The organism is Companilactobacillus bobalius, from assembly GCF_009764355.1.
Genome location: NZ_LNUA01000077.1, coordinates 1 through 426,287, shown reverse-complemented (window position 1 = coordinate 426,287; position 426,287 = coordinate 1). Strand labels below are relative to the sequence as shown.

The window sequence follows — 426,287 nt, the reverse complement described above, 5'->3', positions numbered from 1 at the left end:
ATAATTTTTCTAACTAATTATCAACGAATTGATAACCAGTTAGGAGTCATCCAACAGACAACTTAATTATCATATCGAAGTAACAAGAACATGTCAAGCACTTCTTTAAAATAATTTGGAATCAACGGAGAAGCAATAAAGCTTCAAAGCGTTGATGCCATTGCTCTGTCGCAACAACAAGATATATATTACCAATCGAATAAGAGAGTTGCAACCCTTTTTTACAAAAAAGTTGATTTTTTTCGCTTTTTTTCTGAAATTAGCGCCATTGCGCTGTTTACCCAGTCGTTTTTCTCCTTAGCAATGGTCTTATAACCGATTTTATCACGGTAATCTGTCCAGAAATGTTTATGTAAAATGGGACGTCCTACCTTTTCAGGATTCAAAGCTCTTGTAGATAAACTGATCTTTTGATTATATTCGTCAATACCCATTACTACTACCTGAACTTCATCACCTACTTTGTATCTTTCTTCTATATTAGAAACAAATCCATGTTTTAACTCCGAAATATGAATTAATCCTTGATGAGTGCTATCTAGTTTAACGAATACACCATAAGATTGAATTCCCGAAATGGTTCCGGTAAGTTTATCTCCTATTCTCATTATTTTTCCACCTTTTTAGATTCTAAATATGTAACAATGTATCTATAGATTATATAACAGAAAATGGTGACTAAGATTATGAATGATAAAATTTATGACATTTCAATCATAGGTGGTGGCCCCGCAGGTATGTTTGCTGCCTACTTTGCACGATTACGCAGTTTGAATGTAGCTCTAATTGAAAGCTTACCTAAACTAGGTGGTCAACCTGAAACATTGTATGCACAAAAACATATTTACGATATAGCAGCTTTACCTAAGATATCAGGCACTGAACTCAGTAAGCAATTAACTACTCAATTAAATACTCTAGACTGTGATAAGTATCTAAGTACTTCTGTTTCTTCTATAGATAGAAACGAGGATGATACTTGGACCATTAAAACTACTAATGGTGAAATTACTTCAAAAGCAATTATCATTGCTATCGGTAATGGTGCCTTCGAACCACGCAAACTAACATTTGAATACGACCAATCACTTGAGGATAACAATTTAAGTTACTTTGTTAATGACATTGAGGACTATATAGGAAAAGATGTTTTAGTAGCTGGTGGTGGTGACTCTGCTGTTGATTGGGCTATTGATCTCAGTAAAATTGCAAAGCATACATCCCTTATACATAGAAGAAACAAGTATCGTGCTATGGAATCAAGTGTTGAAAAGTTAAATGCTTCTTCTGTTGAACAGCTTAATCCTTTTATTATTAAAGATGTTAACTACAATTCTGATGACCAAAAGAAAATCGATGTGACTCTTAAAATGGTTAAATCAGATGAGATTAAAACTGTTACTGCCGATAAACTTCTTGTTAACTATGGCTTCGTCTCTGATTCACGAGTACTACGCAGTTGGAATATCGACTTACAAGGACCCTTTATCAAGGTCTCACAAGAAATGGAAACTAATCTACCTAATGTCTTTGCAATTGGTGATATTGTGACTTATCCTGGTAAATTACAATTAATTACAACGGCCTTTGCCGAAGGCCCTATTGCAGTGACTAAGGCTCTACGTAATCTCTATCCTGACAAGAACTACTTCGAGCACAGTACTTCTATTTTCGAAAAATAACTTTAAATTTAGAAAATATTAAAGCTAATTTTAAGTTATGCTAGTATAATGTAAACTAATTTGAATTCTGGAGTTGATTGATTGAGTTACGTAATGAGTCTGGTCGATTTCATTTTGCATATTGATAGTCATATGGTCAATATTGTAAATAATTTCGGTCTTTGGACATATTTAATCATGTTCCTTATCATTTTCATCGAAACCGGTGTGGTTATTTTACCTTTCCTTCCTGGTGATTCCTTGATTTTCGCAGCAATGGCTTTAGCAGCTAATCCAAAATACGGATTATCAACTTGGCTGTTATTCATCATTTTCTTAGCTGCCGCGGTCTTAGGAGATTCGATGAATTATGAAATCGGGGAACATTTTGGACAGTTTGCAACGGAAAATAAATACCTCAGTAAGCTGATCAATAAAGAGCATCTACATGATGCACATATTTTCTTCCAAAAGCATGGTGGTAAAACTATTGCTATCGGAAGATTTATTCCACTGATTAGAACTTTCGTTCCATTCGTGGCTGGTAGTGGAACCATGCACTATCGAACTTTCCTGAAGTTTAATTTCATTGGTGCCTTCTTGTGGGTCTTAATTTGTTCTATTGCCGGACACTTATTCGGTAACATCCCCGCAGTTCAAGAACACTTCTCAATGATTATCCTTGGCATCATCTTGGTATCACTGATTCCTGTTTTGATTACCGCACTTAAAAATCGCAACAAAAAAAGAGCTTAAGACATTTGTCTTAGGCTCTTTTTCTTGCTTCCCAAAAATTAAGTCCTTCAAAAAGGATAAAGAATAGTACAAAACATTGCGTAAAGAATTCTTCCGGTAGGATATTGATGACAGGATCACGTCCCGAATCAAATAACCAGTCACTATTACGAAACAAGACTTCATGAAAAATCACAAAGAATCCATCAAAATCAATCAACATTAATAAGGCTAGTACGATTCCTAGAATACCAATCCAGAGAAAAACCTTATTAAAATGAGCTCGCACTTTACCAAACTTAGCCACCAGTAATCCTGAAACAATCCAGACACCAAAGTTCAGCAGAAAGAGTTTCTTACAATCTTCAAAATGCAATCTACCCGCTGGTGAAGAAATAAAATTGCTCAAATGAAAATGCCAATTAAATGGATTAATCAAATAATCCATCATCTGAGCATAATTTTTATAAACTGTCCCATAGTCCAGGTTCACCAAAGAATCCAGATTGTAGAATCTAATATTGATAGCAAACAAAAAATAGCTAGCAAAAATGGTTACCGTAATTGCCGTTGTCAAAATGAATAATGCTAAAACGGCTGTGTAAAAGCCATCCTTTTGTGTATTAGACATCCCACTTGTCCAAACTTTCTACTTCATGAGTAGGTTTGATCTCCTGTTTAGCAATATCTTCATGTGTACTTACACCTGTGTAGACTAACAATGTATCAACATTGGCGTTGATTCCACATTTGATATCAGTATTATAGTTGTCTCCCACCATTAAAGCCGTCTTAGGATCAAAATTCTTAGCCTTAGCAGCAAAGTCCATAATGTCTCGTTCTGGCTTACCAATATACTTAGCCTTTTGTTGAGTAGACGTTTCGACTAATGAAATTACCGAACCAGCACCAGGAACTAATCCACGTTCATTGGGTAAATTAGTATCCGCATTGGTACCAATAAAGAATGCCCCACGTTTGATAGCTAAGGTAGCTAATTCGAATTTATGATATGTAACATCATAATCTAATCCCACAATAACTACATCTGGATTAGTTTCGTTCAATTTAATACCAGTACCAAAAACAGCACTCTTTAAACCATATTCTCCAACAACATAAGCTGAATGGTTCTCTACATCATCATCAAACATATTCTTAACATAAGCTGCCGTAGCAAGCGATGGTGTTACCACTTGATCTGCTTTTGCAGAAATTTGATGGTTATTAGTTAAATTATCTGCCACTTGTTGTGGTGTCTTAGTTGTATTATTCGTTAGAAAATAATAATCAATTCCTTTGGCATTCAAATTATCGATAAATACCTTTGCTTCAGGAATCTTATCTTTTCCACGGTACATTGTTCCATCTAAATCAATTAAATATGTTTGATACTTCATTTATTCGTTTCACCTATTTTTCTAATTTTAAAAGTCTTCTTAGCCGTAGTTTTCTTTACACGACGTTTAGCGACTTTATTCTTTTTCTTCTGACTATTAACTTTATTCTTCGTGTTATTATTCGTATTACTAGAATGTTTAGTTCTATTATTACGAGTATGAAATTTATGATTAGATTTATTATTACGACGTCCATTTTTCAATGGTGCCTTTTTGATCTTCTCTAAGACAAAATAAGCACAACCAAAATTACAGTATTCTATCAAGTAATCCTCCAAATAGGAGATTCTGGTATCTAGAGTACTTTCTTTTCTCTCATCTTCATAAAAACCCTTAAATCTTAATTGATCATAACCCCAGTCTCCGACAATATAATCGTATTTATCTAAAACATTATTATATCGTTCTTCAATACGTTCTTTACTAAATCCATCGTCGTGATTTTCAACGATTCTGTACTGGGTCTTATTAATCGTAATTAGGTTATCAGCCAGAACAATAACATCAGCTAATTTGGTTGTGGTATTATTCTCAACTTCCTGCAAACAATCACCTCAAATCGGATATTTCTTTCCTAAATATTCACCAAAAACATTTCTTAAGAACTTAGGATACATAATTTTGTTCTTACCCGCTATCTCTATAGAAGGAAAATACGGAACAAATAAGTAATGATCCAATAAAGCTAAAGTATACTCTTGATTTCTATTTAATTCTTGACCATTTATATATACATTACGTTTATCATCAACTGTAATTCCTCTATAAATGAGTTCGCCAAATATCTTACCACGAAATCCCATCCCTTTTTGTTGATGTGTTCGCAAATACAAACGGTTCTTTTCCATTTCCATAACTAAGCGCCAAACATTATCGCCCGTCATAGTTGTTTTCATTACATGGATTGCATGTGGCAAAATATCATGTAAGTTTTTCTCAGTAATTACGCCCTTAGGTAAATCCTTCAAAAATAGACCTGAACTTAATATGGCTACTTCCGTATCAGCATATTCTTGTACTGCCGTTAAAGCTTCTTGAATAATTGAATGATCTGCTTGGTAGTCACTGCTCAAAGTAACTGGCAAATTGGCAACTTGTCTTTGATTCAACAATTCCTCACCTTTATCATGTTGTGCTTCAATCCAGGCAGCATCAGTATCCAATACTTTCATAGATGAAGTTGGTGTGGTAAAGGCATTCTTCTTAATCACTTGCTTATCCTGATTCAACTCTAAATTAATAGTCCCTACATTTTGACCATATTTACCAGCCGCTGCCAGTAAAACTCCATTATCCATTTCCCCTTTAGGAAAGAGATGATGAGTATGTGATCCGATAATAACATCAATTTCTGGATGCTTACTGGCAATTAATCGATCCATGGAAACGCCCAAATGTGATAAGAGAACAATCACATCGCAGTCTTTCACATCTTGTAAAACTTTAGGCAACATATCCTGTATTAAACGAATGTCCCAGTTCAATAATGGATAAGTCAAAATAAATGGTGCCGTCAAACCAATCACACCAATTTTAGTCTGAGCTTTAGTAGTAAAAATCTTCGATTGCACAGCAAAATCGGCCAGTTTATTGTTCTTTTCTTCATATAAGTTACCCAGAATAACAGGAAAATTAGCATGATCGTACAAATGTTCCAATTCTTCATGACTGTTACCCAAACCCTCATTATTGCCAATTGTGGCGGCATCATAATGAAGTGGATTCATCCAAGCAATATTAGCTTGACCATTAGTTGCCTCGCTTAAAGGTTGAGCTCGATCCATTGCATCCCCGATATCGAATAAATAAAAATCATCAGCAGTACTATTTTGACGAGTCTGCTCAATAAAACGAGTTATCCGAGGAAAGTTTTCAAAATGAGAATGTAGATCGTTAGTATGAACTATTTGAATTTTTTCCATAGTAGCCTACTTTCTTTGCATCTTTGCTAACTCTTTTTTCTTCTTATCATACATTTCTAGGATCTCTTCCCCGCGTAATGGTGAGCCCCAAGGTAAATCCTCGGACAATAAATCACGTTCAGGAGCATCAACTCCAACATTGATATTTTCTGGAATTGGTACAGAATAATGATGAATGTGTCCATGTAAATTAATTATTTTATCAACTTTTCCCAATAACATTGGATAATGCGTACAATAAAATTGATGGTGATCAAACTTCAATAATGAGCCGACATCTTCAAACTCATATTTAGGCTTGCCATCGGCCATTGTCACATTATGTTTATCAATAAATTTGAAAAGTGCATGATAATCGTGGTTTCCTTTAATCAGAGTTATATGACCGTTCAATTGACGTAACATATCATAAGTCTCTTGATTGGTTGGATAATCCTGTGGACGCATGGAAATATCGCCCAGATGATAAACACGGTCGTTATCATCGACACGTGCATTCCAAGCATCAATCATTGCTTGATTCATCTCGTCAACATTACCGAAATGTCTTGGTGCAAAGTTATTTGGTTCTAATAATTGATAATGATAAAAGTGTGTATCTGCTATAAAGTAATTCATTATTCAGCGTTATCATCCTTTGAAATTATTTTATTTGCTTTAAGGATTTCATTGAAGGCATCTTGAATCTTGCCTTCTGGTTTCTTGTATTCAACCCATTCTGTCAAATCCATCGGTGGAACTGTATAATTTTCGTTAACATAGTCTTCATAGACTTGTACGGCTGATGAGTGTGGGATATTAAGTTTTAAGATTCTAACTTCTTTGATCATTCCTAATTCAGCGGCTTTTTCAGCACGACCATTCATGACGATATTAGCGAGCTCATAATACTTGGTCCCATCATTACGAGTTATTTGTTCAATAATATCGAGTGTTTGCTTTTCATTATCCATTTGTTACTACCTCACATTTCACTACTTATTTTAGTATATAATATCTAAAAAGTTAGGGAGTTAATTATGATTTCAAAAAGTCTCAATCTTTTCAAAATATCATTGGCACTACTGCTTTTCTTCTTTGCCAGTGGATTTACTGTTATCGGTCACCGTGGTGATCCAATCAACGCCCCCGAAGAAACTTTTGAAAGTTTTGATAAAGCTTTTGCGGAAGGCGCCGATTACGTTGAGTTAGACATTCATGTTTCTAAAGACAATGTCCTAGTCGTTTCGCATGATCGTGACCTAGAACGTGTTACTGGAACTTCTGCTATTGTATCGCAACACAATTTTTCAGATCTGGCTTCACTAAAACAAAAAAACGGCGAATCAATTCATAGTTTGAACCAAGTCTTCGAACACTACAAGAATAACCCTAAGGCCAAATTTCTGATTGAAACAAAAAAGACTAAAAAAGGTAATCCACAAAATATGGAAGCCTTGCTCAAACAGGTTATCGATCAATATGGTATGCAAAATCGCGTTATGTTCCATTCCTTCTCTACCAAGAGTTTGGAAAACGAAGCTCAATTAATGCCGAACATCCCTCGTATCTTTATTGCCGGAACAATCAAACGTGTCAACTTTGATATTTTACAGTATGTCACCGGTGTTAATCTATCTTCTACTATCGTTACACCTGAAATAATCAACACTATGCACTACATGGGCAAAAGTGTTTACGTTTGGGATGAAATGAACGAGAGTCCTAAAAAATGGAATACTCTGATCAATATGCCTATTGACGGTGTCGTTACTAATTATCCTGCTACTGGTAACGAATATCGGGAATTAAAAGATAAGTCTAAGAGTCAGGTTATCAATCAAAACGTTTACTACATGAGCTCCAAGGAAGAACCTGTTTACGAAAATCCTTATCGTTTGATCAAAACTAAGAAAGTGGTTGAGCCATTAGGTGGTTATCACATTACTAATATCATTAAGTCTAATGGTCAAAAATACGTCCAAATAGGTGAAAATGAATTTGCTAATGCCACTGGCTTTAACTCTGAATATGTTTTAAAAGATTTACGTCAATATTTCGGTGCCAAAGTCATTTATCGTCATCAACAACCCAATAACTTTCTTTACAGCGAACCAGACGATCAGAGTCCTGTTGCTAATCGTATCGAAGCCAACAAACCTGAAAAGATCATCACTATTCAACGTATTGGCTCACAAACTTGGTTAAAATTGAAAAATGGTTGGATTAATGCTAAAAATGTTTTAATTCAATTGAATCCTGACAATTACTTAGGTAACGATAGTGAACAAAGCTACTATGACTTACCTCAAGGACAAAGGTTGAAAAATATCGACTTGCTAGAAAATATTTCTCTGGTTAAACCATCAACCGATCAAACAGTTAAGAATGCTGATTTACTAACTGATTTCAATAATTTATTTATTGATTTCTCGTTAAATAATGACAACGATTCCATAAAGAAAATTTAGGTAAATTAGCCATTAATCCAAACCTTTGGTAAAATATATAAAACTTCATGTGGAGGTCAAAGATACATGTCTATAGATTGGGAAAAAGAAGTTTCACATCGTTCAGATGAATTAATCAACGATCTTTCTGAATTAGTAAGTATTGACAGTTCAAGAGATATCGAACATAAAACTAGTGATTTTCCATTAGGACCTGGACCAGCCAAAGCCCTTCAAACATTTTTACATTTTGCAGACCGTGATGGTTTCGAAACTAAAAACGTTGATAACTTAGCTGGAAGAATTGAATTTGGTGATGGTGAGGAAGCTATTGCTATTTTGGGACACGTCGACGTTGTTCCTGAGGGACCAGGTTGGAACACAGATCCATTTGATCCAGTTATTAAAGACGGAAACTTTTACGCTCGTGGTGCTAGTGACGATAAAGGACCTAGTTTGGCTTCCTACTATGCTATGAAGATCATTAAAGAATTGAAGCTACCAACTTCTAAGAAAGCTCAATTAATTTTAGGTACCGATGAAGAGAGTGAATGGGTTGGTATCAACCATTATATGGAAAAAGAAACTCTTCCTGAAACAGGCTTTTCTCCTGATGCTGAATTCCCAGCTATCAATGGTGAAAAAGGTATTGTCTCATTTAGAGTTAACTTCCCTACTCCAGAAATTGGTTTAGTTAAGAGCTTCAATGCTGGTATTAGACCTAATATGGTCCCACAAAATGCTGAAGCTGAATTAGATTTGAATTCTATCAAGGCTGAAGAGCTAAAAGATAGTTTAAATAATTTCTTAGCTGAAAATAGTGAAGTCAAAGGTAATACAACTACTGAAAACGATACTATCAAAGTACAAATTATCGGTAAGGGTGCACATGCCATGGAACCATTCAATGGTATTAATGCTGCCACTTACTTAGCTAAATTCTTAACTACTTTGAATTTAAATGATAGTGAAAAAGTATACTTCTCATTCATTGCTAATGATTTACATCTCGACTTTGCAGGCGAACATTTGGGAATTGCTAACAAAGATGACGTTATGGGTGAATTAACACTCTCACCTAACATCTATGAATACGATCAAGACCAAGCTAACATTTTATTGAACATTCGTTATCCAAAGGGTGACAACGGTGATACATTAACTGAAAAGATCAATCAACACTTACCAGAAAATGTTACAGCCGTAATTGAAGGACACAACCAATTGCCTCACTTTATTGACGCAGATGATCCTTTAGTTCAAGATTTAGTTGGTGCTTATCGTGATCATACTGATGACCAAACTGAACCATTCACTGTTGGTGGTGGTACTTATGGTCGAATTCTGAAACATGGAATTGCCTTTGGTGCAATGTTCCCTGGTGACGAAAACGTTATGCATCAACCTAATGAATATATTAATATTGATAAATTATTAAAGGCAACTGCAATCTATGCAGACGCTATCTACCGCTTGATTAAGTAACTTAATAAAAGTTCCGTAGAAATTCTTTTCTATGGAACTTTTTTTGTTTTTACACTTCTAAATCAATTTTATTATATAATTACGGTATGTAACTTTTTAAGGGAGCTTATTTAAAAGTGAAAAATTTATGGAATAGCATTGTCAATTGGTTCAAAAGTATTAAGAGCTGGTCCGATTTTGCTAACAAAGCTAATCTTACAATAGAGATCATTAGAAGAATTGTTCTCTACTCTATCGCTGGTCTATTTATTATTTTAAGTTTAGCTGTAGGTCTCGGAATGGGATATGTTTCAGCATTAACGAATCAAGTTAGTGTTCCTACCAAAACCGAGATGAGAACCGAACTTCAAGATGTAAACAATTCAGCCACTCTATACTTTGCCGATGGTCAAAAAATTGAGAGTCTTCAAAAGGACCTTGAGGGTACTAAGATTTCAATCAATGAAATGTCACCTTATTTGAAGAAAGCTATCGTCTCAACTGAAGATAGTGACTTCTATCGTCATAAGGGTGTCGTTCCTAAGTCTATCTTTAGAGCTATTATTTCTGATATTACTGGTATCGGTGCACAAACTGGTGGATCTACTTTGACCCAACAAACAGTTAAAATGCAAATGTTATCATCGGAAACAACTTGGAAGCGTAAAGCCGTTGAAATTTTCTTGGCCATGCGTGTCGACAAGTATTTCTCTAAGGATGAAATCCTAGCAGATTACTTAAACGCCGCTACTTTTGGTCGTAATAATAAGGGACAAAACATTCAAGGTGTGCAAGCTGCCGCTCAGGGTCTCTTTGGCAAGGATGCTAAAGATTTGAATCTAGCAGAATCAGCTTTCATCGCCGGATTGCCTCAAAGTCCTTCTATCTATACGCCATATGACGAGCGTGGAAGAATCAAAGATAATATAAGTCTTGGTTTAAAACGTAAAAACATCGTTTTATATCGTATGTATCGTGATAATCAAATTTCTGAATCTCAATACAATCAAGCTAAGAAATTTGATTTGAAGAATGATTTCCAAGAGCCAGAAAAAGCTGACAGTCAAAGTATCAAGTATGGTTACTTGTACAATACCCTAACTTCTCAAGCCAGAACGATTTTAATTAAACGTCTAGCCAAGAATGATGGTATTAAGTACAAAGACTTGATCAAAGACAAGAATCTTTATGAAAGATATTGGACTCAAGCAGATACAGAATTACATAACAAGAATTACAAGATTCACAGTACAATCAATAAGAGTTTATACGTTGCTTTAAACAAGCAAGCTCAAGAATATAAAGATAACTTGGGAACAACTCATACTGACAACGCAACTGATCCTAATACTGGTAAGAGTATTAAAGTTTCCGAACCAGTTCAAAATGGTTCCGTCTTATTAGATAACAAGACTGGTCAAGTTTTAGCCTTCGTTGGTGGTGTTAACTTCAAGAAATCACAAAATAACCATGCCTTCGATACTAAACGATCACCTGGTTCATCTATTAAACCGTTGATTACTTTTGCTCCAGCGATCGAAAATGGATTAATTGGTTCACAATCAATGTTGGCCGACTTCAAGACTAGCTTCAAGAAGTACTCACCAACTGATTACGGTGAAACAATTCAAAATCGTTTCATCTCTGCTCGTGAAACTTTGGAAGAATCATACAATATTCCTTCAGTTAACCTCTATAACTACATCAGACAACACGGCGTTGATTCTGAAAAGTATATGTCTAAGATGGGAATTCATCTTTCTGATAAAGAATATCAACAATTAGGTATTACCTTAGGTGGTACTGCATCTGGTGTGACTGTACTTCAACAAGCCAGTGCTTTCTCTACTTTTGCTAATAAGGGTGTCCACGTTGATCCTTATGTTGTCTCTGAAGTTACTGACCCATCTGGTACCGATATTTATAAACATAAAGATTCTCGTACTCGTGTCTTCAGTAAACAAACTTCATACATCATCAAGAACATGCTTCACGGTGTTGTAACTAAAGGTACTGCTTCTGCTCTTTCATATGAAGCTAACTTCAGTACCAAGAATCTCTTTGGTAAAACTGGTACATCAAATGACTATCGTGACAACTGGTTCATTGGTAGTACCGATGGTATGACTTTAGCTTCTTGGATTGGTTACGATAATTTCTACGGTAACAATTACAATCTATCAAGTAATTCGACTGACCTTAACCAAGAACTCTGGGCGAAGATGGCAAATGCCGTTTACAAACAGGATCAAAGTGTTCTTAACGTTCATACCGCCTTTACTAGACCAAGTGGTGTTCAATCTTACAAGGTCGACAAAGAAACAGGTACTAACGTTGGTACAATTGGTTACAATGGTGTCACTTCTAAGGTTGATCAACATACAACTACCTCGCTTTATTACAAAGGTAGTCCTCGTGATATGTCTTACAATAACTTTGCTATTGGTGGTAAGGCTAAGAATTACAAACTATTCTGGGATAACTACTTCGGACGTAGCAACAGTTACGGTACTGTAAAACGTCTTGGTGACGATAGTAAGTCTGCCAATGAATTAGCTCAAGAAAACGGAAGCGGTCGTACTTCTGGTTTCAGTAATAGTTCAAACAGTAGTGATTCATCACAAGTAATTACTAACAATAATTCTTCATCCAATTCAGCAACAACAGAATCAACCGCTAGATCAAACATATCTAACAGTAATTCCGACACTGGTACTGGCTCAGGAACAGGTTCAGGCTCTGGTTCTGGATCCGGCTCTGGTAGCTCAAGTGAAGAAAAAGAATCTTCAAATAGTACTAGTTCAAGTTCTAATGAACAATCAAGTACTGAAACTACTGGTAACTCTTCATCAGCCAGTACTGACACAGGTTCAACAACTCCACCAGCAGGTGAATAATTAAAAAGCAGACATCTTCGGATGCCTGCTTTTTTTATGCAATTGAAAAACTATGATAGAATAAGTTTCGTTACTTTAGATCTAAGGAGAATAGTATGTACTTTAGTCCTGAATTCTTGCAAAACACTTTATATATAGTTGCTGCCATTTTAATTTTGTTTATCCTAATCGTGATTGGTTACAAAATTAAACACAACATCAAAATATGGGATAAATCTTTTACTTTAGCATTGATCGTACTAGCTAACACCCTTTATTCCATCCTATCTGGATTCTTCGATATGCCTTACGAATTAAGTTCAATTATTACCGGTGGACTTTCATTAGTTGCTTTCGGATATATCGTTGTTATTATTTGGGAATTACATAAACAAAGAAAATCAATCAAGAGCAAGTAAAAAAGCCCTGAGAATGAAAATAACTTCACTCTCAAGGCTTTTTATTTATGATCTTACTATTTTGTTGAACCACGTTTTACAATGCTGTATGGTAATTTAACTGTGTTTTCATCAATTTGTTCTTGATTCATCATCTTAGTTAACAAACGCATAGCAACCGCACCAATATCATACAATGGTTCCTCGATAGAACTCATCTTTGGACGTGTTACTTCACAAAGCACCGTATCGTTACTTGTAACAAGTTCGAAGTCGTCTGGAACCTTAACGCCAGCCTTAACAGCTGAATTAAGAATACCAGCTGCCAACAAGTCATCTGTAACATAAGCAGCTGTAGCACCGCTACTGTGAATAGCATCCCAAATTGCTTCTCCAGCACGAACTGAATATTCAGCTTCAAATACTAAGTTAGATGAGAAGTTAAGATGTGCCTTTTTCAAAGCTTTTTTGTAACCATCTAATCTGTATTTTCCATCAATAGGATTTTCAAGGCTACCACCCACGAAGGCAACCTTCTTGTGACCATTTTGTGTTAATTGACTTACAACACTAGCAACAGCATCTGTAAAATCAATATTTACACTGGCACTTTCATTATTCTTATCAACTGAACCAGCCAAAACGATTGGTGTCTTTGAGTTTGCAAGAATACGCTTCAATTTCTTTGATAATTGCTTACCCATGTAAATAAGTCCATCAACTTGTTTAGAAAGCAAGTTATTCAAAATTTGTTCTTCATCACCAACAGATTCTTGTAAACTTGTCAAAATGATATTGTACTTGTACATTGAAGCAACATCATCAATACCTTTAGCCAATGAAGCAAAGTATAAATTAGTGATATCTGGTAAAATAACACCAATAGTTGTACTCTTCTTACTTGCCAAACCACGAGCAACCGCATTAGGACGATAGTTCAAACGATCGATTACTTCCAAAACACGTTTTCTTGTTTCTTCTTTTACATTAGCGTTCCCATTAACTACACGTGAAATTGTAGCCATTGAAACATTAGCAGCTTCAGCTACATCATAAATTGTTACTACTTTTTTGTCCATCAATATTCACTCTCTCAAACAATATTTTCATTAATTAACTTTAATTTATCAGAAATTTTCACTAATTGCAAGCGGTTTCTACATTATTGGCATATGTTTTCATATTTTTTCAAAAAGAAAATGATTTTCAGTGATATACTACTATTAAATCTGAACGTAAAGGAGTATTTTCATGAAGAAACAATTATTAGATCTACAAGAATATTTAGCACAAAACAACTTAGATATTGCTTATATCTCTAACCCTAGCGATATCAACTACTTCACTGGTTTCTACAGTGATCCTGTAGAAAGAATTCTCGCACTTTTAGTTTTCCCTGACAAGGACCCATTCCTATTTGCCCCTCAACTAGAAGTTGAAGCAGCTAAAGATGCTGGCTGGGATAAAGATGTCTTCGGTTACTTAGATCATGAGAAACCATTTGAATTAATGGCTGGTCATATCAAGGACGTGGCCGGAACTCCTGCTAAATGGGGTATTGAAAAAGATGACTTACCTGTTCAAAAACTAGAAGCCATTAAGAGTCAATTTCCTGATGCTCAATTCCCTACTAACCTTTCACGTTACATGGAAAATGCTAAATTAATCAAAACAGCCGCTGAGATCAATGAATTAAAAGCTGCTGGTGCTGAAGCTGACTATGCTTTTGAAGTTGGTTTCAATGCTATCAAAGAAGGTCGTACTGAACAAGAAGTTGTTGCTGAGATCGAATATGCAATGATGAGAAAAGGTGTCATGCATATGAGTTTTGACACTATCGTTCAAGCTGGTGCCAACGCTGCTAATCCACATGGTGGTCCTGAAAAGAATCCTATTGAAAAAGACGAACTAGTTCTCTTTGATTTAGGTACAGTTCACAACGGTTATATCAGTGATTCTTCACGTACTGTTGCCTTCGGTAAACCAGACGCTAAGTCACTTGATATCTATAAAGTTGACCTTGAAGCTCAATACGCTGCTATGGATGCTGCTAAACCTGGTATTACTGCTGCCGAACTTGATAAAGTTGCTCGTGATATCATCACTAAAGCCGGTTATGGTGAATACTTCATTCATCGTCTAGGACATGGTATGGGTACTTCAGAACATGAATTCCCATCAATCATGGAAGGCAATGACATGGTTCTAAAACCAGGCATGTGCTTCTCAATCGAACCCGGAATTTACATTCCAAATGTTGCCGGTGTTAGAATTGAAGACTGTGTTTATATTACTGAAGATGGTTGCGAACCATTCACACATACAAGTAAAGAATTGAAATATATCGACTAATATAAAGTAAAAAGGATTTGATAAAACCACTAATTGGTTTATCAAATCCTTTTTGTTTGCAATCGTTATAACGGATGTAAGGTTCAACTGTCTTTTAACATAAGTATTTTTAAATTATAATTATTTATACAAAATCATTTATAGGAGGACTTTATGAGCTTAGGTACTACCATTCATGAAAATAGAGAAAAACACCATTTGTCCCAAATTCAACTCACCAATCAACTTCACGTAAGTCGACAAGCAATTTCCAATTGGGAAACCGATCGATTCTTTCCATCCATGGACAATCTTCTTGAATTAAGTACCATATTTGATATTTCTATAGATGATTTACTAAAAGAAGACCCTACTTTAAAAAATGAGTTTGAAAAACAACAAGTGATTAAAGATGCTAACTTTTTTAAATCATTTAATAAAAAAGAAGAGATTTTGTTCTCCATAATTTTAATATTAATTGGTATTAAATTGGCCCCTCTAGGATTAGTTATCCCTATCATCCATTGGCTAGTTAGATTAAGAGCGATTAAGAGGGCAAAACAATATGAAAAAGAATAAAGATACCATATTTTATATTATTATCAGTTTAGTTCTATTAACACTCTACTATTTGATTAACAAAAACGGTCAAACTATTTATCTCTTGCTCTTCATTACCATTTGGTTAGGATTTACTATTTATGGTTTTTATATTATCATCAAAGCATTTTTGAAGAACAAATAACGATTCAAAAAGAGGACTCAAACCTAAATGGTCTGAATCCTCTTTTTTATGTTTAATTTAATTTTTAAAATATATATTAATCTTCGTCGTTAAGATCATCTTCATTAAAAACGATGTCTGATGTATCTTCATCATCTTTAATCTTATCAACAGTTGAAGCCATATGATCTTTTAAGGCATCTGTCTTATCATTGAAAGCATTAACTAAATCACTATTAGTATTTAGACCAACGCCACCGTTGTTAAAATCACCACGGATAGTTTTAATGTTTTCAATCAACTTTTGTCCTGATTCACTAGTTAAATACTTAGAAGCTAAATAGCCTGATGCGCAGCCTAAAACTAGGCCAACAATAAAATGATTATTTTTCATAACTAATTATTCTTCTTTCTTGGCCATACTTTGGTGGCTGTCTTAAGAACTGTAGCCACATTGCCTAATGTTAATAAGTTTTGAAGACTGAATCCTGAATTATGATGTTCTGAAGTTGCAGCAGCACTCTTCTTACCTAAGTTCTCCACTGTATCAAAAAGTGGATTTAACTTACTAGACTTACTGTTAACGTCATCCATCAAAGTATTTGTCTTATCGACAAGCTTTGTACTTTGATCCATGATTTCATCTGTATTCTTAGATAAAATCTCCACCATCTTAGTAGTTTCCTTCATTGTTTCTTGTAACTCTTGAAGCAATTTAGCAGTTTGTACTAGTGTTCTGGCTAAATATACAACCAACACTACAAATGCGACCGCAGCAATCAATCCTGCAATTTGTCCACCAGTCATAATATTACCCTCCTGTATTTTAATAGCACTTTCATACTAGCATTATAACAATTTTAGGGCAATTAATTACCAAATAATCCAATCTTGCCACTGTTTTTCTAACTTTTTAATAGCTTGTCCACGGTGACTGATTTGATTCTTTTCATCGACAGTAATTTGAGCCATTGTCTTACCTAATTCCGGTACATAGAACAGCGGATCATATCCAAAACCATCGTCACCTTCGGGAAAAGCTCCAATGATTCCATCGACTTTTCCTTCGACAACTAAATCTTTATCGTTCTTAGGATTAGCAAAAACTAGGGTTGAAACGAAATGAGCTGTACGTTTTTCTTTAGGGACTCCACCTAATTCACTCAACAATTTAGCATTATTAGCGGCATCATTGTGATCACCAGCATAACGAGCTGAATAGATGCCAGGACGACCATATAAAGCATCCACTTGTAAACCGGAGTCGTCAGCAATCGTAGGTAGATTGAAACGTTCCATGACGGCATGAGCTTTTAAAGTGGCATTCTCTTCAAAAGTTTTACCAGTTTCTCTAATTTCGGGAAAATCTGGAAAATCTAATAAAGTCTTGATTTCAAAATGTTCATCATCAAAAACACGTTTGAATTCACGTGCTTTACCAGGATTCTTAGTTGCTATTATTATTTCTTTCATCGTTTCCTCCGATATTTACTAAGCTGATTTCATCAATATCCGTCTTCAACCAACGTTTTGCCAATCTCGAGAATTCGTCAATATCGCTAGTTGCATGTAATTTCAATGTACGTTTCTTATCGTCAGCTAACAAATTATTTTCAGTTAGATATTTAGTTGCTACTTTAACAGTACTTACAGCTGGATCGACCAACTTAGTACCTGGCAAATAATCATTGATTTGTTTCTTTAACATTGGGAAATGAGTGCATCCCAAAATTAAAGTATCATAATCATTATCCTTAAAAGGTTTTAATGTTGTTTCAATATTATCCTTGGCCTCTTTGGTATCAGCCTGATCGTTTTCAACAAAAGAAACAAACTTTTGTGCTGCTACACCTAAAGAAGTAAGTTTAGGATCAATTTCTTGAATAGTTTTATTATAGCTCTTTGAATTAATGGTTGATTTAGTTCCAATAATTCCGATATGGTCAGTCTTAGTTACTTTAGAAGCTTCTTCAGAACCTGGCTTGATCACACCAATCATAGGAATGGTAAATTCTTGACGCAAAGTTTGCAATGCGTTGGCAGTTGCTGTGTTGCAACCGTAAATTATTAATTTTACATTTTGACTAATTAAATACTGTACCATTTCACGAGTATAGGATATGATTTGGTCATGTGTTTTTACTCCGTAAGGCATTCTGGCCTCATCGCCGATAAATACAACGTCTTCATTAGGCAATTGTCGGATGACTTCCTTCACTACTGTCAATCCACCTAATCCGGAATCTAACACTCCAATTGGTCTATTATCACTCATATGTTACCCCTGCCTTCATTTAAGCGAATTATTCGTATTTTATGAAAATAATTATGTGCTATCTTTTACATTGACTTAAAAAGCAATTATTCTAATGATATAATGAATTGTCTGAAAAAAGGAGTTAAAGCAATGGCCGCAAAATCAAATGATCTCAACAAACCAAAGTTAACAGATACCCAAGATGATAAAAGTGAAAATACGTTAACTGAAAATTACTTTGCAGTTTCGGTACTCCGTGATTTTATCCTTCCTGATCTACTCGATAAAGATACCGTCGAACTACTGTATTGGGCAGGTAAAAATCTTAGCCGTCAATTGATTCTTGACATGCAAAGCCTACCTGAACTATTTCAAAAAGCTGGCTTTGGTAAACTTGAAATTACCAAGCAAACTAAACATAGTTACATTTATACGTTAACCGGTCCCGAAGTTGTTCAACGTTTTGATACTAATAATGATGATCCAGAGTTTTCATTAGAGACTGGAATAATTGCTGAAACTGTCGAAAAAACTATTGCAGCATATTGCTTAGGCACATATACCGTCGACAGCAAAGCCAAAAGCGTTTCAATTAAAATACAAATTGATCGAAACTAAAGTATACACCAAAAACGCCCTAATTCGCAGATGAATTAGGGCATTTTTTATTTGCTATTTATTTTGGATTAATCAGAATAGCCATCAAGAATCTTAGCTAGTTGAGCCTTATTATGGAATCCAGTTATCTTATCAACTACTTCGCCATCTTTTTTGACAAGCAATGTAGGGATAGCCATAATTCCAAATGATTTAGGTGTATCTGGATTGGCATCTACATCCATCTTCAAAAACTTAACTGAATCATCTTCTTCAGACAATTGTTCGATAACTGGTGATTGCATACGACATGGACCACACCATGTTGCCCAAAAATCAACTAAGACAACGCCATCTTTTGTTTCTTCTTCAAAATCTTTGTCTGTTACTTCATCAACCATTATAATCACTCCTTAACTGGTTAAATATTATCATTAATAACCTGATTTTAAAAAACATTTTGCTTATATTACAAATCAACAATTGTTGCACCGGAACCACCAGAACTAGCTGGAGCATAGCCAAATGACTTAACTCGCGGATTGCGTTGCAAATAATTTGTAACACCTTTTCTGATAACACCAGTACCAAATCCATGCACGATTGTTACTTGATTATAACCAGCCAACAAAGCGGCATCAATATATTGATCTAGATCTGACATGGCTTCTTCATAACGTTCACCACGTAGATCTAACTTACTAGATAAGCCTGTACTTCTTGTCCTTCTGACCATAGTTGGTTTCTTCTCTGGTTCAGGTTCAGTTGATTGAACTTTTTCAAGATCTTCAGCACCAAACTTCATCTTCAAGATACCTAATTGAACTTCAAATTCGTTGTCATTATTCTTACGAACAATCGTTCCAATTTGATCATATGGCAAAGCCTTAACATCATCGCCGACCTTCAAAACTTGTTTACGTTTGTTACGACGCAATACTTTATTCTTCTTGATCGTCTCATCTTGATGCAAGTTCTTCAATCCAGTCTTAGCCGAAATAATCTGATCTTCTTTAACCATTGATCCTTTACGTTCCATTTCGTGAAGGTGATCAATAATCTTATCGGACTCTTTCTTAGCTTTAGCGACAATTTGATTAGCACGAACCTTGGCAGCTTGAATCTCAGAAGCCTTAGATTTATCTAAAGCGTCACTCTTTTGTTCATAATCCTTTTGAACATCTTTGTTCTTAGACAATTGAACTTGGAGTTGCGCATTCTTCTGTTCAAATTCTTTACGACGATTCTCCAGGTCAGCAATCATATTGTTCAAATCTTGGCTCTCACCACTCATTAGTGACTGACCACGATCAACAACACTACGATCCATACCTAGTCTAGCCGCAATGTTGAAAGCATTACTTGCTCCCGGAATACCAATTAATAACCTGTAAGTAGGTTTCAACGATTCATCGTCAAATTCCATACTGGCATTGATTGTTTCAGGAGTATTGTAAGCAAAGACTTTCAACTCTGGATAGTGAGTTGTTGCCATGATAAAGCAATGTGACTGGGCCAATTTTTCTAGGATAGCAATCGCAATCGCAGCTCCCTCTTGGGGATCAGTTCCGGCACCAAGTTCATCGATCAGAACTAAACTGTGTCCTGATACTTTATGGATGATATTAATAATATTATCCATATGAGATGAGAAAGTACTCAAATTCTGTTCAATTGATTGTTCATCACCAATATCAACAAAAACCTCATCGAAGACAGCAATTTCACTCTCTTCACGAGCTGGAATAAACAAACCGGCTTGAGCCATTAATTGAATCAGACCCAAAGTTTTCATAGTAATAGTTTTACCACCAGTATTAGGACCAGTGATAAGCATTGTTTTATATCCATCACCCATTTTAATATCATTAGCTACAACCTTATCAGGGTCGATTAGCGGGTGTTTTGCATTGTAAAGATCAACTACATGGTCTTTGGAAATTAAAGGTTCTGTCGCCTTGATTTCACGTGCATACTTAGCTTTGGCATTGATTAAATCAAATTGAGCTAGTACTTCGTTATTTTTGACAATTTCATCAATTTCCGGACGAACTAAATCTGACAAGTCATTTAAAATACGGACTTCTTCCATCTTTTCGGAAACTTGAGATTCATGTAATTGATTATTTAAACCAACAACAGCTTGAGGTTCAATATAAAGTGTTTGACCACTGGCACTTTGGTCATGGACCACTCCACCGAACTTAGCTTTATATTCCGTTTTAACTGGAATTACAAAACGATCATCACGTAATGTCACGATTGCTTCGGTTAAGTACTTAGTATTTTTACCACGAGTATATTGCTCCATTGATTGTCTGATTTGGTCATTCAAACGTGAAATACGTCCACGAATATACTTCAAATCATCAGAAGCTGTATCCAAAACTCGACCAGTATCATCTAATGAACGAGAAATTCTCTTTGTTAAACCAGGATTATCGATCAACTTATCATTCAATTCATACAATTGACGTAAATCAATTCTGTCATCCTTTAGACCTGCAAAGAACTCTTTTAATTCAGTTGTATTCTGAAGTACTTGTCCTATTTGAGCCAATTCAGTTCCATTTAAATTACCGTCTTTTTTCAAACGGTTGGCTTGATCATGCAGATCAGCCAATTTTCTAACAGGGATTTCCCCCTTAATACGAAGAATGTCAGCACCATCTTTAGTTTGATCGATCAATCTTTGAACAATTGATTCGACTGACATCGGCATTAACTTTTTTAAGAGAGTATTCCCACGCGTTGTGATTAGGTATTTGGCAATTTCAGCTTTGATTTTGTCAAATTCTAATACTTTCAAAGCCTTATTATTCATACTCTTCTCCTGTTATAAAATAAGACTGAAACAAAAGTCTCAGTCTTAAAGTTTTACATAGCTCCTATCCACAGATTACTTAGTGTTGCCGTTAATCCCGGCGTACTTTTAATCATTGTCGAAGCTACAAATGAATGTTGCAAAGCATGTTGAATTCCAGATACTGGAATCATTGCCAAGATTAGTAAGACCATGAAGATCGTTACATATGTGACAACAAAACCAATAATTCCACCACTTAATATATTGACGTCATTATACATTGGAAAATAAGTTAGACGTTTGAAGTAAAGTCCTGCAAAGCGAATAATTACCCAACCAATGAAACAAACAAATATAAAAGCAAAGGCACGGTAAAATGCATCATCTAATTTCATACCAACTTTTGTCGTGAAAAAGGCAAACTCACTGCCCAAACTAGCTGAAGGGTACGGTACGATCATTTCAAATTTAGGACCAAGGGCCTTATATGTCACCCATGCTAAACAAAAGAACAGTCCATATCCAACTGCATAAAATGCCTCCATGGCAAGACCACGGCGAGCACCAATATAAAAACCATAAATCAAAAGTAAAATAAGTAAAAGACTAAGCATTATTTCCCCTTACATCAATCATGCTAAAAAGCGAATTTGTGAATCATATTTTAAGATAAAAACATCAAACGATTGGCTCGCGCCAATCGTTATTTTTATCTTATTCTTCGTCACTTGTGAAGGTATTTAATACCTCTTGAACCATATCCCATTCTTCAGGATCTTCAATCGGATTTAACTCTCCTGCATCCACATCACCATTTTGATCTGGTGTGAAAGAGAAGGCTTGAATCTCAATTTCATCTGAATCTTCTGAAGCCTTAGGGTATAGAAAGACATATGATTTACCATAATCATCTGAATCAAAAGTAAAGAGAATCTTGTAAACTTCTTTATTACCCTGTTCATCACTTAAAATAACTTCATCTAAATCTTTTGGTGGTTGTTTTTCACTCATATTTATCACCTAATTCCGTGTTAGTTTACCTTTGGCATCAAGGTAATTTTGTAAAATCATTTCGGCAGCAATCTTATCAACTACCTTCTTACGTTTTCGACGTGAAACATTTGCTTCATCAATCAGCATTCTTTCAGCTTGCACAGTTGTCAAACGTTCATCAATAAAATCGATTGGTAAATTAAAACGTTCTTCAATCATCTTACCGTATTCACGAGATTTTTCCGCTCTGGGTCCTTCTGTATTATTCATATTCTTAGGCAAACCGAGAACAATCCCCGTAGCTTGCTTTTCTTTGATGATTTCGCCTAAACGATCTAAGCCAAAATCTTCTTTCTTTTCATTCATATGAATAGTTTCCACACCCTGTGCTGTCCAGCCTAATAAATCACTTGCCGAGACACCAACAGTTCTTGCACCAACGTCTAAACCTAATAATCGCATTTACTTACCTTGATTGAGATAACTCTTAACTAATTCTTCAATTATCTCGTCTCTTTCATGTTTCAAAATCAAATTACGGGCATCATTATGTCTTGGAATATATGCTGGATCACCAGAAAGAAGATATCCAACGATTTGATTAATTGGATTATATCCCTTTTCTTCTAGTGATTGATAAACACTTTCAAGTGTCTCTTTGACATCTTTGCCTTTGTTTTCATTAAAGTCAAAACTCATTGTTTTATCAAGTGAACTCATGGCAAACCTCCATATAACAAATATTTAAGTGACTAGAATGCTTAGTTCAATTATAGCCCACTTTAATAAGATTTAATAATATCTTTAGCTAATTGTAACGCATTTGTTAAACCAGCTGGATTTTTACCACCGGCTTGTGCCATATCTGGACGACCACCGCCGCCACCTTGAATCTCCTTAGAGATCTTCTTAATGATATCGCCAGCCTTAACGCCTTTAGCTTGAGAATCTTTATTTACGGCTACAACTAGACTAGCCTTATCGTCACCACTAGCACCTAAAACAAGGATGTCTGACTTTTCATCATTTTTCCATTTATCAGCTAGTTGTCTCAATGTAGCCATATCAGTTGGAATAATGTTAGAAATAACTTTATAACCGTTAATTTCTTCAACACTGTCAAAGACTTCAGCGGACTTTTGACTTGTTAATTGAGTCTTCAAGTTTTGATTGTCACGCTTTAACTCTTTGATTTCATCAACTAATTGACTAGCACGAGCTGGAACATCTTTTAATTGATTTACTTTCATATTCTTAGCTGTTTCTTGCAAAGCTTGCAATTGATCATTTAAGTATTCAAAAGCTTCTTCGCCAGTTACAGCTTCAATTCTTCTTGTACCTGAACCAATAGCTGATTCAGAAGTAATCTTGAAGAGACCTAGTTCTGAAGTATTACGGGCATGTGTACCACCACAGAATTCAGTTGAGTAGTCATCAATTTCAACAACACGCACAGTATCACCGTACTTTTCACTGAATAAAGCAATTGCGCCCTTCTTCTTCTTGGCTTCTTCAATAGGCAATACTTCTGTCTTAACAGGAATAGCTGCCCAGATCTTTTCGTTAACAATTTTTTCAAGTTGACTGATTTGTTCAGCTGTCAAAGCTGAGTTGCTATTGAAGTCAAAACGTAGATAATCAGGTTCAACTAAAGATCCAGCTTGGTGTGTTCTTGCACTAACAACATCACGTAAAGCTTGATCCAACAAATGAGTAGCAGTGTGATTGTGACGAACTTTTTCACGGAAGTCACCATCAATTTCCAATTTGTATTCTGTATCAGCATCAATTTCTGACATTACATTTACTAAATGAATATTTTGTCCATTTGGTGCATGTTGAACGTCAACAACTTCAGCAACTTGGTTACCCTTCAAGTCATAAATATTACCAACATCAGCAACTTGTCCACCCATTTCGGCATAGAAAGGAGTTGTGTCAAAGACCAATTGTGCTTGACCTTCTGTAACATTCTTAACTTCTTTATCATCAACAATAATGTTCTTCAAAGTACTTTGTGTTTCATTGTGATCATAACCAACGAATTCACTAGGTGTCTTGATTTCCATCAAAGTTTCATCTTGCATACCCATAGATTGTAAATTACCACGGGCATCACGGGCACGTTGTTTTTGTTCTTCCATGTTTTGCTTGAAACCATCTTCGTCAACAGTTAGTCCTTCATCACTAGCATATTCACGAGTCAATTCCATAGGAAAACCGTAAGTATCATAAAGTTTGAAAGCAGAAGCACCATCAATAACTGTTTGATTCTTCTTCTTCAAGTCAGCAATTTCACCATTCAATAGAGCTAGACCAGCATCCAAAGTTTCTGAGAAACGTTTCTCTTCTTGTTGGATAGTCTTAGCAATAAAGTCTTGTTGTTGGCTAACTTCTGGATAATAACTTTCCATGATCTTACCAACGATTGGAACCAATCTGTAAAGAAATGGTCCATTAACACCTAACTTCTTACCATTCAAAACAGCACGTCTGATAAGTCTTCTGATAACATAGCCACGACCTTCGTTTGAAGGAAGAGCACCATCACCAACAGCAAATGAAACAGTTCTAGCATGGTCAGCAATGATCTTGAATGAAATATCATCTTCATCATTTACGCCATACTTCTTGCCACTTAATTCACCAACATCTTCGATCAATGGCATGAACAAGTCTGTTTCAAAGTTAGTCTTTGTTCCTTGAATAATAGATACAAGACGTTCTAGTCCCATACCCGTATCAATATTTTTATGTGGTTGTTCTACATATTGACCATTTGGTAAATGATTCAATTCTGAGAAAACAATGTTCCATACTTCTAGGTAACGTTCGTTTTCGCCACCAGGATAGTTCTCAGGGTCATCTTCTGAAAGGTTATTGAACTCTTGACCACGGTCGTAGAAAATCTCTGAGTCAGGACCACAAGGACCTTCACCGATATCCCAGAAGTTATCTTCATTCTTAAGAATATGATCTTGAGCAACTCCTGCTTCAGCCCAAAGTTTTTGTGTTTCAGTATCCTTAGGATAAGTTGTGATATAAAGATTATCTTTATCCATACCGATCCAATCAGGACTTGTTAAAAATTCAAAGGCCCAAGGAATAACTTCTTTCTTGAAGTAATCACCAACTGAAAAGTTACCAAGCATTTCAAAGAAAGTTTGGTGACGAGCTGTACGTCCAACATTTTCAATATCATTAGTTCTGATACATTTTTGAGCATTAGTGATACGAGGATTTTGTGGGACAACAGTTCCATCAAAATACTTTTTCAAAGTAGCAACACCAGAGTTGATCCATAACAATGTTGGATCATCATGTGGAATCAATGATGCACTAGGTTCAATCATGTGACCTTTTGTTTGGAAAAAGTCTAAAAACATCTTTCTTATTTCAGCACTTGATAAGTTTTTCATTTTATCTCCCCAAAAAACGAAAAATCGTTGCAAGTCCAAGGACGCCCATGCGCGGTACCACCTTGTTTGCAACGATTTCGTTAGCCTCTCAATATTTTATATACAATTTAAATTGGCAGCATCTTTACATTGAATACTTAGGCTTTCGCACCAATCGGCCTTCTCTGAAAGTATTTAATACAAGATATATCCAAAGAAAATATTAACCACCAACTGAAAAATTGTCAATATTAAAACTAACTATTATTTTTACGTCTTACGTCTCTTTGCTTACGTCTTTCTTGTCTAATCTCAATTTTACGTTGTTGACGACGTTCATCTGAGATAGCTTGCTTGATCTTTTTCTTGTAACCTGGCTTCTTCTTAGTCTTTTGTTTCTTAACAAAACCGACTAACTTAGTATCAAGTTTTTCTTGAGTTGCTTTACGGCTTTGACGACGATCACGTTCTTTAACATCAACGATTTCGCCATTCTTAATGTCTTTAGGCTCAAATTTGATACCCATGTGCTCAATTTCATCAACTTTGTGATCTTCACCTGGTTCATACAAAGTGATAGCAGTACCAGACATTCCATTACGACCAGTTCTACCAACACGATGAATAAAGAAGTCTAGATCATCAGGAATTTCAGCATTGATAACATGAGATACACCACTAATATCAATACCACGTGCAGCCAAATCAGTAGCTACGACGAATTGATATTCCATGTTTTCAATCTGTTTCATCGTTCGCTTACGTTCTCTAGGTGTTAAACCACCATGAATACGAGCAGTCTTCAAGCCCTTATTACGTAAGTAATGATAAATTTCATCTACAGTCTTCTTAGTATTAGCGAATACCAAGACCATATACGGTTCACCGATTGTCATAAGTCGATAAATGATTTCTTTCTTATCACGACCATGAGTGAACATTAGCCAGTTATCAACGTTCTTAGGAATAATACTACTATTCTTAATTTCAACTCGCTTAGGACCATGCATGTATTTATCCAAGAATGGTTCCAATTTTTGTGGAATTGTAGCTGAGAAGACCATCATTTCACGATCTTCTGGCAATTTATTAGTAATTTGATCAACATCATTTAAGAAGCCCATATCCAAAGTCATATCGGCTTCATCGACAACGTATCTTTGAACGTTATCGACATGTAAATCGTTCTCACGAATTAAATCCCAAAGTCTTCCGGGAGTACCGATAGCAATTTGTGGTTGATGTGCTTCTAGTTTTCTCTTTTGACGATCACGGTCAGCTCCACCAACAAAGATGAAGGCATTATATTCTTCAGGATAATTCTTCAAAATATTTTGTGTATCTTCATAGATTTGATAAGCTAACTCTCTACTTGGAGTAGCAATCAACAATTGAACCTCTTGATCCTTTGTTAAAGCATTCATCGATGGCAACAAGAAAGCATGTGTTTTACCTGAACCTGTTTCAGATTGAACAATAATATCTTTTTTCTTATTGACCAATGAGATTACAGCCTCTTGAACCTTTGTTGGTTCATCGAAATGTATTTCTTTTAATGATTTATTGATAGCATCATTAAAGTTGTATTGTGAAAATTTAGTCATCTATTCACCCTTCTGATTAAAATCAGTCACTATTTTTATTAGTTCCTTAAACATTTGTTTAACTTCATCAAGATCCTTAGCTGTAGCACCACTAGCCAATGGATGTCCACCACCATCATGTCTCTTAGCTAATTTATTGATAACTGGTCCCTGAGAACGCAAATGTACTCTGAAAGTACCATCATCTTTTTGAACAGCTTCCATCCATGAACAAACTTCTTTAAGTCGACCTGGTGTAGAAACTACTGAATTAGCTTCCTCTTGATTAAGATTTAACTTCTTCATTAAATCATCATCAATAATAGCTAGAGCAGCTCCTGAATCATCAATCTGTAAGATATCATAAATGAATCCTTGCAACTTAGCCTGTTTCAAACTAACTTCATTCATCTTGTTGTTAATACCGGCAGTATCAACACCTAGTGCAATAAACTTACCAGCAACTTGCATTGTATGTTCAGTTGTTGATGGATAAAGGAATCTCCCTGTATCGCCAACGATACCAGCGTACAAATAATAAGCGACTTCCTCTGTCAATTGTAGTTCATCACTGCTATCAATCAAATCAGCTATGATTTCTGAACATGAACTAGCATCGGTATTGACGAATAATTGGTCACCATATGGTTCATCGTTGGGATGATGATCGATTTTTACTAAGAATGCTCCATCATTGTAACGTTGATCGTCAATACGAGGTTCGTTAGCAGTATCAACAGCAATTACTAAGGCACCTTGATAATCTTCATCGGATACTTCTTGAGCAGTTGATAACCACTTCAAACCTTCAGTATCATTTCCACCAATTAAAACTTTTTTGTCAGGATAAGCCTGACGAATGGCAGTTGCTAAGCCAGCTTGGGATCCCAATGCATCAGGATCTGGATTTTGATGACGTAGAATGATAATTCTATCATATTTTTTTATTGTTGCAATTATTTCAGCAAAGCTATTCATTATAATTGTCCTCCTTATAAGACAAATTCAAAGAAACTTCTTCATATGACAACGGATCTAAATTAGTGACCGTGATCCCTAATAGTCGAATCTTTTGGTCTGTTACCTTTAATTTATCATAAATATCCTTGGCAACACGATAAATTTCGGCTTTTGTTTGAACATAGTCTTGAAAACTCATCCGTTTAGTAATTGTTTCAAAGTCCGAATTACGTAATTTAAGAACGACAGTCTTACCATGTTGGCGTTGCTTTTTTAAATCCTTACTAACTAAATCAGCCACAAAATCTAATTCCTGAAGTATTTGTTCATCTGTAACTAAATTACGATTATAAGTTCTTTCACGACCAATTGATTTCCGAGTTCGATGTCCATTCACTAATGAGTCATCGATTCCGTGAACTCGTTTATATATGATATAACCCATTTTACCAAAATTCTTCAAGAAGATGTCTTGATCTAACTTTTGCAGATCTCCACCTGTATAAATATCCATCTCGTGCATCTTCTGTTGCATAGCTTTACCAATGCCGTTAAATTTTTCAATTGGAATTGGTCTCAGGAAATCTTGGGCGTATTTGCCAAGAATAATCGTTCTACCAAACGGTTTTCGATAATCTGATGCCATCTTAGCCAAAAACTTATTGTAAGAAATTCCTACTGAACAAGTCAGCCTAGTTTCTTTAACGATTCTTTGCTGAATATAATTAGCAATTTTTATTGTATTCGTCTCATGTAATTTATTATGTGTGACATCAAGATAGGCTTCATCCAAAGCTACTGTCTGATAATTATCAGTTACCTCATGAAAAATATCATGAATCTGATCTGAAACCTGACGATATAATTCAAAATGTGGTGGTGTGATAACTAACTTAGCTCGAGGAATCAAGTCAACTGCCTCTTGAGCCGGCATAGCTGAATGAGCCCCATATTTTCGGGCATTATAGTTTGCCGTAGTTACGACTCCATGATGGTTATGTTTTCGCGGATCTTGAGCCACAATCAGACATTTTTTCTTATATTCGGGATGTTCTCTTTCTTCCACAGAAGCGAAAAAAGCATCCATGTCGACATGGATGACTTTTCGATTTTCTTCAATTTTAATTGGTATTTTTAAAAAGATGGCTTAACACTCCTCTAGTCATCCCAAACCCATGAGTTGCCATTACGTTCCAATAATATTTCAGCTGCATCGGGACCCATTGAACCACTCAAGTAATTTGGAAAATCAGGTGTCTGTTCATCCCAACGATTTCTGATCGTATCAATGTACTTCCAAGTACTTCTCAATTCATCCCAAAGAGTGAAATGAACACGATTACCAGAAAGAATATCAATAATCAAACTCTCATAAGCCTCACGAGCTTTGTCGAATTCAGCTTCTTCTGGGAAGGAAATGAAGTCTTGACCTGACTCTTTATAATTAATTCCATTGATTAAAATACTATTACCATTAACTCTTTCAATCAATAAAGTAATGACAGTATTAGGTTTAATACCCACTTCATCAACTTTATCATTGAAAACAATATCGATTCTTGATGACTTTTCAGGCATACGCTTACCAGAACGAACATAGAATGGCACACCACTCCAACGTTCTGTATCGAATTGGATATTACCGGCAACAAAAGTTTCAATATTAGAATCCTCAGCTACGTTATCCTCTTGACGATAAGCCTTTTCCTCGCCTAATTGATCAGTATCATATTGGCCACGTACAAAGTCATCATCAACTCCTTCTGGAGTCAATTCTTTAAGACTGCTAAAGAGATCAGTCTTATTCTTGTGAATAATTTTAGCATCTGTAGCTTCAGGATCATCACTGGCAATAGCACCAATAATTTGCATAATATGGTTTTGCACCATATCACGTAGTACACCGGCTGTTTCGTAGTAACCACCACGATCTTCAACACCAAGGGATTCAGCAAGCGTGATTTGAATATTTGAAACATACTTATTATTCATTGCTGCTTCAAGCTTAGGGTTGTTAGCACGAATGTGAGGGATATCTTGAATCATTTCCTTACCTAAGTAATGATCGATACGATAAATATCATCTTCTGGAAAGGCTTTAGAAATATTACCATTTAATTCACAGGCAGAATCTAGATCACGACCAAATGGTTTCTCAATTACCAAACGGTTATAACCGTCCTCAGTCTTCAAGCCTTCTGAATTAATGTGTTCAGCAACTGTACCAAAGAATCTAGGAGCAATCGCCATGTAGTAAACACGATTATGACCAGCTTCAAATTGATCATCTAATTTAGCAGCCAAATTCTTCAAAGCAATATAATGCTCTGAATCATTAACATCATGTGATTGATAGAAGAAGTGTTTAGCAAACCCCTTCATGATATCCTCACTATCATCAAAGTAATCTTTCAAAGAGGTGATAACAGTTTCACGGAAATAATCATCACTCCATGGACGACGAGCAGTACCAATGACGGCAAAATGATCTTTTAAAATCCCCGATTTATAAAGACGGAACAAAGATGGATATAGTTTCCGATGTGCTAAATCACCAGAACCCCCAAAAATAATAAAAATTGCTGATTTTTCTGTAACCATTTTTAAACTCCTTTGAATGCATCATGTAGTTATATTTTACAACATGAATTATTAAACATCTTGATTTATGACTTATTATTTTTTAAATAATTTACTAGCTATGCCTTATCTAACAGCATTATTTATTTCACACTTTAAATAATAACCCCTAGAGTGTACTTTAACGCAAGCCATATGCTGTCCTATACGGAAAAATCCATTAATTCAAAATTAGAATTAATGGATTTCAACAATCTAACTATAGATTATGTTTTAAATCATTTAATAAATCAATATGTGTGGGACGCCAATCTAATTCTGATTGCGTCAATGTGCTTGAGGCAGGAATATCTAAACCAAACAAATTATTAACATCAAAGGCCTCTTCATTGGTTAAATTTGAAAAATTCAAAGCTGTCTTCGATTGCAATGGCAAATTCAACTTATCGGCAATTACTTCAGCAATCTTGATTGTTTTTATTTGTCCTTCCGCAACGGCATTGAAAACATGTAATGGATGATCATCTTTCAGCGTATAATCTAAAGCTTTAACAAACAGATTACTGGCATCTTCACGATGAATCGCATTCCAACGATTCTGACCATCACCAAAATAAGTCACTGATTCATTTTTTTGAGATTGCATAATCACTAACGAAATAATTCCATAACCACCATTACCGTGTACCGATGGGGCTAGTCGTACTACATTTGCATTGACACCCTCGTCTACTAATTGTCGTACTAGAAATTCAGAGCGACGAGGCATAACTTTTTCAACACCTTCAAAACCTTTATCATTTTCTGTCAAAATATGGTTAGGATCAAGTCCAGCAGTACCAGCAGTAACAATCAATGGTTTGTCAGTGCCTTTTAATACTTCTCCCATAGCCGTGATTGCTTCGGCGTCTATTCGACTGGCTTCATCAAAATGGGCAAAGTCATTAACGAATCCCAAATGCAAAATTGCATCAACTTTTTTAGCCATTTCTTTAAGAACTGATAAATTCTCCAAGGTACCCATAACTGGTATACCACCCATTTGTTTCAATTTGTCAGCACTACGTTGAGAACGAGTTAATCCCCAAACCTCAATCCCCTTAGTTACTAATTCCTGAATTACTAGTGAACCAATATTACCTGTTGCTCCTGTCATAAATACTTTCATTTATATGCTTCCTTTTAATTGTCTTTATTATTCTTGAGAACATGTTTATAATAACACCGTATAATAAATATATAATGTTCAATATATAGATATAGTCTTTATAATAGACAATGTAGAAAAATTGTCGAAAGGAGCGACATTTTGGCTAGTTTGCAGAATGAACGTACTAAAAAACTAATTTTTATGGGTTTTAAGGAATTGTTGAATAACAAGGCCTTTAGCAAAATTACTATTAATGAAATTGCCGAAGAAGCAATGATCCATCGTTCTACTTTTTATACTCATTTTGATGATAAATATGACTTATTGCGTCAATACTTAATCAGTCAACGAATCGATTCTAATTTTGATAATAATGAATTCTTCCGGCATCCGTTTACTACAATTGCCACCATCAACAAGCAAAATCTCTTACCAATTTTCAAATCTCAAAATAAAGATTCTGAATTTAGAACTGGTTTCTTCCAATTTGTCATGGACACAGTCATGTCAATCAATTCAGACAAAAGTGAACTAGATAAGTTCTTCTTTATCGGTCGAATCAAAGCCATCAATCTTTGGATTGACGAAACTCATCAACCATACAATCCATTTGAGGATTTTGAATACCTCGATAAGATATTCCAAACTGGCAAAGAATAGCAAAAAAAATAATCCACCGTTTAACGGTTTGGATTATTTTTTTAGTTAATTAAAGAATTATTTTGTTTCTTCTTTAGAATCAGCATCAGTATCAGCAGGTTTTGTATCTTCTACCTTTTCTGTTGCTTCTTTTGTTTCTGTTTCGACTGACTTAGTGTCATCTGAAACTTCTGCCTTAGTATCTTCTTTAGCAGCATCGTTCTTGTTTTCATTGTTGTCTTCTGCAGCCTTATCAGCAGCTGGCTTTGTAGCACCAGCAGCGACTGGAGTTGTACGACGAATGAAATTCAAATCAAATGTTAGATAAATTCCATCACAGTCAACAACGACTTCTTTGTTATCACGATCGATTGATGCAACAACACCCTTAATACCACCAAGTGTGACAACCTTGTCACCTTTTGACATTTCTTTAAGCATTTCTTGACGCTTTTGTTGTTGTTTCTTTTGTGGACGAATGGAGATAAAGTACATACCAACAAACATAATAACAACAAAGATCAAAAGACCCATTGAGCCACCAGCACCAGCGCCGGCACCTAACGTAAGCATATTCAAATTTTCCACCTCTTAATAATTTACATACTTATAGGTTACCAAAAATATAACCTTGTTTCCAGACTAGAAGACTTTTCTTATCAAAATCTTCTAAAATTTCTTAGCATCTTTTTTGTTAAAACCATATTCTTCAAAAACATGTTCTCTAAATTCAAGTAAATTATCATCCCTGATAGCTTGACGAACACCCTTCATCAAATTCAACAAGAAGTATAGATTATGGTAACTAGTCAAATGTGTACCGAATAATTCATTGGCATTGATCAAATGACGGATATAAGCACGTGTATAGTTACGACATACGTAACAATCACAGTTATCATCCAATGGTGTAAAGTCATGAGCATACTTAGAATTTTTAACAACTAAACGACCGTGACTAGTCATACATGTACCATTACGAGCAATTCTAGTTGGTAGAACACAGTCAAACATATCAATTCCACGGATAACACCGTCAATCAAGGAATCAGCTGTACCAACTCCCATTAGATATCTAGGTTTATTTTCAGGCAACATTGGTGTTGTAAAATCTAACACTCGATTCATTTCACCTTTTGATTCACCAACGGATAAACCACCAATTGAGTAACCTGGAAAATCCATGCTGACAAGATCACGAGCACTTTGTTTACGAAGATCTTCAAAGCCACCACCTTGAACAATCCCAAATAGAGCTTGCCAATCAGGATTACGGTGAGCTTGTAAACCACGTTCAGCCCAACGACTTGTTCTGGCAACTGACTTCTTAATATAATCGTAGCTTTCAAAGAATGGAGGACATTCATCCAAACTCATCATGATATCAGGACCTAAATAGTTCTCGATCTTGATAGCTTTTTCTGGTGAAAGGAATTCTTGACGTCCATTCAAATGATTTCTAAAGTGAACCCCTGCTTCAGTGATATCACGCATATTAGCTAGTGAGAAAACTTGGAAACCACCTGAATCAGTCAAAATACCCTTGTCCCAATTCATGAATTTGTGTAAGCCGCCAGCTTCTTGAACAATATCTTCTCCAGGACGTAACCATAAGTGATAAGTATTTGCCAAGATAATTGAAGCACCGATTTTTTCCAAATCCTCAGGTGCCATATTTTTAACAGAAGCTTCTGTTCCAACAGGCATAAACATTGGTGTTTCAAATGTTCCATGGGGTGTCTCTAACAATCCCAAACGAGCGCCAGTATGCTTTTCCTTCTTAATTAATGTGTACTTAATAGCCGATTCCATAACTTCCCTCTACTTAATGAACATTGCATCCCCAAAACTAAAGAAGCGATATTTCTCTTCTACAGCGTGTTGGTATGCGTTCAAAATATTTTCTCTTCCGGTAAATGCTGCAACTAACATAACTAAAGTTGATTTTGGCAAATGAAAGTTAGTGATAAATTCGTCAACAACTTTCCATTCGTAACCTGGTTTAATAAAAATATCAGTCCAGCCACTGTCAGCTTTGATTTCACCATTAAACTTAGTTCCAATTGTTTCCAAAGTTCTGATTGAAGTTGTTCCAGTTGCAACAATCTTGCCACCATTCTTCTTCACTTCATTCAATGTCTTAGCTGAATCTTCATCCAAACGATAGAACTCAGAATGCATTACATGCTTACTGATATCTGATTCAGTCACTGGTCTGAAAGTTCCTAAACCAACGTGCAAAGTGATATAAACCAGTTTAACACCTTTATCCTCAACCTTTTTCAACAAATCTTTTGTCCAGTGAAGTCCAGCTGTTGGAGCGGCAGCTGAACCATTTTCTTTGGCATAAACAGTTTGATAACGATCAGGATCGTCTAATTTTTCCTTGATATATGGAGGTAAAGGCATTTCACCTAATTGTTCTAGGATCTCCATAAAGATACCTTGATAGTGGAATTCAATGATCTTGCCACCATGTTCAAGGTCCTCAAGCACTTCTGCCTCAAGTTGTCCGTCACCGAATTCAACTTTTGTTCCTACTTTGGCACGTCGAGCAGGTTTCATTAAGACTTCCCACTTATCGCCTTCAATATTATTTAAAAGCAATACTTCTTCATGTCCATCAGTATCTTCTTTAGTACCATACAAACGTGCTGGTAAAACACGAGAATTGTTCATTACCAAAGCATCGCCAGGATTTAAATAATCAAGAATATCATAAAAATGCTTGTCTTGATATTCTCCCGTTTCATGATCCAAGACTAATAATCTTGACTGATCACGATTTTTAATTGGTGTTTGCGCAATAAGTTCTTCTGGCAAATCATAATCAAAATCTTCTGTTGTTAGTGTCATTGTAAAATCTCCTTTTAATCGTGGAATAATGTTTTTCTTGAGATACACCAAAACGAGTAAATCACTTTACTCGTTTTGTTCGGGATAAGGTAATCCCATGTGTTCATAACCTTTTCTCGTGACAACACGACCTTTAGCTGTACGCTTCAAGAATCCCATTTGCATTAGATATGGTTCATAAACTTCTTCAATTGTTTCTTGTTCTTCACCAATATTAGCGGCGATAACTTTCAAACCGACTGGACCACCATTGTAAAGTTCAATTATCATTGACAAAATTCGACGGTCAAGATGATCAAGTCCGGCATCATCAACTTGTAATTGGTTCAACGCTGATTCAGCCATATCGTAGTCAATCGTATCTTTATTGGCAACTTGAGCAAAATCACGTACTCGCTTCAACAAACGGTTGGCAATTCTAGGTGTCCCTCGAGATCGACGAGCAATTTCATGTGCTCCTTCTTCATCAACGTTAATGTTCAAAACACTAGCTGAACGAAAAACAATCTTGGACAATTCATCTATGGTATAGTACTCCATTCTTTCGACAATTCCAAACCGATCTCGCAAAGGAGCTGAAAGTTTTCCGGCAGCAGTCGTCGCACCAATTAATGTATAAGGAACTAATTGATGGTGTAGTGATCGTGATTCACTACCTTGACCAACGATAATATCAATGTAGAAATCTTCCATGGCCGAATAAAGCACTTCTTCAATAGCACGTGGCATACGATGAATTTCATCAATAAATAAGACATCGCCTGGTTCCAGTTCATCCAAAACAGCCACCAAATCACCAGATTTTTCAATCGAAGGACCTGTAGTTGTATGAATATTGACACCCATTTCATTAGCGATGATCATGGCCAATGTTGTTTTACCTAGCCCAGGAGGACCATATAGCAAAACATGATCTAGTGTCTGTTGACGTTGCTTAGCCGCCTTGATGTAGATATCTAATTCTTTCTTAGCTTTCTCTTGACCTAAGTATTGATCAAAAGTTTGCGGACGGAGTGTTTGTTCAATAACATCTTCATTGTTATCAAGTGAATCCGCATCTGTTAAACGTTCACTCTCATCATTCTCGTTATTTGTGATTTTTAACACTCCCTTCATTTCTAAAATTTATTTATTTGCTTAATAATTTAAGACCAGCACGCAAGTATTCGTCAGCACTCTTCAAGTGTTCTTTTTCAAGCGTTGATTTAACTTTACTAATTTCTTTAGGTGAATAGCCAAGTGATTCTAAAGCTGCCAAACCATCTTCCAATTCTTGGCTCAAACCACTACTGAATTCAACTGGAGCTTCACCAAGTGTCATCTGACCTTCAGCCGTGAATTTACCTGATAGATCCAAAATAATTTGTTGAGCAGTCTTTTTACCAATTTTAGGAAATTTGGTTAAGAATTTAACATCATCATTTTCAATCGCATGAATCAAACCTTGTAAGTCCTGTCCAGCCAAAATAGCTAGAGCACTCTTGGGTCCAATTCCAGAAACACTAATTAAATGTAGAAAAATATTCTTCTCGTTCAAATCATAAAATCCATATAATGACTGTTCATTGTCACGAACAATCTGTTCGACATAAACTCTAGCCTCTTGATTTTCTTCATAACGATAAGGATTTGCCACTTGGACTTTATATCCTACACCCTTAACATCCACAACAATATACGAAGGGGTAATTGCCGTAATTAAACCATTTAAATATTCAAACATAATTTATTCACTCTCTCTAGTATCATGTGGATCTTGAATTCTCTTGAACATTTTTTCCAAATCTTTATTACTGAATTCAACCAAAACTGGACGTCCATGGGGACAGTTATAAGGATTTTCGGCCTTAGTCAAATTGTGGAGCAATTGTACTGCCTCACGATCATCGATATGATGATTAGCTTTAATCGCACGTTTACAACTCATCATGATGGCATTCTTTTCACGGAAACTGGCAACACTGATTTTAGAATCATTTAACACATAGTCAACCATTTCTTTAATAGTTGATTCCTCTTGTCCAGGAACAAACCAGGTGGGATGGGTATTGACGACAAAACTATTTTGTCCAAAATCATCCAAATAAAGACCAATACTTTCCAAAACTGGTTTCTTCTCTCGAATCAAAATACTTTCTGAATTTGGATAATCCAAAACGATTGGAACCAACAATTTCTGTTGATCATTGGAGACTTTCCCAATTTCTTTACGATAGTATTCGTAGTTAACACGTTCTTGCGCCGCATGTTGATCTATCAAGTAAAAGCCATCTTCACTCTCAGCAACCAAATAAGTTCCATGAATTTGACCAATGTAACGTAAATCAGGAAAACCACTTTTTTCTTCCTGATTGATGGGTTCAGAATCTTTTGTATCAGCAGCTTGTGGCTCACTGTTTAAAACTTTTACCTTAGACTCAGTTTCTTTTTGTAAACGTTGATCCCATAACTTCAAATGATCAGGATCTTTAAAAATCGGCATCCCTGTCATTGGTGTTTCAAAGGTTTCACTTGTTTCCATTGGTTGAGGTTGCTCATTTGGCATTGGATTTTCTGGTTCAATAGTCTTCGTGGGTGTACTCAAAGGTTCACTGATCTTAGCGATTGTGGCAATATCACTGAAACTGATCTGTTCCGGCTTATAAGTATCAACCGTTTTAACCGGTTCTTTTCTGCCTAAATTTTTAACCGCATCAGGAATCAAATTCTGATCTGACAAACGTCGTTTAATTCCATCACTGATTAAATCACCAATATGACCTTCATTTGAAAGTCTAACTTCTTGTTTTGTCGGATGAACATTAATATCAACTAAACTTGGATCCATTTTGATATCAATCACCGCGACTGGAAATCTGGCTACCATCAATTTAGATCCATAGCCACGGATCACCGCATTAGTTAATTGGAAATTGCGAATATAACGTCCATTTAAAATTAGTGAAATGTACGAACGGTTAGATCGTGTCGTATCCGGTTTAGAAAAGAAGCCATGTATTTCATAATCTGGATCAGAATTTTCAAACTCCAACATATGACTGGCAATTGTCCGACCATAAATACCGGCTATTGTCTGTTGAAGATTATCATTGCCTGATGTCCAAACTAAATCTTTTCCTTCGTTAATTAATCTAAAGGAAATATCAGGATGTCCCATTGCTAAACGGTCAACAATATCGACAATTTTGTTCAACTCTGTATGCAGCGACTTCACATATTTCAAACGAGCCGGCGTATTGAAGAACATATCTTCAACTGTAATAGTTGTTCCCTTAGAACGGGCAAAAGTTTCCTTCTTAACCAATTCATTACCTGAATATTTAGCCCGAACAGCTGACTTGCCATCCATACTTGTTAAAACTGTTAATTTAGAAATAGAAGCAATACTAGCTAAAGCCTCACCACGAAATCCTAACGTCCTGATATTAAACAAATCACGATCATTAGAAATTTTACTAGTGGTATGAGGTAGAAAAGCTACTTCAACATCATCCGAAGAAATCCCTTTTCCATTGTCATTAACTTCTATTAATTTCAATCCAGCTTGCTGAATCGTAATCAGCACTTGAGTTGCTTGTGCATCGATGGAATTTTCCACCAGCTCTTTCACGACTGATGCGGGGCGTTCAATAACTTCCCCAGCCGCAATCTGGTTACTTAATTCAACTGGTAGTTCATGAATTATACCCACGTTTTCCACCTTCTTTTATTTAAGTTTCTTCTGCCATTTGTAGAGTAAATTGATAGCATCGATTGGTGTGACACTCATTAAATCTTGATTGTTCAGTTCCTTGAGAACTTGATTTTCTTTAGATGAAAACTTCTTAGTTGGTTTAGAAGTTTCTGGGAATAGCGACATTTGTGTGTCTTCTTCCACTTCTGGTTCAGATTTTGGTTCTGGTTTTGTTTCAGGGACAACCTCTGGTTCCGGTTGAACTTTTACAACTGGCTGAACATCTTCGTGAATACTATCGGATGTCGTTGTATGAACTGAAGTTTCTTCCAAACTACTCAAAATCTTATCAGCTCGAACCAATACATCGTCTGGTAATCCGGCTAATTTAGCAACGTGGATACCATATGACTTGTCGGCTGGACCAGGCAATACCTTATGAAGAAAGACTAAATCACCGTTTTCTTCTGAAGCATCAACGTGCACATTCTTTAAACCAGGCAACTGACTTTCTAGTTCAGTCAATTCATGATAGTGAGTTGAGAACAAAGTCATCGCTTTAACATGCTTATCGATGTACTCAATGATTGCTTGAGCTAAAGCCATTCCGTCATAAGTAGCCGTACCACGACCGATTTCATCAAAGATAATCAAACTATTCGGTGTAGCGTTTTTCAAAGCATCGTTAGCTTCACGCATTTCGACCATGAAGGTTGAATCACCAGAAATAAGATCATCGGCAGCACCAATTCTAGTAAAGATATGGTCAAAGATCGGCATCTGGGCAGAATCAGCCGGTACAAAACAGCCAATTTGAGCCATGATAACTGTTAAAGCCATCTGACGCATATAAGTACTTTTACCAGACATGTTAGGACCAGTAATCAAAAGTATATCCGTTTGGTCATCAAAGTTAACATTATTAGGAATGTAGCTATTGTTACTTAAAACTTTTTCCACAACCGGATGACGACCATTAGTAATATTCAATTCATGTTCACTAATAAATTCCGGTGCCACATAATGGTACTCTTCACTGACAACGGCAAAACTTTGCAAAACATCCAAACGTGACAAAATATTAGCTAGTGATTGAATTCGTCTGATCTGATCTTTAATCTTCTTTCTGATTTGATCAAATAAGTGATATTCCAAACTCTTAGATTTCTCTTCGGCTTCAAGAATAAGACTCTCTTTATCCTTTAGTTCAGGCGTAATATATCTTTCAGCGTTAACTAGAGTTTGTTTTCTTTGATAGCGGTCTTCAGGAATTTTGTCGATATTAGCACGACTGACTTCAATGTAATAACCGAAAACCTTGTTATAACCGATTTTTAGATTATTGATACCAGTTAATTCTTGTTCCTTAGCCTTCAAAGTAGCTAACCACTGCTTACCATTTTTCGAGGCATCTAGATACTTATCGAGTTGGTCATTGTAACCTTCTTTAATCAAGCCACCGCCAGTAATGGATATCGGAGCTTCCTCCACAATAGCTTTGTCGATCAGTTCACGAATATCAGCCACTTCATCAATTTTTTCCACATAGGTTGTCAATTCATCATCGCCAATGTCCAAAAGAATCGATTTTATCTCGGGGACTTGTTCAAGCGAAGTTTTCAATTGAATCAAATCACGACCATTAACGGTTCCATAAGCTACTCGACCGGCTAGTCGTTCCAAATCATAAACTTTTGTCAAATAGTCTTGGAAGGATGATCTTTGAAAATAATTATCCATGAAGACTTGAACGAAGTGCTGACGTTCTTTCAACTTCTCAACACTGATCAAAGGACGAGCTAACCATTGTTTTAACAAACGACTACCCATAGCGGTTTTAGTTTCATCCAACAACCATAAAAGTGTTCCGGATTTCTTATTAGTCCGGATATTTTTGAACAACTCTAGGTTACTTTGAGCTGAATGATCCATTAATAAATATGAAGAAGTTTCATATGATTGAGCAGCCTTCAAATGATCCAGTGAACGCATCTGTGTCTTGATCAGATAACTTATCAACAGCTTAACGGTGGATACTTCTAAATCTGAACTGATTTGTGAGAAATCAAAACTGTAATTATCATCCAGTTCATCCAATTTAGAAATCAAAATGCCGTATTTACGTAATTGATCGAGATATTTTTGTGGGAAACTGCCGGAAACAACGGTTTCTTTAGTATCCAAATTTTGCAATTCATTTGTTAAATCTAATTGGCTAGTAACCGATGTAACTTTTACTTCACCGGTGGATAAGTCCGCATAAGCTAAACCAAAAACATCTTTATTAGCTGTAATGGCTGTGATGTAATTGTTCTCTTTCGCTTGGTCTGATTTATCCATGATAGTACCGGGTGTAACTACTCGTGTAACACCACGTTTGACCATCTTACCTTGTGCGTCAGCGGGATTTTCCAGTTGATCACAGACAGCAACTTTGTAACCTTTATCCACAAGTGTATCGATGTAGCCTTCAATTGCATGATGAGGAACTCCACACATTGGGATACCTTCATCAGCTTTTTTATTACGGGATGTCAAAGTTAATTCTAGAATCTGCGAACCTTTAACGGCATCGTCGTAGAACATTTCATAAAAATCACCAACACGATATAACAAAAAAGCATCTGGATATTGTTTCTTATACTCCAGATATTGCTCCATCATTGGTGTTTCTTTAGTTTTTTGAGGCATGAATTCCCCTCCATTAATTCAAGAAAGATTGATTATTTGGTGTAATGACATAGTTCTTGATACTACGTGCATTATTTGTTTGATCATTAATTTCAATAACTGCGAAGCCAATTTGCATGCGACCATCTTCATCGACATCAAATTTGTTAGGTCTTTGCGTTAGGAAACGATTGATGATTGGTTCCTTTTTGTCACCAAGAATACCATCATATGAACCGGTCATCCCGACATCAGTTAAGTAAGCTGTTTGCTTGTTGATAACCTGTGCATCGTTTGTTTGAACGTGAGTGTGTGTACCACAGACAGCTGAGACACGACCAGTCACGTAATTACCAAAGGCAATTTTTTCACTAGTTGTTTCAGCGTGGAAGTCGACAAACTTAACTGCATCTTTATCTAAAGTCTTGAGCAACTTATCAGCTTCAAGGAATGGATTATCGATTGGTTGCATCAAAGCAGTTCCCATCATATTGATAACATAGACCTTTTTAGTATTTACATTAATTTCTAGATAACCACGTCCAGGAACATGATCACCAGGAAAGTTATATGGACGGAGAATATTTTTCTTCGGATCATCGATGAAGTCAAGGATCTCACGCTTATCCCAAGTATGATTTCCCCCCGTTACGACATCAGCACCGGCACGAGTGATTTTTTGATAATCAGGCTCTTTAGTACCCTTGCCACCAGCAGCATTCTCACCATTAACGATTGTTAATTGTGGTTTAACCTTCTTCTTGATCTCAGGTAGATATGTTTCTATAGCTTTAATGCCGACAGAACCTACGACATCGCCAACGAAAAGTATTTTCATTATATTTTTATCCCCAATCTTTACCTATGATATTGTATCAATTTTAGAGGAATTTAAAAAGACCAGACGAACGTCTGGTCGTATATTTTAACACTTAAGAACTTCCTTTTAAATCAAATCGTATTTCCTGCTATATTGTCAGGTTGGACCAGTCCTATTCTATTTTGGAACTCTTCTTTCCCCAATATTCTAAATTATTAAGTAAATCTGATATACACCGCTAAAAAAGATTTAAGATCATTACTATCTTGTCCGATTTACTTCCCAACTACTAATTATTTGAAATAAATTTCATTGTTTTAAATATAATGATCTTCATTATTAGCGGGGGGGTTCTTTCATAAAAAAACAATCAATTTTATAAATTTCTATATTTTTTTATAGGCTGAAACTTGGGAACTTCGTAAGTTGTCGGATCTGGCGAATATGAATGCCAGAATCGGTTGGCAAAATCTTAGAACATCAGAATTTCTCGATAACGGCAACTATATGTTAATAACGGGAACAGACTTTAAAGATGGTGAAATTGACTATTCAAATATTCATTATGTGAAAAAAAATCGCTTTGACCAAGATAAAAAAATTCAGATTTCAAATGGCAGTATTTTGATTACAAAAGATGGGACACTTGGTAAAGTTGCTTACGTTGCAGAGTTACCAATGCCTGCCACGCTAAATGCTGGTGTTTTCAATGTAAGAATTAAAAATGAAAATGAAGTTGATGACAAATATCTTTTTCATTATTTAAAAGCACCTTTCTTATTAAAATTTTCAAGTGGACAATCAACCGGAGGAACAATTAAACATTTAAATCAAAATGTTTTGGTTAAATTTCCAGTACCATTACCCGCTCTAGCGGAACAAAATAAGATTGCAAAGTTTTTGACTAATTTTGATAAGCTCATAACTCTACAACAACGTCAGTTAGACCTATATAAGAAACTCGAGAAGGGATTATTGCAGAAACTATTCCCTAAAGAAGGGGAAAAGGTACCTGAAGTGAGATTTGCTGAATTTCATGACGATTGGGAACGGTATAAGCTGGGAGATTTCGGAAATGTGTCTATGAACAAAAGGATTTTTAAAGATCAAACTTTGGATAAAGGAATTCCCTTTTATAAAATTGGTACTTTTGGTAGTAAACCTGATTCATATATTTCTCCAAAATTATTTGCAGAATATAAAAAAAGATATCCATATCCCCAGAAGGGTGATATTTTGATTTCAGCATCAGGTAGTATTGGAAGAGCCATTGAATATACTGGCAAAGATGAATATTTTCAAGATAGCAATATAGTTTGGTTAAATCATTCCGCAAATTTAGAAAATCTTTTCTTAAAGCAATTCTATAAAATCGTAAATTGGAATGGGGTTGAAGGTAGCACAATAAAGCGATTATATAATAAAACAATATTAAATACAGAGATTATTTTACCGACTACTAAGGAACAACTAAAAGTAGGAAATTTCTTTGATAAATTAGATAAAAATGTTGTCTTACGACAGAATAAAATCAAGAATTTAGAGATATTAAAAAAATATCTACTACAAAAATTATTTATTTAACAAAATTGAATGCTAGAAATTTAAACTTCTGGATAATAAATACTGGTATCTAAATTTTATATCATATAAATTATTCGGAGGTTTTTTCTATGCCCAGAACTAAATCATCACAATTATTTTATAAGTATTATGAAGAATGGATTGAGCTGTACAAAGTTAACGCCATTAGATCAGTAACTTTAGATAAATACTATATGTGTTTAAGGTGGATTACTAAATTGGCTCCAGAATTAAAATTAAGTGATTTGAATCGCCGAACTTATCAGAAATTAATCAATGATTACGCCTTGGAACATGAGAAACAAACAACTCAGGATTTCCACCATCAAGTAAAAAGTGCAATTATAGATGCCTTAGATGAAGGATTGATCAAACAAAATCCTACTCGGAAAATTGTTATTAAGGGTAAAAAGCCAGGTAATAAAAAACCGAAATTTTTAAATCAATATGAGTTACAACAACTAATTAGACAACTTGATTTAGGAACGGAATTGAATTGGGATTGGTATATTTTACTAGTGGCTAAAACTGGATTGAGATTTGCGGAAGCTTTGGCGATTATTCCGAATGATTTTGACTTTACCAAGCAATTATTAAGTGTCAGCAAAACTTGGAATTATCGGGCAACAAAAGGTGGATTTCAACCAACAAAAAATTTTTCATCAATTAGAAAGGTTCAACTTGATTGGCAAATTGCTATGCAATTCTCACAACTGGTGAAAAATTTACCCGAAGATGAACCAATCTTTGTTAAACGCCGTGTTTTTAATTCGACCGTAAACAATCGTCTGGCTGTTCTATGTAAACACGCCCAAGTCCCTGTCATAACTGTTCATGGACTCAGACATACTCACGCTTCAATTCTCTTATTTGCAAGTGTTTCAATTGCTAGTGTTGCGAGAAGACTTGGACACTCTAATATGACCACCACACAGGATACTTATCTTCATATTATTCAGGAATTAGAAACACAAGATGGCGAAAAAATAATGCGGCAAATGACTCAATTAATGCAGTAATGAGATTGAATATCAGAAAGTTTGTATCAATGTCTTTTTATTCTTCTTTTTTGTGGACAAAAATTTATGGGCAAAAAAAGACTTCAGTGAATTTTTTTAAGTCCACATCGAAGCTTTTTTAGTTATTTTAGTTATTAGTTAAAGGGCTGTTGTGTCACAGTCCTTTTTTTGTTAGATAAATATATTTTGTAGAAGATATTTTTTTAAAAGTTTTAGTTCTTCTAATTTATCTTGTTGTAGTGTTATAAAATGATCAAGATTTTGCAATAAAGTACCAATCTCCTTTTGCTCTTCTTTAGCTGGCATCATAATTTTTATTTTCATCATGCTGTCAGCATTAAGTTTTGCACGCCCTCCGCCAACTATAAATGGTTCAATATTTATGCATTTTAATACATTCATTAAAAACTTGTTATCTGATATTTTGCTTTTAGATTGTAAAACATGTACATGATTATTAATCCACGCCTTCCCATTAAGATATTGTATGGGATAATTTTTTAAATCGTTGGCACCATCTTCAGCAACTAAAATAAATTCTCCATCATGTGTATATCCTTTAACGTGGTCCTGAATCCCGTTAGCTCCATAATAAGGAGTATCTCCTCGGATACGATCAGATGCCGTAATAGGTATTCTTAAATTATCATAACGGTTAGATACTTCTTTCAACTTATGCTGTTCCCAATCGTCATGAAATTCAGCAAATCTCACTTCAGGTACCTTTTCCCCTTCTTTAGGGAATAGTTTCTGCAATAATCCCTTCTTGAGTTTCTTATATAGGTCTAACTGCCGTTGTTGTAGAGTAAAAGCAATATCAATTGAATTAAGTATATTTTTTATTAACAACTGTTCATTACTATTCTTAGAATACTTTATACTTATATTTTTAATATCTCCTAAATATATTCCCGGTTGGGCGGATACGACTTGATTTATTTTTAATTTTTTTTGGAAATGTGGTGCCATAATTAAAAATCTTAAAAATTCGGAATCTATATCTTTTGTTCTAAGGTATGCAACACTTCTTTGAAAGGTTATATGTGTATCTCCATTATATATAGCGGTTTGACCAATCGATCCAACAATTGTTAATAGTATATCTCCCTTTTTTAATCTAAATGATTTATGAATGGATTCAAAATCAGAAATCGATATATGCCTCTCATTATTACTAATGTTAATTTTTCCATTTTTTATATTTTTTGCACTTAATAAAAGTGGACCATCTACAAAGTCTTTATGTGTACCATGAGTACCATCCTTTAACAAAATAAGATGGGACCCAATGTTATCCTGTTCCCAATCGTCAGTAAACCCTTTAAATCGAACCTCAGGCACCATTTTCTTATCCATGATTATTCACCTCGTCACTCAACATAGTGATAAAATCATCAAGATCATTCTGAGTCTTTTCATCAGAAGAAGTGAGTTCTTTCATCATTGAAAGCAACTCATTTTTATTTTCCATAATTTTTTTGTTATTTTCTCGAATTTCTTTAGTAACTTCACCCAAGTCAATTTCCGGTTCAGGCTCAAAAGTATCAACATAACGTGGAATGTTTAAATTGAACTCATTTTCTTCAATCTCACTCATTGGAGCAATATGAGCATATTTATCAACATCTTTACGTTCTTTGTATGTGTTAATAATTTTGTTAATATCATCATCACGAAGAATATTTTGATTTTTACCCTTTTCAAAATTATTACTTGCATCAATAAACATTACATCTTTATTAGTCTTATTCTTTTTCAAGACCATCACTAATGTTGGAATCCCAGTTGAATAGAACAATCCGGCTGGCAATCCAATCACAGCATCAATTTGGTTCTTGTTTAGCAATGCCTTACGAATTTTTTCTTCTTTAGCCCCACGGAACAAAACACCATGTGGCAAAACTATTGCCATAGTACCTTCATTACTTAAATGATATAACCCATGAAGCAAGAAGGCATAATCCGCTTTAGTCTTTGGTGCTAAACCGCCATATTCTTTAAAACGTGGATCTTTCATTTTATTATCTTCATTATTCCAATGAGCTGAATATGGAGGATTTGCTACAACCATATCGAAACTACGAGGATGATCAATGCCACTAGAATCAACGCCATCAGGCCAATCGCTCTCCAAAGTATCGGCATTACGTAAATCCATATTCATATATGAAACATCATGCATCATCAAATTCATACGAGCCAGGTTATAGGTAGTTGTATTCAATTCTTGCCCGTAATAGAACAAACTGCGATTTTTAATCTGTTCTTGAACAGTTAGTAGCAACGAACCAGAACCACAAGCAAAATCATAAACACTTGGTTTATCTTCTTTTGGATTTAGGTCGATAGTCACTAACTTAGCTAGAATTTCTGAAACTTGATGAGGTGTGTAGAATTCTCCAGCTTTTTTACCAGAATTACCAGCAAATTGGGCAATTAAATATTCATAAATGTCACCTAGAATATCATGTCCATCATCATCTTTGTATTGGACTTCATCAACCAGATTAACGATTTCAACTAAAGCTTTTGCTCTGGCTGCAGTCGTTTGTCCTAATCGTGAATTACCCAAATTCATATCCGCAAATACGCCATGAAAATCTTGTTTAGCATTTTTATTCAAATCAACATTGTGATTAAAGCTATCCAACATATCTTGAAAATCAGATGGTGCAATTGAATTATCATTTACCTTATCTACAATCGTTTGCCATGTATATTGAGGAGCAATGGCGTAACCTAATGAATCAGCCAGTTCTTCTAGATAGTCATTTAAATCATCACCACTAGCTTGCTCAATATAAGCATCATTAACACTTTGTCCTTCTTCAACATCAATTAAATCATTTTGTACCATTCGTTGTTCTTGATGTTCTGACAAATAACGATAAAACATAAATCCTAAAATATAATTACGATATTCACTGGCATCCATATTACTTCGCAAGCGGTTTGCCATTTCCCAAATTTGACCAGTTATTTCTTGTGCTTTACTCATAATTTCTCCTAATATTTATCAACCATTTGATCTGCAAACTTCTTAAAACTTCTTCTCAAATGAGTACGGTATTTAATTTTTGATAATTTCTTAACTTCTTCAGATTCAGCATCCATTCGATAAACAACACAGGCTTCCTTAACTATTTCGTCTAAAGCTCCATCAATATTTAAATCATCAGCATCTTTTACATGATCTGATACTAACTTATTAATATCTTGAGATGCTTCAATGTCAGTTAATCCCCAATTTTTTTTATAATCGAAAATATCATTCCGCAAACGCATGTCATTATGGCCTGAAACTAAATTTTTAACTTCATTCTGTTTTACAGGGTATGTGTCAGAATACTTAACTTTGCCATTCAAAATATCATCAGTAAATTGATTAATCTGTTCAGCATACTTACGATTATCAACTTTATCGGAAATTGATTTAATTTCTTTAGCTGTTTTATTAGCATTTTCTAAATCATCATCATGATACTGATTCATCAAGTTAGCAATTAACTCCTCCAAGTAATCATAATTTACCCGAATGGCTTTAACATGTTCCATTTGGAGATCAATTTGTGACACATCAACGTGATGAATCCTAGCAACTTCTTTTTTCAGCTTATTGCTTAAAGTTGTCGTTAATACCTCTTCAGTGTCTACATCCATTCCTAATTCATGCAAAAGTGTATCAGGATTTTTGTCATCATATTTATCGTCTTGTTTAGCCATAGCCATCAAATGATTATATTTACGTAGGGCCGAATACATCTCTTCAATATGGTTGTCATCTTGAGGAATTCCTGTAAAACCATCAGAAAAATTATTCAATTGTTTAGTAACTTTTTTTAATTCTGATTTAACTTTTTCATAAGGTTTGGCAATCACACCTATCTCACCTGGAAATTCCAATTGAATATTGGCCGAATCTCGATTTGCATATATTGCTAGAGCTTCTTTCATTAACTTCTCGGTTTGATGTGGCCAACGATAATTAACGATTCGACCAAATGGCTTTGTCTGCATATCATAAACACGATTAGTTCTTGAGTAAGCTTGAATCAATGCAGAACCATGCAAAGTACGGTCAACATACAACGTATTCATTTGTGGAGCATTGAAACCAGTTAGTAATTGATCAACAACGATTACAATATCAAAATACTTACCGTCATCAATTGTTCGATTTAGTCTAGAAACCACTTGAGCGGTGTAATCTTTAACATCTTGATCTCCAAAACTTGTACCGAATTCTTTGTTGTAATCAGTCATTGCCTCTCGCAAATCTTTATTATTATCTAATTGATTGTCACTATTTGATGTAGTTTGGCTGAAAGTAATTCCTACTTTCAAACCAGAATCACGTTTTTTAAATTCGCGATAATACATCATTGCCATAGGTGTTGAAGCCTTACCACCGCCAACATGGGTTGTTAATATAGCATTATACTTACCTTGTCTTGATCGTTTACTCCAATTCTTGATAATGTCATCAACAACTAACTTAATATGTTTAGGATTATTATCATAAACCGATGGCTCAACAGTATCATCCATATCTGCATCAGTCATATTGTCGATACGCATTTCAATATCTTCATCTGAAATTCCCGGATAACGTCCCTTAAAATATTCAGGCAAATACTGGTCACGCAAAACTGAATCCGACAGAGTTGTTTCAAAATCAACTTTAAACCCTAAAACATTTCCATCGGCAATAGCATCCCTAATTGTATAAGCATGAATTAAATCACCAAAAACCTCTTGAGTTGTTGGATGTTCATCAAAAACTGGTGTCCCTGTATAACCAACCCAAGCCGATCTTGGGAATCCATCTTTAATCCGTTTCAGCATATCTCCTGAAGTTGAACGATGAGCCTCATCAACGATGAAAACAATATTTTTATCAATAGGTTTGAAGTTGCTACTTTGAACCATCGAATCCATTTTTTGAGTAGAAGTAACGATGATTCCGTTACCCTTTTTGGATAGTTTCTTAGATAAAATCCAACGATTAGCTGTATCAGTTACAACTCCTCCGTTACTTTCATCAGTATTTTCTGGATCATAAGCTTTATATTCATCAACAGTTTGATTAGTTAAGGCAATCCTATCAACTAAGAAAACGACCTTATCAACATTTGGTAAACGTGAGGCTAACCAAGCAGCTTTGAACGAACTAATTGTTTTACCCGAACCAGTCGTATGCCAAACATAACCTATTCCTTGTTTACCAATACTGAAATCATGTTCACGTATTTTTCTAATAACCCGTTGTGTAGCATAAACTTGATATGGTCTCATGGCCTTAATCATTTGATGTTTTGGTGTTCCATCCAAAATCATATAGTTAGTAGCCATTTGGTGTGCCATTGGAATTGACAACATATAATTGGAAAATTCTTTCCAATCAAAGACCGGCTTATTATCATCAGCTTTTTGCCAGCGAAAAGCAAAATCAGTATTAAATTTGTCTGTAGTAGTATTTGCCATATATCTACTATCATGCGGTGTAATGGCAACCAATATTTGTAAAGTTGAAAAGATATCTGTATATTGACGTTCATCAATATATTGATGCATCTGATTTAAGGCCTCTTTAGCATCGTGTCCATCGGCCTTTTCTTCAATCTGCAAAATTGGCAGCCCATTGATTAACAGAGTTGTATCAAAACGTCGATTTTTTCGACCAGGAATAACTGCTGGTCGTTCAATTTGATTAACTATCTGATAAATCGTATCCCCAGCACCAATATTATCTTGATCAAATATTCTAAGATATACGTGTTTACCATTGTCCAAATCCACTTCAACTTGAGAGATTCCATTCATACCATACAAAAATTGTCCGGCTTGATATGGAGTTTCTAATTGACCAATAATGACTTTTATTTGTTGAAATTCTGACCTAGTCAATGGCGCATCCAAACGATCCTGATTATGTTGTTCAACGATCCTTTTGAAATTAGCCCACAAATCGTCAGTTGTTTTAATATTAGGAAGATAACTCCATTGCTTTGTTCCACCCAAATCAACCAAATGGTTGATTAACTCATCTTCAAAATCTAACTCATTAGTTTTTATCACAATTTGTTTCCCCCTAAACAAATGTAAAGATTTAGTTGCGATTGTAAATTTTTTACATATTTGACTTTATCTTATCAAAAATAAACCCCTAAATTACGAAATAACTAATTAAAATTTAATTCATTTTTGAGATTTTTAAAATAATAGCGTATTCAAAAAAGCCAGACATCTTGCCTGACTTTTTCCATATTGGTTAATATTCAAATAAACATTCGAAAAGAAAAATTTATCATGAGCATTCTTTATTCTAAAACAACTGCATAACAGCTATCACAATAATAGGCACCAACAAAGAAGGTAAAAGATTCAAAACTTTAATCTTCTTAATATTCAACAATCCCAATCCGGAAGCCAAAATCAAAATACCACCCACAATTGTTAATTCCGTAATCATGTTGTTATTGATCGAATTTTGTAACAACATGGCTATCAAATAAATACTTCCTTGCCAACACAGAACGGCCACGGCTGCTAAAGCCATCCCTATTCCAAAGGTTGACGCTAACACAATTGAAGTTATTCCATCTAACATTCCGTTTGTAAACAAGAACGTATAATCCTTATTCAAAGCTGCCTGAATTGGTCCCAAAATTGATAATGATCCAATGCAGTACAACAGGATACCAGTGGCTAATCCTTCGGCCAAATTACTGTCACCATTGGGATTAGGTTTGGAAAATTTATCCACAAGATGATTAAAATGTCCCTCTAAATCTAACCATTCTCCCAATAATCCTCCGACAGCTAAACTAACAATGAACAAAACTGGATAATGGCTTTTGGGCATATGTTGTATCACAGCATTGATACCAACCATCATTGCCACTAATCCTAGTGCTTGCGTAAGGATCTCATTATATTCTGGCTTGATTCCCTTCTTAAAATAACTACCGACAAAACTCCCTATCAAAATCATGCCGACATTAAAAATTGTTCCAATCATAAGATCCCCCCTAGTTAAGATATTAATTTCAAATTATAAACTCTCTAGTCGCTGGAGGGTCAACTCATTTTAAATTTCTTTAACAGGAATTCTAATTTCTGTAACGTACTTAGACAGATCATTAGTTATTCCATAATCAATCAAGGCTGTTTCTACAGCATCCCCTACAATTTTATAACGGTGCTTCTGGCAGTAATCTAGCAACTTTTGATACTGAGCAGCAGACGTTTCGTGCGTACCGTTAAACCTTAAGCGTAAGTACTGCCCTGACATTAATTCACCAGTTGCCGCCTTATCGTCCCCCGGTTCAAGTATCAACAATAAACCACCATAATTTTCAAAACGATTCTGTTCTAATTCTGACTTTGATAACATTAGAGCAATCTTACCTAAGAAGATACTTTTATCAACACCAAATTTTTGTCTCAAAGTAGTGATTGGCAACTCAATATCCTCTTTGGCATGATAATTTTCACTTAAAAAAATGACCGGAATTGATGGTAAATTGACTAGCTCAACCACATTTAAATTACTTTGAATTGCATCATTTACTTGAAGAATTCGATCATCAATTCGCTGTTCTATACTTTGTAAAGCAGTTATTTGTTGATGTACTTGTGACTTTTGTTCTCGTAGCATTTTCTCCAACAATGAGGTATCACGGGCTTCAAAAAAATTTCTAATCGACTCAATCGACAATCCCAACGCACGCAAATAAGTAATCACGTTCAATCTTTCAAACTGTTCTGTCGAGTAATAACGATAATGCGTTTTCCGATTTATCCTGGCTGGCTTCAATAACCCCACTTCATCGTAATACCGAAGTGTGGTTATTTTTATTCTAAATATCTTTGATAATTGCCCAATAGTAAATAAAGGATTCAATTTTATACCCCGTTTAATAATTTGTGAAGTTTAATTCAATCTCGAACAAAATAATAATTAATAATTGAATCAGATTGTTTTTTATTAAATCATATAATGATAATGATAGAAAATACAATCACTTATTATTGTATCTTTAGGGGAGGATATGAATGAGTAAGGAATATAGATATATTCGTAGAATCATAGGCATATTTTTCATTGCCTTATTTTGTTTTATTGCCTTTAATAATAGCACTACTTTAAATGTTAAAGCTTTTTCTGAAAGTGATGTAATTACTAATACCAATAAAATTGATGATGGTATTAGTACGTGGCATCAGATAACAGGAACTAATCCTAGTAACAGCGGCTACGTTGGTTCTATTCAGATTAGTAACGGTGTTTATTTGAAATATACTTTTGGATCGGCTCGTGATAAATATGGTAATGTGACAACCGGCGGTGATAATACTGTAGCCACTGATGTTACCAAACTGAATAGTGGTATTTACGGTGCGGGATATAATTACTATTCTAAAATCAACGTCTTTATTGATAATCATGGTAAATACAATAGTATTGTTCATCAGGGACAGGATTCTTACATCGGCGGTAGCCCTCAGAAAACTTCTGATTCATCGTTCGATTATGCTCTTGTTTCTGGTTCATCAGGTAAATATTATGCTGATCAATCAGTAATGGGAAAAATGAGTCCAAAAGTTTTTATGTATGGTCGCGACAGTAACAATCGTCTAGTCTTAAAAATTGCTGGATATCTAGCCAGTGGACCTGGTGCCCGTGCTTACGCTGAAGTAGTTTTACGTCCCTCATCAACTGGAGCTCCCATTGTTCAACGTGAACTCTACGTCTACACTCCTTCTGGACAAGTACAATTCCAACCATATTTTGGTGAAGATACTGCGATGAATGACGACAGTACTATATATGATGCTACTACTGATACTAGTGTTGATGCCATTGGTGATGATGTTCCACTTTATGCTATCGGTGGCGGTCAAGGTCTTTATATTAATAGTGCTAAGAATACTAGTAACAGTAAATCTAAATTATTTGTCACAAATAATGTCCCCGGTGGATTCAAGAATTACATGGGTATCGCTTTTTCCAGCCAATACTCACAAGATATTAAAGGTAAACCTGTCAGCAGTAATGCTGGTAACGTATTAACACCTAACCTTAAACCTGGTGGCAGTGATCCTGGTGATACCAACAAAGCTGCCGGAGAACCACTTCTATTTGCCAATACACAAAATGGTGGTTTGCAGGCTATTGTTGATGCCAATGGTCGTCAAAATTCGGCATACGTATTGAGATGGGATAGTGTCACATTACCTGCTGGTAGTACAGGTCACTACGCTTCAACAATAGGTGCAACCGTATCCCCTTACGCTGTACCTATCGTAACTAAGACTTATACAAATAGTAATCAGAATTCTGATGGAACAAATAATGTTGGCGATACACTTCATTTCAAATTAAAAGTTGTTAATAACGGTTTGAATTCCCACTGGAATTACAGCAAATTAGTTGATATTTTGCCTAAGGGATTGCAACTAGATCAAGACTCTGTTAAATATACTTCTACCAGATCAGTTTCGTACGGTTCTGGTTCTGATCAATATGATAAAGATGTTGATGATGGAGATGGTAGTGTTCCTGCCTCTTCAACAACAAATAATACAATCAATTTTACGCCCAATAAGATTCTAGAAGATAAGGCTACTTACACTGTTACTTTTGATGCTACAGTTACATTTGCTGCTGGGGAAAGTTCTAGTTTGACTAACTCAGCCTCTTTCTATGGTAATAATCAAAATGCCAGCGGAGTCGCACTCGATTCCACTGCTACTTATAATGACAGCGTAAAAATACCTATAGCAAGTCCTCATCTTGACATCTCATTCGACAAGACATTACGTAATGACACTACTAATTCAACTGGTAGTTTTTCAGATTCAGTTGATGGTAAAAAAGGTGACACTATCGAATATAAAGCTACGATCAAACCTACCGGAACTGATACCGTAAAGAGTGCCATCTTCAACGATAAACTCCCCGCAGGACTAGAATTGAAGTCAGGAAGTGTCACAGTAAATGGTGTTGCCCAAAGTGGTGATATTGATGGTATCAATCTAGACTCCATTGCGAATAACGGTACAGTAACCATTGGCTTTAAAGCTACAGTTACGGCTGTTACTAAACAAACCGCGACTAATATTGCTGTTTTGAACAGTATTAAAACAGCTAATGGTAAAACATATAATAATTTTCAATCTACCAGTGCTGTCCTAAATATTGCTGAAACAGCACCGACAATGAGCTTCGAACAAGTTCCAACTTCTATTGATTTCGGCGTCATCAATAGCTCTGGTTCTGAAAGAATATTACCTAACGTCAAAACTGATGGTCATTTGGTAGTTGATCATACTAGTGATACACCCTTCCAAATCACTGTAGGTTATGATAATAATGGTGATACCCCTATTAAAAATACTAGTGATAATTCAAAATTAATCCAAAATAACGACAATGCTATTTACTTTAACCAAAATAATGATTCTAATAAGGAAAATTGGTTGCCTCTTTCTGCCAGTGGTATTCCCATCAAGGATGAAGGTTTTTCTGGATCACACACAAATTATGATTTAACTAATTACATTGGTTTGAATCAATGGCGTTTACGTGTTCCAGGTACAGCTACATCTGGTCAATATTCAGGTAAAATAACTTGGTCAATGCAAGATACCTTACAATAGAGTCGCAATTATTACATTTACAAAAATATCCAGCAACTTATCAAAAAAAGTTGCTGGATATTTATTTTTCATAAAAGATTACCAGGATACTACGCACTTTTGAGTACTCCGTCTATTATGAGACAAAAATCTTAATTGTTCTATTATAAATTTATTATTACTTATGTATAATATTTATGTATCAAAAATTAAGAAATATATTTCAATTTTATTATGTAAGGTCATCTATGCATATTTCATAAGGGGGTTAATAAAAATTGTTAACAAAGTATGTTTTACAAGAGATGCCTTTACTCACTAGTCTCTTCTTTATCTTTGGCGTTTTTATTATTTACGAAATATTATTTGATGGCGTCAAATCCGTCTTGTCTTTGAAAGAAATCAATATTGAATCAGGTATCCTCAAAGCTCAATTAGGAATCATGTATTTATTCATCCTTCTATTCGGGTTACAAGCTCTTGTTGTCAATCACCAAGCTACTTGGATCTTCATTAATTTTCAAATTGTTGCTTTGATTTTCTGTGCTGTCTTTCTGGATGCACCAGTTAATTATCCTATTTTTATTCCGATTGTCTTAGCATTCATGATCTTCAATTCAGCAATCTTCTATTGGGAGTCATGGTGCTTTGCCTTAACGTTATTCCTTTTTTATTATTCCCTGAAATACATCAAGAAAAAACGAACTAATCCTTTCCCATTCATCTACTATATGCTGGACGGATTGTTCTTCGGTACTATTCTTTGGAGTCTGGCTAGAATCAAATTTTCACTTAACGGCACTACTATTTTTCAACAAGTGTCTTACCTAATCGTTTTTGAAATCTTTGTCTATAGCTATATCGGGTTCTTCATTCGTGATGTTCGTGTTAAACATACACTTTATGAGTTTGCTCACTTAGATGCTCTGACTCACGTAAAAAACTTTGCTGCCTTCGACAACGATATCCATGCCCTCTTCAATCAACATCAGAGTAACGATATTAATGTTGCAATGATTATGTTCGATATTGACCATTTCAAAAGTATCAATGACCACTACGGACATTTAGTTGGTGATAAAGTTTTGCAGCAAGTTGCTGACATCACACAAACAGTTATCAATGCCAACGATGGAAATATCAGATTTTATCGTACTGGTGGTGAGGAATTTAATGTTATCTTACCTAATTATAAATTATCGGAAATAGATTCCATTACTCAAGAAATCTTCACCGCCATCAACAATTCTCAATTCAAATTTAACAACCAAAATGTTGACGTTTCAGTCTCCGTAGGTAGTTCTGAAATAAGGGAAAATGATCTCAACTCAGACGAATTTTATAGCCGAGTCGACGATGCACTTTATCAATCAAAAAGAAACGGGCGCATGCGAATTACCAAGAGTTAAACAATCTATTTTTGTATTATTATCAAGCATAAAAAGAGGTGTTCATATTAACCGATTAATTCTGGTTAATATGAACACCTCTTTTATTTCAAAATTAAACCCCTAGATAGTTAAAACACTATTTAGTCTGGAGTAAGACGGAATTTCAATCACACTTATACTAACTATGATTGCTTAACCATTTCAGCGCCAATGCCAGCTTTATCACAAATAATGGCAATGACATACTCGATTGTTTCTGTATCATCCCAATCGGCTGATAAATCCAAATTAACTTCTCGACCATCTTTTAACTTTATTTCCAAATAATATGGTGTTGGCAAATTAAACATAATCTTCTTAGGTGCATAAAATGATCCACCTAAAATATTGGCAGGTGCATTCATTTCACGACCCACAACTACTCTTAAAGATTTAACATTATCAAATTTAAAACTCATCTTATCTTCACTAAAGGGCATCAATACTGATTGAAATTTAACACCAAAATTTTGATAATCGTAACATCTAATACCATCGTCGGTAACTTCCCAATAGCCATAAAAATCTGATAAAGTTTTGGCAAAAATAAGCGCAGTTATAACAAGAAAAGTTACTCCTAAAATTACCGCCAATAATATTTGATGCGTAAATACTGTTATCACTAAACCAACCAATATACCAACTACCCAACTCACGGTCATTGGCACGTAGTTAATCTTGCGACCAAATTCAATACTATCCATTCTAATTCTCTCTTCTTCTATATACTCTAATAAACAATTCTATACTTTTAACATTCACAAAGACAATAAAAAATAAGACCACACATTATATGCAGTCTTATCAATAAAACTTAATTAACTATTTCCAATCATAGTCTGTTGGATCATTTAGTCCCCTCCCAGTGGCTTTATCCAACATAATTCTTTGTTCAAAGCGGGCTACATTACGTTTCGTTTCTTTAACCATATCTGGGTTAACTGAAACATAATCAATACCGCACTTAATCAAGAAGTTAGTGAAGTCAGGATACTCTGATGGTGCTTGACCACAAATACCAACAGTCTTGCCATCTTTATGTGCTACTTTAATCAAATGGTTGATAGCACGTTTAACAGCTAAATTACGTTCATCGAACAAACTAGCAACTGTATCATTATTACGATCACAGCCAAGAATCAACATTGCCAAATCATTTGATCCAATTGAGTAACCATCAACATACTTGTTAAATTGATCAGCCAAAATAATATTTGTTGGAATTTCAGCCATCATGTATACGTGGAAGTCGACACTACGTACAAGTCCTTCGCCACGCATAATATCAGTAACTTTTTGAGCTTCTTCAACAGTTCTGACAAATGGAATCATAACGTTCAAGTTCTTCAAACCAAATTCATTACGTACTTTCTTAACGGCAGCTAATTCAAGTTTGAAGGCTTCAATATATTTAGGATCGTAGTAACGAGAAGCACCACGCCAACCTAACAAATCAGCTGGTTCATGCGGTTCATACTTGTCGCCACCCTTTAAGTTACGATACTCGCTGGACTTGAAGTCTGAGAAGCGTAATACCATTGGACGAGGAGCCATGGCACGAGCAACTTTGGCAATTCCGTCAGCCAACATATCAACAACTTTTTCTGGATGTCCTTGTTCAATCAAATAGAGTGGATGTTCATGGATAAAGGTTGTCCACAAGAATTCTTCACGCATCAATCCAATTCCGTCAGCTGGTAATGTTGAATATTTATCAGCTAAATCAGGATCACCAAGGTTCATCATTACGCCAGTTGCCGTAGGTGCAAATGTTTCAGCTGCAACTACTTGACCTCCAGCTTGGGCTGGTTCTGGTTTCTTAAGCAAACTTTCAACTTTACCCATGTAAACAATACCGTTTGTGGCATCAACTGTAACAACATCGCCTGTCTTCAAAGCATCAGTTGCGGCAACATTCATGCTCTTAGTACCAACGATACATGGAATTTGCATTTCACGAGAAACGATAGCAGCGTGACAAGTCATCCCACCATTATTAGTTACAATAGCAGCGGCCTTCTTCATAGCAGGAACCCAATCAGGTGATGTCATCAAAGTAACAAGGATTTCGCCCTCTTTGAATTGATCAATATCCTTTGGATCATCAATAACATGTACAACACCACTAGCTAAACCTGGACTGGCTGGTAATCCACGAACTGCAACCTTAGCATCTGCTTCTGCAACCACGTTATCATCTCCACCGTTAGCCTTATTCTTCTTACGTTGTGACCAGACAGTCTCTGGACGAGCTTGAACGATCCACAATCTATTAGTATTGCTATCAAGAGCATATTCCATATCCATATAACAGCCATAGTGACGCTCAATCTCTTTAGCATATCCAGCTAATTCAATAACTTGGCTATCAGTTAATGCTTGTTCATTTCGTAATTCTTCTGGAACTGGTTCTTCCTTAGTTCCTCCGTCAGGAAGTCTAACCAATTGAATTGATTTCTTAATAATATTCTTTTCAACAATCTTCATTGATTGCTTATCTACAACAAAGTGATCAGGCGTTACTTTTCCTAAAACAATATATTCACCTAAACCATAGATAGCATCAATCACAATCTTAGACTCATCACCATTAGCAACGTTAACTGAGAACATGATTCCTGATGCTTTAGAGAAGACCATCATCTGAATAGCAGCTGACAAAGCAACTTTTTCATGTGGAAAATGTTGTTTGTGTCTGTAGTACGTTGCACGATCAGTAAAGAGTGATGAATAACATTGTTGTACACGGTTAACAACATCATCGGCTCCTCTAATGTTTAGATAAGACTCCTGTTGGCCAGCAAATGAAGCATTAGGCAAATCTTCGGCTGTAGCAGACGATCTAATAGCTACGAATGGATCAGTCTGTCCCATCTTCTCAGAAAGATCAGCATATGCCTTCTTAATATCATCAGCCAAATCAATTGGCATCGTTGCTCCAACGATCAAACTCCGAATCTCTTCACATGTCTTATGAAGCTCATCAGAATTCTCGTAGTCACTTATGCTTTCCAACAATGCATTAACCTTATCGTTCAATCCAGTTTGGTGCATGAAGTATTGATATGCGCGTGCGGTCGTTGCAAAACCATATGGTACCGGTACATCCATTGAGGAAGTCATTTCTCCCAAAGAAGAAGACTTTCCACCAACTAAATTAACATCCTTACGATGCAATTCATCAAACCATAAAACATTCGCAGTATCTCGACTACTCATGATAATATTGCCTCCTTATATTTCCGATTTGAATCTATTCTATGCATAATTGAAATTACTTTTTATAAGTAATTTCATTACGACCACATTATAGTTCATTAGCTCACAAATAGTAAACCTGTTTAAACTATTTTTGGCTTAAAATATTAACTTAGTTCTATTGACTTTTTAAGCTTCTAATCGTCATATTCATTGATATATACGGATTGTATAGTAAAATTAGCCAATTTTTATTAATCAAAATAATCATATTTTATATAGCATTCACAAAGTTCAGTATATCACAATATTGCTATTGTGAGCATAAAAAAAGAAGCATATCAATTAAGATATACTTCTTAAATAATCTTCTTTATGAATCAAAAGATTACATCATGCCGCCCATTCCACCGGCTGCAGGATTTGCTGCAGGTGCAACATTGTTATCTTTTGGTTCTGGCTTGTCAGCAACAACAGCTTCTGTTGTTAACAATAGAGATGCAACACTGGCTGCATTTTGTAATGCTGAGCGTGTTACCTTAGTTGGGTCGATGATTCCGGCGTCAACCATGTTTTCCCACTTGTTAGTTGCAGCATTGAAACCAACTTCATTTTCTTGGTTCTTGATGTGTTCAACGATAACTGAACCTTCGAAACCAGCATTTTCAGCGATTTGACGTAGTGGTTCTTCAAGAGCACGTGCAACGATATTAATACCTGTTTGTACGTCTCCTTCTTCTTTAAGAGCAGTAACTTTACCAAGTACATTCATCAAAGCTGTACCACCACCAGCAACGTAGCCTTCTTCAACAGCGGCACGTGTGGCATTTAGAGCATCTTCAATTCTGTACTTACGTTCTTTCAATTCTGTTTCAGTAGCAGCACCAACTTTAACAACAGCAACACCACCAGCTAATTTAGCTAGACGTTCTTGTAGTTTTTCCTTGTCAAAGTCAGATGTTGATTCATTGATTTGTTTCTTGATTGTTTCAACACGTTCGTTGATAGCATCCTTGTTGCCAGCACCTTCAACAATTGTTGTGTTGTCCTTTGTAATAGTAACTTTACCAGCTTGACCTAATTGATCCATAGTTGTGTCTTTTAGTTCAAGACCAAGGTCAGAAGTAATAACTGTACCACCAGTTAATGTAGCAATATCTTCTAGTTGTGCCTTACGACGGTCACCAAAGCCAGGAGCCTTAACAGCAACAACGTTGAATGTACCACGAATCTTGTTCAATACAAGTGTTGGTAGAGCTTCACCATCAATATCATCAGCGATGATCAATAATGCCTTACCTTGTTGAACAATCTTTTGTAGTAATGGCAAGATATCTTGGATGTTTGAAATCTTCTTGTCAGTGATCAAGATATATGGATTGTCGAGGTCAGCTTCCATCTTGTCGTTATCTGTAACCATGTATTGTGAAATGTATCCACGATCAAATTGCATACCCTCAACAACATCAAGTGTTGTATCAATACCCTTTGATTCTTCAATTGTGATAACACCATCGTTACCAACTTTTTCCATGGCATCAGCAATTAATTTACCAGTTTCTTCACTAGCTGATGAAACTGAAGCTACTTGAGCAATATCATTCTTGCCTGAAACCTTATGTGAAATCTTGTGAAGTTCATCAACGGCAGCGTTTGTAGCCTTTTCGATACCAGTTCTGATACCAACAGGGTTAGCACCGGCTGTAACGTTCTTCATACCTTCTTTAACAATTGCTTGTGTCAAAACAGTAGCTGTAGTAGTACCATCACCAGCAATGTCATTTGTCTTTGAAGCAACTTCGGAAACAAGCTTTGCACCCATGTTTTCAAAGTGGTCTTCTAATTCAATACTCTTAGCAATAGTAACACCATCATTTGTAATCTCAGGTGAACCATAACTCTTTTCAAGAACAACGTTTCTACCCTTAGGTCCGATAGTTGTCTTAACTGTATCAGCAAGTTTATTAACACCGTCCATCATCTTTGAACGTGCATCTTCTGAAAATTTAATTTCTTTTGCCATTAATTTTCACACTCCATAATTAAATTCTTTTAGTTAAATTTTTTAAGTTTAAAATTAATCAATAACTGCCATGATATCTTTTTCATGAAGGATTAAATATTCATTGTCTTCATACTTAACTGTTGAGCCTGAGTATTTATCAAAAAGAACTTTATCACCTTTTTTAACGTTCATAGGTAATTTCTTTCCATCTTCAGTAACTAAGCCTTCACCAACGGCAACGACATCGGCTGTTTGTGGCTTCTCCTTAGCGTTGTTTGCTAAAACAATGCCACCAACTGTCTTTTCTTCTTCTTTATCGACTGTTACAATGACTCTATCTCCAAGTGGTTTTAACAATTTAAATCCCTCCGATTATTATTTTTCTTAATGTTTGTTTTTATATCTTTAGCACTCGAACATCTCTTGTGCTAATCACAAGTTTTATATTAACATTTTATTGAAAACATGCAAGTATTTACCTTTAAAAATGTAAGGAGTAATCATGAATTTTCCCAAAAATCAATTCTTCACCCTATTAACATATATCCTTTTGTTATTACTGGGTAGCGTTCTAAATATGTTGTCGGTCACCGGCTCAATCTATTTCATCATTCTCACTTTAGGAGCCCTAGTTGCTACCGGTCTTATGATGTATTTAGTAAAACTAAATGGCCCAAATGATTTCGAAGAGAAAACCGATTTAAATCATAATTTACAATGGATCATTTTAGGAACTATCGGTGCAATTGCTCTTCAATATGGAGTTGGCTTCATCGATCAACTAATTTTCCATACTAGTACTCATTCAGAAAACACCATGCAGCTACTATTGATGGTCAAACCTTATCCATACTATTTCTTATACGTATTGATCTGCGCACCTATCATGGAAGAAATCGTCTTTAGACGTATCTTTTTTGCCAATATGATCAAACCGACTAACATCTACATTGCTGCTATCATTTCAGCATTACTATTTGCCTTCATGCATCAAGATACCAGATTCATCGTTTATGTAGCAATGGGTCTTTGGTTCTCATTTATTTACTACAAATCAAAAAATATCTATGCCAGTGCTGGCAGTCACATTCTGATGAATGCAATTGTTTTAATTTTAGGAACAATATAAAAAGAAGCCAAGTCTTTTAGGATTTGGCTTCTTTTTGCTTCAATTTTTATAATGTATAAAATCTTCTAATGATCAGGTACCTTTAATGGAATCTTTTCGCCTTTGAAAATCTTCTTAGCAGTTATATCTTGTTCAGCTTCCATATCAATATACCTATTATATCTGGCCAAAATAGCATTTATAGATGCTATTGAAAGCTTTTTATAATATTCATAATCATCAACATATCCTGAATCATTATTTTCCATATTCCTTATTAACACCCTATGGGAATCCGATGCCTCTTTTAATTCTTTAGAACTTTTTCCATACTTTTGAACAGTTTCATATAATGCATCACAACTTTTTATACCCTTATCCCTTACTTCACGATCATCCATAGAATCTAAACCGATGGCTAGATTATCCCTATCTTTCTCATTTTGCTTAAGTTGCCGCTGCTGTATCAAATTAATTGCAAACTGCTCGTATTCATAACTTGGCGATTTTGGTCCAACAGTTGCCTCAAAAAGAACAGCTATAGCAAAGCCTATTATTACTGAAGTAAAAACTCTTAGTGGTCGTTTCAATTTCTTAAAGAATAAAGATATGAACAACCATACTAGAAGAATCATTGCTAAAAGTATATATATAAGAAATACTGCCAGAAAAAGCATATACATCATATGATTTGTTTGAAACGGCATTATTATGAATAACAAGCATGGAATTATAACTATGAGTGTACTCATCCAATTCTTGATCATCCACTTACCTAATGTAGTTATTTTTGATTTCATATAGATCCCCCAAATAATTCATATTTTTTGAGTATATTACAGCTTTTCAGTTGGAACAAATACATTAATATCACAAAGAAAATACACTAATATAATAAAAGACATATTAAAAACAGCTCACCGAATAATCGATGAGCTGTTTCTTTGTGTTTAAATCGTTTTTTACTACGCGGATTATTATTCCCCACGCTTGTAGGATGCAACGTACTTTTCCCGTTTATCCTCATCAAATTCCTTTTCACTCTTAGCGATAATAATTGTTGCTAGAGAGTTACCGACGACGTTAACGGCGGTACGTCCCATATCTACGAGACGGTCGATACCGGCAATGAAGGTCAAACCTTGCATTGGCACACCGATAGTTGATACCGTGGCTAAGAGTACGACAAACGATGCTCCAGGTACTCCGGCCATCCCCTTAGATGTTAACATCAATACGACCACAAGGGTAATTTGTTGTCCTAGACTTAAATGAATATTATAAGCCTGAGCCAAAAATAGTGCGGCCAATGATTGATAGATAGCTGATCCATCCAGATTAAAAGTATATCCAGTTGGAATAACGAAACTGACGATACCTTTTGAGGCACCATATTTTTGCATCTTTTCCATCATTTTAGGAAGAGCTGCTTCTGAACTAGCAGTTGTAAAAGCTAAAGTTACTTCGTTTTCAATAATTCTAAACAATTCATAGAAACGAACATGAAACATATGTCCAACCCCAGCCATAATGACAAAGACGAAAAACGCCATTGTTGCATAAGCAATCAGAATGAACAATGCCAATGGTTTCAAAGAGTTAAAGCCCATTTCACCAACGGTAACACCAATCAAGGCACAGACACCAATAGGTGCTAAGCGCATAACCCAATTAGTAACTTTGAACATAACATTGGCTACAGCATTTAAAGTATCAGTGATAATCTGACCTTGTTTGCCAATAGAAGCTGTTCCTAAACCAAATAGAACTGAGAAGAAGATAATTGGTAACATATCACCCTTACCCAAGGATTCGAAAATGTTAGTTGGGATAATACTCATCAAGATTGACCAAATACCCGAATGTTTGGCGGTTTTGGCGGTAGCCGTATATTGACTAATATCCGAACCTTTTAGACTATGTACATCAATAAAGGTACCAGGATGTGTAACATTAGCGACAATAATACCAACAATGATCGCTAATGTTGTCATTATTTCAAAATAAATTAAAGTCTTTAATCCTATTCGACCTAACTTTTTAATATCACCCATATTGGCGATACCAACTGTTAAACAAGAGATAACGATTGGTAACACGATCATCTGAATCATTGAGATAAACATTGTACCAATGTTCTGCATTACCTGAATGGCAGCCTTATTTTGATAAAAGACTTGACCAAGGATAATACCTAAAATCAAACCAATAATAATTTGCCAGCCTAAACTGACTCGAAAAAATCGTCGTTTTTGCACTTTTAAGTCCCCTTTGAAATCAACATAGTCTTAATTATAGAAGACTTTTTGTAAAAAATGAAATTGATAACGGTTTCAAATTAAAATATTTTTCATTCAGTTCATTTTTACGAACATTATTTAGCCCCACGCATAAAATGGTTCTACTTTTGCTTGATTTAGCCAATAAAAAAAACAGAACATCCGGTTTTTTCAAATCGACATTCTGCACTTTTTTACATTATTTTAATATTTATCTAATCTTCGCCTGATTCTGAAGCAATAATATCCAAATCACCAGAAAGCGTCCATGAAGCAACAGTTGCTGGAACGATTAAATGAATACCCTTGCTCAAATCATAGTCTTTTCCATCAACGGTAATCTTACCTTGACCATTAATTATAGAAATCAAAGTATACTTACCAATTTGGTGATGTAATTCGACTGGTTCCTTAATTTCCCAGTGATAAACTGAGAAGAATGGTGATACGGGTGGTTGAACGAATGTTGTAAACTTGTTCTTGCCCTCTTCTTTTGATTCAATATTTAATTGTGGATCTTTATGAGGAACTGTAATTGTATCCTCTGATTGTTTGATGTGAAGGTCACGTTTCTTACCAGTAGACTTTTCAACACGGTCATAGTCATACAAACGATATGTTGTATCACTGCTTTGTTGTGTCTCTAGAGCCATAATACCCTTGTTCAAAGCGTGAACAGTCCCACTTGGTACATAATAGAAGTCACCAGTCTTAACTGGAACTTTTCTTAGTAGATGATCCCAGTCACCTGACTCAATCATCTTATCAAGTTCTGCTTTGTTCTTAGCATTGTGACCATAAATCAAGTATGAACCTGGTTCAGCATCAATGATGTACCAGCATTCTGTCTTACCTAATTCATGTTCATGTTCTGCTGCATATTCATTGTCAGGATGAACTTGAACAGATAGACTTGCTTCAGCATCCAAAATCTTTGTTAGAAGTGGGAATACTTTTCCCTTAGGATTGCCGAATAACTCACCATGATTTTTCCAAAGATCATCGACATATTGACCAGCAAATTCACCATTTTCAACTTGTGATCTACCATGTGGATGACCTGAAATAGCCCAGCATTCACCAATAGCGCCATCTGGAATATTGTAACCAAACTTAGTTTCTAGCTTTCTTCCACCCCAAATTTTTTCGTGGAATACAGGCTTTAAGAACAATGGTTCACTCATAATACTTTCCCCCAAAAAATTATTCTTGCTCTTCTTTCATTGACTTATCACGATCTAAGAAGAAAATCAGAGTCTGCAATTCATTAGCCAAATCAACATAATGAACACGGATACTGCTTGGAACATTGATAATTACTGGTGTAAAGTTCAGGATACCTCTAACTCCAGCATCAGCCAATAAGTCAGCAGTTGTTTGAGCTGCATTCGAAGAAACAGTCAAGATACAGACATCGATTTGTTGCAAATGAAGTTGTTCCTTTAGTTCAGATATATCATAAACGGGAACACCACTCTTAACTGTGCCAACAATTTCCTTATTAATATCAAAAGCTGCTGCAATTCGAACATTATTAGTCCGAGAAAAGTTATAATTTAGTAAGGCGTTACCTAAATTACCTACACCAACTAGGGCTACGTTAGTACGCTTATCTTGATTCAAGAGCTTTTTAAAGAAAGCCACTAAATCGTTTACATCGTAGCCATAACCACGTTTTCCAAGTGCTCCTAGATATGAGAAGTCACGTCTTATTGTAGCACTATCTATCTTGACCCCTTCTGATAATTCTCCAGAAGAGATCTTTTTTGTACCTTCATCTTTTAAAAATTGAAAATACCGATAATAAATTGGTAAACGCTTTATTGTTGCGTTTGGAACAGTTGTTTTTGTCATAATTTACCACCATATGTGTGTCATTTCACTAACATTTATAGTAAATAAAAATCGACAAAAACGCAATACGTTAAACCTATAAAGACATAATTTATTGAATAATGATAAAATTGTGAATATATAAAGGAGTTTGAAATTGATTTTATTACAAGCACAGAACATTACAAAGAATTTTGGTACTAAAAGGCTATTCTCTAACGTTAGCTTTGAAGTACAGGATAATAGTAGAATTGGTCTAGTCGGCCGAAACGGTGTCGGCAAATCAACTATGCTCAAAATTATTTCTGATCAAGAAAGTTATAATAGTGGAAATATTGCTCTGAAAAAGGATACAAATATCGGTTACCTTGCTCAGGACTCCGGTTTGAATAGTGAAAATAAAATTTTTGACGAGATGGAACACGTTTTTGATTATCTAAAGGAACAAGAAAAAAAGATGCACACTTTAGAAGAAAAAATTGCTGACCCCAATGTTCAAGATTACGACAACATTTTGAAGCAATATGATCAATTGCAAAATACCTTCCGTCAAGAAAATGGTTACGGCTATCAATCAGAGATTCGCAGTGTCCTCAAGGGATTCGGATTCGATGAGGATGTTTGGCAAGCACAAATATCAACCCTTTCTGGTGGTGAACGTTCACGCTTGGCTATGGCTAAAATGCTCTTGGAACATCACGATATTTTACTTTTGGATGAGCCCACAAATCATTTGGACATCAATACAGTTGAATGGCTTGAAGGTTATCTCAAAAATTACCGTGGCGCACTAGTCATCATTTCCCATGACCAATACTTTTTGGACAAAGTCGTTACTGAAATTGTTGAGATCAATCATCACTCATCAACTCATTATTCTGGTAATTACTCTTTCTATTTACAAGAAAAGAAAAAAAATCAAGAAGTAGCCTGGAAACATTATGAAGAGCAACAGGCTGAAATTAAGAAGACTGAAGAGTATATCCAAAAGAATATTGTCCGTGCTTCCACTACCAAGATGGCTCAAAGTCGTCGTAAGAAGTTGGAACATATGGATGTCTTGGATCGTCCTGACAGTGATCAAGGCTCAGTTCATTTTAAATTTCAAATTGATAAGGAAAGTGGCAATGACGTATTACTCGTCAAAGATGCCGCTATCGGTTATGAAGACCAAATTATGTCCGAACCTATCAATTTAGATGTCAAAAAGGGTGAACGTGTTGGTATTATCGGACCAAACGGTATCGGTAAATCAACTTTTCTTAAATCTATCTTGGGACAAATCCCAATGATCAAGGGAACATCTCAGTTTGGTGCCAATGTTCAAGTTGGTTACTACGATCAGAATTTGAAAAATCTTGATCCAAAAAAAGATGTTCTTCATGAAATTTGGGATATCTATCCTCGTTTAGATGAACAAGTAATTCGTAATATGTTGGGAGCTTTCCTTTTCAGTGGTGACGACGTACTCAAACCTGTTGCTGGATTATCTGGTGGTGAAAAGGCTCGTTTAACTTTGACAAAATTAGCTATGGAACACGATAACTTCTTAATCATGGATGAACCTACTAACCACTTGGATATTGACAGTAAGGAAGTTCTTGAAGATGCCTTGAAGAATTTCGAAGGAACTGTCCTCTTCGTTTCCCATGACCGTTACCTATTGAATACTCTAGCTGATCGTATCGTTGACATTGGCGAACATGGTAGCAAGATCTATCTTGGTGATTACGATTATTACTTGGAGAAAACGACTGATCATTCAACTGAAGAAGCACAAACAACTTCTAATGTCAGCGAAAAGAAAGTTCAGTATCAACAATCTAAGGAACAACAAAAACAAGAACGTAAATTACGTCGTCAAGTTGAAGACTTAGAGAAACAAATTGCTGAACTAGAAGACAAAAATACTGCTATTCAAAAAGAAATGACTAAAGATGAGAATCTAACTTCTTATAGCAAGTTGGCCGATCTTCAAAAAGAACTTGATGAAAACAAACAGCAACAAGATAAAGTTGAAGAAGAATGGACCGAAAAATCTATTGAACTAGAAGATTTTTCTGATTAGAAAATAATTTGATTTAGTAAAGAAAAACGGCCTCTATTAAGAAATTCAAGTAAGGAAAGATATATCTTGAATACTTAATAAGACTGTTTTTTTGTTGCTCAGCTTCTCCAAATTTGATAACTTAATTTATAAAGAATATTTCCAAGGGAGCATAACCATAAAACAAGAAAATTTCTTAATCAGATTCTTTAAGGGAGTCATCATCGCTTTAGGTTTCATCTTACCAGGAGTTTCCGGTGGTGTTTTAGCCGCCATCATGGGTATCTATGAACGAATGTTAAGTTTTATGGCCCACGTACGTCAAAACTTCAAACGTGACTTTCTCTATTTCTTACCTATCGGAATTGGTGGCATTGTTGGAATAGGCATTTTATCCAAACCTCTTGACTATCTTTTGCAAAACTATCAAGTAATCGTCCTCTGGGGTTTTGCTGGAACAATCATTGGAACTTTACCAACCCTATTCAAGGAATCGACATCCCAAATACCACGAAATAAATATGACATTACTTGGTTCTTAGCCAGCTTTGTCGGCGGAGGAATTTTTCTCTTCTTCATGAGTGAAATTTTCGGCACCATCCCAGCTAACTTCTTTGGATTCGTTATTGCGGGTATCCTAATTGCTTTGGGTGTCTTAGTACCTGGATTAAGCCCTTCAAATCTACTGATAATTTTGGGACTATATACACCAATGTTAAAAGGTTTTAAAACCTTTGACCCCTTAGTCTTCATCCCTATTGCAATTGGTGGTGTGATTTCATTATTGACCTTCTCCAAAGCTATGGAAAAATTAATTCAACAGCATCATTCAAAGGTTTATCATTTCATCTTAGGCATCGTCTTGGCTAGTACTGTTTTAATCCTGATTCCTAATCCATATACAAATGACGGAATTTCTTACGTTGGAACAACTGGCCTTGATATTGCTCTAAGTCTAGTTTTCTTCATTATTGGTTGCTTATTAGCACTCTGGATGAGTAATTTAGAAGATCGTTACAAGTAAAATTACAAAAAAATACTGCCAATAGATTTTTAAATCTATCGACAGTATTTTTTTATAGTGTTTCACTCAACGTCCATTTAATTTCGCCTGTATAATCGCCTGCAAGGTTAGGAAAGCCATTCTTCAGTAGAATACCGTCATCCTCACTCCAAGTGTCTGTAACGTCCGTATTTTGGATTTCACCGCTATTAATAGTATCTTGTTGAGCAATTAATGTATTATCACTCAAAGGTTGGGCATTTGAATTTTTATCGATAAAGTATAGTGGTTCAAAATAACTATTATCCTTTTCACTAAACAAACCAGTTGACTGGGCCGACAATTTCCATTTATATCCGGTACTGTTAACATTGATATCCCAATTACCGGAACGTTTGACATACTCACCGATTTTAGAACCAGCATTGATTGTTTGGAAACGATAATTGTTGACCGCTAACTGTAAATTCTTTTCTGATTTGATTTTAACCTGATATTCCAAAGTATTGGAAATACGATCTTTGGAGTCTGATAGTTTCAACTTGAATGTATAAGTCTTACCAGCTTCCAGACCGTTCAAGGTATAAGGAACGTCATATGTTCCCGTTTTTGCACCTTTATCAACCTCAATATCACCTTTTTGTACCCCAGGGAGTTTATTACCATCTTGATCGTAAACTTCCAAATTGCTCAATAATTCCTCACCATCAAAGGTTGAACCCTTCAGATAAGAAATATTACCTTGAAAATGAGCTTCATCGCCTAACTCTAATTCTTGTGACAGGGAATTAGTATTTTCAATATGTAAAATTTCATTATCGACAACGAAGTCAGGACTCATCGTATCACCTGTATAACTATCAGCTTGATAACTAGTGTTAATTCCTGACACGTTTGTTGTTATTGGAGTAGAACTTTCCGGACCTTTAACGATTCCATAAACCTCAATATTAGAATTATCTCCAATCGCATTCATCGATGGAATCTTTACGTCAAAACCTTTTACAGTTTTATAACTTGGTGGATCACTCTCATACTTGCCTGGGATTGTTATTGTGACATCTTTTAAATCGGATTTATTGATTTCTTGTGTTTTAGTAGTTCCATCTTCATCTTGATAAGTCATCTTACCAATGACACCATTCTCGTCACCATTGTACTCAACATACTCTGGTAATCCAACTGTAGCTGTAATTTCACCAGAATCGGAAATACCACCACTGTAAGACAATTTTTGTTCCAATTTAATTTCATCACCATCACTAGTATGCAATTCTTTAGTACTACCTAAAGTCTTACTACTATTCTTTGTAATATCAGTAATCTGTGAAGTCCCCTTCATATCAACAATTGAAGGCATTTTTTCAATAACCATATCTAAGTCAGCAATCGATGACTTTGGAGAACCTGTTGAGGCAGTGAATCCCCAGCGAACCTTCTTGTCGTCATTAGTTCCTACCAGCTTAGAAATATCGATACTAAAAGTTTTACTATCCTGTGAAGTCTGCATCTTATCCGTACCATCAGGGAACTTATCATTAATTAAATACGATAGTCGAGCTGTAGTCCCTGTTGTTGGTGGTGTATAAGTGATTTTAAGATGACGCCAACCATTACGTGGATCTTGCGTTTCTGAGTTAGCAACCTCAAGACCATCGTAACCAGTGAAGTAAGAGTTATTTTGAACTGGACCACGATGCGTCAAATTGTAAAAGTAATTATTTGTAAAAATACCATAGCTATTTTCCATATAAGTAGCGGTATCCCCCGGATAATTCCAAGCAATATGTTTTTCTCTCAATTGGTTCATAACAATATTACCGGCATTGGACATTGAAAAACCATCAAAATCCAAGTAATCATTGACTGAATTAAAAGTGGATCCAGCAGTATTATTTAAATAACGGTCAAATTCAATAGCTACACTCTTTTGAATGCCATCGGAAGCACCAGAAAGTTTTGTTGTGGTAGTTTTGTTGTCTGGAGTTCCACCACCCCAAACCCCCAAAGTCTCACCAGCAGTGGGGGCACCATTGCTACGAGAAATAGCTTGATCACCTAAATCATCATTTTGAAGTACAAAAGCAAATCCATCATAACCATCAATTTTACTTCCTCCATAAAACCAAACTGAAATTTCTTGTGACTTACTCAAATCAAAATAATTATAAGTTTTATTACCGTTACTATCTTTGACGGTTCCCCAAAAAGAACCAATCTGTTGCTTCTGCGTACTTGATCCATCCAACAATTGAATGATATCAGTCGAATCATTATTAGAATCACCCGCACGAATTATCTTATTAGAACTTTTAAAAGCTGTAGTATTGTTTGTTTTCGTATTCGTATAGTATTCTGGAGCCGTAATAAAATCATTCAGCTTCATACCTTTAGGCGCATGCTCATATACACTAGTCCTATCTGGAACTGAATAAGCCTGAACCGTAGTAGTTTTAAGCAATTGAATGAACGGCAAAAGAAATATAATCAAATAAAGAAATCTTATACGTTTCTTCATAAGACCAACCTCCTTGTCAAACATTAATATTTTATCTATGTAAAAATATTATATAATATAGCATTATTTTATATATATCATTTTCAACTAATTTTATTATCAAATATTAATTTTTATCAATAAATATAGCATTCTTGATTAGGGCAAAAAAAATAAGTTATCAATTTAATTAACTTTGAATTGATAACTTATTTTTATCTTTGTAAATATTTATTTTTTATCTTATAAGAGGTTTCGTCGATGGCTTTAATCGCATCTGAATATTTACTCTCAAATGCCAAAGTTGTTTTAAGACTACTGTTTTTGAAGCCCAATAATTTTTGATAATGTAATACTTCTTTTTGAGTAAACTCAGTTCCCGACATCAATCCCAAGATAGGAAATTCCTGTGTCTCTTGAGCTACAAAGTGCATGATATTGCAAAAATCAATTTCATCATTCATCGAACTATTTACGGCATATTGATTCAAAGATCTGTCTTTAATTTGAAAATCATTGACATGTTCCATGCCGCTTTGCCAAGCCAGATTCCAAATTTTATTTTTAAGATCATATTTAACTTGATACCAAGATTCATCTTCCATTGTGGCAAACACATCATGATCTGATTCAAAGACTAATACCAAGTAGTTGTAAATCTTGAAATCTGAAGAAACAGATAAGTTGGTGAATGGAATAAATAAATGGTCGATGTCGATTCCTGCATCAAGCATCTTCAATCTCTCAATAATATGCATTTTTAAATCAGTTGAAGTTTCATTTTCAGCCGGATCAAATTCAAAACTAGGAATTTCAAAAGTGCCATTGTTAGTGGCTTTCGTATAAATCCCATCAGTACTCTTATCATACTTTAGCAGCACATATGAAATAACCGTTCTATTTTCCATCAATTACACCTCTCATCTTTTTTACCACAATTTTCTAGATTTATTAATCCCTTTTTACAAATAATTAGTATTATTTGCAATTTGTATATAAAAATACCTCTATAGTCAATGTTCAACTTAGAGGTATCCATTTATTCCATATCAAAATCTAAGCTAGGATCAGCATTCAAATCTAATTCAGCAAAATCACCTTTATCATATTGAATCTGAGCCATTGCACCGATCATAGCGGCATTGTCACCACAAAGTCTTAATGGTGGGAAAACTAATTCCATATCCATATGACGTTTTTCGATTTCTTCAGCCAAACGTTTACGTAAGCCTTGATTAGCGGAGACACCTCCACCGACAATCAATTGCTTAACTGGATGTTGTTTCAAAGCTCTAAATATCTTATTGCTCAAAATATCCAGGACGGCACCTTGGAAGCTGGCAGCCAAATCATCTTTATTCAACTGTTCATGAACTTGATCAGCGTGATGAACACGATTGATGAAGGCACTCTTCAATCCACTGAAACTGAAGTCCAAGTTATCTTCTTGTACCATTGCTCTTGGAAAATTGAAAGTATCCTTACCTTTAGCAGCCATCTGATCAACTTTTTTACCAGCTGGATAATTAATTCCTAAGATACGGCCGATTTTATCATAAGCTTCACCAACAGCATCATCCCTAGTATCACCAAGGGTGTGGAAAACTCCAGGAGCTGTGACTAAAACAATCTCCGTATGTCCACCAGAAACTAACAAGGACATGAATGGATATTGTAGGTCAGTCACGAAATTAGCTGAATAAATGTGTCCAGCTAAATGGTTAACTTTGATCAAAGGTAGATTGTGTGCAAATGCTACTGTTTTAGCAGCCATGATTCCAATCAACAATGAACCGACTAAGCCAGGACCATAAGTTACGGCTACAGCATCGAGATCACTATAACCAACTTTTGCCTCGTCCAAAGCCATATTGATACAACGAGTTACTTCTTCAACGTGATGACGGCTAGCAACTTCTGGTACTACTCCACCAAAACGTTGATGACTCTTTATTTGTGTTGCAATAATATTTGATAAGATTTCTTTACCATTTTTAATAATAGCGACTGAAGTTTCATCACAACTACTTTCAAATGACATTATTAACGTATCTTTTTCCACAATGTTCTCCCCTACAAATCAACCATCATTTCTAAAGCATCGTGATGATTTCTAAAATAATACTTTTTGTGCACCGTTTTTACCTTAAAGCCAAAAGCTTCATATAAGGCAATTGCAGCATCATTAGTTACATCAACCTCTAATGACATTTTTTCGAATTCACGTTTGCGACAATATGCAAAAGCCTGATTCAATAATAAATGTCCAATACCTAAATTCTGATAATCACTGTTAACCGCCAAATTAGTGATATGTGATTCTGTCCTATCACTCAGTGAAATACCGATAAAAGCTACGACACCAGTCTCATTAACCAATGACAAATAGAGCGCATTCTTATTACCAATTTCCATTTCAACGATATCAATTGGCCATGGTACCGGAATTGGATAAATTGTTTCTTGAATTCGCATATATTCAATCGAATCATCTGGAATAGCCTTTCTTAAGGTAAATTCCTGTCCATCGATCGTAACTAATTGTTTTTCAAAATCAAATTTTTCCTTCTTATTATTAGATAAGATATTTTTAAACTTCTTCAACATAGGAAACATTTTTGTCTTCCTTATTACCTTTAGCGTACCAATCATGTTCCGCCTGAGTTAAACGCAAGTATGTCGGGATAAAATTATCAATATCCTTAACAGCTCTAGTTGTCTCTGCAATTTTAGCCAACTTGCCAGCATCTGGCAATGAATCTTCACTCATAACTATTGTTGCTTCAGGAAATTGTTTTTGAATTAATTCTTGTAATCTAGGCGTAGCGTTAATGAACTCCAATTCATTAGGCTCATATTGTTTTAATGTTTCAAATAGATTGGCCATTGAAGTGTGATGATCCGCAACAACAGTTAATAATCTGCCATCACGATTTGTTACATAAACACCAGCAAAAGCATTATCATTTCTGGCATCCATTAAAGGAACCAAGAGATGTTTTTTGTCACCATTTGCAGCTAAGAGTTTCAAACTAGAAACTCCTACTAATTTTTTATTTAAAGTATCAGCTAAAGTTTTAGCTACTGTCACAGCAATTCTTACACCTGTGTAGGAACCTGGACCTTTGGCAACAGCAATCAAGTCGATATCAGCCATTGTAAGCCCTGCTTCTTGCAACCCATTTTGAATATCAGGTAGTAAGGAAACACTGTGCGTTTTCTTCTCAGTTGACTCTATGTGTGCTAAAACTTTGCCATCCACAACTACTGCAACGGATAACGGTTTATTTGATGTATCAAATGCTAATATTTTCATTACGTTTATCCCTCATTCTTAATAGAATTATTTTAACACATAATTTTAAACAAAAAAAAATCGACCTATCGGTCGATTCTATTAAATTTCGAATTATCTATCCATCTCAATACGATGAAAAGAAGACCAGTTTGATAAACCAAACTAAATGCCTCTTTCGCAATCCTTGGTACTAACAACGTCAGATAAGGTACATTGGTCATCATGTGAATCCACAAAGTATTAAGTCCAGTATTAACAATTACCGTAATCAATAAGACCGTGATAAATGTTCTTAAAACTGTAACCTTGTGATTGTGTAACATGTAACCATAAATCACTCCAGATACTAAAGCAGTTAAAGTGAAACCTAAGAAGAAACTGCCTCCCGTTGCCATAATCGTATGACTGATAATATCTGCTAAAACATTAGCAATTCCAGCCTTTACGGGACCAAAGTAATATCCCAACAATCCAACAGCAATGAAGCTAAACCCTACCTGCATCATGTTGCTACCAATCGACAACTTTGACAATACCATTTGCAATGCTATTAACAAAGCCATCCACGTAATTCCTTGAACACTAACGACTTTCGTTCTACTGTTCATAATCGACATCTCCCAACGGAGCTGCCACAGAATATAAAAGAGACATATATAAAGTGGCGAATGCGGAAACAAGATCGCGAGAAAATCTCTTCGTCCGATGTTCACATTCCGTTCCATCGGCACTTAACGCCTTGAATCCTACCCCAAATATTTTTGAATACTTAAATATGGTAGCACAATAAAATAACTATACAAGTAATTGGTTTTTGGATAAGGTTTTGCTAAGGATGTCGCCCTCCGCAACAAGCACTATTGCTCTGGAACACGGAACTATATAATAAAAATCATTTTCTCGTCAATATTAAAATCCGCAAAATAAAAAATCAGAACACTATCTAATCCGGAGCAAGAATTGGGAATGCGTTCAGCTATGAAATTATTGTTATCGGCTTTGCCGATTACAATAAGGCCGACTTCGGAGATCCATTATTTTGCACGAAGTGTAAAATGATTAGCTCCGAATCGCGCCCATAGCGTTCCAATGCATTCCCAATCCTTGTGGAGGATGGCATCAAATGCTAACTAAACTAAAGAACCACTATCCCTATTTATCTTCCCATCCTAATTGAGCAATAACATTCAAAGTATCACCATTCTTTATCCAATGAGTTGATGTGTGGTTTTCTGAATCTACTTTAGCGAATGACAATGGTTCGCTTTCCAAATTAAGTTCTTTTTCATACTTAATGTCCATACTCTTCAAATGATGACTGGCAATATAATCTGTATCTAATGTATCTACCATCCAATCAAAATAGTAAGAGTTATTAACATGTTTATTAACATCGATATTATAGTAACCAATATGTTGTGGTTGTTTGAAATCATAATCTTCTGGCACACGTAAACGAGCAAATCTCTGAATTCGATTAACTTCTTCAGCACCAAATTTATTTTCCAAACGATCTGCAGCACTAACAATCTTACGCTCTTTAATGTCGATCAAAACAAAAGCACTTTGGGCTTTAACCATGACATTGCCGTCCATATCTTCAATCCAGAAATCACGATAGAAAAAGTACTTATTGTAGCTTGTTGCTTGTGTAGTAACTTTTAATTTCTGGCCTAAACGTGGCATCTGATTGATATCCATATGATATTGAACAACTACCCATCCTAAGCCATTGTTCATAACCATCTCTGTACTATCAGCATCAGCTTGGTGTAATTGTTTTTCGGAAGTTAGTAACATAATGTCGATCAAAGCTGATAAACGAATATCACCTGTAAAATTGGCAAAATAATATGGTACTTCTACTTCCATTGAATATGTTTCTCTATCTGTCACTATTCTTCTTCTCCAATTCCATGATAAAGGTTATACACAGTTTGTTTCTTCAAACCGTTGTCGGCGGCTACTTCTTTGATAGCCTTATTAGGTTTCTTACCATGGTCAATCAAGTTATCCACCGCTGCTACTAAGTCAGCATCTGAACTAACTTCTGTCTGATCAGCTGGTTTTCCTGCAATTATTAAGACATACTCACCTTTAGGATCGTTTTCTTCATAATATTGAGCCACATCTTGTAAACTACCACGCAAAAAAGCTTCATGTATTTTAGTTAATTCACGGGCCAAAGTTATCCGGCGCTCTGGACCAAATTTAGCAATCAAATCTTGGATTGTCTTCTTTACTCGATATGGTGACTCATAAACAATCGTTGTTTCACTACGATTAGCTAAATCTACTAAAGCTTCAGTTCTTTCTCTTCCTTTACGAGGCAAAAAGCCAAAGAAATAAAATGGCTGTGGTTCTATACCAGAAGCTATTAGCGCCGTTATTGAAGCTGTCGCACCTGGTAGTGGGACTACCGGAATTTCTTCCTTAATGGCAGCTTTAACTAGTTCCTTGCCCGGATCACTGATTGATGGAGCTCCAGCATCACTAACTTGAGCAATTTTGAGACCAGAATTCATTTTTTCAATTAATTCAGGAATTCTTTGAGCAGTATTATGCTCATGAAAACTTATTAATTCTGTCGGTATTTCAAAATGATTTAATAAATTTTTAGTATTACGCGTATCCTCAGCTGCTACTAAATCTGCTTCCTTTAAAGTGTTAACAGCTCGAAAAGTCATGTCTTCTAAATTACCAATGGGCGTTGGCACTAAAAAAAGGCAGCCCTTCGAATTATCAACAAAACTCCTTTGTTCCTTCATTCAAATAGCTCCCCTTACTTAAATCTTTTTAACTTTTTTATTCTTTTTCCAGTTAGTTCCGTACAAAACATTCATGCAGAAAAGACATTCCTCGTCATTATCGCGGTGTGAACCGTAATATTGTTGGCAAACATGGAATCCTTTGCGATATAGCTTTTCCAAATTCAATCGCGAACCAGATAACGTGTTACCATTAAAATCCTTTTCCTCGTAGCCAACCTTTTCTAAATGTTTGCGAAGATTTTGGTTTTCCAACTTAATCTCTTCGTTTTTTTCCAAAGTATCGGATAGTTCCTCTTTTAGCAAAGAAACCTTTTTACTTATATCATTTAGTTGATTTGTGATTGTTTCAAATTCATCATATAAATCTTTCTCTGCCATGATTTCACCTACTAATCCACAAATTTTAATGACAAATCTTCTAAAATTGCTTGAAACGATACATTACTTTTCCACATCTGTTCGGCTGTGAATAAGTCATCAGACATCTTTACAATTTTTTTGATCCCTTTATTTGAGAGTAAATCTTGCGTCGTTAATGTTGATTTTTCTAAATTGTACCTAATTGATAATATATCACTAAACATTTGATTCAACATGTCGAAAACCAAATGTTGCTGATTTTTATTCTCTACTAAAGGCATGATATCAGTCTGAATGTCGATAAAACTATTTATTTTTTGTTTATTGATTTCTTTTAACCAATTCGTAATTGCGGTTAATAACGATTGGTACTTATCAGCTGTAATACTTTCCAAATATTTAATATCGGTGACTTTCAAGGCATTTTCAGCTTGTTCTTTTTTGAATCCTTCGTTGATTAAACTTTCGATTTCTTCTTCATTACTCTTATTCGACAAATGAAAAATCTGTACACGTGATTGAATCGTTGGTAAAAGTTGTTTTGCAGAATCAGCCAATAAAATAATCATCAGATTACCTTCTGGTTCTTCAATTGTTTTTAACAAGTTATTACTAGCTGCGTTCGTCATCTTCTCAGCTTCATCGATAATCAAGATTCGTCTTTTTCCTTGTGTCGCCGTCATATTAGCTTCTTTTTTAAAGAATTTAATATCATCGACACCAATACTCTGCTTCTCAGTTTCCACTTCCAAAACATCGGGGTTATCCCCAAGGGCAATTGTACGACATTTTTGACAAGTCTGATCAGGGGCGCCATCTTGAAGATTCTCACAGAATTGACTCTGGGCTAACCAAATAGCCATCTGCTGTCTAACTTTGGAAGAAGCACTATCGATTAAATACGCATGTGACAACATATTAGAAGAAATAATTTTTTGAAATTCTTGAACAACTTTAGGCTGCTCAGTTTGTAAACTCTCCATTTTTAGAATCTCACAAATTTATCAACTGGCAAAATGAAGCAAGTAGCACCGCCAACTTGTACTTCAATAGGCTCGGACAAACTCGAAGCTGCTTCTGGCATTAAAAATGTTGGTGTAACGTATTGAGAACGTGTGTGACAATTCTTCTTGATAATTGCTAAGACATCATCAACCTTCTCTTCTTCAACACCAATAATAAAGGTACAATTACCAGCTTTCAAGAAACCACCAGTAGATGGTAATTGGGTAGCTCTAAAGCCGCCCTTAACAAGCTTTTCTTGTAGTTGTTGACTATCTTTGTCTTGAATGATGGCTAAAATTAATTTCATTGTTATTCTCCTTTAGTAAAAATATTAGGAAATCTTTGCACAATAATTTCAACAGCATCCTGAACCACTTTATCAGGTGCTTGGGCTGCATCAACAGTCTTGATACGTTCAGTATTATCTTTGACAATCTCTTTGTAAGAATCATAGACACGCTCGTGGAAACTCATAGCAGCCTTCTCCAAACGATCCATTTGTCCGGCATGATCTTTCTTGATTCGAGCTAATCCTACATCGGGAGTCACGTCAAAGTAAATTGTTAAATCTGGTAAGTGCCCTTCAATCGCAAAATTGTTAATATCAGCGACTTCTTTAGTACCGATTTGACGGCCTCCGCCTTGATAAGCAATTGAACTGTCAACAAATCTATCACTCAACATAATTTTACCCTCAGATAAGGTTGGTAAAATTACATCGATTAAATGTTGACGTCTAGCTGCTGCATATAATAGTGCTTCTGTTCTGGCATCCATCTCTTCATCATGAATATCCAAAATGATTTTTCTGATTTTTTCAGAAATTTGACTACCACCGGGTTCCCTAGATAAGACAATCTCCTTATCGGTTTTGGCCTGCAATAGTGGCATAATTTTTTTCAGAGCTGTCGTCTTACCAGCCCCATCTGGTCCTTCAAACGAAATAAATATTCCTGACATATAATCTCTCCTAGATGATTACTACTATTTTACTTGAAATTGGAAATAAATGAAACTTCCTAAGATATTATTCTAAGAGATTAAGTATGACGTCCTCCACAACAAGCTCGATTGGTCTGGACCGAATCCTATTCTATTTAATCATCTGTTTTTCTAATATTTAAAGTAAAAAAATAACAGTATCTATTCAGAAACTCCATACGTATATTTTATACGCACTAACGGAATTCTAAATAAATACTGTTTTTTATTTTAAGTTAACTAAAACACTATCTAGTCTGGAGGAAAAATTGGAAATACCTTCAGCCATGAGATCATTGTTAATGGCTTTGCCATTTACAATGAGGCCGATCTTGGAGATCCATTATTTTACACAAAGTGTAAAATAATTAGCTTCAAGTCGCGCCCATGGCGTTCCAAGGTATTCCCAATTTTTATGGAAGACGGAAATTAAGCACAATCCGCCTTAACTAATTACCAGTGTTTTTCAGCACGACTAGGTTGCTTCAAAAATGTATCCTCGTCTCCGAAAATAATATTTGTTGTAGCCTTAGCTTTAGCTTTTCTTCTTCTTGCTTCTAGATACAAGAATTGATACTTCAACTGATCAAGTTTTAACCTGATTCTTGTCGTATCATCGATATCAACCGAATTGTTCATCATTCTTTGTGTATTACCAATTCTTTGTTGAATCTGATGAATATTATCTAAGAGGCGATCATCTTCCATTTTCTGGACAGATATTTTTTTTCTACCAAACATGTTAAATCTCCCTGCGACCTAGAACCGCACTCTTCAAAGTCATTTCATCCGCGTATTCAATATCAGATCCAACAGCTAATCCATGTGCTAATCTAGTTACTTTTATTCCTGCTGGCTTAACTAATTTGGCTAAATATTGAGCAGTTGCTTCTCCTTCTGGCGTCGCATTAGTTGCAATAATTAATTCTTTAACATTCTGATTAGTCTTTAAGCGATTCAGCAACAACTTAATATTCAAATCTTCTGGGCCAACTCCATCGACTGGCGATAAGACCCCTCCTAGAACGTGATACAAGCCATTATAACCATTCATATCATCCAAAGACATAATATCTTTAGCTTGTTCAACGACTAAAATAACTGACTGATCACGACTCTTATCACTACATATATTACAAATATCCTCAGTAGTAATATTTCCACAAATTTTACAACTCTTCAAATCTGTCTTTGCGGAAATTAAATTATCAGCAAACTCTTGCACTTGGTCTTTGTCCATTCCAAGTGTAAAGAATGCCATTCTGGTTGCAGTTTTGCGACCAATTCCTGGTAACATCATATAACTATCAATTAATTTTGATATTGGTTCTGGATATTTCATTACATCAACCCGTTTGTGTATTTACCTAATTTAGCTTCTTTATCATTATCAACGGCTTCGAAGGCATTATTCAAAGCATCGATCAACATATCTTGCAAAGTGTCTGGATCATCTGGATCAATGATCTTTTCACTGATTGTCATATCAGCAATCTTCTTATCACCAGTTACTTTAACTGTGACAAAATCATCAACTGACTTACCTGTATATTCTGTTTTGTTAAGTTCTTCAGTTGTTGCTTGAACTTCTTTTTGCATCTTTTGGGCTTGGCGCATAATGTTGGCCATGTTGCCACCCATTCCACCCATATTTGGCATACCTTTACTCATAAATAATTCCTCCTAGTCATTTTTTATATCAACTATATCGTCACCAAATAATTTTACAGCTTCATCAACGGTGGGATCAGTTTTCTTTTTTGGTTCTTGCTTTGATTCTACATTGCCTTGATTGTTTAAATCAATATTATTATTAATATATTCTTTGCGAATCTTTGGCCAATCAGCTTTAGGAACTAAAACAATTTGAGAATCCTTCTTCATCAAACGACTAACATTGTTTTCTAATTCCTTTAAAAACTCTGAATCATCTTGAGCCTGTTCAAACCACATCTCATAATCAAAAGCTACTACAACACCTTCTGACGATGCAGCCACAGGTTCTGCGACTTTCATCATAGCACGTTGAGTTATGGAAAGCATACTCATTAGGTCAGGCCAAATTTCTTTAGCAGCCATTAGATCTTTTTTAGTTGCACTACCCAAAACTTTATAGATAGCTGTCTTGTTCAAACGAGCATTCGTATTAGCCCGACGACGAGTTTTCTTAGGTTCTGCTTTCTTGACCACAGTCCCTGTCGAAAGGTCTTTTACTTCATTTTGTAAATGTGAAACTTCATCTCTCAACTTATCTAATTCAGCACTGCCAACCTGATTATCATTAGTCTCACTGGTTGCTGCCGGCGCTGCACTCTGTTGAGCAATTTTTGGTTCACTGATTTTAACGGTCAAAATTTCCATATAAATATCAGTTTGATTCGAGTTTTTCAAATTCTTTTGCGTTGCACTGACTTGATCAACAATATAAAACAGACGTGAATTATCAAATTTATCTGAGATAGCCAATAATTCATCGGTCATTACTGACTTATCCATCTTACTAGACAAATCCGAATCAGAATTATACAAAATAAGATTTCGACAAACGCGAATAATCATTTCTGTAAAACGTAACGCTGAACGTCCACTAGCTAAAATCTGATACAAATTAGTTAAAGCTTCGGCTGGATTATTTTCAGCGATAGCTGTCATATAGGAAACAATCTGTTCATTACTCAAAGCACCCGTTACTTCTTGGGCGTTCTTCAAGGTTAATTCATCATCACCATATGACAAAGCCTGATCCAAAATACTCAAAGCATCACGCATTCCACCTTCAGCGGAAGCAGCGATAATGTTCAAAGCTTCTTCATCATATTTGATATTCTTATCATTTAAAATAAATTCCATTCGTTTCAAAATATCCTGACGTGAAATACGACGGAAATTGAAACTCTGTGTTCTAGAAATAATTGTTGCAGGAATCTTTTGTGGTTCAGTTGTAGCCAAAATGAACATGACATTAGCCGGTGGTTCTTCCAAAGTCTTCAATAAAGCATTGAAGGCACCTTGTGAAAGCATATGAACTTCATCGATAATGTAAACTTTAAACTTGGCTTCGGTTGGTGCGTATTTTACTTTGTCTCTAATATCACGGATCTCTTCAACACCATTGTTTGAAGCCGCATCAATTTCAATTACATCATTCAAACGGTTTTCATTTGCAGCTTTGCAAATTTCACATTCATTGCACGGTTCGCCATCATGTGGATTAAGGCAATTCACCGCTTTGGCTAAAATTTTGGCACAAGATGTTTTACCAGTACCACGTGGACCACTGAACAAATAAGCATGACTAGTCATCTGACTAGCAACCGCATTGCGCAGTGTCTGAGTAATAACATCTTGGCCGATTACATCAGAAAAAGTTTGGGGACGCCAAACTCGATAAAGTGCTTGATATGCCATTTTAACTCCTTTAAAAATCTAATATGTAAATTTTACCACAAGATTTTTGACAAATACTGCTTGGAAAAAAATTACATCATATTTCAAAATAGCCACAAAAAAACTCCTAACCAAATTGGTTAGGAGGCTTATATGCATAACAAAAGGCACATGACACACCCTGCTTAGTGCTGCTTCCTTCCGGATCTGACACAGTTCACAAGAGCATCATTGCCCTAAGGCCTTGCGGCAATAACTATCATACTATAAATAATAGTTTTTTTCTACTTTTTGCGGCGAATTTCTCTAAAGAAATTTCTTAAAAGATCCCCAGCTTCTTGTTCCTTAATACCACTGAGAACCTCTGGTTGATGATTATATCTAGTCTCCGCCAGTAAATTATTAATTGAACCAACTGATCCAGCCTTGGGATCACTAGCACCAAAAATAACCTCTTCAATACGGCTATTAATAATAGCACCGGCACACATTGGACATGGTTCCAAAGTCACAAATAAACTCGTGTGCTCCAAACGCCAACTACCTACTTTTGCACAGGCCGCTTCAATCGCAATAATCTCCGCGTGTTTAATAGCATTTTGAGTTTCCTCACGTTCATTTGAGCCTACTGAAATCACTTCACCAGTTTGATTATCAACGATAATACAACCAATCGGAACTTCTTTACGTTCACCGGCTTTTTTAGCTTCATCTAAAGCTAGATCCATGTAATTATTTATTTTTTCTTCTGAAAATATCATATTAATTGAGTAATTGAGTTACTTTCTTTTCCAAATATTCTGGAATTGCTGGTGATTTCAACTTTAACTGATCTCTTTGTTTTTGAATTGAGTCCAAAATTTCAACTAATTCTCTAACTTGACTATCAGATAAAGTCCCAACAAATTCCAGTAGTTTTTCGTTGCCATGTAGATATTTATCAACCAAGGACTCTAATTTCTTACGGTCTTGTTTGACAGCCTTATCTTTCATAAAATGATTCAATTTACGTACTGCAAAAAATGATCCCGCTGAAACGGCGGATAATATCGTCAAAATAATTAATTTCTTCTTCATATGTAAACGCCTCCAACACAAAATATACCATATTGAGCAAAAATTTAAATCAATTTACTTTTTAAAATATAATAACCTTTATCTCGAACAACAATTTCGACATTGCCAAAAGTCTTCTCCATCAACTTCTTAGCTGATGGTGCACCTTGCTTCTTTTGTAAAACGATCCAAAGCTCGCCACTATTTAACAAGTAGTTCTTAGACTCCTCCAAAATTGCGGTAACAACATTCTTACCCGCACGGACTGGTGGATTGGAAACAATCAACGCATATTTTTTATCGACATCTTTATAAACATCTGACTCAAAAATGTCCACGTTTTCGATACTATTGTTAGCGGCATTTTGTTTAGCTAGGTCTAAAGCTCTAAGATTGACGTCAACCATTGTAACTTGACGGGATTTTTGTTCTTTAGCCAGAGCTAAGCCAATAGGTCCATATCCACAACCAACATCCAAAATATTACCTTCAGGAATATTTTGAAAATCAATTGCTTCAATTAAAACTCTTGAACCATAATCAATCGTTTGACGTGAAAAAACTCCACTATCAGAAATAAATTTAAGATTATGGTTTCTAAGCGTAAAATCGAATTTCTTTAATTCGTGTTCTAGATCCGGTGTATTATCAAAATACTGATTAGCCATAATTTTCCCCTTTCTCTATTTGAGGGTAAAAAAAAATCCTCTTACGAGGATTAATTTTATCATTAAAGTGAATTACTTCAATGTAACTGTTGCACCAACAGCTTCTAGCTTTGTCTTCATTTCGTCAGCGTCAGCCTTAGCAACGCCTTCCTTGATAACCTTAGGAGCACCATCAACAAGGTCCTTTGAGTCCTTCAAGCCAAGTCCTGTGATACCACGAACTTCCTTGATAACCTTAACCTTTTCTTGACCTGCTTCTGTAAGTTCAACGTCGAATGAGTCCTTTTCTGCAGCAGCGTCGCCACCAGCAGCACCGGCAGCAGCAACTGGAGCAGCAGCCTTAACATCGAATTCTTCTTCGATAGCCTTAACAAGGTCGTTTAGTTCTAGAATTGAAGCTTCTTTTAAATCATCGATAATCTTTTGTGTATCTAAAGCCATTATTGTATCCTCCAAATATTATGAGTTTTTTTAGTTAATTATGCTTCTTGTCCAGCGTCTTCTTTATCTGCAACGGCCTTAACAACCATAGCAAAGTCACGAACAGGAGCTTGTAATACAGATACCAACATAGATAGCATGCCATCTCTGTCTGGTAATGTTGCAAGTTCTTGAATTTGGTCAAGAGTTGCGGCTTTACCTTCGATGATTCCACCCTTAATTTCAACGGCGTCAACATCTTTAGCAAATTTAGCAGCGATCTTAGCAGGTCCAACAGGATCTTCTTCAGAGTAAGCAATAGCTGTAGGTCCAACGAAGAACTTCTCTAGACCTTCAACACCAGCTTTTTCAGCTGCACGTCTCAAGATTGTATTCTTAACAACTTGCATAGTAGCATTTTGTTCACGTAATTCGGCACGCATTTCTGTTACTTGTTCAACAGTTAGACCTAAGTAGTCAACAACGATGACTGACTTTGCGCCTGTAAGTTGCTTAGCAATTTCATCAACTTGTGCTTGTTTTTGTGCTAATACTTCTTGCTTCATTATTACGTTTCACCTCCACAATTTTTTAGTTAATATCTACAAATTTCGGCTTAAAAAATAAAATCTCTGTGCCCAAGGGACACAGAGATTAAGTGAAATAATCTTCTGGCCTCGGCAGGATATTAAGACTTTCATCACCTGAGTCTTCGGTAGAAATCAACTATACTAATCTATCATTATTTTGGTTATTAGTCAACATTAAGCGTTAATTTTTAGACCAGGTCCAAATGTAGATGTCAAGTTAACACTTGTTACATAATTACCTTTAAGTGATGCAGGACGAGCTTTAACGATTGCACCATAAAATGCATCGAAGTTAGCTGCAATCTTGTCTGTATCAAATGAAAGCTTACCGATTGGTGCATGGATAAGACCATTTGAATCAACACGGTATGTAACTTGTCCGGCTTTAATATCATTAACAGCCTTTGTAACATCCATTGTAACTGTACCTGTCTTAGGGTTTGGCATCAAACCTTTAGGTCCAAGAACACGACCTAAACGACCAACTTTAGCCATCATAGGTGGTGTAGCAACGGCAACATCAAAGTCTAACCAGCCGTCTTGGATCTTTTCAACAAGGTCATCTGAACCAACAACATCAGCACCGGCTGCTTCAGCATCCTTTGCTTGTTGGCCTTCAGCGAAAACGATAACCTTTTGTGTCTTACCAGTACCATTAGGTAGTACTAGAGCGCCACGAATTTGTTGATCAGCTTGCTTAGGATCTACATCCAAATTAATTGCAACTTCAACAGTTGCGTCAAATTTAGCGTAGTTAACCTTCTTAAGTAAGTCAACAGCTTCTGTAGCAGAGTATTTCTTGTCTTTATCGACTTGTTTCATTGCTTCTAAATATTTTTTTCCATGCTTAGCCATGCTAAGTTCCTCCTTGCTTTGTGGTCTTTCGGAGAATCAAATTTTCTCCTCCCACTTGTTAAGAATGCTTTCACATCCCTGTAAACTGCTTAAATCTAGTCTTTTACTTTACTTCAAAGCCCATACTTCTTGCAGTACCAGCAACCATACGCATTGCAGATTCAACACTAGCAGCGTTTAGGTCTTTCATCTTGGTTTCAGCAATTTCGCGAACTTGGTCTTCAGTAACTGTGGCAACCTTATTTGTGTTAGGTTCGCCAGAGCCCTTTTCAACGCCAGCAGCTTTCTTCAATAGAACTGCAGCTGGTGGTGTCTTAGTAACGAAATCGAATGAACGGTCTTCATATACTGAGATAACAACAGGGATAATCATACCCTTTTGATCTTGTGTACGTGCATTGAAGTCCTTTGTAAAGGCAACAATGTTAATACCAGCTTGTCCTAAAGCAGGACCAACTGGAGGAGCTGGAGTAGCCTGTCCAGCAGGGATTTGTAATTTTACTACGTTAGCAACTTTTTTAGCCACGGTGCATACCTCCTTGTTCCGTGATGTGGTCATGATGAGAATCTAAATTTTCTCTCCCACATGTATGTGTCAAAAACATACCGTTTTATAGTAGCACGGTCTACTCGTCTTATCAATAACTATTTTTGTTTTTCAACTGATGTGAAGTCAACTTCTGCTGATGTCATACGACCGAACATATCAACGTCAACCTTAAGTTTTCTGTGTTCATCATCAATTTCAGTGATCTTACCTGTTGTGTCTGAGAAGGCACCATCAGTGATTTTAACTGTTTCACCAACTTCAAAGTCAGATGGTTGGTTTTGTGCGCTCATACCAAATTGACTTAGAATGTTATCAATTTCTTCAGGTAATAATGGTGCAGGTTTACTACCAGAACCGTGACTGCCGACAAATCCGGTAACACCCGGTGTATTACGAACGATGAACCATGATTCATCAGACATAACCATTTCTACTAAAACGTAGCCAGGGAAAGTTTTTTCCATTTCTTTCTTTTCTTTACCGTTTTTCATTTTTGTTTCTTCTTCTTCAGGAACAACTGCACGGAAAATATAATCTTCCATACCCATTGATTGGGCACGTGATTCTAGATTTTCCTTAACTTTATTTTCATATCCTGAATAGGTATGTAGAACATACCATTGTTTTTCGCCAGCTTCAGCCATAATTTCCTCCAAAATTCAAAATAAAAAAACTCCGAACCAAGTCGAAGTTTTTTCCGTTAATTCCATAATAGCAAATTTTTTGCGTACTTACAATCTATTTACCCATTACGAAATGTTGCAATAATGTAATTAGACCCCAATCAACTAATGCAAAGAAGATTGCATACATCAATGAAGTACCAATAACAGTCCATGTATCACGTCTATTTTCTTTGAATGTAGGCCAAACAACTAATTTCATTTCATCTTTGACGCTACCAAAAAATTTAAATAGTTTCATGTAATCCTCCAGAGTTATCTTGTTTCTTTATGTAGTGTATGTTTACCACAGTGCTTACAGAACTTTTTAACTTCTAGACGTTCTGTTCTATTTGGGTTCTCAGTAATTGTATAGTTACGTGAGCCACAAACAGTACAAGCAAGGGCGACTTTTCTTAATCCCATGTTTATCTCCAAAACTAATTTGTTTTAATCTTATTAATTGTAAACTCTGGAAGTTGTTTTGTCCATTGCAATCTCACATGACTATAGTTTCTGATTACGCTTTATCTTCTTTTTACAACGGTTAGCCGCCTGTATTATTTGTTTCATATTGCAGCGAGCTTCGATACAAGCATCGTGCATTGACACTTTTCCCAGCAAGAATTGAAAAGCCACTAACTCTATACGACTCATTTTAGTCATGATCTTTTCTAATTGATTAGATATATCGACACTATCACTGTCTTCAGCGACTTTATCATCAAATTTACCTTTACCAAGCAATTTGTCATATGATTCCGTTCCTTGATTAGCCTTACGTTTAATGGCATTTTCACGCCTAATTATATCTATTATATGATTTTGAAATTTTAATTTAAAAAAACTGCCGAATTTGGAGCCACTGTTGCCATCGAATAATTTACAAGTTTGATAACAGACTAAAAAGGCCTCTTGATACCAATCATTACGATCATAGCCATCAATAAAATATTTAATATACATATTATCAATCATTGGCCGATATCTTCTGACCAACCTATCTAGTGCTGCTGAGTCATCCTTTTCTTTAATCAATTCAATCCATTGGTTTTCTTGTTCGACTTTCATTTTACTTTTTACGAATAATAATTTTGTAATTTAAAAATACCATCCACCATAAGTAAATTTAAGCGAACACTTGTTTACAACAATTTAAATGTATTTACAAATAATAATCTTATAAATTCATTCAAATTTTCTAATACAAAAAAAATTCTAAGTAAGATTTATCCTACTTAGAATTTTTTAATTAAACATTACGTGAGGCAAAAGCTTGATACAACAGAATACCTGTTGCAACAGAAGCGTTCAAACTTTGCACATGTCCGACCATCGGAATATTCAAAGTTTGATCAGCTTGTTTCAATACTAGTGGTGAAATACCCTTACCTTCGTTACCGATAATTAGAGCAACTGCTCCCTTGGCATTCCAGTTACGATAGTTGTCACCTTCCATAGCTGTTCCAAAGACCCAAACGTTACGTTTCTTTAAATCTTTGATGGTATTAACTAAATTAGTTACACGAACAACTGGTACGTGTTCAATGGCACCTGTTGATGTTTTAGCAACGGTTGAAGTTAATCCTGTTGAACGATGCTTGGGAACAATAATTCCGTCTACACCTACGGCATCGGCTGTACGCATGATTGAACCTAAGTTATGAGGATCTTCAATTTTATCCAAAATCAAAATGAATGGATCAGTACCTTTCTTTTCAGCACTCTTGAAGATATCTTCCATTTCAGCGTATTGATAAGGAGCAACGTAAGCGGCCATTCCTTGATGGTTACCACCGTTACTAATATCATCTATCTTATTCTTAGGTACTTCTTGAACGATTAAACGATCACGTTTAGCTAACTTGATAGCTTCAGCGATATGTTCACTAGAAAGTCCCTTTTGAACTAAAACTTTGTTAACACGTTGATCGGCTGTGGCGGACTTCAATAATTCAATTACTGAATGTACACCATAAACTAATTCGTTTTCTTCTAAATTGTTACTACTGTTACTACGTTTATTCGAATTTTCTGTCATCTGCTTCACCCACTTCTACTTCATTTATGCACCATTGTGCCAATTCTACAACCCGGTCTTTGTTGCCGGTAATATCTAAATAACCAAAAAGTGCTTCAAAACCTGTAGACATATGATAAGTGACGACACTTGTATTCTTAGCTTTAGTATATTTTTTAGCATTACGTCCGTTCTTATAAATTCTGATTTCTTCATCAGAAAGAATTCCCTTATCCATCATCAAAGTAATCAATGATGCTTGGGCCTTCGCGGAAACGTAGTGTTTGGCTTGTTTTTGTAATTCATTAACCTTGGTAATATTTTTACTTAAGAGATGTTCACGAATAAAGACTTCGTAGACGGCATCTCCTAAATATGCCAAAGTTACTCCGTTAAATTGTTTAACATCAGTCATTAATATGCCACCGTGTTCCTTGTGGTGTATCTTCGAGGATTACACCCATTTCTTTTAATTGATCACGTAATTTATCACTTGTTGCAAAATCTTTATCTGCACGAGCTTGGTCACGTTGATCGACCATTTCTTGAATTTCTTTAGAAAGATCTTTTTGTTCATCCAATTTAATTCCTAAGATACTTGTCAATTCAGTCAAAGTCTTAAGAATCAATTCGACACTAGTCTTCGCTACTTTATCTTGAGCAGAATAGTTATTAGCTAAACTAACCAAATTAAAGATTTCTGTCAAACCATTTTGTACGTTGAAGTCATCGTTCATCGCTGCTTTAAAATCAGCCACAATTTGTTCAACTTGTGCTTGAATATTATCATTTTCGTCAATAGCACCATCAAGTCGGAACTTCAAATTGTTATAAGCTGTCTTGATTTTCTCAAGATTATCAGCAGCCTTTTGTAAGTTCTTTTCTGAGTACTCAAGTGGACGACGGTAATGTGTTGATGACAAGAAGAAACGCAATACTTGTGGATTAGTCTTCTGGACAAGATCATGCACTGTCACAAAGTTACCGAGTGACTTACTCATCTTCTCGTTATTCTCAACTGTGACAAAACCGTTATGCATCCAATAGTTAACAAATTTTTGACCAGTCTTAGCCTCACTTTGGGCAATCTCATTTTCATGATGGGGGAATTCCAAATCTTGACCACCACCATGAATATCAAAAGTATCGCCTAAGTACTTAGTTGACATAACTGAACATTCAATATGCCAACCAGGACGGCCTTCACCCCAAGGAGAGTCCCATTTGATCTCGTTTGGCTTAGCTTTCTTCCACAAAACAAAATCAATTGGATCTTGTTTCTTGTCGAATTCAGTTTCACCAATATGTTCACTAGCACCTTCAACTAGTTGGTCGATATTTTGATCGGACAACTCACCATAGTGTTTGAACTTTCTAGCACGATAGAAAACATCCCCATCAGATTCATAGGCATAACCCTTGTCGATTAAAGCTTTGACAAAATCAATAATCTCTTGAATATTATCTGTGGCTCTTGGATTGATAGTGGCTTTTTGAACATTAATAGCCGCAATATCCTCATAGAAAGCCTTGATAAAACGGTCCGCTACTTCAGGTACGGTGATACCTTCACGATTGGCCTCTTTGATCATCTTATCGTCGACATCTGTAAAATTAGAAACAAATTTTACTTTGTAACCTAAAAATTCCAAATAACGACGAACTGTATCAAAAGCTACGATTGAGCGAGCATTTCCAATGTGGATATAGTTATACACCGTTGGTCCACAGACATACATTTTTACTTCATTAGGTGTTAATGGTTTAAATTCTTCTTTTTGGCGTGTTAATGTGTTGAATATTTTTAACATAATCTTCACCTATATAAAAAAGGGGTTGAGGCAAAACTAAGTTTTCCTTCAACCTCTTTTTGTTTTATTTATTTTGTATCTTAAAACCTTTGCCTATTTCATTTCAGCCAATGTCTTATCGATATTTGCTAAGGCTTGTTTCTTACCAAACAATTCGATTGTTTCAGCAATTGCTGGACCATGCATTGTTCTTGTAGTTGCAATTCTTGCTGGCATGTATAGCTTTCTACCTTTAACACCAGTATCAGCTTTAACTGATTGAATAGCAGCCATAATTTGAGCAGCTGTGAAACGAGGTAATTTTTCTAACTTACCTTTCAAATCTTCAATAGCTGTCTTTGCATCGTCATCTTCTAGTTCTTTTTGTTCATCATCTGTTAGATGTTCTGGTTGACTGAAGAAGACATCTGCCAAGTCAATGATTTGTTGTGTATAACTCATTTGTGGCATGTATAGTTCTGTTAAATGTCTTACCCATTGAATTTCATCTGTAGTTGGATCTTCTGAAACTCGTTTGGCTTCAACCAAGTTAGCTAGTACTAAGTCAGTGATTTCACTAACATCAGCGTGCTTAACGTATTGGTTGTTGACCCATTCTAGTTTCTTTTGATCAAACTTAGCTGGTGATTTGCTTAGACGATGTTCATCAAAGATCTTGATAAATTGTTTACGTGTAAATAATTCATCTTCACCAACTGGTGACCAACCTAATAGAGCAATAAAGTTAAACATAGCTTCTGGTAAGTAACCTAATTCACGATATTGTTCGATGAATTGGAGAATTGATTCATCACGTTTACTTAATTTCTTACCAGTTTCAGTATTAATGATCAATGTCATATGGCCAAACTTAGGTGCTTCCCAGCCTAATGCTTCATAAATCATCAATTGTTTTGGTGTATTGGCAACATGGTCATCACCACGAAGAACATGACTGATTTCCATCAAATGGTCATCAATAACAACGGCAAAGTTGTATGTAGGCATACCATCACGTTTTTGGATAACCCAATCGCCACCGATAGTATCTGAACCGATTGAAACTTTACCCTTTACGATATCGTCCCATTCGTAGTTCTTACCAACTGGTACGTGGAAACGAACAACTGGTTGTAAACCAGCATCTTCAGCTTCTTTGATCTTGGCTGCCTTTTCTTCTTCAGACATACCTTCGAATTCGTATTCGTAATGAGGCATTTGACCATGAGCTTCTTGGTCTTCACGCATCTTTGTTAGTTGTTCTTCAGTCAGATATGATTTGTAAGCCAAGCCTTTTTCTAGCAATTCATCAATATATTTTTGATAAATTTCTTTTCTTTCTGATTGACGATAAGGACCATAGTCTCCACCAACATCTGGACCTTCATCCCAATCAACGCCAAGCCATTTAAGGTTTTCTAGTTGACTCTTTGTACCACCTTTAACGTTACGTTTTGTATCTGTATCCTCGATACGAATTACAAAAGTACCTTTGTGACTACGTGCGAATAGGTAGTTAAAGATAGCTGTTCTAGCGTTCCCAATATGTAAGTGACCTGTTGGACTTGGTGCATATCTTACACGAATTTTATTATCTGACTTTTTTGCCATTTCCTTGTTCTCCCCTTTTACTTCTTGAGTTATTTCTATTTGAATTCTTATTACCATTATTATTGCGGTTATTACGTTTGTTACCACCGTTGTTATTATGGTTATTGGAATTCTCTTTAGAATCGCTCTTTTCTTGGATACCATGCATTGAATGCTTAGGTTTTGCAAATATCATCTTACCAGCGTCAGTTTGCAATGCACTAGTTACAACGACTTCAACATCTTTGCCAATGAAGTATTTACCTTCTTCAACAACGACCATTGTACCGTCTTCTAGGTATGCGACACCTTGCTCTCTTTCAGTACCCTCTTTTATAACTTTAACAGTCATCGTTTCTCCTGGCAAAACCATAGGTTTCAAAACTTTGGCTAATTCGTTAATGTTAAGTACTTGAACATTCTGAAATTCACTTACCTTACTTAAATTATAATCATTTGTGATGACAGCACCACCGATTTCTTTAGCTAATTTAAGTAATTTCATATCCACTTCTGGAATATTATCATAATCGCGTGTTGTAGTTGTGTAGTTGATACCTTTATCCATTTTCATTTCATTTAAAATATCAAGTCCACGACGACCACGTTCACGTTTTTGATTATCACTAGAATCTGAGATCAATTGCAACTCATGTACAACGAAATCAGGAATCATCAACTTACCTTCCAAAAAACCAGTGTGTGCTAATTGATGAATTCGTCCATCAATAACAACGGATGTATCTAGAATTTTATATGGATAGTAATCTTTTTTAACTGAACGACGTGTAACTTCACCTTCTGAGGCTAATGTTTCACTCTTTTCAGCTGCCGCCGGTGCAACTTTAGTATTACGTTTTGTGATTGAGAAATTGCTCCAATCATTTCGACGACTTGTTCCCATTCTGAAACCGATCCAACCAAAGACGATCATTAAGATGACGGGAATAACATTTGAAAACATGTTACTCATCATATAGAAAGGTATGGAAATGATATTGGCTAATACTAAACCACCAATTAAGAATCCAGCACCATAAATAATCCACCCTGGTGAACGAGAATTCAAATACTTCTCAATTCTTTGATTTAATTCCAAAATTGGTTTAACAAACAAGAATGACAAGAAATAAAATACAATACATCCAATAAGTCCATCAAAATAACCGTTATTAACAAAAGCAATTCCTGCTAAACCTGAAATTTCCCATAAACTTGGTAAAACGGTAATTCCGACGGCGATACCAAGTAATGCAAAAATTATATTTACTACGATCTTTCGCATATATGCCTCCTATTTAAAATATTTTGTTCATCGCATCAGTTACGGTACTGACACCAACAATTTGAATCTTATTATCTTTAGACCAATCTCCCATATTATTCTTGGGAATAAAAATACGCTTGAAACCTAATTTTTCTGCTTCATTTACTCGTTGATCAATTCGATTAACACGACGAATTTCACCGGTCAATCCAACTTCACCTACAAAACAATCAGTTCCTGGGATACCCATATTTTTATAACTGGAGGCAATTGACATTGCTAAAGCAAGATCAATTGCTGGTTCATCTAATTTAACGCCACCAGTTGATTTCAAATAAGCATCCTGATTTTGGAGCATCAAATTACCACGTTTTTCTAGAACGGCCATAATCACTGACACCCGGTTATGATCCAATCCCGTGGCGGTTCTTTTGGCATTACCAAAAATTGTAGGAGTGATCAAAGATTGGATTTCAACCAAAATTGGTCGAGTTCCTTCCATTGAAACTACTACCGCTGAACCATTGGCATCCGCTAAACGTTCCTCTAAGAAAATTTCTGATGGATTAGATACTTCCACCAGACCCTTAGTCCGCATTTCAAAAATACCAATTTCATTCGTTGAACCAAAACGGTTCTTAACAGAACGTAAGATTCGATAACTATGGTGTGTGTCCCCTTCAAAGTATAGAACAGTATCCACCATGTGTTCCAATATTTTTGGACCAGCGATGGCGCCACCTTTAGTTACATGTCCAACGACGAAAACAGTAATGTTGTCCTGCTTAGCAATATTCATCAATTCAGCTGTAACTTCTCTGATTTGAGAAATACTTCCCACGGCAGAAGTAATTTCTGGTTCATCCATTGTTTGCACAGAATCAATGATTAAGTAATCCGGATGCATTTCGTTGATTGTTTGACGGATATAACTCATATCTGTCTGAGGGTACAGATAGAGGTCTTTACCCGAAATACCCAAACGATCAGCTCGCATCTTGATCTGTGAAGCACTCTCTTCACCAGAAACATATAATACTTTACCACCAGTATTCGCTAGTTGTCCTGAAACCTGTGTTAACAAAGTTGACTTACCAATACCTGGATCTCCACCAATTAAAATCAAAGAACCGGGAACGATACCGCCCCCGAGAACTCGATTCAATTCAGATAGATTCGTCTTAACACGAGGTTCCTTTTCAAAGGAAACATTATCGATACTAACTGGTTTAGACTCTAAGTCACTAACTCGACGGCTAGGAGTTGCTTTAGCTTTGACGGATTCAGGATGATCTACTTCCTCAACCATCTGATTCCAAACGCCACAGTTAGGACAACGTCCTAAATATCTAGGTGAGACGTAGCCACAATTTTGACATACGAATTTTGTTTTAGCTTTTGCCAATAAAATAGTTCCTTTCTTATTATATTCCTGAAGAACCAAATCCTCCATTGCGTTTCTTCAATCCGCCTTCATCTTCATCAGTTGTTAAATAATTGATGAAAATACCTTGGGCTAAGCGTTCGCCCTTTTTAACTTTGTAGTCAATAGGAAAAAAGTTGATCAATTGAACAAATAATTCTCCCTCATTGCTTTCATTATTGTAATAATCAGCATCTATTACACCAATACCATTAGGAATGGCTAAGCCACGTTTTAATGGATTACTGGAACGGTTGGCTAGGATCAATACTTCATCTTCTTGCATATAAGCCTTAACCCCAGTTGGTACTAGTACTGGTTTAATTGATTTTTGAACTTCAGCTAATTTGTCATTATCCATTTTACCTTTATTTAAAATGAACTTTAAAACATTAAAGAAACCAAATTTCCAAATTGAAGGAACCACAAAGTCTTCAGCACTTTCAATGTCATAACCGGCAGCATTTTTAGTTTGACGAACTGGTAAATTAATTCCCTTACCTTCGTATTTTTTCACAATCTCGAATCCACGTTTTTTAGTCAAATTGAAAACTCCTTAAGCATTAGATAACTAAAATAATAGCATTTTAGCCCATATAAAACTATTGATTACACTGACTTTCTTCTTATAATAGAGTAATATTAAAATAAATAATTCAGCAGGAGGTAATTTTATGGAATTAAATCATGAGGATGGACGTTTTTATCTTGAAGACAATGGTAAAACAATTGGTGAATTAACTTATTCCAAGGTTGAAGACAATGTTATTTCACTTGATTACACTTACGTTGACGAGGCTTATCGTGGTCAAGGACTAGCTGGTAGACTCTTCAATGCAGTCGTCGACTTTTCCGACCTTAAGGGATTAAAGATTGTTCCCGTTTGTGAATACGCTAAAGCCGCTTTTGAAAACAGACCAGAAATCAGATTTTTATTAACTGAGAATTACCAAAAGCTCTTAAAGGGGGAAAAATAGTGAATCAAGACGAATTAAAGAAAGCAGTCGGTGTTAAATCTGTCGATTACTTCAAAAGTGATATGGTAGTCGGACTTGGTACTGGCTCAACCGTTTATTATATGATCGAAGAACTTGGACGTAGATACCAAGCTGGTGAGATTAAGAATATCGTTGCTGTAACTACTTCTTCACGTTCTGAAAAACAAGCTAAAGAATTAGGCATCCCAACTAAAGACTTAAACGAAGTTGACCATATCGACCTTACTATCGACGGTGCTGACCAAATTGATAAAAATGGTCAAGGTATCAAAGGTGGCGGTGGTGCTCACTTGCTTGAAAAAATGGTCGCTACAAACTCCACTCGTAATATTTGGATTGTTGACCAATCAAAGATGGCTGACACATTAGGCAGTTTCCCATTACCTACTGAAGTAATTCCATTTGGTTGTGAGAAGACCTTTACTGATCTTGAAAAAGAAGGATTGAATCCTCAATTCCGTCTCAATGAAGATGGTAGTCGTTTCCTTACACACAACAAGAATTACATCATTGATCTAAAAATTGGTGAAATCAAACACCCACATTTGTTGGCAGATTGGTTAGATCACCAAGTTGGAATAGTTGCACACGGACTATTTCTTGATATAGTTAATACTATTATCGTCGGTTATGAGGATGGACCTAAAGTAATCGACAATATCAGATAAAAAAAGGAGAATTTTTGTATGACAAAAGAAATCACATCATCAGACTTAGATAAATTTCAAACTGCATTTGACAATACACCAGGTTCTTCAGCTATCAAAAACGCTGTTGCTAATAACGGTTTATTCAAATCAAGTGAAACTATTGCTTCTAAAGTAGCAATGGACCCTACTTTCTCAGTTGAATTGGATACAGGTTCAGTTGCTGATCAAAAGCAATCAGGACTTTGCTGGGTATTTGCCGCATTGAACACAATGAGACATCCACTTCAAAGCAACTTTAAGATCAAGGGCTTCGAATTATCACAAGGATACATGCTTTTCTGGGATAAACTCGAAAAATCAAATTACTTCTTTGAAAATGTTATTAACACTGCTGCCCTTCCAACCGGTGACCGTAAAGTTGACTTCCTTATGACAACACCTCAACAAGATGGTGGTCAATGGGACATGGTTATGGCTCTTGTTCAAAAATATGGTGTCGTTCCAAAGAGTGTTATGCCAGATACATTCAGTCGTACAAACTCCTCTGAATTAAACAACGTTCTCAATAAAAAATTACGTAAAGATGCTATCATCCTTCGTGACTTTGTTAATAGCAACAAGTCTGAAGAAGATATCGAACGTAAGAAGAATGAATTACTAAGTGAAATTTACAAGCTTCTAGTTTACACAGTTGGCGTTCCACCTACTAAGTTTGACTGGGCTTACCGTGATGACGATAAGAATTACCATAAAGAAACTGGTATCACACCTCAAGAATTCTTCAAGAAGTACGTTGGCTGGGATTTAGATAGTTATATCTCAACTATCAACGCACCAACAGCTGACAAACCTTACAACCACGTTTACACAGTTGAAATGTTAGGTAACGTCGTTGGCGGTCGTCAAGTTCGTCACTTAAACCTTGAAATCAATGACTTCAAGAAATTAGCTGTTAAACAATTACAATCTGGTGAATCAGTTTGGTTCGGTAGTGATGTTGGTCAAAGTTCTGATCGTAAGATTGGTATCATGGATACAAACATCTACGACCTTGAAGGCCTACTAAACACTGACCTTAAGATGACTAAGGCAGAACGTCTTGATTACATCGAAAGTATGATGACACATGCCATGGTACTTACAGGTGTTGATTTGGATGAAAATGGTAACCCACTTAAGTGGAAAGTTGAAAACTCATGGGGTGAAAAAGTTGGTAACAAAGGATACTTTGTTATGAGCGACTCATGGTTCGATGAATATGTTTACCAATTAGTTATCAACAAGAAATTCTTGAGCGATGACCTTAAGAATACCTTTGAAACAGAATCAAAAGAACCTAAAGTTCTTGCTCCTTGGGATCCAATGGGTGCTTTAGCTTAATTACGATTCTTATTTAAAATTTGAATTCAAAAGAACGATCTCCATTAAGTATTCAAGATATATCCTTTACTTGAATCTTTTAATAGAGGTCGTTTTTATTTTACAAAATTACGTATTAAACATACTTGCCTCAAAAAAAATAATTGAAATATTATTTAGTCTGGAGTAAGAATTGAAAATGTGTTCAGCTATGACGTTATTGTTAGCAGCCTTGCCGCTTACAATAAGGCTGATCTTGGGGATTCATAATTTTGCCGAAGGTGAAATTGTTAGCTTCAAGTCATGCCCATAGCGTTTCAACACCTTTCCAATTCTTGCGGAGGACGGCTTCCAATCAAGCTTAAAAATTGCCTGTCTTGACACGTCTATGCTATTGAATTATTCGTAACTTTAATATAGAGTGCTCTATAATGAAATTAATATTTGTGAAGGGGTGTCAGTATGAAAAATAATCAATTTGCGATTCGTCCAACTCAGTTTGGCGACCAAATTACAGAACTAAAAGAAATTGGTTTTTTAGATAAAGATAATAGTAGCGAAAATGATCCTATCAAATTATGGAAGAGTTTCTTAAGTAAGGCTTTTATTGAGGCTAAAACTTCTTCTAATTTTGAAGAGAAATTGCGTACTTATATGGCAACTCCAGATCAAAATTTAAGTGAATATCTTGACTCTTCAATTAATGTTTCCGTACAAACATTTTATAATGTTGCGCTACAGTTATTGAAATTTAACCCAGATGTTGATTTTTCATTTGAAGATCCACTAAAAGCAATGGAAAAAATTCAATTGCCAATTGCCGACCATCGAAAAAATAATTTTTCCGCTGAAGAATTAAAATCGGCCTGGTATTGGCTTTTAGTTACTCATAATAAAGACGGTCAAACTTATCTCGATTCATTGGCTGTTAAGGGATATTTCACTCCATTTTACGGTAAAGTGTCTAAACCTATGCTCTTCAACGGTAAAACATTACCCGTCTTTGATCCACATAAGTTAATTCGTGAAGTCGTCTATGTTGAATCACCTCAAGACAGTGATCATGACGGCAAACGTGATCTATTGAAGGCTGAAATTTTACGCCCCTACGAAACTGAAAATGGTCTCAAGGTACCAGTTCTCTACACCGCTAGTCCTTACAACCAAGGTACTAACGATGAGACTGGTGAAAAATTAACTCATAATGTAAATGTTCCTTTAAAACATAAGACTCCAAATGACTTAAGTTATGAAGATATCGAATATCACCAACCATCTGATTCCTTACCTTTAGCTCGTAATATTAATGGTGAAACAAAGAAAGCTGAAGAAACCTTCTCTAGAGAGAGTTCTTACACACTAAATGATTACTTCTTAGCTCGTGGTTTTGCTGTTATTTATATGGCCGGTATTGGTACAAAGGACTCTGACGGATTAAGAACTACTGGTGATCCTGAGGAAACTATTTCCACTATTTCCATTATCAAATGGCTCACTGGTGAATTACCTGCCTTCACTAATAGAACCGATAATATTGAAATAAAAGCTTGGTGGTCAAATAAAAAGGTTGCCATGACCGGACGTTCTTACTTGGGAACTTTAGCCACTGCTGCCGCCACTACTGGTGTTAAAGGCTTGAAGACTGTTATCAGTGAAGCTGCTATTTCAAACTGGTATGACTACTACCGTGATGGTGGCTTAGTTATTGCACCCAGTGGCTTCCCTGGTGAAGATGCCGATGTCTTAGCTGAAGAGACTTTTAGTCGTCGTTTACAACCTGGTGATTTTAATGAAATCAAAGGCAAATGGAATCAAAAGATTGAAGAGATTCAAAAAGGCGAAGATCGTGACACTGGCGACTATAATACCTTCTGGGATGCTAGAAACTATCATAAGAACTTCAAGAATATTACTGCTGATGTCTTCATGGTTCACGGATTGAATGACTGGAACGTTAAGCCACGTAATGTCGAAAGATTGTGGAACGGCATTAAACATAACGGCGTTACGCAAAAGATTATTCTTCATCAAGGGCAACATATCTACATCAATGCTTTCCGTTCTATTGATTACAGTGACATTATCAACTTATGGCTGACACATGAACTTTTAGGTGTCGATAATCAGGCCAAAGAAATCATCCCCGATGTCATTGTTCAAGATAATGTTGAGCCAGAAACTTGGACCGCTCATTCTGACTGGGCAAATCCTGATGATAAAGAAATTAAATATAATTTATCAAGTGATAAATTAGTAACTAGCAACTCTAATTCTGATTTCAAAACATTCATTGATCAATTACCTGAAAAAGATTTCAAATCTTACCGCGATGACAACGTTACATGGGAACAAGATCTCATTCACGGTGACAGTAAATTAGCTGAAAACCAATTGACATTCAAAACAACTCCATTAACAAAGGAAATATTACTAGATGGGAAGATTAATGTTGATTTGAAAGTCGCCTCAAGTGAAAATCTTGGAATGCTAAGTTTCCAAATAGTTGATTATGGTAAGACTAAACGTTTCAACGTCTCACCCACTCTTCTATCTAAAAATAGTTTGGCTGGAACTTATGATTGGCGTGAAGATGATTTGCGTGAATTTACTTTGGGCAAAGAAACTTCGGCTAAGATGATTACAAAGGGTCACATTAATCTACAAAATCGTGAAAATAACTATAAAGTTGATGAATTAAAGCCTAATATCTTCTACAATATAAGCGTTGAACTACAACCAACTTTCTACAAACTGCAAGCCGGCCATCAACTAGGTTTAATCATTTACGCTACTGACTTTGGAATGACGGTTCGTGGGAATCAAAATATTAAATATACGGTTCAATTAGACCAATCTTCATTATCTGTTCCATTACATGAGGATTAATAAGAAGTGTTAGTTTATTTGACTATATGGGGAATATAACTAGACCAAAATAAGTAGTTTCATACCCTAATACTTAATGTTACAATTGCCGTTGAACTGTTTATTTTTGGAGATTATTTATATGGAAAAGACACAACTGAATTCATTGAAAAATAACCCCCATTCAAAGATGAGCATTGCTGGATTCCTAATTGCTTTAGGAATCGTTTATGGGGATATCGGTACTTCTCCCCTATATGTTATGCACTCTTTAATGGTTGGGAATGGTGGACTTGCAAAAATGTCCACCAATTTTATCTTAGGAAGTGTTTCCTTAATTTTTTGGACACTAACTTTGGTAACAACAATTAAATATGTTTTGATTGCTTTACGTGCAGATAATAACGGTGAAGGTGGTATTTTTGCCCTTTATACGTTAGTTAGAAAACGTGCTAAGTGGTTGATCATTCCAGCTATGATTGGTGGGGCAACCTTCTTAGCTGATGGTATGATGACACCAGCTGTTACTGTTACGGCTGCCATTGAAGGTCTTAAAGGTATTAAGATCAACAATGCCGTGCTAATCAGTACACAAAACCAAGTAATTATCGTTACACTGATTATTTTATCGACCCTCTTTTTCATTCAGAGATTCGGTACTCAAATGATTGGTCGGGCTTTTGGTCCGATAATGCTGGTTTGGTTCTCATTTTTAGGTTTGGTCGGAATACTTAATATTTCTTCTGATTGGACTATTATCAGAGCTTTGAATCCTTACTATGCTATTGAATTATTACGGAGTCCTGTTAATATCCGTGGTATTTTCATTTTAGGTAGTATCTTCTTAGCTACAACTGGTGCTGAAGCGCTATATTCAGATATGGGACATGTTGGTCGCCCTAACATCTATACAAGTTGGCCTTTTGTTAAAGTTTGCTTATTACTAAGCTATTTAGGTCAAGCCGCTTGGATCATCAGTGTCAGAGATAATCATACTTTGCAACAAATGGGTTCAGCTATGAATCCGTTCTATCAATCTATCCCAGCTGATTTCAGACTCTTCGGAATTTTCTTATCAGCTATGGCCGCTATCATTGCTTCCCAAGCTTTGATTTCCGGTTCATATACTCTAGTTTCTGAAGCTACTAAGTTAAGAATGTTCCCAAGATTGAAGACTTACTACCCAACCAATTTCAAAGGACAGTTATATATTCCAACTGTTAACTCAATTATTTGGGTCGTTTGTTTGTTCATTGTCTTCTATTTCAAAACTTCAGAAAACATGTCTAACGCCTATGGTCTAGAAATTACGATCACTATGTTAATGACAACTATCTTGCTACATCAATGGCTCTTGATGAAACGAGTTAACAGGTTATTCACAACTGTTATCATCAGTTTCTTCTTCGTTATTGAAAGTATCTTCTTTGTAACAAACAGTAGTAAGTTCATTCATGGTGCCTATATCACAATGTTCATTGCTGCTTTATTGATTGCTGTTATGTTCATTTGGAGATATGGTGAACGTCTCAAGGATGACAACACATATCGTAGTCATTTTGCTTCTCTATTAGCTTTTAAACATCAATTAAATGATTTAAGAAAAGATCCAAGTTATCCACTTTACACAACTAACTTAGTTTATTTAACTAAAGTCCACGATGGATATCGTATTAAAAAGAACATTCTCTACTCAATTCTCGACAAACGTCCTAAACGTGCTCAAGTTTACTGGTTCGTTACTGTTAACGTTACCGATGAGCCTTACACCGCTGCATATAGTGTTGAGACCTTTGATACTGATTACATGATTAGTGTTCAATTGTATCTTGGATTTAGAGTTGATCAAAAGGTTAATGTTTATCTCCGTCAAGTCGTCAATGATATGATGTCAAATGGCGAGATTAAAGCTCAACCACAGAAATATACAACCATTCCTGATCGTGATGTTGGTGACTTCTCATTTGTTATCATCAAAGAGGTTCTATCACCAGATACTAAGATCAGCAATGTTAAAAAGAGTATCATTCACTTACGTTTACTCTTACAAAAATTTATTTCCCCAGCCAATTGGTTCGGTCTTTCATACAGTGATGTTATTGAAGAACGTGTTCCTTTGGTACTTGGAAAAGTTTCACTCAATCGTCTACGTCTAGTCAGAAAAGATCGTTCAGCCTTGAAAGATATCAAGATTGATGAAGAAATTGACGACGATGATGATGATGAATAATTCAATCAATTAAAAATCGTTATGGGATTCCTATTTAGAATCCTGTAACGATTTTTTGTATCCATAAAAAAGAAGGTTGTCTGAAATCAGACAACCTTCCTAGGGTAAATCATTTAACTAGCCTACCGGACTATACCTCGACGAAGATATAAATGTTCTTCTATATCTTTTTTATACCTACATTATAAGCTGCCTAAGGCAAACTACAATTGTAAAGTCTCATTTATACATCTCGTCCAAATCGGCTCTTATCAGTCCCTTTTACTAGAAAATCTCTTTATAATCTCAGGTAATCAAGAATTAAAGAATAACTTCTAAAGAGAATACTCTGATTCTTGTTAAAATAACTAATTAAAAAATAACTAGCAAAGAGATGATCATTATGTTTACATATATTCAAATCATCGACAAAGATGCACATAATTTCATGGGCTACGTCGATTACGAATTCAAGAATAATGTAATTTCAATGACCTTAGTTAGAGGAATGAGAAAACTTCATCGTATCAACATTCCATTATCGGATATCACTGACATTATGGTTGAAGAATTCTATGGTACTAGTCGTATTAGTTTTATCTACAACACTCAAAAATATATCTTTCTAAACTCCGGATACGGTGAAAATGAATACCTAATTAAACACTTAACTAAAGCCGTTAAAGCCTAATACTAAATAAAAATCACTAGAATAATCTAGTGATTTTTTTGCTCTCTCATATAAGTAAATTTAAAGCCATCTAAGTTCCTTTTCTTCTACCAATGGTAGTTTGTAGGAAGTTTATTAATTATTTCTCTAAAAAGCTCTCAATTCCATATGCAACACCATCATCATCATTACTTTTAGTCGTATACTTACCATATTGTTGAATCTCCAAAGGAGCATTAGCCATAACAATTGGTGTACCAACATTTGTTAGCATTGGCAAGTCGTTATGACCATCACCAAAGGCTGCCATTTCTTCTTTAGACAGTTTTTCTAAATCTTGAATATATTTTATTCCTTTTGATTTCTGAGCCAAATTACTAGTTATCTCTAAATAATTATCACCAGAGCGTTTAATGCTAACGTCAGCAACATTAAGATTCAAGAGTGTTTGATTTAATTGTTCCATTAAATTCAGATCAAAAGTTATCATCATAATTTTATATAACTTAGTATCTAACAAATCGTCAAAATCAATCAATGTAGTTTTCTGCCCCGTCAACTTGGATTCATAATTAATACCTTCATCGATTTTTTCAACATACCAATCATTTAATCCATAACAACTACAACTGACATTAGGAAATTCTGTTTGAATTACTTTCATTAATTTCCAGAAACTAATCATATTTAGAGGTTTATCATCTAAAATTTTGAAACCAGTAGCTGTTTTCTTATAAATCAATCCACCATTAAATCCAATCTGAGGATCAGTTAAATCCAATTTATCAATAGCATTGGCCATTTCCATCGGTGCCCGTGCTGAAACTAGAGTGAACGGAATCCCACTATTCTTTATTGCTGAGACATTTACATCACTAACGTTGCCTTCACTATTTAACAAGGTTCCATCCATGTCTGAAAAAATATGTTTGATCATTTTGCTCCTCCTTATAATCCCATTTTAATGTAAAAAAAAACAATCTCTAAGGATTGTTTGTAGTTTATGCAAATGATGTTGCGACACTTCCGATAACGATCAATACAATACCTAGAACCGTGAATTTCATTTCATGGCTACTTTTATGTTCGTGTAGAATAAAGATTCCACCAAAGGTACCAATTACAACGTTCAATTGTGTCCAAATGAAGGCTGAAGTATTACCGTTTGCCTTAGCTGAGAAAATATAAGCAAAGGCGGCGATTCCCCAAGCAATTCCAGCAAAGATGTTTAAATAGTGTTCTTTTTGTTTAAAGGCTTTAACATCTGTAAATAGTGCATAGATGATTGCTCCAACTAAAATTCCTAGCATTTCTGGTAAGAAAATAGCTGTACCACTTTGGTTTTTAACAATTGGCATATTAGGGAATGAAGAATAGATCCAAAAACCTACTGTCGTACATAATAGGAAAATAGCATCCTTTAATTCCATTTTGTTTCCTTCAGAACTATCAGTTACTGAAGTTAATAAGGCACCCACAACTACGATCAATAAAGCAATGATTCCAATTATCTTAGCCTGTGCCCCAGCCCAGTCACCAAAAATCAACATTCCAATAATAGAATTACCTACTAATTGAAATACAGTCGATAGTGGAACTGTACCTGAAACTCCAATACGTTTGAATGAAATGAATTGTCCTATCTGTCCAATAGTCCATAGAGCACCACAGAGAACTGAGAACCAAAAAGCGGTTGTATTAACAGTTGGCTGTGTTATTAAGTAAGCGACAAACCCGACGATTGTCGCACCAGCACCAATTCCAAACATTTGGTTAGCAGGAGAACCACCAATTTTACCGGTGATGATTGGCATGAAACCCCAACCTAACGCTGGTATTAGCGCAATTAAAATATTCATAAAAATTCCCTCTAATTCGCAAAATATTAGTAATAATCTTTTTTTAAAGTGATAATTTTTTTGTATATAAGGAACAATCTTGGTTTCTAATGATACATAAAATAAAACTTGCTTCGAACATTACTACTTTTTCATCTAATTTGTCCACTTGGCATAAAACCAAGTAAATATCTAGACCATTTAAATAGTGTACCTCATAATGAAAAAAAAGAAAGCATTTTCTTAAAAAAATTTTTGGTCCCACTCGTACCAATATTTGCTACATTTATCACATACCATGGCAACACTTTATGGCAACAAAAAAGACCAGTTTTCAGTTAACTAGTCTTTTATTTGCTCTGACGATTTGAGTTTAAAATATTTAATTTTTTATCAAATTCATAAATCAAAGGCGTTCCATTAGCGACTTCAACACCATCGATATCTTGGTCACTAATGGCTTCAATATATTTGATCAAAGCTCGAATAGTACTTCCATGAGCCACAATCAGTTGATCTTTACCATCTAATAACCTAGGAGCAACTTGATCAACATAATATGGAACAATTCTTTGATAAGCATCATAGAGACTTTCTGCTAAAGGCATAATTCGAGCATCATAATACTTATATGGACCCACATTAGGATCTGCATGATCAAGCTTAGGTGGAACAGCATAAAAACTTCTTCTCCACAGATGAACTTGCTCAACACCAAATTCTCTTCTTGTGGCATCTTTATTTTGACCTCGTAAAGCTCCGTAATGACGTTCATTCAAGCGCCAACTTTTTGTAATCGGCACATAATTAAGATTTAAATCATCCTGAATAATATATGCAGTAAGGATTGCCCGTTTCAAAACTGAAGTATGAACATGTTCAAATTCAAAGCCTTGTAGCTTTTTAGCAGCCACATGTGCTTGAACGACCCCTTCTTGAGTCAAGCCCACATTATTCCAACCAGTATATTGATTTAATGCGTTCGCTGTACTTTCGCCGTGTCTTACCATAACAAGTTTTACCATATTATGACATTCCAACTTTCATTTATAGAATTACCTTTTAATCTTAGCACAAATCGCTGTTCTTATTAATCTATCAACGAATTATCTATCCCTCGATTACATTCGGCTTGCAATGTAACATGCGTAATATTGAACTGTTCCTGCAACATTTTATCTACTACATCGTAAAGCTTATCCAAGTCCTTCATATTGCAGTTTTTCTCAACGTTAATATGAGCATCCAACATGATATGATTCTCATCAATCATCCACAAATGGACATGATGAACCTTAACAATTTCAGGAATAGTCAGAATTGCCTGCTGAACTGCATCCAGATCAATTTTGGGACTGGCCTCCATAAGAATATTGACAGTCTCCGAAACGACGCTGTAAGCCTCTTTCAAAAGCCAAATGGCAATAACTATTGTTATAACTGGATCCACCCAATTCCAATTGAAAAGAATAACGAAAATAGATGCAACAAAAACACCTACTGACGAAAGTGTATCTGACAACATATGTAAGAACGTTGCCTTAATATTTAAATTATGCTTAGAGCCAGAAAATAAGACCAGCATTGAAACAAAATTAGCCAATAGCCCGATTATTGAAACAATCATCATCAATTGACCATTGATCTCTTCAGGCCGTGACAATCGTTTGAATGATTCAAAGACCATCATAACGGTGATAACGACTAAAATAATTGAATTAACGAATGCTGCTAAAATCTCAGCTCGTTTATATCCGAAAGTTTTCTGGACATCATTTTTCTTGCGTCCGATAACATTGGCAACAAAGGATATAATAATGGACAAAGAGTCTTCTAAGTTATGAAACGCATCCGAAATAAGTCCTAAACTACCTGAAAAAATTCCACCAATAAATTCTGTGATCGTAATTATGACATTTAGTGCGGTGACATAAAAGAAACGTCTACCTGTTATTTTTCCATGATCCATAACGTTGCCTCCCGCCCTTATCATACCAATGTTTTCTTAAAATATAAAAAATAGTGCCATATACAAAACGAAGCCAACTCTAATTCAGAATTGGCTTCGTTCATTATTATCTTAAATATCCTTTACTTAGCTGTTAACTTAGCAACAACTTTAATGGGATGAGCGACATCGATAATATCAGAGAATCTATTTGTAATATAATCTCTCATACCGTCACGAGCTTCTTTCTTAGAAACATTGTGACAAACGCGCTTCTTTGCAACTTCTTGGCCCTCTTTGCTCAAGAAATTACAAGTTACTTCATAATCGCCATGATTTCTAAATAGCATCATCATTGCGACCCCCTTCTATAAAAATTAACATCTCATTAACATCGACCAGATATTTATACCACTTTTCAATAGTCGGTTCAACACTTTAATTTAAAATTACTTTTTAAAAAAAGTAATAGCATTTTTTAGTAAATTAATTCATAGTAAACAATTATGATATTATGGTCATAACTAGTAATTATCTATTCATCGGTCAGGGAGATATATCATGAACAGGCGCAATAATAACTCAAATAAAAATATGACACGTGAATCATTCCGGCGCAAACGTACGCCCATTTACAAAAGAAAGCCCTTTATCATTTTCTTAATTTTAATTATCATTTTAATAATTGGTCTACTTATTTTTTGGAAATCCAGTTCTTCAAAAGACAACACTCATACGACTCAGCCTTCTCATAAAATAGAAAAGGTTAAGCCTAAAAAAGAAACCAAGAAAAAGCCAACTAAGAAAAAGAGTATTAAAAAAGCTAAAAAACAAAAAAGTGCAGATGAAATTACCGCAAAACAACAAGAAAATGACAATAAGCAAAACAATGATCAACAAAAAAAGACGACTAATCAAATAAAGAATGCTGGAACTTATACTGATTTAACTTACGATACAGATTGGTATACCTTCAAGATTTCAAACGATGTTAAATTGATCAAAGACAGTAATGGTGACGCGGCTTTATTGGTTAAATACAACTACACGAATAAAACTCAGAATAATGAAATTCCACAGAGAGTTCAAAATACCGCTATTATGTTGAAACAAAATAATCAACAATTATCAGCCACCGCTGCTAAAGGTGAATACGCTACTATCGTCAACTCCAGTAACAACGGTTTGGTTCAACCTAACAAGAGTTTTGATGGTGCCCTTCTGGTAAAAGTAAAGGATACTGACTCAGAAGTCACAATGTACTTCAAGAATATTCAAACTAATGATTGGTTAGATACGACTCAACCACTAAAACTGAAATAACTTCAAAGTTTTAAAAAAAGGTATCTATTTAGACATCCGCAATGCTTGCTGATTCTAAATAGGTACCTTTTTAAATTTCTGAATTATTGGAAATAAGTATGACTTAGACTGTCTCTCTTTCTAACTTAAAATCCTTTAATTGAGCATATGCTATGAACAAGGTAATCAAAAATAGAACGCCAATTACATATAATGAAGACATTGAGAACTGCATTTTAGCTGCTTCTGCCATTAATTTATTGGAGAACATTGGGAACATATCGCGTAAGGCGTGTAAAAGAATGACTATTGAAAGATTTTTGGTCTTAACGTAGATTGTACCGAACAATAATCCAATCGCCGCAGCAAAGATCACTTGTCCTGAAACATATCCAATTGGCATCGATTTTAAGTTCATCGTATGAATCAAGCCAAACATAATACTGGATCCTAAAACTGCTCCTAAAACGTTATTATTGAATAATTTTAAAAACAAACTTACTAGAAGTCCTCTAAAAATATATTCCTCTGCTAATCCTACTAAAAGACACAATACAATGATTCTCAATTTAACCGCTAAATCACTAGCTGTCAGCGTTGCTGAATCTAAGACTGCAATCAGAATTATTGCAGGCATCGCGGTATATAACTGTGCCGACCAATTTTTAGAGTTGAACCAATTTATTTTTTGCTGAAAAAAGAACTTATTCAATAAGAAAGCTATGACAAATACTAAGAAATCACTTAACATCTGCCAATAACTGCTGACTGCATGTTTCCTAATGAAAAAGGCCAAAATGAACATGACTGCCGGAAAAATTAGGCTGGCAATGATAATCTTTGCAAGATTACTTTTTATAAATTTCATGAGTTCTCCTTAAAAGTTATTATATTTTAATTATATAGAAAAAGTTCTTGACATGAAACGCGTTCGATAAACTATTATTTAAGCGTTGAGATACGAATTACACAAAACTTCTTTTTTGTTAAAAGCTCACCCTTCACGTATTTCACAACAAGCCAAGATATTTATTTGTTAAAAAAACTCATCCGTCAGCGGGATGAGTTTTTTAGTATTGCTAATATTTGATTAATTTTTTTATCGGAAACGGCTTCCCCCTTGTAGTTCCAAGAAAGATTTAAGGTCACTTGACCTTGCCTAGTTTCAACGATTAACAGATGCTCCGGACGATTGATGGGACGGTTTAAAGTGCCTCCAGCAATGTTATGACTATTCATTAAATTTACACCATCAATAATTGAAAAAGCCTGAATCTCTGATAGTGGTATAAATTTATCTTGTTGCAAAAATGGTAAGTAAATTAGTTTTACCTTTTTATTCCAAGTTCCATCATCAATATAATATATTCCTTTGGCAGTGATTTTCCAGCCACCATAGAAGTGTTTCAGCGACCATGGGTAAATCAACATGCTATCGATTAAAAATGCTACTGTGCCGCATAAAATCGACATCAACGGCTCATTGGGGAAGATTGAAATAATCACCACCCCCACTGCTACACCAAGAAATATACTGCCTAACAGTGGTTTAAAACTGATTTTTCTAGCGAATCTCAATTCGTTTTCCATATCAATCACCTTGACTGTTTATGACTACACTAAAGATAGAACTAATTGCTTAAATAATCCAAAAATAAGTTTCAAAAATGGACACTTTGTAACTTCTGGCACAAAAAAATAGTTTGATCAAATTGACCAAACTATCGTTTCTACTTTTTGGGATTTCGTTTAAAGGCTCTGCGAACAACCTGGAAGAAAGTTAAGGACTTTACAATATCCTCAGGTTTAACATAAACTCTAATTGCTCGTAAAACTCTCTTAGGATCTTTTGAAGAAAAAGTAAACATACCGTTCTTTTTTGTTTGAATGGCATAACGTGGAATCCACTTGCCACCAAACATCACTGAGACAACGACCTGTTTAACTTCTGTCCATGGGATCTGAATATAGTTTGAAACATCACGGTCATCGTAAAATTCAAATCCTTTATCCCCAATCATGATTTTCCCATAATCAGTCAACCCTAAATGAGAAGTTCCTTGAATAACCAAATCCGACTTTGTATTTAATGATTGAACCATCTGACCGCTCCTTTGTTTTGTTAAAAATATTATACGGCGGAACTTATTTATTATCAAAAGTACAATAACTTTTGTTCTAATGAAAATGAGACATCAACTCAAAAACGAATTGATGTCTCATTTTTAATTAGTAAAACTTTTTGAAAGTCTCAAATTATTACATAACATGTAGAACGTGTAGAAGAACACCTACAACGAACAAGCCAAGAATAATAACGATTGGAGATACTTTCTTCTTTAGTAACCACATGCAGAACAATGTTAGAAGCAAAGCAGCTAAACCAGGGATCAATTGATCCAAGTTATCTTGCAATGTTGTTACTTTATGAGCAGTCAATGATAGACCATCTTTTTGTTGAATCAATGCTTGTTTGATACCTTGTGCACCTGATGGAATCTTTGACCAGTCAATGTATGCACCCTTAGCCAACTTAACAGTTGAAACTGTTGGTGTGAACTTAACAACAACCCAACGGTTGATCAATGAACCTAAGATAAACATACCTAGAATTGAAGCACCTTTAGTAATGTCTTGTAGGACACCACCGGAAACGTCATCTGTAATCTTAGAACCAGCTTTGTAACCAAGCTCTTGTGTGTACCACATGAAGGCCATACGAATAGCATTCCATGCAACGAAGTAAATGATTGGTCCAAGAATATTACCAGTCATAGCCAATGAAGCAGCTAAAGCACCAATAATAGGTTTAACAGTGAACCAGAACACAGGATCACCAATACCAGCCAAAGGACCCATCATACCAACTTTAACACCTTGGATTGTAACATCATCGATAGCGGCACCGTTTGCACGTTCCTCTTCCAATGCCATTGTTACACCAAGAATAGGTGATGAAAGGTATGGATGACAATTAAAGAATTCCATGTGACGCTTCAAAGCAGCAGCACGATCTTCTTTTGTCTTATATAATTTTTTCAAAACTGGAATTAGTGAATAAGTCCAGCCACCGTTTTGCATACGTTCGTAGTTCCATGAACCTTGAAGGAACGTTGAGCGCCACCAAACGGAGATTCTATCTTTTTTAGAAATTTTAACTTGATCTGCCATTTTTATGTGTTCTCCCCTCTTAATAGTTATCTATTATGTCGCCGACTGGATCACCGGTGTTAGAGTTACCTCCACCACCATTTGAACCGCCATTGCCACCTGATTTAGATAATTTCAAGTAGATGAGCGCCATAGAAATACCGATAGTACCAAGACCAATAAGTGTTAGATCTGTAACTGTTGCAAGTACGAAACCAATAGCAAAGAATGGCCATACTTCACGACTAGCCATCATATTGATAACCATTGCGTAACCAACAGCAACAACCATACCACCACCGATTGACAAACCATCTGTCAACCAAGTAGGCATAGCATCTAGTAATGATCTAACAGGACCAGCACCGATTGCAAGAATCAATGCGGCAGGAATAGCGATACGTAAACCTTGCATACAAATAGCAACATATTGCCAGAAATCAATTTTAGCAAAACTACCTTCTTCAGCAGCCTTATCCATAATATGAACAATACCAGTTGCCAATGTACGACATAGAATTGTTAGAAGTAGTCCGGCAACAGCCAAAGGAACAGCAATAGCGATAGCTGAACCAACACCCTTTTGTCCTTTACCACCAAGAACAAGAATAATAGCTGAAGCGACAGATGCCAAAGCGGCATCAGGTGCTACGGCAGCACCGATATTAGCCCAACCTAAGGCGATCATTTGTAGTGATCCACCAAGGATAAGACAAGGTAACAATTGACCTGTAACTAAGCCGATTAAAGTACATGCGATAACTGGTTGGTGAAAATGGAATTCATCCAAAATACCTTCCATACCAGCTAGGAATGATACCAAAACGACAAGAATAATCTGAATAGCATTTAATTGCATGATTATTAATCCTCCGTTTTATTTCTTATATAAAAGTTAAATCCCTATTTGTTTTTATCCAATTCTGCTTGGGCTTTCTTCATAATATTATCAAGATTGTCCTCAGAATCTGTTGGAACCTTACGAACATCAAATTTGATGCCTTGTGATTCCATCTTCTTAAATGTATCAATATCGTTTTGATCAAATGCCAAAACTTTATTAGGTTGAACTTTACCAACTGAGTGAGCCATTGAACCAACATTGATAGTCTTCAATGGAACTCCACCCTCGATAGCTTTTTCAACATCTTGTGGTGTTTCGAACAATAGTAATGCACGTTCGCCACCGAAATGTTTGTCATCCTTAGCAATCTTGATCATTTGATTGATTGGGATAACGTGAGCATGAACACCAACTGGTGCAGCTTGCATAATCAATTGTTTACGCAAGTCATCCTTAGCAACGTTATCTGAAACAACGATAATACGTGTTGGTGAAACTGATTTTGACCATGCAGTAGCAACTTGACCATGCAATAGACGTGAATCAATACGTGCCAAAACATATTCCAATGAACCAGCCTTACCACCTGAAACAGTTTGTTTAGGAGCAGCTTTAGGAGCAGCATCCTTAGGTTGTAGTGATTCTGGACGAACCTTTACACCATCTTTTGCTGTTTCAATAATATGAGCGGCAATTTCATGTGCAGAGTTCATTGACATACGTGAAGCGTAGGCTTCAATCAACATAGGTAAGTTAAGACCAGCAACAATAGCCCACTTATCCTTATGTGCCTCGAACAAACCATTTACTTGGTTGAATGGTGTTCCACCCCAAAGGTCAACAAGGAACAAAACTTGTTCTTGGTCTTCCAATTTGGAAACAGCATCTTCCAATTTTGCCTTAAGGTCATCAGGCCCCATGCTTGGTTGCAATGTAACGGATTGAACATCTTTTTGTTCACCGAAAATCATTGAACCAGACATCTTAATGCCGTCGGCAAAGTCACCATGGCTTGCAATAATAATTCCAACCATGTTTCTTCCTCCTTATGTTTTATATAATTAAAACGCTTACTTCGACCACCCATTATGGTCGCCTAAAAAAATAGAATAATATCCTAATAAACCGTTTTAATCTAGCTCACCCTTCATGTGAACCCTTACATAATATCATTTTTTCAGAAAAAAAAACAGTACTTTTAAAAAAAAGTCTAGACCACAATCAAATTAAACTATCTTTGTGATTTTTACGAATTTCTTTGTGTCCATTTGGCATATTAATTGGAACCGTTTTGACAATGTTTTTAATTTTTTGTTCTTCATTAAATGATTTTATTTCTGTTATTTTTGTCCATTTTTATGGTTGTTTGTGATATTTGAAAGCAGTCTACTATTTTCACTAGTTTTCAATTATGTCTTTCCTAAAGCCCTAAACAGTGGTAATTGTCCAATTTATTCCTATATAAATATATCTTTATCACGAGTTTTTTCACTTGTTACTTTTGTGTGACACATCGTAGTATTACTTTTTCTTGAAATCAATCCCTGTAATTTCTTAAATGAAACGAATTGGATTTACTGTAAATGGTCTGTACCAATGGTAGCGCATTAATTTTTTTTAAATATAGAAAAAAGCCTTTTTTAGAATTAAACAAAAGTACTAAAAAAGGCTGATTTTTTTAAAATAATATGATAATTTACTCATTTGAGGCTTCTTTTTGATTATAAAGGTCTCCCCAATTTGCCATAGCTTCAATAACTGGCTCTAAAGTTTTACCAAACTCCGTTAATTGATAATCTGTCTTCAACGGGGTCAATTGATAAACAGTTTTCTTAATTATTCCATCTTGTTCTAATTCATTTAACTGTAAGGCAAGCATTCTCCTAGAACAATCCACTAATTCACGCTGTAACTCTCCAAAATGGCAGATCTCATTTTGAAATAGATGGTAGATGATAACACTTTTCCACTTGCCAGATATTATTTGTAAGGTACTTTCTACCGGACAACCTGAATTACAATCATAAATATGTCTTTGCATATCTTCACTCCCAATCAATCCACATATAAATTACCTTTTTTTAAAACTTGAAGCAACAACTTATGACTAGTAACAAAAATTTCACGATTGTTAACATTCCTCACATGATTAATACTAAGAGCATCGAGGAGGATATATTATGAAAGCTATCGGATTTACAGAACATCTACCTATTCAAGATAAAAACAGTTTAATCGAATTTTCACAGCCCATGCCTGAGGTAAAAGAACATGATCTATTGGTAAAAATATCTGCGACATCAGTTAATCCCGTTGATGTTGGTGTCAGAAAAAGCGGTTATCAAAATTTAGCTAATCCCAAAGTAATTGGATGGGACGCCGTTGGAGTAGTCGTTGATACCGGAAAAGAAGTTACGCTTTTCCATAATGGTGAAAAAGTATTTTATGCGGGTTCCTTTATTAGACCTGGCAGCAATAGTGAATATCAATTAGTTGATGAAAGAATCGTTGGTCATGCTCCAAAAACTCTATCAGATGCTGAAATTGCTGCTATGCCATTAACTTCATTAACCGCATGGGAGGCTCTTTTTGAACAATTAGAAATTTCTCCATATAATAAGGAAAAAAATCATCAAAATACGATCCTAATCATTAATGGTGCTGGCGGTGTAGGTTCAATTGCTACTCAATTGGCTCACTGGGTTGGATTAAAGACAATTGCTACCGCATCTCGTGCTGAAACCATTTCTTGGGTACGACAAAATAATGCCGATTTTACCGTTAATCACCGTAAGAACTTGGTTGATGAGGTCCATAAATTAGGTTTCAAATACGTTGATTACATTCTAGAGTTAAACGATCTTGATGGACATTGGGATGAAATGGCCCAACTCATTAAGCCAAGTGGTCGAATAACTTCAATTACTGAAAACCATCGTCCAATAGATATCAAAAAATTAACCAAAAAACGAGCAACATTTTCTTGGGAATGGATGTATTCCAAATCTTTTTATCAAACACCTGATATGATTACACAACACAAGATTCTTGAGAATATTTCTCAGCTACTTGATAACAAAACTATTCACAGCACCCTGACCAAAACTTTATCCCCTATCAACGTAGATAACTTGAAGAAAGCCCATCAATTAGTAGAGACAAATCATATGATTGGGAAAGTTGTTATCAGCAATCAAAAATAACACCTATTTTTATTAAAACGTTTACCGTAATTATTTGTAGATTTTTTCACAACTATTCAAGTATAATGATAGTTACAGAAATCACAAAGGAGTAAACACGATGAAAATTATTATCGCAGGTGCGGGTGCCATGGGTAGTCGCTTTGGAATTATGCTTCATAGAGGTGGCAACGATGTCACTTTAGTTGATGGCTGGCCAGCTCACGTTGATGCCATCCGTCAAAACGGTTTAAAGGCTAACTTTAATGGTGAGGATATCACTGAACATATCCCTGTAATGCTTCCATCTGAGGTCAAAGGTGACACAAAGGCTGACTTAATTATTTTATTCACCAAATCAATGCAATTGGCTAAAATGTTGCAAGATGTCAAACCACTTATTGCCGAGAATACAAAAATTCTATGCCTCTTAAATGGTATTGGGCATGAAGATACCATCGAAAAATATATCCCAATGGAAAATATTTTTATCGGTAATACAATGTGGACTGCCGGTCTAGTTGGACCTGGTGAAGTTAAATTATTCGGTAATGGTTCTGTTGAATTGCAAAATCTTGGTCAGAATCAAGAAGATGCGGCTAAGAATTTAGCTAAAGTTCTTTCCGAATCCGGTTTAAACGCTAAGTATTCAGATAATATCCACTATTCTATTTATCGTAAAGCTTGTGTTAATGGAACTATGAACTGCCTTTGTTCAATCCTTGATGTCAATATGGCTGAATTCGGTGCTACTAAACCAGCTCATGATATTGTCGTAACAGTTGTAAATGAATTTGCGGCCGTAGCCAAACATGAAGGTGTTGACTTGGATATTGATGAAGTCGTTGCCCATGTTGAATCTTGCTTCGATCCTGAAACAATCGGTAAACATTATCCATCTATGTATCAAGATTTGATCAAGAATAATCGTTTAACAGAGATCGACTACATTAACGGTGCCGTTTCTCGTAAAGGTAAAAAATATCAAATCCCTACTCCATATTGTGATTTATTGACACAACTAATTCACTGCAAAGAAGATATTCTTGGCGCTAAATAGTCAAATCACAGGAGGATTATTATGAAACAAAAACTAACAGCCAAAATTTTTCTAAATAAAGTATTATCAGGAACCGCAACCGGTATTATCATCGGATTGATTCCCAATGCCGTTTTAGCTGCTATCTTAAAACTGTTCGGTAACAATCCTTTTGCACTTGCTATTGGTCAAATGGCAATTATTTTCCAACTTGCAACACCACTACTAATCGGAGCCCTAATTGCACTTCAATTTGAACTCAAGCCAATGCCTATGATGGTCGTTGGTGGAGCTGCTTTCGTCGGTTCCGGTGTTATTAAATTCAATGCCAAAGCTCAGGCTTACATCGGAGCTGGTACTGGTGATATTATCAACACCATGTTAACAGCCGCGATTGCTGTCGGATTAATTTTACTGATAGGTGAAAAATTCGGTTCAGTTGCAATCGTCTTAACCCCAATTGTCGTCGGTGTTGGCGCTGGCTTAATTGGTTTTTATCTCTATCCATATGTCACTGACATTACTAAGGCAATTGGTGATGGAATCAACTCATTCACTAATTTGCAACCAATTATTATGTGTATCCTAATTAGTTGCGCCTTTGCTACCATCATTATTTCACCAATTTCCACTGTTGCTATCGGTATGGCGATTCAACTAAATGGTATATCTGCCGGTGCTGCCGCTATGGGAGTTGCAGCTACTACCATTGTTCTGGTCGTTAATTCTTGGAAGATCAACAAACCTGGTGTAACAATTGCGATTGCCCTAGGAGCTATGAAAATGATGATGCCAAATCTATTTAGAAAGCCTATCATTCTTATTCCTTGCTTGATAACTGCTGCCATATCCGCGATTCCTGTAGCATTATTCTCCATTTCAGGAACACCCGCTTCAGCCGGATTCGGTTTAGTTGGACTAGTTGGTCCACTAGCATCAATGGAAGCAGGATTAAATATCGCCCTATTACTGATTAGCTGGTTAGTAATTCCAATAATCGTATCATTAGCCTTACAGTTTATTTTAGAAAAAGTCCTTCATTTATATGATCGAAAAGACGTTTTCGAATTCTTAGGTTAAAAAAATAGAGCCCACACATTTGTGTGAGCTCTATTTTTTTATTTAGTTGTTACTTTAACAACTTCATTATCTAACTTAACTTCTTGATTCAAAACATCATACTTCATGTAGGCAACACTTGGCATATTAGTGATAATCACCATCATGTCCGTCTTCTTACCAGCATCTGTAATTTGTTTAAGGTCAACTTGAGCAAGTTGATCTCCATGTTTAATTTTTTGACCATCAGAAACTTTAATTTCAAATGGTTCACCTTTTAATTGAACAGTATCGATTCCCATATGGACTAATACTTCTAGTCCATTATCAGTCTTAATACCTAAAGCATGTTTTGTTGGGAAAATAGTAGTAATTGTACCATCCACTGGAGCAACAATCTTTCCATCAGTTGGAACAACTGCATAACCGTCACCTAACATCTTTTGTGCAAAGGTTGGATCAGAAACTTTTTCAATATCTTCCAATTCACCGTTAGCAACACTATAGAAGACATCCGTTTCACCAGATTTAACATCACTTGCTGGTTCTGATTTAGATTCTGATTCTTTTTCAGTAGCTGCTGGAGCGGATACAGCAACATTGTTGTCATATAATTTCTTCAAAGCATCGGCAACAAATTGTACTTCTGTACCGACAACAATTTGAATATTAGTCTTATCCAAAACATTGATTCCTGAAACATTTGCACTCATAATCTGTGACTTATTAGCTTTTCCAGTATCTTCCAATTGAAGACGTAAACGTGTTGTACAATTATCGATCACTTTAATATTATCGTGACCACCGATACCAGCGTAAATCTTTTTAGCGGCAATCATATACTTATCATCGTCATCAGATGTGGCAACAGCAGCACTTTGATCACTAGCACTATCGACATTAATCGGTTCACGACCCGGCGTCATCAAGTTAAACTTCTTGATAGCAAAATCAAATACGAAGTAATAAATGAACGCCATCACAATACCTTGAACTAAAAGCATATATGGCTTGTTAGCGATTGGCATGTGGAAACTTAAAATATAATCAACTAATCCGGCACTGAAAGTGAATCCAGCTGTCCAATGCATCAATGCGGCAAAGAACATTGATAGACCTGTCAAAACAGCATGGATAACATATAGTGGCCAAGCAACAAACATAAATGAGAATTCCAATGGTTCAGTAACACCTGTAAAGAATGAAGCAAACGCACCAGCCATCATTAGACCAGCGGTAGCTTTCTTACGTTCTGGTAAGGCATTTTTATAAATTGCTAAAGCACCTGCTGGAAGTCCAAACATCATAACAGGGAAATAACCTGCTAGATACATTCCGGTAATACCCTTTGTACCCTTGTTGGCCCAGAAATTACCGATATCATTAATACCAGCAATATTAAATTCGAACACTTGATTTAAAGCTTGGTGCAATCCGGTTGGGATCAATAAACGGTTGAAGAAACCGAATAATCCGGCACCAACAGCTCCTAATCCAACAAAGAATTTACCAAAATTAATCAAAGCATCGTATAGAAATGGCCAAACGAATAATAGAACAACTGAAATCAATAACATTACTAAAGTAGATAGAATTGGTACTAATCTCTTACCACTAAAGAATGATAGAGCCATTGGTAACTTCGTCTCGTGGAAACGATCAAACAAAGCTGCGGCAATTAAACCAGCTACAATACCAATGAAGACATTTCCGGTAATCGCATTGAAAGCTGGATTAACATCCTTAACATTAATTCCCTTTAATAGAGCAACATTTTTAGGTGAAAGTACATAAACTGGCACAATATAAGCAACTACCCCAGCCATGGCTGAAGCACCATCTTTGACCTTAGACATCCCGATCGATAGTCCAACGGCAAACAATAATGCCAATTGACTTAAGATAGCTGTACCACCAATTTGTAGAAATTGAGATAGACCCCAATTTTGTGGCAACCAATGACCAATACCTTCTAGTAAGGCTGCAGCTGGTAAAACAGCCACTGGCAATTGAAGGGATCGACCCATTCGTTGAAGATAGGTTTTCATTTTCCTATTTTCCTCCTTATAAACACAAAACATTTTTAACAAAGCTAATAATACTGGTATACATCCAATACTGCAAGGACTTTATACCTAAATATTAAATTGTAAGCTAATTAAACGTTTACATAAAAACAATGGACTAGACATTTCCTGTATTGGTATACTCCATATTATTTATTATTAAAATAATTTAATCGTTTCTCTAATATTGACATGACATATGAGACCTGATATCTTTAGATTACGATATTTGAAGGAGTGAACTTTAACTGAAGACGAATCTTATATATTTCTTGCATCGAATTAGGAGCTGAGTTTTGGCACATTACTTACTAAGCAATGCGCTTTTTTTGACCCCAAATTTAATACTCGAGGAGATGTAAATTGAAACCTAAACCTTATCAAATAGGCTTTGAAAAACTCAAAGAAACATATAACACAAATGAATTTAAACAAGGACTGACTGCCTCAGAAGCTAAAAAACGTTTGGCAGAAAATGGTCCTAACAAACTAGAATCACATCGAACACCTAAATGGAAAATGTTCCTACGCCAATTTAACAATATGGTTATCTATGTTTTGATTGCTTCGGTAATCATTACTTTATTGATGGGACATTACTCCGACTCAATCATCATCGGATTGGTAGTTGTTATCAATGCCATTATTGGTTACTACCAAGAGGTTAATGCTTCCGATGCTCTAGAAAAAATCAAACAGATGCTCTCAATTGAAGCCACTGTTTACCGTGACGGACAAAGAAAAGACATTCCCGCTGAAGATTTAGTCGTTGGTGATACAGTTTTCTTAGAAGCTGGTGATAATGTACCGGCTGACCTTAGAATTATTGATTCTGATAACCTAAGGATTCAGGAATCCGCTTTAACCGGAGAATCCAATTCCGTTGCTAAAACCGCTGAAGCTTTAATGGATGAAAACATTCCTTTGGCCGAACAAACTAATATGGCTTTCGCCTCAACTGCTGTAACTAATGGTAGTGGTAGCGGCCTAGTTGTCGGAACTGCTTCTGATACTGAAATTGGTAAAATTTCTCAAGAAGTTAGCGCCGTTAAGCAAAGAAAGACACCATTAATGCAAATTATTGATGGTTTAGGAACAAAAGTTTCTTATGCTATCGTGGCTGCTTCAGCTCTAATTTTTATCATTGGTTTAATTTTCGATACCTACGCCCTACCAGTTCTAGCTTTAGCCGTTGTAGCTATGATGGTTGGTGCTATTCCTGAAGGTATGCCCGCTACTACTTCAGTTATCTTGGCCAAAGGTGTTAGTGATATGGCTAAGAAACAAAATACCATCGTTAAAACTTTACCAGCAGTCGAAACGCTTGGTTCAGTTGACGTTGTAGCAACTGATAAAACTGGTACTTTGACCAAGAATGAAATGACCGTAACTGATATTTTAATTGATGATCAAGAACTAACTGTTAGTGGAACCGGTTATGAACCTACTGGTGAAATTTCAGATCAAGGTAAACCAGTTGCAATGACACCTAAATTAAAATTACTTTTACAAGCCGGATACTATGCTAACGATACTGACTTGTTACACGAGAATGGTCAGTGGCACATTAATGGAGAACCAACTGATGGAGCTTTCTTGACGCTCTACCATAAAGTATTTGCTTACAATCAACCTCAAGAATTTGAAGAAATCGATATTTTACCGTTTGATTCAGATTATCGTTACATCGGTAAATTAGTTAAGAACAAACAAAATGAGCGTATCCTCTTCGTTAAAGGTGCCCCAGATAAAATTTTGGCTATGGCTAAAAAGCAAGATACCAACTTTGACTATGATGGTTGGGTAGACAAAGTTGAACGTTTCTCTAAAGAAGGTAAGCGTGTTATCGCCGTCGGTTACGAAAAAGAACCTGACACTACAAATGAGATCACCCATAAGATGATTGTCGATGGTCTTAACTTCTTAGGTTTAGTCGCCATCATCGACCCTCCACGTGAAGAAGTGATTGAATCATTGAAAGTCATGCGTAGCGCTGGTGTTGAAGTTAAAATGATTACTGGTGACAACGCAATTACTGCTAAATCCATTGGTCAAAGTTTAGGATTAGCTGATGAGATTCATGCTATTACTGGTACTCAATGGGATGCTTTATCAGACGAGGAAAAGATTACCGCTGCTGATGAAAACCAAGTTTTTGCCAGAACGACTCCTAGTAACAAACTAGAAATTATCGAAGCATTGCAAAAAAACAACAAAGTTACTGCCATGACTGGTGACGGTGTTAATGATGCTCCAGCCTTAAAGAGAGCCGATATCGGTGTTGCCATGGGTATTAAAGGAACCGACGTTGCCAAAGATTCTGCCGATATGATTTTGACTGACGACAATTTTGCTACTATGTCATCAGCCATCAAAGAAGGTCGTCGAATCTTTGATAACATTAAAAAGAGTATTCTCTACCTATTACCTATCTCCTTCTCCGAAGGTTTAATCGTTGCCTATGCCATCCTGACAAAACAAGAAATTCCACTTCAACCGACACAATTACTATGGATCAACATGGTTTCTGCCATCACGATTCAATTTGCCTTAATCTTTGAACCAGCTGAAGAAGGAATTATGAATCGGAAACCACGAAAAACTGGTAGTAAATTAATGAGTCGTCATGATGTTTTCCAGATGACTTACGTTGCTATTCTTATTGCGGCTGTCAGTTTGATTATAGATATTTACCTTAACAATAAAGGCGTGGGAGAAGTGATATCCAGTACGACTATGGTTAACACTTTGATTATCGGTAAGATTTTCTACCTATTCAATATTCGTACACCTAAATTGGCTTTATCAAAAGAACTCTTCTCTAACTCAAAAGTCTTCGTCTTCGTTGGCTTGATGCTCTTGCTACAACTATTTTTAACTTATACACCGTTCATGCAAGAAATATTCTCAACTGGACCTATCACCTCCCTTGAATGGGGATTGGCAGTCGCCGCTGGAGCCATCGTTCTAGTGGTTACTGAAATCGACAAAATGATTAGAATCAAACTTCAAAAATAATAAAAAAGATCAATACATACGTAGAAATTACGTTATATTGATCTTTTTTTATTTCTCTGAAACTAGTGGATATTGATTATCCAATACGTAACCAAAGCCACGCACTGTTTTAATGCAGTCCTTGGTTTCAGATTTTTCTGCTAATTTATCTCTTAAGTGACTGATATGAATGTCAACTGTTCGACTAGAGCCGGCAGAATCATATCCCCAAACTCCCTCTAACAATTGATCCCGACTTAAAACTTTTCCACGGTGCTGAACTAAGTACCAAAATAAACTGAATTCTTTCGGTGTCAGGCCAATATCATAGCCACGATGTGTAACTCGATAGTGCTTGAAATCAATTACTATATCGTTATACTTGACCGTTTCAGTTCGATATTCCTGTTTCTTACTTTTCTTTAAATCATTAGTGATAGAAAAACGATCATAAACCCAAAATAATTGCTTTACCTTGGCTACCAATTCAGGATATTCAAACGGTCTTGTAATAAAACTATCTATATTAATATTGTAAAAGAGTGACCGTCTCTTCTTATCTTTGGCAGGTGCTAAAACTATAATTGGCCCTGAAATCTTGCTGCGTAATGATTTTAGTATCTTTAACGATTGACTCATGCTGGTGATTGATGAATCCCAAAGTAAACCAGCAACATCTTCATTTTCAACTAACTTTTCAACTTCATTTGGATCGGTTACATTCCTGATAAACCATCCCTGATTATTAAAATAACCATTAATCTCGATAAAAAGTGATAGCTTATTACTCAACAATACTAGCGGTTGCATCCTATCTCTACTTCCTTCCGGTCATTTAATATTGCAAGGGCTGAAACTTTACAATATTAAAAAGTTTAGAAAAGGTAAATTTTCTTAACAAAACTAACAACAGCCACTTAACATTTTGATTATAACAATGGAAATTAGGTAGGTCATTTACAAAGACCAATTCATCCATTGTATTTGAATATATACATTTACAATTATTGTTATATTAAGTGAAACCCCTGAATCCCTTGCAAAAGATAGTCTACTGGCTAAATGTATATTTTTTTAACAACTTTACACAAACTTTACATTAAATAAACAATATATATACACAGCCGCCTTATATTTATATTGTTCGATAAAGAAATTTACCAATACGACTTTGAATAGGGGTTTTAAGAATGAAAAAGAAAACTATCATTTCATTAGTATTAGGAGTTGCAGCTTTGATGCTAATCCTAACAGGCTGTGGAAATAGTAGCAGCAAGGATTCCTCAGCTGCATCTAAAGGCAACAGCAGCAATGAGACTTCAGGTAAGGTTACTGCTGTTGGTTCAACTGCTCTACAACCACTTGTTGAAAAAGCAGCAACAAACTTCCAAAAGAAGAATAGTAAGATCAACATTACTGTTCAAGGTGGAGGTTCTGGTACTGGATTAAGCCAAGTCCAAGATAAATCAGTAGAAATTGGTAACTCTGATATCTTTGCTGAAGAAAAACAAGGTATTGATTCTAAGAAACTCACTGATCATAAAGTTGCCGTTGTAGGTATGGCTCCAGTTGTTAACAAAGATGCTAACGTTAAGAACCTTACAATGGATCAAGTTAAGAAAATCTTTACTGGTAAGATCACTAACTGGAAAGAAGTTGGTGGTAAAGACGAAAAAATCACCGTTGTCAACCGTGCTAAAGGTAGTGGTACTCGTGCAACATTCGAAGCAGCTGTATTAAAAGGTACTGAAGCTGTTAAATCTCAAGAACAAGACTCAAATGGTACTGTTCAAAAGATTGTTGAAAGTACACCAGGTGCTGTAAGTTACCTAGCATTCTCATACATCAATGATAAGATCCAAGCTGTTTCAATCGACAATGTTAAACCAACAGATGCTAACGTTGAAACAAACAAATGGAAGATCTGGTCATATGAACACATGTATACAAACGGAGCTGCTAAAGGTGCCGTTGCTAAATTCCTAAACTACATGAATTCAGATGACGTTCAAAAATCATTAGTTAAAGATATGGGATATATCAGTATTCATAACATGAAAGTTCAAAAAGATTCAAAAGGAACAGTTAGTTCTAAATAAATAATCAGAGGGACTTCAACCTTGTAAATCTTGGTCGGGGTTCTTTTTGTATATACAGGAGTGATTCCCTTATGGATAAAATTCAAAAGAAACTACAAACGAAATCCAAAGCCACCTTTCAAGACTACTTTGGCAAGGGAATTTGTTATCTATGCATTGGTTTAATTATTTTACTAGTTACATGTATCCTCTACTTCATTGCTTCTAAGGGTTTGGCCACTTTTACTAAGGATAAAGTTAATGTTTTTGACTTCTTGACAAAGACTAATTGGAATCCTGGTGCCTTAGATAGCAAAGGACGACCTGACATCGGTGCTTTGCCAATGATCGTTACCTCATTTAGTGTGACACTTTTGGCCGCCTTAATTGCTACTCCTTTTGCCATTGGCGTAGCAATCTTTATGTCAGAATTTTCAAGTAAAAACGGTAGTAAAATCTTACAACCTGTCATCGAATTACTAGTCGGTATTCCTTCAGTTGTTTATGGATTTATCGGTCTATCTGTCATCGTTCCCTTTATTAGAGGAATCTTTGGTGGAACTGGATTCGGTATTCTCTCAGGTACATTAGTTTTATTCGTAATGATTCTACCAACTATTATTTCCTTATCTGTAGATAGTCTCAAATCAGTTCCCATGTACTATCGTCAAGCCTCTTTAGCCTTAGGGGCAACTAGATGGCAGACTATTTACAAAGTGGTTTTACGTGCTGCTATTCCAGGATTATTGACAGCCATTATCTTCGGTATGGCTCGTGCCTTTGGTGAAGCCTTAGCCGTTCAAATGGTTATTGGTAATGCGGCCTTAATGCCTAAGAACCTAATTTCACCAGCTTCCACCTTAACAAGTAAGTTGACCACCGATATTGGTAATACTGTTATGGGAACTCTTCCTAATAATGCATTGTGGTCGTTAGCTTTGATTCTTCTATTGATGTCGTTGATTCTTAATTTGATTGTTAAATTCATTGGAAAGAGAGGTCGTTTCTAAATGAATGCTAAAAAAGTCGACCGTATCGCTAGTTTTATTATCTACACCATCGTTGTTGCTGTGGTTTTACTATTGATTGCTATTTTAGGATATATTCTTTTCAATGGAGTTCCTGACATTTCTTGGCATTTCTTAACTTCAGCTGCCCAATCTTTTAGTGCTGGTGGTGGTATTCGCGATCAGTTATTCAATTCACTCTATCTACTAGTATTAACAATTATTGTTTCTTTACCAATTGGTTTAGGTGCCGGCATTTACTTGTCCGAATATGCTGCTGACAATTGGTTCACTGATTTAATCAGAACCAGTGTTGAAGTCTTAAGTTCATTACCATCAGTTGTTGTTGGTTTGTTTGGATACTTGCTATTTGTTATCAAATTGAAACTTGGATTCTCCATCTTGTCTGGTGCAATTGCTCTAACCTTCTTCAATCTTCCTCTGTTAACTAGAAATATTGAAGAATCACTACGTAGTGTTCCCAATTTACAAAGAGAAGCAGGTATGTCATTAGGTTTGTCTAATTGGAAAACTACAACCAAAATTATTTTACCCGCCGCATTACCAGGAATTCTGACGGGTTTAATCTTGAGCGCTGGTAGAATTTTCGGTGAAGCCGCTGCTTTAATTTATACAGCTGGTCAAAGTGCTCCAACTGTTGATTACAGCAATTGGAATATCTTCTCCGCCAATAGTTTCTTGAATCCAATGCGTCCCGCCGAAACTTTAGCTGTCCATATTTGGAAAGTTAACACTGAAAGTGTCACACCGGATGCAAACTTAATTTCCAGTGCTTCATCTGCCGTACTTATCATCGTTATTCTTCTTTTTAACCTAGGGGCTCGTTTCTTGGGTAATAAACTATACAAAAAAATTACTGCCACGAAATGAGGTACCAAAAATGAATGAATATAATTTGAATGAATCTTATATAACAGATATTAAGGAAAAATTGGCTCTATCCACACAAGATGTCCAAGTCTATTATGGTAAGAACCAAGCAATCTTTGATGCAAATTTAAATTTTCCCAGATATAAAATCACTGCTTTGATTGGAGCCTCTGGTTCAGGTAAGTCAACTTTTCTACGTTGTTTGAATCGAATGAACGATAAAGTTGCTACAGTCGATGGCGAAATTTCTTATCGTGGAGTTAACATCAACTCACCAGCAACTAATGTTTACGAAGTACGTAAACACATTGGTATGGTTTTTCAGAGACCCAATCCTTTTGCTAAATCGATTCGTGAAAACATCACTTTTGCCTTGAAGAATGCTGGAATAAAGAAAAAAAGTGAACTGGAAGAACGTCTGGAACAAAGTTTAAAAGGGGCGGCGCTTTGGGATGAAGTCAAAGATGACCTTGATAAAAGTGCCCTCGCCCTTTCAGGTGGTCAACAACAACGTCTTTGCATTGCCAGATCAATTGCTATGCACCCTGACATCTTACTTTTAGATGAACCAGCTAGTGCCCTAGATCCTATTTCAACTTCTAAAATTGAAGAAACTTTAAAAAATTTAAGTAAAGATTATTCTATTATTATCGTTACTCATAACCTTCAACAAGCTTCACGTATTAGTGACTACACAGCTTTTTTACATTTAGGTCATGTGATTGAATACAACTCAACCGTTAATATTTTTACCAATCCTAAAATGCAAGCAACTGAAGATTATGTTTCTGGTAATTTTGGATAAAAAAAAACGATCATTTAATGGTCGTTTTTTTATTTCTTCAAAATTAATCGATATTTCTCAGCTTGCTCAGTCTTTTTAATAACATATTGCGTAGAAATCAAATGTTGTAAATCTTCACGTTCTTTCTTATCCTGACTCATGAACATGCGATGTATCTTATGATTAAATCCCGTAACTAAGGCCATCCAACCATTAGTTGCTGCTATTGACCAATCGGAACCACTTCCAAATACCTGTGCCTGATGTACTTGATCACAGAATTCAAAAGCTAATCCTGTAACTTCAAATCCATCTTCTTTAGATTGAACTAATTTTTTTAAATCCCCTAAATTATCAACTGACATACGATTTCCTCATTTTTATAAAAATAAAAAGACGAGATAATTTTTTATCCCGTCTTTTATTTTACTTGTTTATCAAATAATTATATAGACCGTACATCGTAGAATCTTTCAATGATAATTCTTGATTATCTTCAGTCACACGGACAATTTTGACGTAATCTTCAAAATCAGGTACTTCCAATTGTTGAATGGCTACAAACTGATCGCCATTTTTATATTCTTTTGTTTTTTCTATACCACCGTCTAAATAAGTTATCTTTAACATTAATCATTGTCTCCTTGGGCTCTTAGAATTTCTCCGAGTGAAGGTTGTTCTTTAACATCAATATGATACTTCTTCGCATAAGCATCAACTGCATCTTGACCATACAACTTAGGATCCAAAGGCATAAAGGCCGTTGCCACTGGGTCATCTTGTTTGATTACTGCATTAACGACGATTGGTTTCTTGTTTCCAGAAGCTTGTAGTTCTTTGATCTTATCGAATGTTTCATTAACATCTTTAATTGATTTAACGGTAAAACCGATGCCACCAAGTCCTTCGGCTACTTTAGCCCAGTCAGCACCTGTCAAATCAACTCCATATAAGTGTTGTTTTGATGCAACTTGTTCATAGTAGATAAAACCTAATCTTTCATTTGAAAGAATAACATTAACAACTGGTAATCCATATCTAGCTTCAGTAATCAAATCAGGTGCTACCATTGAAAATCCACCATCACCTGATAGAGTCCAAGCTTGTCCTTCAGGAACACTCAAGGCACCAGCTAATCCAGCTGGTAGTCCAAAGCCCATTGTTGCAAATAAACCTGACAAGGCAAAACGTTGGTTGTGATTCATTGGCAATCCACGGACACCAAATTCGGTTACATTACCAGTATCAACACCATAAGTATCATTAGGACCGGCCATTTCGGCAATTTTACTTGTAACTGTTTCAGGATTCAATCCATCACTATCATCCTTGGCGAGCTTGTCTAACCACTTGTCCCAGTTAGCTTTATTTTCTTGATTAGCTTTCAACCAAACACCAGCTGGCAAAGTTTCTTTGGTATCGATCAAAGCTTGCAAATAACTCTTCGCATCAGCTATAACTGCATAATCAACATCAACTGTTTTACCAATATCGTAGGGGTTATTATTAACATCGATAATCTTGACATTTTCTGGCCAGAATCTAGCAAATGGGAATTCTGAGCCAATAAACAAAATCAAATCAGTATGTTGTAAAGCTTCAAACCCTGACTTGCTTCCTAATCTACCAAAAGTTCCGATAAAGTTAGGATGATCGGTACTGATAACACCAGATGCTGGAACTGTATTCATGACTGGAATATTGAATTGTTCAGAGAACTTAGTCAAAACGTCTCTTGCTCCTAGCAAACCACGTCCAGCATAAACTAATGGATGCTTGGCCTCTTTCAACATTTTCAAAGTATTTTGAACATCTTCTGGGTTGATCGTTTGAGAATAAGTATTCTTTACAATCTTTGGTGTCTTGGCAGGTGTGTAATCAATCTCTTTAGTTGTTAAATCTTCTGGCAAGATAACAACTGCCACACCGTTTTGACGATATGCTTCACGAATAGCCTGGTTAATTACATAAGGAATTTGTTCTGCCGTTGTGACGGTACGGTTATAAACTGCAACATCACTAAACATTGGTCCTTCATCCATTTCTTGGAAGTAATTAGTATTCATATTTTCCTGTGGTACTTGACCTACTAAAGCCAAAACAGGAACGTGATCCATCTTAGCATCATACAATCCATTGAATAGATGTGTAGCACCAGGACCAGCAGAACCAAAAGCAACACCAATCTTACCCGTAAATTTAGCATCAGCTGAGGCAGCAATTGCTCCCACCTCTTCATGACGTACTTGAATATACTTAACTTTATCTTTTTCTAAATAAAGACCCTCAACGGTATGATTGATTGAACCACCAGGTACACCATAAATGTGGTCAACACCCCAATCCTCAAGAACTTTTACTAAAGCTTGTCCAGCTATCATTTTTGTCATATTAACACTTTCCTTTCGAAAACCTCAATTAACATTTATGCATAACTATATAAGTTGCCTGCAATCGTTATCATCGAATACTTTAGTAAAAAAATCAAATAATTAATCTCGATATATTTTCAATTCGTATACAAAACTTCAACCAACAAAAAAAGCAAGGCAAGCGCCCTGCTTTGTAATTTCATTAATTGCTGAAAAACTGTGATATAACTAGGAAAACTATTCCACCAACAATTACCCCAATACCGATAATGAGATAATTCCACAATCCTAATACCCCTAAAAGAATTAGGATAATCCCAATTATTGGATGATGTAACAATGCAATTCCTGTCTTGATAAATAACCAAATAATTACAAGAATTGCTACCCCAATAGCAATTAATATCGGTGCCGAGCTACTAGTTGTGCTGGCTGCCATTAATGTGAGCATTTTAAGCCTCCTTTTGTAGATTAGATTATATCATTAATGACTTTAGCTAGTATATTATTTTGTGTAATTAAATATCTTTTAAAAAAATATGTAATTTACTGTAAATCTCATGAAAATAATATTACAATCAAAGCTTAAAGCAATTACGGATGTGTACATTTATCTTTTTGATCCAAAGGAGTTTTATTTTGATATTTAAACCAAATAATCACAGAAAGTGGCTTTCCTTAATCTATGTAGTTATCTTCTTTTTACTAGAGATTATGATTGTTAGCAATAATTCTTTCATTTTAGGGTTTGACCACTCTATTCAAAATATTTTAGGAAGCATGGTATCACCTACTAACACTAAATTATTTTCTACAATTACATTTTTAGGCAGCCCTATAATGGATGTTATTTATCTATTATTAATCATGTTTATTCTCTTCAAAAGAGGTAAAAAAGATTCTAGTTTATGGATTGGTTTCATTCTAATTAGTGGAAATGTTATTGCCTTTCTTGTAAAGATGACCGTCAGACGTCAACGACCACTAGGAAAAATCATTCCCGCCTCAGGGTATAGTTTCCCCAGTGGACATGTCTTTGGAACTACTCTAGTTATTCTGGCATTAATTTTTCTAGTTTTACCAACTATAAAAAAAGTATCTACTAGAAAAACTATTACAGGATTATTAATAATCTGGCTCATCATCGTTGCCATTTCAAGAGTATACCTCAGGGGACATTTTCCCAGTGACGTTATCGGAAGTGCCTTGCTTGCTGGTACTTGGTGGGAGTGTTGCGAATTATTATACTTAAGATACTACGATTCAATCGCTCATCTAATTGATCATAAAGACTAAAAAATACTCAATCGACTGTTAGGGTCGATTGAGTATTTTTTTATCTATTAACGATTTCCTTTACAGCTGACAATAGTTTTGTAATGTCCTCATCGTAAACTTCTCCAATATTACCAATTCTAAACGTTGGTACTTGAGAAATTTTTCCAGGATAAATAACAAAGCCATCTTCTTTTAATTCTTGATAAAACTCATGAAAATCAAAATCATCACTTGGATAAATAAATGACGTAATAATTGGTGACTGGAATTCTTCATCAATTAAAACTTTAAAACCAAGTTCTTCCATACCAGAAGCCAGATGCTTTTGATTATTTACATAACGTTGATGGCGGGCTATTACTCCACCCTCTTCATTTAGTTCTTTTAGAGCTTCTGCAAAAGCATGAACAACGTGAGTTGGTGAAGTAAATCTCCACTTACCATTATTACGTTCCATTTCAGCATATTGACCATATAGATCAAGCGACAATGTTCTGGCAATTCCCTTGGCGGCTTCTAAAGTGCTTCTTCTAGCAATAACAAATGAAAATCCAGGTACACCTTGAATACACTTGTTAGAACTACTAATCAAGAAATCAATTTTATTAGCTTTCACATCGATTGGAACTCCACCAAAACTACTCATTGCATCAACAATTGTAATTATTCCACGATCACTGACCTTAGAAATAATTTCTTCAATTGGATTTAGAATTCCTGTTGTTGTTTCACAATGAATCATTGCAAAGTGAGTTACATCTGGATTCTCATCCAAAACCTTCATAACTTGTTCTAGAGTAATAGGTTTTCTCTCGTCAACAACCAAATCAACATGCTTGATTCCATAAACATCAGCCATTTCACTGATACGTTTACCATAAGCACCGTTGATAGCGATTAGTAATTTATCATTGTCAGAAATAATCGAACTAATTACTGATTCAACTCCATAAGTTCCACTACCTTGAATCGGTACGGCTGAATATTCTTCTTCACTAACTTGTGCTACTTCTAGTAGCGAATGGCGAAATGATTGTGTAATCTTTTTATAATCGTCATCCCAAGTACAGTAATCAAAATCCATTGCACCTTTTACTTTTTCACTAGTGGTTAATGGTCCGGGTGTTAGAAGCAAATATTTTTTTACCATTTTTTATCCATCGATTCATTTAAATATTCAATAATTTGAACCAAGTCATAAATACTATCAATTATAAAATCAGCATTAACAGATTCAAATTTACGTTTTACTTCATTACGTTTAGCAATTTGTTGCTCGTTATCCAATTCATCAAATTCAACCTGTGATAATCCCATTAAACTACTGCCTTCGACTATCCCAACTGTTTTGACACCAGCATTACGACCTTCTTCAATATCTACTAAAGTATCCCCTACTTTAATTACCTTTTTGGAATTATCAATATTGAATTTTCTCATAATCAATTGGATCATTGCCGGAGAAGGACGTCCTTGATTATTGACATCCTCTGACGTCACAACCAAATCAGGAGTATAGCCATATTCTGCAGCTTTGTATTCAACAATTTTCATCATTTCCGCAGTATAACCAGTAGTAGTTGCAACTTTAATGCCGTAATCCTTCAAATAATTGAAGGTCTTTAATACACCTGATTTCAATTCTGTATATTCTTTTAAATAATGAATCAATGATTGTTGAAAACCGGCATAAATTTTTTTACGGTCATCATTGTTGGGTAATGCTGAATATTTCTCTTGCCACTGCTGCTTAACATCATCGAGCTCAAGAATCTTGCCAATGTGGTCCCACTTAGCCATTCCCATATCTCGACGAATTTCTTCATCACTTAATTCTATTCCGGCATCCTTAAATGCCTTTTTGAATGCGATGACTGGTGCTAAACTCCCATAATCAACGGTTGTTCCCGCCCAGTCGAAAATAACTGCTTCAATCATAAAAATTCTCTCCCTAACTTAACGATCTAAATAGAAATGTCTTATTTTGACCGCAATAAACTCAAGCAAAAATGTTACTAAAATAATTAAGTAAACGATAAATCCTACTTCATGAAAATCAAAACTCATACCACTAGCAACAAACAATTGATATCCAATTCCTCCGGCACCAGCGGCAGCACCAACGGCAATTGCATTAGCAAAGTTAATTTCTAAACGAATAAACGTCCATGAAACGAACGAGGCCATGATGGTTGGCCAAATAGCTTGAAATACAATTACCCAAAATTTACTTCCTGTAACTTCCAGTGATTCGATAGTAGATTTATCAATTCCTTCAATACTTTCTGAATAAGCTTTAGTTAAGTAAGCCACACTGTGGAAGCTTAATCCTAATATAGCCGCAGTTGATCCTAATCCACACACAATGGAAAAGATCAAAGCCCAGATAATTGTTGGAATAGCTCTTACAACAGCCATGATGACTCTAATAATTGTTCCTAGATAAACATTAGTTAGATTTTTAGAAGCTAAGACGGCAAAGAAAAAACCGAATACAGCTCCAATAATGGTTGTCATAATTGAAATGAGTAAACTCATTCCTAAGCCTTGTAATAATTCTCCTAATCCATCACTACCAGTATTAGGTTGTAAAAACATTTGGTGGAGTGTTGATGTTAATTCCTTAACTGCCGCATTTAACTGCACATTAGCAGTATCCAAATGTGTCAGTGTAAAACCTGTGATCAATAATAATGAGACGAATACTAACAAAATCATTACTCGGGACAAACTGGTCTCATGTAGTTTAATGTTGGGTGAACTTGGTAACTGAGGTTTTTTAATAAACCTATCTTCGCTATCTATCATAAGATCACCTTTCTAATTTGATTTGAAATTAATTCCAATCCAATTACCACAATAATAATGGACAAGACAGTCATTCCAGCAGCATCAAATCTAAAGCTCTTGTAATATAAATCGAAAATAAATCCAATCCCTGTACCTGTCAAAATTCCAACTAACGTAGCATCACGAACATTATTTTCTATCATATAAAGAATCCAACTTAGAACACTTGGCAAAATCTGTGGCAAAACCGCTTGAAAAATAACTTGAAAGTAACTTGCTCCAGTAGCTTTCAAAGCTAGCATTGTCTCACTTGCCTCATCTTCAATAATCTCCATAAAAGCACGGATTAAAAATCCAATGGACATTAACAGCAAAGCTAAGAATCCAGTAAAATCACTTTGTTTAAATGAAAATAGTAAAATCATTGACCATGCAACTAATGGAATATTTCTAAAAAAAGAAGCTATTCCACGCACAATCAATTGAACAAAGCCATTTATACCAGTGACTTTAGAACCAATTAGAGCTACAAAGATGGATATAATAGCAGCCACTACTGTTGAAGAAATGGCCAACAACACCGTTTGCATCAATTTTTGCCAAATCTTAGGTAGATACTCTACTGACTTAGCTGTAGGCTGGAAGTTTACACCTAACCACCCAAAGGCTCTGGGAACTGCCACTAGTACGCTTAAATTATCAAAGTTTAGAATCCAACTACCTAATATATAGGTACCGCCAATAATTGCGATTATCGCGGTTTGATACCAACCTTTGCGTGTTAAATATTTTGCAGAAGATTGCATTATTCAAGCTCCTTTGTAATGTCTTGATCATAGAGCGTCCTCAAAATATCTTCTGATAACAAATCAGCGGCCTCGTCAAAGACTAATTGTCCTTTACGAATACCAATAATTTGGTCAGCATATTTTTTTGCCATATTTATTTGATGTAAATTGGCAACACAAATCAAATTGTATTCTTCAGTTAAATCTTTAAGTAATTGCATTACCGTTTGCGCAGATGCTGGATCAAGCGAGGCAATCGGTTCATCACACAAGATAACCTTAGGGTGTTGAATCAAAGAACGAGCAATTCCAACTCGTTGTTTTTGACCACCACTCAACTCAGAACATCTTTGTAATGCAAAATCTTCCAAACCAACTTTCTTTAATAAAGACATAGCCTCTTCTTTTTCGGCTTGAGTATAACGACCGAAAACACCAGCCAAAGTTGATTTATAGCCTAAACGACCATGTAAAACATTTTCAATAACGGTCAATCGTTCAACCAAATTGTAATTTTGAAAAACCATTCCAATCTGACGACGATATTTTCTTAATTGAGCTTTATTAGCTGAGCGAATATCACTACCATCAAGAAGAATCTCTCCATTGTCATCTTTGATCAATTGATTCAAACTTCTCAAAATTGTAGTTTTACCTGCACCAGATGGTCCAATAATAGCTACAAATGTCCCTGGTTTAACACTGAAAGATATGTTTGTTAGAGCTGGATGATCTTTTTGGTAACTTTTGTCTAAATTCTTAACTTCTAACATAGGCCGCCTCTTTATTTACCAACTAGTTCATGAGTAGGTTTGTACCATTCGTCATCAACTTTTAGAAGAACAGTTTTGTCTGTTTTCTTTTGCCATAGAGTTGGTGTTTTACCTTTTCCGTCAGAGAATAGGTCTTTATTATTTGTAATATCTTTTGATGTAAAGTGTTTTTCAATTGCATCCATATCATCTTTACTTAGAGCCTTTGAGTTTACAACAAAAGGTCCATTTTGAACTGGCAATACTGAAAGGTTAACTAATTCCTTACCCTTGAATTCTGCAAATGGTGCATCAGCATCACTTCTAACAGTGAATGTTGAACCAACTTTGTCATAACTACCTGATGTAACTTTCAAGAATGGTGTAAGATCTCCATCATCAAATGCAGCAACGTCAGCGTCACCTTTTAGCAAGTTAATAGCTGAACCTGGGTGAGTACTACCGTAAAGAACTTTATCAAAGAACTTGCCACCTTCTGATAATTGATCCTTATTCTTTAATTTAAAGTGCTTTTGAATTTCATCTGTTGGTACGGCAAAACCTGAAGTTGAACTTGTTGAAACAAATGATGCTTTCTTACCTTTAATGTTATCAATGCTGTACTTGCCGTCTTTCTTGTATTGGTCTGCTTTATCTTTTTGAACCATCAAATATGAACGGTAACTGGCACCCTTTGTTGTACCATCAGGACCTGATTGTAGAAGCAATGGAACAACTTTTTCATTCTTGGCATGTGCTTGGATATAACCATCGGCACCCATGAATGCTAGTTGAGCTTTACCTGAAGCAATGGCTTCAATGGCAATATTGTAATCTGTAGTCGTTTGAATATTGATTTTCTTACCAGTTGCTTTATGTAATTCTTCCTTCAATGCCTTTCTTGAAGCACTGAAGTTTTTGGCTGATTCGTTTGGATAGAAAACCATTGTGATTTCCTTACTACTGTTGCTACCAGCCTTTGGTGAAGCTGAACTCTTTGAAGAACAACCAGCTAAAACACCGGTTAATAATAAAAATACCCCTAGAAAAGCGGTTAATAATCGCCCTTTTTTCATAACTAACTCCCAACTTTCTATTTCATTTTGTCGAACAGTCTTAGATTAACAAAGCTATGTAAATTAACGATTAACTTTCTGTAAAATATATTTTTATAAGCTTTACATATTTTAAACAATTTATATACAAATGAAGAACTTCCGCCATTAGCAAGTCAGCGCTATAATGGATTTGAAAAATGGGAGGTAATTTTATGGCAACAAATATTCCTTATATTGAATTAGCAAACGGTGTTACAATTCCTCAAGTCGGTCTAGGTGTTTTCCAAATGAACGACGATGAAGTCCTTAATAGCGTTAAATGGGCTATTGAAAATGGCTACAGACACATTGATACCGCAAGTTTCTATGACAACGAAGAAGCAGTCGGCAAAGCAATTAAAGCAACCGGAATTGATCGTAAATATCTTTTTGTAACTACTAAGGTTTGGAACGATGTTCGTGGATACGATGAAACTATCGCACAATTCAATAAATCTTTGAAAAAATTAGATATGGATTACCTAGATTTATACTTAATTCACTGGCCAGCACCTGGTTTTGAAGAAAACTGGCGTGCCATGGAAGATCTATACAAGCAAGGTAAAATTAAAGCTATCGGTGTTTCCAATTTTAAGGCACATCACATTGAAGAATTGATGAAAACAGCCACGATTGCTCCAATGGTTGACCAAATTGAAACTCATCCTTATTTCCAAGAAAATGATCTTCACGAATACTTAAAGAAACATCACATTGCCCATGAATCATGGAGTCCACTTGGCGGTGGTGTCAACAAGGTTATCGACGATCCAGTTATTAAACAAATTGCCGAAAATCATCAAAAGTCACCAGCACAAGTAGTCTTACGTTGGCACATTCAACGTGGTGAAATTATCATCCCTAAATCAACTCACGAGAATCGTATTAAGGAAAACATCCAGTTATTCGACTATCATTTCAATTTAAGTCCTGAAGAAATGAAACAGATTGCTCAATTGGATAGTGACAAGCGTGTTGGAGCTGATCCCGACGATACTGAATTCCTAAAAGAATCAACAACTTACACAACTCAAAATCACTAATATGCAAAAAAAGACCATCCTTTCGGATGATCTTTTTTTCTTAACGAACTGTTTCAATCCAACGTTTCATCAAATAAATATTAATAACACTAAAGAGTGCTATCCAAATGCAAGCAATACCTGAACCAATCCACAGAGTTGAGTTCAACTGTCTAACGGTATCAATTTGGAAACCATTTTGATAAAAGGCTGTGAAAATATTAATCATAATATAATTAAAGGCCCATAACGATAAGCCAATAACAACTAAATAAACTAAGAACAAAACAAATTTTTGTCGACCAAATGGTAAAAAACCACTGACCAAATTAACAATAAAATGAATCAAAGTAATACCAGACCAAACCACGATAGTGGCTAAAGCCATAAATAGTAAAAGTTGAATTGCCGACATAATATCTTGAGAACTAATATTGCCATTTAACTGCTTATATTTAGAGTATTTAATTATTATAGCGATTAAATCTACTAAACCATTTATAACAGTTTCCACAATCCATAGATAAACCATTGCCAAAAATGTCGTTAAGATATTGCTTAAATATAATTTAGTATCAGAAATAGGAATCAAACGATAATTACTACTTGTCAGGACACGTTCATTAACACGTGCCAACATGACAACACTAACAAAATTAACGATCATTATGCTTGAAACAAATAGTACTGGAATAAATTCAAAACTACTATATCCCATTTTAAAAAGATTGATGAAAAAAATAACTACAATAGCTATTGCGTCAATTACTAAAATCCAATTCATCAATTTGAATTTATTCCACATTAGGTTTTTACTTACTCCAAAAAAATCACTCATCGGGCTAATCCCCCTTCATAAACCTTTTCGTAATATTCTTCGATTCCTAAATGATATTTCATTTGAATATTTTCTACAGAATCGACTTCGTAAACTGTCTGATCCTTGATGATCACAATATCATCCAACAAACTAGCGATTTCGGTCACATAGTGGTCGCTGATAATAATTGTTGAATCTTCAGTCTTCCAACGAATAATACTACTGATGATTTTCTTACGTGACATACTATCGATACCATTTAAGGGCTCATCCAAAAGATATAATTTAACTTCTCTCGATAAGGCCAAAGCTATTACTAATTTTCCACGGGTACCTGTTGATAATGATGCTAAACGCTTAGTTCCATCTAAATTCAAATATTCAGAGATTTCTTTATATTTTTCATCAGAAAAGTCATTATAAGCATTACGATAGAATCTAACGATATCATCAATCCTTGAACTTTTGGCAAAGCCGTCTAAATAATCACTCAAACTAACTTGAGATTTAATTTTAGATTTCTGTGTCATACCATTAACGGTAATATTCTTTTCACTACTAGCATTAACCCCCGCAATCAAACGCATCAAAGTGGTTTTACCAGATCCATTCTCACCTAACAACCCAATAATTTTTCCACTATCTAAGCTCAAATTAATATGATTTAAAATTGTCTTACTATTTTTTCGATAACTAAGATTATCAATTTCCAGAATTTTACTCATGGTCATCATCCCTCTGTTTAACATAGTTGATAAAACTATCAATTATTTCGTCATTACTCATTTTTAAAGCGTGTAATTTATCATATGTTTCATCTAATGTACTCTTCACAATACGATCCCTCAATTCCCCAATAATTGTCTCGTCGCTCGTTATGAAATTACCTTTACCACGTTGGGCCGCAATAATATGCTCTTCGGTCATTTCCTTTAAAGCTTTTTGAACGGTATTAGAGTTAGCCGTAAATTGAACTGCTAACTGGCGTACCGACGGCAATTGCGAACCCGGTTCATATTCATGTGCAATAATCTTATGATATAAAATTTCCTTGATCTGCAAATATATCGGAATGTTATCAATATATTCCATTACTTTTCCTCCGTACTGTCCTACTACACTAATACAGTACATCCTAAATAAATAAAAATCAACCATTTTATTTATTTGTATAAAAAAATAGGTATCAGTCGCAAATGACTGATACCCACAATTAATCTTGAGCCAATGATTTTTTTAAAGTTTGTTTTAATAATAATGGTGAAATCAAAGTTACTAAAATAATAACCAAGATAATGGCTGAATAATCAGTATTATTCAATAGACCGGCTTGGTGACCAATTTGTGCGGTAATTAAACCCATCTCACCACGAGCTATCATACCTGTTCCAATAACTGAACTACTTAAATTATCAAAGCCACTAAGTTTAGCACCTAACCCACAACCAATCCACTTAGTTAAAGCAGCTAAAATAACTAATACGATGACCAAAATCAAATTTCTCAAAAAATGATTTAAAGTCATATTTAACCCAACACTTACAAAGAAAACAGGTATAAATATTGAATTTCCTAAGGGCTCAACATGATCGGCCAGAACACTCTTATATGGCGTATTAGCCACGGCGATTCCGGCAAAGAAAGCACCAATAGCACCACTCAAACCAACTATATTAGCTAGCCAAGCCATACTCAAACAAATAATCATCGACATGATTGTAACGCTTGATGGCACAATTAGACGTTCACCTAAATGCATCAAATATGGTGCAATCCATTTTACCAGTAAAAAGGTTCCACAGAAAAAGGCCAACTGTTCCAAAAGAATAATCAAAATTCCCGGCTGATGTCCACCAGCGTGAATTCCTTGACTAGCCAACAAACTGATCATCAATGATAATAATAAAACACCGATAATATCATCCGCTACCGCAGCACCTAAAATAGTAGCCCCTTCACGAGTCGACAAAGCTTTATACTGCTTCAGTACTGCCACTGAAATAGAAACAGAAGTAGCCGAAAAGACAACCCCGATGAATAAAGCTTCTAAGAAAGTAAAGCCAAATAAATAAGTTACTCCACCCATAACTAGAACTGGCAAAATAACTCCAGAAATAGCTACGATAACAGCTGGACGTAAGTATTTTCGCAATAGTTTCAAATCACTTTCTAGTCCACCTAAAAACATCAGAATAACAACTCCGATGTCAGAAAAAGCACTAACTAATCCATCCAGTTTGATCCAGTCAAGTATTGCTGGTCCTAATACGATTCCCACCAGTAATTCACCAATAACGGCAGGTATACCAATACGATTGGCAAAATGGCCGGCTATTGTAGTTGTAATTAGAATTAGACATAACGGCCCTATAAAATTCATTTAATCCCCCATTTGTTAAATATTAAAAATAATTTTATTAAATTTGTTAACATCCATTCTACTACATCACCAAATCAAAAAAAATGTAACAAAAAATGTTTACTTAGATTTTGATTCTTCCTGAAATTAGATGAAAGCATATTTAACACATATTATTTCATCCTTAAACAGGAAAAGTGCACACATATTAACCGATATACTCTATACGGCTGATATGTGTGCACTTCTTTAGTTAAAAAAGTTATGACTATTCTCTATTTCAAATATTTAAAAACTTGTTGTCCTGCTTGACGTCCAAAGATTACAGTCTCTGCAATGGAATTGCCACCAATTCGGTTATTTCCATGTAATCCACCGACTACTTCTCCTGCTGCAAACAATCCCTTGATAACATGATTATCAGTATTCAAAACTTGGGTATTGTGATTAATCGCTACACCACCCATTGTGTAATGAACGGCAGGTGCAATATGGATTGCAAAGAATGGTCCTTGAGAAATGGTTCTTTCCATTCCTGTACTACGATTGAATTCACTATCTTTATTAGCTTCAACGGCTTTATTCCATTTTTCTACTGTTGCTTGCAAATTCTCCGGATTTAAATTCGTCTTCTCTGCCAATTCAGTTAAATCTTTTCCACTTTCTACTAAGCCGACATGATCATAAAACTCAATGGCTTTAACTCGTTGGCGAATGCTTGTATCCAAGATCAAATAGGCTCCAGTTCCACCTAAATCATCAATTGCTTGGGTAACATTCTTACGTGTATCCAATTCGTTAACAAAACGTTGTCCTTGATTGTTAACCAAAATTGCTCCCTCACCACGGACAGCTTCACCGATTAAAAAGGCATGTGGTGTATCTTGTTGAACCGTTGGATGTACTTGAACTTGGTCCATATCAACCAATTTTGCTCCAACATTTTGAGCCAATTTGATTCCGTCACCAGTAGCACCAGGTTGATTAGTTGTCTTTAAACTAGTCAAATCTTTACGATACTTAGCTAAAAGATCCTTTCCCGCGCCGAATCCACCAGTAGCTAAAACAACAGCTTTTGCATGAATTTCAACTTCTTGATTTGCCAATGCTTTCACACCAACAATCTGATCATCTTTCATCAGTAGTTGATCAACTTTAATATTATCGAACAAAGGAATTTGATATTTATCCACTAACTTCAACAATTCTGTTACTAAGTAACCACCAATTGGTGCCAATGAACTAGGACGGTGTGTACGCATCGTTTTCATTCCACCAGTAATTGTTAAATCATCCAGTTCAATTCCGTGCTGTGCCAACCAATCAATCGCTAGAGCCCCATGCTCAGTGAAAAATTTTAACAGTTCAGGATTATTTTGTTTTCCTCCACCGACAAAAGTTTCATCGTAGAAATCTTGAAAACTATCCACAATTTTATGATTCAACTGGACAAATGTTTCAGCGGCATTCATCCCTGAAGAAGCACGAGTCGTGTTACCACCAAGCTTATCCATCTTTTCTAAGATAACCGGAGAAAGTCCCAATTCATAAGCTTGGATAGCACTTGTCAGACCAGCACCACCAGAGCCAATAATTATTACATCATAATTGTCCTTTAATTGGTCGATTTTAGTAGGTGTAAAAATAAATTTTTCTGCCATGTTATTTCTCCTCAACGTTAGTCATATCAATCGGTACAACCCATTTATCAAATTGTTCTTCTGTTACTAGGCCTGATTTAATAGCAGCTTCTTTCAAAGTTGTACCATCAGCCTGAGCTTTTTGAGCAATTTCTGCACTTTGATGATAACCAATATGTGGAGATAAAGCTGTAACTGTCATGAGTGAGCGATCAACCAATTCAGTCATACGTTCTTTATTAATAGTCAAACCAGCAACCATTTTATCGGCAAAACCATACATTGTTCCTGTCAGCAATTCAGCGGACTCTAAGAAGGTACTGATCAAAACTGGCTTGTAGACATTCATTTCAAAGTTACCTTGACTAGATGCCATTGTGACAACAACATCATTTCCCATCACACGCACAGCAGCCATAGTGATTGCTTCAGCTTGAGTAGGATTAACTTTTCCCGGCATAATTGATGATCCTGGCTCATTGGCAGGAATATTCAACTCACCATAACCAGATCTAGGGCCACTTGCTAAAAAGCGAACATCATTGGCTATCTTCATTAAGTCACTAGCTAAAGTCTTGATAGCACCATGCACAACATTCAAACCAGAATGTGCAGCTAAACCATAGAATTTATTAGTATCAGCTGTAAATGGATGATCATAAACTTGGCCCATCTGTTCAGCAATTTTATCAGCGAATCCTGGAGCAGCATTTAATCCCGTTCCAACGGCAGTCCCCCCCATTGCTAACTCGCTAAGTGTTTGATTGAGATTCTTCAAGTATGAGAGGTCATGTTCTAACATGCTGACCCAACCACTAACTTCCTGTCCAAAAGTTAACGGAGTAGCATCTTGTAAATGTGTACGACCAATCTTAACTACTTTCCAATACTTTTCTTGTTTCTGTTTTAATTCATCAATTAAATGTTGTGTTGATTCTTCTAGTTTATCCACAGCCAAAGCCGCTGTGATGTTCATTGCAGTAGGAAAAATATCATTGGAGCTTTGACCGTGATTGACATCATCATTTGGTAAAATTTCTAATTTATCATCAATCTTTTGAGCAACATGTGAAACTACTTCATTCACATTCATATTAGTTTGTGTACCAGAACCTGTTTGGTATACCACCAAGGGAAAATCCTTTTGCAGTTCTTCATCCCTTAAACTCAATAATTGATCGATACTCTTTACAATCAAATCAGCTTTTTCTGAACTGATTGCATGAGCTTCATTATTGGCAATTGCGGCAGCTTTCTTAATCTGTAAGAGAGCCTTAATGATTTCTAAAGGCATCTTTGCACCTGTGGAAAAGTTATTACGACTACGCTCTGTTTGTGGTCCCCAGAGAGCCTCTTGAGGTATCTTTACTGCACCCAAAGTGTCTTCTTCAATTCTATAGTCTGCCATCAAATTCCTCCAAATAATTTAATACACCAATTATAACGAAGTTGCCTTTAGATAAAAATAAATCCGATTAGAAAATAACTTGAAAAATCAAAACAGCGACTGTTCAGGATGTTTATCCTAAATAGTCGCTGCTTATTTTTATCTCTTCTTACTATCCTTAATCGCACGCAAAGCACGTTTACGTGTCTTGATGTTAGGACTCTTCAATTGTCTGTATGCTGTGGCAGTTTTTACTTGTTCCATAATTTCTCCTTACCAGCTAGCTTTTTGAACACCAGGGATTTTACCCTCATGTGCTAACTTACGAAAGTTTAAACGTGACATACCAAACTTACGCATGTATGCATGTGGACGTCCGTCTAATGAATCACGATTCTTAATTCTAACAGGACTTGAATCTCTAGGTAACTTAGATAAAGCTATGTAATTACCTTGAGCTTTTAATTGCTTGCGGATCTCAGCGTATCTTGCCACCAATTCTGCTTGTCTCTTATTCTTTTCAATCTTTGATTTTTTAGCCATTATTTTACCTCTTTAAAAATTTCTCTTTGTTTTGATTTTGGTGAATATTTTCTTAGTTCTAAACGTTCTGGGTTATTTTGTTTATTCTTGCTTGTTAGATAGAGTCGTTCGTTAGTCCTACTACACTCCAATATAATATTCTGGCGCATATTTCCCTCACATATATAAATGATAATTTTTACTGTTTGTATTCTAGAGATTTTAATTATTAAAGTCAACTATTTTGTTTCAACATAATTTTTAGAAATAAATCGTTGACATTAATTTGGTACCGAACTATAATTCATTCTCGTAATAAAGTTCGGTACCGAATTAATTTTAAAAATGAAATGAGGAATACAAAATATGAGTAAACTTACAGATGATTTAATGAAACAATTACGTTTTATCGGTGAAGCAGGCAACTACTTCATGGGGCAAAAGAAACAAAAACTAACTGGTCAACAACGCGTCTTAGCCGTTTTGAAATTAGAAGATGGTTTGACCCAAAACTATTTAGCCAATGTCCTAGACCTTAGACCTAGTTCTCTAGCTGAATTGATGAAGAAAATGGAAACTAAAGGTCTCATCAAGCGTCAAGAAGATCCTGAGGATAAACGTAGCAAACATGTCTATCTAACTGATGAGGGACGTCAAAAAGCTGAAGAAAATGCATCTTTAAAAAACGAAAGCTATAGTGAAACTTTCTTAGCCGGTCTAACTGATGACGAAAAACAACAATTTAGTATCTACCTTCAAAAAATTTCTGATGGTTGGGACGATGATTTCAAAAAGAACTCCGAAAAATTCGTTGATCCAACTGATCGCTTCAAGGCTATGTTAAACATGCGTGATCAAATGATGGAAATGCATCAAAACATGGATCCTGAAGAACTTGATCGTATGCGTGATGAGATGAGAAAAGATATGCGTAACATGCCATTCGACAGACGCTGGATGCCTGGATTCGACCCTAGACATGACCAACGTGATCATGATAACCACGGTCATAGACCAGATTTTCATAATAACTTCTGGCGTGGAAATGAATTTTAATTTAGTGAGGATATAAAAATGCGTAATGGAACAATGATGAGACGTGATCTACCTAAAAGAACTGGCACCTTCAAGTTCAAAGACTTTCTACAGCTGATCAACAGCGTCAATCCGAAAAAAGCTCTTTTCCTATTAGGAATGCTTTTAAGTTTAGTTACCAGTGGTGCCAGTTTGATAGTCCCTCAGTTAACAAAAAATTTAGTTGATACCAGTGGCCTATCAAAAATAGACAGTAAAATGTTAGTCGTTTTAATCCTAGCCTTCGTAATCCAATTAGGCTTTGGAACAATCGGTGGCTACATTTTAAGATACGTTGGTGAAAGTTCGGTTAAAACTCTACGTGAGAAACTCTGGGCTCACCTGTTAAAACTACCAGTTGATTATTTTGATGATCATAAATCAGGTGAAAGCAGTTCTCGCCTGGTTAACGATACTAGTGTTATCAAAGATTTAATTACCGCTCAATTCCCTAATTTCATAACCGGAGCAATTCAATTAGTTGGTTCAATGGTCATCCTCTTCTTTATGGATTGGAAAATGGCTTCTCTAATGTTTGGTGTTGTTCCAATTATTGTTCTAATCCTGCTCCCTATTGGAAAGATAATGTCTCGTTTAGGCCGTAAACTTCAAGCCGCAACAGCTGATTTCAATGCCGATGCCAGTGAAAAGCTTTCTGAAGTCCGTTTGATCAAGTCAAGTAATGGTGAAACATTTGAAAAAGTGACCGGCGGAACTTTGATTGACCGTATCTTCAAAGTTGGTATCAAGGATGCTAAAGTTGAGGCTGTCTTGCAGCCAATCATGACAACTGTTATGTTAGGAATCTTCGTCGGTATCCTTGGTTATGGTGCTGTCAGAATTCAACAAGGAACTCTAACAAGTGGTTCACTAGTTGCTTTCCTACTATATTTATTCAATATCATTACTCCCGTAGCTAGTTTTGCTACCTTCTTCTCTCAAGTTCAAAAAGCTATGGGTTCAACTGAAAGAATTCAGGAAATCCTAAGTACTGAACCTGAGACGACTACCGGTCAAGATATCGATGTTGAAGGAAAAACAATTACAGCTGATCACTTGAATTTCAGTTATGACAAAGATCATCCCATTTTGCATGACGTTTCATTCGAGGCAAAACCTAATACGGTTATAGCTTTTGCTGGACCTTCTGGTGGTGGTAAATCAACTATCTTTGCCCTACTAGAAAGATTCTACCAGCCTGATTCTGGTACGATCAGAGTAGATCAACAGACAATCAACGATATCAGTTTAGCTAATTGGCGTTCCCAAATTGGTTATGTATCTCAAGATAGTGCTGTTTTTGCCGGTAGTATTCGTGATAACCTTCAATATGGATTAGACCGTCAATTGACTGACAAGGAACTTTGGCATGGACTGCAATTAGCTTATGCTGACGAGTTCGTAAAGAATTTTCCAGAACAATTAGAAACTCAAATTGGTGAACGTGGTGTCAAACTATCCGGTGGTCAAAAACAACGTATCGCCATCGCCAGAGCCTTCCTACGTGATCCCAAGATTCTAATGCTAGATGAAGCTACTGCCAGTCTGGATTCAGAATCTGAAGAAAAAGTTCAACGTGCCTTAGATCAATTAATGATTGGCCGTACTACTCTAGTAATAGCACATCGACTTTCAACAATCGTTGATGCAGATCAAATTTACTTTATCGAAAAAGGTACTGTAACTGGTCATGGTAATCACCAAGAATTAATGAAAGATCATAAACTCTACGCTCAATATGTTAATGAACAAATGGTTAACTAAAAAACGACCCCTCGGGTCGTTTTTTTATAAGAATGGATACCATCCTGCTAAAGCAAATCCTAAAAGGGCCACCACAATACAGAAAACTAACACTGCCCAAATCAATGGACGATTTAAACTCTTTTGAGCTTTTCTGGCAAAAGCTATTTCTACTAAAGCGATAAAAATCAAAGCTACAATGATTTTAACAATCAGCAGAGTTGGTTCTACTGACCAAGCTCTAATTGCTAACTTTATTCCCGTTGCGATGATAACCAAATAACCAACTCTTGTAATCATTTCATAAACTTTAGTGTGTGTATTAGTGAATAAAGCCAATAGGATCATAACCGCCATAACGATCCATGTTATTAAATGAGTCCATAACCAAATCATATTCTCTCCTCCTAATGACTTCCATCATAGCATTAAGTTTAGAAAATGGTTGGAACTAACCCACCATCAACACGCAATGCTTCTCCTGAAAATGATGAAGCATCTGGACTAGCAACAAATGCTGCAAAACGACCAATTTCTTCCGGTCTAATCAAGCGTTGAATTTGTGAGCGAGAACGATGATTCTTCATGAAATCTTTCTCCCACTTGTCTTTAGGCAAATCGCTGTCCTTATACATTTCATCCAACATCTTCTGAACCCCTTCAGTCAGAGTTGAACCAGGCATAATTGTATTTACCGTTACATGCGTATCAACTGTCAACATTGACAAGCTCTTTGCCAAAGACAGATTCATCGACTTAGTCATACTGTATTGAGGCATTTCACCTGATGGCATAACCGCTTCTTCACTAGCAATGAAGATAATTCTGCCAAAATCTTGTTCCAACATTTTAGGCAAATAGAATTTAGCTAAGGCATTTCCAGCTAAAACATTTACTCTATAAAACTTTTCCCAAGTAGCATCGTCAATATCAAAGTAATCCATTGGTTGAAAGATTCCCATATTATTGACCAAAATATCAACCATAGGTATTTCTTGAAATAGTTTCTCACGATCAGACTCATTAGCTAAATCTGCCGCTATTCCTTGTGGTTCTGTTTTAGGAAAATTACTCTTAACTTCCGCTACAACCTTATCAACTTCAGGCTGTTTTCTACCATTGATGATGACATTAGTCCCCTCTTTAGCCATTTCCATGGCAATTGCTTTACCGATTCCTTTAGTAGAGCCAGTAATCAAGGCTTTTTTATTTGTTAAATGAAGATCCATAATGTTCCTCCGTTAAATTCGTTTAATTTGTATTATTAATATAGAATGAAATGTCCCTTTTGCCTAGTACGCACTTTAATGTCTGATAGGTACTTTTTAGTGCCTGATTCAAAAAAAATAAGCCTTTAAGGCCTAATTAGGATTCTAATTTAAGTTTGAGCGTAATCGAATACCAACTAATATATGCCCATTCACACTCTACCTAGTTTTCTTCCAAAATACTCTTTGCTATTTTTTCAGTTCGATCATCGAAAGCTACCAAAAAAGCTTCCGTGTCGACTTGAGATTCCTGAATTGTTTTGATAGCGATCCAAATTGCTTCATATAAAGGATAGCCATAAACACCCGTACTCAAAAATGGAACGGCAATTGTCCACAAATTAAGTTTCTGAGTCAATAACATCACTGACTTATAAGCACTGGTTAATAGGGCCTCTTCGCCTGAATGCCCATTAACGTATCTAGGACCGACTGCATGAATAACATAATCAGCATTTAGATTGTAGGCTTTCGTATAAACAGCCGTTCCTGTAGGCGTACCTTTAAAAGCCAACATATCTTTTTTCAAATTGGATCCTGCTTTAGCATTTAATGCACCATCAACTCCACCACCGGGAATCAAGGCACTATTAGCCGCATTGACTATGCCGCCAACACGAAATGGTAAATTAGCTATATCTGCTTTGATAACTGTAACCTTAGACAATTTTCACTACTCCTTTAATGCATATTTTTTAACCGCATAGGAGACTCCATTCTCATTATTACTTTTAGTTACGACATTAGCATGAGCTTTGACAGCGACAGGAGCATTTTCCATTGCTACTCCAACTTTGGCTAAATCAAGCATCGGAATATCGTTGAAGTTATCGCCTAAAGTCATGGTATTATCCAAAGTTATTTGATAATAATTAGTTAACTCGCGGAGAGCCCTTTCTTTAGATACGTTACTGTCAGTTATCTCTAAATAATTATCCTTTGATAGATAAAATGAACTATTGGGAAACCCATTATCACGAAGATAATTCATTACTCGGTCTATCTCCTGTGGATCACTGATCAAAAGTAATTTGTGAATTGGAATCTTACGTTTTGCTACCAACTGATCTAGATTATCTACAATTGGCGTTACATTTGTAATATCTGACTCAATTTTAACCCATTTATCAAATTTTTCCACATACCAATCCGACCCTGAATACAAATTGATAGAAACTTTAGGAAATTTCTCATGTAAAATTTGAAACATTCCTTCAACTTCATCGATATTTAGGCCATGACTCAAAATTGTTGAATAATTATCGGCTTGCAAATCTTTTACAACTAAAGCGCCGTTGTAACAGGCAATTGGATTATCCAAAACTTGTAATTCTTCAGCTATAGGGGTCATTCCTCTAGGAGAACGAGCTGAGGCCAAAACAAATTTAATATTCTTTTGATTTAATTTAGCTATTGTCATCTTCAAATCGCCATCCACAATATTTTCGTCATTCAAAATTGTTCCATCAATGTCACTCAAAATTAGTTTTATATCAGTCATTTCTACACCTCAGTATTTTACATTAATTGTTGAAATAATTTGTTTAGCCGGCTTTTTATCAGTAATTAAATAATCAAAATCAGCTAAGGTTCCAATTGAATAGGTCGCTGATTTTTGAAATTTAGTGCTTTCAGCTAAAATAATCTTTTGTTTAGCATGACTTAATAGTAATCTCTTTACTTGAGCATCCTCCTGATTTTCGAAACTAACTTGACCATCTTTTAATCCAGCTGCTCCAATAAAAGCGACATCGAAGCTAATATTTTTTAAAATCATGGCCTCATCAAGTGAATAGAAAAAACGATTTTTGGGGAAGAACTTGCCACCTAAAGTATGTAAATCAACTTTCTCATTCGTACTCAACATAATAGAATTATCCAATGAATGCGTATAAATTGTCATTGCCACATCGGTCATTTGTGCCAGTTGCAAAACAACAGTCGACACGTCGAAAAAATCTGTTTGGTTAGATTTAATAAATGTTCTAGCCAAACCGGCAATATGTTTCTTCGACTCAGTAAATTCTTTAATACGATCATTAAAAGAAAAAGCTTCTTTTTCCGACTCCAAACGCATAATTCCACCATGAACCCGTTTTACTTTGCCTTCATCGGCCAATTTTGTAAAATCACGTCTCACGGTATCTCTAGAGACCTTGAAACGCTCAATCATCATTTCTGTAGTTAAAATTTCTTGATGGTTCAATAAATCTAACATGGCATCTGTTCTCTGTGCTTGATACATCAGCGCTACCTCCTAAAAAGAGTATAACATTTTATAAGTGCTTTTAAGCTTTTTTAAGCATAAATAAGTCATTAATTCATTTATACTTATTAGTACTTTATTTTTAAAACAAATTTATAGCTATGATAAAATTAATCTGATTGTATGGGAATATATATCATTCATAAATCTAAGAGAGGTGATTTTATGAATAGCTTGACTCCGTACGTCAACGTTTTGCAAAAGATTTCAGTTTACTGGGGATTAGCTACTTTAATTATGTTAGGAATCTTTTTACTCCTTTGGTTAAGAGAACCACGACGCTTGATCAACGGAATTACTTTTTCTATCTTTTTCTTTAGCTTCTTAGCCGAATTGGCAGTTTTAATATTCAGTACTGGTAATTTACCATTCGTTGTCGTTATGGGAACGCTCTTCTTACTTATTATCGGTGTAATTTTTGTAACAATGATTTCGATGTGGCTTCTACTATTATGGAATGCTTTTATCGTTTGGAAACGTGAAAGTCATACATTATCCAATATGTTGACTTTGTTGCTAGGAGTTTTTCTAGTTGTACTCTGGTTTGCCAATGCTTTCTTATCGGCCCACGCTAAGTTCTTACCTGACTGGTTAAATATTTTAATTTCAGGCTTACCAGTTGTTGGTGCCTACTTGATCTTGTGTTCATACAATTTCTTGGTCAACGTTTTGCTCTATCAATTCTTCCCTAAACGATATAAAGCTAATTATCTAATTGTTTTGGGGGCTGGATTAATCAATGGTGATACTGTTTCTCGCTTACTCGGTAACCGAATCGATGCCGCCATCAAATTTGCTAATAAACAGATCAAAAAAGGTCGACCAACGCCAAAGATTGTTTTCTCTGGTGGGCAAGGTAACGATGAGAAACTATCCGAGGCCCAGGCAATGGCTAATTACGCTATTGAACACGGCTGGGATAAAGATCAAATCATTTTAGAAGATCAATCGAAGAATACCTTGCAGAATATGCAATTTTCGAAAAAAATCATTCAAGATGATTACGGCAGTAGCAATGCATATATCAAATTTTTCAGTAATAATTATCACATTTTTAGAGCCGGCCTCTACGCAAGAATGGCTGGTCTAGCTGCTAATGGTGTTGGTGCTCCAACAAGATTTTATTTTCTACCCAACGCCTTGATTCGCGAATTTGTTGCTATTCTAATCATGAACAAGAAGCGTCATATTATTATGATTTCCATTATTGGATTCTTCGTTCTATTATCAATGCTAGTAACGCTTTACGTCGATTTCAAAACTAGATAGAAAAAAGGTGTTCATATTCTCCTGCAAAATTGCAGTTGAGTATGAACACCTTTTTATTATTGATCACTTTTTAGTGTAAATATTCAGATTTCGATTAAGATAATCTTCAATCCAATCGTGACGTTTCTTTTCTCTCTCAGCCACAACGTCAATAACTGTTTTTATAGTGGCCTCTTTTACATCATTCTGTGCCATAATAAATTCTCTCTTTTTGTTTTTATTTTAACAATTATATTTTTAAAATAAAAATTTATATACACGTGTAATACACAACGTCTATTACAATAGTCGTCCCATCACGATAGCTGTATATCCAGGTTCCTCAGCTTCATTGCCAGTCTTAAAGAAACCGTTCTTTTCCCAGAAATGTTCACTCTGCTTATTACCTTTAGCGTAAGCTAATTCGATCTGTTTAAAGCCTGATTTCTTTAAAGCTGACATAATATCACTAAAGATCTCTGTTCCAATGCCCTTACCTTGATATTGACTATCAACCATAAACAAGCCTACCCATGCCGTTATTTCATCTGGATACTTTGTAATCAAATCTAGCATAGCAATCAATTTGTCGCCATCAAAGAATCCAATATAATATTTATCATCCCTCGTTTTATGTGGTGGTACGACAGTCATATCGTGACGAATAACTGGACGTGTAATCACAGGTGGACAATATTTATAAAATATAGGATTGCTTAAACTTAATTTGAGAATCTCCTCAGTGTCACTAGTCACTAACCGTCTAACTTTATATTTACTAGAAAGATCCGCTAAATCCATAATTCTTCCTCCACTTAAATCTTTCGAATCAAATAATCCCATAATTTTTGATTATTTCCATTCTCTATTACGTAATTTAATACATCTTGTTTCTGCCAAATCGGCTTCAAAACTTCTTCATCTAACTTTTCCATTATATCAATCATATTTATAGATTCGGACCTTTTGATCTCAAGCAGTAACTTTGCATCCCGTTGTTTTCGAAGTGCTTCCCCCTGTGGATAACCGGTATTCATTGGACCATCAAATAGCTTTGCCAGTGTATAACTCAGATTCAGCTCTCCAGCCCAGCCAAAATTCAATCCTAACGGCAAAGAGGCACAATTGCCATAGTTTATTCGTCCAAACAAATAAGCGTCGCTAGGAGTCGGTAAATAGCCGCTGATGACGTTTGGCATCGTATTGCACGCTATATTCATTCCATTTCCGGAACTACAACCAGTTATTACAAAATCAATCGCACCGGAATTAATTAACAGTCCCACCAATAACGCTACCTGAACATAGGATAAAGTTTCCTCTTGTGGATAAACTCCAAAATTAATTACTTCATCAGTTTTTTCCACAGCTGATCTAGTTGCATCGTACAAAAGCTGATTACGTTTAATTTGACTACTGGCCTGAATCACCGCTACTTTCATACTATTATCTCATCCCTATCAATGAACCTTTTTGATCATAAATAATTTAGCTTGTTGATAATTATAATATTGTTTTGAAAAAGCCAACAACTCGCCATTGGCTAAATACGATTCATCTTGAATCAACAAACTCGGCGAACCCGCTGACATCTCCATGAAATCACTAGCTTCTTCTGGTAAAGGCTCACTCATAATAGTCTGATCAATAAAGCCAATTTGAGTCTTACGACTTTGTTCAAAATACTTAAACAGTGATCCGTACAAAGCTTCTTCTGGAATACTATCAATCACTGACTGCAAATAATAAGACTGTTCCATCAAATAGGGCTTATCATCCAACAAACGAAAGCGACGAACTTCGATCAATTTATCATCATTCTGGAAGTGATGTGTCTTTGGCAAAAAGAGTGCTTCTGATACGGGAATAATTTTTTCACTTGCAGTCTTAGTTGTCAATTTACGACCAATTCGTTCCATCTCGGCCGACAATCCACCTTCATGCTCTAGAGCCACTGAATCCACGGTTTGCTGGTGACGAACAAAAGTCCCTACTCCATGAACTTGATAAGTATAACCCATGACACTCAACTGTTTTAAAGCTTGACGCAAAGTATAACGGGTTACTTCATAGCGTGACATCAAATTAGGTTCTGCTGGCAGTTTCAAATCTTGATCAACTAACTCACCAGATTGTATTTCAGTAATAATCTTTTTAACTAAAATGCTTGTATCCATTTTTTTCGGCATTTCTAAAATTTCCTCCAAAACAAAAACGCATCCCATTATCAAGCGTTAGGAATACGTTTTCTAATCATTTATTATCATACCTCATTACGAAAGGTCTGTACCATTTGTTTCAATTACTTTATGGAACCATTCAAAAGAATCCTTCTTAGAACGATCCAAAGTTCCTTCGCCGGCATCATTCTTATCTACATAGATCATACCGTAACGTTTATCCATTTGACCAGTTCCGGCCGAAACTAAATCAATAAAGCCCCATGGAGTATAACCCATTAAATCAACACCATCGACATCAACTGCCAAACGCATTTGTTCAATATGCTTTCTCAAATAATCGATACGGTAATCATCATGAATCTTACCATCCTCAGTCACTTTATCAAAAGCTCCTAGTCCATTTTCTACAATAAACAATGGTAAATCATAACGGTCACTGAACCAATTCAAGGCATATCTCAAACCAACTGGATCAATTTCCCAACCCCAATCAGAGCGTACTAAGGCAGGATTTTTAACTTCATGATTCTTTGTTGGTGTCATGTAATCATCAGGTTCATTCTTATCAGCTTTAATAACATGAGAAGCGTAATATGAAAAGCCAATATAGTCAACAACGCCTGCCCTGATAACATCTAAATCAGCCAAGGTAATATCCAAATTGAAATCTTTACGTTCAAAGTAACGTTTCAACCAATTAGGATACTTACCTTTACATTGAACATCAGCAAACCAATAGTTAGCTTCCATCGCACGTTGAGCTTTCAAAACATCCTTAGGATCTGGTGAAGCTGGATAAGTTGGTCCCATAGCCAACATACAACCAATTTCAAAATTAGGATTAATTTCATGTCCAATTTGTACAGCCATAGCACTAGCAACTGATTCATAGTGTCCAGCTTGGTACATAACTTTTTCAGCATCTTCGCCTGGTTTTACTAGAATACCTGAATTAGTGAACAAGCCCCATTCATTTAAACCAGTTTGGTTGTTGATTTCATTGAAAGTCATCCAATATTTAACTTTATCTTTATAACGTTTGAAGACCACTTCAGCAAATTTTACAAAGAAATCAATCATCTTACGACTACGCCAACCACCATATTCTTTAACTAAGTGATAAGGCATTTCAAAATGAGACAAAGTAATTACTGGTTCAATATTATATTTAAGCAATTCATCAAAAAGATCATCATAGAACTTCAATCCTGCTTCATTAGGTTCGTCTTCATCGCCATTAGGAAAAATTCTTGTCCAAGCGATACTAGTTCTGAAGCACTTTAAACCTAATTCGGAGAATAACTTAACATCCTCTTTATAGTGACCATAAAAATCAATTGCTTCATGATTAGGATAATTTTTACCGGGAATAATTCCATCAGTAATTTCACGAGCCGTCTCGTTGTCACCAGCTGTCATCACATCAGCAATACTGACACCTTTATTGCCGGCATCCCAGCCACCTTCTAATTGATGAGCAGCCACAGCACCGCCCCACAAAAATCCTTTTGGAAATCCAGTCATAAATGTATCCTCCTACGTTTTAAGTTTTCCACTCATTCGAACGAGTTAATAATATCAAAGAAGTTGATTTTTGTAAACGTTTTCAGATATTTAAATGTAAATAAATTTTCTACAACAAAAAACATCCCTCGAAATGAGAGATGTTTTTGATCCAAAACTGGAAATATAAATATTAACGTTTTGAGAATTGTGAAGCTTTACGAGCTTTCTTAAGACCTGGTTTCTTACGTTCCTTCATACGAGGGTCACGTGTTAAGAAGCCGGCTGACTTAAGTGTAGGTCTAAAATCAGGATCTACGTCAAGTAAGGCTCTAGCAATACCATGTCTAATTGCTCCAGCTTGTCCTGAGAAGCCTCCACCGTTAACGTTAGCAATAACGTCATAGCTTTCTGCTGTTTCAGTTACATCTAGAGGTTGTTTCATATCAGCAATCAAATTGTCAAAAGGAATGTAATCTTTGACATCACGTTTGTTGATAGTAATCTTTCCGTTTCCAGGAACTAAGCGTACACGAGCAACTGAATCCTTGCGACGACCTGTTCCGGCGTATGATACTTGTGCCAAATTCTTTTCCTCCTTAAATTAGTTTGTTGATATCCAATTTTTCTGGATTTTGTGCTTGGTGGTTGTGTTCTGAACCTGCATAAACATGCAATTTCTTGATTTCTAGACGACCAAGAGTGTTCTTAGGTAGCATACCACGAACAGAATCTTCAATGAATCTGTCTGGCTTTTCAGCTTGTTTTTGACCAGCACTAATGCTCTTCAACCCACCTGGGTGATCTGAATGAGAATAGTAAATCTTATTCTTTGCTTTTCTACCTGTTAATCTAACTTTATCTGCATTGATGACAATAACATTATCACCTGTATCAACGTTAGGTGTGTAAGTAGGTTTGTTTTTACCTCTAAGAATAGAAGCAACAACAGATGAAAGTCTACCTAAGACAACATCTTCACCGTCAATTACATACCATTTACGTTCAACTTCACTTGCTTTTGCTAATGGTGTTGTACGCACTTTAAATTCCTCCAGTTTCTACGTCTGTTTGACAACTCAATAAGTTTCCGGGGCTTATCGTGGGGCAAACAATACCAGCTACAATGATACTTTGATTCTCACATTAAGTCAATATTTATCCACAGATTTTTTAATAAAAAACCTCTTTCAAATATAGACCACTAGCTTGTGCTGTCCCTCTAGCTTCCTGGCGATCCTTTACTTCATATAAACGTAAAAAGTCATGAACATCTCTGCGACCGTTACCGATTTCCAACAGAGTTGCCACAAGAATTCTAACCATATTATATAAGAAACCATTACCTGTAAACTCAAAAACTAATTCATTGTTCTCTTTATTATACTCAACTGTAGCTGAATAGATAGTTCTAACTTTATTTTCAATCACGCCACCAGCAGCTGCAAAGCTAGTAAAATCGTGTTCTCCAATTAAATCTTTGATTGCAATTTTTATTTTATCCACATCCAAAGGATAAGGATAGTGCCCTGTATAAAAACGCTTGAATGGATCGGTATAATGCCCTAGATCTACACGATACATATAGGTTTTCTTTTTAACATTAAATCGGGCATGAAAATTTTCATCGACAATCTCTGATTTTTTGACCAATACATCCAAAGGCATCAACGTATTAATAGCACGCATCATACTGTCAGCTGGGATAAATCTTGGATAATCAAAATGTACTACCTGTGCCAAAGCATGAACTCCAGCATCAGTTCTACCTGAAGCGAAGACCTTGATCTCTTCTCCATTAGCAATTCTCGAAATAGCTTTTTCAAGTACACCTTCAACCGTTCTTAATTGCTTTTGTTTTTGAAAGCCATGAAACTTAGTTCCATCATAAGCGATGGTTAATTTGTATCTTATTGTCATAAATTAATAACTCCGAATAAATAATAATATGATGGTTACAGCCAACATAACCAAAACCGTGATATTATCACGCTTACTCCATTTTAATACACGATACTTACTGCGGCCTTCACCGTCTTTGTAACCACGTGATTCCATAGCAATTGCTAAATCATAAGCAATTGAAAAACTGCTGACAAAGAGCGGAATCAGTATTGGTACAAATGATTTGATCCGTTTAATCAAACCACCCTCACCAAAATCTACTCCACGAGCTCTCTGTGCGTCCATGATCTTGGTCGTTTCATCAACCAACAATGGCACGAATCTTAAGGCAATCGACAACATTAAAGCTACTTGAGTAACTGGAAAGTTCACTTTCTTTAATGGTTTCAAAATGCTCTCGATTGAATCGGAAATTTCGATTGGTGTCGTTGTTAAGGTCAATAGTGTTGAGATAAAAATGATCAACACGAATCTTACAAAGATATAACTAGCAATAACCATACCCTCTTTGGATAAGGTCAAAAAGCCCCAGTGCCAAATTGGATGGGAACTAGGCGTAAAGAACAATTGCAGTAAAACTGTGAATAAAATCAGCCAAAATATCGGCCGCAATCCCTTTATAAAGAAGCCAAAATTAATTTTAGATAAATAGACAGCAAATAAAACAAACGCCATGAGAAATACATATGATGCCACATTATTGGCTAAAAAGACAATGCCAACAAAATAGAATGTTAATAAAAATTTACCACGCGGATCTAACTGATAAATCAATGAATCCCCGGGTAAATATCGTCCCATAATTAATTTATTCATCTAATCACCATTTACCTGTTGTTTTATTTCTGCACTCAATTCATCAATTGTAATAGGTAATTTATTAAATTGGAAATATTTTTGCGCCAATGATTGTGCAAACTGGGCACTCTGAGGCAAAGTTAATAAATCATTCTTCAATAAATCTTGATTGTTGAAGACGTCGCTTGGCAATCCACTAGCTACTAATTTTCCTTGACTCATAACAGCCATTTCATCTGCATAATTAGCTACATCATCCATATTATGCGTGATCAAAATGATTGTTCTACCTTTTGACTGTAAATTTTTAAACAGATCCATAATCTCATGGCGACCAACTGGATCTAAACCTGCTGTTGGTTCATCTAAAATAATAGTTTCAGGATTACTAGCTAGGACACCGGCAATAGCCACACGACGCATTTGTCCACCGGATAAGTCAAATGGTGATTTCTGTAAATAATCTTTACTTAAACCAACTAATTCGATCATTTCATGAGCTGCATCTTTAGCATCAGATTCACTGAAGCCAAAATTCATTGGTCCAAACATGATATCTTTTTCCACAGTCTCTTCAAATAACTGACTCTCCGGAAATTGAAAAACCATGCCAACCTTTTTACGCAATGGTTTAAGGTTTTTATTATTAGTTTCAGATGTAATAACACGATCACCAACAGTTAGTTTTCCTGAAGTAGGTTTCAAAAGCGCGTTAATATGACGTACTAGAGTAGATTTACCACTACCAGTTTGACCAACAATAGCGGTAAATTTTTTATCATCTATTTTCAAAGAAACATCGTCTAAACCAAGATTTGCCATGGGACTATTAGCATCATAAGAATGTGTTACATGTTCGAACGTAATTTCCATAATTGCTTCATTAGCTCCTCTTCATTTAGATAACCCTCAGGCAATTCTAATGAATCCCTTAGTGTTGATATCAATTCATCAGAAAATGGTTCCTCAAGGCCAAATTTGCTTAAATTAGTTCCTATATTATAAATGTTCTTAGGTATATCGTCTCGTACAATCTGTCCATCACTCAAGACAACGATTCTCTGTGATAATTCTGTCTCCGATATATCATGTGTAATTGAAATGATTGTTAGATCCTGTTGCTGACGTAAATTTTGAATTAAATTCAAAACCGTTCTACGTCCTTCGGGGTCCAACATACTAGTAGATTCATCCATAATAATAATTCGAGGTTTAGTAGCTAAGACACCAGCAATAGCCACTCGTTGCTTCTGTCCACCAGAAAGTGTCTGTGGATCACGTTTTTTAAAATCATGCATACCAACTAATTCTAAAGCATGATCTACTTCTTTGACCATTTGCTCTCTTGGCATACCTTGATTCTCCAAACCAAAAGCAACATCATCTTCAACCGTTGCTCCAACAAATTGATGATCTGGATTTTGAAAGACGATTCCAATCTTAGTTCTAACTTCCCAAATATTATTCTCATTAATTTCTTGTCCGTCAATTTCGATTGTACCAGAGTCGGCATCAATTAAACCATCGATCAGTTTAGTCAATGTTGACTTACCACTACCGTTTTTACCAACGATTGATAACCACTCGTTTTTATAGATATCCACAGTTAAATTATTAATTGCAGGTTTCTTAGAATCGGGATAAGTATAATTTAAGTTTTTAATTGAAATGATTTTTTCCAAAGTTATCTCCTTGAACCGTATTACATATATAATAACTAACTTCAATAATCAAGAAAACAAAAAAGGGCAAAAAAAAATCATTCGACAAGTTAGTGTCCCCGATTAAAGGGATCTCAGAGATAGACTTGGTTGCTAACAACCATCATCTTAACACTCACTAGCTTATCAGAATGACTGATTTTTTAATGATTAATAAACAATTATTATTAAACTAATTCAATAATAACCATTGGAGCTGCGTCTCCACGACGTGGAGTTGTCTTCAAAATACGTGTGTATCCACCATTACGTTCTTTGTAACGAGGTGCAATATCACTGAATAATTTTTGAAGAGCTGATTGAACAACAACTGCATCATCTTCTTCTGAAATGTTAGCAACTTCGTTTCTAACATAAGCAGCAGCTTGACGACGAGCATGTAAATCGCCGCGTTTACCTAAGGTTATCATTTTTTCTGTTGTACGACTGATTTCTTTAGCGCGAGTTTCAGTTGTAACAATATGTTCATTAATGATTAAATCAGTAGTTAAATCGCGTAACATTGCTTTTCTTTGAGAACTGTTACGTCCTAATTTACGGTAGCCCATGTCTATACCTCCTGTTTGAATTTGATATGATTAGTCTTCTTGCTTTAATGATAATCCAAGATCAGCAAGCTTTTCTTTAACCTCAACAAGTGATTTACGTCCAAGATTACGGACACGCATCATATCTGCTTCGGATTTTTCAGTAAGCTCTTGCACAGTATTAATACCGGCACGCTTCAAACAATTATATGAACGAACTGACAAGTCAAGTTCTTCAATAGTCATTTCAAGTTTCTTCTCTTTTTGAGTTTCCTCTTTTTCGATCATCATGTCAGCACTCTTAGCTTCTTCAGTAAGATTTACAAAACTTGTTAAATGTTCTGTAAGAATCTTAGCTGACAAACTAATAGCTTCGCGTGGTCCAATTGAACCATTTGTCCAGATATCGATTGTTAATTTGTCGAAGTCGTTTCTCTTACCCACACGAGTGTTTTCAACTTGATAGTTGACTTTTTCTACGGGTGTAAAAATTGAGTCAACTGGAAGAACACCGATAGGTGTTTCGTCCGTCTTATTTTGTTCTGCAGGAGTATATCCACGACCATTAATAACTGTCATTTGCATGTGGAAGTGTCCACCCTCAGCAACAGTACAAATAAATTGTTCTGGATCGAGGATTTCCAAGTCATCATCAGCCTTGATATCATTTGCTGTAACAGTAGCTGGACCAACAACGTCGATTTCAGCCTTTAAACTGTCATCAGCATATGACTTAAGCTTTAATTTCTTCACGTTTAACACAATTTGTGTAACGTCTTCAATTACGCCATCAACAGCTGAAAATTCATGCAAAACACCATCTATTTGAATATCAGACACCGCTGTACCAGGTAATGATGCTAATAAAACTCTACGTAATGAATTACCTAAAGTTGTACCATAACCTCTTTCAAGCGGTTCGATAATATATTTGCCATAGTCTTTACTTTCTTCAACAGAAGTAATGGTTGGCTTTTCAAATTCGATCATTCGGTTAGTTCCCCTTTCAAAACGAAATGTGTGTAGCTTAGTTCATATGGGTATACAACCATTCTATACACGACGACGCTTTGGAGGACGAGAACCATTGTGAGGAACTGGTGTAACATCACGAATAGCAGTAATTTCCAAACCAGTAGCTTGTAATGAACGGATTGCAGCTTCACGACCAGAGCCTGGACCCTTAACAGCTACTTCAACTGTTTTCATACCATGTTCCATTGATTCCTTAGCAGCAGCCTCACCAGCCATTTGTGCAGCAAATGGTGTTGATTTACGACTACCTTTGAATCCTAATGCACCAGCTGATGACCATGAAACGGCATTACCGTTAACATCAGTGATCATAACTAGTGTATTGTTGAATGTGGAGTGGATATGTGCAACACCAGATTCAATATGCTTCTTAGTACGGCGCTTACGACCTTTAGTTTGTGCCATGATTAACCTCCTATCTTTATCTTATTACTTCTTCTTACCTGCAATGGCAGTCTTCTTGCCCTTACGAGTTCTTGCATTGTTCTTTGTGTTTTGACCACGAACTGGCAAACCACGACGATGTCTCATGCCACGGTATGAACCAATTTCTTGTAGTCTCTTGATGTTCATACTTACTTCACGACGTAAGTCACCTTCGACACGAATCTTGTCAACTTCTGCACGAATTTTTTCTTCTTGATCAGGAGTTAAGTCTCTTGTACGAATATCCTCTGATACGCCAGCATCTTTCAATACTTTTTGAGCTGTTGTTTCGCCAACACCAAAAATGTATGTTAGAGCAATAACGATTCTCTTATCACGAGGTAAATCTACACCTGCTATACGAGCCATTAATCAATACACCTCCTATTAAATATTATCCTTGTCTTTGTTTGTGCTTTGGATCTGCAGAGCAAATAACCATGACGCGACCGCGTCTCTTAATTACCTTACAGTGTTCGCACATAGGTTTAACGGATGGTCTTACTTTCATGTTGTGGAACCTCCATTCCATTAAAAAACTTATTATCTATATCTATATGTAATTCTTCCCTTGGTTAAATCATAAGGGGATAATTCCACGGTAACCTTGTCACCGGGTAAAATTCTGATATAGTGCATACGGATTTTACCTGACACATGAGCTAAAATTGTAGCTCCGTTTTCAAGCTTTACCTTAAACATTGCATTAGGCAATGTTTCTGAAATTGTACCTTCTACTTCAATGACATCTTCTTTTGCCAAAGATATTAACCTCCATCGGGATGAAATTATTCTGCATATACTGGCGAATTATACAATAATTTTCCGTACATGTAAACATTCAAAGCAAAAAGTTTTACAAACTTTGTAAAACTTTCTTTACTTCGTTATAAACTTCATCTATTTCTTGTTCACCATTGATCTTATGTAACAAGTTCAACTTGTCATAAAAATCAATTAATGGTGTATTCATTTCAATATTAACTTTCAATCTATTCTTTACAGTTTCTGGTTTATCGTCCTCACGTTGATAGAAGTCATGGCCGCCACAGACGTCACATGTTCCTTCAACCTTTGTAGGATTGTAAATTTTATGATAAGTTGCTCCACAATTAGAACAAATATATCTTCCGGATAAGCGATCAACTAATGTTTCAGGCTTAACATCAATATAGATGACAGCATCTATTGGTTTGTTTACATTCTTTGCAATTGTCTGTAAAGCGTTAGCCTGTTCAAGAGTTCTCGGAAATCCATCTAACATATATCCGTCTTTTTGAACATCATCTTCAGATAAACGTTCTTGAACGATACCTTCGGTAACATCATCTGGAACAAGTTCACCTTTATCGATGAACCCTTTAGCTTTTAGACCAATTTCTGTCTTATTGGCCATAGCTGCTCTAAACATGTCACCAGTTGAAATATGAACAACTTTAAAATCTTCAACAATCTTTTCAGCTTGAGTACCTTTACCAGCACCAGGTAATCCCATCAATACAATATTCATTGTCTGTAACATCTCCAATTATCTAATAAATCCAACGTATTCACGTTTCATCAAAAGACCACGTAATTGACGATCCATTTCCAAAGCAACACCAACGATAATCAATAAACTTGTACCACCTAATCCGATGGATTGAGGTAAATTGAATAAGTTAGCGGCTAGCAATGGAAGTAATGAAACCAAACCTAGGAACATAGCTCCGACGGTTGATAATTTCATTAATACACCTGACATGAACTTGATTGTTTCATTACCAGGCCAAATACCAGGGATATAAGCCCCTTGTTTTTGTAGGTTTTCTGCAAGCTTTTCAGGATTTACTTGAACAAATGCATAGAAGAATGTAAACAATACAATCAACAATGTATAGAGAAGAGAACCTGTTGTAGTCTGCATACTGAATATTTCTGTTAATACTTGATACCATTGATCTCCACTATGACTTTGGAACGCCATCAAAATTGTTTGAGGCGTAACAATGAATGAACTAGCGAAGATAACAGGAATAACACCAGCAACGTTAACCTTCAATGGTAGGAAACTTTCGCTACCACTACCAGCAGCACGTCTTGTATATTGAATAGGAATTCTTCTACTTGCTTGTTGAACATATGTAACAAATTGCACAACAATCAAGATGATGATCACAAGACCAACGAGGAATGCAATATTCTTTGCAAGATCTGCTGAACTGGAATTAGTAATATAATCACGATAAATTTCTTTAATTCCACTAGGGAATCTAGCAATAATACCAGCGAAGATAATTACTGAAACTCCATTACCTAGACCTTTATCAGTGATTTGCTCACCGATCCATGTAAGAAGCATCGTACCACCAGTTAAGATGATACCAATTGTAACGAAAGCTCTTATATTAGGAGATTTAACTAATCCTAAACCACTTAAAGTGTTAAAACCGGCTGTTATACCGATTGACTGAACAAAACCTAAAACAATCGTCAAATATCTCGTTACTTGATTTAACTTTCTACGGCCAACTTCACCTTGTTTACTCCACTCAACAAATTTAGGAACAATGTCCATTTGTAAAAGTTGAACAACAATTTGAGCCGTAATGAATGGTGAAACACCCATCGAGAAAATAGAGTAGTTTGAAAGACCACCACCGGTTACAGTATCCAATAGGGGAACTAACCCTGTAGAACCGACTTTATCCATTGCGGCGGCATTAACACCGGGCACTGTAATTTGTGATCCCAAACGATATATAACAAGTAACATCAAGGTAAATAGGATCTTTTTACGTATCTCCTTTACCTTTAGAGCATCTCTGATAGTTCCAAGCATTAGATCACCTCTACAGTGCCACCAGCGGCTTCGATTGCTTTAGTAGCTGCGGCAGAAGCCTTAGCAACTTTAACAGTTAACTTAGCGCTAACCTCACCGTTAGCAAGCAACTTAACACCATTAAATTCTTTTTTAACGATTCCGGCTGCCTTCAATGTTTCAACATTTACTTCAGCACCATCGTTAAACTTACTTAGATCACTTAGGTTAACAATAGCATATTCTTTACGGTTGATGTTATTGAAACCACGTTTTGGCATACGACGGAATAAAGGCATTTGTCCACCTTCAAAACCGATACGTGTCTTACCACCTGATCTAGCCAATTGACCTTTTTGACCACGACCAGCAGTTTTACCTGTACCACTTGAAGTACCACGACCTAGACGCTTTCTAGCATGTCTTGAGCCTGCACTTGGCTTAAGTTCGTTTAGTTCCATTATTGCACCTCCTAATCTTTGAATATTTTATTAATCTTTAACTTCTTCAACGCTAACTAAATGAGCGATTTTTAATACAGCACCACGAATAGCAGGATCATCCGGCTTAACAACAGAACTTGAAACTCTTGCGAGTCCTAGTTCCTTAACAATCTTACGTTGAGCAGGAAGGCGGTGAGCTGCACTTCTAATTAGAGTAATTTTAAGTTTAGCCATTATTACGCACCTTTCTTCTAGTTAAGCAATTCTTGGGCTGAGATGCCGCGCATGTCAGCAACGCTTTCAGCAGTTTTAAGTTGTTTTAATCCTTCGATTGTTGCACGAATTACGTTAATTGGTGTATTTCTACCAAGTGATTTACTTGTAACATCACCAACACCGGCTAATTCGATAACGGCACGAACAGCACCACCAGCAGCAATACCTGAACCTTCTTCAGCAGGCTTCAACATGATCTTACCAGCACCGAAAGTACCGATTACTTCATGAGGAATTGTTGAACCAACCATAGGAACGTTGATAAGGTTCTTTTTAGCATCTTCAACAGCTTTACGAATAGCTTCTGGAACTTCTTGAGCTTTACCAGTACCGAAACCTACGTGACCATTTTTGTCACCAACGATTACGATAGCAGCGAAACGTAGACGGCGTCCACCTTTAACAACCTTAGTAACACGGTTGATTGAGACAACGCGATCTTCTAATTCTAATTGAGATGGATCGATATATGTCATAAATTTGGTTTCCTCCTTCTAGAATTTTAGTCCATTTTCACGAGCTGCTTCAGCAAGACTTTGAACACGTCCGTGATATAAGTAACCACCACGATCAAAGATTACGTTGCTAATTTTAGCTTCTTGAGCTCTTTGTGCTACTAAAGCACCAACAGCTTCAGCTTGTTCAACTTTTGAACCGTCTTTAATGTCTTTATCAAGAGTTGAGGCACTTGCTAGCGTTACACCCTTTACGTCATCAATAATTTGAGCGTAAATGTTTTTATTCGAACGGAATACGTTTAAGCGTGGGCGCTCAGCAGTACCAGAGATTTTTGCACGGATACGTTTTTGACGCTTTTGACGTGCTTTGTTTTTGTCTGGTTTTGTAATCACAATTTTCACCTCATAGATTTATTTACTATTTACCAGTTTTACCTTCTTTACGACGTACATATTCGCCAACATAACGAATACCTTTACCTTTATAAGGTTCTGGAGAACGTACATCGCGGATTTCAGCAGCAAATTGACCAACCTTTTGCTTTGAAATACCTAAAACGTTGATTTCTGTGTTAGAAGGTGATTCCAACTTGATACCTTTTGGTGCATCCATAACAACTGGATGTGAATATCCAACTGTAAGTGTTAGTGTGTCACCTTTAACTTGTGCACGGTAACCAACACCTCTTAGTTCAAGTTTCTTTTCATAGCCTTCTGTAACACCAATAATCATGTTGTTAAGGTTTGAACGCATTGTTCCATGAAGAGCTTTGTCATTTTCGCTTTCACGTGTGAACTTAGCTTCGTTACCTTCAATAGTCAACTTGATTTTTGAATTGAATGCTCTTGTTAATTCACCCTTAGGGCCTTTAACTGTGATGTTTTCATCTTTTTGAGTAACTGTTACTCCTGCGGGAATTTCAATTACTTTATAACCGATACGACTCAAATTAGTGCACCTCCTTACTTTTTAAGATTATTACCAGATATAAGCGATTACTTCTCCACCCACGTGTTGTGCGCGAGCTTCTTTGTCAGTAATAACACCTTTTGAAGTTGAAAGAATAGCGATACCTAGACCGTTAAGAACCTTAGGTACGTTATCTGAATCAACATAACTACGTAGACCTGGTCTTGAAATACGTTTCAAGCCTGAAATTACGCGTTGTTGATCTTTACCATACTTTAAGAAAATACGAAGTACATTTTGCTTGTTGTCTTCAACAACTTCGTAATCCTTGATAAATCCTTCTTTTTTAAGAATCTCTGTCATGCTCTTCTTGATGTTTGAAGCAGGAATTTCTAGAGATTCATGTTTAACCATATTAGCGTTACGAATACGTGTTAGGTAATCCGCAATAGGATCTGTCATGACCATTTAATTTACCTCCTTTATTAATTAAAATCTTACCAGCTAGCTTTTTTCATACCAGGGATTTGACCTTCATGAGCCAATTGACGAAGGCAAAGTCGGCAAAGCTTGAACTTACGATATACAGAATGTGGACGACCACAGCGTTCGCAACGTGTATAAGCTTGAGAAGAGAACTTTGCGGGTCTATGATTACGTACGATTTGAGATTTCTTAGCCAATGAATTTACCTCCTAAATTATTTTGTGAATGGCATACCGATTTGTGTTAATAGTTCACGTGATTCTTCATCAGTATTTGCTGTTGTAACAATAACGATGTCCAATCCACGAATTTTATTAACCTTATCGTAGTCAATTTCTGGGAAAACCAATTGTTCTTTAATACCTAGTGTGTAATTACCACGACCATCAAATGAACGAGTACTTACACCACGGAAATCACGAACACGTGGCAAAGCAATGTTGATTAGTTTGTCAAGGAAGTCATACATACGGTCACCACGAAGTGTAACCTTAGCACCGATTGACATACCTTCACGAAGTCTGAAACCAGCGATTGATTTCTTAGCCTTTGTGATTAATGGCTTTTGACCAGCAATTAGGCCAAGTTCTTCAACGGCTTCGTCTAGGTTCTTTGAGTTAGCAATAGCATCACCAACACCCATGTTTAGAACGATCTTGTCTAATTTTGGTGCTTCCATGATTGATGAGTAGTTGAACTTCTTCATCATTGATGGTGTGATGTCATTAACATACTTTTCTTTTAAAGCGTTAACCATTTAGTTTTCTCCTTTCTTATTTATCTTCTTTATCAGTTGTTTTACTTACAACTTTAACGTTAGTTGCGCTAATAGGTCTTTCAACGTCAACAATTCCACCTTGGGGTTGAGCGTTGCTTGGCTTAGAGTGTTTCTTGACAACGTTAACGCCTTCGATGATTACTTTGTTAGCAGAAGGGATAGCCTTTTTAACTACACCTGTCTTGCCTTTAGCATCACCAGCAATAACTTTGACATTGTCTCCAGTTTTTACAAACACTATTCAGCACCTCCTGAATTTAATTGTTCTTTTTATAGCACTTCTGGTGCTAGAGATACGATCTTCATAAAATCGTTATCACGTAGTTCACGAGCAACGGGTCCGAAGATACGTGTTCCTCTAGGTGTTTTATCAGCATTAATAATAACTGCGGCATTTTCATCAAATCTGATGTAAGAACCATCTGTACGGTGAGCACCTGATACAGTTCTTACGATAACAGCTTTAACAACGTCACCCTTTTTAACAACGCCACCTGGTGTTGCTTGTTTGACAGTAGCAACAATAATATCACCAATATTAGCTGTCTTACGGTTTGAACCACCAAGAACTTTAATAGTTAGAATTTCACGGGCTCCAGAATTATCTGCAACTTTTAAACGACTCTCTTGTTGAATCACGTTTTGGCCCTCCTCTCATCAGTTATGGTCTAGATTTTGACTGCTTTTTCGACGATTTCTAATAAACGGAAGCGCTTTGTCTTTGACAAAGGTCGAGTTTCCATGATACGTACAATATCGTTAACTTTAGCTTCGTTGTTATCGTCTTGAACGTAATATTTCTTAGAATATCTAACACGCTTGCCGTAGACAGGGTGTGTTTTGTAAGTTTCAACAACAACAACGATTGTCTTATCCATTTTATCTGAAACGACGCGTCCTTGATATACTTTACGATGGTTACGAGTTTGTGTTTCGCTCAACTTGATATCCCCTTCCTGTTTATTATTTTTCGTTATTCTTTTGATTTTGAGCTGTTCTTAATCTTGCGATGTTCTTTCTTACGGCCTTAAGACGGGCTGTGTTTTCCAATTGACCAGTAGCTTGTTGGAAACGCAAGTTGAATAGTTCTTCTTTGTATTCTTTAACTTTATCTTGTAATTGAGCAGCAGTAAGCTCTTTGATTTCACTAGCCTTCATCAGCGCCACCTACTTCCTCACGTTTTACAAACTTAGTTCTAACGGGTAGTTTGTTTGATGCAAGTCTAAGAGCTTCACGAGCAACTTCTTCAGATACTCCACCGATTTCGAAGAGAACCTTTTCACGTTTAACTGGAGCTACCCAACCTGCAGGTGCACCTTTACCAGAACCCATACGAACTCCGACACCTTTAGCTGTGTATGATTTGTGAGGGAAGATTTTAATCCAAACCTTACCACCACGCTTCATGTAACGAGTCATAGCAACACGAGCTGCTTCGATCTGTCTATTAGTGATCCAGCTTGATTGTAATGCTTTCAAACCATATTCACCAAATGTAACTTCTTTACCACCTTTAGCTTCTCCGCGCATCTTTCCACGGAATTCACGACGGTGTTTTACACGTTTTGGTACTAGCATAGATTATTCTCCTTTCCCTTCAGTTTTTTGATCATTATGTTGTGGCTTAGCTGGAAGAATTTCACCACGATAAATCCAAGTTTTAACACCTAAATTACCATAAGTTGTCTTAGCTTCAACCCAAGCATAATCGATATCAGCACGCAATGTGTGCAAAGGAACAGTTCCTTCTGTATGCCATTCACGACGAGCCATATCGGCACCGTTTAAACGACCAGAAATTTGTACCTTGATACCTTTAGCACCGGCACGTCTTGAACGTTGAACTGCTTGACGTTGTGCACGTCTGAAAGCAATACGAGCTTCAAGTTGACGAGCGATACTTTCACCAACAAGTTTTGCATCCAAATCAGGTTTCTTGATTTCGATGATGTTGATGTGAATGTTTCTCTTAGTTAAATTATTTAGTTCATTACGTAATTTTTCAACTTCAGAACCACCCTTACCGATAACCATACCAGGTTTAGCGGTATGAATTGAAACTGTAACGTTCTTTGCAGTACGTTCGATTTCGATTCTTGAAACGGAAGCATTTGAAAGTTTGTCTTCAATATACTTACGAATTCTAAGGTCTTCATGTAAAAATGTTGAAAAGTCTTTATTGTTTGCATACCATTTGGCATCCCAGTCACGGATAACACCGACACGGAATCCGACTGGATTAATCTTTTGACCCACTCAAGTTACCTCCAATACTATTCTTTTTCACTTACTACAACTGTAATGTGACTTGTTCTCTTGTTAATTGGTGATGCTGAACCTTTAGCTCTAGGACGGAAACGTTTTAGAGTTGGTCCTTCGTCAACGAAAGCTTCACTGACGAATAGGTTTTGTGCATCTAAATCAAAGTTATGTTCTGCGTTTGCAATTGCTGACTTAAGAGCTTTAGCAATAATTGGAGAGCCTGCTCTTGGTGTGAATTGCAAAATTGCAAGTGCCTCAGCAGCATTTTTGCCTCTGATTAGATCAATAACAAGGCGAGCCTTACGAGGTGCAATACGCACGTTAGTAACTCTAGCTGTTGCAGATGTAATTTCTTGTTCTGCCATCATTTAAGTCTCCCTTCTTATTTCTTAGCTGGTGCTGTCTTTTTGTCATCAGTACCATGACCATGGAAAGTACGTGTAGGTACGAATTCGCCTAACTTATGTCCAACCATATCTTCTTGAATATAAACTGGAACATGCTTACGTCCATCATGAACTGCGATTGTGTATCCTACGAAACTAGGAAAAATTGTTGAACGTCTTGACCATGTCTTGATAACTGACTTCTTGTCAGAATCTGCTTGTGCATCGATCTTCTTTAGAAGGTGTGCATCAGCGAATGGTCCTTTTTTTAAACTACGACTCATCTTATGTCCTCCTTATATTATTCTAATGAATAGTTTACTTACCTTTTCTATGACGAATGATAAGTCTTTCAGATTTGGCATGTGATGAACGAGTCTTCTTACCCAAGGTCTTCTTACCCCATGGTGACATTGGTGATGGATGACCGATAGGAGCTTTACCTTCACCACCACCATGTGGGTGATCGTTAGGGTTCATAACTGAACCACGAACTGTAGGTCTCATACCTAACCAGCGCTTACGTCCAGCTTTACCAATCTTAATAAGTTCATGTTGTTCATTACCAATTGAACCAACAGTAGCACGGCAAGTTGAAAGAATCATACGAACTTCACCAGAAGGTAAACGTAATAGTGAATATTTACCATCTCTACCTAATAATTGAACTGAAGTACCAGCAGAACGGCCTAGTTGACCACCCTTACCAGGCTTTAATTCAACGTTGTGAATAACTGTACCAACAGGAATATCTGCAAGTGCAAGTGCATTACCTGGTTTGATATCAGCATCTTTACCAGATTCAACAATTTGCCCTACTTCAAGGCCCTTAGGAGCTAAAATATATGACTTAACACCATCTGAATAGTGAATTAGTGCAATATTAGCTGTACGATTTGGATCGTATTCAATAGATTTAACTGTAGCTTTAACACCGTCTTTGATACGTTTGAAATCAATAACACGGTATTTTTGTTTGTGTCCACCACCACGGTGACGAACTGTAATATGACCGTATGAGTTACGACCAGCAGTATGGCTTTGTGATTCTAGAAGTGTCTTTTCAGGAGTAGTTTTAGTAATCTCAGAAAAGTCAGAACCTGTCATATTACGACGACCGTTTGTGGTTGGTTTATACTTGATAATCGCCATTATTTGACCTCCTTATTTATTTCTCGTCTTCAAAAATCTTAATTTCATCAGAATCAGCAGTAAGTGTAACAATTGCCTTACGACGTTTGTTAGTAAAACCAACATAACGACCTTGGCGCTTCTTCTTACCAGAAACATTCATGATGTTTACTTGTTTAACCTTTACACCGAAAATTTCTTCAACGGCTTGTCTAACAAGAACCTTGTTAGCATCCAAAGCAACTTCGAAAGTATATTTCTTGTCGCTCATTGCATCCATTGAGCTTTCAGTGATAATAGGGCGAATAATTACGTCTCTTGCGCTCATTATCCAAGCACCTCCTCAATTTTAGAAAGTGCTGCTTGTGTAACAACTAACTTATTAGCGTTAATAACGTCAAGAACGTTAACACCTTCTGGTGCAACAACTTTAACTTTATCAATGTTTCTAGCTGATAAAGCAACGTTGTCGTTACCATCTTCAACAACTACAAGAGCTTTATTGTCAGCACCTACTTTGTTTAGTAATTGTGCGAAAGCTTTTGTACTTGGTTTGTCGTATGAAATTGAGTCAATAACGATTAGGTTACTGTCAGCAGCCTTTTGTGAAAGAACAGACTTCAATGCCAAACGGCTAACCTTCTTAGGAAGGTGATATGCATAAGATCTTGGTGTTGGGCCGAATACGACACCACCACCTACCCATTGAGGTGATCTAATTGAACCTTGACGAGCACGTCCAGTACCTTTTTGACGCCATGGTTTTCTACCACCACCACGAACCTCAGAACGGTTCTTAACATCATGAGTACCTTGTCTCATTGATGCACGTTGCATGATAACTGCATCTGTAACGACGTTGTTGTTTGGTTCAACACCAAAAACTTCATCCTTTACATCAACACTACCGTTTTCAGCACCGTTATCTTTGTAAGCTGTGATTTTTGTCATAACTCATTTTCCTCCTTCCTATTTTTGATTAGCTTTAACAGCTGTTTGGATTTTAACTAATGACTTGTTTGCACCGGGTACATTACCCTTGATCATAATTGCATTATGTTCAGTATCAACTTTGACGATTTCTAGGTTTTGTGTAGTAACACGGTTGTTACCCATACGTCCTGGAAGCATCTTACCCTTGAATACACGGTTAATGATAGCACCCATTGAACCAGGAATACGGTGATATCTAGAACCGTGAGTTTCAGGTCCTCTAGCTTGACCGAATCTCTTGATATTACCTTGCATTCCATGTCCCTTTGTTGTTCCTGTAACGTCGACAACATCACCAGAATTAAATGCTTCTACTGTAACTTCTGCACCTAATTCGTAGTCTCCCATTTCAACATCGCGGAATTCGCGAATGTAACGTTTAGGAGTTGTATTTGCCTTTTCTGCATGACCCTTGGCAGGTTTGTTTGATAATACTTCACGCATATCTCCCAAGCCTAGTTGAACGGCCTCATAACCATCATTTTCAACTGTTTTAAGTTGCATAACAACGTTAGGTGTTGCTTCAACAACTGTAACGGGAACTAATTCACCGTTGTCAGTAAAAATTTGAGTCATTCCGACTTTTTTACCAAGAATTCCTTTTCTGGCCATGTTTGCACCTCCAATAATTTATTTTTAATAATTATAATTTGATTTCAATGTCAACACCAGATGGTAGATCCAACTTCATAAGTGAATCAACCGTCTTCTTTGTTGGGTTAACAACGTCGATAAGTCTTTTATGTGTACGCATTTCGAATTGCTCTCTAGAATCCTTATGCTTATGTGGTGAAGCTAACACTGTATATAGTGAACGCTCTGTTGGCAAAGGAATTGGTCCTGAAATTGTTGCACCAGTTCTTTTTGCAGTTTCCACAATCTTGTCAGCTGATTGATCTAGAATACGATGTTCGTAAGCCTTTAAGCGAATGCGAATTTTTTGACTTGCCATGGGGTTACCTCCTTTTTGTCTCTTTCAAGATGACCGGCTCCGTGAAAATATCCGCCAGCCCTGCCGTGGCAAAGCGGCCGGGTGTGTCGCAACCTCTCACTTCTAAACCGTCGATATTATTTATAATATCTATTTAAGTACATACTTCTCCGCGAAATAAGCACTCTTATAATACTACACGATGAACTCCACATTTTCAAGTTAAATCAAGGATTTTTTCAAATTAAAGTAGCTTTCTAAAAAAGTCAATTTAATCTATACTCTAATAAAAGTGGAGGTGTATATTGGACGATTACGAATTTAGATATAATAACAGGTTTCAACAAAATAATAAAGACAAACTTTATCTATATTTATTCCGTGGTCAGGTTATTCTGAATACGATTATCATATTCACCTACAGTGCCTTGACTCAGAATCTTTATCTATTCATTCCGATTTTTTTAAATCTTTTAGCGTTAAAGGTTAAATTGCTCCCGACTAATTTTTCAGAACGATTTAATTTTGTCTTTCAGCTCTTTTTTCAAGCATTCATAATTGCAGAATCATACTTCTACTTAATAAGTTTCAGTACTCGCTATTATGATTGGAACTTACCTAGCTCGATTGGTTTATTGCTGGTTTCCATACTGGCAATGTACATTCCTTATACGGTTATTTTCTTCACTCCATTTAGGAACAAGATATTACAGTTATTACTAGCGACTTTTGCTTTCGCTGTAATTGCCATGGGAACTGTTAGCATTGTCACTTATGGAACTATTCTTGGTTTCAATCCTTTTATTAGTATCGTAACTGACTCCAGATTTCTTGGAACACTTGTTTTTCTAATAATGGTTTTGATAATGATGCGGAAGTGGGGTTATTCTTACCCCCACATGCGATTAGACCGTCGTACCAATTGGAAAGTGTTAATCTTTCTACTATTATTATGTGTCTGGTTTACGATGTGGAATGCATTTGGTGGTGGTAAAAGTTTGGTCAGTTCACTTTATACGTTTAACTTCAAAGGTGCTAATTTTAACATCCGTTATCTTTTAAGTGGATTAGAGGCAGGAATTGCTGAAGAGCTTTTATTCCGTTACGTTTTTCTAAGCGTACTATTGGCTGCTTTTAAAAATTTCCGTTTTAAAATATTTTATGCAGCTATCCTAAGCAGTCTATGTTTTGGGATCATTCATTTAAGTAATGTCTCTGCTGGTCAAAGTTTAGCCAATACGATTGATCAAGTCATCTTTGCCTCTGGTATGGGATTACTAATGTGTGGTATTTACCTATACACTAACCTCTTCTATCTTCCGGTTATCTTTCATACATTATTAGACACTCTTGCTTTTACTACATCAGGTGAAATGATGTCTGGTAAAGTTACTAGCGTTGATGCTCTATTCACTATTGTAGAAACAATTATTTTTGCATTCATCGCCGTAAGTTTACTAATTTCAGTTTATCGTCGAGATCGAACTCAAAGTTTCAGATTTTAATTAATGCACAAAAAAAAGCACAATAACAAATGTTATTGTGCTTTTTAGTTTTATTCACTAATTATTAGTCAGCGTCAGGGTTTCCGCCATTCTTCTTGATAATATCAGCTTGAATAGACTTAGGAACCTTTTCGTAGTGATCCATTGTCATTGTAAATGTACCACGACCTTGTGTTGCTGAACGAAGTGTTGTAGCGTAACCAAACATTTCTGCAAGTGGAACAAAGGCATTGATAAGTTGTGCATTACCACGTGCTTCCATTCCTTCAACACGTCCACGACGAGCAGTAACTTGTCCCATAACATCACCTAAGTATGATTCTGGTGTAACAATTTCAACCTTCATAATAGGTTCAAGAATTACGGCACCAGCAGTCTTAGATGCGTTACGTAGAGACATTGAAGCGGCAATCTTGAAGGCAGCTTCAGATGAATCGACTTCGTGGTATGAACCATCATACAACTTAGCCTTAACATCGATCAATGGATAACCGGCAAGAACACCGTTTTCCATAGCTTCTTTCAATCCTTGTTCTACTGAAGGGATGTATTCACGAGGAACAACACCACCGACGATAGCATCTTCGAATTCGAAGCCTTTACCTTCTTCATTAGGTGTGAATTCAACCCAAACATCACCATATTGACCTTTACCACCAGATTGACGAACGAACTTACCTTGAGCACTTGTTTGTTGTGTAAATGTTTCACGGTAAGCAACTTGAGGTTCACCAACCTTACATGCAACGTTAAATTCACGTTTCATACGGTCAACCATGATATCCAAGTGCAATTCACCCATTCCGGCGATAAGAGTTTCACCAGTTTCAGGATTTGTTTCAGCTTGGAATGTAGGATCTTCTTCAGATAGTTTTTGGATGGCAATATCCATCTTATCTCTATCTTCCTTTGAGTTAGGTTCGATAGAAACTTGGATAACTGGATCTGGAATATCCAATGATTCAAGAATCAATGGATCTGAAGGATCAGTTAGAGAATCACCAGTTGTAGTATTCTTCAAACCGATAACAGCAGCGATATCACCTGAGAATACTTCTGGGATTTCCTTACGGTGGTTAGAATGCATTTGTAGCAAACGACCAACACGTTCACGTTTGTCTTTTGTTGAGTTCAAGACATAAGAACCAGATTCTAGAGAACCTCTGTATACACGAATGTATGTCAAACGACCAACGAATGGGTCAGTAGCGATCTTAAATGCTAAACCAGCAAATGGCTTGCTGTCATCAGCCATAAGTTCAACTTCTGAATCATCCTTAGGATTTGTAGCCTTGTAAGGACGTACATCAAGTGGTGATGGTAGATAGTCAACAACGGCATCCATCAACATTTGAACACCCTTATTCTTGAAGGCAGAACCTGCAAGAACTGGGAAGTACTTCAAGTTGATTGTTGCTTTACGGATAGCTGAGCGAAGTTCATCATTACTGATTTCTTCACCTTCAAGATACTTCTCCATGATGTCATCATCAACATCAGCAACTGATTCAACTAATTCAGCACGTCTCTTTTCAGCTTCAGCACGATATTCTTCAGGAACATCAACTGTATCCCATTTTGTACCTAATTCATCTTCGTCATAAAGGTCGGCTTTCATTTCGATCAAGTCGATAACACCTTCGAATTTGTCTTCGGCACCAATAGGCATTTGAATAGCATGTGCGTTAGCATCTAGTCTTTCATGCAATGTTTCTACAGAGTAATCAAAGTTAGCACCGATTTTATCCATCTTGTTAACAAAGACGATTCTTGGAACACCGTATGTTGAGGCTTGACGCCAAACATTTTCTGTTTGTGGTTCAACACCTGATTGAGCATCAAGAACTGTAATAGCACCATCTAGAACACGGAGTGAACGTTCAACTTCGATTGTGAAGTCAACGTGTCCTGGAGTATCAATAATATTGATACGGTTGTTCTTCCATTCAGCAGTTGTAGCAGCTGATGTGATAGTAATACCACGTTCTTGTTCTTGAGCCATCCAGTCCATTTGTGAAGCACCATCATGTGTTTCACCAATTTTATGGATCTTACCAGTATAGTACAAGATACGTTCAGTAGTTGTAGTTTTACCGGCATCGATGTGGGCCATGATACCAATGTTACGGGTATCTTCTAGTGGAAATTCACGTTTATTAGCCATGAATAATTGTTTCTCCTCTCAAATTAACTAGTTTATGTAACTAGATCCTACCAGCGATAGTGAGCGAATGCACGGTTAGCATCGGCCATCTTATGTGTATCTTCACGTTTCTTAACAGCTGCACCAGTATTGTTTGCTGCATCCATAATTTCATTAGCTAGACGTTCGTCCATTGTGTGTTCACCACGTAGACGTGCATAGCTTGTGATCCAACGAAGTCCAAGAGTTGTACGACGATCTGGACGAACTTCGATAGGAATTTGATAGTTAGAACCACCGATACGGCGAGCCTTAACTTCAAGTACAGGCATAACATTGTTCATTGCTTCTTCAAACACGTCCAATGGTTCGTTACCTGTCTTATCCTTAATAATATCGAATGCACGATATAAAATTGTTGAAGCAGTACCTCTTTTACCATCATACATCAAGTGGTTAATCAAACGAGTTACTAGCTTTGAGTTGTACATTGGATCTGGCAAAACATCACGTTTTGGAGCTCTACCTTTACGCATAAAAAATTCCTCCGTTATTACATTATTTCATTAAGAATGATTATTTATTGTTATTTCTTAGGCTTCTTAGCACCATATTTTGAACGACTTTGCATACGTCCATCAACACCGGCTGTATCTAAGGCACCACGAACAACGTGATAACGAACACCAGGTAGATCCTTTACACGTCCACCACGGACAAGGACAACACTATGCTCTTGTAGGTTGTGGCCAATACCAGGGATATATGCTGTTACTTCAATAAGGTTTGATAATCTAACACGGGCATACTTACGTAAAGCTGAGTTAGGTTTCTTAGGTGTCATTGTTCCGACACGAGTTGCAACACCACGTTTTTGTGGGGCTGGGTTCTTTGTAGCAACTTTCTTCATACTATTGTAGCCAAAGTTCAATGCAGGAGCATCTGATTTAGATACTGTTGACTTACGGCCTTTGCGAACTAATTGATTAATTGTAGGCATTCAAAGTTCCTCCTAAAAATTTAAGTACACACATCCAGGTGGTTCATAATTTTGTAAAATAATAAACCACGTTAGTGGCGTACGTTATGAGCTTATATTTAAATAAACAAACTATTATTGCTGCCAATAAAAGCACGTCTATTAGAATACCATCTATAAAAAGCCATGTCAACGTAATCCCGCAAAAGTTATCCACAATTTTCCCGTAATTTAAAACGAGGTGATTAAAAATGGAACTTTTTTTACAAGTAACTGTCTTTATTCTAGGAGCTTGCATTATCTCCTTTCTAAAAGTAATCGCACAAGATTATCCAAATATCAGCTGCACCAGACGTTCAAGATGTGATTACTGTCACAGAATTCTACAGTGGTATGAAATCATCCCTATAGCGGGTTATTTCATAGTTCATGGTAAATGCTCTAACTGTAAAAATCAAATTGATTTATTTAACCCACTCCAAGAATTCATTGGAGGTATCTTTCTTCTATTAACAGTACAATTTGGCACACTAAATTATCTACCATTATTTTTAATGCTAATTATTCTAAGCTTTAGTGATGCCTTTTATGGCTACATCTACCCCATCTTCTACTTACTGGCTTTGCCAACAGTTATTTGGCACTTTTCCACAATCCATCTTCTAACGGCGGTTATTATCTACCTATCCTTACTACTTTTAAACAATCATTCTTTGATTGGTTTAGGCGATATTGAAATTCTGGCATTATTGGCGCTTATCTTTGATCTAAGTGATGTGCTGAGAATAACTATACTTGCCTGCCTATTATGTATTATTCAATTTCTTTTCAATAAAAAAAGATCATATAGATTTATCCCCTATCTCACTGTTTCAACAGGCATATTCTATCTGATCTTTGTAATTAGAACTTAGGCAAAATTTCTTGGAGCTTCATCCAGTTCACACATAATTCCCACCATTTAGCATCATAAACATTGTAGTCTCCACCATCTGGATGTTTTGTCACATATGTTGAAAGTGATAATCCGTGACCACCTGAACCAAAAAGATGCATTTCATAAGGAATTTCTAGAAGATCCATTTTTTGTGCATAAATAATTGAATTCATAACTGGGACTGTATCATCAGTCACCGTTTGCCAAATGAATGTTGGTTTACCATGCTTAGTTAGATGTTCTTGTGCTTGCCAGTAATAGATATCCGGACTAATCTTCATTGACCATTCTTCATCTTTAGGCCAACCAAGTGTCATATCAATAACTGAATATCCTAATATATTAGCAGATGGTTCTACTTCTAAATCATCTGTAAAAATCTTCTTACGTTCATCCGGATTTAACATAATTGAATTAAAGCTAGCTACTACATGTCCACCAGCGGAAAAGCCAACTAATACAACTTTGTTCAAATCAATATGATGACTCTCACTTTGTGTCTTCAACCAGTTTAATGTTGTTGCCATCTCTTGCAAGGCCAAAGGATAAACAGCTTTGCCATCCTCAATCAATTGATAATGTAAAACTAAAGCGTGCATTCCCGCTGCATTGAATTTCATGGCAATTGGTTGTGCTTCGCGGTCCGACTGAAATTTAAATGCACCACCTGGACAAATAATCGCCAATGGTTGATCAACCGGTTCATCAAAATCGGAAATGGGGTCCAACCAATAGGTATCTAAAGTAAACTTGCTATCTTCATAAGATAATTCTTGTTTTTGCAAAATACATACCCTCCCAAATTTTCTATCAATAACATCATTATACAAAAAAAGACGACCTCATCGGCCGTCTTTTTCATTTATTACTATTTTTCTGATTTAGCTGCATCTTCAGCTTTCATTTGAGCTTCGATGTCAGAAATTGTGTAGGCACCATTCAAAGAGTTATCTGCCATAGGGCCAGTCTTCTTTGGTTCCATATGGTTGTACTTAGCCATACCAGTACCGGCAGGAATAAGTTTACCAATAATAACATTTTCCTTAAGTCCAAGAAGTGGATCATTCTTACCACGAATTGAAGCATCAGTAAGAACTCTTGTTGTTTCCTGGAAGGAAGCGGCTGACAAGAAACTGTTTGTTTCAAGAGAAGCCTTAGTAATACCAAGAAGTACTGGACGTCCAGTAGCAGGAATACCACCATTGAACAATGTTTCACGGTTATGGTCAGTAAATTGTGAAATATCCATCAATTGACCAGGCAATACATCTGTATCACCAGGATCAAGAATACGGATCTTTCTAAGCATTTGTCTAACCATAACCTCAAAGTGCTTATCAGAGATATCAACACCCTGCATACGGTAAACCTTTTGAACTTCAGCAAGCAAGTAGTTTTCTGTATGTAGAACGTTTGTAACTTTGATCAATTCCTTAGGATCAATTGAACCTTGTGTTAACTTACCACCACGTTTAACGTGATCACCTTCGGCAACCGCAACACTTGATGTATAAGGAACACTATATGTTCTAGTATCAATATCACCTTGAACAGTAATTTCCTTGGTGTGTTCTGCTGGATTTTCATCGATGGCTGTAATTGTACCATCAACCTCTGAAATAACGGCAAGACCTTTAGGATTTCTAGCTTCAACAATTTCTTGAACACGAGGAAGTCCTTGAGTAATATCGTCACCACCAGCAACACCACCGGTATGGAAGTTACGCATAGTTAATTGTGTACCTGGTTCACCGATTGATTGAGCAGCAACAGTACCAACTGCTTCACCAATTTCAACTTCTTCACCAGTAGCAAGGTTACGACCGTAACATTTCTTACATACACCATGCTTTGTATCACATGTGAATGCTGAACGAATTGTAACGTGTGTAACACCAGCATCAACGACCTTTTGAGCCATTGTTTCATCCATCATGACACCACGAGGTACGATAACTTCGCCTGTCTTAGGATCTTTAACTGTCTTTTGTGTATAACGACCAACAAGTCTGTCATACAATGGTTCGATCATATCTGTACCTTCCATGATTGAACTTACAACAAGTCCACGGTCAGTACCACAATCTTCTTCACGAACAATAACATCTTGAGCAACATCAACTAAACGACGTGTTAAGTAACCTGAGTTAGCAGTCTTCAAGGCTGTATCAGTCATACCTTTACGAGCACCGTGGGTTGACATGAACATTTCCATGACAGATAGTCCTTCACGGAAGTTAGAAATAACAGGGATTTCCATCATACCACCATTAGGAGCAGCCATAAGTCCACGCATACCAGCTAGTTGTGTAAAGTTTGAGATGTTACCACGAGCACCGGAATCAGACATCATTGAGATAGGGTTTGTAGGATCAAATGAATCGATCAACAATTGTTGAATTTCATCCTTTGTATCGTTCCAAACACTAATAACACGATCATGTCGTTCGTTGTCAGTGATAAGACCACGACGGAATTGCTTAGAGATTGAAGCAACTTGTTTGTGAGCCTTTTCAACAATTTCAGGTTTTTGAGTTAAGTTAGGAACATCTGTAACACCAACTGTTAAACCAGATAGTGTACAAATTGTGTAACCTAATTCTTTCATATCATCAAGAAGTGATGATGTTCTTTGAACACGATATACTTTAAAGATTTGGGCAATGATATCTGATAGATAACCACTCTTAAGTGGATCTACTAGATCCATTTCATCAAGACGTTGATGAATATCTTCACCTTTACCTAGGAAGTATTTGTCAGGAACACCATTCTTTAAATTGTCATCAGTTGGTTCATTCAAGTATGGGAAATCTTCTGGAAGAATTTCGTTAAAGATTACTTTACCAACACTAGTAATCATAACTTTATCTCTTTGATCATCCTTGAATGGCTTATTAGGCATTGAATCAACAGCAATACCAATTCTTGTATGGTAATGAACATCACCATTTAGCAAAGCTGTTTGAACTTCGTTGGAATCTTTGAAGATCTTACCTTCACCAGTCATATGTCTTGTTTCAATTGTTAGATAGTAGTTACCTAAAACAACATCCTGTGAAGGTGTAACGATAGGTTTACCATCTTTAGGAGCAAGGATATGGTGAGCAGCAAGCATTAACATACGTGCTTCAGCTTGAGCTTCATCTGATAGTGGCACATGGATAGCCATCTGATCACCATCAAAATCGGCATTGTAAGCTTCACAAGCAAGTGGATGCAAACGAATTGACTTACCATCAACCAATACAGGTTCAAAGGCTTGAATACCTAGTCTATGAAGCGTAGGAGCACGGTTAAGTAATACTGGACGTTCTTTGATAACGTCTTCTAGTACATCCCAAATGTCATCATCTTGGCGATCAATCTTTCTTCTAGCATTCTTGACGTTAGAAGCAATTTCACGCTTAACAAGTTCATGCATAACGAATGGTTTGAACAATTCCAAAGCCATTTCACGAGGCAATCCACATTGATAGAACTTCAATGTAGGTCCAACATCGATAACTGAACGTCCTGAGTAATCAACACGTTTACCAAGTAAGTTTTGACGGAAACGTCCTTGCTTACCTTTAAGCATATGTGATAGTGACTTCAATGGACGGTTACCAGGTCCTGTAACAGGACGGCCACGACGACCATTATCGATCAAGGCATCAACAGCTTCTTGCAACATACGTTTTTCGTTTTGAACAATGATGTTAGGAGCATGTAGATCTAACAATCTCTTCAAACGGTTGTTACGGTTAATAACACGACGATACAAATCGTTCAAGTCAGAAGTAGCAAAACGGCCACCTTCTAGTTGAACCATAGGACGAAGATCAGGTGGAATAACAGGAATTGCTTCCATTACCATCCATTCAGGTTTATTACCTGATTTTTGGAAGGCACTTAAAATATCCAAACGTCTGATAGCACGTGTACGTTTTTGACCTTGAGCGGACTTCAATGTTTCACGTAACTCTTTAACTTCAGAATCCATATCAACTTGTCTTAGAAGATCACGAATACCTTCGGCACCCATTTCAGCGACGAATTTGTTACCAAATTCTTCACGCTTCTTACGATATTCTGTTTCAGTCAATAATTGTTTCTTTTCTAGATCTGTTTCACCAGGATCAATAACTACATATGATGCAAAGTAGATTACTTCTTCCAAGTTTCTTGGACTCATGTCCAATACGAGTCCCATACGTGATGGGATTCCCTTAAAGTACCAAATATGTGATACAGGAGCTGCTAGTTCAATATGAGCCATACGTTCACGACGAACTTTTGAACGAGTAACTTCAACACCACAGCGGTCACAAACAATACCCTTATAACGGATACGTTTGTACTTACCACAGGCACATTCCCAGTCTTTAGTTGGTCCAAAGATTCTTTCATCGAATAGACCATCTTTTTCTGGTTTTAAAGTACGGTAGTTAATAGTTTCTGGTTTCTTAACTTCTCCATAAGACCAACTACGAATCTTATCAGGAGATGCTAAACCAATTTGCATACTATCGAATTTATTAACGTCTATCAAAAGGTAACCTCCCTACAGTTTTAACTAGTTTTCTGACTTTGTACTAGTTTCAGTTGAATCCTTTGATGCTTCAAGCTTTTTAGCTTCTTCTTCAGCACGTTTTTGTTCTTGTTGTTTAGCGAATTTAGATAAGGCATCGACACTAACTGTATCTTCGTCATCATCCATATCTCTAAGTTCAATTTCCTTCTTATGTGCATCTAGAACTTTCATGTCCAATCCAAGAGCTTGTAGTTCTTTGACAAGAACACGGAATGATTCAGGAACACCAGGTTTAGGAATACTTTCACCCTTAACGATAGCTTCATAAGTCTTTACACGACCAACAATATCATCTGACTTGTATGTCAAGATTTCTTGAAGTGTATATGCGGCACCGTAAGCTTCAAGGGCCCAAACTTCCATTTCACCAAATCTCTGACCACCAAATTGTGCTTTACCACCAAGTGGTTGTTGAGTAACTAGTGAGTATGGTCCGATTGAACGAGCATGAAGTTTATCATCAACCATGTGAGCTAGTTTCAAGTAGTACATGACACCAACTGATACACGGTTCTTGAATGGTTCACCAGTGCGTCCATCATAAAGAATTGACTTACCATCTGTATCCATATCAGCTTCTTTAACAATGTCCCAAAGTTCATCATTACTTACACCATCGAAAACAGGTGTTGAAACGTGGATACCAAGTTTTCTAGCAGCCATACCTAAATGAAGATCAAGAACTTGTCCGATATTCATACGTGATGGAACACCCATTGGGTTCAATAGGATATCTACTGGAGTACCATCTGGCATGTAAGGCATATCTTCTTCTGGTACAACGATTGAAACAGTACCCTTGTTACCATGACGACCAGACATCTTATCACCAACTTGAATCTTACGCTTTTGAGCAATGTAAACACGAACTAACATGTTAACACCAGGATCAAGTTCGTCTCCGGCTTCACGAGTGAAGACCTTAACATCTTGGATAATTCCGCCACCACCATGTGGTACACGAAGTGAAGTATCACGAACTTCACGAGCTTTTTCACCAAAGATAGCATGTAACAATCTCTCTTCAGCTGATAGTTCTGTAACACCCTTAGGTGTAACTTTACCAACTAAGATATCACCATCACGAACTTCAGCACCAACACGGATAATACCGAATTCATCAAGATCCTTAAGTGAATCTTCACCAACGTTAGGAATTTCACGTGTGATTTCTTCAGGTCCAAGCTTTGTATCACGTGCTTCTGATTCATACTCTTCAATATGAATTGAAGTATATGCATCTTCACGTACTAGTTTTTCTGAAAGTACGATAGCATCTTCGTAGTTATACATATTCCATGTCATAAAGGCAATAAGTGGGTTTTGACCAAGGGCTAACTCACCATTTTCCATAGCAGGACCATCGGCAATGATATCACCCTTCTTGATCTTTTCATCCTTGTGGACAATAGGTCTTTGGTTGTAACTCTTACCATTATTTGAACGACGGAATTTAGTTACCTTATAAGTATCTGTTGTGCCGTCTTCGTCACGTTTGATAGTAACTTTCTTAGCATCAACATATTCAACAACACCATCATGATCGGCTAATAGAGCAGCACCAGAATCATGAGCAGCGATATATTCCATACCAGTACCAACAAGTGGTGCATGTGGATTGATCAAAGGAACAGCTTGACGTTGCATATTAGCACCCATCAAGGCACGGTTCGAATCATCATTTTCCAAGAAAGGAATACATGCAGTAGCTACAGAAACTACTTGCTTAGGAGAAACGTCCATGTAATCGACTTTTTCTGGAGTAGTTTCAATGTTGTCATCTTTGTGACGAGCCAAGATTGTGTTGTCTGTAAATGAACCATCATCTTCCAATGGTGTATTAGCTTGAGCAACAACATAGTTATCTTCTTCGTCAGCAGTTAAGTAATCGATCTTATCAGTTACTTTGTGAGTATCCCATGAAACACGACGATATGGTGTTTCGATGAAACCATATTTATTAATAATAGCGTATGAAGCCAAGTTATTAATAAGTCCGATATTAGGACCTTCTGGTGTTTCAATAGGACACATACGACCATAGTGAGTATAGTGAACATCACGAACTTCATATCCGGCACGATCACGAGTCAAACCACCAGGTCCAAGAGCTGATAGACGACGCTTATGTTCTAGTTCTCCAAGTGGATTAGTTTGATCCATGAATTGTGACAATTGTGATGAACCAAAGAATTCCTTAATTGAAGCAACAACTGGTCTGATATTAATCAATTGTTGAGGTGTTACAGTAGCTGAATCTTGAATTGACATTCTTTCACGTACAACACGTTCCATACGTGATAGACCAATACGGAATTGGTTTTGTAGCAATTCACCAACTGAACGAATACGACGGTTACCCAAGTGATCAATATCATCTGTTGTACCGATGTTTTCCTTCAAGTTTAAGAAGTAGTTAATACCGGCTAAAATATCGGCTGGTGTAATTGTACGGTTTTCTTCTGGAATATGACCGTTACCAATAATATTAACAACTTTTTCATTGTCAGCTTCTGAATAAACTTTGATGATTTGAACAGTAATTGGGTCTGTTAGAACACCTTCATCAGAAGGAGTCAATGTAACTGTCTTGAAATCATCTCTTTCAAGATATGGACTCAATTTGTTCATAGCATCGCGGTCAATTAGAGTATCCTTAGCTAAAACAACTTCACCTGTATCAGGGTCAGCTAATGTTTCAGCCAAAGTCTTGTTCAAAAGTCTTGTCTTAAGGTTTAACTTCTTATTGATCTTGTAACGACCAACAGGAGCTAAGTCATAACGACGTGGATCAAAGAATCTAGCATATAGCAATGAACGAGAACTATCTGCAGTCTTTGGTTCACCAGGACGGAGTCTTTCATAGATATCCTTCAAGGCTTCTTCAACACGCGAATCATTTGTATCTTTATGAACATCTTTTTCAAGTGTTAGGTTTAAAGTATCGTTTTCACCAAAAATATCAAGAACTTCTGAATCACTACCAAAGCCAAGAGCTCTAACTAATTCAGAAATAGGTAATTTTCTAGTTCTATCGATTCTTACATAGCCAAGACCTTTGGCATCTGTTTCAAATTCCAACCATGCACCACGGTTAGGAATAACAGTTGTACCATAGTTCTCACGACCATTTTTATCTGTGTCTTGATTGTAGTAAATACCAGGTGAACGTACTAATTGAGAAACAATAACACGTTCAGCACCGTTGATGATGAAAGTTCCTTCATCAGTCATGATAGGGAAATCACCAAAGAAAACATCTTGTGTCTTGATTTCACCAGTTTCATGATTAGTCAATTTCAATGTTACATGTAATGGTGCTGAGAAGTTAGCGTCATGTGCTCTAGCTTCTTCAACAGTATATTTTGGTTCTAGTAACTTGTAACCGACGTATTCCAAAGAAAGGTTTCCAGCAAAATCATCAATTGGCATAATATCGTCAAACATATCTTTTAGTCCTTCGTCTAAGAACCATTTATAAGAGTTTGTTTGGATGTCAATCAAATTTGGCAGTGGAAGTACTTCCTTGATCTTTGCATAACTACGACGAACACGGTGTGCACCATAATTAACGTTATGATAAGTCAAATTTTTCACCTCAACATATATTTTGTTCAAATCCAGACCTCAAATATTACAATTTGATTACAAATTACCTGTAAACGGTTTTAAAACCTGTTTTAAGGCAAAAAAAAACCAAAAATAGAAACGAAAATCTATTTTTGTGTTTTTTATTTAGCATAACCACGGACAATAGATCGCGGTCTGCAATTTGAACTATGAATCCCAAAAGAAATAATACACTTAAGCACTCTTCTTGTCAATAGTCAAGTCTATTATTTTTGATTAGATACTGCTTCTTTACTATTAGGACTGTCAACTGTAACAGTTAACTTCCCTTTCTTAGAGCCAACCTTAATTGAATCACCGGCTTTAACGTTCCCCATAAGTAATTGTTCACTGACTGGATCTTCAATTTCTCTTTGGATGGTTCTTCTCATTGGACGAGCACCATATTCAGGATTATAGCCATCTTTTACCAAATCACTATAAGCTGTTGGCGTGATAACTAACTTAATTTCTCTTTCAGCAAGACGTTTTCTCAAGTTATTGCTCATAATCTTAGCAATATCCTTAAGTTGTTCTTTATCTAGAGCCTTAAAGATGATTGTTTCATCAATACGGTTCAAAAATTCAGGACGGAAGAAGCGTTTCAATTCTGTATTGATACGTTCCTGCATTTCCTTAAAGTCATCGTGAACATCTTTAGCACCAAAACCAACTGATTTGTCATCTTCTAGCGATCTAGCACCAAGGTTAGAAGTCATGATAATAATAGTGTTTCGGAAATCAACTTTACGACCTTTAGCATCCGTTAAGATACCATCGTCAAGAACTTGCAATAGAATATTGAAAACATCTGGATGGGCCTTTTCAACTTCATCAAGTAGAACAACTGAGTAAGGTTCATTTCTAACCTTCTCTGTCAATTGACCACCGTCATCAAAGCCAACATATCCAGGAGCTGAACCAATCAGCTTAGAAGTACTGTATTGTTCCATGTATTCTGACATATCAACACGAATCAGATTGTCTTCAGAACCAAACATTACTTCAGCAATTGATTTAGCTAATTCAGTCTTACCAACACCAGTAGGTCCTAAGAACATAAATGAACCGATTGGACGATTAGGATCTTTCATTCCACTTCTAGCACGACGAATTGCTCGTGAAACGGCATTAATAGCATTATCCTGACCAATAACACGTTTATGAAGTTCTTTTTCAAGGTTAAGTAACTTCTCACTCTCTTTACGAGTGATTTGCTTAACTGGAACCCCAGTCCATTCGGCAATAATCTCTGCAATATCATCTGCTGTTACAACAGGCTTCTTTTGTGTTGATTTCTTGTCGTTTAACTTAGCAATTTCAGCTTGAACAGTTTGTTCTTGTTCACGAATCTTAGCGGCTTTTTCAAAGTCTTGATCCAAAATTGCGTTATTCTTGTCATCCATCAATTTCAAAGCTTGATTAGATAATTCTTCAAGTTTGTTATTCTTAGATACATTGTGGATTCTAACCTTAGCCGAAGCTTCATCCATTAAGTCAATAGCCTTATCTGGTAAGAAACGATTGGTTAAGTAACGTGTAGAAAGACGAACTGCTGCTTCAACAGCTTCATCAGAAATTGTCAAGCCATGATGCTGTTCATATCTTGGACGAAGTCCTGTCAAAATCTTAACAGAATCTTCCGCACTAGGCTCTTCAACGTAGACTTTAGCAAAACGACGCTCTAAAGCTGTATCCTTTTCAATGTACTTTTGATACTCATTAGATGTTGTTGCACCGATCAATTGCAACTCACCACGAGCTAAGGCAGGTTTTAAAATATTAGATGCGTCAATTGCACCTTCAGCACCACCAGCACCAATCAACGTATGTAATTCATCAATAAAGAGAATAACGTGCTTGTCTTCGTAAATTTCTTTAATAATTTTCTTTAAACGATCTTCAAACTCACCACGATATTTAGTACCGGCTACTAATGATCCCATATCTAACATCATGATACGTTTGTTTTGCATATCTAATGGAACTTCTTTTTTAATGATAGCAATAGCTAATCCCTCAGCAATTGCTGTCTTACCAACACCAGGTTCACCGACTAGAACAGGATTATTCTTTGTACGACGGCTCAAGATCTGGATAGTTCGATCAACTTCTTTTTTACGACCAATAACAGGATCGATTTGATTATCACGAGCTAGTTTAGTCAAATCACGAGCTAGAGAATCCAATGTTGGAGTTCCACCTTGTGATTGTTGATTCTTTTGTTTATTTAAGTTAGAAGCAAAGCCACGACGCGCAGCCTTGTTTGACATACCCATTTTACTTAATAGTAAAGATTTAGTCTTAGATAGGCTCAATCCTAAATTAACCAAAATACGGTTAGCCAAATTATCAGCATCATCAAGAATTGCTAATAAAATATGTTCTGTACCAATACGGTTAGCCTTATATAGGTTAGAATCTTCTTCCGCATTGCTCAAAATCATTTGTCCCTTAGGGGAATATGGTAAATAAATTCCTTTAGCGGTATTAGATGAGACATCCCCATAACCTGTCAGATGTTCAATCTCCTCTTCAACATCTCGATCACTTACAGCTAGATCTCTCAAAGTAATACCGGCAATACCATCATTTTCCATTACTAACCCAAGTAGAATATGTTCTGTACCAACGGCATTATGATGAAATGTATTGGCTTGTTCTTGAGCTAAAACTAGTGCATTCTTGGCGCTTTCGGTAAATACTTTGTCCATTAATGTTACCTCTACTTTTTAAGTGTCTGTTTAGAAAGTATAATTATGTTTCAAAAAAAAGCAATTATTTCATCTTGCAAAATATAAAAAAGTTAATAATTCTTCAGATTTTGCCTCCAATAGAATCCTAACACATTCACGAGATTTATAATTGATTCCTGACTTCAAAAAAATCTTTAGAGAACGAAAAAAGGTAATCAATTCATTTTCAGAATTAATTACCCTTTTAAACTTATCATGGAATCGGGAAAACAAGATTCGAACTTGCGGCCTTCACGCCCCGAACGTGACGCTCTACCAAGCTGAGCTATTTCCCGAAACCTCTCTAAGCGGAAGACGGGATTCGAACCCGCGACCCCCACCATGGCAAGGTGATGTTCTACCACTGAACTACTTCCGCATTATGACTATGCCGACTAGAGGATTCGAACCTCCGACCCCCTGTTTACAAGACAGATGCTCTGCCAACTGAGCTAAGTCGGCATTATGCCAAACGACATCTAACATAATACACAATAATTAATCCTTTTGCAAGACCAATTATCAATACGGGTGAAAGGACTTGAACCTTCATGTCCACTGGACACTAGAACCTAAATCTAGCGCGTCTGCCAATTCCGCCACACCCGCAAAAAACTAAATGATTTCCACTAAGCATTTTGCTTAATGGAGGATACAGGGTTCGAACCTGTGACCTCCTGCTTGTAAGGCAGATGCTCTCCCAGCTGAGCTAATCCTCCATAGTGTTCCTTGCTTGAAACAACTATATTATTATACCTATTGACCACAAAAATTGTCAACGAAAATTTTAAAAAAAATCCGATATAAAATTCTTACGAATTTATATCGGATTTTCTCGATTTTGGGGTTATAGCATTTTCTAGAAATTATTTAATATCGTTAGCACTGAGCCATTCATTTGTAGCAACACGATACATTGTTTGACCATCGATTGTGGCTGATTGGTCAGTTAACCAAGCTGTGTTATTACCTAAGACACGGTTAGTAATAAGTTTACCTTTTCCAGTGTATAGGTGCGCTTGTTTATTAGTAGTAATAGTTTGTTTAAGGGGATTAACTTCCAAACCATTATCTAACTTAACCCATTCGTTTGTAGCAACGCGTAAATAATTAACACCATCAAGTGACATTAATTTGTCAGCACGCCATAATGAATTACCGCCAAGAACACGATTAGTTAATTTACTTCCATTACCATCAAATAGAGTTACAGGATTATTTGGTAAGACATAGAAAGTTGTGACATGATCAGAAACTGACTTGTTTGGTGTTGTTTCTGTATTTGTATTGGTATCTGGTTTGGTAGAGTTATTATTGCTACTATTGTTGGTATTAGTATTTGTATTTGAAAGTGGCTCATTAGTATTCTTTACAGAATCAGGACCATTAAAACTACTTAATCCAACTGAAGCTATCAACTTAGTATTAGACTTTACCTTATTACCATTTTTATCAGTTACTTCGGCTGATACTAGTTTTGTAGCATCTTCGTTATACTTAACAGTTATAAATTCATTTCTGAATCTAAAGGTAACTGATCCACCTTTTAAGGCAGGAACACCAAATTGAGCTGTTGTTTCACTAAGGGTAATATCATTAGTATATTTATCAACGACAGATTTGGCTTCATCGCTTAAAGTATGTAGCGTCTTGGCATCGACATTTTCAGCAGAAACCTTATTTTGAATGGTTGTTAATTCTTGTTTATAACTATTATTAAGTTTAGCTAATTCATCTTTTTTATCAGAGCTTGTGTAGACAGTAGAAAGATATAAATCTTCATCAATATCTTTTTTCAAACTAGCTGGAGTAATAGTATCAACTACAGTTAAATTATTATTTTTATCTACATCACCGCTGAAAGTAACCTTTCCATCATTACTTACTGATACTTTTACCTCAGCCGAAATTCCTTTAGGTTGACTAACTGGAGCATAACCATTAGGCAACTCAACATAATTAGTTTGAGTCTCTCCAGCATACACAACAACTGATTTGGCTGGAATCACAACCTTTTCTTTTGTACCACTGACAATAGCATTAGTAGGCAATTCTACTGTATAGGCAATGTTATCATTATTTACTATTGAACTAGCAAGGTCATCATAAATGGCTTGTCTATCTTGATCATTTTTTGCGGTGGCTGCTTTCTTCGTATACTCTTCTTTTGCATTCTTAAGAGTAGTAATTTGTTCGGCTTTATAATTGCCGGATGAAATCATATCATCAATAGAAGCAATCTCTTGATTCAATTCTTTTTGAATATCACTTTCAACAGAAGTTTCGATTTGTTCTCCTTTATCCTCTGTCGTTCCCTCACTTTTGGCTGGAGTACCCACTTGTGTTCCTTCGTCGCTATTATCTTCAGCGTGTGCTGTCACTTGTGTTGTAGCAGCCCCGAGAGTCAATGCGGCTAAGCCCAAAACAATTGGTCCATAATACTTTTTCATATTTAAATCCCCTTATCAAATTATTTTAAATACAAATTTATCTTAGCGAACGCTAACGACAATAAATGTCGTTTACGTACTAAGTGGGAATTTTTTAAAAAAAGTCTTAAACTAAGATAACTTTATAGATCATCGTCGTCATCATTGTATAAACAATAAGTATCATAAAGTGTCTTTTTAATATCATCAGCGATAGCTTGGGGTTTCACAACGCGCAATATCGTAGTCTCACCCAGTAACCATAATTTAACTCCATCTGAATAATTAACTTCAATCTCAATTAAATTAACTGAAAAAGGAAATCTATTAGGTTTATCAAGTCGTTTAATTACGCGACAATTTGGAAATTTATCCTTGATATAACCAATATATCCGTAATATTCAAAATAAATATGTGTTCTCTTCCCCATGTATCCGTAAAGATTATGTTCAGCCTCTTTCCCATGATCCAATCGCTCACGATGTTCAATATTTAACCTTACTCTAATCGGTTCTATTTTATCCATCCAGTCAATTCTATAGGTCACATATTGATGCGTCTGCTTTTCCATTCCAGTCAAGAAGAAGTAGTAATTATCAAAGAAAGTGTGCACAGGTAAGATTTCAAACTTTTTAGTTTCAGCTTTTTCCAATCGTTCATGGTCAGTGTATTCAAATTCAATTTTCTCGCGATTAAAAATATATTGTTCCAATTCCCACAACTTTTTCTGTCGATCACTTTTATCATCAATATAGATATCAGACAGTAACTCACTAGTAACCGATGCCTTAACAAGTTTACGATTTTCAATTCCAGACATATTGACCATTTTATCAATCAAATGAGATAGTTCCCTTTTATTCAATGATCGACTAGAAACTAATATCTTAATAAGTAACAGAATCTCGTCTTCTTTTAAAAACAAATTCTGACTGACGGTATGATAACGTCCATCTTTTTTAAAATTGAAATAGTTGCTTAAAGAAATATTCTGATCAAAAGCCGATTCAATTTTTTCAATCGAACGTTGGACATTGCGAATGTTAGTATCCAATCTTTCTGCAATCTCGCGATTCAACATTGGCCTATTTTCCAAAAGTAAAAAGAATATCTCTAGTGTTAAATTCATATTCGATCCCCTCAAAACATATTTCTTAGCTATATTCTATACATCAAAGACGTCAAAATATGTCGTTTTCCTATAAACAATAATATCAACAAAAAAATACCAGTGCAGCAGCCTCTCTTTGAGATTGTTACACTGGTATTTTTATTAAGTAGATATTCATAAATAGATAACCATTGTTCTATATTGAATAGTGGAAACGAGTTACGCAGACCAGATTCCTGTGCTTTGCCTGACTTCACGAACCGTCTGCTACGCAGCCAATTCGCAAATTCCTGCAAATGCTCAGAATCTAAACGGATCTGCTTCACTCTCTATTGAAACGAGCTATGCAGGCCAATTTCTTCCGGTTTGCTACAGTACTGAAATTGCGCGCAAGGTACGCGTGCGATTCCAGTACTTAGGCAAATCCTCGGAAATTCCCAGGCCTGCTTCACTCTCTATTCTTCGCTATTGTCTTCGGGTCTCATTGTTGGGAACAAGATAACATCACGAATTGATGGTGCATCTGTTAGCAACATTACTAGTCTATCAATACCAATTCCTAGTCCACCTGTTGGTGGCATACCATATTCCATAGCTTCAACGAAGTCGTTATCAATATGTTCGGCTTCATCATTACCTTTTTCACGTTCGGCAGCTTGTGCTTCAAAACGTTCTTTTTGATCAATAGGATCATTTAGTTCAGTAAAGGCATTACCGAATTCATGGCCTAAAATGTAAACTTCGAAACGATCTGTGAAGTTAGGGTTTTCTTTGCTCTTCTTAGCAAGTGGTGAAACTTCCAAAGGATATTCGTAAACGAATGTAGGTTCCTTTAGAGTGTCTTCAACGAATTCTTCAAAGAATTCAGCAATGATATGACCAACGCCCCAGAAGTCTTCGTACTTAACACCCTTTTCATCGGCTAATTTACGAGCTTGTTCAAGATCCATATCTTGGCTGAAATCAATTCCTGTTTGTTCTTTGATTGCATCAACCATCTTGATACGTTTGAACGGCTTGCTCAAATCAATTTCTTCACCTTGATAAGTAACTTGTTGTGTACCATTGGCTTTTTGAGCAGCATGTCTGAAGAGTCCTTCGACTTCTTTCATAACATCTGTCATATCCCAATATGCAGCATATGTCTCTAGTGAAGTATATTCAGGGTTGTGTTGTGTATCCAAACCTTCGTTACGGAAAGCACGTCCAATTTCATAAACTCGTTCGAAGCCACCAACGATTAATCTCTTAAGTGGTAGTTCAAGAGCAATACGGAGATACATTTGCATATCCAAAGCATTGTGATGTGTGATGAATGGTCTAGCACTAGCACCACCAGCTTGTGTATTTAGGACAGGAGTTTCAACTGACATGAAGCCTTCACCATCTAAGTATTCACGAACAGCTGAAATAATCTTAGTACGTTTCTTGAAACGTTCAAAACTATCTTGGTTAGCAATTAGATCCAAATATCTTTGACGATAAATTTGTTCAACGTTTGTTAAACCATGGAATTTATCAGGTAATGGACGCAATGACTTAGATAGCATTGTTATATGAGTGGCTTTAACAGTTAATTCACCCATGTCTGTCTTCATGATTTCACCATGGATACCTAAATGGTCACCAATATCGGCACGTTTGAAGATATGATAGTTCTCTTCACCAACAACATCTTTACGAACATAAATTTGAATTCTGCCACTTCTATCACGGATATCAGCAAAACCAACTTTACCTTTACCACGTTTTGACATCATACGACCGGCAATAACAACTGGTAAGTCTTGTTCTTCAAGAACTTCCTTATCTTCATCACCGTACTTGTCATGAATTTCTTGAGCCAATGCAGTTCTTTCAAATCTTGAACCGAATGGATCAACACCTTCATCATAAAGTTCTTGTAGTTTTTCACGTCTGACCCTTAGTTGGTCATTCATGACTCTAGTCTTTTTTATTTCTTCTTTCGTTGGTTGCTTTTTCTTATTCTCGTTACTCAAAATTTTTCCCCCTGTCTACGAAATTCTTGAAGATCTCGCTTCTCTCTTCTCGTAACTTTCAACAAATTGATCTAATGTATCGAACACTTCCTGCATGGAATCTTCTTCCACTACTTTAGCACGTGTTCTTACTGCATGGGGAATCCCCCTTAGATAATATGCTGCCTGTTGACGAAATTCTGGAACACCAACATGCTCACCTTTTAAGTCTACCAGACGTTGGAGTTGAAGTTTAGCTATATTAATTTTTTCTGGAACGCTTGGTTCTGGTAATAATTCTCCAGTTTCTAAATAATGGTTCATCGCATTCAATCTCCATAGATTACCAAGTACGGCTCGACCTACCATGGCAGCATCTGCACCCACGTCTTCGATCATTGTCTTAGCATCTTGAGGAGTTTTAATATCACCATTACCCATAAACGGAATGGAAACACTTTGTGCTACTTCATGTAAGATATCCCAATTGGCATGTCCCATGTACATCTGGGCTTTCGTGCGACCATGCATAGCAATTGCGGAAGCTCCGCCTTCTTGTGCTGCTAGAGCATTCTCAACTGCCAAAATATGATCGTCATCCCAACCAGTTCTCATCTTCACTGTTAGAGGCTTGCTGATAGCTGAACTAACAGCCTTCACCGCTTCATATAGATGATCTGGATCTCTCAACCAACAAGAACCTGCACCAGTCTTGGTAACCTTCTTAACTGGGCATCCCATGTTGATATCGATAATGTCAGCACTAGTATTATCATCAACAAATTTAGCTGCTTGAACTAATGACTCAACACTGCCACCGAAAATCTGAATACTGACTGGATGTTCTTTAGGATCAACAAACATCATACCCAGTGTCTTTTCATTTCGATATTTAATACCTTGATCACTGATCATTTCGCAAACAGTTAAGCCAGCTCCAAACTCTCTTGCCGTAACCCGAAAAGCTGAATTGGTTATTCCAGCCATTGGAGCAACCACAATTTGATTAGGAATCGTTACATTGCCTATTTTCCATTCCATACTTTTTACCTCAAATTATTAACTACAACTTGCAATAATAACAAATTTTCTATTCATATGGCAAACATGATTAATCTTTAGTTGCAATAATTTCCTTTAATTCAGCTTCACTAAATTGATATTTATTACCACAGAACTTGCAGACTGCCTCAGCACCATGATCTTCATCAATCATAGCTTGTAGATTGGCAGTAGATAAAGTAGCTAGTGATTTAGAGAAACGTTCTTTAGAACAATCACATTGGAATTGAACTGGCATTTCATCCAAGACTTTCATCTCAACGCCATTCATAATCTTATCCAAGATTTCATTATTACTTAAGCCTTCGTTGAGTAAGGTTGATAGATTAGGGACAATCTTCAAATTAGCTTCAATTTTAGAAATATCTTTGTCGGTAGCTCCCGGCAAAGTTTGGACTAAGAATCCACCTGCAGCACCAACTTTTTCATTGGGCTCTACAAACACTGAAACACCTATAGCTGAAGGAATTTGTTCTGATTTGGCCATATAATAGGCAAAATCCATTCCGATTTCACCAGAAACTAATGGAACTTCACCAGTAAATGGTTTCTTCATATGCAAATCCTTAGTAATACTTAAAGTTCCTTTATTACCAACAGCAGCTTGAACATCAATATGACCATCTTCACGAGCCTTTAGACTCACATGTGGATTAGTAATGTAACCTTTAGTATTTCCTTTAGCATCAGCATCAACCACGATAGCGCCAACTGGGCCACCACCTTGAATTCTAGTTGTTAAAACTTCATCCTCTTTAAGAGTCGAAGTAGCAACTAGGATAGAACCAATCATCGTTCTACCTAATGCGGCACTGGAATTTCTCCAAGTGTCATGTCTCTTTTGTGCCTCTTGAATAGTTTGGGTAGCATTAACAACATAAACCCTAAACTTTCCGTCTTTAGAAACTGATTTAGTTAAAGTATCAGTCATAGTTTCCTCCGTTCAAAAAAGCGACTCATACGAGTCGCTCTTTTTTATTGATTATCATTATTGTTATTATCTTTGTCACTATTGTCAGTAGTATCTGTTGAATCTTTATCGGACTTATTCTCAGTAGATGATGGTGTAGTTTCATTAGAACTATTTGTGTCATCTGACTTAGTTTCGTCTTTTTCTGAAGGATAAACAGTTTCATCAATATTCTCATCTGACTTAGCTGTTTCATCTTTTGTTGAACCCTCAGTCTTTTGCTTTTCAGCATCCTTAGCTTCAACAGCCTTCTTTGATTCTTCAAAAGTAGCAGCACTTTCACTTGGGAATTCTTGGTTAGCATCATTAGCTGGCATCTTACCTGTATTATACAAACTCAAGATTTCCTTTTCATCAAGTGTTTCATACTTCAATAGAGCTTCGGCAATAATCTTATGTTGTTCACGATGTGTTTCAAGAATTTCTCTAGCACGTTCGTGATCTTCATCAATAATACGTTTAACTTCTTGATCAATTGCTTTAGCAGTATCTTCTGAGTAAGAAGGTAATTGACGATAATTACCACCACTAAATGGTTGACCATTCTTTTCAAGTTGAACAGTACCTAAACGATCTGTCATACCATATTCAGTAACCATTGTACGAGCAATTTGTGTTGCTTGTTCAAAGTCATTTGAAGCACCTGATGAAGGTTGGCCGACGATAATTTCTTCGGCAGTACGTCCACCAAGTAAACCAGTAATTTGTTCGTTTAGTTCCTTCTTAGTTGCAAGGTTTTGATCATCCTTAGGTAACATGATAGCGTAACCGCCGGCACGTCCACGAGGAACGATAGTAACCTTTCTAACAACACGAGAGTCACTCAAAACCAAACCAATCAAAGCATGTCCTGCTTCATGGTAGGCAACTGTGTGACGTTCTTGTTCAGGAACAACATGATTTCTCTTAGCTGGGCCGGCAATAACACGATCTTCAGCTTCATCAAGATCACTTGGATCAATCTTTTGCTTACCACGACGAGCAGCAACTAAGGCGGCTTCGTTAAGTAAGTTTTCTAGATCAGCACCAGCAAACCCTGGTGTTTGTTGTGCAATAGCTTTCAAATCAACATCATCTGTAAATGGTTTATTTCTAGCATGAACTTTAAGAATGGCTTCACGACCCTTAACATCAGGACGACCAACCAAAATCTTACGGTCAAAACGACCAGGACGTAACAACGCTGGATCAAGGACATCAGAACGGTTAGTAGCAGCCATAACGATAACACCTTCATTACCAGTAAATCCATCCATCTCAATCAACAATTGGTTAAGTGTTTGTTCACGTTCGTCGTTACCGCCACCGGTACCTGAACCACGTTGACGACCAACGGCATCAATTTCATCGATAAAGATAATTGATGGGGCATCTTTTTTAGCATTCTCGAACAAGTCACGAACACGTGAGGCACCGACACCAACGAACATTTCAACGAAATCTGAACCAGAAATTGAATAGAAAGGAACTTTAGCTTCACCAGCAACAGCCTTAGCTAGTAAAGTTTTACCAGTCCCGGGAGGACCCTCTAACAAGACACCCGCCGGTATTCTGGCACCCAAGGAAACAAACTTCCTTGGATCTTTTAAGAATTCAACAACTTCAACAAGTTCTTGTTTTTCTTCTTCAGCACCAGCAACGTCAGAGAATCTAACTTTATTTTTCTTAGGATCCTCTGGTTTGACCTTAGATTTACCAAAGTTCATGACACGGTTTGCGCCACCACCTTGGCCTCCACGGCCCATCATTGCAAAGATTACAAAGAAGAATAATGCAAATGGAACAACGACCGTCAATATCAAGGAAATCCATTGACCGGATTGTGACTTAGGAGCAGCAGTAGTCTTAACTCCCTTTGCCATAGCGGCGTTATTGATTCTCTTTAACGTATCATTGTTAGGCAAAACAGTCGAACTAAATGAAGTTACCTCACTAGAACCGCTAGATTGGGCACGGCTAAATAATGACACGGAACGTGTTGTATTAGCTTTTTGAGCTTTCTTGTATTCACCAGTTACTTGATAAGCTCCCCCAATAGGCTCTAGTTTGAAACTCTTCACTTTGCCTTGCTTCAATTGTGTAATGAATTGGTCTTGGCTTAGTGTTTTAGATTGATCTGAGGATTGACCACCAGCAAACCAACTTGCTGCCAGAACCAAAACAACAAAGAGCAAGATGTAAAACAGGCTATTATTAATTAACCTATTTCGATTATTTTTCATACATTTCCTCCTAAATTACTTAGACGTTACATATTGTAACATTGGTGAACAGTAACACAATAATAATTGTAACTCTATCTTAATTATTTTGTACTATATACCTCTGGTTTTAATACACCAACATAAGGTAAATTACGATAATGCTCATCATAATCCATTCCATAACCAACTACAAATTCATCAGGAATCTCCACTCCGATGTAATCAACCTTGACATGCTTAATTCTACGAGCTGGCTTATCCAAGAATGAAACCAATTTAATTGATTTAGCATGACGCGATTCAAATAGTTCTACCAAACGATCTAATGTATATCCAGTATCGATAATATCCTCAACAATTACTACATCACGATCACGTACTGATGTATCCAAATCTTTAATAATACGAACATCCCCGGTTGTAACGGTATTTTCCCCACCATAACTAGAAACATCCATAAAATCATATTCCATTTTGAAATCTAAACTCTTCACGAGATCCATCATGAACATAGCGGCTCCACGTAAAATACAAACGAACAAAGGATTCTTGCCTTTATATTCTTCCGTTAACTGTTTACCCAAACGTTGAATAGTTTCATTAATCTCCTCTTCAGAGACTAATACCTCTTTAATATCTGAATTCATGCTTTTACCTCAATCAAGTTTTATTTTGTAATGCTTACTGCCTTTTTTTAAATAATCACTCATATTATAAATTTTTTCAACCCATACTATCTGATTATCAAATAATAAAATTAAATAATTATCACGTTGATATTCAGGTATCTTTTCATTTATAAATCGCTTACTCAATTTTTGATGTTGACCATTCGACAAGAGTAACTTATCACCACTTCTACGAGTTCGTAAGGTTATTTTATGAGGAACATTTTCCACAGTCAACGTGAAATTCTTTTCATCTTCTAAAAGACTAAATTTCCTGTGATTAATTATTTGAGTTTGACCTATTTCAACGGTGGCAACTTGCAAATTCTGATCTTGTACTCGTTGAATCAAAAATTGATCATAGCTTTTAATGAATTGCCATGAATCCGCTAAATCAATTGAGGCATTAGCATGACCACTTGCGATAATTTCAATGATCTGTTCAATTTGACGATTGCTGATCGAAATACCCAAATTACTCTTAGTGAAAAAACTACCCCAGAAAAGTGTCTGTTGTTCTGAATTTAAAGTTTTAACTGGTTCTATCAATCCCGTTATCTTCTCAGGTGTCTTCACTAATTTCATTGAATCCTCAATTCGTGAGAATTCCTTTTGAGCCAAATCGAGTAACGCCATAATTTGTTGTTCAAAGAAATTAAAATGTGTCAGTAGTTGACCATTCTCTTTTTGTAATTCTGGAAAAATATTATTACGCAAGCGATTGCGCATAGTTATATTATCAAAATTAGTTTTATCCTGAACATGATGAATATCATGGATATCCGCAAAAACTGTGATATCCGATTTAGCAAATTTCAACAATGGACGTACGATTTGACCACTTGCGAATGGACGTTGTTCTTTCAAACTAACCACTTCGTAGGCATTGCCTGAACGAACCAGCTTCATCAAAATATTTTCAGCCAAGTCGTTAGCATGATGTGCCGTCAGTAATGTATCAAAATTATTATCCTGCATAATTTTTTTGAAAAAATCATATCTGAATGATCGAGCAGCTGCTTCCATTCCAATATCATCTTGCGGTTTATTCAACCATTTAGTCGTAAAAAATTGATAACCATTAGCCACACAGAAATTCTGAACAAATTCAACTTCTTTAGCACTTTCTGGACGTAAATCATGATCAACATTAACCACACCGAAAGATTCTTTAGGGAGAATTTCACCAACCACATTTAATAGGACCATCGAATCGACGCCGCCGGAAACGGCTACTAGAACTTTTTTAGAATGATACTTTTTCAAAACACTTTTAACAGTATTTATGATTCTATTATCTAACTCCATTACTCCTCCAAACACTTGAAACTAAAAAGGTTGAGACATTGTCTCAACCTTAAATTTTATTAACTGCGACGACCGCCACGGCCACCACGTTTTCCTTCTGTGTTCTTCTTAATAGTACTTAAACGCTCTTCACTTTCTTTCATAAAGCCTGACATCATATCATCAAAACTCTCAGGTTTATGTGGACGTGATTTATGTTCATTACGTTCATGAGAATGATGTGCATGATACTTTGGCTTAGGCTTATCAGAAGCCTGTTTGATTGAAAGTGCAATCTTATGATCTCTTTCATTAAGAACTAAAACCTTTACGGTATCACCGACACTCAAAACATCGTGAATATCTTTAACGTAACCATCAGCAACTTCACTGATATGTACCATTCCGCTTTGTCCTTCTCCAAGGTCAACGAACGCCCCAAAGTTTGTAATTCCAGTAACTTTACCTTCTGTTTTAGCTCCTACTTCGACTGTCATCTAATTAAAAATAATTCCTTTCCCTATTTTTGAATCGTAGTGGTCTTGACGTCACTAGGCAAATTATATATTTGTTCACCCGGTTTACTATACATATATTTTTCCCGAATATATTTTTCTAAATAATTCGTATCATGAAGTTGTGCAACTTCGAGTTTCAAATCGCTTTGAACAGCTTTTTGCTTACTTAACTTTGTCTTACTAACTTCAATCTGTCCCATTGTATTGGCATATGTTCGATGTGCATTAAAAATCTGAACACCAAATACAACCAGAATAATTGCAAAAACAATACCGATCACTGCCATACGCCGACGATGTACCTTTTTGGCATAATTATGAGGGCCTGGTTTTGGAGGCATTTGCGATTGTTTAGGTTTCAATACAGAAACATTGGAATTTAATTTATGTACTTCCATACCACTACTCCCCTAGAAATGATTACCTTGAGTATAACAAGTTTAAGCAATTATTTGAACAATAAAATTGCCAATTTTAATCTAATTCTAATTATTTACTAAATCTCTTCATACATATCTTCTGATTCATTCTTCTTGGTAGTTTCCTTAATATTAAGGACCTTTACCTTCATTGTTTTCTCACCAAAATGTAATTCAATCACATCACCGATAGACACGTCACTAGACGATTTGGCTACACGACCATTGATACTGGCACGACCATTATCGGTAAACTCTTTAGCCACCGTTCTTCTTTTGATAATTCTGGTAACTTTTAAATATTTGTCTAATCTCATTTTTTATCCTCTATCTTCATAAATCTCGTAATATATTTTCCCATGGGTAATATTTCCCATTCTTCTTTAGTCAATATATGCCAGCGTTTAGTTAATTTTAAATACACTAAAGCACCAATTGGTATCGTTATAACATTCAACAGAATACTCTTTGATCTAGTCATAACAAAACCTGATGACAAAATAATGACTGCTAGTTTAACAACGATTGCCATCACTAAACCAGCTTTAATTAATGCTTTGATAAAACCTTTATCCAATGATAAGAAGCTTCGATTGAAACCATATATAGTCATGATTCCAAATAAAATTACGCATTCACTGAGCACAGTTGCCAAAGCAGCCCCAGCAATTCCAAATTTTGGCACTAAAATAACATTTAAAGCAATCTTAGCTATCAAAGACATCCCAAACAGTATCAATTTGTGCAAGTTCTTTTCATCATCACCACTTGTTACCGCAATTAATAAATTAATGAAGGAAACAATAATAATTGAAAACATGTAAATACTCAAGGTTCTTGAACCATTAGTATTAGTGAACAGCATTGTGTTGATCTGTGGCATCAAAGCAATCAAACCCGCTGTTTCGGCACCTGACAACCACAAACAGACTCGCACCATTTTAGAAATAGTTCTCTTATTCTGTTCTAAACGATTACTTTCCTTCAATTGCGGCATTATCGTTGAAACGAATGAAAGTGAAATCACAATACCCAATTGCAACAAAGGTTGCCCTCGATCAAAAACACCCTTTTGAATCTCGGCTTGATCTAAAGAAATCCCTGAATGCATTAATAATCGAATCATTGAGAAAGAATCGATGAATTGATAAAAAATAGTTATTCCCGTAAATACAACGATCAAAACAATTTCCAGAGCTAATCCATGCTCCAATTTAATTGTGCCATCATCTCGATCAGCTGCTAGAAAACTATTCTTGTTTCTCACAAAGGTAATTATCAAAAGGCCAACTGCCAATAATCCACCAATAAAAGCACCGGCATTAGCCAATGTTCCCATATGGTAAACATCAATTACTCCGTGACCAAATAACAAGGCGCTACCAATAATAATCACAATTCTCAAAAACTGTTCTGAAACTTGTGAAATAGCACTAGGTGTCATCAATAAATCACTTTGAAAGTACCCTCTCAAACTGGCTTCAAAGGGTATCAATAGGAATGTTAAAGAAACTGCTCGAACTTCTAAATAAAGTCTCGGATCACCCATTAAAATAGCTAAGTATCTTGAAGACATCCACAGCAAAATTGTAACCACGCAACTAGCAATCATTAAGAGAATAAAAGTTCTCTTTAATAAATTATTTTTGGCGGCATTATTTTTTTGCTGTGCAAAAGCCTTCGATAGCACGACTGGTAAGCCTGACAAAGCTAGTACAGAGAATATTCCATAAATTGGATAAACCTGTTGGTAGATGAAGTATCCCCGATCATCTACGATGTTTTGCAGTGGAATTCGATAAATTGCACTCAAGAGTTCTGAGAACAGTGAAGCAATCGTCAAAACCCAAGTCCCCCTAATCGCCCTTGACACTTCTTTTTGCATATTAGTTTTTTATTTTTTCTTTCTTCAAATTATCAAAGTCATCGGCCATTTTTTCTGCGAATACCTTCAATTGATCGAACCATTCATCTTTTTTGACACTAGCTGAATCTAAAGTAATCGTGAATCCGCCATTCTTATTATTTACCTTAGCCTTCATAGTTGTGTTAGCTAGGAACTTGAAGACTAAATCTCCTGTTAAATAATCACCAGCTTTAGGTGAAAATTTAATTGTGATCTTCTTATCTCGCATAACTACGCTATTAACCAAGGACTCATCAAACGAGTTCTTTAACAAACTGACGTCTAACAAATTAGCAACTTCCTGTGGGTAATCGCCAAAACGATCCAACAGTTCTGATTTAACTTCTTGGTAATTCTCCAAGGAATCAATTTGACGAATCCGCTTGTAAAGCTCAACCTTTTGACGTTGATCACTAATATAATCCTCTGGCAGATATGCCTCTAAAGCTAAATTAATTTCTGAATTAGTCTTCTCAGCTTTAGTGTGACCACGTTTTTTAGCAACTGCATCATTTAACATTTGCGTATATAAGTCAAAACCAACTGAATCAATGAAACCGTGTTGTTGTTTACCCAAAAGGTTACCGGCTCCACGAATCGACAAGTCACGCATCGCAATCTTGAAACCAGAACCTAACTCAGTAAAGTTCTTAATAGCTTCCAAACGTTGTTCACCAACTTCGGTCAAAACTTTATTAGGGCGATACATCAAGTAGGCGTAGGCCACTCGATTTGATCTACCAACACGACCACGGATTTGATAAAGTTGTGATAACCCATAACGATCAGCATTCTCTACCACTAAAGTATTGGTATTGGGCATATCAACACCTGTTTCAATAATTGTCGTCGTAACTAGCACATCATAATCACCGGCCAAATAATCGGAAATGACACCTTCCATTTGAGTCTCATTCATTCGCCCATGAGCTGTTGCAATTCGGGCATCTGGTACTAAGGACTGCAATTGATCCGCTACTTGATCCATATCTTCCACTCGATTGTGCAAGTAAAAGACTTGACCACCACGAGCCATTTCTCGTTTAATTGCACCAGCAATCACCTGATAATTCTGTTCCATAACATAAGTCTGAACCGGGTAACGGTTGCTAGGAGCTGTTTCAATCAAAGAAAGATCACGAACACCTAACATCGACATGTTCAGTGTTCTTGGAATTGGTGTTGCTGTCAAAGTTAAAACATCAACGTTGCTCTTTAACTGCTTAATCTTTTCCTTGTGCTTAACGCCAAAACGCTGTTCCTCATCAATTATCAACAATCCGATATCGTGGAATTTAACATCCTTCGAAAGTAAACGATGTGTTCCCACAACAATATCAACCGAACCGTCTTCTAATTTCTCAATAATCTCTTTACTCTGTTTACGAGTTTGGAAACGTGATAACATCCCAATTTCTACTGGGAAACCATCGAAACGTTCTTTCATAGTTTCATAATGTTGTTGAGCTAGCAATGTCGTCGGTACTAAAAAGACTACTTGCTTACCTGCTTCAACGGCTTTAAAGGCTGCTCTTAATGCCACTTCGGTTTTACCGAATCCAACATCACCAACTAAAAGTCGATCCATCGGATGTGGTTTTTCCATATCACGCTTAATTTCGTCGACAGATCTCAATTGATCAGGTGTTTCCGGATATGGGAAGGCATTGTCAAAATCATTTTGCATCGAATCATCTTTAGGAAATGCAAAGCCCTTCTCAGCTTCACGCTTGGCGTAGAGATCAATCAAATCATCAGCAATATCTTCAATATTGGATTGAACTCGACGTTTAGTCTTTTGCCACTCATTACCACCTAGTTTGTTAATCTTAGGCGATTTACCTTCAGCTGAAACGTATTTCTGAACCATATCCAATTGGGTAACCGGAATAAACAAACGACCATCATCACGATACTCAATCGTAATGTAATCTTGATGTTTACCATCGACTTCCATTGTTTGCATACCGATAAACTTACCAATACCATGATTGACATGAACAACATAATCGCCTGGCTTTAGTTCGTTATAACTCTTTAATCTTTCAGCATTAGCCAAAGTTTGATGACGTCGTTTCTTCGGTTGCTTGTTGAAAAGTTCTTTTTCAGTAATAACGGCTAATTTTTGTTCGGGCATTTCAAAACCAGAACTCAATGTAGCATTCATAATTTGTGTCTGATCTTCAATAACTTTATCAGCAGTCGTCAACGTTGCCTTAATTCCAAAGTCAATCAAGGTATTATTGATTGCTGCAATTCGTTTTTCATTGCTAATAGTTAACAGAACAGTATATTTTTGCTTTTGCCAACGTTCAACTTCCGACTTTAACAACGGCATCTGACTGAAGAATTGTTGCATTGTTCGAACAGGCACATTTTGCAATTGATTCAAACGAATATGGCCCATTCCTTGTTGGAAGGCTGATAAATAAATTTGAGCCAACTTATTATCCTTGATCAAATCAGCAAAGCTCTGACGAATCTTCTGTTCTGGCAAAGCTTTACCAAATTCCAATTGACTAGCCAACCAAGACTGATTTTCAGCTTGACTATCATTTGATTGTTCAATTAAACGATTATATTCATTAAAGATGATGACATCATCAGAATCTAAATAATCTAATAAACTCTTTGGTTGCTCAAAAAGGTAATCAGCTATGCGACCAATATTTTCTGGACGAATCCCTTCTGATAATTCTTCAATTGTTTGACCAAAGTTTGTCCGCAAGTTTTCCTTTATATCTTTATCATCAGATGATTTCAATTGACGGTCGTAGCTCTTCTGTAACTTAGCTAAACCTGTTTCAACTTGTTCATCGGTAACAATTCGATCTTGCGCTGGCAAAATTTGAATTTCTTTTAACTCTTCAATACTTCTTTGTGTTTCAGTATCGAAGTACTTAATTTTTTCAACTTGATTTCCGAAGAAATCGATTCGTACTGGGTTATCAACATTCAGTGGATAAATATCGACAATATCACCACGAATGGCAAAATCACCTGGTTTGGCAACTAACTTATCTTTTACATATCCCATCTGAACAAATTGTTGATTCAAATCTTCTAGATCGTATTCTTCATTTACTTCAATTTTTAATTGGGCAGACTTAAAGAGCTCTTTTGCTGACAATTCATACTCTAATCCGGCAATTGAAGTTACAACTATGCCAGGTTTATCGTCCGCCAAAAAGCTTAAGGTATCTAATCGTTGACTCAGTTCATCTGGTGAACTGGTTGCTATTTCGGTTGAAATTGATTCTTCAACGGGAAAAATATGAACAGCTTCACTGTTCAATAAATTTAAGTCGTCATATAGCTTATTTGCATGAAAATTAGTGTTCTCAACAATCAAAATCTTCTTATTTAATTGTCTTAAAGTATCCAATGCAAAAAGGGAAATTGTTGATCCCGTCAAACCTGTTAATAAATTCTTTGTTTCAGGCTTAACTTGACTAATAAATTCCCCTAAGTCCAACTTATTTGTAATGAAATTTATTAAATTCAATTTTTGCCCCCTTTTAATCTTCTAATTATATTTATTCATTAATTGATCAATGCTACTACCGGCAACCCAATCTTTAACCATATCAACTGCCTGATCGATACCTGATAAAGCTACTGGTTCTTGATCTTTACTGAATGGTGTCAACACCCAATTGACTACTGTTTGACGATCAGGATGTTGTATACCAATCTTAATTCGTTTGAAATCTTTAGTACCCACAGCAGAGATTATACTCTTAATACCATTGTGACCACCAGCAGAACCCTTTGTCCGTAATCTGACTTTTCCGATAGGCATATCTAAGTCATCTTGAATTACCATCATTTCCTCAGGTTTAATCTGATAATATCCCATTAAAAAGTTAACAGCGCGACCAGATTCATTCATAAATGTGAGCGGTTTAACTAGAAAAACCGTTTCTCCATCGACTTTGAATTTGCAGTATTCAGCCTCAAAATCCTTTTTCATTTGTGTTTGACCATATTCATCCATCAATCTATCGATGGTCATAAAGCCCATATTATGCTTTGTACGATCGTATTTCTTTCCTGGATTTCCTAAGCCAACAATTAGTTTCATATTTAATATACCTCATTTCGAACTTACATTATATCATGTCAAAAATACTATTTTTTCACTTTTTTCACAATCAGCTTGTTTATTTACCTTAATTATTTGTATAATGGGTCAGGAACATATTATTTTCGAAGGGATGATATTTTATAATGACAACTCCAACAAACGAAAAGAACCACCAAAAAGTACTTCTAGTTGGTGACGGTGCTGTAGGTTCAACATTCGCCTATGCTATGACACTTCAAGGTATTGCTCAAGAACTAGTTATCTGTGATATCGCTAAAGACAAGATTAAGGGTGACGCAATGGACCTTGCTGATGCAATTCCATTCTCATTCCCAAAGAATATTCACGCTGGTGAATATTCAGATGCTAAGGATGCTGATATCGTTGTTATCACAGCCGGCGCTCCACAAAAACCAGGTGAAACAAGACTTGACCTTGTTAACAAGAACTTGAACATCTTGAAGACAATCGTTGATCCTATCGTTGAATCAGGATTCAATGGTATCTTCGTAGTTGCTGCTAACCCAGTTGATATCTTGACATACGCTACTTGGAAACTTTCAGGCTTCCCTAAGGAACGTGTAATTGGTTCAGGTACATCACTTGATACTGCTAGATTACAAAAATTCGTTGGTGAAGAATTAGATCTTGACCCTCGTTCAGTTCATGGTTACATCATGGGTGAACACGGTGATTCAGAATTCGCTGCATGGTCACATCTAACAATCGGTGGCGTTACAATGGCCGAATGGATGGAAAGCCACCCAGAAATTACTAAAGACACACTTGACAAGATCTACAAGAAGACTGTTAACGCAGCTTACGACATTATCAATACTAAGGGTGCTACATTCTACGGTATCGGTACTGCTCTTGCAAGAATCTGCAAGGCTTTGCTAAGCGACGAAAACACTGTTCTTCCATTATCAAACATGATGAGTGGTCAATATGGCGTTTCAGACATCTATATCGGTTCACCTGCTATTGTTAACCGTAAGGGTCTAAAACAAATTATCGAAGTTCCATTGAATGATGAAGAATCAGCACAAATGAAGAAATCAGCTAAGGAACTTGAAAAGATCCTTAAAGATGGCTTCGAAGCTACAGGTATCAAGGGTCGTCAATAATCCTTAATGCATGTATAAAAAAGACTGAAACAAATGAAAATTTGTTTCAGCTTTTTTTTTATTCTGAATTACTGTATTATTAATTCAATTATAGATAGATTGGATGTGAATATATATGTTAGTTAAGTCACTTGTACTAAAAAAGGACAAGCTTACGACAGTTAAAGAAACTGTCACACTAGAGGAAGCATTAAAAGTCCTAGAAGACTCAGGTTTTCGTTGTGTGCCAATTTTGGATGAAAGTGGACAAATATTTAGGGGTAACATTTACAAGATGCACATCTACCGTCACAAATCACGTGGCGGCGATATGAGCTTACCTGTAACTACACTTATGAAGAATGCTACTAAAACAATCAGCGTAGACTCACCTTTCTTCAAAGTATTCTTTAATATTAAGGATTTGCCTTACATTGCTGTTCTAGATGAAAATAATTTATTTTATGGAATCTTAACTCATGCAAGACTTCTCAGCATGTTATCAGATGCTTGGAACCTCGATATTAGTAGTTACGTTTTGACTGTTAGTTCTTCCGGCGACCGTGGCGACCTAGAAAAGATGTCAAAAATCTTTGCTAAATACGTTTCTGTAGCTGCTTGTATGACTTTGGATGCCAAATCAAACGAAGTTGTACGAAGAACTCTATTTACTTTACCATCAGGTACTGACATCGATACTTTAAAGGAAATTATCAAACGTCTTGAAAAGAAGAGTTTCGTAGTTTCAGAAATCGATGATTTGAAATCTGGTAAAATTCTAGATAAGAATACACTATAGTCCTTATCTAAAAAATATTTCTAAAACAAAACCTTTTCTAAAAACAAAACCTAAAAATCCGTTCTAGTTGAACTACGTCAACTTGAGCGGATTTTTTATAGTCTTTTGATTTTAAACGCTGGTTCAACACGATAGCGATTCAATTCTTCATCAACAGGGTGACTTTTGAAATACTGTAATTGATATTCCTCCATCAAGTCTCGTTGAAACCTGTCAACATAAGGTTTGTTACGATCAACAAGAATTTGATACCTCTTATACTCACCATTTTGCATGAATTTATACCATTCTTCATTAATCACGGTTGACACTTCTTTCCCTTTTTCTAAAATCTCAACCAGAGAATACTACTATTTTCATTTATGTAACAATTATTTGCGTTTAATTTTTATGGAATCCCATTAATCCTTTAACCTTTTCAACATTGTTTGCGTTGGTTAATCTCTCTAATAACCAAAAAGCCACATCTAAAGCCGTTGCAGGTGAAGATGAAGTCACAATATTATTATCCACAACTAATGGTTGGTCACGTACTACTGAAACTCCCATTTGAGCTAATTGATCTTGACGAGGATTTTCAGGATAAGAATAGGTTGTTGCTTTTCTGCCCTTCAAAATGCCACTATTACCGAGTGCCAAGGCCGCAACACAAATTGAAGCAATTGGTTTATTCTGAGAATCGAACTCACGAATCACATCACCAAACTCTGTACTGAAAGCATCTTGATAGAAACCTGCCTCCTCAAATCCTCCTGGTATAGCTAAAGCATCGTAATCCGCTAAATTGATTTCTGACAATTGACAATCAGGTATATTGGAGTATCCCCATGTACACTTCAATTGTGGATGCATCCCCACAGATACTAGTTCAGTCGTCTTATCACCTTCAAATAAGTTCCAACCTAATACATCGGTAAAGACACTGGCCTCATAAGATTCGAATCCGTCTGCTAGTAACAATAATGTTTTTGTGATGATGATTTCCCCCTCGTTATTTAATATTAAAGAATAAAGCACTAACAAAAAAATTCAAGTAGAAATTGTATTCTACTTGAATTTTTATTATTTTAATATTTATAAACTCGAGGTAATCTTTCACTCAAGCAGCAAAGAATTTCATAACTGATTGTTCCAGCATACTTTGATGCATCCGTTGCTGTAATCTCTTCATTGCCATCTTTACCAATCAAAGTAACCTTTGTACCAACTGGTAATTCCTTAGGCAAGCGAACCATGAACTGATCCATGCAAACACGACCAACACTCTGACAACGTTCTCCGTTGATCAAAACATCGCAGCCCTGCATTCTTCTCAACCAACCATCTGCATAGCCGATAGGAATTGTCCCGATCCACTCGTCTTCTTTACTAGTGTATGTAGCTCCATACCCAACGCTCTGTCCAGCTTTGATCTTTTTAACAAATGTGAGTTCTGAATACAAACTTAAGGCAGGTTCTAGTTCATATGGTAATTTCGTAATATCAGTTCCTGATGGATTCAAGCCATACAAGGCCAAACCATATCTCACCATATTGACAGCCAAATCTTTGTGCCACAAAGCTGTAGCGGAATTAGCACAATGAACATAAGTGAATTTAGTTGGTAAATCACTAGACATTTCTTTGAAATTCTTAACCTGTTTTTCAAAATAACTTTCATCAGGACTATCAGCAGTTGCAAAGTGTGTAAATAATCCTTCTGGGATAAATGCTTCTTTGTGCTCATTTAAATAGTTACATGCTTCAATCAAACTATCCTTATCTTGGAAACCAATTCGACCCATACCACTATCGACAGCAATATGAACTTTCAAATTAGTAACTCTTAATTCCACAGCTACCTTCAGCCAATCTAAACTACCGACTGTTAACGAAATATCGGCACGTGCGGCCACTTTAGCATATTCTACGGGAACTATACCCAAAACTAAAATAGGTGCTGTAACGCCACTATTTCGAATCTCTAGACCTTCATCTAATGAAGCCACACAAAGTCCAGATGCTCCAAATTCAATTTCAGACTGAGCGACTTTAACTAAACCATGACCGTAAGCGTTAGCTTTTACAACAGCAAAAACCTTTGTTCCTTCAGGAACAGCCTCTAGTTCATTTTGTAAATTTCTCTTTAACTTTGATAAGTCTACTTCAACATAGGCTGGACGATGAATTGATGGTAACATTTTACTTCTCCTCCTCTAGAATAACCTCAGTTATTACTAGTTCATCTGTATCTGATATTGATACATGAATATTACCTTTGAAAATTTCAGTTTTAATATAAGGTTGACCTGATTCATGATTCAAAACGCTCAAATCATGAAATCCTATTCCGCGAAGGCCAGTACCCATAGCTTTCGTAAAGGCTTCTTTTACAGAAAACCTTCCTGTTAAGTATGTCATCTTAGCCTTCTCAGTATTTAGGTTATTAAAGACTTCAACCTCATCTTCATTCAAAATTTTCTCTAAAAATCGAGGGTGACGACCATAAATCTTTCGTACACGGTCAATTTCTGCAATATCTATACCTAATCCTTTGATCATATTTTTTCTCGCAATCCATTTTTTTAATTAATAAATTGAAAAGTTTTCAATTGAAGTAAAGCATAGTTTTCAATTTTTTGCAGTTTCAATCAGCAATTAAATTAAAATTTGTTTGATTTAAGCTTAAATCATAGCATTTTTAGGCAACTTTTCAAGTTTATCGAGTTTCAACCATCTCGGCAGGTCTATTTTACTGTAAAAAAAAAGCCAAAGTAAAATAATTTACCCTGACCTCATTATTATAATTATATTTTCAATAATTATAATTCATATTCATTGATTATAGATTTGTTCTGATTTTGAATGACTTTTTGCTACGACCATTACGTTTGTTGTCATGTTCGCGGCGCTTGCCACCCTTGTCATCATGATGTCCATCACGACGATCACTATTACGACGTCTGCCATTACCACTGCCACCACGGTGATCTCCACCACCACGATGTCCGTTGAACTTACCACGACGACCGTGACCTGAGCGACTGTGACTTACCTTACGTGAAGGAAGTGGTCTTTCAGGAGCAATCTTAACAGGAACACTTTCAGCATCCTTGATTGATTCGCTTAAGAAAATACGAGCGATATCTTCGGCAGAATAATCTGCTAACAATTCTTGAACAGCTGAATCGAAACGATCCAAGTGTTTGTCATGTTCCAAAGTATCTTTAATATCTTGCTTAACTGATTCCAATTGTCCTTTAAGAACTTCTTTATCAGTAGGTTGAGCAAGTGGTTCCATACGCTTCTTAGTTAAGTTTTCAATTGTACGTAGGTAGCCCATTTCATTTGGTGTAACGAATGTTACAGAAACACCAGAATGTCCGGCACGACCTGTACGGCCAATACGGTGAACATAACTATCAGGATCTTGAGGAATATCATAGTTATAAACATGTGATACACCTGAAATATCCAATCCACGAGCAGCAACATCAGTTGCAACTAGGAAGTCCAACTTACCAGCTTTAAACTTACGTAAAACGCTAGTTCTCTTATCTTGTGACAAGTCACCATGAATACCTTCAGCATTGTAACCACGAGCTTGTAAGCCACGTGTAAGTTCATCAACACGACGCTTTGTACGACCAAAAATCAAAGCTAATTCTGGTGCTTGAACATCGAATAAACGAGTCATCAAATCAAATTTTTCAAATTCTTTGGCTTTAACAAAGTATTGATCAATCTTATCAGCAGTCAATTCTTTTGACTTGATCTTAACGATTTGAGGTTCTGTCATAAACTTATCAGCAATTTTCATGATAGGTTTTGGCATTGTAGCTGAGAATAACAATGTTTGATGTTTGTTTGGAACGTTTGAAAGGATACTTTCAATATCTTCAACGAATCCCATATCTAACATTTCATCAGCTTCATCAAGAACAACGGTATTAACGTTGCCAAGTTTCAAGGTATGACGGTTGATGTGGTCAAGCATTCTTCCGGGAGTACCAACCACGATCTGAGGGTGATTCTTCAAGGCACGGATCTGTCTTCTAATATCTGATCCACCATAAACACTTTGAACCTTAACCTTCTTGTCACTACCTAAGCGGTAAAGTTCTTCTTGTGTTTGAATAGCTAATTCTCTAGTTGGAGAGATAATCAATGCTTGAATGTTACTTGATTGAGTATCAACGGCATTTAAAATTGGTAAACCAAAGGCTGCCGTCTTTCCTGTACCAGTTTGAGCTTGGCCAATTACGTCGGCCCCACTCATAACTAGTGGAATAGTTTGAGCTTGGATGGGTGTTGTTTCTTCGAAACCGGCTTCATTAATAGCGCTCAGTAATCTGGGATCTAAATCTAATTCTTTAAATTTCACAAATGTCCTCCATTTTTTAAAACACGATAAAATAACAATCTATCTACTTTACCATGTTTTATAAACAATCACAATTGACAAGACTAAATTAGTTCATGTAAAACGTTTTCTAAATGAATTCCATGGCTACCCTTTAATAAAATCGTGTCATTGGGCTGTAATTCTTCTTTTAATTTTGTAGTTAATTCTTCTAACTGACTCTTTTCAAACCAGAAAAGATCGTTTGTATCATATTTAGCACTAAGTTTGTTGCGTAAATACTTCATATAATCGCCAACAAGATAAACTTTGGCAAAATCTTCTTTGTTAATATGACTTGCTAAAGACTCGTGAAGTGTTTCCGATGCTTGACCTAACTCTAGCATATCGCCTAAGACAATCAATTTACGACCTGTAGTCTTAATATCTTTCAAACTGTTAAGTACTTCGATGGCTGCAGTTGGATTAGAGTTATAAACATCACTCAAAATATCAGCGCCATTTTCAGCTTTCATCCATTCAGTACGGTTGGCTGTTACAAATAAATCCTTCAATGCTTGTTGCATAGCTTCTGGTTTAATATGGGACATTTTACCTACTAGCATTGCGGCTAAAGCATTATTGACATTGTACTCACCCATCATTGGTATTTCAAAATCTATTTCAGGCCACAAGTTAGTCTTAAAACTAGTTGTTGTTTTACCAGGATTAATTTCTGTCGCATACAAATCATTACTGTCATGATTACCAAAAGTTGCTTGTCTTTGACTTACCTTTTCAGCGCGCTCTAATAGCAGTGGTTCGTCCCCGTTATAAACGAAGGTTCCATCTTCATTAAGGTGATCGACGATTTCCATTTTTGCATCAGCAATTTTATCTCTAGTGCCAAAAAATTCAATGTGCGCTTCACCAATCATTGTAATAACGGAAATATCAGGGTTAGCAATATCGCTCAAATGGTCGATTTGACCAGGACGATCCATTCCCATTTCGACAACTAAAACTTCAGTATTAGTTGGCATATTCAAAATTGTGTATGGCACACCAATTTCATTATTGAAGTTTTGTGGAGTTTTAGCAACATTATTGCTTGTGCTTAAAATCTTAGCAATCATATCTTTAGTCGTTGTCTTACCGTTACTACCAGTCACAGCAACAACTTTAGGATTGACTTTCTTCAAATAATATTTAGCTAAATTCTCAAAAGCTTCTGAAACATTTTTTACAACAACGTAAGGTACTTCGTCGTTAGGAATTTCGTGATCACTTTGCCAAATAGTAGCACTGATGCCATTCTTAATTGCACTATTAATAAACTCATGTCCATCACGTTCCCCCTGCAATGGAAAAAACAAATCACCAGTTTTAGCTTTACGACTGTCAAAACAAACCCCTGTTATTTCAACGTCTTCAACGTTGTCACTTTCAATTTTTAATGCAGAGTAAACTTCCCTTAACTTCATCTTCATAGAAAAACTTCCTTAATTTGAAAAAATAATTTTATAATAAGATATAAACAAAAAAAGAGTATACTAAGATACTTAGAAAGGATTTGATGTATATGACATCTAGTACAAGTGATACTCCTGAACCGAATAATTATTGGAAAAAGAATCTAATAGTTTTATGGTTTAGTACTTTTGTATCAGGTATTGGCTTTAGTATGATTACACCTTTTATGCCATTATACATTAACCAGTTAGGTAATTTCACAAAAAGTCAACTTGTGATCTGGAATGGTATTGCCTTTTCATCGACCTTTTTAGTCATGGCAATTATTTCTCCTATTTGGGGTAAGATTGCTGACCGTCGTGGTCGAAAATTAATGCTAATTCGAGCTTCACTTGGCATGGCGATTGTTATTTTCCTACAGGCCTTCGTAACTGCACCCTGGCAATTAGTTGTTCTAAGACTCCTTCAAGGTGTCTTTTCTGGATTCGTTAGCAATTCCAACACATTAATTGCTTCAACAGCTCCTAGATCTGAAAGTGGAAAAGCCTTGGGTACTTTAAATACCGGTGTTATCTCCGGTACTTTATTAGGGCCACTGGTCGGCGGTGTAATTGCACAATATTTTGGTTATCGAATTCCCTTTATGATAACCGGTTCTCTACTTTTCATTGCTTTCATCTTGGTTACTATCTTCATCAAAGAAGATTTCAAACCTATTCCCAAAGGTGAAGAGGAATCAACGAAGGAAATTTTCCACAAGTTGAAAAATCCTAATCTCATTTTGGCAATGTTTGTCACAACCATGATTATTCAGACCTCTAACAACTCAATTAACCCGATCATTAGTTTGTACGTTAAACAATTAATGCACAATTCTAGTCAGGTCACGTTGGTAGCTGGAGTCGTTGCGGCGATGCCAGGTATTGCTAATATTATTGCTGCGCCTAGATTTGGTGCTCTAGGTGACAAAATTGGGACGGGGAAAATTTTAGTTGGTGGATTAATTTTTGCCATCTTAGTTTACATTCCACAAGCCTTTGTCACTAACGTTTGGCAGTTGGCTGCTTTGAGATTCTTAGTTGGTGTTTCCGATGCCTGCTTAGTTCCTCAGGTTCAGACAATTCTGGCCAAATATACTGATCCAAAGTACACTGGTAGAATCTTCGGATATAATCAGTCATTCCAATCAGTTGGTAATGTCTGTGGACCACTCTTAGGTTCTTATATCACCAGTGCCTTAAGTTATTCTGCTGTCTTTATCAGTACTAGCGGTTTAGCCTTAATCAACTTCATTTGGGTTTATACACACTTGAAATCAAAGAAAAGCAAAGTCAAAATATAAAGCTTTGCAAAAAAAATAAGCCATCCATTCGGATGACTTTTTTTACTTGTTTGACAAGCCATATTTCTTGTTGAAACGGTCGATACGTCCATCTGCTTGAGCAAACTTTTGTTTACCAGTGTAGAAAGGATGTGAATCTGATGAGATTTCAACACGAATTAATGGATATTCGTTACCTTCGAAATCAGTTGTTTCTTTTGATTCAACAGTTGAACCAGCTAAGAACTTCTTACCTGTTGATGAATCCATAAATACAACTTGATGGTAATCTGGGTGAATTCCTTGTTTCATTCTATGTCGCTCCTTTGCCATAAATCTTTTACAGAAATATAGATTAAATTACTAACAGTGTCTAATAATATCATGAGTTACACAATTATTCAATACCATTCTAATAATGTAAGTAAACCTTGGCACTAGAAACCGCATCAATTAGATCTTGATCGTGATCGATTAACAACATCGTTGGATGTTGTTTTTTTATTGCTTCAATAATTTGTTGACGAGTAATCACATCCAAGTAATTCAAAGGCTCGTCCCAGAAATAAAGATTAGCCTCTTCTGACAAACTAACTGCCAATGCGACTTTTCGACGTTGTCCCTGACTCATTTGTTCAATCGGTTGTTCAAAGAGATAGCGTTCAAAGCCTAACTTACGTAAATTGGAAAAAATTAATTCAGGCTCGATTTGTTTTTGTTCCGCCAATTGTCTGATAGTACCTTGCAATTCATTGTCTTGACGCAGATAAGAAATTTTTAACCTTTTAGCCAATTGGATATCTCCACTCTGTTCAAAAAAATGAGACAATCCTAAAATACTTTTGACGATTGAACTTTTTCCAATTCCATTGGGTCCCATTAGTGAAATAACTTGATTCACTTCTATTTTAAAATCAACTTTAGGAATCATTATTTTATCCCTTTTCAAGGATAAATCAACTACCCGTAGAGGGACCTTAGGATACTTTAATTCTTGATAATTAAATTTTAATGGATCTTCAATTTCAATATTCTTCAATAAAGACTGCTTCTCACTTACCGATTTATCAATTCGTTTCAGAACGTGTTGGGCCTTCTTCATCATCTTTCTAGCAGTACTATCAGGATTAACTTCCGATTCCAATGCCCAATTTTTTCGTTCATTAGCCGTGACTTTTAAACGATTAATATCTTTTTGCAACTGTCTCTTTTGAGATAATTCTCGTTCATCCTGATAATTCTTTTGCTGTTGCCAAGTATCAAAATTTCCCTTATAAACCGAAATTTCGTTTCGATCAATTGATATTACGTGATTAATCACTGGATTTAAAAAACTTTTATCATGACTTATAACTATAAATCCCTTTTTACCTTTTAAGTAATTAGCTACTGTTTTTCGACCTTCAATATCTAAATGATTCGTCGGTTCATCAAGCAATTGAAAACCTGATTCATCGAGAAATAGAATAGCCAACAACACTTTAGTTTGTTCACCAGGACTTAAATTAGAAAATTTTCGTTGCAAAACATCCGCATCAACTTGCAACTTTTCTAATTCAATTTCAATTTTCCAAAGATCGTAATCTTCTAAATGTGCTAAATTCTTAACTACTTCAACGGTTGGCACATTTTTATCAACAACCGTCTGTGGATAATAATAAAAGTTCAGATTAGAAATTATTTCCCCTGAAAAATTTAATTGTCCCATTATCATCTTTAATAATGTTGTCTTACCACGGCCATTACGTCCTATCAGTCCCAATTTCCAGGACTCGTCTATTTTCAAATTGATTTTGCTGAAAAGATCTGTTGCCATTTGATCATATCTAAAACTAGCATCTTTTATTTGTATTGTTCCCATAAGAAAAATACCTCCGATGTAGTCAAAGGATTACTTGGACTACATAAATTTATATGATGAATTAAAAAATTTTTTTCTCAACTTTAAAACTCCCTTTCGTTCCCACATGATTATTTATGTAGTTCAATTCTTTTACTAGAAACTGAATCAATTAGGTCCTGATCATGATCGATTAACAACATCGTTGGGTGTTGTTTTTTTATTGCCTCGATAATTTGTTGACGAGTAATTACATCTAAATAATTCAAGGGCTCGTCCCAGAAATAGAGATTGGCCTCTTCTGACAAACTAACTGCTAGTGCGACTTTTCTACGTTGTCCCTGACTCATTTGTTCAATCGGTTGTTCAAAGAGAGCGCGCTCAAATCCTAACTTACGTAAATTAGAAAAAATCAATTCTGGTTCAATTTGTTTTTGTTCCGCCAATTGTCTGATAGTACCTTGCAATTCATTGTCTTGACGCAGATACGAAATTTTTAAATTATTTGAAACATGAATTCGCCCAGTTTGTTCAAAAGGCTGTGATAAACCTAGAATTTGTTTAAAGATAGTTGTTTTGCCAATTCCATTAGGTCCAATTAAGGACACCACTTGATCTCGTTTCACTTTAAAATCAACTGTTGGCGTCACAATATTTTTATGTTGTAATGTTAAATTTTCTACCTGTACGAATACGTCAGGATGCGATAATTTTTCGTAATTTAGTTCGATAGGGGCTTCTATCTCGATATTTTTCAACAAAGTCTTCTTCTCATCGATAGCCGAGTTGACCCGATGTTCAGCTGTTTTAGCTTTTTTCATCATCTTGGCAGCCTTAGTACCAATGAATCCCTTATCCAAATGCACTTTTTCAGTGTAATGCTTTCTGTTCTTATGCGATTCAGTTTGTCTGGACCAATTCTCACGTTTAACCGCTGTTTCATGAAGTCGATTAATATCTTTCTTCAACTGCTCCTTTTCGGCTAACTCTGACTGATCTTGACGTTCTTTTTGTTCTTGCCAAGTATCGAAATTTCCTTTGTACACCACCACATCACTACGATCAATCGAAATGACATGATCAATTACTGGATTTAAGAAGCTCTTATCATGACTAATCACAATAAAGCCCTTCTTACTCTTAAGATAATCTGAAACAATCTTTCTACCCTCAATGTCTAGATGATTGGTTGGCTCATCAATTAATTGGAATCCCGATTCATCAATAAACAAGATTGCCAATAATACTTTAGTCCGTTCACCTGGACTCAAGGTTGAAAATTCTTGTTGCAAAACATCCGCATCAACTTGCAACTTTTCTAATTCAATTTCAATTTTCCAAAGATCGTAATCTTCTAAATGCGCTAAATTCTTAACTACTTCAACGGTTGGCACGTCTTTATCAACAACCGTCTGTGGATAATAATAAAAATTTAAATTGGAAACGATTTGTCCTTGATACTGTAACTGTCCTAACAACATCTTCATCAAAGTCGTTTTTCCACGACCATTACGGCCGATTAAACCTAGCTTCCAACTCTCATCAATCTTTAAATTTAAAGCACTGAATAAGTTATCCACCATTTGATCATATTTAAAACTGACATTTTCTATTTGAATTGTTCCCATAAAACAACACCCCACTTAAGGTGCGGGTCAGATCGACTTGGTTTGTTCATTTTTTTCGACAAAAAAAGAGAACGCTAAACAGCGTTCCCTAATTTACTTTTGGGAAGCACTGTTGAGAATTTAAGCCGAGCCAAACTACACACCATATATTTCTATACTTGTATAATTTTGAACTCTAGCTTATTTTCTCAACGGCGCACTTCCTCTCTTGTATTAAACTATCACTTAATTTACCAATTTAAATCTTTAAAGTCAAGACTAAACTAAATCATCTTCACCAATCAGCTTAACATCGGCATTTAAACAATGTAATTTCCAAACAACTTGATCATAACCACGTAGAATATTTTCAGCATGATCAATCACTGTTTGACCATCGGCCAATAAACCAGCAATCATCAAGCAAGCACCAGCTCTAATTTCATCAGCACTAACATTAGCGCCCTTCAATTGAGCCCCACCGTGAACAAAAATCAAATCATTTTCACTTGTGATATTGGCACCCATCTTAGTCAATTGAGAAATATGTTTTACTCGTTTGGGATAGATGGTGTCAACAATCATTGCTTCACCACTAGCTTTCATCAGTAATGGTGTAATTGGTTGTTGCAAATCTGTGGCAAAGCCAGGATATGGCATTGTCTTGATGTTAACAGCCTTTAGATTGGGAGATGGTTTCACGTAAATACTATCTTCACCAACTTCAAGGTTCACACCCATTTCATCTAATTTAGCTAAAAAGGCATCCAAATGTTCACTGATGATATTCTTTACCAAAATATCGCCACCATTTGCTGCAGCTAAACTAAGATAAGTCCCTGCTTCAATACGATCTGGAATAATAGTATGAGCATTATTCGAACGTAATGTATCGACACCTTCAATACGAATTGTTTCGGTACCTACGCCACGAATAGTTGCTCCCATATTGTTCAAGAACGTTGCTAGATCAATGATCTCGGGTTCCTTAGCAGCATTTTCAATTATAGTTGTTCCTTTAGCTTTAACAGCAGCAAGAATCACATTAATTGTTGCACCAACTGAAACCATATCTAAAAAGATCTTTGCTCCTTTAAGACCTTCTTCAGGAGCTGTAATAATGATTTGCCCGTGTCTGTTCTCAACGTGTGCACCTAGTGCTTCAAATCCTTTAATATGTTGATCAATTGGACGTGGTCCAATATCATCCCCACCTGGGAAACCAACAACAGCCTTACCAAAACGGCCTAGCATTGCTCCCATAAAGTAATATGAAGCTCGCAAACTACTAACTTTTCCACTAGGCAATTCAGCAAATTGGATATTAGTTGGATCAATTTTTAATACATCATTATTCATTTCAGAAGTAACGTTCATATCTTTTAAAATTGAACGCAAGTTTTTTACATCTCTAATTTGTGGTACTGAATCTAACACTACAGGTGTATTAGACAAAATAGCAGCTGGAATCAAGGCTACAGTACTATTCTTAGCCCCGCCAATTGTTACTTCACCTGATAATTTCTTTCCACCGTTGATTACAAGTTTTTGCATAAGCTTTTTCCTAACTATATTTGACTACTTCAAGAGAAGACTACATGTTGTCTTCTTCAAGGCCTGAAGCTGCACCGATAAAGCCTTTGAATAGGCCTTCTGGCTTAGTAGGTCTTGACAAGAATTCTGGATGGTATTGAGCAGCAATGAAGAACTTGTTTTCAGGAATTTCGATAACTTCAACCAAGTGGTTGTCTGGTGAAACACCTGAGAATACTAGTCCAAGATCTTCAAATTGTTTACGATATTCATTGTTAAATTCATATCTGTGACGATGTCTTTCTTGGATAACTGATTGATTATCATAGGCAGCAGCTGTCTTTGAACCTGGTTTTAACTTACATGGGTAAGCACCTAAACGTAATGTACCACCACGGTCTTCAACATCTTTCTTGTCTGCCATGATATCGATGATCTTGTGTGCTGCATCTGGATCAACTTCACCAGTTGTAGCATCCTTGATACCAGCAACATCTCTAGCAAATTCAATACTTGCCATTTGCATACCTAAACATAGTCCAAGATATGGCACATCATTTTCACGAGCATACTTAATAGCAGCAATCATACCTTCAAGGCCACGACTACCAAAACCACCTGGTACTAGAATACCATCAGAATCTTTAAGATAATCGGCTACATTGTCATCATTGATAAGGTCAGCTGAAATCTTTTCGATCTCTATCTCTGTATTATAAACATATCCAGCAGAACGAAGTGCTTCAGTAACAGAAATGTAAGCATCTTGTAATTTTGTATATTTACCAACTAGAGTGATCTTTGTCTTATGCTTCAAGTTGTTAACACGGTCAACCAATTTATGCCAGTCTGTCATGTCAGCTGGTTTTGTATCTAAGTGCAAGTAACGACATACAATGTCATCAAAGTTTTGAGCTTGTAAGTTCAATGGAACATCGTACAATGACTTAGCATCACGTGATTCGATAACGGCTTCAGAATCAACATCACAGAATGATGCAATCTTGTCTTTCATGCTTTGTGGCATTGGAAGTTCAGTTCTAACAACCAAGATATTAGGTTGAATACCGATACCACGTAATTCTTTAACACTGTGTTGTGTTGGCTTTGTCTTCATTTCGCCAGCTGCCTTCAAGTAAGGTACTAGTGATGTATGAATATAAACAACATTCTCTGAGCCAACTTCGGCCTTCATTTGACGCAATGCTTCTAGGTATGGTTGTGATTCAATATCACCAACAGTACCACCAACTTCAGTAATAATAACGTCTGAATCTGTTGTAGTTGCAGCACGCATAATTTTTTGTTTGATCATATCTGTAATATGTGGAATAACTTGAACAGTTGCACCGTTATAATCACCACGACGTTCGCGACGAATAACTTCTGAATAGATCTTACCTGTAGTAACGTTTGAATACTTGTTCAAATCGTTATCGATAAATCTCTCATAATGTCCAAGATCAAGGTCAGTTTCTGTACCATCGTTTGTAACAAAAACTTCACCGTGTTGATATGGGCTCATTGTTCCTGGGTCCACATTAATGTATGGATCAAATTTTTGCATTGTTACCTTAAGTCCGCGATTTTTTAGCAATCTACCAAGGGATGCGGCAACGATTCCCTTACCTAATGATGAAACGACTCCACCTGTAATAAAAATGTATTTAGTCATAACTTCCTCCACATATTAATTCTAGGGATTTCTTAACTCACAAAAATAAAAAAGTTCCCCATTCAGCATGAACAGGGAACTTAAAGTTGTCTATCTAATAGAGCCCGAACTATATAATACCGTGATATGTTCGAGTCGTCAAACTTTTAATTCAAAAAGTTCAACTTAATTTTCGTCATCATCGTCGTCGTCGTCATCGTCATCATCATCTTCGTCGTTAAGATCGATGTCTTCATCGTCATCATCGTCCGCGTCAAATTCAGATAATTGACCTTCGATACCGTCGTCTAATCCTTCATCATGGGGATCATCGTCGTCATCATCAACTGATGTTAAATCTGAGTTAGTAAATTTAGATAAGTCAGGGCCATTATCTGAACCATCGCTATCGTCATCATCGTCCATCTCATTAACATCCAAATCACTGTCATCGTCATAGTCGACAACATCATCATCTTCATCATCGTCACTCAAGAAGGCATTAACCTTTTGAGCAGCTTTATGAGCATTTTCTGTACCATTATCCTCAGGATGATTTACTTCTTCATCAACTGAATCATATGGATACCACTTACGTAAGCCCCATACATTCTCACCCAATGAAAGAAAACTACCATCATTATTTAAATCTGTGTAAAATTGTGGAAGTGATCTCTTGATGTCCTCATCCGACTTGCCTAAGTAGTCTTGTATTTCATTAACGATATCAGAAAAGTTCATGACTTTCTTGTTATTCTCGTTAAGAATCTCGTATGCAACCTCAATCAATGAGAGTTCGTCTTTATTTTGATCCTTGAATTTATCAAACTTCAAACGTGTACACGTCCTTTCGCAGCGTCTTACTTATAATCATATCTACCTATACGCCAAAAATCAATCTAAACTTATAATTACCTATTACATTATTGTCGTAAATCAAATCATAATCAATGTTTATTTTTCCTGAAAGTGGTTTACTTACGATTTCGACTTTTGAGTCTTTGGTAAATGTATCTAGTGGTAGAACACCATATTCTGTTTCCAATTGTCCATTATTATGCTTCTGATGTGTAAAATATAAAAGTGAAGACAAATTAGTCGATTTGGCAACACGTTTGATATGAATTTCACCGTCACCGCCAACTTTTACTAAGATGGATGCATTCGCACCATTTTCTAGACTTTCATTGAACCTTAGATAAATTGATTTACCCATTTGAGTGAACTTACCTGGTTCAGCAATCTTCGTTTTCGTTAAATTGCCTGACTGTAAAGTCTCAATACTCAAATTCACATTTACATCAATACTATTATTTTCCAATCCTTACCGCCTCTACATGATAAAATTATATTAATTAATTAAAAGAAGTGATTAAGTGAACAATACTATTATATTATACGACCAAAAAATAAGCTCTAGCAAAGATCTGCTTGTTCCTTTTTCAGATACTGGGGCTATTTTAAAATTTGTTTCCGAAAACAATCAACCCGTAATTCATTTTTGGGTTACGCCACCAACAGTTATTTTAGGTATGCAAGACAAACGTCTCAATAACTTGTCAGCCGGTCTTGAAATGTTATCAGAAAAAGAATATCTTTTCTACCTTCGTAATTCCGGTGGATTAGGTGTCGTCACCGATGCTGGCATTCTTAACTTCTCTATCTTCTTGCCAGACAAGGATAATCTATTGATTGATGATGCTTATGAAAAAATGTTCACTGTCCTCAAAGAAAGTTTTTCTTCCAAAATAAAAACTGGCGAGATCAGTGCCTCTTATTGTCCAGGAACATACGACCTCAGCATTGATCAAAAAAAATTTGCTGGTATCTCTCAACGAAGAGCCGGAAATGCTGTTGCTATTATGGCCTATATTAGCGTCAACGGGCAACAAAAAAATCGCAGTCAATTGATGAAAGATTTTTATGAAATTAGTAATTATCCTCTAAAAAATGGTTATCCGCAAATAGATATTCATTCGATGGAAAACCTTGATACTTTGTTGGGATACGATCTCTCAATTGAACAAGCCAAGCAAAAGATTTTAGCTACCATAGCTAAAATATATACTATTAGTAAAGAGGAATTCTTCATTATTCAGAATTCTCTACCATATCAGAAAGCCTACAATGCAACTTTAAAAGATTTAATCAAACGTAATCAACAAATACTGGGGGAAAAATAATGTCATACCATATCGAAATGTTACCACGTGAAAAAGTTTTCCGCGATCCAATTCACAATTATATTCACGTACAACACAAAGTAATTTTAGATCTAATCAATACTAAGGAATTTCAAAGACTTCGTCGAGTTAAACAACTTGGTACAGCCTCATTCACTTTCCACGGTGCAGAACATTCTCGTTTTGGCCACTGTATCGGTGTTTATGAAATAACCCGTCAAATCTGCGATAATTTTCAAAGAAATTATTCCACCAAAACTCCTGGAGATGGACTCTGGGATGACAACGAGCGAATCGTTGCTCTATGTGCTGCCCTTTTGCATGATGTTGGACACGGACCATATTCACACACCTTTGAACACATCTTCAATACCGATCATGAAATGTGGACTAGAAAGATCATCACGTCACCAGAAACTGAGATTAATCAGGTTTTAAAACAAGTTTCTGATGATTTTCCTGAAAAAGTCGCTAGTGTAATTTCTCATACTTATCCTAATCCTCAAGTTGTTCAAATGATTTCTAGTCAGATTGACGCTGACCGTATGGATTACCTACTTCGTGACGCCTATTTCACAGGTACTAAATATGGGATGTTCGATTTAACTAGAATCTTGCGAGTTATGCGTCCTTATAAAGATGGAATCGCCTTTGATTACGATGGGATGCATGCTGTTGAAGATTATGTTTTGAGCCGTTTTCAAATGTATCAACAAGTTTATTTCCACCCCGTTTCTCGTGGTATGGAAGTAGTTTTAACTAAACTGCTACAAAGAGCTAAAGATTTATACGAACATAACCACATGAATGGTTTTGAAATGCCTAGTCTCCTGATTCCTTTCTTTGAAAACAAAGTTAATATTGATGACTATTTACTTTTAGACGATGGCATTCTCAATACCTACTTTACTCTTTGGCAAAGTTATCCTGACGAAATTCTCAAAGATTTGTCTTACCGCTTCCTTGCACGTAAACCATTTAAATCAGCCAAGTACGATAAAAAGACTAAACACTTATTGCCAGAAATTGCTGATATCGTTGAAAGTGTCGGTTTCCAAAAAAAGTACTACACCGATACTAACACTAGTTACGATTTACCTTATGATGTTTACAACCCTAATTCCAACAAGAGTCGAACTCAGATTGAGATCATGCAAAATGATGGTTCACTAATTGAACTATCCACTATCAGTCGTTTAGTTAAAGCTTTGACCGGTAAAATTTCTGGAGATGAACGTTTCTACTTCCCTAAATCAATGTTGATGGAACATTCCGATGATATCTTCAGTAACGAATATGATGAATTTCAAAAGCATATTTACAACGATACGATTATTTAACTCATAGCGCTTTCATATTTTTGAAATTTTAATTAAAATAAATGTATTAAATCTCTATTTCACTCGTGCAATTCTTATTCAGTGAGATTATGATTATTTTGAATTCAATAATCAGCATCTATCGATTGGAGGACAACATGAAAGAATTTTCAAATAATACAAGAACCAAGAATCTACAAGATATGCAAGCTAATGAACTAGACCTACTTGTTATTGGTGGTGGTATCACTGGTAGCGGTATTGCTTTGGACGCTCAAAGCCGGCATATTCAAACCGGTTTAGTTGAAATGCGTGACTTTGCTTCCGGAACTTCAAGCCGTTCCACCAAATTAGTTCACGGTGGTTTAAGATATTTGAAACAAGCAGCTATCAAAGAGGTTCACGAAGTCGGCAGTGAACGTGCTATTGTTTATAACAATGCTCCTCAAATCACTACCCCATTGAAAATGATGTTGCCTTTCTACGATGGTGGAACTTTTGGTCCATTCACGACCGCTATCGGTTTAGATGTTTACGATCGATTGGCCGAAGTAAAATATTCTGAACGTAAATATATGTTGAAACCACGTGACACCATGGAACGTGAACCATATTTGAAATCAGAGAATCTCAAGGGTGCTGGTGTTTATGTTGAGTACCGAACTGATGATGCACGTCTAACTTTGGAAGTTTTAAAAAAGGCCAATGACCTAGGTGCTAAAATTGCTAACTACGTTAAAGTTACCGGCCTGCTTTACAATGACGACAAACGTGTTTGCGGTGTGACCTATGAAGATCAAATCAATGGTGAAATTGGTGAGATTCATGCTAAAAAAGTTGTTAATGCTTGTGGTCCTTGGGTTGATGAGATTAGACAAATGGACGATTCTAACAAAGGAAAACATCTCCATTTAACTAAGGGAGTTCACTTAGTTATTGATCACAACAAATTTCCAATTTCTAATTCAATCTATTTTGACACTCCATTCCATGACAATCGTATGATGTTCGCCATTCCTCGTGAGGGTAAAACTTATATTGGAACAACCGATACCACTTGGACTGAAGATCCTAAAGAACCAAATATCACAGCCACCGATGTAACTTACATTTTGGCCGCCGCTAATCAAATGTTCGACCTACCTCAATACCTAACACCAGATGACATCGAAAGTGGTTGGTCCGGTGTCAGACCATTAATTCAAGAAGAAGGCAAATCCCCTTCCGAAATATCACGTAAAGATGAAATTTTCCAATCTGACAGTGATTTATTATCAATTGCCGGTGGTAAATTGACTGGTTATCGTAAAATGGCTGAAAAAATCGTTGATCGAGTAGCTCAACAACTATCAGTCGAAACTAATTACGATTTTCAACCAGCACAAACCAAGAACCTAACACTTGGTGGAGGCGATGTTGGTGGTGAAGAACACTGGATGGACTTTTTCGATAAAGCTGTTCATGAAGGCATCACTAACTACAATCTAACACGAGATGAAGCTGAAAAGTTGGTTCAACGTTATGGTTCCAATGTCGATGCTATTTATCAATTGTTACCAGAAACCAAAACAAAAGCTCGCCTACCTAGAATTGATTGGGCAATGTTAAATTATGGTTTAGAACACGAAATGGTAGAACACCCCATCGATTACCTATTGCGTAGAAGTAGCCAAATGCTTTTTGATATAAAACATATGCGTTCTATCAAGACACCAGTCATCGAATGCATGGCTAAATATTACGATTGGGACGATAATACCAAACAAGCAATGACTGATGAAGTTGATACCAAGTTGGCCTTAACCGATTTAAGGGATATTAAGAAAAAGTATGCACAGTATATTAACAAATAAACTGAGTTATTCTTATTATGGTTAGCGTAGGATTCCGTCTTCCACAAAAATTAAAAATACTGGAACCAACAGAGTTCCCACTACCAATCGGATAATATCTTTTATTGCTTATCCAAATAATTCGAAAATTTAAAGCAGTATCCATTTAGAAACGTAACTACATACGTCTATTCTAAGTGGATACTGTTATTTTTATTTTAAAAATTTAGAAAAGAAATAATAAATAGAATTGCTCACTAGTCCGGAACAAAAGTTGAAAATGCGGTCAGCTGTGAAATCATTGTTAGTGGTTTTGCCACTTACAATGAGGCTGATCTTGAAGCTAATTATTTTACATAAAGTGTAAAATAATTAGCTTCAAGTCATGCCCACAGCGTTCCACCAGCATTTTCAACTTTTGTGGAGGGCGGCATATTTCCCCAGTAAAATAATAATCTCAATTAAAATTTCACTAAATATTTATGTCACCTCTTTTATTTTTTCAAAAATATAGTAGAGTGAGTCTTGTACTTTGAAAAAGGTAAAATCAATGAAGGAGATTTGGCGAAAATGTTTAAGGAATTCCAAGAGTTTATTTCCCGTGGTAGTGTTGTTGACTTGGCCGTCGGTGTTATCGTTGGTGCTGCTTTCAACAGTTTGGTATCAGCGCTAACTACCTACATTTTAAATCCGCTAATCGGTCTCATTATTGGGCAAATTGATTTATCAGATATGAAGTTCCAAGTTTTAGGTGCAAATTTCCTAATCGGTGACTTCATCAATGCTGTAATCAATTTCTTAATCATTATGTTCGTTGTTTTCATAATTGTTAAAATGATGAATAGAATGCGTCGTGACGGTTCACGTAGTAAGTTTGATAAAAATGGTGATGAAATCCCTGATCCACAAACTGAATACTTGCAACAAATTCGTGACCTATTGAGATATCAACAAAGAAATAACAACAATAACAATCGATACTAAAAAATAATCCGTACTAACTGCATTGGGACTATCCCTACAACAGTTAATACGGATTTTTTGTTTCAAAATTTTAATGTAGTGGTGTAACAACTTTCAAATCTAGAGCTTGTAAGAATCCACTTGGCCCATCAACTACCATTGGAATTACGTTGACACTTGGTGCTGCACTGGTTACATAGCTTTCATCTAGTGGCATCATTCCGTTGATACTGATATCCAATGATTTTGGCATACCTTCAATATGAATTTCGTTATCAATAGCAGGTGTTTTAACAATGTCATCACAAATTTTGTGTACATAAATCAAACTGACTTTAGCTTCACCATTGACCATGCCGCTCATTGTAAATTTGTGTCCATAAATGGTACCCTTCTTAACCGTTCCAAAAGTTGGATGCAAATCTTGTGGAGCTGTGTACCACTCATGATCAACTTTTACATCGTCAAACTTAATTCCTAGACGCTCACCCATTTCATAAACTCCTGAGATGTAGTATGAAGCAATTCCTAGTTTGAGTTTATCTTGTGGGAATTTGTCTGGATCCATGCCATAACCAAAGACTTTGACCCAACTTGAATAGTTGTGCTGATCATCTTCACCTGATTGAACAGTTATTTTATCAACATGTCCCATTAAGCCTGCCAAAACTGTTGGAATGTATGATGCATAGGCGCCTGGTAATAATCCAGTTGGCAAATACGAAACGCCATTTTCTTTAGCAGTATCATTGATCATCTTGTACAAATCTGGTGTTGTTACTTGTGAATAATAGATTGGTAACGTCGTAACAACATTCTTTTTAGATTTCAATACTCGACAAATATCGAGTGCACTAGGAGTAAAACCACCTTTTTCATCACGAACTAACGGTGTATAATCCAAAACTACATCTGCATCTAATTTCAATGCATCTTCAATATTATCAGTTACAGTAACACCTGTTTTAGGGAAATTAAATATTTCACCTGAATCACGGCCAATTTTCTTAGGGTCAACATCAACGGCAGCAACTAATTTTAATGATTGTTTTTCTTGAATCATTCTGATGGCTGCTCTGCCAACATTTCCAAGGCCCCAAACGATAACTTTATATTGTTTCATCCTATCACCTCAAAAGGTTTCAATGACCTTTTTCTATTGCTCATATTATCACGTGATTAACAGAGTTAATAATAATAACCCACGAAAAAAAGAGCCACTTTCTAAGAAGTGACTCTTTTTTATTTGAAGCCTATTTTTTATTCTTGAAACGCGTGTTGAACAATGGACTGACAGGTTCATTTTCATGGACACGTTGGATTGCTTCACCGATAAGTGGTCCAACTGAAACTTGAACCATCTTGTCGATAATTTTTTCTTTAGGAAGATTGATTGAGTCTGTAACAACTAAAGTCTTAATTGGTGATGCTTCAATTCTTTCGATAGCTGGGCCTGAAAGGATTGGATGTGTACAACATGCGTAAACTTCAGTAGCACCGGCATCAATAAGTGCTTGAGATGCTAGAGAAATTGTACCAGCAGTATCGATCATATCATCAATAATGATGGCACGTTTGCCTTTAACATTACCAATAATATTCATAACTTCGGCAACATTAGCACGAGGTCTACGTTTATCGATAATAGCAATTGGTGTCTTCAAGAATTCAGCTAGCTTTCTGGCACGAGTTACACCACCATGATCAGGTGAAACAACAACAGCGCCTTCTTCTAGATGGTTTGTTAGGAAGTAATCAGCTAACAATGGAGCACCCATCAAATGGTCAACTGGAATATCGAAGAAACCTTGGATTTGTGCAGCATGAAGGTCAAGTGCAAGTACACGATCTACACCAGCACGTTCCAACATATTAGCAACTAATTTAGCAGTAATAGGTTCACGTGAACGTGACTTACGATCTTGTCTAGCATAACCATAATAAGGAATTACAACATTGATAACACTAGCTGAAGCACGTCTTAAAGCATCAACCATGATCAATAATTCCATCAAATTATCGTTAACTGGTGCTGAAGTTGATTGAATCAAGAAGACTTCTGATCCACGAATACTTTCTTCAATATTAATTTGGATTTCACCATCACTGAAACGTGTAACTGATGACTTTCCAAGTGGTACTCCTACAACCTTAGCAATTTTTTCTGCTAAAGGTTTATTAGAGTTCAATGCAAAAATCTTCATTGGTTGTTCATTATTTTGACATGACATTAATTTATTCACCCTTATTTCCAATCTTCACTTTTTGATAGTGGTAATCTTTCCCAGAAATCTTCTTTATTAGTTTGTCTTTCACGTGCAATAGCCATTGCATGTTTAGGAATGTCGTTAGTAATTGTTGAACCAGCAGCAATAAATGAATGATCAGCCATTTCTACTGGGGCAATAATATTTGAATTGCTACCAATAAATGAATGGTCACCAATATTACTGTGCCACTTTTTAACACCATCATAGTTAACAAAGACTACTCCACAGCCAACATTGATATCAGTTCCAAGAGTTGCATCACCGACATAAGTCAAATGACCAACCTTAGTTCTGTCACCAATTTTAGCATTTTTAACTTCACAGAAATTACCAATATGGACATCACGGCCAATTTCAGCCTTTGGTCTTAGATGTGAGTTAGGTCCAACATTGCTACCCTTATGCATAATGGCACTTTCGATTGTTGAACTAATAACTTCAACATTATCTTGAATCTCAGAATCAGAAATTCTTGAACCAGAACCAATAACACATTCAGAGCCAATAGTTGTTTTACCAAAGATTTTTACGTTTGGTTCGATAACTGTATCGTTACCAATTTCAACATCAATGTCGATATATGTATTATCAGGATCAACGATTGTAACGCCATCGCGCATATGTGCTTCGTTGATTCTTCTTTGCATAATCTTTTCAGCTTGTGACAAAGCAACACGATCATTAACACCTAATGATTCGCTCAAGTCAGCCATTTCAAAAGCTGAAACTTTCTTGCCTTGTTCCTTAAGCAATGAAATTACGTCAGGTAAATAATATTCGCCTTGAGCATTGTCATTATTAACTTTATGCAAGTTTTCAAACAACAATTTATTGTCAAAGCACAATACACCAGTATTAATTTCTTGTATTTCTTGTTCACTTCTTGAAGCATCTTTTTGTTCAACTATTTTTTCAACGTTGCCACCATTATCACGGACAATACGACCGTAACCAAATGGATTATCAGCGTGCGCTGTCAAAATTGTAACGGCTGCTTCTTCTTTTTCATGATAATCTAATAGTTTTTCAAAGGTATCAGCAGTGAATAATGGTGTATCACCATTAACAATAAGCGTTATACCTTCTTTATTGCCTAGATCCTTTTCAGCTTGCATTACAGCATTTGCTGTTCCCAATTGTTCCTCTTGCAAAGCATAATTAGTTCTATCACCAAGTAGATCTCTAACTTTATCAGAACCATTTCCAATAACAGTGTCGATCAAGTCAGGTTTAATCTTTTCAACTTGTGTTAAAACATGATCAACCATCGCTCTACCAGCAACAGGATGCAATACTTTGTATAGTCTCGACTTCATTCTTGTACCTTTACCGGCAGCAAGAATTATTACATAACGATTCGACATCAGAAACTCCCTTCAGTCATTCAAATATCCTTATATATAATAGCATTATTATATATAACTGCTCAATCAAGAATTTATTCAAAATAACTGAAATCGGTATTTGCTAAATAATTTCCCGGTTCCACATTCAAAACTCGATTCTTGGTATCAATTTTTGTTACTTTGAAAATTGACGTTACGTCAGAATCACCAAATTGACTATTGATATTGATGTTTTCAGCAAAGACTGTTGCACCAACAAAAATAGCATTGAATTCAGAGATCAAACTACGCAAACCATTAATGGTTCCGCCGCCTTTCATAAAGTCATCAACAACTAGTACACGAGATCCTTCTTCCAAACTACGTTTGGACAATTCCATCTTTTCAACACGATCAGATGAACCTGATGCATAGTTGACACTAATAGTTGATCCTTCTGTGATCTTTGAATCACGACGAACAATCACAAATGGAATATTCAAGAAATTAGCCACACTTTGAGCAATTGGTATACCCTTAGTAGCTACCGTCATAACGACATCAATTGAGCTTTGTGAATATTGAGTAGCAATCATACGACCAACATTTCTCAATAATTCAGGATCAGCCAATAAATCAGTCAAATATAAATACCCACCGGGTAAAATACGGTTGGGTTCAACTAACTTTTTAGATGTTTCCTCAACAAATTCAGTTGCTTCTTTCTTAGAAATTCCGGGTGTAAAAATCACACCACCACCAGCACCAGGCAATGTTTCCAGAACACCGATCCCTCTGATCATAAATGTTCTTCTCAAAATACCCAAATCCTCAGATATTGACGACTTAGCTGATTCATAACGATCGGCAAAAAACGCTAGTGAAATCAGCGTATGTGGTCGTTCAAGTAAATAGCGAGTCATATCAATTAAACGTTCGCTTCTTCGTGTTTTCATCTTTTTTTCTCCTAAAACGTATCTCACTACAAGATTATAAAGCAAAACAATGAACAATTCATGTTTTTTTGAATGTAACCAGTATCATTTTACAAACTTTATAATTTTTTGTATAAAGTTTGAAACACTGTGGACAATTAGAAAACAAAAAAATAGGTCACAATAATCAAATTGATTATCACGACCTGTTATTTTATTGCTTGGAAATTAAACTCACTGTTCAACTATTCCAACTAACGAATTCTTATTATTCAGCCTCTGCCTCAGTGTCTGAGTCAGAATCAGTTTCAGCTACTTCTTCTTCATTGTCAAAATGAATATCGATTGATTTTGTTAATAGATCTGCATAACTGTATGAAACTCTTTCAAAAGAATTTTCATTTTGGTCCAAATCTACAACAAAAACTGAATGGAATGTTTCTGATAAAGTTCCGCGACGACGGATTACTTTCTTACGACCTGCTTGTGCGACAATAGTCAAATTCTCACCTAAGTGTGAATCTAAACGACTCTTGATTGTCTTCAATGATGTTGGCATTATAATAATCACTCCTTAGGAGTGAAATTTTACCACGTTTTACTAATTTTTTCAAGAAAAACTTTCACTTGGCATAAAATTATTTCTATGGTGCCGTCTTCCATAACAGATTTTCTATTCTATTTATCATGTCATTCTCTAAATGTTTGAAACAAAAATAGCAGTTCCACTCAGAGACGTTCATAAACTTTTTCTCCAAATGAATACTGCTTATTTTTATCTTTAAATTTAAAATGAGTGAAACACTTGCTAGTCTGGAACAAAAGTTGAAAATGCGGTCAGCTGTGAAATCATTGTTAGTGGCTCCGCCACTTACAATGAGGCCGGACTTGAAGCTAATTATTTTGCACGAAGTGTGAAATAATTAGCTTCAAGCCGCGCCCACAGCGTTCCAACAGCATTTTCAACTTTTGTGTAAGACGGAAGTTATACTCTATTTCGCAAACTCTATTGCCATTTGCTTGAATTGTTCGATTGAAACTTCTTCAGCACGAGCATTCTCACCAATATTGTATTTTTCAAAGACTGCTTTGATTTTTGCTCTATTTTCGTCAGTTCTTCCTTGCCAGTTCAACATATTGTTCATCAAACTCTTACGTTTGTGGGCAAAAGCAGAACGAACTACCTTGTTGAAGAACACTGGATCACTGATATCTACTTTTTCCTTTGGCAAACGATTCAAAACCGCAACGGCTGAATCGACCTTTGGACGTGGGATGAAAGAATTACGACCGACAATACGATCAATCTTTGCATCCATTTGTGTTTGCACTGCAATAGTTAAAGAACCATACTCACGATGCCCCGGATTGGCTGTGATTCTTTCGGCTACTTCTTTTTGCATCATCAAAACAAGTGACTGGAATGGATAATCACTATTGATCAAATTCAACATGATTGGTGTAGTGATGTAATAAGGTAAATTAGCTACAACCTTGATTGTTTTACCAACCAAATCATGTTCCTTGACGAACTCATCTAAATCAACTTTCAAAATATCTTGATTAATAACTTCGATATTGTCGTAATACTGCAACGTATCAGCTAATACGGGTATCAAGTTATCATCAATTTCAAAAGCATAAACCTTTTCAGCAACTTGCGCTAGTTTTTCAGTTAAAGCACCGATACCAGGCCCAATTTCGATAGCAATTTCATCTGACTTCAAACCACTAGCATCCACAATTCCGTCTAGAACTTTTTCATTCGTTAAAAAATTTTGCCCCAAACTTTTTTTGGCACGTAATTTATATTTACGCATTATGTCATTAGTACGAATAGGGTCAGCGATACTTAATCTATTTTGTGTCATGAGTACTTCCTTTATCAAATTTTTCAACTACGGCGACTAAATCTTGTGGTGCAATTTGGAACATGTTCAGACGATTCAAAAATTGTTTGGCATTAGTGTAACCTATCTTCAATTCTGACCCAACAAATTCTCGGCGCAAATGCGAATCACTTTTACCGACTAGACCAAGATCTACCATGTCATCATGGTCATAATCTTTAAAATCATTATCAGTTCTAGTATAAACGGCTGCTAAAGCTGTCTTGATATCGGCATCATTGGCGTGTTCGATTCCTAAGCTACCATCACTCTTTTTGGGAACGGCTTGGGCTCTCGGTAAAAAAGCCTGTTTAGCATCGGGAACAGCTTTTTGAATAATAGTTCGGAGACGATTCCCATTAAAATCGGGATCGGTGAAGACAATTACACCACGTTTTTCTTGAGCAATCTTGATACGTTCAATTGTCTCTTGGTTAAGTGCTGATCCTGTGGTCTCGATTGTATCGACATCACCAAAACAATCTTTTAACCGATTGGTATCAGACTTACCTTCTACTACTATAATTTCTTTTATTTTTTTCATGTTTATAAATTATACACTTTATGAGCATTTTTGAAGGTATGTTCAGCAACTTCAGCAGGTGAAATATCTTTATACTTAGCAATTGCATCAACCACATATCTTGTATATGCCGGTTGATTAGAATGACCACGATATGGTTCAGGGGTTAGATATGGTGCATCAGTTTCTACTAGCAAACGATCTAGCGGCGTATTCTTAGCTGACTCGTGAACCTCGGGTGCATTTTTAAATGAAACTACTCCACTATAAGAAATCCACAATCCAAGGTCTAAGAAGCGATTGAGCCACTTAACATCCCCATTAAAACTATGCATGATAATACCCGATTTAGACATATCATGATTCTTAAGAATTTCATACATATCATCAAAAGCATCACGACAGTGAATTGACACTGGCATGTTGTACTGCTTAGCCACATCCAATTGTTGAATCAAAACTTTTTGTTGAATCTTAGGATCAGGATCTTCTTCCCAATGATAATCCAAGCCAATTTCACCAATTCCTACAACTTCAGGCAATTTGATCTGGTTGACCAATTGCTCTTCATTGTACTCTTTAGCAAATTCAGGATGCCAACCAATTACAGCATGCAATGGTTGATAGTTTTGTGCTAAACGAATGGCTTCAATATTGAATTCTTCATTAGAACCAATAATAGCCATCTCAACAACATCTAATTCCTTAGCATTATCAATGAATTGTTGGGTCTTGCCAGCAAAAGCTTCATCATTTAAATGTGTATGTGTATCAAAGATTTTCATTAGCCTAAAATAGCTCCATTTTTATGTGAATTATCCACGATAGCAAGTTTTACTTCGTCACCTTTTTCAGTTGACAATAACATTCCGTTACTCCATTCGCCAACCATTCTACGAGGCTTCAAATTGACAACTGCTAGGACTTTCTTACCAATCAATTCTTTGTAGTTAGGATAGAATTTGTGCATTCCTGAAAGAATTTGACGATCAACACCTGAACCGTCATCCAATTTGAATTGAAGTAATTTGCTTGAGTTTTCAACTGGTTTAACATCAAGAATTTCAGTTACAACCATCTTAACTTTTTCAAAGTCATCGAATTCAATTTCCTTAGGATAACCGTCATCAGAAGCTTCTTGGGCTTTAGCCTTAGCTTGGGCAGACTTACTTAACTTACCAGCACCATGCTTAGCTTGTTCCTCGGCCATCTTACCCTTGATATAATTAACTTCTTCTTCAGCATCCAAACGTGGGAAGATTGGTTCTGGTTTAGCAGTAACAGTCTTACCTACCACTGTGTCACCAAAATCAAGTGACTTGTCACTACTATAATCAAGACCCAATTGAGAGAACATCTTAACTGGAGCCTGTGTCATAACAGGACTGATGAGTAAAGCAATCAAACGTAATGATTCAGCCAAGTGACCTAAGACAGCTTGTAGTTCAGCCTTCTTACTGTCATCTTTAGCAAGAACCCATGGTTGCGTCTCATCAATATACTTATTAGCACGACTGATGAATGACCAAACGCTAGCTAATGCATCAGGGAATTCAAATTTATCCATATGTTCTCTGTAAGCTGCCAAAGTGTCGGCATATGATTTTTCAAGATCTTTATCGAGGTCTGTCACAGCAGTAACTGAAACAACTTGACCATCGTCATACTTATTGATCATTGAAACAGTTCTGTTCAACAAGTTTCCTAAATCATTAGCTAAATCGTAGTTAATCTTGTCGATATAATCTTCAGGAGTAAAGGTACCATCACTACCAAATGGCATTGCACGCATCAAGTAGTAACGAAGTGAATCTAGTCCATATCTAGAAACTAACATTTCTGGATAAACAACGTTTCCTTTAGATTTAGACATTTTACCGTCTCTCATCAACAACCAACCGTGACCAAAGACTTGTTTAGGCAATTCAACACCTAAAGCCATCAAAATAATTGGCCAATAAATAGTATGGAAACGAACAATTTCCTTACCAACAAATTGAACATTAGCTGGCCAGTATTTCTTGAAAAGCGAATCGTCGTCGCTTTCGTAGCCAAGAGCTGTAATATAGTTCAAAAGTGCATCGATCCAAACATAAACAACGTGTTCTGGATTACTTGGAACTTTAACACCCCAGTTGAAAGTTGTTCTAGAAATAGCTAAGTCTTCTAGACCTGGTTTGATAAAGTTATTGATCATTTCATTCTTACGAATTTCTGGTTCGATGAAGGTTGGGTTGTCTTTGTAATATTGCAATAGACGATCAGCATATTTGCTCATCTTGAAGAAATAACATGGTTCTTTAACAAGTTGAACTTCATGACCTGAAGGAGCTTTACCACCGATGACCTTACCATTTTCATCATGATAAACTTCAGCCATTTGTGATTCAGTAAAGTATTCCTCATCATCAACTGAATACCAACCTGAGTATTCGCCTAAATAAATATCCCCTTGTTTAATTAGACGTTCAATAATTTTTTGAACAGCTTTAACGTGATAATCATCTGTTGTACGGATGAACTTGTCATTAGAGATATCGAGCTTCTTCCAAAGCTCCTTGATTCCTTTAGCCATCATATCAACATATTCTTGTGGTTCCATATGTTTTTCTTCGGCTTTTTGTTCAATTTTGAGACCATGTTCGTCAGTTCCTGTTAGGAAGAAAACGTCATAGCCTTCATTACGCTTGTAACGAGCCAAGGTGTCCGCTGCAATCGTTGTATATGAGTTCCCAATTGTTAATTTTCCTGATGGATAATAAATGGGTGTTGTAATGTAAAAAGTTTTTCTTTCTTCAGTCAATATATTAACCTCCACCGCTTTCAAATTGATATTAAGTATAGCATTCTTTTATATTTGTGAAAAAACGTTCGTTGCATCGTCATCGATAGCTAAAATCGACGAATCTATGTTTAAATCTTCTTTATTAATAACTACTAATTTGGCTTGTGGAGTGCTGTATTCTAGTAATCCTGCGAAAGGATATACTTTAAAACTAGTTCCTACTACCACTAACAAATCAGCTCTTTGAACTGCTAAAGCAGCATTTTGAAAGTTCTTTGAGTTAATATTTTCTCCGTATAGGACAGTTGTCCCTGGACGAATAATACCATTATCTTCGTGATGTCGATAATCCTTCAAATAATCCTTGTAATCAAACTCTTTGCCACATGTTAAGCAATGAATATTATCATACAAATTACCGTGAAACTCTACCACGTTTTTGGCTCCTGCTTTTGTGTGCAGTTTATCGACATTTTGGGTTACTATGGCACCTTTTTGATTACTGATCTGGGCCATTTTCTTATGAATGATATTGGGTTGTGCATCAGGAAAGTACATATTATGAACTACGAAATCATGGAAAACATCGGGATGTTCAACTAAATTGTCGTGACTCAACATATATTCTGGAGGAAAGTTATAATTCTTCCGCTTATACAATCCATTCTTAGAACGATAATCGGGAATCCCCGATGGCACAGAGACGCCTGCACCAGTTAGAAAAGTCACAAAATTAGCTTTGTCTAGTAATTCTTTAAACTCTTCAATTTTATCTTGCACACAAATCCCCTCTTATCTTGTTAAGTATTTAACTTCTTCCTTTTCAAATACATCGATAATTTTGTATTGATAAAAGGCCTTGTAAAATTCCGGTGTTACTTTACCAGGATCAATATCTAGAGTTGTAACACTTTGACCATCATTGATACCTAAAAGTACGAAGGCATCTTTTCCAGTCGCACGATTCTTAAATGAGGAATGCTTTACTTGATAAACTTGATTCAATGACAATCTCAATTGACGCTCTGATAACACTGGCGTTATATTCAAGAATTCATGATAACCAAGACCCTCATAGCCATTGGACAAAATAATTTCATTATATGTATCCAAGGCATTGACCAAAGCACGCCTGAAATGGAATGCATCTGACAAATCATTAGCTTCCGCAATCTTAACTAGCTTTTCAGCATACTTGTATGATGTTGGAAATTCATCTTTCCACTTATCATCTTGAGCATGTTCACTGAAGATCATTCCATCAAACATAATCAAAGTACGGTAGAAGCGCATGTTAGCTAAATCTAAAGAAACCTTAGGATTTAGGGCCACTTCAATTCCCTTGAGAAATGCATCTTTGACTTCAGCTGTATAAGTTCCATCAGCCTTTTGAGATTTCAAAACTGAGATATGCTCCAAAGTTTCGAAAATCGAATTAGCGATTGCCAAAATACGACCATCATAATCTGGCTTACCAGATGTTACAGCACAAGAGATACTTGGCTCATCAGATAATTCCAAAGCAATATGATAAAGTTCATGTGCTAGAACAAACTCACTGTATTTTTCATTAGTGATGATAACTTTTACAATATCACCTTTGATCTCATGACTAGCTTGATCTAATGTCAAAAATTCTTGTTCTGAATAGTCTGAGTATATCTCGACTTTTTTATTATATTCTTGCTCAATTTTTTGAACCTGCTCTACAATATTAGTAGATAGGTCGTTGTTATCTATTTGTTTCATTACTACACCTCATTTTAAAGGAGATTTTTTTATGGATGTTAATGTATCTTTACCGAATAACCTTTTGCCCGATAAATATGGCAAGCATGCTGCTCCTGAGGATATAAAAAATGGGAAACCTCTTATTAGTTTCCCAATTCAATTATCCAATCTACCGGCAGATACAAAAACTATTGCTTTGACTTTTACTGATCCTGATTCAATTCCCGTTTGTGGATTTGAATGGATTCACTGGACCATGGCAAATATTCCTAGTTCTCAACTAGAAATACCTGAAAACTTCAGTCGACTTGCTCAAAGTCCAATTGTTCAAGGAAAGAACAGCACAGCTAGTCCATTAACTGATGGCCCCAAAGATTTGGCCACTGGTTACAATGGACCATATCCACCAGATCAAACCCATGATTATATTCTCAAGGTGTTTGCTCTAGATGATAACCTTAACTTGGAAAATGGTTTTTGGATGAACGAATTATTGCACAAAATGGATGGACATATTCTTGACCAAACTCAAATAACCATCCCTAGTCGTGCATAATTGTTTATTCTTTTAAATGCATCTTGTGGAAATAATTAAAGACATAACCTTCTCTAACTCCGAAATTCGAAAAACGAATTTCTGTAGAGGGGGTCTTTTTTATTATCTCGGAGATTATCAATATTCCACCTAAAATGACTTCATATCTACCATCACTCAACTCTTTGATCTGACTGCGTTCTTCCATCGAAGCATGAATCAGTTGGTTAAATAGTTCATCAATTTGGTCAACGGTAATCACTGAATTGTGGAGTGTCTTTTTTCTCTTATTTTCACGATTCAAAATGCTAGTTACGGCTCTTAAAGTACCGCCTAAACCAACGAAGGTAGCTTTCGCATTCATCCATGTAAGTCGGTCTAAACGTTCACTAATATCTTTTCTTGCCGCTCTTAGTTGTTCACTTTTTATTGGATCACTTGCTAAATACAAATCCGAAATTGAAATAGCACCAATTGGAATACTGAGACCGTGTTTTAAGCGTCCTTTTTTTGCCAAACTGATTTCACTGCTACCACCACCAACGTCAACAATCAACGCATCCTTGATCCGCATTGTGCTACGTACGGCCACATAATCATAATAAGCTTCTTCTTGCTCATTGATGATTTCTAGTTGCAGACCAGTTTCTTTAAGTACGGCAAAAATCAATTGTTCTTGATTCTTAGCCATTCTGACTGCTGCAGTGGCAATTAAACTAGTTCGATCTACGTGATACCTTTCAATTCGAGTTTGAAATTTCTTTAGAACATCAATGGTCTCTTCTATTTGATCATTGGTTAAAAGACGGCTCTGAGCAATTGATTTGCCTAATCGAACCGGCTCGCGCCAACGATCCAAAGTTTTAAAGCGATTCTTTTTTGAAGATCGATACACTGATGTCCTAATGGAGTTAGATCCAATTTCAATAACTGCTAACTTCAAATTTACATCACATCCCATTGTATCAATTATATAAAAAAATAGGCCTATATAGTAGACCTATTTTTCACAAAGTTAAGAAATTAGTTCATTCTTTAACTGTTTTCTTTCATTAAAGAATTGGCGATAACCTAAATAACAAGAAATAATTGAACCGATACTAGTTGATGCTAGCAGCATAAAAGTAACCATGATCTGATATTTAATTGCCTTAACTGGATCAACACCGGCAAAAATCAATCCTGACATCATTCCCGGCAAACTAACCAAACCAAGGGTCTTAATCGAATCGATTGTGGGTTGCATACCACTCTTGATGCTATCTCGTAAAATATCGAGTGAAGCTAGTTTAATATCAGCACCTAAGGCTAATTTCTCCAGAATTTGTTGGTGACGGTCGGAAAAAGTCTGCTTCATATTGCGATAACAAAGTCCAATAGCGACCATAATATTGCTGGCAATCATTCCGGTAACAGGGACGATCTGTTCGGGTACAAATTTAATAGAACCAGTAAAAACTAGTGTTCCTAAAGTAATTGTCGTACCCACAAAGATAGCCAACAATGATGATTGAAAGACCTTAGGAATACCGTTTCCACGTTTACCTGCATTATAAGAGGCATTGATGACAATAATAATGAAGCAAGCCAAGGTTAACCAAATATCGTCGGCTTTAATAACGAATTTCAGCACATATCCGACAATCGACAATTGAATGATTGCTCGAATAACACCAATAATAATATCTTTATCAATATGTAACTTTTCAATGTAGCCAATTACTAATGCTACAATTACTAACACGAATCCCAACATTAAAGTTGAATTGGAAACTGTTAAATTAGACATTGTCCACTACCTCCCCATTTTTGATGGTAATTTTATCATGAGAGGCTTCAATTTCTGACTCATCATGCGTCACACGCAAAATCGTTAACCCTCGTTGATTAAATTCCGCCAACATCGAATGCACGATATTTTTGTTTTCCACATCCAAACCGGCAGTGACTTCATCAGTTATTAACACTTCCGGTGGAAAAATCAGATTACGTAAAAGAGCAATTCGTTGCTTTTCGCCCCCAGAAACATCGTTGACACTCTTATCAAGGTAACTTTCATCCAGATTGACCATCTTCAAATACTGTTTAACCTTGGATTCATCGAATTCTTCATTACGAACTTCAAAAGGAAAAGTTAAATTGTCACGCACGGTTTTGCCAAATAAAGTTGGTTGTTGAAAAGCATAAGAAACTCTTTGACGGTATTTTGTCGGTTCATAAGAATCAATTGCTTTACCTTCAAATAAAACTTTTCCCGATGTTTGACTGATCATCGAAGCTAGAATCCGCATGAAGGTACTCTTTCCACTTCCTGAAGGCCCCACTACTGTGATGTATTTACCTTTTTCAATTTTTACACTGATATGTTTCAAAATCTCTTTATTTCCAACTTGATAAGACAAGTCTTGAACATCAAAAATATTTTCCACAATCATCTCACCTCTCCCACTAATTTTACTGATAATTATCAACATGTTAATCTACAATACATAATAATCGGCTTATAAATAAAATCATAGATAAATACAAAATCTCGACCAATTAACCGTCAATTGATCGAGATTCTTTTTATTTAGGAAATTGAACATATTCTATCCCAGTTGATAAATTCGAATTCTATTATATCGAATTTGTTTTTGATTAAGCAAATACACGTTTGACACCGGCGATGTTCCCGCGTCCTGAATAGATTGAGTGTACTTGCACGGCGTATGGCCATGATTCAATCATCGTATCACGATTTAATAAAATTCCTACGTGCCAAATCAGGCCAGTCGATGGATCAGTATAGAAAATCAAATCGCCTCTTTGACGGTTATTGAAATTGATCCGTGGCATACGATCATCACTCCAAAGCATGCGACTATTCCACTCATTACCCACTTGAGCGTGTTGAATAGCCGAAACTGGAGCCGGATTGATACCTGAAGCATATAAAGCCTGCGTTACCAGTCCTGAACAATCAACTCCATACTGAGGTGAACTAGCAGCACCGGAGATCCAAGTTTGACCTAAGTACTTGTATGCCTGATTGATCATTGCTTCGATATGGTCTGACCTTGTACTTATCTGGTTAGTTTCCAGTGGTGCTACGTAAGAGTCGATATCATACCAAGAAGACTCTGAGAAGCCCATATTTTCCCATGTAGCTAAGTTTACTATTCCTGTTGCAGGTAATCCTCTGCGAGCTTGGAAGCTTCTAACACTGGCCGCAACCGAACCATCATAGATAGTATGAGCATTGGAATAGCCAAAGTATCTTCTTACTAAATAAACTTTGACACCTTCAACGCCGTTATAAAGATCGTATCCAACATTACCCACAGGTTTAATTTGAGTATTTTGAATCTGAAGCCAACCACTAGGATTTTGATAACCAACCGCCGTGGTTGCATCGTTACTATTGATCCAAATATTATTACCGATTCGATAATAAGTCAGTCCATCACTCTTATCGACACGATCATATTTCCAAAGCGAATTAGCTGAAAAATTCTTCTGACCATTCCGATAAAAACCATTGTCATCATGAGAAAAACTGACACCACCCCAGCCATTGATAACTATCGTTCCAGATTCTGCATGACCGTAACTGATAGTTACATCATTGGCTTCCAAATATTCATCCGTCGCCACACGATAGTAAGTCTGACCTTGATATGTCATTTTTTGATCAGTTACCCAGGCTGTATTAGCTCCTAATTTTCGATTCTGAATTAGTTCCCCGTTTTCTGTGTATAACTTTGTTATAGATTTTGTACTGACGATTGCTTGGGAATCAATTTTGGAAGTATTGGTCGAATCAGCTTTTACACTTTGGGGAGACATCATTAATAAAGCTAAACCACAAACAAAAGCAATTTTGAATTTTTTACTCATTTGTCTGTACCTCTTCCTTAAAAATAACGAGATTTATTAATTTATAACCTTATAATTTTTTCGTAATAAATTTAACATCATATTTAATATTACTTAAATATTTAGGCGTCATTTTGATAGACGTTTTGTCTCCGTGATGTTGTTCTACTGCTGCTGTTGCTGGGATAGGTGTTCTACTGCCGTCTTCCACAAAAATTGGGAATGCCTTGGAACGCCATGGGCACGATTTGAAACTAATAATCTTACACTTTGTGTAAGATTATGGATTTCCAAAGTCGGCCTCATTGTAAGTGGCATAGCCACTTACAATGATCTCATGGCTGAAGGTATTCCCAATTTTTGTTCCAGACTGAAGAGTATTTCAATTTTTTATCTGAGAAATATGATTTGGTTTGTTTCCTTTCAATTTATATGATTTTTTCTATATCGATATTTCCAAATTGAAGTTAATTTTATTACATGCACTTCAACTTGGATTGTTCCTCTATACTCTTTCCATTAACATCTCTATCATTTCTGAATTGCAAAAAAAGCAACGCCATTTCATTCTCAATTGTAATTAGTTTTCCACTTTATCTACACAAGATATGTACATTCACTCCAAACAGGACCGTTCACTAGTCTGGAGTAAAAGTTGAAAATGCGGTCAGCTGTGAAATCATTGTTAGCGGCTTTGCCGGTTACAATGAGGCCGGACTTGGAGATCCATTATTTTGCACGGAGTGTGAAATAATTAGCTTCAAGCCGTGCCCACAGCGTTCCACCAGCATTTTCAATTTTTACGGAAGACGGCACTTTACACCAACAAAAAAATAGCACCTACCGGAAACTACCCAATAGATGCCATTTATTTTGTCCCACAAAGGAACTTTATTTTTGATTCTTAATTTCTTGAATTAACTTAGCTTGTGCTTCGGCTTTAAATTCTTTTTGAGCTTGTTGAATAACTTTCTTTTGTTCGGCTGATGTCATAGTTGGATTTGCTTGCATTGCTTTGGCTACTGCTGCCTTCACGTAAGTTTGTCCTTCTTGTTTCATTTGAGCTTTGAAAGTTTTACTCTTCATTTTCTTTTGTAGTTGACTAGCTTGTGTTGTTGTCAAAACTAACCAATCATTACCGACTTTAAAGGTATTTGTTTGTTTAACAAATTCTTTGTTGTTATCGGAAATTCCAAAGAGGAATGAATAGAAACCGTTCTTGTACTCCCAACGTGTTGTTTTCTTTGTTAATGTAGCGGCTGAATAATTTCCAGTCTTTACTACGTTCTTAACATTTACATCAACTTTAGTTGTTTGTGGTTTCTTAGCTTTAGCAGTTTCAGGCGTGCGATAAACATAAACACTCTCTTTACCACTTGTACCCAACTTTTTCTCTAAAAGTAAGTTAGATCCCTTTTGAACGGATTGAATCTGATAAGTCTTTTCATTGGTTACTTTTTCCATTCCAAAATGACCATATTCATTTGAAATCAAGAGTACCAAACTTATGATGAATAAAGCGATAAATGTGAATGATAGTCCATATCCCACTTTTTTATTCTTTAAAAAGACAGCGAAGAAATATGCTAATCCTGCACAGATTAAAATTGTAATTAAAATCATTATTCTTCACCTGCCAATTCTGTTTTCCTCAATTGATCAGTATCGATTGTCTTTGATTTAGCACTGCCCTTAACCATAAATGTGATCAAGAATCCAATCAAACAAAAGACAATAGCAACGGCAAAGGCTGCGTGATATCCGCTCAATGTAGCATTGAAGAATTTATCTTTATATTCCAATGGTGATGCCTTAAGAATGGCATGTCCTGGTTTTAAGTTGTTTGTAACGTTAGTCAAGACACTGACCAAGATAGCTGTACCCATAGAACTGAAAACTTGTCTAACAGTATTATTAACGGCTGTACCATGACTCATCAAGTTGAATGGCAATGCATTCATACCATCAGTTGTAACGGGCATCAAGACCATTGAAATACCAAACATACGAATCATGTATAGCACCACGATATCTAAAACAGGTGTGCTCTTTGTTAAGAACAAGAATGGAATTGTACCGGCTGTTAATAAGAACATACCCATACGTGCCAAATCTTTTGGTCCATATTTATCAAAAGCGTTACCAGTAATTGGACTCATAACACCAATCATCAAGGCACCTGGTAACAAAGTTAATCCAGAATGGAAAGCTGACATGCCTTTAACGATTTGTAAGTACAATGGAAGCACCATTTCAACTCCGACCATGGCCATATTTGTAACTGATGACAAAGCGGCCGCAATCGCAAACTTCTTTTCTGTGAAAACACGTAATTCCAAGAATGGTGTATCCATATGTAATTGGCGATAACCAAATAATAGAATGAAAATAATACCAACAACGATTGAGCCAATAACCTTCATTGAACCCCAACCATCATCACCAACAGATGAGAAACCATAAAGAATGGCACCAAATCCAAGTGTTGATTCGATTAGTGAAAGTACATCTAATTTAGTACGACGTGTTTTGATAACAGGACGCATGAAAAAGAATGCCAAAATCAAAACGATGATGACAATAGGAATAATCATTCCGAAAAGTTGTCTCCATGAAGAGTTATCAATAATGAAACCTGAAAGTGTAGGTCCAATAGCTGGAGCAAGTCCAATAACTAAACCACCTAGACCCATGGCAGCACCACGTTGATTAGCTGGGAAAATTGATAACATAACCACTTGCATAAGTGGCATTGTAATACCAACACCGACAGCTTGAATCAAACGTCCGGCTAAAATAGTTCCGAAGTTTGGTGCTGTAAAACACATAATTGTACCGACTAAGAAAGTCGACATTGCAATAATATATAAAATCTTTGTACTAAAATTGTTACTTAACCAAGCAGTAACAGGAATCATAATTCCGTTAACCATCAAAAATCCAGTTGTTAACCATTGAACGTCGGAAGTAGTAACACTAAATTCCTTCATCAAGGTTGGAAAGGCGGTGGTTAAAATTGTACCGTTTAAAACAGTACAGAATGTACCAACAAGAAGCACTAAAACCAAAAGATTACGGTTAAAGGGTTTCCCGTGTGCATCCACAATTGCTTTATCATTATTCGCCATAATAACAAAATTCCTCTTCTCTATAATTATTTAGAAGGTATTTCGATGTCATCAAGGTTCTTGTAAACCTTCATCAAAATACTCTCTAATTCTGTTTGTTCCTCAGAAGTTATGCCTTTAAAGATTGCATCATTACTCTCACTGAAAGCCTTGCGCACTTCACCATAAAGCTCTGAACCTGCTTCAGTAATGCTAACAATCTTCTTACGACGATTATTAGGATCAGCATGCCGGGATACAAATCCGCGATCCTCAAGTTTTTTTAACGAACGGGCAATACTGGCACCATCAAACAATGTGATCTCACCAATTTTATCCTGACTACATTCACGTCTTTTATAGACAATAGCTAGTAAAATACTTTCAAAAGCATTTAAATCTTCTTTTTTCAAATAGCTAGCCGCGATTCGCTTCCTGATCATGGTGTATTTCATCACGAAACCAATCAAATTATAGTCATCCATAAATCTACCTCATTTTCTTCAAAAAAAACTTTAATTTTTTTAGAACAAAAAATATGCTACACCCGACTCTTGATAAAATCAAGAGTTAAGCATAGCATTTTTCTGTAAAAGTGTTTTTATTTTCAGAAACTAGTCGAAATAATTAACACCAATAGCTTTTCTTACTTCTGTTAAAGTTTGGTTAGCAACGATGTTAGCATTGTCGCTACCCTTTTTAAGAATATCGTAAACACCAGGAATATCCTTTTCGTATTCGGCACGGCGATTGCGGATTGGTTCTAGAATTTCTTGTAGGACATCATTCAAATAACGTTTTACTTTAACGTCACCTAAACCACCAGCCTGATATTGTGCCTTTAATTCAGCAATTTTTTCTGTATCTGTTCCGAAAGCATCTAAGTATGTAAAGACAGTGTTACCTTCAATTTTACCTGGGTCTTCAACATGAATGTGATCTGGATCAGTATACATAGACATAACTTTCTTAGTCACAACATCAGCAGGATCTGATAAGTAGATACAATTACCTAATGATTTACTCATCTTGGCGTTACCATCAATACCAGGTAATCTACCTTGGCCCTTAGGTGGGAAGACTCCTTGAGGCTCAACCAATGTGTCAACATTATAAGTGTTATTGAAGGTACGAACTATTTCACGAGCTTGTTCCATCATTGGTTCTTGATCATCACCAACAGGAACTGTGTCAGCTTTGAAAGCTGTAATATCAGCTGTTTGACTAACTGGATATGTTAAGAATCCAGCAGGAATACTTTGTCCAAAACTCTTTTGTTGAATTTCTGATTTAACAGTAGGATTTCTTTCCAAACGAGAAACAGAAACAAGATCAAGATAGTACATTGTCAATTCATTTAAAGCAGGAATTTGTGATTGTACTAAAATGTTAGTTTTGCTAGGATCAATTCCTACAGAAAGATAATCAAGGGCAACTTGAATTAAACTATTACGAACTTTTTCTGGATTTCTAGCATTGTCAGTGAAGGCTTGCATATCAGCAATCATGACAAACATTTTGTACTTGCCCTCGTTTTGAAGTTTCACACGATTCTTCAATGAACCTAAATAATGTCCAATGTGCAACTTACCTGTGGGACGATCCCCTGTCAAAATAGTATTTGTTTTCATATTTTTCCTCCTGGATTCATTAATGCAAAAACATTTTTGAGGTGGTATAATGGCTCTCCATAAAAAAAGCGTCCTATTATATTAATAATAGGACGCTTAAACGTGGTGCCACCTGTTTTGTAGAGTATACTCTACCACTCAAAGTTATAAGGTAACTAGCCATACCCATTTCCCAAAACAAGGTTGATAACTTTTTCAGCCATGAAGTTATTCTCTAAAAGCAACTACTTGAATTAGTACTCAAAAATGCTTATGCTTTAATGTACTCTAATTGCTATTAGCATAATTAAAAAATGACAAATTGTCAACGAGGGGTATTTTAATGACGATTAATCAATCTAAAGAATCAGAACAAAAGCGTGTCGACCAAGTCGCTGGAAAAATTGAACGACAGATTGAACGTGTTGATGCCAGTATTGCACAGGCACACAAGGAAACTAGCCGTATCGAACGTAATTACGGTGAAAATACCAAAGTTAATACCACTGAAGTCGATGACCAAATGGAAACTAACGCTTCCGTTCAACAACAGAAACAATTGGTTGCTTTGGCCGTTGAAAATGAAAATATTTTAAATGCTAATCGTCTCAAACTAGAAAATCTCCAAGGTTCTCCTTACTTTGGGCGAATTGATATTGTCGAAGATGGTGAAGAAGATACGCTTTACATAGGTACTTCTACACTTCAAGATGATGATGGCGAATTTCTAATTTACGATTGGCGAGCTCCCATTTCTGGTATCTACTATAACGGTACTTTAGGAAACGTTACGTATCCCACTCCCAACGGTACTGCTGAAGTCGAATTGAAAAAGAAACGTCAATTCCAGATTGTTCATAACAAAATTCGGAATATGTTTGATACCAATGAAACTGTTGGCGATGAAATTCTTCAATCAGTTTTAAGTGAATATAGCGATGAATATCTAAAAAGTATTGTCGCAACCATCCAACATGAACAAAACATCATTATTCGTGATACTCGCTCTGATGTCCTTCTAGTTCAAGGTGTAGCCGGTTCAGGTAAGACTTCAGCTATCTTACAACGTGTCGCTTACCTGCTTTATCATAGCCGCACAACGATGAATGCTGACAACATTGTTCTCTTCTCCCCTAATAAATTATTCAGTAATTATATTTCTGAAGTTCTTCCTAGTTTGGGTGAACGAAATATGCGACAGGTCACTCTCAACGAATTCATTTCGCTCCGTCTAACGGGTGTTCAAGTAGAAACACTCTTTGACCGTTACGAAAAAGATGAACGCAATCTGCCAGAAACAACTATTAAGATGCGTTTATACAAAGAAAGTGGCGATTTTCTAGAACATTTGGAACAATTGGAAAATGATCATCGTGAACACACACCATATTTCGAAGACATTATTTTTGAAGGTAAGCCATTCTTTACCGGTGATGAAATTGCTGAAATTTATCAAAGCACTAATCCGGCCTACCACATCCCTGACCGTTTTCTGAAAACTAAAAATGCTTTGATCAAACGTCTACAAGGAAGAATTCATAAAGACCGCAATGAAGATTGGGTTCAAGCTGAAATTGACAACTTGTCTGATGAAGATTTCCAACAAATCATTACAGACCACAATATTGAGGAATCAGCCAACCAACGAGAAATTATTGCCGAGGAATTCTTGCGTGAACGTTACGCTCCAATTTACAACGCTCTACTTAATAACTATTTCTTCAACCCTTACAAGGAATATCTTTACTTACTTAACAAGATGCAACAAAATTTAGTTTCTGACAGTATTTGGCAAACTATGATCGAATCAATTGATGATCAAATCGAGGCTCATAAATTAAATCTTAGTGATTCAGTTGCCATTCTTTATTTAAAAGATTTCGTTACCGATGGTGGTATTAACCATGCCATTCAACACATCTTTATTGATGAAGTTCAAGATTACACGATGGCACAGTTAAAATACATTTCTCATGCTTTCCCTAACGCTAAGATGACCTTGTTAGGCGACCGTTCACAAGATGTTTTGACTAGTTCCTATCGTAAAAATGATTTAGTCACTGAAGTTAATGAATTGTTCAAAAAGAAGCGTATTACTACAATCACTTTGAACCAGAGTTATCGTTCAACTGCTGAAATAACCAACTTTGCCAAAAAATTATTACCAAACGGCGATGAAGTTAAAGCCTTTTCTCGTCAAGGTGAAGATCCTGTTATCAAGATTTTCAAAGATGGTGACTACTATCAAGGTTTGAAAGAAACAGCTAAAGAACTGAACAAGAAGTATGATACAGTTGCAATTCTAGCTCGTAATCAGGCTCAAGCTGAACAGATTTACACCCACTTCAGCGATGAATCTATCGTTACATTAGTTGATGCTGACTTCCGTTCCATTCCTAAGGGGATTCTAATTTTACCAATCTATTTGGCTAAAGGATTGGAATTCGATGCTGTTATTGGTCATGATGTTTCAGCTAAAAACTATCCTGATCTTCGTAGTACTGATGTTTTGTACACAATTTGTACTCGAGCAATGCATAGTTTGACTTTGTGCGTTGACGGTGAATTGTCACCCTTGCTTCAAAAGGAACCTCAAAAATTAATTTCTGAAAACTAATCTTAAGTAATATAAAAAGTCGACCTTGGTTTGGTCGACTTTTTTGATGTTCTTTTTTTGGATAACCAATGTGCTTGGCAATATAGTGGAAACGAGTTACGTAGGCCAGATTCCTGTGCTTTGCCTGACTTCACAAACTGTCTGCTACGCAGCCAATTCGCAAAGTCCTGCAAATGCTCAGAATCTAAACAAGCCTACTGCACTCTCTATCAAAACGAGCTACGCAGGGGCAACCTCCTGTGGTTTGCTACAGAACTGAAATCATCCGCAAATTCAGCGGCTAATTCCAGTTCTTAGGCAAATCCTCAGAGGCTGACCGCCCCTGCTTCGCTCTCTCTATATAATTACAGTCCCTACTGCAGCACTGACCATGGCTACGAATATCGCCATTTTTTCATCTTTGGTATACAAATATGTTAATGCGTAACACCAACCTAGAGCCATCATCATTAAGAATTGTAAGATTGACCCTGGTAAACTTATAACTCCAGCTATAATTCCACTAAAAATAATTCCCATTACGGCGCTGTATGCTGAACTTTCTCTAAAGAAATAATTGAAGAAAAAGCCAGTTTGCACCAACTGCTGCTGAATCGCAACTACAAAGACGTTTGCAATCATATTAAACACAAATACTTTTTGATCGGAGCTAGCTATATCATCGTTTTGGAAGCTTGGCAGTTTCCCAGTTACTTGTAAATAACTAACCATGATTCTTAACAAGCAAACCATTACAATCATCAAACTAACTAAACCGATGTTAGAAACTAGTGAATAGGCAAAGCCCTCCGCTGTATCTGAAAATGATTTTTCTTCACGGACATATTTTCTAATCATTAAAAACAAGGTAAATAGTCCAATTAGGAAAAATATAACGGTAATCGGTATATTCAATCCCTTTTGGGTGGCAGCCGCGTTTTTAAACATCAGTGTAACAATAGAAAATACTATCCAAATTATATATCTGACAAAATCTGTACTTGGGGATTCTCCTACGCGCATAATAAATTCTTCCAATCAATAATTTTACTTTGCCATTATATCATACGCTAATACTTCATTTTAGAGGCGTTTTACATTATTATGGAGAGAGCTACTTAGGGGAGAATCTGCTCATGGATAAAAAACAACGGATTTTTTATTTAGATTTTATTCGTGTCATCGCTATTCTTTTAGTTATATTCATACACGTATCAACGATTGACACCACTAAACATATTGGAACTACCGACTGGCAAATCATAAAAATGCTTAACTATTTTGCCCACATCAGCGTTCCTATTTTTTTTATGATTTCTGGTACTTTAATTCTCAATAGTCCAAAAACTTTGTCTTTAAAGTACACTTGGCAAAAAAGAATTCCTCGAATCGTCATCCCTTTTGTTATCTGGTCGATAATCTTACCAACTGTTATCAGTTTGACGTCTAATTTATTATCAACTAATGATGTTTGGGGACGATTGAAATTCATTCTCAACAAACCCACCATACCGGTTTTTTGGTTTATGTATCCTTTAATCGGCGTCTATATTTTGTCTCCGATCATTAAAACTTTCGTTGATAACGCTAGTCTTAAAATGTTATTTTACGTCACTAGTGTTTGGTTAGTTACCTGTTCATTATTACCATCAGTTAACGTTATGATGGGAAAAGATATGAAACATGTTTTCCAATTATCACCAGTTTCAAACTTTTTATTAATTGGCGGTTTTACTGGTTATTTCATTCTAGGATATTTATTGAGTCAAATGGATTTCAGAAATATCAGTAGTTTTGCTTTGTTAACTCTATTTATTGGAATTGGTACTTTCGGGAACTTCTTTTCCGAATCAGTTCCTAAAACCTTTGACACGAACAATAGTTACTATGTGACTTCTCTTTTCATTCCTATTATGTCGATTGCAGCTTTCATTTTGCTGCAGAAATGGGGGAACAGTATACGTTCTCGAGGAGTGATTAATTTCTTTGAAAGTTTAGCACCATTAGTTTTCGGAATTTATTTATTACATTATTTAGTCATATTTTTCATTGAACCTTGGTTTTTCAAAAATACCAATCTACGTGGTATCCCCGCAACTTTTCTACGTTATATTGTTGTGGTTTTTATTACTATAGTGATTATTCGAGTAGTCAGTTTCATTCCTGGCATTAATTACTTACTCACCGGCCATACGAGGTCAAAAAAATAGGCGATTTCCAATTGGAATCGTCTATTTTTGTACACTAGTTTTTCTTAGTTTTTGTCGTCTTTAATAAAAAACCAAAAATAATTAAGAAAACTCCTGCAATAGTTGCAAAGATGCTTGAAGCTTCACCAGTCTGTGGCAATGTTCCAGCTTCGTCAGATGTACCAGTAGCTGGTGTTTCTGAATCACCTTTGTTACCAGAAGTATTTGGCAATAAGCCCTCTTCAGCATTGTTTTCAGATTGACTACCTTCAGAACCACCATTGATTAGATTTTGGTTGCCATCTTCACCAGTTGTTGTTTCCTCAGAATCAGAATCTTCTTCCTCTTCTTTGTCAGTACCTGGAGTTACGCCATTATCTTCTTCACCAGGTTTTTCTTCGTCAGGTGTTCCACCGTTTTCATCAGTACCTGTGGTGTCATCTTCGTCTTCATTATTATTGTTATTTTCTTCAGGATTTTCAGGATCTGTAGAATTGTCGCCGTCGTTATCGTCGCCATCTTCATTTCCGTTGTTATCCTCATTATTGTTCTCGTCAGGATTCTCGGGGTCTGTGGTATCACCACCATTATCCTCGTTGTTATTTTCATCAGGTTCCTCGACTAGATTACCATCTTCATCGATATCCATTTCTTCTTCGTCAGGTTCTTCAATATTAGAACCATCATTCTCATCTGGCTTTTCTTCATCGGGTTCTTCTACTTCATTAGGGAACCAATCTACTTCACCAGGAATAACAACTGGTTTTTCAAACTCAGTTTCAATATCTGAGTTGTCCTGTAGATCCCATCTATGAGTTTCACCACCGGCAACATTAACCTTATCAGCAACTATATTTCCATCTAAGTTTTGATGAATATTTATAGTAGCGTCAGGTGCTAAGATACTACCTTGGAATGGACGATTAATTTCAATATCACCCGCATATTGATTGTCTTCTGCACTGCTATCATAGAAGTTCCATAATAAGTGATTATCGTCAAAGAATTCTGTTTCCTGATTTGGACGTTCAACATTGTTACTGCCGTCACCATGGTTATAAACCAATTTAATTTGTGAATTAACATTAAGTGGATTTACACCTTTTCCATCAACATTGATAATAACGGTTGTTCCACCCTTATCAGAAGACAATCCCGCAATAATTAAAGGAGTATCCATATCCAATACATCTGAATCAAGATCAATCACAATTTGATTATTGGTAGGTTCATAGTTTTCCAAATTGATAACACGCTGATTACGATCTGGAAAATCACTATTCTTTATACTTACAGTAGTATGACTGTTAGCTAAATCAGAAGAAGCTTGTTCTAGCTCTTCAAAGTATTCCTTGAAATCAATATACTTATTTGTACCCTTATCTTGGTAGATTTCATCGTTATCTAGATGATCAATCTTTGTTCCATTAACTGACGGATTACTACCATTCTCACCTAGCTTAATATCATTATCGGCACCAAAGATAACCTTATTCGATCTACTATCAGTTTTATTAACAAACGAACTATTTGCTAAATTATGAACATTCTCAACATATGAAATATCCTTATCCACTAATTTATCTTCAGTAACATTAGTACCAAAGTTAACATTGCCATATAGATTTCCAACAGCAACATTACCGTTAGTATGCACATTTAAGGTTGCTTCATTAGCAAAAATATGGAATTTAGATGCATATCCTAGTTTATTGTTAGCAACATCTGGAAAATCGTCAGAAATATGTCCACCATTTTGAACGGCTGCATTTTCAGATTGTGTGACTACACCACTAGTAGAACTTTGAGTAGCAACTGGAGCCTGAGCTGTAGCTGAGCTTTGAGCAGATGCAGTTTGTGTTGAATTTGTTGAATCTGCTGTTTTTGTAGTATCTTGCACTGTACTTTGTGTAACTGCTCCCTTAGCAGTTTGTGCATTATTACCACTAGTCTGGTTTTGATCAGCCTGATTACCAGTACTTTGGGCTGTAGCAGTTGTGCTATCTGAAGTGTCATCAGCACTTACAGTTGTAGCACTCATCCCTGTTAGCACTACCGCACTTATAGCAACGCACGACAAAGCCCATTTTTTCCCTTTTCTCATTAACATAATCAACTAAATCTCCCTCATTGAATTTAGAATAACCATTATTATCTAATAAAACTGGTAATAATTATATTTATATCGATTATTACGCTACTATTTTTTATTGTCAAATAGCGATTTATTTAATGAGAATTAATCATTTCTTCAGTCTTATAGTTTCGATTATCGCGATTCCCAAAGCCATGATAGAGATTATCCCTAATCCCGTAAATCCAATCTTAGAATACAGAATTGCTCCAATTAATGAACCTAAGGTTAGTCCCAAGTATAGAAATGAGCTATTAAAGGACATCACCGTCGAACGTTTATCTGGAACAACTCCCACAATGTAAGTTGTTAAGGCAGTTACACCCAATCCTTGAACCAAGGCCAATAATATAAGAAAAATTATTATTCCCCATAACTGATTTTGCCAAATCACCAATCCTAAAATGAAAATCATTGATAAGAAACCATTGATGATGACATCTTTCATCGCTCCTAATTTTGATAGCAAATGACCGCCGCAAAAACTGGCAATGAAATTACTTAATCCATAGACGATAAAGATATTGCCCGTTTGAGCTGTATTGAAATGAAAGTTCTGATTCAAAAAGGTACCTAAGAAGGTATAAATCAAATAAAAACCAAACATCCAAACCAAATTGATCGACAGAGATAATAAAGCTCTCCTTGATTTGACCAACGTTTGGAAACTAGCTAAGTATTTCAGTTTACCCTGATTTCCTTTTAGACTGGGAACGACTAATAACAGTACTCCGAAGGCCATCAATGTTAGTATTATCGAACCCCAAAAGGCCATATGCCAATTGGACAACTGCGATAATAATGTACCTAAAGGTACACCGATAGCAATCGACAACGATAATGCTGACATTGTAATTCCCATTACGATATTCAACTTTTTCCCTGTAAAGTAACTACCAACAGTTGCCCAGACATTAGGCATTGTCACTGCTGCACCAATACCGGCTACAGCTCTACCAAAATAAAAGATTCCGATATTAGTAGCTTGTGCACAGATAAAACTACCTATTAAAAAAATCAATAATCCAGTTATTAAAAGTTTACGTTTATTAAACTTGTCTCCTAAAGGTCCGAAAAACGGACTACCCACGGCATAACACAAAGCGTAAATAGTGACTGCCAATGCTGCCTGCGAAGTTGTTACTGCGTAATCTTTTTCAATAGCTGGCAGCAATGGTGAGATTATGAATGAATCGGCTCCAATAACGAAAACGACTAAGAATAAACCGATGACCAACAAAATATCTTTAGATTTATAAGTATCATTTTGTTTCATAATCAATACTTCTTTCTAAATTTTATAAAAATTATTCTTAAGCATCTGCAATATAAATCCATAAATAAAAAAGTACAATATGGGAATTTAATGATACTGAGTATCAAAAATTTCCCGTATTGCACTTTCAAAATATTAGGTTCTCAACTGTTCTGATGATACAATTCAGCTGAATTTAATTACTGGAGGTCGATTATGGTTGCTGCTGATATGAGTACTAGACATGGTGAACGTTGCCCTTTGGACAGTACTCTCAAGATTCTTGATGGCAAATGGAAGTCCATTATTCTTTGTCGATTAATGCAACAAAAAGAGATGCGTTACAGCGAAATTCTTCAAACCTTGTCTGGGTGTACAAGACGTATGCTCTCCTTACAATTGTCCCAACTTGAAGCTGACCACATTATAAAAAAAGAGATCGACACGTCGTTTGTCCCCACTAAAACCAGTTATCACTTAACTGAGCTGGGACAATCACTTGTGCCGATCATTAAAGAAATGGACATCTGGGGTCAAATGTACCTAGATACCCTGTATAAAAATAAAGAATAACTAAATTAATTTTTTGATGTCACGATTCAAAATCATTAATTGTGAACCACAGAAAATTAAAACCAAGCCGGTTAATAAAATATCGATTCCACTCAAAACAATCAGAACCGTATTCCACATATCTCTCATCATATTCAAGGAAAAATAAAGATAGACGATAATAATTGGAATAATAATAACGAGATAGATAACCGTATAAACGTAACTCTTGTTGAAAATTAGATTCAAATCTAAATTGAATTTTTGCGTCTTCATATCCATCACATGAAAATGACGATCAATTAAATAAATTAGTCCTAAAGGATAGAAACCTAGAAACAAAGTGTACAAAAGTTGCATGCATATTCTCCAATGTATTTGATAGCTTAACATTATCGACTTCAAGTAAATGGCGCAAGCAATTCTAGCAATACTTTTATTTAGTTAGATTATTTATGAATATACTTATTGTCTAGCTTGAGTTCCTAATGCAAAAACAGCTACACAACCGAATCCAGTGTGACTAGAAATCGTCATTCCGATTGGATTAATTTGAATATCAGCTTTAGGAACTTTATTAATAATATGTCGTTTTACTGTTTCGGCAGCTTCCCAGTCACCACTAGTTGTGATGATAATTGGTTGATCAGGATCACTTTGAATCGCTGTTACTATCTTCTCTGCCAAAGTTAACAGTGATTTTTTTCGTGTTCTAATTTTTGAAACAAAACGTAATTTTCCTGCAGGATCAACATCTAACAATGGCTTTACTTTAAGTAGTGTTCCCAAAGTAGCTGAAGCGCGAGAGATACGTCCACCATGATAAAGATAAGTTAGATTATCAACCGTGAACCACTGTTGCAAGCGTAACTTGTTTTGATCAAACCAAGCAACTAAATCATCTAAACTAGCTCCGCTTTTTTGTAATCTGATTGCTTCTAAAACCAAGCGTCCCTCACCACCACTGGCGGCCAGCGTATCCACAATACGAATATTAGCATCAGGGAAGTCTTCTAATAGGATTTCTCTAGCCTGGTTAGCACTGGACATTGAACCACTTAAACCACCAGAAAAGCCTACATAAACAATTGCCATTCCTTGCTCTACATATTTCTTGAAGAACTCCAAGTATTCCCCAACATTAACCTGCGTCGTTGATGGCAAAACTCCCGCCTTGATTTGTTCATAAAACTTGTCTAATGGATAACTCTTACCGAAGTCATTGATAAGTTCTTTTCCATCGATTTCTGTATGAAAGTAAATTGCCTTAACATTATTTTCTTCCAAAAACTTTGCTGGCAAATCACATTCTGAGTCAGTTAAAATTTGATACATTTTATGTCCCCCTATAAAGGTTCCTCTAAATTCATTCCATAATAATACCATTTATCAAAATAATATACATTGCTTCTATACTTCTATCTGAATTCATAATAACAGTAAAAACAAATTAAAAATGTCATTTTGAAATTCTTTTTCCCACCACGACTATTTGTGATGGCAGCAAAGCTTGGGCAAACAAAAAATACCTAAACGCTGTCATACCAGCACTTAGATATTTTCAAATTTCAAGCCGTCTATCGGATTTGAACCGACGACCCCCACCTTACCATGGTGATGCTCTACCTATCTGAGCTAAGACGGCAATACATCTTCTACATTTTATCAAATTTATATCATGTAGAAAATGCTTTTAATTAAAATGCTTCAATAATTTCAGCGATACCTGTGGCAAAAAAGAAGAATGCCAACATGAAGACGATGAATCCGCCTGCTAGTACTGGGTTAAATAATAGGATGATCGCAAACAATAGATTCAAGCAAGCCAAAATCACGATGAAGATGTAGTACTTTTTGCCGAAGAAATGATAGAAACGAGATGTCAATATTTGTAAAACGGCATCTAGTAAGAACCAAATAGCGAACATGTAAACAATTGCTACAACTCCAACTTGCACGTGGGCAACAAAAATAATACCGATAATAATATCAACAACTGCTCCAAAAATGGTCCATCCGCTTCTGACACCTAAGAATTTAGTCATTTGAGAACCGAACCATAATTGATAAACTCCTCGTAAAATTGCGAAGAATCCAAATAATACGGCAATAGTCGACAAACTTCTTAATGGATACCATGTTACTAAATATCCGGCGTACAACGAAATTAAACCAATAATAAAACCAAACCAATCAAAACGTTTCTTTGGTTGACTCATATTTGTACCTCCCTTCCAAATACCAACAATTATTTTAACATTAAGAGTTATCAAAGTTGAGTGATATGCGCTATAATAGAATGGCTAATAAAATTTTTAGGCTAAACGAAAGGTTGAAAAATTGTCACCTAACAAAGAAAACTATTTAAAAACTATCTATGAACTAAACTATGATTTCACGAAAATCACTAATAAGCGTATTTCTGAAATCATGAATGTTTCCGCTCCATCTGTTACAGAAATGTTGAATGCTCTATCAGGCGAAGGCTACTTAACTCATTCACCTTACAATAAGATTGTACTTACTCCTAAGGGGAATAAAGTTTCTGAAAAACTAGTTAAGACTCATCGTCTTTGGGAAGTATTTTTGAACAAATGCTTGAAATACCCTGTTGATAACGTTCACCATAACGCTGATGCTTTGGAACATTCTTCAGATGACGATTTAATCGAACACTTGAATGACTTCTTGGGTCATCCTCAACGTTGTCCACATGGTGGGATTATTCCTGGTAATGGTCAAGGTGAAACAGATGCCGATGACAAATTGTTGAGCATGATTCCAGATAATACTAAAGTTCAAATTGTCAGAGTTTCTGATAATTACGACTTCTTACAATACTTCGGTAGCTTGAATCTCGAAATTGATGATACAATTACCGTTCTTAAACATGAAAAATTTGATAATTCCCTTGTTGTTGAAAAAGATGACGGATCAAAATTGACTATCGGTGCTAAAGCCATTGATTACATTTTCGTGGAATTACGTTAATAATTTCGTATAAAAAAGGACGAGAAAACCAAATTTGGCTTCTCGTCCTTTTTGCGTTGAATCTTTAATTATCCTTTTGCCTGATTTTGTTCATCACGTTCAAGCTCAATCAATTCACTCAAGTCATGACACTTTTTCAGAGCTTGACGATACTGTTCATGAATATCAGGATCTACTCGTCTTCCATCACCAGAAGGTACCATATGAATATCTTCAGTTTTAGCTTCAACAGATGTCTTAAAATACCACATCTTATAATGAAGAAAATCTAATTGATCCTGGAGGGTTTGAATCTGTTCTTCTACTGTCGTCGCTTCTTTCTCCAATAACTCATAACGATCCATCAACGTAACGTCACCCTGCATACATAAATCAATGAAGTGATGTATTTCAGTAATCGTCATTCCACATTTTTTCATGCATTCAATCACTTGCAAAAAGTTCAGATCATTATCCTTAAAACTTCTTCTACCTGCACTATCACGATCAACAAATGGTAATAGTCCCTTACGATCATAAAAACGTAAAGTTGAAGCTGGCAAATTCATTTCTTCCGCCACGTCTCCAATTGAATATCTCACTTTCAATTCCCCCTTGACTTGAACCATAGTTTAACTAGTAGTATAGCAGATGAGAATATGAATTTAACCATTACTGAAAGGAACTTAAAAAATGGAGAAAACAGAAATGCAAAAGTTATTAGACGGCGAATGGTATCGCCTTACTGATCCCGAAATTGCTGGTCGAAAAACAAGTTCGGCAGCTTTGTGCCAAGAATTTAACGCCATCCCCGAAAACGAACCAGAAAAACAAACTGCTAAAGCTCGTGAAATCTTTGGTTCTGCAGGTAAAAATTTAACAGTACATAGTCGTCTAACGGTTGATTATGGTAAAAATATTCACGTTGGTGACAACTTCTTATCTAACTATAATTTAACCATCTTAGACATTGCACCAGTCAACATGGGAGATAACGTCTGGATTGGTCCTGATACTGACATCTATACTGTCAATCATCCTTTAACTGCAAAGGGACGCCAACAAAGATTAGGAATCGGTAAAACTGTCAATATCGGTAACGATGTTTGGATTGGCGGACATTGTACAATCTGTCCCGGAGTTACAATTGGCAATGGCGTAGTAGTCGCCGCAGGAGCAGTCGTTACAAAAGATATTCCTGATAACGTATTGGTCGGTGGTCTTCCAGCCAAAGTAATCAAAAAAATTGAGCAGTAAAAAAGAGAATCGGATAACCGATTCTCTCTTTTTTCTACTATTTTTGTGTTTGTTGATTATTTTCAACGATTTTCTTATAGAAGACAGCCATAACTAATTGTTCGTATGGTTGTAACCAAACAGATAATAATTCATGTGTCATCGCATTAAGAATTTCCCAGAAGAAAAATTCAAAAATGATTGAAAAGTAAGTCCACTTATAACCACGCATCACGATAGTACTACGACTAAAACTCGAAAATGCCATGCGTAACGACCATTTTCCTTGGTCAGCTTGATCATCTTTGAAAACCAAGAATGACTGAGAAAAGATCACCAAGAACCAAATTCCGGGAAGTACATAAAGCATGAAGCCAGCTTCCAAAAATAGTCCTAATAACGCCGTTATGAAAAGTAGTGGAAAGAAATATCTACCACTAAATGCTTGTAAACTATCCTTAATAGCATTGATTTGATAATCAGGGTTTCTCAACTTATCAATCAAAGCATATGAAACACCGGCACAAACCATCATAAAGAAGAAAAAGAAAGCATATACTGCAACATTACTTTGTGGTGTTAAATTCAACATATATTGTGATGCTGAACCTGGATCATTTGCCATACTCATTGAAATCTCTGACAGACGACGGCTAGCCTGTTCTGGATCAGCTAAATTAACATTTATATTAGCCATCCAAGTTGTATAAATTTTCATTCCAAAATACACTGCTAGAAATCTCAACAGAATCGGAACGATATTAAGTGCAACATTCCCCTTAATATCCTTTCTAAAAGCACGATGTGCTTCACGTCTGACCTCAAAAGCAGATATTCGATTGTAATTAGCGTTATTCATTAAAATCCCTCACATTAGATAACGCCATTATAACAAAGATGGATTAACTAGACTAATTTACTTTATCGTGATTGGCGCCTTGGTAGTCTTGACCATTAATAAATTATTGGCATCAACCTTGTTCTGATAGGTGTTGCCATATTTTTTATCGAAGTATCGAACATAACCATGCTCACTCGTTAGATTCATTCCCTCAACACTAATTCCTGAACCAACGAAGTGACCGGCACCAAACATTCTAAAATCATTATGGTTCATCAAAGTTGTTTTAGAAATAGAAATTTTACTGTGGTTATTCAAAGACTTCAACGTATCCAAATTAGATTGTTTGATACTCATTTTAGACTCATCCAAATTAAAACTAGATTTTAAAATAGTTGAACCAGTAACCATAATTTCTGAATATGCACTAGCAACTAAATTAGCATTAGAAATTTTACTATTCTTCATTGTTAATTTGGCATCATACAAATTCATCTTCTCAATATTATTGATTGTAGCATCATTCATGTAAACATTAGAATCATAATCTAAGTCTTTAGCTGACTTGATAAAATTATCTATCGTTACATCATTTATTTTAATATTTCCTTCAGCAAGACGGACATTTACGTTGTCCAATGACTTATTCATAGGAATAGTTATCGTTACATTATTGTCATCCAGCAAATCAACACCGACATGATTCTTTCTATCCTGGCCCGTAACCGTTAAAGTATTATTTTTAATCTTGTAACTAGGCTCTGAGCCCTTTTCACCATCGATACGAATCTTATAACGGTCACCTAAACGGAAAGTGACATTAGTATTTTTACCTTCTACATAAACGTTTTTAAAATTATCTAGAGGGTAAGTTTCATCAATTTTTTGAACAACTTTAAATCCGTGATTCCAGACAACTGTTTTGTTTCCACCCATAATAAAACCGCCGAGTAATAATAAACCACCAACTATTAATAAATAAAACCCCGTCACAAAATACTTACGCATTTTCTTTTTCCCCCTTCATTGGAGTCTTTCTACCGTGAAGTAACTTCTTACCCAACCAACGGAAGAAAATGACAACTACACTAAAGAACCACTTCAACAAAGCAATCGTAATAGGAATCAAGAAGAAATCGATTCCTAAAACTGCTAGTCCCCCACCAATGTAGAAAATGGCTGTGGGAAATGACTGAAAAATAACCGATAGACCAATAAAAATTGCTCCAATACCACTAACTACTGAAACAGCGACCATAAACAAGAATATCAAAACAAACAATATCGCTAATCCAATTATCAAAGCCAGCATTAATATCACTACGAACGCAATTGGCAAAGCAATTGGTGATGCCATCAATGCTAACAAAACTAAACCAATCATCGTTAAATTCTTTTTAAAACGATCATTATTTGAAATATGTCCATTATCAATATTTTGATAATTCTGTTCTGACATTTTAATTGAGTAGTCCGCTAAAACCTTACGAGCCAAATTTTTAGGCGTTCCCAATTCATTAATAATTGCATCAGATGTACTCAATTTAGCATCAATTATATATTCTCGATAAAATTCAATCACATCTTGTTGTTCAGTCTCACTTAATTGATGCAGATATATTTTAAACTCATCAATATAAGAATCCATTGCTCTATTATTCATTATTCCCCTCCAAGATAGTATCAGTTGCCGTTTTTAATTCCTGCCAATTATTTCTGATTCTATCCAGTTGATCTCTACCTAAATCAGTAATTTTATAATAACGACGATTCCTACCTTCATAAGCCTCGTCATAAGTACTCAGCCAACCTTCTTTTTTTAACCGACGCAAAATCGGATACATGGTTGATTCAGAAATAGGAAATACCGTTTGGACTTTCCTAGTAATCGCGTACCCATAATAATCTTCACTTGTAAGCAGAGCTAAAACAGAACCCTCAAGTATCTCAGTTGAAACTTGAATTGCCATATTATCTCCTCATTTCTATCATACTATATGCCGTATAATATCGTTCAATCAATAATATTATTATAAAAAATAGTATAAGTCAATTTACCCCTTCATTTTGGATGATATAACATGCCGTCTTCCACAGAAAATTTTATTCTTTATTCCAATTAGTTTAGAAATCAGAAAGAATATCTATTAAGAATTCAATCAATCCATAGGAAATAAATTTGAATTTTTTCGAATAGATACTGTTATTTTTACTTTAAACATTTAGTAGACTGAATTGAAATAGAAACTCCAACTAATCCAGAACAACAATTAGGAATGCATTCAACCATGATATTATTGTTAATGGCTTTGCCATTTACAATAAGGCCGATCTTGGAGATCCATAATTTTGTCTACGGACAAAATTATTAGCTTCAAGTCGTGCCCATGGTGTTCCAATGCATTCCCAATTGTTGTGGAGGATGGCATATTTAACTTAAAAAACTTGACAATCTTTTTTCTACGTCGTACGATTATTGCAACATTTTAAAACAAATCTAAAAACGACGACAGAAGAGTAACTGAGCTAATTAGTCCAGAGAGTTAACATTGGTGCGAAGTTAACCTAATCCTCAGTGAAACACATCTGTAAGTTGAATGACTGAAACAAGTAAGTCATTTCGGTAGCACCGTTACAGCTGAAGTTATTGTAACTTCATGAGTCTAATATCGTGAGATATTAGAAATCAGAGGTGGTACCGCGAATATTCGCCCTCTTGGTCCTTTTGGATCAAGAGGTTTTTTTATTTGGGATAACCCTTATTTAGTGACAATAACTTCTTGAGGTTAATATCGTGAGGTATTAACAAATTAAGGTGGAACCACGTTAAAAACGTCCTTTAGCAAATTTGCTGAAGGACGTTTTTTTATGTCTTTAGTTAAAGGGGAAAAAGATTATGATGAATTATATTTTTGAAATTTTACCATCGCTTTTGAGCGGTACAGCCATGACTTTAAAAGTTTTCTTTTGGACATTGATTTGTTCACTACCACTAGGAGTTTTAGTTTCTCTGGGTCGTAGTTCAAAATTCAAACCACTAAGTTGGTTAGTTTCCTTCTACATCTGGGTTATGCGTGGAACACCTTTGCTACTACAACTAATTTTTGTTTTCTATGGCTTGCCTAATATGCCATTTGCTCATATCGTTTTTGAAAGATATGATGCCGCACTGTTTGCCTTCATTCTCAATTACACAGCTTATTTTGCTGAAATTTTCCGTGGTGGTTTCAGTACTGTCAGCAAAGGTCAGTTTGAAGGTGCTAAAGTTTTAGGCCTCAATTATTGGCAAACATTGAGAAAAATTATTATCCCACAAGTAGTTAAAATTGTACTGCCATCAATTGGTAACGAGGTTATCAATTTAGTTAAGGATTCATCCTTAGTTTACGTCATCGGTTTAGGCGATCTACTTCGTGCCGGAAACATTGCTAGTTCAAGAGACGTAACACTTCTACCATTAGTCTTGGTTGGTATCATTTACTTACTATTGACCTTGATCTGCACTTGGTTGTTAAAAGTTTTAGAAAAACATTTCAGTTATTACCGTTAGGAGAAAAATTATGTTGAAGTTAGAAAATATTACTAAAAGTTTTGATGGTAAAACCATCTTAGATAATTTAAACCTTGAAGTTAAAGACAACTCAATTCTCAGCATCGTTGGTCCTAGTGGTGCCGGTAAAACAACTCTTTTACGTTGTATTGCTGGTTTGGAAAAAGTTGATTCTGGAACTTTCATGCTCAATGACAAACCATTTGATCCTTTCGATGAATCAGTTAAAGAACGAGTTATTGGTGTCGTTTTCCAAGACTTCAATCTTTTCCCTCACTTATCAGTTATGGAAAACATATCTCTAGCACCTAAATTAGTTTTGAAACAAGATAAAACAATGGTGCAAAAGAATGTGGATAAGCTTTTGGAACAATTAGGTCTTACTTCTTTGAAGAATCAATATCCTTTTGAATTATCAGGTGGTCAAAAACAACGTGTTGCTATTGCTAGAGCTTTGGCAATGCAACCACAAATCCTTTGTTACGACGAACCAACTTCAGCACTTGATCCTAGTTTACGTGATACTGTAGCCCAAGTTATTTTGGATCTGAAAAAGACTGGCATCACACAAATCGTCATCACCCATGATCCCGATTTTGCCAAAAAGATTGCTGATCAATTACTAGAAGTTAAACCAATCAATGATTAATCTCTGGGGGAATAAAATATGAAGAAAAAATTATTAATATTCATGGCATTATTCTTACTTGCCTTGGGATTAAGTGGTTGTAGCGATAATCAAAAATCTGTTGCCCAAGAAGCCAACACTACCGATACTTGGAATCACATCAAAAAACGTGGCCGTGTCATCATTGGTTTAGACGATACTTTTGTTCCTATGGGATTCCGTGAGAAAAATGGAAAATTAGTTGGGTATGATATTGATTTAGCCAAAGCTGTTTTCAAGCAATATGGCATCAAAGCCGATTTTCAACCCATCGACTGGAATATGAAAGAAACGGAACTTCGTAATCAGACTATCGATTTAATTTGGAATGGTTACACCATCACTCCTGCCAGAAAGAAACAATTAGCTTTTTCACGTCCATACATGGCTAATCAACAAGTTCTAGTTACAAAAACTAATGAGAACATCACTTCATTTAAAGATATGCAAAATAAAATTCTAGGTGTTCAAACCAGCTCTTCTGGTGCCAGTCTTTTGGATGAGCATCCCACTAAGTTAAAAAATTATATCAAGCACAAGAATCCCGTCCTTTACGATTCCTTTAACAATGCTCTAATGGATCTGGACGACAAACGAATTCAAGGATTACTGATCGATAGTGTTTATGCCGGTTATTACATCAGTAAGGAAAAAGATCCTGCATCTTATCGAGTAACTCGTGGCGGATTTACCGGTGAAGATTTTGCTGTTGGTATGCGTAAAGGCGATAAAACTCTCAAACGTAAAATCGATAACGGCTTACAACATCTTGCTAATACTGGTGAACTTCAAAAGATAAATAAAAAATGGTTTGGTAATTCTGATAATTCTTTAATCCAACCCGAAAAATAAAAAGCTGATCAATTAATTTTGACCAGCTTTTTTCATATTTAATTAACTGTATTTCGACTCTTACCGCCTTCAATAATTTTCTTAGCATCATCTAAAGCAATTTCCATACTATTGCGAATTGCCAATTTAGTGAAGAATGCAATATGTGGTGTAACCAGAACATTAGGCATCGCATTCAAAACCTGATAATCCTCAGGTAACTCTTTAGGTTGTTTATTCATTCCGAAAAAGTCAATTTCATCTGCCAATGTATCTAATCCCGCCGCTCCAATTTCGTGATTCTGTAACGCATCAATCAAAGCTTTTGTATCGACCAATTCACCTCGAGCAACATTTATTAAAATTGCATTTGATTTCATCTTTTTAAATTCTTTTGCACCAATCATATTCCTTGTACTTGGGAAAAGTGGTGTGTGTAATGAGATAATATCGGATTGACTCAAAACAGTATCCAAGTCTGTATACGTTACATAAGGCTCTAACGATGCATCATAAGCTAAATCATAAGCCAAAACCTTAGCACCTAGGGCACTATAAATTTGAGCCGTTGCACCACCAATATGTCCTACACCAACTAAACCAATAGTACAGTTAAAAATTTCAGTGCTAATAGTAGATTCATCCCAAGTAAAATCTCCCTGAGACATACGATCTTGATAAACACCAATCTTTCTAAGCAAATACATAGCCTGAGTCACACCCATTTCAGCAATAGCTCTTGGAGAATAGGCAGCAACATTAGTAAGTGTGATTCCATGACGACGTGCAGCATCTAAATCTTGATTATCGACACCAACTTGGCGAATAGCTAGTTGCTTAATCCCAAATTTTTCGAATTCAGCATATACCGACTCATCAACCGGAGTGATTCCTTCTGAAGAAACACCATCGTATCCTTCTGCCAAATGTGCATTTTTACTACTTAATTCAGCTTCAATCATTTTCACTTCAACATTGTTCTTCTTAGCCCAATTAAGAACATAAGGTTCTTCCAACTTAGAAACTGCGTAACAAAATATTTTCATAATGCATATCCTCCTGATTATTTACTCAAATCTACTTTCCAATCATTCTCGTCATATAGCTTAGGAATCTTTTTAAAGATTAGATAAACCACTATTGAATACAAAATAGGTAATACAAAATAAATGAGTGCAAGTAATAAAATATTCAATCCGACTGAACCATGCATATAAGTAAATGAATTGATTGGTCCTACAGGTTGACCAAATCCTGCATAGGCTGAACCATTTTTTACTTGAATAAATGAATCTGTAAATCCAACTAAAGCCCCTACTACAGCAATCGGCAACAACATACGAGGATGTTTAACAAAGTTAGCAAGCATCATTTTTACCGATCCCCAGAACATTGCGAACGAAACACCTTTTCCATTTACTTTGTAAGTGGCAACTGCAACCATCATGAAACAAGCAGTAGCTCCGACTGAGGCCGCACCACCTGCAATGCCACTAATGCCAATTGCATATGCTAATCCAACTGTTGAAAGTGGAGTTGCGATAATCACGGCAAAAGACATAGCAATTAAGGTACATAATAATACCGGTTGTAGATCCGTGAAGGAGTTCAAAATATTTCCGACAGTCATGGAAATCATATGTACATAAGTGTAAGACCACATACCGAAGGCCCCAACTACTGATGCACATAAAATTGGTTCCCAAATAATCGAGAAACTTCCTACGTAATTTCTAACTAGGAAGATTAAAACAATAGCAATAGCGATAACTAAAATTGTATTAATTAAATCTCCCATTCCCACAAGTGTCCAAGTACCCTTTGAATAAACAGCAGCTCCACTTCCGGCAAAAGCTGCTAAAGCTACACTAGCTTTTTCAATCATCGTAAAGCCAAATTGATTTGCGGCTAAAATAGCTGCAGCAACGGGAACAATATAAGTCCCCATATTGGTCGTATTATAAACAGTCATCCAAAAATCACTGTGTTGAGCTAATCCTGTAATAAATGGTGCAATGATAGCTCCTGGTGTCACGGCAACAACAATTGCCATCGCAACTCCAGAAAGCAATTTGTTCCAAAAATCCCCTATGGTATATTGCCTTAACTCATTCATATATATCACTCCTAAAGAGATGAATTTGAAAATGGAACGATGTTCCATTTAATAAAAATCATTGTATTCCTTTGTGAATATTTTTTCAATAGGTTGTAAAAAATATAAAAAAAATCTCATAATGAATTAAAATAATTCACTACGAGATATACATTTCTACTATTTATAATGTGTTGTTAATTGATTCACCAAATTCAATAATACTTTGCTTAATATTATCCCAACCACGAACTTTTAAACGTGACGTTGGACCAGATACACTAGCGGCAGCAATTATTTTTCCCGATTCAATAATTGGAACTGCAATACAAGTCAAGCCATATTCATATTCTTCATTATCATATGAAACTTTACCTTTTCTAACTACATCCAATTCTTGCTTTAACTTCTCTGGCGTATCCAAAGTATTAATCGTTCGACGTTTTAAATCTGTTTTATTTAAATAATGTTCAAGCTCTGCTTCTGAAAATTGACTCAAAAATATTTTGCCCATGCTACTGCAATAAAGAGGTGCGACGGGGAAAAGATTAACTTGTAAATTAAAGTGATCTCCCTCTTCTGAATCCAGGTACACCACTTGATTATCATAAAGTATACCTATATTAATATTCTCATGATTCTCTTCAACATATTTCTTCATATATGGTTTAGCAACTTGTACTAAGCTATTCTGACGTGATGCACTCTTCGAGTATTCAAATATTTTCGGACCAATTTTATACTGTTGAATTGAATTCACATCAACAATACCAAGATGTTCCAACGTCGTTAATAGACGAAAAACAGTTGTCTTAGGTAATTGAGTCGCTCTAGTCAGTTCACTAACCCCCTGTGGAGATTCAGAAGCATTGATTGCATCCAAAATCTTAAAAACATGAACTACCGTTTTATTCAAATTCATTTCTTCTGCCATTTGATCACCTCTTCTATCTTAATGGAACAACCACATTGTAAAATTTTACCACCAGCACAAACATTTGTAGAGGTGCAATGTAAGCGTATTAGAGATTATTTTTCACAAATGGATCAATAATACTATCCAATAGTTTCTTATTCTGTAATTGTGCCACCCATTCAGGATTAACAGTTTCTGTTTGATATGCACAGCTGGCTAATGTCCCGGTGATGCTAGCAATTGTATCTGTATCTTCACCTAAATTAACCGCCAATAAAATTGCTTCATCAATCGATTTAGAATTCAATACGCACCAAACACAAGCCAGTAATGTATCAACGTCATAACCAGTTGATTTGATATTTTTCCTATCGGTATCTTTAAACCCAAGTGCAAAAATATCCTTATAATAGACAAATTCTGCCCATTCATCTGGTTCATTTTGAAGTGCCGTTTTTAATTGTTGAGGCAAATCGGTTAAAATATCAGTTAAATTCCTACCATTCAATAATTCATGTAAAATTTCTAAATAGATATAACTTCCCATAATGGCTCGCGCATGACGATGTGTTAGACTGGTATAATTCTTAGTCAACTTCAATCTCTTAGCCAAATCAGGTTCCGTTTTTAAATGAATTGCTAGAGGTGCCAATCTCATCAAAGCACCATTGCCATTCGCATATTCACTAAGGTCGCCGCACTCCAAAGCTGGATAATGATTGATTGACCAGTTACGCACAGCTTTTGCACAGGTACCGCCAATCCCAAAAGCAATTCCTTTAGGCGTGTATTCGTTATGAAACATATAATTCTCAAATTTTTGCATTAACTCTTCATAATCACTTTTTTCGGTTAGATTCTCAATCAAAGGTAAAGTAAAAGAGGTATCATCTGACCAACTACCAGCATCTTGCTCCCAAGTTCCACCGGAAATCATTGAATCAACATAATAAGTATCACGTTTCTTGAATTCCACAGGGACACCCAGAGCATCACCCACAATCCCTGAATATAAAATATTCTTTATTAGACTAGCTTCCATAATTACATCTCCGATCAAAAAAACTGGGACCGAAATGAATTCAGTCTCAGTTATCATTTATATTTTAGAGTATCCTATCCCATCTATAGCACGTATAATCCTAAAAGATCAATAAAATAAACGTCAGAAAAATGCCAAATACTGCTAGCATGCTAACCTTCTTCTTATCGTCATGAATTTTTCGCAATCCATTTTTATCCATAAGCATCATTCCTCCGTGCCATCTTCGTTATATCATCTAATCTCCACCATGAAAAGGCTTTTTTGAAAAATTAATAATTAATATTTCCTCGTTTTTTAATTAAACTACATTTTAACCGCAAAAATATTTAATCTCAATATTATTTTTCACTTATTAAGCAAATATTTAAGTATAATTAATATATAAACACAAAGGAGCTACTGACTTAACCATGAATAAGAAGAATCGAGTATATTTGGCTGGACCTTTCTTTAGTGAGAATCAAATAAAACGTTTAGATGAGGTTCAAAAATTATTAGAGGCCAACCCTACAATTGGCGATGTATTCAGACCCGGGGATGACGAATACACAGCGGCTGAATTTGGATCATTTGAATGGCAAACTGCTGTTTACAAGCATGATATCAACAACATCAATAATTCTGATGTTGTTGTCGCAATGTTAGACTATAAGATAGAAGAAAACGAATTAGAACCAGATTCTGGTACAATGTGGGAATGCGGTTATGCAGTAGCTAATAACGTTCCTGTTATCGGAGTTAGAAATATTAAAGACGAACCTCTTAACCTAATGCTTGCCGGCAGTTTGACAGCTTTCTTCAACGGAGCTGACAATATCAAAGAAATTAAGAATTATGACTTTAATAAATTAATGACAAGATATGAAAATGTAAAGGTACTTTAGGAGGGCAACATGTCACAAGTAACAAAAAGAACAGAGAAATCAATTATCACAGCAATGGTTTCACTGCTTCAAAAGAAACCATTTGAAAAAATCACTGTTGGCGATATCTGTGATGAGGCTTTGATCAACCACAGTACTTTTTACCGTTACTTCAACGACAAATACTCCCTTTTGCATGCTGTTTTTTCATATTTATTAGATGATTTATTAAACAACACTTCCAATGCTAAGACTATCGTTTATCAGATAGCTGATTTTATGGAAAAAAATAGCAAATTCATGCATCATATTTCTCCGCAATATCAGACTAAAGCTAACCTTTATCCTGAATTTAGAAGTATTTTACGTGACATTGTTAAAAATAAAAGTAAAGATCCCGGTAGTCAAAACGATCCTTTAATCAAGATGATTACTGAATCCGATACACCAGAGTTGATGATCAGTTTCATCGTCGGTGGACTGATTGGTTTGGTTGAATATCTAGAAGATAATGACTTCAATGTTTCATACGATAAGTTTATTGAATTCACTGAAGGATTCTTCACCAAATGGTCAAAATAGTAAAGAAAAAAGCCGGAAACTTAAGTAGCATCTATTTAGAACACACATCTCACATAAGATCTAATTATGTGTCTGTATTTCTAAATGGATGTTTTTCTTTATTCCTAAATAACAAGAAAATTGGCACAATTCTTTTTCTGTTCTAAAATAGTAATATTGTGTTCATCTTTGAGGGGGAATTTCAAATGCAAACTACCAAATCCAAAAAATATTTTCTATTAAGTATGATGTTGATTGCTGCTAATCTGCGTTTGCCAATTATGATCATCCCTCCACTGATTAAAACAATTGAAGGTCAATTAGGATTGCCCAAGTCTACAGCTGGTTTGATTACTTCAATTCCATTGATTACCTTTGCTTTACTCTCTCCTATTATTGTCAAAGTTGCTAAAAAATTGGGAAATGAGCTAACAATCTTTGTCTTCTTCCTACTATTAATAATTGGAAGTTATTTACGAATCATTCCTACAATTGCAGCATTGATGTTTGGTACTTTTTTAGTTGGTATCGGTATTGATAGTGGAAATGTCCTTGTACCAGCTATTATCAAGGATCATATGCCTAATGAAATTCCTTTAGGCACTAGTTTGTACACTCTTTCAATGCTATTGATTGGTGCCATTGGGACGGCTTTGTCAGGAATTCTAATCACTAAAACAAGTCTTCAAATGACTCTAGCCATACTTTCAATTATGGGTATTATCGCAACTATTTTTTGGTTACCTAATCTCAAAAGCAATCAAAAAGATAGCACCCAACAAACACAATCTAAGGTTTATCGAAGTGTTTGGAATCAATCCTTAGGTTGGTTAATTACCGCTTTCTTCGGACTACAATCAATTGTTTATTACTCTTTCATCACTTGGTTGCCTTCAATCCTCGAAAGTAATGGTATTGCTAGTATCACTGCCAGTAATTTACTTACCTTATTACAACTGAGCGGTTTACCTTGTTCATTCATCGTTCCCTTCCTTTCAGTTAGAAAAGGTGGATTGAAAAAGCTTTTAGTAATGTTATTCATTGGTTATGCGATTGCTCCACTAGGATACTTGATTTCTACTAGTAGCCTAGTCTTCCTAACTATTGTGACCGTGGTAACTGGTTTTGGATCAGGTTTGGCTTTTAACATGGCTGTGGTCTTCTTTACTGAAAAAACTACCAATCCAATTCAGACCGCCGAAGTATCCGGCATGGCTCAATCAGCAGGTTACTTGTTAGCTGCCATTGGTCCAACACTTTTTGGTTTTCTACAAAGCAGCACTCAATCATGGAACTTAATTATTATTATTTTAATCTTATTATCAATTTTACTAACACTATCAGGAATTTTTATTGCGCATCATAAACCTATTAAAGAATGAGGATTTTAAAAATGAAATATATCTTTTTCGATTTTGACGGTACAATCGCCGATACTAAAGTTGGAACTATTAAAGCACTTCAATACATGTCCCAAAAGTTGAATATCACTGACTTGGGAGCTGACACTTATCAAAAATTTATTGGTCCTGCTATTACTGAAAGTTTTGGCAAATACTATCCTGATCTTCCTAAAGAACGTTATTCTGAAGCCATTGCTGCCTACGACGAATATTACAAAAACGACGGTCTTTATCAATTGACTCTTTATCCACAAATCGAAGATGTCTTATCAGCCTTGAAAGATGATGGTTATCAACTCTATATCTCATCCGCCAAAACTGAATCACTTATTAAGAAATTAATTACTTACCTCAAACTGGATCAATATTTTACTGGACTTTACGGTGCTTCAGAAGATGAAGTTACACGCTCAAGTAAAGCTGATATTCTTAAATATGCACTTGAAAATGCCAAAGCTACGGCCGACGAATCTGTTATTATCGGTGATCGTTCAACCGATATTCAAGGTGGCATTGCCAACCATGTCCACACTTTAGGTATCACCTATGGATTCGGAGATTACGCTGAATTGCGTGATGCAGGCGCCGAATCAATCTTAGAAGATCCAACTGAGGTACCTTCTGAAATTCGAGCAATGTAGCTGTAAAACTTTTTTTTAAAAAATCGAGCTTTTCCCTTGATATGAAACGGGTTCGATAAAGTAACATAATAATTGTAAAGAGAGTAAGACATGTCGAAGCTCCTTCGTTAAATAATGACAGAGGAGATACAATATTATGCTATTCAAAATTTTTAGAAAAAACCATACTACTGCTAACGTCGAACTAAAGGACAACAATCAATTGAGTGCTTTGAAACTAGCTGCTGAAAAGACTGCGGATGAATTCGGTTTGGATGCTCAAACTGTGCAAAGTAGTTTATTTGCTAGTGCCGCCCAGGAACCAACTATTCTAAATGACTGTGTCGTTTATATGTTTGTAACTAGTGACAAGAAGCACAAGGCACATTCAATGACTTTAACTTTCAAAAATCCTATTGTTTGGGGTAATGATAGAATTCCTGTTGACTACATGATCGTTGGTGTATTGCCTGACGGTGCTGGTCAAGAGGACGCCGATCAGCTAAGAGAACATATTACTGATAAAGTTAATGAGAATGCTGATAAATTGGATGATATTAGATTCAACGATTCTGAACTAAATAAATTAAATCAATCATTTACAGAATAGATGAAGTCGACCAATGGCCGGCTTTTTTGCTGCAAAAATAAATACTTTGAAACTTTTCTATAGTCAGATTGAGGATTTTGCTTAATAATAGTAGACAGTAAGTCCATATTGAGGGGGACAGCTATGAAACTCTATCATAAGGTGATTCTTATTACCCTAGGTATTTTGGGGATAATTATTTTTTCTACTATGATTTGGTACCAATATAGCGATATTATTCAGAACTTCTTTAGCTATACTTTCGATCGTGAAAATTTAATTGATCTTTTAAGACATCAAGGTCGACATAATGCCATTTTGTTTATCGCCGTAATCGCTATTGGTTCAGCCATCCCTGGAGTTCCTATTGCTGCGGTCGCAATTCTTTCCGGCGTGTGCTTTGGTCGTTGGCTTGGTTTCGGGGTTAACGTAATTGGTGCCGTCATTGGAAACATGCTAGCGATAAACATTCTAGGTGCCTTTCCTCACAAAGTCCGTCCAAGTCGTTTTAGACCATTAGCCGATAAACTCAAGAATATGCATCATCCCAGATTAGGGTTAAGTATCGGTTACGCTGTACCAATGTTGCCAACCCTACTAGTCAACTACGCTGCAATTGAAATGAAGTTGTCTTGGCGTAATAAACTTATTTGTATATTCTTAGGTTCTTTACCAGTATCATTTTTATATGCCTTTGGTGGTGATGAATTGATTTTTGGTAATATCAAAGTTACTATAGTAGCCATTTTATTAGTCATTTTGATGTTTGCTTTGTATGACTTCATTCGTCGCGATCAAAGAATCAAACAAAATATTTAAGTAAATAAAAAGCCGACCAAATGGTCGACTTTTTATTTACTTAAGTTTTGCTTCCATTACCTTTGAACCATTTTTTAAGTCAGCATTATTTTCCACTGACAGACTACTACTATCAATCTTGTCCGCAGTATTAGTTATGATGGTTAAAATAATGGTATCCTTTTTGGCAAGTCTCACTTGCTCTAAATCCATCTTAGCAATTGGCGTCTGAACTTTAACTTTATCTCCTTCTTCAACTAAGATTTCAAAAGGTTTTCCCGCAAGTTCAACTGTATCTAGTCCCATATGGACCATAACTTCTAGACCGTTCGAGGTTTTTAATCCTAAAGCATGTTTAGTTTTAAAAACTGAAGTAATGATTCCTTCCACTGGAGAATAAATATTTCCTTGGGCCGGTACAACTCCGAAACCATCTCCCATTAACTTCTGCGCAAATACTGGATCATTAACATTTTCTAAAGTCTTTAATTTACCATTTACTGGAGCATATATTGTTTCAGTAATCTTTTTCTTTCCTAATCCGAATAATCCCATTTAATTTACCTCTATTCATCGGTTCCTAAAATACCGTTAATTTCTTGACTGTATAAATCAGCTTTTCCGCCATAGACGGCTTGTAAACCTCCACTAACATCTAATACAGCTGTAGCTCCTAAATCTTTTAATACTTTTTTATCAACCTTTGTATTATCTGCAACAGCAATACGTAATCTTGTAGCACAAGCTTCAACACTTTGAATATTTTCTACTCCGCCTAGTGCTCCAATAATCTGTTGTGATTGATCATGCAAGCTAGAATTTTTATCAACTGATGAGTCATTTGCTGAAGATGTAGTATCATCATCTTCTTCCATACCTGGAATTGCTACATGGAATTTTGTAATACAGAATCTAAATACTACGTAATAGATAACAGCCCAAATCAATCCAAACCAAAGTACAGTAGGCCAGTTTGTTTTATCTTTACCTTGTAAAACACCAAACAATAAATAATCAATCAGTCCACCTGAGAAAGAGTTACCAATTCTAATATTAAGAATATCTGCAAAATAGAATGATAAACCATCAAGAAAAGCATGAATCACATAGAGCCATGGAGCAACAAATAAGAAAGTATATTCAAGTGGTTCAGTGATACCTGTTAGAAATGATGTCAATCCACCACTTAGGTAAAGTCCACCATCCTTTTTTCTATTTTTCTTTGGTAAACAATGATACATAGCCAGAGCTGCAGCTGGTAGACCAAACATCATCGTAGCAAATCGACCGGCAAAAAAACGTGTTCCATATGTAAATAATCCGACGTGATTAGCATCAGCTAATTGTGCAAAGAAAATATTTTGAGCACCGACCACTGTATGTCCAGCAACCGTTGCAGTACCACCAAGTGATGTATACCAGAATAATGGATAAATTGTATGATGCAAGCCAACAGCACCTAACAATCGCAATAGGAAACCATAGAAGAAGGTACCGATACTACCCATTTTGGCAATATCATGACCTATTATTACTAGCCATCCCTGAATTGGTGGCCAAATCATAAAGAATAATGCTCCAATAAAAATTGCTGTAAAAGAAGTAATAATAGGAATAAATCTCGAACCACCGAAAAAGCCTAAAAATTGTGGCAATTCTATTTTACGATATCGATTATGAAGGTATGCAACCATACCACCAATTACAATTGAACCAACTACACCAGTATCAATTGTCGTTCCTTTTGGAGAAAACATTTGAATAAAACCTGCTATGGTGGCTGTATAAACTAAGAAGGAAACACCAGCGGCCAAACCAGCAGTCCCTTTATCACCATTCGCCAGTCCCACCGCAATACCAATAGCAAATATTAATGCAATATTATTAAAAACGGCACTACCCGCAAAATTCATAATTTTCAAAATTGTTTGTAACCAAGGCATTGACAAAAACGGATATGCTTTAACGGCAGCATCATTAGTCAATGCACCACCTAAACCTAGCAAGAGACCAGCTGCCGGTAAAATAGCTATCGGTAGCATGAAAGCTCTTCCTAACTGTGAGAATTTTTTAAACATTTTTATTTACCCCTTATTTTTAATTAAGTGCTGTAATAAATCTTTGAGCAATTTCCATTGGTCTTGTAATTGCCCCACCAACTACAATTCCTGTTGCCCCCATGTCTTGTATTTTTCTAGCTTGTTCTGGAGTATGAATCTTACCTTCGGCTATCACAGGCATCTTGGCATCAACATATGCTTTTATTAGATCTATATCAGGACCATCTTTCTTTTCACTTTCTTCTGTATAACCACTTAATGTTGTCCCCACAAAATCAACTCCGGCTTTATATGCATTCTTACCTTCTTCAAAAGTTGAAGTATCGGCCATTAATAATTGTTCTGGATATTTTTCCTTAATTTCTTTGATAAATTCATCAACAGTTTTACCATCATGTCGCTTGCGTAAAGTGCAATCCAAAGCAATTACCGCTACTCCTGTTTCATGTAACTCATCAATTTCTTTCATAGTAGCTGTGATAAATGGTTTCTCGGGCAGGTAATCTTTTTTTATGATTCCTATAATCGGCAAGTCAACCGCTTCTTGAATCTCTTTAATATCACGAACCGAGTTTGCTCTAATACCGACGGCTCCCGCACGTTTAGCTGCAATTGCCATTAAGGGCATGACCCCACCATTTTTCGTATAAAGTGGTTCTCCGGGAAGTGCTTGACAGGAAACAATCAAGCCACCTTTAATCTGTTTTATAAAATCTTCTTTTTTCATTCTTCATTTTCCCTCCAAAATTAATCAGTTTGGATTATATTCTCCAGAAAGAAATATAAAACATTATTCACACTTTGTAAACCCTTTCTTTTTTAAGATTCTAAATAATCCTCAGAAAATGTATAATTATCAAGAGAAATACAATTGGAGAATTTTCAAAATGAATATTGATAATTTAATTAAAGACAAATACGAAACACTAACTAAATCAGAAAAGAAAATCGCCCAATATATTATGAATAACAAGAAATCTATTATTTATGGGACAATGGAAACAATTAAAAAAAACGTATCTGTGGGAGATGCCACAATAGTACGTTTTTCAAGAAAACTAGGTTTCTCCGGTTTTAACGATTTAAAGATTGATTTGGCTAAAACTGAATTGGAAGAAAATAATATTGATTCCAGTCATGATTATTACGACGACATAGCTGACCGTTTAATTTCAACAATCAAGGATACCGCATCCCTTATAAATCCCAGTGATTTAAACAAAGCAATACAGCTAATTACAAATTGCCACAAACTTTATATTTTTGGAGTTGGACATAGTGGTGAAATTGGAAAAGATTTTTCAAAGATGTTGTTAAGAATTGGATTAATTGTTCAGTCCGAAACAGATCCACACTTTCAATCACAAATGGCCGCTATGATGACGAATAACGATCTTGTTATTGGCATATCCTTATCCGGAGAAACTAAAGATACTTATGATTCACTCCAAATGGCTAAAAAAAGTGGTGCAAACATCATTTCTATTACTAACAACAACCTTTCTTCTATTGCACAAATCAGCGATATAACGCTACGTACTTCAATTGAAGAATTCCTCAATGGTGGCTCCTTAGCCGGTCAACTATCACAATTATATGTTTGTGAAGTTTTAATCCGTGGCTACGAAAGACAAAATGGAGTAGATGCCGTTTCCCTCCGTGAAAAAGCATTACGTTCAATTATGGATAAAAGATTAAATAACTAAAAAAGCCGACCAAATGGTCGACTTTTTATTTATTAACATCAAAAACATATCCCTGTGGATAGAATTCCAAACGATAAGCTCGATAAACATAAGCTTTTGAAGAAGCATTCTTAACTGTCACATTGAACACCTGATTACCACTTGAATCAACTTCAATTACATTACTTTCGGCACCATTATTTTTATAGCCAAAATCGATTAACGTATTTTCATTACTCTCACGTTCAGCGTAACCAATAATATTTGTAAAATTAGTTTTTCCCAGTGATTTTCCATATGCCCAGGTTTGATCTATTGTCATCTTCTTAGTATCAATGTGATATTGAACTGCCTGTGAATACTTACCGGACGTTTTCTTATTACCGCTAGTAACATCAACATTATTGTCATAAAGTAAAATATTCTCACCATTCTTATCTTTACTCAATTGATAAAGTCCATGTTGCCCACCAGTTATTGTTGTACCCTTAGTTGGCGTTAATAATTTACTGCGATACTTCTTAGGCCAGCTCTTCTTTGATTTTCCACTGTAAATCCAAATTATCTTATCAGTCTTATAATCCAGTTTCATAATCATATCCTGATTACGTCCCGAAATCATAATCGTATTATCTGACTTATCATAATCAACGGCATTTTGATGGAACCAATCGATTTTTCCATCTGATCCGGCTTTATAATTCTTGTACATTGAACTAGGTAAAATCTTCTTCAAATCTATCACTTTAACTATTTTCCCAGTTTTATGTGAAATTTGAACCATCACATCTTCTTTATACTTAGAACCGTCATTTACGGTCGCTAAAATATCTTTATTAGGTAACTCCAAAAGATCATGATGGATTACTGTTGTTTCGTCTTTAGCATTGCCACTGTCATTGGATTTGACCTTATTATTAAAACTATATTCACGGTAAACTCGGCCCAAAGCATCTGTCTCAATCAAGTCATTATAGACTGTTGAATCGACATTCTTCTTAGTTAAAATCAAAAAGTGCCCATCATCAGTTTGTTCAATTGTATGTTGTGAGTAATTAGTTGAATACCATCTAACTTCTCCATCTGCATCAATGGCGAATGGTTCTTTAGTTGTACGATTCATCAAAGTCAATTTATTGTCGCCAATATCCATTTTTGATTTATTATTTTTAGAAACTACAATCTTGGCATTCTTAATATACTTGGGTAATTCTTCAGTCTGTAAATGTAAAACCTTCTGTTCCGTACTGCCATCTTTATAAGTTATAGTTATTGTCACAGTATTATTATAATCAGCATATAAACCAGCTATCGGAACCTGATGAGTCTTTTGATAGCCTTTCACTTGGTTAGTAATACTTGTTTTATCAGTCTTTCCTGAAACGGTATAACTTATTTTGGCTGCTTTGTCAGTTTTGAAAATAACCAAAGCAGTCAACGGCGAATCCTTATAAGGGTTCACTTTCACATATGGATCACTCAACGTATACGATTTATTTTTAGTTGCGCTCTGATATTCCTTAGTTAATTTCTTCTGAGCATCCTCTCTCGTTGAAATCAGCTTAGAACCAATATTCTTTTTAATCTGTGCAGTCGATAAAACTTCTGAATCTTTAGAACTACTGGAACATCCCACTAATACTAGTAACATCAGTGGAATCAATCCTAATAAAAATAATTTCTTTCTCCTCATTTATAACTCCTCAAAAAAAAATCAATTTTCTCAACCTTTTTAGCGTATTAAAAAAATGTTGACATTCCGTCAACATTTTTTGAAGATTTTGTGAAAGCCTTATGACAGAACTTGCCAATGAGGATACTCGGTATCTTTAGTTTCAAATCTTTCTGTCAAAAGATACTCCTTTGCTTTAAGAACTAGAGGAGAACTATTACTAATACTCAATTTAGACAACGGTATCCAGACAGCACCCAATGAGTCTTGACCAATAAATTGCGTAACTGTAGCTTTTACTTCACCTTGATATTCTTCAATTAAATTAAAAACACAAATATGTTCATTCCACGTATATTTTTGATACTTCCAAGGAAATCTGAAACTAACTGTACCCAATTGATGTGAGTCTGTAACTCTTAATCCAGTTTCTTCAGCAATTTCTCTAATAGCGGTATTTTCTAAGGGTTCACCCTCATCCATACTTCCACCCGGCAGATCATAGCGATTAATATATGGACCACCATTTTTTTTAATCACCAACAATTTCTCTGATTCGTGGATAATCCCGTATGATCCGAATGCAAAATGAAAAGTTTTACTGCTCATTTGCCCAAACCTCCCCTATCATTGAATAGAAAGTATTATTATAATAGTCATAATAATATTAAATTAATTAAAATCTTATTCAAGGGGTAGATATTATGGCAGATATTTCATCAGACGACTATTTCAAAATTGTAAAAAAAGTATGGGCAGGCGGAAAATTCAAGGACATGGGTGTTACAACTGGTAAGAAGTACATTCAAATGTACAATGAATTCATGCAAAATGTCGGTAACGGTCAAACAACTGAAATTGAAGAAAAATTCCATCCCGATGACTGTGAACTAATCGCTTCTACAAATGTTGACGAAGGACAAATGGTTATCATGTGTTCACAAGAAAAAAATGGTAAAACTTATCTAGAAACATTTTCAGCCATCACCGATGTTGATTTTTCAAATATGACACCCGTTGAAAGTGATTTTTATCGTGAAATGATCCGTGCAGATACAGAAGGACGTATTAAAGAGATTTAGAGAATAAAACACACTATTTAATCCAGTAACAATGAAAAAAATAAGTTACTGGATATTTTTGTTTAAAGTAGTGGACTTTGTCCACTACTATGCTATACTATTCTCAATCCAAATCAGGAGGTTCCTTCACTTGTTAGATCAAAATGAGATCACATCAATCCGTAGTTTCAACCGTAACTACACTAAATTACTGGGTATTCTTAATAAAAAGGTTTTAGATACGCCCCTTAGTTGGACTGAAGGTCGTACCATTCTAGAGATCTATTTCAATCAAGACAAAACTCCAATTGAAGTTGCCAATCACTTGAATCTTGATAAAAGCTACACTAGCCGTATTCTTAAACGTTTTGAAAAAAACGAATTACTCTATAAATCACCTTCATCTACCGATCTTCGTTCCAAAAAGATTCATTTAACCACTAAAGGAACAAAACTCGCCCAACAATTAGATGAACGTTCGGATCAACAAATAAAAGATTTATTAATCAATTTATCCCCTCAACAGCAACAAGAATTCTATGAAGCTGTCAAAACAATAGACAAATTACTATTCAATAGAAAGTAGGCCTTTTCAATGTGGTATTCTAAAAGTTTTTCAGAATTGAGCACCAATGAACTTTTTGAAATTTTATATTTACGTACAAGAGTTTTCGTAGTTGATCAAAAGAGAGTTTATCAAGAAGTCGACGAACATGATCCCGAATCCATTCACGTATTTGATTTAGAAGATGGTCAAATTGTAGCTTATGCTAGAGTCTTTAATCAGAATGGAAAAGTTACTTTCGGCCGAGTCCTCACTAATCCAGACTATCGTGGTCAAGGATTGGGAAATGAACTGATGCAACATGTTTTTACTACAATTCAAAAGGACTTTCCAAAAAAAGAAGTCGAAATTGAAGCTCAAGTCCAAGTAGAAAAATTCTACCAAAAATTTCATTTCCAAACGCAAGGTGCACCTTTTTTGTTCAACCATACACCTCATTTAAAAATGACCCATGAAATAATTGATTAAAAAAATTCACTCATCAATTTGAGTGAATTTTTTTTCGTTTAAACGTTTATTAATGAGACAGCTTTTTTCCATCCCTGAACTTTTTCATTGCATTCATTGACCGCCATTTTTGGTTCAAAACAACGATACTCAATAGCCTCCTGTAAAACATTTTCATCATAAAGATCCAATTGTAGGCCCGCTAAGAAGACTGCCCCTAAAACACTTAACTCTTCTACATTAGGAATCTTTAATACCGACTGTAACAGGTCACATTGAAATTGCATCAAATAATTATTAGAGGTGGCTCCACCATCGACTTTCAAAATATTGATTTGACCACCAGTATCTTTTTTCATTAATTGCAAAATATCATTAATTTGATAAGCAATGCTTTCCAACCCTGCTTTAACAACTTCATTCTTACGTGTCTTACGAGTCATACCAACAATGGTTCCTGTAGCATCATCATTCCAGTAAGGTGCACCTAATCCAGTAAATGCTGGTACCAAATAAGTCTTGTCACTCTTATTAGCATGGTAGGCCATCTCTTCAGTTTCAGCACTATGCTCAATCAACCCTAAATCATCCTTCAGCCATTTGATAACTGCTCCAGAATAGTTAACATTTCCTTCCAACACATAATTCGATTGACCATTGATTTTCCAAGCAACAGATGTGATCAAGCCGTTTGACGACATAACTGGTTTAGAACCAATATTCATCATAATTGACGAACCCGTTCCGTATGTGGATTTAACATCTCCGAATTTAGTGCATCTTTGACCAAACAAAGCCGCTTGGGAATCACCTAATACTCCATAAATTGGGATTTGATGATTCAAGATTCCTTCAAAATCGGTCATTCCAAATTTATCATTTGAATCAACAATTTTGGCTAAATATGATCTCTTTAAATCAAAAATTCTTAATAGATCATCATCCCAATCACCACTCTTTAAATTCATAAGTTGTGTTCTGGAGGCATTAGAAGGTTCAGTCTTAAAACTTTGGCCCCTAGTTAATTGATAAATTAACCAACTATCAACCGTTCCCAGACACAAGTCACCCTTTTGAGCAGCTTCTTGAACTTCTGGAATATTCTCCAGTAGCCAAGTAAATTTAGATGCCGTGAAATATGGTGATAAAGGCATACCTGTCTTTTGATAAATAGATTGTCCGACACCAGTTTTTTCAATTCTTTCACAGACATCTTTAGCACGTGAACATTGCCAAACAACTGATTCTGATAGAGGCTTTCGCGTAGATTTTGACCACGCTGTAGCCGTTTCTCTTTGATTTGTGATTCCCAAACCGACAATCTTTGCTGAATCAACTTGAGGATCATCCAAAATTTTTCTTACTAAAAATAAAATATTTTGATAAATCTCACGTAAATCGTGGCTGACCCAACCTTGTTTATTAATAATCTGGCGATGATTTCGTGTTACTTTTCTTAAAATCTGACCATCTTTATCGACCAAAACCACTTTGGTACCTTGCGTGCTCTGATCAATTCCCAACAAATATTTCATAATAATTTCTCCTCAAATTAAGAAATTGATTTTTCAACATTTTGGGCAATTCCGGCACCATCCAGACCATAGTAACCAAAGACTTCATCTTGAGTACCAGCAATTGCAGGTGCATCTGGGAATCCTAAAATATGAAGTTTAGCACTGCCTGATGTAGCAACTACTTCAGCCACTGCTGAACCAATACCGTTGTAAATACTGTGTTCTTCGATTGTATAAATATCGGAGAACTCATTACTGATCTTACTTAATAGTTCTGTATCTAATGGTTTCAAGCTGACTAAATCAATGACTGTAGCTTTAATACCTTCTTTTTCAAGTAAATCAGCGGCCTTCAAAGCTTCAGGAACTGTTTCTCCCATAGCTACTAAAGCAACATCCTTACCATTTCTCAAAACGTTTGCTTTACCTGGCTTTACAAAGGCTTCTTCAGGATTACTGTAACAATTGCTCAAAGCCTTCTTACCAATTCTGATATAAGCAGGTTTATCTGATTTAACTAAATACTTAAACAAACCAATTGTTTGATATTGATCACAAGGCATATAAACTTCCAAATTTGGAATAGCTCTTGTGATTGCCAAATCTTGCAAAGAATGGTGAGTGCTTCCCAAGACACTATAAGAATTACCACCACTGATACCTAGCAATTTAACATTAGTATTAGAGTAGGAAACATCCACTTTGACTTGTTCGATACTTCTCATTGTTAAAAAGGCGGCTGGTGATACTGCAAATGGACGCTTACCACTGTGAGCTAATCCAGCACTAATTGTGACAAGATCTTGTTCAGCAATACCAACTTCTACAATTTGTTTAGGTAATTCTTTTGCAAAAGGAACTAAAGAACCTGAACCTCTAGAATCGCTGGTTAGAACAACAATATCAGAATCATTCTTTCCGGCGTCTACTAATTGTTCACAAATTACTTCTCCAACTTTACGAGCTTTTTCTTCTGACATTATTTTCTTTCCTCCAATTCCTTATCAAATACATCTAAGGCTTCTTTATATTGTTCTTCAGTTGGTACTTTATGATGCCATTCTGCCTTGTTCTCAGCAAATGAAACGCCACAGCCTTTAACCGTGTCAGCCAAAATCAAAGTAGGTTTATTTTGAACTGATTTCATGTCAAAAGCATCAACTAATTGAGACATATCATTACCATCAATTTCAATAACGTTCCAACCAAAAGCTTCATATTTGGCTTTCAAAGGTTCGCTGTTCATAACATCTTTTGTCTTACCAGTAATCTGAAGGCCATTATGATCAATGATAGCTGTTAAATTATCAAGCTTGAAATTTCCGGCTGCCATTGCTGCTTCCCAAACGGAACCTTCTGCTTGTTCACCATCTCCCATTAAAACGTAGGTATGATAATCTTTATCATCCATCTTGGCTGCTTTAGCAATTCCGACACTTAAGGCTAAGCCATGTCCAAGTGAACCAGTATTCATTTCAATTCCCTTAATGTGATTATTAGGGTGACCAATATATGGTGATTTAAATTGTGAATATGTTAGAAGATCATCTTTAGGAAAATATCCACGATCAGCTAAGACATTCAAAAGAATTTCTACCGCATGACCTTTCGATTGAACGTAACGATCACGATTCTCACTCTTAAATGTTTCTGGAGTTTGATTTAGTACCTTATAGTAGAGGGCAACTAAAATATCAGTACATGAAAGATCTGAACCGGTATGTCCAGTCTTGGCACGATAAATCATTTCCCATGTTGCTTTTCTCATTTCAATAGCCTTTTTCTCTAATTGTTCAACATCCATAGTAATTTCTCCTTACAATCAATTTCAGCAACCGCTTTCAAAATTTATACTAAACTGTTTACCTAAATTTTTCAATAGTTTAGTTAGAATAAATCACAATCAAGCAACAACTATTTTTATTTTATATAGTCAATAGTGCTGTTACATCAACAATAAGCAGTAACAAGCACATTTATGTTTAGTGATTAGTTTTAATAAACTATTGAATATTAGTTAAATCAGTTTTATAGTTTAGTCATGGAAACGCTTTCTAAATAATTATTTTATTAAACTAAGGGAGTAATTAATTTATGAGTGTAGATAAAATCAAATTAGGTTTCGCACCTACTAGAAGAAATATCTTCTCAGCTGACGCCGCTATTGAGTTCGCTAATTACACACGTAAGAGGTTAGACGATATGGATGTCGACTACGTTGATATTAAAGATGTTAATGATGATGGTCTGCTTTATGATGATGAAGGCATGAACAAGATTGCTAAGAAATTCCAAGATGCTAAAATTGACGGTTTATTCTTAGCTAATGAAAACTTCGGTACTGAATATGAATGTGCCCGTTTGGCAAAGAAATTGAACGTTCCTGTTCTACTTTGGGGACCAAAAGATGAAGCACCTGCAGCAGATGGTTCACGTTTAAGAGATACTCAATGTGGTCTATTTGCTATTGGAAAAGTTTTACGTCGTTTCCAAATTCCATTCACTTATGTCAAAAACTGTGATCTTGACGACCCTGCTTTTGAACAAGGCATTAATGACTTCATCAAAGTATGTAATGTTGTTAAAACTTTCAAGAATACTCGTATCCTACAAATCGGACCTCGTCCTTTCGACTTTTGGAGCACAATGGTTAATGAAGGTGAATTGTTAGAGAAGTTCAACATCTCACTCTCACCTATTCCAATTACAGAATTGGTAGAAAAGATTCATGAATTGATCGACAAAAAGGATCCTGAAATTGCAGAAACTGAAAAGGCCTTGAATTCTATCGCTGATATTCAAATTTCTGATAAAGATTTGCAAATGGTTGCTGCGCTTAAAGTTGCCATCAAGAGATTGGCTAAAACCTATGGATGTAACTCTGCCGCAATCCAATGTTGGACTGCTCTTCAAGACGAAATCGGTATTCTTCCATATGCTTCTGAATCATTACTTCAAGATGAAGGTTTGCCTGTAACTTGTGAAACTGATATTCATGGCGTTATTTCTGAACTATTGGTTGAAGCCGCAACTATGGGTGATCATCGAGCTATCTTTGCTGATGTTAACTGTCGTCATCCAGAAAATCCTAATGGTGAATTACTACAACACTTGGGTGTCTTCCCATATTCAACCGCCAAAAACAAGCCTATTTTGCCAAAGTCACACTTTGTTTTTGACTACCCAGGGTCAGTAGGATTCCAAGCCCAAGATGGTAACTATACTCTTTGCCGTTTCGATGGCGATAATGGTAAGTACTCAATGTTAATGGGTAATGCTAAAACTTGTGAAGGACCATATGAACAAGGGACTTATATCTGGTTACAATTTGCTAACCTCAACCGTTTCGAAACTAAACTAGTTTATGGACCTTATATCCACCACATGGCTGCTGTTCGTGACGACGTTGTGCCTGTTCTCTACGAAGCCTGTAAGTATTTAGGCGTTACACCTGATTTCTATGATCCTATTGAAGATGATGTTAAAGCTTATCTTCGTGGTGACACCTCTTCAATTATTAAATAATTCAGTACGCAAAAAGGTGATGTATTCTATTAAAAATACATCACCTTTTTATTTTGAAAAAAAGACCAAACCATTTCTGATTTGATCTTTTCAAATAAATTAATTACAATTCTTGACCATTTGATTCAATAACTTTTTGATACCAGTAGAATGACTTCTTCTTGTATCTGTCCATATTTCCATTACCATCATCATCTAAGTCAACATAGATAAAACCATAACGTTTGGACATTTCACCTGTAGAAGCACTGACCAAATCAATACAGCCCCATGGAGTGTAACCCATCAAATCGACACCATCGTCAATTGCACCGGCCATTGCTTGAATATGTTGTTTCAAGTAATCGATACGGTAATCATCTTCAATGTTGTGGTTTGCATCTGGTTTATCGATAGCACCCAAACCATTTTCAACGATGAACAATGGTTTTTGATAACGATCGTACAATTGGTTCAAAGCAATTCTCAAACCAGTTGGATCAATTTGCCAGCCCCAATCACTTGCCTTAAGGAATGGATTCTTAACACCACCTAGCAAGTTTCCACTAACTTTGTCGTTATCCTTCTTAGTAGTTTCAACTGCTGAAGACATATAGTAACTGAAACCAATATAATCAACAGGATACTTTTTGATCAATTCCAATTCTTCATCAGTTCTGTCTAAATCAGAAAGTTTCAAACCATATTCAGCCAACAATCTCTTTGTATAGCTTGGATATTGACCACGAACTTGAACATCGCCGCAGAAGAAGTTGAAATCTTGATTTTGTTGCAAGGTAGCCAATTGGTTAACTGGATTGGCATCATAACTATAAGTTGTAGCGTAAAGAATCATACAACCAATCTGTAAATTTGGATCCAATTCATGACCAATTTTAACAGCCTTAGAACTAGAAACAAATTGATTATGCCATGCTTGGAAGACATTTTTCTTGTCGTTAGCACCGTTGGAAGGAACCAAACCTTGACCCATAACTGGGAAGTGAGCAGCACTGTTGATTTCGTTGAAAGTCATCCAGTACTTAACTTTCTTGTAGTAACGTGTCAAAACAACTTTGGCAAATCTTTCGAAGAATGAAATTAACTTCTTATTTTTCCAGCCACCATAATTTTTGGCCAAATTTAATGGCAACTCATAATGAGAAATAGTAATCACTGGTTCAATATTGTACTTCAAACATTCATCGATTACTTGATCATAAAATTCCAATCCCTTTTCATTTGGTTCTGTTTCATCACCATTTGGAAAAATTCTTGACCAAGCAATAGAGAAACGATAGCACTTAAAGCCCATTTCTGAGAATAATTTGATATCTTCTTTGAAACGATGATAGTAATCGATACCGACATGATTAGGATATTTATATTTACTTTCATCAATCGTCCAATCAAAGTCAGGATTTTGAACAATTTGGAATCTCTCTTTGCCACCGGGTAATGCGTCAGCAATAGATAGACCACGTCCATCTTCCTTATAGCCACCCTCTAATTGGTTAGCAGCTGTAGCGCCACCCCACAAGAAATTCTTTGGAAATTCTGTCATTAGATTCACCTCAAAATAAATTATTTAATTAAATGATACCGCATATTAATCAGCATTGTAAACGTTTTACTAAACAAATTACATTATTTTACATAAAAAATACAATAAATTTTGCAATACTGATTTTAATTTAGTATTATTTTATGTGATAGGAGGTCATCTCATGACAGTAAAAATGGATGACATAGCACGTCTCGCCAATGTTTCTAAATCGGCCGTATCCTTAGCCCTTAATGGTAAAGACGGTGTGAGTCAAGAAACTAGAGATAAAATTTTTGATGTAGTAAATAAATATGGATATAAGCCACTCCGGAAAAACAAAAAAAATACTGATAAAGTTCTTACTAGTGTTAACTTCTTAGTTGTTAAAACAGCTGGTTTAGTTAGTGGAAACTATCGTTCTCTTCCCTTCTTTGATAGCTTAATTTCTTCATTATCGGAAAAAGTCAGCGAAACTGGTGGTAGTTTGAAGATAATTACTACTGATAGTGAATCACTTCCTCAAACTTTGGATGAGATCAGAAAAGATCAGAACGATGGTACGATTGTTTTAGGTACTGATTTGAATGCAACCCAAGCAGAATTAATTAATAACAAATTAGACAGTGTGATATTTGTTGATACATATTTCGACAATATAACGGCTGATTTTGTAACGATGGATAATTATCAAGGAGCTATGCTAGCGGGCAATTATATCTTAAACAAAGGCTATAAAGATATTGGTTATTTTGCCTCTGATAAAATCATTTCTAACTTTATTGAACGAAGACGTGGTTTTCGTGATGCTCTTAAACTAGCTAATATAAAAATCAATAATGATCATTTTTATTCAGTTTCTCCTACAGAAGTTAATCCAAAGGGATTGGATATCGAAAATATAACCAAGAAGGAATTGCCCGAAGTAATTTTTTGTGAAGATGATTATATCGCAATTAGATTAATAAAGGCTGCCCAACAAAAGAATATCAAAATTCCTAAACAATTAGCCGTTATTGGTTTTGATGATATTTATGAAAGTTCTCTAATAAGTCCTGAATTGACCACCATTCACGTACCTGTTGATCAAATGGCTGAACAAGCACTATTTCAACTGCAAAAGCGCTTATTTACTCCAAATTGGTCACCACAAAAAACACTCATCTCAACTAAATTAATTAAACGTAATTCTATTTAAGTCGAAACAAAAAAGTTTCGGCTTTTTTTATTGTCTAAAAATTCGATTGAATCAACGTTTTTATAAAATAGTTAATTTATTTTAGTACTATTTTAGTAAAATACTCTTGATGTTTAATAATCTATGTGGTAATTTAGAGCTGTTAAAAGAAAGCGGATACATTCCGTGAACTTATGCATAAGTTAATTTTATTTGTTAGGAGAATTAATAATAATGTCAGATACGAAAAAAGTTAATAAAACGTTTTTAAAAATTGCTATTCTAGCAATTTCCGTCATGTTACAAGCAGCCAGTGCAATATCAGTTGCTGTAACAGGAATGATCAAATCATTTCCAGATCAAAGTGCAACTTCAATTCAATCACTAGTAACTATTCCCTCTTTTTCTATCATGCTATTTATTCTTTGTGGTAATTGGATAATTAAAGCTATTGGTAAACGTAATACCGTTATTCTAGGATTATTTGTTGCAATGATCGGTGGTGTAGGTCCTGCATTTGTAACAAACATTACAATGATTAAGGTTTTACGTTTCTTATTCGGTGCTGGTACTGGTATCTATACTTCCTTAGCTGTCAGTTTAATTGGTGATTACTTTACCGGTGATGAACAACGTAACCTTCTTGGCATTCAATCCGCAGTTTCTGCTCTAGGTTCAAGTTTATCCACATTCTTAGCGGGTATTCTTGTAGGGATTAATTGGCAAAGTACCTATCTAGTTTACTTAATTCTTTTACCAGTTCTTATCGTATTCATGATTGGTTTTCCAAAGAAAGATTCTACAGATTCTCAAAAGACCGTTACTGTAGAAAATGAATCCTCCGGTAAACAATCTAAAAAGCTTCCTATTTTCGTTATTATTGGTATTTTAGTTTTATTCGTTTATTTCAATGCCGTAATGGCAATGTACACAAACTCCGGCTTGGCTTTGCAACAAATGCAAGTTAAGAATCAAGGTATGCTGGGCACCGCATTAGCATTTGCTGGAATTATTGGTAGTTTAATTACCATGCTTTATGGACCCATTTTTAAGGCCTTGAAGCACTTTACACCTATTATTGCTTGTGGAATTGGCGCTGTTGGTTTCTTTGGAATGGCACATTCATCAAATATGATTTTATTTACTATTTCAATGATTTTAGTAAGTTCTACAACAATTTTGATTCCTTATGTTTATGGAACTGTTATGGACAGTGTTCCTGAAGCATCGAAGAATTTTGCAATTTCAGTTGCCATGATTTTTAACAATTTAGGTGCTTACTTCTCACCATACTCACTTTCATTTATTGGAAAAGCATCAGGTATGACAGATCCAACTTCATCATTTGTTATCTGTGCTGTAGTGATGATTGTACTTGCTGTAGTATTCGTATTTATGCAATTAAATAGAAATAAGAATGTAAATACTTCAATGGCTAAATAACAATATTAGAAAGGAATTTTAAAATGGATAAATGTGAAAAATGGGGTTCATATGAACTCACTCTAAATGGACCATCTGATGGTAATCCATTTATTGACAATAATTTATTTGCTACTTTTACTCATGATAATTTTTCAATTAAAATCCGCGGATTTTACGATGGAAACGGAATATATAAAGTCAGATATATGCCTGAATTAATTGGAACATGGAAAGTCACAACTGAATCTAACGTAGAAGTATTATCAAATAAAACAACTGAATTTGAATGTACATCTCCTTCTGAAGATAATCATGGACCTGTTCGCGTAAGTGGTAAAACTCACTTTGCCTACGCTGATGGTACTTCTTATATGCCTTTTGGAACTACCGCTTATGCTTGGGTATTTCAAAGTAACGAACGTCAAAAGCAAACTCTAAAGACACTATCTGAAAATAAATTTAATAAACTACGTATGTTGACTTTCCCTAAGAACTATAATTACAACACCATAGAACCAGATATCTATCCATATGAGGGAGCCCCAAAAAAAGTATCAGATACTTTCGATTTTAATAGCTGGAGTCTAAAACCAGAGGATATTGGTTTTGACTTTTCTAAAATCAATCCTACCTACTTCCAACATTTGGAAAATAGAATTAAGGATTTAGATAATCTTGGTGTTGAAGCTGATTTAATTCTATTTCATCCTTATGACCACTGGGGATTTGCTCGTATGGGGGAAAAGTACGATAAATTATATCTTAAATATATTATTGCTAGATTAGCCAGTTATAAAAATATTTGGTGGTCACTAGCAAATGAATATGATTTGTTAGCAATGGCCGGTCAAAAACCACTCGAAGCTTGGGATAAATTAGGAGAACTAGTTAAAGAAGAAGATCCTAGTGAACATCTAATATCGATACATAATTGGTATGATCCGCCTACAAATAAAGGCACTAGAAAAAACTGGTTTGATTATACAAAACCATGGATAACACATCTAAGCGTCCAAACTGATGAACTATTCTTTGTACCTCAGTGGTTAGAAAAGTATCAAAAACCAGTAGTCGTAGATGAATGTCGGTATGAAGGGAACATTGAGTTGGGCTGGGGTGACAATACTGCCCATGGTATGATGGATTGCTTCTACAGAACAGTTTTACGCGGAGGTTACGCCACACATGGTGAAACCTATATTGACAAACCAAATACTAAACGTTCAATTTGGTGGGCACATGGTGGGATTCTATATGGTCAAAGTCAAAAGAGAATCAACTTCTTTAAGGATCTACTAGACAATAACGGTTTCAACTATGTAAAACCAATGGCAACTGAAGGTCCACACTGGGAATTGGCTGTTGGACAGTCACCTGATGATAGTAAAATCATTGCCTATTTCGGAGCTAACCAACCTGAATTTGAACAATTTGATTTTCTACCAAAGGATAAAAAATATTCTGCCAAACTAATTGATACTTGGAATATGACAACAAAGGATTTGAATATTGAAATTAACAATACAGATATGTTCCAGCTTCCACGTTCCGAATATCAAGCATTACTTTTAACTGAAAAGAAATAAAATAAACGCTTGGCTTAATCCCATGGCCAAGCGTTTAATATTTAAAGGGAGAAAAATCATGAGTAACTATCTAAGTATCGACATCGGCGGTACCAATTTAAAATATGGTATATTAAATAATTCAGGTAACCTGATTAGCCATGATAAGCTGCAAACACCTGCAAAAAACATTATAGAATTCACTAATGCCATCTTTAGCATAATTGATAAGTACCAATCAAGTATTAAAGGAATTGCCATTTCGGTTCCTGGAAAAATAGATGATACTGGGACTATCCATCATGGCGGTTCTCTTCCTTTCTTAGATAAAGTAAATCTGAAAAAGATAATTGAAGACAAATACAGAATTTATACAAGTATCGAAAACGATGGTAAATCCGCCGCTTTAGCAGAGCTCTGGCTAGGTAATTTAAATAATATCGACAATTCGGCTGCTATTGTTCTAGGTACAGGGGTCGGAGGTGGTATCGTTATTAATGGTCAATTATTATATGGTGAACACTTTCAGGCCGGTGAATTTAGTTTCATGTTAAATAACTTTACTAAAGATGATTTTCTAAAAGCTGCTGTAGGAGCCAATACTTCTGCTGTCGGTATGATTAAAAAAATCGGTTCATTAAAAAAGCTAAGCAACATAAGTGATGGAATTGAAGTATTCAATTTTATCAATAAAAAGGACCCCGAGGCCTTTCCAATATTTAAAGAATTCTGTAGTTATGTTGCAAAGTTAATCCTTAATATTCAATCAGTAGTCGATTTAAAAAGATTCGTTATCGGTGGTGGTATAAGTGCACAACCAATTGTCACTGACACAATTAATGAAGAATATGATAAAATATTGAACTCAACGCCAATAATTAAAGATTCGTTAACTCGACCTGAAATTTTAAACGCCAAATTTCAAAATAACGCAAATTTATATGGAGCACTTTATGGTTTACTTATTAAAGTAGACGATAAAAAAGATTACATTGCTCAATAAAAAAGAGACTCCCAACCGGAAGTCTCTTTTTTATATAAATCCCAATATTTTAATTACCACCATAGCCAAAACAATACTAATAATGGCATGAAACATAAACAGAATTGAAAATGCTACAAAATAAATTGCCCCAGTCATAACAACTGTTCTCAAATTAAGCAAATAAAGTATTGATCCCAAAACCAACAGAACTACGACCCATGGCAAAATTCCTTTATTGACGGTAATAAAATCATTCTTACTCAAATCATATCCAGTACTAGCTATCATGATAGTCAACAATACATACACTAGAATCATCCACCACGAAGCATTAGCAAAGCTAGATTTCATATTATCCAAAACAGAATCAAAGATCACGCTAATTGAAACACTCTTGTTAACATTCAAGCTCTGAATCAATGTACTAAAGCTGAATTGAGCTTTCAACAGAAATCTTTGCAATAAATACAATGCCAACGAGCACATGTAATAAGGCGCCAGACCAATGAAGAAGTTCCCCAACATCTGATAAACATTGCGATCATTCCACTTATGATCCACAGACCCTAATGAGCCCGATTGACGATAATTCAAATTTAACAATTGAACGTTAGTTACTTTATGTCCAAACAAATAGGCAAAAATAGCATGTCCTAACTCATGAATAATAACGCCCACTCCACCAACGATTAGCTGACTATTGTTTCCCAAATTATTAACTAAAATAATTTTTGACAGATGTCCCAGCCAAGAAGTCACCAGTGATGTTAAGTAAGGAATTAAAGTAAAAATAGCTACGAAAATTAACACGAAATCAAAATAATTATTCCACAAAACTAATCTCTCCTTAGTGCAATTTTGTAAATTATATAACTATTTTACTTTTTCTATTCCATTTAGCCTGCGATTTGTATCATTCTTAAGTAATTGATAAATAGTTGCGGCTACAGGCACTCCTAACAGCATCCCCACAATACCGCCGAGTCCGCCACCAACAGTAATTGAAGCTAGAACCCAGATTCCTGGTAAGCCAATTGAAGTTCCGACAACTCGTGGATAAATAACGTTACTTTCAAACTGTTGTAGAACCAATAGGAAAATAATGAAGAAAACTGCTTCTATCGGTGATTTAACGGCAATCAATAAGAATCCGACAATCCCTCCTAACCAAGCTCCTAAAATAGGAATCAGGGCTGTAATACTAACAAATGCACCAACTGATAGTGCATATGGGAATCTGAATATCAGCATTCCTAATGAACACAAACTTCCCAAGATGATAGCTTCCGTAACTTGTCCGGCAATGAAATGACTAAACATATCATCCGCAATATCAACTACATACTTAACCTTTTTAATATGTTCTTTCTTCATATAAGCTTGGGCCATCTTCTTAACCTGGCAACCCAACTTTTCCTTAGTTGCCAAAATATAGATAGCAAATGTTAAAGCTAGAATGAAATTAATAAAACCTTTAGTAATACCCGTTACAATCTTGAAAGTTGAACCAAAGATTCCTCCCATTCCACTCGTTAAATACTTCATCACTTTACTCTGTACCGATGACCAATCAATATTCATTGACTCCAGTTGATTGGAAACAACCGAATTATGATTTATCTTTTCTAGCAACGCTGACAATCCTTCAACAAATGAAGGAATATTTTTAAAGAAATCGGCCAAAGCATTGAAGAACTGGGGTAAAACCAATCTAAATACTCCCACCATCACCAAAGTGACAATGACCAAAGTAGTTAAAATAACTAATGCTCGACGACTCTTCTGTAAAATTTTAATTTTAGTATTAGGAAAGAAATATTTTTCCAACTTAACACATAAAATATTTAAGACGTATGCCAATACAGCGCCCAAAATAAGTGGCATCGCAACGCCCAAAACATTCAGAAAAATATTATAGATCTGCACTGGATATATGAGGATAAACAATACTAAAATCGCAATTATTCCATATTGGATCAACTTTTTTCGACTTAGATTCATAGACTACTCCCTAATTTACTTGTCTAACCAATATATCATAAAAGAGGATGCCATAAATACCATGACATCCTCTTTCTGTTAAAGATTATTTGCTTTAACCCATCTTTTAATAACTTCGATCTCTTTTTTGTTACCATTAAACTCTGAAAAAACCAGTGCTTTATCAATGTATCCTTGCACTTTTTCATTGTTTCCATTAACTCGATTTTCATTCATTGCTAGCTGAGCATAAATTCGAGCAATGTAATACGTAACGTGATTCTCGGCACAGACCTTAACGCCATAATTCAATAACGCATTAGCCGTTTCTAAATCCTGCTTCTCTGAATAGTAAATCGCACAATAGAAAATGATATTGATATAACGCCAAATCTTACTTACATCATCAATCGACATTGTATAAATGTTATTGAATACCTTGCTGAAGTAGTATTCACTCTTCGTATCATCGCCCTGCTTGGCATAAACCATACCCATACCTACGAATGATAGAAAAGTGAAAATTGTTTCCCCACGGGTATCTAATTCCGATAAAATACGATTGAAATCAAAAACTGCATCAAATAAATCTCCATCGTCCAAAACATTCAAGTAGCCTCTTAAATAATAATATTGCATCAAAAGATTCTTATCATTATTCAAACTATCTGAATCAATCTTATTAATGATTGTCCAAGCATCATCATATTCTTGAATAATTAAATTGAATTCTGCTTGACTCATTTCCTTAGCAACCTTCTTACTGCTGCTATCATTTACACCAATAATACTATCTAAGGATAGACCGAGACGATTACATAATTTAATTAAAATTTTCAATGATGGAATTTTACCGTTATTCTCAAACTTGCTTAATGTAGCTTGAGTACAGATACCATTGCTCAATTCCTTTTGTGAGAGTCCTAATTCTTTTCTTTTATCAATAAACGCCTGTATATCCACGCCATCGCCCCTGTATAATAAATTTATATATAATTAATATAATTATATACCCATAATTAAAACGTGTCATTGGTATAAAGTTGTCATATTGTCTAGTCCACTTAGTGAAATATTATTTTATATAATTAATACCGTAGTAAACAAGAAATTTTATTCCATTTATATATTTAAAATCTATTTAAAGCAAAAAAAAATTGGAATCTCTTCCAATTTCAGTGAATTATTTATTTTTTAGATCATCAATGGAATTAATATTAGTCATATATTTTGGAACGGCTAATCCAACTTTGGCACCTTCTAAGTTAGCACCGAGGTCTTCAAACTTACCTTTGTAATCAGAATAGAACTTAGCTGATGTCTTAGGTAACCAAGCACTGACAGTTGCGTCAGCAGCTTTGGTAGAGATTGAAGCCCAAACTGGTTGCATCTCCATAGCCTGAATAGTTACTTTATAACCTTGATCTCGTAATACTTGAGCAATCACATTAGTTGAAGCAATTTCTGAATCCCATGCAACATAAGTGATCTTCAAGGATTGACCATGAACCTTCTTAACACCCTTAGTCCATTTTTGAACTAATTTCGGATTCTTCTTGATCCATTGTTTGGCAGCTTTATCTGGATCCATACCACCATTAACCTTCAACATAACACTCGACATCTGCTTAGGTGTCCAATGGAAACGATCCAAAATAGTATATGCTTCGGGTTTATCCTTTTTCAAACCTTTACGAACGATAGTGTTGATATGTTCTGCTTTACCATAAACGTTTTTAGGATCTTTTAAGAATTTCAGTTTATACTTTGTAAACATCCAATGTGGTTGCCAACCAGTAATCACAATTGGTTGTTTATTTTTATATGATTTATCCAAAGTACTTGTCATGGCCGAAGTTGAACTAGGTTGTAATTGCCAGTTGTTCTTCTCTAGACCATAATCCTTCAAAGCTGTTTGGGTAGAGGCCATTACACCAGCACCAGCATCAATACCTGTGATTGTGTAATTAATTTGTGGGCCCAACTTTTCCTTACTTTTGTACGGAGCTGTTTGGGAACTACATGCGGAAATAATTGGGATGATTAATATTGCTAATAAGAAAAGTTTAATAAACTTTTGTTTTTTCAAAAAATCCCTCCTATTTCTTTCTGCGTGTTCTTGTTAATGATTGTGTCAATCTATCTAGAATAATAGCTAAGATAACAATAGCTAAACCGGCTGAGAAACCATTACCAGCATCATTTCTACCAACGGCGAAGTAAACTTTAGTACCAAGTCCCATCGCACCGATCATAGAAGCAATAACAACCATTGATAGTGAAAGCATCATACTTTGGTTAACACCGGCCATTAAACTAGTTTTGGCAATTGGTAATTCAACTTTAAATAATTTTTGCCATTCAGTTGAACCAAATGAATCAGCGGCTTCGATCAATTCATCAGGAACCTCACGAATACCCATATTTGTCATACGAACTGTTGGTGGCATAGCGAAAATAACTGAAGCTACGATACCAGGAACCATACCGATACCAAACAAGGCAACCGCTGGAATCAAGTAAACAAAGGCTGGCATTGTTTGCATGAAATCAAGAATTGGTTTCAAAATAACTTCGGCAGTGTGACTCTTTGCCATTAAAATTCCTAATGGAATACCAATAACTAAGGCAATCAAACTTGAAGTTAATACTAAGGTCAAAGTTTGTGTCATATCACGCCAGTAATTCAAGTTCCAGATCAACAAGAGACCCAAGAATTCGAAAATCAATAGACCCCAATTTTGTTGATCCCGATTAACGTAATATGTTAGAGCAATAACTAAAACAATAAAGAGCCAAATGGGAATAATATCGAATACCCATTGAAAGGCATTATTGATTGAACCAATAAAGTTAGTGATGGCATTGAAAAATCCGGTAAACTGTACTAACCAATCAACAAAACCATCGATCCAATGTGCTAATGGAACTTCTGGAATACTACCTAATAAAAGACTATTCAAAATCACTCACCTCATTTCCGGCCAAGGCACCTAGAACGGCACCACGAACGATAATTCCTTTCAATTGCTTCTTATCATTGATAACAGCAAATGGAATACCTGTTTGAGAAATATCATCCATTAAATCAGAAATTGGTGTATCTTCTGTGGTTGTTGGAACTTTAGTTTGAATAATAGGTGTAATATCCCCTTTCTTCTCACGAACTAACTTGATAACATCGTTGGCATCAACTACTCCGAGTAGTTTACGTTCAGCGTTGACAATATAAGCTGTTGAAACTTCGTTAGCCTTCATCATCTTCAAGGTCAAACGAGGACCAGCTTTTTCAATGTTGACTGTCATTGGACGAATCATTACGTTACCAGCAGTCAAGACTTTACTTCTATCGACATTCTCAATAAATTCTTCAACATATTCATCAGCAGGATGTGTCAAGATATCTTCTGGCGTACCAGTTTGAATAACTCGAGCATCTTTCATGATCATAATACGATCACCGATCTTCAAGGCTTCGTTCAAATCATGACTAATAAAGATAATTGTCTTATGCAATCGCTCTTGGATATCCAAAAGTTGATCTTGCATATCAGTTCTATTCAATGGATCAAGAGCTGAGAAAGCCTCATCCATTAATAGGATCTCTGGATCATTGGCTAACGCACGGGCTAAACCAACACGTTGTTGCATACCACCTGATAATTGATCAGGATACTCATCATTGTAACCAGTGATACCAACGGTTTCCAAAGCTTCCTTAGCTTTTTGTTCACGTGTATCTTTATCTACACCTTGAATCTCCAAGCCGTATTCAGCATTTTCCAAAATAGTTCGATTAGGTAATAATCCAAAACTTTGGAAAACCATACTCATTTTCTTACGACGAACCTCACGAAGTTCTTTTTTATCCATCTTCATTAAGTTCTCGCCATCAATCAATATTTCCCCTTCTGTAGGGTCGATAAGACGATTGATCATTCTTACCAATGTTGACTTACCACTACCAGATAGACCCATGATAACGAAAATTTCGCCATCATAAATTTTAAAGTTTGCTCGGTCTACACCAAGTGTGGCACCTGTTTCCTTGAGAATTTCCGATTTATCTTTTCCCTGTCTGCTCAACTCTTTGGCCTTATTGATATGCTTACCAAAGATCTTAGTTAAGTCTTTGACTTCTACTTTTGTACTCTTATTAGTACTCATTAAATCCCCCATTCTTGGAATTGAAATAAACATACTTTCCTATGCTCATTAATTAGAAATAAAAAAGCTATTATTAAATTTATAAATAACAGCGACCTTTATAACCCTAACAAATATTTTGAGCTTGTGCAAATATTTGAACCCTTTGTAAGCAGTTTAAACACGTAAAAAGTCCCAAATTTCGGCATTTTCAAGCACCATTCAATCTCACTTATAGTATAGACTTAAGAGCTTTCACAAACTCGTCTGAAATATTTTTTTGAAAATATTACTAATTTTTTAAAAAAAATAGACCCATTTTACTAGGGCCTATCTAAATGCATTTCATTTTTAACGTATTTTTCTGTACCATCGACTTTAGCTTGTCCATAATATTTACATTTAAAATCAATTGTATTAAGTGTATTTTGCATAGCTTCCATTTGCTTCATTACTGATACACGTAACTCTTGAAACATTTGATAACGTTTTTCTAAACTGGCATCCCCTTCAAGGGTCCATTGCATAAACTGTTTAATATCACGAATAGGCATTCCGGCATTCTTTAAACACTCAATCATTTGTAAAGAACCGATATTATCATCCGTAAAACGTCTCACACCAGCTTCATTTTTATTAAGATTAGGAATTAATCCTTCCTTATCATAATAACGAATTGTTGGTAAACTCAATCCAAATTTTTCCGCTACTTCTCCAATTGAATAAGTAGTCATCATCTCTTGCATAAAAAGCCTCCATATGCTTTAACCTAAAGTTAAGTTTAGGCACTTGAGCTTTATAATAACATCAAAATAAAAAAGATGCAGAATTCTGCATCTTTTTTTATTTTGTAACATTCTTAGTTTGTGCCCATTCGTTAGATAAGAAGTAATCATCCATCTTATACTGTGTATTTTCAGGATTTGCTTTCTTATCCTTATAATAATACTTCAAATGGTGATCTAGCATTAACCAGCCACGCCAGCCCATATGGATAGTATCTTCAGCAATATAGTTGGAATTCTTAACATTAGAAAGATCTACTATATTGTTAAAGCCTTGAGTTCTCAATTGATACTTGATCTTCTTATCAAAGTTAGTGATTGAACTCTTTGGCATTCCAGTATATTTAACCCAATGTGGATTAATAGGTTGAATTACAAACATCACTTCTACTTTATTTCTAGCAAACATGTAAAGTAATGCTTGGAAATCATTATATTCTGGTGAACTAGTATATTTAACGTGACGGTGAGTATTTTTATAGGTTCTAATTCTCTTTCTCAATTGACGCTTATAGAAAGAGTCACCAATTTGCATATCATTATCACGTGAATTATGCTTGGCCATCTTAGTAGCTAGTTTATTTAAATCTTTATAATTGTAACTATCGGGTAGCTTGCTTGCAGCATCATCAATCATCTTTTCATGATCATTCATTGATAATGATCCAAAGAGATTATCTTGACTTTGCAAGCTTGAACGTACAAATGTCTCAATATAGAAACGTTGGAAACTAGTAATCTGTTTACCTTCAGAAATACGTTCTAGAGCATCATCTTCGATGGGGCCTTTGCTGACTCCCAAATCAAGAATCCTTCCAGCAACATATTTATTCATTGCTTTATCACCAGTATTAGATTTCAAAATGAAACCTGTCAATTGCAATGGTGATAGGAAATATTTGAAAGCATCAGCTTGAACACCGGATTTACTAAACCATTGTGGAGAAATAATGAATACAGCTTTATTTCCCTTAAGGTTAGACATCCCACCAACATTCATTGCTTGTGTCAATGAAGCAGTACCAGGATTACCTTGTAAAAATGGTTTATTCTTCCAATGATATTTTTGTGCCATGGAAGATGGATGGAACGGATCCATTCTAGAAAGTTCTGATGAACCAATAATAGGAATATAGTTTTCCTTTTCAGCAGCATTCTTCACACTTTCACCCTTCAAAACTCGGATGTCCAATGAAGTAGCAGCCTGTCTAACTTTTTGCGGTGTAACCGTCTTAAAGTTGATTGGCGCCCAGAGTAGAATTAATAAAGCAGCAATGGCAACTATAACAGGTCCAAAAATCATCCATAACTTTTTTTTCATAGTCTATTCCAATTCTTGTACACGTTGAGCAATTTTGTTAACAGTTGACCATTGTGAACGGTCGAATTCTGAAACTGGTACTTGAATTCCGAAATCATCTTGGAGTGTTACTAAAACTTCTACTGTTGCCATTGAATCCAGAACACCATCTTTAAATAGGTCTTGATCAGCATCTTGACCAACATTGTCTAGGCCTGTAACATCTTGCAAAATACCTACGATTTTTTCTTTAATATCATCCATAATAAACTCTCCTAACTTAATTTAAACGAACCATAATTTGTCTAAAATACCTGAGAAAATCATAAAACTGAAACATACAACATTGAACGTTAAGAAGATAGCAAATGCTTCTGTAAACTTATTGCTTGGGATTTGTTTACGATGTTTCTTCTTAAATCTTAACCAAGCATCATTAGTAATCATTGCACAGGCATGGAAAATACCATAAACAATGTAGTACCAAGTTTCACCATGCCAGAAGCCCATAATCAGGAACAAAGTAATGTAACCGACGTTGGCAATTGTGACACGATTCTTTAACCATTTGTGTTTGATCACAGTGAACATTAAACGCATATAGATGAAATCACGGAACCAGAATGATAAGGTAATGTGCCATCTATTCCAAAAGTCCTTAATATTGTGGGACTTGAATGGAGCTCTAAAGTTCATTGGTGTCTTTACACCCATGAAATTACTGATTGCTACAGCAAAGAGTGAGTAACCAGCAAAATCAAAGAACAAATACATACTATATACATACATGTAGGCTACTAGAGCCCAAGAAAGTCCTAACGGAGTTTCGCCCTTATAAGATAAGGTCAAAATTTGAATCTTTGGTAACAGTAACGTTCCAAAGAAGTATCCAATAATGAATTTGTATAACAAACCTTGCATCAATCTGTTAACACCACTGTGCAAAAGTTCAACATATTCATCACGACTAGGAACATTCATAACATCTTTTTGGAAACGTCTGAATCTATCAATAGGTCCAGATGAGATGGTTGGGAAGAATAGTAAGAAACGAACGAATTCATATGGCTTAATATCCTTAATAACACCATCACGAATTTCCATAATTATTTCGACGGCTTTGAAGGTCAAATAACTGATACCTAAAAAAGCAAAGAGTGAGATTGTTTGATTCTTAAGAAGTGGATCTAACTTTACGAAAACTAGAGGAATGATTGCCAATACAACATAACCGGTAAAGATCCAGAAATTATTGTGTTTCTTGCGATACGACAGATATGTAAACACTAATAACATTTCGTAAAGAACATAGAATATCAATGAAATCCCTTGGGACATATTGCCACCAAAGAATGTGATTATTAAGATAATGACTGTTGCGATAAAATCATAAACTCTGAAACGTTTACCAAACCACAAACCAATCATGATTGGTAACAAGAGCAACATTAAATAGATAAAATAATGTGGACTACTATAGGGTGTAATGTTATTCATTAATCTGGCCTATTAAAGTCTTTCTATCAATTTTTCCATTTTTACTAATTGGTAGTTGCTCTACAAATTTCAAGACGTTAGGAATCATGTATTCCATTGTCGTTTCTCTCAATGAGTCTTTAATATCAGAATTTAAATCGTTCGCATCATTATCTTTAAATTCATCTTCCAAAACGATGCAGGCAATCATCTTACTTACTTGTTTCTTATTGTTATACAAAGGAACTGTACATGATTGCTTTACCTGTCTTAGGTTACCAAGCATTGAGTCCACTTCTTCTAGTTCAATTCTGTAACCATGCATCTTAATTTGGAAATCAGTTCTACCATGATAGAACAACAAACCGTCATCAGCTTCACTAACCATGTCACCGGTATGATAGAACATCTTACCGTCAACTTCTTCAAAAGCCTTTTCAGTTTGAACAGGATTATTTAGATAACCCTTTGATACATCAGGACCACTAACTAGTAATTCACCAGTCATGAGACCTGTCTTTTCATCGATTGCACCAATAATTTGATGGTCCATATTTGGCTTCAAGTAACCAATTGGTAGACGATCAAATTTCTCTAATGCATCTTGATCAATTTTGATTGATGTAATCGCAACTGTATTCTCAGTTGGTCCATAAGTGTTATAAAGTTCAGCACTAGGGAATTTTTTCAAAAGTTTCTTAGCAGTTGCGTGGGTCAACTCTTCACCACAGAAGATAAACTTATTCAATTGTGGCATGTGTTCCTCATCGAAACCTCTAAATAGTAGACACATTTCAAAGAATGATGGTGTTGAGACCCATGTATTGAAATCCGATTCAATGATGGCCTCTTGCAACTTACCAAAATTCTTAGTTGTATCCTTATCAACTACATTCAACGTAGCACCATTCATCAATCCTGGATAAATATCGAAAACTGACAAATCAAAAGAAAATGGTGCTTGTAATAACATATTCATCTTGTCTGAATAATTAAATTCTTTTTCAGCCCATTGAACGAAATCCAAAATGTTATTCGTACTAATTTGTACCCCCTTAGGAGTACCTGTTGTTCCTGAGGTAAAAATGATATAGAAGTTATCATCTGGACCAACACTACGATTGCTATCGTAAATGTTATTATCAGAAGCTAGTACATTGGAGATTTCAGCTTTAGTTACCTGTGGAGTATCTACTCCAAAGTCTGTCGTGTCACTCCAATTAAGGATCAAAGAAGGTTTGGCAACTGAATTGATTTGAATGATTCTTTGTGGATCTGAACCATCGTCAACTGGAATATAAGCATGTCCGGCTTTGATTGAACCTAAGAACATTACTAACATTTCAAATTGTTGTCCACCGTAGATAATAAGTGGGCTTTTAGCAGGAAGAAATTTGTCCTGTATAAAACTTGCTACACGATCTGATTGCTGCATTAATTCTTGATATGTATGTGTCTCTGACCCATTCTTGTAGCAAACTTTGTCAGGGTTTTGTAATGCGACGGTGGTTATTTTTTCAATGATTTTATTCATTAATATTACCTTCTCCCGTTAAAATTCGTTGTAAATAAATTTGGCACTACCAACACCGTTATACCCATATATATATAAGAGCACTAAGAAAATAGCGAAAAATACAACTGTCTTAATAATAAAAACCGTTGCTGGTTTTTTTAGGAAAACAAGTAAACTATTTTTCATAATCAACACCTCGTTAAAAAGAGTTTGCTTTATGCGAAAACTATCTAACCATTCAATATAAATGGTGTCAAACTAAGAAATGAACCTAAATAATTGATTATTGTTATTTCTATATCATTTGTATAAACATTATAATAAAATCTTCGCTATCATACGTATGCTCTTTTTATAAAGAAATTTATCACTTTTTGACCAATCGCAAGGCCGACATATGATTGCTTGATTATCTGTTTAAACAAATTTATTATAATTGAATTGACTGTAACTTTCCACAATATACGCTTTGTACTCGGTAAACTTTCTCATAAAAAATTACTTTTAATTGCTTAGAAAATTATGATAAAGAATTGCTTTACCGTTTTTCATTATGAACAACCAAAATTAAAAGTAAATGAATGAAGGGCATAATTACCAAAGTGTTAGTCTCATGTGACATTTTTGTAAGATAAATCGTTTACATAGAACCGATATATTTTTTTATTTATTTACTTAAAATAACAAAAATCACAATTATCATATTTGATTATTTCGGTATTTTTGAAAGTAAAGGTAACTTTATATATTTAATTTTGGATATATCAAAAAAGGAGTTCATATTAACCAATACAGTTAATATGAGCTCCTTTTGATTCAAGTTCTTCTCTAGATTTTTGTCACTAATTACATACTCTGTTTGAAGTCAACGTAGGCACCAATCAAATTGGCATCATTATGATACTTACATGATTTGATTACTGGCATAAATGGAGCAATCTCTACTTTATCTAATATGATTTGAATTTCTTTTTCAATATTAGGTATTAAAGTATCAGATTGAGATATTCCTCCACCTAATACTATCATCTCTGGATCAAAACCATATTGTAAGTTATAAATAGCCACGGCCAAATGATGATATAAATCATGAGCATATTCTTGAGCTAATTTGTCTCCATTCTTAGCTAAATCGAAAATATCTTTGCCTGAATAGTTAGTACCTTTGGCTTCATTGTAACGTTTAGCTAGGGAAACTGCTGTACCAACATTACTTAGAGTCTTATAACCTTCAGCAAGGGTGTAACCAAATTCACCACCAAAAAGATGTTTTCCATGATGAACATGTCCATCCATGATAACTGAACCACCGACTCCTGTACCAATAACGATAAAAATCAAATTCTTCAATCCCTTGGCTACGCCACGATCCATTTCAGCTAAGGCAGCACAATTAGCATCGTTTTCCATACTTACTGGTAACCCAAAACGTTTTTCTAATTCGTCCTGTATCTTAAAGTTGTGAATATAGGGCAAAGCACTGGCACCCTCGATAATACCAGTCTCTTTATTAACTGCTCCTGGAGTACTCATCCCTACTCCTGCTAATTCATGATTGGTCTTAAAATCATTGATTACTTTGGTCAAGCCCGCATAATACCCTGCAAGATCCTTTGGAGTATCAAAAGCACCTTTTTCGACCAATTGATCATTTTTACTATCCCATAATCCGTATTTAATACTAGTACCACCAACATCTATTAAAGCAACATCTTTCATTATTCTCTCTCCTAATGCAATCGTTTTCATTTAATATCTCTAGATTAACATAGATACAAATAAATCGTTTAAAAGATTAGAAATAAAGGATTTTTAGTATATATGACTGTTTAAACACCAAATATACTCGTTTGAATTTTTTTAATAGAAATGGTCTTGTTTTTGTTTATAATCATTTTTCAATTTAGATAAAAAACATTTATAAATTTAGATACAAACCGTATGGCTTCTTTTGATAAACTCTAAGTATGAAATAGAGTCACTAATATAACAGTTAGGGGGTTAGCTAATGAAATTACTAAAAAATATCATTCGTATATTAGCTTTGACAAGTCTTAGCCTGTCTTTAACTCCCCTAACAACAGCTAAGGCAGCCGATGCTAATGCTATTAGTGTGAATACGAGTGATTTGACTAAATCCGATGATTCTGTTGTTACTTCATTGGCAGCTAACGATACAACTGTGGCTGATTCTAAAGTTTCAACTGTCACTGTAACTGTTCTATCTGGTTACTTGACACTTGATGCTGTACCTGATTTCAATTTTGGTAACATTGCTTTAGGCACAACTGCTAAGTTAAAAAATAATACAGCCGATACTACTGGAATTGAAAATCCAGGTGAAGATGGTAATACCAAAGGGCTTTTACAAGTTACTGATTCACGTAATCTAACTTCTAAAGAAGATATTCCTGGATTTAACTTATATGCTAAAATGGGATCACTAGTTGGGGCAGACAATACATCTCTTGATGCTATTCTAGATTTAAGCTCTATGCCTCTACTAGATTCCAACAACAATAACGTGTCTAGCAGTTCCACTAACCTTTCAACTCAAGCTGCTTCTTTAACTTCAAATGCCAGCACCACTTCAACTGTTATGGATCTTAAAAAAGGTTCATACAATCCTGGCGTTATCAAAGCTGGATTTAACACACCTGATTCAGCAAGTATGACTCTCCCCAAGAGTTCCGACTACAGCTACGACAAATCATCTAAGAATATGAATGCCGTAGTAACTTGGATATTGACTGCAAATCCTACAGTAACAACCAAATAGATACTAAAATCCTCTAGTTCGAATATGAACTAGAGGATTTTTTATGATCATACGTAAAAAAAACAGTTAGATCAATTTTGACCTAACTGTTTTTATTTAAAATCCGTTATCAGAACTTACTTTAGCGTACCAATGTCCCGACTTTTTCAACGTCTTTGTTTGTGTATGGATATCATCACGAATCAATCCATAGCGATTACGATAGGCATTCTTCCATGACCAACAATCAATTGCGGTCCAGACAAAGTAGCCGTGGCAATTAGAACCAGCCTCGATACCCTTGTGCAATTGAACCAAATGATCATGAATAAAATTGATTCGATAATCATCCTGAATAACGCCATCTTTCATGAAACGCTCTTCTCTTGAGACGCCCATACCATTTTCGGAAACAAACCATGGAATATTTTTATAGTTATCACGAATATTAATCGCAATATCATAAAGCGTCTGTGGATAAATTTCCCATCCCTTGTCGACATTCATAACTCGACCAGGCATTTCGTAATTATCGAAGTAAATATCAGGCATCCAATCTTGAAGACTCTTTGGTGAAACACTAGGTCTCTTGACACGTTCAGGATGATAGAAATTAACACCTAAAACATCAACTGTATTGTCAGCAATCAATTTCAATTCTTCCGGTGTGCTCTGGAAAAGAACACCTGCATTGTCTAATATCTGTACTAATTCTTCAGGAAAATGTCCTAAGACGGCTGGATCTAAGAACATATTATCATCCCACATAGTAGCAAACTTAGCGGCTTTAACATCTTCTGGATCGTTTGAAGCTGGATAAGCTGGTGTCAAATTCAGAATTGTTCCAATTTTAGCATCAGAATTATTGGCTGCCTTCCAAGCTCTGAAACGTTTAATAGCTTTAGCCGATGCCAAGTTCAAATTATAAGCAACTTGAACAGATGCTGGCCCATCAACCTTTAATGGATAGTGAAATTGATATAAGTATTCTCCATCCAAAATAACTTTAGGTTCATTAAATGTGAACCAATTTTTAACTCGATCACCAAATAATTCAAAACATTTCTCAGCGTAATCAGCAAATAAGTCGGTCACGTGCTTTGACTCCCAGCCACCAAATTCTTGATAAAGTTGAACTGGTAAATCAAAGTGAAATAAATTGATGTATGGCTCAATTCCATTTTCGATCAGACAGTTGATTACATTGTTATAAAATTCAGCTCCATCCGGATCAACTTCACCAGTGTCTAAATTTTTAATCAAACGTGTCCATTGAATTGAGGTTCTTAAAGCTTTGATACCAGCTTTTGCCATTAACGGAATATCTTTTTGATAATCATTATAGAAGTTAGAAGCCTCATCAGGTCCTACTCCATCGTAGAAATCGTCTGGCTTCTTTTCAAACCAGTAGTCAAAGACATTTTGATTAGGTTTATGAAAGTTACCCTCCGATTGTGGACCCGAAGTAGCTGCTCCCCAGGCAAAATCATCTGGAAATTTTATCATTGTTTAAGCTTCCCCCTTTGAATAAGTTTGAGCAAAATCAACTGCTGCACCACGTAAATTAGACTCGTCAGTATAGTGACATGGGACAATTTCAGGTTTAATTGAAGCAATTTTAACAACCTTACGAATCTTTTCGACTTCCTTTTCAACTTCAGGAATCAAATGTGGATTGTTGGATACTGCTCCCCCCAGAACAATCAATTCGGGATCAAAACTGTATTGCAAGTTATAGATTCCCTTGGCTAAGGAATAATACATCGTCTGTACTTCTTTTTGTGCACGTGCATCTCCATGATCAGCCAAATCGAAAACTTCTTTACCACTATAATTCGTAACTGGTTTGGAATTGGCATTATATCTTTGAGCCACACCAACCGATGTAGCCAAATTGCTCAAAGTATTTTTATTATCGACAAGTGTAAAACCAAATTCACCACCAAATAAATGTGCACCGTGCCAAATTTGATGATTGATAATTACCGAACCACCAACTCCAGTACCAATAATTAGGAATAGCAAACTTGAAACATCCTTACCAGCACCTGAATCTAGTTCAGCCAAAGCGGCACAATTAGCGTCGTTTTCCATACTGACGGGTAAATCGAAACGTTCACTTAAAGCTTGTTGAATTTCGAAATTATGAATATACGGAATAGCGGAGGCTCCCTCAACCACACCTGTCTTCTTATTAACAGCTCCCGGTGAACTGATACCAACACCTGTAATTTGATATTGTGTTTTCATCGTATTCACTTTAGCCGTTAAAGTTTGATAAAACTCTTCGAGTGTTTGCGGAGTTTTAACTGGCTCTAATTTTTCCAACTGACCATTCTTCATTACTGCAAACTTGATAGATGTTCCACCAATATCAATTAAACCTAAATTACTCATTTTTTATTCAATCTCCATTTCAAAAGGTGCTAGTGGAGCACCAAATTCATTAAATAAGGTACACACTGGATAATTTGCATAAGCATAACGAATCTTTTCAACACCTTGGGCATTACTGATCACGATAACATTGCCAACTGCGGAAACTTCTTGTGTTGACCACTTGCCGGCCTTTTTAACATCCATTTCGGCTTTACCACGTTGAACTAAAGCACTCACTGAAGCGACAAACAAAATTAACTGATCGCCTACTACTTGTTTTCGATAAACATATGGAGTTGAATTGTAACTTTTATCTGAGAGGATTTTACCAATTCTAGTTCCTGCTATTCGTTTATGAGTAGGATGAATATTATGTTTCTCACCAGTGTCAGCAATGGAAACTAAGTGAACATCATTCAAAGTTTGCGTAATTTTCAATTGATGTTGTCGAATAATGGCCCAAGCATTTTGTGGTTCGTCATAATAACCTGGTAATTGCACAATATAAAACGGCAATGATTGGTCGGCAAACAATTTGCGCCAACTCGAAACTAAACCACGCAACATAATGGCATAAACATCAGGATTGTCAGCATCGTTTTCTCCTTGGTACCAGACAACTTTATTGAAAGAATAGTTACTTACTTGCTCAATCATCGTATGGAACAAACCGTTTGGACGTAAATAAGATGTTGGTGTCATTGGAGGTGGCCATGGTGTATGACCAACTTTATCCTTGGCATCGCTCAACGAAACTTTAGGATTTTCCTTTTGAAATTTAGCTAAGTCAGTATTATGTTTTTCTACTGAAGCATTATAGTCAGCAAATTCACGATCATAATCAGCCTGGGTTTTACCAGTCGTGGCTTCTTTAAAAGGCTTAACATAGCGTTCAATCAATTCTTGACTACTTTGCAAGACTTCTTCTGGAACCCATGAAGAAATCGAAGTTCCACCTTTATAGCAATCAATAATACCAACTACTTCATCAGGATCTAACTTTGACAATTCCTTGGCAATCCAATAACCAATATCGGACATTTCCCAAAGTGTCTCTTTATTCGCAGTTTCCCACCTAGATGTGGTCAAATCCTTTGGCAGTGTGAGTTCACTATCTTGATATTCCAATTGTGGAACGTTGTAGAAATAAACATTTTGTAAATTCAAATGGTCAATTTGTTTTTGATATTCGGCGTCATCTCGAAATTTGAATTCAATATTAGATTGTCCTGTCAGTAGAATTACTTTACCTGTTTTAATATCTTTCAAGGTCAAAGTCTCATCTAAATTCTTCAATTCAATATCAGCTATCGTTTTTTCTGGTAAGGCTGAAATTTTAATTGTCCATAATCCATTATCATCAGTAATAGTAGTAAAAACTTTCCCCAATATCTTGGCACTGACAATCGTATTACGAATGGCTCGTCCACTTATTTTAAAAGTTTTGTTTTCAGGAACAACCATCTTATCCGTATAGATGCCGTCTACTTGTAAATCCTTATTCATTTACGTGTTCCTTAGCCTTTAATTGAGAAATTTCATCATGCAAATTGATAACTTTTTCAGCAACCGTCATCATAATATCAGCTGAAATGAAATGATCTTGAGAATGAATCAACATGATTGATTTTTCAACTTGTTCACCATTCATTTCATCAGTCATCCATTTAGTTTGAATATTGTGTGCTTCATGTAAAGTCTTTTTGGCATCTTTCAAAGTTGTTCTAGCAGCATCGATCTCACCTTTTTCTGCTTGATTCATTGCATTAATACACATTGATTTAGCAGTTCCGGCAACTGAGATCAATTCCATTGCGCGTTTTAATTGTTTTTCATCCAAGTTAATGACATCTCCTATGCTTGACTTGTCTTTAATTCCTTTTCTGATTCTTTATGAGCTTCGTTCATTTCTGTCTCTTTAACAATATCTGGGTTCAACTTGTTATCCATCTTAACGAATGGGTAGTAAATGGCTGTTGTAGCAACAACAATTACAGCTTGAACAATTAATCCATTGATTGATCCAGTATATAAAAGTCCTGAAAGCAATGTAGGTACTGTCCATGGAACATTGTTTACGATAGGTCCGATGAAACCAAGCTTTGTAAACAATAGTCCGATATAGAATGCTAATGGTTGAGCTACTACCCATGGAATGAAGTACAAAGGATTCAAGATAATTGGCAAACCAAAAGTAACAGGTTCAGAAATATTAAAGATGGCAGGCATCAAAGAAATCTTAGAAACTTTCTTTGCAGCAGCTCTCTTTGAAAATAGGATCAAAGCTAGAACTGGTGATACTGAACATGAACCAGCAGCAACAGTTGAGAAGTTCATAAATAATGTTGAGTAAATGTGATGTGCTTGACCTAGCATATTTTGAGTATCATTGATATTCCATGTTAAACCAAAGATTGGTCCCCAAATTGATGTTGGGTGAATACCAAACCATTGAAGCAAACTCCATGTTGTTTGTGATACGAAGGCAAATAGTCCAGTACCAGAAATAGCAAGAGCGGGTTTTTGCAAAGCAGTTAATAGTAATTCAGGCATTGTTTCACCAGTGAATGTTGTACTCAAACCTGTCAAAACAATGAAGACACCCATTGTAATAACACCAGGAATCAATGATTCAAAGCTTCGTGCAACAGCTGGTGGTACTGAGTCTGGCATTTTAATAGTAATATTCTTTTCAAGAACCTTATTGTAAATCCAAACGGCGAATCCACTAATTAGTAAAGCAGCGAAGACACCTTTAGTACCAAAGAATGTTGTATCCATGTAGTTCAAAACATCAATAGGCTTTTTAGCACCATCTGGTGTGTATTGGAACTTCCATGGCATACATATAAAGAATGCACCTAGAGCGTATAGAACAGAAGTCATATGTTCCTTACTCTTTGGGAAATATTTGCGTGAAAATGTGTGTGAAAAAATAACAACTAACAATACAGCAAAGGTATTCAATGAACCATTTGAAATGAGTCCAATCAAATTACCTGTTGTCGTTAAACCTTTGAACAAACCAGATGTGGCCCATGCAGACCATGAACCACTGATTAAACGACCTAAACCTAGACCTTGTTTACCGAAGATCAACCCATTAGTTGGATCAACGAAAACATTTTGAATCATAATAGCAAAACCAGCAATCATTGATGTTGCAGCAACAATGATAAATGAATCACGTAAAGTTAATAACAATTTATTAGCAGCAATTTTACCAGCTATTCTAGTAAAGTTTGCTTGGAACTTTTGTGTCCCGCTTCCTTTGCTTTTCCCCATTTTAGCCAATTCCCTTCTCTTTCAATACATCTACAAGAACTTGTCCGTCCATACTACCAAATTGTTGCATGGTCAATAGAATAACTTGTGTATCTGGATGAGCTTCCTTTGTTTGATCGTATGCCCAACCGATTTGTGGAGCTAGCAAGATAACGTCAACATCATCTCCAACTTCATCAACCATACCGAAATCATAAGCATCAACTTTTACATCGGCACCTTCAGCATCATAAACTTTCTGCATCTTTGAACCAATTAGACTTGTGGAAAAACCTCCACTACAGAAAATAGCAATCTTTAATTGTTTCATAATGAAACCCCCTTCATTTGTTAACGCTTTCAGTATAAAAGCATATACATTTGAAGTCAATACCATTTTTATATTTGTTATAACAAATATCACTTTTGAATTCTCATTACATGAATCAATGCCTATTCCAATTTTTCAATTAAAAAATTTAAAAACGCCTATTTACCGCAGTACCAACATTTAAAGACAAAAAAAGTGCAAATTCACTTTCGTAAATTTGCACTTTCTGATATTCAATATTTGTTCTAAACTGATTCATGTAATGAGAATTGTGACGAACGAATGTAAGTATATGCATATTCAAAAATCTGTCCATTATCTAAGAATGAGCGCTGTTCCACGGTTAGTAAAGGTTCAGGCTTTGATAGGTCCAATATTCTAGATGTATCATCATTTGATATTTCCGACGAAATGGTTCTAATGGCGCTATCAATATTTAAATCCAGTTCCTTCTCGATAAAATCATAAATTGACCCATTTAAGGACCCCATTTGCATTCCCTGAATTATCTTTACCGGCATAAAAATATTTTGCAAAGCAATAATTGTCTTACCATTCATGATTAACCGTTGAATCTCATAGGTCAGATCAAACTGGTTGATGTTCATTTGATCCATTACTGTAGGGCTAGGCTTACTTACACCAAAATTGATTAGCTTGACGGAATACTTATTAAAATCAAATATCTCTAAGGATTGTTTACTTTTAACGCCCTCACCTGGTTGATTATCTTTGACAAAAGTTCCTGACCCCTGTATCCGATAAATTAATCCTTCACTTACCAGAATATCCAAAGCTTTTCGAACCGTGATTCGACTAACATTCAATGACTTGGCTATGGCAGTCTCCTGCGGTAACTGCTCATTTATTTGATATTCTTTCTCCAGAATCTGCTGTCTTAAACGATTCGCCACAATCACATATTTGGGCGTCTCTTTCATGTATTTGCCTCCGAACTTAACTCAATATTTGTTATAACAAATATTTACTTGAACTATAAGTAATTATAACTCACGGTATAGATAAGTCTAACAATTCATCTATACCATTATTTTTTCTAACTTTATCTTTCACTCTAACTGTTTAAACATGTTATGATACTATTATATGAACCCTCAAAAAGAAGAAATTATTATGATTAAAACTACCACATGGAAACATAACTTCAGTAACTACGATAACCTCGACCACATTAATGCTAACGGTCATCAACATTTGGAAATATTCCAACCCTTTGAAAGTAAAAAAATTAGATTACAACTCAACAATTTATATGGCGAAACGCCACTAGTAATCGATAGTTTGGAAATTTATACTAATTCTAAGAAAAAAGTTTCAGTAACAAAGGATGGCAAGAAGTCTTTTGCCGTGGAATCTCGCTTAGTTGAATGGTCTGATTGGATCGATTTCAATTTGCCCGCCGATTCCTACCTTTCAGTCGACATTGTTTCACCTACTAAAGCTATTCATACACTAGGTCTAACTATTTCTAATGACTTAATTAGAACTGAAAATTCTGATCCTAAAGAAACCAAATATTTCTTCGGCATTTCAGAAATTCAAGTGAAAACTGAACATGCTCATAAGAGAATTGCCTTATTCGGTGACTCCCTAACTAATCAGGGTAACTACGCAGCACCACTTTCCATTGATTTAGAAAAAGAATTCCACTGTGTTACTGCTAATTATGGTATTTCTGGTAATCGTCTGCTTCATCCTGGTCACAGCACCTCGCAATGGTCCACTAGTTTTGGTGAAGCTGGTTTCACCCGCTTTGATCACATGATTGCCGAATATCAACCTAATATTGTAATATTTATGGAAGGCGTCAACGATTTGCTTCATCCTGGTACTGGTGCACCCATCAACGAATTACCTACTGTCAATGCCCTAGTCAAGGCAGTACATGCTCTTAAGAAAAAGTGTAAAAAACATGGTATTACTTTTGTTCCAATGACTATCACACCTGCTTATGGGAATATTAATGGTGGCGTTTTTGCCTGGTCAGAAGAAAAGGAAAAGATTCGTCTAGCCGTCAATCATGAACTATTAAAAATGCCTCATATTATTGATATTGCCGATTTTGTCAGCAATGATGACAAGTTAAAACCAGAGTTTGATTATGGCGATCACGTCCATCTATCTAACGAGGGCGGTAAACAAGTTGCTAAATTTGTTGAAGAACAATTAATTCGTAAGCGGATGGTTTAAGACAATATTCCATGATATATAAATCACATAAATTTTTGGAATATATTCTTATATTTATAATTAAGTTTTCAGGTAATATGTTTAAATCATTTTTAATATAATGTAATATGAATAGTATATATTGATCAATTATATTTATTGGAGATTTAATAATGGTTGAAACTACTAACAGCGATATTTATACAATATTAAAAGAGCGTGTCTTAAGCGGACAATACAACATTAAGATGCGTTTGCCAACTGAAGATGCTCTGATTGAAGAATTCAACGTTAGTCGCTATGCAATCAGAAAAGCCATTAAACAGTTGGTTAATGAGGGCCTTGTTTACAGTGTCAAAGGTAAAGGAGTAGTTGTTTTAGAGCAGACTCCTCAAACTAAGGAGATCAACCTTAGTTTGGCAAAAATAAATGGCCTTCAATCTCTCAATAGTGATCAAAAGATAGACCGAAAAACAATTATTGCCGACTTCCAACAGATCATTGTTGACGAAAAACTTCATCAGAAAACATCATTCTCTGTGGGTGTTCCCGTCTACGCCATCAAACGTGTTCGCAGGATTAATACCAAGAATGCAGTTTTGGATATCAATTATTTCAACGCGCAAATTGTTCCAGAAATCACACCAGAAATCGCATCAGGCTCAATTTATGATTACATAAAAAAAGATTTACAGATGAAAATTGCTGTAGTCAAACGACAATTACGAATTGAGCATGCTACCCAAATTGACTATGAACACCTCAATTTAGGAATCAATAACTGCGTGGGTAATATGGTCAGTTTTGCATTCAACGACGATGGTAAACAATTCGAATACACCGAGTCACATTTTATTCCCGATAACTTTATTTTCAATCAAATCATTAAATTCTAATCATAACAAAAAAGTGAGTACCCTTTTAAGTAGGTACTCACTTTTTTTGTGCTTAATATGATTCAAAACCAACCAACGAAAAATGATTAGGAATATATTTAGTTTCAGTACATTCAAACAAACTGCCCAAATCAGTATAAACATATTTCTTTAAAACACCGACACAATTGGATTCATTCAAATCTAGCAAACCAATTTCTTTTTCATTTGCTGTCTCCACAGTCGCAACTGAACGAGCCGCTGCAATTTTAAAAAGATTTTCATCACGAATATATTGATAAATAGACTTTTGAGCATCAGTTTCACTCAAGTCTGGCATATTTTCTTTTCTAAAATAACTAGTATCTAGGGCCATTGCCTTCCCATTTACCATACGTAATCTCTCAACGTGATAAGCAATATCACCTAAACTGAAAGAAGTGTGCTCTGACAACGCACTATCAATTTCAACTTCCTCAAAGGTTAACACTTTTGTTGACAACTCTCGAATCGATTTGTTCTGTGGAAAACTCATCAAATCTTGAAATCCAAAATGATTAGCGGCTGAAAAAACCATTCGATTATCAGTAACTGGCTCAAGTACAACTACACCACGTCCCTTAACCGTATAAACTAGACCTTCGGATTGTAGTTTCTTCAAGGCACGGCGGATTGTATTTCTAGTTACACTAAAACGTTCTGATAATTCCTCTTCACCAGGCAAAATTGTTTTTGGTGGATAAACGTTACTATCAATTTCACCCTTCAATATGTGATATATATCTGAATATAAATTTTTTGGCATAATTTCTCCTCAATATAATTGCTTAAAAGCAACAACCTCATCTATTCGAAGATATTAAATATCTACTTCTTTTCTAACATGACTGATTCATATGGGCGCAAAGTTACTTTCCCATGATTAAACTGCATATCGCCATAATTCCCCAAAATTAAATCGAAACCTGCAGCCACATCACGCTCATGAGTTTGCTCAGTAAAATTAGCCATTACTAAAATTTTACGCTTATTATTAAATCTTTCATAGCTATAAACGCTATTATCCCTAGGATTCAATAACTTATATTCACCATCAACAAGAACTGTTTTATGTTTTCGTAGAAAAATCAATGCTCGATAAAAATCGAAGATATTATTCTTCGTCTTTAATACTTCTTCAACCGAATAATCATCATGGTGTTGTGGCTTTAACCATGGTTGACCTGTTGTGAAACCATAATACTTACTTGAATCCCATTGCATTGGTAATCGTGAATTCTCACGCGATTTTTGTTGCAGAATTTGAAGTGCCAAATCCTCAGACATTCCATTTTTTAACATTGCATGGTAGGCATTAATTGACTCATGATCTTTGTACTGATTAATATCAGTGAAGTAGGCGTTCTTCATCGCAATCTCATCGCCCTGATAAATATAAGGCGTTCCTTGCAATCCAAATTCCACCATTGCTAATAATTTAGCTGATTGATCACGATATTCATCATCATTTGTAAATCTTGAGATAGCACGTGGTTGATCATGATTATTCCAGAATAGTGCATTCCAACCACCATGTCGTTGCATCTGTGTTTGCCATTCACTCAAAATACTAGTCAAATCAGTTAATTTATAGTGTCCCAAAGTCCATTTCTTACCATTGGTATAATCAACTTTCACATGATGAAAAGTAAAAGCCATCGATAACTCCTGACGTTTAGGATTAGTATATTTAACAGCCTCAGAAATAGGTGTTGATGATAATTCACCAACCGTAACAAAGTTATTAGGACCAAAGACTTTTTCGTACATTTCATGAATATATTCGTGAACATGTGGTCCATTAGTATAGAAATTTCGTCCATCATCTAAAGGCGTGTCAAAAGTATCATTTGGCATATTCTTATCTTTAGAAATGTTATTAATAACATCCAAACGAAAACCATCAATACCCTTATTGGCCCAGTATGTTAACATCTTAAAAATTTCAGCTCGCAAATTTTCATTACGCCAATTCAAATCAGGCATTGTTACATCATATAAATGTAAATAATATTGGTCTAATTCTGGTACATACTTCCAAGCACTACCACTGAATTTTGAAACCCAGTTGTTTGGTTCATGTCCATCAACGGGATCACGCCAAATATAGTAATTATGATATGGATTATCCTTTGATTTCAAAGCCTCTTTAAACCAAGGGTTTTCATTGGAAGTGTGATTCAACACCATATCCATAATGATTTTAATATCACGTTTGTGTGCTTCCGTTAGTAGTTTTTCAAAATCATCCATTGTTCCAAAAACAGGATCGATCTTGTAATAATCAGCGATATCGTAACCATTATCATTTCCAGGTGAAAGGTACATTGGCGTTAACCAAATCAAACCAATTCCCAGCTTTTGTAAATAATCGAGACGCGAAATAATACCGTTGATATCACCGATACCATCCCCGTTAGAATCTTGAAAACTGCGCGGATAGATCTGATAAACAGTTTCTTTTTGCCATTCCTTCATTTTAATACTCCTCAATATAAGTCCTCACTTAACGACGCAATTTTATAATATGTTTATACATCTGTCAATTGTTCTATACCGGATGGAATAATGGAATATAGCCAAAACGACTATTATTGCACCAGTTCCAAGTAAAATTTAATTTAAAAAATAATATATTTTTTATGAAGATAGTTTATCTAATTCAGAAAACCAACCGACTTACCAATATAGCGTAAAATTACCGTCCTCCACAACAAGAAAATTTGGCTGGAACGCCATGGGCCGACTGGAAGCTAATAAATTTGCACTTTGTGCAAATTCATGGATCTTCAAGCTCGGCCTTCATCTAAGCAATAAATTGCTAAGATGAATTTCATGGCTGAGCCAATTTTCTTGTTGTTCCGGACTAAATCCTGCTTCTTTTATCAGTTACCGTAAAATCTAAATAAAAACAGTCCCATCAAAGAATTCAAGTACATAAAATATATCTTGAATGATTAATGGAGACCGTTTTTCTGATTTAAAATTTTCTTTTTGATTATATGGATTCAAAAGTTTAAAACATCAATAATATTAGAACTAGGGAACTAGTCGGTAGTAAAAAATTTGTGGGCCCTCAGTGGTGAAATTATACTTAGCTTGCGTAGCAAGGTTAGTATAAGACCGATCTTCGAGATCCATAATTTCGCACAAGGTGCGGAATTATTAGCTTGAAGTCGTGTCCACCACGTTCCAGCGGCCCACAGATTTTTTGCGGACGACGGCATACTTCAGTTATATTTGTTAGCATTACAACAAAAATCATACCTTCTTTACTCTAGATCAAATCTCTATGAATATCCTGCATGCCACGTTCAATATCTTCTAGTTCGTCAGCGTAACCCTTCAAACGATCGCCATACTTATCGACTAAGTTGCTATCAGTATCTGTTTTATAGCGTAACTTATGTTCCAAACTGGCCCACATATCCATACCAACAGTTCTAATTTGAATCTCCACTGGGACATCAATTGGCCCTTTAGATTGAAAAACTGGTACTTTAACTACAATGTGCAAACTACGATATCCGCTTTCCTTAGGATGCTTTAAATAATCTTTTCGTCTCAATAATGTGACGTCAGTTTGACTAGTCAGTAACTTTTCGATTTTATAAATATCATCAATGTAATTAGTTATTACTCTGATACCAGCAATATCATAAATATTCTTTTGAATACTTTCAGCCGTTAAATCATAGCCTTTACGATCAGCCTTTTCGAGTAAACTTTGAATCTTCTTCATACGTGATTCCATATGGTGAATTGGATTGTAATCGTAATTAACTTGAAATTCTGAATCCAAATTTTCCAATTTAGTACTGATTTCCTTTTGACCTGCTTGATAAAGTTGATACATTTTTATCATTTTAGATAGTTCCTGTACATCAGGTCGGTTATCCAAATCCCCTAATTGTGACTTTAATTCCCGCAAATTAATAGTATTGGATCTTTCTAGTATCATACTTTCCGTCCTTTTAAATTAGTAATTATCAAAAAAGCAGCCATAGTGGCTGCCCTAATTTTAACTCTAATTATTATAATTTTAATGACGGATTTTCTTTTGACACTTTGCGATGCCATAAATAAATTCCAACTAACAATAAGACACTGATGGTACATGACAATCCAAAAGTTAAATGCATTCCATCAATAAATAATTGTGGATCACTTGGTATGTAAGAAGTGACTCTGGAACCTTTCAAGATTGACATCGAACCAAACAACAACGTTGTCGACATAGCTGAACCAACTACCATCCCAACTGTTCTGGCTAAACTATAAACACTACCAGCTGATCCATAATCTTTTTCATCAACTGTACTCATGACTAAAACGTTATTAGGAGAATGGAATAATCCATTGCCCAATCCTGCCATAGCAGCTCCAAAGGCGAAAATCAGAATGGTATTCTGCAATCCACTTAGAACATAGAATATCTGGCCGAAACTAATAATAGCTAATCCTACTAAAGTAATTTTAAATGGATCATACTTATCAGCTAAACTTCCTGAAATTGGAGCGACGAACAATTGCACAACTGGGAAAATCAATAAGAAGAAACCACTGAATAAAGGACTGAACTCTCGAGCATTCTGCAAGTAGAATGGTGCAATCACATCAAAGAAGAAATCAATGATAAAGACCATGAAACAAGTTAGCAATTGTACTGAGAACCATTTATTTTTAAATAATTTCACCGGCAAAATTGGATCAACTTGTTTAGTTTCATAACGATATAATAGCGTCAAAAGAATTACTCCAACGATTGTCAAAGTTAAAATGCGCCAATCACTCCAACCTAATTGTTGACTCAAAAGGATGCCGACAAACATACTGGTAAATCCTACAATCAACAATGCTGAGCCAAACAAATCGAATTTGGCACTAGCAAACTTCTTATCCAAGCTGCTAGGTAAATATTTAAATAGAATAAAAATTGCAATAAAACCAATTGGTACATTTAACCAGAAAATGATGTGCCATGGGAAGAAATTCAAAAGAATCCCACCCAAACTTGGTCCGATAATACCACCTAATGAAACGAATGATCCCATCCAACCTAAAGCTTGACCACGGCGATCATCTGGAAAAATTTCAACAATAATTCCATTTGAAGTAGCCATTGTCATTGCAGCTCCGATTGCCTGCAAACTTCTGGCAATAATTAATGTTAACCAACTTACTGATAAAGCACACAGCGCTGAACTGATAACAAAAATTAGAGTTCCCAATTGGAAAAATTTGATTTTCCCGTACTTATCACCTAATTTACCAAAAATCATCAGAGTGCTACTCATCACAATCAGATACATCGTCACAACCCAATTGATTAAACTCATATTGGTGTGAAGTGCCTTACTCAAGACTGGTAGCGCCACAGTGACAATGCTACTATCAAGAGTAGACATAAAAATAACGATCCCGACACCAATCAAGATCATCGTTAAATTTTTTCTTTGAACTGTTTCCATAATCGTCCTCTAAACTATATATTAATATATATAGTTTAATACATAGTAAAAATTTGTAAAGGAGCATTCCATGGCACGTTCTAATACACTTCAATATATGATTCTAGGCTTATTGACTCGTCAACCAATGACAGGTTACGATATCAAACAAATTTTTGATAAAGAAAAAGCTGAATTCTGGACCGCACCCTTCAGCCAAATTTATCCCGAATTAAACCGCCTTTTGAATAAAGAACTAATCAGCTTAGTTGAACCAACCGAAGCCAATTCCCGAAGAAAAATTTATCAATTAACTAAATTAGGAACTGATACTTTCATGGACTGGTTAAAACTGCCGCTGTCACCAGAAATAACTCAATTAAACAATGACGATTTCATCTTACGCTTACACTTCTTGGGTAAAAAACATCTCGATATTTTAAAAGCTTTGCTAAAAATGAGAGAACAAACTTTGAAATTAGAACTAGCTCAATTGGAACTAGAGTTATCAGAAGTTGTTTACCATCCCGAACAATTTGGACGTGAGTTGATTATTCAAAAAGAACTCTCCAATAAAAAATCAGACTTGAAACTCTGGCGTTCTGAATTAAAAAATCTATAACACTAAAAAAGGTCTCTATTAAACATTCAAGACATACATGTTAATAGAGACCGTTCTTATTTATTATCTAATTCAAATATATAGGCGATAGAACAGGATATTAGTCTGGAGCAACAAGCCGATTGGTCTCAGCCGTGAAATTATACTAAGCGATTTATCGCTTAGTATAAGACCTGTATTTGAGACAATTGCGAACTTTAATTGGCTCAAATCAGCGTCCACAGCGTTCCAGACCAATCGGCTTGTTGTAGAAGATGGCAATCTAAATCTATTTTCAGCTAAACTTCCGAAAAACCAGTCTGTTCCTCTTTAACTTCATGTAAATCAAAAAGAGATTTTTTATCCTGCAATTCTTCGGCAAAAACGACTTTAACAATAATATTCGTCAATACTTCTGGTGACTCTTTCATACCATTCTTAACCCAACGTTTCATAATACCCTGGACGCCTAGCATGATATAAGTAGCTTCATATTCATCCATCGTTGTCTTAACTAATTTAGCATGATCATGAAAGTGACTCATCCGATCTAGCAATTTAGTTTTACCCTCCACAAAAACCAGATTACTCAACGCCGGATTTTTATAGAATTCTCCAAGCATAATCTTTAATCCTTCGATCATTGAAGTACCTTGGGGGATTTTTAAATTGTCCAAAAAATCCGTTTCGATACTGTCGACACATGAATACACATCATCATAATAACGATAAAAAGTTGTTCGATTAACGTCAGCAGCCTTGCAAACTTCCGTTACAGTTATAGAATCGATCGATTCTTTTTGTAAAAGTGATAAAACTGTCTCTTTAATAATCTTTCTGGTATATTGTGCCCGACGATTATTTTTTACTCCGACCATAGCTTCTCCTTGAATACAACAAATAAGTAATTTTCGTTTAATTAATGACACTTTGTCTCAAATTGATGGTTGAAAATTCATTAAATTGTTTTTATTATATGAAACATAGTGTTGCAATAATGACATTCTAACAGAAATTTTATTAGAAGCCATTAAAAATTTGAAGATTAGAGAGAGTTCAATTAATGCTGGAATTAAAACACATAAAAAAATACTATTATGTCGGCGATTCTGTGACTAAAGCCTTAGACGATGTATCCGTCTCCTTTAGAAAACAAGAATTCGTCGCTATTCTGGGACCTAGTGGTTCCGGTAAAACTACTATGCTAAATGGTATTGGTGGTTTGGACATTTATGATTCTGGTGACTTAGTCATCAATGGTAAATCTACTAAAGATTTTTCCGAATCTGACTGGGACGCCTACCGTAATAATTCTGTTGGTTTCATTTTCCAAAGTTACAATATTATCGGTCATTTAAGTATCATCGATAACGTTGAACTTGGAATGACACTTAGTGGTGTCAATGCCGACGAGAAGAAGCGTAAAGCCCGTGAAGCTTTGGAAAGAGTTGGCTTAGGACCTCATATCAACAAGAAGCCTAACCAACTATCTGGTGGTCAACTTCAACGTGTTGCCATTGCCCGTGCAATTGCTAATGATCCCGAAATTCTACTTTGTGACGAGCCAACCGGTGCACTGGATACTGAAACCAGTGAAGAAATCATGAAATTGATCAAGGAATTGTCAAAAGAACGACTTGTCATCATGGTTACTCATAATCCTACTTTGGCTAAAGAATACGCTGATAGAATTATCAACTTCGCCGATGGTAAAATTTTAGACGATTCTAATCCTTTTGTTGAAGATACTACTAAAGATAACTTTGAACTTAAGAAAACTAAGATGACTTTCTGGACTGCTTTGAAATTGTCCTTCACTAACTTAAAGACAAAAAAAGCCCGAACAGCTTTGACAGCTTTTGCCTCCAGTATTGGTATCATCAGTATCGCCATTGTTTTGGCCTTATCATCTGGTTTCCAAAAACAAATTGATAAGACTCAAGGAAATACCCTGGCACAGTTCCCAGTTACAATTTCCCAAACGGCTTCCAAACAAACTGCTCCTGACACTAAGGTTAAGAGTTCTAATTCTAAAAAAGTAACTGCTAAACTTAGTCAACAGGAAAAGTCAACGCACACAAACAAATTGAACAAGAGCTACGTTAACTACATCAAAAAGCTTGATCCTGAATTGAGTAAGGATATCACTTACAATTATTCAACTGGAATGAATCTTTTGAGTAAAGTTGATGGCAAAGTTAAAACAGCCCAATTCTCAAATACAAGTAGTTCAAATTCAATGAGTAGCATGTCCGCTGCCATGGCCTCATCTACAGGTGTTGGTAGTTCAGTTTATCCTTCATCAAATAACAATGGAACTAATTTCTTAAAGAAACACTACAAAGTTATCTCCGGTTCACTTCCTAAGAGTGAAAATGATGTTGTTTTGATTGTTGACCGTGACAACTCTACTAACGTCAACGCTTTAAAGAACATCGGCATGAAAGTTAAAGATAATCAGAAATTAGACTTCAGTAAAATTGTTGGACAAGAATTCAAAGTTGTTTCTAACAATAATTACTACAAACAAGTAACAGCTGGTCTCTTCACACCAAACACTGATCTTGCCAGTCTTTACGACAATTCTGATAATAAGACTTTGAAGATCTCAGGTATCTTAAAAGTTAAATCCAAATCATCAGAGAATATCCTTTCATCAGGTATCGCATATAGCGACAAACTAACTAAGGATATCGTTGATACTAATAAGAACTCTGATATTGTCACTGCCCAAAAGAACAGTGATACAAACGTTCTAACAGGTGCCAGTGTTGATGATGCTACAACTAAAGAAAGTCTTGTTAGTTACTTAGGTGGTTCCGCCACACCATCAAGTATTCTAATTTACCCAAGTACATTTAAAACGAAAGATAAAGTTTTAAGTTACCTTGATAAGTACAACAAAGGCAAGAAAACCTCTGATAAAGTTATTTACACTGACTTAGCCGGACAAGTTTCAAGTCTTACAGGTGGTTTAATGGACGCTATCACTTACGTTCTAGTTGCCTTTGCCGGCATCTCATTAGTAACAAGTATGATCATGATCGGTATCATCACTTACACATCAGTTCTAGAAAGAACCAAAGAAATTGGTATTTTGAAAGCCTTAGGTGCTAGAAAGAAAGACGTTACCCGCGTCTTCGATGCCGAAACAACCATCTTAGGAGTTTCCTCAGGTGTGTTAGGTATCTTAATTGCTTGGTTAGCAACCTTCCCTATCAATGCCATACTAAAAGGACTAACCGATCTAAGCGGAGTAGCACAATTGAACCCCGTTCATGCGATAATCTTGATTATTATCAGTACTATTTTGACAGTAATCGGTGGACACATCCCAGCTAGAATGGCGGCAAGAAAAGACGCAGCCACAGCATTGAGATCAGAATAGAAAGCGGAGCAAGGGCGGTTAGCCCACGAGGATTTGTCTAAGTATCAGAATTGCACGCGTACTTTGCGGGCGATTTTGATACTGTAACAAACCGGAATGGGTTGCCCTCGCGCAGCTCATTTCAATAGAGAGCGAAGCAGGCCTGATTAGATTCTGAGCATTTGCAGGATTTTACGAATTGGCTACGTAGCAGACAGTTCGTGAAGTCAGGCAAAGCACAGGAATCTGGCCTGCGCAGCTCGTTTTCACTATAAAACATATACCCCATTGGTTATTCACAAAAAGGACCAGTACTCAAATTCCGAGTACTGGTTCTTTTCTATCTCAAAATTAAATTTTAACTACCGCGACCCCAATCAATCCAGGTCCGGTGTGAACGCCCAAAGCTGGTCCAACTTGTTCGGTAAATTCTTGTTGACCTTTAATACCATTATCGTGCAATAAATCTAGCATATTCTTACCACCGGCCTCATCAGCGCCCTGTCCAATACCAATTAAATAGTTTTTATCTTCACCGATAAATTTTTGAGCAAAGTCTAACATCATCTTTTGACCCTTTTTCATACCTCGTGCTTTAGCGGCAATGGTGTATGAACCGTCTTCTTTACAAGTGATAATAGGTGCTAATTTTAACATTCCTCCGACTACAGAAGCGGCAGCACTAATTCTGCCCCCAGCTCTCAAATAAGTCAGTGTTGGAATACAGAAGTAAACAACAGCATGTTTAATCATAGTCGCTACTTGAGAAGCTACTTCATCAAAGCCTTTTCCTGCATCTATCAAATCTTTAGCACCAATTGCAATCAAACCTGAAGCTATTGCTACTTGCTTAGTATCAAAATATTTTGTTGTGAAACGATCATCATCATCTAAAAATACTTTGAGAAAGTTAAAAGTTCCACTCAATCCCGAAGAAACAGAAATAGAGATAATATGAGTATATCCATCTTCAGCAATTTCATTCAAAGTTTTTTCGATTGATTCCCCTGAAGGCAATGAAGTCTTAGGAATCTCAACAGGAAGATGTTCATAGACTTCTTCAGCTGAAATGTCGACACGATCAAGATAAGTCTTGTCATGATAAGCAATTTGCATTGGTAACTCATATACGCCATTTTTGTCACGGTATTCTTTTGGTAAATCACAGCAAGAATCTACCAATACAGCAATCTTTTCCATTTTACTCGCTCTTTTCGTCTTGATTATTACTTTCAATCATTAATATTTTCTTAGTTATTAATTTTGTTGCAAAAGCCATTGTGACCATCTCAACCATTAAATAAGCTGAAGATTGGTCATTTTCCGAGAGGATCTGTCCCTCTTCACGATGATTTAACATTTTTAAAGCTAACTCTTGTTTATCGCAGAAAAAATCATAGGCCTTGGCAATGCCACCATTCAATTTAGTCTGCACTTCTAATCCCGCCTGAATCTCATTAATCGATACGACTTGTTTCAAAAAGGTTATCGCAATCAAATATGCCAAGTGTTCACGTGTGTAACGTTTCTTGACGGGATGTGGCAATAGTCCATTCTTAACGTAATTATTGACCATCGATGTCGTTACAACCGGTCCTTCTTCTAACCAAACAGGCCCAATATACTTATCAACTAATGTTAAAAGTTGATCACGATACAGATCTAATTCAGGTAGATCTTCAAACCTAGGTAAACGATAATTTTCCAATTTATCTAACCATTCTTGCAACTCATCCATGAACATGCACTCCTTTTGTAATTACAAATATAATTTATCATAATTATTAATACTATTCAATCTAGTTTTAAAAACTAGATAGTTTGATAAAGATAAATTTGCATTACCATTCTTTACGACAAGAAAATTTAGTTGGAATGTCATAAGTAAATTTCTTATTGCTTTAGACTAAATGGTAATTCGATTGTTCGCTTTGAACAAATATTTTAATCTTTTATTTTTGTATCAAAAAAAGCGTCCATATCAACCTTATATAGGTCAACATGAACGTTTCCTTAGCGCTTAAAGCTTCTTTCTTGTCACAATTTTTTACTTATCGTCTAATCCACTAATCACTACTGATGATGAGATATTAACTGTATTTTCTGATACTGATCCTGAGAATTTCACTTTGTCTCCGTCTCTCACAAAGACATTTTTAGGATCATTCTTACTTGAAGCATAGAAAATTTTATCGCTATTATTCAATAGAAAAATGATATTGTCACTATCAATAACTGCTCGTTTGACTGTCCCACTAAATACCCTTTCAACACTTGTATTGGACGAACTGGCTGTGGTTAGTCCATTGGAAACCAATGCACGATATTTTGTCAAAGTAGTTTTGGCATCGTTGCCTACAGAAACAGTACTTTGAGTTCCGTTACCATTCGCTAAAAGATAAACATAAGACATAAATGCCCCATTTGAATCTATCATTGAAACGATCCAAGTTGGTTTGCCATCAATTCTATAAAGTAATGGCATGCTTGCTTTCCATTGGGTCTGCTTCATTCTATTTTCAGCGAGGCTCTTTGCTCTATTAGGTGTCATTGCATCTTCTTTTTCACGATAGAAATAAGTTTTACCGTTTCTGGCATTAACATAAATATATCCTAATACAGAAGTTTGCTTCTTATTCTTACTTGTCATTGAAGCAAAATAATATACCTGACCTTTATAAGAAATCGGAGTAAATTCTTTATTTACTCCTTCTGTTCCCACATTATCAACGGCTTCCATAACGCCAGTTCTTGAGCCACCGATTCCATGAGCATTCCACCAGCCATTTCTGTCACTGCTAAAGGATTCAACCTTACTTGAGGCAATACCAGGATCAAATGTCACATCTAACCATTTAGGTGCATTCTTTTGTTCAATGATTCGTGTCTTTCCTGTTTCTGCATCAACCATGCCTAACCACGTTTTTTTATAGTTAGGAGATCTAGTGATTCCATACGTTTTGTAAAGTGTTTTTACATAGTATGGCTTCCCTTTTTCATCGATCTCTAATTGCGCATCTCCACCTGTCAGCACTAAGTTGGAACCTTTAATTGCTGAATAAATGCGTCTATTAACATCATGTCCAAAATATGCTGATGGAGTATAAGCCATATCTTTCTTTACAAATTTTGGATGAGAATTCTTTGAGGTTGCGTCGACAATAAAATATCCAGGTACTTTCTTATAGTGTACATATCTAAAGAAATCACCTTCAAAATCCAGTGGTGCAATATAAACTAATTTTCCATGATAAAACTGAACTCTTAAATGATTCAAGCTATAAACGTTTGAATTCTTAACATTAGAAAGAGAATTTTGCAGCTGACTGCTGACAGTTTTGTTCGAATTAACAACCGGAACTTCCTTCTTGCTGGAGCTAATTACTGGCATCGGTGCATCTTTTACTTGTTGTGACTGTTGAACGTTCGTTGTCTTAGCGATTGCTTTAGCAAAAGGCCGCATGTTAACGATGGTTCCTAATGCAACCACGATAACTAATGCCAAAATAATACCGAATCCTGGTTTAGCAATATATTTGAGATTTAAACTAGATCCACCATGCGCACTTCTAACACTAAACTTACTAGAGCTAAAAATTAAGAATAGTATTCCAAAGATAGTTGTACATAGCAACAGATTAATAAGATTGTAAAAAATTACATTATACAAATAAGCCCCCGGTAAGAATATAAACACATACAGATATTGGATCAAAAAAATGATCAACTGTAAGCCAGCATAAAAAACTGTATGTTTCTTATCAAAAACTATTGCCAAAATCATTGGCAAGAATGATAACATTCCAAATTTCAGCGTCAAAATCAAAAAATCATAAAACACAATAATCCCCTCCCTATTAGTCATAGAATATCATATTTTGATTGGGGACCATTAGATTGCAAAAAAATTTGAAGGTTCTTTCTTATATTTTAGTTTCCCATCAACCTCCTACCGCCTCAGTCAGCTTTTCTTTTTATGAAGGACGGCAATAAAAAAAGCCTTGAACATTACTCAAGACTTTCTTTAAGATTATATTCACGCCAACCAAAGGCAACCGTCATAACGATGCCAATCGCTGTTAATAAGACGATATAACCAACATTACTACTGAAATTAGTATCTCCCAGATACAAATCACCAAGCAAAGTTGCTAAGACAGTTACCCAGATTCCAATTCTTTGAGCTCTGGTAAAAGCTGTACCTGTCTGACTTCTTTTTTCTCTCTTTGTTATGTATGGTAATACAAAACCTAAGCCAATTAAAACAAATATAGCTACAAAATTAATAACTAATTCATACCACCACATTGAAGATCCGAAAGCAACATCTTGTGGACCGACTGCAGCAATTGTAGCTACTCCTGTCAGACCCAGACACCACCAGCCAACAATCAATGACATGGTTTTATTCTTAATATAAACATACCCTGATGAATAAATATCATCTCTCATTCTAACCTTGATGAAGGACCAGAAAATCCAACATGTAACTCCCGGTGAAATGATTCCATTCAGGTTCAATAACCAATTGAAGATATCCTTCATATTTGGTAACAAAATACCTAAGAACATGATGAAAGCACTCAAAGCTACAGTTAGTATATAACCATTAATTGGTAAACCAGCTGAATTAGTCTTTCTCAAAAATTCTGGCATGTATTTGTTGCCAGTATCAGAAATCAACATTCTGGTCATGGCATTCAATAACACTGCTAACAAAGCTGCTAAGTAAAAGATTTCCGTGAAGGCGAATAAGTACATTAATGTATTACCCATATGGAATTTATTACCTAAAGCCTGGAAAGCATAGTAGGAACCATTGATCTTCAAGTCATCTGGTAGATGATAGGCGTTAAAGAAAACACCTAATGAGAATGATCCAAAGATTGTCAAAAAGCCTGTCATAACAGACAACATAATCATGGCTTTAGGAAAATCTTTATTAGGGTTACGCATTTTCGTAACGAATGGAGCAATTCTTTCAGCCCCGTTAATAGCAAAAATCAAAAATCCTAAAGTTGTTAAATAGTGGAGATTGAATGAAGGTACAATCGTATGGAAAGTTAGTGGTTTAGTCGCAATATGACCACCCATCATTAAGGCCGTAACGGTCATTATTACAAATAGAACCGTCATTCCAAACATGGCAATCCCACCAATTGTACTCAGTACTTCCAATGAATGTTCAAATCGTGACTGAATAATAATGAAGAAAATGAATATCAATAATGTGAATAGTGCGAAATGACTGTTCGACATTTGAGACTGCATTCTGTCACTGCCGTTAACAACCCAGCCCATGGCTACAGCAATTGTATTTGCCGTATCAACGACATAAGGAATCGAGGCGGCCCAGTATGTCCAAGCTGCAAAATATCCTAAGAATTCTCCACTAGTTTCTCTGACCCACGATGTTAATCCACCACCGTCATCATCAAAGGTCGACCCTAGTTGGCCTACCATCAATGAATATGGAATAACATACAGTAAAATCATGATGATCCAGGACGTAATGACGCCCATTCCTTGATTTTGAAAATTGTAGGTTAGATCATCGAATCCAACTACAGTTACAAAATCCATTAGAGCTAGCACTGGCCAGCTAATATATTTCTTCTTTGTTCCTAAATCTGTCATGGCGTTTTCCTCAGTGAAAATAAATCATACTTTCTTAATTTACTCACCAAACGGTTACTTAAAATATACAATATTTTTTGCTAAATAAATTAAAAAATGATTCGAAAGTATAAAAAAATTTAAGCGCTTACTTCCCCGACATGACCGCAACAGTAACTGTTGCCTATTTTGTGTACAATTTGGAAAGTTAGCGACTCGAAATATTTTACCATAAAAGCAACGAACTAGATATATAAAAATTTTTTAAACAAATATTTAGACAACAAAATAACGCCTATTTAGAATTCACACAATATATGCAGTGAAATTCTGAATAGACGCTATTATTTATTATGCTTCTTTTAGATTATATTCCTTCCAACCGAAGGCGATAACCAGAGCTATTCCGACTATACTGATAATCACGATTGAAACGATGTTGTGTTCATAATTAGAACCACCTAAAGCCAAATCACCAACAATTGTTAGGAACAAAGCAGCTAGGATTCCTGTCCATTGTAGACGTGTAAAGGCTGAACCAGTAGTACTTCTACCTTCACGGCGTGTTACGTATGGTAAGACAACACCCAAACCAATCAAGACGATAATGGCAATGAAGTTAATTACTAATTCATACCACCATGTTGATGAAGCAAACTTAACATCTTGAGGTCCAATACCAAAGATTGTAGCTATGGCAGTGATGATCAAGCACCACCAACCAACAGCTAGAGCTAATTTATCATTTTTAATATAGACATAGTCTGAAGGGAATTTTTGACTGTCTTGTCTGATCTTAATGAAAGCAAAGAAGATCCAGCAAGTAACACCCGGTGAAATAATTCCGTTCAAGTTTAATAGCCAATTGAAAATATCATTCATACTTGGTAAGAAAATACCTAGTAACATGATGAAAGCACTCAAACCACAAGTTAATAAGTAACCATTAACTGGTAGGCCATTGGAATTAGTTTTACGTAAGACCTTAGGCATGTACTTAGCACCTGTATCAGAGATCAACATTCTTGTCATAGCGTCCAATAGAACGGCTAACAAGGCTGCTAGGTAAAATACTTCAGTCCAAGCAAAGATATACATCAAAGTATTACCCATATGATATTGCTTACCTAAAGCTTGGAATGCATAGTAAGAACCATTCATCTTCAAGTCATTTGGTAAGTTGAATCCATCAAAGAACACACCCAATGAGAATGAACCAAAGATAGTCAAGAAGGCCGTCATAACGGCTAACATGATCATAGCTTTAGGGAATTCACGCTTAGGATGACGCATCTTTGTAACGAAAGGTGCGATAAGTTCGGCACCATTAACCGCATAAATCAACAAACCAATCGTTGTTAGATAATGAAGATCAAACTTAGGTACGATTGTATGAAGATTCATTGGTTGTGTTGCAATATGACCACCAGCAGCAAGTCCGGCAAAAGTCATTAACACAAACAATACAGTCATTCCAAACATGGCGATACCACCAATTGTACTCAAAACTTCAAGTGAGCGTTTGAAACGAGATTGTACAAAAATAAAGACAATAAAAGTAATCAATGTCCAAAAAGCAAACCAGCCGTTTGACATTTGGCTTTGCATCTTGGCATTACCGTTGTAGGCCCATCCGAGTCCAACAACGATTGAGTTAGCAGTATCAACAACATAAGGAATTGAAGCTGCCCAGTAAGTCCACGCAGTAAAGTAACCTAGAAATTCACCACTAGTACCACGAACCCATGAAGTAAGTCCCCCACCTTCATGATTGAAAACTGATCCTAATTGACCAACCATTAATGAATATGGAATAACATATAAAAATAGCATGATGACCCAAGAGGTAATAACACCCATACCCTGGTTCTGGAAGTTATAAGTTAAATCATCAAACCCGATTACGGTAACAAAATCCATTAAGGCAAGAATAGGCCAGCTTATATAGTTCTTTTTTGGTTCTAAATCTTCCATAATAAGCTCCTATAATTTATATACATATTTAACACAAGATTATATTTTACTCTTTTGAGTTTATATACATAGAGCCTAAAAACGTTTTCTTGAATTAAATTGTTTGTTATTTGTCGATTTCGATTGTTGAAATCAATAATTTATCAGCTAAATTCGATAGTTTAGTAATATCAAAATCTTTTTTGCGCATCGCTGTATGCAAAACGCCGACCATTCCCCAGCAACAATAATTCAAAATATATTCAGCTTCGATTTGATTGGAAAAAGGAATTACTCGTTGGCCGTTCGTAACGGTTAACTGAATTAATTTCTGCATCAACTCCGAATCTGGATTGCGACACAAGACACCAATCATTTTTTGATTAGCTTCTATATAAGACATAACGACTTTGAAAAATTGTGGGCCAATGGCACTCTTATCATTTGGAGGTTCAAACTCCTCTAGTATTTCAGAAAAATGATGCATTACATAGTCTTCCGTTTTATGAAGCAAGTCATAAATATCCTCGTAATGAAGATAAAATGTGCGACGATTGATGTCAGCTTTGTCAGTGATTTTTTGAATCGTTATTTCTTCAATTGGCATGACTGACATTAAATCGATGAAATTTTCACGGATAGATTTCTGCGTACGTCTAGTACGGCGATCATTTTCATTCATTTTGAACCCTCCTTTACTTCACAACTTGGTGCTTTTTGTGTATTAAGACACGAATTACATTGGTCTGTTTATTGTTCACAAAGCACTTTCTTAATATTATAAAGCCATAAGTCAAGGAGGTACAAACATGTATTTAACTTTAAGGGAACTCAGACACGACAAATGGAAATTCAGTGCCTTAGGATTAATCATCTTTTTGATTGTCTTTTTAGTCCTATTCATCACTGGATTAGCTAATGGTCTGGCCAATGACAGTGGTTCAGCCATCAAAGAGACCCCTGCCGAAACATTTATTCTTCAAAAAGGATCACAAGCTCGACTCAATCGTTCCAATCTATCAAAGAAGGATTGGCAAAAGTTTCAAAACAAATATCATAACGACGCTACAAAATTAAGTGTCGCTCAAATGACTATCCAAAGAAAAAATAATGCTAGCAAGAAAACAGATATTGCCTACTTCGTCATAAATCAGGACAGTTTTCTTACTCCTAAAACTGTTAAAAAGACTGACGGCAATCAGGTTTATGTCAGTCGTAAACTAGAATCTGACGGTTACAAAGTCGGTGACAGTTTCAAAGACTCAAACAGTGGTAAAACTTTTAAAATTGCTGGCTTCACCAATACTGAATCTTACTCACATTCACCTGTTATTTATTTAAACAATCAGCAGGCCAAAAATATTCTACCCGACTCCAATAGTTTCAACGCTATTGCTTTAAAGAACAATCTAACTAAGAAATCTGGTTACCAAGTTATCAGCAAGCAAACTTTAATTAACAATATCCCTGGTTATTCGGCTGAACAAAGTTCACTTTATTTAATGATTGGTTTCCTATATCTCATTTCATTATTCGTTCTCGCTGTTTTCTTCTACATTATCAATTTACAAAAACTCAGCGATTTCGGAACCCTCAAGGCTTTGGGTACGAATACTGGCTACTTAGTCAGACACGTCCTATCTGAAATGGGACTATTGTCTGTAAGTGGAATTCTTGTCTCATTTTTAGTAACTTATCTGATTCAACTGAAAATGCCTGCCTCAATGCCATTTAGTCTTAGTTTGACAACACTTTTAGGAACCGGACTACTATTTCTCATCATTGCACTTTTAAGTGCGCTTCTCTCACTCATCAAAGTTGTCAAAGTCGATCCTATCAACACTATCGGAGGTAACAATTAATGTCAGTTTTAGAATTGAAAAATATTATCAAAAATTATCCCGATGGAGAAAACATCAATGAAGTTTTGAAAGACATCTCCTTCCACGTCGAAAAAGGCGAATTTGCTGCCATTATTGGACCTAGTGGTGCTGGTAAAAGTACTTTACTCACAATTATGGGTGCCCTGCTTTCGCCTAGTTCTGGAACTGTTTTGCTGAATAATCAAGATATCAGTCACTTTTCCAAAAAACAACAGACTCAACTTCGTTTAAATGAGATCGGTTTTATTTTCCAAAATTCTGATTTGATTCCTTATTTAAAGATTTCTGAACAACTACAATTCATCCAAAAAATTTCTAACAAGAAACCAACTGATGCCATCGCTATTCTCAAGCAATTAGGATTGGGACATCGTTTAAACAGTTATCCCAATGCTCTTTCTGGCGGTGAAAAACAACGTGTCGCTATCGCTAGAGCTTTTATCAATCAACCCGATTTGATCTTAGCTGACGAACCTACAGCCAGCTTGGATTCAAAACGTGGTCGTGAAGTCGTTCAGATTATTCAAGAAACTGTTCACCAACAAGATAAAGCCGCCGTGATGGTGACACACGACGAACGTGTTCTTGATTTAGTTGATTCCATTTGGCAAATTGAAGATGGTAAACTGAAGAAAGTAAATAAGTAGTTTGAAAGGCTTAAATTATGCGACTAACTTGGCTGTTCTTACTCAAACTTGGTTAAGGTGTGAATCCCGTCTTCCGCAAGAATTGGAAATGTGTTGGAACGCTATGGGCATGACTTGAAGCTAAGTATGTTTAATACGTAATTTTGTAAAAAAAAACGACCTCTATTAAGAGATTCAAGTAAAAGATCTATCTTGAACACCTAATGGAGGTCGTTTTTTTTATTACGTATTTTTACTAACTTAGTTAATTTCTTGGCAGCAACCATTTGATTGAGATATATTCCCAACCAAATAAAGAGATAAATAATAACAAACGTAAACAGATTGTTCCAACTGTGTTTGGATAAAACACTAAGCCACCCATTGTAAGAAGTCATTGCTATTACTAAAGCCAAAGTGACAACAAAATGAATCACTATTTCTAATAAAATATTTAAATCATATTCAAATATCATCGATATCCAACCGATAAAAAGACTCATAATCCAAATACTGATAATATTTTGAGGTGTAACTGTGGTTGTGCCCTGCATAATAAGAATTGCTAAATAGGTTAACGATCCAATCAGAATTCCAATCAAGCCATAACGGAAAAGTTTTCTTATCATCTTACATCCCCAAGCTTTCTTTTAATTGTGTTAAATATTTACGACTAACGGTTAATTTTTCATCATTATCCATAAAAGCTAGCATATTACCCGAAAACGACGCTTCCAATGAACTCAAATGATTCAGATTTATCACGGCGCTTTTAGAAATCTGGATAAAGTCACCATTATTCAGACGTTGATACATTTCTTTCAATTTTCCTCTTAATTTATACGCCTTTATTTGTGTATAAACCGTTAATTCATTTTTGTATACTTCAATCGCGATAATCTCATCTAATTGAATCATAACAACACGATCATCTACCGCTAATGGTACGACATCAGTATGATTATCCAAATTATCAATTGTTTTCATCAAATTTTGGACGTCACCAGAAAAACTTTGTGCCTCAACAGTTACTTTAGCTTTGTCCACCGGCATGTCATCTTTTTGTTGATAATTAATTTCTATTTTCATGAGTTTTCCTAATTAAACTTTATTTAGAACTACATTTTTATTATATCGGTAAAATCCAAGAATTAGGACAATCACAATTACAAAAGTTATTCCCATGTTAAATGTCTCCGTGGAAAATCCTTTGCCAATGATGATTCCCATTGATTTTTTGAAATTCAAAATTTTATCCACAGGTAATCCTTTTAATGCATGATTCAGTTCTTTATTCATCATTACCTGTCGATAAATTGCAGCATTATATGGAGCTGGTGTTAATTTAATCAACGATTTAGCAAAAGTAGGCATGGCTCCGATAGGAAAATAAACTCCCGCAAAGAATCCGGCTGCAGTTCCAATAATCGTATTGATTTTTCCAAAGGTATCAGAGGTCTTCACAAAAGTAAAAATCAAGAGATTGATTGCCGACCACAACAAACTACTTAAAATCATCAATCCTAATAACTTTAGAAAAACTATTCCATCAAAACTTATCTTGTCCTGAATCATGAAATAAACTTGCATGATGGCGTACATAAAACCTTGCATAATAAAACCAATTATCCAAGCACTTAATAGATAGGATAACGTAATTTTAGTGTAGGAGGTATCAGTTAAAACTAAATCAGCTAATCGATTACTTTCACGGTCACTAACTAAATTGTTCATCGCACCTCCGGTAGTGGTTATTGCCGTGACTGTCAAAGTTCCACCTATCAACCAATAATCTAATATTCTTTTTGAATCTTTAATTGCTGACCAACTTTCTTGCATATTCTGTCTTAAAAAAATTAAATAGAGTACAAATGAAATCAATGCTCCCAATAACGAGAAGAAAACTTTACCTTTACTAGAGAAGAACAATCTTAAATTACGCTCAATTAAACTTTTCATCCTATTCGACCTCTCTCCCTGTCAGATTCAAAAAGATATCATCCATATTGCCTTGTCGATAATCAAAACTGACTATTTGATCAGATAACTGACTCAGAATTTCTAAGCAATCCGATGTTGATACGGATATAGAAATTTTATTTCCATCCCACTGGTATTGATATTTTCCTGGTAATTGAACATTCTTTGATCTAACCTTCATTGTTAAACGATTCTGAGCATATTTACATTTCAAATTCTCCACAGAATCCGATGCAATAATTTCACCATGATCAATTACATAAACAAAATCTGCTTCCTCGGCTTCTTCTAGATAATGTGTTGTCAAAATTATGGTCAAATTCATTTCTCGACGTAATTCATTAAGAACCTGCCAGATTAATTCTCGCGTTTGAATATCCAAACCTGTTGTTGGCTCATCAAGAAATAAAACCTCTGGTTCATGCAGTAATGCACGTACAATATCGACTCGTCGCTTCTGACCTCCAGACAAAGTTCGATATTTCTGATCAATAATTTTTTGTAGCGCAAATTTTTCAATCCAATAATCGAGATTACGACTTAAATGTGGATACAAACCCCGACGGATCATTAAATTTTGTCTGACTGTCAAATCATCATCTAAAATGCTCTCTTGAAAAACAACACCAATCTTTTGACGATATACCTTCTCTTGAGGAGTAAATCCGTTTAAAGATATCCGCCCTTCAGTTGGTTGAATAATTCCAATCAACATATTGATCGTAGTCGATTTTCCTGCCCCATTAGGTCCCAAGAAGGCTACTAAATCTCCTTTTTTGATTGATAAATTAATATTCTTAACAACCGTTTTATGATTGAATTTTTTAGTAAGATTTTGAACTTGTAAAAACATAATTTTGACCTCCTTTGTTGAGTGAAGTCATTATAGCCAGGACTTTTTTATCATGGTTTAATTTTTCGATAAGTGGTCAAAATTGGTTGTTAAGATGTTGATTTTTAAGGATAAAAAAACAAGCAAATCTATTTGATTTGCTTGTTGGCATTTAAATTTATTATTGATCGATATCTTCAACACCTAAAGTAACGTTCTCTTTAGCATTATCAACAGCATCAAGAGCTGCCAAAACAACCATGCTGACAGGTAGACTTCTGTGTGGTTCGTTGCTATCAACGGCTTCTTCATCAGATACCATTGTTGCTGGTCTCAAGATAACACTTCTGAAATTGCGTTTCTTTAAATCGTCTTCGGCATCACGTTTTGTTTGGATGTATCTCTTATTGGCATTAGGAATGTCATCAACTGAGAAGTAAACAAAGACAGGAACATTGTTTTCTTCTGCGGCATCGGCGATATTCAAAGCACTCTCATAGTTAACTTTTTCAAAAGTAAGGTTCTCGTTAGGATCTTCATGCCACTCACCGATTGTATCAATAACAACATCGGCATCTTTCAAATATTGTGTCCAAAATCCTTTAGATAAAGCATTCCCAATCTTCCAATCAACCTTGCTGTGCCATGAGTCATTACCAACTGGTTCTCCAGTTCTAGAAATACTTGTAACTGTATAATCGTCTTCCAAAAGTTGTTGGGCAAACTCCTTACCTGCAAATCCATTTGCTCCTAAAATAACTGCTTTCTTAGTCATAATTTATCCCTCTTTCAATTAATTCAAAGCTATTCAACATCCATAAAAGCTTCGTCAATCATGTGATAATCTTTATCACTCAGTTTGATATCTAATGACTTAACGTTTTGATCAACTTGTTCCGGTTTTCTAGCTCCTGGAATTACGATCGAAATATTAGGGTTTTGCATGTACCAAGCTAAAATAACTTGGGCGACGGTTGCTTCATATCTGTCCGCAATCTTCTCCACAATCTCCAATGAAGTGATAATATCACCAAATTTTTCACGACTGTATTGACTAAACTTATCGCTGTCGCTGAATCTATATTTCCCAGTCAATAAGCCCGACGCTAGTGGGAAATATGGAACAAAGGAAATTTTGTTTTCCTTCAAATATGGGAATAATTCTTTTTCAGCATCACGATGTAACAAGCTGTAATTATCCTCAACAATATCAACGTAACCATCCTTATTGGCTTCTTTGATTTGATCCAATGAAAAATTAGAAACACCAATAGCTCTGATTTTGCCACTCTTTTTGAGTTCATTCAAAGCTCTTACGGCTTGATCCTTAGGTGTCTTTTCATCTGGAAAATGAATATAAAAAATATCAATATAGTCTGTTTTTAATCGTTTTAATGCTTCATCGACAGACTTCTTCAAGAATTCTGGACTATTATCAACTTTATTATTACTAGAATCTTGAGCCGCCTTTGTAGCGATAACCAATTTACTGCGGTCATAATCTTGAATGACATCACCGATAATTTCCTCTGAACGCCCTAAACCGTACATGTAGGCTGTATCCAAAGTAGTGATTCCACTTTCAATAGCTTCTTTAACTACCGCATAACCGTCTTCATCTTTTAAACCAGTAAAAATATTATGGCCACCGACTTTATTTGTCCCCAAGCCTAATTTTTTACTTACTACATCCGTGTTACCAATCTTTACTAAATCAGTCATACGTTCACCTCACTATTTTTGAAACCGTTACCTTTATAATAGCTCAATTATGCCAAAAAAATAAGATTACGTCTAATTCGTAATCTTATTTTTAATAAATAAGTATTTTAATTTTCAGATGGTAATTCATGTGCTTGACGTTTTTCTTCAATTGATTGACGAACTGCTTCTTCAGTAGCACGTCCACGTTTAGCAAGTTCACCATTTTCAAGTTCTTCTTTAACCTTAGCCAATTCATCGACTTCTTGGTGTGCTTCAGGATTATTACGTCTGAAAATAGCCATAACCTTGTAAGCAATCTTTTCACCCATAAGAGTAACGAATGAACCAAGTAAGATAACGACAATACCAATAATAGTGTTAACCTTCATAGCCTCGCCTAAAACAATCAATGCTAGAACAGGAGCCAAAGCTGGTTTGACTAAGAAAATCAATGAAGCTTGAAGAATACCAACTTTTTCCATTGAAAGGAAGTACAATCCAAAAGCTACACCAGTAACCAAAACAGAAATGTAAAGAATCAACGGTAGTGTTTGTAAAGTAATTCCCTTGAAGAAAGGAATATTAACAAATTCAGAATAGTTATTTGGAATATTTTGAGCAATTGGTAAGTGACTTAGACCCATCAAAACACCCAATTCAGCTGAACCAAATAAGAATGATAAGCAAGTCATTGAAAGACCATTTAAACCAATTTTGCCACCATTAACACGTGACATAACACCGTAAACACCGAAAAGAATTGATGAAAGCAATCCTAACATGATACCCATAGCACCACTCAAGTGGAATGGATTAATAATGATCAAAAGACCGATCAAAGTCAAAACTAGAGCCAAGACATTAGTTCTAGATAATTTTTCTTTTAAGAACACGAAACCAATAATCAAACCAAAGATAGGATTAGCACTCAACATAATAGCGATAACAGAAGCAGTAGCCATCCCGATAGATAATTGATACAACGTCATACTCAAAACCACAATAACAAAACCAGTTAGAGCAATACGTCCAAAATCAGATCTAGATAATCTGACACTGTGCTTTCTAATGTACATCATAGTGAAAGGCAAAAGAGCCAAACCACCAATCAAGAATCTGACAAAGTTCAATTCAATTGGATTAAATTGCCCACCGGCAATCTTCAAGGCAATTTCCATAGAACTGAAAAGAAAAGTTGGTATCAATATATAAAAGAAACTCTTTAAATTCAAAACTTAATTTCATCCCCATTTTTGTAAGTCAATATTCTAAGTGTACTCCTGATTTTGGGGTCTATTTGAATGAAAGTGTTTCCAGTCAAAAAAAAGAGAGCGAAGCAAGGGTGCTCAACCCACGAGGATTTGCCTAAGTACTGGAATCGACCGTGCACTATACGGGCAATTTCAGTACTGTAGCAAACCACAGGAGACTCCCCCTGCGTAGCTCGTTTCAATAGAGAGCAAAGCAGGGGCGCTCAGGCTCTGAGGATTTGCCTAAGAATTGGAATTAGCCGCTGAACTTGCGGATGATTTCAGTTCTGTAGCAAACCACAGGAGACTGCCCCTGCGTAGCTCGTTTCCACTATATTGCATAGAACCATGGTTATCTTACTAAAGAGAACCCCCCAACAAAAAAAGAGAAGCTCCAAAAGCTTCCCCTTTCTAAAAACTACTTATTAATAACATTTCGAGAATAACCCTTACCAGCAGTCAAATCATACTGAACCATTCGATAATCATCAATAATCTTTTGTTGCTTCTTAGTTAATTTATCAACACTCTTACTATCTTGATTTACATACAAATTATTAGTACCTTCATCAATACTCTTAGCCATAGCTGGAGCATCTTGTTGAACCTTTGTTAACAATGCATAGTAAGGCGTTACCTTCTGATCCATTTGTTCCAAAGCTAGTGGAATGAATCCATTAGGATCAGTTACTTTGGTAGCATCATCTAACTTAGTTGTACCCTCACCATGATCTCTAGCATACTTATTACTGTAAACAAAGTAGTCTGTTTGATGTTCTTCAACATTGTATTTATAAATATCAACGCCATCATAAATACCTGGTAAATGATCACCATACCAAACAACCGTAATTGGTTTATTTACTTTATCCAACTCTGCTAAAAATTCTTTAGTTGAATTGTCAGTCGTATTAATGCTTTTGGCAAAGTTCTCGATTTGTGTACGTGAACTATCAGTAACACCAGAACCACTAGCCTTGAAGGGATTGTTAGTGTAATTGTTGGTATAAGGCATGTGGTTTTGCATTGTAACTAAATTAATGAATTGTCCACCTTTAGCCTGATTAATCTGCCACAAAGTATCTTTATAAGCTGACTCATCACTGACATATTCCATTTCTGGCAATGTGTCAGCATACTTCAAAGGCTCTGTTTTAGCAGTATCAAGATTTCTAAACGATTGAATTCCAAAATTCTTATAAACTGAATTACGATTATAGAAATTACCATGGAATGGATGAATAGCAGCACTCGTCTTAAAACTATTGGAAATGTTGATTGGATTTTCTTGCTTATTAACCAGCTGCGTATAAGGTGATTGCAAAGAATCCGAGAATTGGTTCATGGCTAGACCTGTTAAAGTCATGTATTCCATGTTGGCCGTTCCCCCACCATAGCCAGAACTCATCATTAAACCAGAAGTGGTATTCTCTTTGATTTTCTCAATGTTAGGAATTGGATCTTGATTGAGTTTCACACCAGGAACTCGATTTGGATTCGAGAAACTCTCACTCAAAACAAAGATCAAAGTTTGCTTACTCAAATTATTATTAGAACGATCTTGGTTAATATCGTCCGCAACACCTTGATATTTTTTAACTAGTTTTTCCATCTTTTGCTTGCTATAGCCTTTAGGCTTATCCATTACATCAACATACATGTTACCCAAGAAAGTCAACATTGGTCCATTGCTGTTAGCTGATTGGTTGATGTTAGAAGCATAGTTAGTATAACCAGCCTTAGCTAGAACTTTGTAAGTGAATGAATTATTGTCACTAGCTGTATAGAAACTACCAATACTGATAGCTGCTAAAGCAATAAAAATCAATCTGACAATATAATTGAAACGCAACGTATGCTTGCCTAAGAAGTGTTCTAACAAGATAGCGGCTGCTATCAAGATTATTAATAGAATCACCATGAAGATAACTATCTTTGGCGTAACCATCGATAAGAGACCTTTGACATTCTTCAAAAGACTCAAATCACTAGGTAAAATCGGTTCTGAACGATAATTAACTTTTAAACGATCAGCAACTGCGTAAATAGCAAAAAACACGTAGAAGATGGCCGATGCATAGAAGAAGCGGTTACATAAACCATACAAACCTAAATAGATGAAAAACAAGATCAACACCGTCAATAAGTAAGTATTTAGATTCGATTGAAAAACAATTTGCTTGGAAAAGACAATATCGCCCGTTTGAGCGTAATTCAAAATAAAACCGACCAAAAAGGCCGATGCAATAATGAATATAAACTGCACTATCCCCAATATGTTAATTTTTTTTTGCATTAGTAAAACGTCCTCATTAATATCCCTTAATATAATTAATATATTAAACCAAATTCCGTTAATATCTAGGTTTATCATTCATTAATTTCTAAAAAAGTTTATTCGTTATACTTTTTAATTTTTATTTAGTTTAATAATTAAGCATAATTTTAAAATTAAATTATAGTAGTTTGGGTACAAAAAAGTGCAAATTCAATTTATGAATTTGCATCTTCGTATTCTTCAATTAAATTAATCAAAAACTTTTGACGATTCTCATCAGTTGTTACATTAACCTGACCAAAGTGAATCCAAGTCGTATTCTTAGGATTTAGTCCAATATCGGCTAGTGTCCGCTTAATAAAAACTGATTGAATTGGATCACCACAATTATTTATCAAATAATCCTTTGTTGTGGTTGAAGTAGTTACAACTGTGACTTTCTCTATCTGCGTTAATAACCCCTTCCAACCATTACTTTCATCATAGGCAAAGCCATTCAACATGACACGGTCGAAAAATCCCTTTAACATGGCTGGTACATTATGCCACCAAATAGGAAAAATAAAAATCAGTTCATTAGAATTATTTATCCGACGTTGATATTTTTTCACCAGTTCATCACTAGTTTGCCCTTGACTGTATGTTTTCAAGCCTTCCGCAGAGAGAATTGGATTGAATTTGTCCGCATACAAGTCAATCACTTCAAATTCTTCATCATTTCGGCAAAAATAATTCGACAATGTATTTAGAATCTCATGATTGAAACTACTAGCATTCGGATGAGTATAAATAATTGTTTTCATAATCTAAAATCTCCTCATGAATCGTTGGTTTCAGTATATTATCTTTGAGGAAATTTATGATATCAATTCATGCTTAAATTTATTTTCTAATTTGATTTAGTGTATTAATTGTCGTTGAACTTACCAGCAATAGACATTGTAGGTTGGATATTAATAAATGCATTGGGATCAACGTCCAAAATAATTTTCTTTGCGAAGAATAATTGATACTTCGTTAGAACCATTGTGATAGAACCAATTTCTTCACCAGAATAAGCACCCTTCAAGTGATAATCCAGCGTCAAACCACGATTGAGTGATTTGAGTAATTCTTGAGAAATCTGATCAATTTTATGTGTGTAAACTGTAACGGTAATCTTTTGTTGTTGAATATACATTTTGTCAATTACCATATTGGTAATATAAATTGAAATGATTGTATATAATGCTAGTTCCCAGCCGAACGTAAAACCAGCAATCGTAATAATAATCGCATTAACTGCAAAGCTGACTTGTCCAACAGTTCTACCAGTACTTCTTTGCACGATCAAAGCAATAATATCTGTTCCACCAGTTGAAAATCCATAACGGAAGCAAAGTCCAATACCTGATCCAGATAAAATACCACCAAACACAGCTGATAATAATGGGTCTTTAGTCAATGGATGCAATGGAACAATTAAGATGAATAACGATGCCGAAACGATAGAAATAATCGACAAAATCGTAAATTTCTTACCTAACTTAAACCAAGCCAAAATCACTAATGGTAAATTTAATAAGGCATACCAGAAGTAAACTGGCGTACTTGTTTGTGCAAATTCATTGAGCAAGTTAACGATTAACTGTGCCGCACCAGTCACACCACTGGTATAAAGCTTTGCCGGCTGTAGCAATAACTGAATTCCTAGAGCCGAGGTAATTCCATAGAAAAGAGCTGCAAAAATACTTTTATAATAGTCTCTAATAAATTTCATGAAATCCCCCTCCTTTTTCTGTAAATATATATTCATATCATATGAATTATAGCAAACCTCATCATACATAAAACAGTTCAAATGTATCATTACTGACAATTTTTTTGTATATATTATAATTAAAGCAATGATTGGAGGATATAATAATGCAAAAAATTGGCTTCATTGGTACTGGCGTCATGGGTAGTGGCGTTATAAACAATTTATTAAAAGCAGGCTATGCTGTTGATATTTATACAAGAACAAAATCAAAAGCTGAACCTCTAATTAAACAAGGTGCTAACTGGTACGCTGATCCTAAAGACGTGGCTGAAAGTGCCGACATAATCTTTTCTATGGTAGGTTTCCCTCAAGATGTTGAAGATGTCTACTTCAAAGACAACGGTATCTTCGCTGGTTTATCAGCTGGTAAAATTATCGTCGATATGACAACTAGTACACCAACACTTGCTAAAAAAATTGGTGAAAAAGCTGAAGCAATCGGTGTCCAAGCCTTAGATGCTCCTGTCTCTGGTGGTGACGTTGGTGCCCGTGATGGTAAATTAACTATTATGGTCGGTGGTTCTAAAGAAGCTTACCAAACACTTCTTCCTATTTTTGAAATTATCGGTAAAGCTAATCACCACTTCGGACCTTACGGTGCTGGTCAACATGCTAAAATGGCTAACCAAATCATGATTGCCGGTACTATGACCGGTCTAACAGAAATGTTTGTTTATGCCAAGGCAGCTGGTCTCGATCTGCAATCAGTTTTGAAAACCGTTGAAGGCGGCAGTGGTGACAATTGGAGTTTGGAAAACTATGGACCCCGTATTTTGAATGGCGATTTTAAACCAGGATTTTATTCCAAACATTTCCTTAAAGATTTAAGAATTGCACTCGATGAAAGTGAGAAAATGAAACTTGACCTTCCTGCTACTAAGCAGGCTAAGAAATTATACGAGACACTAGTTGATGATAAGGATTTGGGTAATGACGGTACTCAAGGACTTATCAAACTTTGGTGGTAAAATAAATCAAAATACAAATCCAGTAACTCAAATTGAGCTACTGGATTTTTTAGTATATTCAGATAAACGACTCATCAATTCCAAATGATGCTTAATTGAAAGTTTTTTTATGACACCTAGACCAGGAAACTTATCTCCATGACCATATTCTAATAGTGTTTCTAGTGCAGGGGTCAAATTAAGCCCATTAATATTTTTATGGACCCAAGGTTCCAATTTATTCATGGCCTCAAAGAATTTTTGCTTTTGTCCACGCATAGACTCATTACTGTCAGATACAAAATGATGCACGCGTAAACTTCCATCCGTCGTCACATAGATAATATGAATTGCAATTGCTCGTGATGGCATACCTTTATCAAAATAGATATGACCTAGCATTGAATAATCACCGAAGCCCTTGAATCCGTCTACCTGTTGATACCAGTCTGGACCTTCAAAAAATTCATCATCCAATTGATCGTAGTCCTCCACATGATGATGAAAAGTAAATGGATCAGTTAAACTAGCAGCCTTGGCTCCAATAATCTTATGCATTCTTGCAACATTGGGAATTAACACTTTATCCACCTTTTTTAAAACGGTAGTATCACGATAAACTTTAAACAGCTCATAATTATTAACAATCAAGATTGATTTTTGCTGGGGTAAAGTTTCAATGAAGTCACTTCGAAAGTCTGCTGCCAAAATTGCACTCGGCACATAAAAATCTAAGTTGTACACATCTGGCAGTGGATAAAGTTTCGTATCATTCAAACCATATACGCTGACCTGTGGATTAGCAATTACACTGAATGACTGTTTTTTATCGATAAAGGTTTGGACTGTCTTCTGTAGCTCTTTAGAATCACGAACCGGTTCAATTATTGGAACAATCTGTGAATTAAACCAACCCTCTTCACATAATTCCTTCAAAGCAAGTAGATCGTACATTCGACCACGAAAATAAGGATAATAGGTCATATTTTATCCTCCAAATTCGGTTGCTGTAATTTTTGTAGTTGAAATTTCAATTCTTGATATTCCGCATTTCTTGCGTCAAGTTCATCTTGTAACGCCGTTACAGCATCATTCTGTATTTCTTCAATAAAGCGATCATAAAGATTGTTATCAGGATTATAGACATCATAACCGGCTTTTTGACGTTTCTTCAATTCCTTATAGAGCCTATCCTCAGAATATAACTGCAATCCCTTCTCCACTTTCTTAGCCTTATCGACTTCTCTAAATAATGAGGCCACAAAATGGCTTGTCAGTTGTTTTTCATCAACTTGTAGTTCTTGGAATTGAGCCTTCTTAGCAACCGTCAAGAATCCTGGTGCCACTAGAGTCTGAGGCGAAGCTTCCATGGCTTTTTTATCAAAGGCCCGATAGATCAAAACTCCAATGTGACTGGGAATTTCATCAGCCACTTCTTCGAATAGTTTCTGAGGCAAAACGAAATAATTGTAATTACCGATAAAAGACAATTTAGCCTTGGAGTGAAAATCAGATTTCGTTACTTTCAATTCATAGCAACGCCACTCAATCTGACCATCCCGCAATTGTTGATAACTCAAAGTATCAACGATACCTTTATCATCTGGCATCGAAACTTCTTCAACAACGTATGAGCCCTGTTCTTTACAATATTGATAAAGCGTACTCTCTAAATCCTTAGTTAACTTAGTTTTCATCTTGTTCCTTCCAAAAGTTATCCACTGTACCTGTTAATTGTTGCAACGATGAAATACGATGATAATTTTGCCAATGCTGTGGAAAAAATCTAGTGTAGCGCATACCGCCAAATCTTTGATCTACCAATAAAACAATCCCTTTATCATGGCTACTTCTGATCAAACGCCCCGCGGCCTGTAAAACATTATTCATCCCTGGCATCTGATATGCATACTCAAATCCATGTCCATTTTTATTATCATAGTAATCTCTAATCAAATTATTCTCAGCACTTAATCCTGGTAAACCGACACTGACGATGGCAACACCGATTAATTTATCGCCTCTTAAATCAATTCCTTCAGAGAAAATACCACCTAAAACACAAAAACCAACCAAAGTTTCCTCCGTGGCATTATCGAATTGATCCAAAAATTCTTGTCGAGTTATACTATCCATCTCTGATGTCTGGGCAATTGTATTAACATGTGGATAACTTTTTTCAAAACTAGTCTTCACCTGTTCTAAATACCCATATGAAGGAAAGAAGAATAAATAATTACCTTTTTTACTATCGACTAAAGTTTTCAAGCTCTCGACAATCCTCTCTTGATTGAATTCTCGTTGTCGATAAGTCGTCTGAATATACTGCGTTATCAAAATAGCTTGATGATCTATCGGAAACGGTGATGGCAACTGATAGGCCAAACTGTTATCACTTCCACCTAAAACACTTTGATAGTAGTCCATTGGTGATAATGTGGCGGAGAACAACACTGCTCCCAATCCAAGATCCAACGATTGATCAATAAAATGACTTGGGTCAAGGCACAATTGTTTAACGACAAGATGTTTATTTTCAATTACAATACGTGTCTTATAAGTATCGTTATACAACGCTCCAATTTTGACAAAGGTCAGACAATCAAAGAAATAATCCTTAGCACTATCTAAAAAATCAGATGGTTTCTGATCTTGCATCCATTCACCCATAAAGTCATCAAACTTACCTAGAACTTTTAACAATTCATCTGGGGCATCTGAAGTTATTTTTTCTTCCAAATCATCCGTTTGTAATTGTTTCTTGATTTGATTGAAAACACGTCGGACTTTTTTTAACTGCTTTTGAAAATCCTTACTGGTTTTGGTTTCAATCTTTTTAGCCACTCTCAATAATGAAGAAATCTTAAAATCACTTACCTCCGCTGAATACATTGAACGTGAACGACTGACCAAATTATGGGCTTCATCAATTAGGAAGAAATTATCTGTGTCCTTTTCGATAAAGAAACGTTGTAGATAGACTAACGGATCGAATAAATAATTGTAATCACAAATAATGACATCACAAAATAACGAGGCATCCAGTGAAAACTCGAATGGGTCAACTGTGTGCTTTCTAGCATACTTTTCCACAACCTCACGGGTAATTGCATCTTCGTTGGTTAATAAATCGGCTAGAGCTGGTTTTAATCGGTCATAGTAACCAATCATATATGGATCCTTTTCCGGTGGTACATCTTGTTCCTTAAAACGTATTTTGTCTTTGGCAGTTAAGGTAATACTCTTCAATTGAAGTCCTTTTTTGGACATCAAAGCTATTGTTTCTTCGGCAACTCGTCTAGTACTCTGCTTGGCCGTTAAATAAAACAATCGTTGGATCTTTTCTTCTCCCATCGATTTAATAGCTGGAAATAAAGTAGAGATTGTTTTACCTGTGCCAGTTGGTGCTTCAACAAAGAGACGCTTTTGATAATAAACAGTTTTATAAACGGCCGCTGCTAATTCATGTTGACCAGCACGGAACCTATCAAATGGGAAAGGCATTTGTTGAATCGATTGATTACGGGTTTTACGTAATTTAGCTCGTAAGACTAGCCAATATTCGTATTCATCTATTAAATTTTGAAAAAATTCATTTAATTCGTCACGCTCAAAAGTCTTGTCATCACTCGTAATTGTCTCGGTGCTGACTTGAAAATAAGTCAATCGTAAATTAACATGTTCTAACTCTGGATGTTCTTTCAAAATAATGTAGCCATAAACTTTAACCTGACCCCAATATAGTTCCAAAGTATTGTCGCTCAATTCATCAAATAGTTGATCTGATGTTTTGATTTCTTCAATTAAAATACTCTTATCAGTTGTCGTAATACCATCAGCACGTCCTGAAATGACATACTCAGTATCATTCATAGTTACTTCCGTCTTTAAATAAAATTCACTTTCATAGTCAGCATTTCTCGAACGTGTTTTTTGTAGTCTACGGTGAATTCGGGAACCGTTTTGAGCCGTATTTTGACTATTTTTATTTTCCATTAAATCACCACTACGTAGTACGAACTCAACTAACTGTCGAATTCCAATTTTGGTCGCCATAGACTACCTCCTCAAATTACTATTTAACATTGTAAAACATACGTTCGATTTTGTCTGTAGACAATTTTTGTAAACTTTCAATCATTAGTGCCAACTACTCAGCTACTTTTTACAATTAAAAAATCATATAATTAATATTATTAATTCAGTTGGGGATGTATTTCATGCAAATTAGTACCGAAGATGTCTTAATTGATTCACTCAATAATCTTTTAGAAAGCAAATCAGTTGATAAAATCACTGTCAAAGACATTGTCTCTGAATGTGGTTTAACCAGACAAACTTTTTATAACCATTTCTCCGATATTTATGCACTGGTGGAATACTCTGCCTGTCAAAATGCTAAAAAATATCTGGACAAAGCTTCTGATTACGATAATTGGCAAGAAGGTTTTTGCAATATCATGATCAAGATCAAAGAGAACAAAACCATTGCTCAAAATGTTTACCATTCGATTTATCGTGATTTGATGGAAAAATATATCTATGATGTCCTTTACGGATATATCATTCAAATTGTCGAAAAACAGGCTGAAGGTATGTCCGTTTCACAAAACCATAAGGATTTTATTGCTCATTTCTATAGTCTTGCCTTCATCGCCATAATTTTTGAATGGATTCGTGATGATATGAAAGATGATCCTGAAGAAATCGTTGAGCAGATTGGTGTCCTGATTCATGGTGATTTTAAAAAAGCTTTGAATAAATACGCTAAATAAGTTTACAGATATTGGGAAGTGTAAATAATATTTACACTTCTATTTTTTTGTCAATTGTTCATTCCCGGAGTTTATTTTATCTTGAATGCAAGGACGAAGTTCCTTTGACATTTTCGAAAGAAGGCAACAACAATGAACATTTATAAAACAATGTATCATCCTCATAAACCAGCCGGTATTGATGACCGCAAATCTAATATCATTGGTGGAGGAATCGCCGGATTGGCAACAGCAGCATTCTTAATTGATGACGCTAAAATGCCAGCTCGTAACATTACCATTTACGAGAAAAAGCCTGTTATGGGTGGTTCTATGGACGGTACTAAAGGTAATGAAGGTTACCTTTGCCGTGCCGAACGTGAACTAGAACCTTATATGGAATGTCTCTGGTATCTCTGCGGCAAGATTCCTTCACTTGAAAATGAAGGCAGAACTGTTCTTGATGATGTCGTTGATTTTAACCGTGATGAACCAATTCATACTGAAGCCAGAGTTATCGTTAACCAAGGAGAAATTGACGGACAATATCATAATTACAAGATGCCTCAACGTTACGTTACCGCTATGGTTAAAATTGTTTCTTCAACTGAAGAAGAATTAGCTGATAAACGAATCGATGAATTCTTCGATAAAGATTTCTTCAAGACTAATTTCTGGACTTGCTTCCACAGTCAACTAGCCTTCAAACACTATCACAGTGCCATCGAATGTCGTCGTTATTGGCAAAGATTTACTTTCATCAACCGTCACGAATATCTTGAAGGTTTCATTCATACTAAATATAACGAATATGACGCAATTATTTTACCTATTGAAAGATGGTTGATTGATCATGGAGTTCACTTTGTAAATAATTTCTCTGTTTACGACCTAACTCTTGATACAAAGAATGATACTGTTCAAGCAATTCTTGCTCATCAAAACGGCCAAGATGTCACTATTCCCGTAAGCAACAAAGACTTAGTCTTCGTTACTAGCGGTTCTATCAGTGAAAATAGTTGCTTCGGTGATAATAATACTGTTGCCAAAACAAATACTGATACTGAAGATATGGGTACTTTCACTATTTGGAAGAATCTAGCCAAGAAGGATGATAAATTTGGACATCCCGATAAATTCTTAGGTCAGATCGACCAAACAAAGTGGATTTCCTTCTTCCCAACTGTCAAAGGCTATCCTGAATTCTTCAGACGTATTGAAGAGTTATCCGGAAGCAAAGCCGGTACTGGTGGTTTAATGACTTTCAAAGATTCAAATTGGGACATGTCATTTGAAATTCACCACAAACCATTCTTCCCTTACCAAGCTGACGATGAAGAAGTTGGTTGGGGCTATGGTCTCTACGGCGAAAACGTCGGTAATTACATCAAGAAACGCATGTGGGATTGTACCGGTGACGAAATCATGACTGAACTTCTTTATCATCTAGGTATGTTGGACATCAAAGACGAAGTTCTAAAACATACTTACATGTCAACAGCTATGATGCCTTACGCAACTAGTCAATTCATGCCACGTAAATTAGGCGATCGTCCTAAAGTGGTTCCTGATGGCTGTACTAACCTAGCCTTCTTAGGTCAATTCGTTGAAGTTGATGACGATGTTGTCTTCACCGTTGAAACTTCAGTTAGAACTGGTCTAGAAAGCGTCTATGAACTACTTGATGTTGATAAAGATGTTCTTGAAGTTAACCCTTCAAGATACGACATCAGATACTTGCTAGAAAGAGTTAAACGTTTCAACGGTATCAAGGGTAAGATTACACCTGATATGTTGCCACAATTAACTCCGGATCAACTCCCTGCTGTGACTCAAGAACTATTACACTACGTAAATAATATTCCACCATATTATACGATGTACCTTGGACGCGACAAGACCGTACCATATAAGGAATCAATCTTGCATCCCAAAGCACCACACAGTAAATAAAATCTAACAAGCAAATAGCCAGTAACTCGATTTTGAGTTACTGGTTATTTTGGTTTTCATTGGAATTTGGATTGGATTAAATCACTTTAAAATTTTTAGACATAGAGGATATTAGATCAAATAATTCTTCTTAAACAGGACAGTCAAAATACTTTTTAGTCTGGAAAAAAATTGGGAATGCATTCAACTATGAAATCATTGTTAGTGGCTTGCCACTTACAATGAGACCGATCTTGGAGATCCATAATTTTACACAAAGTGTAAAATTATTAGCCTCAAGTCGTGTCCATAGCGTTCCAATGCATTCCCAATTTTTTGGAAGACGGAAATATAAGCATATTTATCTTATTTAATTTGTCCAACTAAAATTGTTGATCCAACTGTTATTTGCTTTACCTGATTCCAATCTATCAAACTATTATCAACGTTGAACAATAACGGTGTCATATTGATAAAGGCATTTCGTTCTTCCCCAGAGACGTTATACGTCTTTGTAGCGTCAATTTGATCCACTAACGTACAATGTTCCTCAAAGTAATCTAAAACCTTCTGATTGGAGTATTTCTCTTGTTTCAACTGATCCTTAGCTTGCTGACGTAATTCCTGAACGTGATATTCATTAGGAATAACTTTCAAAACGTACCCTGCTGGTTTTAAAATTCTACTGAACTCGCCATAGTTGGCAGGAGAAAAGATATCAATGATTCCATCAATTTTTTGAGCTTGTATTGGCAAATGAGCTAAATCACCAACAAACCATTCCACCGGCGTATTAGGCCCCTTAGCTGCCAATTGAATTGAGTCTTTTGAAATATCAAAAGCAAAGACATCCTTATTCTCTAACTCAGCAATCTTCTTTGAATAATAGCCTTCACCACAACCGACATCGAGTGTACTTTGAATATTAAGATTCTGAACCAATTTAACAATTTTATCAGCGATATGATCGTACATTCCGTGTTCCAAAACCAAGTGACGATTCTCAAATGATTCCAAATCATAATTTTTCTGTTGCTTACTATTTAATACGAAATCGACAAAACCTTTTTTGGAAATATCGAAGGTATGATTCTGATCACAAATCAGACTATTTCCCACTAAATCCAATTTTTCACCACAAATGGGACATTGGAAATATTCATCACTGTTATTAAACTTTTGAATCTTATTATTCATTAAAAGCACCTATTCTTCTGCTCTCGATATTAACTGAGGCATCGCACTATCTAAAAATTTTTGCGCAAAATCATCGTTATATATCCAGGCATTAATTTGATTTTTAGTTAAGATCAATGGCATTCGATCGTGAATTTTGACCATCGATTCATTCGGTTGGGTGGTAAAAAGAATACTCTGCGCCACACCATCAAAATAATTGTAACAACCTGCAATGAAAAGTGTTTCGGGGTCATTACTGAAATTAAATTTATATTTCTGTTTTGTCTTATTCCACTCAAAGAAACCAGTTGTCGGATAAACGCAACGCCGTTTTTTAAAAGAGTCCGCAAACATCTGCTTCTGTTGAACCGTTTCTGAACGAGCATTGATAATTGATTGTCCCGTTTTAAAACCTGGGAAACCCCATTTCATGCCGACGACTCTTACCATTTTTTCTCCAGCAATAATCAACGCCGTTTCATCAGTTGGAAAAACTTCACCAACCTTAGGATTGTACCCAGCATCGATCGCCAACTGATAAATTCGTTTTATTTCAGGATTCTGATCTGGTTGAAACATATAACGTCCACACATAATTGTCCTCCCGCTTTTACTTTACAATTATGCAACAAAAAAAAATCAATTCCAATTAGAATTGATTTTTATGTTGAAAGCAAGTTAAATATTTTTGGGCCAGGAATTTCCCAAATCTTTTTGTGACAAACATAACAATACTAGTAACGCTATATCGCCTAAAAATGGAATTATTGGTAACAATACCCACCAGCCATGCATCTTTCTATCATGCAATCTTCTAATAACGGCTGTGAAAATAGAAATCATATAATATCCGAATGTTATCGCCAACGCTACACCGACAATTGAACTCCAATAGAAATCAGTTATTGGCATTTTTGTAATTACAAAAGCTAAAATTCCCATAATGATTCCGGCCACAATAGTCATTCCTAAAAAGCCCCACCAAAAATCCTTACGACTCATTCTTTTAGCACCTACAAATAAATCTTGAAAATATAATTTTGTGGAAGAAATAATTCCTGGATGAAAACTTTCATTCCATACGTGTTCTTTCATTTGCATTTGATTTCTCCTAAATATGAATTCCAACGATAAATCCTAAAATACCGAAAATATAAGTTAAAACAAAGTATAACAGACATCTCCACAAACGGTGTTGGAAACACAACTGACTTAACTCCATACTGAAGGTACCAAAAGTTGTAAAACCACCACAAAATCCAGTACCTAGTAGTAATAATATCGCACCATTATGAATTTTTGCAGTGAATATTCCCAACAACAAGGCACCAAAGATATTAATCAGTAAGGTTATAACGGGAAAATCAACCGGAATCTTGGATTGCAATAAAGTTAATTCATTTCTTATAAAGGCACCAATAGCAGCACCAAAACCTACAATTAAAAAGTTCATTTGCGTCTACTCCTTACATAGTCGTTAAATGCCTGACCAGCTGCCCAATAGTTACCTAATAGAGCTAATAAGAAGCCACCGACAAGTGTAAACGTTAAATATATCAGTAGGGATTGCCATTGACCGTTCTCATACAATCGATAAGTATCAGCCGTAAATGTTGAAAAAGTTGTATAAGAACCTAATAGACCTGTACTTAAGGTCAAAACTACTTGTGAGGACAAGTTGTAACGATCCTGTAAATAATGAATCAAAAATGGTAATAGCAAAGCCCCACTCAAATTTGCTATTAACGTACCCAGAGGAAAACCGTCACTCGTTTTAAAAATTAAACTCTCGGCATAACGAAGATTACTACCGATAAATGCTCCAATTAAGAGAAGCAAAAACACTTTACCTTTTTCCTTCACCATAAAAAATCACCCTCAAGAACAAAAAAAGCTTGTCAACGGCAAGCTTCCTTAATTATTATTTTTTATCGACATCATGTCCACCAAATTCATTTCTCAAGGCAGCCACGACTTTACCGGTAAAGGTATCATCTTCCAAAGAACGGTAACGCATCATCAACGATGCTGCAATAACTGGTGTTGGTACTTGTAATTTCAAGGCTTCTTCCAAAGTCCACTTACCTTCACCAGAGGAGTGCATTACCCCTTTTATTTCATTCAAATTAGGATCTTTTGAAAATGCTGATTGTGTCAATTCCATCAACCAACCACGAATAACTGATCCGTGTTCCCAAACTTTAGCAACAGCTTCATTATCATAATCAAATTGACTGTGTGCCAAAACATCGAACCCTTCAGCAATTGCTTGCATCATTCCATATTCGATACCATTGTGAACCATCTTTAGATAATGACCACTACCGGCCTTTCCAGTATACAAGTATCCGTCTGTTTGAGCAATTCCTTTGAAAATTGGTTCGATATATTCAAAAGTTTTTTCATCGTCGCCACCAATCATGAAGTTACCATCACGATTAGCACCACTCATACCGCCTGAAGTACCGACGTCAAAGAATTTAATTTGTTTATCTTTCAAGATTTGGTTATGTTTCAATGAATTCTCGAAAAATGAATTGCCACCATCAATCACAATATCATTGGGATCAAGAATTTCGCTAAGCTTATCAATTGTTTCATTTGTAGGATTCCCTGCTGGTAACATTACCCATACGATACGTGGAGCTTGTAATTGTTTAACAGCGTCTTCCAAGGTTTGTTCTACTTGTGCACCTAGTGTTGAGGCATCATTTCTGGCAGCGTCGTTTAAATCGAACGCAACTACCTCGTTTCCATTACGAATCAAATTCTCAGTCAAATTGATTCCCATCTTGCCTAACCCAATCATTGCTAATTTCAAAATTAATCCTCCTAAATTGTTATCACAAGGATTAATTATACATAAAAAAGCCGCACCAAAAACAACATTTTGGTACGACCCGATTGCTTAAAAGGTTGATATCATAGACTTAATTGGCTGCCTAGCCCATGAACTTGTTCCACCAGTGACCTTTTTTATCATTATTAACCTTTTCGTTTACGCGTTCTTTGATCTCTTCATTATTATTGCCATCAGCACTAGAATCCGTACTTTGAACCTTTTCCTCTGCTTGTTGCTTCAAGGTATCTAGTTCAACCTGTAGTTCTTCCTTAGCTTTTTGAGCGTCATTAAGTTCGCCTTGCAATTCTTTGATTGTAAGCTCACGTTTCTTATTTTCAGACTCTAATTTAGCAACGGTTACTTGTAATTCCTTAACCTTTGCTTCTTGTTGTCCATCCTCAACTTTATCCTTTTTCACTTCAGAAGTTGGATAAATTTGCATTGCGGACGTTTCCAGAGTCATTTTAGGTCCATGGCTCAACTTAACCATTTCTCTAAAATCTTCGATGTTTTTTTGCGTATACAAACGATTATTTTGACTATTACGTTCAAAATATTTACTATTCTCAGTCGTGCGTTCAACGATCAAAGAATATTTACGCAGTGTAGCTACACTTATCCCTAAATCTTTAGCAGCTTGTGCAGGAGTTAATAAATTGTTGCTTTTTACTTTAGTCAAAAGGATTCCCCCAAGGTTGTTTCATTCTCTTCATTATAAAAATAATAATTGTGAAGTTCAACTACAAAATCGATGTAGTCTAAATTAAAATCATCCTTGCTATATTTTAACCTTCAAATTGGATATACTAAAGATGTATTAATAAAATATTTACTCTTAGCCGACACAGTCGGTTTTTCTTTGGTGTATAATTCATCTTACAAGAACAGAAGGGGAAATCATATATTGTCAAGTTCTACAATTACAACAAATTTCATTATCATTTTACTTACTTTCATTTTTGCTTTCTTCTTTGTTGCTGCTGAGTTTGCTTTGGTACAAACCAGATCCAGTCAACTAGAAGATGCAATTTCAAAGGGTAATGGTAATACCAAAAAATTAAAACGTGCTCTTATGATGGTCAACAACCTCAATGAGTATTTATCAACAACACAGGTTGGTACTAGTATCGCTGGTATCATCTTAGGTTGGATCGGTGAAAGTACAATTGAATACCTATTAGTAGAAGTATTGGGTGTCGCCCATATTTCTGCCGGTGGTAGTAGCGGTTTACATGCTGTTAGTTCCATTGTTGGTGTGCTTTTACTAACATATCTTGAAGTTGTTTTGACAGAAATTGTTCCTAAGAACATTTCAATCGATATGCCAATGACGATGTTAATGCTTGTCGTTACACCGTTGAGATTCTTCCACATTGCCGTTTATCCATTCGTTTGGTTATTAAACGTGTCTGCTTCAGGTATCGTTCGCTTGATGGGAATGAAACCAGCTGATTCTGAAAATGAAGTTTTCTCTCAATCAGAAATTCTCAGACTTTCTAAGTCATCTATTAAGGGTGGCGATATGGAGCCTGACGATGTTATCTTCATGCAACGTGCTTTCGAGCTAAATGATAAAGTTGCTAAAGACATTATGGTTGATAGAACTAGTCTTTACGTTGTCGACATTACCGATAAAGTTAAAGACGTTATCAAGGATTACTTACAACAAGGTTTCTCAAGATTCCCTGTTGTTGCCGACAATGATAAGGATAAAGTTTTAGGTTATGTATATGCCTACGATATTGTCCGCCAAAATCAAGTCGACGGTAATGTTGGCATCAGTCGTATTCTAAGATCTGTTAATACCGTTCCTGAAACAATGCCTATCCAAGATATCTTATCTAAGATGATCAAGAAACAAACACCTATCGTTATCGTCGTTGATGAGTACGGTGGAACAAGTGGTATCGTTACTGATAAAGATATCTACGAAGAATTGTTTGGTACTGTTAAAGATGAAATCGATGATGTTTCCGATGAATATATCGTTAAGAATCCTGATGGTTCTTACAATGTTTCTGGTAAAACAACACTTTACGATTTCGAACGTTACTTCAAGTCCGATATTCCTGAATTCCAAGATTCTGATATCATCACTGTTGGTGGTTATATCATTGAAAAGTATCCTAACATTCAAAAGGATTTTGAGTTCGAGATGGATAACTTTAAGTTTAAGGTTGCTGAATTCGATCACGGATTCGTTAACTGGTTTAAAGTTTCAGTTGATAAAACAGCCGTTACTAAACAAGATAATTTAGCATCACTTACAGATGTTGATGATTTAAAAGATTGAAACTAGACAAATAGCCAGTAACTCGATTATGAGTTACTGGCTATTTTTTTGAATAAAATGAAATGTATTTTATTTTTTCACAGAATAGCTAGCCCAAAATGTCGGAATATTGAAATCATGAAGTTTACCTTCACTATTAGTATCTTCATATAAATCAACAATTTGAAAACCAGCCTTAATTTGACCACGCAACTGTTCATCCAATGTATGTGAAAATTGAACTCCATCTTCTTCTAAAGGAAATTCCTCTTTAATTTTATCATCCTGTAAAGGATTGTAGGGTAAGGCATGATAGAGCTTGGTTTCCGTTTTATCAAAGATATAGTTGATACCATTATCCATACCTACCAATAGGCGACCACCCTTTTTCAAAATACGATGACTTTCTTCCCAAACATGTTGAACATCTTCAATGTAACAATTAGCAACTGGTTGAATAATCAAATCAAAACTATCATTGGCAAATGGCAAAAGCTTAGTCATATCACCACGAATAATTTCTATATCATATCCTTCACGTTTAGCAACTGTTTCTTCAGCATCTAATTGTTTTTGCGAATAATCAAAGACTGTACAGTCGGCACCCAAAGCAGCTAATATTGGCATTTGTTGTCCACCGCCCGAAGCTAAACCTAAAACCTTTTTACCAATCAACGATTCTGGGAACCAATCACGGGGAATTTCTCGATTAGGTGTCAAAACCATTCTAAATTCACCCTTTTGAGCCTTAACATATTCTTCGTGTGAAATAGGTTTGCCCCATTCCCAACCTTCTTCGACCCATTGGTCAATAATTTTAGAATTAAACTTTGTATAATCCATTAGCTTCCCCCCATTTGTAAAATTTCTATAATTATAGAATTAATATTCTTCCATAACAACAAAAAAACCGGTCAACTGAACATTGACCGGTTATTCTCTATCTAAAAATGTTTATTATTAGCCATTCAAAGGAATTGTTACATTATTATTAATTTCTTTACCGTTTAGATTTTTCTTTTTAGTAATTACCAAGGGAAACTCTTGTTTTGAATTTTCTAATTTAGTCTCAATAAAATCATAATTATTACTATTTGTCACAATCATCATAACGGTAGAATCATATCCTTCTTTTTTGATACTTTCTAAATCAAATTTAATAAGGCTCTCACCAGTAACAACCTTTTGTCCTTGTTCCACTAGTGTCTTAAAGAATTTTCCCTGTAATTTAACTGTATCAATACCAATATGTAACAGTAACTCTGTACCTTCTTCACTCGTTATTCCAATTGCATGTCCTGTAGGAAATACTGCACTTATCTTTCCATTAACTGGAGATACCAAATTACCATTCGTTGGTTCAATTGCTATTCCTTTACCCATAGCTTCACTTGAGAATACGGGATCATGAACTTCACTAAGTGAAATCAGATTTCCTTGAACGGGTTGATCAACAATTATATCTTTATCCTTTTCTACATTCTCTTCTTTTTGAGAATCATCATTTTTAACTCCAAATATATAAGTTAGTACAACAGCTCCGAAGAATGAAATTAACAATCCTATAATCTCGGATACAAACCCTTTACCCAAATACGTTGGTATTGCTAATAAACTAGGGAAAGTAAACGTTGATGCATGGACCTGTGCTGCCCCTATAACTGCTCCACCAATACCAGATGCAATCATTGCACAATAAAACGGTCTTTTTAATTTCAACGTCACACCATAGATAGCTGGTTCTGTAATTCCAAAAAGTCCTGTAATGAAGGCCGATCCGGCTAATGTTTTCATCTTTGAATTCTTTGTTTTTAAAAACACTCCTAAAGCGGCTCCGGCCTGAGATAATACAGCCCCACATATGATTGGAAGCCACTGATCATAACCTTGATTAGCAACATTGTTAATCATCAATGTAATTAGTGCCCAATGAACACCAAATATTACAATTGTTTGATGTAATGCTCCTAAAATTGCACCCGCTATCATTGGAGAAAAGTTATACATTACTGAAAGTAAAGTTGCTAATATTTGACTAATGCTAGAACCAACCGGTCCAATAACTACCATTGATAATGGTAACATTACTATTAGTATAACTAATGGAGTTAAAACATTTCTCACTGATTCTGGAAAAATCCGATCCAATAAAGGCTCTAAATAAGATAATCCCCATACAATTAACAAAATGGGAAATACCGAAGCGGTATATGTTACCGGTATTACAGGCAATCCAAAGAATCCTAAGGTTACTCCTTTTGTTGCGGCCGTAGCTAAATTGGGATAAATCATTGCTCCGGCCAAACTTACTGCAACAAACTTGTTCACTTTTAATCTTTGGGCTGCTGTAAATGCCAGAAATAATGGTAAAAAGTAAAAGATAGAATCACTTGCTGCATACCATAATTTATATGCCCCACTATTAGCTGACAACCAATTCATTGTTGTTGCAAGTGTAAGAAGGCCCTTTAGAATACCTGCCCCAGCCAATGCACCTAGAAATGGTGTAAAAACAGCAGAAACAAAACTCATCAATGAATTTATCGGGTTAATCTTTTCTTTTTTTTCTTCAGTTTTTTTCTTACTTTTGGAATTCAAATTTAATTGATCACTCAGAGTATCGAATACATCTCCTACAGTGTTACCAATTACAATCTGATATTGTCCCGCACTTTTCACAACTGTGATTACTCCGTTTAATGATTCAATATGATTAGTATCAGCCTTAGATTCATCTGAAAGCTTGAACCTCAACCTTGTTGCACAATGCCAAACATCATTAATATTTTCTTTTCCACCAACATCTTTAATAATATTAGTAGCCAAATTTGTATAATCCATGTTTATTCCCTCTAATATTAAATATTCTCTTTCATTACTCTTTGAATATGTATAGTTAAAAAGGTTAACTCATTTGCTGATACTGTGACTTTTAACTGCTTTTGAATATATAACTGAACTTTCTTCGCTATTTCAAAAGCATCTGGATATGTTGAAGATATCGTAGTTAACAATTCAATATTGTCGTCACTATTACCCGCCGATTTATCCAAATCATAAATCCTTACTAATAAGAAATTTAAATGAGTTATTAATCTTCTATAACTAATTGATTCACTATTAATTGTTTTTCCAACTTTATATTGAATTATATCGACAATATCTTTTGTAATTTTTAAATTCTCGTTTACATTGGTCTGTCTATCCGAACCACCTTCGACAAATTTCAATCCAATAAATCCTGCCTCATCTCTAGGTAAAAGTACTTCTGTTTCCCTTTTAATGATTTCAATTGCTTTTATTCCAATTTCGAATTCATTAGGATATATTTTTTCAATTTCCCATAAAAGATTATTCTGGATTGTAATCCCTTTTTCCTGACGTTTAACGGCAAAATGAATATGGTCGATTAATGCAATAAGCACAGAAGAATCAAATTTAGTATTCATTTTCTTCTCAGCCACAAGCATTATTTCTGCAGAAATATTGAAATAGACTTCCGGAATTGCATTAACTAAATCCAAAAATCCATTAAAGTGTGAGAACTTAGATGCGGTAAAAATTTTTTCAACTTTGGCTTGGTCTACTTCATCCCCTAAATGTTTCTGAAAAGCAATACCACTACCCAAAACAATAAATTCTTGCCCTTTTGATGTTGCCAACAAAGCATTATTATTAAATGTTTTCTTTATCCGCATCTTTATGTCCCCTTTCTGATCGATAATACTTAGTTTATCATTGATCCATTAGAATCAATCACATCCCTATACCAATAGAAACTATCCTTTGGGATGAGCGCACCATTTCCATTACCCTCATCATCGTAATTGACATATATAAAACCATATCTCTTTTTCATTTCCGCTGTACCTGCGCTAACAATATCAAACGGTGCCCATGAACAATAAGCAAAAATATCTGCTCCATCTTTAATTGCTCTAATCATTGCTTCAATATGTTGTTTGTGATAATCAATTCTATAATCGTCATGTACTTTTTGATCTACTGTTAACTCATCATTAAATCCTAATCCATTCTCCGCAATCATCATTGGAACTCTGTATCTGTCCCAATAATTGGACATACATATGTACAAACCATTTGCATTAATAGACCAACCCCAGTCATTCTTTTTAAGACTAGGATTATCTACGATTACTGGTTTTCCATCACCACTATCTCCTTTAACTGTATGTGACCAGTAATACGAAACGGCTAGGAAATCAGCGGTGTTTTCCTTTAGTATTTCTTTATCCCCATCTGTAATATCGATTGAAATACCATTATCTTTGAAATAGTTTAATGCATACTGAGGATAATATCCTCGCAATAACACATCGCTAAAGAAATATTGCATTCGATTATACTCAAAACTTGCATTCACATCTTTAGGATCACATGAATAAGGTACTGTTAAATTGTCAGCAAGCATCACCCCAATTTTTAACTTTGGATTAATCCCTTTCGCTATTTTCTTCACTTTAGCTGAAGCAACAAATTGATTATGTAAAGCTATATATTGTTGTCTTTGATATTTACCATCCTTTTCATCAATAATCCCTAGCGATGCGAAGCCCTCTCTATCAAACAAGTTTATTTGATTCATAACTATCCAATATTTAACTAATTTTTGATATCTTCTTAATACTATTTCACTATATTTTGCAAAAAAAGTAATAGTCTTTCTTTCCGACCATCCATTATATTTTTCAACTAAATGTAAAGGCATTTCATAATGAGATATTGTTACTATTGGTTCAATCCCTTTCTCCTTCATATACTCAAATAGATGGTCATAATAAATTAGTCCTTTTTCATTAGGTTCTTCTTCATCTCCGTTTGGAAAAATTCTAGTCCAAGCTATAGACAATCTCAATGTCTCTATGTGCATCTCTGCCAATTTATCAATATATTCTTTGTATCTCTCAAAAAAATGAACTCCACTTCTTTTTGGATAATGATAATTACCATTTTTATATTCATTAAAATGTTCTCTATCCAAATCGTTAAAATGTAACTCAGTTGGACGTGCATTTGGTAAATATGGCTGAATATCTGCTGTACTTAATCCCTTATTATCGCTATTAAAGCTTCCTTCAGCTTGATTTGCGGCAATCGCACCACCCCAAAGAAAATTATTTTTTATTTTATTCATACTAAACCTCCAATGGAACGCAAAAAAGACCTCTAGGGATGACGGCACACTTTCTCCATTTAATGAAAAAGCGTACGGTCATGCCCTAAAGGTCTATTAGGTAACATTCCGTATTAATATCTAGTTCTAATAATATAATGCGCTTACATAATTGTCAAATATACATTTTTGATAACAAAAAATAACCAGCCCACAAAAAGTTGACTGGTTATTTGCCGAATATTATTTTTCTTTATTACTCTTCAAGCCTTCAATTTTACTGAAGTCGATTAAATTCAATTTATTAATAAACAGTACTGCGATAATAACTAGTAATGATAAGAATGAAGTACGACGAGCTACCTTTTGTGTCGTTGTCTCAAAGTAATCAACTACTACCTTACCTTTGCCGTGGACTGTTACTTGGGCCAAGTTGTTATTAGTTTTATCTACACGTAACTTGGATACTTTACCCTTTGATTGCGTGCTTTGGAAACCGTAATAACCGATAATTGGCAAATCAACTTTGGCATGTTTAGCGTTTTTGAAATTAAAGCTTAAACGTGTGCCATACTGTTTAAAATTGGTAATCTTAGCTTTTCCTTTAGTTACTTGAGGTTTGTGCTTACTTCTTTGTAGTTTGCTCAAATTAGTTCCTATAGGAAGATACTCTTGACCTGCTCCAATACTATAAGGTTCCGACTTACTATAGGCCTCATAAGTATTTCTTTGAAGCGGCGAATCATTTACCAAACGATATTCCGAAGAGATTGCTAACAACATAACGAGTACTATCAATAAAGTCTTCATCGTTCTCTTCTTAAATATTCCCAACGGATCAGCGGCGACAAAGACTGCCAACAATAATGAAGCAATCATATAAAAGCGCCATGGGAATTGAATCATCTTGATTGGTGTCTTATTCAAGAGCTCCCAAGGGAACAATTTAGTACTGCAGAGCAACATTACTGCGCCAATCAATGAGAAATCACGAACAGCTTTATTCTCAATTTTACTCAAGGAAATAAACACGATTATTGCCGCAAAAAACATCAAAATCCCAGGATTAGATTGATTATAAGCATTATTTAAACTTGAATGAGCCATATCGGAAAAATCAGCTGCAGCCGCAACTAGATTAGAATTCGATTGTGTCAAAATAAATTTAGTATGCTTTACTTGCTCCAACATTGGTAAGAAATAGGCTGCCGTTAACAACAAAGAACAAATCGTAGCCCAACAAAGAGAAAGTAAACGAGTTGGTGTTTTCTTCAATTCACCAATTTGGCAAAGCGCTACCGCAACAATTAAAATAGCCATCAATATTGGTGTAATTGCATGTGAATAAATAATTCCAGTCATACCAAAAGTTAGATACAACCAATTTTTATGTTCACCGTAAAAAATTTCATAAATACCTAATAATGCTATCGGTAAGAAAATGAATGCTCCCACTTCACCCAAATCATGACGATATAGAACATCATACATTCGATATGTCGATAATGTATACACGAAACTGAAAACCAGACTACTCCAATATTCTTTCTTGATCTTATAGAAACAAAGGAAAGATACGCCCATCGTCAAGAATGTTAATAGAATATTTAATCCGACAATTGCTTGAGCACTTGAATAACCCATTAAACGTAAGAATGCAGCTGGATAAAGTAGAAAGTCAGAATAAAAAATATTAACAATGTAGCCGAAACCATTCATGAACGACATATTGATAAATGGGAAGTACTGGTGGCGCAGCAATGAATGATATAATCCTTCAATTCTCATATTGTGGAATCGATCATCACTCGTTCCTAAAAATGACCAAATCTTGCCTTGAAAAATCTGTGCTTGATAAACGGCCAAAATGCTGACCAGTAGGAAAAGTGCAATTGTAAATACGATGATTGCAACTTTTTTCCAATTCTTTTTATTCAAAAATGTTAATTGCATAACGAAAATACCTTTCTTAGTAATAAACACAATACGTTTATTATACTAACTAGCCTCTTGTAAAAGATACTTATTTTTTCATTCTTTTTTTCTAAAATAAAAAGTAACAAATAAGATCAATAAACTAGATATCGAAACAATTCTACTACATTTTTGAATCCATGTTTGAACATATTCAACCCTAACAACCCCTTGACCATTTAGAGTCACTTGACCTAAGCCCGTCCTCAAATTCATTTTCAAGGCTGACACATTGCCAAGTGACTTTTTAGATGAATAACCGTAATAACCGATAATTGGCAAGCTAATCTTAGCCTCTTTAGCGTTGGTAAAATTAAATTTTAATTGTGATCCCTCCTGTGCGAACTCGGTAATTTTTACAGTACCATCCTTAATCACAGGAACGTGAGGTGTTAAACGCAATTCAGTTAAACTGGTTTCTTTAGGTAAATATTCTTCACCGCTACCGATACTGTAAGAATCTAAATGATTAAAAGAAGTATAAGTATCATATTCATTAGGATAACTTCTGATTAGATTTGCTTCCGAAACCAAAGTAAGTAAAACTACCAGTCCAACGAAAACGAATTGCCATTTTCTTTTTTCAAATAAATGTAACGGATCAGCAACTAAAAATGTACTGAATAGAATCGTAATCAACATATTTAACCGCCAAGGAAACTGAATTATCTTCAATGGAGTATTTTCCAAAATTTTCCAAGGAAAGAAATTTGTCGTCATCACTAAAAATATTTCACCAATGATTGCAAAGTCACGTACTGCTGAATTCTTTTCTTTCCAAATGACAAATGGAATAGTTAAAGCAACGACGATACAGACTAGCCCGATTCCCTCTTGATAAAGATTATTCGTAAAACTCCAAGTCAAAATATCTTTAAACGAATTACTCCTCTGAGCAACGTCGACTAGTGGTGAAGTCAATTTAAATTTTGTCTGATGCAACTGTTCAAACATCGGTAAGAAATAGGCCAGACTCAATACTGCAGCAGTTAACCCCGCATAAATCAATTTCACAATCCGTTGAGGTTCTTTAATCAAAGTTTTGATTCTAAATAAAATCACGAAAAATATGAAGATTCCAATCAATATTGGTGATAGTGCATGGGCATAAATGACCATTGTCATTCCCAAAGCCAAGAACTTCCACTTATCAGCATCAGCATAAAAAAGCTCATAGACTCCCAGAATTACAATTGGCAGAAAAGTTAATGTCAGTGTCTCACCTACATCAAATCTACGTACCATATCAAAAATCCGATAAGCACTCAAAGTGTAGATAAAGCTAAATAATAAGCTTTTAGTATCGTTATGACTAACGTAACGATAAGTATAAAAAGCTATCAAAAAGGTAACAAAGTTCAGTATGACATAATATGTCACGAAAGCCTGTGCTGTTGTCAGACCAATCAATCTTAAAATGGCCGCTGGATAAAGCCAAAGGTCAGCATAAAAGATATTGGCAATATAACCGAAACCATTCATAAATGACATATTCACAGTTGGAAAGAATTGACCATGCTTTAAAGCTTGATATAGTCCTTCAATTCTCAACACATGAAATCTTCCGTCAGTATCAACATCCAAATAAGACCAAATATGACCGTTAGCTAAATCAGTTATATAAATAATGATGACGCTCATAACAAGAAATAATAACCAAATGAAAAGCATTTTGTGTTGTTCAAAAGTTTTTTTCATAATTTCTGCCTAAAGTAAAAAAGGAAGTCTGAAGACATACGTCTCCAAACTCCCTCAAGATATTTTCTATTCAATTTTAATGGTTGATAATGTTAACACTTTTATCAATTATTTCTCTAGAATTACTAAAGATCAACAGTTGTGTCTTAGGGTCAACCTTCAATTTCATATAATCATCCAAGAAATCTTTTGCACTATCTTTAAAATAAATCGTCCCCAAAGCACTGTCGAGATGAACTGTGTAATCAGACAAGTCCTCTGTTGGATCAACTATGATGATTCGGAACTTCGTTAAAAGTGCACAAGTTCCCTCATCTGAAAAACGACCGAAACCATCGTCCAGATCCAAAAGCAGTTTTTTACCTGCATCAATATATTTTTGTAATTTAGTTTGAGCCTCATTGCTTACTTCAATTTTCATTATCGACCTCAATACTTATATTTCATCGTACTACCCCAATCGATCAGACTGACGATAAATACCATAAATATAATTGTTATGTAACTCAGGAATATCCCATTGAGGACATTGTATAATACATCCCTAACATTGTAGTCGATATTGCTTACAATAATATCTTGCAGTGGATAGTAGACACACCCCAATACGATAGCCAACAGAATCGAAGTACAGATACCAACCGTTCCCAAATGGTGGAAGAACAACATATTAGAACCAACTTTAGAACGTAACCTGATTGCTAATAAAATAAAAATTCCAGCTGCCGCAACCATGACTATCTTAATTAATTTTTTAATAGTTTGAATTTTAACAATCACCGTTTCAATCGGTCCTAAATCATTATCCACAATTTGGTTCATCAAATCTTCATTACTTTTAATAACTGTATCAATTTCATTATCGATATTTAAACCATAATTTTGGGCCTCAGCTTTTAACTTAGTGCTGATGGTCGCTAGTATGGCGCTACCGATAGTTAATTGCGAGTCATCGCTATACACCTCATCCACGGAGGTATTAATTATCTTTTTGACATCTTTATTAGTTAAGTTAACAGATGATAAATTAGTCGAAATGGAGTAACTGTTGACCAATCTTCCCAATCTTTGATTAGTATAATTCTTGATCAAAGTTACATTTGCCTCGCTACTGACCACTTTTTTCACGTAATTACTATTTAAAACCGTAGACAGAGTGATTCCCAAAAAGACGATTACCATCAAACAAATTGATAACAAAATTAATGTAAAACCGTGTCTATTGTAAGACAATGACTTGCTCATAATTATTTCTCCATAGCTAGATTAACAACTTCTTGAGGCTTGTTGACGATCCATTCAGAGTTAGCGGCTTTTAATTCGTCATAGTCACCAAAACCATATGTAACACCAATAGCCTTCAAATTGTTTTTATGTGCCCCTACAATATCACTGCTACGATCCCCAACCATAACAAGATTCTTTGTATCTAATTCAACAGAAGTTTTGTCAATTCCATAAGAAATAACATCTTCTTTTAATGAACGAACTGACTCATCTTCAGCTGCACCAAAAACGTGTCTGACATATTCTTTCATATTTAATTGGTCAATAATTCTTTTGGCAAAAATTTCTGGCTTAGACGTGGCTATAAATAATTGCTTGTCGGCTTCCTTTAATTCTTGAAGCATCTCCAAAACGCCATCATAAACAGTGTACTCCATCCAACCTTCATCTTGATAATATTCCCTAAAGGCGTCTATACTTTGATTAATCAACGGATCATCTGGTGCTAAATGATCGTATTTTTGAAGTGAGGCACCTATAGTTGGTCCAATGAAAGTATGCAAAGTCGCATCATCATGAGGAATATATCCCAAGGTATGTTGGTACATATATCTCAAACTTTTCATAATTCCTGTTTCAGAATTAATAATGGTTCCGTCCAAATCAAAAAATAAATTGTTCAAATTAAATTCATCCTTTTATGTTAAATTTAAGTTATGTAAAGATTATATAGCATTCAATTAAAAATAACTAACAGTCGTAGGTAGAGTATGGCAAAAATAAAAAAGCCGAAAACATATACCAGCCTCGAAGATGGACTAACGAGTCAGCAAGTCGCTACTCAAGTTCAAAAAGGGCTGACAAATGTCCAAATCAAAAAATTATCTCGACCAATCCCAAAAATTTTGGCCGATAACTTATTCACATTATTCAATCTCTTAAACCTGATCATCGCCATCCTAATCTTCTGGACTGGTTCATATCGGAACTTGTTCTTCTTAGGACCCGTACTTGCTAACATTATTATCGGAAGTTATCAGGAAATTAGAGCTAAAATCACCGTCGATAAAATTAGTCTGGTCAATACTCAAAACTTTACCGTTATCCGTGATAAACGTAAACAAGAAATTCCAATTGACCAATTAGTCGAAGACGACATCGTTATGGTTAAACGTGGTGATACAATTCCCGCTGACGGAATCGTTCGTTATTCTAATGGCCTACAAATCAATGAATCCAGTATTACCGGTGAATCCGATACCATCACCAAACAAATTGACAATGAAGTCTTCTCGGGTAGTTTTGCCATCGCTGGACAAGCTAAAATTCAACTGACTCAAGTTGGTCATGAAAGTTTTGTCTCTAAATTGTCATCCGCTGTTGGTAAGGAAAAAAGATCTGTTAGCGTTTTAATGAAAATAATTAATAATATCATTAAGATTTTAACATACACTATCATTCCAATTGGACTTCTTTTATTTTTCCGCTCATTCTTAAAGAATGGAGACGTAGCTCAATCAATTTTGGGTACTTCCGCTTCCGTTATCGGAATGATTCCAGAAGGTTTGGTTCTATTGACTGCTGTGGCTTTAGCTACTGGTTCTTATAATCTATCCAAACGTAACATTCTGGTTCGTTCGTTGAGTGCAATTGAAACTTTAGCTCGAGTTGATACTTTGTGCCTTGATAAAACTGGTACAATCACCACTGGTAAGTTAACTGTTAAAAAGACACTTACTTATGACAATCTAGATGTCAAAAAAGTTCAAGCTATCGCTACTGAAATCGTCGACGTTACCCAAGAAACTAATGCCACTGCTTTAGCTATTAAAAATTTAAATGCTGAAGCTTTTCAAACTGAGGTTCAAAAAGTTATTCCGTTCTCATCTGAAACCAAATATTCTGGGTTTATAGATGAAGAAAACGTTCGTTACATTATGGGTGCCCCTGAATTTATTATCAAGAATCCTGCTTCCGAGGTAACTCAAACAATTGAGCATGCAGCCGAAAAAGGTTTCCGTGTCATTGCCATTCTTAAAGAAGATTCTCAACAAACTCTTCTAGGCTTATTATTGATTTCCGATGAAGTTAGACCGCAGGCTCCTTCTACTTTTTCATATCTAAAGAATCAAGGAATCGATTTAAAAATTATTTCTGGAGATAATCCAGTTACAGTCGCTAATGTTGCTGCACAAGCCGGTATCGCTACTGGCGATAGTTATATTGATATGAGCAGCGTTACAGATGACCAAGACTACCATGAATTAGTCAAAAAATATAAAGTCTTTGGTCGAGTTCGTCCTAGTCAAAAAGCCGATTTAATCAAGGCTATGCAAGATAATGGTCTAACTGTTGGTATGACTGGAGATGGTGTTAACGATGTTCTAGCCATGCGCCAATCTGACTGTAGTATCGCTATTGCTGGTGAAAGTGATGCTGCCGAAGCCTCAGCCGATTTCGTCCTTTTAAATCGTAACTTTGATTCAATGATTTTCATGCTCAATGAAGGTCGACGTGTTATCAATAATGTTGAAAGAGTGGCTTCCTTATTCCTAATCAAAACAATTTACTCCGTTGTTTTGTCGATCTTCTTCATTATTTTAGGAACAGGCTATCCTTTCCAACCATCTCAATTAACACCAATCAACGCTTTAACAGTTGGTATTCCAACATTCATTTTAGCTTTGGAACCAAACTATACGCCACCAGCTGGACGTTTCATGCGAAACGTTATGGAAATTGCCTTACCGTCAGCTATCTGCAATATCATCTTTATCGTAGCAATCTCAATTTTAGGTCGACACTTTAATTATAATTTTGCGACAACTTCAACTCTTTGCGTTTTCACCATCGGTATTATCGGTTACTGTGCTTTGATTTCCATCAGTAATCCGTTGATAGTCAGAAAACAAGTTATGATTGGTATTTCGTTTGTTTTATTCATTATTACCTTTATCTTTGGAAATAAAGCATTCGGATTACAGAGTATTTTGACATTACAGTACACATACCTCTTCGTTGCTATCTTCTTAACAGCTTGGCCTCTCTTCATGTTCATGCGTGAAGTCCTGGGTCGAAGAGTATTTTCTAAAATTAATTGGAAGTAAAAAACTCAATCCAAAAACGGATTGAGTTTTTTTCTAATGTTCCAAATGTACTTCACTGGCTTTAACCCACATATTAGTAGCTACCCGATACATTTTAGTTCCATTTATCTTAGCAATTCGATCGGTGTACCAAGGTGTATCCTTAGCTAACACCTTTTCAGTACTTACCTTGCCTTTACAATCATATACCGGTGTTTCTTTCGAAGTTGTAACTACATCACTAAATGGTACATACTTATAAGCCCTATCTTTCCTAATGTATTTATCAGTTGCAACTCGATAGTATTCAACTCCATTAATGGTTTTTAATTGATCAGTTACCCAATCACTTGCTTGGCCTAATTCAACATTTACAGCTTTTCCATTAATATCATAAACTTGGACGGAACCACCATCAGGATAAGTTGAAACCAATCCTAAATCATCACTGTCAGCTACTTTTTTCACGGAAATTTTAACATTCTTATTGCCACTATTAATCTGATAAATAGCATCGTTAGCGTTGACCAAAGCGTAACCCGTTGGCACTTTCAAATTGAGATTTGCACCGTCGGCTCCCCTACCTGTCTGAGTTCCTACTTCTTTGTTAGTGGACTCATCAATGTAAGAAATACTATAAGATGTATTAGCCTTAGTTACATAACTGGTAAAAGTCATATTCTCTTTATTGAGCAAAAAGCCATGTGAGGACAGATCGGCTAAACTATAACCATTGGGTACTTCAACGTTGATATAATCTCCTAAATTACCCTGTCCTGTCGTCTTATCAACTACTTCACTAGTAGCTGAATCCTTATATTGAATCGTATAATTCAATCTTTCAACTGGAATACTAGGAGCTGCCTTTTTCATTAAATAAATAGTCTTTTGAGATGCCTGACTGTCTAAGGTCAATATCATATCCGAAGTATCCGCAAAATCATATCCACTCGGTGCCTGCAAAACAATTGAACTGCCTTCGTTACCTACACCAGTTACATTTTTACCTACTTGTTGATTAGTATCCTTGTCTAAATATTTAACGTTATAATTAACATTCTTAGAAATTTCAATAGTCTTAGATGGATTCTTAGCATCTACTTTGAAGGTCTTTTGAGCGTCACTTAATGTATAACCACTAGGAAGCTTAGACGTATCAATCGTCACAGTCGAGCCATCCACTGCTTGTCCAGATTGAGTATCAATAACATTACCGGTCTTCTTATCCTTAATAATAAGATTGTAATTTACTTGTGTCTTATCACCAGAAACAGTTATTAATTGATCTCGTTTTGTATAAACAATATTATTACCAACAACGTGACTTCCCTCATCAATAACTGGTTTTCCACTATCATCAATACCGGTAGCTTCATATGTCACTTTATATTGACCAGGTTCAGTAATATTAATCGCATCGGAGTTCATAGTAACAGAGTACTTATTACCGTTAGAATCAGTAATCGTAACTGGTTTACTCAAACCATCTTTATCATTCAACTGTAAAGTTCGATTAGCTAATTGATTCCAATCCGGCTCTTGAAAAATCTTTACGTGTCGAATTAAAGAATCCCCTTTTACACCATAAGTTACATCAGTAGGAGTAAATTCAATCTCTCCACCTTTAGTATCTATATCGGAACTCATATGGGTTATTTCAGTTTCAACATCGTCCTTATGTCCATTTAAATCAGTTCTATTGTGTGATGATTTGGGCACGTTAGTACCAGCATTATTTAAATTCTTTCCACTAGTAATTGCATCCATAAAATTGCTTGGTAGACTGTCCCCTTTATAATTCATTGGATCCTGTCGTTCTGAACTCAATTCGGGTTTGAAATAATTATATTCTAAGTTAATGGCCTTAGTTTGCTTACCATCTTTATAACTAACCTTTGTAGCAAAATTTGTTTGCTTGTCACGCTGCTCAATTGTCATCGTCAATGAATTTCCTTTATCATCAACAATTCCCAGTTTATTTTGTAACAGAGTTGCATACCCTGCACGGCTATTATCTACATCCTCTTGAAAGATTGGTGAAATCTTTAATGTTTGGCCATCCTTCAAATCGGAAAATTTTTGTTTACCAACTACTGCCGCATCAGATGAAGTATTAGTTGCTTGTGTTAACTCATTTTTGACATGAATTTCTTTTGATTTGGTTGTTGCCTTAATAACTGAAGTATTAGCTCCCAAAATTGTGGTTGATAGCAATATTCCAGCTAAAGCTACCATTCTATATTTTTTCATAAAAACATATCTCCCTGATATTTTATATGAATCTACACCTCTAGAATAGCAGTTATAACAGTAAAAGGGAGACACATTTACAGAAAAGTGTCTCCCTTTTAATTTCATATTATTATTTGAATTTTTCCTCGCGTTTATGATGTTGCATAAAATCTTCATGATTTTTTTCCATACCAATCAAATAAACAATTGATAGTACTATCACAGCGAACATTGCCAAAATAGCATGTGGCTGTCTCATGATCAGCAACAAAATTGTTATCAATACTAAAACTAATATCGAAATTCTTAAAGTAACTTTGGGAACCTTATCTTTCATAACGACTACCTCTTTTTGAACTTCTAAGTCAATTATGAAAGCAAATCCCTCGTTACGCAATTAAGACGCTTATTAATTTTTCAAATCTTCACCATTTGATTCGATAACTTTCTTGTACCAGTAGTAACTCTTCTTAGGTGTACGGCTGAAATCTCCTTCTTGATTATCGTCACGATTAACATAAACGAAACCATAACGTTTTTCCATTTGACCAGTACCTGCTGATACTAAATCAATACAGCCCCAAGGAGTGTATCCAATCAAATCAACACCATCTTTGATGGCTTCTTTCATTTGTTCGATATGGCCTTGTAGATATTCAATACGATAATCATCATTGATTGATCCATCTTTTTCAACAGTATCACGAGCACCTAAGCCATTTTCAACGACCATAACAGGGATTCCATAACGTCCATAAACATCATTTAGATACCAACGGAGTCCTTTAGGATCCATTGCCCAGCCCCATTCGCTGTACTTAAGGTAAGGGTTCTTAACACCAGTTGAGAAGTTACCTGCGGCTTCGGCTTTACTTGGATCTGATGTCAAAGCATTTGATGAGTAGTAACTGAATGTGTAGTAATCAACAGTTCCTTCTTTAAGAACTTCAGCATCTTCAGCTGTGATGTTCAATTTAACATTGTGTTCATCCCAGAAACGTTGTGCAAAGTGTGGATATGCACCACGAACCTGAACGTCACCACAATAGTAGTTGTTAATTTCGTTAGCATGTTGAGCTTTCAAAATATCATCAGGGTTTGATGTCAATGGATAGTTAACATTACCAGCAATCATACAACCAATCATGTTTTTAGCATTGATCTTGTGACCAATTTTAACTGCTAAAGCACTGGCAACGAATTGGTGATGTAAACCTTGAAGATTGTTTTGAATATCTTCATCAGTCATTTCACCGTTGAATGGAGCGGCACCATCTTTAACTGGTAGTCCTAATGACATGTAGCCACCAAACATCATACCAATATTGATTTCGTTAAATGTTAACCAGTAGTGAACTAAATCTTTGTATTCTGTAAATAAAGTCTTGGCATATTTAACATAGAAATCGATAACTTTACGGTTGTCCCAGCCACCATAAGCTTCTGTTAAATGATAAGGCATTTCGTAATGTGAAATCGTAACTAATGGTTCAATTCCATATTTGCGACATTCTTCGAAAACATTACGATAGAAATCCAAACCTTTTTGGTTAGGTTCAGCGTCATCACCATTAGGGAAAATTCTTGTCCAAGCAACTGACATACGGTAAGTCTTGTAGCCCATACCAGCTAATAGCTTGATATCTTCTTTATAGTGATGATAGAAATCGCTCCCTTCGTGTGATGGATAATAGCCATCAGGTTGCAAATCTTTAGTAAATACACGTGGCTTCTCATAAGTTCCACCTAGCAAAAGGTCAGCTGTACTTGCTCCCTTGCCATCAACATCCCAGGCACCTTCATATTGATTGGCGGCAGTAGCTCCACCCCATAAAAAGTTCTTTGGAAATTCTGTCATAGTCTCTACTCCTTCAATTTCGTTATATTTATATGTTAACGCTTTCTGACATAAAAATTAAAGCTTATTTTAAATCAATAATACTGTCACCAGGTTCAACATGACCATCTGCTAACACACTAACATTGTTATAATTCTTTGAGTTAGTAACAATGACTGGCGTTGTAACGTCATAATCCTGACTGGTAATTCCGTCAACATCAAATTCCATTAATAGCTCACCTTGATGGACTTCTTGGCCTTGTTCAACGTGACTAGTGAAACCTTTACCTTCTAGTTGAACTGTATCCATACCAATATGAATCAACAATTCAGCGCCATCTTTAGAATTAATACCAATAGCATGTTTTGTTGGGAAGACAACTGTAATTGTCCCGTCAACTGGTGAATAAACTTTTCCTTCATCAGGAAGTATGGCAACTCCTTTACCAAGTGCTTCTGAAGCAAAGACTTCATCTTTAACGTCACTCAATGGAACGGTTGAACCTTTAACAGGACTGATAATTGTTTCTGGTGTAACTGCTTCTTTTTCAACTGTTTCTGGAGCAGCAGTTGTTGTAGCTGTTGCTGAACTAGCCATAGCTGTGGCTAATTGTGGTTCTGCATTATTTGAAGTTGGTTCCTCAACTGCATTTTCGTTCTTAATATCTTCTTTACTGAAACCAAAGACTAGTGAAAGTCCAAGCGCAACAGCAAAAGCAACAACCCATGAAATAAGAGCGCCGTAAACTGACATATCCATACCACTAGCACCAATGTAACTAGGGAATAAGAAGACACCAAGTCCTCCGACCATGTAAGCCTTAGTACCGAATAATCCCATTAAGGCACCACCGATACCAGCACCAACACAACTCATTGCGAAAACTTTTTTACGAGGTAAAGTAATACCATAAATAGCTGGTTCTGTAATTCCAAAAATACCGGATAAGAAGGCTGACCAACCAAGGCCTTGAACTTTCTTACTCTTAACTTTCATGATAACTGCTAGAACGGCACCAATTTGAGCAAAAGATGCGGCACCAGTTAAAACAAGAATTGGATCATAATGAAGATTTTGAATATTTAACATTGCCAATGGAACAAGTCCCCAGTGTAAACCGAAAATAACAAGAACTTGCCACAAACCACCAATAACGGCACCTGTAATAATTGGACTTAAGTTGTAAAGAGCTGAAGCACCAGCAGCTAATCCATCACTGATCCATGATGTAATTGGTCCTACAACCAAAAGTGTTAATGGGACAACAACTAATAAAGTAAAGAATGGAACTAGGAAGGTTTTAACAACACTTGGAATGACTTTCTTTAAGTATCGTTCAACCTTAGAGGCAATCCACATCGCCACAATGATAGGAATAACTGATGAAGTATAGTTCATCATAATTACTGGAATCTTCAAGAAGGTAATGTGAATTGGTGAAGATAACGCTGAACCAGCAAACAAAGTGAATAATGGTTTTCCAGTTACAGCAGTCGGATTCAAAGCAACGATTGTTGGATAAACTAACGCTGCACCAATTGATAATCCGATGAATTGATCAACGCCGAATTTCTTAGCAGCCGACAATCCTAAAATAATTGGTAGGAAGTAGAAGAAAGCATCCCCAATTGCGTAAAGTATAACGTATGTACCAGAAGTCTTAGTTACGGCTCCCGTTGTTACTAGAATAGTTGCCAAGCCTTTGATCATACCAGTTGCAGCCAAACAGCCTAGTGCTGGGGCAAAAATTCCAGAAATCAAATCAATAAATTTATCTAGTAAACTAGTTTTTTCATCATCTTCACCATAGTCATCAGGAACAGTTCCACCATCTGGGAAACCACCCACTTTAACAACGTGATCGTAAACGTCAGCGACTTCATTACCAATAACAACTTGATATTGGCCACCACTTTGAACAACAGTTACGACCCCTTCAGTATCTTTTAATTCTTCAGTATTAGCCTTTTTTTCATCTTTTAATTTGAAACGTAATCTTGTGGCACAATGAACAACGCTTTTAACGTTATCTTTGCCACCGACTAATTTAACAATTTTTTTAGCTAAACTATCATAGTCTTTCATAATAATTTCTCCTTTATCAGGTATCAGGCAAATAAAAAAGCTCAAGAGATCACACCACTATTCACCAATAGTAATGTAATTTTCTTGAGCTAATGCCTGCCAAACAGTAACACGCTAGTATTTAATTTTCTCGATGGGTTACTCGCCAAACATGTAAGATCAAATACATTTGATCATTTGACGACAATGCCCATCCTTTAGTATTTCGTAAAAATGTAGAAATCTTTTGAACAGTTTGATTCTCTTGAGGATATTTAGCAATCATTAATTTCAATAAACTAGGGTCCAATTGTTCACCAGCAGGCTTATTGGATTTGATTTTCTTAATTAAAAAATATCTCAAATGTGAAACCAAACGACTATAGCTGAATGATTCATCATCCAAAGTCTTATGGTAACTGATTTGAATAATATTGATGATATCGGAAATTATCTTGGAAACTTGGATCGTGTCCTGAAGGGATTCTTTTTCATTCTCCAAATTAACAAAATGATACGTCAAGAAAACTAATTCATCCTTAGCAAAATTAACTTTCAAATCCTTATTGATGATTTTAATTGCCCTTAATGATGCTTGATATTCTTTAGGAAATAACTTTTTTACTTCCCAATTAACTGCTCTATCCGTAAACTCAATGTGCTCTTTTGCCCGTTCGTAAGCAAAATTGATGTGATCAGCCAAAATTAAATATTGATAATCATTAAATTTAACCTTTAAAAAAGATTCGACATCGTTAACTATATCAGAAGTTACATCAATGATAGATTTATCATATTCCCCTAAATTATCAATGTTTGCTGTATTCTCCGACTTGAAACGTTGAGTGATTTTTGATGCGTCCACCAAATCACCCGTTTTCTTGCCAAATCCGATGCCTTTTCCAACAACTACCCATTCAACATGATGGTCATCAACTACAAGGGCTGCATTATTATTATAATTTCTTACAAATTTCAATGACTTACCCCCTAAAAAAAATACCCACTAATTGCACACTAAAATATGCACAATATTAGTAGGTTTATGCCTGATCGAATCAGTAACACACATCGTTTACAGGAACCATGATAGCGGTTTCTAAATAATACGTCAAGTATCTTTCCTAAATTAAACTACAAAAGTATCAATTTTTATTGTAGAAAGTGAATTTTTTAAGGTTCATTTATTGTCATTTTGGTTAGATAATCTTGATCAAAAAATCGATAAAATGTAATGTAAACGTTGTCAATTAAGAAGTATTAAATAAACGCTACAAATTGTCTATGTACTTCGTTATACTTGACCTAACAAGGTTTTGAACATTATATCTGTAAGCAGAAAAATCGTTTTTTATTAATATATTTTTTATCATGATATTATGCTAATAATTAAACTTGCTAAGGAGTCTTGCATATGCCAAAAAAAATTGCTGTCGTAGCCATGAATACCAAGAAGATTCCCTATGTCGGTGGTAACGAACTTATCATCACACTCGATAATCAAAAGGTTTGGTACACTGCTAATACTAAACAGATCAGAATCCCCTTCTTCACTAATGTTCTCAATTCAATGATGAATAATTTTTTCAGTACTTTTATGAAACGTTCCAATAAACAGGACGTTGTCAAAGCTAATTATTTCTCTAAACAAGTTGCCCGCTACTTAGCCAAAAATAACTACGATCAAGTTGTTTTTGAAAATGAACAACTCAGAAAGAATATTTCACGTCGTCTTGAAAAGAAAACTACTACTGTCCCAGAAACTTTACTTGCCTAAGGACATAAAAATAAGGTTCAGAAATCTTAATTGATTTCTGAACCTTATTTTTATTCTTTCTGACACTTCGATATTAATACTCCTAAAGCAAAACAAATATTCACTATCAGTAACGTTTTGACGGTGTTACTGTCAAAAGAAAATCCTGAAGGCCAAATGATCGATACTATCCAAGAAACTGAAAAAGTAACAATAATGGCTATACATATTCTAAAAAATTTCGATTTCATCATATTTTCTCACCTCAGAGAGGACAATCTACATCCCAATTTTTTAGTTCTAATTCCAGTATCTCATGAGGTTAATACTTTTTAAACAAAAAAACTGAATGCCTCTAATGACATTCAGTTTCTTATTTATCTTACAGCTTTAACAATGTCTTCATCACCAGTGACAAAGTTAATATCCTTCTTAATTGTAGAAGGTGTCTCCAAAGCTTGGGCAATAACCTTAGCTACATCAGCTCTTGGAACACTACCACCTTCATAATTGCTTTGAATATTGATTTTTCCTATAGCATCATCATTCGTCAACATTCCCGGATGTACAATTGTGTAATCCAAGTTTGTGCTGCGAAGATACTTATCAGCATAGTGCTTAGCAATATAGTATGGTCTGATTCCTGAAGCTTCCCACTTGCTACGATCATCACTATAAACAGCACTAACCATAATGTAGCGCTTAATACCTAATGTTTGGGCGATATCCATTGTCTTAATGGCACCATCTAAGTCAATTTCCATAGTCAAATCATAACCAGCACCACCGGCACCTGCTGTGAAAACTAATGTATCAGCTCCAGAGGCTTCAATTGAGTTCTTTATTTCAGCTATCGGTGCAGTCAAATCAATGTATTGTGTTGGAATATTTTCTGCTTGATAAGCCTTAATTTGTTCCTCACTACGTAATCCTGCAGCAAAATCAATCTGCTTGTTTTGAAGTTCATCAATCAACAAACGCCCTACTTTACCATGGGCGCCAATAATAAGTACTTTCATTAAAAAATACCTCCTTGAGTAACTTCACTTTAACAACAAGTATTTAATTTTTCCATTATTATGTATTCCACATAAAAACATCCAGAAATTAATAAAATAATTCCTGAATGTTTTTTTAATAACTAACTTCTTTATTAGCTTCTAACTGACATTCGTGGCCACACACTTTTATGACACATCCCTGATCAGCTTTAATTTTTATCGTATTATCTTCAAAATTCAGACGATACTTTACACCACAATATTGTTGTGTAAATGATAATCTTTGCCACTTACTTGGTAGCCGTGGATCAATGTTCAATATACCATCTACGAATTTTACACCAGCAAAATCACGCATAATAACGGTTAATACTGCACCCATAACACCAGTATGAATACCATCAGCGGTCGTTCCACCTTGAATATCATCATAATCAGAACGGATGGCTACTTGTAATTTTTCCCAAGCTTTATCGACGTCTCCTAAAGCGATATCGATACTAGCATAGACAGGTCTAGAAACAGTTGATCCATGTACAGTTCTGGCTAAGTAGTAATCGCGATTCTTTTTCAACCAATCTTTTGGCAAATTATTACCCAATTGCTCTAAGGTCTTTTGCATTACTTGTGGTCCCAAATTGTAAATCATCATCAATGAATCAGCTTGTTTGTCAACTTGATAGTCGTTAGCTGATTTATTCTCAGCTGTTAAAATGCGATCAATTCGATGGATATCGCCGTACTTCTTTTCATAATCAGCTAAATCCAAATCTTTCAGTTCAAAATAGTGATTATACTGTTCAACAATACCCTGATCATTGATATAAACTTTTAACTTATGAGCCATTTCATCAGCCTTACGAATTAATATTTCGTCAAAGTCTGATTCTTCACAGGCTTTAATAAAAATCTCTGGCATTTCTTTACGTAATTTCAACAGCCAGGACAATGACCAAGCTACCATTAAATTAGTATAGGCGTTATCTGACAAACCACCTTGATTTGTATTCGGATAAGCTTCATGGAATTCATCCGGGCCCATGACACCAGATATATGGTAGTTTTCACCATCATACTCGGCTTTTTCTATCCAAAACTTACTTGTCTGCAAAAGTACATTCAAGCCGCCTTCTTCTAACAGACTATTATCACCTGTCATCTGTGTATAATTCCAAATATCATACACAACAGCTAAAGACACATGACGTTGTAAACGTGAATTATCAGGATACCATTCATTAGTCATTGGATTCAAATGGATTAGCTGAGCCTGTTCATCACCAATACTAGCCGATTGCCAAGGATACATAGCGCCATGTTCTCGCTGCAACTCAGCGTTTTTCTTAGCAGCCGGTAATCGCTTGATCCGATATTTCATTAAGGCTTTAGCTGTTTGGGGTTCAATTGTTGTGTAGTAAGGAACGAAGAAAAGTGCATCCCAGAAAATATGTCCACGATAGCCTTCACCCGTCAATCCACGTGAACCAACTGATGCATCTAAGTCCGGATTAGCTAGTTTTTGTGCGGCTTGGTGTAATTGGAAAATATTCAAACGAATCAATTTTTGAATATCTTTATCATCACTGTTTATTTCAACGTCGGCATCTTTCCAAAAATCAGACCAATGTTGTAAATTGTTTTGATAAATTTTTTCAAAAGTACCTTTATCAAGGGCAGTTTTAACAATCTTCAAATAATCTGAACTCTCATAATCAGTCGCTACCGCCATAACCCGTTTAACATCAAAAACTTGTTTAGCAGCTAATTTAATCGTTGCACGGTCCACAATTGAATCTTGATTATAAGTCGTCTCAAAACTAACATCTGGACTAGTTGTCTTAGCACCTACAGCAAAGTTGATATTTGATTGCAAGGTCTTCCCTTGTAAAACGTGATTGGCTATTTGAGTTACTTTAAATTCCTGACTATTGAATTTACGATAGCGAGCGACATTCTGATTTTGAATTTTACCATCGATTATCATTTCAACACTGACCTGAGCTGAAAAATCTAAAGATAACTCTACCTTTAAAGCCAAACGATGATAAGATATTGGATCACAGATTTTAGTCGTTTTAATGAACAAGTGCCCTGCATCAACTGGGTAAACTAGCTCTTCTGTTAGCTTACCTTTGTGCATATCCAGAGTGGCTTTTCTTTGATCATAAGGAACCGTAATTTCAGTTTCGTTAATTTTAATCTTTAATAATTGAGGATTGGGAAAATTAACTGGATCCTCATTTATAATGTCTCGAGAATTAACTTTGGTCGTTGTTTGATTGAAAATTCCGGCAACATATAAGCCAGGATAATGATTAGCGTTATAACGACTCATCAACGGTGCGCCCCGCCAACCGAGGTATCCATTACCTAAAGTTAATAGAGCTTCTTGACTGTAGGATTTAACACCACTTGGCGTATCCCGATAAATTATTTGCCAATTTTCTGTCATAACGATCTCCTTATTTTACAGCATCTTTAAAAACGTTCTTCTGTTGAGCTGCTTTAACTTTAGTTAAGTCAGCATCACTGAAGCCCCATAGGTAAACACAAACGAATGAGATAACAATAGTTACAACACTAGCGATAACGAAGGCCCAAATATTATTAGGATTTGTCTTAGAGAAGAATGATGGGAAACCAATCAATGATCCTGTAAAACCAAACATATCGATTTTCATTAATCCAGCAAGGAAACCACCAACGGCACCACCGATATTAGACATCCAGAAAACACGTCCGTATTTCAAATTGATACCATACATAGCAGGTTCAGTAACTCCGGCATAACCCGATAAAGCACCGGCCAATGATAAGCCTTTAACACTAGCATTCTTCGTCTTAGCCCAAACTGCTAAAGCACCAGTACCTTGAGCAATCATTGTAAAGTTGATTAAAGCATTCAAAACTGAATGACCAGTCATAGCAATATCGTTTGAAACGATAGGAACAACCATCCAATGCAAACCGAAAATTACTAAAACTTGATACAAACCACCAATTACTAATCCAGCAATAGCTTCATTAGCTGTTACTAACATGTTGATTAAAGCAGCCAATCCACTTGAAATTAATGAAATAACTGGTCCCATGATAACTAAGACAGCAGCAGAAACGATAAATAGCGTAAATAATGGTTGGAAAATTGAACGTAAACTGAGTGGTAAAACTTTTTTAAGCCAATTACCGACTGGTCTTGCTAACCAAGCAGCAAAGATAATTGGGAAAATTGAATATGTGTACTGTGGAATATGGATAGGCATACCGAAAAATTCAGCGTTCATTGGAATACCTAAGAAAGTTGCCATGCCTTTAGTTGGTGCTGCCCACAAAGCAGCAATAGTTGGGTGAACTAAAACACCTGCAATAGCAGCTACAACAATCGGATCAGAACGTAATTGTTTGGCAGCCGTGTATCCAACTAAAATCGGTAAGAAGTAAAAGGCTGAATCGCCCATAGCGTTAATAATGATGTAAGTTGTTGATTTAGTATCAATTAAATTCAAATTAAATGTAAAGAGTGTTAAAAATCCCTTTAAAATACCAGAAGCAGCAAGTAATCCAATAATAGGAATCATTGAACCAGTAATAGTTCCAATTAATAATTGAAATCCTTTAGAGATCCAACCCCAAAGACTTGTAGGTCTTTGTTGAACTTTAGCCTGTTTATTAGTTTCTTCAACCGCTGATTCAGTGGCTTCCTCATCAGAAAAGCCTTCTCCTAATTGAGCAATCACTTGATCATAAACATCAGTAACTGCTGGTCCAATGACAACTTGGTATTGACCCAAACCGGCATTATATAAGGCGCCTGCAACACCATCTAGGTTAGTAATCTTTTCCGTTTGTGCTTTCTTTTCATCTTTTAAGTAAAATCTCAAACGTGAAATACAATGAATGACTTTATTAATATTTTCAGGTCCGCCGACATAAGAAATAATCTGCGATGCTAACTCTGAATAATCTTTACTCTTTGCCATTATTCTCAATCCCCCGTATTACTAATATTTATTTTTGGCATTTAATGATGGCGTCTAGCAAACTCGACACTACTGAATTTGTCTGCTCGATGTCGTGACTCGGTATATGATAAGATTCGGCTATCAGTGAGATGGGTTTCACTCCGCACAACAACCATTGGTACTGATGATGAAATTTCCAATTGATTGCAGTCCTCATATTCAGGATTTTCAATCGTCAAATGTTTAATAGCATAATCAATTGTTAATCCTAAATTATGTTCAAAATAGTGAAACAACGAATTCTCGGCCTCTTCCACAGGAATATCTTTGACAATATCTTCATTCACGTAATCATAATCTAAAATGGTTGGTATGCCATTAACGATTCTTTCTCGTACAATCAGTTGTGCGTAAATTTGATCAGATCCAAAAAGTAAATTTTCTGGCACTAAAACATGATCCTGAATCTTAATCACTTTATTTTTTGAATCCATGCCATTTTCTTTAACTATTTCTTTATAACTTTTTATTGATGAGACTGGGAACGAAAATCGTTTTGTACTTAAAACTAAGCTTCCCTTGCCTCGTATGGTTTGAATATATCCTTCATCTGCCAACAATTGCATTGACTTACGTACCGTTTCCCGGGATACGTGGTAACGCATCACCAACTGCTGATTGCTGGGAAGAAGTTCTCCTGATTGATATTTCTGTGTTTGAATACCACTTAATAAATCGTGGTAAATTACCAAGTACTTTTTCATATGACCTCCAACGACCTAAGATTAGCATAAATAAAAAGCGCTTACATCAACGTTTTAAAGGCATTATCGGAAAAACCTAGACAAGTTGATTACAAACACCGGAAGAATTACCAAACTAAAACTAGACAAGTTTTTTCACCTTTATTTATTCTTTTATGTCGATTATATTTATTTAATATTTAAATCATAATTTTTTATTTATTTAATAGCAATTCTATTCAAAAAAAAGCAGACCTAATCGTTCATCACGATTAAGTCTGTTTTTGATTTCGTATTAACTTATTTAATTTCTGTATAGCTATCACGAACGGTAAATAATGAATCAATTGATTCATTCAATTCTGTCATTTTAATAGCATCACCGACAAGGTCTGTTACAGAAAGAATTCTTAATTTATCAAACTTGCATTCATCGGGTACCACAATTGAATCTGAAACTAGAACTTGCATAAGATCTGAGGCTTCAAGTCTCTTAGCAGCATCTTTTGAAAAGATTGGATGTGTAGCAACAGCTGAAATTGTTTTGGCACCAGCAACTTTAACAGCTTCGGCACTATTGATCATTCTTGTACCAGTATCGATCAAATCATCAACAATAACACATTGTTTACCGTCAACATCACCAATAATGTCAGGAACGACATTACTATCTTCAGTTGATCTTTGATCAACGATAGCAATTTGTGAACCGAAGACTTCAGCTAAGGCACGAGCACGTTTAGTTGAGTTATGATCTGGAGCAACGAAGACAAAATCATCAGGATTCTTGATCTTCTTTTCAAAATAACTAGCGAAAATAGGCATAGCACGTAAGTGATCAACAGGAATATCAAAGAATCCTTGAATTTGGTCAGCATGCATATCAAGGGCGATCACACGATCAACCTTACCTAATTCCAACATGTTTGCAAACAACTTTGCAGAGATAGGTTCTCTTGAACGAGATTTTCTATCTGAACGAGTATATGCAAAGTAAGGCAATACACAATTAATGTTTTGTGCACTTGCACGTCTAAGAGCATCTACAGCAATCATTAATTCCATGAAATTATCATTTACAGGATCTGAAACTGAATGAATGATGTAAACATCTTTTCCACGAATACTTTCATTAATTTGAATGTTAATTTCACCATCACTAAAATGTGAAACACTTGCATCCAATAATGGAATACCCATGTAGTCAGAAATTCTCTTAGCTAATGGCTTATTACCATTTAAAGAAAGTAAAGCAACGTTATCTAATGTACTATTAGACATATTTGTCCTCCAAAAAATTATATAAGTACTGGTCTACCAACAGGTTTACTCTCATCGGCAATCACCAAGCCCATGTCGTTTTCCGACAATGATTTGTTTTTAGTTCTAACTCCCGATTGTGAAACTATTGTAAACTTATACTTTAATTTTACACTCAATTGTAGATAATTATCCAGTAAATATGAATCTATTTTTCCATTTAAATACAAATGATACTCCGGGTACTTTTTCATTACGTTTTCAACAATATTTACATTGTCCGGATTTTTTACTTGTGAAACGGTTAAAGCAATCGCTACCCTCTCAGCAAAGTTTCCCAAAAATTTATTTTTCTCATCAGGCTTTAACTGTGGCTTGCCAAAAATATTCTTCTTTATATAATCTTCAACGTTAGTCATATTAACCCTCCATATGTCATAGTATAGCTGAGAAAGTAATAATATAAAAGAATGATAATTGTTCCTTACCCTGCAAGTAAAATTGTATAATGTGGGTAAAGAAAGGATGTGTTACTTATGGATGAGATGGTATTTTTTAACCCCGGCGATGCCATTGCTAACTCTAAAGACTTTGGTGAGGCTGTCCGCGGAGCACAAATTTACAAAGCTAAAGATCCTTATGAATCATCCCTTATCGTTGCTGAGGATGTCAGCGATAAAAAATCTTTTGTCGTATACTTTGCAAAAGACGAAAAATCAGACGTTAAAGATTCTGATAAGAGTGTAGTTCCTTATCATTTGAAGAAAAAAATTTAATTATTAAAAAAATGACCTGAACTCATAATAAATTCGGGTCATTTTTTTTACGCCACCGTAAAATGCCATAATATGACATTCCCCTGATTAGAATAGAAGTATAAATTAATTGGAGGTCGTCATATGACAACTATTACAATTGGTAAAAAAATAATAATGAAACTGAATTATATAAAGCTATCGAAAATTCCAAATCAGGTGACACAATTAAATTATTGCCTGGAGTTTACTTTTCACAATCACAACCTTACATCTTCACTATCAAACATAACCTGACTATAGTTGGTCAAACGCACAATCCCGATGCTGTTCGATTAAACTGTGCTTTTCTTTTAGATGAAGGTGCAATTTTTATTGCTCAAAATCTTTCCCTTGCCTATGGTGAAAATCAATTTAACACGATTGCAATGTACAATAACACGCAATTATTCGGACGCAACATTCACATCTCCCACACTTCTCAAGACAAATGGGATTGTCTTTATGGTAAAAACGCGCAAATTTCACTAGTTAATTCAACAATAACTATCAATAATTTGAACGCTGCCAGTCTGGATTTGGAAGACAGCCAACTTTACCTTGAAAATACACATATTGCTGGCTTAGTCACTAAACTAACTGATTCTTCTGTCAAAAATTCCATCATTGATAGCACAATCTATTTAGATGATAATAGTCTGCTTGAATTTTCTGACCTCATGATTAATTCCAATGACAATCAATCCTTCTGTGAACTTTACGCCTTGAATAATTCAAATGTTGCTGGTCAAAATTTACAAACCACTAGCTCCTCGCCAACAATTGCCCTCGCTGAATCTAATCTTAACGTTAATGAATTTAAACCTGACCTTCAAAATATCACCTGGCATTTCGATGATAATTCCGAAGTTCTCGCTGATAGTATTAGACCTTACACATCAGGACTTTAAACATGCAAAAAGCCGAATCGTAATGATTCGACTTTTTTTATTTGTTTAATTTTTCTTGAAGCCAATTATCGAGAAAAGCCAACTGAGGTCTGGTATGGAAACGATGTTGGCCGTCTTTCATCACCGTTACATTAACGTTATGATTTTGCACAAAGCCTTTTAACACTGATTTTGAAGTGTGATCATCATGTTCACCATATGGAATTTCAGTTGGAACTTGCCAATCAAGCGGATTATCTCGAACATACTGTAATGCCTGCCAAGAGAATTTCTCTTGACCAATCACTATTTCACCTTTATCACGTAATTCAGCTTCAGTAATATTATTCTTCTTCATTGAAGTTAATAAATATTGTTCCATATTCAATAATGGAGAGATGAATAAAGCTTTAGTTATCGTTATATCCTTCGTCAACATTGAGAAATACGCTCCAATGCTGTTAGCTAATATCAATATCTGATCATATTGTGGACTTACTTGATCATATACATCCTTAATTTGTTTTTCTACAATCCAAGGCAAGTATTCTTTGTAATCAATCCCAACAATATCATACTCAGGACAAACTTTTTTAAACCGTTCAGCTTCTGCGGCACTGCCACCTTTTCCATGAACATACAGGATAACTTTTTTCAAAATCCCATCCTCCAACAAATAAAGACAAACAAAACCAGTGGATTATTTATTTTTATTTTAATTATTGCGATTACGATAATCTTTAACATTTGCAAAATTTTGTAACTCTTTTAAATTTCCCTCACTTTTCAAATGTTGACTATATTCTTTGTCTAGGTCTGAGATAACTTCATTTGTTCCTGGGACAAAATGAATCGTTTCTGTTCCTGCCTCAACAGCGGTTTGATAATACCATTCTTTGAATTTTAAATAACTCATAGTATCTTCTAAATCAGTAATCTGCTGTTGTAAATCTTTTCGGTGATCTTCTAACAATTGATATCTTTTTTCTAATGTACTATCACCTTGAAGACGATATTCAATGAATTTAGAAATATCAACTACTGAAACACCAGCATTTTTTAAACAAATAATCGTTCTCATTAAATGAATATCGTTGTCTGTAAATTCACGTCGTCCAATATCATTACGTTTAACAAACGGCAATAATCCTGATTTATCATAATAACGAATTGTATCAATCGTGACACCTAATTTCTTCGACACTTGTCCTATACTATAGCTCATATTTCTCTCCTAGCAATGAGTCGTCCGTAGATAATGAAATCTCCTGACGACTCTTTATTTCAGAAATTAAATTCTCCAAATTACCGAGTCCTCCTTCATAAGCAAATTGTCCCAAAGGTAAATGTTCAGGAATTACTTCATTATCTTCTATTTGATTATAAATCACTTCAGCTATCTTTTGAGGATTTCCGGGAGCACCAGTAACCGAATCAGATACATGTACTATTGAATTTCCAAATTCCTGATAATCAGAAATATTAGGAACAACTTTATTTGAAGAACGTCCGGACCAATTTGTCCTAGCACCACTAGGTTCTACATTCATAACATGAATGCCTAAATCAGCCACTTCTTGCCTTAAAGTATCGGCGTATCCTTCAACAGCATACTTTGTAGCACTATAGAATCCCATTGTAGGCAACGTTGTTAGGGCTAAGGCTGAAGAAAGATTTACAATAACACCCGACTTTTGTGTACGCATAATTGGTAATACAGCATTGGTCATATTAGCTAAACCAAAAACATTGACTTCAAACATATACCGAACTTGATCCATATCACTTTCTTCTATCGTCGAAAAATATCCTAATCCTGCATTATTCACTAAAACGTCAATTGTACCAAATTTTTCTTTTGCCTTTGAAACAGCATCCTTAATTTCAGATTGATTTGTTACATCGATAATTACCTTTTTAATCTTATTACTGTCAAATTGATCCAAATAGTTCAGATCTTCCATTTTTCGTGCAGCGGCCACCAAATTAGTATCTTGTTTACTAGCAACAATTTGTGCTAGTTCTTTGCCAAATCCACTAGAAGTACCTGTTATTAACCATGTCTTTGCCATTATTTCTATTCCTCCTTGCCACCATTCTTAGTAAACTTGACTAAACCATCCAACCACTTTTGATGACCATTGAGCATTGGATTTGGATCTTGTTGTGATAATTCTGCAGCGGGTTTACCAATTTGTGATTCTTGTGTCAGCAAGCGAATCCGTCCATCACTCAACTTCTCAATTAGAAAAGCATGATAAACGTCAAATTGTGTTTTCTCATCACCGTTTTGCCATCCATGCCAAGCTAAACGTGCAATTCTTCCGTCACTAGGTTCTACTAATTCCATAACCTGTGCATCTATAGGGAATCCAAATGTATTAAAATGAAATGTCTCTGCAAAATGTAATTTAGTATCATCCTTAATACTCAACTCGATATTCGTTGCATTATCATAATATTTTTCCCATTTAGAAGTGTCGACCAAATTATTCCAAATATCTTCAATGTTAGCTTTGTCAGTGATAACTTCATTAGAAACAGAATTATCTGTTTTTCCTGGTAAATAGTCTGTAGACCAATTAATTGTTTTCATGTTTTATGTCCTCTTTTTTAAAGAATAAAATCATCTTATATCCTGGAGCTGACTTCAGGACAAGGATTAATTTCAACTTTTTTGTAAAAAAAAGGCGAAGAATTTAATCCTCGCCTACATAAATCTACTTTTTACTAATATAGTCTAATAAATTGAATAGAATCTCAGGATTCTCAACTGGAACGGTCATTTGCAAAATATCATCAGCCGTTTGATTCAAAACTGAGCCTTCGATATATAGAAAATCATTTACCACCATCTCACGGACGTTATCTGCCTTCGGTTCAAAATGAAACTGTAAACCAATAATACGATGGTTCATTACAAAGCCTTGATTCTTAACCTTATCACTGGAGAATAATAATTCAGCTTCATCAGGAATTTCAAACATTTCTTCATGCCAATGTAAAACGTTCATCTGTTCAGGTAAATCAGGGATTACTTGTGATTGTAAATATACCGGTGCCCAACCAACTTCCTTAGCTGGTGCTTTGGTAATATTGTAGCCAAGTTGTTTGGCAATTTGTTGAGCTCCAAAACAAGCACCAAAAATTGGTTTATCCTGTTCAATCATTTTTGCAATCAATTCACGCTCTTGCTTAATCCAAGGTAAGTCATCATTAGGACTCATTGGACCTCCTAAAATAACCAACATGTCAGTTTCATCGGCGGTTGGTAAATAGCCAAACTGATATGGATGATAAATATACATCTCATGTCCATGTGCTTGTGACCAATCCTGAATCATCCCTGGACCTTCATTTGGAGTGTGTTGCAAAACATTTATTCGCATATAAATCCTTTCACTCAACGGCAATGTTTAACTGGGTATCGCCTGCAACTGCCCAAGATGGGAATATTATAGCATGATAAATTTTTTTAATAAAAATACATTTTATTTTCAAAATATAAGTAGTGACATATTATGACAACTGACGGTGTTATTCTATATTTATCAACGATTGTTGAAGCTTAAAAAATCACTTATAGGAGATATTAAATATGAGAAATCCAAAATTTAATTCTATGGATAGTTGGGCAATTTGGGATATCCCAGATACTGATCTTACAAATAAAACACCTGATGAGCGTCAAAAGCTTTTTGGGGATAACTATCAACCTAATCATTCTCCATCTGAAAAACTAAATAAAGATTTAGACGCCAAGCTTAAATCTTCAAAATATGTTATTGCTGGAATGAACCCTGGTAATGCAGCCTCTGAACAACCAGTTGAACCATTTTCAAATTTTCATGGTGCTAAAAAGAGTGCTGACTATCGCTTGGCCGCCGCTCTTTACGGAACCGAAATTTGGGGTTCATTCATGACCGATGTCTCCTCTACAATAGAAAGTAAAAGTGACAAAGTCAAAATAACTCAAAATGATGTTGAAAAGTTTGAAAATCATCTTGACGAATTAGGTATTCCTGACGATGTTACTATAATTGCATTAGGTACAAAAACATTTGATGCCCTTAATAAATTTGCTAAACGTGACGTAAAAAAAATCTACCATTATTCAAGATCAAACGGTTGGTGGAAGGCTGAAAGGGTTCATGGTCAGATTGAAGATATTCTAAATAAGTAAAAAAAATCGGTTGGATATTAATCCAAACGATTTTTTTATTTATCATATAATTCAACTGCTTTTTTCAAACGAGTTTTAACTTCTTTAACTAATGATTCTGGACCTAATACCTTTAGCCCATCTCCTTGACTTAAAATCCACAACAAGGCACCCTCTGAGAATATCTCGCCTTTGATGATCACACTACCATCATCTTTAGTTTCTACAATCTTTGATCCTGGTAATTTATCTAAAGCTGTTTGAGGATAATTCCAGTATTGAAATGTATAGTTTACGTCATTCCCCATTTTTAATAGATATGTTTTTTTCAGTACTTCGCCTTCATCGACTTTTTTACTAAATGGGATATTGTAAGATTTACGTTTTTCCTTAATCGGAAAATCAAATCTATCAATTCTAAAGACTCGTGGATTGTCCTTATCATCGCCGTCTTCCATTAAATAGATCATTACATAATAAAATGAAGTATCAAAATACAGATTAATTGGTGTACCCACAAATGTCTTATCAGAATTACTGCCATCTCTGCTGCTACGGTATGTAAACTCAATTATCTTATGTTTGAGAATCCAATTAGAAAATTCATCAATTCTTTCTACCAAATCATCCTGTGTTTTAACAGGATAATACTTACCTAATGTTGTTGATAACAAGGTTTTAACACTTGACTGTTCACTAAAGGAAACAAAATTCAGAACTTCTTCTTCGATTTTTTCCAATTCACTTTTACTAAAAGCACGCGTTCCAATAACCATTTTTAGAATTGTCAATGCTTCTGCTGAAGTAATCTGTCCTTCGTTCTCAACTCGATAAACTTGATCTCTCACGTCATAAACAATTTTTCGATCAGGCATATATCGATCCAATAGGAATCTCATATATTTTAAATCTAGTTGGATGGCCTTCTTCTTTACACCATAATGTTTCATCGATTCTTCAAGGTTAAACGTCTCACCAGAAAGCAACTGAAGGAGTAATTCTACAATTCGATAACGACTACCATATTCCTTAATACGTTTTTCTTCATCCTCTAATTCATCGTCCATTGAAATTGCCTCCTAAAATATTCTTACTTTTCCATTTTTACTTGTTTACCATGGTCCAATACCCATACTAGATCCTTAGCATAAATTATATTTCCTTCAATAATGACTCCATTTTCTTTATGACCGGATATATGAAAATCAGGCAACCGGTTTAAGGCATCTTGAGGATTTCCAAGGTATAGAAAACGATAATGGATTTCTTCACCACTATTAGAAACATAATTTTTATTGCCAATTTGACTTCTATCTTCTAGTTTTTCTCGAGGAACTTTAATTTCATTATTTAAGACTTTGATATTCTGAAACTGATCTATCCGATAAACAACATTCTTACTTAGTCCACTTCCTACGTAGGTCAATATATAATAATGATCTTCTTTTGAGAATATTGATATTGGTACACCTTTTAGTATTTGGGTTTGACCATTATATGTGAACTGAACCGTTTTTCGATTAATTATTGCATCTATAAATTGATGAATAAGTTTCAAAACATCTTTATTATTAGACTTTATCGAACCATTAGATTCGTACGAACTAGCTAGCAAAGTTCCTACAGCTTTCTTTTCATCGGTTGCCACTAAAGAAATTATGTTCTTCTGTATTCTATTAATTAACTTACTATCAGCCTTTAATTCACTGCCTAGTAAAGGTAAAAGTGTAATTATCGCTTCTGTACAAGATAATTTTCCATGGTCAAAAATACTATAGTTATTTTGCTTCTCATTATATTTGATTTGTAATTGATAGTTTCCTACTTCTTTGTCTATTAAAGTATGCTTAATCGTACTTAAATCGCGTAAAATCGTACGCCTAGAAACGCCGTATCTCTCAGCGTCATTATTGATATTAATCTTTTCTCCGAGCATCATTCTCCCCATGATAGTTAACACTCGTTCTTGACTGTTTTTGTCCTTGCTGTTAGTCAACAGTTGGCCCCCTCTCCTAACCTTTACAACAATTCAAATTTTAGCATTGAGGGTCGCCACATTATGACATTTGGAAGGTACCGTAAAAAAACATTTTATTTATTTTTTAATTGATATTCTAAAAACATGAAGTCCGAACCACCACGATTCGTCAAAATACTATTATCATTCATTTGCCATAAATCAGTATTAATACTCAAATTCTGTTTTTGACAGAAATTCTTTAGTTGTTCTAAACCTCGACAAACTTCATCGGTACCATTTTCAACTTTAACAGTTACATATTCACCAGCTGGTTTTTCAATTGCCGGCATGGCCTTGCCACTATTATTGGTAGAACATTCTTTAATAACTCTAAAAGAAGCATCTGGATACTCTTGTGCATTTGCATCAGGTAGATCAGTTAGGAAGCCTGATTGGTTACCGTCCATTAAGGCAAGCTCGTCTAATTCCTTATAAAATGAACCAAACAGTTCTGCAATCTCTTCATCAGTACAAGAAGCCGATTTTTGTGAACACCAAAATGAGATTTTAGGTCGTTTAACTATTACTGGTTGATAAGGTTGAACGGTTAGTTGCTCACCTTCTCCAACTTTCTTAGAAACTACCGATTGGATTTTAGATAATTCAGTAATCTTTCCATCTATTTTCTTTTGAATATTCAACAACTCGTCCATAACTTCAGCACTTGAATTATTTTGTAATTCTTTAATTTTTTCCAATGGTAAACCTAGATTTTTCATTCCCAAAATGAATAATAAATCATATATCTGGTCATAGTCATAATAGCGATATCCATTATCACTACGTTCTTTAGGATGAAATACACCTTGCTCATCGTAAAATATCAATGTTCTTCTTGTTGTATTCGCTAATTGAGCCATTTCACTAATTTTTAACATATAATTTTCCTCACATTATAAAATTATATGCTAAATTAACAAAAAAAATACACCCTTCACAGGATGTATAAATTTATTTTTAGTCTGTTGTAACAATAACTTGTCCCATTGGACGGTCATGTTTCATAACGTATTCTTGAGCTGCCTGAATATCATCAAGTTTGAAGACCTTAGAAACTGGAATCGTCAAATGATTATCGTTGATCAACTTGAACATTTCAGCGACTAATTCATTACTAATATCTACACCATCGAAGGCTGTAATGTACTTGCCACCAATATTTTCAAATGGATCGAAGTTCTTCCATAGCCATTCACCAGAAAGTAATCCGACAACTGTATAAATACCGTCACGGTTTACATGAGCTAATGAATCACTGACAACGGGAGCACCAACCATATCAAGTAAACCATCATAAGCTTTTTCAGTTTGAAGTTTACCATCTTGATCAATCACAACATCAGTTGCACCCATATCAAGTAACATTTGACGACGTTCTTCACGTCTAGTTGTTGCTGTAACCTTGATACCCATAGCGTTGGCCAAAACCATTGCGGCCATACCAACACCAGTCGTACCACCACGAACTAAGAGTGTTTGACCAGCTTGTAACTTAGTTGTCTTCAAAGCACCAAAGGCTGTATAGAATGTTTCAGGGTAAATTGCAAAATCAGCCCATGAACCATCAAATTCAACTGGACGAACAATGTCATCTGGTACTAAAGCATATTGTTGTTCACCACCATCAAATTCACGACCAAAGCCACCATTGATGATAACGATCTTTTGACCTTTCTTTAAATCACTATTCTTTGAAGGTTCGAAAACTTCACCAACAGCTTCAACCCCAATAACTCTTGGGAATTTAACTGAAGGAGAACCACCCTCACGAGTTAGAACCTCATAACGATGAACGGCAAAAGCACGAATGTGAATTACAGTCTCTTTATCAGTTGCTTTAGGAATAGGACGTTCTTCAATCTTTAAAACTTCTGGGCCACCGGCCTTACGAATAACTACTGCTTTCATATTTAATATCTCCTATATATTTAATGTATTTATCTCTCAACAATTAAATACTATAAACTGTCCCGCCACGTTACAGTCAAGGGATAGTTTCAAAGTTTTTTTGAAAGCAAATAAACCCATTAAAGTGCTATTCTTTAGTTGGTAATTCAGACACAAAAAAAGCCGAGCTAAGCCCGACTACTCCATTTGATCTTTTTCTTTTCGAGTGCTGTCTCGAATTGCTTTGTAAACTTTCATTCTAGCGACTCCAACGTCACGCACATTTTCCATGGCAAAACGTTTGGTTATACTGTCTTTTCTAGAAATGTAATGATATAAAGGAAGGTTATCTAAATAAAATTGACGTGCGACAGTCGCATATTCAACGTTAAAAACTTGATCTTCCATTAAATCTAAGTCTGTTTGGAATCTTAAATTATTATCAGTAATAATCGAACGAATGTAGGCCTTATTCCAGGTGTAACCCATCACAGTACCTGTCATTCTGATTATTTGCTTGATTGCTTCATCTCGACCAACGATTGAAGTTTGTCGACTTGAAACTTTATTTTTTACTTTGCCATTTTCGCCTTCATTAAAGAACCCACAAGTAACCATATCTACATCGTAATCTTCAAATTTGGAGAGAAAGTGTTCTACATAATCAGGTTCAACCCAATCATCTCCATCAATGAAAGTTACTAAGTCACCGTCGGCACTGGCTAATCCAGTATTGCGGGCAGCTGAAACACCTGCATTTTGTTTGTGGCAAACAACAGAGATCCAATCATACTTTTCTTCATAGGAACGAATTATCTTCTGAGTTTGATCTGTAGAGCAATCGTCCACAATGATTAAGTCAAAATTACGATTAGTCTGAGCGATTACCGATTCAATCGAGCTAGAAATGTAGCTAGCTACGTTATAAGCCGTCATAATAATTGAAAGTTTATTTTTCACCATAAGTCACCTTAAATATTATTTTACTTCTAATGACCCAAAATACGCAACAAGACAGGGGAGGATAAAAATGAAACGTATCTTAAATCTTGAAGGTGCCATAAATTTACGTGAACTTGGTGGATATCCCACTAAGGATGGTACGACAATTAAATATAATAAACTTCTTCGTTCAGGGGATATAAGTAATTTAACAACTAATTCTTTAAACTACCTTAAAAAGTATGGTTTAAAATATGTTATCGACTTTAGATCTAATCAGGAACAACAAACTTGGTCCGATGTTACTTCCGATTTCTATCGCATATATTCTGACCCCGTCTACCCTTTAACCGGAAACGGTGATAAATTGGCTGGAGCCATTAATCATGGTGATTATTCTTATTTAGGATTGATTTATCAAAGTGTAGTTCTGGACAAACACGGTCAAGAAGCTTATAGATTTCTTTTTGAACGTCTTCTCAACAACGACCAAGATCATCAGTCAGTACTCTTCCATTGTGCAGCTGGTAAGGATAGAACTGGTATTGGTGCCCTTTTGATTCTGAAAGCTTTAGGCGTTGATGACGAAATAATTACTAAAGACTACCTATTAACTAACCTAATGTATCAAGATAGTGACGAAATCGAAGCTACTTTGAATGATGAAAATGGTAATCAAGATATCAACAAAATGAATATGACCAAAGGTGATTTAGAAAGTATCACCTCAGTTTTCGAAGCCATTGAACACTATTATGGTAGTTTCGAGAACTATTTGGATAAAGCTTTAGGTATCGATCAAACTAAATTGGCAGAACTCAAACAAATTTATACTGAGTAAAAATTAATCTAATATTGTTTTATATCAAACTAGATTGGCAAGAAGTATTTTGCTTTCGTTATAATTATTAGTGGGAAGACGTAACCTCACTGATTTATCTGACTACAAATCCTACAGACTTCCCGTGAATAATCTATTTTTATTTGACTGATACAAAACCAAAACGTCGTTTTCCTCATACAATTACTTGTATGAGGTTTTTTTTATGTGCACTAAGTGACTCTGTCACTTAGTGCACATTATGCATGTGTTCTATGAACACATACGTTCCTTGATTTTTGAATCCACTATTAAGAACATATAAGGAATTCTAGGTGTCCGTTCCAATGGACATTCTCTTATAAGATAATTAAACTTATCGTCATATAATTATAGTTAAGAAGGAGGAATACCATGGATCCACTCGCAAAGAAAGTAATCATGTTTCTTTCTAAGAACACCGGCTATATTAAATCTACAGATTTAGCCAAAGAATTGAATGTTTCCACCAAAACAATTTATCGAACTGTTAAGAAGATAAATCATGATAAAGAAATCATCACTTCGCAACGTGGTTTGGGCTACACAATTGAACCTGGCAACGATTCTGAATTCACCGAGAATTTCGATGATTTAAACGAAAACAAAAAACGAACTTATGCCATCGGTGTTTACATTCTTTTCAATCAACCAACTGGACCCAAATTTTTTAAGACTGCCGACAAGTTTTATCTTTCTGAATCAGCTTTAAATAAAGAGATTCAAAAAATAAATTCAAGTATCGACAAATTTAAAATTAAAATCACCCGTAAAAATGGTCACTTAATTGTTATCGGCAATGAAATCGATATTCGTCAGGCATTAAATTTCTTCTTAATTCGTAAAGGAGCTGTTTCTGAAGGTTTTACTTCTATCTCGGAAATTTTTCCTTCTATTAATGATAATGATCGAAGTTTTCTGATTACTCAACTAACTTTGATTCAAGATGAACTTAATGTAGTACTAGTTGATCCCTATACTTTAAACATCTTTTCTCATTTATATATCTTGATGGGAAGAATTAGATCGGCCGCCCATGCAAATAAACCAAAAAAAATCGAAACAACCGATATCAAATACGATCAGTTTTACGAGACAGCTCGCCTAATCATTGAGAACATTTCTCGGTACACGAATCGCACAATTGATGCCAGTGAGATCATCTATTTGTCTCAATATCTGTTGTCACTGCGTTATATGCACAGCAATGATATTCAACAAATTAACAATGCCGCGCCTACCACTCAGTTTGAAAAGCCTGTGATTGACTTTGCTAACGAAATTATCAACCACTATCCTTTCCAAAAAATCATCAATAAACAGCATTTATTAACAGATTTATGTGCCCATATCAAACCAATGCTCAACCGCCTAAAATCAAATTTAGTCGTCGTCAATCCTCTAGTTGATGAAATAAAGGACAGCTACAGCCGAGAATTTCAACAGACAAAACAAATTGTTGATAACTATACAATGAAGAAATATCAATTAAAATTGTCGGAAGATGAAATTAGTTTTATTACTCTATACGTGGTTAAAGCGGTTGAAGAAAGCGCTAAAACAAATAAAATTTTACTAATGTGTACTACCGGCATCGGTACAGCACAACTACTTCGGACCAAATTATTGAATGCTATTCCTAATTTGAACATTACTGATGTAATTTCTTCTTACAGTTATCGTGAGGATATGTCTAAATATAATGCTGAAGCCGATCTTATTATCAGTACTGTCGCTATTCCTGAACAGAGTAAAGTCCCTATCGTCGTAGTCAGCCCACTATTAAATGAATTGGATTTACAAAGAGTTAAATCGTTTCTAAATGTTTAAATACAACTATTTCCAAATCGATAATGTTGATTCAAAACAGGAATTGAATCAATTCATCAGTAAAAAAGTTGAAGCACTTTACAATATTGGGGCTGAGAGTGTTTTATCCAAAATTACTGAACGAGAAAAATTGGGTTCCGTTGAAATTGGAACTAATTTTGATTTACCACATATCGAATATAGTGGTCAGGAACAAGGAATTATTTTAGTAAATTATAAAATAAATCATTATTATGCCACATCTTTGTTTATAATTTTAAATGTTGTCTATCTTGATAAGGATTTGGGAGAATTCTTAAATCGCATTCTAAATGACGCAGGATTAGATAAATTACGCAATTGTAGAAACATTAATGATCTACAGAGAATTGTAGAGGGGGGATAAAAAATGTTTGACGAAGAAATTGTTTTACTCGACATTACACCAAAAGATAGTACTGAAGCCTTATCAATGGTTTCTGACGAACTAATCAAAAAAGCTGTCGTTAAAGAAAGCTACAAAGACGCTGTTATCAAACGTGAAAAGGAATTTCCAACTGGCTTAAACGCGCCAAGTTGTGGCATTGCAATTCCACACACTGATGCTATTCACGTTAACAAGCCACAGATTGCCATTGCTCGTTTAGCTCAACCAGTTAAATTCTTACAAATGGGGGACGGAGCCGATGTCGAAGCTAAATTAATCTTTATGTTAGCTTTGAAAGAACCACATGCTCAACTTGAAACACTACAAAAACTGATGGCATTAATTCAAAACGAAACTGCCGTAACTGAATTAATTGCTGCCAAAGATTCAAAAACTGTCATTAACGTATTAAAAGAAAATGATCTTTAATTTTTAGGGTTTAAAAATTATGAGGAGATGTCATTATGGCTGTTATTAAATGGTTATTGAGTGCTGGTCCTACAGTATTCTTACCAATGTTATTATTCGTTTTCGCACTAATTCTTAGGATCAAACCGGGTCGTGCTTTCAAAGCTGCCATTACTGTTGGTATTGGTTTTATCGGTTTGAATTTAGTTATCGGATTATTGACTGATAATCTTGGTCCTGCAGCTCAAGCAATGGTTAAAAACTTTCATCTAAGTTTGAACACCATTGATGTTGGTTGGCCTGCCGCTTCTGCAATTTCATATGGTACTACTCTAGGCAGTTTAGCCATTCCTATCGGAGTTGCTTTAAACGTTGTTCTATTGATCTTTGGACTTACAAAAACATTGGATGTCGATTTATGGAACTATTGGCATATTGCTTTTACTGGTTCACTTGTTTTTGCCGCAACAAAGAATTTTGGTTTAGGTCTTGCTACAATGGTTGTTCACGCAATGTGGATCTACTTCTTAGCTGATCTTGCTGCTCCAACTATTCAAAAACATTATGGTCTTGCAGGTATTTCTTTCCCTCAAGGTGCTTCAGCCCCAGGATTTGTTTTAGCTTTACCTATTAACTGGTTACTAGATCGCATTCCTGGTGTTAAAAATATTCACTGGACTCCTGAAACAATTCAAAAAAGACTTGGTATTTTCGGTGATTCAGCAGTTATGGGTCTAATCATTGGTATCGTTATTGGTGCTCTTGCTCAATACAATGTTACAAAGATTCTAAACTTAGGTATGTCAACAGCTGCTGTTTTGATTTTAATGCCTAAGATGGTTGCCCTCTTAATGGAAGGTCTACAACCTATCTCTGAAGCAGCTAACACTTTGGTTCAAAAGAAATTCCCTGGACGCAGTCTTTATATCGGAATGGATTCAGCTTTGGCCGTTGGTCAAGAAGCCGTTCTATCTGCATCCTTAGTACTTGTTCCACTTTCACTATTAATCGCTGTTATCCTACCTGGTAACAGAGTTCTACCTTTCGGTGATTTAGCAACAATTCCATTTATGGTTGCCGTTATGGCTGCTGTCTTTGGTGGTAACGTCTTTAGAATCGTTATCGGTGGTATTATCGATATTGCTATTTCATTGTTAATTGCTTCATGGGCTGCTCCACTACTTACGATCACTGCTAAATCAGCTCACTTTGCAATGAAGGGTGCAACTTCTATCTCAATTCTTTCCGATGGTGGTACTTGGACAACATTAATGATCGTCGGACTTGGCAAATTGATGACTTGGACAGGTATAATAGGTTTAGGTATTGTCGTTCTTGCTCTAATGATCTGGCTCAACAAATTTCATGACAAGAAAGTCGCCGCAGAAAATAATTAAAAAGAAGGTTTAAAATATGGCAAAATCACTTATGGTCGTTTGTGGTACTGGTATCGCTACTTCTACTGTTGCTACAGGTAAAATTAAAAGCTACTTGGAAGAACAAGGATTAAGTTCTGAAGTTCATTTCCTACAATCAAAAATTGCTGACGAAGTTAGTGCTATTGGTAATGATGAATATGATATCGTTGTCTCAACAACAATGGTTCCAAGTTCAATCAAAGACAAAGTTATCAACGGTGTTCCTTTATTAACAGGAATCGGTGCTGACAAGGTTTTTGAAGAAATCAAATCTAAGATTGAAGCTTAATTAATCATAAAATAAAGCATCGAAATCCTATTCAGATTTCGATGCTTTTTATATATTTCCCTTATGTGAAAAACAAATATAATATTAGTGATAAGATATTTTTAAGCAAACTTTAACAATATTTTGTATAATTAAGTTTCGGATGTATATATACAACATGTGACCTTTTTGTGAACTTTTATCAAATGTCTTCATATACATAACAGTGTCTTGTATACTTATTTTGTCAACATAATGGAGGAATGCAAATAATGTTTTGTCCAAATTGTGGCCACAAAGTTGATCCAGATCAAAAATTTTGCGATAACTGTGGTTGGGCCCTAAAAAAGAAAAATACTGAAACAACAGAGACTAAAGACGATGACTCAATTCGTTCTTTGTCTGAAATTGAAAAAGAATTAAATCAAGAAGATCCTTCAACTAAGAAAACCGAAGAGAAACCTGTTTTACAACAAGCTCCTGCTCAACAACGCGAATACAGTAACACTAAATCTGAACCTGAAGTTGAGGCTCACAAACAAGAACCTGCTCACTCAGAACCAGAAATGAAAACTTTTAAACAAGCTGATCGTTCATCCTTCAAAAATACAGGTGCCGAAGAACCTTTGGATGATCGGACACAAGTTTATAACAAGAATGATTTCAATCCTATTTCTCAAAAACCATATAAGGCTAATACCTTTGAAGATCCAATTAAAGAACCATTAAGTGATCCTTTTAAGCCCACTGAAAGTGAATTACGTGCTGCTAGAGCTAAACAAGCAGCTGAACAAGAAGATCCAAACGATGGCTTTATTCACAATATGATCAAGTTCGCTAAGAATAATGCTTTTGTAAGTATCATTGCTGTTATTATCGTAGCAATCTTACTAGTATTCAAACGTAACTACGGATTCATTGCTTTAGCTATTGTCCTTATTGCCTGGTTCCTACTTTCTCAATTACGTCACGGTAACGAGACTGGTGCTAATAAAGCTTTAAAACGTGAAACATCCTTAAAGAAAAAAGATTCTGACGGTTCTGATGATAATTACACTGAGGAACATTATCAAAAGCCTGCTCATAACAAGAGAGATATTGCAGCTGAAAAACTTCATTCTAACAAGAAGACAACCGCCCAAAAAATAATTATTGTTTCTTCAATTATCGGTTTCATCGCTTCAATCGGTGGACCATTCTTAAATGGTGTTTCACTAACAAGTACTATTTCTACGGCTGCTAATTACACAGCTAACATTGGTGCTCAACCAATTTGGATCACTAATGGATTTTCAGCAATTCGTATTATCTGTTTCTTATCACCAATCATTACTCTAATCGCTGCTAACTTCAGAAGACGTGGCACAATTAGATTGGTTAGAATCTTTACAGTCTTACCTACTATCTTATATGCGGCACTTTATGGAGCTCTCTACGCCGGCTTGGTAAATTCAACTGCTATTACTGGACAAGTAGCTGTGACAACTAATGGATCATTTGGTACTAGTTTCTATGTTATTTTAATTACATCAGTTGTTTCTCTATTGATGTCATATTCATTACGTCCAAGAATAAAATAAACCCTTACGGGTTTATTTTTTTATGCCAAACTGTATATCAAATTAATAGAAAATATTTTGTAAAAAGTGAACTATTCCTCCACAATCTTTTTAATATAATTATTTTGAATAGTAAGTATATTGGAGGTGATTTCGTGAAATTTAATAAACATATAAATAAAAGTATAAAAATATTCTTCATTTTTATCATGTCTACTTTTATGATTAGTTTAGCAATTATCACGACGGAACATCTGAGTCAGGCCGAAGAAGAAACAGTCATATCACCTAAATATACTCCCACCAAAGACCCTACTAAATTTATCGGGATTTGGTTAACTAGTGGTTACTCTTTGCAGCCAAAAGAAAACTACTATACTACTGTCAATAATTCAGTGACTATTAAGACTAATACAGGACGCTCTGTTTGGACGTTATTAACCGGAATTTTCGATTCTGCAAGTTATCAATGGTGGGAATCGACCGATGGTAAAACTTGGTCAAAAATAAGTAAATCTAATGGCGGTCAAAGGAAAAATTTGGTAGTTACACCTAAAGAAACTGGTACCACTTGGTACCAATTAGACACACAATACGCCTTTTTTGGTATCAACAAGAAACATCTTTATTCTAAAGTCGGAGCCATTCATGCCCTACCCGAACCAGTCAACGCAACCAAAGTGGACGTCTCTGTTGACGATGATTATCTCTATAATACCAGCGACAATCTTTCCAACACAACTTATGCTCATGCTACACCTACACCTGCTAATTCTACTGGTACAGTTGATTGGTCCGTTGACGATGAGTCCCTGGCTACAGTCGATAGTGAAGGTCTCGTTACGGCTAACAATCAAGACAAAACTGGTACAGTTCATGTTATTGCTACAATGACGAATCCCAATGGAACTAAGATTCAAGGCTCCACTCCTGTTGAAATCGGTGGTGGTCTAGAAGATAAAACTGTTAAATCTGGTGAGACGGCCACTTTTACTTTGAAAGGTAATACCGGTGGCGATGGAGACGACGAAGAAAATAATGGATCTGTAACAATCGATTGGTATCGTTATGATCCAAACACTGGGCAAAGAACCAAAGTTGAGTCTAACGGTGGCACCAGCTATACTACTCCAGATACGACTTATGCTGATAACGATGCTTTCTATCAAGCCATTATAACTTTGAAAGTTAATCTGATTACTAAAACAATTACCACCAATAAAGCTAAACTAACAGTTATCCCCTCTGGCGATCCCGATATTGAAATCACTAACCAACTTACCAATCAGACTTTTACCACTGAGGATAATGACGATCACAATCTTTACGACGTAGTAAATGGTGACAATGTCGTTTACCATGACACCCTCAAAAATAATAGTAATGATAGCTTCTTGAAAAATGGCTTTTATGTTATCCCGATGCACACAGGTACAACAATCAATAGTGTCAAAGTAAATAATCAAGAGCTAGATGACGACAAGTATTCAACCATTCATAATGACGGAGATGATACCGACGATCTTGTAATTGATTTAGACACCTTAAACATGCAAGAAACAGCAACTATTGATGTTGATACAACAGTCAAAAATGCTATTCAAAAAGAATCTCGTTCCTACATTCCTTACGTTTACGGAACCAACAATGATGATAACGTCTATCGTAAAGACGGTGCCGTCGAAACCATCACTTACACTACTAATAGTTTAAATGCCAACATTAAGAATATCGACTTTGGCACTATCAAGGCCTTTAGCAAAGGTACTTTGCAGCATCGTCCTAGTGCAATGAACTCCCCTAACAATGTCATTGATATTAGTGACCAAAGACGTGATAAAGGTGGACTAAAAGTTTTCGTATCGCAAATGAATGAATTTACCGATGACAACTCCGAAGTGTTGCCAGTCAGTTTAAGATATTATGAGAATGGTAATTACATCGAAGTTTTGAATAATAAAGTTCAAATATCACAATCAGACGTTGGTCAAGAGTTATCCTCCATTGGCTGGAGCAAAGATGATGGCCTCTTACTACATGTAAATGATGATCATCTAAAGGCCGGAAAGTACAGCACTACACTAACTTGGTACTTCGAAAACAGTTTGTAAATATTGAATAATAAAAAAGCACGGAATAAATTCCGTGCTTTTTTTATATTAAAATATAAATTTTTTTAATCACTTTTTAGTTCTAAAAACTTGCAAAATTTGCAAAAATGTCTTTATTAAAAATCAAACATTATATACAATGAGTTGTGGTCTAAAAATATTAAGGAGAAAAAGTGTGATACTTTATACGAACTTGAAAATCAAATTATTCATCAGTTTCATTATAATTTTCACAACTGCCTTTTTCCTAATTACAAATGAGCAAACTATAATAGCCGAAACTGAAGAATCGAATCCCCCATATAAATTCAAACCTAGCCCTGACGCTAAAAGATTTTTGGGAATTGGTCCAATCACAACCAGCGGCTACACTGAACAGCCTAAAGAACATTACTATATTATATTGGGTGAGAAACTCCATATAGAAACCAACGTTGAGCGAACTCCTTTGTCTAATTTTCTCTTAGTAGCACGATATCATTGGTGGCAATCAACTGACAGTATTACTTGGAACGAGGTTGACAAAAAATCAAATGGTAATTCCTCACTTGATTTGATTCCCACTACAGTAGGTAAAACATATTATCAGTTAAGCACTTCCTATGTTATTCCTCACGCTTTTATTGGAAGTATTTTTTATTCCAAGGTAGCTACTGTCGATGTCGAACGAGAACCCATATCTGCTAAAAATGTCAAAGTTCATACTAAAGCGGATTACCTCTTTAATATCGATAGTAATATTACTCGTGGCACAACCTTTGCCTATTCAACTTCCAATCCTTTTAATGCTACTGAATCGACAAAATGGTCTGTTGATAAACCAGATTTGGCAACTGTTAATGGTGATGGACACATTTCTGCTAATACAAATGGTAAATCAGGTATCGTTAAAGTAACTGGAACTATTAATAACAAGGATAATACCATCGTTTCCGATTCTAAAGAAATCACTGTTGGAAATGGATTGATAGACCGTACGGCTCATGAGGGTAAGAAAGCTCGTTTCGAAATTCAAGGATTAGACGGTAACGAGCGCGATGATGAATTAGGAGATGTCACTATTAATTGGTATAAGCAAGTTAATTCACAACAAATGGAATTAGTTAAATCAGAAACGAATCCTGCTTCTAATGATATTTTTTATGAAACTCATCGAGTTCATCCTGAAGACAATAACAGTAAATATTATGCTGAAATTGTTGTCAAACAAGCAAAGAGTAATGATAATAGTGTTCTTATCGGACCAGCTACTTTAACCGTCCTGCCACCAAATGATCCTAAAGTTGAGATTTCATCAACTATAACTAACAAAACGCTTAATACTGATTATTCTGGAACTCAATTAAATGAAGTAATTGATGGTGATGAATTAAATTACAATATTGATTTATACAATAATAGTAAAAGAGATATCCACGACGCCTACATCACTCTGCCACTTCACTTATACACTCAAATTGAACATATTAAAGTCGACGATGCCGAAATTGATAATTCTGATTACTTACTGACTACAAACGAAAAGAATCAGATATTGCGAATCAATTTGAATGATTTTATTGCGCACCATGAAAAGAATATTTTCATTGAAATAAAAGTTAAAAATATCCATGAACGTGAATCCTTTGATTCTCAAATTGACTTTCATGGATTAGATCCAGATTCTGATGAATATACTAGTCAGGGCAATAAATTAAATATTAATTACATAAATAATCAATTAACAGCATCTGTCAAAGACCTACATTTTGAACCAATCACTCTTTTTACTCATAATAATCTAAAGTATCGTATCTCCGCTAATAACGATCCAAATGAGGTAATTTCAATAGATGATCAACGTCGTAAAAGACGTCCTTTAAAACTCTTTTTGAAACAAGAAAGTGACTTCGAAAATAAGGATAACAAATCGATTAAATTACCCGCTGATTTACGTTATTACAACGGTGATTCTTTTACATCACTAACTAATAAAACTCTTATTAATGAAACAACATACGGGCAAATATTCAATTCCATCAAGTGGCATAAGAATCAAGGGCCACTTTTACACATAAATAATAGTAACCCTATCCCTGGAGATTATTCTTCAAAACTTACTTGGCAATTCGAAGATAGTATCACTTAGAGGATTATACGAAGGGTATGAAATACATTACTTATCTTGGATTAGTTTACATTCTGTTTATACTTAACAGTAAGAGAAATACAAATGAAGAAGCGGTATTTATATTTCTCGAAGCCTCACAATGTGAGCTTGCACTTACCAAAACATCACCGATTTAAAGACATCGTAGTCAAGGTAAATGTAATCGAATGGGATAGTATCAAAAAAATGGGTTGAAATGGAGATGACACAAAATCAAACATATAGGAGATTTTGTAGTATCAGAAAATGATATTGAATAAACCACGTGTTTTAAGCAAGTTCTTTACCCTTCTAAGAACTGCAGAATTGTCATTTATCATGATGAATCCTCCAAAACAAAAATTTAGCCTAGACAAAAAGGTCTCGTAGAAGTTAAAAGCACTAACTTCTACGAGACTATTTTTGTTTTATTCTTCTAAAAAGCTCATTCTATCTGCAATATTAGTAATTATTCCATCAACACCCCACTTGAGTAGTGTTTGCGCACGATTAATATCGTCGATTGTCCAAGCGTTAATCTCATAACCATAATCCTTCATTTGTTTAACTTTAGCTTCAGTTAATGAAGAACCATCTGGATGAACAATTTTAGCATGGCAAGCTTGCATAACTAAATTCCAATCATCCCCAAGTGTTGCTCGGCTGAATAGAACAGCATATTTTAAGTCCGGTCTTAACTTATACATTTTTTCCAACATAATTGGATTAAAACTAGAAATAATTAATTCAACATGTTCATCTAATCGGTCTAATGATTCAACAAATTTTTCAACTAACTTATCAGCTAAATAATTAGCGTTGTCCCCTACAACACCTTTTAATTCAATATTGGCGTTAATCTTGTGAATATTAAGAAAATCAATCAGTTGGTCCAAAGTTGGTATCTTTTCACCGCGAAATTTCTCAGCAAACCAATATCCGGCATCGGCATTAGCTACTGTTTCACTATCAATAGTTTCAATTGAACCAGATTGATTTGTCGTTCTGTTCAATTTGTCATCATGAATGACAAAGATTTTTTCATCTTTAGTGATACTTAAATCAGTCTCGATCCATTTAACATCATGATTTACTACCTCATTGAATGAGGCCATAGTATTTTCAGGTGCTAATGTTGGTATTCCTCTATGAGCAACAATTTTTTTATTCATAGTAATCCTCCCGATATGTAGAGTATACAACAGCCATGCAAGGGACTAAAAAACCGAGGTATCTTATTGGTTTGCCTCGGTTTTTTGTTGTGGTTCTATTATCTGGTTTTTCCTGTTTGGAATAACCAATGTTTTAATCTTTATAGTGAAAACGAGCTACACAGGCCAATTTCTTCCAGTTTGCTACAGCACTGAAATTGCCCGCCAAGTACGCGTGCGATTCCAGTACTTACGCAAATCCTCGGGAGCTGACCGTCCTTGTTTCGCTCTCTATTTTTAGGCCTTATATCTTGATACACCATCAAGATATGTTTCTGATAATGTCATATCATCATCAAGCACGATGAAATCAGCATCTCTACCATCAGCGATAATACCACACTTGTCAGCAACTTTTGAACTCTTAGCAGCTGTGTAACTTGCCATTTCTACAGCTTCTTCATCTGTAGCAATGTTCCAGTCAACAACGTTCTTGATAGCTTCATTCAACATCAAAATTGAACCAGCTAAGTTATGTGTTTCATCTTTTAATCTGGCTGTTCCGTTAGCAACAACAACTGGTAGTTCACCAAGTACGTAGTCACCATCTGGCATTAAACCAGCACGCATACAATCAGTAATTAGGGCAACGTGTTCTGCACCTTTCTTTTCGATAACGATTCTTGCTGCAAATGGGTTAACGTGGTGTCCATCACAAATCAATTCATCATCAACTAAGTGCATTGAAAGTGCTGCACCAACCATACCTGGTAATCTGTGGTTCAATCCACTCATACCATTATATGTATGTGTGAATCCTGTAGCACCTGCTTCAACACAAGCCTTAGCTTGTTCAAATGTAGCATCACTGTGTCCAAGGTATACGGCAACGTTATCTGAAGCAACAGCTTTAGTAAATTCAACCGAACCTTTTCTTTCAGGAGCAATAGAAATCTTCTTGATCATGCCGTGAGCAGCTTCTTGCCAGTCTTCAAATTCTTCGGCATCTGGATCTCTGAAGTACTTAGGATTTTGTGCACCCTTGTGTTTTTCTGTGTAGAAAGGTCCTTCAAAGTGAATACCTTGAATCTTAGCACCAGTAGCCTTCTTGTAGTTATCACCAATTGTTTGGCAAATGTGTTTTAGTTGGTCATGTGATGCTGTCAAAGTTGTTGGCAACCATGATGTAACACCGGCCTTCAATAGACCTTCTGACATTTCATTTAATTTTTCAAAATCGTCATCCATAACATCATGACCTACAAGACCATGAATATGTGTATCAACTAGACCTGGGGCAATAAATTTGTCTGAGTAATCAACAACTTTACCTTCAGGTTTTTCTTCGTCAGCATGATAGAATTTACCAAACTTACCATCGTCAGTAACTTCTAGGTAGCCGCCATTTTCAGTAGTGTTTTTTAAAAAGAACTTCTTAGCATGAATATAATATGACATTATCGAGTCTCCTTACTAATTTTAACGTTTTCATTATACCATTATTTACTGGTCTATACCACAAGAGAAAAGTAAATAAATCTCCCATTCGTCTAGTGATAATAGTGGCGATACTTCTTATAATGTCTGTAATTTTTGTGCCTATTATTATAATGCTTATTTTGATAATTATTAGCAACTCCGGGTACTGTGAAAGTTGTATCCACGGTTGACCGTCCTGTCGCATAATCAAAGACAATATTATTTTGAACATTCCACAAATATCGGTTAAATTTGAAACTTCCATCAGTTGATAACGCCTGTACCCAAACGCCTCGAGCCATTAATTCATTACCTCGAAAAATTGGTGTTACTTGATAAATAACTTTTTTATTTTGCGCCAACTCATTACGAACCATTTGCTCTGTTTCAGTCATTGTTTTTTGATTTGAAAACTCTGTTTGTGTAAAAAGGTTATACGGATTATCAATACTACCCAACTGGCCTTGTTGTGTTTGACCAGACTTATTCAAATTGAAAGTCATTGTATAAGCAATCAAATGTCCTCTATTTTGTGGAATAACACGTGTCCCATTGACGATTTTAGGCTCGTTATGCCAACCAGTCGGACGCCACGTCTGTTCAGTTCTCGTATTAGATTTACCCAAATTATTACGAGTTAAGTATGCTGTCGCCGTTTTAGTTCGATTTAGATTGTCCAACCCACCATAATCAATATGAGCCTGAGCAAAATCATTAGCTTGAATAGTCGTTGGTTGATCATTATTCAATACTTTAACTGCTTTATCACCAGATTTGTAAGTCCAATTACTCATTTCCTCTGCTGTAACATTTTCAGTGGAATCGGATTTGGATTTATCTATATTGGAATTCTTGTTAGTCGTTGTTTCTTGATTATCAGCTTGTTTAGAACCAGTATCCGCATTCGTCGAACAGCCAGTCAAAAGTAGTGGTAGAAGTAACAGCAATAAGGCCTTTTTCATAATTTGTCCCCTTAATAATTTTTAGCAAGTTCCATTATATCAATATATGTGAATTATCCTGCCAAAACAAAAAGAGTGCGACATTTTGTCTACACTCTTCATACATAATTTATTTTAAATTTTTCTTGATATAGTCGGCAGAATATTGAAGTTTATCTAACTCATCTTGTGGCAAGTCCAATTGCAATTGCTTTTCAATTCCGTCACGTCCAACAATAGCTGGATATGATAGGTAAACACCATATTCTTCACGATAATTTGATACTGGCAATTCAATATTAGCATCATTTAGAATAGCTAACGAAAGTCTAACTGCTGCAGTCGATACACCATAGTTGGTATATCCTTTGCCATCAAAAACTGTGAAACCACCCATTCTTACATCTTCATTAATTTGATCCAGATCAAGTCCATTTTTCTCAGCTAATTCTTTAACTGGTTGATCCATGACTTTTACTGTTGACCAAGCCGTAAATTGAGAGTTACCGTGTTCTCCTAAGTTATATCCCGATACAGATCTAGGATCAACATCAAAGGCTTTACCAACAGCACGTTTCATTCTAGCTGAATCAAGTAATGTACCAGTACCAATTACACGCTCTTTAGGAAAATCAAGAATTTGTTGATACATTGATGTCATAACATCATTAGGATTACTAATTACGACCATGATGCCATGGAATTTAGTTTGTTTAATCTTATTGGCTACATCTGTTACAGAATCACCAGTTGGCTTTAATTCTCCAAATCGATTTGGATGTTCTCCACCGATTAATTTGATGTGTCCAACAGCTGAAATAATAATATCGGCATCATCCAATTGAGAATAATCATTTACATAAATATTAGTATGCGCTGGCAAATTGGCCATGGCATCTTCAAAGTCTAAAGCATCGGCCTTAACCTTTTTCTCATTCTTATCGATCAATACCAAGTCATCGACAAATCCACCGGCTACAATATAATGTGCACATGCGGCACCAACATTTCCCATTCCAATAATTCCAATTTTTCTTGTCATGAAACATACCTCGCAATCAAATTTTTAAAGAATAGTTCACACGACAATTATACCTTAATATTAGTAACCGCTTTAACAAGTCTACAAATCTATTTAACAACAGAAAAAGACTACCTCCAAATTCAGGAGATAGTCTTTAGTTTAAAATTCGTTATTATTTTCTTTCTTCGTAGTACTTAACTTTACTCTTAATGATTCTCTCACAAAGATCAGCATATGAAATACCGGCAGCTTCAGCTTCTCTTGGCATTAATGACAATGGTGTCATACCTGGCAAAGTATTAGCTTCCATGACATATAATTGACCGTCACGTAATAAGAAGTCAACACGACCGTAGTTACTCATACCTAGAGCTTCAAAAGTCTTCTTAGTTAATGCTTGCATCTTTTCGTGAATCTTATCATCCAAATTGTCTGGAGGAGTAATAAAGTGAGTTACATTGTTAGCTTGGAATTTATGTTGGAAATCATACCAACCTGTATCAACAGTAACTTCGACAGCTGGAAGAACCAAACCATCAACGATAGCAACTGAGAATTCACGTCCCTTGATATACTCTTCAATTAAAACTTCATCATCAAATCTCAAAGCATCAGCAACTGATTCTCTTAATTCAGTAGCGTTATTTACAATATGTGTACCAACACTTGAACCACCATTAGAAGGTTTTACTACCATTGGATAGTTGAAAGGAATATCCTCTGATAAAATCTTAGCAGTCTTAGTTGTTGTATATTGAGCAGTTGGAATACCATCTTGTACAAAAATTTCTTTAGAATATTTCTTATCCATAGCAAGTCCAGAAGCTAATGAACCACTACCTGTATACTTGATATCAAAGACATCAAAGACAGCTTGCATCTTACCATTTTCGCCATCTTCACCGTGAAGTCCCATGTAGACAATATCGGCATGACGACAAATGTTAAGAACATTTCTACCTAATAGACCTTTAGTTCCATCGGTTCTCAAAGCATTGATCTTTTCATCCGTAAGAACTTCATCATCAATAACTAATTTACTTTCATTTTCAGGTTCTGTTGTGAAGAGATCATCAATTTTATCTTCTTCGATATCCTTACCTAAAAATGAATCAACGTAAGCTACTTCATAACCTTTACTACGTAGTGCGTTGGTGATTTTAATTCCGGAAGATAAAGAAACATTTCTTTCTGTACTTCTTCCACCTGAAAGAACGACAATTTTCATTGTGTTTCACCTAATCCTTTTTATTTAATTATACTTACTTAAGCGTAATCCTAGAACCTACAGAATAGCATAAACCAGCGGTAAAAGCCATTTTAATTATCAAATAAATAGGAAAAAAATTCATCGGTTTGTGAAAGCTTTTTTCTTTAACGAATGCACTTTTTCAGTAACTATTATAAATATGATAATACTAGTTGACATGTTATTACTTTATAGTTGTTTTAGACGTCTTATCTTGTTAATATATTAGTGAAACAAGGCAAAAAAAAGACCACTTAAAAAGTGGCCTTAATCAGTGTCCTTGTCTAATAACAATATTACATATTATTTAGAGTCGGACACGGCAATGTCCGACTTTTTTGTTTGAATTATTTCTTCAATTCTTTGATAATTTCTAGTAAAACTACTAGAATCAAAAAAATGGAAATTAATTCCAACGCCAAAGCCTCCCGTCATGATAGGAAGACTGAGAATATGATTTTTAACCATAAGCACCAGCTCCTTTCAATATAAGGCAAGGACACTACAGTAAGTATAGCAAAAGATAATTCTTATCAGTTAGCATTTACATGCAAAAGTGCAAAGCCCTATTAAAAATAATAAATAGACTATAAAATTACTAATCAATTAAAAAAATCTATTAATGATAGACATGTCCTTAGCTCAGAAGCGTTAAAAAAGCGTGCGAAAAAACAAGCAATTCTCACGCTTTTTAAAAATAAGAATTAAATAGCAGAAAAGAACGATAATCAGTCAGAAGAGGCTGATTATCGTTCTTTTTAATTTGATGACATATACAAATTATTTTTCAACAACCCTTTAGTCTGTGGAAGTCTTTTCTTTAGCAAGCATACCCTTTTCAGCAACTTTGAAGAATGGGTAATACATTGCTCCAGCTAAAACTAACGGCTCTTTGTCAAATCGTATTGATGAATAGTTTTTGTATAGAAGGCAACCTCATGTAGGTTGTCTTTTTTTATGCGCAAATGAGTCTTATTCTCTTAAGAAAATGGTCAAGATTTCTGAAGCCATAACTGATATGTTTGAGTTTTTTTATCTTTCCAATGGTCCCTTCAAGAGGACCATTGGAGTACGGCATTGTGCAACTATTCTTTACATAATTTAAATTCTTACGTAACGTTGAAATAGATGTATCCATAGCGGTATTATTCTTTTTATATCCATAGATGGTTTCTTTGAGTAATGATATATCGTGTTCATGTATCGCTTTCTGAATACCTTGATAAATATCATAAGTATTTTTAAAAACTGGTAGATTGTCAGTGGCTATATCAATAACGTTTCGCGTTGTAGTATATTCGTTGATTCCAAAAATATATTTTACTTTCTTGTCGTCTACATCTGCCTCAGGCAGATGATAGAGACGCCAATTAGACTTAAGTGCTTTATACAAACGGGAATGTTTATCATTTATTTTTTTAAGACAACTGATTCTAACTTGATCCAATGCCCGGCTACATAGCTGAACTATATGAAATCTATCAACTATTATTTGAGCATTGGGAAAAATTCTATGAATGACCGACTGATAATTAGCATTCAAATCAATAGAGACAGTCTTAACGGCTTGCCGTTCTGACAAGCTATAGTTATTTATAAAGTGTTCAATAACTGTTTTAGAGAGTCGATCATGAATCAGCTCAATTAGATGATGTGTTTGTGCATCAATAGCTATAAAAGTAAATATACCGTTAACTGAACGAAATTCATCAAAACACAGGTTTTTTGGAAGACAATCACATCTATTTGGTAATTTGGTATTGTCATATAAGACTCTGCTTACTGTATTTACTGATACTCCGATGATCTTAGCTATTGATGTTAAAGTAAAGGATTCCTTTGCCATAACGAATATTCTGTTTTGAACTTGTTTAGTCATAGTATGATTTTTGATTAATAAATCACTGTGGGCACCGCAGGTGCCACCACAGTTCTTACAAATATAACGTTGTTTATTGAGCATCAAATGATACTCAATACCGTTAAAACTGGCTAATCTAGCATTAGTTTTTCTTTTTCCATTTTTGACTAATGAATTTAAACCACATTGTGGACATCGATACAGTTTATAAGTTAAATCAGCGTTTACGATCTTTATATGCTTTATAACGCCACGATTTTTAATCGTAGCGTCCTTGACTGAAACATTACTTATATTATTGTCTTTTATATCGAGTGCACATAGTATAGAATTGTCTTGGGACATTATTGTTTTCTCCATGTTTGATTGGGTTTGGTCGCTTAAATCTTAACATGAGAACAGTGATGTTCTTTTTTTATTTTCTAGAGATTAAAAAACTGGTATTGATTATTCATCAATACCAGAAAGTATAGAACTA

417 protein-coding genes, 6 tRNA genes, 1 other RNA gene, 2 pseudogenes, 1 riboswitch and 2 other annotated features are annotated in these 426,287 nt (G+C 35.6%); of the genes and pseudogenes, 97 read left to right on the top strand and 329 right to left on the bottom strand.

The window, feature by feature from the left end; genetic code table 11:
- Positions 1-221: 221 nt before the first annotated feature.
- Positions 222-608 (bottom strand): CvfD/Ygs/GSP13 family RNA-binding post-transcriptional regulator, encoded by a 387-nt coding sequence (locus ATN92_RS18550; RefSeq protein WP_056954661.1) that lies wholly within the window; start codon positions 606-608, stop codon positions 222-224.
- Between the two features lie 78 nt (positions 609-686).
- On the opposite strand from ATN92_RS18550, the gene ATN92_RS18545 reads away from it, so the two are divergent.
- Entirely contained in the window at positions 687-1,682 is a 996-nt protein-coding gene (locus ATN92_RS18545) for an NAD(P)/FAD-dependent oxidoreductase (protein ID WP_056954659.1), read from the top strand.
- Between the two features lie 93 nt (positions 1,683-1,775).
- Complete coding sequence (locus ATN92_RS18540) at positions 1,776-2,417, top strand: VTT domain-containing protein (RefSeq protein WP_054644002.1); 642 nt, start codon at positions 1,776-1,778, stop codon at positions 2,415-2,417.
- Between the two features lie 10 nt (positions 2,418-2,427).
- Here ATN92_RS18540 and ATN92_RS18535 read toward each other — a convergent pair whose 3' ends face one another.
- The 6 genes from ATN92_RS18535 to ATN92_RS18510 are packed head-to-tail and all read right to left on the bottom strand — an operon-like array spanning position 2,428 to position 6,671.
- Positions 2,428-3,027 (bottom strand): TIGR01906 family membrane protein, encoded by a 600-nt coding sequence (locus ATN92_RS18535; RefSeq protein WP_056954658.1) that lies wholly within the window; start codon positions 3,025-3,027, stop codon positions 2,428-2,430.
- Positions 3,020-3,796: a TIGR01457 family HAD-type hydrolase gene (locus ATN92_RS18530; protein WP_056954656.1), complete on the bottom strand. Its 777-nt coding sequence runs from the start codon at positions 3,794-3,796 to the stop codon at positions 3,020-3,022. The genes ATN92_RS18535 and ATN92_RS18530 overlap by 8 nt, the downstream gene beginning before the upstream one ends.
- A complete protein-coding gene (locus ATN92_RS18525; protein WP_056954654.1) occupies positions 3,793-4,341 on the bottom strand; it encodes a YutD family protein in 549 nt (182 codons plus the stop codon). The genes ATN92_RS18530 and ATN92_RS18525 overlap by 4 nt, the downstream gene beginning before the upstream one ends.
- A 9-nt stretch (positions 4,342-4,350) precedes the next feature.
- Positions 4,351-5,718 (bottom strand): bifunctional metallophosphatase/5'-nucleotidase, encoded by a 1,368-nt coding sequence (locus tag ATN92_RS18520; RefSeq protein ID WP_056954652.1) that lies wholly within the window; start codon positions 5,716-5,718, stop codon positions 4,351-4,353.
- Positions 5,719-5,724: 6 nt separating this feature from the next.
- Positions 5,725-6,336 carry a metallophosphoesterase family protein gene (locus tag ATN92_RS18515; protein ID WP_056954650.1) on the bottom strand — a complete coding sequence of 204 codons (612 nt, stop codon included), beginning with the start codon at positions 6,334-6,336 and terminating at the stop codon, positions 5,725-5,727.
- Entirely contained in the window at positions 6,336-6,671 is a 336-nt protein-coding gene (locus tag ATN92_RS18510) for a hypothetical protein (protein ID WP_025084658.1), read from the bottom strand. The genes ATN92_RS18515 and ATN92_RS18510 overlap by 1 nt, the downstream gene beginning before the upstream one ends.
- A 66-nt stretch (positions 6,672-6,737) precedes the next feature.
- Here ATN92_RS18510 and ATN92_RS18505 point away from each other — a divergent pair, with 66 nt between their 5' ends.
- From ATN92_RS18505 to ATN92_RS18490, 4 genes are all read left to right on the top strand, one after another.
- A complete protein-coding gene (locus ATN92_RS18505) occupies positions 6,738-8,168 on the top strand; it encodes a glycerophosphodiester phosphodiesterase (protein WP_056954648.1) in 1,431 nt (476 codons plus the stop codon).
- A 66-nt stretch (positions 8,169-8,234) separates the two neighbouring features.
- The gene (gene pepV, locus ATN92_RS18500) at positions 8,235-9,632 is read left to right on the top strand and encodes a dipeptidase PepV (protein WP_056954646.1); all 1,398 of its coding nucleotides are present in this window, start codon (positions 8,235-8,237) and stop codon (positions 9,630-9,632) included.
- Between the two features lie 116 nt (positions 9,633-9,748).
- On the top strand, positions 9,749-12,508 hold the full coding sequence (locus ATN92_RS18495; RefSeq protein ID WP_056954644.1) for a transglycosylase domain-containing protein: 2,760 nt from the start codon (positions 9,749-9,751) through the stop codon (positions 12,506-12,508).
- Positions 12,509-12,603: 95 nt separating this feature from the next.
- Positions 12,604-12,906 carry a hypothetical protein gene (locus ATN92_RS18490; RefSeq protein WP_056954642.1) on the top strand — a complete coding sequence of 101 codons (303 nt, stop codon included), beginning with the start codon at positions 12,604-12,606 and terminating at the stop codon, positions 12,904-12,906.
- Positions 12,907-12,962: 56 nt separating this feature from the next.
- On the opposite strand, the gene ccpA is transcribed toward ATN92_RS18490, so the two are convergent.
- Positions 12,963-13,964, bottom strand: coding sequence for a catabolite control protein A (gene ccpA, locus ATN92_RS18485; protein ID WP_056954640.1), 1,002 nt, complete (start codon positions 13,962-13,964; stop codon positions 12,963-12,965).
- 172 nt (positions 13,965-14,136) lie between these two features.
- Between ccpA and ATN92_RS18480 the strand changes: the two genes are divergently transcribed.
- The 3 genes from ATN92_RS18480 to ATN92_RS18470 all read left to right on the top strand — a co-directional run bounded on the left by ATN92_RS18480 (position 14,137) and on the right by ATN92_RS18470 (position 15,961).
- On the top strand, positions 14,137-15,237 hold the full coding sequence (locus tag ATN92_RS18480; protein WP_056954637.1) for a M24 family metallopeptidase: 1,101 nt from the start codon (positions 14,137-14,139) through the stop codon (positions 15,235-15,237).
- 153 nt (positions 15,238-15,390) lie between these two features.
- Positions 15,391-15,795, top strand: a complete 405-nt coding sequence (locus ATN92_RS18475) for a helix-turn-helix transcriptional regulator (RefSeq protein ID WP_056954632.1) — start codon at positions 15,391-15,393, stop codon at positions 15,793-15,795.
- Positions 15,782-15,961: a hypothetical protein gene (locus ATN92_RS18470; RefSeq protein ID WP_056954630.1), complete on the top strand. Its 180-nt coding sequence runs from the start codon at positions 15,782-15,784 to the stop codon at positions 15,959-15,961. The genes ATN92_RS18475 and ATN92_RS18470 overlap by 14 nt, the downstream gene beginning before the upstream one ends.
- Positions 15,962-16,037: 76 nt before the next feature.
- On the opposite strand, the gene ATN92_RS18465 is transcribed toward ATN92_RS18470, so the two are convergent.
- From ATN92_RS18465 to murI, 4 genes and pseudogenes are all read right to left on the bottom strand, one after another.
- Positions 16,038-16,334, bottom strand: a complete 297-nt coding sequence (locus ATN92_RS18465; RefSeq protein WP_056954628.1) for a hypothetical protein — start codon at positions 16,332-16,334, stop codon at positions 16,038-16,040.
- Between the two features lie 2 nt (positions 16,335-16,336).
- A complete protein-coding gene (locus ATN92_RS18460; RefSeq protein WP_025084648.1) occupies positions 16,337-16,747 on the bottom strand; it encodes a DUF948 domain-containing protein in 411 nt (136 codons plus the stop codon).
- A 66-nt stretch (positions 16,748-16,813) separates the two neighbouring features.
- Positions 16,814-17,425, bottom strand: a pseudogene (locus ATN92_RS18455) (XTP/dITP diphosphatase); the annotation flags it as partial.
- The gene (gene murI, locus ATN92_RS18450) at positions 17,388-18,215 is read right to left on the bottom strand and encodes a glutamate racemase (protein ID WP_056954625.1); all 828 of its coding nucleotides are present in this window, start codon (positions 18,213-18,215) and stop codon (positions 17,388-17,390) included. The gene murI and the pseudogene ATN92_RS18455, both read right to left, overlap by 38 nt.
- Positions 18,216-18,347: 132 nt before the next feature.
- Here murI and ATN92_RS18445 point away from each other — a divergent pair, with 132 nt between their 5' ends.
- Positions 18,348-18,815 (top strand): DUF2507 domain-containing protein, encoded by a 468-nt coding sequence (locus ATN92_RS18445; RefSeq protein ID WP_054642560.1) that lies wholly within the window; start codon positions 18,348-18,350, stop codon positions 18,813-18,815.
- 68 nt (positions 18,816-18,883) lie between these two features.
- On the opposite strand, the gene trxA is transcribed toward ATN92_RS18445, so the two are convergent.
- From trxA to ATN92_RS18385, 12 genes are all read right to left on the bottom strand, one after another.
- Positions 18,884-19,195, bottom strand: coding sequence for a thioredoxin (trxA, locus tag ATN92_RS18440; RefSeq protein WP_025084645.1), 312 nt, complete (start codon positions 19,193-19,195; stop codon positions 18,884-18,886).
- 68 nt (positions 19,196-19,263) lie between these two features.
- Positions 19,264-21,618: an endonuclease MutS2 gene (locus ATN92_RS18435; RefSeq protein WP_056954624.1), complete on the bottom strand. Its 2,355-nt coding sequence runs from the start codon at positions 21,616-21,618 to the stop codon at positions 19,264-19,266.
- A gap of 53 nt (positions 21,619-21,671) precedes the next feature.
- A complete protein-coding gene (locus ATN92_RS18430; protein WP_082604599.1) occupies positions 21,672-22,214 on the bottom strand; it encodes a CvpA family protein in 543 nt (180 codons plus the stop codon).
- A 100-nt stretch (positions 22,215-22,314) separates the two neighbouring features.
- Positions 22,315-22,611, bottom strand: a complete 297-nt coding sequence (locus ATN92_RS18425; protein WP_025084643.1) for a DUF1292 domain-containing protein — start codon at positions 22,609-22,611, stop codon at positions 22,315-22,317.
- Between the two features lie 9 nt (positions 22,612-22,620).
- The gene (ruvX, locus tag ATN92_RS18420; protein ID WP_056954622.1) at positions 22,621-23,055 is read right to left on the bottom strand and encodes a Holliday junction resolvase RuvX; all 435 of its coding nucleotides are present in this window, start codon (positions 23,053-23,055) and stop codon (positions 22,621-22,623) included.
- The gene (locus tag ATN92_RS18415; RefSeq protein WP_025084641.1) at positions 23,056-23,313 is read right to left on the bottom strand and encodes an IreB family regulatory phosphoprotein; all 258 of its coding nucleotides are present in this window, start codon (positions 23,311-23,313) and stop codon (positions 23,056-23,058) included.
- 62 nt (positions 23,314-23,375) lie between these two features.
- Positions 23,376-26,012 carry an alanine--tRNA ligase gene (alaS, locus tag ATN92_RS18410; protein ID WP_056954620.1) on the bottom strand — a complete coding sequence of 879 codons (2,637 nt, stop codon included), beginning with the start codon at positions 26,010-26,012 and terminating at the stop codon, positions 23,376-23,378.
- 236 nt (positions 26,013-26,248) lie between these two features.
- A complete protein-coding gene (locus ATN92_RS18405) occupies positions 26,249-27,595 on the bottom strand; it encodes a DEAD/DEAH box helicase (RefSeq protein WP_056954617.1) in 1,347 nt (448 codons plus the stop codon).
- Positions 27,596-28,552, bottom strand: a complete 957-nt coding sequence (locus tag ATN92_RS18400) for a DHH family phosphoesterase (RefSeq protein WP_056954615.1) — start codon at positions 28,550-28,552, stop codon at positions 27,596-27,598.
- Positions 28,545-29,678 (bottom strand): DNA polymerase IV, encoded by a 1,134-nt coding sequence (gene dinB, locus ATN92_RS18395; protein ID WP_056954613.1) that lies wholly within the window; start codon positions 29,676-29,678, stop codon positions 28,545-28,547. The genes ATN92_RS18400 and dinB overlap by 8 nt, the downstream gene beginning before the upstream one ends.
- A gap of 14 nt (positions 29,679-29,692) precedes the next feature.
- Complete coding sequence (gene zwf, locus ATN92_RS18390; RefSeq protein WP_056954612.1) at positions 29,693-31,135, bottom strand: glucose-6-phosphate dehydrogenase; 1,443 nt, start codon at positions 31,133-31,135, stop codon at positions 29,693-29,695.
- A gap of 238 nt (positions 31,136-31,373) precedes the next feature.
- Entirely contained in the window at positions 31,374-32,282 is a 909-nt protein-coding gene (locus tag ATN92_RS18385) for an SDR family oxidoreductase (protein ID WP_056954610.1), read from the bottom strand.
- 141 nt (positions 32,283-32,423) lie between these two features.
- On the opposite strand from ATN92_RS18385, the gene ATN92_RS18380 reads away from it, so the two are divergent.
- Entirely contained in the window at positions 32,424-32,924 is a 501-nt protein-coding gene (locus tag ATN92_RS18380) for a TetR/AcrR family transcriptional regulator (RefSeq protein ID WP_056954608.1), read from the top strand.
- A gap of 57 nt (positions 32,925-32,981) precedes the next feature.
- Here ATN92_RS18380 and yajC read toward each other — a convergent pair whose 3' ends face one another.
- The 8 genes from yajC to ATN92_RS18340 form a co-directional block, all read right to left on the bottom strand.
- Positions 32,982-33,476, bottom strand: a complete 495-nt coding sequence (gene yajC, locus ATN92_RS18375) for a preprotein translocase subunit YajC (RefSeq protein ID WP_056954606.1) — start codon at positions 33,474-33,476, stop codon at positions 32,982-32,984.
- A 96-nt stretch (positions 33,477-33,572) separates the two neighbouring features.
- Positions 33,573-34,715, bottom strand: coding sequence for a tRNA guanosine(34) transglycosylase Tgt (gene tgt, locus ATN92_RS18370; protein WP_054642551.1), 1,143 nt, complete (start codon positions 34,713-34,715; stop codon positions 33,573-33,575).
- Between the two features lie 9 nt (positions 34,716-34,724).
- Positions 34,725-35,759 (bottom strand): tRNA preQ1(34) S-adenosylmethionine ribosyltransferase-isomerase QueA, encoded by a 1,035-nt coding sequence (queA, locus tag ATN92_RS18365; RefSeq protein WP_025084634.1) that lies wholly within the window; start codon positions 35,757-35,759, stop codon positions 34,725-34,727.
- A gap of 66 nt (positions 35,760-35,825) precedes the next feature.
- Positions 35,826-36,857: a Holliday junction branch migration DNA helicase RuvB gene (ruvB, locus tag ATN92_RS18360; RefSeq protein ID WP_087721265.1), complete on the bottom strand. Its 1,032-nt coding sequence runs from the start codon at positions 36,855-36,857 to the stop codon at positions 35,826-35,828.
- Positions 36,858-36,888: 31 nt separating this feature from the next.
- A complete protein-coding gene (gene ruvA, locus ATN92_RS18355) occupies positions 36,889-37,482 on the bottom strand; it encodes a Holliday junction branch migration protein RuvA (RefSeq protein ID WP_054642550.1) in 594 nt (197 codons plus the stop codon).
- A gap of 3 nt (positions 37,483-37,485) precedes the next feature.
- Positions 37,486-39,450: a DNA mismatch repair endonuclease MutL gene (gene mutL / locus ATN92_RS18350; protein WP_056954603.1), complete on the bottom strand. Its 1,965-nt coding sequence runs from the start codon at positions 39,448-39,450 to the stop codon at positions 37,486-37,488.
- Positions 39,451-39,465: 15 nt separating this feature from the next.
- Positions 39,466-42,123, bottom strand: a complete 2,658-nt coding sequence (mutS, locus tag ATN92_RS18345; protein ID WP_056954601.1) for a DNA mismatch repair protein MutS — start codon at positions 42,121-42,123, stop codon at positions 39,466-39,468.
- Positions 42,124-42,136: 13 nt separating this feature from the next.
- Complete coding sequence (locus ATN92_RS18340) at positions 42,137-42,940, bottom strand: TIGR00282 family metallophosphoesterase (protein ID WP_056954599.1); 804 nt, start codon at positions 42,938-42,940, stop codon at positions 42,137-42,139.
- Between the two features lie 399 nt (positions 42,941-43,339).
- Here ATN92_RS18340 and ATN92_RS19260 point away from each other — a divergent pair.
- From ATN92_RS19260 to ATN92_RS18325, 3 genes and pseudogenes are all read left to right on the top strand, one after another.
- Positions 43,340-43,852, top strand: a pseudogene (locus ATN92_RS19260) (restriction endonuclease subunit S); the annotation flags it as partial.
- A gap of 87 nt (positions 43,853-43,939) precedes the next feature.
- The gene (locus ATN92_RS19255; RefSeq protein WP_256970554.1) at positions 43,940-44,506 is read left to right on the top strand and encodes a restriction endonuclease subunit S; all 567 of its coding nucleotides are present in this window, start codon (positions 43,940-43,942) and stop codon (positions 44,504-44,506) included.
- An 89-nt stretch (positions 44,507-44,595) separates the two neighbouring features.
- The gene (locus ATN92_RS18325) at positions 44,596-45,525 is read left to right on the top strand and encodes a site-specific integrase (RefSeq protein WP_056954595.1); all 930 of its coding nucleotides are present in this window, start codon (positions 44,596-44,598) and stop codon (positions 45,523-45,525) included.
- Between the two features lie 171 nt (positions 45,526-45,696).
- Here ATN92_RS18325 and ATN92_RS18320 read toward each other — a convergent pair whose 3' ends face one another.
- The 5 genes from ATN92_RS18320 to ATN92_RS18300 form a co-directional block, all read right to left on the bottom strand.
- On the bottom strand, positions 45,697-46,881 hold the full coding sequence (locus tag ATN92_RS18320) for a restriction endonuclease subunit S (RefSeq protein WP_056954593.1): 1,185 nt from the start codon (positions 46,879-46,881) through the stop codon (positions 45,697-45,699).
- Positions 46,874-48,523: a type I restriction-modification system subunit M gene (locus ATN92_RS18315; protein WP_056954591.1), complete on the bottom strand. Its 1,650-nt coding sequence runs from the start codon at positions 48,521-48,523 to the stop codon at positions 46,874-46,876. Before ATN92_RS18315 ends, ATN92_RS18320 begins: the two co-directional genes overlap by 8 nt.
- 8 nt (positions 48,524-48,531) lie before the next feature.
- Complete coding sequence (locus ATN92_RS18310; RefSeq protein ID WP_056954691.1) at positions 48,532-51,606, bottom strand: type I restriction endonuclease subunit R; 3,075 nt, start codon at positions 51,604-51,606, stop codon at positions 48,532-48,534.
- Between the two features lie 244 nt (positions 51,607-51,850).
- Complete coding sequence (locus tag ATN92_RS18305) at positions 51,851-52,546, bottom strand: DUF554 domain-containing protein (protein ID WP_056954589.1); 696 nt, start codon at positions 52,544-52,546, stop codon at positions 51,851-51,853.
- A 69-nt stretch (positions 52,547-52,615) separates the two neighbouring features.
- Positions 52,616-53,431: a MerR family transcriptional regulator gene (locus tag ATN92_RS18300; RefSeq protein ID WP_056954587.1), complete on the bottom strand. Its 816-nt coding sequence runs from the start codon at positions 53,429-53,431 to the stop codon at positions 52,616-52,618.
- Positions 53,432-53,583: 152 nt separating this feature from the next.
- Between ATN92_RS18300 and ATN92_RS18295 the strand changes: the two genes are divergently transcribed.
- Both ATN92_RS18295 and ATN92_RS18290 read left to right on the top strand, forming a co-directional pair.
- Positions 53,584-56,190: an isopeptide-forming domain-containing fimbrial protein gene (locus ATN92_RS18295; protein WP_056954585.1), complete on the top strand. Its 2,607-nt coding sequence runs from the start codon at positions 53,584-53,586 to the stop codon at positions 56,188-56,190.
- A 257-nt stretch (positions 56,191-56,447) separates the two neighbouring features.
- A complete protein-coding gene (locus ATN92_RS18290) occupies positions 56,448-57,578 on the top strand; it encodes a GGDEF domain-containing protein (RefSeq protein ID WP_056954583.1) in 1,131 nt (376 codons plus the stop codon).
- A 164-nt stretch (positions 57,579-57,742) separates the two neighbouring features.
- Here the strand turns inward: ATN92_RS18290 and ATN92_RS18285 are convergent, their stop codons facing one another.
- The 4 genes from ATN92_RS18285 to groES form a co-directional block, all read right to left on the bottom strand.
- The gene (locus ATN92_RS18285; protein WP_056954581.1) at positions 57,743-58,303 is read right to left on the bottom strand and encodes a hypothetical protein; all 561 of its coding nucleotides are present in this window, start codon (positions 58,301-58,303) and stop codon (positions 57,743-57,745) included.
- A gap of 118 nt (positions 58,304-58,421) precedes the next feature.
- Positions 58,422-60,818, bottom strand: coding sequence for a phosphoenolpyruvate synthase (gene ppsA, locus ATN92_RS18280; protein ID WP_056954579.1), 2,397 nt, complete (start codon positions 60,816-60,818; stop codon positions 58,422-58,424).
- 367 nt (positions 60,819-61,185) lie between these two features.
- Positions 61,186-62,820 carry a chaperonin GroEL gene (gene groL, locus ATN92_RS18275; RefSeq protein ID WP_056954577.1) on the bottom strand — a complete coding sequence of 545 codons (1,635 nt, stop codon included), beginning with the start codon at positions 62,818-62,820 and terminating at the stop codon, positions 61,186-61,188.
- Between the two features lie 54 nt (positions 62,821-62,874).
- Positions 62,875-63,159 carry a co-chaperone GroES gene (gene groES / locus ATN92_RS18270; RefSeq protein ID WP_025085097.1) on the bottom strand — a complete coding sequence of 95 codons (285 nt, stop codon included), beginning with the start codon at positions 63,157-63,159 and terminating at the stop codon, positions 62,875-62,877.
- 145 nt (positions 63,160-63,304) lie between these two features.
- Here groES and ATN92_RS18265 point away from each other — a divergent pair, with 145 nt between their 5' ends.
- A complete protein-coding gene (locus ATN92_RS18265) occupies positions 63,305-63,931 on the top strand; it encodes a CPBP family intramembrane glutamic endopeptidase (protein ID WP_234032621.1) in 627 nt (208 codons plus the stop codon).
- Positions 63,932-63,996: 65 nt separating this feature from the next.
- Here the strand turns inward: ATN92_RS18265 and ATN92_RS18260 are convergent, their stop codons facing one another.
- The 4 genes from ATN92_RS18260 to ATN92_RS18245 form a co-directional block, all read right to left on the bottom strand.
- The gene (locus ATN92_RS18260; protein ID WP_056954575.1) at positions 63,997-64,710 is read right to left on the bottom strand and encodes an AEC family transporter; all 714 of its coding nucleotides are present in this window, start codon (positions 64,708-64,710) and stop codon (positions 63,997-63,999) included.
- A gap of 177 nt (positions 64,711-64,887) precedes the next feature.
- A complete protein-coding gene (locus tag ATN92_RS18255) occupies positions 64,888-66,168 on the bottom strand; it encodes a cation:dicarboxylate symporter family transporter (protein ID WP_056954573.1) in 1,281 nt (426 codons plus the stop codon).
- Between the two features lie 236 nt (positions 66,169-66,404).
- Positions 66,405-67,373, bottom strand: coding sequence for a mannose-6-phosphate isomerase, class I (gene manA / locus ATN92_RS18250; protein WP_056954571.1), 969 nt, complete (start codon positions 67,371-67,373; stop codon positions 66,405-66,407).
- 19 nt (positions 67,374-67,392) lie between these two features.
- Positions 67,393-68,043, bottom strand: a complete 651-nt coding sequence (locus tag ATN92_RS18245; protein WP_056954569.1) for a redox-sensing transcriptional repressor Rex — start codon at positions 68,041-68,043, stop codon at positions 67,393-67,395.
- Between the two features lie 136 nt (positions 68,044-68,179).
- Between ATN92_RS18245 and ATN92_RS18240 the strand changes: the two genes are divergently transcribed.
- Positions 68,180-70,090 (top strand): ABC-F family ATP-binding cassette domain-containing protein, encoded by a 1,911-nt coding sequence (locus tag ATN92_RS18240; RefSeq protein WP_056954568.1) that lies wholly within the window; start codon positions 68,180-68,182, stop codon positions 70,088-70,090.
- Between the two features lie 151 nt (positions 70,091-70,241).
- A complete protein-coding gene (locus ATN92_RS18235) occupies positions 70,242-71,093 on the top strand; it encodes a DUF368 domain-containing protein (RefSeq protein ID WP_056954688.1) in 852 nt (283 codons plus the stop codon).
- A 52-nt stretch (positions 71,094-71,145) separates the two neighbouring features.
- Here the strand turns inward: ATN92_RS18235 and ATN92_RS18230 are convergent, their stop codons facing one another.
- From ATN92_RS18230 to ATN92_RS18060, 35 genes are all read right to left on the bottom strand, one after another.
- Positions 71,146-73,590 carry an L-type lectin family protein gene (locus ATN92_RS18230; RefSeq protein ID WP_056954566.1) on the bottom strand — a complete coding sequence of 815 codons (2,445 nt, stop codon included), beginning with the start codon at positions 73,588-73,590 and terminating at the stop codon, positions 71,146-71,148.
- A gap of 194 nt (positions 73,591-73,784) precedes the next feature.
- Positions 73,785-74,477 carry a hypothetical protein gene (locus tag ATN92_RS18225; protein ID WP_056954564.1) on the bottom strand — a complete coding sequence of 231 codons (693 nt, stop codon included), beginning with the start codon at positions 74,475-74,477 and terminating at the stop codon, positions 73,785-73,787.
- 131 nt (positions 74,478-74,608) lie between these two features.
- Positions 74,609-75,631, bottom strand: a complete 1,023-nt coding sequence (gene tsaD / locus ATN92_RS18220; protein ID WP_056954562.1) for a tRNA (adenosine(37)-N6)-threonylcarbamoyltransferase complex transferase subunit TsaD — start codon at positions 75,629-75,631, stop codon at positions 74,609-74,611.
- Between the two features lie 11 nt (positions 75,632-75,642).
- Positions 75,643-76,185, bottom strand: a complete 543-nt coding sequence (gene rimI / locus ATN92_RS18215; protein WP_056954560.1) for a ribosomal protein S18-alanine N-acetyltransferase — start codon at positions 76,183-76,185, stop codon at positions 75,643-75,645.
- The gene (gene tsaB, locus ATN92_RS18210; protein WP_056954558.1) at positions 76,160-76,885 is read right to left on the bottom strand and encodes a tRNA (adenosine(37)-N6)-threonylcarbamoyltransferase complex dimerization subunit type 1 TsaB; all 726 of its coding nucleotides are present in this window, start codon (positions 76,883-76,885) and stop codon (positions 76,160-76,162) included. The genes rimI and tsaB overlap by 26 nt, the downstream gene beginning before the upstream one ends.
- Positions 76,886-76,950: 65 nt before the next feature.
- Positions 76,951-77,475, bottom strand: a complete 525-nt coding sequence (locus ATN92_RS18205) for a folate family ECF transporter S component (protein ID WP_056954556.1) — start codon at positions 77,473-77,475, stop codon at positions 76,951-76,953.
- 52 nt (positions 77,476-77,527) lie between these two features.
- Positions 77,528-77,623: riboswitch (THF riboswitch) on the bottom strand.
- A gap of 396 nt (positions 77,624-78,019) precedes the next feature.
- Complete coding sequence (locus tag ATN92_RS18200) at positions 78,020-78,763, bottom strand: acyl-[acyl-carrier-protein] thioesterase (RefSeq protein WP_056954554.1); 744 nt, start codon at positions 78,761-78,763, stop codon at positions 78,020-78,022.
- Entirely contained in the window at positions 78,763-79,635 is an 873-nt protein-coding gene (rsmI, locus tag ATN92_RS18195; RefSeq protein ID WP_056954552.1) for a 16S rRNA (cytidine(1402)-2'-O)-methyltransferase, read from the bottom strand. The genes ATN92_RS18200 and rsmI overlap by 1 nt, the downstream gene beginning before the upstream one ends.
- 18 nt (positions 79,636-79,653) lie before the next feature.
- Entirely contained in the window at positions 79,654-80,016 is a 363-nt protein-coding gene (locus ATN92_RS18190) for a DNA replication initiation control protein YabA (RefSeq protein ID WP_025085108.1), read from the bottom strand.
- 11 nt (positions 80,017-80,027) lie between these two features.
- Positions 80,028-80,981 carry a DNA polymerase III delta subunit-related protein gene (locus ATN92_RS18185; protein ID WP_056954549.1) on the bottom strand — a complete coding sequence of 318 codons (954 nt, stop codon included), beginning with the start codon at positions 80,979-80,981 and terminating at the stop codon, positions 80,028-80,030.
- Positions 80,982-80,983: 2 nt separating this feature from the next.
- The gene (gene darA, locus ATN92_RS18180) at positions 80,984-81,310 is read right to left on the bottom strand and encodes a cyclic di-AMP receptor DarA (protein WP_056954547.1); all 327 of its coding nucleotides are present in this window, start codon (positions 81,308-81,310) and stop codon (positions 80,984-80,986) included.
- Positions 81,311-81,312: 2 nt separating this feature from the next.
- The gene (gene tmk / locus ATN92_RS18175; protein ID WP_056954544.1) at positions 81,313-81,963 is read right to left on the bottom strand and encodes a dTMP kinase; all 651 of its coding nucleotides are present in this window, start codon (positions 81,961-81,963) and stop codon (positions 81,313-81,315) included.
- 474 nt (positions 81,964-82,437) lie between these two features.
- Positions 82,438-82,725, bottom strand: coding sequence for a YaaL family protein (locus tag ATN92_RS18170; protein WP_056954543.1), 288 nt, complete (start codon positions 82,723-82,725; stop codon positions 82,438-82,440).
- A 1-nt stretch (position 82,726) separates the two neighbouring features.
- Positions 82,727-83,326 carry a recombination mediator RecR gene (gene recR / locus ATN92_RS18165; protein WP_056954542.1) on the bottom strand — a complete coding sequence of 200 codons (600 nt, stop codon included), beginning with the start codon at positions 83,324-83,326 and terminating at the stop codon, positions 82,727-82,729.
- Positions 83,326-83,634: a YbaB/EbfC family nucleoid-associated protein gene (locus ATN92_RS18160; protein WP_025085114.1), complete on the bottom strand. Its 309-nt coding sequence runs from the start codon at positions 83,632-83,634 to the stop codon at positions 83,326-83,328. The genes recR and ATN92_RS18160 overlap by 1 nt, the downstream gene beginning before the upstream one ends.
- A 33-nt stretch (positions 83,635-83,667) precedes the next feature.
- Positions 83,668-85,392 carry a DNA polymerase III subunit gamma/tau gene (gene dnaX, locus ATN92_RS18155; protein WP_056954539.1) on the bottom strand — a complete coding sequence of 575 codons (1,725 nt, stop codon included), beginning with the start codon at positions 85,390-85,392 and terminating at the stop codon, positions 83,668-83,670.
- A 126-nt stretch (positions 85,393-85,518) separates the two neighbouring features.
- An RNA gene (ffs, locus tag ATN92_RS18150) (signal recognition particle sRNA small type) lies at positions 85,519-85,619 on the bottom strand.
- Between the two features lie 36 nt (positions 85,620-85,655).
- Positions 85,656-86,132 carry a nucleoside deaminase gene (locus tag ATN92_RS18145; protein WP_056954537.1) on the bottom strand — a complete coding sequence of 159 codons (477 nt, stop codon included), beginning with the start codon at positions 86,130-86,132 and terminating at the stop codon, positions 85,656-85,658.
- 1 nt (position 86,133) lies between these two features.
- On the bottom strand, positions 86,134-86,448 hold the full coding sequence (locus tag ATN92_RS18140; RefSeq protein WP_056954535.1) for a hypothetical protein: 315 nt from the start codon (positions 86,446-86,448) through the stop codon (positions 86,134-86,136).
- A gap of 44 nt (positions 86,449-86,492) precedes the next feature.
- The gene (locus tag ATN92_RS18135; RefSeq protein WP_056954533.1) at positions 86,493-87,095 is read right to left on the bottom strand and encodes a class I SAM-dependent methyltransferase; all 603 of its coding nucleotides are present in this window, start codon (positions 87,093-87,095) and stop codon (positions 86,493-86,495) included.
- Between the two features lie 72 nt (positions 87,096-87,167).
- On the bottom strand, positions 87,168-87,536 hold the full coding sequence (rplL, locus tag ATN92_RS18130) for a 50S ribosomal protein L7/L12 (protein WP_054642519.1): 369 nt from the start codon (positions 87,534-87,536) through the stop codon (positions 87,168-87,170).
- Between the two features lie 38 nt (positions 87,537-87,574).
- Positions 87,575-88,081 (bottom strand): 50S ribosomal protein L10, encoded by a 507-nt coding sequence (gene rplJ / locus ATN92_RS18125; protein ID WP_054642518.1) that lies wholly within the window; start codon positions 88,079-88,081, stop codon positions 87,575-87,577.
- A 48-nt stretch (positions 88,082-88,129) separates the two neighbouring features.
- Positions 88,130-88,249, bottom strand: a sequence feature (ribosomal protein L10 leader region).
- Positions 88,250-88,279: 30 nt separating this feature from the next.
- Entirely contained in the window at positions 88,280-88,960 is a 681-nt protein-coding gene (rplA, locus tag ATN92_RS18120) for a 50S ribosomal protein L1 (RefSeq protein ID WP_025085248.1), read from the bottom strand.
- 103 nt (positions 88,961-89,063) lie between these two features.
- Complete coding sequence (gene rplK, locus ATN92_RS18115; protein WP_010018673.1) at positions 89,064-89,486, bottom strand: 50S ribosomal protein L11; 423 nt, start codon at positions 89,484-89,486, stop codon at positions 89,064-89,066.
- A 119-nt stretch (positions 89,487-89,605) separates the two neighbouring features.
- The gene (gene nusG, locus ATN92_RS18110; protein WP_054642516.1) at positions 89,606-90,154 is read right to left on the bottom strand and encodes a transcription termination/antitermination protein NusG; all 549 of its coding nucleotides are present in this window, start codon (positions 90,152-90,154) and stop codon (positions 89,606-89,608) included.
- A 94-nt stretch (positions 90,155-90,248) separates the two neighbouring features.
- Positions 90,249-90,434 carry a preprotein translocase subunit SecE gene (gene secE, locus ATN92_RS18105; protein WP_025085250.1) on the bottom strand — a complete coding sequence of 62 codons (186 nt, stop codon included), beginning with the start codon at positions 90,432-90,434 and terminating at the stop codon, positions 90,249-90,251.
- 14 nt (positions 90,435-90,448) lie between these two features.
- Complete coding sequence (gene rpmG / locus ATN92_RS18100) at positions 90,449-90,598, bottom strand: 50S ribosomal protein L33 (protein ID WP_075887434.1); 150 nt, start codon at positions 90,596-90,598, stop codon at positions 90,449-90,451.
- A gap of 81 nt (positions 90,599-90,679) precedes the next feature.
- Positions 90,680-91,243 (bottom strand): sigma-70 family RNA polymerase sigma factor, encoded by a 564-nt coding sequence (locus ATN92_RS18095; RefSeq protein ID WP_056954531.1) that lies wholly within the window; start codon positions 91,241-91,243, stop codon positions 90,680-90,682.
- A 181-nt stretch (positions 91,244-91,424) separates the two neighbouring features.
- Positions 91,425-92,213: a 23S rRNA (guanosine(2251)-2'-O)-methyltransferase RlmB gene (gene rlmB / locus ATN92_RS18090; protein WP_056954529.1), complete on the bottom strand. Its 789-nt coding sequence runs from the start codon at positions 92,211-92,213 to the stop codon at positions 91,425-91,427.
- On the bottom strand, positions 92,194-92,607 hold the full coding sequence (locus ATN92_RS18085; protein ID WP_056954527.1) for a Mini-ribonuclease 3: 414 nt from the start codon (positions 92,605-92,607) through the stop codon (positions 92,194-92,196). Before ATN92_RS18085 ends, rlmB begins: the two co-directional genes overlap by 20 nt.
- Positions 92,600-94,003: a cysteine--tRNA ligase gene (cysS, locus tag ATN92_RS18080; protein WP_056954525.1), complete on the bottom strand. Its 1,404-nt coding sequence runs from the start codon at positions 94,001-94,003 to the stop codon at positions 92,600-92,602. Before cysS ends, ATN92_RS18085 begins: the two co-directional genes overlap by 8 nt.
- Positions 94,004-94,096: 93 nt before the next feature.
- Positions 94,097-95,593 (bottom strand): glutamate--tRNA ligase, encoded by a 1,497-nt coding sequence (gene gltX / locus ATN92_RS18075; RefSeq protein ID WP_056954523.1) that lies wholly within the window; start codon positions 95,591-95,593, stop codon positions 94,097-94,099.
- Positions 95,574-96,857, bottom strand: coding sequence for a PIN/TRAM domain-containing protein (locus ATN92_RS18070; protein WP_056954520.1), 1,284 nt, complete (start codon positions 96,855-96,857; stop codon positions 95,574-95,576). The genes gltX and ATN92_RS18070 overlap by 20 nt, the downstream gene beginning before the upstream one ends.
- A gap of 13 nt (positions 96,858-96,870) precedes the next feature.
- Positions 96,871-98,244 (bottom strand): DNA repair protein RadA, encoded by a 1,374-nt coding sequence (gene radA / locus ATN92_RS18065; RefSeq protein ID WP_056954686.1) that lies wholly within the window; start codon positions 98,242-98,244, stop codon positions 96,871-96,873.
- A gap of 19 nt (positions 98,245-98,263) precedes the next feature.
- A complete protein-coding gene (locus ATN92_RS18060; RefSeq protein ID WP_056954513.1) occupies positions 98,264-98,806 on the bottom strand; it encodes a dCTP deaminase/dUTPase family protein in 543 nt (180 codons plus the stop codon).
- 130 nt (positions 98,807-98,936) lie between these two features.
- Here ATN92_RS18060 and ATN92_RS18055 point away from each other — a divergent pair, with 130 nt between their 5' ends.
- The 6 genes from ATN92_RS18055 (at position 98,937) to ATN92_RS18030 (ending at position 107,034) form a co-directional block, all read left to right on the top strand.
- Positions 98,937-99,239 (top strand): GNAT family N-acetyltransferase, encoded by a 303-nt coding sequence (locus ATN92_RS18055; RefSeq protein ID WP_056954508.1) that lies wholly within the window; start codon positions 98,937-98,939, stop codon positions 99,237-99,239.
- Entirely contained in the window at positions 99,239-99,928 is a 690-nt protein-coding gene (gene rpiA / locus ATN92_RS18050) for a ribose-5-phosphate isomerase RpiA (protein WP_056954504.1), read from the top strand. The genes ATN92_RS18055 and rpiA overlap by 1 nt, the downstream gene beginning before the upstream one ends.
- Before the next feature lie 18 nt (positions 99,929-99,946).
- Positions 99,947-101,290 carry a C1 family peptidase gene (locus ATN92_RS18045; RefSeq protein ID WP_056954499.1) on the top strand — a complete coding sequence of 448 codons (1,344 nt, stop codon included), beginning with the start codon at positions 99,947-99,949 and terminating at the stop codon, positions 101,288-101,290.
- Between the two features lie 441 nt (positions 101,291-101,731).
- Positions 101,732-104,155, top strand: coding sequence for a Xaa-Pro dipeptidyl-peptidase (locus tag ATN92_RS18040; protein WP_056954495.1), 2,424 nt, complete (start codon positions 101,732-101,734; stop codon positions 104,153-104,155).
- Between the two features lie 121 nt (positions 104,156-104,276).
- The gene (locus ATN92_RS18035) at positions 104,277-106,364 is read left to right on the top strand and encodes a KUP/HAK/KT family potassium transporter (RefSeq protein ID WP_056954493.1); all 2,088 of its coding nucleotides are present in this window, start codon (positions 104,277-104,279) and stop codon (positions 106,362-106,364) included.
- Between the two features lie 382 nt (positions 106,365-106,746).
- Complete coding sequence (locus ATN92_RS18030; RefSeq protein WP_056954492.1) at positions 106,747-107,034, top strand: hypothetical protein; 288 nt, start codon at positions 106,747-106,749, stop codon at positions 107,032-107,034.
- Positions 107,035-107,152: 118 nt separating this feature from the next.
- Here ATN92_RS18030 and ATN92_RS18025 read toward each other — a convergent pair whose 3' ends face one another.
- From ATN92_RS18025 to ATN92_RS18005, 5 genes are all read right to left on the bottom strand, one after another.
- Positions 107,153-107,950: a Cof-type HAD-IIB family hydrolase gene (locus tag ATN92_RS18025; protein WP_056954491.1), complete on the bottom strand. Its 798-nt coding sequence runs from the start codon at positions 107,948-107,950 to the stop codon at positions 107,153-107,155.
- Between the two features lie 64 nt (positions 107,951-108,014).
- Positions 108,015-108,872: a GRP family sugar transporter gene (locus tag ATN92_RS18020; protein WP_056954490.1), complete on the bottom strand. Its 858-nt coding sequence runs from the start codon at positions 108,870-108,872 to the stop codon at positions 108,015-108,017.
- A 329-nt stretch (positions 108,873-109,201) separates the two neighbouring features.
- A complete protein-coding gene (locus ATN92_RS18015) occupies positions 109,202-109,876 on the bottom strand; it encodes a 2,3-bisphosphoglycerate-dependent phosphoglycerate mutase (protein WP_056954489.1) in 675 nt (224 codons plus the stop codon).
- Between the two features lie 65 nt (positions 109,877-109,941).
- The gene (locus ATN92_RS18010) at positions 109,942-110,820 is read right to left on the bottom strand and encodes a cation diffusion facilitator family transporter (RefSeq protein WP_056954487.1); all 879 of its coding nucleotides are present in this window, start codon (positions 110,818-110,820) and stop codon (positions 109,942-109,944) included.
- A gap of 122 nt (positions 110,821-110,942) precedes the next feature.
- The gene (locus tag ATN92_RS18005; protein ID WP_225868701.1) at positions 110,943-111,155 is read right to left on the bottom strand and encodes a hypothetical protein; all 213 of its coding nucleotides are present in this window, start codon (positions 111,153-111,155) and stop codon (positions 110,943-110,945) included.
- 205 nt (positions 111,156-111,360) lie between these two features.
- Between ATN92_RS18005 and ATN92_RS18000 the strand changes: the two genes are divergently transcribed.
- Positions 111,361-112,122: a DUF4352 domain-containing protein gene (locus ATN92_RS18000; protein WP_056954486.1), complete on the top strand. Its 762-nt coding sequence runs from the start codon at positions 111,361-111,363 to the stop codon at positions 112,120-112,122.
- A 103-nt stretch (positions 112,123-112,225) separates the two neighbouring features.
- Here ATN92_RS18000 and ATN92_RS17995 read toward each other — a convergent pair whose 3' ends face one another.
- From ATN92_RS17995 to ATN92_RS17965, 7 genes are all read right to left on the bottom strand, one after another.
- Positions 112,226-112,969, bottom strand: a complete 744-nt coding sequence (locus tag ATN92_RS17995) for a CPBP family intramembrane glutamic endopeptidase (RefSeq protein ID WP_056954485.1) — start codon at positions 112,967-112,969, stop codon at positions 112,226-112,228.
- 185 nt (positions 112,970-113,154) lie between these two features.
- A complete protein-coding gene (locus ATN92_RS17990) occupies positions 113,155-113,691 on the bottom strand; it encodes a hypothetical protein (RefSeq protein WP_056954484.1) in 537 nt (178 codons plus the stop codon).
- 140 nt (positions 113,692-113,831) lie between these two features.
- Complete coding sequence (locus tag ATN92_RS17985; RefSeq protein ID WP_054642494.1) at positions 113,832-114,203, bottom strand: DUF956 family protein; 372 nt, start codon at positions 114,201-114,203, stop codon at positions 113,832-113,834.
- 157 nt (positions 114,204-114,360) lie between these two features.
- Entirely contained in the window at positions 114,361-115,272 is a 912-nt protein-coding gene (locus tag ATN92_RS17980; RefSeq protein WP_054642493.1) for a PTS system mannose/fructose/sorbose family transporter subunit IID, read from the bottom strand.
- A gap of 19 nt (positions 115,273-115,291) precedes the next feature.
- Complete coding sequence (locus ATN92_RS17975) at positions 115,292-116,110, bottom strand: PTS mannose/fructose/sorbose transporter subunit IIC (protein ID WP_056954483.1); 819 nt, start codon at positions 116,108-116,110, stop codon at positions 115,292-115,294.
- A gap of 44 nt (positions 116,111-116,154) precedes the next feature.
- Positions 116,155-117,129, bottom strand: a complete 975-nt coding sequence (locus ATN92_RS17970) for a PTS sugar transporter subunit IIB (RefSeq protein ID WP_056954482.1) — start codon at positions 117,127-117,129, stop codon at positions 116,155-116,157.
- Between the two features lie 662 nt (positions 117,130-117,791).
- Positions 117,792-118,136, bottom strand: a complete 345-nt coding sequence (locus ATN92_RS17965) for a winged helix-turn-helix transcriptional regulator (protein WP_056954480.1) — start codon at positions 118,134-118,136, stop codon at positions 117,792-117,794.
- 139 nt (positions 118,137-118,275) lie between these two features.
- Between ATN92_RS17965 and ATN92_RS17960 the strand changes: the two genes are divergently transcribed.
- From ATN92_RS17960 to ATN92_RS17950, 3 genes are all read left to right on the top strand, one after another.
- Complete coding sequence (locus ATN92_RS17960; RefSeq protein WP_056954479.1) at positions 118,276-119,298, top strand: zinc-binding alcohol dehydrogenase family protein; 1,023 nt, start codon at positions 118,276-118,278, stop codon at positions 119,296-119,298.
- A gap of 100 nt (positions 119,299-119,398) precedes the next feature.
- Complete coding sequence (locus tag ATN92_RS17955; RefSeq protein WP_056954478.1) at positions 119,399-120,337, top strand: 2-dehydropantoate 2-reductase; 939 nt, start codon at positions 119,399-119,401, stop codon at positions 120,335-120,337.
- 21 nt (positions 120,338-120,358) lie between these two features.
- Positions 120,359-121,396: a PTS sugar transporter subunit IIC gene (locus ATN92_RS17950; RefSeq protein ID WP_056954477.1), complete on the top strand. Its 1,038-nt coding sequence runs from the start codon at positions 120,359-120,361 to the stop codon at positions 121,394-121,396.
- A 38-nt stretch (positions 121,397-121,434) separates the two neighbouring features.
- Here the strand turns inward: ATN92_RS17950 and nagE are convergent, their stop codons facing one another.
- Positions 121,435-123,423 (bottom strand): N-acetylglucosamine-specific PTS transporter subunit IIBC, encoded by a 1,989-nt coding sequence (nagE, locus tag ATN92_RS17945; protein ID WP_056954476.1) that lies wholly within the window; start codon positions 123,421-123,423, stop codon positions 121,435-121,437.
- Between the two features lie 381 nt (positions 123,424-123,804).
- On the opposite strand from nagE, the gene ATN92_RS17940 reads away from it, so the two are divergent.
- Positions 123,805-126,459, top strand: coding sequence for an HAD-IC family P-type ATPase (locus tag ATN92_RS17940; protein WP_056954475.1), 2,655 nt, complete (start codon positions 123,805-123,807; stop codon positions 126,457-126,459).
- Positions 126,460-126,507: 48 nt separating this feature from the next.
- Here ATN92_RS17940 and ATN92_RS17935 read toward each other — a convergent pair whose 3' ends face one another.
- Complete coding sequence (locus ATN92_RS17935) at positions 126,508-127,248, bottom strand: response regulator transcription factor (protein ID WP_056954474.1); 741 nt, start codon at positions 127,246-127,248, stop codon at positions 126,508-126,510.
- A gap of 380 nt (positions 127,249-127,628) precedes the next feature.
- Between ATN92_RS17935 and ATN92_RS17930 the strand changes: the two genes are divergently transcribed.
- From ATN92_RS17930 to pstB, 4 genes are all read left to right on the top strand, one after another.
- Positions 127,629-128,537, top strand: a complete 909-nt coding sequence (locus ATN92_RS17930; protein WP_056954473.1) for a phosphate ABC transporter substrate-binding protein PstS family protein — start codon at positions 127,629-127,631, stop codon at positions 128,535-128,537.
- A gap of 71 nt (positions 128,538-128,608) precedes the next feature.
- Positions 128,609-129,526, top strand: coding sequence for a phosphate ABC transporter permease subunit PstC (pstC, locus tag ATN92_RS17925; RefSeq protein WP_056954472.1), 918 nt, complete (start codon positions 128,609-128,611; stop codon positions 129,524-129,526).
- The gene (gene pstA, locus ATN92_RS17920) at positions 129,527-130,414 is read left to right on the top strand and encodes a phosphate ABC transporter permease PstA (protein WP_056954470.1); all 888 of its coding nucleotides are present in this window, start codon (positions 129,527-129,529) and stop codon (positions 130,412-130,414) included.
- Positions 130,415-130,424: 10 nt separating this feature from the next.
- A complete protein-coding gene (pstB, locus tag ATN92_RS17915) occupies positions 130,425-131,219 on the top strand; it encodes a phosphate ABC transporter ATP-binding protein PstB (RefSeq protein WP_056954469.1) in 795 nt (264 codons plus the stop codon).
- A 29-nt stretch (positions 131,220-131,248) separates the two neighbouring features.
- On the opposite strand, the gene ATN92_RS17910 is transcribed toward pstB, so the two are convergent.
- The 4 genes from ATN92_RS17910 to ATN92_RS17895 all read right to left on the bottom strand — a co-directional run bounded on the left by ATN92_RS17910 (position 131,249) and on the right by ATN92_RS17895 (position 134,021).
- The gene (locus ATN92_RS17910) at positions 131,249-131,563 is read right to left on the bottom strand and encodes a hypothetical protein (protein WP_056954468.1); all 315 of its coding nucleotides are present in this window, start codon (positions 131,561-131,563) and stop codon (positions 131,249-131,251) included.
- A gap of 61 nt (positions 131,564-131,624) precedes the next feature.
- Positions 131,625-131,828, bottom strand: coding sequence for a DUF4649 family protein (locus ATN92_RS17905; RefSeq protein WP_056954467.1), 204 nt, complete (start codon positions 131,826-131,828; stop codon positions 131,625-131,627).
- On the bottom strand, positions 131,828-133,588 hold the full coding sequence (gene spxB / locus ATN92_RS17900) for a pyruvate oxidase (protein WP_056954466.1): 1,761 nt from the start codon (positions 133,586-133,588) through the stop codon (positions 131,828-131,830). The genes ATN92_RS17905 and spxB overlap by 1 nt, the downstream gene beginning before the upstream one ends.
- Positions 133,589-133,772: 184 nt before the next feature.
- Complete coding sequence (locus ATN92_RS17895; RefSeq protein ID WP_056954465.1) at positions 133,773-134,021, bottom strand: hypothetical protein; 249 nt, start codon at positions 134,019-134,021, stop codon at positions 133,773-133,775.
- A 188-nt stretch (positions 134,022-134,209) separates the two neighbouring features.
- Here ATN92_RS17895 and ATN92_RS17890 point away from each other — a divergent pair, with 188 nt between their 5' ends.
- Entirely contained in the window at positions 134,210-134,866 is a 657-nt protein-coding gene (locus ATN92_RS17890) for a phosphatase PAP2 family protein (protein WP_056954463.1), read from the top strand.
- Positions 134,867-134,906: 40 nt separating this feature from the next.
- On the opposite strand, the gene phnW is transcribed toward ATN92_RS17890, so the two are convergent.
- The 6 genes from phnW to ATN92_RS17860 are packed head-to-tail and all read right to left on the bottom strand — an operon-like array spanning position 134,907 to position 140,254.
- Complete coding sequence (gene phnW, locus ATN92_RS17885; RefSeq protein ID WP_056954462.1) at positions 134,907-135,998, bottom strand: 2-aminoethylphosphonate--pyruvate transaminase; 1,092 nt, start codon at positions 135,996-135,998, stop codon at positions 134,907-134,909.
- Entirely contained in the window at positions 135,992-136,786 is a 795-nt protein-coding gene (gene phnX, locus ATN92_RS17880) for a phosphonoacetaldehyde hydrolase (protein WP_056954461.1), read from the bottom strand. Before phnX ends, phnW begins: the two co-directional genes overlap by 7 nt.
- 18 nt (positions 136,787-136,804) lie before the next feature.
- Positions 136,805-137,656: a PhnE/PtxC family ABC transporter permease gene (locus tag ATN92_RS17875; RefSeq protein ID WP_056954460.1), complete on the bottom strand. Its 852-nt coding sequence runs from the start codon at positions 137,654-137,656 to the stop codon at positions 136,805-136,807.
- Positions 137,653-138,444: a PhnE/PtxC family ABC transporter permease gene (locus ATN92_RS17870; protein WP_056954458.1), complete on the bottom strand. Its 792-nt coding sequence runs from the start codon at positions 138,442-138,444 to the stop codon at positions 137,653-137,655. The genes ATN92_RS17875 and ATN92_RS17870 overlap by 4 nt, the downstream gene beginning before the upstream one ends.
- A complete protein-coding gene (gene phnC / locus ATN92_RS17865; protein WP_056954457.1) occupies positions 138,444-139,199 on the bottom strand; it encodes a phosphonate ABC transporter ATP-binding protein in 756 nt (251 codons plus the stop codon). The genes ATN92_RS17870 and phnC overlap by 1 nt, the downstream gene beginning before the upstream one ends.
- An 11-nt stretch (positions 139,200-139,210) precedes the next feature.
- Positions 139,211-140,254, bottom strand: a complete 1,044-nt coding sequence (locus ATN92_RS17860; RefSeq protein ID WP_056954456.1) for a phosphate/phosphite/phosphonate ABC transporter substrate-binding protein — start codon at positions 140,252-140,254, stop codon at positions 139,211-139,213.
- Between the two features lie 194 nt (positions 140,255-140,448).
- Between ATN92_RS17860 and ATN92_RS17855 the strand changes: the two genes are divergently transcribed.
- Complete coding sequence (locus ATN92_RS17855; protein ID WP_056954455.1) at positions 140,449-141,318, top strand: aldo/keto reductase; 870 nt, start codon at positions 140,449-140,451, stop codon at positions 141,316-141,318.
- Positions 141,319-141,358: 40 nt separating this feature from the next.
- On the opposite strand, the gene ATN92_RS17850 is transcribed toward ATN92_RS17855, so the two are convergent.
- From ATN92_RS17850 to rpmG (ATN92_RS17810), 9 genes are all read right to left on the bottom strand, one after another.
- Positions 141,359-142,135 carry a hypothetical protein gene (locus ATN92_RS17850; protein ID WP_056954454.1) on the bottom strand — a complete coding sequence of 259 codons (777 nt, stop codon included), beginning with the start codon at positions 142,133-142,135 and terminating at the stop codon, positions 141,359-141,361.
- Complete coding sequence (locus ATN92_RS17845; protein WP_056954452.1) at positions 142,132-142,842, bottom strand: ATP-binding cassette domain-containing protein; 711 nt, start codon at positions 142,840-142,842, stop codon at positions 142,132-142,134. Before ATN92_RS17845 ends, ATN92_RS17850 begins: the two co-directional genes overlap by 4 nt.
- Complete coding sequence (locus tag ATN92_RS17840) at positions 142,835-143,209, bottom strand: GntR family transcriptional regulator (RefSeq protein ID WP_056954451.1); 375 nt, start codon at positions 143,207-143,209, stop codon at positions 142,835-142,837. Before ATN92_RS17840 ends, ATN92_RS17845 begins: the two co-directional genes overlap by 8 nt.
- A 121-nt stretch (positions 143,210-143,330) precedes the next feature.
- Positions 143,331-144,497 carry a cation:proton antiporter gene (locus ATN92_RS17835; RefSeq protein ID WP_056954450.1) on the bottom strand — a complete coding sequence of 389 codons (1,167 nt, stop codon included), beginning with the start codon at positions 144,495-144,497 and terminating at the stop codon, positions 143,331-143,333.
- A 254-nt stretch (positions 144,498-144,751) separates the two neighbouring features.
- Positions 144,752-146,137 carry a flavocytochrome c gene (locus ATN92_RS17830; RefSeq protein WP_056954449.1) on the bottom strand — a complete coding sequence of 462 codons (1,386 nt, stop codon included), beginning with the start codon at positions 146,135-146,137 and terminating at the stop codon, positions 144,752-144,754.
- Between the two features lies 1 nt (position 146,138).
- Entirely contained in the window at positions 146,139-147,524 is a 1,386-nt protein-coding gene (locus ATN92_RS17825; RefSeq protein WP_056954447.1) for a class II fumarate hydratase, read from the bottom strand.
- A 138-nt stretch (positions 147,525-147,662) separates the two neighbouring features.
- Positions 147,663-147,767, bottom strand: a complete 105-nt coding sequence (locus tag ATN92_RS17820; protein ID WP_158106809.1) for a putative metal homeostasis protein — start codon at positions 147,765-147,767, stop codon at positions 147,663-147,665.
- A gap of 9 nt (positions 147,768-147,776) precedes the next feature.
- Positions 147,777-148,046: a 30S ribosomal protein S14 gene (gene rpsN / locus ATN92_RS17815; protein ID WP_056954446.1), complete on the bottom strand. Its 270-nt coding sequence runs from the start codon at positions 148,044-148,046 to the stop codon at positions 147,777-147,779.
- Positions 148,046-148,195, bottom strand: coding sequence for a 50S ribosomal protein L33 (gene rpmG / locus ATN92_RS17810; protein WP_054642465.1), 150 nt, complete (start codon positions 148,193-148,195; stop codon positions 148,046-148,048). The genes rpsN and rpmG (ATN92_RS17810) overlap by 1 nt, the downstream gene beginning before the upstream one ends.
- Positions 148,196-148,391: 196 nt before the next feature.
- On the opposite strand from rpmG (ATN92_RS17810), the gene ATN92_RS17805 reads away from it, so the two are divergent.
- Together ATN92_RS17805 and ATN92_RS17800 are read left to right on the top strand one after the other, a co-directional pair.
- Positions 148,392-149,081 carry a MarR family winged helix-turn-helix transcriptional regulator gene (locus ATN92_RS17805; protein WP_056954444.1) on the top strand — a complete coding sequence of 230 codons (690 nt, stop codon included), beginning with the start codon at positions 148,392-148,394 and terminating at the stop codon, positions 149,079-149,081.
- An 18-nt stretch (positions 149,082-149,099) separates the two neighbouring features.
- Positions 149,100-150,863 (top strand): ABC transporter ATP-binding protein, encoded by a 1,764-nt coding sequence (locus ATN92_RS17800; protein WP_087721263.1) that lies wholly within the window; start codon positions 149,100-149,102, stop codon positions 150,861-150,863.
- A gap of 24 nt (positions 150,864-150,887) precedes the next feature.
- On the opposite strand, the gene ATN92_RS17795 is transcribed toward ATN92_RS17800, so the two are convergent.
- The 5 genes from ATN92_RS17795 to ATN92_RS17775 all read right to left on the bottom strand — a co-directional run bounded on the left by ATN92_RS17795 (position 150,888) and on the right by ATN92_RS17775 (position 154,355).
- Positions 150,888-151,238, bottom strand: coding sequence for a DUF1516 family protein (locus tag ATN92_RS17795; RefSeq protein WP_056954443.1), 351 nt, complete (start codon positions 151,236-151,238; stop codon positions 150,888-150,890).
- A 38-nt stretch (positions 151,239-151,276) separates the two neighbouring features.
- Complete coding sequence (locus ATN92_RS17790; protein ID WP_056954441.1) at positions 151,277-152,071, bottom strand: SDR family NAD(P)-dependent oxidoreductase; 795 nt, start codon at positions 152,069-152,071, stop codon at positions 151,277-151,279.
- Between the two features lie 202 nt (positions 152,072-152,273).
- Complete coding sequence (locus ATN92_RS17785; RefSeq protein WP_056954439.1) at positions 152,274-152,777, bottom strand: macro domain-containing protein; 504 nt, start codon at positions 152,775-152,777, stop codon at positions 152,274-152,276.
- Positions 152,778-152,783: 6 nt separating this feature from the next.
- Positions 152,784-153,611, bottom strand: coding sequence for a Cof-type HAD-IIB family hydrolase (locus ATN92_RS17780; RefSeq protein ID WP_056954437.1), 828 nt, complete (start codon positions 153,609-153,611; stop codon positions 152,784-152,786).
- Positions 153,612-153,620: 9 nt separating this feature from the next.
- On the bottom strand, positions 153,621-154,355 hold the full coding sequence (locus ATN92_RS17775) for a DeoR/GlpR family DNA-binding transcription regulator (RefSeq protein WP_056954436.1): 735 nt from the start codon (positions 154,353-154,355) through the stop codon (positions 153,621-153,623).
- Positions 154,356-154,541: 186 nt separating this feature from the next.
- Between ATN92_RS17775 and ATN92_RS17770 the strand changes: the two genes are divergently transcribed.
- A complete protein-coding gene (locus tag ATN92_RS17770) occupies positions 154,542-155,645 on the top strand; it encodes a YdcF family protein (protein WP_056954434.1) in 1,104 nt (367 codons plus the stop codon).
- Between the two features lie 63 nt (positions 155,646-155,708).
- Here the strand turns inward: ATN92_RS17770 and ATN92_RS19250 are convergent, their stop codons facing one another.
- The 40 genes from ATN92_RS19250 to rpsJ form a co-directional block, all read right to left on the bottom strand.
- Complete coding sequence (locus ATN92_RS19250) at positions 155,709-155,840, bottom strand: hypothetical protein (RefSeq protein ID WP_256970553.1); 132 nt, start codon at positions 155,838-155,840, stop codon at positions 155,709-155,711.
- Positions 155,841-155,924: 84 nt separating this feature from the next.
- The gene (locus ATN92_RS17765) at positions 155,925-156,425 is read right to left on the bottom strand and encodes a GNAT family N-acetyltransferase (RefSeq protein WP_056954433.1); all 501 of its coding nucleotides are present in this window, start codon (positions 156,423-156,425) and stop codon (positions 155,925-155,927) included.
- Between the two features lie 14 nt (positions 156,426-156,439).
- Positions 156,440-157,066, bottom strand: a complete 627-nt coding sequence (locus tag ATN92_RS17760) for an RpiB/LacA/LacB family sugar-phosphate isomerase (protein ID WP_056954432.1) — start codon at positions 157,064-157,066, stop codon at positions 156,440-156,442.
- Positions 157,067-157,084: 18 nt separating this feature from the next.
- Positions 157,085-157,813, bottom strand: coding sequence for a GntR family transcriptional regulator (locus ATN92_RS17755; protein ID WP_056954430.1), 729 nt, complete (start codon positions 157,811-157,813; stop codon positions 157,085-157,087).
- A gap of 84 nt (positions 157,814-157,897) precedes the next feature.
- Positions 157,898-159,331 (bottom strand): 6-phospho-beta-glucosidase, encoded by a 1,434-nt coding sequence (locus tag ATN92_RS17750; RefSeq protein WP_056954429.1) that lies wholly within the window; start codon positions 159,329-159,331, stop codon positions 157,898-157,900.
- Between the two features lie 172 nt (positions 159,332-159,503).
- Positions 159,504-159,896 (bottom strand): 30S ribosomal protein S9, encoded by a 393-nt coding sequence (gene rpsI, locus ATN92_RS17745; protein WP_025084437.1) that lies wholly within the window; start codon positions 159,894-159,896, stop codon positions 159,504-159,506.
- Positions 159,897-159,909: 13 nt separating this feature from the next.
- Entirely contained in the window at positions 159,910-160,353 is a 444-nt protein-coding gene (rplM, locus tag ATN92_RS17740) for a 50S ribosomal protein L13 (RefSeq protein WP_025084436.1), read from the bottom strand.
- 130 nt (positions 160,354-160,483) lie between these two features.
- Positions 160,484-161,230, bottom strand: coding sequence for a tRNA pseudouridine(38-40) synthase TruA (gene truA / locus ATN92_RS17735; protein WP_054642455.1), 747 nt, complete (start codon positions 161,228-161,230; stop codon positions 160,484-160,486).
- Positions 161,231-161,233: 3 nt separating this feature from the next.
- Positions 161,234-162,031, bottom strand: a complete 798-nt coding sequence (locus tag ATN92_RS17730; protein ID WP_056954427.1) for an energy-coupling factor transporter transmembrane component T family protein — start codon at positions 162,029-162,031, stop codon at positions 161,234-161,236.
- Positions 162,032-162,886 carry an energy-coupling factor ABC transporter ATP-binding protein gene (locus ATN92_RS17725; protein WP_056954426.1) on the bottom strand — a complete coding sequence of 285 codons (855 nt, stop codon included), beginning with the start codon at positions 162,884-162,886 and terminating at the stop codon, positions 162,032-162,034.
- Positions 162,862-163,695 carry an energy-coupling factor transporter ATPase gene (locus ATN92_RS17720; protein ID WP_056954425.1) on the bottom strand — a complete coding sequence of 278 codons (834 nt, stop codon included), beginning with the start codon at positions 163,693-163,695 and terminating at the stop codon, positions 162,862-162,864. The genes ATN92_RS17725 and ATN92_RS17720 overlap by 25 nt, the downstream gene beginning before the upstream one ends.
- A 206-nt stretch (positions 163,696-163,901) precedes the next feature.
- Positions 163,902-164,282 (bottom strand): 50S ribosomal protein L17, encoded by a 381-nt coding sequence (gene rplQ, locus ATN92_RS17715; protein WP_025084431.1) that lies wholly within the window; start codon positions 164,280-164,282, stop codon positions 163,902-163,904.
- Between the two features lie 30 nt (positions 164,283-164,312).
- Complete coding sequence (locus tag ATN92_RS17710) at positions 164,313-165,251, bottom strand: DNA-directed RNA polymerase subunit alpha (RefSeq protein ID WP_054642452.1); 939 nt, start codon at positions 165,249-165,251, stop codon at positions 164,313-164,315.
- 63 nt (positions 165,252-165,314) lie between these two features.
- Positions 165,315-165,701: a 30S ribosomal protein S11 gene (rpsK, locus tag ATN92_RS17705; protein WP_025084429.1), complete on the bottom strand. Its 387-nt coding sequence runs from the start codon at positions 165,699-165,701 to the stop codon at positions 165,315-165,317.
- A gap of 24 nt (positions 165,702-165,725) precedes the next feature.
- Positions 165,726-166,091 carry a 30S ribosomal protein S13 gene (gene rpsM / locus ATN92_RS17700; protein WP_056954424.1) on the bottom strand — a complete coding sequence of 122 codons (366 nt, stop codon included), beginning with the start codon at positions 166,089-166,091 and terminating at the stop codon, positions 165,726-165,728.
- 25 nt (positions 166,092-166,116) lie between these two features.
- Positions 166,117-166,233 carry a 50S ribosomal protein L36 gene (gene rpmJ, locus ATN92_RS17695; RefSeq protein WP_010018546.1) on the bottom strand — a complete coding sequence of 39 codons (117 nt, stop codon included), beginning with the start codon at positions 166,231-166,233 and terminating at the stop codon, positions 166,117-166,119.
- 32 nt (positions 166,234-166,265) lie between these two features.
- Positions 166,266-166,484 (bottom strand): translation initiation factor IF-1, encoded by a 219-nt coding sequence (infA, locus tag ATN92_RS17690; RefSeq protein WP_025084427.1) that lies wholly within the window; start codon positions 166,482-166,484, stop codon positions 166,266-166,268.
- Between the two features lie 94 nt (positions 166,485-166,578).
- Positions 166,579-167,232, bottom strand: a complete 654-nt coding sequence (locus ATN92_RS17685) for an adenylate kinase (protein ID WP_025084426.1) — start codon at positions 167,230-167,232, stop codon at positions 166,579-166,581.
- 18 nt (positions 167,233-167,250) lie between these two features.
- Positions 167,251-168,543: a preprotein translocase subunit SecY gene (gene secY / locus ATN92_RS17680; RefSeq protein ID WP_025084425.1), complete on the bottom strand. Its 1,293-nt coding sequence runs from the start codon at positions 168,541-168,543 to the stop codon at positions 167,251-167,253.
- Positions 168,543-168,983, bottom strand: a complete 441-nt coding sequence (rplO, locus tag ATN92_RS17675) for a 50S ribosomal protein L15 (protein WP_025084424.1) — start codon at positions 168,981-168,983, stop codon at positions 168,543-168,545. The genes secY and rplO overlap by 1 nt, the downstream gene beginning before the upstream one ends.
- 30 nt (positions 168,984-169,013) lie before the next feature.
- The gene (gene rpmD / locus ATN92_RS17670) at positions 169,014-169,199 is read right to left on the bottom strand and encodes a 50S ribosomal protein L30 (protein WP_025084423.1); all 186 of its coding nucleotides are present in this window, start codon (positions 169,197-169,199) and stop codon (positions 169,014-169,016) included.
- 17 nt (positions 169,200-169,216) lie between these two features.
- Positions 169,217-169,717: a 30S ribosomal protein S5 gene (gene rpsE, locus ATN92_RS17665; RefSeq protein ID WP_054642450.1), complete on the bottom strand. Its 501-nt coding sequence runs from the start codon at positions 169,715-169,717 to the stop codon at positions 169,217-169,219.
- Positions 169,718-169,735: 18 nt separating this feature from the next.
- Entirely contained in the window at positions 169,736-170,101 is a 366-nt protein-coding gene (gene rplR, locus ATN92_RS17660; RefSeq protein WP_034543770.1) for a 50S ribosomal protein L18, read from the bottom strand.
- Between the two features lie 16 nt (positions 170,102-170,117).
- Positions 170,118-170,648 (bottom strand): 50S ribosomal protein L6, encoded by a 531-nt coding sequence (gene rplF, locus ATN92_RS17655; RefSeq protein ID WP_056954422.1) that lies wholly within the window; start codon positions 170,646-170,648, stop codon positions 170,118-170,120.
- Positions 170,649-170,678: 30 nt separating this feature from the next.
- Positions 170,679-171,077 carry a 30S ribosomal protein S8 gene (gene rpsH, locus ATN92_RS17650; protein ID WP_054642448.1) on the bottom strand — a complete coding sequence of 133 codons (399 nt, stop codon included), beginning with the start codon at positions 171,075-171,077 and terminating at the stop codon, positions 170,679-170,681.
- 29 nt (positions 171,078-171,106) lie between these two features.
- Positions 171,107-171,292 (bottom strand): type Z 30S ribosomal protein S14, encoded by a 186-nt coding sequence (locus ATN92_RS17645; protein WP_010018530.1) that lies wholly within the window; start codon positions 171,290-171,292, stop codon positions 171,107-171,109.
- A gap of 17 nt (positions 171,293-171,309) precedes the next feature.
- On the bottom strand, positions 171,310-171,852 hold the full coding sequence (gene rplE, locus ATN92_RS17640) for a 50S ribosomal protein L5 (RefSeq protein ID WP_025084419.1): 543 nt from the start codon (positions 171,850-171,852) through the stop codon (positions 171,310-171,312).
- Positions 171,853-171,868: 16 nt separating this feature from the next.
- Positions 171,869-172,111: a 50S ribosomal protein L24 gene (gene rplX / locus ATN92_RS17635; protein WP_056954421.1), complete on the bottom strand. Its 243-nt coding sequence runs from the start codon at positions 172,109-172,111 to the stop codon at positions 171,869-171,871.
- A gap of 32 nt (positions 172,112-172,143) precedes the next feature.
- Positions 172,144-172,512, bottom strand: coding sequence for a 50S ribosomal protein L14 (gene rplN / locus ATN92_RS17630; protein ID WP_025084417.1), 369 nt, complete (start codon positions 172,510-172,512; stop codon positions 172,144-172,146).
- Positions 172,513-172,541: 29 nt separating this feature from the next.
- The gene (gene rpsQ / locus ATN92_RS17625; RefSeq protein WP_025084416.1) at positions 172,542-172,814 is read right to left on the bottom strand and encodes a 30S ribosomal protein S17; all 273 of its coding nucleotides are present in this window, start codon (positions 172,812-172,814) and stop codon (positions 172,542-172,544) included.
- A gap of 22 nt (positions 172,815-172,836) precedes the next feature.
- Positions 172,837-173,031 (bottom strand): 50S ribosomal protein L29, encoded by a 195-nt coding sequence (gene rpmC / locus ATN92_RS17620; RefSeq protein WP_010018524.1) that lies wholly within the window; start codon positions 173,029-173,031, stop codon positions 172,837-172,839.
- Positions 173,021-173,452: a 50S ribosomal protein L16 gene (rplP, locus tag ATN92_RS17615; protein ID WP_025084415.1), complete on the bottom strand. Its 432-nt coding sequence runs from the start codon at positions 173,450-173,452 to the stop codon at positions 173,021-173,023. The genes rpmC and rplP overlap by 11 nt, the downstream gene beginning before the upstream one ends.
- Positions 173,453-173,455: 3 nt before the next feature.
- The gene (gene rpsC / locus ATN92_RS17610; RefSeq protein WP_056954420.1) at positions 173,456-174,130 is read right to left on the bottom strand and encodes a 30S ribosomal protein S3; all 675 of its coding nucleotides are present in this window, start codon (positions 174,128-174,130) and stop codon (positions 173,456-173,458) included.
- 17 nt (positions 174,131-174,147) lie between these two features.
- Complete coding sequence (rplV, locus tag ATN92_RS17605) at positions 174,148-174,501, bottom strand: 50S ribosomal protein L22 (protein WP_010018520.1); 354 nt, start codon at positions 174,499-174,501, stop codon at positions 174,148-174,150.
- A gap of 17 nt (positions 174,502-174,518) precedes the next feature.
- Positions 174,519-174,806: a 30S ribosomal protein S19 gene (gene rpsS / locus ATN92_RS17600; RefSeq protein WP_025084413.1), complete on the bottom strand. Its 288-nt coding sequence runs from the start codon at positions 174,804-174,806 to the stop codon at positions 174,519-174,521.
- Between the two features lie 34 nt (positions 174,807-174,840).
- On the bottom strand, positions 174,841-175,674 hold the full coding sequence (gene rplB / locus ATN92_RS17595) for a 50S ribosomal protein L2 (protein WP_056954419.1): 834 nt from the start codon (positions 175,672-175,674) through the stop codon (positions 174,841-174,843).
- A gap of 16 nt (positions 175,675-175,690) precedes the next feature.
- Complete coding sequence (rplW, locus tag ATN92_RS17590; RefSeq protein WP_025084411.1) at positions 175,691-175,981, bottom strand: 50S ribosomal protein L23; 291 nt, start codon at positions 175,979-175,981, stop codon at positions 175,691-175,693.
- Entirely contained in the window at positions 175,981-176,604 is a 624-nt protein-coding gene (rplD, locus tag ATN92_RS17585; RefSeq protein ID WP_025084410.1) for a 50S ribosomal protein L4, read from the bottom strand. Before rplD ends, rplW begins: the two co-directional genes overlap by 1 nt.
- An 18-nt stretch (positions 176,605-176,622) precedes the next feature.
- Positions 176,623-177,258, bottom strand: coding sequence for a 50S ribosomal protein L3 (gene rplC, locus ATN92_RS17580; RefSeq protein ID WP_056954418.1), 636 nt, complete (start codon positions 177,256-177,258; stop codon positions 176,623-176,625).
- A gap of 31 nt (positions 177,259-177,289) precedes the next feature.
- Entirely contained in the window at positions 177,290-177,598 is a 309-nt protein-coding gene (gene rpsJ, locus ATN92_RS17575; RefSeq protein WP_025084408.1) for a 30S ribosomal protein S10, read from the bottom strand.
- A 284-nt stretch (positions 177,599-177,882) separates the two neighbouring features.
- Between rpsJ and ATN92_RS17570 the strand changes: the two genes are divergently transcribed.
- Positions 177,883-179,082 carry a CPBP family intramembrane glutamic endopeptidase gene (locus tag ATN92_RS17570; RefSeq protein ID WP_056954417.1) on the top strand — a complete coding sequence of 400 codons (1,200 nt, stop codon included), beginning with the start codon at positions 177,883-177,885 and terminating at the stop codon, positions 179,080-179,082.
- A gap of 64 nt (positions 179,083-179,146) precedes the next feature.
- On the opposite strand, the gene fusA is transcribed toward ATN92_RS17570, so the two are convergent.
- From fusA to rpsL, 3 genes are read right to left on the bottom strand one after another with little or no spacing between them, the layout of a single operon-like run.
- Positions 179,147-181,246 (bottom strand): elongation factor G, encoded by a 2,100-nt coding sequence (fusA, locus tag ATN92_RS17565; RefSeq protein WP_056954416.1) that lies wholly within the window; start codon positions 181,244-181,246, stop codon positions 179,147-179,149.
- Positions 181,247-181,293: 47 nt separating this feature from the next.
- Positions 181,294-181,761 carry a 30S ribosomal protein S7 gene (rpsG, locus tag ATN92_RS17560; protein ID WP_010018510.1) on the bottom strand — a complete coding sequence of 156 codons (468 nt, stop codon included), beginning with the start codon at positions 181,759-181,761 and terminating at the stop codon, positions 181,294-181,296.
- A 50-nt stretch (positions 181,762-181,811) separates the two neighbouring features.
- Positions 181,812-182,225 (bottom strand): 30S ribosomal protein S12, encoded by a 414-nt coding sequence (rpsL, locus tag ATN92_RS17555; protein ID WP_025084405.1) that lies wholly within the window; start codon positions 182,223-182,225, stop codon positions 181,812-181,814.
- 230 nt (positions 182,226-182,455) lie between these two features.
- Between rpsL and ATN92_RS17550 the strand changes: the two genes are divergently transcribed.
- Positions 182,456-183,118, top strand: a complete 663-nt coding sequence (locus tag ATN92_RS17550) for a prepilin peptidase (RefSeq protein ID WP_056954414.1) — start codon at positions 182,456-182,458, stop codon at positions 183,116-183,118.
- Here the strand turns inward: ATN92_RS17550 and ATN92_RS17545 are convergent.
- The 23 genes from ATN92_RS17545 to pth form a co-directional block, all read right to left on the bottom strand.
- Positions 183,108-183,926, bottom strand: coding sequence for an alpha/beta hydrolase (locus ATN92_RS17545; protein WP_056954413.1), 819 nt, complete (start codon positions 183,924-183,926; stop codon positions 183,108-183,110). The genes ATN92_RS17550 and ATN92_RS17545 overlap by 11 nt on opposite strands.
- Before the next feature lie 83 nt (positions 183,927-184,009).
- Entirely contained in the window at positions 184,010-187,675 is a 3,666-nt protein-coding gene (rpoC, locus tag ATN92_RS17540; protein ID WP_056954412.1) for a DNA-directed RNA polymerase subunit beta', read from the bottom strand.
- A 24-nt stretch (positions 187,676-187,699) separates the two neighbouring features.
- On the bottom strand, positions 187,700-191,305 hold the full coding sequence (rpoB, locus tag ATN92_RS17535; RefSeq protein ID WP_056954411.1) for a DNA-directed RNA polymerase subunit beta: 3,606 nt from the start codon (positions 191,303-191,305) through the stop codon (positions 187,700-187,702).
- Between the two features lie 248 nt (positions 191,306-191,553).
- Positions 191,554-194,040 (bottom strand): ATP-dependent Clp protease ATP-binding subunit, encoded by a 2,487-nt coding sequence (locus tag ATN92_RS17530; protein ID WP_056954410.1) that lies wholly within the window; start codon positions 194,038-194,040, stop codon positions 191,554-191,556.
- 243 nt (positions 194,041-194,283) lie between these two features.
- Positions 194,284-194,357 (bottom strand) — tRNA-Pro (locus tag ATN92_RS17525).
- Positions 194,358-194,368: 11 nt separating this feature from the next.
- Positions 194,369-194,440: transfer RNA gene (locus ATN92_RS17520), tRNA-Gly, on the bottom strand.
- 10 nt (positions 194,441-194,450) lie between these two features.
- A tRNA-Thr gene (locus ATN92_RS17515) sits at positions 194,451-194,523 on the bottom strand.
- A gap of 64 nt (positions 194,524-194,587) precedes the next feature.
- Positions 194,588-194,670, bottom strand: a tRNA-Leu gene (locus ATN92_RS17510).
- A gap of 37 nt (positions 194,671-194,707) precedes the next feature.
- Positions 194,708-194,780, bottom strand: a tRNA-Val gene (locus ATN92_RS17505).
- A gap of 147 nt (positions 194,781-194,927) precedes the next feature.
- Complete coding sequence (locus ATN92_RS17500) at positions 194,928-196,511, bottom strand: SLAP domain-containing protein (RefSeq protein WP_056954409.1); 1,584 nt, start codon at positions 196,509-196,511, stop codon at positions 194,928-194,930.
- Between the two features lie 122 nt (positions 196,512-196,633).
- The gene (locus ATN92_RS17495) at positions 196,634-197,620 is read right to left on the bottom strand and encodes a helix-turn-helix transcriptional regulator (RefSeq protein WP_056954407.1); all 987 of its coding nucleotides are present in this window, start codon (positions 197,618-197,620) and stop codon (positions 196,634-196,636) included.
- Positions 197,621-198,057: 437 nt separating this feature from the next.
- On the bottom strand, positions 198,058-199,542 hold the full coding sequence (gene lysS, locus ATN92_RS17490) for a lysine--tRNA ligase (RefSeq protein ID WP_056954682.1): 1,485 nt from the start codon (positions 199,540-199,542) through the stop codon (positions 198,058-198,060).
- Between the two features lie 75 nt (positions 199,543-199,617).
- On the bottom strand, positions 199,618-200,622 hold the full coding sequence (gene dusB, locus ATN92_RS17485) for a tRNA dihydrouridine synthase DusB (protein WP_056954406.1): 1,005 nt from the start codon (positions 200,620-200,622) through the stop codon (positions 199,618-199,620).
- 70 nt (positions 200,623-200,692) lie between these two features.
- Positions 200,693-201,574, bottom strand: a complete 882-nt coding sequence (hslO, locus tag ATN92_RS17480; RefSeq protein ID WP_056954405.1) for an Hsp33 family molecular chaperone HslO — start codon at positions 201,572-201,574, stop codon at positions 200,693-200,695.
- 44 nt (positions 201,575-201,618) lie between these two features.
- Positions 201,619-203,835 (bottom strand): ATP-dependent zinc metalloprotease FtsH, encoded by a 2,217-nt coding sequence (gene ftsH / locus ATN92_RS17475; RefSeq protein ID WP_056954404.1) that lies wholly within the window; start codon positions 203,833-203,835, stop codon positions 201,619-201,621.
- An 83-nt stretch (positions 203,836-203,918) separates the two neighbouring features.
- Positions 203,919-204,464, bottom strand: coding sequence for a hypoxanthine phosphoribosyltransferase (gene hpt, locus ATN92_RS17470; RefSeq protein ID WP_056954403.1), 546 nt, complete (start codon positions 204,462-204,464; stop codon positions 203,919-203,921).
- Positions 204,465-204,473: 9 nt separating this feature from the next.
- Positions 204,474-205,793: a tRNA lysidine(34) synthetase TilS gene (tilS, locus tag ATN92_RS17465; protein ID WP_056954402.1), complete on the bottom strand. Its 1,320-nt coding sequence runs from the start codon at positions 205,791-205,793 to the stop codon at positions 204,474-204,476.
- Between the two features lie 59 nt (positions 205,794-205,852).
- Positions 205,853-206,269: a S1 domain-containing RNA-binding protein gene (locus tag ATN92_RS17460; RefSeq protein ID WP_056954400.1), complete on the bottom strand. Its 417-nt coding sequence runs from the start codon at positions 206,267-206,269 to the stop codon at positions 205,853-205,855.
- 23 nt (positions 206,270-206,292) lie between these two features.
- Positions 206,293-206,688 (bottom strand): FtsB family cell division protein, encoded by a 396-nt coding sequence (locus ATN92_RS17455; protein ID WP_056954399.1) that lies wholly within the window; start codon positions 206,686-206,688, stop codon positions 206,293-206,295.
- A gap of 98 nt (positions 206,689-206,786) precedes the next feature.
- Positions 206,787-207,026, bottom strand: coding sequence for an RNA-binding S4 domain-containing protein (locus tag ATN92_RS17450; protein ID WP_025084395.1), 240 nt, complete (start codon positions 207,024-207,026; stop codon positions 206,787-206,789).
- Complete coding sequence (locus ATN92_RS17445) at positions 207,023-208,594, bottom strand: putative polysaccharide biosynthesis protein (RefSeq protein WP_082604594.1); 1,572 nt, start codon at positions 208,592-208,594, stop codon at positions 207,023-207,025. Before ATN92_RS17445 ends, ATN92_RS17450 begins: the two co-directional genes overlap by 4 nt.
- Before the next feature lies 1 nt (position 208,595).
- Complete coding sequence (mfd, locus tag ATN92_RS17440; RefSeq protein WP_056954397.1) at positions 208,596-212,120, bottom strand: transcription-repair coupling factor; 3,525 nt, start codon at positions 212,118-212,120, stop codon at positions 208,596-208,598.
- A 21-nt stretch (positions 212,121-212,141) separates the two neighbouring features.
- Positions 212,142-212,699 (bottom strand): aminoacyl-tRNA hydrolase, encoded by a 558-nt coding sequence (pth, locus tag ATN92_RS17435; protein WP_056954395.1) that lies wholly within the window; start codon positions 212,697-212,699, stop codon positions 212,142-212,144.
- 146 nt (positions 212,700-212,845) lie between these two features.
- On the opposite strand from pth, the gene ATN92_RS17430 reads away from it, so the two are divergent.
- Together ATN92_RS17430 and cbpA are read left to right on the top strand one after the other, a co-directional pair.
- Positions 212,846-213,829 (top strand): L-lactate dehydrogenase, encoded by a 984-nt coding sequence (locus ATN92_RS17430; RefSeq protein ID WP_054642429.1) that lies wholly within the window; start codon positions 212,846-212,848, stop codon positions 213,827-213,829.
- Between the two features lie 115 nt (positions 213,830-213,944).
- The gene (gene cbpA, locus ATN92_RS17425) at positions 213,945-214,607 is read left to right on the top strand and encodes a cyclic di-AMP binding protein CbpA (protein ID WP_025084391.1); all 663 of its coding nucleotides are present in this window, start codon (positions 213,945-213,947) and stop codon (positions 214,605-214,607) included.
- 95 nt (positions 214,608-214,702) lie between these two features.
- Here the strand turns inward: cbpA and ATN92_RS17420 are convergent, their stop codons facing one another.
- The 6 genes from ATN92_RS17420 to ATN92_RS17395 all read right to left on the bottom strand — a co-directional run bounded on the left by ATN92_RS17420 (position 214,703) and on the right by ATN92_RS17395 (position 220,418).
- Entirely contained in the window at positions 214,703-214,918 is a 216-nt protein-coding gene (locus tag ATN92_RS17420; RefSeq protein ID WP_087721262.1) for a hypothetical protein, read from the bottom strand.
- 70 nt (positions 214,919-214,988) lie between these two features.
- Entirely contained in the window at positions 214,989-215,567 is a 579-nt protein-coding gene (locus ATN92_RS17415; RefSeq protein ID WP_234032620.1) for a DJ-1/PfpI family protein, read from the bottom strand.
- Positions 215,568-215,674: 107 nt separating this feature from the next.
- Positions 215,675-216,787 carry an alanine racemase gene (gene alr, locus ATN92_RS17410; protein ID WP_056954393.1) on the bottom strand — a complete coding sequence of 371 codons (1,113 nt, stop codon included), beginning with the start codon at positions 216,785-216,787 and terminating at the stop codon, positions 215,675-215,677.
- Between the two features lies 1 nt (position 216,788).
- A complete protein-coding gene (acpS, locus tag ATN92_RS17405) occupies positions 216,789-217,148 on the bottom strand; it encodes a holo-ACP synthase (protein WP_056954392.1) in 360 nt (119 codons plus the stop codon).
- Positions 217,149-217,428: 280 nt separating this feature from the next.
- Positions 217,429-218,970: a degradosome RNA helicase CshA gene (cshA, locus tag ATN92_RS17400; RefSeq protein ID WP_056954391.1), complete on the bottom strand. Its 1,542-nt coding sequence runs from the start codon at positions 218,968-218,970 to the stop codon at positions 217,429-217,431.
- An 83-nt stretch (positions 218,971-219,053) separates the two neighbouring features.
- Positions 219,054-220,418 carry a UDP-N-acetylmuramoyl-tripeptide--D-alanyl-D-alanine ligase gene (locus ATN92_RS17395; RefSeq protein ID WP_056954390.1) on the bottom strand — a complete coding sequence of 455 codons (1,365 nt, stop codon included), beginning with the start codon at positions 220,416-220,418 and terminating at the stop codon, positions 219,054-219,056.
- A 92-nt stretch (positions 220,419-220,510) separates the two neighbouring features.
- Between ATN92_RS17395 and ATN92_RS17390 the strand changes: the two genes are divergently transcribed.
- Positions 220,511-221,743 carry a multidrug efflux MFS transporter gene (locus ATN92_RS17390; RefSeq protein WP_056954679.1) on the top strand — a complete coding sequence of 411 codons (1,233 nt, stop codon included), beginning with the start codon at positions 220,511-220,513 and terminating at the stop codon, positions 221,741-221,743.
- Between the two features lie 42 nt (positions 221,744-221,785).
- On the opposite strand, the gene ATN92_RS17385 is transcribed toward ATN92_RS17390, so the two are convergent.
- The 7 genes from ATN92_RS17385 to ATN92_RS17355 form a co-directional block, all read right to left on the bottom strand.
- Positions 221,786-222,034, bottom strand: a complete 249-nt coding sequence (locus ATN92_RS17385; protein ID WP_056954389.1) for a type B 50S ribosomal protein L31 — start codon at positions 222,032-222,034, stop codon at positions 221,786-221,788.
- A gap of 100 nt (positions 222,035-222,134) precedes the next feature.
- On the bottom strand, positions 222,135-223,583 hold the full coding sequence (gene abc-f, locus ATN92_RS17380) for a ribosomal protection-like ABC-F family protein (protein WP_087721261.1): 1,449 nt from the start codon (positions 223,581-223,583) through the stop codon (positions 222,135-222,137).
- A gap of 110 nt (positions 223,584-223,693) precedes the next feature.
- Positions 223,694-225,190, bottom strand: coding sequence for a ribosomal protection-like ABC-F family protein (abc-f, locus tag ATN92_RS17375; protein ID WP_056954388.1), 1,497 nt, complete (start codon positions 225,188-225,190; stop codon positions 223,694-223,696).
- Positions 225,191-225,448: 258 nt separating this feature from the next.
- Positions 225,449-226,723 carry a UDP-N-acetylglucosamine 1-carboxyvinyltransferase gene (gene murA / locus ATN92_RS17370; protein ID WP_054642421.1) on the bottom strand — a complete coding sequence of 425 codons (1,275 nt, stop codon included), beginning with the start codon at positions 226,721-226,723 and terminating at the stop codon, positions 225,449-225,451.
- Between the two features lie 40 nt (positions 226,724-226,763).
- Complete coding sequence (gene pyrG, locus ATN92_RS17365; protein ID WP_056954386.1) at positions 226,764-228,377, bottom strand: CTP synthase; 1,614 nt, start codon at positions 228,375-228,377, stop codon at positions 226,764-226,766.
- A gap of 165 nt (positions 228,378-228,542) precedes the next feature.
- Positions 228,543-229,190 carry a DNA-directed RNA polymerase subunit delta gene (gene rpoE / locus ATN92_RS17360; protein WP_056954385.1) on the bottom strand — a complete coding sequence of 216 codons (648 nt, stop codon included), beginning with the start codon at positions 229,188-229,190 and terminating at the stop codon, positions 228,543-228,545.
- A gap of 46 nt (positions 229,191-229,236) precedes the next feature.
- On the bottom strand, positions 229,237-229,677 hold the full coding sequence (locus ATN92_RS17355; protein ID WP_056954384.1) for a YwiB family protein: 441 nt from the start codon (positions 229,675-229,677) through the stop codon (positions 229,237-229,239).
- Between the two features lie 55 nt (positions 229,678-229,732).
- Here ATN92_RS17355 and ATN92_RS17350 point away from each other — a divergent pair, with 55 nt between their 5' ends.
- The 4 genes from ATN92_RS17350 to mscL all read left to right on the top strand — a co-directional run bounded on the left by ATN92_RS17350 (position 229,733) and on the right by mscL (position 234,674).
- The gene (locus tag ATN92_RS17350) at positions 229,733-230,539 is read left to right on the top strand and encodes a lipoate--protein ligase family protein (protein WP_056954382.1); all 807 of its coding nucleotides are present in this window, start codon (positions 229,733-229,735) and stop codon (positions 230,537-230,539) included.
- Positions 230,539-231,879 carry an HD domain-containing protein gene (locus ATN92_RS17345; RefSeq protein WP_056954381.1) on the top strand — a complete coding sequence of 447 codons (1,341 nt, stop codon included), beginning with the start codon at positions 230,539-230,541 and terminating at the stop codon, positions 231,877-231,879. The genes ATN92_RS17350 and ATN92_RS17345 overlap by 1 nt, the downstream gene beginning before the upstream one ends.
- Before the next feature lie 137 nt (positions 231,880-232,016).
- Positions 232,017-233,711, top strand: a complete 1,695-nt coding sequence (locus tag ATN92_RS17340) for a glycerol-3-phosphate dehydrogenase/oxidase (RefSeq protein WP_056954379.1) — start codon at positions 232,017-232,019, stop codon at positions 233,709-233,711.
- 549 nt (positions 233,712-234,260) lie between these two features.
- Positions 234,261-234,674, top strand: coding sequence for a large conductance mechanosensitive channel protein MscL (mscL, locus tag ATN92_RS17335; protein WP_056954377.1), 414 nt, complete (start codon positions 234,261-234,263; stop codon positions 234,672-234,674).
- A 70-nt stretch (positions 234,675-234,744) separates the two neighbouring features.
- Here the strand turns inward: mscL and ATN92_RS17330 are convergent, their stop codons facing one another.
- The 11 genes from ATN92_RS17330 to ATN92_RS17280 form a co-directional block, all read right to left on the bottom strand.
- Positions 234,745-235,776, bottom strand: coding sequence for a hypothetical protein (locus ATN92_RS17330; protein ID WP_056954375.1), 1,032 nt, complete (start codon positions 235,774-235,776; stop codon positions 234,745-234,747).
- A 130-nt stretch (positions 235,777-235,906) separates the two neighbouring features.
- Entirely contained in the window at positions 235,907-236,884 is a 978-nt protein-coding gene (locus ATN92_RS17325) for a ribose-phosphate diphosphokinase (RefSeq protein WP_056954373.1), read from the bottom strand.
- 14 nt (positions 236,885-236,898) lie between these two features.
- Positions 236,899-238,287, bottom strand: coding sequence for a bifunctional UDP-N-acetylglucosamine diphosphorylase/glucosamine-1-phosphate N-acetyltransferase GlmU (gene glmU, locus ATN92_RS17320; RefSeq protein ID WP_056954371.1), 1,389 nt, complete (start codon positions 238,285-238,287; stop codon positions 236,899-236,901).
- A gap of 74 nt (positions 238,288-238,361) precedes the next feature.
- Positions 238,362-239,204, bottom strand: coding sequence for a pur operon repressor (gene purR, locus ATN92_RS17315; protein ID WP_056954369.1), 843 nt, complete (start codon positions 239,202-239,204; stop codon positions 238,362-238,364).
- Positions 239,205-239,451: 247 nt separating this feature from the next.
- Complete coding sequence (locus ATN92_RS17310; protein WP_025084371.1) at positions 239,452-239,742, bottom strand: Veg family protein; 291 nt, start codon at positions 239,740-239,742, stop codon at positions 239,452-239,454.
- Positions 239,743-240,175: 433 nt separating this feature from the next.
- Entirely contained in the window at positions 240,176-241,054 is an 879-nt protein-coding gene (gene rsmA, locus ATN92_RS17305; protein WP_056954368.1) for a 16S rRNA (adenine(1518)-N(6)/adenine(1519)-N(6))-dimethyltransferase RsmA, read from the bottom strand.
- Positions 241,041-241,616: a ribonuclease M5 gene (gene rnmV / locus ATN92_RS17300; protein WP_056954366.1), complete on the bottom strand. Its 576-nt coding sequence runs from the start codon at positions 241,614-241,616 to the stop codon at positions 241,041-241,043. Before rnmV ends, rsmA begins: the two co-directional genes overlap by 14 nt.
- A gap of 2 nt (positions 241,617-241,618) precedes the next feature.
- Positions 241,619-242,380 (bottom strand): TatD family hydrolase, encoded by a 762-nt coding sequence (locus tag ATN92_RS17295; protein ID WP_056954364.1) that lies wholly within the window; start codon positions 242,378-242,380, stop codon positions 241,619-241,621.
- The gene (metG, locus tag ATN92_RS17290; protein WP_056954362.1) at positions 242,380-244,398 is read right to left on the bottom strand and encodes a methionine--tRNA ligase; all 2,019 of its coding nucleotides are present in this window, start codon (positions 244,396-244,398) and stop codon (positions 242,380-242,382) included. The genes ATN92_RS17295 and metG overlap by 1 nt, the downstream gene beginning before the upstream one ends.
- A 48-nt stretch (positions 244,399-244,446) precedes the next feature.
- Positions 244,447-245,148 (bottom strand): NAD-dependent protein deacylase, encoded by a 702-nt coding sequence (locus ATN92_RS17285; RefSeq protein ID WP_056954677.1) that lies wholly within the window; start codon positions 245,146-245,148, stop codon positions 244,447-244,449.
- A 24-nt stretch (positions 245,149-245,172) separates the two neighbouring features.
- Positions 245,173-246,129, bottom strand: coding sequence for a hypothetical protein (locus ATN92_RS17280; protein ID WP_056954360.1), 957 nt, complete (start codon positions 246,127-246,129; stop codon positions 245,173-245,175).
- A gap of 31 nt (positions 246,130-246,160) precedes the next feature.
- On the opposite strand from ATN92_RS17280, the gene ATN92_RS17275 reads away from it, so the two are divergent.
- Entirely contained in the window at positions 246,161-246,667 is a 507-nt protein-coding gene (locus ATN92_RS17275) for a YbhB/YbcL family Raf kinase inhibitor-like protein (protein ID WP_056954358.1), read from the top strand.
- A gap of 4 nt (positions 246,668-246,671) precedes the next feature.
- On the opposite strand, the gene ATN92_RS17270 is transcribed toward ATN92_RS17275, so the two are convergent.
- The 8 genes from ATN92_RS17270 to trpS all read right to left on the bottom strand — a co-directional run bounded on the left by ATN92_RS17270 (position 246,672) and on the right by trpS (position 255,242).
- On the bottom strand, positions 246,672-247,589 hold the full coding sequence (locus tag ATN92_RS17270) for a Ppx/GppA phosphatase family protein (RefSeq protein WP_056954356.1): 918 nt from the start codon (positions 247,587-247,589) through the stop codon (positions 246,672-246,674).
- A gap of 72 nt (positions 247,590-247,661) precedes the next feature.
- Positions 247,662-248,435 (bottom strand): ABC transporter permease, encoded by a 774-nt coding sequence (locus ATN92_RS17265; protein ID WP_056954354.1) that lies wholly within the window; start codon positions 248,433-248,435, stop codon positions 247,662-247,664.
- Entirely contained in the window at positions 248,428-249,075 is a 648-nt protein-coding gene (locus ATN92_RS17260) for an ABC transporter ATP-binding protein (protein WP_179207681.1), read from the bottom strand. The genes ATN92_RS17265 and ATN92_RS17260 overlap by 8 nt, the downstream gene beginning before the upstream one ends.
- A 211-nt stretch (positions 249,076-249,286) precedes the next feature.
- A complete protein-coding gene (locus ATN92_RS17255) occupies positions 249,287-250,525 on the bottom strand; it encodes a C40 family peptidase (protein ID WP_056954350.1) in 1,239 nt (412 codons plus the stop codon).
- A gap of 870 nt (positions 250,526-251,395) precedes the next feature.
- Positions 251,396-252,127 (bottom strand): DUF4811 domain-containing protein, encoded by a 732-nt coding sequence (locus ATN92_RS17250; RefSeq protein ID WP_056954348.1) that lies wholly within the window; start codon positions 252,125-252,127, stop codon positions 251,396-251,398.
- Positions 252,127-253,632 carry an MDR family MFS transporter gene (locus ATN92_RS17245; RefSeq protein WP_056954346.1) on the bottom strand — a complete coding sequence of 502 codons (1,506 nt, stop codon included), beginning with the start codon at positions 253,630-253,632 and terminating at the stop codon, positions 252,127-252,129. Before ATN92_RS17245 ends, ATN92_RS17250 begins: the two co-directional genes overlap by 1 nt.
- A gap of 26 nt (positions 253,633-253,658) precedes the next feature.
- Positions 253,659-254,096 (bottom strand): MarR family winged helix-turn-helix transcriptional regulator, encoded by a 438-nt coding sequence (locus tag ATN92_RS17240; RefSeq protein ID WP_056954344.1) that lies wholly within the window; start codon positions 254,094-254,096, stop codon positions 253,659-253,661.
- A 129-nt stretch (positions 254,097-254,225) separates the two neighbouring features.
- Positions 254,226-255,242, bottom strand: coding sequence for a tryptophan--tRNA ligase (trpS, locus tag ATN92_RS17235; RefSeq protein WP_056954342.1), 1,017 nt, complete (start codon positions 255,240-255,242; stop codon positions 254,226-254,228).
- Positions 255,243-255,564: 322 nt separating this feature from the next.
- Here trpS and helD point away from each other — a divergent pair, with 322 nt between their 5' ends.
- On the top strand, positions 255,565-257,838 hold the full coding sequence (helD, locus tag ATN92_RS17230; protein WP_056954340.1) for an RNA polymerase recycling motor HelD: 2,274 nt from the start codon (positions 255,565-255,567) through the stop codon (positions 257,836-257,838).
- Positions 257,839-258,174: 336 nt separating this feature from the next.
- On the opposite strand, the gene ATN92_RS17225 is transcribed toward helD, so the two are convergent.
- Positions 258,175-258,840, bottom strand: a complete 666-nt coding sequence (locus tag ATN92_RS17225; RefSeq protein WP_056954338.1) for a CPBP family glutamic-type intramembrane protease — start codon at positions 258,838-258,840, stop codon at positions 258,175-258,177.
- A 113-nt stretch (positions 258,841-258,953) separates the two neighbouring features.
- On the opposite strand from ATN92_RS17225, the gene ATN92_RS17220 reads away from it, so the two are divergent.
- Positions 258,954-260,027, top strand: a complete 1,074-nt coding sequence (locus ATN92_RS17220; RefSeq protein WP_056954336.1) for an acyltransferase — start codon at positions 258,954-258,956, stop codon at positions 260,025-260,027.
- A 34-nt stretch (positions 260,028-260,061) separates the two neighbouring features.
- Here the strand turns inward: ATN92_RS17220 and ATN92_RS17215 are convergent, their stop codons facing one another.
- Together ATN92_RS17215 and ATN92_RS17210 are read right to left on the bottom strand one after the other, a co-directional pair.
- A complete protein-coding gene (locus tag ATN92_RS17215) occupies positions 260,062-262,116 on the bottom strand; it encodes a collagen-binding domain-containing protein (protein WP_056954334.1) in 2,055 nt (684 codons plus the stop codon).
- A 133-nt stretch (positions 262,117-262,249) separates the two neighbouring features.
- The gene (locus tag ATN92_RS17210; RefSeq protein ID WP_056954332.1) at positions 262,250-263,416 is read right to left on the bottom strand and encodes an MFS transporter; all 1,167 of its coding nucleotides are present in this window, start codon (positions 263,414-263,416) and stop codon (positions 262,250-262,252) included.
- 195 nt (positions 263,417-263,611) lie between these two features.
- Between ATN92_RS17210 and ATN92_RS17205 the strand changes: the two genes are divergently transcribed.
- Positions 263,612-263,968 carry a winged helix-turn-helix transcriptional regulator gene (locus tag ATN92_RS17205; protein WP_056954330.1) on the top strand — a complete coding sequence of 119 codons (357 nt, stop codon included), beginning with the start codon at positions 263,612-263,614 and terminating at the stop codon, positions 263,966-263,968.
- Here the strand turns inward: ATN92_RS17205 and ATN92_RS17200 are convergent, their stop codons facing one another.
- The 4 genes from ATN92_RS17200 to ATN92_RS17185 form a co-directional block, all read right to left on the bottom strand.
- A complete protein-coding gene (locus ATN92_RS17200) occupies positions 263,969-264,307 on the bottom strand; it encodes a hypothetical protein (RefSeq protein WP_056954328.1) in 339 nt (112 codons plus the stop codon).
- Between the two features lie 105 nt (positions 264,308-264,412).
- A complete protein-coding gene (locus tag ATN92_RS17195) occupies positions 264,413-265,282 on the bottom strand; it encodes a DegV family protein (protein WP_056954326.1) in 870 nt (289 codons plus the stop codon).
- 236 nt (positions 265,283-265,518) lie between these two features.
- Positions 265,519-265,592: transfer RNA gene (locus tag ATN92_RS17190), tRNA-Thr, on the bottom strand.
- A gap of 52 nt (positions 265,593-265,644) precedes the next feature.
- Positions 265,645-266,166, bottom strand: coding sequence for an HdeD family acid-resistance protein (locus ATN92_RS17185; protein WP_056954324.1), 522 nt, complete (start codon positions 266,164-266,166; stop codon positions 265,645-265,647).
- 121 nt (positions 266,167-266,287) lie between these two features.
- Here ATN92_RS17185 and ATN92_RS17180 point away from each other — a divergent pair, with 121 nt between their 5' ends.
- Positions 266,288-266,938, top strand: coding sequence for a metal-dependent transcriptional regulator (locus ATN92_RS17180; RefSeq protein ID WP_056954323.1), 651 nt, complete (start codon positions 266,288-266,290; stop codon positions 266,936-266,938).
- 68 nt (positions 266,939-267,006) lie between these two features.
- Here ATN92_RS17180 and ATN92_RS17175 read toward each other — a convergent pair whose 3' ends face one another.
- Complete coding sequence (locus ATN92_RS17175) at positions 267,007-267,519, bottom strand: MerR family transcriptional regulator (RefSeq protein WP_179207680.1); 513 nt, start codon at positions 267,517-267,519, stop codon at positions 267,007-267,009.
- A 91-nt stretch (positions 267,520-267,610) separates the two neighbouring features.
- Between ATN92_RS17175 and ATN92_RS17170 the strand changes: the two genes are divergently transcribed.
- Complete coding sequence (locus tag ATN92_RS17170) at positions 267,611-268,174, top strand: sugar O-acetyltransferase (protein WP_056954321.1); 564 nt, start codon at positions 267,611-267,613, stop codon at positions 268,172-268,174.
- Positions 268,175-268,211: 37 nt separating this feature from the next.
- Here the strand turns inward: ATN92_RS17170 and ATN92_RS17165 are convergent, their stop codons facing one another.
- The 4 genes from ATN92_RS17165 to ATN92_RS17150 are packed head-to-tail and all read right to left on the bottom strand — an operon-like array spanning position 268,212 to position 270,964.
- Positions 268,212-269,012, bottom strand: coding sequence for a DUF975 family protein (locus tag ATN92_RS17165; RefSeq protein ID WP_056954319.1), 801 nt, complete (start codon positions 269,010-269,012; stop codon positions 268,212-268,214).
- A gap of 57 nt (positions 269,013-269,069) precedes the next feature.
- Entirely contained in the window at positions 269,070-270,002 is a 933-nt protein-coding gene (locus ATN92_RS17160) for a DUF4097 family beta strand repeat-containing protein (RefSeq protein WP_056954317.1), read from the bottom strand.
- On the bottom strand, positions 269,995-270,657 hold the full coding sequence (locus ATN92_RS17155) for a DUF1700 domain-containing protein (RefSeq protein WP_056954315.1): 663 nt from the start codon (positions 270,655-270,657) through the stop codon (positions 269,995-269,997). Before ATN92_RS17155 ends, ATN92_RS17160 begins: the two co-directional genes overlap by 8 nt.
- A complete protein-coding gene (locus tag ATN92_RS17150) occupies positions 270,650-270,964 on the bottom strand; it encodes a PadR family transcriptional regulator (RefSeq protein ID WP_056954312.1) in 315 nt (104 codons plus the stop codon). The genes ATN92_RS17155 and ATN92_RS17150 overlap by 8 nt, the downstream gene beginning before the upstream one ends.
- 527 nt (positions 270,965-271,491) lie before the next feature.
- Positions 271,492-271,713: a binding site (T-box leader), on the top strand.
- 177 nt (positions 271,714-271,890) lie between these two features.
- Here ATN92_RS17150 and ATN92_RS17145 point away from each other — a divergent pair.
- Genes ATN92_RS17145 through ATN92_RS17135 form a run of 3 tightly spaced genes read left to right on the top strand, consistent with a single transcriptional unit; the run spans position 271,891 to position 274,063 of the window.
- Positions 271,891-272,544, top strand: coding sequence for an amino acid ABC transporter permease (locus ATN92_RS17145; RefSeq protein WP_054642386.1), 654 nt, complete (start codon positions 271,891-271,893; stop codon positions 272,542-272,544).
- Positions 272,545-272,554: 10 nt separating this feature from the next.
- Positions 272,555-273,193, top strand: a complete 639-nt coding sequence (locus ATN92_RS17140) for an amino acid ABC transporter ATP-binding protein (RefSeq protein ID WP_056954310.1) — start codon at positions 272,555-272,557, stop codon at positions 273,191-273,193.
- 18 nt (positions 273,194-273,211) lie between these two features.
- Entirely contained in the window at positions 273,212-274,063 is an 852-nt protein-coding gene (locus ATN92_RS17135; protein ID WP_056954308.1) for a transporter substrate-binding domain-containing protein, read from the top strand.
- Between the two features lie 38 nt (positions 274,064-274,101).
- Here ATN92_RS17135 and ATN92_RS17130 read toward each other — a convergent pair whose 3' ends face one another.
- From ATN92_RS17130 to ATN92_RS17115, 4 genes are all read right to left on the bottom strand, one after another.
- The gene (locus tag ATN92_RS17130) at positions 274,102-275,088 is read right to left on the bottom strand and encodes a D-2-hydroxyacid dehydrogenase (protein WP_056954306.1); all 987 of its coding nucleotides are present in this window, start codon (positions 275,086-275,088) and stop codon (positions 274,102-274,104) included.
- Positions 275,089-275,105: 17 nt separating this feature from the next.
- On the bottom strand, positions 275,106-276,158 hold the full coding sequence (locus ATN92_RS17125) for a PTS sugar transporter subunit IIC (RefSeq protein ID WP_056954304.1): 1,053 nt from the start codon (positions 276,156-276,158) through the stop codon (positions 275,106-275,108).
- Positions 276,159-276,321: 163 nt separating this feature from the next.
- The gene (locus tag ATN92_RS17120; RefSeq protein ID WP_056954302.1) at positions 276,322-277,071 is read right to left on the bottom strand and encodes an IclR family transcriptional regulator; all 750 of its coding nucleotides are present in this window, start codon (positions 277,069-277,071) and stop codon (positions 276,322-276,324) included.
- A gap of 88 nt (positions 277,072-277,159) precedes the next feature.
- Positions 277,160-278,095: an ADP-ribosylglycohydrolase family protein gene (locus tag ATN92_RS17115; protein WP_056954300.1), complete on the bottom strand. Its 936-nt coding sequence runs from the start codon at positions 278,093-278,095 to the stop codon at positions 277,160-277,162.
- Between the two features lie 413 nt (positions 278,096-278,508).
- Here ATN92_RS17115 and ATN92_RS17110 point away from each other — a divergent pair, with 413 nt between their 5' ends.
- The 6 genes from ATN92_RS17110 (at position 278,509) to ATN92_RS17085 (ending at position 282,953) form a co-directional block, all read left to right on the top strand.
- Positions 278,509-278,982: a nucleoside 2-deoxyribosyltransferase gene (locus ATN92_RS17110; RefSeq protein ID WP_056954299.1), complete on the top strand. Its 474-nt coding sequence runs from the start codon at positions 278,509-278,511 to the stop codon at positions 278,980-278,982.
- Positions 278,983-278,991: 9 nt separating this feature from the next.
- Positions 278,992-279,543 (top strand): TetR/AcrR family transcriptional regulator, encoded by a 552-nt coding sequence (locus ATN92_RS17105; protein ID WP_056954297.1) that lies wholly within the window; start codon positions 278,992-278,994, stop codon positions 279,541-279,543.
- Between the two features lie 185 nt (positions 279,544-279,728).
- Entirely contained in the window at positions 279,729-280,904 is a 1,176-nt protein-coding gene (locus ATN92_RS17100; protein WP_056954295.1) for an MFS transporter, read from the top strand.
- 11 nt (positions 280,905-280,915) lie between these two features.
- Positions 280,916-281,566 (top strand): HAD hydrolase-like protein, encoded by a 651-nt coding sequence (locus ATN92_RS17095; protein WP_056954294.1) that lies wholly within the window; start codon positions 280,916-280,918, stop codon positions 281,564-281,566.
- A gap of 136 nt (positions 281,567-281,702) precedes the next feature.
- Positions 281,703-282,155 (top strand): PTS sugar transporter subunit IIA, encoded by a 453-nt coding sequence (locus tag ATN92_RS17090; RefSeq protein ID WP_056954292.1) that lies wholly within the window; start codon positions 281,703-281,705, stop codon positions 282,153-282,155.
- Positions 282,156-282,278: 123 nt separating this feature from the next.
- A complete protein-coding gene (locus tag ATN92_RS17085; RefSeq protein ID WP_056954290.1) occupies positions 282,279-282,953 on the top strand; it encodes a TVP38/TMEM64 family protein in 675 nt (224 codons plus the stop codon).
- A 36-nt stretch (positions 282,954-282,989) separates the two neighbouring features.
- On the opposite strand, the gene ATN92_RS17080 is transcribed toward ATN92_RS17085, so the two are convergent.
- The 3 genes from ATN92_RS17080 to ATN92_RS17070 are packed head-to-tail and all read right to left on the bottom strand — an operon-like array spanning position 282,990 to position 285,719.
- Complete coding sequence (locus ATN92_RS17080) at positions 282,990-283,487, bottom strand: PTS sugar transporter subunit IIA (protein WP_056954288.1); 498 nt, start codon at positions 283,485-283,487, stop codon at positions 282,990-282,992.
- Between the two features lie 11 nt (positions 283,488-283,498).
- A complete protein-coding gene (locus ATN92_RS17075; RefSeq protein ID WP_056954287.1) occupies positions 283,499-285,010 on the bottom strand; it encodes a PTS transporter subunit EIIC in 1,512 nt (503 codons plus the stop codon).
- 19 nt (positions 285,011-285,029) lie between these two features.
- Entirely contained in the window at positions 285,030-285,719 is a 690-nt protein-coding gene (locus tag ATN92_RS17070) for an N-acetylmannosamine-6-phosphate 2-epimerase (RefSeq protein ID WP_056954285.1), read from the bottom strand.
- A 160-nt stretch (positions 285,720-285,879) separates the two neighbouring features.
- Between ATN92_RS17070 and ATN92_RS17065 the strand changes: the two genes are divergently transcribed.
- Positions 285,880-286,698, top strand: coding sequence for a MurR/RpiR family transcriptional regulator (locus ATN92_RS17065; protein ID WP_056954284.1), 819 nt, complete (start codon positions 285,880-285,882; stop codon positions 286,696-286,698).
- A gap of 25 nt (positions 286,699-286,723) precedes the next feature.
- Here the strand turns inward: ATN92_RS17065 and ATN92_RS17060 are convergent, their stop codons facing one another.
- On the bottom strand, positions 286,724-288,370 hold the full coding sequence (locus ATN92_RS17060; RefSeq protein WP_143444170.1) for an aryl-sulfate sulfotransferase: 1,647 nt from the start codon (positions 288,368-288,370) through the stop codon (positions 286,724-286,726).
- Between the two features lie 99 nt (positions 288,371-288,469).
- Positions 288,470-288,958, bottom strand: a complete 489-nt coding sequence (locus tag ATN92_RS17055; protein WP_056954282.1) for an NUDIX hydrolase — start codon at positions 288,956-288,958, stop codon at positions 288,470-288,472.
- 95 nt (positions 288,959-289,053) lie between these two features.
- Between ATN92_RS17055 and ATN92_RS17050 the strand changes: the two genes are divergently transcribed.
- The 3 genes from ATN92_RS17050 (at position 289,054) to ATN92_RS17040 (ending at position 290,443) form a co-directional block, all read left to right on the top strand.
- Complete coding sequence (locus ATN92_RS17050) at positions 289,054-289,431, top strand: hypothetical protein (protein ID WP_056954280.1); 378 nt, start codon at positions 289,054-289,056, stop codon at positions 289,429-289,431.
- A 130-nt stretch (positions 289,432-289,561) separates the two neighbouring features.
- A complete protein-coding gene (locus ATN92_RS17045) occupies positions 289,562-289,996 on the top strand; it encodes a MarR family winged helix-turn-helix transcriptional regulator (protein ID WP_056954278.1) in 435 nt (144 codons plus the stop codon).
- Between the two features lie 9 nt (positions 289,997-290,005).
- Positions 290,006-290,443 (top strand): GNAT family N-acetyltransferase, encoded by a 438-nt coding sequence (locus ATN92_RS17040; RefSeq protein WP_056954276.1) that lies wholly within the window; start codon positions 290,006-290,008, stop codon positions 290,441-290,443.
- Positions 290,444-290,481: 38 nt separating this feature from the next.
- Here ATN92_RS17040 and ATN92_RS17035 read toward each other — a convergent pair whose 3' ends face one another.
- Genes ATN92_RS17035 through ATN92_RS17025 form a run of 3 tightly spaced genes read right to left on the bottom strand, consistent with a single transcriptional unit; the run spans position 290,482 to position 293,743 of the window.
- Complete coding sequence (locus ATN92_RS17035) at positions 290,482-291,957, bottom strand: FGGY-family carbohydrate kinase (RefSeq protein ID WP_056954274.1); 1,476 nt, start codon at positions 291,955-291,957, stop codon at positions 290,482-290,484.
- A 17-nt stretch (positions 291,958-291,974) separates the two neighbouring features.
- A complete protein-coding gene (locus ATN92_RS17030; protein WP_056954272.1) occupies positions 291,975-292,919 on the bottom strand; it encodes a transketolase family protein in 945 nt (314 codons plus the stop codon).
- Complete coding sequence (locus ATN92_RS17025) at positions 292,919-293,743, bottom strand: transketolase (protein ID WP_056954269.1); 825 nt, start codon at positions 293,741-293,743, stop codon at positions 292,919-292,921. The genes ATN92_RS17030 and ATN92_RS17025 overlap by 1 nt, the downstream gene beginning before the upstream one ends.
- Before the next feature lie 290 nt (positions 293,744-294,033).
- Here ATN92_RS17025 and ATN92_RS17020 point away from each other — a divergent pair, with 290 nt between their 5' ends.
- Positions 294,034-295,464: an L-fucose/L-arabinose isomerase family protein gene (locus ATN92_RS17020; protein ID WP_056954267.1), complete on the top strand. Its 1,431-nt coding sequence runs from the start codon at positions 294,034-294,036 to the stop codon at positions 295,462-295,464.
- Between the two features lie 103 nt (positions 295,465-295,567).
- On the opposite strand, the gene ATN92_RS17015 is transcribed toward ATN92_RS17020, so the two are convergent.
- Positions 295,568-297,007: a glycoside hydrolase family 1 protein gene (locus ATN92_RS17015; protein WP_056954265.1), complete on the bottom strand. Its 1,440-nt coding sequence runs from the start codon at positions 297,005-297,007 to the stop codon at positions 295,568-295,570.
- A gap of 163 nt (positions 297,008-297,170) precedes the next feature.
- Here ATN92_RS17015 and ATN92_RS17010 point away from each other — a divergent pair, with 163 nt between their 5' ends.
- The 4 genes from ATN92_RS17010 (at position 297,171) to ATN92_RS16995 (ending at position 302,156) form a co-directional block, all read left to right on the top strand.
- The gene (locus tag ATN92_RS17010) at positions 297,171-298,184 is read left to right on the top strand and encodes a LacI family DNA-binding transcriptional regulator (RefSeq protein ID WP_056954263.1); all 1,014 of its coding nucleotides are present in this window, start codon (positions 297,171-297,173) and stop codon (positions 298,182-298,184) included.
- A gap of 213 nt (positions 298,185-298,397) precedes the next feature.
- Entirely contained in the window at positions 298,398-299,606 is a 1,209-nt protein-coding gene (locus ATN92_RS17005) for an MFS transporter (RefSeq protein ID WP_082604589.1), read from the top strand.
- A gap of 23 nt (positions 299,607-299,629) precedes the next feature.
- A complete protein-coding gene (locus ATN92_RS17000; RefSeq protein ID WP_056954261.1) occupies positions 299,630-301,174 on the top strand; it encodes a DUF5060 domain-containing protein in 1,545 nt (514 codons plus the stop codon).
- Between the two features lie 58 nt (positions 301,175-301,232).
- Positions 301,233-302,156: an ROK family protein gene (locus ATN92_RS16995; RefSeq protein WP_056954259.1), complete on the top strand. Its 924-nt coding sequence runs from the start codon at positions 301,233-301,235 to the stop codon at positions 302,154-302,156.
- A 30-nt stretch (positions 302,157-302,186) separates the two neighbouring features.
- On the opposite strand, the gene ATN92_RS16990 is transcribed toward ATN92_RS16995, so the two are convergent.
- The 13 genes from ATN92_RS16990 to ATN92_RS16930 all read right to left on the bottom strand — a co-directional run bounded on the left by ATN92_RS16990 (position 302,187) and on the right by ATN92_RS16930 (position 315,060).
- On the bottom strand, positions 302,187-302,972 hold the full coding sequence (locus ATN92_RS16990) for a hypothetical protein (RefSeq protein ID WP_056954257.1): 786 nt from the start codon (positions 302,970-302,972) through the stop codon (positions 302,187-302,189).
- Between the two features lie 39 nt (positions 302,973-303,011).
- On the bottom strand, positions 303,012-304,139 hold the full coding sequence (locus ATN92_RS16985) for an AI-2E family transporter (RefSeq protein ID WP_056954255.1): 1,128 nt from the start codon (positions 304,137-304,139) through the stop codon (positions 303,012-303,014).
- Between the two features lie 78 nt (positions 304,140-304,217).
- The gene (locus tag ATN92_RS16980) at positions 304,218-305,081 is read right to left on the bottom strand and encodes a helix-turn-helix domain-containing protein (RefSeq protein WP_082604588.1); all 864 of its coding nucleotides are present in this window, start codon (positions 305,079-305,081) and stop codon (positions 304,218-304,220) included.
- 220 nt (positions 305,082-305,301) lie between these two features.
- Complete coding sequence (locus ATN92_RS16975) at positions 305,302-306,207, bottom strand: glycine betaine ABC transporter substrate-binding protein (protein WP_056954253.1); 906 nt, start codon at positions 306,205-306,207, stop codon at positions 305,302-305,304.
- 10 nt (positions 306,208-306,217) lie between these two features.
- Positions 306,218-307,081: an ABC transporter permease gene (locus ATN92_RS16970; protein WP_056954251.1), complete on the bottom strand. Its 864-nt coding sequence runs from the start codon at positions 307,079-307,081 to the stop codon at positions 306,218-306,220.
- Positions 307,074-308,285, bottom strand: coding sequence for a quaternary amine ABC transporter ATP-binding protein (locus tag ATN92_RS16965; RefSeq protein WP_056954249.1), 1,212 nt, complete (start codon positions 308,283-308,285; stop codon positions 307,074-307,076). Before ATN92_RS16965 ends, ATN92_RS16970 begins: the two co-directional genes overlap by 8 nt.
- Positions 308,286-308,587: 302 nt before the next feature.
- Entirely contained in the window at positions 308,588-309,001 is a 414-nt protein-coding gene (locus ATN92_RS16960; protein WP_056954667.1) for a MerR family transcriptional regulator, read from the bottom strand.
- Positions 309,002-309,107: 106 nt separating this feature from the next.
- Complete coding sequence (dltD, locus tag ATN92_RS16955) at positions 309,108-310,370, bottom strand: D-alanyl-lipoteichoic acid biosynthesis protein DltD (protein WP_056954247.1); 1,263 nt, start codon at positions 310,368-310,370, stop codon at positions 309,108-309,110.
- A 3-nt stretch (positions 310,371-310,373) separates the two neighbouring features.
- Complete coding sequence (gene dltC, locus ATN92_RS16950) at positions 310,374-310,613, bottom strand: D-alanine--poly(phosphoribitol) ligase subunit DltC (protein WP_371125783.1); 240 nt, start codon at positions 310,611-310,613, stop codon at positions 310,374-310,376.
- A 21-nt stretch (positions 310,614-310,634) separates the two neighbouring features.
- Positions 310,635-311,846 carry a D-alanyl-lipoteichoic acid biosynthesis protein DltB gene (gene dltB, locus ATN92_RS16945; RefSeq protein WP_056954245.1) on the bottom strand — a complete coding sequence of 404 codons (1,212 nt, stop codon included), beginning with the start codon at positions 311,844-311,846 and terminating at the stop codon, positions 310,635-310,637.
- Entirely contained in the window at positions 311,839-313,359 is a 1,521-nt protein-coding gene (dltA, locus tag ATN92_RS16940; protein WP_056954243.1) for a D-alanine--poly(phosphoribitol) ligase subunit DltA, read from the bottom strand. The genes dltB and dltA overlap by 8 nt, the downstream gene beginning before the upstream one ends.
- An 18-nt stretch (positions 313,360-313,377) precedes the next feature.
- Positions 313,378-313,527, bottom strand: coding sequence for a teichoic acid D-Ala incorporation-associated protein DltX (locus tag ATN92_RS16935; protein WP_056954241.1), 150 nt, complete (start codon positions 313,525-313,527; stop codon positions 313,378-313,380).
- Between the two features lie 660 nt (positions 313,528-314,187).
- A complete protein-coding gene (locus tag ATN92_RS16930) occupies positions 314,188-315,060 on the bottom strand; it encodes an ROK family protein (protein ID WP_056954239.1) in 873 nt (290 codons plus the stop codon).
- A gap of 289 nt (positions 315,061-315,349) precedes the next feature.
- Between ATN92_RS16930 and ATN92_RS16925 the strand changes: the two genes are divergently transcribed.
- A complete protein-coding gene (locus tag ATN92_RS16925; RefSeq protein ID WP_056954237.1) occupies positions 315,350-316,120 on the top strand; it encodes a WxL domain-containing protein in 771 nt (256 codons plus the stop codon).
- 96 nt (positions 316,121-316,216) lie between these two features.
- Here ATN92_RS16925 and ATN92_RS16920 read toward each other — a convergent pair whose 3' ends face one another.
- The 7 genes from ATN92_RS16920 to ATN92_RS16890 all read right to left on the bottom strand — a co-directional run bounded on the left by ATN92_RS16920 (position 316,217) and on the right by ATN92_RS16890 (position 323,014).
- Positions 316,217-317,605: a glycoside hydrolase family 1 protein gene (locus tag ATN92_RS16920; RefSeq protein WP_056954235.1), complete on the bottom strand. Its 1,389-nt coding sequence runs from the start codon at positions 317,603-317,605 to the stop codon at positions 316,217-316,219.
- Positions 317,606-317,608: 3 nt separating this feature from the next.
- The gene (locus ATN92_RS16915; protein WP_056954233.1) at positions 317,609-318,496 is read right to left on the bottom strand and encodes an ROK family protein; all 888 of its coding nucleotides are present in this window, start codon (positions 318,494-318,496) and stop codon (positions 317,609-317,611) included.
- A 3-nt stretch (positions 318,497-318,499) separates the two neighbouring features.
- On the bottom strand, positions 318,500-319,984 hold the full coding sequence (locus ATN92_RS16910) for a sialate O-acetylesterase (protein WP_056954231.1): 1,485 nt from the start codon (positions 319,982-319,984) through the stop codon (positions 318,500-318,502).
- A complete protein-coding gene (locus ATN92_RS16905) occupies positions 319,977-320,318 on the bottom strand; it encodes a PTS lactose/cellobiose transporter subunit IIA (protein ID WP_056954229.1) in 342 nt (113 codons plus the stop codon). Before ATN92_RS16905 ends, ATN92_RS16910 begins: the two co-directional genes overlap by 8 nt.
- A 14-nt stretch (positions 320,319-320,332) precedes the next feature.
- Positions 320,333-321,763, bottom strand: coding sequence for a PTS sugar transporter subunit IIC (locus tag ATN92_RS16900; RefSeq protein ID WP_056954227.1), 1,431 nt, complete (start codon positions 321,761-321,763; stop codon positions 320,333-320,335).
- A 1-nt stretch (position 321,764) separates the two neighbouring features.
- Entirely contained in the window at positions 321,765-322,073 is a 309-nt protein-coding gene (locus tag ATN92_RS16895; RefSeq protein ID WP_056954226.1) for a PTS sugar transporter subunit IIB, read from the bottom strand.
- 245 nt (positions 322,074-322,318) lie between these two features.
- Positions 322,319-323,014 (bottom strand): GntR family transcriptional regulator, encoded by a 696-nt coding sequence (locus ATN92_RS16890; protein WP_056954223.1) that lies wholly within the window; start codon positions 323,012-323,014, stop codon positions 322,319-322,321.
- Between the two features lie 193 nt (positions 323,015-323,207).
- Between ATN92_RS16890 and ATN92_RS16885 the strand changes: the two genes are divergently transcribed.
- Positions 323,208-324,284, top strand: a complete 1,077-nt coding sequence (locus tag ATN92_RS16885; protein WP_056954221.1) for a GDSL-type esterase/lipase family protein — start codon at positions 323,208-323,210, stop codon at positions 324,282-324,284.
- Positions 324,285-324,436: 152 nt separating this feature from the next.
- A complete protein-coding gene (locus tag ATN92_RS16880; protein ID WP_056954219.1) occupies positions 324,437-325,159 on the top strand; it encodes a UTRA domain-containing protein in 723 nt (240 codons plus the stop codon).
- 52 nt (positions 325,160-325,211) lie between these two features.
- Here ATN92_RS16880 and ATN92_RS16875 read toward each other — a convergent pair whose 3' ends face one another.
- From ATN92_RS16875 to ATN92_RS16860, 4 genes are all read right to left on the bottom strand, one after another.
- Positions 325,212-325,943, bottom strand: a complete 732-nt coding sequence (locus tag ATN92_RS16875; protein WP_056954218.1) for a GntR family transcriptional regulator — start codon at positions 325,941-325,943, stop codon at positions 325,212-325,214.
- A gap of 62 nt (positions 325,944-326,005) precedes the next feature.
- Entirely contained in the window at positions 326,006-327,655 is a 1,650-nt protein-coding gene (locus ATN92_RS16870) for an alpha,alpha-phosphotrehalase (protein ID WP_082604586.1), read from the bottom strand.
- Positions 327,656-328,454: 799 nt separating this feature from the next.
- Positions 328,455-329,138: a GTP pyrophosphokinase gene (locus ATN92_RS16865; protein ID WP_056954216.1), complete on the bottom strand. Its 684-nt coding sequence runs from the start codon at positions 329,136-329,138 to the stop codon at positions 328,455-328,457.
- 73 nt (positions 329,139-329,211) lie between these two features.
- Complete coding sequence (locus tag ATN92_RS16860; protein WP_056954214.1) at positions 329,212-330,648, bottom strand: MFS transporter; 1,437 nt, start codon at positions 330,646-330,648, stop codon at positions 329,212-329,214.
- Between the two features lie 70 nt (positions 330,649-330,718).
- On the opposite strand from ATN92_RS16860, the gene ATN92_RS16855 reads away from it, so the two are divergent.
- Positions 330,719-331,249 (top strand): PadR family transcriptional regulator, encoded by a 531-nt coding sequence (locus ATN92_RS16855; RefSeq protein WP_056954212.1) that lies wholly within the window; start codon positions 330,719-330,721, stop codon positions 331,247-331,249.
- Positions 331,250-331,527: 278 nt separating this feature from the next.
- Here ATN92_RS16855 and ATN92_RS16850 read toward each other — a convergent pair whose 3' ends face one another.
- Positions 331,528-332,106, bottom strand: a complete 579-nt coding sequence (locus tag ATN92_RS16850) for a TetR/AcrR family transcriptional regulator (RefSeq protein WP_056954210.1) — start codon at positions 332,104-332,106, stop codon at positions 331,528-331,530.
- Between the two features lie 185 nt (positions 332,107-332,291).
- Here ATN92_RS16850 and ATN92_RS16845 point away from each other — a divergent pair, with 185 nt between their 5' ends.
- Entirely contained in the window at positions 332,292-334,616 is a 2,325-nt protein-coding gene (locus ATN92_RS16845) for an ABC transporter ATP-binding protein/permease (protein WP_056954208.1), read from the top strand.
- A gap of 330 nt (positions 334,617-334,946) precedes the next feature.
- Here the strand turns inward: ATN92_RS16845 and ATN92_RS16840 are convergent, their stop codons facing one another.
- The 6 genes from ATN92_RS16840 to ATN92_RS16815 form a co-directional block, all read right to left on the bottom strand.
- Positions 334,947-335,795, bottom strand: a complete 849-nt coding sequence (locus tag ATN92_RS16840) for a DegV family protein (RefSeq protein WP_056954206.1) — start codon at positions 335,793-335,795, stop codon at positions 334,947-334,949.
- Position 335,796: 1 nt separating this feature from the next.
- Positions 335,797-336,333 carry a DUF1836 domain-containing protein gene (locus ATN92_RS16835; RefSeq protein WP_056954204.1) on the bottom strand — a complete coding sequence of 179 codons (537 nt, stop codon included), beginning with the start codon at positions 336,331-336,333 and terminating at the stop codon, positions 335,797-335,799.
- Between the two features lie 309 nt (positions 336,334-336,642).
- Entirely contained in the window at positions 336,643-338,436 is a 1,794-nt protein-coding gene (locus tag ATN92_RS16830) for a hypothetical protein (protein WP_056954202.1), read from the bottom strand.
- Positions 338,437-338,603: 167 nt separating this feature from the next.
- Complete coding sequence (locus ATN92_RS16825; protein WP_056954200.1) at positions 338,604-340,232, bottom strand: APC family permease; 1,629 nt, start codon at positions 340,230-340,232, stop codon at positions 338,604-338,606.
- Positions 340,233-340,562: 330 nt separating this feature from the next.
- Positions 340,563-342,185, bottom strand: coding sequence for an APC family permease (locus ATN92_RS16820; RefSeq protein ID WP_056954199.1), 1,623 nt, complete (start codon positions 342,183-342,185; stop codon positions 340,563-340,565).
- 106 nt (positions 342,186-342,291) lie between these two features.
- On the bottom strand, positions 342,292-342,846 hold the full coding sequence (locus ATN92_RS16815) for a TetR/AcrR family transcriptional regulator (protein ID WP_056954198.1): 555 nt from the start codon (positions 342,844-342,846) through the stop codon (positions 342,292-342,294).
- A 127-nt stretch (positions 342,847-342,973) separates the two neighbouring features.
- On the opposite strand from ATN92_RS16815, the gene ATN92_RS16810 reads away from it, so the two are divergent.
- Together ATN92_RS16810 and ATN92_RS16805 are read left to right on the top strand one after the other, a co-directional pair.
- Complete coding sequence (locus ATN92_RS16810; RefSeq protein ID WP_056954196.1) at positions 342,974-344,026, top strand: ABC transporter permease; 1,053 nt, start codon at positions 342,974-342,976, stop codon at positions 344,024-344,026.
- Positions 344,026-344,694: an ABC transporter ATP-binding protein gene (locus ATN92_RS16805; RefSeq protein WP_056954194.1), complete on the top strand. Its 669-nt coding sequence runs from the start codon at positions 344,026-344,028 to the stop codon at positions 344,692-344,694. Before ATN92_RS16810 ends, ATN92_RS16805 begins: the two co-directional genes overlap by 1 nt.
- Positions 344,695-344,894: 200 nt before the next feature.
- Here ATN92_RS16805 and ATN92_RS16800 read toward each other — a convergent pair whose 3' ends face one another.
- The 10 genes from ATN92_RS16800 to ATN92_RS16755 all read right to left on the bottom strand — a co-directional run bounded on the left by ATN92_RS16800 (position 344,895) and on the right by ATN92_RS16755 (position 354,476).
- Complete coding sequence (locus ATN92_RS16800) at positions 344,895-345,302, bottom strand: DUF3021 domain-containing protein (protein ID WP_056954192.1); 408 nt, start codon at positions 345,300-345,302, stop codon at positions 344,895-344,897.
- Between the two features lies 1 nt (position 345,303).
- A complete protein-coding gene (locus ATN92_RS16795; protein WP_056954190.1) occupies positions 345,304-345,762 on the bottom strand; it encodes a LytTR family DNA-binding domain-containing protein in 459 nt (152 codons plus the stop codon).
- A gap of 12 nt (positions 345,763-345,774) precedes the next feature.
- Entirely contained in the window at positions 345,775-346,632 is an 858-nt protein-coding gene (locus tag ATN92_RS16790; RefSeq protein ID WP_056954188.1) for an ABC transporter permease, read from the bottom strand.
- A 1-nt stretch (position 346,633) separates the two neighbouring features.
- Complete coding sequence (locus ATN92_RS16785) at positions 346,634-347,509, bottom strand: ABC transporter ATP-binding protein (protein WP_087721258.1); 876 nt, start codon at positions 347,507-347,509, stop codon at positions 346,634-346,636.
- Between the two features lie 157 nt (positions 347,510-347,666).
- Positions 347,667-348,260 (bottom strand): NAD-dependent epimerase/dehydratase family protein, encoded by a 594-nt coding sequence (locus tag ATN92_RS16780; RefSeq protein WP_056954184.1) that lies wholly within the window; start codon positions 348,258-348,260, stop codon positions 347,667-347,669.
- A gap of 29 nt (positions 348,261-348,289) precedes the next feature.
- On the bottom strand, positions 348,290-349,207 hold the full coding sequence (locus ATN92_RS16775) for an aldo/keto reductase (protein ID WP_056954182.1): 918 nt from the start codon (positions 349,205-349,207) through the stop codon (positions 348,290-348,292).
- A 107-nt stretch (positions 349,208-349,314) separates the two neighbouring features.
- Positions 349,315-350,421: a DMT family transporter gene (locus tag ATN92_RS16770; RefSeq protein ID WP_056954180.1), complete on the bottom strand. Its 1,107-nt coding sequence runs from the start codon at positions 350,419-350,421 to the stop codon at positions 349,315-349,317.
- 436 nt (positions 350,422-350,857) lie between these two features.
- Positions 350,858-352,735 carry an LTA synthase family protein gene (locus ATN92_RS16765; protein WP_056954176.1) on the bottom strand — a complete coding sequence of 626 codons (1,878 nt, stop codon included), beginning with the start codon at positions 352,733-352,735 and terminating at the stop codon, positions 350,858-350,860.
- Positions 352,736-352,932: 197 nt separating this feature from the next.
- Positions 352,933-353,520 (bottom strand): NAD(P)H-dependent oxidoreductase, encoded by a 588-nt coding sequence (locus ATN92_RS16760; RefSeq protein ID WP_056954174.1) that lies wholly within the window; start codon positions 353,518-353,520, stop codon positions 352,933-352,935.
- 104 nt (positions 353,521-353,624) lie between these two features.
- Positions 353,625-354,476, bottom strand: a complete 852-nt coding sequence (locus ATN92_RS16755; protein ID WP_056954172.1) for a YitT family protein — start codon at positions 354,474-354,476, stop codon at positions 353,625-353,627.
- Between the two features lie 146 nt (positions 354,477-354,622).
- On the opposite strand from ATN92_RS16755, the gene ATN92_RS16750 reads away from it, so the two are divergent.
- Positions 354,623-355,486: an NAD(P)-dependent oxidoreductase gene (locus tag ATN92_RS16750; protein ID WP_056954169.1), complete on the top strand. Its 864-nt coding sequence runs from the start codon at positions 354,623-354,625 to the stop codon at positions 355,484-355,486.
- Between the two features lie 27 nt (positions 355,487-355,513).
- Here ATN92_RS16750 and ATN92_RS16745 read toward each other — a convergent pair whose 3' ends face one another.
- From ATN92_RS16745 to ATN92_RS16735, 3 genes are read right to left on the bottom strand one after another with little or no spacing between them, the layout of a single operon-like run.
- A complete protein-coding gene (locus ATN92_RS16745; RefSeq protein ID WP_087721257.1) occupies positions 355,514-356,449 on the bottom strand; it encodes a sce7725 family protein in 936 nt (311 codons plus the stop codon).
- Positions 356,446-357,162 carry a hypothetical protein gene (locus tag ATN92_RS16740; protein ID WP_056954168.1) on the bottom strand — a complete coding sequence of 239 codons (717 nt, stop codon included), beginning with the start codon at positions 357,160-357,162 and terminating at the stop codon, positions 356,446-356,448. The genes ATN92_RS16745 and ATN92_RS16740 overlap by 4 nt, the downstream gene beginning before the upstream one ends.
- A complete protein-coding gene (locus ATN92_RS16735; RefSeq protein ID WP_056954166.1) occupies positions 357,152-359,521 on the bottom strand; it encodes an ATP-dependent DNA helicase in 2,370 nt (789 codons plus the stop codon). Before ATN92_RS16735 ends, ATN92_RS16740 begins: the two co-directional genes overlap by 11 nt.
- 164 nt (positions 359,522-359,685) lie before the next feature.
- On the opposite strand from ATN92_RS16735, the gene ATN92_RS16730 reads away from it, so the two are divergent.
- Together ATN92_RS16730 and ATN92_RS16725 are read left to right on the top strand one after the other, a co-directional pair.
- Positions 359,686-360,240, top strand: coding sequence for a TetR/AcrR family transcriptional regulator (locus ATN92_RS16730; RefSeq protein WP_056954164.1), 555 nt, complete (start codon positions 359,686-359,688; stop codon positions 360,238-360,240).
- Positions 360,241-360,372: 132 nt separating this feature from the next.
- A complete protein-coding gene (locus tag ATN92_RS16725) occupies positions 360,373-362,172 on the top strand; it encodes an oleate hydratase (protein ID WP_056954162.1) in 1,800 nt (599 codons plus the stop codon).
- A 345-nt stretch (positions 362,173-362,517) separates the two neighbouring features.
- Here the strand turns inward: ATN92_RS16725 and ATN92_RS16720 are convergent, their stop codons facing one another.
- The 7 genes from ATN92_RS16720 to ATN92_RS16690 form a co-directional block, all read right to left on the bottom strand.
- Positions 362,518-363,348 (bottom strand): methyltransferase domain-containing protein, encoded by an 831-nt coding sequence (locus ATN92_RS16720; RefSeq protein WP_056954160.1) that lies wholly within the window; start codon positions 363,346-363,348, stop codon positions 362,518-362,520.
- A 9-nt stretch (positions 363,349-363,357) separates the two neighbouring features.
- Entirely contained in the window at positions 363,358-363,924 is a 567-nt protein-coding gene (locus ATN92_RS16715; RefSeq protein ID WP_056954158.1) for an SOS response-associated peptidase family protein, read from the bottom strand.
- Positions 363,925-364,008: 84 nt separating this feature from the next.
- Positions 364,009-364,431, bottom strand: a complete 423-nt coding sequence (locus ATN92_RS16710; RefSeq protein ID WP_056954156.1) for a DUF805 domain-containing protein — start codon at positions 364,429-364,431, stop codon at positions 364,009-364,011.
- Positions 364,432-364,441: 10 nt separating this feature from the next.
- Positions 364,442-364,783 carry a fluoride efflux transporter FluC gene (locus tag ATN92_RS16705; RefSeq protein ID WP_056954154.1) on the bottom strand — a complete coding sequence of 114 codons (342 nt, stop codon included), beginning with the start codon at positions 364,781-364,783 and terminating at the stop codon, positions 364,442-364,444.
- On the bottom strand, positions 364,780-365,196 hold the full coding sequence (locus ATN92_RS16700) for a fluoride efflux transporter FluC (protein WP_234032619.1): 417 nt from the start codon (positions 365,194-365,196) through the stop codon (positions 364,780-364,782). The genes ATN92_RS16705 and ATN92_RS16700 overlap by 4 nt, the downstream gene beginning before the upstream one ends.
- Before the next feature lie 55 nt (positions 365,197-365,251).
- Complete coding sequence (gene gnd, locus ATN92_RS16695) at positions 365,252-366,151, bottom strand: phosphogluconate dehydrogenase (NAD(+)-dependent, decarboxylating) (RefSeq protein WP_056954152.1); 900 nt, start codon at positions 366,149-366,151, stop codon at positions 365,252-365,254.
- Positions 366,152-366,272: 121 nt separating this feature from the next.
- Positions 366,273-366,851: a MerR family transcriptional regulator gene (locus tag ATN92_RS16690; RefSeq protein WP_056954150.1), complete on the bottom strand. Its 579-nt coding sequence runs from the start codon at positions 366,849-366,851 to the stop codon at positions 366,273-366,275.
- Between the two features lie 225 nt (positions 366,852-367,076).
- Between ATN92_RS16690 and ATN92_RS16685 the strand changes: the two genes are divergently transcribed.
- Positions 367,077-368,465 (top strand): hemolysin family protein, encoded by a 1,389-nt coding sequence (locus ATN92_RS16685; protein ID WP_056954149.1) that lies wholly within the window; start codon positions 367,077-367,079, stop codon positions 368,463-368,465.
- Positions 368,466-368,534: 69 nt separating this feature from the next.
- On the opposite strand, the gene ATN92_RS16680 is transcribed toward ATN92_RS16685, so the two are convergent.
- From ATN92_RS16680 to ATN92_RS16640, 9 genes are all read right to left on the bottom strand, one after another.
- Positions 368,535-369,287: a class I SAM-dependent methyltransferase gene (locus ATN92_RS16680; RefSeq protein ID WP_056954147.1), complete on the bottom strand. Its 753-nt coding sequence runs from the start codon at positions 369,285-369,287 to the stop codon at positions 368,535-368,537.
- A gap of 117 nt (positions 369,288-369,404) precedes the next feature.
- Positions 369,405-371,285: a beta-glucoside-specific PTS transporter subunit IIABC gene (locus tag ATN92_RS16675; RefSeq protein ID WP_056954145.1), complete on the bottom strand. Its 1,881-nt coding sequence runs from the start codon at positions 371,283-371,285 to the stop codon at positions 369,405-369,407.
- Between the two features lie 17 nt (positions 371,286-371,302).
- Positions 371,303-372,142: a PRD domain-containing protein gene (locus ATN92_RS16670; RefSeq protein WP_056954143.1), complete on the bottom strand. Its 840-nt coding sequence runs from the start codon at positions 372,140-372,142 to the stop codon at positions 371,303-371,305.
- 29 nt (positions 372,143-372,171) lie between these two features.
- Complete coding sequence (locus ATN92_RS16665; protein WP_056954141.1) at positions 372,172-373,599, bottom strand: glycoside hydrolase family 1 protein; 1,428 nt, start codon at positions 373,597-373,599, stop codon at positions 372,172-372,174.
- Between the two features lie 222 nt (positions 373,600-373,821).
- Complete coding sequence (locus tag ATN92_RS16660; protein ID WP_143444168.1) at positions 373,822-375,531, bottom strand: 6-pyruvoyl-tetrahydropterin synthase-related protein; 1,710 nt, start codon at positions 375,529-375,531, stop codon at positions 373,822-373,824.
- A gap of 78 nt (positions 375,532-375,609) precedes the next feature.
- Complete coding sequence (locus tag ATN92_RS16655; protein WP_056954137.1) at positions 375,610-377,250, bottom strand: putative glycosyltransferase family protein; 1,641 nt, start codon at positions 377,248-377,250, stop codon at positions 375,610-375,612.
- 76 nt (positions 377,251-377,326) lie between these two features.
- A complete protein-coding gene (locus tag ATN92_RS16650; protein ID WP_056954135.1) occupies positions 377,327-377,671 on the bottom strand; it encodes an iron-sulfur cluster biosynthesis family protein in 345 nt (114 codons plus the stop codon).
- Positions 377,672-377,679: 8 nt separating this feature from the next.
- The gene (locus ATN92_RS16645; protein ID WP_056954133.1) at positions 377,680-378,495 is read right to left on the bottom strand and encodes a hypothetical protein; all 816 of its coding nucleotides are present in this window, start codon (positions 378,493-378,495) and stop codon (positions 377,680-377,682) included.
- A gap of 2 nt (positions 378,496-378,497) precedes the next feature.
- Positions 378,498-379,160, bottom strand: a complete 663-nt coding sequence (locus ATN92_RS16640; RefSeq protein ID WP_056954131.1) for an HAD hydrolase-like protein — start codon at positions 379,158-379,160, stop codon at positions 378,498-378,500.
- An 87-nt stretch (positions 379,161-379,247) separates the two neighbouring features.
- Here ATN92_RS16640 and ATN92_RS16635 point away from each other — a divergent pair, with 87 nt between their 5' ends.
- A complete protein-coding gene (locus ATN92_RS16635) occupies positions 379,248-381,584 on the top strand; it encodes an HAD-IC family P-type ATPase (protein WP_056954129.1) in 2,337 nt (778 codons plus the stop codon).
- A 33-nt stretch (positions 381,585-381,617) separates the two neighbouring features.
- Here the strand turns inward: ATN92_RS16635 and ATN92_RS16630 are convergent, their stop codons facing one another.
- From ATN92_RS16630 to ATN92_RS16610, 5 genes are all read right to left on the bottom strand, one after another.
- Complete coding sequence (locus ATN92_RS16630; RefSeq protein ID WP_056954127.1) at positions 381,618-383,813, bottom strand: SLAP domain-containing protein; 2,196 nt, start codon at positions 383,811-383,813, stop codon at positions 381,618-381,620.
- 112 nt (positions 383,814-383,925) lie between these two features.
- On the bottom strand, positions 383,926-384,132 hold the full coding sequence (locus ATN92_RS16625) for a hypothetical protein (protein ID WP_056954124.1): 207 nt from the start codon (positions 384,130-384,132) through the stop codon (positions 383,926-383,928).
- A 72-nt stretch (positions 384,133-384,204) separates the two neighbouring features.
- Positions 384,205-385,653 (bottom strand): glycoside hydrolase family 1 protein, encoded by a 1,449-nt coding sequence (locus tag ATN92_RS16620; protein WP_056954121.1) that lies wholly within the window; start codon positions 385,651-385,653, stop codon positions 384,205-384,207.
- Positions 385,654-385,717: 64 nt separating this feature from the next.
- Positions 385,718-387,721, bottom strand: a complete 2,004-nt coding sequence (locus tag ATN92_RS16615; protein ID WP_056954119.1) for a beta-glucoside-specific PTS transporter subunit IIABC — start codon at positions 387,719-387,721, stop codon at positions 385,718-385,720.
- Between the two features lie 121 nt (positions 387,722-387,842).
- Positions 387,843-388,679: a PRD domain-containing protein gene (locus ATN92_RS16610; RefSeq protein WP_056954117.1), complete on the bottom strand. Its 837-nt coding sequence runs from the start codon at positions 388,677-388,679 to the stop codon at positions 387,843-387,845.
- Between the two features lie 435 nt (positions 388,680-389,114).
- Between ATN92_RS16610 and ATN92_RS16605 the strand changes: the two genes are divergently transcribed.
- Positions 389,115-389,477, top strand: a complete 363-nt coding sequence (locus tag ATN92_RS16605) for a hypothetical protein (protein ID WP_056954115.1) — start codon at positions 389,115-389,117, stop codon at positions 389,475-389,477.
- Between the two features lie 356 nt (positions 389,478-389,833).
- Here the strand turns inward: ATN92_RS16605 and ATN92_RS16600 are convergent, their stop codons facing one another.
- From ATN92_RS16600 to ATN92_RS16575, 6 genes are all read right to left on the bottom strand, one after another.
- Positions 389,834-390,475 (bottom strand): SDR family oxidoreductase, encoded by a 642-nt coding sequence (locus tag ATN92_RS16600; RefSeq protein WP_056954113.1) that lies wholly within the window; start codon positions 390,473-390,475, stop codon positions 389,834-389,836.
- A 115-nt stretch (positions 390,476-390,590) separates the two neighbouring features.
- Positions 390,591-392,909, bottom strand: coding sequence for a glycosyl hydrolase family 65 domain-containing protein (locus ATN92_RS16595; protein ID WP_056954111.1), 2,319 nt, complete (start codon positions 392,907-392,909; stop codon positions 390,591-390,593).
- A 10-nt stretch (positions 392,910-392,919) separates the two neighbouring features.
- Positions 392,920-394,437: a PTS transporter subunit EIIC gene (locus ATN92_RS16590; protein ID WP_056954109.1), complete on the bottom strand. Its 1,518-nt coding sequence runs from the start codon at positions 394,435-394,437 to the stop codon at positions 392,920-392,922.
- Between the two features lie 41 nt (positions 394,438-394,478).
- Entirely contained in the window at positions 394,479-395,183 is a 705-nt protein-coding gene (gene treR, locus ATN92_RS16585) for a trehalose operon repressor (protein WP_056954107.1), read from the bottom strand.
- A 279-nt stretch (positions 395,184-395,462) separates the two neighbouring features.
- Entirely contained in the window at positions 395,463-396,443 is a 981-nt protein-coding gene (locus tag ATN92_RS16580; RefSeq protein ID WP_054642828.1) for a ribose-phosphate diphosphokinase, read from the bottom strand.
- 17 nt (positions 396,444-396,460) lie between these two features.
- Positions 396,461-396,841, bottom strand: coding sequence for a YueI family protein (locus ATN92_RS16575; RefSeq protein ID WP_056954104.1), 381 nt, complete (start codon positions 396,839-396,841; stop codon positions 396,461-396,463).
- Positions 396,842-396,958: 117 nt separating this feature from the next.
- Here ATN92_RS16575 and ATN92_RS16570 point away from each other — a divergent pair, with 117 nt between their 5' ends.
- Positions 396,959-397,198, top strand: coding sequence for a hypothetical protein (locus tag ATN92_RS16570; RefSeq protein ID WP_025086317.1), 240 nt, complete (start codon positions 396,959-396,961; stop codon positions 397,196-397,198).
- 215 nt (positions 397,199-397,413) lie between these two features.
- Positions 397,414-398,127, top strand: coding sequence for a hypothetical protein (locus tag ATN92_RS16565; RefSeq protein ID WP_056954102.1), 714 nt, complete (start codon positions 397,414-397,416; stop codon positions 398,125-398,127).
- A gap of 37 nt (positions 398,128-398,164) precedes the next feature.
- Here the strand turns inward: ATN92_RS16565 and ATN92_RS16560 are convergent, their stop codons facing one another.
- The 5 genes from ATN92_RS16560 to ATN92_RS16540 all read right to left on the bottom strand — a co-directional run bounded on the left by ATN92_RS16560 (position 398,165) and on the right by ATN92_RS16540 (position 401,495).
- On the bottom strand, positions 398,165-398,764 hold the full coding sequence (locus tag ATN92_RS16560) for an alpha/beta hydrolase (protein WP_056954100.1): 600 nt from the start codon (positions 398,762-398,764) through the stop codon (positions 398,165-398,167).
- A gap of 57 nt (positions 398,765-398,821) precedes the next feature.
- Positions 398,822-399,331, bottom strand: a complete 510-nt coding sequence (locus ATN92_RS16555; protein WP_056954098.1) for a MerR family transcriptional regulator — start codon at positions 399,329-399,331, stop codon at positions 398,822-398,824.
- Positions 399,321-400,178: an SDR family NAD(P)-dependent oxidoreductase gene (locus tag ATN92_RS16550; protein WP_056954095.1), complete on the bottom strand. Its 858-nt coding sequence runs from the start codon at positions 400,176-400,178 to the stop codon at positions 399,321-399,323. Before ATN92_RS16550 ends, ATN92_RS16555 begins: the two co-directional genes overlap by 11 nt.
- Positions 400,179-400,183: 5 nt before the next feature.
- Complete coding sequence (locus ATN92_RS16545) at positions 400,184-400,702, bottom strand: SRPBCC family protein (RefSeq protein WP_056954093.1); 519 nt, start codon at positions 400,700-400,702, stop codon at positions 400,184-400,186.
- Between the two features lie 124 nt (positions 400,703-400,826).
- Positions 400,827-401,495, bottom strand: coding sequence for a type 1 glutamine amidotransferase (locus ATN92_RS16540; protein ID WP_056954091.1), 669 nt, complete (start codon positions 401,493-401,495; stop codon positions 400,827-400,829).
- Between the two features lie 209 nt (positions 401,496-401,704).
- Here ATN92_RS16540 and ATN92_RS16535 point away from each other — a divergent pair, with 209 nt between their 5' ends.
- Positions 401,705-402,289 (top strand): hypothetical protein, encoded by a 585-nt coding sequence (locus ATN92_RS16535; protein WP_056954089.1) that lies wholly within the window; start codon positions 401,705-401,707, stop codon positions 402,287-402,289.
- A gap of 35 nt (positions 402,290-402,324) precedes the next feature.
- Here the strand turns inward: ATN92_RS16535 and ATN92_RS16530 are convergent, their stop codons facing one another.
- The 5 genes from ATN92_RS16530 to ATN92_RS16510 all read right to left on the bottom strand — a co-directional run bounded on the left by ATN92_RS16530 (position 402,325) and on the right by ATN92_RS16510 (position 407,138).
- The gene (locus ATN92_RS16530) at positions 402,325-403,335 is read right to left on the bottom strand and encodes a helix-turn-helix transcriptional regulator (RefSeq protein WP_056954087.1); all 1,011 of its coding nucleotides are present in this window, start codon (positions 403,333-403,335) and stop codon (positions 402,325-402,327) included.
- Positions 403,336-403,358: 23 nt separating this feature from the next.
- On the bottom strand, positions 403,359-404,264 hold the full coding sequence (locus ATN92_RS16525) for a WYL domain-containing protein (RefSeq protein ID WP_056954085.1): 906 nt from the start codon (positions 404,262-404,264) through the stop codon (positions 403,359-403,361).
- A gap of 95 nt (positions 404,265-404,359) precedes the next feature.
- Entirely contained in the window at positions 404,360-405,166 is an 807-nt protein-coding gene (locus ATN92_RS16520; protein WP_082604583.1) for a MerR family transcriptional regulator, read from the bottom strand.
- Positions 405,167-405,245: 79 nt separating this feature from the next.
- Positions 405,246-406,196 (bottom strand): zinc-binding dehydrogenase, encoded by a 951-nt coding sequence (locus ATN92_RS16515; RefSeq protein WP_056954083.1) that lies wholly within the window; start codon positions 406,194-406,196, stop codon positions 405,246-405,248.
- A gap of 177 nt (positions 406,197-406,373) precedes the next feature.
- Positions 406,374-407,138, bottom strand: a complete 765-nt coding sequence (locus ATN92_RS16510) for a glycosyltransferase family 2 protein (RefSeq protein WP_034544396.1) — start codon at positions 407,136-407,138, stop codon at positions 406,374-406,376.
- Between the two features lie 67 nt (positions 407,139-407,205).
- Between ATN92_RS16510 and ATN92_RS16505 the strand changes: the two genes are divergently transcribed.
- The 9 genes from ATN92_RS16505 to ATN92_RS16465 all read left to right on the top strand — a co-directional run bounded on the left by ATN92_RS16505 (position 407,206) and on the right by ATN92_RS16465 (position 418,104).
- Complete coding sequence (locus ATN92_RS16505) at positions 407,206-407,958, top strand: tyrosine-protein phosphatase (protein WP_056954080.1); 753 nt, start codon at positions 407,206-407,208, stop codon at positions 407,956-407,958.
- Positions 407,959-408,351: 393 nt separating this feature from the next.
- Positions 408,352-409,806: a BglG family transcription antiterminator gene (locus ATN92_RS16500; RefSeq protein WP_056954078.1), complete on the top strand. Its 1,455-nt coding sequence runs from the start codon at positions 408,352-408,354 to the stop codon at positions 409,804-409,806.
- Positions 409,799-410,191 (top strand): PTS sugar transporter subunit IIA, encoded by a 393-nt coding sequence (locus ATN92_RS16495; protein ID WP_056954076.1) that lies wholly within the window; start codon positions 409,799-409,801, stop codon positions 410,189-410,191. Before ATN92_RS16500 ends, ATN92_RS16495 begins: the two co-directional genes overlap by 8 nt.
- 3 nt (positions 410,192-410,194) lie before the next feature.
- Positions 410,195-410,641, top strand: coding sequence for a PTS sugar transporter subunit IIA (locus ATN92_RS16490; protein ID WP_056954074.1), 447 nt, complete (start codon positions 410,195-410,197; stop codon positions 410,639-410,641).
- Between the two features lie 35 nt (positions 410,642-410,676).
- Entirely contained in the window at positions 410,677-412,017 is a 1,341-nt protein-coding gene (locus ATN92_RS16485; protein ID WP_025086089.1) for a PTS galactitol transporter subunit IIC, read from the top strand.
- Between the two features lie 16 nt (positions 412,018-412,033).
- Complete coding sequence (locus tag ATN92_RS16480) at positions 412,034-412,327, top strand: PTS sugar transporter subunit IIB (RefSeq protein WP_056954072.1); 294 nt, start codon at positions 412,034-412,036, stop codon at positions 412,325-412,327.
- A gap of 251 nt (positions 412,328-412,578) precedes the next feature.
- Positions 412,579-413,886 carry a zinc ribbon domain-containing protein gene (locus tag ATN92_RS16475; RefSeq protein ID WP_056954070.1) on the top strand — a complete coding sequence of 436 codons (1,308 nt, stop codon included), beginning with the start codon at positions 412,579-412,581 and terminating at the stop codon, positions 413,884-413,886.
- Between the two features lie 134 nt (positions 413,887-414,020).
- Entirely contained in the window at positions 414,021-415,976 is a 1,956-nt protein-coding gene (locus ATN92_RS16470; RefSeq protein WP_056954068.1) for an Ig-like domain-containing protein, read from the top strand.
- 175 nt (positions 415,977-416,151) lie between these two features.
- Positions 416,152-418,104 (top strand): Ig-like domain-containing protein, encoded by a 1,953-nt coding sequence (locus tag ATN92_RS16465; RefSeq protein ID WP_056954066.1) that lies wholly within the window; start codon positions 416,152-416,154, stop codon positions 418,102-418,104.
- 428 nt (positions 418,105-418,532) lie between these two features.
- Here the strand turns inward: ATN92_RS16465 and ATN92_RS16460 are convergent, their stop codons facing one another.
- From ATN92_RS16460 to ATN92_RS16430, 7 genes are all read right to left on the bottom strand, one after another.
- Positions 418,533-419,276 carry a glycerophosphodiester phosphodiesterase family protein gene (locus ATN92_RS16460; RefSeq protein ID WP_054642808.1) on the bottom strand — a complete coding sequence of 248 codons (744 nt, stop codon included), beginning with the start codon at positions 419,274-419,276 and terminating at the stop codon, positions 418,533-418,535.
- Between the two features lie 276 nt (positions 419,277-419,552).
- A complete protein-coding gene (gene nagA, locus ATN92_RS16455) occupies positions 419,553-420,713 on the bottom strand; it encodes an N-acetylglucosamine-6-phosphate deacetylase (protein WP_025085849.1) in 1,161 nt (386 codons plus the stop codon).
- Positions 420,714-420,805: 92 nt separating this feature from the next.
- Entirely contained in the window at positions 420,806-421,696 is an 891-nt protein-coding gene (locus ATN92_RS16450; RefSeq protein ID WP_056954064.1) for a DNA/RNA non-specific endonuclease, read from the bottom strand.
- A 109-nt stretch (positions 421,697-421,805) separates the two neighbouring features.
- Entirely contained in the window at positions 421,806-422,717 is a 912-nt protein-coding gene (locus ATN92_RS16445; RefSeq protein ID WP_054642805.1) for an L-lactate dehydrogenase, read from the bottom strand.
- Between the two features lie 154 nt (positions 422,718-422,871).
- The gene (locus ATN92_RS16440) at positions 422,872-423,927 is read right to left on the bottom strand and encodes a D-alanine--D-alanine ligase family protein (RefSeq protein WP_056954062.1); all 1,056 of its coding nucleotides are present in this window, start codon (positions 423,925-423,927) and stop codon (positions 422,872-422,874) included.
- Positions 423,928-424,251: 324 nt separating this feature from the next.
- Complete coding sequence (locus ATN92_RS16435) at positions 424,252-424,416, bottom strand: hypothetical protein (RefSeq protein WP_156638771.1); 165 nt, start codon at positions 424,414-424,416, stop codon at positions 424,252-424,254.
- Positions 424,417-424,903: 487 nt separating this feature from the next.
- Complete coding sequence (locus tag ATN92_RS16430) at positions 424,904-426,154, bottom strand: ISL3 family transposase (RefSeq protein ID WP_056950777.1); 1,251 nt, start codon at positions 426,152-426,154, stop codon at positions 424,904-424,906.
- Between the last annotated feature and the right edge of the window lie 133 nt (positions 426,155-426,287).

Coding starts and splice junctions, on each gene's coding strand:
- ATN92_RS18550 (WP_056954661.1), bottom strand. CDS start 608: ATGAGAATAGGAGATAAACTTACCGGAACCATTTCGGGAATTCAATCT.
- ATN92_RS18545 (WP_056954659.1), top strand. CDS start 687: ATGAATGATAAAATTTATGACATTTCAATCATAGGTGGTGGCCCCGCA.
- ATN92_RS18540 (WP_054644002.1), top strand. CDS start 1,776: ATGAGTCTGGTCGATTTCATTTTGCATATTGATAGTCATATGGTCAAT.
- ATN92_RS18535 (WP_056954658.1), bottom strand. CDS start 3,027: ATGTCTAATACACAAAAGGATGGCTTTTACACAGCCGTTTTAGCATTA.
- ATN92_RS18530 (WP_056954656.1), bottom strand. CDS start 3,796: ATGAAGTATCAAACATATTTAATTGATTTAGATGGAACAATGTACCGT.
- ATN92_RS18520 (WP_056954652.1), bottom strand. CDS start 5,718: ATGGAAAAAATTCAAATAGTTCATACTAACGATCTACATTCTCATTTT.
- ATN92_RS18515 (WP_056954650.1), bottom strand. CDS start 6,336: ATGAATTACTTTATAGCAGATACACACTTTTATCATTATCAATTATTA.
- ATN92_RS18510 (WP_025084658.1), bottom strand. CDS start 6,671: ATGGATAATGAAAAGCAAACACTCGATATTATTGAACAAATAACTCGT.
- ATN92_RS18505 (WP_056954648.1), top strand. CDS start 6,738: ATGATTTCAAAAAGTCTCAATCTTTTCAAAATATCATTGGCACTACTG.
- pepV (WP_056954646.1), top strand. CDS start 8,235: ATGTCTATAGATTGGGAAAAAGAAGTTTCACATCGTTCAGATGAATTA.
- ATN92_RS18490 (WP_056954642.1), top strand. CDS start 12,604: ATGTACTTTAGTCCTGAATTCTTGCAAAACACTTTATATATAGTTGCT.
- ccpA (WP_056954640.1), bottom strand. CDS start 13,964: ATGGACAAAAAAGTAGTAACAATTTATGATGTAGCTGAAGCTGCTAAT.
- ATN92_RS18480 (WP_056954637.1), top strand. CDS start 14,137: ATGAAGAAACAATTATTAGATCTACAAGAATATTTAGCACAAAACAAC.
- ATN92_RS18475 (WP_056954632.1), top strand. CDS start 15,391: ATGAGCTTAGGTACTACCATTCATGAAAATAGAGAAAAACACCATTTG.
- ATN92_RS18470 (WP_056954630.1), top strand. CDS start 15,782: ATGAAAAAGAATAAAGATACCATATTTTATATTATTATCAGTTTAGTT.
- ATN92_RS18465 (WP_056954628.1), bottom strand. CDS start 16,334: ATGAAAAATAATCATTTTATTGTTGGCCTAGTTTTAGGCTGCGCATCA.
- ATN92_RS18460 (WP_025084648.1), bottom strand. CDS start 16,747: ATGACTGGTGGACAAATTGCAGGATTGATTGCTGCGGTCGCATTTGTA.
- murI (WP_056954625.1), bottom strand. CDS start 18,215: ATGAGTGATAATAGACCAATTGGAGTGTTAGATTCCGGATTAGGTGGA.
- ATN92_RS18445 (WP_054642560.1), top strand. CDS start 18,348: ATGGCCGCAAAATCAAATGATCTCAACAAACCAAAGTTAACAGATACC.
- trxA (WP_025084645.1), bottom strand. CDS start 19,195: ATGGTTGATGAAGTAACAGACAAAGATTTTGAAGAAGAAACAAAAGAT.
- ATN92_RS18435 (WP_056954624.1), bottom strand. CDS start 21,618: ATGAATAATAAGGCTTTGAAAGTATTAGAATTTGACAAAATCAAAGCT.
- ATN92_RS18430 (WP_082604599.1), bottom strand. CDS start 22,214: ATGCTTAGTCTTTTACTTATTTTACTTTTGATTTATGGTTTTTATATT.
- ATN92_RS18425 (WP_025084643.1), bottom strand. CDS start 22,611: ATGAGTGAAAAACAACCACCAAAAGATTTAGATGAAGTTATTTTAAGT.
- ruvX (WP_056954622.1), bottom strand. CDS start 23,055: ATGCGATTATTAGGTTTAGACGTTGGTGCAAGAACTGTTGGTGTCTCG.
- ATN92_RS18415 (WP_025084641.1), bottom strand. CDS start 23,313: ATGAGTTCACTTGATAAAACAATGAGTTTTGACTTTAATGAAAACAAA.
- alaS (WP_056954620.1), bottom strand. CDS start 26,012: ATGAAAAACTTATCAAGTGCTGAAATAAGAAAGATGTTTTTAGACTTT.
- ATN92_RS18405 (WP_056954617.1), bottom strand. CDS start 27,595: ATGACTAAATTTTCACAATACAACTTTAATGATGCTATCAATAAATCA.
- ATN92_RS18400 (WP_056954615.1), bottom strand. CDS start 28,552: ATGAATAGCTTTGCTGAAATAATTGCAACAATAAAAAAATATGATAGA.
- zwf (WP_056954612.1), bottom strand. CDS start 31,135: ATGGTTACAGAAAAATCAGCAATTTTTATTATTTTTGGGGGTTCTGGT.
- ATN92_RS18385 (WP_056954610.1), bottom strand. CDS start 32,282: ATGAAAGTATTTATGACAGGAGCAACAGGTAATATTGGTTCACTAGTA.
- yajC (WP_056954606.1), bottom strand. CDS start 33,476: ATGCTTACGTTAGGTGCCGGCGCTGGTGCTGGTGGCTCAATGGGTCTT.
- tgt (WP_054642551.1), bottom strand. CDS start 34,715: ATGGAATCGGCTATTAAGTACACATTAATTAAGAAGGAAAAGCATACT.
- queA (WP_025084634.1), bottom strand. CDS start 35,759: ATGACACTAACAACAGAAGATTTTGATTATGATTTGCCAGAAGAACTT.
- ruvA (WP_054642550.1), bottom strand. CDS start 37,482: ATGTTTGAATATTTAAATGGTTTAATTACGGCAATTACCCCTTCGTAT.
- mutS (WP_056954601.1), bottom strand. CDS start 42,123: ATGCCTCAAAAAACTAAAGAAACACCAATGATGGAGCAATATCTGGAG.
- ATN92_RS18340 (WP_056954599.1), bottom strand. CDS start 42,940: ATGAAAATACTTTTCGTTGGCGATGTCGTAGGTTCTGTCGGCATTAAA.
- ATN92_RS18325 (WP_056954595.1), top strand. CDS start 44,596: ATGCCCAGAACTAAATCATCACAATTATTTTATAAGTATTATGAAGAA.
- ATN92_RS18320 (WP_056954593.1), bottom strand. CDS start 46,881: ATGGATAAGAAAATGGTGCCTGAGGTTCGATTTAAAGGGTTTACTGAC.
- ATN92_RS18315 (WP_056954591.1), bottom strand. CDS start 48,523: ATGAGTAAAGCACAAGAAATAACTGGTCAAATTTGGGAAATGGCAAAC.
- ATN92_RS18305 (WP_056954589.1), bottom strand. CDS start 52,546: ATGATTGGAACAATTTTTAATGTCGGCATGATTTTGATAGGGAGTTTT.
- ATN92_RS18295 (WP_056954585.1), top strand. CDS start 53,584: ATGAGTAAGGAATATAGATATATTCGTAGAATCATAGGCATATTTTTC.
- ATN92_RS18285 (WP_056954581.1), bottom strand. CDS start 58,303: ATGGATAGTATTGAATTTGGTCGCAAGATTAACTACGTGCCAATGACC.
- ppsA (WP_056954579.1), bottom strand. CDS start 60,818: ATGAGTAGTCGAGATACTGCGAATGTTTTATGGTTTGATGAATTGCAT.
- groL (WP_056954577.1), bottom strand. CDS start 62,820: ATGGCAAAAGAAATTAAATTTTCAGAAGATGCACGTTCAAAGATGATG.
- ATN92_RS18265 (WP_234032621.1), top strand. CDS start 63,305: ATGAATTTTCCCAAAAATCAATTCTTCACCCTATTAACATATATCCTT.
- ATN92_RS18260 (WP_056954575.1), bottom strand. CDS start 64,710: ATGAAATCAAAAATAACTACATTAGGTAAGTGGATGATCAAGAATTGG.
- manA (WP_056954571.1), bottom strand. CDS start 67,373: ATGAGTGAACCATTGTTCTTAAAGCCTGTATTCCACGAAAAAATTTGG.
- ATN92_RS18245 (WP_056954569.1), bottom strand. CDS start 68,043: ATGACAAAAACAACTGTTCCAAACGCAACAATAAAGCGTTTACCAATT.
- ATN92_RS18230 (WP_056954566.1), bottom strand. CDS start 73,590: ATGAAGAAACGTATAAGATTTCTTTATTTGATTATATTTCTTTTGCCG.
- ATN92_RS18225 (WP_056954564.1), bottom strand. CDS start 74,477: ATGGAAAATAGAACGGTTATTTCATATGTGCTGCTAAAGTATGATAAG.
- rimI (WP_056954560.1), bottom strand. CDS start 76,185: ATGTTTCCTATGTTGAAGAAGTTTAAAAATATCTTATCTAATAATAAG.
- tsaB (WP_056954558.1), bottom strand. CDS start 76,885: ATGAAAATATTAGCATTTGATACATCAAATAAACCGTTATCCGTTGCA.
- ATN92_RS18205 (WP_056954556.1), bottom strand. CDS start 77,475: ATGAACAGTAGAACGAAAGTCGTTAGTGTTCAAGGAATTACGTGGATG.
- rsmI (WP_056954552.1), bottom strand. CDS start 79,635: ATGAAGGAACAAAGGAGTTTTGTTGATAATTCGAAGGGCTGCCTTTTT.
- ATN92_RS18190 (WP_025085108.1), bottom strand. CDS start 80,016: ATGGCAGAGAAAGATTTATATGATGAATTTGAAACAATCACAAATCAA.
- ATN92_RS18185 (WP_056954549.1), bottom strand. CDS start 80,981: ATGGAGAGTTTACAAACTGAGCAGCCTAAAGTTGTTCAAGAATTTCAA.
- darA (WP_056954547.1), bottom strand. CDS start 81,310: ATGAAATTAATTTTAGCCATCATTCAAGACAAAGATAGTCAACAACTA.
- tmk (WP_056954544.1), bottom strand. CDS start 81,963: ATGTCAGGAATATTTATTTCGTTTGAAGGACCAGATGGGGCTGGTAAG.
- ATN92_RS18170 (WP_056954543.1), bottom strand. CDS start 82,725: ATGTTTGGTAGAAAAAAAATATCTGTCCAGAAAATGGAAGATGATCGC.
- recR (WP_056954542.1), bottom strand. CDS start 83,326: ATGAAATATCCAGAACCAATATCAAAATTAATTGATAGTTATATGATG.
- ATN92_RS18160 (WP_025085114.1), bottom strand. CDS start 83,634: ATGGGTGGAATGGGTGGCAACATGGCCAACATTATGCGCCAAGCCCAA.
- dnaX (WP_056954539.1), bottom strand. CDS start 85,392: ATGGCATATCAAGCACTTTATCGAGTTTGGCGTCCCCAAACTTTTTCT.
- ATN92_RS18145 (WP_056954537.1), bottom strand. CDS start 86,132: ATGATATTTTCAGAAGAAAAAATAAATAATTACATGGATCTAGCTTTA.
- ATN92_RS18140 (WP_056954535.1), bottom strand. CDS start 86,448: ATGAAGAAGAAATTAATTATTTTGACGATATTATCCGCCGTTTCAGCG.
- ATN92_RS18135 (WP_056954533.1), bottom strand. CDS start 87,095: ATGGCTAATCAGTATTTTGATAATACACCGGATCTAGAACACGAATTA.
- rplL (WP_054642519.1), bottom strand. CDS start 87,536: ATGGCTTTAGATACACAAAAGATTATCGATGATTTAAAAGAAGCTTCA.
- rplJ (WP_054642518.1), bottom strand. CDS start 88,081: ATGAAGCAAGAAGTATTAGCACAAAAACAAGCACAAGTTGATGAAATT.
- rplA (WP_025085248.1), bottom strand. CDS start 88,960: ATGGCTAAGCATGGAAAAAAATATTTAGAAGCAATGAAACAAGTCGAT.
- nusG (WP_054642516.1), bottom strand. CDS start 90,154: ATGGCTGAAGCTGGCGAAAAACAATGGTATGTTCTACATACCTATTCA.
- secE (WP_025085250.1), bottom strand. CDS start 90,434: ATGAAACTATTTAAATTTTTTGGTAGCGTCAAAGATGAAATGAAATTA.
- rpmG (WP_075887434.1), bottom strand. CDS start 90,598: ATGGGATTAAGAAAAGTCGCCCTTGCTTGTACTGTTTGTGGCTCACGT.
- ATN92_RS18095 (WP_056954531.1), bottom strand. CDS start 91,243: ATGAAAGTCGAACAAGAAAACCAATGGATTGAATTGATTAAAGAAAAG.
- rlmB (WP_056954529.1), bottom strand. CDS start 92,213: ATGACAGAAAATTCGAATAAACGTAGTAACAGTAGTAACAATTTAGAA.
- ATN92_RS18085 (WP_056954527.1), bottom strand. CDS start 92,607: ATGACTGATGTTAAACAATTTAACGGAGTAACTTTGGCATATTTAGGA.
- cysS (WP_056954525.1), bottom strand. CDS start 94,003: ATGTTAAAAATATTCAACACATTAACACGCCAAAAAGAAGAATTTAAA.
- gltX (WP_056954523.1), bottom strand. CDS start 95,593: ATGGCAAAAAAGTCAGATAATAAAATTCGTGTAAGATATGCACCAAGT.
- ATN92_RS18070 (WP_056954520.1), bottom strand. CDS start 96,857: ATGCGAAAGATCGTAGTAAATATAATTTTTGCATTACTTGGTATCGCC.
- ATN92_RS18055 (WP_056954508.1), top strand. CDS start 98,937: ATGGAATTAAATCATGAGGATGGACGTTTTTATCTTGAAGACAATGGT.
- ATN92_RS18045 (WP_056954499.1), top strand. CDS start 99,947: ATGACAAAAGAAATCACATCATCAGACTTAGATAAATTTCAAACTGCA.
- ATN92_RS18040 (WP_056954495.1), top strand. CDS start 101,732: ATGAAAAATAATCAATTTGCGATTCGTCCAACTCAGTTTGGCGACCAA.
- ATN92_RS18035 (WP_056954493.1), top strand. CDS start 104,277: ATGGAAAAGACACAACTGAATTCATTGAAAAATAACCCCCATTCAAAG.
- ATN92_RS18030 (WP_056954492.1), top strand. CDS start 106,747: ATGTTTACATATATTCAAATCATCGACAAAGATGCACATAATTTCATG.
- ATN92_RS18025 (WP_056954491.1), bottom strand. CDS start 107,950: ATGATCAAACATATTTTTTCAGACATGGATGGAACCTTGTTAAATAGT.
- ATN92_RS18020 (WP_056954490.1), bottom strand. CDS start 108,872: ATGAATATTTTAATTGCGCTAATACCAGCGTTAGGTTGGGGTTTCATG.
- ATN92_RS18015 (WP_056954489.1), bottom strand. CDS start 109,876: ATGGTAAAACTTGTTATGGTAAGACACGGCGAAAGTACAGCGAACGCA.
- ATN92_RS18010 (WP_056954487.1), bottom strand. CDS start 110,820: ATGGATCATGGAAAAATAACAGGTAGACGTTTCTTTTATGTCACCGCA.
- ATN92_RS18005 (WP_225868701.1), bottom strand. CDS start 111,155: ATGATGATGCTATTTAGAAATCATGGCGATTATGAAGTAACTTGTAAT.
- ATN92_RS18000 (WP_056954486.1), top strand. CDS start 111,361: ATGAACAGGCGCAATAATAACTCAAATAAAAATATGACACGTGAATCA.
- ATN92_RS17995 (WP_056954485.1), bottom strand. CDS start 112,969: ATGAAATTTATAAAAAGTAATCTTGCAAAGATTATCATTGCCAGCCTA.
- ATN92_RS17990 (WP_056954484.1), bottom strand. CDS start 113,691: ATGGAAAACGAATTGAGATTCGCTAGAAAAATCAGTTTTAAACCACTG.
- ATN92_RS17985 (WP_054642494.1), bottom strand. CDS start 114,203: ATGGTTCAATCATTAAATACAAAGTCGGATTTGGTTATTCAAGGAACT.
- ATN92_RS17980 (WP_054642493.1), bottom strand. CDS start 115,272: ATGGCAGATCAAGTTAAAATTTCTAAAAAAGATAGAATCTCCGTTTGG.
- ATN92_RS17975 (WP_056954483.1), bottom strand. CDS start 116,110: ATGCAATTAAATGCTATTCAGATTATTCTTGTCGTTTTGGTATCATTC.
- ATN92_RS17970 (WP_056954482.1), bottom strand. CDS start 117,129: ATGGTTGGAATTATTATTGCAAGCCATGGTGACTTTGCCGACGGCATT.
- ATN92_RS17965 (WP_056954480.1), bottom strand. CDS start 118,136: ATGCAAAGACATATTTATGATTGTAATTCAGGTTGTCCGGTAGAAAGT.
- ATN92_RS17960 (WP_056954479.1), top strand. CDS start 118,276: ATGAAAGCTATCGGATTTACAGAACATCTACCTATTCAAGATAAAAAC.
- ATN92_RS17955 (WP_056954478.1), top strand. CDS start 119,399: ATGAAAATTATTATCGCAGGTGCGGGTGCCATGGGTAGTCGCTTTGGA.
- ATN92_RS17950 (WP_056954477.1), top strand. CDS start 120,359: ATGAAACAAAAACTAACAGCCAAAATTTTTCTAAATAAAGTATTATCA.
- nagE (WP_056954476.1), bottom strand. CDS start 123,423: ATGAAAACCTATCTTCAACGAATGGGTCGATCCCTTCAATTGCCAGTG.
- ATN92_RS17935 (WP_056954474.1), bottom strand. CDS start 127,248: ATGCAACCGCTAGTATTGTTGAGTAATAAGCTATCACTTTTTATCGAG.
- ATN92_RS17930 (WP_056954473.1), top strand. CDS start 127,629: ATGAAAAAGAAAACTATCATTTCATTAGTATTAGGAGTTGCAGCTTTG.
- pstC (WP_056954472.1), top strand. CDS start 128,609: ATGGATAAAATTCAAAAGAAACTACAAACGAAATCCAAAGCCACCTTT.
- pstA (WP_056954470.1), top strand. CDS start 129,527: ATGAATGCTAAAAAAGTCGACCGTATCGCTAGTTTTATTATCTACACC.
- pstB (WP_056954469.1), top strand. CDS start 130,425: ATGAATGAATATAATTTGAATGAATCTTATATAACAGATATTAAGGAA.
- ATN92_RS17910 (WP_056954468.1), bottom strand. CDS start 131,563: ATGTCAGTTGATAATTTAGGGGATTTAAAAAAATTAGTTCAATCTAAA.
- ATN92_RS17905 (WP_056954467.1), bottom strand. CDS start 131,828: ATGTTAAAGATAACTTATTTAGACGGTGGTATAGAAAAAACAAAAGAA.
- spxB (WP_056954466.1), bottom strand. CDS start 133,588: ATGACAAAAATGATAGCTGGACAAGCTTTAGTAAAAGTTCTTGAGGAT.
- ATN92_RS17895 (WP_056954465.1), bottom strand. CDS start 134,021: ATGCTCACATTAATGGCAGCCAGCACAACTAGTAGCTCGGCACCGATA.
- phnW (WP_056954462.1), bottom strand. CDS start 135,998: ATGGTAAAAAAATATTTGCTTCTAACACCCGGACCATTAACCACTAGT.
- phnX (WP_056954461.1), bottom strand. CDS start 136,786: ATGATTGAAGCAGTTATTTTCGACTGGGCGGGAACAACCGTTGATTAT.
- ATN92_RS17875 (WP_056954460.1), bottom strand. CDS start 137,656: ATGATAGATAGCGAAGATAGGTTTATTAAAAAACCTCAGTTACCAAGT.
- ATN92_RS17870 (WP_056954458.1), bottom strand. CDS start 138,444: ATGCAATCTTCTGCAAAATATTTAACACGCAAAGGTTGGTATCAAACC.
- phnC (WP_056954457.1), bottom strand. CDS start 139,199: ATGTTAGAAGTTAAGAATTTAGACAAAAGTTACCAAAAAGATCATCCA.
- ATN92_RS17860 (WP_056954456.1), bottom strand. CDS start 140,254: ATGAAAAAAGGGCGATTATTAACCGCTTTTCTAGGGGTATTTTTATTA.
- ATN92_RS17855 (WP_056954455.1), top strand. CDS start 140,449: ATGGCAACAAATATTCCTTATATTGAATTAGCAAACGGTGTTACAATT.
- ATN92_RS17850 (WP_056954454.1), bottom strand. CDS start 142,135: ATGAGTGATTTTTTTGGAGTAAGTAAAAACCTAATGTGGAATAAATTC.
- ATN92_RS17845 (WP_056954452.1), bottom strand. CDS start 142,842: ATGAGTAAAATTCTGGAAATTGATAATCTTAGTTATCGAAAAAATAGT.
- ATN92_RS17840 (WP_056954451.1), bottom strand. CDS start 143,209: ATGGAATATATTGATAACATTCCGATATATTTGCAGATCAAGGAAATT.
- ATN92_RS17835 (WP_056954450.1), bottom strand. CDS start 144,497: ATGAATTTTATAGGGCCGTTATGTCTAATTCTAATTACAACTACAATA.
- ATN92_RS17830 (WP_056954449.1), bottom strand. CDS start 146,137: ATGGCAGAAAAATTTATTTTTACACCTACTAAAATCGACCAATTAAAG.
- ATN92_RS17825 (WP_056954447.1), bottom strand. CDS start 147,524: ATGGCAGACTATAGAATTGAAGAAGACACTTTGGGTGCAGTAAAGATA.
- ATN92_RS17820 (WP_158106809.1), bottom strand. CDS start 147,767: ATGGAACAAGTAAAAACTGCCACAGCATACAGACAATTGAAGAGTCCT.
- rpsN (WP_056954446.1), bottom strand. CDS start 148,046: ATGGCTAAAAAATCAAAGATTGAAAAGAATAAGAGACAAGCAGAATTG.
- rpmG (WP_054642465.1), bottom strand. CDS start 148,195: ATGCGCCAGAATATTATATTGGAGTGTAGTAGGACTAACGAACGACTC.
- ATN92_RS17805 (WP_056954444.1), top strand. CDS start 148,392: ATGAGTAAACTTACAGATGATTTAATGAAACAATTACGTTTTATCGGT.
- ATN92_RS17800 (WP_087721263.1), top strand. CDS start 149,100: ATGCGTAATGGAACAATGATGAGACGTGATCTACCTAAAAGAACTGGC.
- ATN92_RS17795 (WP_056954443.1), bottom strand. CDS start 151,238: ATGATTTGGTTATGGACTCATTTAATAACATGGATCGTTATGGCGGTT.
- ATN92_RS17790 (WP_056954441.1), bottom strand. CDS start 152,071: ATGGATCTTCATTTAACAAATAAAAAAGCCTTGATTACTGGCTCTACT.
- ATN92_RS17780 (WP_056954437.1), bottom strand. CDS start 153,611: ATGACTGATATAAAACTAATTTTGAGTGACATTGATGGAACAATTTTG.
- ATN92_RS17775 (WP_056954436.1), bottom strand. CDS start 154,355: ATGTATCAAGCACAGAGAACAGATGCCATGTTAGATTTATTGAACCAT.
- ATN92_RS17770 (WP_056954434.1), top strand. CDS start 154,542: ATGAATAGCTTGACTCCGTACGTCAACGTTTTGCAAAAGATTTCAGTT.
- ATN92_RS19250 (WP_256970553.1), bottom strand. CDS start 155,840: ATGGCACAGAATGATGTAAAAGAGGCCACTATAAAAACAGTTATTGAC.
- ATN92_RS17765 (WP_056954433.1), bottom strand. CDS start 156,425: ATGGATTTAGCGGATCTTTCTAGTAAATATAAAGTTAGACGGTTAGTG.
- ATN92_RS17760 (WP_056954432.1), bottom strand. CDS start 157,066: ATGAAAGTAGCGGTGATTCAGGCCAGTAGTCAAATTAAACGTAATCAG.
- ATN92_RS17755 (WP_056954430.1), bottom strand. CDS start 157,813: ATGCCGAAAAAAATGGATACAAGCATTTTAGTTAAAAAGATTATTACT.
- ATN92_RS17750 (WP_056954429.1), bottom strand. CDS start 159,331: ATGACTGGATTTCCAAAAGGATTTTTGTGGGGCGGTGCTGTGGCTGCT.
- truA (WP_054642455.1), bottom strand. CDS start 161,230: ATGACAATAAGATACAAATTAACCATCGCTTATGATGGAACTAAGTTT.
- ATN92_RS17730 (WP_056954427.1), bottom strand. CDS start 162,031: ATGAATAAATTAATTATGGGACGATATTTACCCGGGGATTCATTGATT.
- ATN92_RS17725 (WP_056954426.1), bottom strand. CDS start 162,886: ATGGAAATTACGTTCGAACATGTAACACATTCTTATGATGCTAATAGT.
- rplQ (WP_025084431.1), bottom strand. CDS start 164,282: ATGGGCTACCGTAAATTAGGACGTAACAGTTCTCAAAGAAAAGCAATG.
- ATN92_RS17710 (WP_054642452.1), bottom strand. CDS start 165,251: ATGATCGAATTTGAAAAGCCAACCATTACTTCTGTTGAAGAAAGTAAA.
- rpsK (WP_025084429.1), bottom strand. CDS start 165,701: ATGGCACAAACTAAAGGTCGTAAGCGCCGTACTAAGAAGCATATTGAA.
- rpsM (WP_056954424.1), bottom strand. CDS start 166,091: ATGGCTCGTATAGCAGGTGTAGATTTACCTCGTGATAAGAGAATCGTT.
- rpmJ (WP_010018546.1), bottom strand. CDS start 166,233: ATGAAAGTAAGACCATCCGTTAAACCTATGTGCGAACACTGTAAGGTA.
- ATN92_RS17685 (WP_025084426.1), bottom strand. CDS start 167,232: ATGAATATTGTATTGATGGGATTACCTGGTGCTGGTAAAGGTACTCAA.
- secY (WP_025084425.1), bottom strand. CDS start 168,543: ATGCTTGGAACTATCAGAGATGCTCTAAAGGTAAAGGAGATACGTAAA.
- rplO (WP_025084424.1), bottom strand. CDS start 168,983: ATGGAACTAAACGAACTTAAGCCAAGTGCAGGCTCAAGACATGCTAGA.
- rpmD (WP_025084423.1), bottom strand. CDS start 169,199: ATGGCTAAACTTAAAATTACTCTAATTAGAAGTGCAGCTCACCGCCTT.
- rpsE (WP_054642450.1), bottom strand. CDS start 169,717: ATGACATATATCGATCCATCTCAATTAGAATTAGAAGATCGCGTTGTC.
- rpsH (WP_054642448.1), bottom strand. CDS start 171,077: ATGGTCATGACAGATCCTATTGCGGATTACCTAACACGTATTCGTAAC.
- rplE (WP_025084419.1), bottom strand. CDS start 171,852: ATGGTTAACGCTTTAAAAGAAAAGTATGTTAATGACATCACACCATCA.
- rpmC (WP_010018524.1), bottom strand. CDS start 173,031: ATGAAGGCTAGTGAAATCAAAGAGCTTACTGCTGCTCAATTACAAGAT.
- rplP (WP_025084415.1), bottom strand. CDS start 173,452: ATGCTAGTACCAAAACGTGTAAAACACCGTCGTGAATTCCGTGGAAAG.
- rplV (WP_010018520.1), bottom strand. CDS start 174,501: ATGGCAGAACAAGAAATTACATCTGCAACAGCTAGAGTTACTAACGTG.
- rpsS (WP_025084413.1), bottom strand. CDS start 174,806: ATGAGTCGTAGTTTAAAAAAAGGACCATTCGCTGATGCACACCTTCTA.
- rplB (WP_056954419.1), bottom strand. CDS start 175,674: ATGGCGATTATCAAGTATAAACCAACCACAAACGGTCGTCGTAATATG.
- rplW (WP_025084411.1), bottom strand. CDS start 175,981: ATGAGCGCAAGAGACGTAATTATTCGCCCTATTATCACTGAAAGCTCA.
- rplD (WP_025084410.1), bottom strand. CDS start 176,604: ATGACAAAAATCACAGCTTACAAAGATAACGGTGCTGAAAACGGTAGT.
- rplC (WP_056954418.1), bottom strand. CDS start 177,258: ATGGCCAGAAAAGGAATTCTTGGTAAAAAAGTCGGAATGACTCAAATT.
- rpsJ (WP_025084408.1), bottom strand. CDS start 177,598: ATGGCAAGTCAAAAAATTCGCATTCGCTTAAAGGCTTACGAACATCGT.
- fusA (WP_056954416.1), bottom strand. CDS start 181,246: ATGGCTAATAAACGTGAATTTCCACTAGAAGATACCCGTAACATTGGT.
- rpsG (WP_010018510.1), bottom strand. CDS start 181,761: ATGCGTAAAGGTAGAGCTCCAAAACGTGATGTTTTGCCAGATCCAATG.
- rpsL (WP_025084405.1), bottom strand. CDS start 182,225: ATGCCTACAATTAATCAATTAGTTCGCAAAGGCCGTAAGTCAACAGTA.
- ATN92_RS17550 (WP_056954414.1), top strand. CDS start 182,456: ATGGAACTTTTTTTACAAGTAACTGTCTTTATTCTAGGAGCTTGCATT.
- ATN92_RS17530 (WP_056954410.1), bottom strand. CDS start 194,040: ATGGACAAAGTATTTACCGAAAGCGCCAAGAATGCACTAGTTTTAGCT.
- ATN92_RS17500 (WP_056954409.1), bottom strand. CDS start 196,511: ATGAAAAAGTATTATGGACCAATTGTTTTGGGCTTAGCCGCATTGACT.
- ATN92_RS17495 (WP_056954407.1), bottom strand. CDS start 197,620: ATGAATTTAACACTAGAGATATTCTTTTTACTTTTGGAAAATAGGCCA.
- lysS (WP_056954682.1), bottom strand. CDS start 199,542: ATGAATGACCAACTAAGGGTCAGACGTGAAAAACTACAAGAACTTTAT.
- dusB (WP_056954406.1), bottom strand. CDS start 200,622: ATGGAATGGAAAATAGGCAATGTAACGATTCCTAATCAAATTGTGGTT.
- hslO (WP_056954405.1), bottom strand. CDS start 201,574: ATGACTGATACTTTAACTAAATCAGTTTCTAAAGACGGAAAGTTTAGG.
- ftsH (WP_056954404.1), bottom strand. CDS start 203,835: ATGAAAAATAATCGAAATAGGTTAATTAATAATAGCCTGTTTTACATC.
- hpt (WP_056954403.1), bottom strand. CDS start 204,464: ATGAATTCAGATATTAAAGAGGTATTAGTCTCTGAAGAGGAGATTAAT.
- tilS (WP_056954402.1), bottom strand. CDS start 205,793: ATGGAGTTAGATAATAGAATCATAAATACTGTTAAAAGTGTTTTGAAA.
- ATN92_RS17460 (WP_056954400.1), bottom strand. CDS start 206,269: ATGACAGTCGAAGTAGGAGCTAAAACAGAAGGTAAAGTTACTGGAATT.
- ATN92_RS17455 (WP_056954399.1), bottom strand. CDS start 206,688: ATGGAAGTACATAAATTAAATTCCAATGTTTCTGTATTGAAACCTAAA.
- ATN92_RS17450 (WP_025084395.1), bottom strand. CDS start 207,026: ATGAGATTAGACAAATATTTAAAAGTTACCAGAATTATCAAAAGAAGA.
- ATN92_RS17445 (WP_082604594.1), bottom strand. CDS start 208,594: ATGCAAAAAGAAGTGTCAAGGGCGATTAGGGGGACTTGGGTTTTGACG.
- pth (WP_056954395.1), bottom strand. CDS start 212,699: ATGAAACTAATTGTTGGCTTAGGAAATCCAGGAAAGAAATACGATCGT.
- ATN92_RS17430 (WP_054642429.1), top strand. CDS start 212,846: ATGACAACTCCAACAAACGAAAAGAACCACCAAAAAGTACTTCTAGTT.
- cbpA (WP_025084391.1), top strand. CDS start 213,945: ATGTTAGTTAAGTCACTTGTACTAAAAAAGGACAAGCTTACGACAGTT.
- alr (WP_056954393.1), bottom strand. CDS start 216,787: ATGTTACCATCAATTCATCGTCCAGCCTATGTTGAAGTAGACTTATCA.
- acpS (WP_056954392.1), bottom strand. CDS start 217,148: ATGATCAAAGGATTAGGTATAGATATTGCAGAAATTGACCGTGTACGA.
- ATN92_RS17395 (WP_056954390.1), bottom strand. CDS start 220,418: ATGAAGATGAAGTTAAGGGAAGTTTACTCTGCATTAAAAATTGAAAGT.
- ATN92_RS17390 (WP_056954679.1), top strand. CDS start 220,511: ATGACATCTAGTACAAGTGATACTCCTGAACCGAATAATTATTGGAAA.
- ATN92_RS17385 (WP_056954389.1), bottom strand. CDS start 222,034: ATGAAACAAGGAATTCACCCAGATTACCATCAAGTTGTATTTATGGAT.
- abc-f (WP_087721261.1), bottom strand. CDS start 223,583: ATGGGAACAATACAAATAAAAGATGCTAGTTTTAGATATGATCAAATG.
- abc-f (WP_056954388.1), bottom strand. CDS start 225,190: ATGGGAACAATTCAAATAGAAAATGTCAGTTTTAAATATGATCAAATG.
- murA (WP_054642421.1), bottom strand. CDS start 226,723: ATGCAAAAACTTGTAATCAACGGTGGAAAGAAATTATCAGGTGAAGTA.
- pyrG (WP_056954386.1), bottom strand. CDS start 228,377: ATGACTAAATACATTTTTATTACAGGTGGAGTCGTTTCATCATTAGGT.
- ATN92_RS17345 (WP_056954381.1), top strand. CDS start 230,539: ATGTCATACCATATCGAAATGTTACCACGTGAAAAAGTTTTCCGCGAT.
- ATN92_RS17340 (WP_056954379.1), top strand. CDS start 232,017: ATGAAAGAATTTTCAAATAATACAAGAACCAAGAATCTACAAGATATG.
- mscL (WP_056954377.1), top strand. CDS start 234,261: ATGTTTAAGGAATTCCAAGAGTTTATTTCCCGTGGTAGTGTTGTTGAC.
- ATN92_RS17330 (WP_056954375.1), bottom strand. CDS start 235,776: ATGAAACAATATAAAGTTATCGTTTGGGGCCTTGGAAATGTTGGCAGA.
- ATN92_RS17325 (WP_056954373.1), bottom strand. CDS start 236,884: ATGTCATGTCAAAATAATGAACAACCAATGAAGATTTTTGCATTGAAC.
- glmU (WP_056954371.1), bottom strand. CDS start 238,287: ATGTCGAATCGTTATGTAATAATTCTTGCTGCCGGTAAAGGTACAAGA.
- purR (WP_056954369.1), bottom strand. CDS start 239,204: ATGAAAACACGAAGAAGCGAACGTTTAATTGATATGACTCGCTATTTA.
- ATN92_RS17310 (WP_025084371.1), bottom strand. CDS start 239,742: ATGCCAACATCATTGAAGACAATCAAGAGTCGTTTAGATTCACACTTA.
- rsmA (WP_056954368.1), bottom strand. CDS start 241,054: ATGACACAAAATAGATTAAGTATCGCTGACCCTATTCGTACTAATGAC.
- rnmV (WP_056954366.1), bottom strand. CDS start 241,616: ATGAAAAAAATAAAAGAAATTATAGTAGTAGAAGGTAAGTCTGATACC.
- ATN92_RS17295 (WP_056954364.1), bottom strand. CDS start 242,380: ATGAAAATCTTTGATACACATACACATTTAAATGATGAAGCTTTTGCT.
- ATN92_RS17280 (WP_056954360.1), bottom strand. CDS start 246,129: ATGAAACAAATAGATAACAACGACCTATCTACTAATATTGTAGAGCAG.
- ATN92_RS17275 (WP_056954358.1), top strand. CDS start 246,161: ATGGATGTTAATGTATCTTTACCGAATAACCTTTTGCCCGATAAATAT.
- ATN92_RS17265 (WP_056954354.1), bottom strand. CDS start 248,435: ATGTCTAATTTAACAGTTTCCAATTCAACTTTAATGTTGGGATTCGTG.
- ATN92_RS17255 (WP_056954350.1), bottom strand. CDS start 250,525: ATGAGTAAAAAATTCAAAATTGCTTTTGTTTGTGGTTTAGCTTTATTA.
- ATN92_RS17250 (WP_056954348.1), bottom strand. CDS start 252,127: ATGATTTTAATTACAATTTTAATCTGTGCAGGATTAGCATATTTCTTC.
- ATN92_RS17245 (WP_056954346.1), bottom strand. CDS start 253,632: ATGGCGAATAATGATAAAGCAATTGTGGATGCACACGGGAAACCCTTT.
- ATN92_RS17240 (WP_056954344.1), bottom strand. CDS start 254,096: ATGGATGACTATAATTTGATTGGTTTCGTGATGAAATACACCATGATC.
- trpS (WP_056954342.1), bottom strand. CDS start 255,242: ATGAAAACAAATACTATTTTGACAGGGGATCGTCCCACAGGTAAGTTG.
- helD (WP_056954340.1), top strand. CDS start 255,565: ATGACGATTAATCAATCTAAAGAATCAGAACAAAAGCGTGTCGACCAA.
- ATN92_RS17225 (WP_056954338.1), bottom strand. CDS start 258,840: ATGCGCGTAGGAGAATCCCCAAGTACAGATTTTGTCAGATATATAATT.
- ATN92_RS17220 (WP_056954336.1), top strand. CDS start 258,954: ATGGATAAAAAACAACGGATTTTTTATTTAGATTTTATTCGTGTCATC.
- ATN92_RS17215 (WP_056954334.1), bottom strand. CDS start 262,116: ATGTTAATGAGAAAAGGGAAAAAATGGGCTTTGTCGTGCGTTGCTATA.
- ATN92_RS17210 (WP_056954332.1), bottom strand. CDS start 263,416: ATGAAACAAAATGATACTTATAAATCTAAAGATATTTTGTTGGTCATC.
- ATN92_RS17205 (WP_056954330.1), top strand. CDS start 263,612: ATGGTTGCTGCTGATATGAGTACTAGACATGGTGAACGTTGCCCTTTG.
- ATN92_RS17200 (WP_056954328.1), bottom strand. CDS start 264,307: ATGCAACTTTTGTACACTTTGTTTCTAGGTTTCTATCCTTTAGGACTA.
- ATN92_RS17195 (WP_056954326.1), bottom strand. CDS start 265,282: ATGTATCAAATTTTAACTGACTCAGAATGTGATTTGCCAGCAAAGTTT.
- ATN92_RS17185 (WP_056954324.1), bottom strand. CDS start 266,166: ATGAGTCAACCAAAGAAACGTTTTGATTGGTTTGGTTTTATTATTGGT.
- ATN92_RS17170 (WP_056954321.1), top strand. CDS start 267,611: ATGGAGAAAACAGAAATGCAAAAGTTATTAGACGGCGAATGGTATCGC.
- ATN92_RS17165 (WP_056954319.1), bottom strand. CDS start 269,012: ATGAATAACGCTAATTACAATCGAATATCTGCTTTTGAGGTCAGACGT.
- ATN92_RS17160 (WP_056954317.1), bottom strand. CDS start 270,002: ATGCGTAAGTATTTTGTGACGGGGTTTTATTTATTAATAGTTGGTGGT.
- ATN92_RS17155 (WP_056954315.1), bottom strand. CDS start 270,657: ATGAATAATAGAGCAATGGATTCTTATATTGATGAGTTTAAAATATAT.
- ATN92_RS17150 (WP_056954312.1), bottom strand. CDS start 270,964: ATGGCAATTCAAGTTTCAACTGAGATACTTGAGGGTTCTGTTTTAGCT.
- ATN92_RS17145 (WP_054642386.1), top strand. CDS start 271,891: ATGATGAATTATATTTTTGAAATTTTACCATCGCTTTTGAGCGGTACA.
- ATN92_RS17140 (WP_056954310.1), top strand. CDS start 272,555: ATGTTGAAGTTAGAAAATATTACTAAAAGTTTTGATGGTAAAACCATC.
- ATN92_RS17135 (WP_056954308.1), top strand. CDS start 273,212: ATGAAGAAAAAATTATTAATATTCATGGCATTATTCTTACTTGCCTTG.
- ATN92_RS17130 (WP_056954306.1), bottom strand. CDS start 275,088: ATGAAAATATTTTGTTACGCAGTTTCTAAGTTGGAAGAACCTTATGTT.
- ATN92_RS17125 (WP_056954304.1), bottom strand. CDS start 276,158: ATGAATGAGTTAAGGCAATATACCATAGGGGATTTTTGGAACAAATTG.
- ATN92_RS17120 (WP_056954302.1), bottom strand. CDS start 277,071: ATGGCAGAAGAAATGAATTTGAATAAAACGGTAGTTCATGTTTTTAAG.
- ATN92_RS17115 (WP_056954300.1), bottom strand. CDS start 278,095: ATGGAAGCTAGTCTAATAAAGAATATTTTATATTCAGGGATTGTGGGT.
- ATN92_RS17110 (WP_056954299.1), top strand. CDS start 278,509: ATGAATAAGAAGAATCGAGTATATTTGGCTGGACCTTTCTTTAGTGAG.
- ATN92_RS17105 (WP_056954297.1), top strand. CDS start 278,992: ATGTCACAAGTAACAAAAAGAACAGAGAAATCAATTATCACAGCAATG.
- ATN92_RS17100 (WP_056954295.1), top strand. CDS start 279,729: ATGCAAACTACCAAATCCAAAAAATATTTTCTATTAAGTATGATGTTG.
- ATN92_RS17095 (WP_056954294.1), top strand. CDS start 280,916: ATGAAATATATCTTTTTCGATTTTGACGGTACAATCGCCGATACTAAA.
- ATN92_RS17090 (WP_056954292.1), top strand. CDS start 281,703: ATGCTATTCAAAATTTTTAGAAAAAACCATACTACTGCTAACGTCGAA.
- ATN92_RS17085 (WP_056954290.1), top strand. CDS start 282,279: ATGAAACTCTATCATAAGGTGATTCTTATTACCCTAGGTATTTTGGGG.
- ATN92_RS17080 (WP_056954288.1), bottom strand. CDS start 283,487: ATGGGATTATTCGGATTAGGAAAGAAAAAGATTACTGAAACAATATAT.
- ATN92_RS17075 (WP_056954287.1), bottom strand. CDS start 285,010: ATGTTTAAAAAATTCTCACAGTTAGGAAGAGCTTTCATGCTACCGATA.
- ATN92_RS17070 (WP_056954285.1), bottom strand. CDS start 285,719: ATGAAAAAAGAAGATTTTATAAAACAGATTAAAGGTGGCTTGATTGTT.
- ATN92_RS17065 (WP_056954284.1), top strand. CDS start 285,880: ATGAATATTGATAATTTAATTAAAGACAAATACGAAACACTAACTAAA.
- ATN92_RS17060 (WP_143444170.1), bottom strand. CDS start 288,370: ATGAGGAGAAAGAAATTATTTTTATTAGGATTGATTCCACTGATGTTA.
- ATN92_RS17055 (WP_056954282.1), bottom strand. CDS start 288,958: ATGAGCAGTAAAACTTTTCATTTTGCATTCGGATCATACGGGATTATC.
- ATN92_RS17050 (WP_056954280.1), top strand. CDS start 289,054: ATGGCAGATATTTCATCAGACGACTATTTCAAAATTGTAAAAAAAGTA.
- ATN92_RS17040 (WP_056954276.1), top strand. CDS start 290,006: ATGTGGTATTCTAAAAGTTTTTCAGAATTGAGCACCAATGAACTTTTT.
- ATN92_RS17035 (WP_056954274.1), bottom strand. CDS start 291,957: ATGAAATATTTGTTGGGAATTGATCAGAGCACGCAAGGTACCAAAGTG.
- ATN92_RS17030 (WP_056954272.1), bottom strand. CDS start 292,919: ATGTCAGAAGAAAAAGCTCGTAAAGTTGGAGAAGTAATTTGTGAACAA.
- ATN92_RS17025 (WP_056954269.1), bottom strand. CDS start 293,743: ATGGATGTTGAACAATTAGAGAAAAAGGCTATTGAAATGAGAAAAGCA.
- ATN92_RS17020 (WP_056954267.1), top strand. CDS start 294,034: ATGAGTGTAGATAAAATCAAATTAGGTTTCGCACCTACTAGAAGAAAT.
- ATN92_RS17015 (WP_056954265.1), bottom strand. CDS start 297,007: ATGACAGAATTTCCAAAGAATTTCTTGTGGGGTGGCGCTACAGCTGCT.
- ATN92_RS17010 (WP_056954263.1), top strand. CDS start 297,171: ATGACAGTAAAAATGGATGACATAGCACGTCTCGCCAATGTTTCTAAA.
- ATN92_RS17005 (WP_082604589.1), top strand. CDS start 298,398: ATGTCAGATACGAAAAAAGTTAATAAAACGTTTTTAAAAATTGCTATT.
- ATN92_RS17000 (WP_056954261.1), top strand. CDS start 299,630: ATGGATAAATGTGAAAAATGGGGTTCATATGAACTCACTCTAAATGGA.
- ATN92_RS16995 (WP_056954259.1), top strand. CDS start 301,233: ATGAGTAACTATCTAAGTATCGACATCGGCGGTACCAATTTAAAATAT.
- ATN92_RS16985 (WP_056954255.1), bottom strand. CDS start 304,139: ATGAATCTAAGTCGAAAAAAGTTGATCCAATATGGAATAATTGCGATT.
- ATN92_RS16965 (WP_056954249.1), bottom strand. CDS start 308,285: ATGAGTACTAATAAGAGTACAAAAGTAGAAGTCAAAGACTTAACTAAG.
- ATN92_RS16960 (WP_056954667.1), bottom strand. CDS start 309,001: ATGATGACTACTTATTCAATTGGAGAAGTAGCGGAAAAATTTGGATTG.
- dltD (WP_056954247.1), bottom strand. CDS start 310,370: ATGAAAAAAAAGTTATGGATGATTTTTGGACCTGTTATAGTTGCCATT.
- dltC (WP_371125783.1), bottom strand. CDS start 310,613: ATGGATGATATTAAAGAAAAAATCGTAGGTATTTTGCAAGATGTTACA.
- dltB (WP_056954245.1), bottom strand. CDS start 311,846: ATGAATAACATTACACCCTATAGTAGTCCACATTATTTTATCTATTTA.
- dltA (WP_056954243.1), bottom strand. CDS start 313,359: ATGAATAAAATCATTGAAAAAATAACCACCGTCGCATTACAAAACCCT.
- ATN92_RS16935 (WP_056954241.1), bottom strand. CDS start 313,527: ATGAAAAATAGTTTACTTGTTTTCCTAAAAAAACCAGCAACGGTTTTT.
- ATN92_RS16930 (WP_056954239.1), bottom strand. CDS start 315,060: ATGAAAGATGTTGCTTTAATAGATGTTGGTGGTACTAGTATTAAATAC.
- ATN92_RS16925 (WP_056954237.1), top strand. CDS start 315,350: ATGAAATTACTAAAAAATATCATTCGTATATTAGCTTTGACAAGTCTT.
- ATN92_RS16920 (WP_056954235.1), bottom strand. CDS start 317,605: ATGATAAAATTTCCAGATGATTTTGCCTGGGGAGCAGCTACTTCGGGT.
- ATN92_RS16915 (WP_056954233.1), bottom strand. CDS start 318,496: ATGAGTAATTTAGGTTTAATTGATATTGGTGGAACATCTATCAAGTTT.
- ATN92_RS16910 (WP_056954231.1), bottom strand. CDS start 319,984: ATGAATAAGGATTTACAAGTAGACGGCATCTATACGGATAAGATGGTT.
- ATN92_RS16900 (WP_056954227.1), bottom strand. CDS start 321,763: ATGGGGAAAAGCAAAGGAAGCGGGACACAAAAGTTCCAAGCAAACTTT.
- ATN92_RS16895 (WP_056954226.1), bottom strand. CDS start 322,073: ATGAAACAATTAAAGATTGCTATTTTCTGTAGTGGAGGTTTTTCCACA.
- ATN92_RS16890 (WP_056954223.1), bottom strand. CDS start 323,014: ATGAAAGAGACGCCCAAATATGTGATTGTGGCGAATCGTTTAAGACAG.
- ATN92_RS16885 (WP_056954221.1), top strand. CDS start 323,208: ATGATTAAAACTACCACATGGAAACATAACTTCAGTAACTACGATAAC.
- ATN92_RS16880 (WP_056954219.1), top strand. CDS start 324,437: ATGGTTGAAACTACTAACAGCGATATTTATACAATATTAAAAGAGCGT.
- ATN92_RS16875 (WP_056954218.1), bottom strand. CDS start 325,943: ATGCCAAAAAATTTATATTCAGATATATATCACATATTGAAGGGTGAA.
- ATN92_RS16870 (WP_082604586.1), bottom strand. CDS start 327,655: ATGAAGGAATGGCAAAAAGAAACTGTTTATCAGATCTATCCGCGCAGT.
- ATN92_RS16865 (WP_056954216.1), bottom strand. CDS start 329,138: ATGATACTAGAAAGATCCAATACTATTAATTTGCGGGAATTAAAGTCA.
- ATN92_RS16860 (WP_056954214.1), bottom strand. CDS start 330,648: ATGGAAACAGTTCAAAGAAAAAATTTAACGATGATCTTGATTGGTGTC.
- ATN92_RS16855 (WP_056954212.1), top strand. CDS start 330,719: ATGGCACGTTCTAATACACTTCAATATATGATTCTAGGCTTATTGACT.
- ATN92_RS16850 (WP_056954210.1), bottom strand. CDS start 332,106: ATGGTCGGAGTAAAAAATAATCGTCGGGCACAATATACCAGAAAGATT.
- ATN92_RS16845 (WP_056954208.1), top strand. CDS start 332,292: ATGCTGGAATTAAAACACATAAAAAAATACTATTATGTCGGCGATTCT.
- ATN92_RS16840 (WP_056954206.1), bottom strand. CDS start 335,795: ATGGAAAAGATTGCTGTATTGGTAGATTCTTGCTGTGATTTACCAAAA.
- ATN92_RS16835 (WP_056954204.1), bottom strand. CDS start 336,333: ATGGATGAGTTGCAAGAATGGTTAGATAAATTGGAAAATTATCGTTTA.
- ATN92_RS16825 (WP_056954200.1), bottom strand. CDS start 340,232: ATGACAGATTTAGGAACAAAGAAGAAATATATTAGCTGGCCAGTGCTA.
- ATN92_RS16820 (WP_056954199.1), bottom strand. CDS start 342,185: ATGGAAGATTTAGAACCAAAAAAGAACTATATAAGCTGGCCTATTCTT.
- ATN92_RS16815 (WP_056954198.1), bottom strand. CDS start 342,846: ATGAATGAAAATGATCGCCGTACTAGACGTACGCAGAAATCTATCCGT.
- ATN92_RS16810 (WP_056954196.1), top strand. CDS start 342,974: ATGTATTTAACTTTAAGGGAACTCAGACACGACAAATGGAAATTCAGT.
- ATN92_RS16805 (WP_056954194.1), top strand. CDS start 344,026: ATGTCAGTTTTAGAATTGAAAAATATTATCAAAAATTATCCCGATGGA.
- ATN92_RS16800 (WP_056954192.1), bottom strand. CDS start 345,302: ATGATAAGAAAACTTTTCCGTTATGGCTTGATTGGAATTCTGATTGGA.
- ATN92_RS16795 (WP_056954190.1), bottom strand. CDS start 345,762: ATGAAAATAGAAATTAATTATCAACAAAAAGATGACATGCCGGTGGAC.
- ATN92_RS16790 (WP_056954188.1), bottom strand. CDS start 346,632: ATGAAAAGTTTAATTGAGCGTAATTTAAGATTGTTCTTCTCTAGTAAA.
- ATN92_RS16780 (WP_056954184.1), bottom strand. CDS start 348,260: ATGACTAAGAAAGCAGTTATTTTAGGAGCAAATGGATTTGCAGGTAAG.
- ATN92_RS16775 (WP_056954182.1), bottom strand. CDS start 349,207: ATGACTGATTTAGTAAAGATTGGTAACACGGATGTAGTAAGTAAAAAA.
- ATN92_RS16765 (WP_056954176.1), bottom strand. CDS start 352,735: ATGCAAAAAAAAATTAACATATTGGGGATAGTGCAGTTTATATTCATT.
- ATN92_RS16760 (WP_056954174.1), bottom strand. CDS start 353,520: ATGAAAACAATTATTTATACTCATCCGAATGCTAGTAGTTTCAATCAT.
- ATN92_RS16755 (WP_056954172.1), bottom strand. CDS start 354,476: ATGAAATTTATTAGAGACTATTATAAAAGTATTTTTGCAGCTCTTTTC.
- ATN92_RS16750 (WP_056954169.1), top strand. CDS start 354,623: ATGCAAAAAATTGGCTTCATTGGTACTGGCGTCATGGGTAGTGGCGTT.
- ATN92_RS16745 (WP_087721257.1), bottom strand. CDS start 356,449: ATGACCTATTATCCTTATTTTCGTGGTCGAATGTACGATCTACTTGCT.
- ATN92_RS16740 (WP_056954168.1), bottom strand. CDS start 357,162: ATGAAAACTAAGTTAACTAAGGATTTAGAGAGTACGCTTTATCAATAT.
- ATN92_RS16735 (WP_056954166.1), bottom strand. CDS start 359,521: ATGGCGACCAAAATTGGAATTCGACAGTTAGTTGAGTTCGTACTACGT.
- ATN92_RS16730 (WP_056954164.1), top strand. CDS start 359,686: ATGCAAATTAGTACCGAAGATGTCTTAATTGATTCACTCAATAATCTT.
- ATN92_RS16725 (WP_056954162.1), top strand. CDS start 360,373: ATGAACATTTATAAAACAATGTATCATCCTCATAAACCAGCCGGTATT.
- ATN92_RS16720 (WP_056954160.1), bottom strand. CDS start 363,348: ATGAATAATAAGATTCAAAAGTTTAATAACAGTGATGAATATTTCCAA.
- ATN92_RS16715 (WP_056954158.1), bottom strand. CDS start 363,924: ATGTGTGGACGTTATATGTTTCAACCAGATCAGAATCCTGAAATAAAA.
- ATN92_RS16710 (WP_056954156.1), bottom strand. CDS start 364,431: ATGCAAATGAAAGAACACGTATGGAATGAAAGTTTTCATCCAGGAATT.
- ATN92_RS16705 (WP_056954154.1), bottom strand. CDS start 364,783: ATGAACTTTTTAATTGTAGGTTTTGGTGCTGCTATTGGTGCCTTTATA.
- ATN92_RS16700 (WP_234032619.1), bottom strand. CDS start 365,196: ATGGTGAAGGAAAAAGGTAAAGTGTTTTTGCTTCTCTTAATTGGAGCA.
- ATN92_RS16680 (WP_056954147.1), bottom strand. CDS start 369,287: ATGGATTATACAAAGTTTAATTCTAAAATTATTGACCAATGGGTCGAA.
- ATN92_RS16675 (WP_056954145.1), bottom strand. CDS start 371,285: ATGGATTATACAAATTTGGCTACTAATATTATTAAAGATGTTGGTGGA.
- ATN92_RS16670 (WP_056954143.1), bottom strand. CDS start 372,142: ATGCGGATAAAGAAAACATTTAATAATAATGCTTTGTTGGCAACATCA.
- ATN92_RS16665 (WP_056954141.1), bottom strand. CDS start 373,599: ATGAATAAAATAAAAAATAATTTTCTTTGGGGTGGTGCGATTGCCGCA.
- ATN92_RS16660 (WP_143444168.1), bottom strand. CDS start 375,531: ATGCAATTAACATTTTTGAATAAAAAGAATTGGAAAAAAGTTGCAATC.
- ATN92_RS16655 (WP_056954137.1), bottom strand. CDS start 377,250: ATGAAAAAAACTTTTGAACAACACAAAATGCTTTTCATTTGGTTATTA.
- ATN92_RS16650 (WP_056954135.1), bottom strand. CDS start 377,671: ATGAAAATTGAAGTAAGCAATGAGGCTCAAACTAAATTACAAAAATAT.
- ATN92_RS16645 (WP_056954133.1), bottom strand. CDS start 378,495: ATGAGCAAGTCATTGTCTTACAATAGACACGGTTTTACATTAATTTTG.
- ATN92_RS16635 (WP_056954129.1), top strand. CDS start 379,248: ATGGCAAAAATAAAAAAGCCGAAAACATATACCAGCCTCGAAGATGGA.
- ATN92_RS16630 (WP_056954127.1), bottom strand. CDS start 383,813: ATGAAAAAATATAGAATGGTAGCTTTAGCTGGAATATTGCTATCAACC.
- ATN92_RS16625 (WP_056954124.1), bottom strand. CDS start 384,132: ATGAAAGATAAGGTTCCCAAAGTTACTTTAAGAATTTCGATATTAGTT.
- ATN92_RS16620 (WP_056954121.1), bottom strand. CDS start 385,653: ATGACAGAATTTCCAAAGAACTTTTTATGGGGTGGAGCTACTGCCGCC.
- ATN92_RS16615 (WP_056954119.1), bottom strand. CDS start 387,721: ATGAAAGACTATGATAGTTTAGCTAAAAAAATTGTTAAATTAGTCGGT.
- ATN92_RS16605 (WP_056954115.1), top strand. CDS start 389,115: ATGCCAAAAAAAATTGCTGTCGTAGCCATGAATACCAAGAAGATTCCC.
- ATN92_RS16600 (WP_056954113.1), bottom strand. CDS start 390,475: ATGAAAGTACTTATTATTGGCGCCCATGGTAAAGTAGGGCGTTTGTTG.
- ATN92_RS16595 (WP_056954111.1), bottom strand. CDS start 392,909: ATGACAGAAAATTGGCAAATAATTTATCGGGATACGCCAAGTGGTGTT.
- ATN92_RS16590 (WP_056954109.1), bottom strand. CDS start 394,437: ATGGCAAAGAGTAAAGATTATTCAGAGTTAGCATCGCAGATTATTTCT.
- treR (WP_056954107.1), bottom strand. CDS start 395,183: ATGAAAAAGTACTTGGTAATTTACCACGATTTATTAAGTGGTATTCAA.
- ATN92_RS16580 (WP_054642828.1), bottom strand. CDS start 396,443: ATGTCTAATAGTACATTAGATAACGTTGCTTTACTTTCTTTAAATGGT.
- ATN92_RS16575 (WP_056954104.1), bottom strand. CDS start 396,841: ATGACTAACGTTGAAGATTATATAAAGAAGAATATTTTTGGCAAGCCA.
- ATN92_RS16570 (WP_025086317.1), top strand. CDS start 396,959: ATGGATGAGATGGTATTTTTTAACCCCGGCGATGCCATTGCTAACTCT.
- ATN92_RS16555 (WP_056954098.1), bottom strand. CDS start 399,331: ATGAGCTATAGTATAGGACAAGTGTCGAAGAAATTAGGTGTCACGATT.
- ATN92_RS16550 (WP_056954095.1), bottom strand. CDS start 400,178: ATGGCAAAGACATGGTTAATAACAGGTACTTCTAGTGGATTTGGCAAA.
- ATN92_RS16545 (WP_056954093.1), bottom strand. CDS start 400,702: ATGAAAACAATTAATTGGTCTACAGACTATTTACCAGGAAAAACAGAT.
- ATN92_RS16540 (WP_056954091.1), bottom strand. CDS start 401,495: ATGCGAATAAATGTTTTGCAACACACTCCAAATGAAGGTCCAGGGATG.
- ATN92_RS16535 (WP_056954089.1), top strand. CDS start 401,705: ATGAGAAATCCAAAATTTAATTCTATGGATAGTTGGGCAATTTGGGAT.
- ATN92_RS16530 (WP_056954087.1), bottom strand. CDS start 403,335: ATGGACGATGAATTAGAGGATGAAGAAAAACGTATTAAGGAATATGGT.
- ATN92_RS16520 (WP_082604583.1), bottom strand. CDS start 405,166: ATGTTAAAAATTAGTGAAATGGCTCAATTAGCGAATACAACAAGAAGA.
- ATN92_RS16515 (WP_056954083.1), bottom strand. CDS start 406,196: ATGAAAGCAGTAGTTATTCGTAAGGCCGGTGGCCCAGAAGTTTTAAAG.
- ATN92_RS16510 (WP_034544396.1), bottom strand. CDS start 407,138: ATGGTGAAAAATAAACTTTCAATTATTATGACGGCTTATAACGTAGCT.
- ATN92_RS16505 (WP_056954080.1), top strand. CDS start 407,206: ATGAAACGTATCTTAAATCTTGAAGGTGCCATAAATTTACGTGAACTT.
- ATN92_RS16500 (WP_056954078.1), top strand. CDS start 408,352: ATGGATCCACTCGCAAAGAAAGTAATCATGTTTCTTTCTAAGAACACC.
- ATN92_RS16495 (WP_056954076.1), top strand. CDS start 409,799: ATGTTTAAATACAACTATTTCCAAATCGATAATGTTGATTCAAAACAG.
- ATN92_RS16490 (WP_056954074.1), top strand. CDS start 410,195: ATGTTTGACGAAGAAATTGTTTTACTCGACATTACACCAAAAGATAGT.
- ATN92_RS16485 (WP_025086089.1), top strand. CDS start 410,677: ATGGCTGTTATTAAATGGTTATTGAGTGCTGGTCCTACAGTATTCTTA.
- ATN92_RS16480 (WP_056954072.1), top strand. CDS start 412,034: ATGGCAAAATCACTTATGGTCGTTTGTGGTACTGGTATCGCTACTTCT.
- ATN92_RS16475 (WP_056954070.1), top strand. CDS start 412,579: ATGTTTTGTCCAAATTGTGGCCACAAAGTTGATCCAGATCAAAAATTT.
- ATN92_RS16460 (WP_054642808.1), bottom strand. CDS start 419,276: ATGAATAAAAAAATTGTTGCTCATAGAGGAATACCAACATTAGCACCT.
- nagA (WP_025085849.1), bottom strand. CDS start 420,713: ATGTCATATTATATTCATGCTAAGAAGTTCTTTTTAAAAAACACTACT.
- ATN92_RS16450 (WP_056954064.1), bottom strand. CDS start 421,696: ATGAAAAAGGCCTTATTGCTGTTACTTCTACCACTACTTTTGACTGGC.
- ATN92_RS16445 (WP_054642805.1), bottom strand. CDS start 422,717: ATGACAAGAAAAATTGGAATTATTGGAATGGGAAATGTTGGTGCCGCA.
- ATN92_RS16440 (WP_056954062.1), bottom strand. CDS start 423,927: ATGAAAATTGTCGTTCTTTCAGGTGGAAGAAGTACAGAAAGAAATGTT.
- ATN92_RS16435 (WP_156638771.1), bottom strand. CDS start 424,416: ATGGTTAAAAATCATATTCTCAGTCTTCCTATCATGACGGGAGGCTTT.
- ATN92_RS16430 (WP_056950777.1), bottom strand. CDS start 426,154: ATGTCCCAAGACAATTCTATACTATGTGCACTCGATATAAAAGACAAT.